Origin of the sequence: Desulfobacter sp. (genome assembly GCA_028768525.1) — a bacterium.
Lineage (GTDB): Bacteria > Desulfobacterota > Desulfobacteria > Desulfobacterales > Desulfobacteraceae > Desulfobacter.
This window is the reverse complement of sequence record CP054837.1, coordinates 346,029-807,401: the sequence shown is the minus strand read 5'-3', so window position 1 is coordinate 807,401 and position 461,373 is coordinate 346,029. Positions and strand designations below refer to the sequence as shown.

The 461,373-nt window shown below is 52.0% G+C and carries 427 protein-coding genes, 11 tRNA genes, 1 other RNA gene, 3 pseudogenes and 1 riboswitch (2 of these 443 running past the window's edge); of the genes and pseudogenes, 237 read left to right on the top strand and 205 right to left on the bottom strand.

Annotation, left to right across the window (positions count from 1 at the left end; all coding sequences use genetic code 11):
- The 11 genes from HUN04_03595 to HUN04_03545 form a co-directional block, all read left to right on the top strand.
- Positions 1-550, top strand: the 3' end of a protein-coding gene (locus tag HUN04_03595) for a SulP family inorganic anion transporter (protein WDP88867.1). 1,586 nt of this gene lie to the left of the window's left edge; only the last 550 of its 2,136 coding nucleotides appear in the window; the start codon falls outside the window, past its left edge; its stop codon occupies positions 548-550.
- 18 nt (positions 551-568) lie between these two features.
- Positions 569-1,798 (top strand): response regulator, encoded by a 1,230-nt coding sequence (locus HUN04_03590; GenBank protein WDP88866.1) that lies wholly within the window; start codon positions 569-571, stop codon positions 1,796-1,798.
- Positions 1,799-1,815: 17 nt separating this feature from the next.
- Positions 1,816-3,543 carry a two-component sensor histidine kinase gene (locus tag HUN04_03585; GenBank protein ID WDP88865.1) on the top strand — a complete coding sequence of 576 codons (1,728 nt, stop codon included), beginning with the start codon at positions 1,816-1,818 and terminating at the stop codon, positions 3,541-3,543.
- Positions 3,540-3,908, top strand: a complete 369-nt coding sequence (locus HUN04_03580) for a response regulator (GenBank protein ID WDP88864.1) — start codon at positions 3,540-3,542, stop codon at positions 3,906-3,908. Before HUN04_03585 ends, HUN04_03580 begins: the two co-directional genes overlap by 4 nt.
- Before the next feature lie 30 nt (positions 3,909-3,938).
- Complete coding sequence (locus HUN04_03575) at positions 3,939-4,367, top strand: response regulator (protein WDP88863.1); 429 nt, start codon at positions 3,939-3,941, stop codon at positions 4,365-4,367.
- A gap of 38 nt (positions 4,368-4,405) precedes the next feature.
- Positions 4,406-5,773: a Trk system potassium transporter TrkA gene (gene trkA / locus HUN04_03570; protein WDP88862.1), complete on the top strand. Its 1,368-nt coding sequence runs from the start codon at positions 4,406-4,408 to the stop codon at positions 5,771-5,773.
- A 60-nt stretch (positions 5,774-5,833) separates the two neighbouring features.
- Entirely contained in the window at positions 5,834-6,493 is a 660-nt protein-coding gene (locus tag HUN04_03565) for a PTS sugar transporter subunit IIA (protein ID WDP88861.1), read from the top strand.
- A gap of 29 nt (positions 6,494-6,522) precedes the next feature.
- A complete protein-coding gene (locus HUN04_03560) occupies positions 6,523-8,253 on the top strand; it encodes a chloride channel protein (protein WDP88860.1) in 1,731 nt (576 codons plus the stop codon).
- Between the two features lie 25 nt (positions 8,254-8,278).
- Positions 8,279-9,109 (top strand): universal stress protein, encoded by an 831-nt coding sequence (locus HUN04_03555; protein ID WDP88859.1) that lies wholly within the window; start codon positions 8,279-8,281, stop codon positions 9,107-9,109.
- A 194-nt stretch (positions 9,110-9,303) separates the two neighbouring features.
- A complete protein-coding gene (locus HUN04_03550; protein WDP88858.1) occupies positions 9,304-10,836 on the top strand; it encodes a radical SAM protein in 1,533 nt (510 codons plus the stop codon).
- Positions 10,833-12,068 carry a CinA family nicotinamide mononucleotide deamidase-related protein gene (locus HUN04_03545; GenBank protein WDP88857.1) on the top strand — a complete coding sequence of 412 codons (1,236 nt, stop codon included), beginning with the start codon at positions 10,833-10,835 and terminating at the stop codon, positions 12,066-12,068. The genes HUN04_03550 and HUN04_03545 overlap by 4 nt, the downstream gene beginning before the upstream one ends.
- On the opposite strand, the gene HUN04_03540 is transcribed toward HUN04_03545, so the two are convergent.
- The gene (locus HUN04_03540) at positions 12,065-12,802 is read right to left on the bottom strand and encodes an alpha/beta hydrolase (GenBank protein WDP88856.1); all 738 of its coding nucleotides are present in this window, start codon (positions 12,800-12,802) and stop codon (positions 12,065-12,067) included. The two genes, HUN04_03545 and HUN04_03540, sit on opposite strands and share 4 nt — an antisense overlap.
- Positions 12,803-12,899: 97 nt before the next feature.
- Here HUN04_03540 and rlmD point away from each other — a divergent pair, with 97 nt between their 5' ends.
- Entirely contained in the window at positions 12,900-14,288 is a 1,389-nt protein-coding gene (gene rlmD / locus HUN04_03535) for a 23S rRNA (uracil(1939)-C(5))-methyltransferase RlmD (GenBank protein ID WDP88855.1), read from the top strand.
- A 78-nt stretch (positions 14,289-14,366) separates the two neighbouring features.
- Here rlmD and HUN04_03530 read toward each other — a convergent pair whose 3' ends face one another.
- Positions 14,367-16,283 carry a GNAT family N-acetyltransferase gene (locus HUN04_03530; protein WDP88854.1) on the bottom strand — a complete coding sequence of 639 codons (1,917 nt, stop codon included), beginning with the start codon at positions 16,281-16,283 and terminating at the stop codon, positions 14,367-14,369.
- Positions 16,284-16,498: 215 nt separating this feature from the next.
- Here HUN04_03530 and HUN04_03525 point away from each other — a divergent pair, with 215 nt between their 5' ends.
- Positions 16,499-17,128 (top strand): TetR/AcrR family transcriptional regulator, encoded by a 630-nt coding sequence (locus tag HUN04_03525; GenBank protein WDP88853.1) that lies wholly within the window; start codon positions 16,499-16,501, stop codon positions 17,126-17,128.
- A gap of 2 nt (positions 17,129-17,130) precedes the next feature.
- On the opposite strand, the gene HUN04_03520 is transcribed toward HUN04_03525, so the two are convergent.
- Positions 17,131-17,685: a hypothetical protein gene (locus tag HUN04_03520; protein ID WDP88852.1), complete on the bottom strand. Its 555-nt coding sequence runs from the start codon at positions 17,683-17,685 to the stop codon at positions 17,131-17,133.
- Between the two features lie 335 nt (positions 17,686-18,020).
- Positions 18,021-18,677, bottom strand: a complete 657-nt coding sequence (ribB, locus tag HUN04_03515) for a 3,4-dihydroxy-2-butanone-4-phosphate synthase (GenBank protein ID WDP88851.1) — start codon at positions 18,675-18,677, stop codon at positions 18,021-18,023.
- 131 nt (positions 18,678-18,808) lie between these two features.
- Positions 18,809-18,963, bottom strand: a riboswitch (FMN riboswitch).
- A 141-nt stretch (positions 18,964-19,104) separates the two neighbouring features.
- Here ribB and HUN04_03510 point away from each other — a divergent pair.
- The gene (locus HUN04_03510) at positions 19,105-19,371 is read left to right on the top strand and encodes a hypothetical protein (GenBank protein WDP88850.1); all 267 of its coding nucleotides are present in this window, start codon (positions 19,105-19,107) and stop codon (positions 19,369-19,371) included.
- Between the two features lie 61 nt (positions 19,372-19,432).
- On the opposite strand, the gene HUN04_03505 is transcribed toward HUN04_03510, so the two are convergent.
- Genes HUN04_03505 through HUN04_03495 form a run of 3 tightly spaced genes read right to left on the bottom strand, consistent with a single transcriptional unit; the run spans position 19,433 to position 25,086 of the window.
- Positions 19,433-22,567, bottom strand: coding sequence for an efflux RND transporter permease subunit (locus tag HUN04_03505; protein WDP88849.1), 3,135 nt, complete (start codon positions 22,565-22,567; stop codon positions 19,433-19,435).
- 1 nt (position 22,568) lies between these two features.
- The gene (locus HUN04_03500) at positions 22,569-23,711 is read right to left on the bottom strand and encodes an efflux RND transporter periplasmic adaptor subunit (GenBank protein WDP88848.1); all 1,143 of its coding nucleotides are present in this window, start codon (positions 23,709-23,711) and stop codon (positions 22,569-22,571) included.
- Positions 23,701-25,086, bottom strand: a complete 1,386-nt coding sequence (locus HUN04_03495) for a TolC family protein (protein WDP88847.1) — start codon at positions 25,084-25,086, stop codon at positions 23,701-23,703. Before HUN04_03495 ends, HUN04_03500 begins: the two co-directional genes overlap by 11 nt.
- A gap of 170 nt (positions 25,087-25,256) precedes the next feature.
- Between HUN04_03495 and HUN04_03490 the strand changes: the two genes are divergently transcribed.
- The 3 genes from HUN04_03490 (at position 25,257) to HUN04_03480 (ending at position 28,318) form a co-directional block, all read left to right on the top strand.
- Entirely contained in the window at positions 25,257-26,249 is a 993-nt protein-coding gene (locus tag HUN04_03490) for a DUF2860 family protein (GenBank protein ID WDP88846.1), read from the top strand.
- Between the two features lie 106 nt (positions 26,250-26,355).
- Positions 26,356-27,039 (top strand): response regulator transcription factor, encoded by a 684-nt coding sequence (locus tag HUN04_03485; protein WDP88845.1) that lies wholly within the window; start codon positions 26,356-26,358, stop codon positions 27,037-27,039.
- Positions 27,023-28,318, top strand: a complete 1,296-nt coding sequence (locus HUN04_03480) for a HAMP domain-containing histidine kinase (GenBank protein WDP88844.1) — start codon at positions 27,023-27,025, stop codon at positions 28,316-28,318. The genes HUN04_03485 and HUN04_03480 overlap by 17 nt, the downstream gene beginning before the upstream one ends.
- 9 nt (positions 28,319-28,327) lie before the next feature.
- On the opposite strand, the gene HUN04_03475 is transcribed toward HUN04_03480, so the two are convergent.
- Together HUN04_03475 and HUN04_03470 are read right to left on the bottom strand one after the other, a co-directional pair.
- The gene (locus HUN04_03475; protein ID WDP88843.1) at positions 28,328-30,721 is read right to left on the bottom strand and encodes a penicillin acylase family protein; all 2,394 of its coding nucleotides are present in this window, start codon (positions 30,719-30,721) and stop codon (positions 28,328-28,330) included.
- Positions 30,708-31,391: a TetR/AcrR family transcriptional regulator gene (locus HUN04_03470; GenBank protein ID WDP88842.1), complete on the bottom strand. Its 684-nt coding sequence runs from the start codon at positions 31,389-31,391 to the stop codon at positions 30,708-30,710. Before HUN04_03470 ends, HUN04_03475 begins: the two co-directional genes overlap by 14 nt.
- A gap of 235 nt (positions 31,392-31,626) precedes the next feature.
- Between HUN04_03470 and HUN04_03465 the strand changes: the two genes are divergently transcribed.
- On the top strand, positions 31,627-32,718 hold the full coding sequence (locus tag HUN04_03465; GenBank protein ID WDP88841.1) for a hypothetical protein: 1,092 nt from the start codon (positions 31,627-31,629) through the stop codon (positions 32,716-32,718).
- Between the two features lie 26 nt (positions 32,719-32,744).
- Here the strand turns inward: HUN04_03465 and speB are convergent, their stop codons facing one another.
- From speB to HUN04_03450, 3 genes are all read right to left on the bottom strand, one after another.
- Complete coding sequence (speB, locus tag HUN04_03460) at positions 32,745-33,680, bottom strand: agmatinase (protein ID WDP88840.1); 936 nt, start codon at positions 33,678-33,680, stop codon at positions 32,745-32,747.
- 83 nt (positions 33,681-33,763) lie between these two features.
- Positions 33,764-33,840, bottom strand: a tRNA-Thr gene (locus tag HUN04_03455).
- 8 nt (positions 33,841-33,848) lie between these two features.
- A tRNA-Tyr gene (locus HUN04_03450) sits at positions 33,849-33,933 on the bottom strand.
- 253 nt (positions 33,934-34,186) lie between these two features.
- On the opposite strand from HUN04_03450, the gene HUN04_03445 reads away from it, so the two are divergent.
- The 9 genes from HUN04_03445 (at position 34,187) to HUN04_03405 (ending at position 42,707) form a co-directional block, all read left to right on the top strand.
- Positions 34,187-34,873 (top strand): GntR family transcriptional regulator, encoded by a 687-nt coding sequence (locus HUN04_03445; protein WDP88839.1) that lies wholly within the window; start codon positions 34,187-34,189, stop codon positions 34,871-34,873.
- 40 nt (positions 34,874-34,913) lie between these two features.
- Positions 34,914-35,672 (top strand): 5-oxoprolinase subunit PxpA, encoded by a 759-nt coding sequence (locus HUN04_03440; protein WDP93147.1) that lies wholly within the window; start codon positions 34,914-34,916, stop codon positions 35,670-35,672.
- A gap of 113 nt (positions 35,673-35,785) precedes the next feature.
- Positions 35,786-36,517, top strand: coding sequence for a 5-oxoprolinase subunit PxpB (pxpB, locus tag HUN04_03435; GenBank protein ID WDP88838.1), 732 nt, complete (start codon positions 35,786-35,788; stop codon positions 36,515-36,517).
- Positions 36,514-37,542, top strand: a complete 1,029-nt coding sequence (locus tag HUN04_03430; GenBank protein WDP88837.1) for a biotin-dependent carboxyltransferase family protein — start codon at positions 36,514-36,516, stop codon at positions 37,540-37,542. The genes pxpB and HUN04_03430 overlap by 4 nt, the downstream gene beginning before the upstream one ends.
- 73 nt (positions 37,543-37,615) lie before the next feature.
- Positions 37,616-38,599 carry a TRAP transporter substrate-binding protein gene (locus HUN04_03425; protein WDP88836.1) on the top strand — a complete coding sequence of 328 codons (984 nt, stop codon included), beginning with the start codon at positions 37,616-37,618 and terminating at the stop codon, positions 38,597-38,599.
- Positions 38,596-39,072 carry a TRAP transporter small permease subunit gene (locus HUN04_03420; protein WDP88835.1) on the top strand — a complete coding sequence of 159 codons (477 nt, stop codon included), beginning with the start codon at positions 38,596-38,598 and terminating at the stop codon, positions 39,070-39,072. The genes HUN04_03425 and HUN04_03420 overlap by 4 nt, the downstream gene beginning before the upstream one ends.
- Positions 39,069-40,403, top strand: a complete 1,335-nt coding sequence (locus tag HUN04_03415; protein WDP88834.1) for a TRAP transporter large permease subunit — start codon at positions 39,069-39,071, stop codon at positions 40,401-40,403. Before HUN04_03420 ends, HUN04_03415 begins: the two co-directional genes overlap by 4 nt.
- A 185-nt stretch (positions 40,404-40,588) precedes the next feature.
- Positions 40,589-41,821, top strand: coding sequence for a type II secretion system inner membrane protein GspF (gene gspF / locus HUN04_03410; protein WDP88833.1), 1,233 nt, complete (start codon positions 40,589-40,591; stop codon positions 41,819-41,821).
- 223 nt (positions 41,822-42,044) lie between these two features.
- Positions 42,045-42,707 (top strand): mechanosensitive ion channel family protein, encoded by a 663-nt coding sequence (locus HUN04_03405; GenBank protein ID WDP88832.1) that lies wholly within the window; start codon positions 42,045-42,047, stop codon positions 42,705-42,707.
- Between the two features lie 20 nt (positions 42,708-42,727).
- On the opposite strand, the gene HUN04_03400 is transcribed toward HUN04_03405, so the two are convergent.
- The 3 genes from HUN04_03400 to HUN04_03390 form a co-directional block, all read right to left on the bottom strand.
- A complete protein-coding gene (locus HUN04_03400; GenBank protein ID WDP88831.1) occupies positions 42,728-43,981 on the bottom strand; it encodes a RimK family alpha-L-glutamate ligase in 1,254 nt (417 codons plus the stop codon).
- A gap of 23 nt (positions 43,982-44,004) precedes the next feature.
- Positions 44,005-44,487, bottom strand: coding sequence for an ATP-dependent zinc protease (locus tag HUN04_03395; GenBank protein WDP88830.1), 483 nt, complete (start codon positions 44,485-44,487; stop codon positions 44,005-44,007).
- A 192-nt stretch (positions 44,488-44,679) separates the two neighbouring features.
- Positions 44,680-46,683 (bottom strand): methyl-accepting chemotaxis protein, encoded by a 2,004-nt coding sequence (locus tag HUN04_03390; protein WDP88829.1) that lies wholly within the window; start codon positions 46,681-46,683, stop codon positions 44,680-44,682.
- Positions 46,684-46,959: 276 nt separating this feature from the next.
- On the opposite strand from HUN04_03390, the gene HUN04_03385 reads away from it, so the two are divergent.
- Positions 46,960-47,547, top strand: a complete 588-nt coding sequence (locus tag HUN04_03385; protein ID WDP88828.1) for a TetR/AcrR family transcriptional regulator — start codon at positions 46,960-46,962, stop codon at positions 47,545-47,547.
- A gap of 115 nt (positions 47,548-47,662) precedes the next feature.
- Here the strand turns inward: HUN04_03385 and HUN04_03380 are convergent, their stop codons facing one another.
- Positions 47,663-48,832, bottom strand: a complete 1,170-nt coding sequence (locus tag HUN04_03380) for an aminopeptidase P family protein (protein ID WDP88827.1) — start codon at positions 48,830-48,832, stop codon at positions 47,663-47,665.
- A 160-nt stretch (positions 48,833-48,992) separates the two neighbouring features.
- On the opposite strand from HUN04_03380, the gene HUN04_03375 reads away from it, so the two are divergent.
- A complete protein-coding gene (locus HUN04_03375) occupies positions 48,993-50,318 on the top strand; it encodes a glycerate kinase (GenBank protein WDP88826.1) in 1,326 nt (441 codons plus the stop codon).
- On the opposite strand, the gene gspE is transcribed toward HUN04_03375, so the two are convergent.
- From gspE to HUN04_03325, 10 genes are all read right to left on the bottom strand, one after another.
- Positions 50,305-52,002, bottom strand: coding sequence for a type II secretion system ATPase GspE (gene gspE, locus HUN04_03370; GenBank protein ID WDP88825.1), 1,698 nt, complete (start codon positions 52,000-52,002; stop codon positions 50,305-50,307). The two genes, HUN04_03375 and gspE, sit on opposite strands and share 14 nt — an antisense overlap.
- A 13-nt stretch (positions 52,003-52,015) precedes the next feature.
- Complete coding sequence (gspD, locus tag HUN04_03365; GenBank protein ID WDP93146.1) at positions 52,016-53,971, bottom strand: type II secretion system secretin GspD; 1,956 nt, start codon at positions 53,969-53,971, stop codon at positions 52,016-52,018.
- 59 nt (positions 53,972-54,030) lie between these two features.
- Complete coding sequence (locus HUN04_03360; GenBank protein WDP88824.1) at positions 54,031-54,897, bottom strand: PDZ domain-containing protein; 867 nt, start codon at positions 54,895-54,897, stop codon at positions 54,031-54,033.
- The gene (locus tag HUN04_03355) at positions 54,894-55,457 is read right to left on the bottom strand and encodes a type II secretion system protein M (protein WDP88823.1); all 564 of its coding nucleotides are present in this window, start codon (positions 55,455-55,457) and stop codon (positions 54,894-54,896) included. The genes HUN04_03360 and HUN04_03355 overlap by 4 nt, the downstream gene beginning before the upstream one ends.
- Positions 55,458-56,897: a PilN domain-containing protein gene (locus HUN04_03350; protein ID WDP88822.1), complete on the bottom strand. Its 1,440-nt coding sequence runs from the start codon at positions 56,895-56,897 to the stop codon at positions 55,458-55,460.
- Complete coding sequence (locus HUN04_03345; GenBank protein ID WDP88821.1) at positions 56,898-57,995, bottom strand: general secretion pathway protein GspK; 1,098 nt, start codon at positions 57,993-57,995, stop codon at positions 56,898-56,900.
- On the bottom strand, positions 57,992-58,684 hold the full coding sequence (locus tag HUN04_03340) for a prepilin-type N-terminal cleavage/methylation domain-containing protein (protein ID WDP88820.1): 693 nt from the start codon (positions 58,682-58,684) through the stop codon (positions 57,992-57,994). The genes HUN04_03345 and HUN04_03340 overlap by 4 nt, the downstream gene beginning before the upstream one ends.
- Positions 58,671-59,075: a prepilin-type N-terminal cleavage/methylation domain-containing protein gene (locus tag HUN04_03335; protein WDP88819.1), complete on the bottom strand. Its 405-nt coding sequence runs from the start codon at positions 59,073-59,075 to the stop codon at positions 58,671-58,673. Before HUN04_03335 ends, HUN04_03340 begins: the two co-directional genes overlap by 14 nt.
- Entirely contained in the window at positions 59,062-59,619 is a 558-nt protein-coding gene (locus tag HUN04_03330) for a prepilin-type N-terminal cleavage/methylation domain-containing protein (GenBank protein WDP88818.1), read from the bottom strand. The genes HUN04_03335 and HUN04_03330 overlap by 14 nt, the downstream gene beginning before the upstream one ends.
- Before the next feature lie 550 nt (positions 59,620-60,169).
- On the bottom strand, positions 60,170-60,403 hold the full coding sequence (locus HUN04_03325; GenBank protein WDP88817.1) for a hypothetical protein: 234 nt from the start codon (positions 60,401-60,403) through the stop codon (positions 60,170-60,172).
- Between the two features lie 389 nt (positions 60,404-60,792).
- Between HUN04_03325 and HUN04_03320 the strand changes: the two genes are divergently transcribed.
- Both HUN04_03320 and HUN04_03315 read left to right on the top strand, forming a co-directional pair.
- Positions 60,793-61,158, top strand: a complete 366-nt coding sequence (locus HUN04_03320; GenBank protein WDP88816.1) for an STAS/SEC14 domain-containing protein — start codon at positions 60,793-60,795, stop codon at positions 61,156-61,158.
- Between the two features lie 125 nt (positions 61,159-61,283).
- Positions 61,284-61,775 (top strand): GFA family protein, encoded by a 492-nt coding sequence (locus HUN04_03315; protein WDP88815.1) that lies wholly within the window; start codon positions 61,284-61,286, stop codon positions 61,773-61,775.
- Between the two features lie 123 nt (positions 61,776-61,898).
- On the opposite strand, the gene HUN04_03310 is transcribed toward HUN04_03315, so the two are convergent.
- Positions 61,899-61,974, bottom strand: a tRNA-Lys gene (locus HUN04_03310).
- A 176-nt stretch (positions 61,975-62,150) separates the two neighbouring features.
- Between HUN04_03310 and hemL the strand changes: the two genes are divergently transcribed.
- The 12 genes from hemL to HUN04_03250 all read left to right on the top strand — a co-directional run bounded on the left by hemL (position 62,151) and on the right by HUN04_03250 (position 73,791).
- A complete protein-coding gene (hemL, locus tag HUN04_03305; protein ID WDP88814.1) occupies positions 62,151-63,437 on the top strand; it encodes a glutamate-1-semialdehyde 2,1-aminomutase in 1,287 nt (428 codons plus the stop codon).
- Positions 63,437-64,837, top strand: coding sequence for a UDP-N-acetylmuramate:L-alanyl-gamma-D-glutamyl-meso-diaminopimelate ligase (mpl, locus tag HUN04_03300; protein ID WDP88813.1), 1,401 nt, complete (start codon positions 63,437-63,439; stop codon positions 64,835-64,837). The genes hemL and mpl overlap by 1 nt, the downstream gene beginning before the upstream one ends.
- Positions 64,834-65,034: a hypothetical protein gene (locus tag HUN04_03295; GenBank protein WDP88812.1), complete on the top strand. Its 201-nt coding sequence runs from the start codon at positions 64,834-64,836 to the stop codon at positions 65,032-65,034. Before mpl ends, HUN04_03295 begins: the two co-directional genes overlap by 4 nt.
- 3 nt (positions 65,035-65,037) lie before the next feature.
- On the top strand, positions 65,038-65,472 hold the full coding sequence (locus HUN04_03290) for a hemerythrin family protein (GenBank protein WDP88811.1): 435 nt from the start codon (positions 65,038-65,040) through the stop codon (positions 65,470-65,472).
- Between the two features lie 77 nt (positions 65,473-65,549).
- The gene (locus tag HUN04_03285) at positions 65,550-65,813 is read left to right on the top strand and encodes a hypothetical protein (protein ID WDP88810.1); all 264 of its coding nucleotides are present in this window, start codon (positions 65,550-65,552) and stop codon (positions 65,811-65,813) included.
- Positions 65,814-66,114: 301 nt separating this feature from the next.
- A complete protein-coding gene (locus tag HUN04_03280) occupies positions 66,115-67,491 on the top strand; it encodes a cytochrome c biogenesis protein ResB (GenBank protein ID WDP88809.1) in 1,377 nt (458 codons plus the stop codon).
- A 5-nt stretch (positions 67,492-67,496) separates the two neighbouring features.
- A complete protein-coding gene (gene ccsB, locus HUN04_03275; GenBank protein ID WDP88808.1) occupies positions 67,497-68,330 on the top strand; it encodes a c-type cytochrome biogenesis protein CcsB in 834 nt (277 codons plus the stop codon).
- 275 nt (positions 68,331-68,605) lie between these two features.
- Positions 68,606-69,289, top strand: coding sequence for a cytochrome c3 family protein (locus HUN04_03270; GenBank protein WDP88807.1), 684 nt, complete (start codon positions 68,606-68,608; stop codon positions 69,287-69,289).
- 44 nt (positions 69,290-69,333) lie between these two features.
- Positions 69,334-71,442 (top strand): molybdopterin-dependent oxidoreductase, encoded by a 2,109-nt coding sequence (locus HUN04_03265; protein ID WDP88806.1) that lies wholly within the window; start codon positions 69,334-69,336, stop codon positions 71,440-71,442.
- 34 nt (positions 71,443-71,476) lie between these two features.
- The gene (locus tag HUN04_03260; GenBank protein ID WDP88805.1) at positions 71,477-72,334 is read left to right on the top strand and encodes a 4Fe-4S dicluster domain-containing protein; all 858 of its coding nucleotides are present in this window, start codon (positions 71,477-71,479) and stop codon (positions 72,332-72,334) included.
- 30 nt (positions 72,335-72,364) lie between these two features.
- Positions 72,365-73,618 carry a polysulfide reductase NrfD gene (gene nrfD, locus HUN04_03255; GenBank protein WDP88804.1) on the top strand — a complete coding sequence of 418 codons (1,254 nt, stop codon included), beginning with the start codon at positions 72,365-72,367 and terminating at the stop codon, positions 73,616-73,618.
- Positions 73,619-73,632: 14 nt separating this feature from the next.
- Positions 73,633-73,791, top strand: a complete 159-nt coding sequence (locus HUN04_03250) for a hypothetical protein (GenBank protein WDP88803.1) — start codon at positions 73,633-73,635, stop codon at positions 73,789-73,791.
- A 103-nt stretch (positions 73,792-73,894) separates the two neighbouring features.
- On the opposite strand, the gene HUN04_03245 is transcribed toward HUN04_03250, so the two are convergent.
- Both HUN04_03245 and HUN04_03240 read right to left on the bottom strand, forming a co-directional pair.
- Complete coding sequence (locus tag HUN04_03245) at positions 73,895-74,320, bottom strand: Hsp20/alpha crystallin family protein (protein ID WDP88802.1); 426 nt, start codon at positions 74,318-74,320, stop codon at positions 73,895-73,897.
- A gap of 191 nt (positions 74,321-74,511) precedes the next feature.
- Positions 74,512-74,799 carry a hypothetical protein gene (locus HUN04_03240; protein ID WDP88801.1) on the bottom strand — a complete coding sequence of 96 codons (288 nt, stop codon included), beginning with the start codon at positions 74,797-74,799 and terminating at the stop codon, positions 74,512-74,514.
- Positions 74,800-75,007: 208 nt separating this feature from the next.
- Here HUN04_03240 and HUN04_03235 point away from each other — a divergent pair, with 208 nt between their 5' ends.
- Positions 75,008-76,681 carry a Na/Pi cotransporter family protein gene (locus HUN04_03235; protein ID WDP88800.1) on the top strand — a complete coding sequence of 558 codons (1,674 nt, stop codon included), beginning with the start codon at positions 75,008-75,010 and terminating at the stop codon, positions 76,679-76,681.
- A 1-nt stretch (position 76,682) separates the two neighbouring features.
- Here HUN04_03235 and HUN04_03230 read toward each other — a convergent pair whose 3' ends face one another.
- The 4 genes from HUN04_03230 to HUN04_03215 are packed head-to-tail and all read right to left on the bottom strand — an operon-like array spanning position 76,683 to position 82,443.
- Positions 76,683-77,237, bottom strand: a complete 555-nt coding sequence (locus HUN04_03230) for a DnaJ domain-containing protein (GenBank protein ID WDP88799.1) — start codon at positions 77,235-77,237, stop codon at positions 76,683-76,685.
- Positions 77,234-78,073 carry a dihydrodipicolinate reductase gene (dapB, locus tag HUN04_03225; GenBank protein ID WDP88798.1) on the bottom strand — a complete coding sequence of 280 codons (840 nt, stop codon included), beginning with the start codon at positions 78,071-78,073 and terminating at the stop codon, positions 77,234-77,236. Before dapB ends, HUN04_03230 begins: the two co-directional genes overlap by 4 nt.
- Positions 78,074-78,082: 9 nt before the next feature.
- Positions 78,083-79,795: a phosphotransferase gene (locus HUN04_03220; protein WDP88797.1), complete on the bottom strand. Its 1,713-nt coding sequence runs from the start codon at positions 79,793-79,795 to the stop codon at positions 78,083-78,085.
- A 2-nt stretch (positions 79,796-79,797) separates the two neighbouring features.
- Positions 79,798-82,443, bottom strand: coding sequence for a 1-acyl-sn-glycerol-3-phosphate acyltransferase (locus HUN04_03215; GenBank protein WDP88796.1), 2,646 nt, complete (start codon positions 82,441-82,443; stop codon positions 79,798-79,800).
- A gap of 297 nt (positions 82,444-82,740) precedes the next feature.
- Between HUN04_03215 and HUN04_03210 the strand changes: the two genes are divergently transcribed.
- On the top strand, positions 82,741-83,001 hold the full coding sequence (locus HUN04_03210; GenBank protein WDP88795.1) for a hypothetical protein: 261 nt from the start codon (positions 82,741-82,743) through the stop codon (positions 82,999-83,001).
- Positions 83,002-83,048: 47 nt separating this feature from the next.
- Here the strand turns inward: HUN04_03210 and HUN04_03205 are convergent, their stop codons facing one another.
- Both HUN04_03205 and HUN04_03200 read right to left on the bottom strand, forming a co-directional pair.
- Positions 83,049-83,738 (bottom strand): reverse transcriptase-like protein, encoded by a 690-nt coding sequence (locus tag HUN04_03205; protein ID WDP88794.1) that lies wholly within the window; start codon positions 83,736-83,738, stop codon positions 83,049-83,051.
- The gene (locus HUN04_03200) at positions 83,731-84,903 is read right to left on the bottom strand and encodes a DUF1343 domain-containing protein (GenBank protein WDP88793.1); all 1,173 of its coding nucleotides are present in this window, start codon (positions 84,901-84,903) and stop codon (positions 83,731-83,733) included. The genes HUN04_03205 and HUN04_03200 overlap by 8 nt, the downstream gene beginning before the upstream one ends.
- Before the next feature lie 233 nt (positions 84,904-85,136).
- Here HUN04_03200 and HUN04_03195 point away from each other — a divergent pair, with 233 nt between their 5' ends.
- The 4 genes from HUN04_03195 to sppA all read left to right on the top strand — a co-directional run bounded on the left by HUN04_03195 (position 85,137) and on the right by sppA (position 89,848).
- A complete protein-coding gene (locus HUN04_03195) occupies positions 85,137-86,228 on the top strand; it encodes a histidinol-phosphate transaminase (protein ID WDP88792.1) in 1,092 nt (363 codons plus the stop codon).
- 5 nt (positions 86,229-86,233) lie between these two features.
- On the top strand, positions 86,234-86,893 hold the full coding sequence (locus HUN04_03190) for a (d)CMP kinase (protein ID WDP88791.1): 660 nt from the start codon (positions 86,234-86,236) through the stop codon (positions 86,891-86,893).
- A gap of 122 nt (positions 86,894-87,015) precedes the next feature.
- A complete protein-coding gene (locus HUN04_03185) occupies positions 87,016-88,818 on the top strand; it encodes a 30S ribosomal protein S1 (GenBank protein ID WDP88790.1) in 1,803 nt (600 codons plus the stop codon).
- A 127-nt stretch (positions 88,819-88,945) separates the two neighbouring features.
- Positions 88,946-89,848: a signal peptide peptidase SppA gene (gene sppA, locus HUN04_03180; GenBank protein ID WDP88789.1), complete on the top strand. Its 903-nt coding sequence runs from the start codon at positions 88,946-88,948 to the stop codon at positions 89,846-89,848.
- A 6-nt stretch (positions 89,849-89,854) separates the two neighbouring features.
- Here the strand turns inward: sppA and HUN04_03175 are convergent, their stop codons facing one another.
- Positions 89,855-90,463: a threonylcarbamoyl-AMP synthase gene (locus HUN04_03175; protein WDP88788.1), complete on the bottom strand. Its 609-nt coding sequence runs from the start codon at positions 90,461-90,463 to the stop codon at positions 89,855-89,857.
- Positions 90,464-90,571: 108 nt separating this feature from the next.
- Positions 90,572-91,396, bottom strand: coding sequence for a nitroreductase family protein (locus HUN04_03170; GenBank protein ID WDP88787.1), 825 nt, complete (start codon positions 91,394-91,396; stop codon positions 90,572-90,574).
- A gap of 138 nt (positions 91,397-91,534) precedes the next feature.
- On the opposite strand from HUN04_03170, the gene HUN04_03165 reads away from it, so the two are divergent.
- The 3 genes from HUN04_03165 (at position 91,535) to dnaE (ending at position 97,817) form a co-directional block, all read left to right on the top strand.
- Complete coding sequence (locus HUN04_03165) at positions 91,535-92,599, top strand: alpha/beta fold hydrolase (protein ID WDP88786.1); 1,065 nt, start codon at positions 91,535-91,537, stop codon at positions 92,597-92,599.
- Positions 92,600-92,818: 219 nt separating this feature from the next.
- Positions 92,819-94,288, top strand: a complete 1,470-nt coding sequence (gene guaB / locus HUN04_03160; GenBank protein ID WDP88785.1) for an IMP dehydrogenase — start codon at positions 92,819-92,821, stop codon at positions 94,286-94,288.
- A gap of 7 nt (positions 94,289-94,295) precedes the next feature.
- Positions 94,296-97,817, top strand: a complete 3,522-nt coding sequence (gene dnaE / locus HUN04_03155) for a DNA polymerase III subunit alpha (protein WDP88784.1) — start codon at positions 94,296-94,298, stop codon at positions 97,815-97,817.
- Positions 97,818-97,835: 18 nt separating this feature from the next.
- Here the strand turns inward: dnaE and HUN04_03150 are convergent, their stop codons facing one another.
- Together HUN04_03150 and HUN04_03145 are read right to left on the bottom strand one after the other, a co-directional pair.
- On the bottom strand, positions 97,836-98,402 hold the full coding sequence (locus HUN04_03150; GenBank protein WDP88783.1) for a BON domain-containing protein: 567 nt from the start codon (positions 98,400-98,402) through the stop codon (positions 97,836-97,838).
- Positions 98,403-98,415: 13 nt separating this feature from the next.
- The gene (locus HUN04_03145; protein WDP88782.1) at positions 98,416-98,679 is read right to left on the bottom strand and encodes a hypothetical protein; all 264 of its coding nucleotides are present in this window, start codon (positions 98,677-98,679) and stop codon (positions 98,416-98,418) included.
- Positions 98,680-98,791: 112 nt separating this feature from the next.
- Here HUN04_03145 and HUN04_03140 point away from each other — a divergent pair, with 112 nt between their 5' ends.
- Complete coding sequence (locus HUN04_03140; protein WDP88781.1) at positions 98,792-99,559, top strand: TerB family tellurite resistance protein; 768 nt, start codon at positions 98,792-98,794, stop codon at positions 99,557-99,559.
- Here HUN04_03140 and mtaB read toward each other — a convergent pair.
- The 3 genes from mtaB to HUN04_03125 are packed head-to-tail and all read right to left on the bottom strand — an operon-like array spanning position 99,556 to position 102,390.
- Positions 99,556-100,875, bottom strand: a complete 1,320-nt coding sequence (gene mtaB / locus HUN04_03135) for a tRNA (N(6)-L-threonylcarbamoyladenosine(37)-C(2))-methylthiotransferase MtaB (GenBank protein ID WDP88780.1) — start codon at positions 100,873-100,875, stop codon at positions 99,556-99,558. The two genes, HUN04_03140 and mtaB, sit on opposite strands and share 4 nt — an antisense overlap.
- A 40-nt stretch (positions 100,876-100,915) precedes the next feature.
- Positions 100,916-101,959, bottom strand: coding sequence for a tRNA 2-thiouridine(34) synthase MnmA (gene mnmA / locus HUN04_03130; GenBank protein ID WDP88779.1), 1,044 nt, complete (start codon positions 101,957-101,959; stop codon positions 100,916-100,918).
- Entirely contained in the window at positions 101,959-102,390 is a 432-nt protein-coding gene (locus HUN04_03125; protein WDP88778.1) for a 4Fe-4S binding protein, read from the bottom strand. The genes mnmA and HUN04_03125 overlap by 1 nt, the downstream gene beginning before the upstream one ends.
- A gap of 183 nt (positions 102,391-102,573) precedes the next feature.
- Between HUN04_03125 and HUN04_03120 the strand changes: the two genes are divergently transcribed.
- The 5 genes from HUN04_03120 to fdhF all read left to right on the top strand — a co-directional run bounded on the left by HUN04_03120 (position 102,574) and on the right by fdhF (position 111,095).
- A complete protein-coding gene (locus HUN04_03120) occupies positions 102,574-104,742 on the top strand; it encodes an alpha/beta fold hydrolase (protein ID WDP88777.1) in 2,169 nt (722 codons plus the stop codon).
- A gap of 221 nt (positions 104,743-104,963) precedes the next feature.
- Positions 104,964-105,767 (top strand): hypothetical protein, encoded by an 804-nt coding sequence (locus HUN04_03115; GenBank protein ID WDP88776.1) that lies wholly within the window; start codon positions 104,964-104,966, stop codon positions 105,765-105,767.
- A 319-nt stretch (positions 105,768-106,086) separates the two neighbouring features.
- Positions 106,087-106,554: an NADH-quinone oxidoreductase subunit NuoE gene (nuoE, locus tag HUN04_03110; GenBank protein WDP88775.1), complete on the top strand. Its 468-nt coding sequence runs from the start codon at positions 106,087-106,089 to the stop codon at positions 106,552-106,554.
- 4 nt (positions 106,555-106,558) lie between these two features.
- Positions 106,559-108,415 (top strand): NADH-quinone oxidoreductase subunit NuoF, encoded by a 1,857-nt coding sequence (nuoF, locus tag HUN04_03105; GenBank protein ID WDP93145.1) that lies wholly within the window; start codon positions 106,559-106,561, stop codon positions 108,413-108,415.
- A gap of 10 nt (positions 108,416-108,425) precedes the next feature.
- On the top strand, positions 108,426-111,095 hold the full coding sequence (gene fdhF / locus HUN04_03100; protein WDP88774.1) for a formate dehydrogenase subunit alpha: 2,670 nt from the start codon (positions 108,426-108,428) through the stop codon (positions 111,093-111,095).
- Here fdhF and HUN04_03095 read toward each other — a convergent pair.
- The 3 genes from HUN04_03095 to HUN04_03085 all read right to left on the bottom strand — a co-directional run bounded on the left by HUN04_03095 (position 111,082) and on the right by HUN04_03085 (position 115,812).
- Complete coding sequence (locus HUN04_03095) at positions 111,082-112,794, bottom strand: ABC-ATPase domain-containing protein (protein WDP88773.1); 1,713 nt, start codon at positions 112,792-112,794, stop codon at positions 111,082-111,084. The genes fdhF and HUN04_03095 overlap by 14 nt on opposite strands.
- Before the next feature lie 208 nt (positions 112,795-113,002).
- Positions 113,003-113,698, bottom strand: a complete 696-nt coding sequence (locus HUN04_03090) for a hypothetical protein (GenBank protein ID WDP88772.1) — start codon at positions 113,696-113,698, stop codon at positions 113,003-113,005.
- Positions 113,699-113,724: 26 nt separating this feature from the next.
- The gene (locus HUN04_03085; GenBank protein ID WDP88771.1) at positions 113,725-115,812 is read right to left on the bottom strand and encodes an elongation factor G; all 2,088 of its coding nucleotides are present in this window, start codon (positions 115,810-115,812) and stop codon (positions 113,725-113,727) included.
- A 384-nt stretch (positions 115,813-116,196) separates the two neighbouring features.
- Between HUN04_03085 and HUN04_03080 the strand changes: the two genes are divergently transcribed.
- From HUN04_03080 to rsmG, 3 genes are read left to right on the top strand one after another with little or no spacing between them, the layout of a single operon-like run.
- Positions 116,197-117,231 carry a tetratricopeptide repeat protein gene (locus HUN04_03080; protein WDP88770.1) on the top strand — a complete coding sequence of 345 codons (1,035 nt, stop codon included), beginning with the start codon at positions 116,197-116,199 and terminating at the stop codon, positions 117,229-117,231.
- A gap of 2 nt (positions 117,232-117,233) precedes the next feature.
- Positions 117,234-118,541 carry a nucleoside transporter gene (locus tag HUN04_03075; protein ID WDP88769.1) on the top strand — a complete coding sequence of 436 codons (1,308 nt, stop codon included), beginning with the start codon at positions 117,234-117,236 and terminating at the stop codon, positions 118,539-118,541.
- 18 nt (positions 118,542-118,559) lie between these two features.
- Positions 118,560-119,225: a 16S rRNA (guanine(527)-N(7))-methyltransferase RsmG gene (gene rsmG, locus HUN04_03070; GenBank protein ID WDP88768.1), complete on the top strand. Its 666-nt coding sequence runs from the start codon at positions 118,560-118,562 to the stop codon at positions 119,223-119,225.
- Positions 119,226-119,240: 15 nt separating this feature from the next.
- On the opposite strand, the gene HUN04_03065 is transcribed toward rsmG, so the two are convergent.
- On the bottom strand, positions 119,241-120,914 hold the full coding sequence (locus tag HUN04_03065) for a response regulator (GenBank protein ID WDP88767.1): 1,674 nt from the start codon (positions 120,912-120,914) through the stop codon (positions 119,241-119,243).
- Positions 120,915-120,938: 24 nt separating this feature from the next.
- Positions 120,939-122,108, bottom strand: coding sequence for an iron-containing alcohol dehydrogenase (locus HUN04_03060; protein WDP93144.1), 1,170 nt, complete (start codon positions 122,106-122,108; stop codon positions 120,939-120,941).
- 220 nt (positions 122,109-122,328) lie between these two features.
- Here HUN04_03060 and HUN04_03055 point away from each other — a divergent pair, with 220 nt between their 5' ends.
- The 10 genes from HUN04_03055 to HUN04_03010 all read left to right on the top strand — a co-directional run bounded on the left by HUN04_03055 (position 122,329) and on the right by HUN04_03010 (position 132,777).
- On the top strand, positions 122,329-122,571 hold the full coding sequence (locus HUN04_03055) for a hypothetical protein (GenBank protein ID WDP88766.1): 243 nt from the start codon (positions 122,329-122,331) through the stop codon (positions 122,569-122,571).
- Positions 122,572-122,604: 33 nt separating this feature from the next.
- Positions 122,605-123,096: a DUF615 domain-containing protein gene (locus HUN04_03050; protein WDP88765.1), complete on the top strand. Its 492-nt coding sequence runs from the start codon at positions 122,605-122,607 to the stop codon at positions 123,094-123,096.
- Positions 123,097-123,197: 101 nt separating this feature from the next.
- Positions 123,198-126,005: an isoleucine--tRNA ligase gene (gene ileS / locus HUN04_03045; GenBank protein ID WDP88764.1), complete on the top strand. Its 2,808-nt coding sequence runs from the start codon at positions 123,198-123,200 to the stop codon at positions 126,003-126,005.
- Positions 125,903-126,496 (top strand): signal peptidase II, encoded by a 594-nt coding sequence (gene lspA / locus HUN04_03040; GenBank protein WDP88763.1) that lies wholly within the window; start codon positions 125,903-125,905, stop codon positions 126,494-126,496. The genes ileS and lspA overlap by 103 nt, the downstream gene beginning before the upstream one ends.
- Positions 126,497-126,525: 29 nt before the next feature.
- Positions 126,526-127,293 carry a prolipoprotein diacylglyceryl transferase gene (gene lgt / locus HUN04_03035; GenBank protein WDP88762.1) on the top strand — a complete coding sequence of 256 codons (768 nt, stop codon included), beginning with the start codon at positions 126,526-126,528 and terminating at the stop codon, positions 127,291-127,293.
- A 4-nt stretch (positions 127,294-127,297) separates the two neighbouring features.
- Positions 127,298-128,557: a DNA polymerase III subunit delta gene (gene holA, locus HUN04_03030; GenBank protein WDP88761.1), complete on the top strand. Its 1,260-nt coding sequence runs from the start codon at positions 127,298-127,300 to the stop codon at positions 128,555-128,557.
- Entirely contained in the window at positions 128,558-129,973 is a 1,416-nt protein-coding gene (pyk, locus tag HUN04_03025) for a pyruvate kinase (protein WDP93143.1), read from the top strand.
- A gap of 68 nt (positions 129,974-130,041) precedes the next feature.
- On the top strand, positions 130,042-130,995 hold the full coding sequence (locus tag HUN04_03020) for a BMP family ABC transporter substrate-binding protein (GenBank protein ID WDP93142.1): 954 nt from the start codon (positions 130,042-130,044) through the stop codon (positions 130,993-130,995).
- Between the two features lie 70 nt (positions 130,996-131,065).
- Positions 131,066-132,178, top strand: a complete 1,113-nt coding sequence (locus HUN04_03015; GenBank protein WDP88760.1) for a sensor domain-containing diguanylate cyclase — start codon at positions 131,066-131,068, stop codon at positions 132,176-132,178.
- Positions 132,179-132,384: 206 nt separating this feature from the next.
- Positions 132,385-132,777, top strand: coding sequence for a universal stress protein (locus HUN04_03010; GenBank protein WDP88759.1), 393 nt, complete (start codon positions 132,385-132,387; stop codon positions 132,775-132,777).
- 88 nt (positions 132,778-132,865) lie between these two features.
- On the opposite strand, the gene HUN04_03005 is transcribed toward HUN04_03010, so the two are convergent.
- A complete protein-coding gene (locus HUN04_03005; GenBank protein ID WDP88758.1) occupies positions 132,866-133,447 on the bottom strand; it encodes a peroxiredoxin in 582 nt (193 codons plus the stop codon).
- 343 nt (positions 133,448-133,790) lie between these two features.
- On the opposite strand from HUN04_03005, the gene HUN04_03000 reads away from it, so the two are divergent.
- Genes HUN04_03000 through HUN04_02990 form a run of 3 tightly spaced genes read left to right on the top strand, consistent with a single transcriptional unit; the run spans position 133,791 to position 136,894 of the window.
- Complete coding sequence (locus tag HUN04_03000) at positions 133,791-134,468, top strand: metal-dependent hydrolase (GenBank protein WDP88757.1); 678 nt, start codon at positions 133,791-133,793, stop codon at positions 134,466-134,468.
- Positions 134,469-134,484: 16 nt separating this feature from the next.
- Positions 134,485-135,447, top strand: a complete 963-nt coding sequence (locus HUN04_02995; GenBank protein ID WDP88756.1) for a metalloregulator ArsR/SmtB family transcription factor — start codon at positions 134,485-134,487, stop codon at positions 135,445-135,447.
- 25 nt (positions 135,448-135,472) lie between these two features.
- Positions 135,473-136,894 carry a mannose-1-phosphate guanylyltransferase/mannose-6-phosphate isomerase gene (locus HUN04_02990; protein WDP88755.1) on the top strand — a complete coding sequence of 474 codons (1,422 nt, stop codon included), beginning with the start codon at positions 135,473-135,475 and terminating at the stop codon, positions 136,892-136,894.
- Positions 136,895-136,937: 43 nt separating this feature from the next.
- Here HUN04_02990 and HUN04_02985 read toward each other — a convergent pair whose 3' ends face one another.
- On the bottom strand, positions 136,938-137,414 hold the full coding sequence (locus HUN04_02985) for a hypothetical protein (GenBank protein WDP88754.1): 477 nt from the start codon (positions 137,412-137,414) through the stop codon (positions 136,938-136,940).
- Between the two features lie 120 nt (positions 137,415-137,534).
- Here HUN04_02985 and HUN04_02980 point away from each other — a divergent pair, with 120 nt between their 5' ends.
- The 3 genes from HUN04_02980 (at position 137,535) to HUN04_02970 (ending at position 139,006) form a co-directional block, all read left to right on the top strand.
- Complete coding sequence (locus HUN04_02980; GenBank protein ID WDP88753.1) at positions 137,535-138,062, top strand: YqgE/AlgH family protein; 528 nt, start codon at positions 137,535-137,537, stop codon at positions 138,060-138,062.
- A 129-nt stretch (positions 138,063-138,191) separates the two neighbouring features.
- Positions 138,192-138,611, top strand: a complete 420-nt coding sequence (locus HUN04_02975; protein WDP88752.1) for a hypothetical protein — start codon at positions 138,192-138,194, stop codon at positions 138,609-138,611.
- 47 nt (positions 138,612-138,658) lie between these two features.
- Positions 138,659-139,006 carry a response regulator gene (locus HUN04_02970; protein WDP88751.1) on the top strand — a complete coding sequence of 116 codons (348 nt, stop codon included), beginning with the start codon at positions 138,659-138,661 and terminating at the stop codon, positions 139,004-139,006.
- A gap of 20 nt (positions 139,007-139,026) precedes the next feature.
- Here HUN04_02970 and HUN04_02965 read toward each other — a convergent pair whose 3' ends face one another.
- A complete protein-coding gene (locus HUN04_02965) occupies positions 139,027-139,605 on the bottom strand; it encodes an HD domain-containing protein (protein WDP88750.1) in 579 nt (192 codons plus the stop codon).
- A 179-nt stretch (positions 139,606-139,784) separates the two neighbouring features.
- Here HUN04_02965 and HUN04_02960 point away from each other — a divergent pair, with 179 nt between their 5' ends.
- The 10 genes from HUN04_02960 to HUN04_02915 all read left to right on the top strand — a co-directional run bounded on the left by HUN04_02960 (position 139,785) and on the right by HUN04_02915 (position 148,526).
- On the top strand, positions 139,785-140,612 hold the full coding sequence (locus HUN04_02960) for a hypothetical protein (protein ID WDP88749.1): 828 nt from the start codon (positions 139,785-139,787) through the stop codon (positions 140,610-140,612).
- Positions 140,609-141,583, top strand: coding sequence for a rhomboid family intramembrane serine protease (locus tag HUN04_02955; protein WDP88748.1), 975 nt, complete (start codon positions 140,609-140,611; stop codon positions 141,581-141,583). Before HUN04_02960 ends, HUN04_02955 begins: the two co-directional genes overlap by 4 nt.
- Positions 141,573-144,335: a YdbH domain-containing protein gene (locus HUN04_02950; protein WDP88747.1), complete on the top strand. Its 2,763-nt coding sequence runs from the start codon at positions 141,573-141,575 to the stop codon at positions 144,333-144,335. The genes HUN04_02955 and HUN04_02950 overlap by 11 nt, the downstream gene beginning before the upstream one ends.
- A 54-nt stretch (positions 144,336-144,389) precedes the next feature.
- A complete protein-coding gene (locus tag HUN04_02945; protein ID WDP88746.1) occupies positions 144,390-144,608 on the top strand; it encodes a hypothetical protein in 219 nt (72 codons plus the stop codon).
- Positions 144,608-144,973, top strand: coding sequence for a YdbL family protein (locus tag HUN04_02940; protein WDP88745.1), 366 nt, complete (start codon positions 144,608-144,610; stop codon positions 144,971-144,973). Before HUN04_02945 ends, HUN04_02940 begins: the two co-directional genes overlap by 1 nt.
- Before the next feature lie 198 nt (positions 144,974-145,171).
- Positions 145,172-145,942 (top strand): DUF4198 domain-containing protein, encoded by a 771-nt coding sequence (locus HUN04_02935; protein ID WDP88744.1) that lies wholly within the window; start codon positions 145,172-145,174, stop codon positions 145,940-145,942.
- A gap of 4 nt (positions 145,943-145,946) precedes the next feature.
- On the top strand, positions 145,947-146,555 hold the full coding sequence (cbiM, locus tag HUN04_02930) for a cobalt transporter CbiM (protein ID WDP88743.1): 609 nt from the start codon (positions 145,947-145,949) through the stop codon (positions 146,553-146,555).
- Positions 146,552-147,052 carry a hypothetical protein gene (locus tag HUN04_02925; protein ID WDP88742.1) on the top strand — a complete coding sequence of 167 codons (501 nt, stop codon included), beginning with the start codon at positions 146,552-146,554 and terminating at the stop codon, positions 147,050-147,052. Before cbiM ends, HUN04_02925 begins: the two co-directional genes overlap by 4 nt.
- On the top strand, positions 147,045-147,803 hold the full coding sequence (gene cbiQ, locus HUN04_02920) for a cobalt ECF transporter T component CbiQ (GenBank protein ID WDP88741.1): 759 nt from the start codon (positions 147,045-147,047) through the stop codon (positions 147,801-147,803). Before HUN04_02925 ends, cbiQ begins: the two co-directional genes overlap by 8 nt.
- Positions 147,804-148,526: an ABC transporter ATP-binding protein gene (locus tag HUN04_02915; protein WDP88740.1), complete on the top strand. Its 723-nt coding sequence runs from the start codon at positions 147,804-147,806 to the stop codon at positions 148,524-148,526.
- A gap of 111 nt (positions 148,527-148,637) precedes the next feature.
- Here the strand turns inward: HUN04_02915 and HUN04_02910 are convergent, their stop codons facing one another.
- Both HUN04_02910 and recJ read right to left on the bottom strand, forming a co-directional pair.
- Positions 148,638-149,066: a hypothetical protein gene (locus tag HUN04_02910; GenBank protein WDP88739.1), complete on the bottom strand. Its 429-nt coding sequence runs from the start codon at positions 149,064-149,066 to the stop codon at positions 148,638-148,640.
- 90 nt (positions 149,067-149,156) lie between these two features.
- Complete coding sequence (gene recJ / locus HUN04_02905) at positions 149,157-150,860, bottom strand: single-stranded-DNA-specific exonuclease RecJ (protein ID WDP88738.1); 1,704 nt, start codon at positions 150,858-150,860, stop codon at positions 149,157-149,159.
- Positions 150,861-151,010: 150 nt separating this feature from the next.
- On the opposite strand from recJ, the gene HUN04_02900 reads away from it, so the two are divergent.
- The 4 genes from HUN04_02900 to HUN04_02885 are packed head-to-tail and all read left to right on the top strand — an operon-like array spanning position 151,011 to position 154,267.
- Positions 151,011-151,220 carry a DUF4911 domain-containing protein gene (locus tag HUN04_02900; protein WDP88737.1) on the top strand — a complete coding sequence of 70 codons (210 nt, stop codon included), beginning with the start codon at positions 151,011-151,013 and terminating at the stop codon, positions 151,218-151,220.
- Between the two features lie 40 nt (positions 151,221-151,260).
- Positions 151,261-152,580: a tRNA (N6-isopentenyl adenosine(37)-C2)-methylthiotransferase MiaB gene (miaB, locus tag HUN04_02895; GenBank protein ID WDP93141.1), complete on the top strand. Its 1,320-nt coding sequence runs from the start codon at positions 151,261-151,263 to the stop codon at positions 152,578-152,580.
- Positions 152,580-153,461 carry a type I methionyl aminopeptidase gene (gene map, locus HUN04_02890; protein WDP88736.1) on the top strand — a complete coding sequence of 294 codons (882 nt, stop codon included), beginning with the start codon at positions 152,580-152,582 and terminating at the stop codon, positions 153,459-153,461. The genes miaB and map overlap by 1 nt, the downstream gene beginning before the upstream one ends.
- Before the next feature lie 50 nt (positions 153,462-153,511).
- On the top strand, positions 153,512-154,267 hold the full coding sequence (locus HUN04_02885; GenBank protein ID WDP88735.1) for a 1-acyl-sn-glycerol-3-phosphate acyltransferase: 756 nt from the start codon (positions 153,512-153,514) through the stop codon (positions 154,265-154,267).
- Positions 154,268-154,398: 131 nt separating this feature from the next.
- Here HUN04_02885 and HUN04_02880 read toward each other — a convergent pair whose 3' ends face one another.
- On the bottom strand, positions 154,399-154,914 hold the full coding sequence (locus tag HUN04_02880; GenBank protein WDP88734.1) for a hypothetical protein: 516 nt from the start codon (positions 154,912-154,914) through the stop codon (positions 154,399-154,401).
- Between the two features lie 219 nt (positions 154,915-155,133).
- On the opposite strand from HUN04_02880, the gene HUN04_02875 reads away from it, so the two are divergent.
- Positions 155,134-155,331 carry a hypothetical protein gene (locus tag HUN04_02875; GenBank protein ID WDP88733.1) on the top strand — a complete coding sequence of 66 codons (198 nt, stop codon included), beginning with the start codon at positions 155,134-155,136 and terminating at the stop codon, positions 155,329-155,331.
- Positions 155,332-155,413: 82 nt separating this feature from the next.
- Here the strand turns inward: HUN04_02875 and HUN04_02870 are convergent, their stop codons facing one another.
- The 10 genes from HUN04_02870 to HUN04_02825 are packed head-to-tail and all read right to left on the bottom strand — an operon-like array spanning position 155,414 to position 165,718.
- The gene (locus tag HUN04_02870) at positions 155,414-157,042 is read right to left on the bottom strand and encodes a B12-binding domain-containing radical SAM protein (protein ID WDP88732.1); all 1,629 of its coding nucleotides are present in this window, start codon (positions 157,040-157,042) and stop codon (positions 155,414-155,416) included.
- A 7-nt stretch (positions 157,043-157,049) separates the two neighbouring features.
- The gene (locus HUN04_02865; GenBank protein ID WDP88731.1) at positions 157,050-158,216 is read right to left on the bottom strand and encodes an MFS transporter; all 1,167 of its coding nucleotides are present in this window, start codon (positions 158,214-158,216) and stop codon (positions 157,050-157,052) included.
- 10 nt (positions 158,217-158,226) lie between these two features.
- Positions 158,227-159,597 carry a PFL family protein gene (locus HUN04_02860; protein ID WDP88730.1) on the bottom strand — a complete coding sequence of 457 codons (1,371 nt, stop codon included), beginning with the start codon at positions 159,595-159,597 and terminating at the stop codon, positions 158,227-158,229.
- Positions 159,598-159,608: 11 nt separating this feature from the next.
- Positions 159,609-160,166, bottom strand: a complete 558-nt coding sequence (locus HUN04_02855) for an amino acid-binding protein (protein ID WDP88729.1) — start codon at positions 160,164-160,166, stop codon at positions 159,609-159,611.
- A 28-nt stretch (positions 160,167-160,194) separates the two neighbouring features.
- On the bottom strand, positions 160,195-160,845 hold the full coding sequence (locus HUN04_02850) for a ribulose-phosphate 3-epimerase (protein ID WDP88728.1): 651 nt from the start codon (positions 160,843-160,845) through the stop codon (positions 160,195-160,197).
- Positions 160,842-161,858 carry a PASTA domain-containing protein gene (locus HUN04_02845; GenBank protein ID WDP88727.1) on the bottom strand — a complete coding sequence of 339 codons (1,017 nt, stop codon included), beginning with the start codon at positions 161,856-161,858 and terminating at the stop codon, positions 160,842-160,844. The genes HUN04_02850 and HUN04_02845 overlap by 4 nt, the downstream gene beginning before the upstream one ends.
- On the bottom strand, positions 161,855-163,252 hold the full coding sequence (rsmB, locus tag HUN04_02840; GenBank protein ID WDP88726.1) for a 16S rRNA (cytosine(967)-C(5))-methyltransferase RsmB: 1,398 nt from the start codon (positions 163,250-163,252) through the stop codon (positions 161,855-161,857). The genes HUN04_02845 and rsmB overlap by 4 nt, the downstream gene beginning before the upstream one ends.
- A 1-nt stretch (position 163,253) precedes the next feature.
- Complete coding sequence (locus HUN04_02835) at positions 163,254-164,198, bottom strand: methionyl-tRNA formyltransferase (GenBank protein ID WDP88725.1); 945 nt, start codon at positions 164,196-164,198, stop codon at positions 163,254-163,256.
- A 21-nt stretch (positions 164,199-164,219) separates the two neighbouring features.
- Positions 164,220-164,786, bottom strand: a complete 567-nt coding sequence (gene def, locus HUN04_02830) for a peptide deformylase (protein ID WDP88724.1) — start codon at positions 164,784-164,786, stop codon at positions 164,220-164,222.
- A gap of 2 nt (positions 164,787-164,788) precedes the next feature.
- On the bottom strand, positions 164,789-165,718 hold the full coding sequence (locus tag HUN04_02825) for a bifunctional riboflavin kinase/FAD synthetase (GenBank protein WDP88723.1): 930 nt from the start codon (positions 165,716-165,718) through the stop codon (positions 164,789-164,791).
- 115 nt (positions 165,719-165,833) lie between these two features.
- Here HUN04_02825 and HUN04_02820 point away from each other — a divergent pair.
- From HUN04_02820 to HUN04_02810, 3 genes are all read left to right on the top strand, one after another.
- Positions 165,834-165,920 (top strand) — tRNA-Leu (locus HUN04_02820).
- 298 nt (positions 165,921-166,218) lie between these two features.
- Positions 166,219-167,127, top strand: a complete 909-nt coding sequence (locus HUN04_02815; protein ID WDP88722.1) for a transporter substrate-binding domain-containing protein — start codon at positions 166,219-166,221, stop codon at positions 167,125-167,127.
- 17 nt (positions 167,128-167,144) lie between these two features.
- Positions 167,145-167,549 (top strand): hypothetical protein, encoded by a 405-nt coding sequence (locus HUN04_02810; protein WDP88721.1) that lies wholly within the window; start codon positions 167,145-167,147, stop codon positions 167,547-167,549.
- A gap of 14 nt (positions 167,550-167,563) precedes the next feature.
- On the opposite strand, the gene HUN04_02805 is transcribed toward HUN04_02810, so the two are convergent.
- The 3 genes from HUN04_02805 to HUN04_02795 form a co-directional block, all read right to left on the bottom strand.
- Entirely contained in the window at positions 167,564-168,244 is a 681-nt protein-coding gene (locus tag HUN04_02805; GenBank protein ID WDP88720.1) for a PAS domain S-box protein, read from the bottom strand.
- Positions 168,245-168,401: 157 nt separating this feature from the next.
- A complete protein-coding gene (locus tag HUN04_02800; GenBank protein ID WDP88719.1) occupies positions 168,402-168,662 on the bottom strand; it encodes a hypothetical protein in 261 nt (86 codons plus the stop codon).
- A gap of 387 nt (positions 168,663-169,049) precedes the next feature.
- Positions 169,050-169,217 carry a hypothetical protein gene (locus tag HUN04_02795; protein WDP88718.1) on the bottom strand — a complete coding sequence of 56 codons (168 nt, stop codon included), beginning with the start codon at positions 169,215-169,217 and terminating at the stop codon, positions 169,050-169,052.
- A 324-nt stretch (positions 169,218-169,541) separates the two neighbouring features.
- On the opposite strand from HUN04_02795, the gene HUN04_02790 reads away from it, so the two are divergent.
- Positions 169,542-169,628: transfer RNA gene (locus HUN04_02790), tRNA-Leu, on the top strand.
- Positions 169,629-169,714: 86 nt separating this feature from the next.
- Here HUN04_02790 and HUN04_02785 read toward each other — a convergent pair.
- Positions 169,715-170,182 carry a PilZ domain-containing protein gene (locus tag HUN04_02785; protein WDP88717.1) on the bottom strand — a complete coding sequence of 156 codons (468 nt, stop codon included), beginning with the start codon at positions 170,180-170,182 and terminating at the stop codon, positions 169,715-169,717.
- Positions 170,183-170,381: 199 nt separating this feature from the next.
- On the opposite strand from HUN04_02785, the gene HUN04_02780 reads away from it, so the two are divergent.
- The 5 genes from HUN04_02780 (at position 170,382) to HUN04_02760 (ending at position 174,159) form a co-directional block, all read left to right on the top strand.
- Positions 170,382-170,469 (top strand) — tRNA-Leu (locus HUN04_02780).
- Between the two features lie 342 nt (positions 170,470-170,811).
- Positions 170,812-172,251, top strand: a complete 1,440-nt coding sequence (locus tag HUN04_02775) for an IS21 family transposase (GenBank protein ID WDP93140.1) — start codon at positions 170,812-170,814, stop codon at positions 172,249-172,251.
- Positions 172,248-172,997 (top strand): ATP-binding protein, encoded by a 750-nt coding sequence (locus tag HUN04_02770; GenBank protein ID WDP88716.1) that lies wholly within the window; start codon positions 172,248-172,250, stop codon positions 172,995-172,997. The genes HUN04_02775 and HUN04_02770 overlap by 4 nt, the downstream gene beginning before the upstream one ends.
- Positions 172,997-173,215, top strand: coding sequence for a hypothetical protein (locus tag HUN04_02765; GenBank protein ID WDP88715.1), 219 nt, complete (start codon positions 172,997-172,999; stop codon positions 173,213-173,215). The genes HUN04_02770 and HUN04_02765 overlap by 1 nt, the downstream gene beginning before the upstream one ends.
- A 227-nt stretch (positions 173,216-173,442) precedes the next feature.
- Positions 173,443-174,159 (top strand): hypothetical protein, encoded by a 717-nt coding sequence (locus HUN04_02760; GenBank protein WDP88714.1) that lies wholly within the window; start codon positions 173,443-173,445, stop codon positions 174,157-174,159.
- Between the two features lie 87 nt (positions 174,160-174,246).
- On the opposite strand, the gene HUN04_02755 is transcribed toward HUN04_02760, so the two are convergent.
- The 9 genes and pseudogenes from HUN04_02755 to HUN04_02715 form a co-directional block, all read right to left on the bottom strand.
- Positions 174,247-174,684: a hypothetical protein gene (locus HUN04_02755; protein WDP88713.1), complete on the bottom strand. Its 438-nt coding sequence runs from the start codon at positions 174,682-174,684 to the stop codon at positions 174,247-174,249.
- A 172-nt stretch (positions 174,685-174,856) separates the two neighbouring features.
- Entirely contained in the window at positions 174,857-175,609 is a 753-nt protein-coding gene (locus HUN04_02750) for a hypothetical protein (GenBank protein WDP88712.1), read from the bottom strand.
- Positions 175,610-176,146: 537 nt separating this feature from the next.
- Positions 176,147-176,812, bottom strand: a complete 666-nt coding sequence (locus HUN04_02745; GenBank protein ID WDP88711.1) for a hypothetical protein — start codon at positions 176,810-176,812, stop codon at positions 176,147-176,149.
- 293 nt (positions 176,813-177,105) lie between these two features.
- Complete coding sequence (locus tag HUN04_02740) at positions 177,106-177,351, bottom strand: hypothetical protein (GenBank protein WDP88710.1); 246 nt, start codon at positions 177,349-177,351, stop codon at positions 177,106-177,108.
- Positions 177,352-177,666: 315 nt separating this feature from the next.
- Positions 177,667-178,950: an AAA family ATPase gene (locus tag HUN04_02735; GenBank protein ID WDP88709.1), complete on the bottom strand. Its 1,284-nt coding sequence runs from the start codon at positions 178,948-178,950 to the stop codon at positions 177,667-177,669.
- The gene (locus HUN04_02730) at positions 178,940-179,197 is read right to left on the bottom strand and encodes a hypothetical protein (GenBank protein ID WDP88708.1); all 258 of its coding nucleotides are present in this window, start codon (positions 179,195-179,197) and stop codon (positions 178,940-178,942) included. The genes HUN04_02735 and HUN04_02730 overlap by 11 nt, the downstream gene beginning before the upstream one ends.
- Positions 179,198-179,323: 126 nt before the next feature.
- On the bottom strand, positions 179,324-180,127 hold the full coding sequence (locus tag HUN04_02725; GenBank protein WDP88707.1) for a hypothetical protein: 804 nt from the start codon (positions 180,125-180,127) through the stop codon (positions 179,324-179,326).
- Between the two features lie 178 nt (positions 180,128-180,305).
- Positions 180,306-181,538: a site-specific integrase gene (locus tag HUN04_02720; protein WDP88706.1), complete on the bottom strand. Its 1,233-nt coding sequence runs from the start codon at positions 181,536-181,538 to the stop codon at positions 180,306-180,308.
- 240 nt (positions 181,539-181,778) lie between these two features.
- A pseudogene (locus HUN04_02715) lies at positions 181,779-182,253 on the bottom strand (tyrosine-type recombinase/integrase).
- A 365-nt stretch (positions 182,254-182,618) separates the two neighbouring features.
- Between HUN04_02715 and HUN04_02710 the strand changes: the two are divergent.
- From HUN04_02710 to HUN04_02680, 7 genes are all read left to right on the top strand, one after another.
- Positions 182,619-182,846 (top strand): hypothetical protein, encoded by a 228-nt coding sequence (locus HUN04_02710; GenBank protein ID WDP88705.1) that lies wholly within the window; start codon positions 182,619-182,621, stop codon positions 182,844-182,846.
- Positions 182,847-182,974: 128 nt separating this feature from the next.
- Positions 182,975-183,298 (top strand): hypothetical protein, encoded by a 324-nt coding sequence (locus tag HUN04_02705; GenBank protein WDP88704.1) that lies wholly within the window; start codon positions 182,975-182,977, stop codon positions 183,296-183,298.
- Between the two features lie 276 nt (positions 183,299-183,574).
- Positions 183,575-184,162 carry a hypothetical protein gene (locus HUN04_02700; GenBank protein WDP88703.1) on the top strand — a complete coding sequence of 196 codons (588 nt, stop codon included), beginning with the start codon at positions 183,575-183,577 and terminating at the stop codon, positions 184,160-184,162.
- Between the two features lie 587 nt (positions 184,163-184,749).
- Positions 184,750-185,613, top strand: a complete 864-nt coding sequence (locus HUN04_02695; GenBank protein WDP88702.1) for a TIR domain-containing protein — start codon at positions 184,750-184,752, stop codon at positions 185,611-185,613.
- Between the two features lie 295 nt (positions 185,614-185,908).
- Positions 185,909-187,171, top strand: a complete 1,263-nt coding sequence (gene murA / locus HUN04_02690; GenBank protein ID WDP88701.1) for a UDP-N-acetylglucosamine 1-carboxyvinyltransferase — start codon at positions 185,909-185,911, stop codon at positions 187,169-187,171.
- An 86-nt stretch (positions 187,172-187,257) separates the two neighbouring features.
- Positions 187,258-189,708 carry a DNA internalization-related competence protein ComEC/Rec2 gene (locus HUN04_02685; GenBank protein WDP88700.1) on the top strand — a complete coding sequence of 817 codons (2,451 nt, stop codon included), beginning with the start codon at positions 187,258-187,260 and terminating at the stop codon, positions 189,706-189,708.
- Positions 189,709-189,711: 3 nt separating this feature from the next.
- Complete coding sequence (locus HUN04_02680; protein WDP88699.1) at positions 189,712-190,539, top strand: hypothetical protein; 828 nt, start codon at positions 189,712-189,714, stop codon at positions 190,537-190,539.
- Here the strand turns inward: HUN04_02680 and HUN04_02675 are convergent.
- The gene (locus HUN04_02675; GenBank protein WDP88698.1) at positions 190,506-194,759 is read right to left on the bottom strand and encodes a CoA activase; all 4,254 of its coding nucleotides are present in this window, start codon (positions 194,757-194,759) and stop codon (positions 190,506-190,508) included. The two genes, HUN04_02680 and HUN04_02675, sit on opposite strands and share 34 nt — an antisense overlap.
- Entirely contained in the window at positions 194,756-195,229 is a 474-nt protein-coding gene (locus tag HUN04_02670; GenBank protein WDP88697.1) for a hypothetical protein, read from the bottom strand. The genes HUN04_02675 and HUN04_02670 overlap by 4 nt, the downstream gene beginning before the upstream one ends.
- Before the next feature lie 199 nt (positions 195,230-195,428).
- Here HUN04_02670 and HUN04_02665 point away from each other — a divergent pair, with 199 nt between their 5' ends.
- The 5 genes from HUN04_02665 to HUN04_02645 are packed head-to-tail and all read left to right on the top strand — an operon-like array spanning position 195,429 to position 198,917.
- A complete protein-coding gene (locus tag HUN04_02665; protein ID WDP88696.1) occupies positions 195,429-196,223 on the top strand; it encodes an ABC transporter permease in 795 nt (264 codons plus the stop codon).
- 20 nt (positions 196,224-196,243) lie between these two features.
- Positions 196,244-196,984 (top strand): ATP-binding cassette domain-containing protein, encoded by a 741-nt coding sequence (locus HUN04_02660; protein ID WDP88695.1) that lies wholly within the window; start codon positions 196,244-196,246, stop codon positions 196,982-196,984.
- Positions 196,985-197,018: 34 nt separating this feature from the next.
- Positions 197,019-197,471 carry an outer membrane lipid asymmetry maintenance protein MlaD gene (mlaD, locus tag HUN04_02655; protein WDP88694.1) on the top strand — a complete coding sequence of 151 codons (453 nt, stop codon included), beginning with the start codon at positions 197,019-197,021 and terminating at the stop codon, positions 197,469-197,471.
- Positions 197,472-197,505: 34 nt separating this feature from the next.
- A complete protein-coding gene (locus tag HUN04_02650) occupies positions 197,506-198,138 on the top strand; it encodes an ABC transporter substrate-binding protein (GenBank protein ID WDP88693.1) in 633 nt (210 codons plus the stop codon).
- Positions 198,135-198,917, top strand: coding sequence for a VacJ family lipoprotein (locus HUN04_02645; protein ID WDP88692.1), 783 nt, complete (start codon positions 198,135-198,137; stop codon positions 198,915-198,917). Before HUN04_02650 ends, HUN04_02645 begins: the two co-directional genes overlap by 4 nt.
- Positions 198,918-198,919: 2 nt before the next feature.
- Here the strand turns inward: HUN04_02645 and HUN04_02640 are convergent, their stop codons facing one another.
- The 9 genes from HUN04_02640 to HUN04_02600 all read right to left on the bottom strand — a co-directional run bounded on the left by HUN04_02640 (position 198,920) and on the right by HUN04_02600 (position 207,256).
- A complete protein-coding gene (locus HUN04_02640) occupies positions 198,920-199,717 on the bottom strand; it encodes an amidohydrolase (protein ID WDP88691.1) in 798 nt (265 codons plus the stop codon).
- 3 nt (positions 199,718-199,720) lie between these two features.
- On the bottom strand, positions 199,721-200,179 hold the full coding sequence (locus HUN04_02635) for an Lrp/AsnC family transcriptional regulator (GenBank protein WDP88690.1): 459 nt from the start codon (positions 200,177-200,179) through the stop codon (positions 199,721-199,723).
- A 124-nt stretch (positions 200,180-200,303) separates the two neighbouring features.
- Entirely contained in the window at positions 200,304-200,621 is a 318-nt protein-coding gene (locus tag HUN04_02630; GenBank protein WDP88689.1) for a TusE/DsrC/DsvC family sulfur relay protein, read from the bottom strand.
- Between the two features lie 205 nt (positions 200,622-200,826).
- A complete protein-coding gene (locus HUN04_02625; GenBank protein ID WDP88688.1) occupies positions 200,827-201,672 on the bottom strand; it encodes an FAD/NAD(P)-binding protein in 846 nt (281 codons plus the stop codon).
- A gap of 19 nt (positions 201,673-201,691) precedes the next feature.
- Positions 201,692-202,744, bottom strand: a complete 1,053-nt coding sequence (locus HUN04_02620; GenBank protein ID WDP88687.1) for a 4Fe-4S dicluster domain-containing protein — start codon at positions 202,742-202,744, stop codon at positions 201,692-201,694.
- 17 nt (positions 202,745-202,761) lie between these two features.
- Positions 202,762-203,712 carry a Coenzyme F420 hydrogenase/dehydrogenase, beta subunit C-terminal domain gene (locus tag HUN04_02615; GenBank protein ID WDP88686.1) on the bottom strand — a complete coding sequence of 317 codons (951 nt, stop codon included), beginning with the start codon at positions 203,710-203,712 and terminating at the stop codon, positions 202,762-202,764.
- Between the two features lies 1 nt (position 203,713).
- Positions 203,714-203,914, bottom strand: a complete 201-nt coding sequence (locus HUN04_02610; GenBank protein ID WDP93139.1) for a hydrogenase iron-sulfur subunit — start codon at positions 203,912-203,914, stop codon at positions 203,714-203,716.
- 21 nt (positions 203,915-203,935) lie between these two features.
- On the bottom strand, positions 203,936-204,136 hold the full coding sequence (locus HUN04_02605; GenBank protein ID WDP88685.1) for a hydrogenase iron-sulfur subunit: 201 nt from the start codon (positions 204,134-204,136) through the stop codon (positions 203,936-203,938).
- Positions 204,137-204,166: 30 nt separating this feature from the next.
- A complete protein-coding gene (locus tag HUN04_02600; GenBank protein WDP88684.1) occupies positions 204,167-207,256 on the bottom strand; it encodes a CoB--CoM heterodisulfide reductase iron-sulfur subunit A family protein in 3,090 nt (1,029 codons plus the stop codon).
- Between the two features lie 243 nt (positions 207,257-207,499).
- Here HUN04_02600 and miaA point away from each other — a divergent pair, with 243 nt between their 5' ends.
- Positions 207,500-208,411 carry a tRNA (adenosine(37)-N6)-dimethylallyltransferase MiaA gene (gene miaA, locus HUN04_02595; GenBank protein WDP88683.1) on the top strand — a complete coding sequence of 304 codons (912 nt, stop codon included), beginning with the start codon at positions 207,500-207,502 and terminating at the stop codon, positions 208,409-208,411.
- A 92-nt stretch (positions 208,412-208,503) separates the two neighbouring features.
- Entirely contained in the window at positions 208,504-210,189 is a 1,686-nt protein-coding gene (locus HUN04_02590) for a penicillin-binding protein activator (protein WDP88682.1), read from the top strand.
- 74 nt (positions 210,190-210,263) lie between these two features.
- Here the strand turns inward: HUN04_02590 and HUN04_02585 are convergent, their stop codons facing one another.
- The gene (locus HUN04_02585) at positions 210,264-211,136 is read right to left on the bottom strand and encodes a GNAT family acetyltransferase (GenBank protein ID WDP88681.1); all 873 of its coding nucleotides are present in this window, start codon (positions 211,134-211,136) and stop codon (positions 210,264-210,266) included.
- 43 nt (positions 211,137-211,179) lie between these two features.
- Positions 211,180-212,397: a signal recognition particle-docking protein FtsY gene (gene ftsY / locus HUN04_02580; GenBank protein WDP93138.1), complete on the bottom strand. Its 1,218-nt coding sequence runs from the start codon at positions 212,395-212,397 to the stop codon at positions 211,180-211,182.
- 233 nt (positions 212,398-212,630) lie between these two features.
- Between ftsY and HUN04_02575 the strand changes: the two genes are divergently transcribed.
- Positions 212,631-214,043: a GGDEF domain-containing protein gene (locus HUN04_02575; GenBank protein ID WDP88680.1), complete on the top strand. Its 1,413-nt coding sequence runs from the start codon at positions 212,631-212,633 to the stop codon at positions 214,041-214,043.
- A gap of 18 nt (positions 214,044-214,061) precedes the next feature.
- Positions 214,062-216,140 (top strand): 6-phosphofructokinase, encoded by a 2,079-nt coding sequence (locus HUN04_02570; GenBank protein WDP88679.1) that lies wholly within the window; start codon positions 214,062-214,064, stop codon positions 216,138-216,140.
- A gap of 77 nt (positions 216,141-216,217) precedes the next feature.
- Here the strand turns inward: HUN04_02570 and ahbD are convergent, their stop codons facing one another.
- The 19 genes from ahbD to kdsA form a co-directional block, all read right to left on the bottom strand.
- Positions 216,218-217,369, bottom strand: coding sequence for a heme b synthase (gene ahbD, locus HUN04_02565; GenBank protein WDP88678.1), 1,152 nt, complete (start codon positions 217,367-217,369; stop codon positions 216,218-216,220).
- Entirely contained in the window at positions 217,369-218,343 is a 975-nt protein-coding gene (hemB, locus tag HUN04_02560; protein ID WDP88677.1) for a porphobilinogen synthase, read from the bottom strand. Before hemB ends, ahbD begins: the two co-directional genes overlap by 1 nt.
- A 12-nt stretch (positions 218,344-218,355) precedes the next feature.
- Entirely contained in the window at positions 218,356-219,549 is a 1,194-nt protein-coding gene (gene ahbC / locus HUN04_02555) for a 12,18-didecarboxysiroheme deacetylase (GenBank protein ID WDP88676.1), read from the bottom strand.
- Positions 219,546-221,291: an AAA family ATPase gene (locus HUN04_02550; GenBank protein WDP88675.1), complete on the bottom strand. Its 1,746-nt coding sequence runs from the start codon at positions 221,289-221,291 to the stop codon at positions 219,546-219,548. Before HUN04_02550 ends, ahbC begins: the two co-directional genes overlap by 4 nt.
- Positions 221,292-221,370: 79 nt before the next feature.
- A complete protein-coding gene (locus HUN04_02545; GenBank protein WDP88674.1) occupies positions 221,371-221,562 on the bottom strand; it encodes a uracil-DNA glycosylase in 192 nt (63 codons plus the stop codon).
- 65 nt (positions 221,563-221,627) lie between these two features.
- Positions 221,628-221,712, bottom strand: a tRNA-Leu gene (locus HUN04_02540).
- Between the two features lie 24 nt (positions 221,713-221,736).
- Positions 221,737-222,024 (bottom strand): preprotein translocase subunit SecG, encoded by a 288-nt coding sequence (gene secG, locus HUN04_02535; protein ID WDP88673.1) that lies wholly within the window; start codon positions 222,022-222,024, stop codon positions 221,737-221,739.
- Positions 222,025-222,031: 7 nt separating this feature from the next.
- The gene (locus HUN04_02530; GenBank protein WDP88672.1) at positions 222,032-222,787 is read right to left on the bottom strand and encodes a triose-phosphate isomerase; all 756 of its coding nucleotides are present in this window, start codon (positions 222,785-222,787) and stop codon (positions 222,032-222,034) included.
- 32 nt (positions 222,788-222,819) lie between these two features.
- Positions 222,820-223,827: a type I glyceraldehyde-3-phosphate dehydrogenase gene (gene gap, locus HUN04_02525; protein ID WDP88671.1), complete on the bottom strand. Its 1,008-nt coding sequence runs from the start codon at positions 223,825-223,827 to the stop codon at positions 222,820-222,822.
- Positions 223,828-223,902: 75 nt separating this feature from the next.
- Complete coding sequence (locus tag HUN04_02520) at positions 223,903-224,319, bottom strand: PTS sugar transporter subunit IIA (GenBank protein ID WDP88670.1); 417 nt, start codon at positions 224,317-224,319, stop codon at positions 223,903-223,905.
- Positions 224,316-225,200, bottom strand: a complete 885-nt coding sequence (rapZ, locus tag HUN04_02515) for an RNase adapter RapZ (GenBank protein WDP88669.1) — start codon at positions 225,198-225,200, stop codon at positions 224,316-224,318. The genes HUN04_02520 and rapZ overlap by 4 nt, the downstream gene beginning before the upstream one ends.
- Before the next feature lie 15 nt (positions 225,201-225,215).
- Entirely contained in the window at positions 225,216-225,674 is a 459-nt protein-coding gene (locus HUN04_02510) for a PTS sugar transporter subunit IIA (GenBank protein ID WDP88668.1), read from the bottom strand.
- 19 nt (positions 225,675-225,693) lie between these two features.
- Complete coding sequence (gene raiA / locus HUN04_02505; GenBank protein WDP88667.1) at positions 225,694-226,236, bottom strand: ribosome-associated translation inhibitor RaiA; 543 nt, start codon at positions 226,234-226,236, stop codon at positions 225,694-225,696.
- Between the two features lie 12 nt (positions 226,237-226,248).
- Positions 226,249-227,694: an RNA polymerase factor sigma-54 gene (gene rpoN, locus HUN04_02500; protein WDP88666.1), complete on the bottom strand. Its 1,446-nt coding sequence runs from the start codon at positions 227,692-227,694 to the stop codon at positions 226,249-226,251.
- A gap of 1 nt (position 227,695) precedes the next feature.
- The gene (gene lptB, locus HUN04_02495) at positions 227,696-228,418 is read right to left on the bottom strand and encodes an LPS export ABC transporter ATP-binding protein (protein WDP88665.1); all 723 of its coding nucleotides are present in this window, start codon (positions 228,416-228,418) and stop codon (positions 227,696-227,698) included.
- Between the two features lie 20 nt (positions 228,419-228,438).
- Entirely contained in the window at positions 228,439-228,960 is a 522-nt protein-coding gene (locus HUN04_02490; GenBank protein WDP93137.1) for a hypothetical protein, read from the bottom strand.
- A 22-nt stretch (positions 228,961-228,982) separates the two neighbouring features.
- Entirely contained in the window at positions 228,983-229,561 is a 579-nt protein-coding gene (gene lptC / locus HUN04_02485) for an LPS export ABC transporter periplasmic protein LptC (GenBank protein ID WDP88664.1), read from the bottom strand.
- On the bottom strand, positions 229,558-230,085 hold the full coding sequence (locus HUN04_02480) for an HAD-IIIA family hydrolase (GenBank protein WDP88663.1): 528 nt from the start codon (positions 230,083-230,085) through the stop codon (positions 229,558-229,560). Before HUN04_02480 ends, lptC begins: the two co-directional genes overlap by 4 nt.
- 8 nt (positions 230,086-230,093) lie before the next feature.
- Positions 230,094-230,906 carry a 3-deoxy-8-phosphooctulonate synthase gene (gene kdsA, locus HUN04_02475; protein WDP88662.1) on the bottom strand — a complete coding sequence of 271 codons (813 nt, stop codon included), beginning with the start codon at positions 230,904-230,906 and terminating at the stop codon, positions 230,094-230,096.
- 159 nt (positions 230,907-231,065) lie between these two features.
- Between kdsA and HUN04_02470 the strand changes: the two genes are divergently transcribed.
- The 7 genes from HUN04_02470 to HUN04_02440 are packed head-to-tail and all read left to right on the top strand — an operon-like array spanning position 231,066 to position 238,901.
- Entirely contained in the window at positions 231,066-232,445 is a 1,380-nt protein-coding gene (locus tag HUN04_02470; protein ID WDP88661.1) for a M23 family metallopeptidase, read from the top strand.
- A 17-nt stretch (positions 232,446-232,462) separates the two neighbouring features.
- On the top strand, positions 232,463-233,626 hold the full coding sequence (locus tag HUN04_02465; protein WDP88660.1) for a homocysteine biosynthesis protein: 1,164 nt from the start codon (positions 232,463-232,465) through the stop codon (positions 233,624-233,626).
- 35 nt (positions 233,627-233,661) lie between these two features.
- A complete protein-coding gene (gene lepB, locus HUN04_02460) occupies positions 233,662-234,282 on the top strand; it encodes a signal peptidase I (GenBank protein ID WDP88659.1) in 621 nt (206 codons plus the stop codon).
- 10 nt (positions 234,283-234,292) lie between these two features.
- The gene (locus tag HUN04_02455; protein ID WDP88658.1) at positions 234,293-235,231 is read left to right on the top strand and encodes an aspartate carbamoyltransferase catalytic subunit; all 939 of its coding nucleotides are present in this window, start codon (positions 234,293-234,295) and stop codon (positions 235,229-235,231) included.
- Entirely contained in the window at positions 235,215-236,492 is a 1,278-nt protein-coding gene (locus tag HUN04_02450; protein ID WDP88657.1) for a dihydroorotase, read from the top strand. The genes HUN04_02455 and HUN04_02450 overlap by 17 nt, the downstream gene beginning before the upstream one ends.
- A 5-nt stretch (positions 236,493-236,497) precedes the next feature.
- Entirely contained in the window at positions 236,498-237,901 is a 1,404-nt protein-coding gene (locus tag HUN04_02445) for a sigma-54-dependent Fis family transcriptional regulator (protein ID WDP88656.1), read from the top strand.
- A 46-nt stretch (positions 237,902-237,947) separates the two neighbouring features.
- Positions 237,948-238,901 (top strand): glycosyltransferase family 2 protein, encoded by a 954-nt coding sequence (locus tag HUN04_02440; GenBank protein ID WDP93136.1) that lies wholly within the window; start codon positions 237,948-237,950, stop codon positions 238,899-238,901.
- A 12-nt stretch (positions 238,902-238,913) separates the two neighbouring features.
- Here the strand turns inward: HUN04_02440 and HUN04_02435 are convergent, their stop codons facing one another.
- The 9 genes from HUN04_02435 to rfbF form a co-directional block, all read right to left on the bottom strand.
- Positions 238,914-239,843: a flippase-like domain-containing protein gene (locus HUN04_02435; protein WDP88655.1), complete on the bottom strand. Its 930-nt coding sequence runs from the start codon at positions 239,841-239,843 to the stop codon at positions 238,914-238,916.
- Positions 239,844-239,849: 6 nt separating this feature from the next.
- Entirely contained in the window at positions 239,850-240,689 is an 840-nt protein-coding gene (locus HUN04_02430; GenBank protein WDP88654.1) for a glycosyltransferase family 2 protein, read from the bottom strand.
- A 62-nt stretch (positions 240,690-240,751) separates the two neighbouring features.
- The gene (locus HUN04_02425) at positions 240,752-241,480 is read right to left on the bottom strand and encodes a cephalosporin hydroxylase family protein (protein ID WDP88653.1); all 729 of its coding nucleotides are present in this window, start codon (positions 241,478-241,480) and stop codon (positions 240,752-240,754) included.
- A complete protein-coding gene (locus HUN04_02420; protein WDP88652.1) occupies positions 241,477-242,133 on the bottom strand; it encodes an acetyltransferase in 657 nt (218 codons plus the stop codon). Before HUN04_02420 ends, HUN04_02425 begins: the two co-directional genes overlap by 4 nt.
- A gap of 19 nt (positions 242,134-242,152) precedes the next feature.
- Positions 242,153-243,280, bottom strand: a complete 1,128-nt coding sequence (locus HUN04_02415) for a DegT/DnrJ/EryC1/StrS family aminotransferase (GenBank protein WDP88651.1) — start codon at positions 243,278-243,280, stop codon at positions 242,153-242,155.
- Positions 243,277-244,503: a methyltransferase domain-containing protein gene (locus tag HUN04_02410; protein ID WDP88650.1), complete on the bottom strand. Its 1,227-nt coding sequence runs from the start codon at positions 244,501-244,503 to the stop codon at positions 243,277-243,279. The genes HUN04_02415 and HUN04_02410 overlap by 4 nt, the downstream gene beginning before the upstream one ends.
- Positions 244,500-245,051, bottom strand: coding sequence for a dTDP-4-dehydrorhamnose 3,5-epimerase (rfbC, locus tag HUN04_02405; GenBank protein ID WDP88649.1), 552 nt, complete (start codon positions 245,049-245,051; stop codon positions 244,500-244,502). Before rfbC ends, HUN04_02410 begins: the two co-directional genes overlap by 4 nt.
- Positions 245,038-246,114, bottom strand: a complete 1,077-nt coding sequence (gene rfbG / locus HUN04_02400) for a CDP-glucose 4,6-dehydratase (protein ID WDP93134.1) — start codon at positions 246,112-246,114, stop codon at positions 245,038-245,040. Before rfbG ends, rfbC begins: the two co-directional genes overlap by 14 nt.
- An 8-nt stretch (positions 246,115-246,122) precedes the next feature.
- The gene (rfbF, locus tag HUN04_02395; GenBank protein WDP93135.1) at positions 246,123-246,896 is read right to left on the bottom strand and encodes a glucose-1-phosphate cytidylyltransferase; all 774 of its coding nucleotides are present in this window, start codon (positions 246,894-246,896) and stop codon (positions 246,123-246,125) included.
- A 468-nt stretch (positions 246,897-247,364) separates the two neighbouring features.
- On the opposite strand from rfbF, the gene HUN04_02390 reads away from it, so the two are divergent.
- From HUN04_02390 to HUN04_02370, 5 genes are all read left to right on the top strand, one after another.
- Positions 247,365-247,754 (top strand): prepilin-type N-terminal cleavage/methylation domain-containing protein, encoded by a 390-nt coding sequence (locus HUN04_02390; GenBank protein ID WDP88648.1) that lies wholly within the window; start codon positions 247,365-247,367, stop codon positions 247,752-247,754.
- A 72-nt stretch (positions 247,755-247,826) separates the two neighbouring features.
- The gene (locus HUN04_02385; GenBank protein ID WDP88647.1) at positions 247,827-248,522 is read left to right on the top strand and encodes a hypothetical protein; all 696 of its coding nucleotides are present in this window, start codon (positions 247,827-247,829) and stop codon (positions 248,520-248,522) included.
- Positions 248,515-249,435, top strand: a complete 921-nt coding sequence (locus HUN04_02380) for an ABC transporter ATP-binding protein (protein WDP88646.1) — start codon at positions 248,515-248,517, stop codon at positions 249,433-249,435. Before HUN04_02385 ends, HUN04_02380 begins: the two co-directional genes overlap by 8 nt.
- Positions 249,416-250,195, top strand: a complete 780-nt coding sequence (locus HUN04_02375) for a hypothetical protein (GenBank protein ID WDP88645.1) — start codon at positions 249,416-249,418, stop codon at positions 250,193-250,195. Before HUN04_02380 ends, HUN04_02375 begins: the two co-directional genes overlap by 20 nt.
- 6 nt (positions 250,196-250,201) lie before the next feature.
- Positions 250,202-252,295: a tetratricopeptide repeat protein gene (locus HUN04_02370; protein WDP88644.1), complete on the top strand. Its 2,094-nt coding sequence runs from the start codon at positions 250,202-250,204 to the stop codon at positions 252,293-252,295.
- A 287-nt stretch (positions 252,296-252,582) separates the two neighbouring features.
- Here the strand turns inward: HUN04_02370 and HUN04_02365 are convergent.
- The 8 genes and pseudogenes from HUN04_02365 to HUN04_02330 form a co-directional block, all read right to left on the bottom strand.
- A pseudogene (locus HUN04_02365) lies at positions 252,583-253,718 on the bottom strand (IS3 family transposase).
- Positions 253,719-253,786: 68 nt separating this feature from the next.
- Positions 253,787-257,518 (bottom strand): hypothetical protein, encoded by a 3,732-nt coding sequence (locus tag HUN04_02360; GenBank protein ID WDP88643.1) that lies wholly within the window; start codon positions 257,516-257,518, stop codon positions 253,787-253,789.
- Entirely contained in the window at positions 257,511-257,849 is a 339-nt protein-coding gene (locus HUN04_02355; protein WDP88642.1) for a hypothetical protein, read from the bottom strand. Before HUN04_02355 ends, HUN04_02360 begins: the two co-directional genes overlap by 8 nt.
- Positions 257,850-257,892: 43 nt before the next feature.
- Positions 257,893-258,483: a thioredoxin fold domain-containing protein gene (locus tag HUN04_02350; GenBank protein ID WDP88641.1), complete on the bottom strand. Its 591-nt coding sequence runs from the start codon at positions 258,481-258,483 to the stop codon at positions 257,893-257,895.
- A gap of 139 nt (positions 258,484-258,622) precedes the next feature.
- Complete coding sequence (locus HUN04_02345) at positions 258,623-259,183, bottom strand: pilus assembly PilX N-terminal domain-containing protein (protein WDP88640.1); 561 nt, start codon at positions 259,181-259,183, stop codon at positions 258,623-258,625.
- Positions 259,184-259,191: 8 nt separating this feature from the next.
- Positions 259,192-259,593, bottom strand: coding sequence for a prepilin-type N-terminal cleavage/methylation domain-containing protein (locus HUN04_02340; protein WDP88639.1), 402 nt, complete (start codon positions 259,591-259,593; stop codon positions 259,192-259,194).
- Positions 259,594-259,595: 2 nt separating this feature from the next.
- Positions 259,596-260,213 (bottom strand): prepilin-type N-terminal cleavage/methylation domain-containing protein, encoded by a 618-nt coding sequence (locus HUN04_02335; GenBank protein WDP88638.1) that lies wholly within the window; start codon positions 260,211-260,213, stop codon positions 259,596-259,598.
- Between the two features lie 6 nt (positions 260,214-260,219).
- Complete coding sequence (locus HUN04_02330; protein WDP93133.1) at positions 260,220-260,705, bottom strand: type II transport protein; 486 nt, start codon at positions 260,703-260,705, stop codon at positions 260,220-260,222.
- Positions 260,706-261,163: 458 nt separating this feature from the next.
- On the opposite strand from HUN04_02330, the gene HUN04_02325 reads away from it, so the two are divergent.
- From HUN04_02325 to HUN04_02245, 17 genes are all read left to right on the top strand, one after another.
- Positions 261,164-261,622: a DUF4124 domain-containing protein gene (locus tag HUN04_02325; GenBank protein WDP88637.1), complete on the top strand. Its 459-nt coding sequence runs from the start codon at positions 261,164-261,166 to the stop codon at positions 261,620-261,622.
- 77 nt (positions 261,623-261,699) lie between these two features.
- Positions 261,700-262,215, top strand: a complete 516-nt coding sequence (locus HUN04_02320; GenBank protein ID WDP88636.1) for a hypothetical protein — start codon at positions 261,700-261,702, stop codon at positions 262,213-262,215.
- Positions 262,215-263,414 carry a bifunctional phosphopantothenoylcysteine decarboxylase/phosphopantothenate--cysteine ligase CoaBC gene (gene coaBC, locus HUN04_02315; protein ID WDP88635.1) on the top strand — a complete coding sequence of 400 codons (1,200 nt, stop codon included), beginning with the start codon at positions 262,215-262,217 and terminating at the stop codon, positions 263,412-263,414. Before HUN04_02320 ends, coaBC begins: the two co-directional genes overlap by 1 nt.
- 5 nt (positions 263,415-263,419) lie before the next feature.
- Positions 263,420-263,998, top strand: a complete 579-nt coding sequence (locus HUN04_02310) for a uracil-DNA glycosylase (GenBank protein ID WDP88634.1) — start codon at positions 263,420-263,422, stop codon at positions 263,996-263,998.
- A 2-nt stretch (positions 263,999-264,000) separates the two neighbouring features.
- Positions 264,001-264,900, top strand: coding sequence for a tyrosine recombinase XerC (locus tag HUN04_02305; GenBank protein ID WDP88633.1), 900 nt, complete (start codon positions 264,001-264,003; stop codon positions 264,898-264,900).
- Positions 264,901-264,951: 51 nt separating this feature from the next.
- Positions 264,952-265,497: an ATP-dependent protease subunit HslV gene (hslV, locus tag HUN04_02300; GenBank protein ID WDP88632.1), complete on the top strand. Its 546-nt coding sequence runs from the start codon at positions 264,952-264,954 to the stop codon at positions 265,495-265,497.
- A complete protein-coding gene (gene hslU / locus HUN04_02295; GenBank protein WDP88631.1) occupies positions 265,498-266,862 on the top strand; it encodes an ATP-dependent protease ATPase subunit HslU in 1,365 nt (454 codons plus the stop codon).
- Positions 266,859-267,737 (top strand): acetylglutamate kinase, encoded by an 879-nt coding sequence (argB, locus tag HUN04_02290; protein ID WDP88630.1) that lies wholly within the window; start codon positions 266,859-266,861, stop codon positions 267,735-267,737. Before hslU ends, argB begins: the two co-directional genes overlap by 4 nt.
- Positions 267,676-268,965: an aspartate aminotransferase family protein gene (locus HUN04_02285; GenBank protein WDP88629.1), complete on the top strand. Its 1,290-nt coding sequence runs from the start codon at positions 267,676-267,678 to the stop codon at positions 268,963-268,965. Before argB ends, HUN04_02285 begins: the two co-directional genes overlap by 62 nt.
- Positions 268,962-269,885, top strand: a complete 924-nt coding sequence (gene argF, locus HUN04_02280; protein ID WDP88628.1) for an ornithine carbamoyltransferase — start codon at positions 268,962-268,964, stop codon at positions 269,883-269,885. Before HUN04_02285 ends, argF begins: the two co-directional genes overlap by 4 nt.
- A gap of 24 nt (positions 269,886-269,909) precedes the next feature.
- Positions 269,910-271,289: an argininosuccinate lyase gene (gene argH / locus HUN04_02275; GenBank protein ID WDP88627.1), complete on the top strand. Its 1,380-nt coding sequence runs from the start codon at positions 269,910-269,912 to the stop codon at positions 271,287-271,289.
- Complete coding sequence (locus HUN04_02270; protein WDP88626.1) at positions 271,289-271,726, top strand: fibronectin type III domain-containing protein; 438 nt, start codon at positions 271,289-271,291, stop codon at positions 271,724-271,726. Before argH ends, HUN04_02270 begins: the two co-directional genes overlap by 1 nt.
- A gap of 18 nt (positions 271,727-271,744) precedes the next feature.
- Positions 271,745-272,263 (top strand): 2-amino-4-hydroxy-6-hydroxymethyldihydropteridine diphosphokinase, encoded by a 519-nt coding sequence (gene folK, locus HUN04_02265; protein WDP88625.1) that lies wholly within the window; start codon positions 271,745-271,747, stop codon positions 272,261-272,263.
- Entirely contained in the window at positions 272,260-272,904 is a 645-nt protein-coding gene (fsa, locus tag HUN04_02260; protein ID WDP88624.1) for a fructose-6-phosphate aldolase, read from the top strand. The genes folK and fsa overlap by 4 nt, the downstream gene beginning before the upstream one ends.
- A gap of 1 nt (position 272,905) precedes the next feature.
- Complete coding sequence (gene pgsA / locus HUN04_02255) at positions 272,906-273,472, top strand: CDP-diacylglycerol--glycerol-3-phosphate 3-phosphatidyltransferase (GenBank protein WDP88623.1); 567 nt, start codon at positions 272,906-272,908, stop codon at positions 273,470-273,472.
- Positions 273,473-273,525: 53 nt separating this feature from the next.
- Positions 273,526-273,600 (top strand) — tRNA-Gly (locus tag HUN04_02250).
- 5 nt (positions 273,601-273,605) lie between these two features.
- Positions 273,606-273,680, top strand: a tRNA-Cys gene (locus HUN04_02245).
- 226 nt (positions 273,681-273,906) lie between these two features.
- Here HUN04_02245 and HUN04_02240 read toward each other — a convergent pair.
- Entirely contained in the window at positions 273,907-274,104 is a 198-nt protein-coding gene (locus HUN04_02240; GenBank protein WDP88622.1) for a hypothetical protein, read from the bottom strand.
- 379 nt (positions 274,105-274,483) lie between these two features.
- Complete coding sequence (locus HUN04_02235; GenBank protein WDP88621.1) at positions 274,484-275,275, bottom strand: GHKL domain-containing protein; 792 nt, start codon at positions 275,273-275,275, stop codon at positions 274,484-274,486.
- 373 nt (positions 275,276-275,648) lie between these two features.
- On the opposite strand from HUN04_02235, the gene HUN04_02230 reads away from it, so the two are divergent.
- From HUN04_02230 to HUN04_02215, 4 genes are all read left to right on the top strand, one after another.
- Positions 275,649-276,065 (top strand): YjbQ family protein, encoded by a 417-nt coding sequence (locus tag HUN04_02230; GenBank protein ID WDP88620.1) that lies wholly within the window; start codon positions 275,649-275,651, stop codon positions 276,063-276,065.
- A gap of 10 nt (positions 276,066-276,075) precedes the next feature.
- A complete protein-coding gene (locus tag HUN04_02225) occupies positions 276,076-276,756 on the top strand; it encodes a response regulator transcription factor (protein ID WDP88619.1) in 681 nt (226 codons plus the stop codon).
- Positions 276,749-278,158 carry a HAMP domain-containing protein gene (locus HUN04_02220; GenBank protein WDP93132.1) on the top strand — a complete coding sequence of 470 codons (1,410 nt, stop codon included), beginning with the start codon at positions 276,749-276,751 and terminating at the stop codon, positions 278,156-278,158. The genes HUN04_02225 and HUN04_02220 overlap by 8 nt, the downstream gene beginning before the upstream one ends.
- Positions 278,159-278,236: 78 nt before the next feature.
- Positions 278,237-279,652 (top strand): Do family serine endopeptidase, encoded by a 1,416-nt coding sequence (locus HUN04_02215; GenBank protein WDP88618.1) that lies wholly within the window; start codon positions 278,237-278,239, stop codon positions 279,650-279,652.
- A gap of 113 nt (positions 279,653-279,765) precedes the next feature.
- Here the strand turns inward: HUN04_02215 and HUN04_02210 are convergent, their stop codons facing one another.
- Together HUN04_02210 and HUN04_02205 are read right to left on the bottom strand one after the other, a co-directional pair.
- Positions 279,766-280,236 carry a PilZ domain-containing protein gene (locus tag HUN04_02210; protein ID WDP88617.1) on the bottom strand — a complete coding sequence of 157 codons (471 nt, stop codon included), beginning with the start codon at positions 280,234-280,236 and terminating at the stop codon, positions 279,766-279,768.
- 71 nt (positions 280,237-280,307) lie between these two features.
- Positions 280,308-280,383 (bottom strand) — tRNA-Ala (locus HUN04_02205).
- Between the two features lie 183 nt (positions 280,384-280,566).
- Here HUN04_02205 and HUN04_02200 point away from each other — a divergent pair.
- Both HUN04_02200 and HUN04_02195 read left to right on the top strand, forming a co-directional pair.
- Positions 280,567-282,459 carry a SurA N-terminal domain-containing protein gene (locus HUN04_02200; GenBank protein WDP88616.1) on the top strand — a complete coding sequence of 631 codons (1,893 nt, stop codon included), beginning with the start codon at positions 280,567-280,569 and terminating at the stop codon, positions 282,457-282,459.
- Positions 282,460-282,464: 5 nt separating this feature from the next.
- The gene (locus HUN04_02195; protein WDP88615.1) at positions 282,465-285,332 is read left to right on the top strand and encodes an insulinase family protein; all 2,868 of its coding nucleotides are present in this window, start codon (positions 282,465-282,467) and stop codon (positions 285,330-285,332) included.
- Positions 285,333-285,448: 116 nt separating this feature from the next.
- Here HUN04_02195 and HUN04_02190 read toward each other — a convergent pair whose 3' ends face one another.
- From HUN04_02190 to HUN04_02150, 9 genes are all read right to left on the bottom strand, one after another.
- Positions 285,449-285,865 carry a PilZ domain-containing protein gene (locus tag HUN04_02190; protein ID WDP88614.1) on the bottom strand — a complete coding sequence of 139 codons (417 nt, stop codon included), beginning with the start codon at positions 285,863-285,865 and terminating at the stop codon, positions 285,449-285,451.
- A gap of 247 nt (positions 285,866-286,112) precedes the next feature.
- Positions 286,113-286,565, bottom strand: coding sequence for a regulatory protein RecX (locus HUN04_02185; GenBank protein WDP88613.1), 453 nt, complete (start codon positions 286,563-286,565; stop codon positions 286,113-286,115).
- Positions 286,552-287,355 (bottom strand): hypothetical protein, encoded by an 804-nt coding sequence (locus HUN04_02180; protein ID WDP88612.1) that lies wholly within the window; start codon positions 287,353-287,355, stop codon positions 286,552-286,554. The genes HUN04_02185 and HUN04_02180 overlap by 14 nt, the downstream gene beginning before the upstream one ends.
- Positions 287,348-290,671: an AsmA-like C-terminal domain-containing protein gene (locus tag HUN04_02175; GenBank protein WDP88611.1), complete on the bottom strand. Its 3,324-nt coding sequence runs from the start codon at positions 290,669-290,671 to the stop codon at positions 287,348-287,350. Before HUN04_02175 ends, HUN04_02180 begins: the two co-directional genes overlap by 8 nt.
- Before the next feature lie 51 nt (positions 290,672-290,722).
- Positions 290,723-291,004, bottom strand: a complete 282-nt coding sequence (locus HUN04_02170; GenBank protein WDP88610.1) for a peptidylprolyl isomerase — start codon at positions 291,002-291,004, stop codon at positions 290,723-290,725.
- A 50-nt stretch (positions 291,005-291,054) separates the two neighbouring features.
- Positions 291,055-293,112 (bottom strand): carboxy terminal-processing peptidase, encoded by a 2,058-nt coding sequence (locus HUN04_02165; GenBank protein WDP88609.1) that lies wholly within the window; start codon positions 293,110-293,112, stop codon positions 291,055-291,057.
- Entirely contained in the window at positions 293,096-293,950 is an 855-nt protein-coding gene (gene ylqF, locus HUN04_02160; protein ID WDP88608.1) for a ribosome biogenesis GTPase YlqF, read from the bottom strand. Before ylqF ends, HUN04_02165 begins: the two co-directional genes overlap by 17 nt.
- Positions 293,947-294,210 carry a hypothetical protein gene (locus HUN04_02155; protein WDP88607.1) on the bottom strand — a complete coding sequence of 88 codons (264 nt, stop codon included), beginning with the start codon at positions 294,208-294,210 and terminating at the stop codon, positions 293,947-293,949. The genes ylqF and HUN04_02155 overlap by 4 nt, the downstream gene beginning before the upstream one ends.
- A gap of 7 nt (positions 294,211-294,217) precedes the next feature.
- Positions 294,218-295,027: an inositol monophosphatase gene (locus HUN04_02150; protein ID WDP93131.1), complete on the bottom strand. Its 810-nt coding sequence runs from the start codon at positions 295,025-295,027 to the stop codon at positions 294,218-294,220.
- A 128-nt stretch (positions 295,028-295,155) separates the two neighbouring features.
- On the opposite strand from HUN04_02150, the gene HUN04_02145 reads away from it, so the two are divergent.
- On the top strand, positions 295,156-296,253 hold the full coding sequence (locus tag HUN04_02145; protein ID WDP88606.1) for a transglycosylase SLT domain-containing protein: 1,098 nt from the start codon (positions 295,156-295,158) through the stop codon (positions 296,251-296,253).
- On the opposite strand, the gene HUN04_02140 is transcribed toward HUN04_02145, so the two are convergent.
- From HUN04_02140 to guaA, 3 genes are all read right to left on the bottom strand, one after another.
- Positions 296,206-297,849: a SidJ-related pseudokinase gene (locus tag HUN04_02140; protein ID WDP88605.1), complete on the bottom strand. Its 1,644-nt coding sequence runs from the start codon at positions 297,847-297,849 to the stop codon at positions 296,206-296,208. The genes HUN04_02145 and HUN04_02140 overlap by 48 nt on opposite strands.
- Before the next feature lie 15 nt (positions 297,850-297,864).
- Complete coding sequence (locus tag HUN04_02135) at positions 297,865-298,887, bottom strand: hypothetical protein (GenBank protein ID WDP88604.1); 1,023 nt, start codon at positions 298,885-298,887, stop codon at positions 297,865-297,867.
- A 146-nt stretch (positions 298,888-299,033) separates the two neighbouring features.
- On the bottom strand, positions 299,034-300,563 hold the full coding sequence (gene guaA, locus HUN04_02130) for a glutamine-hydrolyzing GMP synthase (protein ID WDP88603.1): 1,530 nt from the start codon (positions 300,561-300,563) through the stop codon (positions 299,034-299,036).
- 172 nt (positions 300,564-300,735) lie between these two features.
- Here guaA and efp point away from each other — a divergent pair, with 172 nt between their 5' ends.
- Both efp and HUN04_02120 read left to right on the top strand, forming a co-directional pair.
- The gene (efp, locus tag HUN04_02125) at positions 300,736-301,299 is read left to right on the top strand and encodes an elongation factor P (GenBank protein WDP88602.1); all 564 of its coding nucleotides are present in this window, start codon (positions 300,736-300,738) and stop codon (positions 301,297-301,299) included.
- Positions 301,292-303,427, top strand: a complete 2,136-nt coding sequence (locus HUN04_02120) for a response regulator (protein ID WDP88601.1) — start codon at positions 301,292-301,294, stop codon at positions 303,425-303,427. The genes efp and HUN04_02120 overlap by 8 nt, the downstream gene beginning before the upstream one ends.
- Before the next feature lie 41 nt (positions 303,428-303,468).
- Here the strand turns inward: HUN04_02120 and topA are convergent, their stop codons facing one another.
- The 11 genes from topA to parE form a co-directional block, all read right to left on the bottom strand.
- Positions 303,469-305,754, bottom strand: coding sequence for a type I DNA topoisomerase (topA, locus tag HUN04_02115; protein WDP88600.1), 2,286 nt, complete (start codon positions 305,752-305,754; stop codon positions 303,469-303,471).
- A gap of 2 nt (positions 305,755-305,756) precedes the next feature.
- Positions 305,757-306,878 (bottom strand): DNA-protecting protein DprA, encoded by a 1,122-nt coding sequence (dprA, locus tag HUN04_02110; GenBank protein ID WDP88599.1) that lies wholly within the window; start codon positions 306,876-306,878, stop codon positions 305,757-305,759.
- 15 nt (positions 306,879-306,893) lie between these two features.
- Positions 306,894-307,550 carry a tol-pal system protein YbgF gene (ybgF, locus tag HUN04_02105; protein WDP88598.1) on the bottom strand — a complete coding sequence of 219 codons (657 nt, stop codon included), beginning with the start codon at positions 307,548-307,550 and terminating at the stop codon, positions 306,894-306,896.
- A gap of 3 nt (positions 307,551-307,553) precedes the next feature.
- Positions 307,554-308,588 carry a protein translocase subunit SecF gene (gene secF / locus HUN04_02100; protein WDP88597.1) on the bottom strand — a complete coding sequence of 345 codons (1,035 nt, stop codon included), beginning with the start codon at positions 308,586-308,588 and terminating at the stop codon, positions 307,554-307,556.
- A gap of 13 nt (positions 308,589-308,601) precedes the next feature.
- Complete coding sequence (secD, locus tag HUN04_02095) at positions 308,602-310,176, bottom strand: protein translocase subunit SecD (GenBank protein WDP88596.1); 1,575 nt, start codon at positions 310,174-310,176, stop codon at positions 308,602-308,604.
- 25 nt (positions 310,177-310,201) lie between these two features.
- Entirely contained in the window at positions 310,202-310,546 is a 345-nt protein-coding gene (gene yajC, locus HUN04_02090) for a preprotein translocase subunit YajC (protein ID WDP88595.1), read from the bottom strand.
- A 29-nt stretch (positions 310,547-310,575) separates the two neighbouring features.
- Positions 310,576-311,382 carry a hypothetical protein gene (locus HUN04_02085; GenBank protein ID WDP88594.1) on the bottom strand — a complete coding sequence of 269 codons (807 nt, stop codon included), beginning with the start codon at positions 311,380-311,382 and terminating at the stop codon, positions 310,576-310,578.
- A 74-nt stretch (positions 311,383-311,456) separates the two neighbouring features.
- Entirely contained in the window at positions 311,457-312,914 is a 1,458-nt protein-coding gene (locus HUN04_02080) for an Rne/Rng family ribonuclease (GenBank protein ID WDP88593.1), read from the bottom strand.
- A gap of 129 nt (positions 312,915-313,043) precedes the next feature.
- On the bottom strand, positions 313,044-314,426 hold the full coding sequence (gene mltF, locus HUN04_02075; GenBank protein WDP88592.1) for a membrane-bound lytic murein transglycosylase MltF: 1,383 nt from the start codon (positions 314,424-314,426) through the stop codon (positions 313,044-313,046).
- Positions 314,423-316,705, bottom strand: a complete 2,283-nt coding sequence (gene parC / locus HUN04_02070; protein ID WDP88591.1) for a DNA topoisomerase IV subunit A — start codon at positions 316,703-316,705, stop codon at positions 314,423-314,425. The genes mltF and parC overlap by 4 nt, the downstream gene beginning before the upstream one ends.
- A gap of 3 nt (positions 316,706-316,708) precedes the next feature.
- Positions 316,709-318,685, bottom strand: coding sequence for a DNA topoisomerase IV subunit B (gene parE / locus HUN04_02065; protein ID WDP88590.1), 1,977 nt, complete (start codon positions 318,683-318,685; stop codon positions 316,709-316,711).
- Between the two features lie 108 nt (positions 318,686-318,793).
- On the opposite strand from parE, the gene HUN04_02060 reads away from it, so the two are divergent.
- Positions 318,794-322,669 carry a class I adenylate cyclase gene (locus HUN04_02060; GenBank protein WDP88589.1) on the top strand — a complete coding sequence of 1,292 codons (3,876 nt, stop codon included), beginning with the start codon at positions 318,794-318,796 and terminating at the stop codon, positions 322,667-322,669.
- Here the strand turns inward: HUN04_02060 and HUN04_02055 are convergent.
- Positions 322,666-323,328 carry a TIGR00730 family Rossman fold protein gene (locus tag HUN04_02055; GenBank protein ID WDP88588.1) on the bottom strand — a complete coding sequence of 221 codons (663 nt, stop codon included), beginning with the start codon at positions 323,326-323,328 and terminating at the stop codon, positions 322,666-322,668. The genes HUN04_02060 and HUN04_02055 overlap by 4 nt on opposite strands.
- A 197-nt stretch (positions 323,329-323,525) precedes the next feature.
- On the opposite strand from HUN04_02055, the gene HUN04_02050 reads away from it, so the two are divergent.
- The 4 genes from HUN04_02050 (at position 323,526) to ssrA (ending at position 326,468) form a co-directional block, all read left to right on the top strand.
- The gene (locus HUN04_02050; protein WDP88587.1) at positions 323,526-323,816 is read left to right on the top strand and encodes an HPr family phosphocarrier protein; all 291 of its coding nucleotides are present in this window, start codon (positions 323,526-323,528) and stop codon (positions 323,814-323,816) included.
- A complete protein-coding gene (gene ptsP, locus HUN04_02045) occupies positions 323,809-325,578 on the top strand; it encodes a phosphoenolpyruvate--protein phosphotransferase (GenBank protein ID WDP88586.1) in 1,770 nt (589 codons plus the stop codon). Before HUN04_02050 ends, ptsP begins: the two co-directional genes overlap by 8 nt.
- A gap of 7 nt (positions 325,579-325,585) precedes the next feature.
- Positions 325,586-326,050 (top strand): SsrA-binding protein SmpB, encoded by a 465-nt coding sequence (gene smpB, locus HUN04_02040; protein WDP88585.1) that lies wholly within the window; start codon positions 325,586-325,588, stop codon positions 326,048-326,050.
- A 65-nt stretch (positions 326,051-326,115) separates the two neighbouring features.
- Positions 326,116-326,468, top strand: a transfer-messenger RNA (tmRNA) gene (gene ssrA, locus HUN04_02035).
- A gap of 20 nt (positions 326,469-326,488) precedes the next feature.
- Here the strand turns inward: ssrA and HUN04_02030 are convergent.
- Positions 326,489-326,881: a hypothetical protein gene (locus tag HUN04_02030; protein ID WDP88584.1), complete on the bottom strand. Its 393-nt coding sequence runs from the start codon at positions 326,879-326,881 to the stop codon at positions 326,489-326,491.
- Between the two features lie 209 nt (positions 326,882-327,090).
- Between HUN04_02030 and HUN04_02025 the strand changes: the two genes are divergently transcribed.
- Positions 327,091-327,321 carry a hypothetical protein gene (locus tag HUN04_02025; protein WDP88583.1) on the top strand — a complete coding sequence of 77 codons (231 nt, stop codon included), beginning with the start codon at positions 327,091-327,093 and terminating at the stop codon, positions 327,319-327,321.
- Between the two features lie 120 nt (positions 327,322-327,441).
- On the opposite strand, the gene HUN04_02020 is transcribed toward HUN04_02025, so the two are convergent.
- A complete protein-coding gene (locus HUN04_02020) occupies positions 327,442-328,110 on the bottom strand; it encodes a transporter substrate-binding domain-containing protein (GenBank protein ID WDP88582.1) in 669 nt (222 codons plus the stop codon).
- 600 nt (positions 328,111-328,710) lie between these two features.
- On the opposite strand from HUN04_02020, the gene HUN04_02015 reads away from it, so the two are divergent.
- Complete coding sequence (locus tag HUN04_02015) at positions 328,711-329,478, top strand: amino acid ABC transporter substrate-binding protein (protein WDP88581.1); 768 nt, start codon at positions 328,711-328,713, stop codon at positions 329,476-329,478.
- Between the two features lie 207 nt (positions 329,479-329,685).
- On the opposite strand, the gene HUN04_02010 is transcribed toward HUN04_02015, so the two are convergent.
- Positions 329,686-330,441, bottom strand: coding sequence for an IS5 family transposase (locus HUN04_02010; protein WDP88580.1), 756 nt, complete (start codon positions 330,439-330,441; stop codon positions 329,686-329,688).
- Positions 330,442-330,693: 252 nt separating this feature from the next.
- On the opposite strand from HUN04_02010, the gene HUN04_02005 reads away from it, so the two are divergent.
- On the top strand, positions 330,694-330,960 hold the full coding sequence (locus tag HUN04_02005; GenBank protein WDP88579.1) for a hypothetical protein: 267 nt from the start codon (positions 330,694-330,696) through the stop codon (positions 330,958-330,960).
- Positions 330,961-331,226: 266 nt separating this feature from the next.
- Here the strand turns inward: HUN04_02005 and HUN04_02000 are convergent, their stop codons facing one another.
- Genes HUN04_02000 through HUN04_01990 form a run of 3 tightly spaced genes read right to left on the bottom strand, consistent with a single transcriptional unit; the run spans position 331,227 to position 333,630 of the window.
- Positions 331,227-331,445: a hypothetical protein gene (locus tag HUN04_02000; protein WDP88578.1), complete on the bottom strand. Its 219-nt coding sequence runs from the start codon at positions 331,443-331,445 to the stop codon at positions 331,227-331,229.
- Entirely contained in the window at positions 331,445-332,194 is a 750-nt protein-coding gene (locus HUN04_01995; GenBank protein ID WDP88577.1) for an ATP-binding protein, read from the bottom strand. The genes HUN04_02000 and HUN04_01995 overlap by 1 nt, the downstream gene beginning before the upstream one ends.
- Positions 332,191-333,630 carry an IS21 family transposase gene (locus HUN04_01990; protein ID WDP93130.1) on the bottom strand — a complete coding sequence of 480 codons (1,440 nt, stop codon included), beginning with the start codon at positions 333,628-333,630 and terminating at the stop codon, positions 332,191-332,193. The genes HUN04_01995 and HUN04_01990 overlap by 4 nt, the downstream gene beginning before the upstream one ends.
- 118 nt (positions 333,631-333,748) lie before the next feature.
- Between HUN04_01990 and HUN04_01985 the strand changes: the two genes are divergently transcribed.
- The 3 genes from HUN04_01985 to HUN04_01975 all read left to right on the top strand — a co-directional run bounded on the left by HUN04_01985 (position 333,749) and on the right by HUN04_01975 (position 335,533).
- Positions 333,749-334,213, top strand: a complete 465-nt coding sequence (locus HUN04_01985) for a PEP-CTERM sorting domain-containing protein (GenBank protein ID WDP88576.1) — start codon at positions 333,749-333,751, stop codon at positions 334,211-334,213.
- A gap of 134 nt (positions 334,214-334,347) precedes the next feature.
- Entirely contained in the window at positions 334,348-334,965 is a 618-nt protein-coding gene (locus HUN04_01980) for a PEP-CTERM sorting domain-containing protein (GenBank protein WDP88575.1), read from the top strand.
- 202 nt (positions 334,966-335,167) lie between these two features.
- Positions 335,168-335,533 (top strand): hypothetical protein, encoded by a 366-nt coding sequence (locus HUN04_01975; GenBank protein ID WDP88574.1) that lies wholly within the window; start codon positions 335,168-335,170, stop codon positions 335,531-335,533.
- A gap of 679 nt (positions 335,534-336,212) precedes the next feature.
- Here HUN04_01975 and HUN04_01970 read toward each other — a convergent pair.
- Positions 336,213-336,713 carry an enoyl-CoA hydratase/isomerase family protein gene (locus HUN04_01970; protein WDP88573.1) on the bottom strand — a complete coding sequence of 167 codons (501 nt, stop codon included), beginning with the start codon at positions 336,711-336,713 and terminating at the stop codon, positions 336,213-336,215.
- Positions 336,714-336,855: 142 nt separating this feature from the next.
- Between HUN04_01970 and HUN04_01965 the strand changes: the two genes are divergently transcribed.
- On the top strand, positions 336,856-337,608 hold the full coding sequence (locus tag HUN04_01965; protein ID WDP88572.1) for a transporter substrate-binding domain-containing protein: 753 nt from the start codon (positions 336,856-336,858) through the stop codon (positions 337,606-337,608).
- A gap of 430 nt (positions 337,609-338,038) precedes the next feature.
- Positions 338,039-338,398, top strand: a complete 360-nt coding sequence (locus tag HUN04_01960) for an HNH nuclease family protein (GenBank protein WDP88571.1) — start codon at positions 338,039-338,041, stop codon at positions 338,396-338,398.
- Positions 338,399-339,170: 772 nt separating this feature from the next.
- Here HUN04_01960 and HUN04_01955 read toward each other — a convergent pair.
- A complete protein-coding gene (locus HUN04_01955) occupies positions 339,171-339,494 on the bottom strand; it encodes a carboxymuconolactone decarboxylase family protein (GenBank protein WDP88570.1) in 324 nt (107 codons plus the stop codon).
- A 325-nt stretch (positions 339,495-339,819) separates the two neighbouring features.
- Between HUN04_01955 and HUN04_01950 the strand changes: the two genes are divergently transcribed.
- The 10 genes from HUN04_01950 (at position 339,820) to HUN04_01905 (ending at position 349,996) form a co-directional block, all read left to right on the top strand.
- On the top strand, positions 339,820-341,592 hold the full coding sequence (locus HUN04_01950; GenBank protein WDP93129.1) for a two-component sensor histidine kinase: 1,773 nt from the start codon (positions 339,820-339,822) through the stop codon (positions 341,590-341,592).
- A complete protein-coding gene (locus HUN04_01945; protein ID WDP88569.1) occupies positions 341,570-341,992 on the top strand; it encodes a response regulator in 423 nt (140 codons plus the stop codon). Before HUN04_01950 ends, HUN04_01945 begins: the two co-directional genes overlap by 23 nt.
- A 31-nt stretch (positions 341,993-342,023) precedes the next feature.
- On the top strand, positions 342,024-342,443 hold the full coding sequence (locus HUN04_01940; protein WDP88568.1) for a response regulator: 420 nt from the start codon (positions 342,024-342,026) through the stop codon (positions 342,441-342,443).
- On the top strand, positions 342,433-344,007 hold the full coding sequence (locus HUN04_01935; protein ID WDP88567.1) for a DASS family sodium-coupled anion symporter: 1,575 nt from the start codon (positions 342,433-342,435) through the stop codon (positions 344,005-344,007). Before HUN04_01940 ends, HUN04_01935 begins: the two co-directional genes overlap by 11 nt.
- A gap of 10 nt (positions 344,008-344,017) precedes the next feature.
- Positions 344,018-345,205 carry a response regulator gene (locus tag HUN04_01930; protein ID WDP88566.1) on the top strand — a complete coding sequence of 396 codons (1,188 nt, stop codon included), beginning with the start codon at positions 344,018-344,020 and terminating at the stop codon, positions 345,203-345,205.
- Between the two features lie 2 nt (positions 345,206-345,207).
- Positions 345,208-345,648, top strand: coding sequence for a response regulator (locus HUN04_01925; GenBank protein WDP88565.1), 441 nt, complete (start codon positions 345,208-345,210; stop codon positions 345,646-345,648).
- 53 nt (positions 345,649-345,701) lie between these two features.
- The gene (locus tag HUN04_01920) at positions 345,702-347,177 is read left to right on the top strand and encodes a histidine kinase (protein ID WDP88564.1); all 1,476 of its coding nucleotides are present in this window, start codon (positions 345,702-345,704) and stop codon (positions 347,175-347,177) included.
- A complete protein-coding gene (locus HUN04_01915; GenBank protein WDP88563.1) occupies positions 347,155-348,588 on the top strand; it encodes a sigma-54-dependent Fis family transcriptional regulator in 1,434 nt (477 codons plus the stop codon). Before HUN04_01920 ends, HUN04_01915 begins: the two co-directional genes overlap by 23 nt.
- 226 nt (positions 348,589-348,814) lie before the next feature.
- A complete protein-coding gene (locus tag HUN04_01910; protein WDP88562.1) occupies positions 348,815-349,726 on the top strand; it encodes a universal stress protein in 912 nt (303 codons plus the stop codon).
- A gap of 12 nt (positions 349,727-349,738) precedes the next feature.
- A complete protein-coding gene (locus HUN04_01905) occupies positions 349,739-349,996 on the top strand; it encodes a hypothetical protein (GenBank protein WDP88561.1) in 258 nt (85 codons plus the stop codon).
- A gap of 130 nt (positions 349,997-350,126) precedes the next feature.
- On the opposite strand, the gene HUN04_01900 is transcribed toward HUN04_01905, so the two are convergent.
- Positions 350,127-350,804 carry a CBS domain-containing protein gene (locus HUN04_01900; protein WDP88560.1) on the bottom strand — a complete coding sequence of 226 codons (678 nt, stop codon included), beginning with the start codon at positions 350,802-350,804 and terminating at the stop codon, positions 350,127-350,129.
- A 22-nt stretch (positions 350,805-350,826) separates the two neighbouring features.
- Between HUN04_01900 and HUN04_01895 the strand changes: the two genes are divergently transcribed.
- The 3 genes from HUN04_01895 to HUN04_01885 are packed head-to-tail and all read left to right on the top strand — an operon-like array spanning position 350,827 to position 355,262.
- Positions 350,827-351,096, top strand: a complete 270-nt coding sequence (locus HUN04_01895) for a hypothetical protein (protein ID WDP88559.1) — start codon at positions 350,827-350,829, stop codon at positions 351,094-351,096.
- Between the two features lie 39 nt (positions 351,097-351,135).
- Positions 351,136-353,811: a bifunctional acetate--CoA ligase family protein/GNAT family N-acetyltransferase gene (locus HUN04_01890; protein WDP88558.1), complete on the top strand. Its 2,676-nt coding sequence runs from the start codon at positions 351,136-351,138 to the stop codon at positions 353,809-353,811.
- A gap of 59 nt (positions 353,812-353,870) precedes the next feature.
- On the top strand, positions 353,871-355,262 hold the full coding sequence (locus HUN04_01885) for a sigma 54-interacting transcriptional regulator (GenBank protein ID WDP88557.1): 1,392 nt from the start codon (positions 353,871-353,873) through the stop codon (positions 355,260-355,262).
- 45 nt (positions 355,263-355,307) lie between these two features.
- Here HUN04_01885 and HUN04_01880 read toward each other — a convergent pair whose 3' ends face one another.
- The 5 genes from HUN04_01880 to hpdB all read right to left on the bottom strand — a co-directional run bounded on the left by HUN04_01880 (position 355,308) and on the right by hpdB (position 361,386).
- Positions 355,308-355,847 carry a DUF4125 family protein gene (locus HUN04_01880; GenBank protein ID WDP88556.1) on the bottom strand — a complete coding sequence of 180 codons (540 nt, stop codon included), beginning with the start codon at positions 355,845-355,847 and terminating at the stop codon, positions 355,308-355,310.
- Between the two features lie 11 nt (positions 355,848-355,858).
- Positions 355,859-356,875 (bottom strand): glycyl-radical enzyme activating protein, encoded by a 1,017-nt coding sequence (locus HUN04_01875; protein WDP88555.1) that lies wholly within the window; start codon positions 356,873-356,875, stop codon positions 355,859-355,861.
- A 104-nt stretch (positions 356,876-356,979) separates the two neighbouring features.
- A complete protein-coding gene (locus tag HUN04_01870) occupies positions 356,980-358,302 on the bottom strand; it encodes an MFS transporter (GenBank protein WDP88554.1) in 1,323 nt (440 codons plus the stop codon).
- Between the two features lie 68 nt (positions 358,303-358,370).
- Entirely contained in the window at positions 358,371-358,634 is a 264-nt protein-coding gene (hpdC, locus tag HUN04_01865) for a 4-hydroxyphenylacetate decarboxylase small subunit (protein ID WDP88553.1), read from the bottom strand.
- A 37-nt stretch (positions 358,635-358,671) separates the two neighbouring features.
- Complete coding sequence (gene hpdB, locus HUN04_01860) at positions 358,672-361,386, bottom strand: 4-hydroxyphenylacetate decarboxylase large subunit (protein ID WDP88552.1); 2,715 nt, start codon at positions 361,384-361,386, stop codon at positions 358,672-358,674.
- 895 nt (positions 361,387-362,281) lie between these two features.
- Here hpdB and HUN04_01855 point away from each other — a divergent pair.
- From HUN04_01855 to HUN04_01820, 8 genes are all read left to right on the top strand, one after another.
- Positions 362,282-364,009, top strand: a complete 1,728-nt coding sequence (locus HUN04_01855; protein WDP88551.1) for a two-component sensor histidine kinase — start codon at positions 362,282-362,284, stop codon at positions 364,007-364,009.
- A gap of 30 nt (positions 364,010-364,039) precedes the next feature.
- On the top strand, positions 364,040-364,492 hold the full coding sequence (locus tag HUN04_01850) for a response regulator (GenBank protein ID WDP88550.1): 453 nt from the start codon (positions 364,040-364,042) through the stop codon (positions 364,490-364,492).
- Between the two features lie 40 nt (positions 364,493-364,532).
- Complete coding sequence (locus tag HUN04_01845; protein ID WDP88549.1) at positions 364,533-366,380, top strand: DASS family sodium-coupled anion symporter; 1,848 nt, start codon at positions 364,533-364,535, stop codon at positions 366,378-366,380.
- A 22-nt stretch (positions 366,381-366,402) separates the two neighbouring features.
- Entirely contained in the window at positions 366,403-366,540 is a 138-nt protein-coding gene (locus HUN04_01840; GenBank protein ID WDP88548.1) for a hypothetical protein, read from the top strand.
- Between the two features lie 36 nt (positions 366,541-366,576).
- Positions 366,577-367,098, top strand: a complete 522-nt coding sequence (locus tag HUN04_01835; protein WDP88547.1) for a hypothetical protein — start codon at positions 366,577-366,579, stop codon at positions 367,096-367,098.
- A gap of 43 nt (positions 367,099-367,141) precedes the next feature.
- Positions 367,142-368,065 carry a response regulator gene (locus HUN04_01830; GenBank protein WDP88546.1) on the top strand — a complete coding sequence of 308 codons (924 nt, stop codon included), beginning with the start codon at positions 367,142-367,144 and terminating at the stop codon, positions 368,063-368,065.
- Complete coding sequence (locus HUN04_01825; protein WDP88545.1) at positions 368,062-369,030, top strand: universal stress protein; 969 nt, start codon at positions 368,062-368,064, stop codon at positions 369,028-369,030. The genes HUN04_01830 and HUN04_01825 overlap by 4 nt, the downstream gene beginning before the upstream one ends.
- 72 nt (positions 369,031-369,102) lie before the next feature.
- A complete protein-coding gene (locus HUN04_01820; protein WDP88544.1) occupies positions 369,103-370,032 on the top strand; it encodes a universal stress protein in 930 nt (309 codons plus the stop codon).
- Between the two features lie 105 nt (positions 370,033-370,137).
- Here the strand turns inward: HUN04_01820 and HUN04_01815 are convergent, their stop codons facing one another.
- The 5 genes from HUN04_01815 to HUN04_01795 form a co-directional block, all read right to left on the bottom strand.
- Entirely contained in the window at positions 370,138-370,437 is a 300-nt protein-coding gene (locus HUN04_01815; GenBank protein ID WDP88543.1) for a hypothetical protein, read from the bottom strand.
- Between the two features lie 323 nt (positions 370,438-370,760).
- Positions 370,761-371,948 carry a SpoIIE family protein phosphatase gene (locus HUN04_01810; GenBank protein WDP88542.1) on the bottom strand — a complete coding sequence of 396 codons (1,188 nt, stop codon included), beginning with the start codon at positions 371,946-371,948 and terminating at the stop codon, positions 370,761-370,763.
- A complete protein-coding gene (locus HUN04_01805) occupies positions 371,949-373,694 on the bottom strand; it encodes a 4Fe-4S dicluster domain-containing protein (GenBank protein WDP88541.1) in 1,746 nt (581 codons plus the stop codon).
- A gap of 141 nt (positions 373,695-373,835) precedes the next feature.
- Positions 373,836-374,426, bottom strand: coding sequence for a hypothetical protein (locus HUN04_01800; protein ID WDP88540.1), 591 nt, complete (start codon positions 374,424-374,426; stop codon positions 373,836-373,838).
- 107 nt (positions 374,427-374,533) lie between these two features.
- Positions 374,534-375,949 carry a sigma-54-dependent Fis family transcriptional regulator gene (locus tag HUN04_01795; GenBank protein ID WDP88539.1) on the bottom strand — a complete coding sequence of 472 codons (1,416 nt, stop codon included), beginning with the start codon at positions 375,947-375,949 and terminating at the stop codon, positions 374,534-374,536.
- A 368-nt stretch (positions 375,950-376,317) separates the two neighbouring features.
- Between HUN04_01795 and HUN04_01790 the strand changes: the two genes are divergently transcribed.
- From HUN04_01790 to HUN04_01765, 6 genes are read left to right on the top strand one after another with little or no spacing between them, the layout of a single operon-like run.
- Positions 376,318-376,476: a hypothetical protein gene (locus HUN04_01790; GenBank protein WDP88538.1), complete on the top strand. Its 159-nt coding sequence runs from the start codon at positions 376,318-376,320 to the stop codon at positions 376,474-376,476.
- Between the two features lie 60 nt (positions 376,477-376,536).
- Positions 376,537-376,926, top strand: coding sequence for an S-adenosylmethionine decarboxylase (locus HUN04_01785; GenBank protein ID WDP88537.1), 390 nt, complete (start codon positions 376,537-376,539; stop codon positions 376,924-376,926).
- Between the two features lie 2 nt (positions 376,927-376,928).
- Positions 376,929-377,885: a GNAT family N-acetyltransferase gene (locus HUN04_01780; GenBank protein WDP88536.1), complete on the top strand. Its 957-nt coding sequence runs from the start codon at positions 376,929-376,931 to the stop codon at positions 377,883-377,885.
- Positions 377,866-379,161, top strand: coding sequence for an ATP-grasp domain-containing protein (locus tag HUN04_01775; GenBank protein ID WDP88535.1), 1,296 nt, complete (start codon positions 377,866-377,868; stop codon positions 379,159-379,161). The genes HUN04_01780 and HUN04_01775 overlap by 20 nt, the downstream gene beginning before the upstream one ends.
- Entirely contained in the window at positions 379,158-380,393 is a 1,236-nt protein-coding gene (locus HUN04_01770; protein WDP88534.1) for an alanine racemase, read from the top strand. The genes HUN04_01775 and HUN04_01770 overlap by 4 nt, the downstream gene beginning before the upstream one ends.
- A gap of 39 nt (positions 380,394-380,432) precedes the next feature.
- Complete coding sequence (locus HUN04_01765) at positions 380,433-380,627, top strand: hypothetical protein (protein ID WDP88533.1); 195 nt, start codon at positions 380,433-380,435, stop codon at positions 380,625-380,627.
- A 32-nt stretch (positions 380,628-380,659) separates the two neighbouring features.
- Here the strand turns inward: HUN04_01765 and HUN04_01760 are convergent, their stop codons facing one another.
- Together HUN04_01760 and HUN04_01755 are read right to left on the bottom strand one after the other, a co-directional pair.
- Positions 380,660-381,832 carry an MFS transporter gene (locus tag HUN04_01760; GenBank protein WDP88532.1) on the bottom strand — a complete coding sequence of 391 codons (1,173 nt, stop codon included), beginning with the start codon at positions 381,830-381,832 and terminating at the stop codon, positions 380,660-380,662.
- Positions 381,833-382,104: 272 nt separating this feature from the next.
- Positions 382,105-382,860 (bottom strand): MBL fold metallo-hydrolase, encoded by a 756-nt coding sequence (locus HUN04_01755; protein ID WDP88531.1) that lies wholly within the window; start codon positions 382,858-382,860, stop codon positions 382,105-382,107.
- Positions 382,861-383,126: 266 nt separating this feature from the next.
- Here HUN04_01755 and HUN04_01750 point away from each other — a divergent pair, with 266 nt between their 5' ends.
- Both HUN04_01750 and HUN04_01745 read left to right on the top strand, forming a co-directional pair.
- Positions 383,127-383,651, top strand: a complete 525-nt coding sequence (locus HUN04_01750; protein WDP88530.1) for a GNAT family N-acetyltransferase — start codon at positions 383,127-383,129, stop codon at positions 383,649-383,651.
- Between the two features lie 43 nt (positions 383,652-383,694).
- Entirely contained in the window at positions 383,695-384,204 is a 510-nt protein-coding gene (locus tag HUN04_01745; GenBank protein WDP88529.1) for a GNAT family N-acetyltransferase, read from the top strand.
- Between the two features lie 63 nt (positions 384,205-384,267).
- On the opposite strand, the gene sulP is transcribed toward HUN04_01745, so the two are convergent.
- Entirely contained in the window at positions 384,268-386,073 is a 1,806-nt protein-coding gene (gene sulP, locus HUN04_01740; protein WDP93128.1) for a sulfate permease, read from the bottom strand.
- A 151-nt stretch (positions 386,074-386,224) separates the two neighbouring features.
- A complete protein-coding gene (locus HUN04_01735; protein ID WDP88528.1) occupies positions 386,225-387,667 on the bottom strand; it encodes a hypothetical protein in 1,443 nt (480 codons plus the stop codon).
- Between the two features lie 363 nt (positions 387,668-388,030).
- On the opposite strand from HUN04_01735, the gene HUN04_01730 reads away from it, so the two are divergent.
- Together HUN04_01730 and HUN04_01725 are read left to right on the top strand one after the other, a co-directional pair.
- The gene (locus HUN04_01730) at positions 388,031-388,516 is read left to right on the top strand and encodes a MarR family transcriptional regulator (protein ID WDP88527.1); all 486 of its coding nucleotides are present in this window, start codon (positions 388,031-388,033) and stop codon (positions 388,514-388,516) included.
- Positions 388,517-388,569: 53 nt separating this feature from the next.
- Positions 388,570-389,415, top strand: coding sequence for a DUF169 domain-containing protein (locus HUN04_01725; GenBank protein WDP88526.1), 846 nt, complete (start codon positions 388,570-388,572; stop codon positions 389,413-389,415).
- A gap of 52 nt (positions 389,416-389,467) precedes the next feature.
- On the opposite strand, the gene HUN04_01720 is transcribed toward HUN04_01725, so the two are convergent.
- The gene (locus HUN04_01720) at positions 389,468-390,373 is read right to left on the bottom strand and encodes an AraC family transcriptional regulator (protein ID WDP93127.1); all 906 of its coding nucleotides are present in this window, start codon (positions 390,371-390,373) and stop codon (positions 389,468-389,470) included.
- A 312-nt stretch (positions 390,374-390,685) separates the two neighbouring features.
- Between HUN04_01720 and HUN04_01715 the strand changes: the two genes are divergently transcribed.
- The 9 genes and pseudogenes from HUN04_01715 (at position 390,686) to HUN04_01675 (ending at position 397,525) form a co-directional block, all read left to right on the top strand.
- Entirely contained in the window at positions 390,686-391,324 is a 639-nt protein-coding gene (locus HUN04_01715; GenBank protein ID WDP88525.1) for a carboxymuconolactone decarboxylase family protein, read from the top strand.
- 16 nt (positions 391,325-391,340) lie between these two features.
- On the top strand, positions 391,341-391,793 hold the full coding sequence (locus tag HUN04_01710) for a cupin domain-containing protein (protein WDP88524.1): 453 nt from the start codon (positions 391,341-391,343) through the stop codon (positions 391,791-391,793).
- 51 nt (positions 391,794-391,844) lie between these two features.
- Positions 391,845-392,888, top strand: a complete 1,044-nt coding sequence (locus tag HUN04_01705; protein ID WDP88523.1) for an alpha/beta hydrolase — start codon at positions 391,845-391,847, stop codon at positions 392,886-392,888.
- Between the two features lie 137 nt (positions 392,889-393,025).
- Positions 393,026-393,592, top strand: a complete 567-nt coding sequence (locus HUN04_01700; protein ID WDP88522.1) for a sugar O-acetyltransferase — start codon at positions 393,026-393,028, stop codon at positions 393,590-393,592.
- A gap of 88 nt (positions 393,593-393,680) precedes the next feature.
- Positions 393,681-394,217: a flavodoxin family protein gene (locus HUN04_01695; GenBank protein WDP88521.1), complete on the top strand. Its 537-nt coding sequence runs from the start codon at positions 393,681-393,683 to the stop codon at positions 394,215-394,217.
- A 43-nt stretch (positions 394,218-394,260) separates the two neighbouring features.
- A complete protein-coding gene (locus tag HUN04_01690) occupies positions 394,261-395,226 on the top strand; it encodes an EamA family transporter (GenBank protein ID WDP88520.1) in 966 nt (321 codons plus the stop codon).
- A 238-nt stretch (positions 395,227-395,464) separates the two neighbouring features.
- Complete coding sequence (locus tag HUN04_01685; protein ID WDP88519.1) at positions 395,465-396,616, top strand: iron-containing alcohol dehydrogenase; 1,152 nt, start codon at positions 395,465-395,467, stop codon at positions 396,614-396,616.
- 20 nt (positions 396,617-396,636) lie between these two features.
- The gene (locus tag HUN04_01680) at positions 396,637-397,290 is read left to right on the top strand and encodes a hypothetical protein (GenBank protein ID WDP88518.1); all 654 of its coding nucleotides are present in this window, start codon (positions 396,637-396,639) and stop codon (positions 397,288-397,290) included.
- Positions 397,291-397,370: 80 nt separating this feature from the next.
- A pseudogene (locus HUN04_01675) lies at positions 397,371-397,525 on the top strand (HU family DNA-binding protein).
- Here the strand turns inward: HUN04_01675 and HUN04_01670 are convergent.
- From HUN04_01670 to HUN04_01655, 4 genes are all read right to left on the bottom strand, one after another.
- The gene (locus tag HUN04_01670; GenBank protein ID WDP88517.1) at positions 397,512-398,096 is read right to left on the bottom strand and encodes a pentapeptide repeat-containing protein; all 585 of its coding nucleotides are present in this window, start codon (positions 398,094-398,096) and stop codon (positions 397,512-397,514) included. The pseudogene HUN04_01675 and the gene HUN04_01670 overlap by 14 nt on opposite strands.
- Positions 398,097-398,168: 72 nt before the next feature.
- Entirely contained in the window at positions 398,169-398,636 is a 468-nt protein-coding gene (locus tag HUN04_01665; protein ID WDP88516.1) for a nucleoside deaminase, read from the bottom strand.
- Between the two features lie 180 nt (positions 398,637-398,816).
- Entirely contained in the window at positions 398,817-399,722 is a 906-nt protein-coding gene (locus HUN04_01660) for a M23 family metallopeptidase (protein WDP88515.1), read from the bottom strand.
- 12 nt (positions 399,723-399,734) lie between these two features.
- On the bottom strand, positions 399,735-400,724 hold the full coding sequence (locus HUN04_01655) for a D-glycerate dehydrogenase (protein WDP88514.1): 990 nt from the start codon (positions 400,722-400,724) through the stop codon (positions 399,735-399,737).
- 563 nt (positions 400,725-401,287) lie between these two features.
- On the opposite strand from HUN04_01655, the gene HUN04_01650 reads away from it, so the two are divergent.
- Positions 401,288-402,337: a pentapeptide repeat-containing protein gene (locus HUN04_01650; protein ID WDP88513.1), complete on the top strand. Its 1,050-nt coding sequence runs from the start codon at positions 401,288-401,290 to the stop codon at positions 402,335-402,337.
- 3 nt (positions 402,338-402,340) lie between these two features.
- On the top strand, positions 402,341-403,303 hold the full coding sequence (locus HUN04_01645; protein ID WDP88512.1) for a DUF2971 domain-containing protein: 963 nt from the start codon (positions 402,341-402,343) through the stop codon (positions 403,301-403,303).
- 245 nt (positions 403,304-403,548) lie between these two features.
- On the opposite strand, the gene HUN04_01640 is transcribed toward HUN04_01645, so the two are convergent.
- The 5 genes from HUN04_01640 to HUN04_01620 all read right to left on the bottom strand — a co-directional run bounded on the left by HUN04_01640 (position 403,549) and on the right by HUN04_01620 (position 408,052).
- On the bottom strand, positions 403,549-404,181 hold the full coding sequence (locus HUN04_01640; GenBank protein ID WDP88511.1) for a hypothetical protein: 633 nt from the start codon (positions 404,179-404,181) through the stop codon (positions 403,549-403,551).
- A 511-nt stretch (positions 404,182-404,692) separates the two neighbouring features.
- Positions 404,693-404,790 (bottom strand) — tRNA-Sec (locus tag HUN04_01635).
- Positions 404,791-404,888: 98 nt separating this feature from the next.
- The gene (locus HUN04_01630) at positions 404,889-406,133 is read right to left on the bottom strand and encodes an acyl-CoA/acyl-ACP dehydrogenase (protein WDP88510.1); all 1,245 of its coding nucleotides are present in this window, start codon (positions 406,131-406,133) and stop codon (positions 404,889-404,891) included.
- 9 nt (positions 406,134-406,142) lie between these two features.
- Positions 406,143-407,645, bottom strand: coding sequence for an AMP-binding protein (locus HUN04_01625; protein WDP88509.1), 1,503 nt, complete (start codon positions 407,643-407,645; stop codon positions 406,143-406,145).
- Positions 407,642-408,052 carry a MerR family DNA-binding transcriptional regulator gene (locus tag HUN04_01620; protein WDP88508.1) on the bottom strand — a complete coding sequence of 137 codons (411 nt, stop codon included), beginning with the start codon at positions 408,050-408,052 and terminating at the stop codon, positions 407,642-407,644. The genes HUN04_01625 and HUN04_01620 overlap by 4 nt, the downstream gene beginning before the upstream one ends.
- A 116-nt stretch (positions 408,053-408,168) precedes the next feature.
- On the opposite strand from HUN04_01620, the gene HUN04_01615 reads away from it, so the two are divergent.
- Both HUN04_01615 and HUN04_01610 read left to right on the top strand, forming a co-directional pair.
- A complete protein-coding gene (locus HUN04_01615) occupies positions 408,169-408,816 on the top strand; it encodes a potassium transporter (protein WDP88507.1) in 648 nt (215 codons plus the stop codon).
- A 25-nt stretch (positions 408,817-408,841) separates the two neighbouring features.
- Positions 408,842-409,042: a 4-oxalocrotonate tautomerase family protein gene (locus tag HUN04_01610; GenBank protein ID WDP88506.1), complete on the top strand. Its 201-nt coding sequence runs from the start codon at positions 408,842-408,844 to the stop codon at positions 409,040-409,042.
- A gap of 72 nt (positions 409,043-409,114) precedes the next feature.
- On the opposite strand, the gene HUN04_01605 is transcribed toward HUN04_01610, so the two are convergent.
- On the bottom strand, positions 409,115-410,512 hold the full coding sequence (locus HUN04_01605) for an HD domain-containing protein (GenBank protein WDP88505.1): 1,398 nt from the start codon (positions 410,510-410,512) through the stop codon (positions 409,115-409,117).
- 223 nt (positions 410,513-410,735) lie between these two features.
- Between HUN04_01605 and HUN04_01600 the strand changes: the two genes are divergently transcribed.
- Positions 410,736-411,680 (top strand): hypothetical protein, encoded by a 945-nt coding sequence (locus tag HUN04_01600; GenBank protein ID WDP88504.1) that lies wholly within the window; start codon positions 410,736-410,738, stop codon positions 411,678-411,680.
- A 1-nt stretch (position 411,681) separates the two neighbouring features.
- Here HUN04_01600 and HUN04_01595 read toward each other — a convergent pair whose 3' ends face one another.
- From HUN04_01595 to HUN04_01575, 5 genes are read right to left on the bottom strand one after another with little or no spacing between them, the layout of a single operon-like run.
- Positions 411,682-412,197: a hypothetical protein gene (locus HUN04_01595; protein WDP88503.1), complete on the bottom strand. Its 516-nt coding sequence runs from the start codon at positions 412,195-412,197 to the stop codon at positions 411,682-411,684.
- Complete coding sequence (locus HUN04_01590) at positions 412,184-413,002, bottom strand: ABC transporter ATP-binding protein (GenBank protein WDP88502.1); 819 nt, start codon at positions 413,000-413,002, stop codon at positions 412,184-412,186. Before HUN04_01590 ends, HUN04_01595 begins: the two co-directional genes overlap by 14 nt.
- Positions 412,999-413,811: an ABC transporter ATP-binding protein gene (locus HUN04_01585; GenBank protein ID WDP88501.1), complete on the bottom strand. Its 813-nt coding sequence runs from the start codon at positions 413,809-413,811 to the stop codon at positions 412,999-413,001. The genes HUN04_01590 and HUN04_01585 overlap by 4 nt, the downstream gene beginning before the upstream one ends.
- Positions 413,793-414,539: an energy-coupling factor transporter transmembrane protein EcfT gene (locus HUN04_01580; protein ID WDP88500.1), complete on the bottom strand. Its 747-nt coding sequence runs from the start codon at positions 414,537-414,539 to the stop codon at positions 413,793-413,795. Before HUN04_01580 ends, HUN04_01585 begins: the two co-directional genes overlap by 19 nt.
- A gap of 9 nt (positions 414,540-414,548) precedes the next feature.
- Positions 414,549-415,136 carry an ECF transporter S component gene (locus tag HUN04_01575; protein ID WDP88499.1) on the bottom strand — a complete coding sequence of 196 codons (588 nt, stop codon included), beginning with the start codon at positions 415,134-415,136 and terminating at the stop codon, positions 414,549-414,551.
- A 222-nt stretch (positions 415,137-415,358) separates the two neighbouring features.
- Between HUN04_01575 and HUN04_01570 the strand changes: the two genes are divergently transcribed.
- Genes HUN04_01570 through HUN04_01535 form a run of 8 tightly spaced genes read left to right on the top strand, consistent with a single transcriptional unit; the run spans position 415,359 to position 424,807 of the window.
- Positions 415,359-416,504 (top strand): M20/M25/M40 family metallo-hydrolase, encoded by a 1,146-nt coding sequence (locus tag HUN04_01570; GenBank protein ID WDP88498.1) that lies wholly within the window; start codon positions 415,359-415,361, stop codon positions 416,502-416,504.
- Positions 416,501-417,772: a nickel pincer cofactor biosynthesis protein LarC gene (gene larC / locus HUN04_01565; protein WDP88497.1), complete on the top strand. Its 1,272-nt coding sequence runs from the start codon at positions 416,501-416,503 to the stop codon at positions 417,770-417,772. Before HUN04_01570 ends, larC begins: the two co-directional genes overlap by 4 nt.
- Positions 417,762-418,241: a phosphatidylglycerophosphatase A gene (locus HUN04_01560; protein ID WDP88496.1), complete on the top strand. Its 480-nt coding sequence runs from the start codon at positions 417,762-417,764 to the stop codon at positions 418,239-418,241. Before larC ends, HUN04_01560 begins: the two co-directional genes overlap by 11 nt.
- 14 nt (positions 418,242-418,255) lie before the next feature.
- On the top strand, positions 418,256-419,296 hold the full coding sequence (recA, locus tag HUN04_01555) for a recombinase RecA (protein WDP93126.1): 1,041 nt from the start codon (positions 418,256-418,258) through the stop codon (positions 419,294-419,296).
- A 42-nt stretch (positions 419,297-419,338) separates the two neighbouring features.
- A complete protein-coding gene (alaS, locus tag HUN04_01550; GenBank protein ID WDP88495.1) occupies positions 419,339-421,960 on the top strand; it encodes an alanine--tRNA ligase in 2,622 nt (873 codons plus the stop codon).
- Positions 421,957-422,985, top strand: a complete 1,029-nt coding sequence (locus HUN04_01545) for an ABC transporter permease subunit (GenBank protein WDP88494.1) — start codon at positions 421,957-421,959, stop codon at positions 422,983-422,985. Before alaS ends, HUN04_01545 begins: the two co-directional genes overlap by 4 nt.
- A 28-nt stretch (positions 422,986-423,013) precedes the next feature.
- Positions 423,014-424,060, top strand: coding sequence for an ABC transporter permease subunit (locus tag HUN04_01540; protein WDP88493.1), 1,047 nt, complete (start codon positions 423,014-423,016; stop codon positions 424,058-424,060).
- A 15-nt stretch (positions 424,061-424,075) separates the two neighbouring features.
- Positions 424,076-424,807, top strand: a complete 732-nt coding sequence (locus tag HUN04_01535) for a hypothetical protein (protein WDP88492.1) — start codon at positions 424,076-424,078, stop codon at positions 424,805-424,807.
- Positions 424,808-424,830: 23 nt separating this feature from the next.
- On the opposite strand, the gene HUN04_01530 is transcribed toward HUN04_01535, so the two are convergent.
- Entirely contained in the window at positions 424,831-426,156 is a 1,326-nt protein-coding gene (locus tag HUN04_01530) for a hypothetical protein (GenBank protein ID WDP88491.1), read from the bottom strand.
- Between the two features lie 253 nt (positions 426,157-426,409).
- Between HUN04_01530 and HUN04_01525 the strand changes: the two genes are divergently transcribed.
- From HUN04_01525 to HUN04_01515, 3 genes are all read left to right on the top strand, one after another.
- Positions 426,410-428,257, top strand: a complete 1,848-nt coding sequence (locus HUN04_01525; GenBank protein ID WDP88490.1) for a sigma 54-interacting transcriptional regulator — start codon at positions 426,410-426,412, stop codon at positions 428,255-428,257.
- Between the two features lie 604 nt (positions 428,258-428,861).
- Positions 428,862-430,748 (top strand): Cache 3/Cache 2 fusion domain-containing protein, encoded by a 1,887-nt coding sequence (locus HUN04_01520; protein WDP88489.1) that lies wholly within the window; start codon positions 428,862-428,864, stop codon positions 430,746-430,748.
- A gap of 158 nt (positions 430,749-430,906) precedes the next feature.
- Entirely contained in the window at positions 430,907-431,905 is a 999-nt protein-coding gene (locus HUN04_01515) for an MBL fold metallo-hydrolase (GenBank protein WDP88488.1), read from the top strand.
- Between the two features lie 95 nt (positions 431,906-432,000).
- Here HUN04_01515 and HUN04_01510 read toward each other — a convergent pair whose 3' ends face one another.
- From HUN04_01510 to HUN04_01500, 3 genes are all read right to left on the bottom strand, one after another.
- Positions 432,001-432,711: a response regulator gene (locus HUN04_01510; protein ID WDP88487.1), complete on the bottom strand. Its 711-nt coding sequence runs from the start codon at positions 432,709-432,711 to the stop codon at positions 432,001-432,003.
- A gap of 2 nt (positions 432,712-432,713) precedes the next feature.
- Entirely contained in the window at positions 432,714-434,138 is a 1,425-nt protein-coding gene (locus tag HUN04_01505) for a HAMP domain-containing protein (GenBank protein ID WDP88486.1), read from the bottom strand.
- A 149-nt stretch (positions 434,139-434,287) separates the two neighbouring features.
- The gene (locus HUN04_01500) at positions 434,288-434,710 is read right to left on the bottom strand and encodes a hypothetical protein (protein WDP93125.1); all 423 of its coding nucleotides are present in this window, start codon (positions 434,708-434,710) and stop codon (positions 434,288-434,290) included.
- A 656-nt stretch (positions 434,711-435,366) separates the two neighbouring features.
- On the opposite strand from HUN04_01500, the gene HUN04_01495 reads away from it, so the two are divergent.
- On the top strand, positions 435,367-435,975 hold the full coding sequence (locus HUN04_01495) for an isoprenylcysteine carboxylmethyltransferase family protein (protein WDP88485.1): 609 nt from the start codon (positions 435,367-435,369) through the stop codon (positions 435,973-435,975).
- Between the two features lie 6 nt (positions 435,976-435,981).
- On the opposite strand, the gene HUN04_01490 is transcribed toward HUN04_01495, so the two are convergent.
- The 5 genes from HUN04_01490 to HUN04_01470 form a co-directional block, all read right to left on the bottom strand.
- Positions 435,982-437,373, bottom strand: coding sequence for a HAMP domain-containing histidine kinase (locus HUN04_01490; protein ID WDP88484.1), 1,392 nt, complete (start codon positions 437,371-437,373; stop codon positions 435,982-435,984).
- Positions 437,370-438,047 (bottom strand): response regulator transcription factor, encoded by a 678-nt coding sequence (locus HUN04_01485; GenBank protein WDP88483.1) that lies wholly within the window; start codon positions 438,045-438,047, stop codon positions 437,370-437,372. The genes HUN04_01490 and HUN04_01485 overlap by 4 nt, the downstream gene beginning before the upstream one ends.
- Positions 438,048-438,114: 67 nt before the next feature.
- Positions 438,115-440,166: a sulfatase-like hydrolase/transferase gene (locus HUN04_01480; GenBank protein ID WDP88482.1), complete on the bottom strand. Its 2,052-nt coding sequence runs from the start codon at positions 440,164-440,166 to the stop codon at positions 438,115-438,117.
- Between the two features lie 380 nt (positions 440,167-440,546).
- Entirely contained in the window at positions 440,547-441,413 is an 867-nt protein-coding gene (locus HUN04_01475; protein WDP88481.1) for an IS3 family transposase, read from the bottom strand.
- Between the two features lie 32 nt (positions 441,414-441,445).
- Positions 441,446-441,715 carry a transposase gene (locus HUN04_01470; protein ID WDP88480.1) on the bottom strand — a complete coding sequence of 90 codons (270 nt, stop codon included), beginning with the start codon at positions 441,713-441,715 and terminating at the stop codon, positions 441,446-441,448.
- A 344-nt stretch (positions 441,716-442,059) separates the two neighbouring features.
- On the opposite strand from HUN04_01470, the gene HUN04_01465 reads away from it, so the two are divergent.
- Together HUN04_01465 and HUN04_01460 are read left to right on the top strand one after the other, a co-directional pair.
- The gene (locus HUN04_01465) at positions 442,060-442,965 is read left to right on the top strand and encodes a hypothetical protein (GenBank protein WDP88479.1); all 906 of its coding nucleotides are present in this window, start codon (positions 442,060-442,062) and stop codon (positions 442,963-442,965) included.
- Between the two features lie 173 nt (positions 442,966-443,138).
- A complete protein-coding gene (locus HUN04_01460) occupies positions 443,139-443,504 on the top strand; it encodes a hypothetical protein (protein WDP88478.1) in 366 nt (121 codons plus the stop codon).
- Positions 443,505-443,529: 25 nt separating this feature from the next.
- Here the strand turns inward: HUN04_01460 and HUN04_01455 are convergent, their stop codons facing one another.
- Positions 443,530-443,745 carry a hypothetical protein gene (locus HUN04_01455; GenBank protein ID WDP88477.1) on the bottom strand — a complete coding sequence of 72 codons (216 nt, stop codon included), beginning with the start codon at positions 443,743-443,745 and terminating at the stop codon, positions 443,530-443,532.
- A gap of 416 nt (positions 443,746-444,161) precedes the next feature.
- Here HUN04_01455 and katG point away from each other — a divergent pair, with 416 nt between their 5' ends.
- The 6 genes from katG to HUN04_01425 all read left to right on the top strand — a co-directional run bounded on the left by katG (position 444,162) and on the right by HUN04_01425 (position 451,522).
- The gene (katG, locus tag HUN04_01450) at positions 444,162-446,336 is read left to right on the top strand and encodes a catalase/peroxidase HPI (protein WDP93124.1); all 2,175 of its coding nucleotides are present in this window, start codon (positions 444,162-444,164) and stop codon (positions 446,334-446,336) included.
- A gap of 412 nt (positions 446,337-446,748) precedes the next feature.
- Entirely contained in the window at positions 446,749-447,327 is a 579-nt protein-coding gene (locus HUN04_01445) for a rubrerythrin family protein (GenBank protein ID WDP88476.1), read from the top strand.
- 33 nt (positions 447,328-447,360) lie between these two features.
- Complete coding sequence (locus tag HUN04_01440; protein WDP88475.1) at positions 447,361-447,741, top strand: desulfoferrodoxin; 381 nt, start codon at positions 447,361-447,363, stop codon at positions 447,739-447,741.
- A gap of 70 nt (positions 447,742-447,811) precedes the next feature.
- Positions 447,812-447,970, top strand: coding sequence for a rubredoxin (locus tag HUN04_01435; protein ID WDP88474.1), 159 nt, complete (start codon positions 447,812-447,814; stop codon positions 447,968-447,970).
- Between the two features lie 239 nt (positions 447,971-448,209).
- Positions 448,210-450,027, top strand: coding sequence for a diguanylate cyclase (locus HUN04_01430; GenBank protein ID WDP88473.1), 1,818 nt, complete (start codon positions 448,210-448,212; stop codon positions 450,025-450,027).
- Between the two features lie 211 nt (positions 450,028-450,238).
- Positions 450,239-451,522 carry a hypothetical protein gene (locus HUN04_01425; protein WDP88472.1) on the top strand — a complete coding sequence of 428 codons (1,284 nt, stop codon included), beginning with the start codon at positions 450,239-450,241 and terminating at the stop codon, positions 451,520-451,522.
- A 24-nt stretch (positions 451,523-451,546) separates the two neighbouring features.
- Here HUN04_01425 and HUN04_01420 read toward each other — a convergent pair whose 3' ends face one another.
- Complete coding sequence (locus tag HUN04_01420) at positions 451,547-453,703, bottom strand: acetate--CoA ligase family protein (GenBank protein WDP88471.1); 2,157 nt, start codon at positions 453,701-453,703, stop codon at positions 451,547-451,549.
- 13 nt (positions 453,704-453,716) lie between these two features.
- Complete coding sequence (locus HUN04_01415) at positions 453,717-454,481, bottom strand: enoyl-CoA hydratase/isomerase family protein (protein WDP88470.1); 765 nt, start codon at positions 454,479-454,481, stop codon at positions 453,717-453,719.
- A 509-nt stretch (positions 454,482-454,990) separates the two neighbouring features.
- Here HUN04_01415 and HUN04_01410 point away from each other — a divergent pair.
- Positions 454,991-456,412: a hypothetical protein gene (locus HUN04_01410; protein WDP88469.1), complete on the top strand. Its 1,422-nt coding sequence runs from the start codon at positions 454,991-454,993 to the stop codon at positions 456,410-456,412.
- An 83-nt stretch (positions 456,413-456,495) separates the two neighbouring features.
- Here the strand turns inward: HUN04_01410 and HUN04_01405 are convergent, their stop codons facing one another.
- A complete protein-coding gene (locus HUN04_01405; GenBank protein WDP88468.1) occupies positions 456,496-457,290 on the bottom strand; it encodes an SDR family oxidoreductase in 795 nt (264 codons plus the stop codon).
- Between the two features lie 296 nt (positions 457,291-457,586).
- On the opposite strand from HUN04_01405, the gene HUN04_01400 reads away from it, so the two are divergent.
- From HUN04_01400 to HUN04_01390, 3 genes are all read left to right on the top strand, one after another.
- Positions 457,587-459,059, top strand: coding sequence for a sodium-dependent transporter (locus tag HUN04_01400; GenBank protein WDP88467.1), 1,473 nt, complete (start codon positions 457,587-457,589; stop codon positions 459,057-459,059).
- A 388-nt stretch (positions 459,060-459,447) separates the two neighbouring features.
- On the top strand, positions 459,448-461,094 hold the full coding sequence (locus HUN04_01395) for a hypothetical protein (protein WDP88466.1): 1,647 nt from the start codon (positions 459,448-459,450) through the stop codon (positions 461,092-461,094).
- A protein-coding gene (locus tag HUN04_01390) for a HAMP domain-containing protein (protein WDP88465.1) crosses the window boundary here: on the top strand, positions 461,091-461,373 show its 5' end (the start). The gene runs 1,592 nt beyond the window's last position; only the first 283 of its 1,875 coding nucleotides appear in the window; the start codon lies at positions 461,091-461,093; its stop codon lies off the right edge, out of view. Before HUN04_01395 ends, HUN04_01390 begins: the two co-directional genes overlap by 4 nt.

Genomic DNA, 461,373 nt, shown 5'->3' with positions numbered 1-461,373 from the left:
CCCCCATCTTGAAGAGGGGATTTATATCGGTGTCTCTCTTTCCATCGGTGTATTTCTCTTTAAATGCATGCGGCCCAAGGTCAGTTCCCTGTCCAGGGCTGAGGATGAAGGATTCAAGGATTCAACGGTCCATGCGCTGGCCAGTTGTGCCCATATTGAATTGATCCGGTTTGAAGGCCCGCTTTTCTTTGCCAATGCCAGTTACCTTGAAGATGAAATCAACAAGCGGATCGGCAGGGATTCAGAGCTGCGCCACTTTATTATCGCCGCAAACGGCATTAACGACATGGACGCTTCGGGCCAGGAAATGCTGGGACTGGTGATCCAGCGGTTAAGAAGCGCCGGATACGGAGTGTCCTTGAGCGGGGTGAATGATGCCGTGCACCGGGTGCTTGAAAGGACTCACCTCCTTGAGGAGATCGGTAACCGTAATATTTACCCCACCATGGAAAAAGCGGTCGCGGACATCCATGAGCGGACCCACAAGGATTCGCCGGAGAAGACCTGTCCCTTGATGACCGCTCAGCTTGACTCGGAATCAATGAATTAAAACCCAAAGGAGACCGCCATGGCCATCATGACATTTTTTAGCGGATCATTCTGCGGCAAGACCGATATCATCAACGCGGTGATGCAACACAGCAATTACCGCCTGATATCAGACAAGGAACTGGCTGTCGAAGCCGGGCGGCTGTCCGGAATGCCAGGGGAGAAAGTCGCCAAGGTCTTTTCAGGCAGGCCTTCTATATTTAACCGGTTTACCCATGAACACGAGCGGTCAATTGCCTATCTGCGGCTGGCCGTCGCCCAGGCTGTTCTTGAGGACAATTGCATCGTTGACGGTTTTTCCGGCATGCTGATCCCCCCCTCTGTCACCCATGTACTTAAAAATTGTATTATTGCGGATAAAAAATACAGGATAGAACAGGCGGTTTCACGGCATTCCTTATCGGAAAAACAGGCGGATTCACAACTCCGGAAAGATGACGAAGCGGCCTGTCTCTGGTGCGACACCCTGTTTAAAATCCAGGATCCCTGGAGCCCGTCCCTTTATGATATCATCATTCCCACGGATAAAATGGACGTAGAACAGGCATCAACCCTTATCCTGGGCAATCTGAAAACCGAAGTCCTTCAGCCGACCAATGTCTCCCACAGGGCCGCCGAAGACTTTATCCTGGCCGCCCAGGTCGGCGTGGCGCTTTCCAGAGAGGGGCATGTGGTGGATGTCAATGTGAGGGACGGCCTGGTGACCTTGACCATTAACACCAATGTCCTGCTGCTGGGCCGGCTGGAAGATGAATTGAAGCATATCGCCGGGGCAGTGGACGGGGTGACTTCCGTGGAAACACGCATTGGAAAAGGGTTTTACCAGGCTGATATTTACCGGAAATTCGATTTCCAGGTGCCCTCAAAAGTCCTGCTGGTGGATGATGAACGGGAATTTGTACAGAGCCTGTCCGAACGCCTCCAGATGAGGGATATGGGGGCTGCGGTGGCCTATGACGGCGAATCCGCCCTTACCCTTGTGGAAGAGGAAGAGCCCGAGGTGATGATCCTGGATTTGAAAATGCCGGGAATCGACGGTATTGAAGTCCTCAAGAAAGTAAAAGCCACCCGCCCGGAAATTGAGGTGGTGATACTGACCGGCCACGGTTCCGACGAAGACCGGGAGCTTTGCATGAAACTGGGCGCCTTCGCCTATTTGCAGAAGCCGGTGGATATTGAGGAGTTGAGCCGCATTCTTACATCGGCCAATGAAAAAATAAGGAACAGGGAAGGGAGTTCCCCTAAATAATCGGGGGGTGCAGGCAAATGATTGCCCAATACAAGGATAAAAGACCGGGGGAGGCGACCACGATTGTGTTGCCGGACCGGACAAGAGACTTGCTTAACTATAAACGGTTATGGTTGATTTCGTTTATACTGACCGCCCTGTTCGCCCTTGTTCCCGTTGTTTTTTTCGCTGTGATGGATTATAAGCTGACCCAGAAATCCCTTGAAAAGGATGGCGAAGCAAGAACGGCCCGGCTTGCATCCAACACATGGCGGACGGTATCCTTTTTTCTGGATGAACGGAAGAACGCCTTGACTTACGTGGCCCGTTCCAATGTGCCGGAGCGGCTGAGCAATCCCGCAGATCTTGAATCGATCTTATCCGGGCTTCAAACCAGTTTCGGCAAGTTTACCGATATCGGCATCATCAATGCATCAGGCACACAGGTGGCCTATGCCGGCCCCTACGACCTGACCGGGAAAAATTATCAGAAACAGGACTGGTTTAAGGAGACCATGGACAAGGGGGTGTCTGTCAGCCAGGTGTTTCTGGGATACCGTAACGTGCCGCATATTTCAATTGCCATCCGGCATGAAAGTGAAAAAAAAGACGTTTTTGTCTTCCGGGCAACCATTGAACATGAGTTGTCCCAGGTGTTTTCCCACCATGAAACCACCCACGGGGGAGATATATTTCTGGTGAACAGCCAGGGCATTCTCCAGACGCCGTCCAGGTACTTTGGAAAGACCTTGGCCCCCCTGGGAATTTCTCTGCCGCCAAGGGGGGAGGCGACCCAGAGTTTTACCTTTACCTTTAGCGGGGCCGCATTGATCGCCGCCTACCGGTATATCCCGGATACCCCCTTTGTCCTGATGGTTGTCAAGTCCCAGAAAGCCCTGATGGCGCCTTGGCATGGCGCTAAGGCCCAGCTGCTCAAATACCTGGGGTTCAGCATCGCCTTTATCCTGATCTGGATCTGGGCGGTAACCGGTTATCTGATCCGGCGGCTGAGGGTACTGGACCTGAAACGGGCCCAATACTGCCACCTTGCCGAATATGCCAACAAGATGGCCTCCATTGGCCGTCTGGCCGCCGGGGTGGCCCATGAAATAAACAATCCCCTGGCCATCATAAATGAAAAGGCCGGCCTGATCAAAGACATGGCGACATTCAAACCGGAATATCAAAATGACGAGCACCTGAACGGGGCATTGGATGTTATTCTGGCGTCGGTAATGAGATGCAGCAAGATCACCCGGCAACTGCTCAGCTTCGGGCGGCGGACCAAAGCCAAGGCGGTTCCCCTGGCCCCGTGCAAAGTGCTGGATGAAGTGCTGGTATTTCTGGCCAAGGAGGCTGAACTCAAAAGAATACAAATAGATAAGGATATTCCGGAAAATCTTCCCCTTGTTGTCTGCGACCACGGAAAGCTCCAGCAGGTCATGCTCAATATCATCAACAATGCCTTTTCCGCCATGTCCGGTGAAGGCCGCCTTACCATCACTGCCCATAACGATTCGGACAATTTCCTTTCAATGGCTTTTGCCGATACCGGCTGCGGGATATCCCAGGAGAATATGGACAATATCTTTGACCCCTTTTTTTCCACAAAAACAGATGAAGGCGGTACCGGGCTGGGACTGTCCATCACCTACGGGCTGGTTCAGGAAATGGGCGGCCGTATTACAGTCAAAAGCAGAAGTAGCCATGGGACAACGTTTACGGTATATCTGCCGACAATTAAGGGGGGAGAAATTACGCCATGAGGGTACTTTTAGTCGATGATGAAAAAGAATTGGTCTCCACTTTGGCGGAACGGCTGGGGTTCAGGGGGATCAAGGCCGATTGGGCGGCCACCCATACACAAGCCATTGCATTGCTTGGACAGCATACCTATGACATCATCGTGCTGGATGTACAGATGCCTGAGATGGACGGCTTCGAGTTGAAAGAAAAAATGGAGGAAATATCCCCGGATATGGATTTTATTTTTATTACCGGCCATGGATCGGAGGAATGCTACCACATGGGATGCTCCCAGACTGGGGAGGCCTATTACCTGATCAAGCCAGTGGAGATTGACAGTCTTGTGGAAAAACTGAATACCCTTTGGGAGAAGAAACATAAGTAATCAATGGCAAAACCAAAAAGGAGGTTTATCATGAGTGAAAAAGTATTGATCGTGGACGATGAACGGGAGTTTATAGACGCCCTTGCCGAACGAATGACAGCCAGGGGAATGGATGTCACTAAATCCTTATCCGCCGTTGAGGCGTTGGATAAGGTTAAAAGCAAGTCTTTTGATGTGGTGGTGCTGGATCTTCAAATGCCGGAAATTGACGGGTTGGAAACGTTAAAGCTTCTTAAGGAACAAAAACCTGATATCCAGGTCATCCTGCTCACCGGGCATGCCACCGTTCAAAAGGGGATTGAGGCCATGAAACTGGGGGCCATGGATCTTCTTGAAAAACCGGCCGACCTGACGGTTCTCACGGAAAAAATCCATAAAGCCCAGGCAAAGAAGATGATTCTGGTCGAGAAAAAAACCGAAAAACGGATTCAGGAGATCATGGAGACCAGGGCCTGGTAGGAATGTAAATTGCCCATTTATGGTACTGGAGTCGTGTTTTGAGGGTATTGATTATCGGAGCGGGGCAAGTCGGGTATACCATCGCCGACCGCCTGGCTTCGGAGCATAACCAGGTAACGGTCATTGACAAAGATGCGTGCGCCATCAGGCGTTTGTATGATAATCTTGATGTCCATGCCGTTCACGCCTCGTCAACCAGCCCCAAGGCGCTGGAAGACGCCGGGCTCAAAAACACACAGCTTCTTTTGGCCGTAACCGACAGCGATGAAATCAATATAATGGCCTGTATGCTGGCGGATTATCTGTCGCCGGATACCAAAAAGCTGGCCAGGATCAGAAATGTCGAACTGGATTCATTCCACCATCGGTTCATGGAGTCGACGCCCCATATTGATACCATCATCAATCCGGAGACAGAGGTGGTGCGGGCCATTGGGCAGTTGATGCGGATACCGGGCATCACAGACCTGGGTGAACTTGTTGAAGGACGGGTGAGCTATGCGGGTTTCCGGATTCACAGGGCATCTGAAATGGTGGGAATGCAATTGTCCAGCCTTTCGGCCCGGAATGGAATCCCCCATCCGCTGATTGCCGCCATCATCCGGGACCGCCGTATCATTGTCCCAAAAGGAGATGCAAAATTTTTTCCCGAGGACCTGGTTTATATGATCTGCGAAAAAAAACATCTGGAGAAAAACCTGAACCTCTTTGGTTTTGAATCAAGGACTGTGGCGAGTGCGCTCATTGTCGGCGGCGGCCGTATCGGGAAGCGCCTGGCCAAAAAACTTGTACAGGAGGGGGTGGAAACCAAAATCATAGAATCCGACCGGACCCGATGTGAAGCGCTTTCCCATTCCCTTAACAATGTCCTGATTCTCCATGGCAGCGGGTCTGACCTTCGCCTGCTCCTGGAAGAAAATATCCCCCGGACCGATGTCGTTGTTCCGGTTACCGATGACGATGAGGCCAATATTCTCATGTCTTTACTGGCCAAGACCATCGGCGCCGGCGACACCATCACCAAAATCGGAAACACGGGCTACCTCCCCCTGCTTCCAGCCATTGGTATCGATAAGGTGGTTAGCCCGAGGCTGTCAGCCATCGGCGCCATCCTTCGGGATGTCAGAAAGGGAAATATTATTTCCGATATTTCTATTCTGGGAGAACAGGGGGAATTTATAGAGGTCATCGCCTTGGATAAATCAAGTATCACACGGCGTCCGGTCAAACAGGTCAATTTCCCCAAAGGCACCTTGCTGCTCATTGTGATCAGGGGCGATCAGGTATTGATTCCCACCGGGGATACCATTGTGACCCCGGGAGACAGGTTGGTTTTCTTTGCCGTCAACCAGGCCGTAAAAAAACTAGAACGCCTTTTAACCATAAAAGAGCCCATGGGAAATTGAAATGATAACAGACGAAACAACGGTTTTGGGTGCCTGAATTTTAGAAAGGATAAAATAAAGATGACCTTATCAATAACCGATCTTTGTTCCCGTTTCGGAGTTGCGCCGGCAACGGTGGAACGTTGGATCCGGCAGGGAAAAATTCCATCCTTTTCCAGGGGCGGAAGCTTCCGGTTCCGGGAACAGGATATAGATAAATGGGCGGCCAGGCAAAATATTCGGCTGAACCGTCCGGACGGTTGCAGTGACACCTCTTCGGATAACGGAACAACCCTTGTTCAGGCCTTTGAGAGCGGGGCCGTTTACCACGATATAAAGGGCGCTGACAAGGACGCTGTACTCAGTGGCTGCGTTGAACGGATGGCACCGATTCCAGAGGATTTCAAGCAGGACGTTCTGGAACGGATCCAACAAAGGGAGGCGGCCATGTCCACCGGCATCGGCAGCGGTGTTGCCATTCCCCATTCCAGGGAACCGCTCCCCTATCTGCGCAGTTCAATGATTATTACCTGTTTTCCCGAATCCCCGGTGCCCTATGATGCCCTTGACGGCAAGCCGGTGAAAATTTTGTTTTTTTTGCTTTCCACGTCCTTATCACACCATCTGCCGCTTCTTTCAGCCCTTTCAAAATGCATGAAAGACGGGCAATTCCTCGAGTTTATAGACTCCCGGCCCGGCTCTGAAGCACTTTTGGAAAAAATACAATCCTTTGGTATCTGAACCGGAAAATTGACAATAAGTTTAATACAATGATTTTTTTTAGAAAAACAAGATATACCCTTCCTTTAAAGCATTCTCTCAAGATGCATGACGGCCTGCTGCTGATCCTGGCCGGATCAATTACCGGAATCTGCAGCGGTCTGGCCGCCGTCTGCCTGAAGTTGTCCCTTGAACATGCCCTTGAATGGCTGCATCCATACCGCCACTATGCATGGGCATTTCTGTTGCCCGGGATAGGAGCGTTTCTCTCTTCGGTCTTTCTTAATAAGATGCTTAAAGAGGCACCGGGCCATGGGGTGCCTGAAGTGATTTACGCCGTGTCCAGATATGGCGGCCTGCTCCGTTTCAGATCCAGTTTTTCACGCCTGGTTTCGAGTTTTCTGACCATTGGAAGCGGCGGATCCGCAGGGCCGGAAGCCCCGGTGGTCATGAGCGGATCGGCCATCGGTTCCAATATTGCCAAATTCTTTTCCTTAAATGAACGGCAGCGGATCACCCTGGTGGGGTGCGGCACGGCAGGGGCCATTGCCGGTATTTTCAATGCCCCCATTACCGGTCTGATATTTGCCGCAGAGGTGATCCTGGGTGAATGGAAAATGGTGAACATTATCCCCATTGCCGTGGCTGCCGTGGCCGGTGCCGAGGTCTCCCAGACGCTGGTCTCCGAGCCCGTGCTTTTCAATCATATGCCCTTCCATTACGATATGAACGATATTCTGGCCTGCCTTGGGCTGGCCCTTTTATCGGCGCTGGTGTCCACCCTGTTCACCAAAACCATGGGGCTCTCCGGCCGGCTTGCCGGGAAAAATGCCTTGCCTCCCTGGCTGAAGGCTTTTATCGGGGGCTGTACCGTGGGCCTGATGGCCCTGTGGTCCCCCATTGTCCTCGGGGAGGGATACGGCTATATCCAGTCCATGATTTCGGACTCCTTTTCCTTGGGAATTGTCCTGACATCGGCGGCGCTGCTGGCAAAAATATTTGCCACGGCGGCCACTTTGGGATGGGGGGGATCCGGTGGGATTTTCGCCCCCTGCCTGATGCTGGGCAGCCTGACCGGCGTCCTGTTTTACCAGATCATCGCCCTTTTATTCTCCGGTGCGGCGTTTGCCCCGGCCGGGGCCTATGCGCTATTGGGCATGGCGGGAATTGTCAGCGGCGTGATGCAGGCGCCTTTGACCGGTATCTTTCTCATCCTTGAAATCACCGGCGGCCATGAAGCCATTTTACCGCTGATCACGGTTTCAGCACTGGCGTCCACACTGAGCCATTACCTTGAACCGGCCTCCTTCTACTTCAAAGACCTGATTCATAAGGGACAGTTTCTCCGGCCGGGGACCGATGCAAGGATACTCAACGACCTTAACCTGAATGAGCTTATTGAGACCTCATTTAAAACCGTTAATCAGAATATGCTGTTCAGGGATTTTATAGAATTGATTAAACCCTCCAGCCAGGAGCGGTTCCCGGTTTTGGATGAGGCAACCGGGCGGTTTCTGGGGATCATTAAGATTTCCGATGTCCGCCTGTATGCACTGGATCCCGGTGTCTATGACATGATTTTTGTCAATCAGATCATGGACGCGGACATCCCGAGGGCATCCACGGTCACCGATCTGAGGGAGGTGATGGAAATGATGGATGCCAACGCCATGGATGCCATTCCCATAGTGGATCATGGCAAATTTATCGGCATGGTCTCAAAGGCCAGAATTTTAGACCTGTATCGCAAAGAACTGATGGTGCAGACCATACACAGTTAACCCTAACCATTTGAGAGGAAATGCAATGGATTATAAGATGCTGCATATTTTTAGAAACACCCCTTTTGGAAGGGAGACCTTTCTTCAAACCCTTTATTTCTGCAAAACGGTAAAGGCTGCCCCTGTGGTGTATATTCCCAAGAGCGACAAATTCCTGTTTTATTTTTCCAATGACGTGATTCAGGTGGATCTGGATTCAAGTTATCTGGACAATCCTAAAACCACAGAGGAGCGCGCCCGCCGCCTTTTGTCCGAAAACGGCATGAGGGAGATCTTCCTGACACCGAAAAACTATACGGCATCCACCCTGCCCGATATACCAACACATTTTGATTTTCTAAGCTGCCCGAGGTCGGTCAGCGATAAATCCTCAAGAATCGGTCTGGGCCATATCGGCCCCAAGGTCAGGCGCATTATAAAGCATGCCACCTTCCCAGTATTTCTTACCAGCCCCGTTTTCAAGCCCTGGACAAGCATTGCGGTCCTGTTCGGCGGCTCGAATAATGCTGTCAATGCCCTGAGGCTTGGGCTGAAGCTCTCCCTGGCTTCCGGTCTTCCTTTGGATATCTATACATTAATGGAGGGGCGGGATCAGGCCTACTACAAAGGGGTTGTGGAAAAAGAACCCTTCTGGGAAATGGCTTCGCCCGGTGTCCGGAAATGGCATTTCTGGGAAAAAGACCAGTTTGATGACATGCTTTACGAGATTCCCCATGATGCCTTGCTGGTGTTAGGGGCCTATGGGCACGGCATGCTCAAGGACCTGCTTTTCGGCAGCAAAATGGAACATATCCAGTCCACCCTGGGTAACAATATGCTGGTGACCGGTCCCAAGAGCGAAATAGACCTCCGCTGATTTTCTGTCTGCCGCGTTTTTTTGTACCGCAGGGCATTGGGGGCAGGATAAAGGGTGCAAATACAAGATGATGTATTCGCACCCTTGTTCGTGTGCAGGCACAGGGGGCGGTGAAAATCTTTCCTGGGACAGGGCGGCGGGAATATGATAAAAGAAACGGATTTTAACCAGAATGTTCAGGATGTGATATACCCATGCTTTTGATTTTTCCCCCGGTGGCCAAGCCCTGTGAACCCCCTGCGGGGGTGGCGCTTTTATCCGCAGCCCTCAAGTCCCAGGGGCTGGACTGCCGGGTGTACGATGCCAATGCCGACGGGCTGCTCTATCTGATCAACTCCGTCACAGAGGAACAGGCCCAGGATTCCTGGACCCGGCGGGCCCTGAAGCACCGTAACTCTATCATCCGGGATCTCAAGGACCCGGGGCTGTATACCAACGTTGACCGGTACCACCAGCGGGTATACGACCTCAACCGGCTGCTCACCATGTCCTACGACCAGACCCGGTTTCGGATCACCCTCAGTGATTACAGCGACAACCGGTTGTCCTCGGTGGATTCCAACGACCTGTTGAGATCCGCCGCCGACCACCGTGAAAATCCCTTTTACCCTTTTTTTGAAGAAAAGATCCGGCCCCAGATTGAGGATTGGGACCATCCCTGGGTCGGCATCTCCATGTGTTACCTCAACCAGGCCCTGGTGAGCTTTGCCCTGGCCGGATGGATTAGGGAAAATTTCCCGGATAAAAAGCTGGTCATGGGCGGCGGACTGATCTCTTCCTGGATGAGCCGGCCCGGGTTTGACAATCCCTTTTCCGGCCTTTTTGACAAGATCATCCGGGGGGAGGGGGAATCTCCCCTGCTTGAACTGCTGGGCAGGCCCGGCATCACAAAAAAGCATTATGTGCCGGACTATGGATTTGCAGAGAACCACGATTATTTGGCCCCGGGCAAGATTCTGCCCTTCAGGGCCTCCATCGGCTGCTATTGGAGCAAGTGCCGGTTCTGTCCTGAAAAGGCCGAAACCCGGCCCTACTCGGCTCAGCGCTCCTGCCAGACCATGGCGGACCTGGATGCCATGGCCCGGGCCCATTCCCCGGAAGTGGTCCATTTCATTGATAATGCCGTGACCCCGGCCCTGCTCCGGGCCATGTCCAGGCGGACCTTTCCCTTCAAATGGTACGGGTTCGTCCGGTTTGAAAAGGATTTTGCCGACCCTGAATTCTGCCGGAATCTCAAGCGCTCCGGCTGTGAAATGCTCAAGCTGGGACTGGAATCCGGGGACCAGGATGTGCTGGAACAGATGAACAAGGGCACCGACCTTGAACTGGTTTCCAGAACCCTTGCCAACCTCAAGGAAGCCGGCATCCTCACCTTTGTCTATATTCTTTTGGGCACCAGTTTTGAGGACGAGGGTGCGGCCCGGCACACCCTGGACTATGTCAAGCAGCATAAAGACAATATTGATTACCTGAATCTGGCCGTGTTCAACCTGCCCAAGTTCAGCGAGGATGCCCAGGGGCTTGATACCCAGGAATTTTACCACGGGGATTTATCCTTGTACCTGAACTTCAACCATCCCAAGGGCTGGGACCGCCGTCATGTCAAGGCATTCATCGACAAGGAGTTTAAAAAAGAATTGGGGGTGGGGTCCCGGTTCAGGAAAAACCCCGCCTTTTTTTCATCCAACCATGCCATGTTTTTTAACCATCCGGGGGCTGACTCATGATTGCAGAAATTCTTTCCACAGGGGATGAGGTCCTGCTGGGGGACATCGTTGATACCAACAGCAGCTATTTGTGCCGGCGGCTCAAGGAGGCGGGGATTACCGTGTCACGGATCACGGCGGTGGGGGACGATATCCGAGCCATCAGCCAGACCCTGAAGACCATTGCCGGCCGGGCTGAGGCCTGTATTGTCACCGGCGGCCTGGGGCCCACCCGGGACGACCTCACGGCCCAGGCTGCCGCCCGGACCGCCGGCATCGAGCTTGAACGCAATGGCCAGGCGCTGGATTCCATGAAGGCTTTTTTTGAAAAACGGAATTATGAACTGACCCGGGCCAATGAAAAGCAGGCCATGCTGCCCGCAGGGGCAAGGGTCCTTGAGAACAGCCACGGCACTGCGCCGGGATTTGAAATGGATATAGGGGGCTGCCGCTTTTTTTTCATGCCCGGGGTGCCCGATGAAATGCGGCAGATGTTCCAGGGGAAGGTGCGGCCGGCGCTCCTTGCAATGACCGGAGGAACGGGTGAAATCCGGGTGGAACGGCTCATGGTCTTCGGACTGGGCGAATCTGCCGTGGGGGAGAGACTCCAGGGATTTGAAGAACGGTTTCCCGGGCTGGATCTGGGATTCAGGGCCAGGTTTCCCCTGATCGAAGTGAAGATCGTTGCCCATTCCCAGGAACTTGAGATGGGAGGGGCCAAAGACTGGGCGCTGGGGCGGCTGGACCGCAGGGTGATCTCCCGCCAGGGGTTGACCCTGGCCCAGGAAACCGGCCGGCTCCTTTCCAATGCCGGCCAGACCCTGAGTATCGCGGAATCCTGCACCGGCGGCCTCATTGCCAATATGATCACCGATGTGGCCGGGGCGTCGGACTATTTCCTTTTTTCCGCCACCACCTATGCCAATTCCGCCAAGACCGATGTGCTGGGGGTGGCGGAACAGACCCTCATAGACCACGGGGCGGTGAGTGAGCCCACGGCCCGGGAGATGGCTGCCGGGGCAAGGCGGGCCGGAAACTCCGACTGGGCCGTATCCACCACGGGCATTGCCGGCCCCACCGGCGGTACCGGTGAAAAGCCCGTGGGAACGGTCTGCATCGGGGTGGCCGGGCCTTCGGGCGTATCCGCCCGGCGGTTTGTCCTGGACATGGGAAGCCGGGAGCGGAACAAAGAGATGTTTGCGGCCACGGCGTTGGAGATGCTCAGAAGGGAAGTTGTTAAAGCGGCGGGTTAGAGGCCGAAGATACCCTTGTACCAGGCCATGGCCCGGACTTCAAAGTCCGCCTGGTGGGACGGATCGGTCATCTGGTGGGCGCCCCCCGGGTGGATGATCTTTTCCTTGGGGGCCTGGATGGCGTCATAGAGGTCATGGGCATTGGATACCGGTACGATGTTGTCGGCATCCCCGTGGAAGACCATGACATGGTGGAGGGCGGCGGCCCGGTCCAGAATATTGAAAAGCAGGTTTTCCGCAAAGAATTTCAGGGGCAGGGCAGGGCGGTTGTCAGTGGCGTCCAATGGAATATTCTTTATGGTCCTGCTGATGACAGGGGCGGCGCAGAGCACCCCGCCCATGGGATGAATTTTCATTTGCTCAAGGGCCTGCCAGGCATTGATGCAGGTGGCGCCGCCCATGGAGGAGCCGAACAGGGCCAGTTGTCCCGAGGTGAGACCCATCTCCATGACATGGGCCACCGCCGCCGTAAAATCCCGGCTCCGCTTGTCCAGGGAGGTGTCCTCTGCAAAATTTCCTTCACTCTCCCCGCAGCCCCGGTGGTCAAAGCGGAAAAAGGCCATGCCCTTTGCCGGCAGCAGCCTGGACAGCACCATCTGCTTGGCTGAACACCGGCTTCCCTCAAGGCCGTGGGAGCCCACCACCAACGGCGGTTTGCCGGCGGTTTCGGGAAGATGAAGGGTGCCTTTAAGGGTAAATCCGTCTGCGCTGAATTGAGTCTCCACTGTTTTCATCTTGTCTTTCCCCTCAACCTCCTGTATAATAACCCGCTTTTTTGATTAAGAATTTTGATATTCAGTACGACTAAAATCAGGTGGAATATAATATAATATGGCTGTAAAAAAAAGAAAAACCTATGAACTGGAAATCATTGATCTGGCGTTCGGGGGCAAGGGCCTGGCCAAGCCGGAGGGGTTTCCCGTATTTGTTGACCGCTGCGTGCCCGGCGACCTGGCCTTTGTAAAGATCACCAAGAAAAAGAAATCCTGGGGCGAGGGCAAGCTGATCAAAGTGCTAAAGCCGTCTCCCCTGCGCAGTGAAGGAAAATGCGCCTATTGTAATTTCTGCGGGGGGTGCAAATGGCAGCAGCTGCCCTATGAAAAGCAGCTGGAGTACAAACGGCGCCATGTCACCGAATCCCTGGCACACATCGGCGGGCTCAAGGATGTCCGGGTCACCGATGTGGTCCCGTCCGATGATATTTTTGAATACCGGAACAAGATGGAATTCTCCTGCGCGGCCCAGCGCTGGCTCATGCCCCATGAGCTGGAGGACGAAACCGTCAAAAAAGGGTTCGGCATCGGCCTCCATGTTCCGGGTACCTTTGACCAGGTCATCGACATTAAACAATGCGAAATCATGCCGGGCCTGGGCAATGCCATCCTTGAGGATGTCAGGGCCTTTATCAAGGATTCCGGCCTGCCCGCCTACCACCTGAGAAGCCACGAGGGATTCTGGCGGTTCCTCATGCTCCGCCATTCCGTGGCCCGGGACCAGTGGATGGTGAATATCGTCACCAAAACCAAGAATGAGGCCGTGGTATCGGAACTGGGGCGGATTCTGGCTGAAAAATACCCCAACATCGCCTCCATCATGAACAATATCACCGATTCAAAATCCGGGGTCTCCATGGGGCAGGAGGAACTTCTCATCCACGGCGAGGACCATATCATTGAAAAGCTGGAGACGTTCAAGTTCAAGATTTCGGCCAATTCCTTTTTCCAGACCAATACCCGGGCCTGTGAAAAGCTGTATACCAAGGTTCGGGAGTATGCCTGCCTGACGGGCAATGAGACCGTTCTGGACCTCTATTCGGGCACCGGCACCATCCCCATCTGGCTCTCGGGCCATGCCAAAAAGATCTACGGCATTGAAATTGTCCATTCCGCTGTGGTGGATGCCCGGGAAAACGTCCGGCTGAACAATATCGACAACTGCGAATTCTTTGAAGGGGACATCAAGGATGTGTTCAAGGAAGTCCCGGAAAAGCCCGACGTGATCATCATCGACCCCCCCCGGGTGGGCATGCACAAGGATGTGGTGGGCCATGTCCTGGCACACTCCCCGGACAAGATCGTCTATGTCTCCTGCAACCCGGCCACCCTGGCCCGGGACCTGGAGATGCTGGCCTCCCGGTACGCCGTGCTGGAAGTCACGCCGGTGGATATGTTCCCCCACACCTACCACATTGAGTCCGTGGCCCTGCTGGTGAGAAAGTAGGAACACCTCAATTAAAAAAGGCGCAGCAGATGACCTCCTATCTGCTGCGCCCTTTTTTTTGCCTTTAGGCTTGGGACATCATCCCATGGACATGATGGAGTCCCCCAGGGCCTTGTCTTTATCCAACGGCTCCGAAAAGAGGCAGTTGAGGATGAGCATGTCCTCGTCCTTTTCGGATTTCACCGCATAGGGCAGCTTGTTGAACAGCCGGATCATCCCCTTGTTCTGGGGGGAGGTATAGGCAATCAGCCCCTTGATGCCGTTGTCGATGGCGGCGCGGGCAAGTTTTTCCTGGAGAATCTGGGCAATGCCCATGCCCTGGTATTCCTTTGATACGGAAAAGGCCACCTCTGCCATATTGATGATGGTGTTCCTGAAATATTCCCCCACGGCAATGATCTTTTCAAATCCCAGTTCGCCGATGGTGGCCACAATGGTCAGGTCGTTGACATAGTCGATTTCATAGGTGGTGTCGATCTGGTCGTGGACAAAACTTTTTTTCTCGTGGAAAAAGCGGGAAACAATATCTCCCCGGTTCATGGTGTAGTAATGCTCCTGGATGCTCCGCTCGTCCACGGGTTTGGCGGGCCTGAAGGTGACGGGCAGCCCGTTGATCTCAATATGCTCTTCGTATTTCAGGGGGTAAACCCCCTTGATGGCCTGTTTAAATTTCCTTTCCTGGTCAATGAGGTCCAATTCCTTGGCCTGGGCGAAAAGCTCGTCCCTGAAATCCGGGTGGGCGATGGAGACCAGGGCCATGGCCCGTTCCTGCAGCGTCTTGCCAAAGAGGTTGACCACCCCGTATTCCGTGGCCACAAACTGGACATCCCCCCTGGGGACCACCACGGCAATGTCATCCAGCCTGGGGACGATACGGCTCTGGCGGCCGTGGTCCGAGGTGGAGGTGAGCATGAGGATGGATTTGCCCCCCGGAGACATGGCCGCCCCCCGGGTAAAGTCCAGAAGCCCGTTGATGCCGGTGTAATTGTTAAAGGGCAGGGCGTCGGCAGCCACCTGTCCGGTGAGGTCGATGGCCATGGCCGTGTTCAGGGTGACCATCTTGTTGTGGCGGCCGATGATTCCTGGGTTGTTGATATAGTCCGAGGGATGGAATTCAATGGAGGGGTTGTCGTCGATGAATTCATAGAGCAGGTTGGAGCCCACGGCAGAACCGGCAACCAGCTTTCCGTCGTTGAACCCCTTTTTTTTGTTGGTGACCACGCCGATGGAAAAGAGCCGCATGATGGCGTCGGAGAGGTACTGGGAATGGATGCCGATATCATTTTTCCCCGACAGGCATACCATGACGGCCTCGTTGGTCACCCCCAGGCTGGTCTGGATGGTGGAGTCGTCCTCAATAAGCCGGGAAATATGCCTGGCAATGGTATTGGCGGTCTCCATTTCCGGCAGGGGCTTGATGGTGAGCAGGTCTTCTTCGTGCTCCACGATATAGTCCACGTCATTGACATGGATGAAGCTTCTGCCCAGGACCCTTGGCATGTTGGGGTTGATCTGGCAGATCACAATGTCTGCCGTTTCGCAGGCCGCCAGGTTGATGTCCACGGAAACCCCCAGGCTCATCCAACCGAAATCGTCCGGCGGTGATGCCTGGATCAGGGCCGCATTCAGGGGCATGAGCCCGGACTTGAACAGGTCAGGGATCTGGGAGAGGTTGGCCGGGGTGATGAACCGCTGGTTTTTTTTGATGATGCTGGGGGAGCCGGATCCCAGGTAAAAGGAACGGATATTGAACTGCTGGGAATGGGACCGGTTGGCAATCAGGGTTAAGGGGCCGCTTTCGATACTCAGCAGCCTGACGATTTCAAGGTCGGTGAACCGGTTTGAAATGGCGGACAATTCGTTGACCAGATGCTGGGGCTCGCCGCAGGAAGATCCAATGAACACCCGCTGGCCCGGCCGGATATGCTGCAGGGCTTCCTGGGCATTGCAGAGTTTCTCCACATATGAATCCGCCCAATAGCTTACTTTAGTCATATACTGTATCTCCCGTATGTTTTTTTACCCGTATCATAGTAAAAAAAATAGGGGATGTGAACCAAAAAACGAGAAGGCAATCTCCCGGGGAATGGATAATTCGGAATATAAATCTCTTTTCGCTCATCTTTTACTTGAGATTTTTTCTGGATTTTTGTATTAGCATACTGCTATACAGTTAATGAATGGTGTTCAAAAAATAAAAAAGGGAAACGATGGGTATATATGAACGTAAGCAACGGGAAAAGGAAAGGCGGCGCCAGGAAATCCTTTCCGCTGCCCGTGAGGTATTTTCCAGAAAAGGATTCAACAGCGCAACCATGGAGGAAATCGCGTCCAGGGCGGAACTGAGCCCCGGGACTCTTTACCTTTATTTCAAAAATAAAGAAGAACTCCACACCTCTCTCTCCATAGACATCCTGGCCCATCTGGGGACTGAGATATCCAAGGTGGTGGATGAAGAGATCGACGTTGAAGAAAAGGTGGCTAAATTCCGGGATGTGTTTATTGATGTCTATGAAATGGATTCAAGCATTCTGATCAACCTGTTTCACCTCCAGTCCGGTGAGACCCTTCACAACCTTTCTGAAGAGGTGATGGCGGAACTGAAAAAATATTCCCGCAAGGCCCACCAGGCCATCATCGCCGTGGTCAAGGAAGGCATTGACAAGGGGATTTTTATAGACGACCACCCCGTGGCCCTGGCCGATGTCCTATGGGCCACCTACTCCGGTGTGGTACTCTGGGTGGATTCCAAGCGTCTGATCAACGATGAAAAGGATTTTGTCAAACCCACCCTGAGAACCGCTTTCGATGTTATTATTAAAGGGTTGAAAGCGAAATAGGCTTACTTGCACAGCCGGTGTATGGTCTGGGCATGCCACTCTCCCCTGCCGGAGAAGGTGGGGATGCCCTTTTCCTTTAGGTAGTCTGCAATAATGGCAAATGTGGCGCCCTGATCCCTCATGTTCTGGATAATAGAAAGAATATCATCCTTGGTGTAATGGGTGCCTGAGGCGTAGGAAGTCGTCGCCCTGGGTGGGGATGTAAATTCCGCGGGCTCGGTATTTTGGAGCATTTCCGTCAGGCCCTCGAAAAAATCAGCCACAGCGTTGTACTGGCGGATTCTGGACTCCATCATCATCTCGTTGATGGTGGCCATTTTTTCAACCTGTTCCGCCATGGTGGTGGTGTTGTCCAGGATGATGGGAAGCATTTCCCCAAGTTTTCTGGATAATTCATCCGACACGGGGGCGTGCTGGGGCGGCTGCTGGGGGGTTGCCCGCCTGTCCCTGATCATCCGTCGTTCCGTCTGGGGGTAAAAGTGGGAGTCCATGCTTTTTCGCTGGGGAGGCGTTTCTTTTTTATGGGAGCTTCTTAAATTTCTTAAAAAATCGTTCATAACCATTTCCTCCGGTTCCTTTGGGATTTAACCAGACGGCCGTTTATTTGGAGAGCAGTAGGGACATCGCGGATGAACAGAGTTTAGAATATGAATATAATATTCTTCAGCAATCCCGCAGTCTGGACGATTCTGGTCAATCACGTTGAATTGTTTGGATTTTTCTCTCTGGTAATTCTCAATTTTCACGTTTTAATTACCATGTTTTCTAGAAGAAAGTCAAAACATTTTCTGGAATAAGGGGCTATAATTCTCAAATGGAGATAAAAAATCGCAGAAAAATTCTCCCCCCTGTACCCCTTTTCCAAAGGGCGGGATACAAGGGGGAAAAGGGGTTAGGAGGCTTTTAGTGCGCCTTCATTTTTCCTGTAAGCGATAATATCCTGCACCGTGAGAACGGGCAGTTCGTTGATCTCGCCGAATTCAACGGCCCGGGGCAGCCGGGCCATGGTGCCGTCTGGGTTGGTCAGTTCGCAGAGTACCCCGTAGGGGGGCAGACCTGCCAGGGTCATGAGATCCACGGTGGCCTCGGTATGGCCGGTCCGTTCAAGCACACCGCCGGGGCGGGCCCGCAGAGGAAAAACATGGCCCGGCCGGTTCAGGTCGGCGGGCACGGCATCCGGGGCAATGGCGGCCTTCACCGTGGTCAGGCGGTCCCGGGCCGAAACGCCGGTGGTGACACCGGCTGCCGCTTCAATGCTGACGGTAAAGGCCGTCTGGTACTGGCTGGAATTTTCGACTGCCATGGGGGGGAGCCCCAGGGCCCTTACCTTGTCGTGGGGAAGGCAGAGGCAGACGATGCCCGAGCATTCCCGGATGAGCATGGCCATCTGGCCGCAGGTCAGGGAATGGGCCGGAAAGATAAGGTCCACTTCATTTTCCCGGTCTTCGTCGTCGGCAACCAAAACGCCGGCACCTGCGGCAAGGGCCGCAAGTCCTTTTTCCACGCGTTGGATGGGGGTTCCAAAAGGGGTTAACAGATTCTGATTCATGATACCGCTCCTTAAATATTAAAATTAACACATGAATCAGGGCATGGGGAATCAAAAGGCAGGCATGGCAACGCGGAACATCTGCCGTCAGGTGCAAAACACCCGGCATGAATCCGCAGCTGCCTTTTCTGGCATATTCTCTTCCATCCGGACTATCACCGTCGGCTCTGGAGTTTCACCAGATCTGCTGACCCCTGCCGGATTTTCCGGCAGGGCGCTCGCGGGCTTCCCAACCATCTGTCAGGTTACCGCCGGTGGGGAATTTCACCCCGCCCTGAGAACAAAGGTGGTCATACCCCGAACCGGAAATGAAGTCAATGGGGTTCTTTGTTTTTAATATTGATTCTGCCCAGTCAAGCCGATACAATCAGGGCATATTTCGGGCAATCCTTGATTTCGTTTACCATAAATAAAAACGGAGGGCACCATGGCCAACGAGAGTACCAGCAAGTACCAGGAACGGGTGGAAAAGCAATTTGTGGCCGAAGGGGAAATGAAATCGGTTTTTTCCATTCTTGGGGATACCATTGCAAAGGACCAGGATTACGAGGACCTGAGGGGGATGGATGCCGTATACAGGTATCTGATCGACAAGTACCACTGGCTGCCCCACCAGGTCCGCGCCCTTACCGTGGAAGATCTCTCCCTTCTCTTTGACGGGTATAAAAAAACGGAAAATACCTGTAAGGAATAGGATTTGATACGCCCTGGGGAAGGCCGGCCGCAGCAGGGCTGCAGCCGGCATGGGAAGGGCGTCAGGCGGGCCGGATGAGGCGGGAGGGGGCCAGCAGCCCCCGGATGTCGTAGGCGATGGCCATGAGGATGGGAATGAGGATCAGGGTGATGAGGGTGGCGAACAATTCCCCGTAGGCCAGGGATACCGCCGCCGGAATCAGATACTGGGCCTGTTCAGATGTCTCGGACAGCAGGGGCATAAGCCCGCATACCGTGGTGGCCGTGGTCAGGAATATGGCCCTGAACCGGCTGGTGCCGGCAGTGTGCAGGGCTTTTTTTACCGAATTGCCCTGGTCCAGGAGTTCGTTGAACCGGGTGAGCATGACCAGGCTGTCGTTGACCACAATGCCGGCCAGGGCCAGCATCCCGAAAAAGGAAAGCAGGCTTAAGGGGACGCCTGAGATGAAATGGCCGGCCGCAGCCCCGGTAAATCCAAAGGGGATTACGGACATGATCACGAAGGGTTTCCAGTATGATTTCAGGGGAACGGCCAGCAGGGCATAGATGAGGATGAGGATCATGACCAGGGCCTTGACCAGCCCGCCTTTCATTTCCCCTTCCTCCTCCAGTTCCCCGCCCCGGGAGACCGTAAGGCCGGGCAGGGAGGCCTCAATACCGGGAATCACCTCCGATTCAAGGGAATCAAACACCTCTCCTGCAGAGACCTGAGACTTGTCCAGGGCGGCCATGACCAGGGCAGTCCGGCGGCCGTTTTCCCTCTGGATATAGCTTGCGGCCTTCCTGAATTTGAAATCCGCCACCATGGGAAGGGGGACCAGGCTGCCGTCTCCAAGGCGGATCCGGGCGTCCAGAAGATGACTGATATACCGGCGCTGGCCCCTGCCCATGATGACCTTTAGCTTCACCTCGTCCTCTCCTTTCTGGAACCTGTCGATTTGAAATCCGCCGAAGGCCGCACCGATCTGGGCGGAGAGATCTTCCGGCGTCAGTCCCAGGTGCCGGGCCTCATCCTTGAGGCGGAGGCGGATTTCGGTCTCCCCCGAAGCAAGATCGTCCCGGATATCGGAGACCCCTGAAATCTTTTCAAGACCTGCTTTAACGGCATTTACGCCGTCTGCCAGGTTGGCGGTGTCCCGGGAGGATACCTTGAGGATAAATCCGCCCCCGGTTTCGGCGTTGCCGCTGAACTTCAGACTCTGCAGCCCTTCCAGGCCCCGGGTCCGTTGCCGCCACATCCTGAGCAGATCCATGGTTTCAACTTTCCGTTTGTCCTGGGGCTGGAGCTCTGCATAGATGTCAAAGGCGTAATTACCGTCCACCGCGGTCATGATGTTCCGGATGGGGGGGAGAGCGGCAGACCGGGCCCCGGGTTCCCGGATATGCACCTGGCTGAGTTCCCCATTGAGATCCCGGGCCGCCCCTTCAATGATTCGGGCGTTTTTAAGGGCCAGCTCTGCGGGCATCCCCCTTTCCATTGTGCCGCTTACGGTGATGACGTCCCCGGGAATATCGGGAAAAAAGACGGTCCTGATATGGCCCATGCGGATCAGCCATCCCCCGGCCAGGGCCAGGAAGATAAAGACCACCAACACCGTATACCGGTGGGAAAGGCTTGCCCTGAGCACCGGGGCGTAGATGCGCCGGTTGAAAAAATCAAGGCCCCGGGCCGCTGTCGACCGGATCCGGTTACAGGCCCGGGAAAAGGGATTTGAGCCCGGTTTTTCCCCCATGGACACCGATGCCAGGTGGGCGGGCAGGACCAGCTTGCTTTCAATGAGGGAGAAGAGCAGGGCCACACAGACCACCACGGCGAAGGAGGCCAGTATCCTTCCCAAATCGTTTTTGGTGAGCATGAGGGGAAAAAAGGCGGCAATGGTGGTAAGGCAGCCGAATATGGTGGCCAGGGCCACACGGTGAACCCCCTCCACCGTTCCCTTGATGGGGTCCCGGGTATGCTGCCGGGATTCAAACACCGATTCCCCCACCACCACGGCGTCGTCCACCAGGATGCCCAGTACGATGATCATGCCAAAGGTGGTGATGTCGTTGAGGGAATAATCCAGAAAAGACCTGCCCATGAGGGCCAGGGCCCCGGCAATGGAAAAGGGGATGCCCATGGCCACCCAGAAGGCCAGTCTGGTGTTTAAAAACAGGGCAAGGATGACAAAAACGATGAGCAGTCCCTGCCAGGCATTGGTCTGGAGCAGGTGAAGCCTGTTTTTCATGTACACGGAGATATCCGCCCATATATCGGTTTTGACCGCCTCGGGCAACTGCCCGGACAGGGCCTCCACCGCCTGCCGGGCCGCACGGCTCACCTGGATCAGGTCGCCCCTGGCGCTGGTGTTGATGACCAGCCCCACCGAGGGCCTGCCCTGGAAAAAGGCCGAGGAATCCACATCTGCATATCCGTCGACAATTTTGGCCACATCCCGGATGAATACCAGGGCGCCGTCCGGGGCGGTGATCAGTGGAAGGGCCATGAGCTGGTCATGGTATTCCAGCCTGGCATCGGAGCGGATAATGATTTTTTGGCCGTCGTTTTTGAGCCGGCCGAAACCGATCTGGGACCGGTTCCTTGATACCGCCTCGGCCACATCGCTGACCGATAGGCTGAAGGCTTTGAGTTTTTCACTGTCCAGCTCCAGGCGGAGCTCCCTCTCCTTTTTGCCGAAGGCGGTGATCCGGGAGATCTCGGGGCGGGCCTTGAGTTCCAGTTCCACCAGCCGGGCCGCCTGCTGCAGTGTTTTTTCGTCCACATCTCCGTATATCTGGACCAGGAGGGCAAAATCCTGGAATTCATCCACCGAGACAATGGGGCGCTCGGCCCGGGCCGGCAGGTTGCCGATACCGTCCACCCGGGACTTCACGTCGTTGAGCAGGCGGATCATATCGTAGCCGGTCTCCTTCTGGACCAGTATCCGGCAGGCCCCTTCATGGGCAATTGAAGTGATTTTTTTTATGCCGGCCAGGCCTTCCAGCGATTTTTCAATTTTTCTGGAAATGCCGTCGTCCACCTGGCCGGCACCGGCATCGGGATAGGCCACATCAATGGATAGGGTGGTGGGCGGGATTTTGGGGAACCCTTCGATGCGGATGCCCCAGAGGGTGAACAGACCGCCGAGGATCACCAGCAGGGCCAGAAGATTGGCCGCCACAGGATTTCGGGTAAACCACCGGGATAATGTTTTCATTTTAACTGCCTTTCTTTAAAAGCTGCGGGGACACTTTGGTGCCGGCGATGAAGCTTGGGGCCGGCAGGGCCGCCACCCGCATCCTGGACGGACCTGTTTTAATGAATTGACTTTCCACAAAGACCCGGCCGGCTTCGTAAAAGGCCGGCCGGGCAGGCCGCCGCCTGAGCCGGTCTTCCTTGTCGATGATCCAGATATCCCCTTCCCGGGTTAAGGCCGATTCCGGCAGGGCCAGCAGCCGTGCAGGGGAACTGCCGCTGATCACGGCGGTGACGAACATCCCCGGCCGCAGTGTTTTATCCGGGTCTTCGGCACGGATAAAAAAATTGCAGAGTCGGGTGTTGGGATCCACCCGCCCCCCGTCCCGGACCAGTTTCCCCTGCCACGCCCGGCCGGTGGCGGGATCCATGAGGGTGGACCGGGCATTCTGCCACCTGCCCAGGCCGTTGATCTGGGCCTGGTCCAGGCTCACACGGATCTCCACCTCCCCCGCGCTGACCAGGGTGGCCACCTGGTCCCCTGGAAAAAGGGTTTCTCCTTTATCGGCAAACCGCTGGACCACCAGCCCGCCGTAGGGGGCGGTGATCCGGGTCCGGTCCAGGTCCTTCTGGGCCTTTGCCACGCTTTCCCGGGCAGAGGTCACCCTGGCCCGGGCCGCCTTGAGCTGGGGGCCGTGGAAGACCAGGGGAGAGGAGGGGGCCTGGGTGATGCCGGCCCCTTGCCAGTCGGCCCTTGCCTGGGCTGCCTTTCGCTCGGCCTGGATAAGATGGACACTGGCGTTTTCAAGTTCCAGTTTCGCCTGGGCCAGGGCGGCCCTGTAATCGGTGCCGTCTATTTCCAGAAGAAGATCCCCTGAAGCAAGGCGGTGCCCCGGCTCAAGGTCTTTATTGATCCGGATGATCCGTCCCCCCACCTGGGCCCTGAGGGTGGTGGTCCATTTGGGGGCCACCTCTCCGAAGGTTTTGATCCGGGCGGGATAGTCGCCGGGGGCGGCCTTCACATAGGAGACCTGTTTCAGGGGGATCTCGCCTTTTATCTGGACCTGCCGGTCGGGTTTCATGGCATAGAGGCTGACCGCCCCAAGGGCGCAGGCCGGGGCGGCCAGGCAAAAGAGTATCCATTTTTTTATTTTTTCAGTCTTCATTTTTCTTCCTTTCAAATATACCGGTTCCCACGGCCAAAGCCATGTCCACCCGGTTGATTATCCGGTCGGCCTTGACATCGAGGATGGCCTGGAGGGCATCCAGTTCCTGCTCCCTTGCCGTGTGCAGTTCCATGATGGTGGCCAGCCCCTCTTTAAAGCGGGACTCGTAATAAGCACTGCTCCTTTTGGCATTGGCCATGGCCTTTTCCAGGAACCCAAGCCTTTCTTTCAGGCGGGATTCCCTGGCAAATGTGTTTTCCGCCTCTTTCATGGCCCGGAGCATCACTCCGGCAAATTCCCGGTAGGCGGCCTGTGCCGTTTCATCGGCGGCCCTTGCCTGGTTCCGGATCCGCCCGGCGTTGAACAGGGGAAATAGGAGGTCCCCGGCCAGGTTCCAGCCGGTTCCCGATGCCCCAAGGCGGGCCAGTACGGCATTGTCCCTGAATAGGTTGCCCGTTAGGGTGATGGAAGGCAGCAGTTCCTTGTATCCGGCTTTGGCATGGTTCAGGGCGGCCCGGGCCTTTTGAAGGGCGGCCTGGACATCGGGGCGGTGGACCAGGATGGATGCCGGGGCCCGGGGCGCTGCCAGGCCCACCCGGGGAAGGGTGGAGGCGATCCCAAGCCCATTGCCCGGATAGCGCCCCAGCAGCAGCTCAAGGTCCCTGACGGTGGCGGCATACTCTTCCTGGGCCTGGACCCGGCCGGCCCGGGCCCTATGGGTTTGGGCCCGGGCCGTGGAAATATCCTGGAGGCTGCCCAGGCCCGCCCTATACCGGGCCAACACCGTATTCTCAATGTCCCGGTAAATCCGGACCCGCCGGTCATGGATATCCAGGCGCATTTTACCGGCCCTGGCCCGGAACCAGGTTTGAAGCACCCGGGCGGCCAGGGCATCCATGGCCAGGTGATAATTTTTCTTTTCCGCCTCAAGGTTCATTTCCCCGGCCCTGTGCCGGTCGGCCAGTTTTCCCCACAAATCCAGTTCCCATGAGATGGCAAGAAAGAGCCTGTGGCTGCCCTGGGGGGCCCGGGTCGGGGACTGGTTATGCCTTGTCCCCTGGTAGCCCCCATCCAGTTTGGGCCGCCGGGCCGCATCCGTTTGGGATAGCAGCAGGCCCGATGATTTCAGACGCAGGGCCGTTGCCGCGATATCATGGTTGTTTTCAAGGGCTTCGGCCACCAGGGCCCTGGCCCGGCTGTCCCGGACCAGTTCCAGCAAGGTGGCGGTGATCCTAAGGTCGGATGTCAGGGGCGCTGACGCCAGTTTTTCCGGCAGCTTCTGCACCGGAGGGGCGGCCTTGGGGCCCAGGGCCGCACAGCCCTGGCCCAGGAGGGCAAGGCAGCAGGATGTCCACATAATCAGTCGAAGGGTCATTAAAAAGGTCTCCTCTTTTTTTTGGTGACGGTGAAATCATAGAAAGCCCAGGGTTAATCCCGGGTTAAGGAAAGAAAAATATTTTTTTTGTGGGGGCTTAACCTCTCCTTAACCCGCCAGGGGATAAATGGGGGGCAGGTAAACCGCTAACACTAAAACAAGGAGAACAGATGAAATCCAAAGGAATGAGTAAAATTATTTTGACCGCTGCCCTGGCAGTGATGTGGATGGTTTCCGGCGCCCTGGCCGGGGAGGGGCCTGTGGATGAGGCCGAATACGGATTTTCGGGAAGCATTTTCATGGGCGGGGCCTATTCCAGGGGGGAATTATCCCTGGAAGATGCCTCCGAAGACGATAATAAAACCCTGGCCTCCCTTTCCCAGTCCCCGGCAACGAGTTCCGGCGGGGGATTTCTGGTCGGCGGGGATCTGAATTATCTTTTTTCCACCGGCACCATGGTGACCCTGGATACGGCAGGGGGGCCGGGCATGAACATGGAAGGGGACTACGGCCTTGTGATCTCCCAGTATGCCGGGGATTTGGGAACCTTTTCCATGGCCGGATACTATTCCGAGAAAGATGTCTGGTCCGATCCCTTTGTCACCGGCAGTGCGCGGTCTAAAACGGAGATGAAAACCCTCGGTGTGGTCCTGGCCTGGGAGGAGATTCTTGAAACAGAATTTTCCCTGCGCTACGGATATGAAGATGCGGATGTGGAGAATGATATTTCCGGCAGTACCAACAGCCGGCTGAAACGGGACGGGAGTATTCACCACCTGGGACTGGATTGGGGGCTGTTCAGCATTGGCGCCCATGAAATGACCGCCGGCCTTCTGGGCGAGATCGGGAATATTGATGGAGATGCCTATGCCTTTAAGGGGGGACAGGCCAGCCTGGGCTACACCTTCCATGGCAATGGCTGGGAGTTTGAGACGGGGTTGTATCTTGGGAAACGGGATTATGACGGGATTCACCCCCGGTTCGGAAAAGAGCGGGAGGACACCCGGTACGGCATTGACACGGCCTGGACCTTATATAACCCACTGGGCTTTGAGAATTATTTTATCAGCCTTTTTGCCGGATATGACAAGGCCGATTCCAATATCGGGTTCTATGACCAGTCTGCCTGGAGCGCCGGTGCGGGCATTGGGCTGCGGTTCTAACCCTTTTTTAAACCCCTTCGTGGATTTTCCCCCGGGTTTGCTGTACCATGGCGCCGATGGCTTGTATCGGCGCCATCCCTAATACAATGATAGATAAAGGTCTGCCATGTCCCTTTTTTTGCTTCTTGTGGAAGATAATTTCGATCTTGCCGCCACCATTGTCCAATACCTTGAACTGGAGGGCATGGTATGCGACCACGCGGCATCCGGCGAGGCCGGGCTGAACCTGGCCCGGGAAAACCAGTATGATGTGCTGCTTCTGGACATCATGCTGCCCAGGCTTGACGGCCTTGGGGTGTGCGAGGCCCTGAGGAAAGAGGGCAGGGATACCCCGGTGCTCATGCTCACGGCCAGGGATACCCTGGATGACAAACTGGCCGGATTCAACTGCGGCACCGACGATTACCTGGTCAAGCCCTTTGATATGGCCGAACTCATTGTCCGTATCAAGGCCCTGGCCCGGCGAAAAAGCGGCCAGGCAAGGCTGCTGAGGGCCCTGGACCTGACCCTGGATCTGGACAGCTCCGCGGCCCGGCGGGGGGAGCGGGAGCTAAAGCTGACCCCCACGGGGTGGATTCTGCTGGAAACCCTGGTCCGTGCCCACCCGGCCGTGGTGACCCGGCAGAAACTGGCCCAGGCCGTATGGGGGGATGAACCGCCTGAAACCAACAGTCTCAAGGTCCATCTCCATAAATTGAGGAAGGCCTTGAACCAGGGAGCGGAACCCCCTGTATTTCATACCCTGTCCAAGGGCTATGTGCTGCGGAGGGAAGATGAAACCCCTTCCTAAACTCAAACGGTATATCAGCATTTTTATGTGGGTGGTGCTCATCGTGGTGATCACCGCCTATACCGTCCTGGTCTATTACTCTCAACTGGCCGGCATCATTGAGACCGCTGCCTATGACATGAGACTGACGGCCAGGGCGTTTTCAGCCGCCTATGCCAAGGACCGCACCTCGCCGCTGCCCAGGGAAACCCGGGTCAGGGGGTATATGGGGGAAACGGATTTGCCGGTCTGGCTGACAGAAAACTGCGATCCCAAAGCCATGGGCCATGACGAGGTTCAGATCATTCAGCTTGAACCCGGGGATAAAGGAACCGATGTATTTATTCTTTTCATTGTGCTCAGCCATGATCTTTTGGACGGGAAACGGCTCTACCTGGTAAAGGTGTATGAGGAAGCCGATGACATTCCCGATGCCTTCCGGTATTCGGAATGGACGGAGGTGCTGGTGCTCGGGCTGGGCATCGGGTTCATTGTTTTGATTTTTCTGCTGATCCGCCTTTTGTTTAAAAAGGTGGCCGGTTCGGTCCTGCTGCTGTCTGACTGGGCCGTGAACCTCAACCCGGAGGATCTGGAGCAGCCCAGGCCCAGGTTTAAATTCAGGGAAATCGATGAGCTCGGGGGCCTGATCGAAACCGCCGTCAGGGATCTTCACCAGGCATTGATCCGGGAACACAGGTTCCTGCGCCACGCCAGCCATGAATTGCGCACCCCCATTGCCGTGCTCCGGACCAATATGGATCTTCTGGATAAACTCAATCCTAAGCCATCCCCAATGGAAAAAACGGTGTACCAGCGCATGGGACGTGCCCTGGACAATATGCACACCCTCACCGAAACCCTGCTCTGGCTTTCCCGGAAGGAAGAAAATATGCCGGATCCCGAAGACCTTGACATGGGGGAACTGGTGGCCGAACTGGTCAACGAATACCGGCCGTTTCTGGCGGGGAAAGAGGTGGAACTGACCCTGGAAAGCCAAAGGGCATTGGCCGTCCTGCCCCGGGCAGCCTGCCGCATGGCATTGGGCAACCTCATCCGCAACGCCTTTCAGTACACAGACCGGGGAAATATCAATATCCAGGTAAGAGAGAGGGCGGTTGTCATTTTCAATAACCACGGAACCGGACAGGAAAACGGCCAGAGCAGCGACTACGGATTCGGGCTGGGCCTTTCCCTGGTGGCCCAGATCTGCAGGAAGCTTGACCTTGAGTATGAGAACCGGGCGGTTGCCGGCGGCCGCAGGGCATCTGTCTCCTGGGCCGCCTCAACCGCCGGTTCCTGAAAGCCCCTTTTATTCCGGCAGCAGTGTTAACTGCTGGGGCAGATCCCGGCCGGTGAGGTAGTGCATGGGAATCTGGTCCCCGGCCGCCCAGGTATGGGCCAGGTCATCGTAATAGGGGCTCAGATAATGGCCGGACTGGCCCGGTGGACTGATGAAAGTGGATTTTTCCAGATCCGAGAAATCCACCATCATCCGGATCACCCCGCCTGAACTCATTTCAAAGGGCCTGTCGGGGTTCCAGAATCCTGAATTGATGGTGTGGTGGGACCCGTGGGTGGGGATGGGATCCAGGTTTAAAAACGGCAGCTTGCCGCCCAGGGGATGGTTAAAGGGCATTTTGTGGACCCGTCCCCATTGCCAGTTTTCCGGGTCCTTTCCGTGGGCGGCACCAAGGTAATCCATTGCCTCTGCGGCTGCCCGGCGGATGATATCGTCCCGGTTCTCTTTGACCGCCGGGGTGCGCCCGTCGTCGAACAGGGGATGGTCCGGAATCCGGATGATGCGGCTGAGCAGGAGATCCGGAATATAATAGAGGTATTCCCGGCTCAGTTTTTCCTTCCACAGTTTTTCCCCTGTTTCGTCCGCAAGGGTGGCGGCCATCATTTTATAGTAGAAATAGTTGAAGAAGGTGGCGGCACTGCTCTCCATGTCGATTTTGCAGTCCCATTCCGATAGCAGGGAAAGGACCGGGGCAAGGCGGGTTTCCTGCCGGCATGCTTCGATTATCAGCGGGGTCCAGCGCCGGGCCACGGCGGAGCCGGTATCCAGCTGGAAGGATTTCAGCCGTTCCAGATCCACAGGCTGGCCGGCCTGGGCTTTCATTATCTCTTCAAACCGGATGGCCCGTTCAAAGAGATAAAAATTGGTCAGGTGATAGGGGGTGCCCCCCGGGTCATTGTTAAAGGAGCCCACATACCCCTTTTCCGGATTGTAGTCAAAGGGAAGGTCTTCAAAGGGAACAAACCCCGTCCAGTCGTACTCCCCGGCCCAGCCCGGCAGGACGGTCGAGCCCTTACCGGCTTTTCGGACCGGTGGGGCCGCCGTAAACTGCCAGCCGATATTGCCCCGTTTATCCGCATACCCGATATTGAGGTTGATGGTGCGGATCCGGCTCAATGCCCGTCTGAACTGGGAAAAATCCCGGGCTTTGAGCAATTGGATCAGGCCGTCGATATCCCTGTTCGGCAGGTCCAGGGCCGCCCATTGCATGGCGCAGTGGGCCGGGGCGCCGGGCAGGACATCGGATATCATGGGGCCGTGGCGGGAAATTCTGATCTTCATGGGCCGGGTTTCCATTCTGTCCCCGGTTTTGATGCGCAGGGTCTCCTCAATGATTTGAAAATCCTCGTACCCCGCTTCGGTGAGGTATTGGTCCGGATTATCCGGGTTGATTTTTTCGATGAAGTAATCCAGTTCGTCCCCCCTGCCGTTGACGGCGCTGTAAGCGAAATGGCCGTTGAAGCCCAGGGGGCCCATTCCGGGTACCCCGGGGAGCACGCCGCCCACCGCATCAATATCCCCGCCTTTAATGTGCATGAGGTAAAAGAGGGCGGGCAGGGTGGGGGCCAGGTCCGGGCTGCCTGCAAAAAGGGCCTTGCCCGATGTGGTGGCCGCCCCGGAAAAGAGCATCCAATTGCTGGCCGCAATATCCATGGGAAAGGGAAAATCCATACGGGCAGGGGCCACGGTGCCTGGGCCGGCTTTGATTCCTTTTTGCAGGGCAAGGCCATTGTTCTCCTGCCGGGTGGGCTTGCCGGTGAGTGTCGGTGCAAATTCCGGATAGGCGGGCAGGATGAGATCAAGCAATTCCGGTCCTGCCTGTTCAAGGACCCGGGTCATGGCCAGGTCCACTTTTTTGGAGCGGGTCAGGCTGTAGGCCATGAGCATGGCGGTTGCCACGGAATCCTCCGGTGTCCATGGTCCGGGCCGGGTACCCAGGAAAAAATATTCCCTGGGCAGGGTCTCTGCGGTTTCCAGGTATGTGTTGACCCCCCGGGTAAAGGCCTCAACAGCCATCCGGGTTTCCGGCAGCATGGCCGGGTAGCTTTTTCTGGCATGGCGGTAAAATCCCAGGGTTTTGAGAAACCTGTCCTTTTCCAGGGTCCGTTCCCCAAATACCGAGGAGAGTTCCCCCCTGCCAGCCAGCCGGGTCATGTCCATCTGGAACATCCGTTCCCGTGCAATGATATATCCCTGGGCAAAATAGAGGTCTTCCTCGTTTTCGGCATAGATATGGGGCACCCCGTGGGGATCTGTCCGGACTTCCACCGCCGCCTTCAGGCCCTTGACGGGTATGGTCCCCTGATACCCGGGAACGGCGGCCTGGAAAAAGAAATAGAACCCGGCCCCGGAAATAAGTGCGGCCCCCACAATCACAGCCAGAATAATTTTAACAGCTTTCATGGTCGTCACCTCGTTTTTTTAATTTCCTTAAAAGGTTAAGGTTGTTTTTTCTCCGGGCCGGATCATTGATCAGGGTATGCAAAATGGTCTGGACGGCATACCGCCCGGAAACAACCAGTCCCCAATCATCGATTTCCCCCCTGGCCCACTGGAGCACAACATTAAAATAATTATGGTAGGCAAGTTTTGCGCAGACACCAAGGTCCAGGTCCGCCCATATCAGGCCTTTCCGGGCGGCCGTCTCCAGTGCCCCCTGGATGATGCTGATCCTTCTTTTGTGTATCCGGGCCAGTTTCTTTGCACCGGGGGAGACGAGGGAAAACCCTGCAATCACCGAGGGCTTGATCTCTGCCTGGTTTTCCAGGAATATGGGCTCCACGGCCTCAATCCATTCCTGGTAGTAGGCCGTCTTCCAGGGGCCGTTTTCCATTTTTGACTGAAGCCTGGCCGTTGCTTCTTCAATGGCCCGGGTGCCCTGCTCGAAAATCTCAATGATGACATTTTCCTTGTTGCCGTAAAGGTTATACAGGGTGCGCAGGGCGAGGTTGGATTCTTTGGCAAGGGTTCTCATGGACAGGGCATTGATGCCTTTTTCCAGTATGATGGCCCTGGCCGCACTGATGATTTTTTCTCTGCTTTGAACCGGATTTTTTCCCTTGGGTGTCTCCATTGGGCCTCACTCGAAAAATTGTGTAACAGCGTTATATGTGATGCTAATTTATGAAGTATAACAATGTTATATTTTTTGCAAGTGCTGGTTTTAACGCGGTGATATGTAAAAATTATTTAATTTTCACGTTTTTTCACGGGGTTTGCTTTTGCATTTTCGGCAGGCTGTTCTGTATATTCAAACCTGTTCTTATCAGAAATTACAATCAGATTTACAGGAATCAGGAGGATGGGTCATGTTAAGCAGGTTTTTTTACGGCTGGGCGGTGCTGGTCTTGGTCCTGGGGGCGGCGGCTCCCGGGCATGCGGTGGTGACTACGGATTCGTGGATTTTCAGGTCAGGGGTGGCAGGGGGCCAGAGCATGTGGGGGCCGGGGACATCGGGGCTCAACCACAAGTACAGCGACGGGCTCCAGGTCCAATCGGGGATGTTAAAGGGGACGGGTGTCTCCTATGAGCTTCAGGCCGATACCGGAACCGTTTCGGGAAATGTGGAGGGGCGGATTTCGGCCAATTATAACAGACAGGTGAGCAGCCCCGGAAAAACAAAGATCAGCCTGGCCTATAACGGGATCGAGGGCGAAAGCAAAATTGCCACGGATTTCGGAGCCAAACTGGCCGGGACGGCCAACCTGAAGGTGGATTTCCCCTGGTGGGCCCATCTTATTCCCCCCTTTCCCAACGATATTGATATCAGCATTCCCGTCGGGATGGTCAATGCCGACCTCAACATTGACAACGACTTTACCACGGGCCTGGGCAATACCGTATCCGTTGTGGAAAATAAGGACCTTCTGGCCCCGGGATTTGATGTGGCCTTTATCCAGTTTGCACTGGAGCTGGGCCTGAAGCAGAGCCTCTGGTTTACCCCTGAAACCATCACCGGCATCGTCAGGTACACCCATATGGAATCCATGACCCAGCGGACCATGGACCTGGCCTTCACCGGGCTGACCGGGGGGAGCCTCCTGGATCTGGAACTGGACCTGGATCTGCCCGGCCACTGGGAGATCAGCCTGGAGGATTTCTCCGTGGGGAAAAACAGATTCAGCCAGGACCTTGACCTCTATGCCGCCCTGGCCCTGGGGATTCCCATCCTCACCATGGAGGCCAAGTATGAAACCACCCTCTTTGACGCCTTTGACCTTTTCCAGAGCAGTGAATTTGAACTGGATTTCCTTGCCCACGGGGATGACGGGGATGAGACCACCATAGACCGCCTGGGCCGGTTCAACATCTATGTCTCCCATGCGCCTGTGCCCGGGGCGGTCTGGCTGCTGGGGTCCGGACTGCTGGCCCTGGCCGGACTGGGGCGGCGGAGGGGGTAGTTCCGCCCCATTGAGGCTTGATTTTTTTAGCTGGGCCCGCCGTTTTTTCCGGCGGGCCCTGTTTTTCTGCGGATGAGCCCCATGGCCTCGGTGACCAGTTTGCGGGCCGCAAATACGGCGGTGAGGGAATCATCCAGCCCTGGGGCGACTTCCACAATATCCATTCCCATCACCGGGAGTTCAAATATTCCTTCCATCAGACCCAGCAGTTCCCGGGAACTTAAGCCCCCGAACTGTGGGGTGCCGGTGCCCGGGGCATAGGCCGGGTCCAGGCAGTCGATGTCAATGGTCAGGTAAATTTTGTTTAAATGGCCCAGTTGTTTTTTTATCCTGGCAAGGGCGTTGTCCACCCCTGTTGCGGCGATTTCCTTGGCAGAGATCACCTGGACGGGGTGGGTGTTGAAAAATTCCAGTTCATCGGTTTCGATGGAGCGGATGCCCAGGAAAAATATATCTTCTATTCCCCTTATATTTTCAAGTTCCAGTGCCCGGCGCTGGGTTGAGCCGTGGGAGAACCGGTCGCCGTCCTGGTGGTCGCAGAGATCAAAATGGGCGTCGATATGGACGATGCCGAAGGGCTGGTCCAGGGCGTGGTCAATGCCCTGGTGCACCGGTATGGTCACGGAATGGTCGCCGCCGATCATGATGAAGAACCGGTCTTTTTCCACCAGTTCCGCGGTGAGTTCCCGTGCCTTTGCAAATACCTCTTCCCTGGATTTTCCGGTGATATTGCCCGCATCCTTAATTTTCAGGTCTGCAAATGAATTGAAATCTTCGGTGGTGGGGGAAATGGTATAGGTGATCTTTCTGAGGGCGTCGGGGGCCTGGGCCGCCCCGGCCCTGAATGAGACGCTGCCGTCGTAGGGAATTCCGAAAATTACCACATCCGCTTTTTGGGTTTCCATATCCGGGGTGTTCAGCCCGGCCCAGATTCCTGGATCCTGCCATAGATGAGATGCCATAGTATCCTTGAGGTGTTATGGGTTTTTTCAGGGCAGTATGGCCGGAGCCGCAGGAGATTTCAAGTGAAAAAAGGGGAAGGGGGTGGAGCCCATGACCAGAATCGAACTGGTGAACCTCTTCCTTACCAAGGAAGCGCTCTACCGACTGAGCTACATGGGCTTTGGTGCTGGTGGTGGGGGGAGGATTTGAACCTCCGAAGGCTGAGCCGTCAGATTTACAGTCTGATCCCTTTGACCACTCGGGAACCCCACCGGGTTGATGTCTCCATCAAAAAGGTCGGGCGAATATACCAGAGGCCCCCGGGTTTATCAAACGGGAAAAATGGGGGATAGGGCCGGTTTAGGGAGGATTAGCAGGGATTAAGGCATGAAAACGGCGGATTTGCTTTTGTTCGGTTCTTTTTTGCAAAATTGGCGGAACCCCTGAAATAAAATATTCACTAATATACTTGAAATATATTTTATGGTTTTGTAGAGTGGCGTAAATCCTATAAAAAGGGGGGAGTATGACGACCAGAAAAGAAAAAGCCCACAAACAGCCCCTTGCTTTGGTGGCCTATGAAGCCATTGTCCGGCGCATCATCAGCCTGGAATACCAGCCCAGCCAGCACCTTGAAGAATGCCAGCTTGTGGAGGAACTGGGTATCGGCAGGACTCCCATACGGGAGGCCCTGGTCCGGCTCCAGAGTGAGAAAATGGTGGAATCCCATCCCAATAAAGGGGTGATTGTCCGTCCCATCACCCTGCAGAATACCAAGGCCATGTTTGAATCCACGGGTATCTTTGAAGCCGGTGTGGTGGATATTGCCGTGACTAAGAACTGTGTCCCGGCCCTGAAAAAGATGCGGGCGGCCAATGCCGAGATCGGGAAGACCGTTAAGCACGGCGATCTTCTCGGAATGGTGGAAGCCAACCATGACTTTCACATGGCACTGGCCTCCGCCTCTCAGAATGAATTTTTAATCCGTGCGGTCCACGATGTAAGATGCGAGGCCAAGCGTCTTTCCTATCTTTCCTATAATACGGTGGTGGGGCCGGAACAGAGCCTTGAAGACCATTATGCAAGCGTCATTGAGGAACATGAACAGATCATCGCATGTCTTGAGGCAAAGGACGGGGAGGGGCTGAAACAATTATTGACACATCATTTGGAAACCTTCAGGAAACGGATCGTTCAATTCATGGTTTCCTGAAACCGGAGGACAAGCAATGAATACCCCTGAGATTAAAACAATTGATTTGAACTGCGACATGGGCGAGAGCTTCGGCAATTACACCATCGGTATGGACAGGGATGTCATGCCGTATATCACCTCGGCCAATGTGGCCTGCGGCTGGCACGCCGGAGACCCTCTGGTCATGGATGCCACAGTGCGCTGGGCAAAGGAGAACAAGGTGGGGGTCGGTGCCCATCCCGGCTATCCGGACCTCATGGGATTCGGCCGGCGGAAGATGAACCTGAGCCCCCAGGAGATCCAGCAATACCTGGTTTACCAGATCGGGGCGCTCCAGGCGTTTTGCCGGGTCCATGGGGTGCGGCTTCAGCATGTCAAACCCCATGGCGCCCTTTATCTGGATGCCGTGGAAAACAAGGCGGCTGCCCGCGCTGTTGCCCGGGCCGTTCTCAGCCTGGACCCGGACCTGCGTTTCGTCGCCCTGGCCGGAAAAAAGGGGGAGACCATGCGGCAGACGGGGGCTGAACTGGGGCTCAATGTGGTCTTTGAGGCTTTTCCGGACCGTGCCTATACACCGGAGGGGACACTGGTTCCCCGGAACCAGCCTGGTGCGGTGATTTCAGATCCTGCTCAGGTGGCAAAACGGGCCCTGGACATGGCCGAGGGATTTGTCATTGCCAGCGACGGGTCCCGCATTGAACTGGATGTCCAGACCCTTTGTGTCCACGGGGATAACCAGGAAGCCGTGAATCTGGTAAAAGAGATCCGGACGGGCCTGGAAGCCCGTGAAATCGTTGTTACCGCCATGGCCGGATAGAAGATTAAATAGCATATGTTAAATATACTTGACATAATTTATAAATATATGACAAGTATATTTTCTAATTTAACCATTGTTATTACAGAGTGAACCTAAACGGGACCGGGTGAATGGCAGAGGCAACCGAACAGATTTACAACAATCCGGTATTCCGGCCGGCAGGGGACAGGGGCCTGCTCATGGAATTTGCAAATTTCATTGATCCGGAGGTCAATACCCGCATCCGGGCGGTGGCCGGGCGGCTGGCACAGGAGATGCCCCGGGGGGTGGAAGAGATTATTCCCACCTATTGTTCCCTGGTGCTCATCTACGATCCGCTGATTACAGATCCGGATACCTTGATCCCTCTGCTTGAACAGACCAATGCCGGCCTTGCCGGCATGCCCCTGCCGGAGCCGGAGGTGGTGGAACTTCCCGTATGCTACCATGAAAGTTTTGGGCCCGATCTGGCCCATGTGGCCGAAGTCAACGGGCTCACGCCCCAGGAGGTGGTGGCCGTTCACACCGCGCCCCTCTATCCCATATACATGATCGGGTTCACCCCGGGGTTCCCCTACCTGGGCGGGCTCTCCGAGAAAATCCATACCCCCCGGCTGTCCACCCCACGTACCCGGGTGCCAGCAGGTTCTGTGGGGATTGCCAACAACCAGACCGGGATCTACCCCATTGACAGCCCAGGCGGCTGGCAGCTCATCGGCAGGTGTCCGGTGAAACTCTTTGATCCCCGGCGGGAGAACCCTATTCTGCTAAAGGCGGGTGACCGGCTCCGGTTCAAGCCCATTACCCTGGATGAATTCAGGCGGATGGCCGACGCCGCCAGGGCCGGGGAGGCTGTTGAATGAATGCCTTGAAAATCATTTCACCCGGCCCTTTCACAACGGTCCAGGATTTGGGCCGGTTCGGGTTTCAGCAGTTCGGAGTGCCCCCCTGCGGCATGCTGGATAAGCGGGCAGGGCGCCTGGCCAATATTCTGGCGGGAAATGACGAGTCCTGCGCGGTTCTGGAATTTACCTTCATGGGCGCTCAGATGGACGTCCTGGATGATATGGTCCTGGCCGTGGCCGGTGCCGACATGGGGCTGACGGTCAACGGCAGGCCCTGCCGCAACTGGGCCGCCCACCGGGTCCGCCCCGGGGACCGTATTGCCATGGGGGCGGCGGACAAGGGGTGCCGGGCCTACCTGGCCCTGTCCGGCGGCATTGAGGTTCCCGAGGTCATGGGCAGCCGGTCCACCTATATCGGTGCCAGAATCGGCGGCATTGACGGGCGGCTTGCGGCTGCCGGTGATGTGATCCAGCGCGCCGCCGCCCAGGGGGGGGATTGCTTAAGGGAACTGCCCGGGCAATGGATTCCCGACCATCCTGATGAGATGGTACTTCGGGCGGTTCCCGGTCCCCAGGATGCTTATTTTGATAAGGGCCTGGAGATCTTTTTTAATTCGGTTTTTACAATAACGGACAAGGCCAACCGCATGGGGTACCGGCTGGCAGGAACGGCCGTGGAACTGAAACCGGGGATGCCCAGGAGTATTATTTCCGAGCCCAGCCTGCCCGGCGGGGTACAGATCCCGGAAGACGGGCAGCCCATTGTCCTTCTGGCCGAACAGACCGTGGGGGGATATGCCAAAATCGCCACGGTGATTTCCACGGACCTGGACCGCCTGGCCCAGGGCGTACCGGGAAACCGGATTCGGTTTGAGAAGGTGACCCTGGCACAGGCCCACCGCATATACCGGGAAGCCGCAGAAGAATTTGAAGAAATCCGGAAGGCGGATATGGGGGTTAAATCCCCGGCCGCCATGGGAAATGAGTTTTTCAACCACCCTGTTTTCAGACAGCGGATTGAAAAGTATATGATCCAGATTTAAGGAAAAGGAGCAGACCGCTGCAGGAGTTTTGCAGTTCATTTATATTAATCGTAATAAAAAAGGAGTTTGTACAATGCGTGCACTGAAAAAATCGATCCTCGTTGCCCTCATGGTCATGATGGCCGCAGCCCCGGCCTGGGCCGGAAAAACAATGAAGCTGGATTTGAACGCCATTTACGGGTCCACCAGCTTTCATACCGTTGGGGCCATGAAATTTGCCGAGCTTGCCAATAAATATTCCGGCGGCAGCCTGGATATCACGGTACATCCCGGCGGCAGCCTGGGGTTCAAAGGCCCTGAACTGCTCAAGGCCGTGAAAGACGCCCAGCTGCCCATGAGCGACATCCTCATGGGGGGTGTTTCCGGCTCCGCCCATGTTTTCGGGCTATCCTCCCTGCCAAGGCTGGCCGGCTCCTTTGAAGAAGCCAAAGCCCTGTACGCAGACGCCAGACCCCTGTATGAAAAAGCCGCTGCCAAATGGAACCAGAAGCTCCTTTATGCCGCACCCTGGCCCCCCTCGGGACTGGTCACCAAAAAGGCTGTTGCCGGTGTCGCCGACATCAAGGGGCTTAAAACCCGTACCTATGACAAAAACGGCGCCAATTTCCTGAGGGAACTGGGCGGCGCTCCCCTGGCCCTGCCCTGGGGCGAGGTCTACTCTTCTTTGAGAACCGGGATGATCGATTCCGTCCTCACCTCCGCTGAATCCACCAAGAACGGCAAGTTCTGGGAAGTATTGGATCATTTTACCAATATCTATTATGCCTTCCCCCTGAACATGGTCACCGTGAACATGGATTATTGGAACGCCATGTCCAAGGATCAGAAGGATGCCATCCTCAAGGCTGCTGCGGAAACCGAAGCCGCCCAGTGGCAGGCCTCTGAATCCAAAACCATGGAAGCCCTGTCCGTGATCAAGGAAAAGGGATTCACCATTGCCGATCCCTCCGATGCCCTGGCTGCCGAGATGGACAAGGCCGCAGGCCCCATTGTTGACGGGTTTGCCAAAAAAGCGGATGCCAAAACCAAAGCATTGCTTGAAAAGTACACCAAATGAAGAAATTCATAACACTTGTAGAAAGGCTCTCCACCGGGGGGGCCTTTCTCTCCGCCTTTTTCATGGTGCTCATCGTCCTTTTCATTGCAGTGGAAATCCTGCTGCGCTCGGTGTTCAATACCTCCACCTTGATTTCCGACGAGTACAGCGCCTATTTTTTCGTGGGGGTGGTGATGCTGGGCCTGGCCTATACATTTAAGGAGGACGGGCACATCAAAATCACCCTGCTCACATCGGTGCTGGGCAAGCGGGGACAGGCGGCTCTGGATGTCCTGGCCACGGTGGTTGCCCTGGCGGCCACCACCTTTGCCCTCTACTATGCCGGCGTCATGGTCTTTGATTCATGGCAGCTGGACATGCGCGCCGATACCATTTCCGAAACCCCAATTTACCTGTCGCAGCTGATGATACCCGTTGGTTTGATTTTGTTTGATCTCCAGCTTGTGGCAAGGCTGTTAAAGAGGTTTACATGATTTCCGATCCTTTATTGATGACTGTGGTGCTTTTCGGCTTTATGTTTCTCTGCCTCTTCTCCGGGCTGTGGATCGGCTTTTCCCTGATGTGCACCGGGATTTTCGGCATGCTGGTATTCGACCTGAACCTGCCCCCGGTGATTTCTGTCTGGGATAAGATCGGCGGGCTTTTGGCCAACTCCATCTACAATTCCACCAATTCCTGGTCCCTGACGGCATTGCCCCTGTTCATCCTCATGGGGGAAATCCTCTACCGGACGGCCATTTCCACCAAGCTGCTCAACGGGCTTCTGCCCTGGCTCTCCAGAATTCCGGGCCGGCTTCTGCACATCAATGTATTTGCCTGCTCCCTGTTTGCCGCCGTCTCCGGTTCTTCCGCCGCCACCACCGCCACCGTGGGGAAGATCACCCTGGACGAATTGTCCGGCCGGGGCTACTCCAAGAACCTGGCCATCGGCTCGCTGGCCGGTGCCGGCACCCTGGGCTTCCTGATTCCCCCCAGCCTCATCATGATCATCTACGGGATTTTGTCCGACACCTCCATTGGCAAGCTCTTTATTTCGGGGGTTATTCCGGGCCTGCTTCTGGCCGGCTGCTATTCCCTGTATATCATGGCCGCTTCAATGGTCAATCCCTCGGTGGTCCCGGATAAGACCGAAACCTTTACCATGGAAGAAAAGATCCGCTCCCTCAAGGAATTGTTCCCCATTATGGGCCTGATTTTTGCGGTACTGGGCGGGATTTACATGGGGATCACCACGCCCACGGAAGCGGCGGCCATCGGCGTTATCGGCGCCCTGGTCCTGGCCGTGGCCTTTAAGAACCTGACCTGGTCAAATTTCAGGGAAGCCCTGGTCAATGCGGTGAATACGACCTGCATGATCTGCTTTATCATCCTGGCGGCATCCTTTCTTTCCCAGATCGTCGGATTTGTGGGCATCGCAAGGGCGGTGAGCGAATATATCGCAGGGCTGAACCTCTCTCCCTATCTGCTGATCTTTGTGGTTGGGCTGATGTACATCCTGCTGGGCATGATGCTGGACGGGATTTCCATTGTGGTCATGACCCTGCCCATCGTCCTGCCCATTGTGGTGGAGGCCGGATTCGACCCCTTGTGGTTCGGCATCTTCCTGGTTTTCATGGTGGAACTCTCCCAGATTACCCCGCCGGTGGGATTCTCCATTTTTGTCATCCAGGGGATTTCAGGGGAAAAGGTGAGCACCATCCTCCGGGCCACCCTCCCGTTTTTTATCATCATGGTGCTGATGGTGGTCTTTGTCACCCTCTTTCCAGAAGTGGTCTCCTACCTGCCGGACAAGATGGTGCAGTAAAAAAAGTATCAGCGAGTATAACGGCGCCCCCGGGAGATTGATTTCCCGGGGGCGTTTGTGTTTTTATTCGGTAAAATTTTGCTATTCCCGTGGAAAGGTTTGCCAGTTTATGGCAGGGTGTATATAAAAGTTTCAGAACCGGTTATTCTTATAAGAATTGTAAAAAGGAATTCGCAGGTTGAGCCATGTCCGTATTTGAATACAAAGCCCTGAATGCCAAAGGAAAAAAGAAGTCAGGAATTGTGGATGCCGACAGTGAGACTGCGGCAAGGCAGAAACTGAGGCATCAAGACCTGTTTCCCACATCCTTGAACCGGATTGATTCAAAGCAGCCTGCCGGCGAAACCCCGGGCCGGCAGCCGGCTTTTGCCCGGTATTTTTCCCGGGTCAAGGCCAGTGAAATTGCCATGGTGACCCGGCTGATCTCCACCCTGCTTTCCGCCGGATTCCCCCTGGTAAAGGCCGTGGGCTCGGTGGCGGACCAGGCCGGTTCCCGTTCTTTGCAGCGGGTGCTCTCCCGGATCAAGGACAGTATTGAGCAGGGCGGCGGTTTTGCTGAATCCCTGGCCCTGTATCCGGGTATCTTTTCTTCGGTATATATTAACATGGTGGCGGCCGGGGAATCCTCGGGAACCCTTGAAATCGTACTTGAGCGTTTGGCAGACTTTGCCGAAAAAAGGGAGGAAACCCAGAAAAAAATCTGGGCCTCCCTGGCCTATCCCATCATCATGTCCATGATCGGCTTTCTGGTGGTGGTGATTCTCATGACCTATATCGTCCCCGGCATTGTGGGGATTTTCACGGATATGAACCAGACCCTGCCCGGGCCCACCCGGATGCTCATCGGGGTGAGCGACTTTTTTCTGGATTTCTGGTGGGCGGTGCTGCTGCTTCCTGTGATTGCGGCCGGCGCACTATACCTGGTCCGCCGGACCCCAAAGGGCGTTCTTGCCACTGACCGGGTGATGATTTCCCTGCCCATCGCCGGCTCCCTGGTCCGGAAAATGGCGGTGGCCCGGTTTTCAAGGACCCTTGGCTCCCTTCTGGAACACGGGGTGCCCCTGCTCACCGCCCTGAAGATCACCCGGAACGTGGCCGGCAACCAGGTGATTTCCAATCTGATAGAATCGGCCGCTGAAACCGTGGAAAAGGGCGGGGAACTTGGCAAGGCCCTTTCCGGCACCCGGTATTTCCCTCCCCTGTCCGTGCAGATGATCCAGGTGGGGGAAAAGAGCGGGGAGATGGAAAAGATCCTTGAAAAATCCGCCGATCTCTACGAAAAGGACGTCTATGCCGCCATCACGGCGGCCACCGCCCTCATCGAACCCATGATCATCCTTATCATGGGACTGGTGGTGGGGCTCATCATCATGGCCGTCTGCCTGCCCATCGTGGAAATCAACCAGATGATCATCTAACGAATCTTTTTCTGGTTGCCTGCCCGGTGCCGATCGGGCCAGTCGGGTATCGCCGGGGACGGCCCGTGGGGGGCGGCACCCCAGCAGGTGAAGAATCCTGAATGATAAAAGAGGATAACGCCATTGGAATGGTGCCGCGGTTGTGTCAAACACGGGTGCCGTGATAGATTGAGCCATTCTCATTAATGATGAAATCACATCCAAACCATGGGGGATATTCCAGATGGGCGCATTTCAAGACATCTACAATGAACTTTTTTTGGCCATTAAAAAGCTTTTCCAGCCGGAAGTCATCATCGGGATTCTGAACAATGCGCTGGTTATTATCTTTATCGTGTTCGTAAGTCTGCTGGTGTTGAAGCTTGTAAAAGGGGCACTGAAAAAACTGGAAGTCAGGCAATTGCCCCTGCCTTTTTTGCAGCAGATGCAGTCGATGGTGAAGTGGGTAATCTGTATCGGCGCGTTTTTATTGATACTCCAGCAGCTTGGAATCAAAATAAACAGCCTGTGGGCTGTTGCGTCAACGATATTGGCAATGGTGGCCATTGGGTTTGTTGCCCTATGGAGCGTACTCAGCAATTTGCTCTGTACACTGATGCTCATCATTTTCCATCCATTCCGCATCGGAGACAATATCGAGATAATTGATCCGGCCATGACGATAGGCGTGGGCGGGAAGGTTAGAAACATCAATTTGATTTTTACCACCCTTGACGCGTCAGACGGGGACGCTCAAACGACCATACAGGTTCCCAACAATCTTTTTTTCCATAAAATTCTACGAAAGAAAAAGGGGCAGCAAACCCATAGCCTTGAAAAACAGGTGTTTGAAGAAAAATCACTGCTGAGATCTCAAGAGGATGATCCGAAAAATAAACCAGAATAAAGGGGGGCTGTGGATTTCTCCTAACCTTCTTCTTCGGTCTGGGATGATGGTGCAATATTGTCATCCTGGAATCTGGAGACTTCGTCTGCCACAGGCAGGTCCGGCAGGATCTTCACCTTTGCCCGCCGTTTTTTGCGGATTTTGGCAGGAATCAATTCTCTCATGAAATCCAGTTTTCCAAAACACAAAAGCCTGTCTTCAGCTTCAAGTTCCCTCTGGGGCTTTGGATTGGGTATGACTTTGGCATGACGGTGAAGGGTTAAGACCGAAATATCCTTTTCCCTCAACCCTGAACCCTGGATGGTTTTGCCTATGTAATCGGAGCCCTCCGGTATATATATCTCCGCAACGCCATACCCCCGGCTGACCGTCAGGCGCTGGCGGAGATCGATCTCTGGAAAATTAACCTGGGCGCTGATATAGTCAATGATGGCGCCGGCGATATCCAACTGGGTACACCCTTCGATCCCCTCCAGCCCCGGTGAGGAGTTGACTTCAACAATCTGGGGCCCTTCCTTGCTCTCAAGCAGATCAACGCCTGCCACACGGAGGCCCATGATTTGTGCCGCACGAACCGCAGTCTCCCGGTAGGCGTCTTTCAGCTCAACCGGCTCTGCATACCCCCCTCTGTGGATATTGCTTCGAAATTCCTGCCCCTGGGCGACCCGGCGCATGGCGCCGACCACCTGATCCCCCACCACAAAGGCGCGGATATCCCGGCCCTTGCTCTCAGATACAAATTTTTGAATCAGGACACTCTGCTTCTGGCTTTGAAGCAGCTCGACGATTGCTGCCGCGGAATTCACCGTTTCCGCCAGCAGAACGCCGATGCCCTGGGTCCCTTCTATCAGTTTGATGATCACCGGCGCGCCCCCGACCCTTTCTATGGCCGGCAGCACATCCTTTTTATCCCGGACAAAGGTTGTTTTGGGGATTCCGATATGGTGCCGGCTGAGAATCTGGAGGCTCCTTAGCTTGTCCCTTGACCGGGCAATACTTGCCGAAGTGTTGGCGCAGAAGATATCCATCTGTTCAAACTGCCGGACGACCGCCGTCCCGAAATAGGTTATGGATGCACCGATTCGGGGAAGAACCGCATCGTAGGTGGACAGCTGTTTCTGCCGGAAATATAAGTCCGGGTTGCCCTGCTCAAGGTCGATGGCGAATTTAAGGGTATTCAGAACTTTGACCGTGTGCCCCCGCTGCTCGGCCGCTTCCTTTAAACGGCGGGTGCTGTAGCATCTTAAATTCCGTGAAAGAATGGCAAGTTTCATCTCTGTGTCCTTATCTTGGGATATCAATCCCTGGGGATTTTTTTCCTGGCTTTTTTCTTTTTGGGTTGGCCGCCATAAAAAGATCTGCCTGCGTCCACATAAAATCTGTCACGAAATGCCTGCCGTCCGAGCAGCATCCGAAATCCCATTTCATCACGGTTTGACAGGGTCAGCTCTATGGGCCATTCAAGGCCCAGCAGGCTGATATGGGTGCTGATGACCGGCCTCATTTCTTCCATTCCGTTTGAACTCCGAATCGATCTGAAGTCTATGATTTTGGCTTCGGCTGTTACTTTATGGGTGGTTTTCTCCTGCAAAGGATTGATCTGAAACCGTACCCATTTTTCTCCGTCCCGCTCAAACAAGTTTAGTTTGATTGCGTGAAGAGATGATGAGCGGGCGCCTGTATCCACTTTCACTTTAATCTGGTTGACCCCCAGATCCGGGAGTGACACCCACTCCCGCCATCCAATAACAGGCAGAATCGGCTTGATATGCTTGATCATATTGCTCCGGTAAAAAAGGTTGGCATCCGTTTGATTCCGGTTGGAACAGGCGGTCCCTCAAGGAGTCAGGATCTGGGAAAAATAATCATTCAACCCGTTAAGGGAAGCCCCTGGGGTCTCCCCTTAACGGGTTTGATTTGGCCGGTCCTGAGCGTTACCTCCGGATCAGCGCCTGTTAAGTTGCGGCGGGTATCAGTATTTAAACCGTCCCACGATCTGGTTGAGCTTGATGGCCATCTGCTTGAGTTCCTCGACACTTCCGGCCACCTGGCTTGAGTTGTCGGACATCTCCTGGGCAGCGGAGTCCACCGAGGTGATGTCCCTGGTAATTTCACCGATGGCGGTGGAGCTTTCCGATACATTCCGGTTGACCTCCTGAATCCCCTGGGAGACCTGACCGACATTGGCGGAAATTTCGCTGGTGGCGGCGGACTGCTCTTCTATGGCCGTTGCAATGGTGGTGATGATATTGTTGATATCATCCATTACCCCTGCCGTGGCCTGGATTTCGGAGACTGTATCCTGGCTGGTGGTCTGGACCCCCTCGATCTGGGTACGGATATCGGCCGTGGCCGCTGCGGTCTGGGAGGCCAGGTCCTTTATTTCATTGGCCACTACGGCAAACCCTTTGCCGGCTTCCCCCGCCCTTGCTGCTTCAATGGTGGCATTCAGGGCCAGAAGATTGGTCTGGTCCGAGATATTGGAAATGGTTTCGGTGACCGCTCCGATGGATTCGGCAGCCTTGCCCAGGGTGTCCATCTTGGTGCTGGCCGCCTTCATCTGTGATACTGCCTTTTCTGAAATGCCCCTGGCCGTCTCGGAATTTTTTGCAATTTCGTTGATGGTTGCCGTCATCTCTTCCGTGGCCGTTGCCACCACATTGGTATTGTGGGTGGTATCTTCCATGGTGGAGGCCACCGCTTCCATGTTTGAACTCATCTCCTCCGATGCACTGGCCACGGTGTTGGCCAGAAGGGAAGACTCTTTTGCGCCGTCCTCCATCTGTTTGGATACATCAAGCAGTTTGGCCGAGGAATCGTCAACCACCGCCACATTGGCGGCCAGATCCTTAATGATGGTCTGGAGGTTGTCCAAAAAGAGGTTAAACCACCGGGCCAGTTCCCCCAGTTCGTCTTTGGTGCTCACCTCCAGCCGTTTGGTCAGGTCTCCTTCGCCCTGGGCGATGTCCTTGATCATTGCTGTGGTATTTATAAGGGGCTTGGCAAGGGAGGCTGCCAGGAACAATGCCATGACGGCAAAGAGGGCGGCCAGAATCAGGCCGATGACCACCATGATGGAAATCAGGGCCCATACCTTTGACATGATTTCGCTTTTCTTTATCAGCCCCACCAGTTTCCAGCCCAGGGCGGGGGAGGTCATGACCTTTGCAATGTACTGGGTGCCGTCCAGTTCAAAATCCAGGTTTCCCGCTTCCTTTTTCTGAATTTCCGAAAAGGCGGGGATACCGGTATCATCCAGTTTTTTGAATGCTGTGTCCGCATGCCCCGGATCGGCCAGGATAACCCCGTCGTCCTGGATCAGGATGACATAGCCGCTGTTTCCGATCTTAATGCCCTTGATGAAATCGGTTAATGCGTTCAGGGTGACGTCGAATCCCACCACGCCCACCATTTTGCCGTCCCTCAAGATGGTACGGGTGGCGCTGACAACGGCATCGCCGGTGGTTGACTTATACGCCTTGGTGATCAGGGGTTTGCCCTGGTTGGCCTTGGCTTCCTTATACCAGGGCCGGCCTCTGGGATCATAACCGGCCGGCAGTTTCATATCGCTTGCAATGGTAAATCCGCCCAGTTCCGTGCCCAGAAAGACCTCAACATAGCTTTTATGGGTTTTTTTGATGGTATGGAAAAAGGACAGGACTCTTTTCTCCAATGGACTGGTTTCAAAATCCTGAACCCCTTTTTCGCTGGTCTCATTTATGAATGAGGTGATGGTGTCGTCAATCATCACGACATCCTCATGGCTGGACGCCATCACCGCATTTTCCTTTATATCATCCAGGAAAATCCCAATGGCATTTTCAATGCGGGACAGTTCATTGCCGGTGGCGTCATAGAAATTTTCAAGTAAATCCTTCCTGATGCTGTTGCCCAGGATTAGGCACAGGCATAATATGGGGATAATGGTTGAGGCGAGAAAAGCAAAGATCAGTTTCTTTCTAATGGTAAGATTCATAACCTTCCTTCCTTTTAGCGGTGAATGCAGCCTGGGCCCCTGCAAATGAGGGGAAACTAATTTTATTGAAAATTGTTTCGATTTGATCAGGATCATACCACCACTCCCGGGAATAAGAAACATAAAAAAAGGAAAACCATGTGCCCGGCCATTGGGGCGGAGGGGACGATGCCGCCGCGCGAACAACTCATCTCAGCCCATCAGGGATTCTTGACAAAGGGGTTCTCCGTATCATATATGAATCAGATTTAATGCCTAATATGATGAGTTGTGTTTATGACGAAAAGAGCTGAACGCCTTGAACTCTTGTACAGCAGGGCCCTTAATATTTTTGCGAGATACGGCTATAAAAAGGCCACAGTAGAGGATATTGCCGGTGAAATCGGAATTACCAAAAGCGGCCTGTACAAATATGCCAAAGATAAGATGGACCTTTACGAAAAGACCCTGTCCCATGCACTGATCAGATGGCAGGCCAGGGTGGTTGAGGCGGTGAACCAGGAAGATGATATCATTCAGAAATTCATTGTCATGGGCCGGAAGGGGTATGAATACCTTATGGAGGATGAACCCCTCCGGGAGGTGATTAAAAACGATCCCGCCGTTTTTCCCCATTCAACAAATGTCATCCGGTTCAGGGAGGTGAACCAGCGGTCACTGGATTTGATAGAGCGCCTGCTCACAGAAGGCATCCTGCAGGGAAAATTTTCAAAGGATATTGATGTCAAGCAGACCAGCAGGCTCTTGTACTCGATTTACAGAATGTTTATTGTGGAGTCCTACATCATTTCCGAGGTAAACCAGAATAAAAAAATGTACATCAACGGCATTGCGCTTCTTTTAAACGGGCTCCTGGTCCGTTAGCCGTTCAGGCCCGGCCGTCTTTGGATTAATTGAAGCCAAAAGGCGGGGCGTGGGGCGGCAGCCTCTGTCCCGGAGTTGAAGGAAAGAGGCTGCCTGGGCACGGCTCACGGCTGGACTATAGATCAAGGATTGTCAGCTCCAAGGGGGTTTTGCACAGTTCCTCTCCCCCGGATGCGGTTACCCTGACGGGGCATTCAAGCCTCATTCCACCGACTTCCGGTACATTCATAACAATCGCCGCGATTTCCACGACATTTTCCTCAAGGACGATGTCCCTGAATTCATCATTGTCGAGAATGGTGGGGTACCACTCATGGCCGATCACACCGATGGCATGGCCGTAGGCCGGAAGGGTAAATGGCCGGTATCCGTTTTCATCAAGTACCTGGTTGACCTTCTGGGCCACCTCCCTGATGGTGGTGCCGGCCTTCAGGTTGGAGATGAGGGTCTCACAAGTCTGAAGATAGGCGTCCGCCAGTTTTTGCTGTGCGCTGCTCGGTTTGCCGAAAATATAGTTGTGGGAAAGATCGGAGCAATAATTCTGATAGGTGGGGTGCACGTCAACAAGCAGATTTTCTCCCCGTTGGACAATCTTTTCACTGGCAGGTGTGCATCCGCCCAGGGGATAACAGGTTCTATACCCGGAGGCGATTTCGTTGGAACCGGTGACGGGCCAGTGAAACTCCGTCCCCAGGCGCCGCAATTCCATTTCAGCAATTCCGGCGATTTCAGTTTCCCGGATACCGATATACAAAGACTCTTTTACCCGTTCCTGGGCCGCATCCGCCATGGCCGCTGCCTGTCGCAGGAGTTTAATTTCCTCGGAATCCTTGACATAGCTGGCCCGGTCCACCAGGCTGACAGAATTTACGATTTTTACCTGGGGCAAATTGTCCTGCAGGTACTGCAATTCAGTGGCCCATAGAAATCCGGACATGACCCTTGCGGACTGCCCCAGTTCGATGCCGATGGTTGCATTTTCATATCCATGGGATTTTATCCAGTCAACAACCACTTCCCACATGTCAAGGCCGGGAAGGGGGACGCATCCGGTCACATTATCCAGCCAGCATTCGTCCTTCACCCGCTCGGAATCCAGAAAACAGGTATGAAGTCCCACAAAACCTTCTTTGTCCACAACCACGGCACTGCGCCAGGGGGCATACACACCCCCCAGGTAGGTTATACTGTTGCCCCTTGTCCCGATAAAGACATCAATCCCCTCCGCCTTCATCATGTCGCAAATGCAGTCCACTCTTTTCTGATAGTTGAGATTTGTTTTCATTCGGATTTTCCTCCCTTTGTTAGAAGTTGCGATAACGATAATGGGATTAAAACAAGGATGTCAAGAAAAAATAGTGAAAAAGTGAACAAATTGTATAAAAATTCACTTGATCAATCGCGGAAAAGCCGTTAGGCTGTTGCCACAGGTTAAAGGAGTAATAATGAAGACGATCAATACGCATCTAACCGCCATATTTAATGAGGGATTAAGGGCCGTCAGGACGGATAATGCCGTAAAAAAATGGGTTAAAAGAGAAGGGAATACCCTTTTCATAAACCAGCAGGCCCATGATCTTGATTCCTACAAAAAAATTTTTGTGATCGGGGCCGGAAAGGGCGCAGCTCCCATGGCAGGGGCCCTGGAGCAGATTCTGGGAGACCGGTTATACCGGGGAATGGTGATCGTTAAGAACGGCCACCGGGCTAACCTTCAAAAGATTGAAGTGGCAGAAGCGGCCCATCCCCGGCCGGACAGGGCCGGGCTGGCGGCCTCCAGACGGATGGCCGGGATGCTGGCAGAGGCCGGCGAAAAGGATCTTGTGTTCTGCCTTATAACCGGCGGGGCAAGCGCGCTTTTAACCCTGCCCGTTGAGGGCATTTCCCTTGAAGAAAAACAGGCCGCTACCGATGTCCTGCTTGACTGCGGTGCGGACATCCGTGAAATCAATACCATACGGAAGCATCTTTCCGCCATTAAGGCCGGTAATCTGGCCAAAAAAGCCTTTCCGGCCCGGGGCATCACCCTTATTGTTTCAGATGTCATCGGCAGTGAATTTACAGATATCGGTTCGGGCCCTACGGCACCGGATCCCACTAAATTTGCGGACTGCAGGGAGATCATCTCCAAATACAAACTTGAGACAAGGCTGCCCTCCGGCGTTATTGAACACATTGAGGCGGGGATCCAGGGGCGGGTTCCCGAGACGCCGAAACAAGGGGATCCGGTTTTCGGTAATGTTACCAACACCATCATCGCAGATAATCGCCTGGCCCTGCAGGCGGCACGCACCAAAGCCGAAGCCTTGGGATACAATACGGGTATTCTGGCTTCCGGGCTGCAGGGGGAAGCCAGGGAGGTTGCCAGGGTGCTGGCTTCAATCGCAATGGAGGTGAGGCAGGCCGGCCAGCCGCTGGCGCCCCCGGCCTGCCTGATCATGGGCGGGGAAACCACGGTTCATGTCACGGGAAGCGGCCGCGGCGGGCGTAACCAGGAACTGGCCCTGGCCCTGGCCATCTGCCTGAAGGAGACCCGTGACATATATGCGCTGTGTGCCGGAACCGACGGCACGGACGGAATGACGGATGCCGCAGGCGCCGTTATCCACAGCACCACCGTTGAGCAGGCAATATCCAAACACCTTGATCCGGTGAAATACCTGGACAATAATGATGCCTATAATTTTTTCAGGCCTCTGGGCAGCCTGGTGATCACAGGTCCGACACTGACCAATGTAATGGATATCAACATCATCATTATTCCTGGGTGACCCGGAGAACCTCGCGGATGGAGGTGATGCCTTGGAACACTTTTTTCATGCCGTCCTGGCGCAGGGTGGTCATGCCCTTTTGTATGGCCGCCTCCCGGAGCCTGCCCGCATCCGAGGTGGTGAGAATCAGGCTTCTGAGTTCCTCGTCCAGGTCCATGATTTCAAATATGGCCTGTCGGCCGGAATACCCGGTGTTGAAGCAGGCTGGGCAGCCCCTGGGCCGGTACACGGTTTTTCCCACCCATTGCTCGCCGTTGGGGCGGATGGCGGCAATATCCGCCTCTTTGATACGAAACGCCTCCTTGCATTCGGGGCAGAGGACCCGGACCAGGCGCTGGGCGATCACCGTGTTCACTGAAGAGGAGATCAAATAAGGTTCCACCCCCAGGTCGGCCAGGCGGGTGACGGCCCCGGCCGCATCGTTGGTGTGGAGGGTGGAAAAGACCAGGTGGCCGGTGAGGGCGGACTGGATGGCGATGGCAGCGGTTTCTATATCCCGGATCTCCCCCACCAGGATCACGTCGGGGTCCTGGCGGACAATGGAGCGCAGCCCCTTGGCAAAGGTCACCCCGGTTTTGGTGTTGACCTGGATCTGTCCGATGCCGGTGAGGTTGTATTCCACGGGGTCTTCAATGGTGATGATGTTTTTTTCCGGGGAATTGATCTCAGAGAGGCCGGCATAAAGGGTGGTGGTTTTGCCCGAGCCCGTGGGGCCGGTGACCAGGACAATGCCGTGGGTCTGGCGGATGATGGTATTGATGCGGGCCAGGTTGGACTCGGCCATGCCGAATTCAGACAGGGCCAGAAAGTATCCGGATTTGTTGAGCAGGCGCATGACCAGGCGCTCCCCGAATCCCGTGGGCACGGTGGATATCCGAAGATCGATTTCCTGGTCACCGATTCTGACCTGGGCCCGGCCGTCCTGGGGGACCCGTTTTTCCGCGATGTTCATCCCGGCCATGACCTTGATCCGTGAAACCAGGGCCGACTGCACCCCTTTTGGCGGGGTGAGCATGGGGTAGAGGATGCCGTCGATGCGGTAGCGGACGGACAGGCTGTCCTGGAAGGGTTCGATGTGGATGTCACTGGCCAGTGCCTTGACGGCCTTGGCAATCATGTGGTTGACCAGGCGGATCACCGGGGCGTCGCTGGTGTCGTCCAACAGGTCGGCGGTCTCCCCGTCGCCGTCGATCCGGTATTCGCTGCCCTCCTCAATATCTTCCACCAGCTGCCGGGCCTGGTCTTCGGTCTGCTCGTAAAAGGTGTTGATGGCGGTGAAAATATCCTGGCGGGCCGCCAGTACCCGGGTGGGGGCGGCGGCCTGGCAGCGGGCCAGGTAATTGGCCAGATCGTCGGCAGGGCAGGGATCTGTGGGGTCATTGATGGCAATGAAGGTGGCCTCCGGCGTGATGACGGGCACCATGCAGGATTTTTTGAGAAACTGCTGGGAGATTTCCCGGGTCCACTCGCTGGCAGCACCGGAAAGGGGAATGCCCGGTAAAATGTCCATGGCATAAACCTGGGCCAGTGCGTTGAGCACAACCCCCTCCTGGATCAGCCGGGTTTTTACCGCAGGCTCGGTGACGGTGCCCGGATTCTGGGTCAGGGTGTTCAAAAGCTTTGTTTTGTCCGCCCCGGACAAGGGGGATAACTCGGCCATGATGTCAACCAGATGTGCGATCATAGGTGTGCGTCCTTTAGTGCCTCTCTCTTACTTCCGGCGCCGTCCCGCCCTGGCCGGAGATAATTTTGCCGGCCCGTTCGACTCTTTCAAAAAGGCGGACTTCGCCGCTTTGGACACCGTCGATTTCCTTTTTCTTGTCATTGTATAGGTCCCTGGCTTCCAGGGGGCTTTTTATGACCCTCGGGGTCAGGAAAACATAGAGGTTGGTTTTATCCTCTCCCTCAACCACGGATTTGAATGCCCAGCCCAGTCCGGGTACATCCCCCAGGCAGGGGGTTTTACTGTTGGTACGGCTCATGGTTTCGTCAATGAGCCCGCCGATGACCACGGAATTGGCATCTTCAACAATGATGGTGGTCTCTATCTGCCGCTTGAGGGTGGTGGGGCGGTCCGTGCCGTCGTCCTGGTTCACGTTTGTCAGTTTGGTCAGTTCCTGGAATACATCCAGCCGCACCATCCGGCCCTTGGAAATTCTGGGGGTGATTTTCAGGGTGATGCCCACATCCTTGTATTCGTAGGATGAGTAGGTTTCAGTGCCCGAGTCGGCGGCGGACCGGGTCTGATAGGGAATGTTGCTGCCCACGGTGATCACGGCTTCTTCGTTTTCCGTGGTCAGGATCTGGGGGGTGGAAAGGATATTCACATCTTCGTCGGTCTGAAGGGCATTGACCACGGCCTTGATGTCAGGAAAGGAGACCCCTCCGATGCTGAAGGATTTGCCCAGCACCCCAACGGAAAAGCCTTTGGGCAGACTGCCGCCGGCCAGGGTGCTTGAATTGGTGAACCCGCTGTCTCCATTGCCCCCGAAGCCAACGGAGACCCCTTTGTCCCCGTCGCTGAATGTCTGGGTCGTCTGCCATTCCGTGCCGATGTTCAGCCCCTTGGTGACATTGACCTCCATGATCAGACATTCGATATAGACCATGGCCCTGGGGATGTCCAGTTTGGCGATCACTTCCTCCAGCACCGGGTAATCTTCTTTTTCAGCCATGATGATCAGGGAGTTTGTGGCGGGGTCAGCATTGATGTTGACCTTCTGGGAAAGGATGGGGGCCTCTTTTTTACCCTTGGCCGTTGATGAGCCTTTTTTTTCGGTGGGGATTTTCTGCAGCACCTTGGCCATGTCTTCGGCCAGGGCGTGTTCCAGGTAATAGACCCTGATCCGTTCGTCCCCCTTGGGCACCTGCTGGTCAAGGAGTTCGATCAGTTCCTTCGCCCGCTGGGTTTCCACCTTGGAGGCCAGGAGGATGATGGCGTTGGTCCGTTCGTCGGCCGTAAAGGTGACCATGTCCAACACCGGGGCCTTGCCTTTGACGGTTTTGATCCTGGCCTTGAACACAGTGGACAGGGTTTTTGCCAGTTTGGCCGCATCTGCGTTTTCCACAGGAATGACCGATATTCTTTTTCCGATGCTGGGCACATCAATGCTGCGGATGATTTTCAGGATCCGTTCGATGCTGGACAGGGTGGCTGTGACAATGAGCATGTTGGTGTCCTTGTATGAAAGGACCACGCTACCTTTGGGCAGCAGGGGGGTGAACAGGCGCTTGAGTTCATCCGTATCCGCATAATCCAGGGGAATGAGCCGGGTCACCAGGCGGTCCGATGCCTTTTCCGGCGCCTTGCTCACCCGGGTATCCAGATTGTCCGCCCGGGCCGATGGCGACGGAATGATTTTGGTTACCTTGCCGGAATGGACCGTTGAAAACCCGTGGATTTCCAATACCGATTCAAATACCTGGTAGGCCTCTTTTACGGATATCTTGGTGGGGGAAATCACGGTGACTTTGCCTTTGACCCGACTGTCCACCACAAAGTTTTTGCCGGTCAGCTTGCTGATGAACTTGATGAATACCTTGATATCCACATTGTCAAAATCAATGGAAACGTATTCTTCCGCCGGAACCTTGGCTTTTTGGGCATGGGCGGCCCATGGCCCGGGGCCGGCAGCGAATAGGGCCAGTATCATCAGCCACACCGGAATCCGTGTCAGGGGGCGGCATATAGGGGACAGGGAAAATCCATTCATCATTCATCTGCTCCTTTGTAAAATATCTCTTTTTCCTGTCCCCTTCTGGACAGGGTTATTTTAATTTCAAAATCGGGATCCAGTTCCCGGGCAAGCTCTTTGAGATCCTTTGGCGTGTTGATTTCAATATCATTGACGGTCTGGACGATATCGCCGTTGCGCAGGCCCATGGCCAGAAGCGGGGATCCCGGTCGTATACCGTATATCAGCAGGCCTTGGGGGGTGCCGTCCTTCATGTAAGGCCTGGACCTGAGCCGGCCCAGGGCCGCGCCGGGGGATGCGTCACCGGTCCCTGTTATATTGGGGGCGCCTGGGGCGGGCCCTGCTTTGGTTCCGGGCACCTTGCTGACGCGGTCCGGGGAGGATTTGGTTTCCGCTTCCAGCATCTGGTCCTTCCCGTCCAGGGTCAGAATGACCCGGTTCCGGGTGATCTTTTTTATTTCGGCCCCCATGATCCGGTCGCCGGTCCGGTAGAGATCCTGGGTTCGTGTTTTTTTATTTTCGATCACTGCCCAGTTGGCCTTCTGGTTTTTTCCTGCCACCGTGCCCCAGAGAACCAGTTTCAATGTGGTCTTTTCCGGCCGGGATTCGGCAGTGGGTGTCCCGGGGCTGGCCGCCCCCCCGGGCCGGTCTTTGTCCACGGCAACCTTAAATAAATTGCGCTGTACTACAACGGCCTGCCCCTTTATTCCGGGGACTCCCGGCCGGTGGGGAGACTCTGCAAGGGGACGGCTTGAAACCGCCGGGTTCTGGTCGGCAACTGCGGGAGAGGGCCGATGGACCTGATCCGGAAAAAAGATCATATACCCCTGCCAGGCGGCCAGGGTGGCCAGGACCAGGTGGACTATGAAGAAAACCGCCTTCATGCCCCCCCTCCTTTGGCCATTATTGTCTGGGCCTCAATTGTGGCGTCCAGAAGATTTCCCGTTTTGCCTGATTTGGTCAGGGATAGGGAAACGATGCGGATGCCGTTCTCCGGGGATTCCACCTTGCCCACAAAGCGGATAAAATCCCTTAGAACGATTTTTTTGAGTTTCAGCTTGACCACAGCCAGGGAAAAAGGCTGGTTGTCCAGCTCCCGGGAGTTGGGTTTCATATAGTCGATATGTTCTTTGACACCGCTTTGGGAGGCCTGCCGGTCCAGGAAGGAAAAGAGGGTGAAGCCTTTTTTGCGGTTCTTTATCAGGGCGGCGGCCTCCCGGTTGTCCGGGGCCATATCACGGTATTCCCTTTCAAGGATGCCGATCCGTTCCAGGGCGGCCTGTTCCGCGGCCAGGGTCCGGCCAAGGGCAATGTTTTTATCGTAGGCCGGCAGGTAGATGAACTGGATGCATACAAAGAGGACGGCCAGAATCCCTCCGCCTAAAACAATCTGTTTTTCCCTGGATGATAACCTTTCTGAAAAATTGTCTGTTAAGCTGCCCATTTAGATCTCCAGAATGAATTTAAATCTCACCTGTTTACCGGTTTTGTCGGCCGCTGCACTTTGGATGCTCACATTTTTAAACCGGGGGGATGCCTGGACCAGTCCTTTGATCCGGTCGACATGGTTGAAGTTTGCTGTCAGACCGGTAAGAACCAGCCGGTCATGGTTTAGGGCGAGCCGGGTAATCTCCACGTCGATGTCCCCGGGGATCCTGGCCGATAACTCGTGGAGAATCTCCATCACCCCGATCCTGGGCACTTGGGGCAGGGCCGTTGCCCCCTGTCCGGGCCGGGACAGGCGGGCCTGCTTGACCTTGGATTCCATGAGCATCAGGGGGGCGTGGGCCGGTACCGGGCCGGACCGGGGAAAGGTCCGTTGGTATACGGCCATGGAAGCCTTGCGCACGCTGGTTATCCGTGCATCCAGGGCTGAATTTTTCCGGTGGAGGTCAATTACCCCCAGGCCGAATACCAGAAGGGCCAGCACCAGGGTGGTGATAAGCCGCCCCTTATATTTGTTCCAGAAGGAGTTTGTCCGAAAGGGGCCCACACAGAAATTCAGCAGATGGGCGGGGCGGTGGTCCGCCGAGACCATCTCTTCCCAGGGCGGTACCGCCACTTCCTTTACCTGTAACGGCGGCCGGCCGGCTTCCTGAAGGGGGCGCCCGGCCTCTTTCAGAGCCGCGTTGATCCGATCCGCCAGGCCCTCTTCAGGTGCCTGGGAGGACAAAAATACCGGCAGCCCCCGGAGTGTTTCAGGGGCCAGGTTCAGCCTCACCCCGGCGCAGGCCAGGGTGGACCGGATTTCCCGTGCCAGGCTGGGCGCCGGATCGGATTCCATTTGTTTCAGCGCACGGACCATAATGGGAAATCCCTCTTTTACCAGGGTCAGGATGGCTTCGGTCCTGGTGTTGTGGATATAGAGTAATTCTGAATAATCCCGTTGTTCCCGTGCAAAGGCCAGGGCCTGGACAAGCCCCCTGGGGGTGATAACGGCGGGGGCGATACCCATGGCGGACAGGGCGGTGAAAATCCCCTGGATTTTTGTTTTCGCCAGGGTCCCGGTGAAGACCAGGTACAGATTCCCCTTGACCGGGTATTTTGACACATGGAAATCCTGGACCACGGGCGGGTCCGGATCGGGAAAAGAGGGGGTGAGTTCAAGGGGCAGGATTTGTCCCAGTTTCTTTTTGTCCTTAAAGGGAAGGCTGGTGTACCTGAACCATACCCAGTCCGGCGGCAGGGTCACCACCGCCTGCTTGCATTCCGAAAGGCCTGCTGCCGGGTCCAGCATTCCCAGGGCGGTGTCAAACTGCGATGCGCCGCTGTCGGTTTCCGGAAGGTCTTCAAAATTGATCCGGACAGGGGGGCTGCCGTCCCTTTGGTGGGGCGTACGGGCCGAAATGCCGGTTTCATCAATATCCAGATAGAGGCATGCCATCTAGTTGTCCTTTGTAACCTGCAGGATTCTGCATGACCATTTGTCCGTCAGCTTGTCTTTGGTTCGTCGGATCAATGCGTGGACGGTTGTTTGGGTTGAATTTTCCCTTGCCTTTGACCGGACCCTGAACAGGTCGGTATCGTAACGGATGAGGGCCTCGAAGGATTTTTTTTCCTCCTGGCTGAATCCGGCCATAAGGTCCGGCCATCCCCTATCAAGGGGATTTATGAACTCCCCGTCCTCGGTTTTTTCGATTCTATAGGAGACAAGGTCTTTTGCCAAGTCGATTTTGTCCCTGGGGAGCAGGGCGCGGATCACCGTTTCATTGGCCGTGTTGATATTCACCCTTTGGGAAAATGAGTAAAAGGCCTTGCCTGATTTTTCCGGGTCAATACCGTGGACCGTGATGGTTTCCTCCGGGATAACAACGGGTTCCGTTTCTTCTTGTTCCGCATCTCCCTTTGGGCCGGAATCAAAGAGTGCCGGGGAGACATCCTTGACCAGGAAAAGCTCCGAGATATGGGTGAAAGGCCCGTTGGCGCAGGTGTAGGGCGGATCAAGGGAAAGATAATAATCGGATTCGGCGCCGGATATGCCGGTGACGGCCTCGTCGTCCCTGTGGTCCATCCAGTCCAGTATGCTGTTCAGGATGGGCGCGGGGTCATCGGTCATTTCCAGAAAAAAATTTTCCCAGACCCTGAAGGCCTCGGGATTCAGTTCCCGGCCCGGGTGTTTTTTGATCAGGGCATTGAGGGGCAGCTTGCCCCGTTCGTCCCGGATGTCGATGGTCAGCTTTTCATTTGGGATCCCCAGCCCTTCGACGGCCCGGGCCAGCGCCCCGGGCCGGGCCCAGTCTTCCTGGACGGAATCGAGCTTCGTGGCTGCCCCGTCTTCGGCCAAGAGGGCCATGGCCAGATGGATACCGGTCATGGCCCTTTCCCGGGCCACCATCCGCTCGGCATCAATGGCCGAGGCCATGGCCAGGGTGCCTGTCTTTCTGGCCAGCCCAAGGGCCGCCACAAGAAGGATGGATATGACGGCCAGCACCGCCACCAGAGCCATACCGGAATTGTTCATTCTCTTTTGGCCCTGGTTCATTTTTCAACCCTCACCGGAATGGCCACCTGGGTTGATATCTTTCTGCTGCCCTGGTGCCGGCCCAGGGTGATTGCGATGCCAACCCGGGCCGGCAGCCCATAGTCAAGTTCTTCGTCCCGGGAATCCCAGCGGTCGTGGCCTTCTCCCTCAATATCGATAAAGGTCAAATCGAAGGATTCGATATCTTTGACCACCACAGGGTCGGTGCAGGGGGACGGCTGGTCTCTGTCGGGAAAATGAATTGGGGTATCGGAGCGGTGCAGATCCATACGTTCCCCATGGGCGGATACATAATAGACCAGCCCGGTGATGCCCAGGGGGCGGTCCGGGCTGCTGCGGAACTGCACCGGGCTGAGGGAGGTAAATTCCAGCCGCGAGAAGGCGCGGCCGTCGATCTGGTCAATGGCAGCGGCAAATCTGAATTTTTCCTGGGACTGGGCATCCTCGGTCCCGGTTTCCATCAGCCGGGGCGGCTGGAGGGCAAATACCTGCTCCAGGTCCGATACCAGGGTATCCAGCCCTGGGCCTGCATCCCTGCTTTTCTTTTCATAGTCCCTTATCATCCTGCTTGAGGCGGTAAAGGCGTTAAAGGAGGAGAACAGGGTCATCATCAGCCCGGAAAAAACGGCCAGGGCCACCAGGACCTCGACCAGGGTGAATCCTTTTGAATCCGGTTTATTTTTCAGCATCTGCAAACCGCCATGTCTCAATGGTGAACCGCCGCTCCCTGCCCGGGCTGTAAATATCAAGGGAAATCTTTTTTAATTGTTCGGCCCGGTCTTCGGATAGAAATTCCTCCATTCCGCCGTGGTCACCGGCGGATTCGAGTTCGCAGACCCAGGTGTAGCCTTGAAACTCGCCTGTAAATTCACCGGAGGTGTCATCGGGGTCATAATTTATTTCCGCCATTCCGGCGATCAGCTGGCGGGCCAGAAGCGGAGCGGCCGATTTAAAATGCCCGGCCTCGGCCAGGCCGACGGTGGATGACTGAAGTCTGAAAAGCGTGGCAAGAACAATGGCCAGTACGGCCAGGCTGACCATGATTTCCAAAAGGGTGAATCCTTTATTAGAGGCAGTCATTGAAGGTATAATTCCCCTGGATGATTTCCACTTCATATATAAAAGGATGGAGTCTCAGTGTGACGCTTCCATCTTTTGTGTTCATATGGATCAATGCCATATCCGAGATGCCCCTGTGCGAGACCCGGATGGTTGTGTCCTGCGGGTTCCGGCCCTCCTGATCGGGGAAGGCCACCCCGGAAAGGGAAAGTCCCTGCAGTCCGGTATCTGGCTGGCCGCTCCTGTCCCGGGGCGTGCCGCCCTCTTTTTTTTTTTCAGGGAGGGCCCATGCCCTGCCGGCCACCAGATCCAGGTGCAGGCGGTAATCCCGCTGTTCCCTGACCGCCTGGTGTTTAAGGGTTTCAATGAACCGGGCCAGGTGCCGCCCCGTTTCCCCTGTGTCCTGCGGGCCCTGGTCCGGAGCCTTAAAGAGGGGGATGGTAAAAAAGGCCAGCACCGACAGGATAAACATGACCACAATCAGTTCTATCAGGGAGAAACCGGATTGGATATTGTTGACATTACCGTGATTTAATACCGGTGTTTTTTTGGGGCCTTTGCGCAATTTTTGCACTCCGGTTCTGATCTTTTTTGTTTACCTGACGCTATTCCCGGCTGAAAACCGACCATCCGGTCTTAGTATAGAATAATCCAAAAGGCAATCCGTAAAAAATTGCGCTTTTGGATTTTTACGCAATCTTAATAATTTGAGAAAGAGAAAGCCGGTTATTCGATTTTGCATATTTGTTACATGTATAAAAAGAAAATGAAATAATTATTTTTAATTCCCGTTTCTGGAGTTGAAAAATATCGATCCTGCCCCGGGAACATGGAGACATGGTGAAGCCGTTGCCATTTGGGGGCGCGATGGGCTGGTGGCCAACCGGCTATTCCCCGCAGCGCCGCAAGTACCAGGGATTGCCTCCGAGTTATAGATCTGCTGTGGGGGAAGATCTTCCTGCGACTGATGAATGTCAGGGCCAAGAAAGAGGCGTTCATCAATCAGGACCGCCCATTGGCTGGCGTCGGTATTTAAAAACTTGTGATGACCGAAAGGCCGGGTATCTGTTTAATTACAAAAAATTTCGGTATTTAGATACCGGCGAATGTCCGGATTAACCTGAGCCTAATCCCCTGAAATATCTTCGCTCAAAATAGGTCCCCGTCTTGGGATCAAATACGGCATCCTTTTCATGGATGAGCCTGGCACAGTCAGTCCACGGACCGCAGGCCAGCACGACGGTATCCCCTAAATTAAATTTTTGATGGCAGGCTTCACACCCTCTTGCGTTGTATGTGTTGAGGATGTTTAAATCCACGATATATTTTTTGTCTGGACGGAATTCCATATCTGCCTCCTTTGGGTATCGCTGCTTAGGAAAGGGGTGAATGATCAACAGCCGTCCCCCGTATTAACGTCATTGTTTCCCCATTTGATTTAGGGAAGATTTACACCATTAAAATAAGGCCTGGATAAAACGTTTCAATAGTCCGCCAGAAATAAGAGGTGAATGATATTATTTGCTAAAGGTGCAGATTTCTGATTCATCATCCGTTCAATTTCCCCTTGCAAGTCTTGGCTGGGTAAGGATATCTTCAATTAAAATCAAATCTCAACATACCAGAAAACCGGTTACCGCAGAATTGAAAACTATGGCCCGTACAAAGGCATGGAAAATAGCATTTGTATGGAGAAAAATATCACTGCACTGGCCGATGATCAATGGGGAGGGGTGCCATGATAGAGATGATAGATATTGGCATGGCGGATGCCATCGCGTATCGAATAGACGGCAAGGTTACAGAGGATGAAATGAAAACAATACTTGCTGCTTTCAAAGAAAAAGCCCAGAAAAATGAAAAGTTAATAGTCTATCAGGAAGTGGTGAGTATTGGCGGGGCTGAGGTTGATGCATTGATAGAAAAATTTAAGTTCTTCCTCGAATTTGGGCTTTCCCATTTTAGCCGGATTGCCGTTGTCACGCATAAAAAATGGATACATAAGCTTGTGGATATAGAGGGTAAATTTCTTAAGGACATAGAAATGAGAGGGTTTCCAGAGGAAGAAAAAGAACAGGCGATTGCGTTTTTGAGAAATGGATAGGCGGCACTCCCTGAGAAATAATCACCTCGCCGATCAAAACTGAGTATGGAATTTTATCCAGGAATTCTAACATCAAATGATGGTATCATGCCCTGTGCTTATTTTAAATTCCAGGAGTATTGATAATGGAAAAATTATTCGGGCCAGAATATGCCTCACCGGAAGATACAGGGTTTCATCCAAAATACAAAGCCGCGTGCTTTTGCGGAGCTGTTCGTTATGAGGTGAGCGCTGATCCCGTGGATGCGAAAATTTGCCATTGCCGGACTTGCCAGAAATTACATGGTGCCCCTATGCAATGGGCTGCCATTTTCCACAAACGCCATGTGAGATTTACCGCCGGTTTGAAGCACCTGGTTTTTTACAATAGCGAGCAGGGCCGGCGTGAGAGAATTTTACCCTGCAAAATCAGCTGCAGCAGGTGTGGTGCCCCCATTGCCGATGAAGGGCGCAGGATGTGGCTTGCGTTCCCATCACTATTTGATTTCGGGTATCCAGCCAACGTACCGGACTCATTTAAACCAACATGCCATATTTTCTATGGCGCAAGGGTAATTGAAATTCAGGATAATCTGCCCAAATGGTCCGGACATAAAAATCATTCCAGACGCCTGTAGAAATCTCAATTTTTTTTGCCGAGGGGGCAGAAATTTTATAGAAAATTAATATGCTGAAACGGAAGGTCTCCCTAAAGCAAAAAAGGCTTTCAGCAAAACTGCTGAAAGCCTTTAGTATTCGAGTGGTGGGCCATCAAGGGGTCGAACCTTGGACCTACTGATTAAGAGTCAGTTGCTCTGCCAATTGAGCTAATGGCCCCCGAAAACAACGTGGGGGAAGATACCAGTGATTGAACGGGTTGTCAATGCTTTTTTTGATATTTTCCGGGGAGATTAAAAGATAAAGCGGTTGACCCCCCAAAGGCGAGTTTGATATATTGCAGTGTTTTGGGAAACCACTCTTGAATTTTACCATATATATAAGGAATACTCATTATGGGACTGACAACATCCAAGGATTTGTTTGAAGCGGCTAAACATCTGATTCCCGGCGGAGTCAACTCCCCTGTTCGGGCCTGCGGCTCGGTGGGCGGGGAACCTGTTTTCATTGAGAAAGGGGAGGGCAGCCGGCTATATGATGCGGACGGGAATTCCTATATTGACTATGTCCTTTCCTGGGGGCCGCTGATCCTTGGCCACCGTCCCCCCAAGGTCATTGATGCGCTGAAACAGGTGCTGGAGACCGGGACCAGTTTTGGGGCGCCCACGGCCCTGGAAACGGAGCTGGCCCAGCTGGTGGTGGATATGGTGCCCTCGGTGGATATGGTGAGGATGGTCAATTCAGGGACGGAGGCCACCATGAGCGCCATCCGTCTGGCCCGGGGGTATACGGGGCGGGATTTGATTGTGAAATTCGACGGGTGCTACCACGGCCATGCCGACACCCTGCTGGTGGCCGCCGGTTCCGGCATTGCCACATTGGGCATTCCCGGCAGCCCCGGGGTGCCCGAGGATGTGATCCGCAACACCCTGTCCATGACCTATAACGATATTGAAGGGCTTGAGGCGCTCATGGCTGAAAAGGGCGACCAGATCGCCTGTGTGATTCTGGAGCCGGTTGCCGGCAACATGGGTATGGTCCGGCCGAGGCAGGAATTTCTGGATACCCTGAGGGCCCTGACGGAAAAACATGGCATCCTGTTGATTTTTGACGAGGTCATGACCGGATTCCGGGTCGGGGGCAGGGGATGCGCCCAGGGCTATTTCAATATTACGCCGGACCTGACCTGTTTCGGCAAGGTCATCGGCGGCGGGCTGCCTGTGGGCGCCTACGGCGGAAAGCGGGAGATCATGGCGCAGATAGCCCCTGTGGGATCCATTTACCAGGCCGGCACCTTGTCGGGAAACCCCCTGGCCATGGCCGCCGGCATCGCCACCCTGACGGCCCTCAAGGATGACGCCGTATACGAGGAAATGGACCGGCGGGCAGACAAATTGATCATCGGCCTCAAGGAAGCCGCCGATGCCGCCGGTATCCCCCTGCAGGCCGGGCACATCGGTTCCATGGCCGGGTTCTTTTTCACGGACCGGGAAGTATACAACTTTGACCATGCCAAAACCTGCGACCTGGACCGGTTTGCCAAATTCTACAGGGGCATGCTGGCCAAGGGGATCTACCTGGCGCCCTCACAGTTTGAAGCCTGCTTTATTTCTGCCGCCCATACCGATGCCGATATCGAAGAGACTGTGGCGGCGGCCCGGGCGGTGATGGCGGAGCTTTAATGGGGGATAGCATAAAAAGAATCCATCTCACCGCCGCCTGCGGTACGGGAATGGGCACCCTGGCCTGCATCTTAAAGGAGATGGGCTACGAGGTGACCGGATCGGACCAGAATGTCTATCCGCCCATGAGCGATTTTCTGGCGGAAAAGGGGATCCGGCTTTTTTCCGGGTTTGATCCGTCCAATATCAGTTCGGAGGCACCGCCGGACCTGGTGATCATCGGCAATGCCGTGAGCCGGGACAACCCCGAGGCCCAGGCGGTGATGGAACGGAAAATTCCCTATATGTCCATGCCCCAGGCGGTGAACCGGTTTATTGCCGGAGACAAAAAGATTATCCTGGTCACGGGCACCCACGGCAAAACCACCACCTCATCCATCATGGCCCATCTGCTGGAGACCGCAGGGCTTTCCCCCTCTTTTATGATCGGGGGGATTTTAAAGGATTTCAATTCTTCCTTTAAAATCGGTGGGGGCGATTATATGGTGATCGAAGGGGATGAGTATGATACGGCTTTTTTTGACAAAGAGCCCAAGTTTATGCATTATGATCCCCATATCACCATTATGACGGGTATTGAATTTGACCATGCCGATATTTTCAGGGACCTGGATCATATCTGTGAAAAGTTCGGGCAACTGGCGGCCAAAATCAAGGAGAGCAGTCACATTATTGCCTGTTCGGAGAATGAAACCCTGAACCGGGTGCTGGCAACGGCAGGAGCCCGGGCGGAAACCTACGGAGATGGCGGCGACTGGAAAATTACGGCCCACGAAACCGCCCGGGGCAGGACACTGGCCTGTATCGACGGCCCGGCCGCAAGCGTTGAACTGGATACCCCCCTCCAGGGCCGGCATAATATGATGAACGCTGCGGCCTGCATTGCGGCGGCCCGGCGGCTGGGGATTTCTCCAAAAGATATCGTCCAGGGGCTGAATACCTTCTCTGGGGTTAAGCGGCGCCAGGAGATCCGTGGCCTATGCAGAGGGATCACGGTGATGGATGATTTTGCCCACCATCCTTCGGCGGTAAGGGAAACCCTTGCCGCAGTTAAGCCCTTTTACCCTGAGGGCCGGGTGGTGGCCGTGTTTGAGCCACGGACCAACACCAGCATGCGAAATATTTTTCAAAGTGAGTACCCCAAGGCCTTTGACGGGGCGGACATGGTCTGCATCTGTACGCCCGGGGTGAAAAAGAATATACCAGAAGAGCAGCGGTTTTCACCGGCCCGCCTGGCGGAAGATATCAGAGACCGGGGGATTGCTGCCCGACATTTTGATACGCCGGACCAGATCATGGATTTTCTGGTGCCTGAACTGAGTTCTGGTGATCTGGTCCTGATCATGTCCAACGGAGGGTTCGGCAACATCCATGAACGGTTGCTGGAGCGGTTGGCTTGAAACGGGCCATAATACGAATTGCCGGTATCGGCATTTTTCATATGTTTTTGTACGGATACCTGGTTCCCTTTGTAATTTACCCCAGGTTCGGCAGCAACGGACTGACCTTTGCCGTGATTGTGGCGGTGCTGGTTTCCATTGCAGTGCTGGGGACCTTGTGGGTGGGGAAAACCGGGAAGAAAAATAAAGGAGATTAGCCCATGGCGGAAAAAATCCAATGGGATGAAAAATACAGTGTGGATGTTCCTGAACTGGACGAATACCAGAAGGAGCTTTTTGATAAATTTAACGACCTCATTGAGATGCGGGCCGCAAAAAAGATGGATGCCAAGGCGGCGACCAATTTGATTTCCGATCTCAATGATTACAGCAAGATGTTTTTTGCAAAAGAAGAACGGATTCTGAAAAGAAAAGGATATCCGGACCTTGAGCCCCATTCCAAGGCCCATCGCCAGTTTATTAAAAATTCCATCAGCCTCAGGCGGGAGATTGCCGAGGATATCAATAATCTGACCATGGATATTATTATTGAACTCAGGGACTGGCTGGTGGACCATATCGAAACCAGTGATGCTTTGTATGTGCCCTTTCTCAGGATTAACCAGTATATCGAAGACGCCAATAAGAAAAATTAAAGGAATACATCACGATTGACGATATCTTAGTAAGGCTGTAGGAAAAGAGATGGTCTAACTCGGATATGTGGTGTATCATGGTTTTTGACTATAAAATTATACCTGTAAAAAACGAGATCCTGAATTCTCCCCATGAGATCAAAGGGTTTTCCGGGAAACGGAAGACGGTATCGCGAAAACTCAAAAAGGACCGCCGCAAGGCAAAACTGGACCGGCGGAAAGGGGTGAGAGACGGGGTTATTGTTAATCTCTCATTCAGACATGACCGGCGAAAAGGCGGCGACCGCCGAAGGGCGCAGGGGGCAACACCGCGCAATGCCGCCAGGGGTATTATCGCCTAGCGCCGGCAGGTTGTTTCTTTGTTCTTATATATTTGTTCTTTAAAAACAGACCGCGGGGGGCATCCCTCAGCGGTCTGTTTTTCCGTTTGTTTTTCTTTTTATTCCAAGATTACCAATTAATCATCTTTGCAAAACCGATTTACCCGCCAAGGGTGTTGATGGTATAAATAGCCCGTTTTTTTGAATTTCTCTTTTTGCAGCGGCTGCAAACAAGGGGTGTTCTTCAGGTTGGGGCAGGGCCCGCCAAGGGATGCTGCGCCGGCATATGGGAATTAACCGGTAAACAGGTGAAAGAATTATTTTGAAGAAACAAAACACATTTTCAGATCAAGTCTGGATGTTCTTTGCATCGGTGAAGCTTTCGGTGTACACGCTGGTGGTTCTGGCCGTGACATCCATCATCGGGACCATTGTGCTTCAGAACGGCAGCCCCCAGGCCTATATCAAGCTTTACGGCGAGGGGGGGTACAACCTGATAAAGGTGCTGGGCATTGATGATATGTACCAGGCCTGGTGGTATCTTGGATTACTCCTTTTACTTTGTATCAACATCGTGGTCTGCTCCATAGAACGGCTTACCAAAACCTGGAAGATCCTTTTTCCAAAGAAAATTTCAGTCAATCCCAACCGGTTTGCGGGCTCAAAAAACAGGCAGAATATTGAATGGTCCAATGGCGGTGGAAAGGATAACGCCGAAGTGTCAGCGGCCTGCAAGGCTTTTTTGAGCAAGCGGGTGGGCCGGGTGATTGAGGTGGAGACAAATGAGGGAAAAGTGCTTTATGCGGAAAAAGGGCGGTGGACCCGGCTGGGTGTTTATGTGGTCCATGCCAGTGTTCTCCTTCTGCTGGCCGGTGCCCTCATCGGGGCGGTGTTCGGGTTCAAGGCCAGCCTCCGGCTGGACGAAGGCCAGTCTGCGGATACGGTATTTGATTCCAAAACCCGGATGCCCATCAAGCTGCCGTTTACAATCAGATGCAATGACTTTCATGTGAAATTTTATGATACCGGAGCGCCCGAGGAGTTCCGTTCCAACCTGACCATCAGTGAAGGGGGCAAAGAGAGCTTTACCAAGGATATCCGGGTGAACCATCCCTTAAGGTATAAAGGGATTAATATTTTTCAGGCCTCCTACGGAACGGCGTCCCCCAATGAGGCGGTGTTTGAAATCACGGATACCCTTACCCAAAAGGGCGGTGTCTACACCATTAAAACCGGTGACAGCGTTGAACTGCCCGGCGGACAGGGGACCTTTAAATTTGAAGGATTTCTTCCCCATTTCGATTTCAGGGGCCACAATCTGGGCGATGCCTTTTTCGGTCGGGTGGCCGTGACGGGCAAGGAGAGTGTTCAGATTGCCCTGCCCACCAAGTTCCCCACCTTTGACAAGATGCGGAAAGGACAGTTCACCGTTGTAGTCAAGTCCTTTGACCAGGCCCATTACACCGGCCTCCAGGTGACCAAGGACCCCGGGGTATGGTATGTGTATGCGGGCTTTCTGCTGATGATCATCGGCTGCTGGGTGACCTTTTTCATGTCCCACCAGTCCGTGTGTATCGGCCTTGAGGATAACCGGGCCGGCGGCGGACCCCGGGTGTGGATCTCCGGCAAATCCAATAGAAATGCCCAGGGTATGACCCTGAAAATCAAAAAACTTGCAAATATATTAAAGGAAAGTTAAGGCAAATGAACCATTCTTTACTTTTATCTGCGGCAACATTTATTTACGCCCTGGCATCGGTATTTTATATCGGCTCATTCTCCTTTAAGAAAAAGGTGCTGGCAAAGCTCGGGTTCTGGGTGATTGTCATCGGGCTTCTGGCCAATACCGGCGGCATTATCCTTAGGTGGGTGGAATCCTATCAGATGGGGTACGGCCATGCCCCGTTTTCCAATATGTACGAGTCCCTGGTGTTCTTCTCCTGGACCGTGGCGGCCCTTTACGTGTTCGTGGAGCTCAAATACAAGGAGAGTATTATCGGGGTATTTGTCTCTCCCCTGATTTTTCTGGCCATTGCCTATGCCTCCTTTGACCCCTCCATTTCATCCAAGATCAGCCCCCTGATCCCGGCCCTGAAATCCAATTGGCTGATTGCCCATGTCATCACCTGTTTCCTTGGCTATGCCGGATTCGGGCTGGCCTTTGGGTTCAGCTTCATGTACTTCATCAAGCCCAAGAATCCCAATGTGGAATCCATTTTTGCCAAGCTGCCGGACTGGGATGTGATCGATGAACTGACCTATCAGATGATCGTTTTTGGATTCCTTTTTCTGACCATCGGTATTATCACCGGTTCGGTCTGGGCCAACTCCGCCTGGGGCAAATACTGGTCCTGGGACCCCAAGGAGACCTGGTCCCTGATTACCTGGTTTGTTTATGCCATTTTCCTTCATCTGCGGCTGATGCGCGGATGGCACGGCGCAAAACTGGCCATCGTTTCCATTTTCGGGTTTGTGGCGGTCCTTTTTACTTATTTTGGGGTAAATTATCTGCTTTCCGGGCTCCACAGTTACGGATAGACAACTGAAACGCAATCATAACATCCGGAAAACACAGGTGGAAAAAAGGGAGATCCAAAGCGGATTCTCCCTTTTTTTGTGGGCGTTTCACCCCTTTACCGGCCCTTAATTATTCTTGACAAGAAATCAAGATATTAATATAGATGATCGAATCGTGTATCTTGGACGTATTGCGGGTATGCAAAAGGTTGCAGCCTGCACAAAGATATGGCCGGACGGGGGTTCGGTCAAAGAGGTTATAGTAACATCAACTTATTAACATTGATGGAGTTTTCATGAGCGAAATAGAAAACAAAGCTGAAAATGGTTCCATGGATGGTGCAGGGGAATGCACTGCCGGTGACCCGAAAGATGACAAAGGCCTGGGGCTGGGCGTCATTTTTTTTATGGGAGCGTTTCTGATCTGCTTCCTTTCCGGCTGGCTGCTGTTTCCCAAGCTGCTTTACTCGAAAAAAGAGCAGCCGTTTAATTTTGACCACGCCCTTCACACCGGGGAAGCAGGGGATTGTGAATCCTGCCATTTCCTCAGGGAAGACGGTACGTTCTCAGGTATCCCCAATCTGGAGTCCTGTATGGAATGCCATACGGACGAGCCCATGGGAGAGACTGAAGACGAAGCCGTTTTCTGCGAGGAATACGTGGCAAAGGAAAAAGAAGTTCCCTGGTTGGTCTATGCCAGACAGCCGGACTGTGTTTACTTTTCACATGCCGCCCATATCATGGGCGAGAATGCAAAAGGTAAAATTGACTGCATAACCTGCCATGGCCACATTGGCGAATCCACCACATCAAGACCCTATGAAGAAAACAGAATCACCGGATACAGCCGGGATATCTGGGGCAAGAACATCTGGGGAATCAAAAAGAATTCCTGGGATCGGATGAAGATGGATGACTGCGCAGAGTGTCACGTGGAAATGGACGGCCACAAAGGCTACTGCTTCCAGTGCCACAAATAAGGCGCCTCAAGATCGAGAATTTCAAATTTTATAAAGGATGACTTATGAAAATTGATAGACGAAGCTTCTTGGGATTGGGACTTGGCGCAGCTGCGGGTATTGCGGTTTCCCCTGTGGGGGTGAAGCTGACAGATGATTCTTCCATCTGGACCCAGAACTGGCCCTGGACCCCGGTTCCCGAAGACGGTGAAATAACCTATGAAAATTCAGTCTGCAGCCTCTGTCCCGGAAGCTGCGGCATCAGTGTTAGAAAAATCAAGGGGCGGCCCGTGAAAATCGAAGGGGACGAAAACTGCCCCATCACCGGCGGCGGTGCCTGCCTCCACGGTATTGCCGGACTGCAATACCTCTATGATCCCGCCCGGGTTAAAACCCCCCTGCGCAAGAACGGGAAACGCTTTGAACCCATTTCCTGGGAAGAGGCCATTTCCACAGTGGCCGGAAAGCTGGGTGAGATCCGTGAAAACGGTTCCGATACCCTGGGGCTGATCACCGGCGGCGCCCAAGGTTCCATGACCGGCATGTTCAGGCGGTTCCTGGATGCATTCGGTTCCTCAAATGCATTTGCCATGCCCAGCCTGGATGCCAACCTGGAACTGACGGCCCAGACCCTGCACGGTGCCGGAAAAACCCTGGGATTTGACCTTGAAAACTCCGATTTTGTCCTGAGCTTCGGCGCTGGGCTCCTTGAAGGCTGGGGATCCCCAGTGGCCTGTTACAAGGCCAATTCTTCCAGGAAAGAACGCCATGGCAAACTCTACCAGATTGAGCCCCGGCTCTCCAATACCGCTGCCAATGCCGACAAGTGGATTCCCTGCAAACCCGGCACAGAGGCGGACCTGGCCCTGGGGATCTGCGCGGTGCTGCTGAGCAAGAACCTCTTTGCCCCGGGTGTTTATCCCGGCGGCCTGAACCGGTTCACCGCCAATGTAACCAAACAATACTCCCCGGAGAATGTTGAGGCCATCACCGGCGTCAAGGCCGCGGATATTGAAAAGCTGGCCGTTGAATTTGCCAATGCCAAAAATGCCGTGGCCATCCCCGGACGGGGCAGGGGAGACCAGGGACAGAGCCTGCGGGAATTTGCCGCCGTTCAGACCCTTAACGCCCTCACCGGTCGCCTGAACAAAAAGGGCGGTGTGTTTATTTTCGACAAGGAGAGCTATCTTTCCTTCCCCGAAGCCGCCATGGACGAGATTGCCGAAGCCGGCGCCGGAAAAGACAAACAGGCTGCATCCCTGGATGAACTGGTCACAAAGATCAACGCTTCCGATGCACCGCTGCTCAATGCGCTTTTTGTATACAATGCCAATCCCTGCTACGCCCTGAGGGATCCCAAGCGGGTAAAAGACGCCTTTAAAAAGGTTCCCTTTGTGGTGAGCTTCTCCTCTTACCTGGATGAAACCGCCATGGAAGCCGATGTGATTCTGCCGGCCTCCACCTTCCTGGAACGGATGGAAGATGTACCCTCCGGCGGCGGCCTTGCCAAACAGGTGGTCGGATTGGCCCGCCCCATGGTGAACCCGGTTTTTGATACCAAAAACCCGGGCGATGCTTTGATCGCACTGGCCCAGGCCATGGGCGGCACCATTGCCGAGAGTTTTGAATGGGAAACCTATGAGGAAGCCCTGGAGGCAATTGCAGAAAGCGTCTGGGAAACCCTGTCCGAAGAGGGTTACGCCGTGGTTGCCGAAGGCAACCCCGAAGGGATTCCCACTACCAACTTCGCATATATGGCCGACATGCCTGACGCCGTACAGGCACAGGGCGACGGCAAACTGATCCTGATGCCCATCGACAACATGCGCCTGACAGGGGCATCCTCTCCCTTTGCGGTGAAGACCGTTTCCGACAAGGTTATCGCCGGCAAGGACGTGGTGGTTGAAATCAACCCGGCCACAGCTAAGGGGCTCAAAGACGGCGGTGATGCCGTGATCACCACCCCCGTTGGCAAGGCAAAGGTAAAAGTCTTTCTCAACGAAGGCATGATGCCGGGTGTCATCGGAATGGCAAAAGGCCTGGGACACACCTATGACAATCCCTATGTGGCCGGCAAGGGCGTGAACGTGAACGACCTTATCGCCCCGGTGATTGAACCCGGTTCGGGATTGGATGCCGCCTTTGGAATCACGGCTTCAATTTCCAAAGCCTAATGACACGGATATAGAAATCTTTTAAGAGGTTCTGATGATACATAATACAAAAGCACATAAGTTCGGAATGTTGATTGATCTGGACAAATGCACCGGATGCGGTTCCTGCATGGTGTCGTGCATGGCGGAGAACAACGTTCCGTTTAAAGAAGATGAATCCCGGAAAAAGGACAGCATCACCTGGATGCGGGTCTATAAGCTGACCAACGGCAAGTCCTTTCCCGATACAGAAGTGGTATACATGCCCCGGCCCTGCCAGCACTGCAGCGGCATCGGCGACCACGGCCATTCCCCCTGCGTCTCCGTATGCCCGGCAACCGCCACCGACTACGGGTACGACACCGGAATTGTCAGCCAGATATACACCCGTTGCTTCGGCTGCCGGTACTGCATGGGTGCCTGCCCCTACCATGCCAGGTATTTTAACTGGTGGGATCCCAAATGGCCCGAAGGCATGGAAAACTACCTGAGCCCCAATGTCTCTCCCCGTATGCGCGGGGTCGTTGAAAAATGCTCCTTCTGCTACCACAGATACCAGCTGGCCAAGGACAAAGCCTATGCGGAGGAACGGGAAATTGAAGAGATGGAATACCAGACCGCATGCACCACGGCATGCCCGGCCGGTGCCATCACCTTCGGCGACCTGAACAACCCCGCCCACAAGGTTACCCAGATCGTTAAACCCGATCCCCATCCGGTTCCCGGCAACCCCAAGGTTGTTGGGAAATCAAGAAATCCCAAGGTTTTCAGGCTGCTTGAGCGTCTGGGAACCAACACCAAGGTCTACTACATGTCCGAGCGTGAATGGGTGAGGAAAGCCGGCGATAACTATCTTGACGGCGAATGGGATAAGGTAAAGAACCATCATGGGGCTGAAACCTCCCATGGTTAACCATCCAAAAGACTCAAGGAGTAATTAAATATGGATTCTGCATTAATACCTGAAGGCGCAAAACGGTGCGAGTTTCCGAAGTTTATGCTCGGAATAGCCGTCGTGGGTGCCGTACTGCTCTGGGGCGTTTATGCCATGTTCCTCTGTTGGTTCAAGGGGCTGAACCAGACCAACATGAACGACTATTACGGGTTCGCCCTCTGGATCTGGGCCGACCTTGCCGTCATTGCCATCGGCGGCGGCGCTTTTTTCACCGGCCTGCTCAAGTATATTTTTAAAATTGACGAGCTGAAGAATATTATCAACTTTGCCGTAATCATCGGGTTTATCTGCTACTCTTCCGCCCTTTTGATTCTGGCCATTGATATCGGACAGCCCCTGCGCGGCTGGTTCATCTTCTGGCATGCCAACGTGCATTCCATGCTCACCGAGGTGGCCTATTGTCTCTCCTGCTATTTTGCGGTTCTGACAATCGAGTTCATTCCCAATATTCTGGAAAACCGCCAGCTCAATAAGGTGTCCTTTTTCCATCACCTGGCTCACAACATGCACGGTGTCATGGCCATCTTTGCCGCCACCGGCGCGTTTTTGAGCTTCTTCCACCAGGGTTCCCTTGGCGGTGTCGCCGGCGTTATGTTCGGCCGCCCCTTTGCCGTCCGCGAAAGCCTGCTGATCTGGCCCTGGACCTTTTTCCTTTTTACCTGGTCTGCTGCGGCCTTCGGCCCCTGCTTCACGCTTCTTGTGACCAAGATCACCGAAGCCATTACCGGGAAAAAACTGGTGGGAGACAAGACCGTCCACCTGCTGGCCAAAATTTCCGGCTGGATGATCACCACCTATATGGTTGCCAAGATTATTGATACCATTTACTGGGCAACGGTAACCGCACCTTCCCTGGGCTTTACCCTGGACCACTTTTACAGCAACAACGCCTTCTACGGCTACTGGATCCTCTTTGCCGAGCTCATCGTCTGCGGCCTGGTTCCCGGACTGATGCTGGTGGTCAAGAGTACCCGTGAAAACCCGAAGATGCGGCTCATCGCCATCATCCTGGGCGTCATCGGTGTCTGCCTGAACCGGTGGGTCATGGTTCTCCAGGTGTTTGCCGTACCTGTTATGTCCTTTGATAACTGGGCGCTGTACATCCCGTCCTGGCAGGAAGTGGCCACCACCGTTCTGCCCGTGGCTTACGGTATCATACTGATTGCCGTCTCTTACAGGTACCTGCCGGTATTCCCCCAGGAACTGGAACTCAACAAGCCTGCTGAAGCAGCGGCTGAATAAAAAGGAGAGTACTTATGTTTCCGTTTTGTTTTGAATGGGCCTGGGATGTCGGCCATGCCGTTTTCTTCGGCGGGTTCTGGTATGCCATCTCCATCCTTGGTGCCGGCCTGACCTTTTGTTTTATCAAGGCCGCCTATGACACCATCAATGACAGTGGGGATTCCCACCATTAAGAGTTGCTGATCCGGCAGTTACTGCCGGATCAGGTGTATAGTAAAAGCGCATCCTGCTGCCCGGTCCGATGGGACCGGGTTTAGGGATGCGCTTTTTTTGGGGTTAGTTTACAGTAATCTGTTTAGTTTCTTCTTTAGCGGTATCTTTTTTCAGGATAACTTTGAGGACCCCGTCCATGTATTCTGCAGTCACATCGTCGGTGATGATGTCGTCCGAGAGGGTAAAGGCCCGTTTAAAGCTGCCGTATCTTCTTTCCCGCCTGTAGTAGTTGTCTTTCTTTTCTTCCTCTTCAAATTTCCGTTCTCCGGAAATGGTCAGGACCTTGTCTTCAATGTTGACGGAGATATTCTCCTTTTTCATGCCGGGCAGTTCCACATTCAGTTCCACCCTGTTTTCCCTGTTGATAATGTCCACTGCGGGAGAGAAACACTGGGGGGCCGCCTTGGGGGCGGCGTCGTTGAAAAAGTCGTCAAAGGCATTTTTAAACAGGGTCATTTCATTGAAAGGGTTATATCTGACAAGTCTCATGGTTTTCTCCTTATGTTTAGTTAGTGGACTTATTTGTTTTGTCCTTACGTTGAAAGAAAATTAACCATATAATATGCAGTGTCAATACGAATAATCTTAATTTTATTATTTATTACTAAAAGGATTTTTTCTTAAATAGTAATATAGTTCGTGCGTGAAACGGAGAGGAGGGTGGCCGAACGGGTGTTAAACTAGTGCTTTTTGGCCGCCAGGACCCAGATTAATGCCCAGGCCAGGGCGACGGGGAGGAGGCCTGCAGACAGGTACAGAACAATATTGCCCTGCCAGGGCTTGAGTACCAGTGCGGAAACGGCGGGATATAGGACAGATATTGCAATCCCGGCCCTCAGTTTCATACTCAGGGATTTAGCGGCGGTTTTTTTGCTTTTTGCTGCCGGGGCCGGCTTGAACATCCTGGGCAGGATGAGGATGCCGCTGATCAACAGAATAAGAACCAGGATTTCACTGATACCGGTCAATGGATTTTTCCTCTATTAAGGCGTTGGATCATAAGGGATTCTTATGGCAATTTTTACCAATTTTGTCAATCTCAATATCGGCCCGGATTTTTCATTCTATTGATTGAAAAAAAAGAGATTTTGGCATATATAGTGCCTGGTTTTGTTAGTCTTTGGTTAGTATTGTGTTAGATAATTATTGGCCGGTAAACCTAAAAGGGAGGAACTGGTGGACATCGCAGGTATACTGATCAAAACCCTGGGCGGACTGGGGTTGTTTGTTCTCGGGATGAAAATGATGACCGAGGGGCTCCAGGCCACTGCCGGGCAGCGGATACGAAATATTCTTGAGGCCATATCTTCCAACAGGATCCTGGGCTGCATCACCGGAGCCGGTGTCACGGCACTGGTGCAGTCCTCTTCAGCCACCACCGTCATGCTCATCGGTTTTGTCAGTGCCGGTATCATGTCCCTGCAACAGGCGGTGGGGGTGGTTATCGGTGCAAATGTCGGCACCACCATTACCGGGCAACTCATTGCCTTTAAACTGACCAAGGCAGCTCTGCCGGCCATTGCCCTGGGCGTTGGACTGAAGTATTTTTCAAAAAAGCGGCGCTGGCGCCATATCGGCGATATTGTTCTCGGATTCGGTCTGCTGTTTTTCGGCATGAGCGTGATGAAAGAGGGGCTGTCGCCCATTAAAACCGATCCCCAGTTCATCTCGTTTTTTACCACTTTCTCAACAGAGACGGTGGGGGGGCTCCTGCTCTGTGTCGCCATGGGCGCCCTGCTTACAGTGGCGGTCCAGTCATCTTCGGCAACCGTGGGGCTGACCATGACCCTGGCCGGTTCGGGCCTGCTGACCTTTCCCACGGCCCTGGCCCTGGTGCTGGGAGAAAATATCGGCACCACCATTACCGCCCAGCTGGCCACCCTGGGGTCGAATAATGCCGAGGCCCACCGCACGGCCAACGCCCATACCATTTTCAACGTGGTGGGGGTGGCCATTATCCTGCTTATATTTCCTTTTTTCGTTGATATCGTCCAGACCGCCACCCTGAAAATGGGCGCAGGTCCCGTGGACCAGTCGGTGAATAATGAATTTATCAATGCGGCCCGGTACATCGCCAACGGCCACACCCTGTTCAACGTGATAAATGCCATGGTGTTTCTGGTGCTTTTGCCTAAACTGGTCCAGTTGACCATCCTCATCTCTCCCAATCCCAGTGGCGTGAAGGAGCGGTACCGGCTGCCCAGGTTTGATGCCAATTTCATGGACTCGCCCATCGGTGCCCTGGCAAAGGTCAAAGGCGAGATCATTGACTGGGCAGAGTACGTCCGGGTAAACATTAAAAAGGTATCCACCTGCCTGTCCCAAAGGGATGATGATATCCTCGGGGAACGGGAGGCGGTGGAAACCCATATTGATGACTGCCAGAAAATCATTATTTCCTACCTGACCACCATCTACCAGGGGGAGGTCAATGAGCCGGAGGCCAAGGAAATTTCGGAAATGATGCGCATCGTGAATAATATCGAGCGGCTGGGAGATGCCATGGAAAATATTTCCAAAATGCTTGAAAAGGTCTATGACGCAAACATCCGTTTCAGCCATGAGGCCACCCGGGACCTGAAGGCGATTTCAGCCGAGGTGGACCGGTTTGTGGAGATGGTTTTTAATGAGATGACCGAAAAAACACCGGGGTTTTATGAAAAGGCCCTGGCACTGGAGGACCGCATAGACCAGATGAGGGAGAATATGCGTTCTCAGCATATCCAGCGGCTCAGGAACGATGATTGCTCCGTGGACGCCGGCGTCTTTTTTATCGCCCTTGTCTCCAGCTATGAGAAAATGGGGGATTACTGCTACAATATTGCCACGGGGGTAAACCGGATCATTTAATCTATTTGATCAATGTTTCATAGGCGGCCTGGATTTCCAGAAATTTTTCGTTGGCCAGGTCGGCAAATTCCTTGCCCAGGTGGGAGAGTTTGTCCGGGTGGTATTGTTTGATCTTTTCTTTATACGCCTGCTGGATTTCCCGGCGGGACGCATCCGGTGGGACCCCAAGTATCTCATGGGGGGATTTTTTTCCCGGCCTTTTCCCGGATGGGGGCCGGCCGGTTTGGCCGGCGGTTGACCCTGGGCCCCCTGCGGCCTTCTGGTTTCCTGTGCCGGAACCGGGCTGGGAGCCCGGTCCCTTGCTGCGGTTGCCGGAATCTGATGCCGCCTTTCTGCCCGGCCGGGTCGGGCGGCCGGGAAAGCGGCCCCCGGCCTTTTTTCTGAATATAAACCAGGGCAGTTCTCCGTACCGTATCAGATAATAGACAGACCAGAGGATGACCCCGTCGTCGATCCATCCCAGCCAGGGCAGGAGCAGGTCCGGGATCAGGTCCACCGGAGATATGAGATAGGCCAGTCCGAAAAGGATCAGCACCAGCTTCATGAAACCGCTCATGGCATTTGTTTTTCCCGGGTCATAACGTCGATCATGGTGAACAGGCGTTTTGTTTCGCCTTTTGGGAGCCGGGAGAGGAAGGCAACAGCGTCAAGGGTGCCGCCGATATAAATATCCCTGCCGTTGATATTGTGGGTGAATTCAAAAAGAGAAGAACCGTCGCCGGCCCTCAGGGTATAGGTGTGCCATCCGTGGCCCCCCAGGTGCTCTTTGGGAATGCCCCATTCTTTTTCCTGGACTTCCGGGTCCCGGATCTGCTGGATATCGGAGACCTTGAAATCCACCCCCAGGCCGTTGAAACAGGAGACAATTGCCTTGGCCGTGCCTGAGGTGTCTGCCTTGCCCTGCTGGTGGCTTTCTTTCACTTCCAGGGTATAGCCGCTGAACAGGCCGGGAAAGGTTTTGGCGGCGTATTCCATCATGGCCTGGAATCCCACAATCTGTTTGGCCATGTTGGGGGAGATAACGGCCGGTGTACCGGCCTGGTTGACGGTTGCTTCAAGCTTTTCCCTGTCTCCGCCGGTGGTGCCCATGACAAAGGGGATGCCATTTGCGGTGTAAAATTCGGCATTGGCGTTTACGGCCGTGGGGTGGGTGTAGTCCACTGCGACCAGGCCGGGGTAGGCCGCCAGGATCTCCTTTATCTTGTCGTTCCTGGTGTCCGGTTTGACCAGGTTGATTTCGACCTGGCCGACGGTGACCGAGGCGGGTTGGACATCCGCACCGGTGAGAGAGAAGGGGACAAGGTCAAACCGCTGGTCTGACAGTGCACCCGCTGCGATAATACGTGCCACGTTGCCGGGCAGTCCGTTGATCATAATTGGGATGGGGGTCATGGGTACTCCTTATAATCCATTGATAAATCCGGCCAGAGGGGCCAGAATGCTGTTTTCCATTTTGTTCAGCCGCTGTTTTAAAGCGGCCAGGGCGTGGGGGATATAGGCTTCAAACTTCTGTTTTTTCTTTATCCGGGTCAGGAATCCGAAGGCCCCCAGCATCTGCAGGTTCCGGGTGATACAACAATATGAATAACTCTCTTTGAATCGGTTTTTTTCTGCGGGATCGGCAAGATCCAGGCGTGCCATGGCATGATCCAGCAGTTCTTCCTGCATATCAGGGGGCAGTTTAACATAGGGGTCGATCAAAAGTGAAGCCAGATCGTATTGAATGGGCCCTTTGCGGGCGGACTGAAAATCGATGAACCATACATCCCCCTGGTGGATCATGATGTTTCTGGACTGGAAATCCCGGTGCATGAGGCCTGCATATCCATGGGCCAGGGCCCTATCGGCAATATGGCTGAAAACCGGTTTGAATTCTTCCCAAGGGGCGGGGTGTTCCAGGTAGTGCTTTACAAAAGCGTCCATAAAATACCGGCATTCCATTTCCAGGATCAGATCCTTTGAATAGGACCGGGTCTGGCAGGTCCAGGCCGGGTCAAACTCCCTCAGGCCTTCCTGGGAAAACCGGACCAGGCTGTCGATGACCTGCCGGTAAAGGGTGGTGGTTTTTTCCCTTTGGCCGGGATCTGCCAGATCCGCCAGATGGGTGCTGCCCAGGTCGGCCAGGGCCACCTGCCCTGAGATGGTATCGTGGCCCAGTATCCGGGGGACACAGATCCCTTTACCGTTGAGGTGGCGGCCGATGGATGTGTATGACCTGAGCTGGGAGAGGCGTCCGGGCTGGGTGGACAGGGGGGATCCAGGCTCCCGGGAATCCTCTAAGCAGATGCCGTGATCACAGATCACAAGGGTTTCGGCACAATGGGAGGCCCTGAACCACTTCCGGTCCGAGCCGTCACCGGCAATGGGTTCAATTTTGATTTCATTGAACCGGGCGGGGGGCAGGCCCAAGATCTGCCCGGCCAGAAACAGCCGTGAGGTCTCCATGTATGCCCCCGGGGTGCCCATGTCCTCCCAGAAGAGTTTTTCCGCCTTAAGGGCGCGGATGCTGCCTGTGGCACAGAGGGTTTTATACAGCGCGATGCTTGAAAAAGCATTTTCCCCGGGCATATGGTCGAAAATTTCAGGTGACAGGGCCTGGATGCCGGTGAAGGCAAGCCCCGTTTCCGGCGGCGCCTCAAAATGAAGAATTTTTCCCAGGTTGCTTTTCCGGCTGCCCGAATCCGGTTCAAATGCCAGCTTGTTGAACCGGGGGCAATCATGGACCAGGAGGGTGGCCAGGGCATCCGAGGACCGGTGGGCCGCTGCCAGTGATTTCAGGTCGAAATCGCAGACAATATCCGCGTTGACCACCAGAAAATCGTCATCGGCAAGGTCGTTTTTAAGATTGGCCATGGCGCCGCCTGTATCCAGAATCTCAGGTTCATGGACCGCTTTGAGGCAGTGACCCCTGGGGTGGCTTTGGATGAAATCATGGATCTGGTCCCAGAGGTGGTGGGTGTTGATGAATATTTCTTCACACCCGCAGTCCAGAAGCCTGTCGACGGCCATGTCCAGTACCGGGCGGTTGTTAATGGTGAACAGGGGTTTGGGCAGAATCCGGGTATGGGGGAGCAGCCGGGTGCCGAAGCCTGCCGCCAGAATCAGCGCCTTCATGCCTAACCTGCAATAAGATGGGAGAGGCGGCTGATGATTTCCTTGTACTTGTCTATTTCGATCTGGTCCCCCGATCCGTTGATATTGTTTCTGGCGAAATAATTGGCCGCATTCCTGTAATTGATCAGAGAGATGGACTCCTTGCGCACCACCTGGTTCCGTTTGTATAATTTGCCGCCGAAGGAGAGGATTTTCTTGGCCCGCTCCTTGACGTCGTACTTGTCTGTCTTTTCCTTTTCCAGGAAAAGCAGGCAGGTATTATAGGATTCGAAAAAGGGGATGAGGAAGGCGGCAAACCATTTGAGCTTACGCAGGCCTTCCGAGGTCAGGTTGAGCATATCCGCCCGTTTGGGGTCGGGCACCAGGATGCCTTCGTTGATAAAGCATTTTACCGCACGGGAAATCTGCTCTTCGGCGGTGACCTCTTCGTCAAAGGAGAACTCGTCCGTGAACATCTTCTGGAGGAATTTGTATCTGAGCACCAGGTCCGATAGAACAAATTTAAACCGGTCCGTTTCCAGGATGGCCACGGCCGTATAGGCGGCCGGTACAAAAAAGCAGATCACCGAATTCTTATAATAATCCAGGATGGCCCGCTTGTTGTGCTTTACAATCAATACGGTGGTGTCATCAATCTCCTCTTCATCCTCGTCGGCAAGCTCGATGAAGTTCCGGGATAAAAAGTTGTCAACCACGGAATCAAAGGCGGCGTCCTGGTCCATGATCAGGGTGTCGGATAGATAGGCGCCGGTGAAGGTCAGCAGGTTCATGTATGTGTGGACCCGGCGCAGCACCTGTGCCTTTGAAAAGGTGTTGGCGGCGCAGTTGAGGATGGCTGAGGCAATGATACCGTGGGGGGTGGCCACGGTATTTTCATTGATGGAATTGATCATCTTGTAGCCGAAGCCCTTGACGAAATCCATATATTCCTTTTCCGTGGCCCGTTTCAGGTCTATATTTTTTTCACAAAGATAGCGGTTCATGGACAAGGGCTCGTCAAATTTCAAATACACCTTTCCGTATTTGCGTTTGAGGAATTTTCTGGTATTCAGCAGGCCCTTGAGGGTTTCCGGGCTTTTTTTGCCCCCTTCGATTTCCTTGAGGTAGGCGTCCTCTTCCAGCACCCGGTCATATCCGACGTAAATCGGTACAAAATACAAATCTTCGCAGGCCCCGTTCAGGTAGGCTTTGATGAGCATGGCAAGCCCCCCGGGCTTGGGTGTCAGCAGCTTGCCGGTCCGGCTGCGGCCCCCCTCGATATAAATCTTGATATTGAACCCTTCATACAGCAGTTTTTCCAGATAGGCGGCAAATATCCTGGTGTAGAGGTCAGCCCCCTTGAATGTCCGCCGCAGGAAAAAGGCGCCGCCCCCCCTGAAGATGGGCCCCAGCGGCCAGAAGGAAAGGTTTTTGCCGGCCGCAATGTGGGGGCAGGGCATGTTGTTTCTGAACATCACATAGGGAAGCAACAGGTAATCCAGGTGGCTCTTATGGCAGGGGAGAAGGATGAGGGGGGCCTGGGTATAGGTTTCCCGCATCCGGTTGATTTCATCCTGGTTCACCGATACCCCTTCGAAGATATTATTGAACACCCAGGTGAGCAGCCAGTTGAGGAAGTTGATGGTCCTCAGGCTGTAATTGGCTGCAATTTCGTTGATATAGCCGGCCGCTTTTTTGTTGACCCGGCGCAGCGGGGTGTTGGTTTTTGCGGCATGATCGGCAAGAAACTCCCTCAAAGATTTGCGGGTAAGAATGTCCTCTGTGATTTCCTGGCGTGATTTAAGGATCGGCCCGGTGATGCTTTTGCGCCGCCGGTTCAGAATATCCACCAGGTGGCTTCTCAGGCGGTGGGTCTGGAACTCGGAATCCAGCCGCTGGATTTCCGGACGGTTGATAAACTCCTTGAGGTCCACGGGGCGGGCCACCTCCACCCGGATTTTTTCGGGGTGGCGCAGTAGGATAAACAGCCGCTTTATCAGCCCGGGTTTTTCATGGGTACCGAAGATAATATCGGCCAGCCCCGGGTTTTTGTGCATGGGCTTGGTGACGTAAATGATGTCTTCGGGTACGATGACCACGGACCGGTCCAATTGTTTCTGGAGTTCGATGAGGTGGTAGAGGGGGTCCGGGGTGGACTTGATGAACCTGCGGTAAAAATCCTCCTCTTCGATGAGGCAGAGGAAACCGGCCCGGTTGTCAAGAAGGGTCTGGCTGGCATAGCCGGTGCCGTATATGTCCTTGATCTGGAAATGGCGCATGAAATGGGCCATGTGGGAGGTCATGATCCGCCAGGCCCGCCGTACCGGCAACAGGGGGAAAAAGCTTAAATCAAAGCCCAGTTCCGGATAGGGCAGGTCCAGGGACTTGAGCCGGGTATGAAAAAAAAGAAAATCGAAAAAACGCTTGTTTTTACAGCTGAATACCACAATGCTGTCCGGTTTGATTCCCTTTATTTTTTCAAGGTTATGATCGTCCAGGGGGATTTTCCGGGTCAGGCGGGTGATGAGTCTGCGTATGACAAAGCTTTGGTTGCCCGGGTAAAAACAGGTAAAGTATTCATGGGGGGATGGCGCCATGCTGTCCGGGGAACCGAATAATCTGTTTTTAATTCCTGCGATCAGTTTGTCCAAAGGGGGCAAGAGGCTCATTGGATATTCCTTATATATGGTAAGCACTCGAAGTTGTTCAAGGATTCATTCAATACCAAAGCTTGGGTGCGATGGCAATATGATAATTTTTTGAAAAGGGGGGTTGGGCAGGGGGTAAATTTTTATTAACATCTTGTTATTTAAAGGGGTTTGCCATCTGTCCGGGCGGGGGAAAAACGCCTTGATAAAATCCAGGTCCTGTGCTATTTTTTCACATCTTATTTGTAGGGAATTCAAGATTTAAGGTGAATGTCACGTATTTTGATAATTAAGACAGGAATTTAAGGAGGATAGTCTATGAAAACGTTAATTGGCGGAGCTATTGCAGTTCTTCTCGGTGTTGTTGGTCTGGCGGTCTGGTTTGGTGAGTTCGTAAATCTTCTGTTGGGATGCATCCCCCCTGTACTGCTTCTGGGTGGTGGCCTTGCCCTTTACCTGGGTTTTGATGAACTCAAAGACTCCTGGAAAAAAGATGAAGGCGTTGACGCTCCTGCCGATGATGACAAAGCCAAAATTGCCGAGCTGGAAAAAGAACTGGAAGACCTGAAAAAAGCATAATCGACCGGTTTTATTCCGGCTGTACGTATATATTAAAAGGGCGGTCCCTATTCTTCTGGGGACTGCCCTTTTTTTATGTCTGCGTTTTTGATGGCGCAGGCGGCTAAAAAATCAGCCACTTCATTTCCCTTTATGCCGGCGTGGTCTTTTACTTTGATGATGCCGATATCCCTGAATCTGGTCATGAGCGACCGAATGGCAAGGATCAGATCCCGGTGGGTATCGGGCCGCCCCTTTTTTTTCAATTGATCCGCCGCATGGGATGAACCCGTGAATATCCTCACGGGCAGGTCCCGCCGTTTCAGGGCAATGAGCCCCCGGTGGATCGCTTTAAGTTCGGCAAGGTCATTGGTGGCGGTGCCGATGAATTCAGAAATCTCTTTTCTGTTGTCCCTGTAAAGCATGAGGATGCCGATGCCCGACGGTCCGGGATCGCCTGAAGAGGCGCCGTCCGTATAGATGCGTATGCAGTTGGGCGGCAGGTCCTGCTCCGGGTTTTGGGCCTTTTTCTTCTGTCTGGTTCCTGCCGGCACGGCCAGGTCTTCGGGTTTGAGATTCTCCAGTTTAATCCGGTATTCATAATCCTGATTCAGGTTGTACTTGATGGGGACTTTGCCGTTTTCCGCCATGGGATTGCCCCGGCCGTCAAAGGGGGCCCATACTTTATTCCCCTTGAAGGACATCCGTTTCCATTGGATATCTTCGGGCTTATCCCTGCTGGGGGGTGGCTCAGTCATAGAGATAAAAGGCGGTTGAGGTTTCAATAAAATGGTTCAGTCCCGGCTGCCATTCTTTTTCCAGATCAGCCGCAGGCGTCATATCGCAGAGGGCCCGGCGAAGTTTTTTGCTGCCCAGGATCAAATCCATGGGCAGTTTTTCATATTCGTATTCATAGGGCGGTTCCTTAAACCGGAAGTCTTCCGGGCAGGCCCTGAGAATTTCCTGGAAAAAAATCAATGAGGCCAGATAGGGTTTGTATTCCTCTCTGTCCGTAATATGGATGTGGAATCCCCTGCAGGGTTCATTGGCCCATTTGCTCGAGGTGGGCTGGAAACAGACCGGCCTGAGGCAGATGCCTGGGATGGAATTTCCCAGTCCTTTTGCCAGGGCGGTGTTATCGATATAGGGGGCCCCGAATAGTTCAAAGGGAAGGGTGGTGCCCCGGCCTTCCGAAACATTGGTGCCCTCGAATATGACCTGGCCGGGATAAACCATGGCGGACAATGGGGTGGGCAGGTTGGGGGAAGGCGGAATCCAGGCAAGGCCGGTATCCTGCCAGTACATCTTCCGTTGCCAGCCTTCCATGGGAATGACGGTCAGGTCGCAGCCGATATTTTGGGTGGCGTTGAAATATTGGGCAATTTCCCCCACGGTCATCCCGTGGCGCATGGGGATGGGAAAGCGCCCCACAAAGGAGGCATAGTCTTTCTCCAGCAGATTGCCCTCAACCTGACAGCCCCCCACAGGGTTGGGGCGGTCTAAAACCACCATAGATTTCCCTGCGCGTGCCGCCGTCTCAAGGCAGTAGGAAATGGTATATATAAAGGTATAGACACGGGTGCCCACATCCTGGATATCAACGACAAGGGTGTCAATTTCCTCAAACATTTCCGGCGTCGGGATGCGGGTCTCGCTGTAAAGGCTGTACACGGGAATTCCGTATTCTGGATCACGGCCGTGGGCCGACTCGATCATATTGTCCTGTTTTTCCGCAAAAAAGCCATGCTGGGGGGAGAATAATGCCTTGAGTCTTCCCGGGAACAGCTCGTGTATGACCTGCCTTGCGTGGGTGAAATGCTTGTCCACCGAGGCGGGGTTGGCCAAAAGGCCCAGGTTTCGGCCTTTCAGGCTGTCAGGTATTTTTGCGTGCAGGGTGTCGAGCCCGGTGTTTATCTGTTTCATCTATTCTCCAAATTAATGATTGCCTTGTGAATCACCGGCCCGGCCGCCCCATCCGGGCCTGAGCGGTGTAATGACCCATTGGGCATTTTCCTTATTCGTTCTGAGAAGGATCGCCTGGCGCCGCCGCCCGTGGTCGCCATAGTGGCCTTCCTATCATAAATATTGACAAAAACTCAAATCCTAACTAAATAAAGTTGTTTTACCATAAGCCCGAATCCAGGAGAACATCTTCAATGAAATTCAAGATCAGTGACCCCATTAATACCATTAAACCCTATGAGGCTGGCAAGCCCTTGAAAGAGGTGGAGCGGGAATACGGAATTTCCAACGCCGTGAAGCTGGCCTCCAACGAAAATCCCTTTGGTTTTTCACCGGCGGTAAACCGGGCTGTGGCCGACCATCTGGCAACCATGAACCGGTACCCGGAGCCTGTGGCCCATAATTTGTGTGCAAAATTGGCTAAAAAGTTCAAAGTGGGAAAGGAGAACCTGGTTCTGGGGAACGGGTCCGACGATATCATTGCCCTGCTGGCCCATGCCTTTTTGAACCCAGGGGAGGAAGCGGTGATGCCGCTGCCTTCCTTTCTCATGTACGAAATATCCGTAAAAACCGCCAAGGGGGTGCCGGTGATGGTGCCCCTCAAGGATTTTACCACCAACCTGGACGGGCTGGTCGGGGCCGTTACGCCAAAAACAAAAATGGTATTCATCACCAATCCCTTCAATCCCACCGGTGCGGTGATTACCAAGGGCGAATTTGAGGCCTTTGCCGCAAAGGTGCCCGAAAATGTGCTCATCGTGGTGGATGAAGCCTATATAGAATTTGTCAGGGATGACAGCGTATATAATTCCCTTGAACACCCCCTGGTCGATCCCAGAATCGTTACATTGAGGACTTTTTCAAAGGCTTACGGCCTTGCCGGGTTCCGGGTGGGGTACGGTGTGATGGATGCGGCTGTGGCAGAAATCCTCAACAGGATCCGCCAGCCCTTTAATGTCAACAGTCTGGCCCAGGCGGCCGCCGAAGCGGCCCTGGATGATGAGGTCTTTCTTGAAAAGAGCGTCGGCGGGACCCACGAGGGAATTGCTCTGCTGACCCGGTCGCTTAAAGACATGGGCCTGGACGTCCTGCCCACCCAGTCCAATTTTCTCATGGTGGATTTGAAAACCGATTCAAAATCCGTATTTGAAAATATGCTCAAGCAGGGCGTGGTGGTCAGATCAATGGCCTCCTACGGATTTGATACCTTCCTGCGGATCAATACGGGAACCCGGGAAGAAAATGAAAAATGCATTGATGCACTGAGAACGGTGCTGGAAGGATAGGGGTAATGGGATTTCGGATTGTAACCATTGACGGGCCTGCAGGCGCCGGTAAAACAACGGTATCCAAAGCATTGGCAAAGGAACTGGGCTGCGTATATGTGGATACCGGGGCCCTGTACCGGGGGGTGGCCTATGAGATAGGCCTCCAGGGGGTGGACTGGCAGGACGAGGCCGCCCTGGCGGCCTTTCTGGATACCCTGGATTTAAATTTTGTCATGGAGGGAACAGAGTTGATCCTGACCTCCTCGGGCCGGGACATCACGCCGTTTATCCGCACCCCTGAAGTGACCATGCTGGCGTCGGCCACTTCGGCGCTTCCGCCTGTCCGGGCGGCGCTTTTAGGGATACAAAAGCAGATCGCCGCCACCCGGGATGCCGTGTTCGAAGGCAGGGACATGGGCACGGCCGTGTTCCCCCATGCCCCGTTTAAATTTTTTCTTTCTGCAGATATTGAGGCCCGGGCCCGGCGGCGGCATGCGGAAATGGGCGATGATGCCGCAGGGCTTGATAAGGTCAAGGCGGATATGGCCCGGCGCGACGAGAATGATTCCTCGCGGGCAGCCTCCCCCCTTAAACCTGCTGAAGATGCGGTTCATGTGGATTCCACCCATCTTACGGTGGAAGAGGTGGTAAAAAGGATGCGCGTCCATATCGAAAATACATAAAAAAATTATCATTTGCTTGATTTTTCTTTTGCCCCTTGATATAAAGGTAAATTGTACTCGTATCCGTAATGTTCCTTATGGCGGCTGCGGGTAACAAAATTCGATTAGGGGGAATAATATTAATGAACAACATTGCTGAAGAAAACCAAAACATGAATGAAGAATTAGAGACAAAAGAAAACGTGACAGAGCCTGAAATTGAGCTCACCGGCGAAGAATCCATGGAAGAACTCCTGGGCATTTACGAGTCCAGCCTTAGCAAATTTGAAGAGGGACAGGTAGTCACCGGAACAGTGATCTCCGTCGGCAGGGACATGGTTCTTGTGGATGTGGGATATAAATCTGAAGGACAGATCTCTATTCAGGAATTCATTGACGAGGACGGCAATGCGAACGTCAATGTTGGCGACGAATTTGAGGTAATGATTGAAGTTTGGGATGAAGAAGAGGAAACCGTGCTTCTCTCCCATGACAAGGCCAAAAAGGTCAAAGTATGGGATGCCATTAAAGATATCTACGATGACGACGGCACCATCGAAGGTGTCATCACCAGCCGGGTCAAGGGCGGTTTCTCCGTTGATATCGGACTGCAGGCTTTCCTGCCCGGTTCCCAGGCCGACCTTCGCCCCATCCGCAACATGGATGAAATGGTCAACCAGACTTACGAATTCAAGATCCTCAAGTACAATAAGAAAAGAAACAACATCGTCCTGTCCCGTCGGGTACTGCTGGAAGCTGAAAGAGAAAAAATGCGCACAGCGACCCTGGCTGCCATTGAAAATGACAAGGTCATGGAAGGTATCGTCAAAAACATCACCGAATACGGTGTATTTGTCGACCTTGGCGGCGTGGACGGACTCCTGCATATCACTGATATCTCCTGGGGCCGGGTCAAACATCCCTCAGAGCTGTTCTCTGTAGGCGACCAGATCACCGTGAAAATCCTCTCCTTCGATTTCGAGAAGGAAAGGGTCTCCCTGGGTATGAAGCAGCTTACACCTGATCCCTGGACCACTGCCGTTGACAAATACCCCATCGGCTCCAAGGTTGAAGGCCGGGTGGTCAGCCTCACCGATTACGGTGCATTCATTGAACTGGAAGAGGGTGTTGAAGGCCTCATCCATGTGTCTGAAATGTCCTGGACCAGAAAGATCCGCCATCCGTCCCAGATGGTCGCTGTCGGCGAACAGGTTGAAGCCGTTGTGCTGGACCTCAAACCTGACAACCGGAGAATCTCCCTGGGTATCAAACAGACCGTTGAAAATCCCTGGGAAGTTATCTCCCAGAAATATCCTGTGGGCACCATCATCGAAGGCAAGATCAAGAACATCACCGAATTCGGCCTGTTCATCGGTATTGACGACGACATCGACGGCCTGGTTCACATTTCCGATATTTCCTGGACCAAACGGATCAAGCATCCGTCTGAAGTCTACAAGAAAAACGATACCATCCAGGCGGTTGTCCTTGACATTGACAAGGCCAACGAAAGATTCTCCCTGGGCATCAAGCAGACCCAGGCAGATCCCTGGGAAACCGTTGCCGAGCGCTATGAAGTGGGCAAGGAGATCTCCGGCGAGATCACCAACCTCACCGACTTCGGCGTCTTTGTAGAGCTTGAAGAGGGCATCGAAGGCCTGGTTCACGTCTCTGAAATCAGCAAAGAAAACATCAAGAGCCCCAAAGAGCATTACCAGATCGGTGAAACCATCACCGCCAAAGTAATGAACATCAACTCCGACGAAAGACGGATCGGGCTGTCCATCAAACGCCTTGAAGAAGACGACGATGACAGATATCTTGAAGAATTTGCCAAGAGCACCAAACCGGCCGCTTCCGCATTCGGCGAAATCCTGAGAACCAACATCCAGGAAAAGCTTGAGGCTGACAAGGCCCGGGAAGAAGCTGAGAAAAAAGAAGACTAATCCTTTCCCCCATTCATTGCAGGCCCCAGGCCCGCAGTCAATGGCAGGATGAGAGGCTTCGGGGCCGGATGAATCCGAGAGGGTTTATCCGGCCCTTTTTTTTACCCATAAGTGAGGAAATAAGTTTATGTTCGCGCGACGCCATCCCTTTTTGTTTTTCCTTTCCATTGTCTGCGGCTGTATGACCCTGGGATTTCTGGGCCTTGTGGGGCTGATGACCATGGGATCCCTGGCTTTTAACTCAGGACTGGGCGGCCACATGGGCCAGGCGGCCGGAAATATCGGCGTGGTTGAGGTCTCGGGACCCATCATCTCCTCGAAGCAGGTGATTGAGGATCTCCAGGCATTCCGGAAGGATGACCGGATAAAGGCCATTGTCCTGCGGGTCGACAGCCCCGGTGGCGGTATCGGGCCTTCCCAGGAAATTTACCGGGAACTGATCAAAACCGGGAAAAAGAAAAAAGTGATCGCATCCATGGGATCTGTGGCGGCTTCGGGCGGGTACTATATTGCTGCGGCCGCCCATGGAATTGTGGCCAACCCCGGCACCATCACCGGCAGCATCGGCGTGATCATGGAGTATGCCAACCTCCAGGCCATTGCCGAAAAAATCGGCATCTCCCCTGTGGTGATCAAGAGCGGTGAATTCAAGGATATGGGCTCTCCCTTGCGGGAACTCAAGGAAAGTGAAAAAGCCCTGTTCCAGGAGCTGGTGGATGAACTCCACAGCCAGTTTGTTCGGGATGCGGCAACGGCAAGAAAAATGGAAACCTCGCTCATGGCCAAACTGGCGGACGGGCGGGTCTATACCGGACAGAAGGCCTTGAAACTGAAGCTCATTGACCGTCTGGGCAACCTTGACGATGCGGTACAGTGGGCCGGCCGTCTGGCCGGTATCCAAGGAGAACCGGTGCCGGTGTATCCGTCTGAAGACAAGATGACCTTTATAAAACGGCTGGCAGAGACGCTGTTACAGGATATTCATATTTCGGGGATTCTGCCCGGAAATCCGGGGTATACCATCAAGTAAGGGGCGCTACTCAAATACATCCACATCCCCTGCGCCGTATCTGATGATTTCCGGCTCGTCGTCCACCAGGGAGATCACCGATGAGGGGGCCCCGGGTACGGGGCCGCCGTCAATTACCGCATCCAGGCGCTTGGCAAAATAATCATGGAGAAGCGAGGGGTCTTCAAATACGTGGCCCTCGGGATCTGTGGCAGAGGTGGAGATAATCGGGTTGCCCAGCTCCCTGGCCAGCATCAGGGCAATTTCATTATCTGGTACCCGGATGCCGGCTGTCCGCCGTTTGGTCAGCATGATTTTGGGCACCATTTTGGATCCGGGGAGGACAAAGGTGTAGGGGCCGGGGAGCAGGCGCTTCATATGCCGGTAGGCCATGTTTGACACCTTGGCATAGGTGGCGATGTCCTTAAGGTCCGGGCAGATAAAACTGAAGGGCTTGGTCTTTACCCGCTGCTTGATGGCATAAACCTTTTCAATGGCTTTTTTATTCATGATATCGCAGCCGATACCGTAAAATGTATCTGTCGGGTATGCGACAATGCCGCCTTTTTTCAGGATACCCACCGCCTTGCTGATCTGGCGTTCCTGGGGATTATATGGGTTGACGCGTAATAACATCTTCGGGGTCCGTTAATTAATTTTTTGCCTGTGGAATAATACCACGGGCAACCTTATATAGAAAGGTTAGAGCTGTCAATCTCTAAAACCCTGGCCCGCCGTTATCCATTATTCCATCCAGGAAATTTTCGGCGTATTCCTCGGCGGCATCCGGTGGTATTTGAATTTGGGGTAGCCCGCCATCATCACGGCGTGGGTTAGCAGTCCGTCATTTTTACCCAGTTTTTCAGCCAGGGGAGGATAGACGGTGGCCGCCCTGAGAAAATAACCGCACCAGCAGGTGCCCACACCAAAGGACTGGGCGGCCAGGTCCAGGTAGGTCATGGCGATGGTGCATGCCGGAGGGGCCATGGGATTGGCCTCGTGGCCCTGGGCCAGGATCAGGGTGGGGGCGTTGCGGGTCACGATGTCTATTTTGAATTTCCATGCCCCGATGATCATATCCAGGTGCAATAGCTTTGCCAGCTCAGGATTTTCCTTTTTGGTGAGTTTCATCCAGTCGATGACCATAGCGGCATGTTCCCTGACCAGATCCTGTCCGTTGAGAATCCGCCAGTGGACGGGCTGGCAGTTGTGGCCCGACGGGGCGAAGGATGCCAGCCGGATGAGTTCTTCCAATGTGCTTTTGTCAACGGGTTTTTCTTTGAAGTTCCGTATGGAGCGCCGGGCCCTGAAGAAATACTCTGTCTGCCCGGGGCTGAGTGCCCGGGTTTTATCAAGGGCGAGGAAGTCTTCCGATGCCAGGTTTTTGAGGCTCAGGGCACCGTGGGGGCATACGGCAACACAATGGCCGCAGTTAATGCACAAATCCCCTGCCGCAGCAGCGGGTGTGGGAATCTCTTCTTTTTTCCATTTAATGATGCCCATGGGGCATTCAGCGGCGCAGATGCCGTCTCGCTTGCACAGGTCCTGGTCAACGGAGAACAAGGTCATCGGGATATCCTTTTTTGTTTCTTTTGATTGGTGGAACAATGTTTAATTTGCTATACCAGATAATCTGGGATGAGACAAACCATAATTAGGTGGGATGTGAAGTGGGCGGACCACCAGGCAGCATGGTGAGGACGGAAAATGGGCTGGAAAAAAATTAAACGGCTGATTCTTTTTTTTATGGCGGTGGCGGTGTTCTATCAGGCCGGTCGGCAGTTTTTCCTGGAAGAGGAGTGGGCCGCCAGGAATTATCTGCATGAACAGGTGAAATCAGCCTTTCCCGATGCCATGGAACATGCGGCAAGGGGATACGGATTGTCCCGCTGGAAATCCGGCAAGCGGCTTAAGGGGGCCGCTTTGATGCCAGGGGAGTCTGATCTGCCTGTGGTGGTGCTGATCCACGGCCTGGACGAGCCGGGCCGGATTTGGATGGATCTGGCCCCGGTTCTGGATGAAAAAGGGAATGCCGTTCTGATGATGTCCTATCCAAATGACCAGCGCATTACCGCCTCGGCCCGCCTCTTCTTTGAGGCGTTAAAAGGTCTGCCCCGGCCCCATGGCCGGGAGCTTGTGATTATCGGCCACAGCATGGGGGGCCTGGTGTCAAGGGAGATGCTCACCTCTCCTGAAATCGGCTATGCACGCGCACAGGCTGGTGGTCTGGTCCCACCTGTGTCGGATCTGATCATGGTGGGCACGCCCAACCACGGGTCCCAACTGGCCCGGTTCCGTTTTTTCATGGAGTTCCGCGAGCAGTTCCTCAATTTTTTTGAGGAGGATACCACATTGCTCCAGGGGATGCTGGACGGTACCGGGGCGGCAGGCCTTGACCTGATACCGGGCAGTGTATTCCTCAACCGGCTCAACAGCCGTCCCCATCCGACGGGGGTCAATCTCCATGTCATTGCAGGGGGGCTCTCCCCCTGGACCAGCAGGGATATCAGGGAACTGGCCCGGAGAATGGAGACTTTGCTGCCCTTTGAAAAACAACAGGCGGCCAGGAGCCTTGAGGCTGCCCTGACCGAAATGGGCAACACTTTGGGTGATGGCTTGGTGACAATTGATTCGGCCATTCTTGAAAATATTGCGTCAACCCGGGTCCAAGGCAGCCATTTGACCATGATCAGGAATTTTACCCAAGGCAGCGGGCGTGTGCCCCCGGCCATACCGGTCATCCTGAAAATTCTGGGGGATAAATTAAAATGATTCAATCTTTTAATTGCGGTAAGTGTTTAATATGATATGGTAATGCATTTTTCTTTGTATTACCCCTCTATCTTTTGGGTTGTAAAAAACAGCCGGATTTGGTAAGAGTACGTGTTTATATACTTTAATTTGAATTTCAAATTTGGCCGGCCTTTATGACCCCACGTAATAGCCGGCCATAATAGTATTAATAAACAATTTTCCTTTCTGGAGGCTTTTATGTCCATTGTATTACCCCAAGAGGGACTCTCATTTGACGATGTCCTGCTAGTCCCCGATTATTCAGCCATCCTCCCCGATGAGGTGACCACCCGAACCCGGCTGACCAAAGAACTTGAACTCAATATCCCCATCGTCAGTGCGGCCATGGATACGGTTACCGAGGCGCTGACCGCCATTGCCATGGCCCGGGCCGGCGGCATGGGCTTTATCCACCGGAACCTGAGCATTGAAGAGCAGGCCGTTGAGGTTGACCGGGTGAAAAAAAGCGAAAGCGGAATGATTGTGGACCCTGTGACCGTCCATCCCGACGCCACCATTCAGGAGGTCCTCAATGTAATGGCCAAGTACCGGATTTCGGGAATTCCCGTGGTGGACGGTGAAAAGCTTGTGGGCATCGTCACCAACCGGGACCTGAGGTTTGAAACCCAGATGGACAAACCGACCAGGGAGGTCATGACCAGCGAAAATCTGGTCACCGTGCCTGAAAAATGCAGCTTGGAAGAATCCAAGATCATGCTGCACAAGCACAGAATTGAAAAGCTTCTTGTCGTGGACCCCCAGGGAACACTCAAGGGGCTGATCACCATCAAAGACATTGAGAAAATTCGTAAGTACCCCAATGCCTGTAAAGACTCTTTGGGACGCCTCAGGGCCGGTGCAGCCATCGGCGTGGGATCGGACATGATGGAACGGGTGGAGGCTCTGGTCACCGCCGGTGCAGATGCCTTGGTCATCGACACCTCCCATGGCCATTCCAAGAACGTCATTGATGCGGTTCAGCGTATCAAAGCGGCTTTCCCCTCTTCACAGGTGGTTGCCGGGAACGTGGCCACTGAAGGCGGTGCCAAGGCCCTCATTGATGCGGGCGTGGATGCCGTGAAGATCGGTATCGGCCCCGGTTCCATCTGTACCACCCGTATCGTGGCCGGCGTGGGGGTTCCCCAGCTCACCGCCGTAACAAACTGCGCAGAAATTTCCAAGAAAACCGGCGTCCCCATCATTGCCGACGGCGGCATCAAATTCTCCGGCGACATTGCCAAAGCACTGGGCGCAGGGGCGGACTCCGTCATGCTGGGCAGCCTGCTGGCAGGCACCCGGGAAAGCCCGGGGGAAATCGTCATCTACCAGGGCCGCTCTTATAAGGCCTACCGCGGCATGGGGTCTGTTGAAGCCATGAAAAAAGGCAGTTCCGACCGCTACTACCAGAAAGATACCGGTGAAGACGAAGAACTGGTACCCGAAGGTATCGTTGGCCGTATCCCCTACCGTGGCACCGTCAGGGAAAACATTGTCCAGATGCTCGGCGGCCTCAAGGCCGGCATGGGGTACCTGGGCGCCGCCACCATTGAGGAGCTCCATGAAAAGGCCCGGTTCGTGAAAATTTCATCCGCCGGCCTGCGGGAAAGCCATGTACATGACGTTGTGATCACCAAGGAAGCCCCCAACTACAGAGTGGAGAGTAATTAATCTTAAGATGAGCGATACCCCCTCCCCCTTTTGTCATCTGCACCTGCACACCGAGTATTCTCTTCTGGACGGGGCCATCCGCCTGGATTCCCTGCTGAACAGGGCCAAGGAATACAGAATGGACGCCGTGGCCATGACCGACCACGGCACCATGTTCGGTGTGGCCGAGTTTTATGAAAAGGCCCATAAGGCCGGAATAAAGCCGATTCTGGGATGCGAGGTCTATGTGGCCCCGCGGACCCTGAACGACCGGACACAGCTCGATAAAAAAGGGCTGAACCATCTGGTTCTCCTGGCCAAGGACCATAACGGCTACAAAAACCTGTGCAAGATGGTTTCCATCGCCCAGCTCAAGGGGTTCTACTACAAACCCCGTATCGACCGGGATCTTCTGGCCGAAAACAGCGGCGGTCTCATCGCTCTTTCCGCCTGCCTAAAGGGGGACATCCCCCAGGCCATCCTGGCCGGTGACATGGAAAGGGCCGAAGAACGGGCCCGGTTTTACCAGAAAACCATGGGGGAGGGGAATTTTTTCCTGGAAGTCCAGGAAAACGGGATGGATATCCAGCACCAGGTCAACGAGGGGCTGCTGGATATCTCCAAACGGCTTTCCATACCCATGGTGGCCACCAATGACTGTCACTACCTGTCCAAGGGGGATGCCAAGGCCCACGAGATTCTGCTCTGCATCCAGACCGGGGATACCTACGATAACCCCAAGCGGTTCCGGTTCGATTCCGACGAGTTGTATTTCAAATCCCCCGAGGAGATGCAGAATACTCTGGGCCATTTCCCCGATGCCATTTCCAATACCCGGCTCATCGCAGAGCAGTGTAATGTGGAATGGGGGGACAAAAGTTACCATTTCCCGGTCTTTTCCAGGGAAGAGGGGGTATCAGAGGCCCAGCTCTTTGAGCGCCTGGCCAGGAAAGGCTTTGAGGAACGGCTGGCAAAGATCAAGAAGAATAATCCTGATATTGATGAAAAGGTCTACCGGGACCGTATTGATTACGAGATCGGCATTATTCTGGATATGGGCTTCCCCGGTTATTTCCTCATTGTGGCGGATTTTATTGAGCATTCCAGGAGCATCGGGGTGCCGGTGGGACCGGGCAGGGGGTCTGCGGCCGGTTCCATGGTGGCCTATGCCATGGGCATCACGGCCCTGGATCCCATTGAGCACGGTCTCATCTTTGAAAGATTTTTGAATCCGGCCCGTATCTCCATGCCGGATATCGACGTGGATTTCTGCATTGAAGGCCGGGACAAGGTTTACCAGTACACCATTGACCGGTACGGTGGGCCGGACTATGTCTGCCAGATCATTACCTTTGGAAAGCTAAAGGCCAAGGCCGTGATCCGGGACGTGGGCCGGGCCCTGGGCATCCCCCTTTCCGAGGTGGACGAAATTGCCAAAATGATTCCGGATATGTCCAAGAACCTGGCCAAGGCCATTGAAGAGGTGCCGGCCATCCTGGACAAATGCAACGAAACCCCTGAAAAGACCCAGCTACTGGAAATTGCCCGGCTTCTGGAAGGGCTGCCCCGCCATGCCTCCACCCATGCGGCCGGTGTTGTGGTTTCGGACAAGCCCCTCTATGAATACCTTCCCTTGTTCCGGGGCAAGGAAGGGGAGACCATCACCCAGTTTGACATGACCTACACGGAAAAGCAGGGTCTGGTCAAATTTGACTTTTTGGGCCTGCGGAACCTCACGGTCATCAAGAACTGCATCGGCCTCATTGAAAAACAGGGCAGGGAAGCACCGGATCTGCTCCACCTGGATCCAGAGGATAAAAAGACCTTTGAACTGCTCCAGAGTTCGGATACCACCGGGGTGTTCCAGCTGGAAAGTTCAGGCATGAAGGAGCTGATCTCCCGGCTCAAACCCGCCAGCTTTTCCGATATTGTGGCCCTGGTGGCCCTCTACCGCCCCGGCCCCCTTGATTCGGGCATGGCCGATTCCTACGTGGAAAGAAAGCACGGCAGGGAACCGGTTGAATATCTTTTCCCGGAGTTGGAACAGGTGCTGGACGAAACCTACGGGGTCATCCTCTACCAGGAACAGGTCATGAAAATCGGCGGTGTCCTCGCCAATTATTCCATGGCCGATGCAGACGGCCTGAGAAAGGCCATGGGCAAGAAAATCGCCGCCATGATGGAGGAACACCGGAACCTGTTCATGAAAGGGGCCCAGGAAAACGGCCATGACCCCAAAAAGGCGGCCGAACTTTTTGACCTCATGGAAAAATTCGGCGGCTACGGGTTCAATAAATCCCATTCGGCAGCCTATGCGCTGATTTCGTTTCAGACCGCTTATCTCAAGGCCAATTTCCCGGTGGAATTTATTGCGGCGCTGATGACCTCGGAGCGGAGCAACTCCGATGCCGTACTCAAATATATGGATGAGTGCCGGGCCCACGATATCAAAGTACTGCCCCCGGATGTGAACCAGAGTGATGTCTTTTTCACCGTGGACGACGGCTGCATCCGTTTCGGTATGGCTGCGGTAAAGGGGGTGGGGGACGCCATCATTGAAGTCATTGTAAAGATCCGGGAAAAGGAAGGCCGTTTCGAGAGCATATACGATTTTTGCGAACGGGTGAGCGGCGCCAATAAAAAGGTATTGGAAGCCCTGATCAAATGCGGTGCCTTTGACTCCACCGGGGACAAGCGGAGCCAGATGATGGCCGTACTGGAAGAGGCCCTGGAGCACGGACACCGGATACAGAGGGAAAAGGCCGATGCCCAGCTGGACCTCTTTGCCGACTCCGGCATGGGGGTGGCCCTGCCCATGGCCGTGCCGAAGATGCCCCACCTGGAAGAATGGGAAGACAATGAACTGCTGGAACTTGAAAAGGATGCCCTTGGATTCTATATCACCGGCCATCCCATGGACAAGTATGGGGAGATCATCAAAAAGTACGCCAGCGTAAACACCACCACCCTCCAGGATGTGGCCAACGAGCGCATGATCCGCATCGGCGGCACCCTTAAGGTGCTCAAGATCCACAAGACCAAAAAAGGGGATATGATGGCTTTCTGCGCCATAGAGGACCAGGCTGCCACGGTGGAGGTGGTGGTCTTTCCCAAGCTCTATGCCAAGGTCCATACCCTTTTGTCCGAGGAGCAGATCGTCATCCTTGAAGCCGAAGTCCAGAAGACTGAAAATACGGTGAAACTTCTGGGGGAGAAAATCGTTCCCATTGAACAGGCCGAGACCGAATGGACATCGGGCATCGTCATTGAGGTGGATGCAGAGAAAAACGGCATGGAGATTTTTGAACAGCTAAAACCGGTGATCGAACGCTATCCCGGTGACTGTGTGTCCCTGTTTAAAATCAGGATAGATGAAAACCACCCCCCTGTCATGGTGAAATTGGGGGATGAATACCGGGCCGATGCCCACCCTGAATTTTTTAGGGAAGTCCAGGCCCTGCTGGGTGAGAATTCCATAGAAACCCGGTGTGCTCCGGTCAAGGACAAGGAAAAGAAAAAGAAGCGGTGGCAGAAGAAAAAATCGGCCTGAACCTCGGTTTGATTCGGTCTAGTTTGAACTCACAAGCTGATTGACGACCCGGCGGTCGCCTGCAAATCCCTTTGCAATGGCGGCCGCTTTTTGTTTGAGCACCTGGGAGCCCACGCTGCCCGTGAGGATCACCTCATCCCGAGTGGCCGTCACCCGGACGGGGTAGGGGCCCAGCTCCGGGTCACCGAGCAATGCCATTTGTATTCTGTCCCTGGTGACGGATTCCGAAGTGGCAAAGGTGGTGCCGCTGTGGATGAGGGCCATGCGGTTTTCAATCCGGACCACCCCGTCAACGGTCTGTATCAGATCCATGATCATCCGGCGGTGGTAAATATCCCGTGCATTGCCCTCCAGAATAACCACCCCGTGCCTCACCCTGATATCGATATCGTCCTGGTCCACCAGATCGTCGGAAAAGAGTTTGGATTTGATTCTCGCCAGGATCAGTGTATCCTCTGCTGCCGTAAATACCGAGCGCGGCGTTTCTTCAGGCGCCCTGTTATAATATACCGGCGACCCTTTGGGGGGGGCGGATGCGCAGCCGGCGGCGAGGAGCAGTATTCCCGCAAGCCACCAGGCCGGCAAACCGGGTATCCGTCTATTCAAAATCATCTAAATTCAGGTTGTCCAGGTCTGAAAGGTCCATATCCTTGAGCAGATCGTCTTCTTCGGGAATAATATCTTCGTCAATGACCACTTTTTCATTTTTACGGACCGGGGCTTCAGTAACAACTTCCTCTTCGACTTCCTCTTTGGGAATGAAGCGATTCACAAGAAAAAGACCGGCCATGTATATCATATAGCCCAGCCCTGCGATATTCAGAACCAGAATGATGATGCCCACAATGTTTTTTGCCAGCACGGATAAATTCCCCTTAAGCGTTTGACGGTGATGACTTCAGTGGTTATATATAATCTTTAACTTTGTGACAAGGCTTTAACGCCTGATGTATTAACCAAACCAAGGATTTTTTATGAGCTGGCTGGGAAAAATGATCGGCGGGACCCTGGGGTTTGCCCTGGGCGGCCCCATCGGTGCAGTGGCAGGGGCGGCCTTCGGCCATACCTTTGTGGATAAAAAGGAAGACGAATATCTCAAATCCATACCGGGCCGGGAGGGCCCAGGACTCTCTTCCAACGAAGAAGCCCAGCTCGTCTTTTTTACAGGGGCCTTTTCAATGCTGGCCAAAATATCCAAGGTGGACGGCCGGGTCAGTGAAAAGGAAATTCAGGCAGTGGAGCGGTTCATGGCCGTGGACCTGCAGTTGGATGCCTCGGGCCGGGAAACCGCCAAGAATATTTTCAGGCAGGCCATCTCGTCCCCGGAGCCCTTTGAGGCCTTTGCCCGCCAGTTTTATGCGGTGTTCAGGTCCCAGCCCAATATCATCGACCTGATGATGGATGTGCTGGTCCGGGTATCCGCCGCTGACGGTTCCATTTCCTCCGGCGAAGAGGGGCTGCTTTTATCCGCCGTCCGGATTTTCCAGTATTCCCAGGCCGATTATGACCGGCTCAAATCCCGGTATGTAAAAGCGGCAGATCCCTATTACGCCGTACTCAAATGTGATGAAAATGCCACCAACGAAGAGATAAAAAAACAGTACCGCACCCTTGTCCAGGAATACCACCCGGACAAGATTGAGGCCAAAGGGCTTCCCGAAGAGTTCGTGAAATTTGCCAATGATAAGTTTTCAGAAATCCAGAACGCCTACGAACAGATCAGAAAAGCCCGCGGATTTTAAATTATATCTCCCCATAGTGTCAGCCGGTCATCGCAACGGCTGACGCTCAGATCCACCAATTTCCCTTTCAGGGTGGCATCCCCTTCAATGAGCACCGTGAGGTAATTGGCCGTCACGGCCTTCAGCATGCCGGTTTCCCTGTCTTCCTGGTGCTGTACCAGTCCCTGGAGGGGGCGGCCCATCTGCTTCTTTATAAAGGCCTCCCGCTTTTCCCTGTCCAGTTTCCGCATGCGCGCCGCACGCTCCTTTATGACCATACCGTCCACCTTTGGGGTGAAATGGAAGGCCGGGGTGCCCTTTCTCGGGGAGAAGGGGAAGACATGCAGGTAGGAGACGGGCAGGGAGGCTATGAGTTCATAGGTGTTTTCAAACTGCTTATCCGTCTCGCCGGGGAAGCCGATGATGACATCCAGGCCGATGCCGGCGTGGGGCAGGGCCGAGTGGATGTCCTGGACCACCTGTTGGAATTCTTCTGTGGTATAGGGCCGCTTCATTCGTTGGAGCACCCCGTTGTCCCCGGACTGCAGGGGAATGTGGAAGTGGTCGCAGAGAATGCGGCCGGGCCCGGCCAGTTCAATGAGGTCCGGGGTGATTTCGTTGGGTTCTATGGATGAAATTCTGATCCGGCCCGCGGCTTTTTTTTCGTCCATCTCCCGGACCAGGGCGGAGAGGGTGGTGGGAGGCGTGAGATCCTGTCCGTAGAGTCCGGTGTGGATGCCGGTGATGATAACTTCGTTGAACCCCTTGGCGGCCAGGCCTTTCAGGTGGCTGAATACCTGGGCTTCGGGCATGGAAACCGAGGCGCCCCGGGCATAGGGGATAATGCAATAGGTGCAGAACTGGTGGCACCCGTCCTGAATTTTTAAATAGGCCCGGGTCATGCTTCCGCAAACGGGTTTATCAAAGCCGATGAAGCTTGCATTCTTACTGTGGTCCGTTTTTTTGAAACGAAAGGGATGGGATTCGTTTTCACAGTTCCCCGCGATGCATTTTGCAATTTTGTCTTTATCCCTGTGGCAGATGATTTCATCGATCTCCTTGATTTCTCCCACCACTTCGGGGTCGGTCTGGGCATGGCAGCCGGTAACCATGATTTTTGCACCGGGGTTCTCCCGGATGAGCCGGCGGATGGCCTGCCTGGACTGCATGCCGGCCTTGGAGGTCACGGCACAGGTGTTGATGATGCAGATGTCCGCTTTGCATCCCTTTTTTCCCCGGACGAGCCCTCGGTCTTCAAGACCGGCGGCAATGCCGTCGCTCTCATATTTGTTGACCTTGCAGCCCAGGGTTTCTATATAAAAGGTCTTTCTATTCATTATACTATTTTTTGCTCACTTTGTTTTGTTTACCAGATGGTTACCGGATGATGCCGGCGCCCAGCACCCGGTTTTCAAGATAAAATACGGCGGCCTGCCCCGGTGTAACGGCATTTTGCGGTACATCAAAAATGACATCCCCGGTGTTGCCCTGCCTGACCAGGGTTGAGGCGGCACCTTTGTGGCTGTATCTTATTTTTGTGGTCAGGCTGGAGATCTCCTTGCCCTCCGGATAATTCCAGGTAATATTGTCCACCTTCATCCGGCGCTGGGCCAGATCCTGTTTAAAGCAGACCTGGAGGGTGTTGTCCGCCATGTTGATGCGTTTGACATAATAGGGGGCCTGGGCCGGGATATTGATGCCCCGGCGTTGCCCGATCGTAAAGGTGTGCAGTCCCCTGTGGGTGCCCACCTCTCTACCCTCAATGTCCACGACTTTTCCGGGGCGGGGCTGTATCCCTGTTTTACGGATGATGAAATCCGAAAAATTTTTTTCTTTGATAAAGCAGATATCCTGGCTTTCCGAGGGAACCGAGGGGGTCAGGCCGTTTTCCAGGGCCAACTGCCTGACCCCTTCCTTGTCCAGGCCCCCCAAAGGAAAGATGAGGCGATCCAACTGGGCCGAAGAGAGCAGGGCCAGGAAATAGGACTGGTCTTTTTTGGGATCTTTTCCCTTTTCCAGCCAGGCGCCCGGAATCTCTTTGTCCGGGCAGGAAAATTTATTGGTCACCCTGGCGTAATGGCCAGTGGCCAGGGCATGGGCCCCGAGTTTTTCTGCCTGGTCGAGGAGGGCGCCGAACTTAATCTTCCTATTGCATACCAGGCAGGGATTCGGGGTTTTGCCGGCCATGTATGTGGAGATGAAATAATCCACCACCTCTTTTTCAAAGGTCTCTTTCAGGTCGATGGTGTGGACCTTGAACCCCAGCTGGGCCTCGAGGGTGGCCGTATCCACGGGGGAGGCTTCGTAGCCCGTGGTAAAATGGATACCGAATACCGCTTTGTAGGCTTTTTTAATCAGAAATCCCGATACCAGGGAATCGATGCCCCCGCTCAGGGCAACGGCAACAACCGGGGATCCCATCAGGCGATCTCTTCCTTATTTTTGCTAAAAAGGCCCATGGCCCGGGTGGGGCAGGTCACCAGGCATCGTTCGCACAGACTGCATTTTTCCCGGTCGAAAATCACTTCCATTTCAGGGCGCTTGATGTACAGGGCGTCGGTGGGGCATACGGCGATGCAGGCCCCGCAGTGGGTACAGATTTCTTCATCCTTGTAAATCTGATGTTCAGGGGTGGAAATACGGATCCCCTGTTCCTTGAGGAAGTTCACCCCTTTATTGAACCCTGCCCTGGATACCGAGGAGATCTCCAGCACCATGTGGCCTTCCCGCCTGGAAGAAATCTGGGCTTTAAGGATGTTAAAGAGCAGGTCGTATTTTTTGACCAGCTGGCAGACGATGGCCTTCTGGGCCACCTCCGGCGGGAAATCTAGGATAACAATTTTTGAATACAATGATCGTCCTCCGTTACGTCCTAAATATTTATTTATGTGGATATATGCTTTTCAAGTATTAAATTATTTGTGCAAAGCCGGCACATTGGGTATGATAATCATTAATCTGTATAATCCAAGCTTTGTATCTTATACCAGAGGGGGATGAATAATCAATAGCCTCGGCGTTTTAAGGATCTGCCCATGAACCCATTTATCTTTGAACTCTCAGGTTATACCCTAAAAACGTTTTCCGGATTGTCCAAGGCCACGGTCCGAATCCAGGGAGAGGAGAATATACCCCAGGGGGCTGTGATTTTCTGCGCCAACCATTTTACCCGGATCGAGACCATTTTCCTGCCCTATCATATCCATTCTTTGACCCGGAAGAAAATAAGCTCCCTGGCTGCGGCCGAACTTTTTGATATCCCGGTGCTCAAGGGATTGATGGATACCCTGGGCGGGGTGTCCACCCATGATCCCATGCGGGATGAAAAAATTCTGACCAGCCTGCTTTCCGGGGAGATGGACTGGATTATCTTTCCCGAGGGCATGATGGTGAAAAACAAGAAAATGGTGAAAAACGGTGAGCTGGCCTTGGAGGGGGATGGCGGCAGGATACGTCCCCACACCGGCGCCGCGGTCCAGGCCTTGCGCTGTGCCTTTTTCAGGGAGCGGCTAAGGCGGCTGTCCAAGACGGATTCCCCTGAGTTTTTGCGGCTCGCTGCCTCATTTGGCATAGAAGAGGGGCAGATGGACAAAGTGCTGTCCCTGGATACCTTTATCGTTCCGGTGAACATCACCTATTATCCGGCCAATCCCCGGGAAACTATTCTGTCTTCCATGGCGGATATCATGGTCAAGGAACCCTCCAAGCGGATGAAGGACGAGCTGCTCACGGAAGGCGGGATGATGCTTTCCGGGGTGGACATTACCATCCGGTTCGGCGAGGCCATCGATATTCATCCCTATTTAAACGATCCCTATATTGAGAGTATGCTGACGGTGAAGCGGCGGGTGCGGTTTGAGCAGGATATCTATTCCAAGGAAGTCTGCCGCGCCATTGCCGGAAAGATCATGGAGCGGTACATGACGGCCGTCTATGCCATGACCACCCTGAATTACGACCATGTCATGGCCGCCATACTCAAGCATTTCCCCTACAAGAAAAAGGGGATCGATATTTATGAATTCCGTTCCAAGGTATATTATGCCATTACCTGCCTGATGCTGAACCGGCTTTGCTATGTGTCGGATCTCTTCCGTTATAACCTGATCCATCTGCTGACCAATGACCGGTACGACCGTGTCGGCCGTTTCATCGCACTGGCCGAGAAGACCGGTGTGGTGAAGATGGAAGGCGACCGGATGGTCAAGGACCAGGCCCGTTTTTTTACAAAAACGCCTTTTCATTCCATCCGTCTGGAAAATCCGATACTGGTCATGGCCAATGAGGTGGAACCGGTTACCGAGGCGGAAAACTGCCTGAAAAAAATTGCCCAGACACCCGGGAACAGGATTATGGACCGGGTTCGCTCAAGGCTGGTGGAAAAGATGAATGTGGATTTTTCCCAGGCCTATAATGCCTTCTTCATTGAGGGGGAGTCCAAAAGCAAGCGGGTGGGGCAGCCGATTTTCCTCAAAAGAGATGATAATTCCCCGGGCGCCCTGCTCATCCACGGATATATGGCCGCCCCCCGGGAGATGAAGGCGTTTGCCGAATATCTGTATGAGAAGGGCTTTTCGGTTTATGCCCCCAGGCTGGCCGGCCACGGCACCGCCCCCGAGGACCTGGCGGGCACCACCTATGACGACTGGGTGGAGTCCGTTGAAGAGGCCTATGTAGTGCTCAGGCATTCCTGCCGCCACATCATCATCGGGGGCTTCTCCACCGGGGCGGGCCTGGCCCTGGAACTGGCCGGCCGGGTGGAGGATTACCAAGCTGTCTTTGCCGTGGCACCTCCCATGCAGCTCAATGACCTGGGGTCCTGGTTCGTTCCGGCCATTGATACCTGGAACAGCATGGTGAAAATGCTCCGCCTGGATGCCGGGGCCAAGGAATTTGTGGAAAACAATCCCGAAAATCCCCATATCAATTATGTACGGAATCCCATTTCAGGGGTACGGCAGCTGGAAAAACTAATGGACCAGCTGGCACCCAAACTCAAGGCGCTTGAAAAACCGGTACTGGTGGTCCAGTCCAGAAAGGATCCCGTGGTCAACCCCAAGGGAACCTTACGGCTTTTCAGCAAGATTGGATCGGAAATAAAGGAATATTATCTCTTTGATCTTCCCCGTCACGGCATCTTGCTGGGAGAAGGCAAGGAAAGGGTGTTCATGGCGGTCGAGAATTTTATCCGGCAGTGGGTGTGAACCAATCCGCATGTATCATGAAACGGCATTGATACCTGCATTGTCCCATGGGTCTGCCCTGCAGGATGCCATGCTTTTGGTGGCGGGCGCTGTGGCGCCGGGAATATGGAGAAATAATGGAGAATGGCTCGGATACTTGCATGTGTGATATGTCTGGAGATATGGATAAAACCATGACGCTCGTTTTTGTGCCTGACACCGCTATATCATGGAGGGTAAATATGAAATCAGTCATCATGGCTTTAACGCTCTGTATCATTACTGCGGCTTTCACGGGGGCGGCAGCTTCAGCATCCACATATTATATCTGGGACGACTGGGGGGGCTCCTGGTCTGATGCGGAAAAAAGTCCCTTAAGCAGCGAGGATGATTTGATGTGCTGGGCGGCCACGGCCGCCAATATTTTGGCCTGGACCGGCTGGGGCGACGTGGTTGGGGATGCGGATGATATTTTTGAGTACTACCAGGCCCATTGGACAGATGTCGGCGGCAATGCGTATTTTGCCTGGGAATGGTGGTTTGACGGAGAGAACGAGATGCAGGGGGAGAGCGGCTGGTCCCAGGTGGATGTCCCGGGCGGGGGATTTTGGGCCGCAACCTATTCCCTGGATGATTATGTATTTTCGACTTTTGAGTCCTCCGTTGATGCGCTGGCCATGAGAAATATCGAATATTCCCTGACCCAGGGGTACGCCACCGCCTTGGGGCTGGCGGACGGCGGTACCGGCGGCCATAGTGTGACCTGCTGGGGATACGAGTATGATGCCGACGGCAATTACCTGGGGATCTGGATCACGGATTCCGATGACGATAAAGGGGATGAAACCCCTGAGGACGAACTGGTCTACTATGCGGTTAATTCAGAAAACGGACTCTGGTACCTGGCCGATTTTTACGGAACGGACCACTGGTACATCACCGAAGTCCAGGGGCTGTCCTCAATGCCTGCTGCGGTTCCCCTGCCGTCCGCCATGCTGCTTTTCGGCGGCGGGCTGGCAATGCTTGCATTGGCTAAACGAAAATGATGCCAGGCCTGCCCTGGAAACATTAAAGGCGAATTACAGAATATCAAGGGCCGGGTCAGGAGGTACCTGCCCGCCGCCTTGCACCCATTCACAAATGACGAATCCCAACGGTCCGGCCCGTGAAAAGACCGGCGTCTAAAGGCTTTTTACGCCTTGACTTCGAGACTGATCCCTGTAAAATAGAAGTATTCAGAGATTGAAGTTTTATATTGGTACCGTCCACGTTTAGATTTCCCACCTTTTTGAATTTCGCCCCGTCTTTTACCCTTGTTCAGTGACGCGTTGAAAGCCTTTAACCCATTATTATCCGGGAGGCGTTATGGAAGCGTCATTAAAATCCGTTTTCTCGGAATTTGAAGGAAGGCAGGAGGACCTCATCCCCCTGCTCCAGGCCGTGCAGACACGGCTGGGATACCTTCCCAAGGATGTCCTGCTGGAGATTTCCAGTTTTATTCATATCCCTGAAAGCCGGGTATTCGGCGTGGCCACCTTTTATACCCAGTTCAGGTTTTCCCCTGCCGGTAAAACCCATATCATGGCCTGCCGGGGTACGGCCTGCCACGTCAGGGGGGCGCCGCGTATCCTCAAAGCCTTTTCCGATACCCTGGGCATTCTGGAAGGGGAGGCCACAGGCGATCTGGAATACTCCCTTGAAACGGTGGCCTGTATTGGCGCCTGCGGCCTGGCACCCTGCGCCATGATCAATGACCGGGTCGAGGGGAAACTCACCCCCAAAAAGGTGAGGGGGTTTTTCCGCAGGAGGCTGAAAAATGAAATCAAGGTTTAATGAGATGGTCAGCCGGGCCCGCCTTGAGTGGGAAACCCTTCAATCCGGCCAACCGCCGGTGATACGGGTGGGTACAGCCACATGCGGCCGGTCAGCCGGGGCTTTCAAAACCTTGACGGCCCTGAGGTCCGCGGCAGGCAACCTGGGGCTGGACTGCCGGATCATGGAAGTGGGGTGCCTGGGGCTTTGTTATGCCGAGCCTGTGGTTTCTATTGCGGCGGCCTTCAGGCCCCAGGTGCTTTACGGGTGGGTGGATGAAAGCCGGGCCCTGGAAATTATGGAAAAGGACCTGGTTAAGGGGGAGCCTGTTGAGGAATATGCCTTGGGGACCCTGGGCAGGGGAAGGGTGAAGCAGATCCCGCGCCTTTCCCAGACAGATGTCTTTAAACACCAGGTTCGGAGAATTCTGAAACGGTGCGGCATGATCGATCCGGCATGCCTCAGCCATTACCTGGCCAACAATGGGTATTCGGGGCTTAAAAAGGCTGTGGACATGGGCTGGGAGGAGATCATTGAGGCCGTCACGGCTTCGGGTCTGAGGGGGCGGGGTGGTGCAGGATTCGCCACCGGAGTCAAGTGGGGCTTCTGCCGAAAGGCAGAAGGGGAACCCAAATATCTCATCTGCAACGCCGATGAAGGAGACCCCGGCGCTTTCATGAACCGGTCCCTTCTGGAAGGGGACCCCCATGCCCTGATCGAAGGCATGGTGATTGCCGGCAAAGGCATTGGCGCATCCCGCGGGTTCATTTACTGCCGTGCGGAATATCCCCTGGCCCTGGAGCGGCTGGAAACCGCCATTAAACAGGCCCGGAGGGCCGGTTTTCTCGGGGCAGACATCATGGGTTCCGGATTTGATTTTGACATTACCATCAAAAAGGGGGCCGGGGCATTTGTCTGCGGCGAGGAGACGGCTTTGATCGCCTCCATTGAAGGCCGGCGCGGCATGCCGCGGCCAAGGCCGCCGTTCCCGGCGGTCTCCGGTCTCTGGGGCAAACCCACCATCATTAACAATGTGGAAACCCTGGCCTCGGTGGCCCTGATTCTCCAGCAGGGAGCAAAATGGTATGCGGATTTCGGATCCGAAAAGAGCAAAGGGACCAAGACCTTTGCCCTGGTGGGGGAGGTTAAGCGTCCCGGACTCGTGGAGGTGCCCCTGGGGATTACCATCCGTGAAATGATCTTTGACATCGGCGGCGGGGTCCGGGGGGACAAGGAATTCAAGGCGGTCCAGACCGGCGGCCCATCAGGGGGGTGCATCCCGGCCAGGCTCCAGGATACCCCGGTTGATTACGATTCCCTGACCGCAGTGGGCAGCATCATGGGCTCCGGGGGCATGGTGGTGATGAATACGGATTCCTGCATGGTGGATGTGGCAAAGTATTTTCTGGAGTTTACCCAGAAAGAGTCCTGCGGCGGCTGCGTTCCCTGCCGCCTGGGAACCAAGCAGATGTTGGATATCCTGGAGGATATAACAGAGGGAAAAGGGAGCATCGAAGATCTGGATATCCTGGAAGAGCTTTGCAGGGCCGTCAAGGGAAGCGCCTTGTGCGGCCTGGGGCAGACCGCGCCCAATCCCGTATTATCAACCATCCGGTATTTCAAGTCCGAATACCTGGCCCATATCGTTGAAAAAAAGTGTCCGGCCCGGGTCTGCCGGGCCCTGATTTCCTATTTCATTGATCCGGAAGCCTGTGCCGGCTGCGGCAGCTGTATCAAATCCTGCCCGGCAGGCGCAGTCTCGGGCCGGAAGAAAAAGGTCCATGTAATCGATCAGTCAAAATGTATCCGGTGCGGTGCCTGTATGGAAAAATGCCCGGCCAGATTCCATGCAGTGCAATGCATTCCAGGGAAGATTTTTTAAGGAGTAAGCCATGGAAAAAATTACCCTGACCATTGACGGATTTCAGCTCAGCGCCGATCCCGGCAGCACCATCCTTGAGGTGGCGCTGGGGAACGGAATATACATTCCCAATTTATGCTACCACGAAGATCTCAAGCCCTCTTCCGTCTGCCGCCTCTGCCTGGTGGAGGCGGACGGCCGGATGACAACGGCCTGCAACACACAGGTCCGCCAGGGCATGAAGGTTAAAACCGAAACAACTGTGATTGACGAAACCCGGCGGATGATTGTGGAACTCCTCCTTGTCAACCATGAGATGGACTGCCTTGAGTGCAACCAGAGCACCCTTTGCAAGCTGCAGAAGGCGGCCAATTACGTGGGTGTGGATGAAGGGCGCCTGGCACGCCTGAGGGCGTTCAAGGGGGATAAGCCCGTGGACCGGTCCAACCCCTTTTTTGACTTCAACCCCAACAAGTGCATCCTTTGCGGGGTCTGTGTCAGGACCTGCGATGAAATAGCAGCTATCAACGCCATTGATTTTTCCCAAAGGGGCTATGCCACAAGGATTTCCACATTTGACGACAACCGGTTCAAGGATTCCAGGTGCGCCTCCTGCGGAGAATGCCTGACCCGATGCCCCACCGGCGCCCTGGCCCTCAAGGAGCGGCGGGGTGTTTCAAAATGGTCCAAGGCTGTCTGTCCATACTGCGGCGTGGGGTGCGGCCTGGTTCTGGGCATCCGGGGCAACCGGATCGTCTCTGTCAGGGGGGACCGGGAAAATCCCGTGAACAAGGGGCAACTCTGTGTGAAGGGGCGGTTCGGACTGACCTTTGTCAACCATCAGGACCGGCTGAAGGATCCGCTGATTCGAAAAGACGGCAAACTTGAACCCGCCACATGGGACGAGGCGCTGGACCTTGTGGTTGAAAAATTCAAAGGGGTCAAAGGTGATGACTTCGCTGTATTCACCTCTGCCAAATGCACCAACGAGGAAAATTTTGCCATCCAGAAATTTACCCGGGCAGTGATGGGAAGCAACCATATCGATCACTGCGCCCGGCTGTGACATTCTCCCACTGTGGCAGGTCTTGCCACAAGCTTTGGGAGCGGTGCCATGACCAACAGCATCAATGACATCCGCAATGCCGCCTGCCTATTTGTTATCGGCAGCAATACCACGGCTGCCCACCCCATCATTGCCCGGCAGATGAAGTATGCCGTAAGGGCAGGGGCCAAACTCATACTGGCAAGCCCCCTGGAAATGGAACTGCGTGAATATGCAAAGGTATTCCTCCAGCACATGCCCGGGACGGATGTGGCGCTGATAATGGGATTGATGAAGGTGATTGTGGACCAGGGCCTTTTGGACCAAGGGTTTATCCAAAGCCGGTGCAGCAATTTTGACCGCTTTCAGGCCTCCCTCAAGGACTTCGGCCTTGAAACCGTTGAAAAAATTTGCCGGGTACCGGGAGAGGCGCTGAAAGCCGCAGCCCGGATTTTTGCCCAAAACAGCCCGGCCGCAATTTTCTATGCCATGGGCATCACCCAGCATACCCACGGCACGGACAATGTCCTGGCCCTTGCAAACCTGGCCCTGCTCACCGGAAATGTGGGAAAGCCCTCGGGCGGGGTCAATCCCCTGAGGGGGCAGAACAATGTCCAGGGGGCCTGTGACATGGGGGGGCTGCCCGGGGTTTTTCCAGGCTATCAGAAGGTGGATCTTCCTGAAAACCGGGAAAAGTTTGAGGCCGCATGGGGTGTCTCTCTGCCCGCCCGCCCGGGGCTGACCCACACCGAGATCGTTGACGCCGTCCTGGATGGACGGATCAAGGCCCTGTACATCATCGGCGAGAACCCCGCCCTCAGCGAGGCCGATGCCGGCCATACCCTGAAGGCCCTTGAAAGGCTGCCTTTTCTGGTGGTGCAGGATATTTTTCTGACCGAAACCGCCCAAAAGGCGGACGTGGTACTTCCCGGGGCCTCCTTTGCCGAAAAGGAGGGCAGTTTTACCAATACGGAGCGGCGGGTTCAACGGTTTAAGCAGGCCATCACCCCCCTTGGGCGGTCCCGGCCCGACCATGAGATCATCTGCGATATTGCAAGGCGGATGGGGGCCAGGGGATTTGACTGGGACGGTCCCGAAGCCATTATGAAGGAGATTGCCTCCCTTGTTCCCCAGTATGGCGGAATCTCCTATGGGCGCCTGGGGAAAGAGGGGCTGCAATGGCCCTGCCCGGCCAGGGATCACCCGGGAACCCCCTTCCTCCACGGGAAAAAATTTGCAACCCCGGACGGACGGGGCAGATTCATGCCCCTCTCCTACAAGCCCCCGGCAGAACTGCCGGACCGGGATTATCCCTTCATTCTGACCACCGGCAGAAGCCTCTACCACTTCCATACTGATTCCATGGCCGGACGGGTGGAAGGGCTGAACAGGATGCAGCCCTGGGAGCGGGTCGAAATGAACCGTGAAGATGCCGCAGGGCTCGGCTTTGAAACCGGAACAAGGGTGACAGTGGCTTCACGGAGGGGAGAGGTTAGGGCCAGGGTCCATGTAAGTAACCGCTGTCCACCGGGGGTGGTCAGCATGGGGTTTCACTTCGGCGATTGCCCCACCAACATGCTGACCAGCCGGGCCGTGGATCCCGTGGCAAAGATCCCGGAGACAAAGGTCTGCGCCGTCAAGATCAGGCCGGCGTGATTTTTTGTTTTACTTTGAGTGTCCGAATTCTGTTTATGGCGCCGATTAATTCATAGGGCCTGAACGCCGCGATATCACCCGAGATATAGGGCAGTAATATGTCAAGGCCATGTTCCTGAATTTCCGAGATGAGATGGTCTGCAATTTCCCTTAAGGTCTGTTTCCCGTCCATCTTTTGAATTGAATATCTGATGGCATGCCCCAGTGCCCTTGTCTGTGAGATGTCCACAAGCTGTTCCATGTCCCCCAGGTCGATGGTTTCAGTTCCAAATCTGATTTCTCTGACCCGTGGCGCGCTGATTTTCTCCCTGCCGGAACGGTTTGGGGGGACGCCTGCTTTTTCAGGGATCCGGGTGTTTATTTTTCCGAAATCTTTGCCCCCTTCACTGACCCTCCCGGTCATGATGGTTTCTGCAATGTGATGGGCCTTTCCGGTCACATCATGGGGCTGGTATTCCGACATCTGGATCACATGGTCTGCCACAGAGAAATAATCCCCGGCCCCGCCCATGACCACGATGGTGGAGATACCCAGATCCCTGTTCAATTGCCTGACTTTATCGATAAATGGCGTAATGGGCTCTTCCTCGCTGGGGACCAGGGCCTGCATCCGGCTGTCCCGGATCATGAAATTGGTGGCCGAGGTGTCCTCGTCCAGCAGCAGCAGGCTTGCGCCGGCTTCGATGGCTTCGGAAATGGTGGCTGCCTGGGAGGTGCTGCCGCTGGCATTTTGGGTGGTAAAGCAGGCGGTGTCCTTTGCAAGGGGCAGGTCATTGATAAAGGGGGAAATATCTGTGTTTGAGATGCTTCTTCCGTCTGCAGCCCTGATTTTAACGGCATCGGGAATGGTGACCACCCCTTCGCGCCCGTCTCCGGGGATATGGTTGTACACCCCAAGTTCAATGGCGTTCAACAGGGTTGATTTGCCATGGTAGCCGCCCCCCACTATCAATGTGACCCCTTCGGGTATGCCCATTCCTGTGATTTTACCGGAATTGGGTAAATGGAATTGGACCTCAAGGTTCGGGGGGGATTTAAACGGGATGGCTTTATCCGGATCCATCGGAGATGAATCAATGCCGCTGAGCCTGGGCAGGTGTGACCCATTCGCCACAAAACAGGTAAGTCTGTGTGTTTTCAACCGGCTTCTGAGAAAATCCGAATCCTCGGCCGTTTTTATTGCCAGATATAAGGCGTGATGATCCAAATTGTCCATGAACATGGCCGAAGGGATGATCCCGGGGAGTTCACCAAAGATCATATCCATGGCGTCCTTGCCGGATATTTTCCGGCCCCTTGCCGGAAGGCCCATGAAAAACCGGGCCTCCACAAACCGGTCATTGATAATCATGGATGTCCGGTTGAGGACTTCCTGAACCGGTTTGTCCATAATGATCCGCCCGCTTTTTCCAATCCCCCTGGATCCCTTTGTCGTCTTGAGGCATTGACGGCAGAACTGACGGGTTAGATGATCGCACAGGGCAATTGTCCGGCTCCGGCTTGACGTGGTGTCTGCAGGGAAACCGGCAGTTTTTCTGTCGATTCTCACCCTGAGTTTGGAGGGCGCAGCATAAGGGTCTCCCTGAACATGATCAATGAACAGGCGGTAGTCCGGGAACCTGTAGTCCCCCTGGAGTCCCTTGTAGGCCTTATAGCCTTTTCCGTCGATGGAAATTATTTTTTTTCTGAGCCGTTCCATGGTGGCTGGGGGCGAGCCTCCTTTTTGAAATGCAATTGAGCCGGAAAATTGAATTCAAGATGAGTATGCCACTGTAAAGATAATTTGTAAATTTGCTTTAAGGACCTGTTTCAACCTGTTTCAAAAATTAAAAGGCCCGGGGAGTCTGTCACAGACTCCCCGGGCCTTTTTTAAGCGCAGATGGACCGGTATGATTCCGGCGGAAGCCTTAGTCTTCCAAGGGCATCATGGTGGCCGGGTCCAGGGTGTATTTCTGGTCGGTCCGGTCGCCGTCCTTGAGGACGATGGCTTCGATTTTGTTGTCCACGGGATTCAGGAAAATGGCTTTGTTGACCAGTTCCTCGTGGGCAGCCAGCTGTACGGGATAGCCTTCGTTGTTCAGGGGTTCTTCCCGGTGGCTCTGCATGGACAGCCAGATGGAGATGGAAAATTCCTTGTTGAGCTGCTTGAGGTCTTCCAGGACGCTGTCCAGGTCCGCATCAAAATCAAGGCCGTCCAGCACCATGATGGTGGGCAGGGCCAGGTCGGCTTTCTTGAAGCTTTTCAGGTAATCCCGGATTTTTTCAACCTCAAAAGTGGTCTCGGTGTAGGAGATGCCCACCTTGTTGTGCTTGATGGATTCCCAGAGGCGGACGGCCTTCTGGGGATCAACGTAGCCGATGCTGTCTACCAGGTTGTGGTATGCTTCATCATATCTTACATTGATTTTTTCCATGGGATCATCAAGGCTGATATGAAGAATTTTTTCATCGGAAAGCAGCCGGGTCAGGGCAATCTGTACCAGGAAACCGGTTTTGCCCACACCGGCCCGTGACAGCACGGCACCGAACCGCCCGTCAATGATATTTTCAACACCCATGGCTTTTTCAGCCGGGCTTCTAAGAATCAGATCTTTTTTAAGCATAGTTCCTCTCTTCATCTAAAAAGGCGTTATTTGTTCTTGGCTGCTTTTTCTTCCGCTTTCTGCTTGGCAATTTCTTCTGCCACAGACTGGGGAACCTGTTTGTAGGTAGAAAATTCCATGGTGAACTGGGCCTTGCCCTGGGTGCCGGAGCGCAGAACGGTTGAGAAACCAAACATTTCCGACAGAGGAACCTGGGACTCAATTACACTCATGGTGCCTTCCTCCTGGGAGCCCTGGATGATGCCGCGGCGCTGGTTGATCAGGCCCATGCAGGCACCCTGGAACTCGTTGGGGCTTTCAATAACAACCTTCATGATGGGTTCCATGATAACGGGTTTGGCTTTGTTGTACGCTTCAAGGAAACCGCCTCTGGCTGCTGCCTGGAAAGCCATTTCCGAAGAGTCTACCGCATGGAAGGCACCATCTTCAAGGGTAATTTTAATACCGGTAACGGGAAATTCCAGGTTGGGGCCCTTTTCCATGGAGTTTGCAAAGCCTTTCTCACAGGAAGAGATAAACTGGGTGGGGATCCTGCCGCCGGTTACCTTGTTGACAAATTCAAATTCTTCTTCGGTGGGTTCCATGAAACCCATAACACGGCCGAACTGACCTGAACCACCGGTCTGTTTTTTGTGGGTGTAGTTGAAGGGTGCCTTTTTGGTAATGGTTTCCCTGTAGGCAACACGGGGTTTGCCGGTTTCAACTTCAGCCTTGTATTCACGTTTCATACGTTCAACGTAAACTTCCAGGTGAAGCTCGCCCATACCCTGGATGATGGTATCTCCGGTTTCGTGGTCCACATAGGTTTTGAATGTGGGGTCCTCTTTGGTGAACCGGTTCAGGGCCTTGGACATGTTGATCTGGGCCTTGTTGTCCTTGGGGGTGATGGACAGGGAGATAACCGGATCCATGACGTTCATGGCGATCATGCTCAGGTTGACATCCGGAGAGCAGAAGGTGTCGCCCGAGGCGCAGTCGATACCGAACATGGCGCCGATGTGGCCGGCGGGGATGGCGTCGACATCTTCCATCTGGTTGGAGTGCATCCGGATCAGGCGGCCGATTTTGTATTTTTTGCCGTCCCGGGTGTTGATCATGGTGTCGCTCTTGTTGATGCAGCCCTGGTATACACGGATGTAGGTGAGCTGGCCGTACTGGCCGTCTTCAAGTTTGAAGGCCAGGGCAACGGTGGACTTGTCGTGATCGGATTCCAGGGTCACCGCTTCTTCGTTGTTGTCCAGGTCGATGGCTTCGTTGTTGATGTCCAGGGGAGAGGGCAGGTAGTCCACAACGGCGTTGAGCAGGGGCTGTACCGCTTTGTTCTTGTAAGCGGAACCCATGAACACCGGGGTCATTTCCCGGGCGATGGTGCCGGTTCTCACGGCCGTGCGGATCATCTCTTCGGTGATTTCTGCTTCTTCGAGGATGGCGTCGGTGAGTTCTTCAGAGAACAGGGAAACGGCATCGATCATCTCTTCCCGGGCCGCTTCTGCCTCATCAACCATGTCGGCGGGGATCTCTTTTTCCACCATTTTTTCACCGTTGTCACCTTCAAAGTAGTAGGCCTTCATGGTGACCAGGTCCACAATGCCCTGGAGGCGGTCTTCCAGGCCGATGGGCAGCTGCATCATCACTGAGTTGTGGCCCAGTTTTTCTCTCAGCTGAGCGGCAACCTTATGGGGGTTGGCACCGGAACGGTCGCATTTGTTGACAAAGGCAATACAGGGAACTTGATACCGTTTCATCTGCTGGTCAACGGTGATGGACTGGGACTGCACACCGGCTACGGAGCAGAGGATGAGCACGGCACCGTCAAGTACACGCAGGGATCTTTCAACTTCAACGGTGAAGTCAACGTGGCCCGGTGTGTCGATGATGTTGACAGCATGGTTGTCCCACTCGCAATGGGTGGCGGCGGAGGCAATGGTGATGCCCCTTTCCTTTTCCAATTCCATGGAGTCCATAACGGCGCCGGCACCGTCTTTGCCCCTGACTTCATTGATTTTGTGAATTTTGTCCGTGTAGAACAGAATCCGCTCAGTAAGTGTGGTTTTACCGGAGTCAATATGGGCACTGATTCCGATATTCCTTACCCGTGTAAGATCTTTGATCATTTTTTTCTCATCCTTAATGAATAAAAAATCCTTTGAAACAACAAAAAAATACAACCATTGCCAAAGGCATTGCCATATGTGTCTTTACTCAGCTTATGTTACGATTTAATTAAGTCGTCAGAGTAATGCCTAAATTTCTGAAAACCCCAAAATATATTTTTTTTGTTGATTTGTCAACATATTTGTGTAATGCCTATAAAATTGTCCTTTCGGGCGGCTTTTTTACCTTCCTTTTAGCCTTTCGGGCGTAATTTTTCGATGATGAAACCGGTACAGGTGGTGACAACACTGGAAAAAAATGAAAAAATAGATTTGGAACCACCGGTTTTTTATAGTAGACAGGGGTATATCCATATTTTTTCGAAAAATCAGGGGGACTGTGAGGTGAAGAAAATAGTTGTCTTGTGTTTTGTCCTGCTCTGTCTGGGGACCATTGTATCGGCCGGGACAGAAGATGAATTATTTGACCGGGGGGTGGCACTGCTTAAAAAGGAGAAGGCCGGGGAAGCGGTGGCTGTTTTTTCCCAGCTCATCAAGATTATGCCCGACAGCCCGGATGCATACCGGAACCGCGGTGTGGGCTATATGAAAATGAAACGGTATGACGAGGCCATCAATGATTTCCAAACAGCCGTTACCCTGAAACCTGACCTCAAAGACCTGTATTCCAATATGGGGGTGGCCTGGTATTATAAAAAGGAATACCGCAAGGCCATAGAATTTTACGACAAGGAACTGGCCCTGAGGCCGGACAACCATTTCGGCTACTTCAACCGGGCCATCTGCTGGGCGGCCCTGAACGAGTACGACCGGGGCATCGCAGATGCGGAAAAGAGCCTTGACCTCTTTCCGGCACATTATCTGGCCCTTTGCCTGAAGGGGGATCTTCTGGTAAAGACAGGAAAAACCGGGGCGGCTGCCGAGGTTTATGAAAAGGCCGTGGCCCTGGATCCCGGCCGTGAATACGCCAGACGGCGACTCAATGAAATGACGGCTGAAAGATCGGACGGGCAGGGTGAACCGGAAGAAGAAGCAACACCTAAAAAGGCGGCGGACACCAAAGAACCGGTTCTGGCCCAGGCACCGGCCCCGGTGAAAAAGACGGAGAAAGAGGAAAAAACGGTTGAAACAAAACAGCCGGTTAAATCGGAAATGACGGCGCAAACGGAAAAAACGGCCAGGTTTGAACTCCAGGTCGGCGCTTATCTGGGAAAGGACAATGCAGGAAAAATGCTGGAGAAACTGAGTCAAAAAGGATACCCGGCACGGATTCTTGAGTTGACCGGCAATAAAGGCCGCCAATGGTATCTTGTCAGGAGCGGTGCCTATGGATCCCGGGCGGAAGCCGGGCCTGACAGGGATAAACTCAAAGCCGATACGGGCGGTGATGCCGTCATCCGCCCCTGGGGAAGGTTTTAACCATGGAAATCTATAATATTGTCAGCTTTGCGGGGATATTTATTCTCCTGGCTCTTGCATGGGGGATATCCCGGTTTATTTTCGGCCATAAGACCCGGATCAATCTGCACCTGGTGGGGTGGGGGCTTCTGCTTCAACTGGTTTTTGCCCTCTTTATTTTCAAGGTGCCGGCCGGTGTGATCCTGTTCCAGAAGGTCAATGACCTGGCAGTGAAAATACTTTCTGCTTCAGCCAAGGGGGCTGAGTTTGCCTTCGGACCCCTGGCGCTGCCCCCCGGGGTTCAGGGTTCCATGGGATTTATATTCGCCTTTCAGGCCATGCCCACCATCTTGTTTTTTTCAGCCCTTGTTGCCATCCTCTACTATTATAATATCCTGCCCTTTGTGATCCGGCAGTTTTCAAAGGTGTTTACCCGGCTCATGCGGATTTCCGGGGCCGAATCCCTGTGTGCGGCATCCAATATTTTTGTGGGGGTGGAATCTGCCTTTACGGTACGTCCCTACATCGATACCATGACCCGGTCGGAACTGTGCACCATCCTCACGGCGGGTATGGCCACCGTGGCCTCCAATGTGCTGGCCCTGTATGTTTTTACCCTGTACAGCACCTTTCCCACCATTGCCGGGCACCTGATATCCGCCTCCTTTCTATCGGCACCGGCCGCCCTGGTCATGGCTAAGCTTTTTTTGCCGGAAACCGGCACGCCCAGGACCATGGGCCGGGTGGTGGATGTCCACTATGAAAGGGATGCCAATATTTTTGAGGCCGTGATCAACGGTGCCAACTCAGGCCTTAAAGCCATATTCAGCATCGTGGCCCTGCTCATTGCCGTGCTGGGGCTGGTGGCCCTGGTGGACCTGGCCCTGGCCGGTGCGGCGGATCTGGTCAACGGCTGGATGGGCACTTCCATGCAATGGTCCCTGAGGGCCGTCCTCGGGTATGTGTTCTACCCCTTTACCTTGATCATCGGCGTCCCCATGGATGATGCCGGACTGATCTCACAGATTATCGGTGAGCGGATTATCCTTACGGAAGTGGCGTCCTACCAGGATCTGGCAAAAGCCCTGGCAGACAACGCCCTGGTCCACGGCCGGTCGGCGGTGGTTACAGCATATGCCCTGTGCGGGTTTGCCCATCTGGCCTCCATGGCCATATTCGTGGGCGGGGTGGCGGCCCTGGCCCCTGAACGGACCCGGGATATTTCCGCAGTCGGGGCAAGGGCGCTTCTGGCCTCAACCTTTGCCTGTCTGATGACCGCCTGTGTGGCAGGCACCTTTTACACCAATGCCGGTATTTTGCTCGGCAATTAACCTTCAAGAGAATCATTCATGCCCTTTGATGTACAATTGTTTACGGACCGCCTTGAAAAAGGCGCGTCTTTGTCCGGAGTGAAATTGTCCCCCGGCCAGCTCCGCCTCATGGCCGGCCATGCCCGGGAGCTGAGCCTGTGGAATAAGAAAATTAATCTGACAGCCATACGGGGAACGGCTGCCATGGCAGAAAAACATTTTGTGGATACCGTCTGCGCCTGCCCCCTTATGGATGACTGCTCCCCTTGGACGGGACGGATCATGGACATGGGCACCGGCGGCGGCTTCCCTGCCATCCCCTTGAAAATTTTAAATCCAGGCATGGCTGTGACCATGGTGGACAGTGTGCGTAAAAAAGTAAATTTTCTGAATCATGTGGTGAGAACCCTGGGGCTGGAGAATATTGCAGCGGTCCATGACAGGGTGGAAGAATTGGCTAAAAATGAAGGCCATGCCAATGGCTATGACGCTGTTATTTCCCGCGGGTTTGCCGATCTGGAAAAATTTGTGGCCCTGGCCCGGCCCATGCTCCGCCCCGGCGGAGTGATCTACGCCATGAAAGGGGAACATGCCCCGGCGGAAATCACCCCTGGCCTGGAAAATACCTTTGAGATTATCACCCGCCGTTATAAGCTCCCCTTTGACGGGGCGGAGCGCTACCTTCTCTGTTTAAAGGAAAAGTAAGTCACCTGCCTTGGCTCAGGCACCATTTAAAAGCTCCTGTATGACCGCCGAGAGTTCCGGCCCTATAACCGGCTTTTGAAGGTATCTTGCAATGCCGGCTTCCCTGGCGGCGGCTTCGGTGAATTTTTCATGGTATCCGGTGCAGAGGATGATGGGGACATCCGGGCGGATTTCCAGCAGTCGCCGGGCCAGCCTGTCTCCTGTCATGCCGGGCATGGTCATATCCGTGATGACCAGGTCGTACCCTGCCGGATCACCGGCAAATGAGGCCAGCGCCGATTCTCCGTCTTCAAAGGGGGTGACCCTGTATCCCTGCCTGGAGAGAATGGCGGATAAGGTGCTTGTGATGGGGGGCTCGTCGTCCACCACCATGATGTTTCCGGCCGCTTTCGGCGGGGCTGCTGCAGGTGTTGCCGGTCGCTCCCTGCCGGATCCTGCCCGCGCCTGATGAATGGGGAAGTAAAGCCGGAATTGGGTGCCCGTTTCGGGATGGGTGTCAAATTCGATGAATCCTTCGTGTTTTTCCACAATCCCGTTGACGATGGCCAGGCCTAACCCCGTGCCTTTGTTCTGTTCTTTTGTCGTAAAATAAGGATCAAATATCCGGTCTTTTATGTCCGGGGGGATGCCCGGGCCGGTATCTTTGACTTCAAGGCAGAGGTATTGGCTTGTTTCCTTGACGCCCTGGGCCGCCCGGGTGAAATCCTTGGGGACCGTTTTTTTTAGTCCGATGGACAGGGTGCCGCCTTTATCCCCCATGGCGTGGTAGGCATTGGTGCACAGGTTCATGATGACCTGGTGGATCTGGGTCGCATCTGCCAGGATCATGGCCCTGGATTGGATATCGGTTTTAATTTCAATGGTGACCGGAATAGTGGACCGGAGAAGTTTCAGGGCTTCCTTTAAAATGGCAGAGAGGTAGAGCGGCTGGCGGCTGTATTCTGTTTTTCTGCTGAATGTGAGGATCTGCCGGACCAGGTCGGCTGCCCGCCGGGCCCCCTCCATGATTTTCTGGTTGTTGGCCCTGACCTTTTCGGGATTTTCTGCGTGGAGGTCAATGAGCTGGGAATAGCCGAACATCCCGGAAAGAATATTGTTGAAGTCATGGGCAATTCCCCCGGAGAGAGTGCCGATGGCTTCCATTTTCTGGGCCTGGTGCAGAACTGCCTCCATCCTGGATTTTTCCTTTTCCGCTTCTTTTTTTTCAGTGACATCGATGGTCATTACGTAGAAGCTGGTGATCTGTCCCGATTCTTCTTTTTCAGGCACATAATGGATGGCATAGTGTTTTTCTGCAGATCCGCCGCGGGATAAAGAATATTCAAACCGGCCTGACCGTCCGGAGAGCGCCTGTTCAATGTGGGATCGGGTCTGGGAGTAGATTTTGTTGCCCAGGATTTTTTTCATTCGGCTGCCGATGATCTCGGCCCGGTCCAGTTTGAAGGCCGCCTCAAATGACCGGTTTACCAGGATGAATCTTTCTTCTGCGTCAATATAGGAAATCTGGGCCGGCAGGCTGTCGATGAGAAGCTGCAGCCGCCGTTTGTCCCTTCTGGCATTTTCTAGCTGGGCCTTGAGCTGAGGATAATAGCTTTTGCGGGTGGTTTCCATGCCCAGGGCCAGGAATTTTCTGCGGGCGGATTCGTGGAATCTACCCTTTTGGGGTGGGTTGTTTTTCGGCTTATCCATTGGGGGCGGCGGCCTCCCTCTCCCTTAGAAGATGTTCATGTATAATTGTTGGATCTCCTCCGGCCCGGCCTCCCTTGGGTTGGTTGCCAGGCAGGGGTCTTTAAAGGCGAATTCCGACAGGCCCGGGATGTCTTCTTGCCGGACACCCAGGCTGCTGAGGCGCTGGGTGATGCCCAATTTTTTTCGCAGGCCGGCGATGCATTGGGAGAGTGCCGCTGCCCGCTGGTCCGGTCCAAGGCGGTGGATGTCAAGTTGCATTGCCTCTGCCAGGTCGTTGTATTTTTCTGGCATGGCCCCGTAATTGTATTTCACCCCCTGCTCCAGAAGCAGGGCGTTGCACTCTCCGTGGGGCAGTCCCAGGGCGCCGCCCAGACTGTGGGCCATGGCGTGGACCAGTCCCAGGCTGGCATTTGAAAAGGCCAGGCCTGCCATGAGGCTGGCGGTCATCATCTTGTCCCTGTATTTCATGTTGCCGGGCTCCCTGTAAGCGTTAACCAGGTAAGCGGCGGTGAGCCGCACGGCGGAAAGGGCCGCCATATCCGTGAGGGGGGATGCGGCCGTGGATGCATATGCCTCAAAGGCGTGGCAGAGGGTGTCCATGCCGGTTGCCGCGGTCAGGTCCGGGGGCATGGTCGTGGTTGTTTCCGGATCGATTAGGGCGATATCGGGGATCACCATCTTACTGATGATGGCAACCTTAACTTTCCGGTCCGTATCCGTGACAATGGCAAATTGGGAAACGTCCGCCGCACTGCCGGCGGTGGTCGGAATAAAAATCAGCGGCGGGCCCGGGCTGGGTACCATATCCACCCCCTGGTAATCCAGGATGTGGCCGGCGTTTCCCATGATTACCCCCATGCCCTTGGCGCAGTCCATGGGACTGCCTCCGCCCACGGCAATCAGAAGGTCGCATTCTTCCTTGATGCACAGGTCGCTGCCTTCCATTACCTCCCGGGCCTTTGGGTTGGGCGTAATGGCATCAAAGACGATATGGGGGATACCGGCCTGGGACAGGCTTTTTTCGGCTTTTTTTGTCCATCCGGCTTTTCTGACGCCAGGGTCTGTAACGACGCATACCTTGGATGCGCCGAGGCTGAGGGCATGTCGGCCGCAAAGATCCAATGCACCCCGTCCGTAAACGATTTCCGGTGAAAGAAATGTCCTGAGATTTAACAGAGCGTCTTCCTGCACGATGAATGACCTCCGGAATCTTAATTAGAAATTACTCCAGCTTAGCCCAGAATAAAGAAGTTCTCAACGATATTTTTTTTTGCAAATGTGCAAAGGGGCGACGGCCGAATTCAGGGGAAGGGGTTGACAGCACCGGCCTGATTCGGTTATTCGTCCCTTGCCGCCCCGCGGCCCAATAAACGAAATCCATTGTGACTGAAAGCTAAAGATAATAAGGTAGACTATGTTTGCGAAAACCGCTGATGAACTCAGGCAGATGATGCGGGAGAATCCAGGTGTCTCCCCGTCCACTTTTCTCAGGGATGATTCCTTTGCCGCCTGGTGCTATGACAATCGTGATACCCTGTGGCTGAAGGCTGCATTCAACAGGGATGCAGATCCGGAAGACTGCCGCAGGTGGGGGATTTCCCCTGCCGAGTGGAAGGCCGATGTGGAAATGGCCGGTGCGGCCCTGGCCGGAAGATAATACAAATCAGTTGAGCATTTTAAGGATGGCGCCATGGAAGAAGAGATCGAATATAAGAGCAAAACACAGAAGAAAAAAGAGGCTGAGGCCCTCCAGAAACTGGGGCTGGAACTGGCCGGACTCTCGGTTCCCCAATTGGAGCGCATGGATATTCCGGAAAAACTGAAGGCGGCATTGATCGATGGCAAGTCCATCACGGCCAAGGTGGCGGCACGGCGGCACCGGCAGTATATCGGTGTACTCATGCGGAATGTGGATCCCGGGGCCGTGCGTAAAGCCCTGGACGGGATTGATGATGAGGTCCCGGCGCCACCCCCGGGCAAACCGGACAAGGTGCAGGACAGAGTGGACCTCCTGATTGGCGGCGGGACAGGGGAGATAGAGCGATTGCTGGACCAATGCCCGGGGCTGGACCGGCAGCGGCTGCGCCAGCTGGTCAGAAATGTGCAAAAAGAAAAAAAGGGGGCCACGCCCTCAAAATCCATGAAGGCACTTGAGAAAATACTCGGGGATGCCCTGGGGTAAAAAATTGCGAAAATCTGCATAATTCTTGACTTTTTGGCAGGTTGCCATTACAAAGAAAAGTTTAATATTGAATGTCAACCTATCCGAATACCGGAGGAATAATGGATTATAAGAAAACCCTGAACCTGCCCTCAACCAAGTTTGCCATGAAGGCAAACCTGCCCCAGCGCGAACCTGCCATGATCAAGGAGTGGGAGCAGAAAAAAATATACGAGAAACTCCGGGAGCAGTCCAAGGACAGACCCGAGTTCATCCTCCACGACGGCCCTCCCTATGCCAACGGCCACCTGCACATCGGCCATGCCGTCAATAAGATATTAAAAGATATTATTATCCGTTCCAAACAGATGAGCGGCTTTAATGCCCCCTATGTGCCGGGCTGGGACTGCCATGGGCTGCCCATTGAACACAACGTGGACAAAAAGCTGGGCAAAAAGAAAAGGGAGATGACCCCGGTGCAGGTCCGGCGGGAGTGCCGGGCCTATGCCAAGAAATTTGTGGACATCCAGAGAGAGGAGTTCAAGCGCTTCGGCGTGGCCGGGGAATGGGACGAGCCCTACCTGACCATGAACTACCCCTATGAAGCCAGGATCGCCAAGGAATGCGGCGAGTTTGCCCTGTCCGGCGATATGTTCCTGGGTAAAAAGCCCATTTACTGGTGCTGCAACTGCCAGACCGCCCTGGCCGAGGCCGAGATCGAGTACCACAACCATACCTCGCCCTCCATTTACGTGAAATTTCCCATCAAGGACGATGTCTCAGCCCTGATCCCCAAAGCCGACGGCCAGACCGTCTCCATGGTGATCTGGACCACCACCCCCTGGACCCTGCCGGCCAACCTCGGGGTCTGCCTCCATCCGGATTTTGTCTATGCCGCCGTGAAAACCCAGTACCAGGGCATCCTCGTCATGGCCAAAGACCTGGTGGAAAATGTGATGGCCCAATTCGGCATGGACGGATATGAGATCATTGCCGAAATCGCTGCGGCCGACCTTGAAAATAAAAAATGCAGCCACCCCTTTTATGACAGGGACTCTCTGATCATCCTCGGGGACCATGTCACCCTGGATGCGGGTACGGGCTGCGTCCACACCGCTCCCGGCCACGGCGCAGACGACCATATCGTGGGCAAGCGCTACGGCCTTGAGTGCTATTCTCCGGTGGAGAACAACGGGGTCTTTTCCACGGATGTCCAGATGTTTGCCGGCCAGTTCATCTTCAAGGCCAATGCCGAAATCAATAAGACATTGGAAGAAAAGAACGCCCTGCTCAAAAATGAGAACATGGAGCATTCCTACCCCCATTGCTGGCGGTGCAAAAAACCGGTGATCTACCGGGCCACCCCCCAGTGGTTCATCTCAATGGACAAGATGGAACTGCGTAAAAAGAGCCTGGACGAGATCAACAATGTGAGCTGGATTCCCTCCTGGGGCCGGGAACGGATCTATTCCATGATCGAACACCGCCCGGACTGGTGCCTCTCCCGGCAGCGCTCCTGGGGGGTTCCCATTCCCGTTTTCCACTGCAATGACTGCAAAAAGGTCTATGTGACCCGGGAATCCGTGGACAAGATCCATCAGCTGTTCACCGAGCATTCCTCGGATATCTGGTTTGAAAAGGATGCCGAGTTCCTCATGCCCGAGGGGGCCACCTGTGAATGCGGGTCCAAAAGTTTCTCCAAGGACCAGAATATCCTGGACGTCTGGTTTGATTCCGGGGTCAGCCATGCCGCCGTCCTGGACGAGCGTGACGGCCTCTCCCGGCCGGCGGATCTTTACCTTGAGGGCTCCGACCAGCACCGGGGATGGTTTCATTCCTCCCTTCTCACCGGCGTGGGCCGCACCGGCCATGCCCCCTACAAGGCCGTGCTCACCCATGGGTTTGTGGTGGATGAAAAGGGATTGAAAATGTCCAAGTCCGTGGGCAATGTGGTGGCCCCGGAAAAGGTGATCAAGCAGTACGGTGCCGACGTGCTGCGGCTCTGGGCCGCCTCCGCCGATTACCGGGGGGATGTGAGCATTTCAGACAATATTGTCAAACAGCTTTCCGACGCCTACCGGCGGATCCGGAATACCTGCCGCTTTCTGCTGGGCAACCTTAACGGCTACAGGGCTGCCGATGCCCGTCCGGTATCCCAAATGGGAGAGCTGGACCGGTTCATTCTCCATCGCCTGCACAATGTGGTTAAAAAGTGCCTGGCCGCCTATGACAGCTATGAATTCCATGTGATTTACCACACCCTGTACAATTTCTGCGTGGTGGATCTCTCCTCATTCTACCTGGATATCATCAAGGACCGCCTATACACCTCTCCGGCCGGCTCGGATGACCGTAAAGACGCCCAGACCGCCATGGCCCTGATCCTGGACGCCCTGGTGAAAATCATGGCCCCCATCCTGCCCTTTACCGCAGAAGAAATCTATACCCATATGGACCCTGAGCATATGAACCGGGGAGAGAAAAAAGAGAGTATCCATATGGAAGATATGGTGGTCCTGGACCCGAGCTGGGAGGACAAGGAACTGGCCGGCAAGTGGGAAAATATCCGGCTTCTGCGCGGCGAAGTGACCAAGGCCCTTGAAGCGGCACGGGCCGACAAGCTCATCGGCCATCCCCTGGATGCCTGGGTTCAGATCAAGCTGCCCCAGGGCGACCTGGCGGACCAGGTGGCGGGCCTGCCCGGCGCCCTGAACGATATTTTCATCGTCTCCCAGGCCGAGCTGGTGGACGGGCTTGAAGGGGATGTATACGAGGGCAAGGAGATCGACGGCCTGGCCATTAAAGTGACCAAGGCCCAGGGTGAAAAATGCGAACGCTGCTGGCGGTTCGATACCGGCATCGGCTCCGATCCGGCCCATCCCACGGCCTGCAAGCGCTGCGCCGACGCCCTGAAGGAGATTCTGGGGTAAGGATTTTGATTCCAAACATAAAAAGACTGGCGCTGGCCGGCGGGGGCGTTGCCCTTGCCGACCAGGCCACCAAATACCTGATTACAACATACCTCTCCCTCTATGACCATATCTCGGTTGTAGAGGGATTTTTCAATATCAACCATGTGCTGAATCCCGGCGGTGCCTTCGGTTTTTTTGCCGACCAGTCAGACGGGGTGAGGAAATTTGTTTTTCTTTTTCTTTCTTCCATCGTCGCCGGGTTTGTCCTCTGGCTCTACCGTAAAACAGCCGAAACCCACGTGTTTCTCTCATACGGCCTGGCCCTGATTTTCGGGGGGGCCGTGGGCAATCTCATTGACCGGTTCCGGTTCGGCAAGGTGGTGGACTTCCTGGATTTCTACATCGGCACTGCCCACTGGCCGGCCTTTAATATTGCGGATTCGGCCATCAGCATCGGCATGGCAATACTTATTTACCATGTTGTACTGAACAAAATACCTGAGATATAGATACCTGTAATTAAACAAAAGGGGAAAACATGTATCCCATCCTTCTGGAGATCGGCAGCCTGAAGCTCTACACCTACGGGCTTTTTCTGGCCCTGGGCTTTATGACGGCCATTTGGTTCACCAAGCGCAATGCACGGTTTTACGGCATTTCCCACCAGACCGTATCCGATCTTTTTTTTGCGATTCTGGTCTCTGCCATCGTCGGGGCCCGGCTGCTGTATGTGGGTATCAATTTCAAGGACTACCAGAATAATTTTCTGGAGATGTTCAAGATCTGGAACGGGGGGCTGGTCTTTTTCGGCGGATTTATTGCATCGGTGGCCGCTGCAGTGATTTTTTGCCGGATACGGAAGCTGGAAGTCTGGAAAACGGCAGATGTGCTGGCCCCGGGCCTGGCCCTGGGACATGCCGTGGGCCGGTTCGGCTGTTTTTTTGCCGGCTGCTGTTACGGCAGAGCCTGTGATTTGCCCATTGCAGTGACCTTCAGCCACCCCGAGAGCCTGGCGCCGCTGCACACGGCCCTGCATCCCACCCAATTGTATATGGTGGGTACCAATTTTGTACTCTTTCTCATCCTTTTGGCCATCCAGCGGCGCAAACGGTTCACCGGCATGGTATTTTTGAGCTATGTCATGCTCTATTCCCTGTTCCGGGCAGTGGTGGAGTTCTTCCGGGGGGATTTTCGGGGAGATTTTTTCTTTGAGTTCATCTCCCTTTCCCAGGGCATCGGCCTGGTGGTTTCCTGCCTGGCCCTGATTTTCATGGTGATCAGATTCCGGTCGGAAAAAGGAAAGTGATTTCATGGGGCTGATCAAACATAATACCCTGGAGGGGCAATTGGCCGCCTTAACAGGAGCGGGCGCTTCAAAAGTGTTCCTCATCTGCGGAGAGCCCTATCTGGTGCGCAAGGCCTTTGATTCATTGACCGGTGAACTGCTGCGGGGATTGCCCAGGGAATTCGCCCTGGAAACCCTGGACGGCAAAACCACACCCGTGGGGGATGTGGTGGAGCAGGTTTCCACATTTTCATTTCTCCAGTCCAGAAAGGTGATCGCCCTCAAGGATGCCCCGCTTTTTATCGCCCGTGCTGGCACCGGGGAAATAGCTTACTCTGCCGGGGATATGGACGTGCTGGCCGGACTCATTGAAAAGGGGATTCCCGAGAACCATACCCTGGTCATGACCGCAGGCGCCCCGGACCGGCGCAAAAAGGTCTACAAGCTCATTAATGAAAAGGGCATGATCATTGACTGTACCGTTGCCCAGGGGGCAAGAAAGGCGGACCTGGAAGAGCAGCGGGCCGTGCTCCGTGACCTTGCCCGGCAGATGCTCTCCGGCACCGGCAAAAAAATGGACCCGCCCGGATTCAACGCCCTGGTGGAGCAGACCGGGTTCAACCCGGAGCTTTTCGCAGGGAACATTGAAAAACTGCTGGCCTATACCGGCACCCGGCCGGTGATTACGGTCCAGGATATCATGGCCGTGGTCCACCGTGATAAAAAAGACCCCATTTTCAGCCTGACCAATGCCGTGATGGAGCGGGATGCCGCCCGCGCCCTGAACCTTTTATCTTCCCTTTTCAATGAAGGGTTTCATCCCCTGCAGATTCTTAAAACCCTTGAGAACCAGGTAAGAAAGCTTTTGGCCATCAAATGCTTTACCGCTGAGGTCTATGCCTCTGGAACCGGCGTGCCGCCGTTGAGGACCATGCATTTTAACGGGTTCAAACAGGTCCTGCTTCCAAGAATCGTGGCCCGTGACCAGGAGGCGGCCAAGACCGATAAAAAAATTGAAAACATCCTGTCACCGGATAAAGAGGCGCCGAAAAAAGGCAAAAACAGAAAAGGGGCGGCAAATGATCTTTTACTTGCCCCCAATCCCAAAAATCCTTATCCTGTATTCCAGAATTTCCAAAAATCCGAAAATTTTTCCCTTGATGAATTGGCCCGTGCCCTGAAATCCCTTGCCGACCTGGATTACAGCGTAAAATCATCGGGGAGCGATGCAAAAACCGGTATAGAGAATTTCATCTTGGTTCTGTGCCGGAAAGGAGAGGCGTAGATCATGAGAAAAACAAAAATTGTGGCCACGGTGTCCAATTTGAACTGTTCCCCGGAATTCATCGGCCGTATTTATGAGGCCGGGATCAACGTGGTCCGGTTGAACACGGCCCATATGAGCCATGAAGATGCCATGGAGGTGATCGAGAATACAAGGGCGGTATCCGAAAAGATCGGCATTCTTCTGGATACCAAAGGGCCTGAAATCAGAACCTGCGACGCAGAAGCCCCCCTGTCAGTGAAGCATGGGGATTTTATCCGCATCAAGGGGGCACCCGGTGAAAAATCAACCGGAGATCTTATCTGCGTGTCCTATGACCGGTTTGTCAACGATGTGCCTGTGGGCTCATCCGTGCTCATTGACGACGGGTATATCGCCCTGGCCGTGATGAAAAAAGAAGATAACCATCTGATCTGCCATGTGGAGAACGACGGAACCATCCATCCCAGGAAAAGTATTAATATCCCGTCCGTTCACGTCAAACTGCCGGCCCTCAGCGAAAAGGACAAGGGATTTATCAAGTTTGCCGCGGAACAGAATCTGGATTTTATCGCCCATTCCTTTGTGAGAAACAAAGAGGATGTGATGGCGGTCCAGAGCATCCTGGATAAAAAGAAATCCCCCATCAAAATCATTGCCAAGATTGAAAACGCCCAGGGGGTGGAAAACCTTGAGGAGATTCTGGACCATGCCTACGGGGTGATGATCGCCCGGGGGGACCTGGCCGTTGAAATTCCCACCGAGCAAATCCCGCTGATACAGAAGCAGATCGTCCAGACCTGCATTGAGCGCCGGCGGCCGGTGATCGTGGCCACCCAGATGCTTCATTCCATGATCGATTCCCCCAGGCCCACCCGGGCGGAAGTCTCGGACGTGGCCAATGCCTGCCTGGACCATGCCGACGCCCTGATGCTTTCCGGGGAGACGGCCAACGGAAAATATCCCGAGGTGGCCGTGAGGACCATGGCCAAGATTGCCAAGGAGGTGGAGGCGAAGCGGAGTTCCTTTATTGATGTGCCCTATACCAGTGAGAACAAGGTGACGGCTTACCTGGCCAAGGCGGCTGTAAAGGCGGCACTGCGGTTGAATACCAAGGGGATTGTGGCGGATTCCGTTTCTGGAAAGTCCATCCTGGCCCTGGCGGCCTACCGGGGAGACAATCCCATTTTCGCACAGGTCTATGACAAAAAGGTCATGCGGCAGCTTTCCCTGTCCTTTGGGGTGTTTGCAGATTATATCCCCATGGCGGGGGGCTCTTCCACCGGGCACCTCCAGGAATCCATCTGCCGGCTCATCACTGAAAATCATTTCAATGACGAAGAACTTATTATCGTGTTGGCCGGAAGCTTTGGGCCCAGGCACGGTGCCTCTTTTATCGAAATCAGTTCAGCCGGCAGTTTCAGGGAAAAATGTTAGATGAGATCATAAAAGGCCGATCCCGGGTATGGGCGGCGGTTGCTGCTGCGGTGGTCGCGGTCTGTTTTATGGACGGTGCCTTGGCCCGGGCCCGGGTATTTAAGCCATCGGTGATTTACCAGGGCAGCATTGAGAAAAACTCTTTCAATGTGGCCATCCATAAAGGGGTGGAGCGGTTTAAGGACAAGACAGGGCTTGAGGTCCGGGAGATGGTGTCCGGGCTGGACATGGCCGATTATGTCCGATGTGTCACCCTCTGCACCGAGAGCGGTTTCTCCCCGGTGTTTATGCTTTACGGCAACCATTTCCCCGATCTGGTCGGTTTTGTGCGCAAATACCCGGCCACCCGCTTCATTGTACTGGATACGGTGCGGGACGAACCCAATATGTTCTCCTTTGTCATGGCTGAGCATGAAGGCTCCTTTCTGGCCGGGGCCCTGGCGGCCATGGCCAGCAAAACCGGAATTCTGGGCTTTGTATCCGTGGTGGATACCCCGTTCCAGCGGCGGTTTTTATGCGGCTACAGCCAGGGCGCCAGGTATATCCGGCCCCAGATACAGGTGCTGGAGGGATTCACTGGGGATTATAAGGGCGCATGGTTTGACGGAAACGCCACTGCCGCCCTGGCCCATAGCATGATGGACAAAGGGGCGGATGTGATTTATCAGGCAGCGGGCGGTGCCGGACCGGCCGTGCTTGAAGCTGCGGCAAAGCGGGGAAAGCTGGGTATCGGGGTGGATGTCAACCAGAACGGGCTGTTTCCAGGATCCGTACTCACCTCAATGGTAAAGCGGACGGACAAGGCTGTGTTTGCCGCCCTTATGCTGGCAAAACTGGGGGTCTGGCGGGATAACTACAAGCTGCTGGGACTGGCCCAGGATGCCGTGGGGATTGTATTTGACCGGCATAACCAGTCTTTGGTGACCCCTGGAATGCGGCAGCGCATTGCGCAGATAAGAAAGGACATTGTGATGGGGACGGTCCAGGTCCACGATTATACCCAAAACAAAAAGTGCCCCTGACGTGCATATTAGAAAAATACCCAAGATACATAGTGTCGCCTTTTATCTGGTCTGTATACTGATTCTGGGTATGCTGGTGGCAATGGCGCTGGGCATGGTGATGAGCATGGGCCGCACACGGGCCGCCCTTGAAAAAGAACTGGATGCCTTTCACAGTGAAAGCCTGGCCGCCCTTGCCGATAATATTGAGGATTCCCTGGCCTCTTTTTCCCCGGAAGGGGTGAAAAATACGGCCAGTGTGCTCCTAAGGGACGAACGTATCGTTGAAATTGAGGTTTTTTCCAGCCTTTTCGACCTTCATTTGTTCCGGGTGTCAAAGCAGACCGCAGGCCGCCGGTTTGATACCCTTTCCCTGACAAAAAACATATCCCGGGGCGGGGAAACCCTGGGCCATGTTCGTATTGATGTGGATAAAGGGTGGATCGCCCCCCGCCTGAAAGCGGAAATCAGGCATAGTCTGGTCCTTTTTTTTACCATGGCCGCCGGCGGCCTCAGCCTGATGCTGCCGGCCGTTTATTTCAAGATTTTAAGGCCGTTGAACCGGCTGATGAATCAGTCGCGCATCCTGTCTAAAGGGGATCTGGATACTGAGTGCCAATGGCGCGGCAATGACGAATTCTCGCTTCTGGGCAGAACCCTGGATGATATGAGGTCCACCCTTAACCGTAATTTCAGCCTGATAAAAAAGCTGGCCGTCACCGACGAACTCACCGGCCTGCCCAACCGGCGGGGATTTTACCTTGAAGCCGACCGGCTGATGCTGCTGGGGGCCCGGCACGGGCACCCCCTCTCCATCGCCGTCCTGGATCTGGATTTTTTTAAGTCCGTCAACGATGTCTACGGGCACGGGACAGGGGATAAGGTCCTGGTCGCCTTTGTGAAGGCCGTCAGTAACCGGATCCGCAAATCCGATCTTTTTGCCCGGTTCGGCGGGGAGGAATTTGTTCTTTTAATGCCCGAAACCAGTATCGAAGATGCAGAAAAATTCTTAAACAGCCTGCGCAGGGATATTTACCGCCAGGAATATCCCCATGGCGAGACATTGACCATTTCCGTGGGCGGGGTGGCCTTTGATCCTGAGTTTTCCCTTGACCACCACCTTAACACCGCGGACAAGGCGCTCTACCAGGCCAAGGAGCAGGGCCGGAACCGGGTGGCGGTTCTGTCTGCCGGCACCCGTTAGATTGCTCCCGGGGCTATTGTCTTTGTGAAAAACTCATCGCGTTTAGGCGTCAGGCCCGGCAGTACAAAAATGTGCCCGGCATGGCCAGGTGATGATTTTCCTTGTGCATCCGGTGGTTTTTTTTTATGGTTTATGGGCCTGATGTTTTACCAATGATTGCGAAATCAACCGCAGAAATCTTGACATTTTAACAAAAGGGGACAGTTATGAAAATTCTGGTGGGGTACAAGGGCGTTAATGTGGGAAAGGATCTGCTTGATCTGGCGGTAACGCATGCAAAGGCCTTTGACGCCAAGGTGCTGGTGGTGACCTCAATGCGGGAAGGCGCGGAAGATGATCAGGCAAAAATTGTGGAGGCTGAAAAACATCTGGCAGATGCCAAAGCTTTTTTTACCGGAAACGAAGTGGACTGCGACACCCATCTGCTGATCCGCGGATTTGATGCCGGGGACGATCTGGTGGCCTATGCCAGGGAAAAAGAAGTGGATGAGATTCTCCTCGGGGTGAAAAGCAGATCCAAAGTCGGTAAACTGCTCTTCGGCTCCACGGCCCAGGCTGTCATTCTTACGGCCCATTGTCCGGTGGTCACGGTAAAATAAAAATGGCGCGGTGGAAACCACACCGGCGGGGGCGACTGGTCCCGCCGGTGTGATAGAACGCCAGCTTTCAATGGGCGTTTAAACGCGGTTATTTGAAAAAGTCTTCGAGCCCGTCCTGGGTCGGTTTCATGGACTTGTCTCCCTGATTCCAGTTGGCGGGGCAGACCTCTCCGTGTTTTTCCGTAAACTGCAGGGCGTCCACCATGCGCAGGGTCTCTGAGACATTTCTGCCCAGGGGCAGATCATTAACCACCTGGTGGCGGACCACATGGTCCTTATCCAGAAGGAACAGTCCCCTGTAGGCAATGCCGGCCCCGTCTACCAGCACATCGTAGTCGGCTGAAATGCTTTTATTCAGATCCGACACGATTGGATAGGCCACGCCCTGGATGCCGCCCTTGGATTTCGGGGTATTCAGCCAGGCCAGGTGTGAGAAATGGGAATCGATACTTACCCCGATGACTTTGACGTTCCTTTCTTCAAATTCCGCCAGCCGTTCGCTGAAGGCATGCAGTTCAGTGGGGCAGACAAAGGTAAAGTCCAGGGGGTAGAAAAACAGCACCACATACTGCCCCTTGAACCGGGAGAGGGTGAAATTTTCAATAATCTGGTCTTTTTCAACGGCAGTGGCAGTAAAATCAGGGGCATTTTTTCCAACCAGTACGCTCATGTTCAACTCCTTTTGTATGTATTGACATATTTGTTTATAAATTAAGGCATTATCAAATGCTGTGAATCTTGACTTCAAAAGGCGTGCCAGACGGTATCTTAAAATTTCTTTGTGTGTATCTGCCCTAAAATAAAGCCAAATTTTGCGGTTTGGCCGTTGAAGGCAGACACCGGGCAGTTGTTACAAGGGAAAGTGGTGATACATAGTTGTCTGGAGGACGGGGCGGTTTCGGAGAATAATGACGCTGTGGTACAATTGTGTCCGGGTTGAGATTTGGCCCCAATATGATAAAAGAGGAAAAAAATCATTAAACACCATCATTGAATCAAGGAGGAGGAATACCATGAAATTAAGATATTTTTCCCATTCAGCCTTTCAGATCACAACGGATGCGGGCCAGCGGATTCTCATTGACCCTTTCCTGGACGGCAACCCCACCTCCCCTGTTGGGGCGGCTGATGTGGATGCGGACTTTATTCTGGTTACCCACGGCCACGGGGATCATCTCGGGGATACCGTTTCCATTGCTAAACGGTGCAATGCCCTGTGTATCTGCGAGAATGAACTGGCCAATTACCTTGCCGCCCAGGGCGTAGACGCCCATAATATGCACATCGGCGGTGGGTTTGACTTTGAATTCGGCCGGGTGAAACTGACCCAGGCCCTGCACGGCTCCACCACCCCTGATAACGTCTGTCACGGTGCCCCCACCGGGCTTCTGATTCAAATCAATGATCACCTTATTTACCACACCGGGGACACCGGGCTGTTTTCCGATCTCAAACTCATCGGGGAAATGAATGCCGTCAATACCCTGCTGGTACCCATCGGGGATAATTTTACCATGGGAATTGATGATGCGGTAAAGGCCTGTGAATTTGTCGATCCGGATCTGGCCGTACCCATTCATTACAACACCTTTCCCGTGATTGAGGCGGATCCTGAAGTGTTCTGCAGCCGGATCCGGGAAAAGGGGATCGGATGCCGGGTCATGGGATTTGGTGAGGAAATCATTCTATAACAATTGCCGGGTATAAATGGAAATTATTAAGCAGTTTAAGGCCCTGTCTGATCCCACCCGGCTGCGGCTGGTAAATATCCTTGACCGGTATGAGCTCAACGTCAATGAGATCGTGTCTGTTGTGGAGATGATACAGTCCGGGGTGTCCAGGCATCTTAGGATCCTGCTCGAGGCGGGACTGCTGGCCTCCAGAAAGGACGGCAGCTATATCTATTACTCTGCGGCGCATCCCCCGGAGGCCCGCGCCATCATTGAACTGGCCTGCGCCAGGGTGGCTGATGATCCTCTTTTTTCAGGGGACCTGGCCCGGGCGGACCAATGTCTGGCCCTGAGAAAGAACCGGGCCAAACGGTTTTTCAAAACCGTGGCCCCCCAGTGGGACCGGCTGAAAAAAGAGGTGCTGGGGGAGTTTGACCTTAACGGGCTGTTTGAAGACCATATTCTGGAACAGGGGCCGGGCGGTCCTCCAAGGCCCGGGGCCGGGCAGGCGCCAGAGCCTGCCTGGGTGGTGGCCGACCTGGGGTGCGGAACCGGGGAAATGCTTTCCAGGCTGCTGGACCGGGGGCCGGGCACCTTTATCGGGGTGGATGCCTCTCCTGAGATGCTGGAACAGGCAAGGATCCGTCTTCCCGAGCGCCCGGACCTGGAATTGCGACTGGGGGAGCTTGAAAACCTGCCCATGAGGGAACGGGAGGTGGATACCGCGGTGATGAGCATGGTGCTTTATCATATTTATGAACCTGCAAAATCCATCCAGGAGGTCTACCGGGTGCTGCGTCCGGGCGGGGCTTTTCTTTTGGCGGATTTTCTGCGCCACACCCACGAGGAGATCAAGGAGATCATCGGCGGATCATGGCTGGGATTCACCCGAAAACAGATTAAAGACTGGCTGTGCGATGCCGGTTTTTCACTGTCCAAGGCCGAGGTCTATCCCGTTGAAAAGGATTTGAGCATTATCTTTTACCTTGCACATAAATAGTATCTACGGACATAAAGGAGTTCAAATGATTGTTCCCGTTATCCTGGCCGGCGGATCCGGCACCCGGCTCTGGCCCATGTCCAGGGCCCTTTACCCCAAGCAGCTCATTGCCATGTACAATGAAGATACCATGATCCAGAATACCCTGGGCAGGCTGGAAGGCCTTAATCCCCTTGGGGAGCCCGTGGTGCTTTGCAACGAAGCCCACCGGTTCATGACGGCTGAGCAGCTCCGCCTTCTGGGACGGGAGGATTTCCAGATCATTCTTGAGCCCTGCGGCCGGAACACGGCCCCGGCCATCGCCCTTGCCGCTTTGAGCCTGGAGGGACAGGCCGATGATCCCGTGATGCTGGTGCTGCCTGCCGACCATGTGATTGAGGACAGGCAGGCTTTTCATGCCGCCATTGAACAGGGGGAAAAACTGGCCAGGGAAGGGTCTCTGGTGACCTTCGGCATTGTACCGGGATCGCCTGAAACCGGCTACGGGTATATTCAGAAAGGGGAGGCACTCAAGGACAGCTCCGGCGCCTTCGGCATCCACCGGTTTGTTGAAAAACCCGATCTTGAAACGGCCGAGTCCTACCTGGCCTCGGGGGAATTCTGCTGGAATTCCGGCATGTTCATGTTTAAAGTTTCCGCTATCCTTGCCGAGCTTGAATCCCGGGCCCCAGAGATGCTTTCCGGGTGCAGGAAGGCGGTGGAGAAGGGGCGCCGTGACCTGGATTTTTTCAGGATCGACAAAGAGTGCTTCCAGGCCATTGAAGGCGACTCCATTGACTATGCCGTGATGGAAAAAACCGACAGGGGCGTGGTGCTTCCCCTGGATGCGGGATGGAATGACCTGGGATCCTTTGATGCCCTGTGGCAGACGGGCAAAAAGAACGGGGATAAAAACGTCACCTCAGGGGACGTCCTGGTCCATAATGTGAAAGAGAGCTATATCCATGCGGAAAACCGTCTGGTGGCCGCCGTGGGGGTTGAGCGATTTGTTATTGTGGAAACCAAGGACGCCGTGCTGGTGGCCCCCCGGGATCAGGTCCAGGACGTGAAAAAAATTGTGGCCCAGCTCAAGGAAAAGAATCGGGAAGAGGCCATTACCCATGCCAAGGTTTACCGGCCCTGGGGCGATTATGAGACCATAGATATGGCGCGCCGGTATCAGGTCAAGCGGATTACGGTGAAACCCGGAGCCAAGCTTTCCCTTCAAAAGCACTACCACCGGGCCGAGCACTGGACTGTGGTCTCGGGCACCGCCGTTGTCACCAAGGGAGATGAAGAGATCCTGCTCAGGGAGGATGAGTCCGTTTACATCCCCTTGGGTACCATGCACCGACTCGAAAATCCGGGAAAGATCCCTTTGGAGCTTATTGAGGTGCAGTCTGGATCATATCTGGGGGAGGATGATATTCTTCGGTTTGATGATGTATACGGGAGGAAAGAAGAGTAATCTTCCCGGGAGCGGCAATGCATAAACACCGGCATGGGGAGGTTCAGGAATAATCTCCCCGGTTGATCTTGATTTTTTCAAGTGCCACCACGGTGTCCAGGTGGGCCATGATCTCTTTGATCCTTGAATCCTTGTTTTCCGCCGCATTCAGCTCTTTATTGATGTCTGTGGCCCGGTCGCTGATCTCTTCCAACAGGCTAAAGGCGTGCTTAAGGGTGGATTCAGGATCGGCCAGGCAGCCGGCATACTGATCCAGAAGGTCTATGGCCCCGGAGACCCGTTGGGACATCAGGGCCGTATCTGTCCGGGCAAGTCCTGCTATTTTGGAGGCATAGGTGGCATCCAGTTCCGGCAGTCCGCCCGTTTCCGTAGAAGCGGGTGTCTGTTCGGATGCCAGGTGATCCGAAAGAATTTTTGAAAATTCGCCGGTAAAGCCGCTGCCCTTGGATGTGGTCTGCCTCGGTCGGGCGGGCTGGGAAATCTTTCCAATGCCCTGGTTGTCTGGGGTGATTTCCTTCATACTGGGTGTCCCGAAGATAAAAACTATTGCAAATCAATTAAAAATATTTAAAACTACCTTTTTAAGTAAATATAGGTGGACAGGAGTTGGAATGTCAAGATTAAAGGTGGAGAAAAGGGGATGACCGGCGAAATTGCAAAGAACATGAAGGGTAAATTTCTCATGGCCGTACCCGGTCTGCCTGATCCGAATTTTGCACAAACCCTGACCTGCATGTGTGAGCACAATGAGTCCGGGGCGTTGGGATTTATCGTCAATAAGGTCCACCCCTTGCTGACGGGCAGGGAGTTGTTTGAGGACCTGAGCATTGAGTGCAACGACAGCGTGGATAAGCTGGATATTTTTCTGGGCGGCCCGGTGCAGCCCTCCGGCGTTTTTGTCCTCCACGGGGCGCCCTTTGAGTGGAATGAAAGCCTCAAAGTCACGGACTGGCTGGCCCTGAGCAATTCACGGGATATTCTTGAGGCCATTGCACTGGGAAAGGGCCCTGAAACCTTTATGATCATGCTGGGATGCGCCGGATGGGGCCCCCTGCAGCTGGACGGCGAACTGGGCGACAGTGCCTGGCTCACCTGCGACCTGACAGAGGAGGTCATGTTCAACACCAGCCCGGATCTGAAATACGAAAAAGCCATGATGCAGATCTGACCATAGCCACCGGTCATGGTAACCAGATTAAGGGGCTACCCCGGTAAAACCATTGCAATTTTCCCGGGGTGTGATACCTTTTAATGACGGCGTTTAAGTTAAAACCGATTTATTGATGCTGGAAGGAAAATGAAGCGATTCGGAGATAATACAGAGGCACCTGTCACCGAAATGGACCAGTCCCATCTGTTCCGCATGGGCCTTTACCTTCTGATGATTATGATCAAGGCCCGGTTGGAAGGATATCCCGTGGGCGAATTCAGGAAAGCCGCCGTGATCGAAACCGCATCACAAGTCCATAAATCAGTTTCCCGCATTGATGCGCAGATAGCGGGCATTCCTTCACACAGCCAAGGTACAAGCGCCTTTCATCTTTTCAGGGAACGGGTAAAACTGCTCTGCGTCATGGCCACGGCAATGGTGAGCGAAGAGTATCCACTGGGCCGGCACCGCCGGGATGCCGTGCTGGACAATATCGAAAGCATTGGTTCCTTTCTTTTTCCGGGGCAGGACCTTTCCATTTACCGTAATATTCTGAAAGCAGCCTGATCCGGGGTGGTTTTGGGAGACCGGTTATCATAGAGAACGTCAAAATAGTGGTTGTGGACGATGACCCCGGGGTCAGGGCCCTGACCGTCAACGCCTTGTCCTATTGTGTGAACCGGGATGTGGTCTCCTTTGGGGACGGCCGGGCGGCATGGGAGTATTTCAAAGGCGGCAATGCGGCCGATCTGGTCATTGCGGATGTGGACATGCCGGGAATGGACGGGCTGGAGCTGCTCAAGCGGTTCAAGCTGAAATGGGAAACCGGGATTTTCATCTGCATGTCAGGCCGTCCCCAAAATGGTACCGCCGCAGAGGCTGCCGGTGCCGATGCCTTTCTGGGCAAGCCTTTCACCATTAACGATTTGTTCAGTATTATCCAGGAATATGTGGTGGACTGATACCGCCTTGTGATCCGGCATCAGGTTTCCGGGCTCACAGAACACTTTTCAACGACCGGGCTGATCTGGTCCGGCAGTTCTTCCGGGGGAAATGGCAGTTTTCTGAATATCTTTTTTTCCAATGCCGTTGTGGCGTCCCACATTTTTTGAATCAAGGGCCTGAATTGCGTTTTTTTTCCGTATTTTCGGACGATGTACTCCAGCCGCTGGTCCAGGGATACCACCTGGTCATGGAGGACCCTCTTGTCCGCGTAGTTGACGATCTCAGATTCAGATACAGGGCCGTCCGGACTGTTATGATCCAGTATGACATGCTGGCGGATGATCTCCCCGATTTCCGGATACCCCATTTCACGCATGAGACCGCCGCCGGTTTCCGAGTGAATCTCCCCGGTTGAAAAGCTGCGGGTTTTGGTGATGTCGTGGAGCAGGGCCGCCGTCCTGATCAGGTCTTCATTGAGTTCCGGGCTGGTGCGCCGCATGCCCCTGCAAAGGCAGACCGCTACATTGGAAACCATCACCGAGTGGTCAATGATATGATCCATCATTTCCATCTCTTTGATGATCCTGAAGCATTCCTTGTCCGTGGGCAGGTTCATATTTTCCTTTTTTATGACAGTGCGAGAAAAAGCAGGAAAGCGGAAATGCCTCCGTTATACATTTTTTCGCCGGTTGCTCTGTCCTTTGATGATAAAAGGGTAAGGACAATTCCTATTGAAGTTATACGCTTTATAGGTATTATAGGTAAAGAACTTTTTAAGAACAGACGGTGATTTACATGCCCATACTTGAACAGATTATATCCGGAGGGCAGACCGGCGCTGACAGGGCCGCCCTGGATATTGCCATGAAATTCGTCATCCCCCACGGGGGCTGGATTACCCGGGGACGGCGCACCGAGGACGGGCCCCTGCCGGATAAATACCGGCTCAAGGAGATGGAAACCGAAGATTATCCCAGCCGGACCCGCCAGAATGTCCTGGACGCCGGGGGGACGGTAATTATTGCCAGGGGGCCCCTTACAGGCGGATCCAAACTGACCCACAGCTTTGCCAAGGTTGCAGGCAAACCGGTCTGTCATATTGATCTCGGGGATAATGATATCTTCGAGGCTGCGCTGATTCTTCATTCCTTTCTCCTTGAAAACTATATTGTTGTCCTCAATGTGGCCGGCCCCCGGGCCAGCCATGACCCGGCCATTTACTTTGACGTCAAATCCCTTATTGAATCCACCCTTTATCTGATGTTCCTTGATAAGGAGGCGGTGATGGGGCCGGTGATTGAAACGCCTGCCATGGCTGAACAGGGGCAGGCCCGTGATGTGGACCAGGCCGTGGAATGGATTGCCGGGGATCTTACGCTCAAGGCCAAAACCGCCATGGGGCGGATGGACGCGGGAGACCTGCGGGATATATATTTTACCCTCATGGACTATATCAAGTTCAGGACGGGACTGGACCGGGAAAACAGCCCGCTGCTGGCCAGCCTGGCCCGGGAACGGGAGCAGGAATCCGGACCCTATACCCCGGAGGACGGGGTCATGGATATTGTCAAGGCATTAAAAGACCATATGTCAAAGCATTATACCTTAAGGATTCTGCCGTGATTCCCATCCGGGATAACCAGGTTTCACACAGCGTGCCGGCGGCCACCTACGGCATCATGGGGGCGACCACCTTGGTCTTTTTATGGCAACTGGCCATTGGCCTGGACAATGAGGCCGTATTCTACATCTACGGATTTGTTCCGGGCAAGTATACCCTGGAAGGCCTTTCCCGTCATTTCACAGGGGTCAACAAGCTCTTTTCTCCCCTGAGCTACATGTTCCTCCACGGGGGATTCTGGCACTTTCTGGGAAATATGTGGTTTTTGTACATATTCGGGGACAATATCGAAGACCGGCTGGGCTCCCTGCGTTTCTTGGGCTTTTACCTGGTCAGCGGGCTTTTGGCTGCCGTGTTTCATTTTTTTCTCAATTTACATTCCCCTGTACCCACCATCGGAGCCAGCGGGGCCATTGCAGGGATTATGGGGGCCTATTTCCTTTTGTATCCGCGTTCAAAAATCCTGACCCTGGTGCCCATATTGATTTTTCCCATTTTTATCCAGATACCGGCCTTTATTTTTCTGGGAATCTGGTTTTTGATGCAGTTTTTTAACGCCACCGGCCAGGGCACCGGTGCCGGAGTGGCATGGTGGGCCCACGTGGGCGGGTTTCTGGCCGGGGTGGCGTTGATCCGGTTCAATGACCGGCTGCCCAGCACCGGTGCTAGGGAAAAAATCGTTCGGTTTACCCGGAAAAAGAACACCCCAAGGCTGCAGGTCATCACCCCGGTGGCCAAAGACAGCGGGCCCGACCTTCACAGTACCATTGAGCTGACCTCCCTGGAGGCCATCACAGGGGCCAGAAAGATGGTCACCATTCCCTGGGGATTCCACAGACCCCTCTACCGGGTGGTGGTGCCGGCGGGGATCAAGCGGGGAACCCGCCTGAGGCTGCGGGGCATGGGGCGAAACCTTCCCGGACACCCCCGGGGGGACCTGTATTTAAGGGTGGATATCCGAAATGTCCTTTAAATCCCTGGTGAAATATCTTGTTTTCATCTGCCTTGTCGCAGTAATCGGTTGCCAGGCCCTGATCATCGGCCTGCCCCTGATTGCCGAATCCCAAATTAAATCCCGGTTTCCGGCCGCCGTCCGGGCGTTGGAGCCGGATTTCCGTATTGAGGGCATCGGACCGGGCTGTACGATTCTAAGGGCGGTCCGCCTGGGCCGGGGCCTTTCTGCCGACCTGGTCGAGCTGAAGTACCGCTGGCTGGGAGGCCGGGATGTTCAGGTTGAAAAGCTGCTTATATCCGGGCTGTCCCTGGAATTCACTGTGGATGATTCCGGCGGTGCAACCCAGCTCCGATTTAACCATATGGTTTTCCCCGATACCGGCAGCGGAGGGGACGCCCCCCGGAAAACCGTCTCAATGGATCAGCTGGAACCGTTTTTCCCCCTGGTGCCCGGAGAAATCCGGATAAAACATGCCCAGATTACCATCCGCCGGGGTGATGGATCGATTCTTATTCCGGCGGATATCATGGTGCGCCTGGACATGGAAGACAAAAGGGCGGATATCCGTATGGCGTTCACCCCTTTGGGCCAGCCCCTGGAACTGACAGCGTCGGTAAACCTTGAAACGCTTTTGAGCCGGACGCCGGAAGCAGCCCTGGACCGGGTGGATGCCCGGGTGGACGGTTTTAATCCCAAAAGCCTGGCCGGATTTTTCCCCGAAATTTTCAGAAATGTGGATATCTCCGGGCCTGTGGATTTCCATCTTGTCCGCCAGGGGCAGGGGCCCTGGGAAATTGATATGCATGGGGGGGCGGTTAAAAAAGGCCTCCTGCCGGAAATTGCGCTGGAGGGATTTCGGGGGCAGGTTAAAACGGACGGCGGCATATCATTTAAGGGGAAGGGAGAGGCGGAGGTCCGGGACAATGCTTTTTCCCGGCTTGCCCTGGGGGTTGATCTGACAGTTGCGCAGGGGGCCGGCGGCATGCCCGGATTTGACCTCTCTTTTTACAACAGGGATAAAGAGGCATTTACCCTTTACCCGGCCATGGCCCAGTGGATATGCAGCCAGAATCTGCCTGAAAAAATACGCATTGACGGGCCAATGTTATCAGGGACAATCGCCGGGAACCTGGAACGCCAAACCGCCAGCCTGGCGTTTAAGGGGCGCCGGCTTGGTGTCTCATTGCCAGGGACCGCTGCCGGAGCACAGGACCTGTCCCTTTCCCTGCAAATGGACCGCAGGCACGGGGGACCATTTCCAATTGGCTCCGGATCCCTTGAATTGGCGGCAAAAGAGATGGTGATGGAGACGGAAGATGCCCGTCTGGCCGCGCCGGGACTGCGGTTTAAAGCCGGCGTCAGGCCGGACAAAAAAGGAGAGCAACTGGTCCTTGCCCTTGACGGAGAAATATCCGGGATAACGGGCCGCGGAGGCGGCGGAACCGTCTCGGCAGGCCGGGCCGGGATCTTTGGGCAGATCCGGATGGATAAGCGCTTCCAACCCGCAGCATCGCTTACGGCCGGAATAGACAATCTGGACCTGGCCGTTCCAGGGAAAAATATCGCAGCAACGGGGATACAGTTGAGGCTGCCCTGGACCTTTCCCCATGGGACCGGTTCAGGAAAAGGACGGCTCAATATAGGGACCCTTCGCTATGACAAGCGGTTTACGGCTTCTCTGGCAGCGGAATTGGAACAGACCGGAAAAGCGAGTATTGCCATGGCCGGTAATATTTCCACCCCCCTGGTGCCGGATCTTTCCCTTGGCCTGGATCTGGTTGCCGGAGTGGATGATACGCTGGACCCCTGGGCGGAGATTCGCCTTAAAGCTGAGAATTTTCTCCTCACCGGCCAGGATGTGACGCGGATCATGCCCCAGGCGGATATACCCGGGACCCTCCAGGTCGATCTCTCCCCTTCGGTGCGGATCCATTTCAAGAAGAATACCCTTGACACCGGCGCCACAATCCTCATCCATGACGGCAGCCTGGATTTTCCGGACCAGGATGTCAAGGCGTCCGGGGTTTCCGGGCGGGTTGAATTCAACGACCTTGTGAAACCCGAGTCCCTTCCCGGCCAGTCCCTTTTTGTCAAATCCGTGAATGCGGGCCAGTTCAGCTTTGAGAACATGGCAATGAGGTTCAGCGTGGAGGACGGGAGATTCCTGAACGTGGAAAACCTCACCTTCAACTGGTGCAACGGCCTGGTGTCAACGGAATCAATACGGCTGCCCGGCGAGGAAGACAAGCTCAAGCTCATCCTCTACTGCGACCGTCTGGAGATGGACAGCCTGCTGCAGCAGATGGGCGCATTTGATGCCCGGGGGGGCGGTGCACTCAGCGGCCGGATTCCGGTGGTCTACAGCCGGGGGGAAATTGCCTTTGACAACGGCTTTTTATTTTCGACCCCGGGGCAGGGCGGCCGGGTATTTGTCAAGGACCTGGACCGGATGCTGGAGGGTTTTCCCAGGGGGACCCCGGAATTCTCCCAGCTGGACCTGGCCGGGGAGGCCTTAAAGGATTTCGAGTATAAATGGGCAAAACTGAGGCTGAACACCAGCGGTGATACCCTGGATGTGAAGATGGAGCTGGACGGAAAACCGGCCCGTATTCTTCCCTTTGAGTACAAGCGGGAGATGAATTCCTTCATGCGGGTGGACGCCTCAAGCCCCGGTTCTCGGTTCCAGGGGGTTAAATTGGATGTCAATCTTAAACTGCCCTTTAACCGGGTGATGAAATTTGGTACAAAATTGAGGAGTATTTTGGAATAAAGGGTGTCTATAGTAAATAGCAGGGAATCTCATAATAATGATTGAGGAGAGCAAATGACCAGACAACTGGGTACCATGATTATCTGTCTTATTGTCCCGCTCTTCCTTCTGGGCGGCTGCAGTACCTCCCATGAGGTGGAAGTTAAACCGGTGGAAATCAAGCCCATCCACATCACAATCGACGTAAACGTCAAGGTGGATAAGGCATTGGATGATTTCTTCGGCGACATTGACGCGGCAGAGGATAAACTAGAAACGGAAAAGGGGGAATAATGAAATACAGCAGAGTACTTATCCTGTCCCTGGCGGCAGTGATGTTGATAATTGCAGGAACGGCCTGGGCCGGGGGAATCAAGGACCGGATGAAACAGCGGCTGCCCGCCATTGCCGCCCTCAAGGCCAAAGGGGTCGTAGGGGAGACCAACCAGGGATACCTGGGGTTTGTGACAGGGAACCGGTCCGGCGCCGATGTGGTGGCGGCTGAAAATAAGGACCGGAAAGCCGTTTACAGCCATATTGCCGGCCAGCAGGGCGTGTCCGTGGAACTGGTTCAGAAACGGCGGGCCAAGGTCCTGGCCGACAGGGCCGACCCCGGAGAATACGTTCAAAACGCCTCCGGGGCCTGGGTTAAAAAATAAAGCTGAAAAATAAGGGTTGACTATTTCCGATCCACTAGATAAATAAATTCACAATCCGCGGGCAGAAGCCTGCAGCAGTACCCGCAGTAAACACATATATAAGCAACCGAAACCACGAAGGTTTGAAAAGGATGGGATCCTTTTGCCTTCGTGGTTTTTTTTATGGATAAACCTTAACATTTACAAAGGAAAAACAGCATGAAACACGTCCTAACAATCGCCTCGGCCCTTCTGGTTCTCTTTTTTACCGCCAATGCCTTTGCCCATTTCGGCATGGTCATCCCCTCGGACAATATGGTGGCCCAGGAAGATTCCCGCAAGGTTTCCATGGCCCTTTCATTTTCCCACCCCTTTGAAGGGATTGGCATGGAACTGGTTAAGCCGGCGGCCTTCTTCATGGTCAAGGAAGGAAAAAAGACCGATCTGCTCGGCAGCCTCAAGGCGGCCAAGGTGATGGATCATCCGGCCTGGTCCGCTGAATACACCATCAAGCGGCCCGGTGCATATGCCTTTGTCATGGAGCCGGTCCCCTACTGGGAACCTGCCGAGGACTGCTTCATCGTCCATTATACCAAAACCGTTGTGGCGGCCTTTGGGGATGATACCGGCTGGGATGAGGAACTGGGCCTGAAAACCGAGATCGTTCCCCTGTCCAAGCCCTTCGGCCTTTATGGCGGCAATGTGTTCCAGGGGATTGTCAAACTGGACGGCAAGGCCGTTCCCTACGCAGAGGTAGAGGTGGAATATTATAATAAAGACCTCAAGGCCAAGGCCCCTGCCGAATATATGATTACCCAGACCGTCAAAGCCGATGCCAACGGCGTTTTCACCTATGCCGCCCCCCGTGCCGGATGGTGGGGATTTGCCGCCCTGAACACCTCTGATAAAAAGATGGTGCAAGACGGAGAAAAAAAGGATATAGAATTAGGCGCTGTGATCTGGGTTAAATTTGAGGATTGGCAGGAATAATAATATGCATATATCCGAGGGCGTTCTATCGGGACCCGTCCTCGGGGCAGGTGCAGTCCTTACCCTGGGCTGCACCACCCTGGGGCTGAAAAAAATTAATTACGATAAAATGGTCCATGTGGCCATTCTGGCCTCGGCCTTTTTCGTGGCCTCGCTGATCCACGTGAATATCGGGCCGGTGAGTGTCCACCTGATTCTCAACGGGGTGGTGGGCCTTCTTCTGGGCCTGGCCGCTTTTCCCGCCATTTTAACGGCACTGGTGCTCCAGTCCCTGCTCTTTCAGTTCGGCGGCCTGACGGCCCTGGGGGTGAATGCCCTGGTCATGGCCCTGCCCGCGGTGCTGGTCCATTATCTTTTCCTCCCCCTGCTGGGCCGGTCCCAGGCAATGAATTTCCTTGCAGGTTTTCTGGCCGGCATGGTTTCCATCTGCGGTTCCTGCCTGCTGCTGGGGACGGCGCTGTGGCTCACCGACGAGCAGTTTCTCAAAACCAGCATGGCCATTGTCACCGCCCATATTCCGGTGATGATCATCGAAGGGATTATCACGGGATTCTGCATCTCATTTTTGGTTAAAGTCTATCCTGAAATTCTTCCAAGAAAGGTGTTCGCATGAAATTAGTAAATTGCAGGTTCGCCTGCCTGTTTCTGGGCCTGGCCCTTGGCCTTTGCCTGGTCCCGCCCCAGGCGGCAATGGCCCACCGGGTCCTTCTCTTTGGCTGGGTGGAAGAGGGCATGGTCCACGCCGAAGGGGGATTCGGGGGGGGAAAACCCGCAAAAGGCTGTGTGCTCAAGGCATTTGACAGTGAACATACGCTTGTCTTTACCGGTAAAACCGATGACCAGGGCCGATGCGCCTTTGAGGTGCCCAAGGGCCATGCCGGCGAGATGATCCTGGAAATGGAGGCCGGGCCCGGCCATAAGGGATCCTGGACCGTGGGGGCCGATGAATTCACGGCCGCGGCCCCGACACCGGCGGCCGAGGTCGAAGAACATCATAAAGATATGGAAAAAGGCCCGGATTTCATTAAAATTCTGGCCGGTATCGGTGTCATTTTCGGCCTGGCCCTGGCCGCCGGGCTGTTGAAGAAGAAAAAGGCCCCCCATGCTTGACACCTCCCTTGAATGCGGCGACTCCATTATCCACCGGCTGGATCCGGGCATCCGGATCCTGTCGGCGGTGCTTGTTTCCGTAGCCGCGGCCCTTTCCCGGAACCTGGGCATTATTGCCTGTTACCTGGGACTGGCCATCCTGCTCTGCGCCATGGCCCGGATAACCGCGGGCCAGGCTGCTGCCCGGCTGAAACCCCTGTTCTGGTTTCTGGTCATGCTGTGGATTTTCCTGCCCCTGACCTTCACCAGGGAGATCATCGCCCAATACGGATGGGTCCACATCAGCATGGACGGCATCATGCTGACGGCCCAGATCACCCTTAAAGCCGTTGCCATTCTCCTGATCTTTTCCGCCCTCATCGTCACCATGACCGTTTCTTCCCTGGGGGCGGCCCTGCACCGGCTCCATGTGCCGGACAAGATGGTCTTCCTTTTGCTCATGACTTATAGGTATATTGCCGTGATCCGAGAGGAATACCGGCGGCTGCTGCGGGCGGCCCGGTTCCGGGGGTTCACCCCGGGCACCAATCTCCATTCCTATAAAACCTGGGCCTATCTGGTGGGGATGCTCTTTGTTCGGGCCTCCCACCGGGCAAAACGGGTTTACCAGGCCATGCTCTGCCGGGGATTTTCCCGGAAATTCCATACCCTTGACGTTTATGCCCCCAATGGGCTAAACTCGGTCTTTCTTGCCGCCATGGGGGCGGCAGGCATCGGACTGACACTTATGGAAAGGCTTTGGATTACTTAAATGCCCGGCATCATCCACCTGGAAAACATCTGCTTTTCATACCCCGGATCATCGGTTAAGGTTCTTGACGGACTGGACCTGGACATCCATTCCGGGGACCGCATCGGCCTCATGGCTCCCAACGGCAGCGGCAAAACCACCCTGCTTCATACCATCATGGGGCTCTGCCAACCTGAATCCGGCACCATCCGTATATTTGACACCCCCATGACCTGCGAGGCGGATTTCGCGGCTGTCCGGACCCGGGTGGGCCTGCTTTTCCAGGATTCCGACGACCAGCTTTTCTGCCCGACGGTACTGGAGGATGTGGCCTTTGGCCCCCTCAATATGGGCCTGGGCCGGAAAAAGGCAAAGGAGACGGCCGAAGAAGTGCTTGACAGCCTTGGCATTTCACCATTGGGCGACCGGGTGACCCACAGGCTGTCAGGGGGGCAGAAGCGGCTGGTGGCCCTGGCGGCGGTCCTGGCCATGTCCCCGGAGGTGCTGCTGCTGGACGAACCCACCTCTGGCCTGGACACCGGGGTGAAGCAGACCCTGACCGGAATCTTAAACCGCCTGGAAATCTCCTATCTCATTATTTCCCATGAGTTTAATTTCCTTAACGGGGTCACGGACAAGATCTATTCAATGGAGGGGGGGAAAATCCTCACCGACGAGGAAATCCATTTCCACCGCCACGAGCATGTGCACAAGCAGGGACGTCATCCCCACGTGCATAAATAAAGTTTGAACGGCCCGGATTCCGGATAACCGCTATTTTTCAAATAAAAAAACGGCCATGGGAGAACTCCCATGGCCGTTTGTGTTTTGTATGAGGCTGCTGAAAGGCCGGCGTTACCGTTCCCCGTCCATCAGCGCTGTCAGTTCCTTCTGTATGCAGAAATAGATATCCTCATCGCTGCCGTAGACATCAATGACATCCTTGTGGTCGATGAGGGTTTCCACCACAAAGGCGGTGAGGTAGAGGCTGGCGATGTTGGGGTTGGATACCAGGGTTCTGAAGGGGGCCACTGCATAGTCGATATCAAAATCCTCGGCCCGGCACAATTTGTCCAGGCTCCGGATGATCTGGTTTTCAATACTGGATTTGCTGACAGTTTCAATGAGGCCGGATTCGATGAGCTTCATGGAGACTTTGTTGCTGAATAATTCAATATTATCCCGGATGGTGCTGATGGTTTTAATTCTTTCCCGTTCTTTGGATGATTCTATTTTTGAGAGAAGCTTGGATTCTCTGTTTCCGGTATAAAAAATTTTTGCCATGAATATATCCTTACGTTAACAAAACCGTTAAATGCAATGCCTAGTTATATTAAAATGCAATGCCTTTAGCAAGGCAAAAAAAGGCCGGAATTACAAATCCTGGACAATTATCTGGACACCATCGGGTTTGAATTTATTGACTTTCAATTTGAACAGAATCTGGCTGTAAAAACCGGGCAGATCAGTCACATCGGGCAGGTTGAAATGGAGGGCTTCCACCTGGGCAGTGCCGGACTCCCCTTTAAGAATCATTTTCCTGTGGCAGGTGCCGATGATGTGGGATGAGGCCACCCAGAGGTTACGGGCCAGAAAGAGAGGTTCGGGATTGGCTGTGCCGAAGGGCATCATGGATTCTATGGCCGACGCCAGGCCGTGGGTCATATCTTCAACCCCAAGTTCGGCATCCACTTTTACACTGTTCTGGAAGTCCTCCGGTGAACAGCGGGTGTCCAGGTACCGGGACAGGGCCGGTTTAAGGGCGGCCAGGTGCTCTTCTTTCAGGGTCAGGCCGGCAGCCATGGCATGGCCCCCGAATTTTTCGAACAGATGGCTGTTTTCGGTGAGGGCCTGGTGGATATTGATCCGGTTGACACTCCTGCAGGAACCGACGGCCCGGCCGCCGTCAAGGGAGAGGAGCACCACGGGGCAGCCGTATTTTCTGGAAAGGCGGGATGCGGCAATGCCCAGCACAGACTGTTCCCACCGGTTGTCCCACAGGACCAGCAGCCTGCCGTCCAGCAGAGCGGGATCCAGTTCGATCCGGGATTCAATATCCCTGACAATTTCCCGTTCAATGTACTGGCGTTTGGTATTCAGTTCATCAAGCAACTGGGCGCCGGCATCGGCCTGTGACCGGTCCCGGCAGGTGAGGTGGGTGACGCAGATCCGGGCATGGGAGATGCGGCCGGCGGCATTGATTCTGGGAACGATTTTAAATGAAATGTCATCGGCATCCATGCGGTTCAGGTCCAGGCGTGCAGCCCGGGCCATGGCCTGTAGACCCGGCCTTTTACCCAGGGTGATCCGGCGGAGACCGGCCACGCACAGGGTCCGGTTGTCCTTCACAAGGGGAACCATGTCCCCGATGGTGCCGATGGCAAAAAGATCCAGGAACTGGACCAGGTCCGGCTCCGCAAATGTATCCCAGAGCCCCTTATCCCTGAAAAATTTTCTCAGGGCCATGACCAGGTAAAAGGCCACCCCCACCCCGGCCAGATAGTCCAGGCCGGCGGTGCAGGCTTCCTGCTTGGGATTGACCACGGCCAGGGCCGTTGGCAGGGTCTCTGAGGGTTCGTGGTGGTCGGTGATGATAACATCGATATCTTCCAGGGCAGCGGCCTTAACGGCCTCATGGGAACTGATGCCGCAGTCCACGGTGATGATCAGGTCCACATCCATGTCCACGGCCATCTCAATGTGGGGGGGATGAAGACTGTACCCTTCTTTGGTCCGGTGGGGGATATACCAGGCCGGCGCCGCTTCCACCGTGGTTAAAAAGTCGTAGATTACGGAGACGGCGGTCACCCCGTCGGCGTCGAAATCCCCGAACACCAGGATTTTTTCTTTATTGACAACGGCCGTATAGATCCGTTCCACGGCTTTGTCCATATCCTTGAGGTCAAATGGGCTGGTCAGCCGGCTGAAGTCCGGATTCAGAAAGAAACGGGCCTCGCCGGGCTCGTTTATTCCCCGGTCCGCCAGCAGTCCGGCCAGGACCGGATGGCAGCCAAGGGCCTGGGTGAGCCGGGAGGTGATCTGCGGGTCCGGGGCCGCATATGTGAACTGGGTATCCATAGGGTCAATCTGGGGTTATAGCCCCTCTCAATATATCTGTCAATTGATTGAAAATAACGTTTGAGTATTAAATATCAATGATGGTATATTACGCTTTTTATAAGGAGAGACAAACCCGATCATATCATGCAGGACCTGTCAAATAAATATATGCTGGCAAAGGAATATATGGTGGATAAAACCAGAATCGGATTCATCCGGTTTATTTTTGAAGCCTACGAGGGGGTTGCCGTGGTCACCACATTGAAGGTGGAAGATCAACGCGGACATATAAAGCTGACCATTGCCCCGGACCGGCAGGAGACGGCCTTCATGGTAGTCGAGGATTTGAAGAAGGATTTTTATTTTGAAGCAGTCTGATTCAAGGAAAAAGGCATATATCAATACCATCGGATGCCAGATGAATGTCTATGATAGCGAAAAGCTGGCCGGTATTCTTACCGCCTTTGGATACGATAAAACAGAAAATATGGATGAGGCGGACCTGGTGCTCTGCAACACCTGTTCCATTCGCCACAAGGCCGAGGAAAAGGCCTTCAGCTTTCTGGGGCGGTTTGCCCGGGAGAAAAAGAAGCGTCCCCAACTGATCACGGTGATGGCCGGGTGTGTGGCCCAGCAGGAAGGGGAAAAGGCTTTCAGCCGGCTGCCCCATCTGGACCTTGTCCTGGGCACCCAGGCCTTTGCCCGGTTCGGCACCCATCTGGAATCCCTGGAAGCAGGACAGCGGCGCATTGTGGATACGGCCGAATCCGATGTTATTTTTGAAACCATGCCCGACACCAGTGGAATCAATGAAACCCAGGTGTCCAAATTCGTGACCATCATGCAGGGATGCGAGAATTTCTGCACCTATTGCGTGGTCCCCTATGTCCGGGGGAGGGAAAAGAGCCGTGATCCCCAGGCCATTGTGGACGAGGTGGCCGCCCTTGCAGATGCCGGTGTAAAGGAGATCACCCTCCTGGGCCAGAATGTCAACTCCTACGGGGGCAGGGATGCGGCGGTAAAGTTCCCGGGACTGCTGGAAATGGTCAGCCGGGTGGAGGGGATCCAGAGAATCCGGTTTGCCACCTCCCATCCCAAGGACCTCTCCGGCGACCTCATCCGGGCCATGGCAGATCTCGACAAGGTCTGCAACCACCTCCATCTGCCCGTCCAATCCGGTGCCAACCGGATTTTAAAGAAGATGAACCGGGGCTATACAAGGGAGACCTACCTGTCCAGGATCGCCGACCTGAAGGCGGCCTGCCCGGAGATCGCATTGTCCACGGACATCATTGTGGGCTTCCCTTCGGAAACCCATGAAGATTTCATGGACACCATGGCCCTGCTGGATGAGGTGCAATTTGACTCCATCTTTGCCTTTGCCTATTCGGACCGGTCTTCGGCACCCGCGGCCAAGTTCCCCGACCAGGTGGACGAAAAGGTGAAAATGGAGCGGCTCAACCGCCTGCTTGAACACCAGGAAATCTACACGGAAAAAAAGAATAAGGCCTCGGAGGGAAAAATCCTCCCCGTACTGGTGGAGGGGGAGAGCCCCAAACCCAGGGAGGGCTTTACGGAATCCTATCCAGATATGAAACAGATGTTCGGCAGAAGCGAGTCCAATAAGATTGTACACTTTCCTTCGGACCAGGCCAAAATTGGAGACCTGGTTACAATCCGTATTGAAAATGCCTATCCCCATTCCTTGTGGGGCCTGGCTGTTGAAAGAAAAGCCTGATGAAAAATAAATCTGTTAAAATCGGAAGAAACGAACCCTGTCCCTGCGGCAGCGGGAGAAAATACAAAAACTGCTGCCGGAACAAAAAGGCTGAAGTTTCCATCAAAGACGAGTACAAGAAACGGTACGACATCATCCTTAAAACCCCGGAGCAGATCGAAGGCATCCGCAAGTGCGGGGAGCTGCTGCTCTCCATCATGGACGGGGTGGAGGCCATGATCAAACCGGGGCTTAAAACCGATGATATCAACACCTTTGTCCACGAGGAGACCGTCAAGGCCGGGGCCATTCCCGCCCCCCTCAACTACAGGGGCTTTCCCAAAAGTGTCTGTGTTTCCATCAATGAGGTCATCTGCCACGGGATTCCAGGGGAACGGGTGATTGAAGACGGGGATATTGTGAATGTGGATATCACCCCCATTCTCAACGGTTATTATGCCGATGCCAACAAGACCTTTTTTGCCGGCACCCCGACCCCCCAGGCAGAAAAGATTGTCGCAGTTGCCGCCGAATCCCTGCGCCTGGGCATTGAGGCGGTGAAGCCCGGTGCCACCCTGGGAGATGTGGGCCATGCCATCCAGAGTTATGCCGAGGGCCAGGACTGCTCAGTGGTCCGGGAATTTGTGGGCCACGGGGTGGGGCTGGATTTCCACGAACAGCCCCAGGTCCTTCATTTCGGCAAACCGGGCAAGGGGGTGATCCTGGTGCCGGGCATGGTGTTTACCATAGAACCCATGATCAATCTGGGCAAAAAGGAACTCCACGTCCTGGAGGACCGCTGGACCGCCGTGACCAATGACGGTTCCCTGTCAGCCCAGTTTGAACAGACCATCCTTGTTACCGAGGACGGATACGAGAGTCTGACCCCTTACACGCTTTAAGACTGATTAGCACATTGGGATGAAGTCCTTTTTAACCGCTTGATTTGACTATGCTGAACAGGATTTTTTCAATTGTTTATCTTGCCTTTATCGGGATCACCTCGGCTCTGTTTTTCTGCATTGCCCTGGTGATCCGGATTTTTACCCTTCCCTTTGACCGGCGCCGGATTGTCACCAACATATTCAGCGCCTTCTGGGCCTCGGTCTATATCTGGTGCATGCCGGCCTGGGTGGTGCGGATTACAGGCCGGGAAAAGCTTTCCTTGAAGAAAAACGCGGTCTTGGTCTCCAACCACCAGAGCCAATTGGATATCCTGGTGCTCTACCGGCTGCTTTTCCCCTACCGATGGGTCTCCAAGGCCGAGGTGTTCAGGCTGCCCTTTATCGGCTGGAATATGAGGCTCAACGGTGATATCTGCCTGCAACGGGGGGACAAGGCCAGCATCGCCGCCATGATGGCCCAGTGCGAAAAACTGCTTAAAGAGAATGTTTCCATTTTCTTTTTCCCCGAGGGCACCCGGTCAAAGAACGGGCGTCTCAGGCCCTTTAAGCCCGGCGCCTTTATCCTGGCAAAGGCGGCAAACGTCCCCATCCAGCCCATTGTCCTGAACCATACCCGGGCGGCCCTGCCCAAACATTCCCTTACCATCCAGGGGCGGTATGAGATGAAGGTGAAAATTCTGGATGAGATTCCCTATGAGCGGTTTAAGGATATGGAACCTGATAAAATCGCAGAGATGACCCGGGAGATCATCGGGGCCCATGTCCATGAGATGCGGGGACAGGAACCGGACCTGGCCAATTAACGTTTTATGGATGCGCCCGGCGGCATTAGGGACCGGTATAAAACTGCAATGGAATGGCGCGGCCCCCCCATCCGGGGCTTTAGCGCACCTCTCCGGGGGGGAGACTTGATTAACCCCGTAAAGATAGTGCGTTAATCAATCCCTTTCTTCTTTTTCATTTTTATATACCAGTTCTGGTTGCCGTAAAGCTCGTCCGAACATTCTTTACAAAGGCTGTGGCTGAAGGAGGCGTCGGAGTTTTTTTCGAGATAGGACTCCAGATCGTTCCAATAGCCTTTATCATCGCGGATTTTTTTGCATTTTGAGCAGATGGGAATTAATCCCTGTAATGTTTTCACCTCATTCAGTGCGGACTCAAGGTCTTGATTGCTTTTTTTCAGAGTGGATATTAAGCACGTATGCTTTCTGACGCGATTAATCAGAATGCCCAAAAAGACAAAGACTAAGGTTATGGCGACGGAAATCCATTCATCAATTTCATATGCTTCGTAACGATTGGAAAAATTGACGATTTTTTCAAGAAGGTCATACCTTGCGGATACAAAAAACGATACACCGGTGGCAGCCGCCACAATAACTATTTCCCTGATGATGTCAGATCGCCATACAACAGTTTTATCTGTTTCTTGGTGCTTAATCTGGGTCATGATCTTCACGTATCAATTTCATGGATAAGGATCAGTTATGAACAGTATAGGGGATACAGGGGGCTTTTTGAAGCAGAAATTCATGATCTCTTGGCAGATTTAAAGATGGCCGCTCCGTTTTTCGATGGGGGGTAAAAATCTATTGCTTTGTCTGTGTTGTATGATAAAATGTATGTAATTTCGTATTTAAGAGCCGGTGGCATCTTAAGGGAGGCAGTCATGAAAGTATATGTGGTGATGCGCTTTGACCCCATGCAATGCGGGGCTTGCGGAAATGGAAATCTTGATAAGATATTCATTTCCAGGGAAGCGGCTGAAGGGTATATTAGAGATTCCGGTACCCGGCGGGGGGTGAGTTGGGAAATAAAAGAGCGCTCTGTTGAAACCCACTGCGCTCCGTCCCTGGCACCCGCCTGAACCCTTACGGCTATCGTCCCATCTGAAAATTTGGTGCAAAGGACAGCGTAAATGCGTTGAACAGGCCATTGAGCCGATCTGTTTAAATCGCTCTGATGACGCCTGCCACAGGACTTGTCCTGATTCTTTCCAGAAATTGCCGGGTGAGCTGCCTGTCAGTCGTATGGGCATAGGCCCTGCCCTCCCTGTCTACCCCCCTGATAATTCCGTCATTTAGAAACCATTTGATAAGCGTTTTGCCGGCATCATGCCGGTCTGAAGGCAGTTCGGTCCGGGCCGGTTCTGCCCGGGGAAGTTCCCCCTCTGTGTCCACCAGGGATTTCATGAAATTGAGCATCCGGGTCAGGCGCAGGAGGGTGACAGCCTCAAGCCGCGAGGTGGTATGGTCCAGGGGCAGGGCTGTGGACCGCATCAGGGAAAAGGCTGTGGGCAGCAGGCCTTGTTCCTGGCATCTGCTGTAGTCACGGCTCCCCGGGGCGGGGTAGAATACGGAAAACCCGGCCAGGGTCCGGCGCCGGGCCAGCATGAGAATATCTTCCAGGGAGGTGGCGGCGGTCTGCCCCGGGGCGGCACCGATAATATAGGAAACGCAGTCCATCCCCTGGGTATGGGCCAGGTCCAGGGCCCGGTCATGGGCCGCCCTGACATCTGGCCGGTTGAATTTATGAAGCTGGGATTTTGAAAAAGAACCCACCGAGAGATTCAGGGTTTTAAATCCGGAAATTTTCATGGCATGGATGATCTCTTCATCCAGGGAGGGGGGATAGAGGCCGTTCATGGCCCTCAGTTCAACCTCTTCCCCTTTGAAAATTTTCCGGATACCGGCCAGAAGCGCCAGAATCCATTCTTTTTTCAATGTCAGGTTTTCATCTTCAAAATCAATGAAACCGATTTTTTGTTCACTGGCATGGCCACGGATCTCTTCAAGGACGGCGTCAACGCTCCGGCGCCGGAACCTGCCGTGGGAGGAGGCCGAGGAGACTGAGCAATAGGAGCAGGGGAAGGGGCAGCCCCTTGATGCGACAATGGTGATTGCCGCCTTTTTTTTCCTGCGGTAGAATTTCCAGTCAATGGTTTCCCGGGCGGGCAGGGGGAGGGTCTCAAGATCCTCTATCCAGGCCGGCGGGTTGATATGAAAGGAACGGTTCTTTTTGAACCCGATGCCGGGAATGTTTTCCAGGTCCCTGCGGTTTTCTTCCAATGCCCGGCAGAGCACTGCCATGGCCGCCTCTCCTTCTCCCCTGATAATAAAGTCCACTTCGGGCGCCGAGAGAACCTCCCGGGGGAAAAGGGTGGGGTGGTGGCCTCCCATGATCACAGGGACATCCGGGCAAAATCTTTTAATGGCTGCGGCGGCGGCCAGGGCCTGGCCGGCATAGGCGGTGAACAGGGAGGAAATTCCCACGGCCATGGGCCGGGCGTCCCTGACCAGCCGGGCAATATGCTGGTGGCTGTACCCGAAATGGCTGAACCGGTGGAAAAGGGCAAAGGGGCTGGAATCTGTCCTCCCGTAAAAGGGGGCCAGGTAATGGAACGCCCCGGGCCAGTCCCGGGGTTTGGATTTGGCCGTGGCCAGGCCGTCTATGATCCGGGTTTCAAAGCCTTCCTTTTTAAGGCCGGCGGCAATGGCGGCCAGGCCGTAAGGGATGGTCCGTTTCCGGGTCAGGTAAAACTCCCGGATGGGGGGCTGGACGAGGACGACCCGGGGCATGGCCGGTTTATTCCGTTTTGGGGAATTTCATAATAAAGCCCAGGCAGACCACGGGGATAAAGGCGGAATACAAGAGTACGGTTTCCAGTCCCAGGGTGTCGGCCAGTTTCCCTATGGCCGGGGAAATGGCCCCGCCCAGGCCGTAGGCAAACCCCATCATCAGGCTGGCCACCATGGCCCTGGAGCCGGGAGCGAGTTTCTGTGCCATGACCACTCCCAGGGGCAGGGGGGCCAATACCGTGAATCCTGCCAGAAATGAGCCCAGATAGACCCAGGGGCCGGGCAAATACAGGTAGAGCAGCAGGGTCGGCGGCATGAGCAGAAAAGAAAGGAAAAATATGGGCCGGAATCCCACCCGGTCCGCCGAGTATCCGGCCAGCAGCCCGCTGAGGGTGCCCGCTGCAATGAACAGGGCGAAAATCAGGCCGACCGAAGGCAGGTCATGGCCCAGGTCTGCCAGGTAAATGGGCATGAAGGTCATGAAGGTCTGACCGGCCACGGCCCGCAGCACCATGACCAGCCAGATCAGGAAAATCGCTTTGTAAACCTTGCCTAAGGTCTTTTTCAGGGTGCCGAAGAATCCCTCTCCTGCCATGTTTTCCGACACCGGCCGGGGCAGGTATTTAATGCAGAATAAAAATGATACCAGACCCAGTACCAGGGTATAGGGCATGGCATCAAGGCCGAAGGATGCCACATACCAGGTAATGAACACCGGCCCCACGGCAAAGGCCAGGGTGCCGCCGGTGTTGAACAGGGACATGGCGAATCCGGCCCGGTTGCCGGCATAAAGATTCACCATGCCCGTGGTTGAGGGGTGGAACATGGAAGACCCCAGGGAACCCAGGCAGAGAAGGGCCAGCAGCATCCAGAATCCCGGTGCCATGCCGGAAAAGGGGATGCTGAAAAAGGCCAAAAACAGCCCCGCCAGCACAAAGCTGCGGGTTTCGTACCGGTCCGCCATATACCCCACCATGGGCTGGATGATAAAAGAGAGAAATCTTACCAGACCGGTGATCAGCCCAACCTGGGCAAGGGTGAGTCCCAGCTTGTCCACAAAGGCCGGCAGCAGCGGGGTAAAGAAGGAGGAATAAAAATCCCCCGTGAAATGGACCAGGGTGAGCACCAGGATGATTTTATAATTCACCCCGGTGTCTTTTGCTGTCTGGGTCATGGTCATCGGTCTAATTTTTCAGGCTGTGGATGGGGGCCGGAATCCGGCCGCCAAAGGTGACGAAATCATCTTCCAGCCCAGAATGGGGAACATCCATGATCCTGGCTTCTCCGAGCAGTCCGCCGAAATGAACCTTGTCTCCGGCTTTTTTACCGGGAACAGGAATGATCCGGGTGGCCGTGGTTTTGGCGTTGATCATGCCGATGGCCATCTCGTCGGCAATGATGCCGGCCAGGGTCTGTTCGGTGATGTCCCCGGGTACGGGGACCATGTCCAGCCCCACGGAGCAGACACAGGTCATGGCCTCCAGTTTTTCCACCGTCAAAAATCCCTTGTGGGCGGCATTGGCAATGTTCAGGTCCTCGCTCACCGGGATGAACGCGCCGGAGAGCCCGCCCACGTGGGAGGAGGCAAAGGCACCGCCCTTTTTCACGGCGTCGTTGAGCATGGCCAGGGCGGCGGTTGAGCCGGGCACTCCGATGTGGGAAAGCCCCAGTGCCTGGAAGATCTCGCCGATGCTGTCCCCCACCGTGGGGGTGGGGGCCAGGGAAAGGTCCACCACGCCGAATTTGATACCCAGGGCGTCGGCCACTTCCCGGCCGATGAGTTCGCCCACCCGGGTGACTTTGCAGGCGGTCCGCTTAATGATTTCGGCAATCTGGCCCAGGGTCATCCGCTGGCCTTCCATCTGCCGTTCTATGGCCCGTTTGACCACGCCGGGGCCGGAAACCCCGACATTGATGACCGCATCGGCCTGGCCCACGCCCAGGTAGGCACCGGCCATAAAGGGCATGTCCTGGGGAATATTTGAGAATACACAGAGCTTGGCGCAGGCCAGCCCGTCGTCATCCGCTGTCATTTCGGCGGCCCTTTTTATGGCCCGGGACATTTCCAGTACCGCATCCATGTTGATGCCGGCCTTGGTGGTGGCCACATTTACCGAGGCGCAGACATGCTGGGTTTCGGTCAGCGCCCGGGGAATGGCTTCGATCAGTGCCCGGTCGCCCTTGGCCATCCCCTTTTCCACCAGGGCTGAAAAGCCGCCGATGAAATCGATGTTGACGGTTTTTGCAATATCGTTGAGTTCATGGGCGATTTCCACCATCTGGTCGGCGGAAAAAGAGGCGCCCACCAGGGCGATGGGAGAGATGGAAATCCGTTTGTTCACCACCTCGATGCCGTATTTTTCCCCCACCCGGTCGCAGGTCTCCACCAGCTGGGAGGCATGTGCGATAATTTTGTTGCGGATGTTCTTTTTGAACACGGACAGGTCATGGCTGATGCAGTCAAAGAGGTTGATCCCCAGTGTTACGGCCCGGACATCCAGGTTTTCGTTTTTAACCATTTCAATGGTTGACATTATTTCATGATCTTCAAACATGGGGTGTCCTCTTAGATTTTATTGATGGCGTCAAAGATGTTTCTGTGCTGGATGCGGATGTCAAGGGCCAGTTCTTCAGCCTTTTCCCTGAGGGCAGTAAAGAGTTTCTGGGTATCCACATCTCCGGTTACGTCAACCTGGTAGGACATCACATTGGCATTGGGGTCGGAACCGCCCTTGAAAACGGCTTTGAGGTTGACGATATTGGCGTTATGGGACGCAATGATGCTGGAGAACCGGGCCACCAGGCCTTTCTGGTCGGGACCGATGGTGGTGATCAGGAAAATTTCCCCGCCCGGGGCGTCGCCGGGGCCTGCGGCATCCTTGCCCAGGCGCTGGACATGGATGGTCAGGCCGTTGCCGTTGTTGCGCTTTGACAATTCCGCCTGGATGTTTTCGGGAGAGAGGCCTTCGGGTGCCTCAACAATGAAAAAACCGGCAAATTGGTTCTGGAGAATCATCTGGTTGACGTTTTCCAGGTTGCAGTCCAGATCAAATAGATCTGTGGTCACCTGGGCGATAATACCGGGCCTGTCCTTTCCCAGGACAGTGATAATCAGCTTGTTCATGGTCTGCCTTGCTAAACGTGTAAAATGGTTATACGGCCTTGCGCATGGCTGCAATGGTTTCGGTGTAATCCGGTGTGTTGAAAATGGCGGAGCCGGCAACAAAGGACCGGGCGCCTGCCTGGTAAACGGCCTTGATGGTTTTTTCACTGATGCCGCCGTCCACCTGGATAATGGCATTTGAGCCTTTGGCCTTGAGCAGATCCGAAAGCTGTTTGATTTTTTCAATGCTGGATTCAATGAATTTCTGGCCGCCGAATCCGGGGTTGACGCTCATGACCAGCGCGAAGTCCAGCTGGTCGATGATATATTCGATGCTGGAAAGGGGGGTGGCCGGGTTCAGGGCAACCCCCGCCTTTACGCCCAGGCTCCTGATGAGCTGCAGGGTGCGGTGCAGATGGGTGCAGGCCTCGGCATGGACTGAAATATAGTCGGCGCCGGCCTTGGCAAATTCCGGGATCATGGCGTCGGGTTTCTCGATCATGAGATGGACATCCAGTGCAAGTCCCGATACACGCTTGCAGGCGTCCACAATGATGGGCCCGTAGGTGATGTTGGGGACAAACTGACCGTCCATAACATCAATGTGGATCCAGTCTGCACCGGCATCTTCCACGGCTTTCAACTCCTGCCCCAGGCAGGTAAAGTCGGCGGATAAAATGGAAGGAGCGATGATAGTCATAGTTGTTCTCCTGTATAGGGTTGGTCTGTAATTGGATTGTACTGCGGTTGCCAGGGATCAATGTCCCTGGCCAGGACCAGGTTACGGTCGATAAAAATGCGGATTTTAGTTGTTATTCCCCCGGGAATCAAGATATTTATCTTTTTCCCCGGTTTCATGAATCCATTAAAGGCATCTGCAGGAGCGCCGAACAGGTCCGTAGTGATGCGGACATGGCGGTTGGAAAATCCAGGGGGCAGGGTATATGCCAGCCACACCGGGGTTTTCATGGCCTCGGGATTCAGTCTGTCCCGGCCACCGGAATGGTTGACGGAAAGGGTGACGGCTGTACCGGCGGGGACCCGGGTGCCCGGTGCCGGGGTCTGTTCCAGTACCAGATCCGGGGCCTGGCTGGGAACCCATACCGGCCGGATGGGTGAAAGCGTCATGGAAAGGGCGTCAATGCTGGATACCGCCGCATCCAGCGTTAGTTTTTCAAGGTCCGGCATGGCCGTGAACCTGGGCCGTGGTCCCCTGCTCACCAGCAGATCGCATTGGGAGGCCGCCGCCACCGAAGCGTCGGCCAGGGGGTACTGGGAAATAATTCCCTGGGCCGGGGTCCGGTCCGAATAGACGTAGCGGAGACGGCCCGGCCGCAGTTCGGCCGCCTCAAGCACCAGGCGGGCCTCTTTCAGGCCCATCTCCCTGAGATCGGGCATCCGGCTTTCCTTAAACCCCTTGGACAGGTAGATCACCACATCCCGGCCTTTTTTGATGGTGGCACCGGCCTTGGGATCCTGGAAGGTGACCCCGTACTTTGGGATGGTCTCATGGTACTGGGTGGTATGGAGTTTGGGGTTGAGCCCCAATCGGGTCAGGGTTTCCAGCACCTGGATAATGTTTTTGCCCACCAGCTCGGGCAAGATGACCTCCGGGGCGCTGCGGGTGAATATGGAGACCCCGGTGTAGCCTGCTGCGCCGGCCAGGGCAAAGGCCGTGAGAAAGAGCAGCAGGTATTTGATCAGGGTTTTCATGATTTTGTTTTGCGTCTCAGTCTGGCTGCGAAGAAACCGTCCATGCCGGTGAACTCAGGGTAGGTGCGGAAATAAAACGGTTTGTCTTCATTGTTTTTATCCTTTTGATCCGCAAACCAGGGCAGCCGCTCACAGAATCCGTCCGGGTCGGGTGTAAAGTCTTTGCGCTTGTCCAGAAAATGGTCAATCACGGCTTCGTTTTCTTCGGGCTCGCAGGAGCAGACCGCATAGACCAGGACCCCGCCCGGGGTCACCAGGCTGGCGGCGGCCTTGAGAATCTTTTTCTGGAGGGCTGCCATGCGCTGGATATCGTTTTGCGTCCGTTTCCACCGGGTGTCAGGGTTCCGGCGCAGCACGCCAAGCCCCGTGCAGGGGGCGTCTACAAGTATGCGGTCAAAATAGCCGCCCAGATCTTTGAGGCCGGCCTTTGTCAGGTCAAAGGCGGCCGGTTTGATATGGGTGAGCCCCAAACGGCCGGCCTCTGCGTTGAGCCCATGCTGTTTCCCGGCATCGGGGTCGTTGGCCACAAGTTCCCCCTGGTTTTCCATGAGCTGGCCCATGTGGCAGGTTTTGGTGCCCAGGCCGGCGCAGGCGTCCAGAACCCTTTCACCGGGCCTGGGATTCAGCAGGGTGGTGACCAGCTGGGCGGCTTCGTCCTGGACCTGGAAACTCCCCTGGGGGAAGCCCGGGAGGTCCGTTACCGCCTTGCCCGGGGCGGTTATTTCTATGCCCAGCCGGCTGTATGGTGTTTTTTTTGTTGCCACCCCGTCCTGGGAGAGGGTCTGAATCAGTTCCTCCCTGGTGGTATTCAGGCTGTTTGTCCTCAGGGTGATGGGCGGAATCTCAAGAATGTTCCGGCCCAGGTGTTCCGCCTGGGCTCTGCCGTAAAATGCGGCCCACCGTTTCCCCAGCCATGGGGGGATGCTGCAGCTGGCTGCCAGCCAGGCGGTGAATTTTTTATTCTTATCCGGCAGGGCGATGGAATTGTGTTGATCCGCTGCCTTCCGGAGCACGGCGTTGATAAATCCTGCCCCCTTCCTTCCCGCCTTTTTTTTGGCCAGTTCCATGGTGGCATGGATGGCGGCAAAATCCGGCACCCGGTCCAGGTAAACCAGCTGGAAAATACCCAGCCGCAGCAGCGTCAGCACCCTATGGTCGATACGCTCAAAGGGGCGATCCGAGCAGGCCCGGATGATGTGGTCGAGTCGGCCCCGGTGGCGCAGCACCCCGAAGACCATGGCGTTGCACAGGGAACGGTCCTGACGGCTCAAGGCCCCAAGGGAGGCTGAGGCGTTTTCTAGGGCCCTGTCCAGGGTCAGAGTTTTTTTCTGACCGGATTCAAGCAGGGAAAAGGCAACGGCCCTGGGATCAGTCGTTTTTGGGTCGGTGTTCATTTTACTCAAACCGGGCCGGCAGGTCGATCTTATTGCCCCGGAGAAAGGCGTCGGCTGCCAGGCGTTTTCCCGAACTGCCCATGAGTTCCAGAATCAGTACGGGGTTTTCTCCTGTTGCAACACAGATGCCCTCGGCCCTGCAGGAAAGGATCTCTCCCGGGGCCGCATCGGATTTCTCTGCCGGTGCCGGGACGGCCTTGAATATTTTCAGCCGCTTGCCCGAAAGGTGGGTAAAGGCCCCGGGCCACGGGGTCATGGCGTTTATATGGGCACAAACGGCCTTGTCCGGCCGGGTCCAGTCGATTTCACCGTCGGATTTTTTGAGCATGGAGACATGGGTGGCCTTGTCATGATCCTGGGGCTCAGGGGTGATGCCGCCGGCATTGATTTGGTGGAGGGTCTCCACAATAAGATCCGCTCCCATTTGTGAGAGGCGGTCGTGGAGGTCCTGGGCGGTTTCCATGGGATCTATGGGGGTGACGGATTTCAGGAGCATGTCCCCTGTGTCCATGCCTTTTGCCATGACCATGGTGGTGACCCCGCTTTCCTTATCCATATTGAGCACGGCTGCCTGGATGGGGGCGGCGCCCCTGTACCGGGGCAGCAGCGAGGCGTGAATGTTAATGGGATAGACCCTGGGGATATCCAGGATTTCCTGGGAGAGGATCTGTCCGAAGGCCACCACCACAAAAAAGTCCGGGGCCAGGGCACTAAGCCTTTCTTTTCCTTGGGCGGTATTCAGGCGTTCGGGCTGGAAGATTTCCAGGCCCAGGTCCAGTGCTGCTTTTTTGACAGGGGAGGGGGCCAGCTTTTTGCCCCGCCCTTTGGGACGGTCGGGCTGGGTCACCACCAGGGGGATCTCGAAAGTTTCGTCTGCTGCCAGTGCCTTGAGGGCCGTCACGGAAAACTCCGGTGTGCCCATGAAAATGATGCGTTTTTTTTTCATAGTTTTTTTATGCCGACAATTTTAATTGTTCTTTTTTAACTGCTTTAACCGTTTCTTTCTGTACATGGTCCGCTTGAGGGAGGAGATCCGGTCTATGAACAATATTCCGTCCAGGTGGTCTATTTCATGCTGCATAATGACGGCCAAAAGCCCGTCTGCATCAAATTCCAGTTTTTTGCCGTCGATGTTCAGGGCCCGTACCGTCACCCTGGCATGACGTTTTACGTCGGCCCGGTAATCCACAACGCTCAGGCAGCCTTCGTTCTCAGAAATAAAGGTCTCCTGGCTTTTAGAGATGATTTCCGGGTTGATCAGGGCGGTGAATTCGCCTTTGGGGGCTTCTTCTGTATCCTCGTCTGCCAGCTCTTCCTCGTCCTCTGGGGCGGGATCGGCGGCATGGGCATCATATACAATGATCCGTTTGTTGATCCCCACCTGGGGGGCGGCCAGTCCAACTCCGGAATCATGGAACATGGTCTCCCCCATGTCTTCGATCAATTTCAGGATTTCATCGTCAATTTCTTCTACGGGTACCGAGGGGTTACTTAAGGATTTTTCCGGGTACTTGACTATATCTAATACTGCCATTTTTATTTAAGGATGTCCTTTGCTTTCTCAATGTCTGTTTTGATCTGTTCTGCCAGCTCTTGAATGCTGGAAAATTTTTTCTCGTCCCTGAGCCGCGCCACCATGTTGATGCGGATCCGGGTATCATAGATGTCCCCTTCAAAATCAAGGATGTGAACTTCTATGGTGAACATCTGGTCGCCGAAGGTCGGGGAAAAACCGATGTTGGCTACGCCCTTGTGATGGCCGTGGACGGTCTCCACGGTTACGGCATAAACCCCGAGTTTCGGGCATAGTTCATCATGGAGTTTGATATTGGCCGTTGGGAAGCCGAGCTGGCTGCCGCCGCGTTTCCGTCCTTTGATGACCTTGCCCCGGATCTGGTAGTAGCGGCCCAGGTATTTCATGGCCTGGTCCACCCGGCCCTCCATGACGATCTCCCGTATACGGGTACTGGAAATCCGTTCTTTGCCGGTTTCCGTATCGTTGATCCACTCTGAGACAATGGTTTCATATCCCAGGTCCATGCCGGCGGAGCGCAGCAGGCTGATATTGCCTGAACGTTTTTTTCCAAATGAATAGTCGCCTCCGATAATAATAGCCTTCATTCCGATTTTTTCAACCAGGATCTTTTCAATGAAATCCTGGGCCGGTATATCGGCAAACGCTTTATCAAAGGGCAGGCACAATAACACATCAATGCCGGATTGTTCAATGAGTTCTAATTTCTGGTCGTGCCGGGTGATCAAAGGGGGGCTTGAAATACCAAGCGCCCTTAAAGGATGGGGGTCAAAGGTCATGGCCACCGAGGTGCCGTTGATTTCGGCGGCCTTTTCTATTACCTGATATAATAATGCCTGGTGGCCTTTGTGGACACCGTCAAAATTGCCGATGGTCACGACAGCATTTTTAAAAGGAGCGTCAATCAGATCCAAGTTTTCGATTAATTTCATGTCATCCTTCAGGTTCTATCAAAAATATTGTTGACAAAAGTCACAAGCAAGTATATATATCCCAACCGTCGCTTGAACGCAACGCTTAATTGCTGCGGGAAAGCCAAGGATAAGTGCCGAAGTGGCGGAATTGGTAGACGCACTAGTTTCAGGGACTAGCGAGCGTACGCTTGTGGGAGTTCGAATCTCCCCTTCGGCACCATCCCCCAAGTAAGCTGCTGTAACTACAGCGGCTTTTTTTATGCTCACACGATGGGTTTCAGCCCGGTTGTTGCCCAATCGTCTTGCCATCCGCCTATTTTTCCTATTAAAAATTTTATTCCCTTAAACCTGAACCAGGATATTGGTTATTGGAGACCCTCCTTTATGCTTGCCTGTTCAAATATATATATCCAAAAAAGGGTTGAGATATTCCCTTAAAGCTGTCAATTTTGTCTGATGATGACGTATGGTCGGATCGCCGGCCGATGCTGTTCAGAAAAATTCAGAGGAGGCATTGGGTGGATTTTTCAAGGCGTCTGTACATCAATGGAAAAAAATACTCAGATTATGATATAAAAGACAGGGATAAATTTGATTTGCAGAGCAGGAGAAATGCAAAAGAAGAGGGAAAAAAAGCGGCTGGGATCGGCGGGGTGAATTGTAAAAAATCCTTGGTTGCGGTCATCATGCTCAGCGTCTGCCTTTCCATTTGGATGGTACCGAAAACAGATGCAGCTGAAAAAACAATTTCTTTTGCCACAGAAGAGTGGAAAGATGCCACTGAAAGAGATGGAACAGGGCTGTATTGGGATATCCTAAGGGCGGTCTATGAATCTGAAGGCTATGGCATTCAGCCGATTATCAGGTCATATATCGGCTCGGTGAATCTTTTGAAAAATCATTCCGTGGATGCCATGATAGGTGCCTATGTCGATGAAATTGAAAATGGGGTCTATCCCAAGAATCATTTCGCAGTTGATATCGTTCAAGCACTTTACAAAAAAACTTCCAACGTCAAATGGTCGGGAAGTCAGAGCATAAGAGGGAAAAAAGTGGCATGGATTGAAGGGTATTCGTTTGAACAATACCTCCCTGCTTCAGTCATTGTTTCGACATTGATTCGGCGGGTCGATACCAGGGAATTGGGCATCCACCTGCTCAATACCTCAAAGCTGGATTTTTTTCTGGATGCCGAAGGTGACCTCAAGGATTTTTTCAGGGACACTCCCGAATATCGGATGAATGATTTTGCAATGAAGACAATACTTGAGTTAAAACTCTACGTTGTTTTTATCAATAGCAAAAGAGGTGAGAATTTGGCCCGGCTGTTTGATCGAAATTTTTCGCGGCTTTTAAAATCTGGCACCATAAAAAAATTGTATGAAAAATATTCAGCCGCCAATTTTACAATCCCTTCATCCTTTTAGGAATCTGAGGTTTGATTATGGAAATTAAAACGGACTTTTATAAGATGGTTCCCTATGAACACCTTCTTTACATTGAGGCTTTTTTTGCCTGGGATGAGAGAGTGGCCAAGGACTACCTAAAGGATCTGAAACGCATTGCTTACAAATTTTACCATGACAAGCCTTGGGCGTTGCTTATTGACCGCAGTCGATGGGAACTCCACACGCCGGAGGCGGAAAAACTGATTTCACAAATGGTCAGTGGCCGGTTCAAGACCCCTCTCTCTCATCTGGCTGTTGTTGCAGGAAAATCGGAAATAAAAAAATGGCAGGTGGGTAAAATCGTTCAAGAAGCCAGTCGGTTGGAGATCGAAGTTTTTGACAATATTCAGGATGCAAAAGAATGGCTGGCGTCATCTGGCTTTGATATGACCCCTGTTTAATTATAGCCGGGGCCTTATTCCATCTTTTTTTTCCGTTTCTGGTACCAGGCCTCATCTCCGTAAAAGGCCTCTTTACAGTCGACACAGATGGTATGGTTAAGCTTTGTCTCAGTCGCTTTTTCTATATATGCATCTATGGGCCACCATTTGCCTTTTTCATCTCTGATTCTTTTGCATCCGCTGCAAATCGGCAGAAGCCCTTTTAATGTTTTGTTTTCTTTCAGCAATTTTTCTTTTTCAAATAAGGCCTTACCCAGCTTTTCTATCAAATCGTTTTTTTCCTGCTCCACCTTTTTCCGTTCTGTGATGTCCTTTGTTACCCCAACAATTTTCAATATATTTCCGGGTTCTTTGATCAGCCTTGCCCTGATCTCACACCAATAAGGGATGCCGTTTTTATGGATGAACTCAATCTCCGCCGACCGTATTGTTTTTATCCCCTGGTCAAATTTCAGTTTCTCCTCGTCCAGCAATGCTTTGATTTTTTGAAAAGATTCCGGGGTCATTCTTTTCTGAAGCCCTTGATTGATAGATTCCTGTATCGTATACCCGCTTAGCTTTTCAATGGATTCTGTCATATATTCAATACGCAGGGTTTCCGCATCGGCAATCCAGATTGCGTCAACCAGGTTTTTGGTTAAAAAGCGATGGTCTTTTTCTATTTTCTTTATTTCTTCAATACTCTTTTCGGACATAAGACACTCCTGCAAAAACAGATTGATGGTCAATGAATATACTATGGAATCAGCGGTTTGAAGTCAAATGAATCCTCCGCATCTGTCCCGGGCGGAACCTTCTCCGCCTTTTCCGTTCCTGTGAATTGGTGACAATGCTGTGTCGGGTCATTGGCTGCTAATCATTTTGAGGCGTTGCCCACAATATGTGCTCTTTATTCACAAATAAAGTTTCATAGTTTACGGGCGTTGTAATGCCGGTGTTGTGCATTGTGGCATTCATTAAAACCAAAAACGGTTCTCTGCTGTTGCTGATCATGTCGCTTAAGCGGTTATAGCCTGGTTCCCGGTCGATATTTACGCAGGCATTAATCTGGGACCCGTCCACAAGGGCCATTTTAATTGTTCTGGAATTGACATCCGTGCAAAACTCAGTCATGGTGCTGTCCTCCTTTTTATGGTTAATTGGAGAAGAGACGATACCATTAGGGCTCTGAGTGTTAGAACAAACCAAGCTTACTCTGCCGTTTCCGATAGCGGTTCAAATCTGATGCGCGTCTTCTGTCCCGAGTATACCAGAAATGACACCCAGGGGTAAGATGTCCGGGGCAGGCTGTCGGTGCATACCGTCATACAACACGATTAGACATGGTCACTGATTGGAGGGTAAATCCAGCCGTCAAAATGTAAAAGGGCTTGATACAGCCTATTCTGGGACTGGTATCAGCCCTATACACTATGCTTTGTTTTTTTTGAGCCACCTTTAATTTGAAGACAAAGGTGTTCTCAGGTACATGGTGGATTGTTGGAGAAAAAAGAAGTGAATTTAGTAAAATTGATTGCTTGGATTTGGATAGCTGTGGGGAGCGGTGCTTTCATTCTGATGATCATTGGTCTTGATCGGATCATTCTGACGCTCCGTATCAATCTCATTTAAAATTTCCAGTAATTCGTCCTTTCCCAGGTGGGTTTCGCTCGTATGCTCGGTTGCCATTATTTGATTTAAGCTCCTTTTTAATTGGGTTAATTGCAAATCAAAGATTAGTTAATGCTTAATAATATACATTTTCCCCCTATTGTCAAATTATGGCTTTTTTTAGGTCGTATTGTAACATTGGCTGGGTTGCCGCCAGCTTTTCAAGTTGACATTCCGGTTAGAACCCTGTTACAAATTCTGATAGAAGGTAAAAGCGGTTTGAAACCAGATAGATACAATGGTTTAAGACCAAGGCAGGGGGCTTGCTGAAAAAGAAAGTGAACTTTTCGATTGACAAGTCAAAAACCTTGCTGTATAACCCTTTTCGTTGTTTTGAGACGTGCCGAAGTGGCGGAATTGGTAGACGCACTAGTTTCAGGGACTAGCGAGCGTACGCTTGTGGGAGTTCGAATCTCCCCTTCGGCACCACTCACATCGAATCCCGGAAGGACAAGCCTTCTCGGGATTTTTTTATGCCCGGATTCCAATGTTTTCCATGTGCCGGGCCCTCGCGATCAAAAATGAAATAAAAAATATTTCCCCAGATTGTCATAGTGGTTCGGGTTAAGGAATTCGCAGCCAAGGGTGTCGGGGAAGAGGACCCGCTTGACCGTTACTTTTGTGGTGACCTTTGAATGGCCGGGGTCATCCAGGATGAATTCAATGGTCAGGATGCTGCCGATATCGGGCGGGGCTTTTGTGAACAGCTTGATTTTTATGCCGTACTTGGAAATATCAATTATTCTCAGCGGCAGCTTCCTTGTCGGTTCGATCAGGTAACCGTTGAGTTGTTTCTCCTTTCTGATGAACCGTCTTCTCTCAAGAAGTATGGAGAACTGGTGCTTGCATTTACAGGTGTATTTAAGCCGGACCTCTTTATGGTGTTTTATGAATCTTGATACGTCTTTTTGGTAGGAATTCTTGCAATTAGGGCAAGGGATTGTTGCCTTAAGATCTGCATTGACGTAAATTTTAGTGACCATCTTGCCAATTATCCTTTCCCGCGGGAGGTTGGTTCCATCCATAAAGAGGGACAAATCGGTACAATACTTTTGTCTGCTGCATTTTGCCCGTGTATAGTAACATAATCATTTTAAAATGGGGAAGCAATATATGAGGTCGGGCGCCGGCGGTTTTTCCTTGCAAAATGTGCTGTAATAATATATTTAATCCTGACGATGTGCCTGGGTGGCGGAACTGGTAGACGCAAGGGACTTAAAATCCCTCGGGGCTGAGCCCTGTACGAGTTCAATTCTCGTCCCAGGTACCAGTAAAAACAAGGGGTTAGCCAAGATCGGGCACCCCTTTTTTTATTTGTGAATTTCTGCCAGAGCCTTTTTGTACAACCCCTGTACAACTTTTTTTAATTCTTCCCCCACTTTTTAACCCTGTAGGCCAAAAAATAATTAAAGTCCCTTCGGTTCTTTGTTAAAATTCATACTTCCCTAACTATTTAGTTAAAAAGTGATCAGCGTCATTTATAATTCCCGCCAAACGACAATTAAAATTCCCGAAATTTAAGAATCAAAAAAAATGGTAGAAACATCCAAATTGAACAGAAGGAGAGATTTGGATGGTAACGGACCAGCAAGTGAGGAGGTTGTTCAAGTTGATTCAGTCAGAGAAGAGTTTCGGGATAGCAGCAATGAAAGCTGGAATGGATGAAAAAACAGCTCGAAAGTACCGTGAACACGGGAAGTTGCCGAGTGAACTCAAAACGGATCATACATGGCGCACACGCAAAGATCCGTTTGAGGAGACCTGGGATGGTATCAAAGGCATGTTGACCATAAATCCAGGTCTGGAGGCCAAGACACTGTTTGAGGATTTGCAACGCAGACACCCCGGCCGGTTCGCCGATGGACAATTACGGACCCTGCAACGGAGAATAAAGCAATGGCGTGCTACAGAGGGGCCGCCCAAAGAAATCTTTTTTGCTCAAATTCATAAGCCTGGCGAATTATGCCAGTCAGACTTCACCCACATGGATAAACTGGGCGTCACTATAGGCGGCGTCCCTTTTGACCACCTGATCTACCATTTTGTTTTGACCTATTCCAATTGGGAGACAGGTACAGTCTGTTTTTCAGAGAGTTTCGAAAGCCTGAGCCAGGGCCTGCAAAATGCCCTATGGGAACTTGGTGGTGTGCCGCAGCAACATCGCACCGATTGTCTGACATCCGCTGTTAACAAGGTAAGTCACCCTGAGGAGTTCACCAGCAGGTATCAGGATCTTGTTGACCATTACGGTATCATTCCTTGCAAAACTAACCCTGCCAGCCCCAATGAAAATGGAGACGTGGAGCAGCGCAATTATCGGTTCAAAAAAGCCGTTGACCAGGCCCTGATGCTGAGAGGACACCGGGATTTTAAAGACCGGGAAGAATATGACTTGTTCCTGGCCAAACTGTTCGCACAGCTAAATGCCGGTCGTAGGAAACGGTTTACACAAGAACTGGATCTCCTACACCGGTTGCCCAAACGCCGGCTTGATGCATGTAAAAAGATGGATTTAAAGGTTGGTCCCAGCAGTACCATTCGGGTCAATCACAACGTTTACTCTGTAGACAGCAGGCTCATAGGAGAAAATATCCAGGTCCGCCTCTACATGGAATGCCTGGAGGTCTGGTACGGCCAGAGAAAGGTCGATACTTTGCCAAGGTTGCGGGGTGAGGGCAAATATAAAATCAATTACCGGCATATCATTGACAGCCTGGTCAAAAAACCGGGGGCATTTGAAAATTATCGTTATCGTAATGCCATGTTCCCCACCAGCCGGTTCCGGATTGCCTACGATCATTTAAGAAAGCGTTATACCGTTAAAAGCTCAGCAGCAAGGTATCTGAAAATATTATACCTGGCAGCAAAGACAAGCGAGGTGGCAGTAGACAGCGCCCTGATGGTTCTAATAAACGAGGATCAGGAAATCAGCAAAGAGGCTGTTAAACGCCTTATTGAGTCCAACGCCTCTGTCAGCAGGCCGGATGATGTTCATATCCAGGCAGTTGATTTGACTCGTTATGACCAATTGCTCAAGGGGGTGGCGGCATGATCAATGATCGGGATCAGATAGACACCAATCTTAAAAGCCTCCATATGCCGACCATGCGCCGCAGTTATGAAGAAATGGCGGATCAGGCCAGGGCGGAGGCATGGGGATATGAAAAGTACCTCTTACAATTGTTGAGTCTCGAATGCGAAGTCCGCTGGCAGAACCGGATATCACGTAACCTGAGGGCATCCAAGTTGCCATCTTCCAAGACATTTGAGAATTTTGATAAAAAGCGCCTCCCCTTAAAGGTTGCCAATCATTTAAGTGTCCTGGTCAACGGCGCTTTTTTAGAGCGCTGTGAAAACATCCTGGCCTTTGGTAATCCGGGTAGCGGGAAAACCCATCTGCTCTGTGCCATTGGCCATGAATTAATTGCAAAGGGTAAGCAGGTTCTTTTTATCTCATGCAGTCAGCTCGTCCAGGATCTGCTGATTGCCAAAAGGGATCTTGAGCTAACCAAAAAACTCAAATCCCTCTCCAGGTTTGATGCTGTGATTATAGATGACATTGGGTATGTCCAACAAAGCCGGGGAGAAATGGAAGTGCTGTTTACCTTTTTGGCGGAACGGTATGAACAGGGCAGCCTGATGATCACGAGCAATCTTCCGTTCTCTAAGTGGGAACAGATTTTTAAGGACCCTATGACAACGGCAGCAGCCATCGACAGACTCGTTCATCACAGTATCATCCTTGAATTGAATGTGGAAAGCTATCGCATGGAACAGGCTAAAATGGAGGCCGAATAATGATCGAGACCAGATATACCAGGCAGGAGATTGTTGAGATTATTAAAATGATCCGACTGGATTTATACAATCGAGGCCTGAACTGCGGTGCCGGTGCTATCAGCAAGGAGATGGAAGCGGAAAATATTGAACCAATGCCGTCAGCAAGCACTATCGGACGGATACTATCGATAGAGGGCTTAACCCATGGAAGAACCGGGTTTTGTGATGGTAATTAAAAGGACTTTTTACCGGATTATAATGGGGGCCAGCCCCCAAACCCCCGGAGTTTAGCGCATTATAGACCAAAGTATGAGAGCAAAAAGCGAAAGGCCGTACGTGGAAAATACGGCCCCTCATACTTCAGTCACCTTCTCGGCGCTCAGGTTGCTCTCCAGCATAGCCTTATCCTCCGGAAGGATGGTCTTAAAAAACATAATCAGAATTGTTTTGCAAGTATTTTTTAATGAAATTAAATGGTTACGCAGGTTGGGGAACGGGAGTTTTAATTGTCGTTGAAGGAAAAAAATATTTGTCGTTGATCAAAAAAGAGGTGTTTATGGGCGGGCCGGGTTCAGGACGATTTTTCAGATTTAATACAAAGCCAACAGTTGAACGCCAAATTTACATTGATATCCGATTGCTCAAAAGGCAAAACGCTTTACCCCCTGGAACAGCCGGAAAATTATCCTGGTCATCGAATGGCAATAAAAGGGGGGCGGTTCACTTTGAGGTTCAAGAAAACTGCTTAACCCTTAAATATAGGTATAGGGGGCGTGGTGGTGCCTGGGAAGGTGTCAAACAGGTCATTTTTTTTGACCAAACCCCTTGCAACTATGGAGGCTATAGAAAATGGTTTCTCTGTTCACAATGTGAACGGAAGGTTGAAATCCTTTATAGTCTGGGTGGGGCAGGCAAAAATTTTCTTTGTAGAGATTGCCATGGCCTAACTTATGCCAGTTGCAATACTCATTCAACAAAGCGATTGTTTAATAGGGCTAATAAGTTGAAGCGGAAAATTGGTGCGGAACCGGGCATTATGGATATTATTCCTGAGAAGCCAAAAGGTATGCACAGATCAACATTTGATAATATTTTAGATAAAATCCAAAGGTTGGAATACCTTGGTGATCAGGCCATTGTTAAAAAATGGGCAAAATTAAATAAATTCCACCAGTATTAATATTGGTGGGAAACCCTATTCAAATAGAATCACTAAACTGTCTTTATTCGATTGTACCGGCAAACAGGATTTATGCTTTAATAATATTTATTGGCAATCGCTCTTTTTGACGCTGTACGAAAACAGAAATGTGCCATCTTCATAATAGTATTCATATTCCACTATTAAATCAGAATCAATCAATGGCCTTGTATCGGGAGAAGAACACATTGTATTGGTACCAATATAAGTTATTCTATTTTTCAAGCTTTCAAGAGATTGTTTAATATTGTCATAGGGAATACCAGAAATGGAGGCTTGATATTTAAGCCTATCTGAAAAAGGCAACGCTTTAGTTATATTCGTATACTTATCTACTACCATAGGGCAATTTTTGTTAAACTCATCAACAACCATTTTGATTGCTGTTTTTTTTCCATATTTTTCCATTATTGATATGAAATCTTCCGCTTCGACTTCACTAAGAGTAATTCCAAAAATTAAGAACAATGCTGTGAAAAAAAATTTCATATTATTTTCTCTCATTTTTTTATCCTCTCTCAAATGGAACAGAATATGCCAATATCGTTATAAGCAGATTCTGTCTATTCGGTTTAGGTTGGGCAGTATAGTAGAGGCTAAAATTAAATGTATCGGTTTAAAATTTTGCAATATCTTATATGGAAATTCCCATCCGTGTGAAGAATTTTATCCCGAGTTAATTTTGTTGTCGGTATACTGATAGCATCCTGCGTGCTTGTTCTAACCATGTTTGATCACGATTCAATATTACTCGATTTTCGCTGATTACTGCTTTTAAAGTTATAATTTCATGTTGTATTCCTTCCCACATTTCTATTCTGGCTTGTCGAGGATCTGCACCAATATATCTTGCATCGTTTACTGCTTGCGCTAATTCCAAATCTTTTGTAGCAAGTATTTTTTTATATTCGATTACTAAATCTCTTATTTCCGCGCTGGCTGAGCTTACGGACCACTCTAAATTTTTAACTTTTGCCTCCCAATATGATTCAGGCGATGTTTTGAGCTTGATCTTTTCTAAGAGGCTATCTGACGCATGAATATCATCTAATATTTTTTGTTGTTCTTGGCGTTGTTTTTGGTATTGAGCATCTTTGGTTGCTTTATAAGATAAATATTGGTTCGCACGATAAATCTCAAGCTCTTGCATGCGTATTTTTTGCTGGGCCTCAATTTTGCGTAGTTGGGCTTCTAATTTGTCTTCAATTCTGGGGTGTTGGGCCTCTTTTTGAGCTTTTTGTTGAGCTTCCATAGCCCTTTTTTTGGCCTGTTGGGAGTGGGCTTTCTCCATATGTTTTTTGGATGTGCTATCAATTATTAGCACCCCGCTTTCTTTTGTAATTTCAAGACCTTCGAAAGAGTCTATTTTTTCACCGGCCTGAATTGCTATTGGAATGAGCAAGATTAATATTATAACAAGGTTTCTCATGACATCCTTCTTTGCGTCAGGCTTCTAAATTGCAAAAGCTCAGGTAAAAGGTTTAATCCTGGATGGAACAATTTAAGGCCAAAATTCAACTAAGATGTAAAGATAAACACTGCTTAATTCATATCATCAACTTAAAGTTATGTGTATCAGGGAATCCCTTAGTTTTTATTGTTTTTTTTATATAAATAGGGATTGATTTTATAAGTGCCTAAACATTAGGCAGCCTAAAAATGCCCCAAAAAAAAGGAAATTTACTTTACCGTGAAAGAACCTTGGTGATTAACTTGTAACCGGATAAAACTGTGGATAGAATATACTTGCGGGTCCGGTAATATTTTTGGAAGTTGCCTGTATAGTGGCGATGCCTCGGTTTTTGCAGTGTAAAGTAGGAGTCCCTAAAATGTATCTGCGCATATATGACTTTTTACATTAAACGCTCACGGGCGATAAAAACTTAAATTTGTCCTGCTATGTTTGGGGCCGCTCCCCAATCGAAAAAAATAAAACTGAGGAATGGCCTCAAAATATGAAATTGTCTCAATAAAGAGTTTCTCCACGAACCAGTTTCTTAAGATTGATAGCTTTTTCTTCAAAAAGATCCGTTGTGATTTTTTTAAAATAAAAGTGACCAATAACGACTTTGGCAAGGTCATTTTCTGATATTTCTAAGTCTGATGCTTTCTTAGGATGCGTAACCCTGTGACGAATATTTATTGAATCTATAAGATATTCCCATTCTTGACCTCCTAAATTGGGCACATTGGTAATGTGGTTTGCCTTGCTAAAACATTTTATAGTGAATCTTATATTCTCAGCAAGTTTTAGATATTTCGTGCTTTTTCTCGCTTTCCCTCGCGAAACTGAAGGTGATTCTTCTTTTAAGAGCATTATTTCTTCTGGCGTAAATACTTTTTCCCGCTTTAGCTTTTCATTTGTGAGGATTTCATCTTTTATTATAAAAATAATTCCCTCAATAAAAACAAAGACAGCTCTAATAAAATTCCTACGTTTTCCTTGAGTGGGACATTTGTTGTAGTCTCTTCTTATTTCCTCCACATCGTGACTAAGGATATCAATAAACTCCTTATGATTCTTTTGTTCAAGAGTTGCCAATACTTTTTGTTGACGTATGTTTGATTCTTGTAAAGAATCAATCTTTTGTCTAAGATTGTAATACTTAATAAATTGTTCTTCGGGACCCATAATTTTTCCACAAGACTATAAAATGACAATGAATACGAAACAATCCTAAATCAGAATACACTTAATTGGAGATTAAACATCCCTTGTCGAAAATTGCAAGATTCAATTTTTTATTCTGAGCATCAAGAAGCGTTGATCTTATCTATTTATGTAGTGACTATCTAAAAAAATGCCTCAACCACAATATGTGGTATTGTGAATTGAAATCGAGAGTAACGCGATATTGAATTGAATTTTTGACAGACGTCGCCAGATCAAATCCAGATTTCTACATCTAAAAAATTTGCATTGTATCAAATAAGCCTATCCATAATTTCTCGATTCAATTCCAGCTCTTTTTTTGAGCCGAAACATTCAATGGTAATTTTGAAATAATCTCCGATATATTTATCCCCTTCATAACACTTACGGCCTGTTTGGTGGCCTTGTGCATGTATCATTTCATAAACGGTATCAATGATCCATGGGAACACAGTATTTTCAGGCTCAAGTATAACGTCGGAAACTTCATTTTCTTTAAAAACTTTCGATTCTCTCATAATATATTCCCTATAAAAAAGTAATTTATTATATCAGTCGGTTAACAAGGCTGACAAATTAGATATGGGTTATGCGATCTTAAAAAAGTTGGGGAAGCCCTAGGGGTGTCCCCCAGCTTTCCGCGTAGAGGACTCCCCCTTAAGGGGTAGAAAGCATGGAAAGTGGAAAGTTTATATTTCACGCGCGTTTCACGATGTGTTCCATGCAATTTCTCGTGGAAAGCCTGGAAAGCAATCACAAAACCGTGAAAAACCTTTATTGACAAGCTTTATATCGTTCCAGTGGAAAGCTCTGGAAAGCTGGAAAGCTGTTTCTCATGCCCCCGTGAAAGTGTCATTTCCAGGTTCCTTTTCCTGCCCAGGATTCTCCGTTTGTGGTTCCACATGCACCGTAATGGGGCTGGTTTTTTTATCTCCTTTGGAATACCAGACCTGATAAAATACATGCTGCCCCTGAGCATCAATAAAACTCGTTTTTTGGGCTTTCTCGCGGCTTTTCGACAAGCGAATGACCTCGTTATTGGCGGTTGACTTTCTCACGTTTGCCAGGGGCATATATTTAGCTCTCAGCTTAGCCCATGGTAGGCTCCCACCATCAGGCCCGATCTTTCCTGTCAAGGCTTTAGCCATAAATTGGGCGATCTCGGCAATACGCTTGCCCTTGCCCTTGCCATGGCTATTGTCCTTTTCTTTTAGCTCAATCCTGCGCGGGACACCCACCGAATCACCATTGGGCAAGGTAATGGAATCCAGCCGTAAATAGACACCTTCCCCTTTCTGGCTGTAATTGGCCTTGACGTTATCCATGCGGACAATATTCCGGGCTTCATTGTCTGACAGCCCAAATCGTTTTTGATCTTGCTTCGACAAGGGCAATATGATTTCCCCCACCCGGCAACCATCGGACAGGGCCTTGCCGCCTCTGCTGTCTTCAATGGTTGGGGTGCCATTTGCTGAACCTTTACGGGTATGATGAACAAGAACTATGGCACAACAGGTCACGGCGGCAATAGATTTGTAGATATGAACCACATCATCAATTTTGGAATTGTCGTTTTCACTGCTGCGATGACTGGAAACAAACGGATCGACAACCAAAACCTTAATTTTATACATTTCGATATAATCCACCAGCCGATCAACAAATGGTGCCTTGACGACTTGACCGTCTTCCTTCGAATCACAGATTAATCGCCGGGCTCCATAACCTGATTCATAATAGAATTGGTTTTCAAGTTCTGGTGGCTTAATGCCGTATGCTATCATAACACCGGCTATTCGGCGTTCCATTTCAACATGGTCATCCTCGTTATTAATAATGAGGGTTTTACCTCTCATCATTACTGGCCCGATTAGATCTGTCTGACTTGAAAGTCCACGGGCAGCAACCATGATGGCAACCAATATGCTATAAATGGATTTGCAGACGCCGCCTGGCCCAATAATGATTGAAACATGGCCCAAAAGAATGGAACCTAATACAATCCACGGGCGCTCCGGTAGCAGGGCAGGATCAAAGTCTGCCGAAATCGTTTTGGGCTGAAAATCATCTATCTCATGGGCTTTACAGCCAGTCGAAGTCTTGGATTTATTTCCCATCAGCCAACTCTACAAGCTTTTGCAGGTATTCAACAACGGCCTGGACAGGATATGCAACTTTTCTGTTTCCTATCTTGATCCGGCCTGGGATACCAATGCCGAGTGAATCAAGGTTTGCTTGGGTACGACTATGTAACAGACCACCAGTTTTTTCTGTCAGGTCAGATCTCAGAATGTAACCAGACGGATTGTTTTTAATGATCTGGGAAAAAGTCGGAACTTTCGTTTTGGTTTCTTCTTGGGCCATTTTTAATTCCTTTCATATTTATTATTAATGACTCTGAAAGGAAATATATGTAGGCGTAGGAATTAAAAAATTCCCAAAACATTAATTCGTTCAAGGAATTTTATGTCTGGAATGTTTTGGGGGGTTTTAGGATTTGGCTTTTTTGGGGCGTCCTGGGCCGTTCTTAACTTCATCATTTATGGATTCCCAAATGAGATCAATCCTGGTGCCCGGGATATTCTTATCAAGTTTATTTACAAAATTCTCTATATGCCCTCTCACTATTTTTTCTTTGTTATTGATTTTGGTTTGTACAAACTTCCCCACCTCTATGGCAGCTTTAACCGTTGCATCCATTGTTCTTTTTTCAGTTCTTAACCGCCCTAACTCCTGACTTTCTTTCCCGCTAAGTTTTGCACTTTCGTCACAATTAAGATGATTAAAACTGTCAGGATTTTCTAAAACTTCATCCTGCCAAGAATATAAATACTTTCCTGAATCCAGACGTACTTTTAAAAACTGTAATTTGTCTGGAATATCAAACAACTGTTTGTCATTTACAAATTCAAGAAATTCGAACGGATTTACTTTAAGACGGGCGCAACAATGATACCAATGTGTAGAAACTGTTTTTTTTGCATCCCCGCTTTTGTATTCTATTCTTTTTTCCTCGTAATTACCTTCGACAGGCAAAGATTTATTAATAGCCCTGGTAACTTTTTGGTATCTCTCAGGGTTTTGTAAAAATTCAATGTCGAACAATAATGGAAACATACTTTTTGATTTTTGACCAATTTCATTCGGGGCAATTAATAACTTTACCCCCTCATCAAGTGTCCAGTAATCTAATTTTTTAAAATGTTGGTATGTATCTATTCCCTCACAGGCACGTTCATGCCTACTAATTTGTTTTTCCAGTAGTTCCTGTTCCTGCTTTTTATTTTTCGGCATTTGATCTCTCCTACAAGATGTTAGGCGCTATCAGTTTTTGAGCTATGTAAGTTATAAAGTGGATGCCTTGATTTTATATTTAAAATTGGCGATTTTATATACAGGTTTGGAGTGTAAAACATTTTGGAATACGGCAAAAGCTGGCATTTATAACCGTATCCGCATTTTACCCCAATTTTTATGTTGAACCTGTTTTTTTATTGAAAGGCAAAATTTTTCCTTCCTGGGGTTTTAATGCTTGCTCTAATCCTGCCAGTGCATTTCGTTTTGTATCCTCATCACCTTTTATATAACGAGTTGCCATTAAAACAGTCCGCCATCCCATAACGTCCATTAGTTCCCGAATATTTAGCCGTTTGGCAAGTTCCGTGGCGACAGAATGCCGGATTGAATGAAAACTGATTTTATCAAGGGGGGCTCGGCCTTCATTCAGTTTTAAAGCGTCAACTACAGTTCGAAATGCGGAGGGGGCTTCTTTGTAGGGAATTTCCTTTAGGCTTAAGAAAACTCTATCCTGGGGCTTTCCTTCCGGTATCTCGTCAAATATTTGTTTCAAAGATTCAGAAATAGGCAGGGATCGGGGATCTTTATTCTTGGTTTCTGGAAATGTTATGATTTGGGAGATGAGATCGATGTCACGATAGCAGAGATTAAACGCCTCGGAAGCACGGCAACCAGTCAGGAATGCAAATCTTGTGATTCGCCATGCAGAGCGGTCTGTTTCTTCAAGTTTCGATAGGATGGCTTCTGCCTCATCTGGCCTTATAATTCTTCTGCGCCGGTTACTATTTCCTGGGCCTGTAACGCCGATTCTTTTTCCTGATGGTGGGGCCTCATCAATTAATCGTCTGTGGTAAGCATGTTTGAGGATGCGCCTAAGTGTGCCAGTAACATATTCTTGTGTCCGTTTTGATTTTCCATCCTTGGACAGGGCTTCTGTTAAAAGATCCCATTGTTCAAGCTTGATATCATTCAATGATATATGCCCAAGCAATGGGGAAAGCCACAATCTATAGTGAGATTCCTCTTTTTCATAACTGACTTTTTTTTTAGATTTTTTTGCGGTTTTATAATATTCCGGCCAGTATTGATTAAGCGTTTTATTTTTCTGTTCTGCGGCGGTTCTTTCTCGCTTAATTTGTTCACGTTTTAGTTCAGCCTCTTGCTTAGCTTCAGCGATGGTTCTTGGACCTTGTCCTGATTTTTGATTACGTTTAAGCTCACATAACTTTTCAAAGGATTCTGATGCCGAATGGCCTTCACTGGCCCAACCTATGGCCTCTGATTTTGTAACTCCGTCAAGTTTGTAGGTTATAACGAAATATTGATCGAACTTGATCCCGTGCTTTCTCTTGGGGTGTTTTCTGTAACGGACGCCTTTGAAATCTGTTTTATGCCATGCGGTTGCCATGTCTACCCCTCATTTCTGTACAACCCCTGTACAACTTTTTTTTATGAAAGTGTTTTAAGTTGTGTGAAAATCAATGAAATATTGATAGCACAAAAACCCTTTGGGGTCAATGGTTTGGAGGTTTTTTGAGGACTCTCTGTGAAGGTGAGTGAAAGTGCTTTTTGAGGGACTTAAAATCCCTCGGGGCTGAGCCCTGTACGAGTTCAATTCTCGTCCCAGGTACCAAATGAAATCAAGGGGTTAGCTGGTAATGCTGAACCCCTTTTTTATTGCTAAATACCCGTGGTGTGGATTGGTGTGTGGATTTTGTGTAGCTGACTCAAAAATAGACATCGCTTCTATTTCCGACCCACCAATACTGTGCAAATAGATTTTTGTTGTTGTACGATTTTCATGACCCAAAATTTTCTGAATAGCTGCCAATGGCACGTTCATATTATCCATGATTGAAACTCCTGAGTGACGCAGAAGCATGAAAAGAAAATCTTCTCACGCCAGCCTTTTTGCACAGCGTCTTCAATATGGTCGAACGATACTTGAATTTGGTAGTTACTTTTTTCCCGGTTTTCCAGTCTAAATAAGTATTACAAAACACCCAAGGGTACTCTAATTTCCTGACCTTATAGCGTTTTGATAGTATCTCATATAGTCTTTGGGTCAGAGGAACTTTGCGCGGCGTTAAATGACCGCCTTTCTTTTTCCTGCTATCCGGTATGCATCTCATTTTTTCTGGCCGTGTACCCCAGGATTTTTGTCCTGAAATCGGCCCATTTTTCATCTGGCAGGCTGAAATAAGGGTAACTTTTTTGAAAATCAGAAAATTTCTAAGGGTTTCCCTGATTGACATGGCCGATTATATCTGATTCGTTCTGGTATGGCCTGTTAATGCCACAGGGTAAATTGGGCTTCTTTGTAACGAATTGGTCATTTCCCATCAAATGATTCTTTGGTGATCCTTCAGTGTTGTGCTCATCCAAAGAATTCGCCTCATGCTGTTTAAGGCTTTTTTGTGATGGGGAATGGGGGCAAAGCATTGAGCACCCAGGAAAATATTAGGTTCAATAACTCAGGAGATGGATAATGAAATTGCTTCGAACTGACCCAGAAAAAGGAACCAAAGTGATTGCTGAAAGTGATAATATCCCTTCGCTAAAATCGCTTGCATCCAGACTTTGTGATGGTGAAAATGAGTTGAACTGGGAATCCGGGCAACTCCCAAAAGGGGGCGTATGTAGTGAGGAAATTTCAACAAGTCCCTTGTTGCATACATCTTTTAGAGACGGCAGTTCTTTTGTAATTGAAGATTAGAAATCTTGTGCTGCAAAGCTGATAACCGTCAGGATAATCTTTAAATCAATTTAATGAGGATAGCTTTTAAAAAATCATATTATTCAAATCTGTATATTCATTTGTTACATAAAAACAGGAGTTAAATAATGGAAACATACGTAAAAGCTGGACGGATTATCAGACTCTTTGGTTGGTTGCAGGTGTTGGGTTTTATAGGTATGACGATAGCGATTATAATTCCTCTGTTTGCTGGAGATAATTCTTTGCCAGATCCAGTGGCTTTGGTCCCAATGTTTTCTATGGCTTTAATCCCTTTCCTATTTTTCAAGATCGGTTCTGCAATAAAAGAGCACAAAGACTGGGGGCGAATAGTTGGAATTATTCTGGCCGTAGTTATGTTGTTTGGCTTCCCAATAGGTACAATTGTCGGTGCATATATATTATGGTGTCTAATCAAAGGCTGGGAATAGAAATATTAAATCAGGCTAAAGTGAAAAAACAAATTCCATGCTATTTTCTTATTCCAACCCAATAGAATTAATACTTGTAGTTGGTGTTGTGTCTTTACCGTTTATAGCCATTTTTTATCATGTATTTAAAAGGTTTCGGATAGAATCCTCTAAAAGAAAAAGTGGAATAGAGAACAAGTTCGTTCGATATTCAATATTTGTACTATGATTTTCAGACTGGGTAAGGATATTCTCCATTTAAATTGATTAATTCTTACGGTTCTTTCTTTAATTTTTATGAAGTCAATTAATAGAAAACCTCGTTATTATTTCAATTCTCAGAAAACTGCCCGCAAAACTATTTTGGGACTTATTGCGGGAAGCCTTTTTTTGCTGTTTTTAGCTATTACAAGCTGGCAAGATTACAATGAAAAAGGTTTTATTAGAGTGCCCCAAAGAGGCATAGATACTTATCTTTATGGGGAGTCAGCTAAGGTTACAATCAATGCTTATGTGGCAGGCAGTATCTTTTTATTTTCTATCGGGGGGTACTTTTCAGTTTTGTACATTCGCATTTGGAATGCACAAAGAAAGCACCAAAAAAAAATCATTCCTGATAGCTGTGATATTGATAAAATGGAAAAGATGATTTGTCCGTCTTGCCTACATTCAAGCCCGATATATTTAACGGCAGATCGTACTTGCCCTAAATGCAATACACCAATGGATGAAGTTAATGTCGTTATAGAAACAAAGGCTTATTTGGAAGCAAATAAAAACGCCAAGGATACAGCAATTGATACGGAACATTTATATATCGTACTCTTACTATTTGTAGTGATGGTGGTTCTAATAATTTGGTTTGATCCTACAGTTAATCTATAGTTTTTTTACCTTCTCAGCAGAGAACAGCCTTTAATAAAGCATTAAACGGAAATCTAAAGTTTTATTAAATTGCCGCTTTGCTCAGCCTGATAATCAGTCAGCTTCAGTCAGCTTCATTCAGCACATTATAAATAGTAGCCTTAGATACCCCATACTCCTTTGAAAGCTGTGTGGGGTTAAATCCCTGGTCTTTCTTTTGTTTGATATATACCAGGTGATTATAATCGGAACATGACATGAGAATTACCGATTGGTGATAGTGGGGGGGGGCATGTGGTGGGGGTACCAAACTTCCTAATGCTTTGGGATCATAGGATTCATATAATGCAATGGCTGTTAAGCAAGTTGATGTGAATTTAAGCCCCTTTATCTGGATTGCCAATATATTTTTTACAAATTCCACAGCCAGAGAAAAAAGATTGTTTTCTAAGGGATTTCCTGATTGACATCTCCCTTGATCTTTGATTCCATGGATAATGGACTGCCAATATCACAGGATGCATTTGATATCATTTGAAAAAACGGCTATGTCCCATTAGACTATTCACTGATGGCCCTCCAATGGGGCGCTCATTCCAAAAAACGCAATGAAGAAACCTATTAAAATTTTCATTAGCCATTCTTGGGAAAATGAAATCTTTTATCAGAATCTTGTGACGATGCTAAATTCGATAATAGATTTCAATTGGGTTAATCTATCCATATCTAAAGACCAGGCAATATCTGTAGCAACAGGAGAAGAGGCAATCCCTCAAAGGATTGAATTCTTGAATAACCGTTCTGCTGAAATAACGAAGCTAAAGTACAAATTTTCTAATAAACTAAAACATCTAAAGGCTCGTCGTGCTAATTTGAAAATTAAAGAAATGGAAATTATACAATATGAGCAAATTGATTTGTTGATAGCAGAAGAACGAGAACGAATTCTAAATCCAGGTTTTGTTGCAAAAATTAAGTCTTTAGAAAAAATAAAAAGCAGAATTGAAGGACTGAACCTTCAAAGAGAAAAAAAGCGGAACCAATCCGGCTTATTTCAATTGGATGTCGAGATTAACAAGGTTGAAAAAAGGGTGGCAAAATTAAAAGATGAACGTGAAGATATTAATCAGTGTTTAAATAACATTACGCATATTAGAATTGGCAATACTGGAAAAACAAGAGACGACGTAATTAAGAAGTTTCCCAATCTTGCATTAGCGATTAGAAATCAACTTGCACAAGCTGATTTAGTATTGATTGTCGTTCAAAGCAATTCATCATACCAACAATGGATTGAATATGAGTATCAAGAAGCATTTGTATTGAGAAAACCAATTATTGGTTTGTTACACCCAGATTTAATGGAAAATATTCCTCCAGACCTAAAACGTTATGGCGTCATACCAATTGAATGGGACCAACACAAATTGGCTCAAGTGTTGAGAGAAATACCTGAGAAAGTTTTATTGTGAGAAAGCCAATACCCCCTTTTCTGGTGTGTGAAAACAATTCCAAAATAATCCAAAATATGATAAAAGAGGCGATTGATAATAAGAATGCAAAAAGCGGAACCCCTTGTTGTTAAAGAAGATCCGCTTCAGCAAAGGAAAGTAGGGTGCTTGGAGGTAGTAACTTAAAATCCCTCGGAGATTATCTCTGTACGAGTGCAATTCTCGTCCCAGGTACCATTTAGATTTAAAAAGGGGCCGGGCTTTTTAGCTGAGCCCCTTTTTTTAATTAATCCATCCTTGGAAGGCCGAAGTATCTATGGACAAAATTCAAATCAAAGGTGGCTGCCGCCTCGGCGGCGACGTGTTTATCAGCGGTGCAAAAAATGCCGCGCTTCCTTTAATCGCCTCCAGCATCCTGGTGGACGGTCAGACTGTGTTTACCAATGTGCCCAGGCTCATGGACATTAATTCCATTAAACTGCTTCTGGAGGACCTGGGGGCGGTATGCGAATTTGATGACCATACCCTGTCCGTGGACGGCAGGGGGATCAATAAAATTGAGGCGGAGTACGACTTGGTCCGTAAAATGAGGGCGTCCATCCTCGTGCTCGGTCCGCTGGTGGCCCGGTTCGGCCATGCCAAGGTCTCCATGCCCGGAGGGTGCGCCATTGGGGCCCGGCCGGTGAATATGCATCTGACCGGACTTGAAGCCATGGGGGCTGAAATAACCATTGAACATGGATATATTGAGGCCAAAACCACCGGTCCAAGACTGACCGGAAATGAGATTTATTTTGATATCCCCACGGTAACCGGCACGGAAAACCTGATGATGGCGGCGGTTTTGGCAAAGGGTGAGACCGTGCTGCGCAACGCGGCCAGGGAACCTGAAATCGTTTGTCTGGCTGAGGCGCTGAATAAGATGGGGGCCAGGATTTCCGGGGCCGGGACGGCGATTATAACCATTGAAGGCGTGGACAAACTCAACCCCGTTGAAGTCAGGGTGATCCCAGACCGTATTGAAACCGGCACTTTTATGGCGGCGGCAGCGGCCACTGGCGGAGATGTCATGATACGGGGCTGTATACCGGACCACATCGGCGGCATTATCAGCAAACTGCGCGGCACGGGCACCGAGGTGGAGGTGTTTGAGGACAGTGTCCGGGTGAGGGGCGGGGCGTCCATAAAAAGTGTGGATATCAAAACATTGCCCTACCCGGGGTTTCCCACCGACATGCAGGCCCAGTTTATGGCATTAATGGCCATTGCCGACGGCAATGCCGTTATCCATGAATCCATATTTGAGAACCGGTTTATCCATGCCAATGAATTGCTGCGCATGGGGGCGGATATTTCCATTTCCAATGGGAATTATGCCATGGTCAGGGGGGTCAAAAAGCTGCAGGGGGCACCGGTGATGGCTTCGGACCTCAGGGCCAGCGCATCCCTTGTTATTGCCGGCCTGGTGGCAGAAGGCACCACCCTGATTTCAAGGGTATATCATATGGACAGGGGATATGAAGCCATTGAGGAAAAATTTTCAGCCCTGGGGGCAGATATCCTGAGGATCAAATCTTGAAAATCAGACCCCGGGATAATTTCCTGGGAATCAGAGTGAGGCGGCTTTAAATAAATGCCGCTTTAAAAGAATAGGGGAGGGCCTATGTGAAAACCGGACTGGACCGCATTTGCCCTCCCTTGCTGCCTGTGGCAGTCTTGCTATGCTGCGGGGTATGGATGGGGATATTCCCCCTGTTCTCCCCAGCTTGGTACTGCCTGGCCCTGGCGCTTGCCGCCGGCCTGGTCTTTACCTTCATCTCTTTTCGTTCTTCAGTTACTCTGATCCTCTGCGCTGTTCTCGCTCCGGTGTGGGGAGCCATGTCCATGGGGCGGATTCACCGTCCGGTGTTGCAGGACAACCATATCTCAAAATTTGCGGACAATGGCCCTAAAGTGGTCTCAGGGACGGTGGTTTCCCTGCCCCGCTATTATCCCGGCAAAATTCGGATGGTGCTGGACTGCAGTGAAATTCTGGAGAAAAATGGCGCCCCGCAGGCGGTCTCCGGCCGTATTCTGTTAAATATTTACGGGGCTGCCAGTGAGACATCCCGGGGGATTCCTGGATTCGGCGACCATGTCCGGTTTTACAGCCGTCTGAACGGTATACGGAATTTTTCCAATCCAGGGGGATATGATTATAAGGCCAGGATGCGATACCTGGGAATTTTTGGCTCCGCCCATGCCCAGGCCGGGAAAATCAAGATTCTGCCCAGGGGGGATACGGGTATTAAAACCGAATTTTACCGCCGGGCGGCATCCATGCGCAACCGGTTCCGGCAACGGGTGCTGGCCCTGGCCAAAGAGCGCCGGTCGGATGCCGCCGGTGTGCTGACGGCATTGGTGACGGGACAGAAAGAGGTATTGCCCCGGCAGGTAAAAGAGGGGTTTGCCAGGGCCGGGATCAGTCACCTGCTCGCAATTTCAGGCTTCCACCTCTCCCTGGTTGCCCTGGGGTTTTACCTGTTCATCAACGGCGCATTAAGTCGGATTCATACCCTGTCGGTGAGGGGGCTTGCCCGGAAGGCCTCAGGGGTGCTTACCCTGATTCCCCTGTCCGGCTATGCCCTGTTTACTGGATTTTCCCCTTCCACCCAGCGTGCCCTGGTTATGGTTGCCGCGTTCATGGCAGCCCTGCTGGCGGAAAGGGAAAAAGATCCCCTGAATATTCTCAGCCTTGCAGCCTTACTGATTCTGGCATTTGATCCGCCGGCTCTTTTTTCCATATCCTTCCAATTATCCTTTACTGCGGTGTTTTTTATTATTGTTGGATTTACCCGGGTCCGGCGTATGGGGTGGATGCCTGAACATAAAGGGGTGGCATGGCTCTGGGGCATGGTTCTTGTGACCCTGTTTGCAGGCCTTGGGACAGGGCCGCTGATTGCCCGGTATTTTAATATGGTCTCCTGTGTGCAGGTTGTTTCCAATCTGGTATTTGTACCTGTGATCGGATTTGTCTGCCTGCCGCTCGGGCTCGCCGGTCTGGTGCTGGAGTGGATATGGACGCCCGGCGGGATGTGGGTGCTGGATCGGGGTCTGGATCTGCTGGGGATCAGCCTAAGGCTTATTGACTGTATCACCGGGTTTGAGGCGTCCTGGGCCAGGGTGGTCACCCCGGACAATCTGGCGCTGGCATTGATTTATCTTTTTATGGCAGCCGTATATCTTGCGGTATTTACCCGTAAAAAAAAGGCCTATATTTTTCTGGCCGTGATTATGACCGCCGGTGTCCTGTATACGGCATACGGTCTGAAACAGCGGTTTTGCCCGGGGCGTATGAGTGTGACTGTGCTTGATGTCGGCCAGGGGAATGCCGCAGTGGTCCGAACGGCCGGGGGGAGCACCCTGCTCATCGACGGGGGCGGATTTTCCGGCAGCTCAGGTTTTGATACCGGGCGGTTCATTATCGGCCCCTATCTGTGGCGGCAGTGGATCTGCAACCTGGACGGCGTTGTTTTGACCCATCCCCAGGCCGACCATATGAACGGCCTGGTTTTTATCATGGAGAATTTTCGGGTGAAACAATGGTTCCGCAACGGGGACGAAAGTACTGCCCGGGCCTTTGAGGCCTTGACTGCCCTGGCCAAAGAAAAAGGGATCCCCCAGCACTCGCCCGGCACAAAAGGGCTGGACCTGGCCTTTGACCAGACCCGCCTCCAGATATTGCCGGCGCCCGGATCTCCGTTGGATGTGAACAACAACTCCCTGGTCTGCCGCCTTGTCCACGGCGATGTATCTATCCTATTCCCGGGCGATATTGAATCTGACCGGGAGAAACTACTGGCCGGGGAGGGGAATATGATGGCAAGCACCACCATTTTGGTTGCCCCCCACCACGGCAGTAAAAGCAGCAGCACCAATATTTTCCTTGATAAACTCAATGCCCAGGGGGTAATAATATCCTGTGGATACAACAACCGGTACGGATTCCCCCATGCTCCCGTACTCCATCGGTACCGGGAGCGGGGAATGAAAATTTTCCGGACGGATCTCCAGGGCGCTGTGACAATGACCGTGTTCCGGAATGGCTATGACATCCAGACCCAAAGGAATAATTAAACCTTGTATTATATCTATTTCCCTTTTGTTATGATTCTTTCCGGCCTTATGTTTTTTGAGTGCCACCGCCGGCAGCTTCCCAAATGGTGGGCGGCCGTTGTCTTTGCCGCCCCGATCACCACTCCTTATTTTATTTTTAAATCCAGGAAAACCCAGGGCGTGATCCTGTTCATGATTTTTCTGACCAGCTTTACAGCGGTGGCCGGATCTGAATTTTATCTTTATATGAAGATGAAGGAAGATACAAAATATGATCATCTGCCGCCCCTGACCCGTCAGGTCATGCGCTTCAGCGATACCCTAAAACATACCACACAACGGCTGGACAAAGCACTGGTGCAGCTTGAGCAGATGTCCAAGGTGGAATCCCGGATCAACGAACTCAAAACCACCATTGATTTTATCGGTGAACTGAGAATCGCCATGTCCCAGAATCAGGCCGCCATCCGGCGGATGGTCAAGTTCACCTCAGATTATAAAAGCTATTTTATTAAAAAAGAGCTGAACTGGGTCTACGAGATTCAGCTCTTTTATACCAACAGGAATGTGATCCGCCATTATGAAAGCCTTGAGCGGTATCTGGATGAATTCGGGGCCCTGCTGGAATATACCTATAAACATTTTGACAGCATCACAAAGCTGCAGAGCCCCGTCCATTTGAAAAATTACGATGAATACTATCTCCGGTACCGCAGGGCCGTGGATTCACATAACCGGCTCAACGTGGCCCGCATAGAATTCCAAAATGAATTTCTCAAAAAATACCCGGAAATCAGTCCCTACCTTCCTGGCCAGCGTCAGACAGAGGCCTTCCGTCTCTGGGAGGAATAGGGGGGCTTTCTCAGATACTTGAGGAAGGGGACCACCACCTTGTTTTTATTGCCTCCGGACAGGTCATAGGTAATGCTCACAATGGGAACCTTTACCTTTTTTTCAATCTGTTCGGCCATGGCCTCGGTGACCAGGCCCGGACAGCAGAAGGCCGGGTTGGCGCCGATGAGCAGGGCCAGATCCGGGTGTTCGTGGACGATATAGTGGATTTTGAGGATATTGTCCATGGACTCCCCTGTGTGTTCCGGGCGCATGCCGTATTCCCGTAGAATCTCGTCATAGGACTGGGTCACCCGAAGATCCGATTCGTCAAGAAAGGGTTTAAAATAGGGATAATACCGTCTTTCCATGGTTTTCATGGCTGCCAGAAGCGCCTTGTTGGAGATCAGGCTCAGGTATTTTCCCTCTTTGAACCATTTTTTGAAATAGGCATTGGCGATAATTTGTACATACTGGAAATAGGGGGTGGTAACGGCTTCGCCCCCGTTTTCCTCTATGAACCGGATAAGGTCCTGGTTCATGGTACTGTTGTCCCGGACATAGAGATCCCCGAAGATACCGACCTTGGGACGGGAGCCCCGGGTTCTGGGAATTTTCCGGAAAATGGACATAATTTCATTAAGGGCCTTTTCCTTGGATCCCCCGGTGAGAAATGCCGTCCCCATGATATCTGCTGCAGATTTCAGCGCCCTGTCCGTTTCTCCCGGATTGATTTCATAGGGCCGGATTTTGCAGCCGATGCTTCTGAACAACCCGCCGAACATATAGGCGAAATAGGTGTTGGTGGAGGCTTTCAGGCCGATGTCAAATAGGGAGAGTTCACCCCTGTAAACCCTGGCCAGTTCAAATCCGTTTTTTTCCCGGGCCAGGATTTTCTGGATATGGTAGGGATACATTTTTATATTGCAGGCAATGGCCGAATCGTTTAACCAGAGCACGCAATCGGCCGGGTTCAGGCCGTGTTTTTTCACCGTGTGAATGAACCCTGCGGCCACGGCATTGAGGGGCAGGCATTGGCCGGTGTTGGTCAGCAGGCATTTTTTCAGGGTTTCCTGGGTCTCTTCCATGAGTACCGCATCATATCCCTCGTTTTTCAGTATGTTGACGATGAGATGGCCGGTGATGGCATCCCAGTTGGGGAAGATAATGGTTTTGCCCGTGAGTTCCTCGGTAAACCGGGGGGTAAACAGGTCAGGGTCGGGAAGCGGGAGCTTTTCCTGCCGGCGGGCATGATTGGTAAACGCACGTACCGCCGCTTCAATCCGTGTCTCATACCCCACGCTGGAGTCATGCTCGTCCAGTTCAAGCACCAGGTAGGGTTTGTTGAATTGTTCCATGATTTCTTTGAAATAATCCACGGCAAATGAATCCGGGGCGCACCTGAATGAGGAGACAAACACGGGGTAGAGGTTCTCTGTGGTGGCGGCGGCGTAGGCGGCCTTGAGAATGGTTGCGGCATGCTTCCAGTGGATCTGCTTGAGCAGGGGGGCGATGGGGCTGTAATCCCGTCCTTCAAGGTTGATCATATCCTGGAAAAAGGCGTTAATGCCCAGGTTGGAAAAGATGCCGGGAATATTGTTGTTCATGGCCTTGGACAGCACGGTGTAGGGCCGGCCCAAAAGGAGCACATCCACTTTCTCCCGGCAACCGCCAGTATCTGTGCCGCTGTGACTCCCATCTTTTCGGTTGCGGGCATATACCTGTTTCAGTTCCGCCGTCCAGCCCTTTTGGATGCTCACGGCCCGGTCATATGCCTGTGAAATATCAAAAAAGGAGAACCGGCCGTTATCCAGTTGTTTCAAAGCAGTGTACAATTCCATTTTGGTGTGGAAGCTGGTGTACAGGTATTTGATCATGGGGGTGATAATTCTGTGGGATTCGGCATGGCCTGAAAGCACTGCCGGGGTAAACTGGGTGTAATAGCAGTGCTGGCGCCGGGTTTCCTTCTCATTGGTCTTGTCCTCAAAATAAAAGGGGAGGAAAACAAAATCTGTTTTTTTGAGAAGGTGATCCACATGGCCGTTCAGGGCCACCACCGGGGCGCAGAATTCGGCACCGGCAAGTTTTTTCCCCTGTTTGACCGGGTCTTTCAGGCTGGTGCTGGTTTTGACTTTGACGCCGAGCCCCGTAAAAAATAATTTCCAGAAGGGCAGGTCAGCGGTCATGTGAAGGCCGTCGGGCAACCCCACAACCAGATCGGTTCTGGGAACCGGAGTCGGCCGGTGGGTTTTCTGGATTGCTTTTCTGGCTGCAAGCAGGTCGTATCCGGTTGTGCCGGTCACCCGTTTTTGGGTGTTATAGTCTCTGCCGCACAGGAATCCGTATGCCTGGGGGGAACCGTCTACATCGGCAATGGTGATCTTGCAGTGGTTGGTGCACAGCCTGCAGACTTCCTGGCGTACCGGTATTTCTTCCTGCCAGATTCCAAAGCCCCTGAAGGCGGATCGGGGCAGGCGTCCTTGCTTTACCTCTTCCATGGCCATGAGGGCAACGCCCAGAGCACCGGTGAGGTGGCAGTAGCTGGAAACATAAATGGGCTTGTTCAGTTTCTGTTCAAAGGCGGCCACCAATGCCTTGTTCCGGGCCGTGGCGCCCTGGAAAAGGATTTGGCTGCCGATTTTGGCCACATTGGCCACCTTGGTCAGATAGTTGTCCCGGACGGAATGGAGCACCGAGGCCAGGATTTCATTTTTTTCATACCCCTCGGCAAAAAAGTAATTGATATCCCGCTCCATGAAAACCGTGCACCGGTCGCTGGACACCGGTGCGGTGACCCCTTCGGTCCTGGCGGAGTATTCGGATAGCGGGCAGTCCAGTTTTGACGCCTGCTCCTCAATGAAGCTTCCCGTACCGGCGGCGCAGACCGTATTCATAACCGAGGAGGTGACCATCCCGTCTTTGAGAAGGGTGAATTTGGCATCCTGGCCGCCGATTTCAATGATGGTATCCACCTCCGGGTTCAGGTTCACCGCGGCGGTGGCATGGGCCGTGATCTCATCGGGTTCAATGTCGGCGCCGATGATTTTGGCCGAAATCCTGCGGCCGGAGCCGGTGGTGCCGCATCCCTTGACCGGAAATTCCAAGCCAAAGTCCCGCCTGAATCCGTCAAGGGCCTTGAATAGGGTCTGGACGGCCTGGACCGGCCTGGACGCGGTTTTGGTATAAAATCCGGCCACCGGTATGCCGGCCTGGTCCGTTAATACGCTTTTTGTGGAGGTGGAGCCCACATCCAGCCCGAGGAAGCCGTAGGAGATGCTCCTGGCGGCCGGGTCTTGGTAGACATCCACTTCAACCCCGTGGCAGATATAGGATTTAAATGCCTTGAAATCGGGGTAGTCCGAAAGCTTGAGATCAAGCTCAGGGTACCGGTATCCCGATGATTTGTCCTGGGATGAAAAATAAGCGGCAGGCGCGCTATAGTCACTGGCACGGGCCGGAGATTCGTCCGCCAGGCAGAGTCCGGCGCCAAGGGCCCCGTATACCGGAGAGAGGTCATCAATGGTTAATTTGATACCGGTAATGGATTCAAGGTGGGCGGTCACGGCCGTGTTCTGGGATACCCCGCCGCAGAAAACCACCTTGCCCTTGGGCTGTTTCTGTTTAAACAGGGTATTGGCGATGTTCTTGGCCAGGCCGTAACAGAGTCCGTCGCAGATCTGGGGGATATCATATCCTTCCTGCTGGGCATGGATGAGGTCGGTTTTGGCAAATACGGCGCACCGGGTGGCGATGTCCGGGCGGGAGCCTGAGTTTTCAAGGGCCCTGGCAGATATCTCATGGGAGCCGGCCAGGTGGAGGCGACCGGCCTGCTGGTCCAGGAAGCTTCCCGTGCCGGCGGCACATGAGGTATTGTGCCGTGCTCCGGTATAGTTGCCCCGGTCGTCAAACAGGCTTAAAGAAAATTTTTCACCGCCGATGTTGAGAAGGGCACCTGCGCCGGGGTGACGGCTACGGACAGACCGGATGACGGCCACCTGTTCGTCAATAACGGCGTCGGCCCCTATAAATGCGGGTGTGCCCGCCGTTTTTGCCACGTGGCCGATGCGTTCAAGGACCGCCATCTCCCGCAACCGGTTGAGCATCCGGTCCAGTGTTTCTTTGACTTCCCCGTGGTGGAAAGCCGAGTCCGTGAATACCGGGCTGCCTTTTTGATCTACTGCTGCCAGATGGATTGAAACTGATCCCGCATCTATGCCTAAAATCAAGGTGCTGCTTTTCATAGTTGATTCCTCACTTCATTCCAGAATGATGTTACGCCGTCAAACCAGCCGTCGATGAATTTCTTTTCATGGTCCACCCCTTCCTGGGAGGTATAACTGCCAAGGCCGTTGGCTTTATAAATGCCGTTGAAATAGGACTGATAGTCTTCGTGGTTGAGCAATTCATACGTGTCCTCACAATGGAGTACGTAGAGCAGGTCCTGGTAGTGGGCGGACTTTGCCCATTTGAGCCCCTGCTTTTTCCCGGACCGGTAGAACCTGTTTTCCCAGTCCAGTTTCTCCTGCCGGAGACGCTTGACGATATCCGGCATGTCCAGCTCTTCGGAAAACCGCTTTTGAAGCTCTTCTTTTTTCTGGATCGCCTCGGTAAGCGCCTCCTGGAACATTTTTGAAAAGTTAAAGGAACTGCGCCATTCCGTCAGTTTTTCATGGAGCATATCCGGTATGCTTAGGGTTATTTTCTGGGCCATACGTCTTATCCTGGTTGTTTTGATAGGGGAAATTACCACCTGGACAGGGGGGCTGTCCGTGGTGTGTGCTTCATACGTATTAAATTTTACCCCACGTGTCAATTCCCTTCACAAAAATTTACAAATCCGTGCATTTGCATACACTTAAACCGGGGAGTATTCCTGTATTTTTAAAGTAAAAACTGGTATAAGCCACCTTATGTTTAAACAGAGACTGGAAATGATTGGCGGGCGCACCATTGCCCGCATAGAAACCCTGGGGCGGCTGGTGTTTTTTTTGTGTGCCGGATTGGCCCAGGCATGTGTGCCCCCCTTGCAGACGGCCAAAATTCTGGAGCAGGTCTGGTTTATCGGCGCCAAGTCCATGTTTGTCATTGTGCTTACGGCCATCTTTACCGGAATGGTTCTGGGGCTGCAGGGATACCACACCCTTGTGAGCTTCGGTTCTGAAGCGGCCCTGGGTTCTGCCGTTGCCATGAGCCTGATCCGGGAACTGGGGCCGGTGCTGGCTGCCATTATGATTGCGGCCAGGGCCGGATCGGCCATGGCTGCGGAATTGGGGGTGATGCGGATCTCCGAACAGATTGACGCCCTGAAAACCATGGAAATCCATCCGATACGGTTTACCTTCTCCCCCCGACTCATCGCCGGCCTTATTTCTTTCCCGCTGCTTACGGCATTATTCGATGTTACCGGGATTTTCGGAGGTTATCTGACCGGTTCTGTGATGATGGGAATCAATGAGCATGTATATATGGATAAGGTGATTTCCAGTGTCTCCATGAGTGATATCGGCGGAGGCTTTATCAAATCCCTGGTGTTCGGGGGACTTGTGACCTGCATCTGTTGTTTCAGGGGATACCATGCCCACCTTGAAGGAGGGGGCAGGGGGTTCGGTGCCAAGGGGGTTTCCCTTGCCACTACCAATGCCGTGGTCCATTCGTGCATTTTTATTTTGGTGGCAGATTATATTATTACCTATTTTCAGGTATAGCGCAGGAACAGGACGCAACTATGGCAGAGCCTTTTATCCAGCTTATCGGCATCCGCAAGCGGTTTGGCGACAATTCCGTGCTTAACGGCGTGGACCTCTCCATTCACCGGGGTCAGATCACTACGGTGATCGGTAAAAGCGGCACGGGCAAATCCGTGCTTCTCAAGCACATCATCGGGCTCATGAAGCAGGATGAGGGGCAGCTGCTGGTCAACGGCGTCCCCCTTGACAGGATGGACAAGGCGGCCAGGCATGGATTCCGGCGGGAGATTTCCTATATGTTCCAGGACAATGCCCTGTTCGATTTCCTTTCCATATATGAAAATATCGCCCTGCCCCTGTCTGAAAAAAAGATACTTCCTGAAAGGGAGATCCGGGCAAAGGTTCTTGAGAAAATGGAAATGCTGGGGATCCAGGGAATTGAAGAGAGTTTCCCTTCCCAGCTTTCCGGTGGGATGCGCAAGCGTGTGGCCCTGGCCCGGGCCCTGATCACCGATCCGGCGGCCGTCCTTTTTGACGAGCCCACCACCGGACTGGACCCGGTGCGGAGAAACAATGTCCACGGGATGATCTCCCGGTACCAGAAGGAGTTTGGGTTTACGGCGGTGATCGTCAGCCACGATATACCGGAAATATTTGAGATCACCCAGCATATTGCCATGCTGGATAAAGGGAAGATCATATTTGAAGGCAGTACCGAGGCCATACTGGCCTCCGAAAACGATACCGTAAATGCCTTTATCCGCGGAAAAGAGATGTAAACCCGGCCCTGCGGTGCCGGTGAAAAGGATAGATATGAAACATAAAAATCTGGAGTTATACGTCGGTATTTTCGTTCTGATCGGTGCGGCCTGCATCGCCTACCTGGTCCTGGTTGTTGGCGAGGCAAAGCTTTTTGGAGGGGAGCGGTATGCCCTTCACGGGTATTTTTCATCGGTCACCGGGTTGAAAACCGGCGCACGGGTTGAAATGGCCGGGGTGGAGATCGGTAATGTGGGGAAGATTTCACTGGACAGGGACCGGCTGGTGGCCAGGGTGGTATTTCATATCGACAGCGGTGTCGAAGTTACCGAGGACAGTATCGCATCGGTGAAAACAAGCGGCATCATCGGGGAGAAATACATCGACATCTCTCCGGGAGGCGCTGAGATGCTTCTGGAGGAGGGTGAGGAGATCATGAATACCGAATCCACCCTGGATATCGAATCCCTGGTCCGTAAGTTTATTTTCAGCGGCAAATCTCCTTAACATGATTAAAAGAAAATAATTAGGATGGTTGAGCATGAAGCGAAAATTTTTCTTTTTTGCGGCCCTTTTTTGTTCCGCATGGATGCTGCCGGGGGCCATTTCCGTCGCCGGTGAGGCTGATGTAAATGCTGCCCAGGCCAGGGTCGAGCTTGAGGCAAGGGTGAATGAGGTACTGGCTCTCATTCAGGATGAGGCCCTGATCAAAGATCCTGTAAAACAGGAACAGATGCTGTACGATAAGGGACTGGATATTTTTGATTTTAATACCTTTTCAATGCTGGCCCTGGGCAGGAAATACCGGGAATTCTCTTCGGACCAGCGCCAAGAGTTTATTACCTGGTTTTCAAAATTGATTTCCAATACCTATTTCCCCAAGCTGGCTGGAAAAGACGTATCGGATATCCAGGTGCTTTATCAGGATGTCCATGGATTAAAGCCCAAAAAAGGTATATTCAGAACCGATATCACCACCGAGCTGGTCCAGGGGGAAACCCGTGTCTCCATTGTTTACCGGATGATCCAGAAAAAAGAGCAGAAATGGAAAATCTATGATATAAAAATCGAAGGCGTGTCCATGGCTGCCAATTACAGGGAGCAGTTTAAGCAGGATTTATCTCTGACGCCGGAAAAGATAATCGCCCATCTCAAAGAAAAGGTAGACAAATGAAAAAGACGATCGTTTTTATCCTGGTGGTATTGGTCTCGGCGGGGGGGCTGGGAATATCATTTGCCGCAACAGCACAGGCCGGGGAACCATCTGCCGTTTCATCCACAGGAGCGGATGATGGGGAATTCAGCGAAGATATATTTGACGAGTATGAGCAGGCCGGAGAAGAGGGGCAGGCGGTGGCCGATCCCATTTATTACTTCAACAAGGCCATGTTCACCTTTAACGATTATCTCTATTTTTACGGACTGAAGCCCGTGGCCCAGGGATACAAAGCCGTTGTGCCCACTCCGGCAAGAACGGGCATCCAGAATTTTTTCAACAACCTGCTTTTTCCGGTGAGGTTTGTGAACGATATCCTCCAGGGTAAGGGAGAAGCGGCCGCCACTGAATTCTCCGCCTTTTTCGTCAACTCCACCCTGGGGATTCTGGGGTTTAACGATTTTGCCCAGAAGCATATGGGGCTGAAACTCCAGGATGAGGATTTGGGCCAGACCCTTGGGGCCTGGAATGTGGGGGAGGGGTTTTACCTGGTGCTGCCGGTGCTTGGGCCTTCCACCTTAAGGGACACTGTGGGGTCGGTGGGAGACATGTTCATTACCCCGGTGACCTATGTGAAGCCCTGGGAGCTTGAATGGGGCATGCGCGGGGTCGATACAGTGAACGGCACCTCTTTTAGGATCGGGGATTACGAGGCGCTCAAGGATGCGGCCCTGGATCCCTACATCGCCCTTCGCAACGCCTATATCCAGAACCGCCGGGCAAAGATTCAGGATTAAAATTATTGTTTAATTAAGTCGGGGCGGCGGTTGGGAAGAAAATAGCGCATCTTGTGGGAACGCACCCGGTCAACTGCCCCCATATCCATCTCCACCATGTGGAGCCCCGCAGTTATTTCTTTTGAAACCAGGTATCCATCAGGTCCTATGGTAAGGGCCAGCCCGGGAAAGCTCAGGCCTGCGCCGTTCTCTCCCGTTTGGTTGACGGCTGCCACAAAGATGCCGTTGTCAAAGGCCCTGGCCGGCAGATGGCGCATCCATGAGATAAATTTATCTTCGGAGCTTCCCCTGGGGGATGCATGGGGGAAAAAAATGATGTCCGCCCCCTTCAAGGCCATGGCCGTTGACAGTTCTGGGAAATGGGCATCATAGCAGAGCTGCACCCCGAATTTAATGTCCTTGAATTCAAATACCCTGACGGTGTTGCCCGGTTTATAATTTTTCTGTTCAAATGGGGACAGGTGGATTTTACGGTAGACTGCCAAAGGATAGTCCGGCCGGATAACCAGGTGTGCGGCGTGGGTCCAGCCGTTTCCAATATGCTCGGCGATTCCTGCCAGGACAGCCGTTTGAGCGGATTCTGCTGCCTGGTGCAACCGGTCAATCCATCCGGGGGATAGGGGCCTTGCCATGGATGTATCCCCGGCGGAATAACCCGTCAGGTTCATTTCTGGAAACACGACGACGTCGGCCCCGTGCTCACCGGCCAGGTGAACACTGTCAAGCGTTTCGGCCAGGTTGTTATCAAAGTCCCCGGCCTTACACTGCTGGATGACAAGGGCAACCCTGAGCGTGGTCATTTGCTACACTTTGAAATTGGCTGATATTTTAAAGACGTGGGTGGCTGGCAGGTTTAAAATGGTATCCACCCCGGTTTTTTCCGCAATGGCCTTCAGGTTGTTTTCAATGGTCTCCACGGAGGGGGCGATAAAGGTGAACCATATGTTGAATTTATGGTCCCGCCGGTAATTGTGGGTGACTCCCGGGTATGAATTAACGGTTTTTTTAAACAGTTCCACCTTGTCTTCATCCACACAGGCAGCGCAGAGGGTGGAATGGTACCCTAAACGGTCCGGACTGAAATTCCCGCCGATCCTGCGGATGATAAAGGCCTCCTTCATCTCCCGGATCCGGTCAATCACCTCGTTTTCGGTCAGCCCCAGCCTTTCTCCGATCACTCTGTAAGGCCGGGAATCAATGGGGAAGTCTGTCTGTATGCTGTTCAGAATGCGCTTGTTGGTTTCGTCAATATTGGAGGGCATCTACCACCTTATTCAATTTGGCTATAAAATATGCTCTGGGCTTGTGCTTTAATGAATAAAGGCTCTGATTGCGCAGGGCAAACAGAGCCTTTAAAACTAAACAGAAAAACTATAAATAGTTTGACTATACACAACCGGTGGGTTTGGGCAGACCGGCCATTTTGCAGGCGCCTTTACCAGGTCCAGAGGGGAACAGTTCATAGATGTGTTTCAGTTTGAACTTGGTCAGCTTGGACAGAACACGTACCATGGGAGCGATACCGTTCTTTTCGTAGTAGTCCTGAAGAACCTTGACCAGCTGCCAGTGTTCGTCAGTCATTTCTTCGATGCCTTCCTGGCCTTTTACATAATCGACCCACTCGTCGCAGTACAGGTTGTAGTCAAGCAGGAAGCCGTCTTCATCTATTTCAAAGGTTTTTCCGTTAAATTCAACAGTTGCCATTTACAATTTCCTCCTGTAAAAAGTTTTTTTTTTCCGGATTTATCAATCCGGCTTTTTTAATCTAGCCTATCATTTCAGACATACCGTCTTCACTTCAATAGTCTCTTTGATAATTGACGCCTAAACATAGCTCAGCAATCTTGGGTTGTCAACAAAGAATCTCCCGCCGTTAGGCAAAAAAATCAGTGCTTTCAACCCGGTTGCCTTAATATTCTTTAGGCGTTTGATTGATCTCTTCCAGGGTAAATACCGGGCCGTCCTTGCAGACCAGTTCCTTACCGATATTACACCGGCCGCACATGCCGATGCCGCACTTCATCCGGTTCTCCAGAGACATGATGATCTGGTCGGGCTTGTAACCCAGTTTGGTCAGTGCCGGCTGGGTGAATTTGATCATGATGGGAGGGCCGCAGACAATGGCGTAGGTATCGGCATCCGCCTTGGGCGCCTTTTCCTCAACGATCTGGGGCACAAAGCCGGTATTGTATTTCCAGGTTGGGTCGTCGGTGCCGTCAACGGTGATGTGCATGTTGATGTCATCCCGTTTTTCCCATTCGTACAGCTCTTCTCTGTAAAGGAGCATGCCGGGGGTCCGGGCCCCGTAGACCACGTCTATATTGCCGAATTTGGATCGGTTGGCCGGATCCAGCATATAAACAATGGAGGAACGCAGTGTTGTAAAAGCGAAACCGCCGCCGATAATCACCACGTTTTTACCTTCAAGTTTGTCCCAGGGATACCAGTTGCCAAGGGGGCCCCTGATACCCATGATGTCCCCCACCTTCATGTTGTGCAGATGGGCGGTGACCACACCGGTTCTGAATACGGTGAATTTAACAAAACCTTTTTCCACGGGGGAGGAAGCGATCCCGATGGGGATCTCGCCCACGCCGGGGATGGACAGTTCTGCAAACTGGCCGGCCTGGTAGGCGAACTTTTCTTCATCCCCTTCATTCAGAAAAACGAACTTAAAGGTCTTAAGGGATTTGTCTTCTGTCGCGATTTCAATATCATCAATGCGAACAGGATACGGCAAATAGGGATTTTCCATTTCTTTTCTCCTTTGTCCGCTATTCTTGTTTCTCATATCCGTTCATGGTCTTGGCGACCTCACGGATGTCAATGTTGACGGGGCAGCTTTTGACGCAGCGGCCGCAGCCCACGCACATGATTCCCTGCTCGTACTTGTCCAGAAAGTACTTGAGCTTGTGCATGAAGCGCTGGCGGACCCTCTGGGTTTTTTCTCCCCTGGGGTTGTGACCGGTGGCATGGCGGGTGAACAGGGGAGACATGCAGGTATCCCAGTTCCTGAACCGGATGTTTTCATTGCGCTTGGCCTCGTCCTGGATGTCAAAGCACCAGCAGGTGGGGCAGACATAGGTGCAGGTCCCGCAGTTGATGCAGGAAAAAGCGATATCATCCCAGAAGGGGGCCTCGTGGAGGTCAAGGATGGTCTTGCCGGCCAGCTTGTCCGTTTCCACAGTTGAGGTGATCTTGGATTCGGCTTCTTTTTTCAGCACGTCCAGGAGTACCTGGCTTTCCTTCTCGTCAGCGGCGGAGTCAAACCCGCATGCTGCGGCAAAGGCCTCACCCTTGGGAGTGAGCACCTTGGCCAGGTATTTATCGTCCATGTCCGCCAGCAGGATGTCCAGGCCTTCCTCACTGAAGGGGCCGCATCCGGTGGAAGTGGAGAAGTCAAATGGACCGGGCCGGTTGATGCCCAGTCCCACGAAGGTGGTGGCCTCGTAGGCGTCGCACCAGTATGGATCCCGGTAGTCTTCTGTGTCAAAGTTCAGCTTGACCAGCTGGACGGCCTTGGCATCATAGGGGCGGATGCCCACCACGGCCCGGGGGGTGTAGTCGGCTTCGGCCCGCTTCATAATATGATGGCCTTCAACGGCTTCGTCCAGGCAGGCATTCAGGATTTTTTCCGACTGGGGAAAAAGAACGGATTTTGCCGAGAGCACGGAATCCGTATATTCCATCTCCGGCTGGGCGTCTGCGCCCAGAGGCTGTATCTGGCAGCCGTTTTCATCTGTCACCGGGCCGAAAAGCTGATAGGTCTCTCTGGATTTATCAATGCCTTTGGTCCAGTCTTTTTTATCAATTGTTATGAATTTCATTTTCATATCCTTGTCGCTTATTTGATAAAATCATTTGGATCATCGGGGCTGTACGCATCCAGAGGGGGCCGCTTGGTGATGTCCAGGCCGGCTTCCCAGCCGAACATTTCAAAGGCGTCCTTATTCAGCTTCCGCGTAAAATCCCTGACATTGATACCCATGGGGCAGGCTTCGACACAGGCGCCGCAGTCGGTGCAGCGGCCGGCGCAGTGGAAGGCCCTCAAAAAGTGGAAGGTGTCCACGTCGGTTTTATTCTGGCCTTTGCCCACCCATTGGGGGCCGGACTCGTCCACAAAGCAGGTGGGACAATAGCAGAGCGGACAGGCGTTCCTGCAGGCGTAGCAGCGGATACAGTTTTTGGTCAGCTCCTGGAAGTGTGCCCAGCGGCCCTCGTCGTCCAGGGCTTCGATGGCATCCACGTCGGGGAAGGGATTGTCCAGTTCCTGCTCTTCCACAAGGTCCCCGGCCAGTACATCATAGAGCGCGGGGTTTCTGTGGGTGCAGTACCGGCAGTTATCCTTGAGAACATCTTCTTTGGCAGCGGTCAGGTTCTGGAGGGTGGAGGTCACCTTGATGGTATCCCCGTCCTCTTCAAACCCGGTGATCTCGCCTTCAACGGCTGCGGCAATTTTCACCTTGTCCACCATGCCGGTGCAGGGCACGCCAATGATATAGAGGTTGTCCCGGTCGATCTGGTTTTCCACAATGTGGGTTACCAGGTTTCTGGAGTCGCAGCCTTTGGCCACAACGGCAATTTTTTTGCCCTTTTCTTTGGCGGCGTAGTTTGCCAGGTTGAGCCCGCAGGTACTGGTGAAGGTCAGTCTGTCAACATCGTCTGCTGAAGTGATTGAAACAGGACTGGTGGCCATGGGAATGGTCCCCTCGGCGAAACCGATCACTTTTTCAACCTCACCTTTTTCAAGGAGGTCTTTGGCAATCTCCCTGATTTTTTCTATACAGGTTTCCATTTTAGCTATAGTCCTTTACAAATTTCGTATTGGGCCCCAGGGCCTCAACCTTTTCTGTTATTTCCTTGACCACATCCACAAACTTGGTGGCTTCGGCGGAAGAAATCCAGGAAAAATGTACCCGGTCTTTTTCAATGCCCATGTGTTCAAGCAGGTTGCCCATCAAAGCGAATTTCCGGCGTGCATAATAATTACCATCCAGGTAATGACATTCACCGGGATGTCAGCCGGATACCCATACCGCATCCGCGCCTTCGCGGAATGCGGACAACACGAATTTGGGACTCATTCTGCCGGTGCAGGGAATCCGGATGACCCGGATATCCGCCGGGTATTCCATCCTGGACACACCGGCAAGGTCTGCTGCCCCGTAAGAGCACCAGTTGCACAGGAAACTTACTATTTTGATTTTATTATCACTCATTATTTATAATCTCCTTAGCCTGTGAAAAGTCTAACCGACTTCGCCCAGGGCAAATATCTGTGAGAAAATCTGGTTGGTGTCAAATCCCCTCAGGTGCAGGGCACCGGAGCGGCAGGACGCTACGCACAGCCCGCAGCCCTTGCAGAGCACGGGGTTCACCTCGGCACGGCCTGCAAACCGGCCGTCCGCTGCAAATCCAGGTGCGGAATAGGGGCAGATGGAGACGCAGACACCGCAGGCGGAACATTTTTCCTGGTCCACGCTGGCAATGGTGCCGGAGGTAAACAGGCTGTCCTTTTTGGCCAGCAGGGTGAGCGCGCGGGAGGCGGCTGCCCGGCCCTGGGTGATGGCTTCATTGACGGGTTTCGGGTAATGGCCGGAACCAGCCACGAACACACCGTCGGTGGCAAATTCAGCCGGTCCGAGTTTGGCATGTTTTTCAACAAAGAAGCCTTCGTCGCTTAGGGGAACCTTGAAGAAGTTGGCCAGTTTTTCATCCCGTCTGGGTTCAATGGCGGCGGCCAGGGTAACCAGATCGGCATCAATGGTGACGGGCTTCTGCAGCACGTGGTCGGTGAGGGTGATCTGAACCGCCCCGTCTTCAACCTTGACCACCGGTTTGTTTTCCACATCGTAGCGGATGAAGATCACGCCCATTTCCCTTGCCTTTTTATAGAGCAGTTCCCGTTCTCCGTAGGTCCGGATGTCCCGGTAGAGAATAAAGACATCTGTTTCGGGCTTGCGTTCCTTGAGCTCAATGGCGGCCTCGATGGAATGGGTGCAGCATACCCTGGAGCAATAGGGCCGTCCGGGTTCCCTGGAGCCCACGCACTGGATGAAAACTGCCGTGTTTACGGCATCCAGTTTGGCGTCGTTTTTTATGAACATTTTGTCCAGGTCCAGGGTCTTGATGATCCTATCATCCTCACCGTAGCAGTATTCGGCGGGTTCAATGGATTTGGCACCGGTGGCCACCACGGCAACGCCGTGTTCCAGTTCCTGGGTGTTGCCGCCGTTGCTCAGGGTGGACTTGAAGTTGCCCACAAAGCCCTCCACCCCTTCCAGGGTGGTGTTGGTGTGGACGGTGATCTTTTCGTTGCCGTTGATTTCTTCAATCAGGGCTTTTATCTTTTCACCCACATTTTCGCCCTGTGCTGTCTTGTAGAGCTTCAGCGCTTCCCCGCCCAGTTCATCTTTCTTTTCAATGAGATGGGTGTCATAGCCCTGGGTGGCCAGGCTCTTGGCCGCTGTCATGCCGGCCAGGCCGCCGCCGATGACCATGACCGAATCATTGACGTTGATTTTTTCTTCGGCCAGGGGTTCGGCAAGGGCCGCTTTGGCGACCGCCATGCGGACCAGATCCTTTGCCTTTTCAGTGGCAATCTCAGGATTGTTTTTGTGGACCCAGGAGTTGTGATTCCGGATATTGGTCATCTCAAAGAGATATTTGTTCAGTCCGGCGTTGACCAGGGTCTCCTGGAAGAGGGGCTCATGGGTTTTGGGGGTACATGCGGCAACCACCACGCGGTTGAGGCCCTTTTCCTTGATGGTTTCCGCCATCTTGTCCTGGGCATCCTGGGAACAGGAGTACATGTTCTCGGCGGCGTATTCCACATAGGGCAGGGTTTTGGCGTACTCGGTCACCTCCGGGCAGTTGACCACCCCGGCAATGTTGGAACCGCAGTCGCAGACAAAGACACCGATTTTTGGCGGATCTCCCACCACGTTGGTCTCTTCGATTTTTTCCACTTCCTTGACCATGGTGCCACGGACATCACTCAAGGCGTCACCGGCCGCAGATGCGGCGGCAGATGCATCCAGTACGGATTCGGGAATATCCTTGGGATTGTTGAATACGCCGGATACAAAGATGCCGTCACGGGAAGAGGTTACCGGTTCAAAGGAATCGGTTTTGCAGAATCCGTTTTCGGTGAGGTCTACCCCCAGCTTTTCAGCCAGTTCTTTTGTTTCTTTCGGGATTTCCAGGCCCACGGAGAGAACAATCATGTCAAAGGTGTCGTCCACCATCTGGCCGAACTCGTCGGCGTATTTGATGTTCAGGTCATAGGTTTCCGAATCCTGGGTCACGGTGTGCACCCTGGAGCGGATGAAATTAATCCCGTGTTTTTCCTTGGCGTTCTGGTAGTATTTTTCAAACTCCTTGCCAGGGGTTCTCATGTCCATGAAGAAGATGGAGCATTCAAGCTCGCTGTCATGTTCCATGGCGATCATGGCTTCCTTGATGGCATACATGCAGCATACGGAAGAACAATAGGGATTGTCGCATTTGTTCATGTCCCTGGAGCCGATACACTGGAACCAGGCAATCTTCTTTGGATCTTTACGCTTTTCCGCCAGGGCCTTGTCTGCCTTCTTTTTGGGCTTGGCTGGCAGTTTGGGAAAGGTGGTTACATGGCCCATGGCAGGACCCGAGGCGGAGAGCATCCGTTCGAACTCCATGGAGGTTACCACATTGGGGAAACTGGCGTAGTTATAGTTGTCGAACTGTGAGGGGTCAAAGGGTTTGAACCCCGGGGAAAAGATGATGGAACCCGCATTCAGGGTAACGGTCTCTTCCGTCTGGGTGTAGTCAATGGCGTTTGCCGGGCAGACCTCTTCACAATTGCCGCATTTGTCCTTTGTCAGCTTGAGGCAGACATCGGGGTTGATGGCATATTTAAGGGGGACCGCCTGGGGGTATTCCACATAAATGGCCTTACGTGTGGCCAGGTCTGCGTTGTACCCGTCGTCCCATTTGCCGGGACATTTTTCAGCACAGGCGCCGCATCCCACACAGAGATCCTCGTTGACGTACCTGGGCTTTTTAAGAATTTCTACCTGAAAATTGCCTTTCTCACCTGTAACGTTTTTAACCTCGGAAAGGGTTAAAAGCTCAATGTTTAAATGCCGGCCGACCTCGACCAGTGTGGGTGAGATAATTCACATGGCACAGTCATTTGTCGGAAAGGTCTTATCCAACTGGGCCATGACGCCGCCGATGGATGGACCCTTTTCCACCAAATAGACATAAAATCCGGAATTTGCGAGATCCAGGGCCGAAAGCATGCCGGAAATACCGCCACCGATCACTACCACAGATCCGGTTTTTGTTGAGTTCATATGTTTCCTCTCCTTAAATTAAATAAAAACAAATCCACTGCACAATTGTAGTTTTTGTTTTTTTTGCCTCGTCTTTTCAAATATTTATAATTGCCTGGGGTCAGGCGTACCTCTTTCCATTAATTATGTTTTGTTAATAAAAAAATAGTATGTTATAAAGCTATCCGGCAACCAATGTCAACCATAATCGGGCAGAACGCCTGATTTAGGCCCTATACAACAGACCATAATGAAATAACACTGATGAATAAAATAATTACCATCTGCGGTCCCACCGGCGTGGGCAAAACCGGTTTTGCCATTGCATTGGCCAATGAATTCAACGGGGAGATTGTCGGTGCGGATTCAATGCAGATATACAAGCATATGGATATCGGCACGGCCAAGCCCGATGCAAAAGAGCGTGCCATGGCCGCCCACCACCTGGTGGATTTTCTGGACCCCAAGGCGGATTTTGATGCAGGCAAATTTGCCCAAAAGGCCTCGGCGGCCATCGACAGAATCCTTGAAAGGGGAAAGCTTCCCATTGTGGCCGGCGGAACCGGGCTTTATATTCGGGCACTGCTCCACGGGCTTTTCAGGGAAAACACCATCTGCGCCGACACCCTGGCCCGGCTTGAAGATGAACTGGAAAAGAAAGGGGGCCAGGCCCTCCATGACCGTCTGAAGGCCTGCGATCCTGAAGCGGCCGGCAAAATCCACCCCAATGACGGGTTCAGGGTTGTCCGGGCCCTGGAGGTTTTCGAGACAACAGGGGTGCCCATCTCGGAACGCCAGCAGGACCATGATTTCAAAGAAGACCGCTATGACAGCCTGACCCTGGGCCTGGACATGGACCGGGAACGCCTCTATGACCGGATCAACCAACGGGTTGACATCATGCTGGACCAGGGGCTGCTCAAGGAGGTCCAGGACCTTGTGGACCGCGGCTATTCCCTGGAGCTCAAAGCCATGCAGTCCATCGGGTACCGGCACATGGGCATGTTCATGAAGGGCGAGGTGGATTTCGACGAAGCCGTCCGCCTGCTCAAGCGGGATACCCGGCGGTATGCCAAACGGCAGTTCACCTGGTTCCGGAAAGAACCCGGATTGGTCTGGGTGGATCCATCGGACCTTGAGACCGCATTGGGAATGGTAAAAGAATTTTTGACATAACCCCTGAATTTACATATAGTTGCTTCCCCGTAATCCCGTGTGCCGGATTTATAAACTGAATCCTCACCCCAAACCCAAGATTGGTAATCTCAATGATGAATAAAAATTATTTTCTGCGCCTGATTCTCACTTGTTTAATATTGTTTCTGGCCTGGGGCTGTGCCCCGAAAAAAGCCCTCAAGCCCCAGGGCCCGCCCGTGGCCGTTCCACCGGAAACAACGGTCCACCCCGGGGAGGACAATCTGATTCAGGTTTTAACCCGTGAAGCCGGGCAGTTTGCCCAGGAGGGCCATTACCAGGACGCCCTGCTGGTATACAACCAGGCCCTTGATGCGGCCGTCCGCCAAGGGGAAGGGGCTGAATCCGACCGTGAAATGATTCTGGGACGGATTGAAGCGGTGCTCTCCCAGACCCCGCCGGCAGATATCCAGTCCTTTTCCCGGATCAAAAACCTGTCCATCCCCGAGGATATTTTCCTCTACTGGCTGGGGCACAACCATGCCGCCCTGGATAATGATACCGAGGCCAAGGCCGCCCTGGAAGAGTTCCTTGGAAAATACCCCGGCCATGAGCGGGAATCCGATATCCGGGCATTGCTAGGGATGATTGAAGGCCGGGCCATTAAAAAGGACACCCTGGGGTGTATCCTGCCCCTGTCAGGTAAATATGAGGTTTACGGGCAGAAAGCCCTGCGGGGGATACAACTGGCTGTCAGGGATATGTCCAGGACCCAGGGCCGGACCCTAAAAGTGGTGGTAAAGGATTCCAAGGCAGATCCTGAGCGGGCAGCCGCCTGTGTGGAGGAACTGGCAAGGGAAAATGTCTTTGCCATTGTGGGACCGCTTCTGGCCCCGGAGGCCGCCGGACAAAAGGCTCAGGCACTGGGCATCCCCATGGTGGCCCTGACCCAGAAAACCGATTTCCCGGCCAGGGGGGGATATCTGTTTACCAACTTTATCACTCCGGAAATGCAGGTGGATGCCCTTGGCGCCTATATTTTTGCGGAACTTGGGCTGAAAAAGGTGGCCATCCTTTACCCCCGTGAGCGGTACGGCAGAAAGTATATGGAACTCTTTTGGGATGTGGTGGACAAATACCGTGGCGAGGTGGTTGGTGCGGAATCCTACGACGGCCGGAAAACCGATTTCACCGTACCCCTGCAAAAGCTCACCGGGGAGTATTACCCTGTGCCGGAATTTTTAAAGGTCCCGGAGACCGGGGAAACTCCATTGGACGGGGAGGATGAATCCACTTCCAGGCTGTCAAGCAGGGGATCTGCAGTGGCCAATGAAGACCGGATAGAGATTGATTTCCAGGCATTGTTTATCCCCGACGGTCTGTCCAGGGTGAACCTGATTCTTCCCCAGCTGGCCTTTTACGATGCCAGGGGCATGGTGCTGCTGGGGACAAATCTTTGGCACCGGGACAGTCTGCTCAAGGAGGCCAGGGGGTATAATCGGAATGCCGTGATCTGCGACGGATACTTCGGGGCGAGTGAAAATCCTGTAACCGCCATGTTTGACAAGTCTTTCAGGGAGGTGTTCCAGGAGGGGCCGGGATTTCTTGAGGCCATTTCCTATGATACGGCCGGCCTGTTGTTTACCGGGGCTGCAGATCCCGTTGCGGGTACAAGAGAGGACCTGAAAACATTCCTCCAGGATCAATTGGTGTACAACGGAGTAACCGGCCGCACCAGATTTGATGCGGCCGGCATTCCCCATAAGGAATTGTTTCTGATCACCGTTAAAAGGGGGGCATTCAAAGAAATCCTCCGGTGATTATATCTTCTGCTGCGGGGCGGCCGCCCGCCTGTCCCTGCAGCAACCCGCCTGTCCCTGCGGTTGGGGGGGATTTATAGGCGTTTGCTTAGAACCAGCACCGGGTCATCCCCGTATCCCTGCCCCTTGTAGAATTCTAATACCTCGGTGTTGGATTTCCTAACCATGAGGTTGATTTTCGGGCACCCGAGCTGGGCCAGGGCGGATTCCCCGCGGCGGACCAGGGCGGCTGCCACGCCATTACCTCTGAATTCCGGCGCCGTGCCAAGATAGTAAAACCATCCCCTGTGACCGTCGTATCCGGCCATACAGGTGCCGATCACCTGATCCCTGAGCCGGGCCAGCAAAAAAAGGTCCGGCGCCTCCGCCATCTTTCTGTCGATGTCCTTGTTCGGATCATTCCACTGAACGGTCAGTCCGCATCGCTGCCACAGGGCCACGACCTGATCCCGGTCCGCTTCCCGGAACGGGGAGATTGAAAGCAGATGGGAAAAACCGGGAAGGTTTTTTTTCATAAACACACTTAAGGGATCATTGGGGTAAGCCCCAAAGGGGCCGCAGCTGTTGAAACCCGCATGACTGTATAGCTGGATCGCAGCCTCCTGGTAGATCCCCGTTTCCAGGCATAGCGTTGAAATTCCCCTGGCTGCCCCGAGGTGTTCAAGGGCATGGAGTATGCGCCGTGCAATCCCTTTTTTCCGGTGGGATTCGGGAACATACATCCGTTTGATTTCCCCGTAGTTTTCTACAAATTTTACCGCCCCCATGCCCATGAGGCTGTCCTTTTTGTCCAGGGCCCCCAGCATCACCACATTGGGCTGTTTCAGGGCTTCAATGCTGTCCAGGTGATTGCTTTCTGCCGGATAGAGACTGTTCTGATAGTCGTCCAGGTCGGCGATGAATAGTGCTGCGCCGGGATGGTCCGGGGATATGGGGGCAATATACATGGGTTGGCTGTTCTCCTTGGTGGTGGTCTACGGCTTTGTCCGGCTAATCAAAGAGGGCGTCTACAAATCTTTGGGCATCAAAGTCCTGGAGGTCTTCAATGGCTTCTCCCACACCGATATGCGCAATGGGCAGGTCCATGGTGGATGCCACGGCGGCCACAATACCGCCCTTGGCCGTACCGTCCAGTTTGGTCACGGAAATCTGGGTCAGCTGTACCGCCTCATTGAAAATCTTTGCCTGGGACAGGGCATTCTGACCGGTGGTGGCGTCAATGACCATCATCACCTCATGGGGGGCGCCCTTGAATTTTTTATCAATGGAACGTTTGATCTTTTTCAATTCTTCCATGAGATTTTTCTGGGTGTGCAGGCGTCCTGCCGTATCAATGAGGACCACATCCACGTTTCTTGCCATGGCAGCTTCCACGGCATCATAGGCCACTGCTGCTGGATCAGCCCCTTCCTTGTGCCTGACAATGCCGGCGCCGGCCCGGTTGGCCCAGATCTCCACCTGCTCAATGGCTGCCGCCCTGAAGGTGTCGGCCGCGGCAATGAGCACTTTTTTGCCTTCACTGGTATAGCGCATGGCCAGTTTGCCCAGGGTGGTGGTTTTACCGGTGCCGTTGACACCGACCATCATGATGACATGGGGTTTGGACGGGGCTGTTTTTTCAGGCGGCGCCGGAAATAAATTGAGCAGTTCTTCCTTGAGGACGGCTTTGAGCTGTTCGCCGGTGTCAAGTCTCTTTGCTTTTTTCCTGATCCGTTCCATCAGGTCCATGGTGATGTCGATGCCCAGGTCCGAGGTGACCAGCAATTCTTCCAGTTCCTCAAACAGATCGTCATCAATGGCGGTTGCACCGGCAAACAGGTCGGAAATATCCGTGTTGAGGATCTTCCGGGTTTTGGATAATCCACTTTTCAGCTTGGAGAAAAGTCCGTCTTCTGTGGGCCCTGTAACCGGTTGCGTTTGATCCGGTTCCGTCCCAGCCACGGGCTCTTGTTCAAGGCTTAGTTCAGGCTCGGGTTCAGGTGCGGGCTCCGGTTCCGGTTCCGGTTCCGGTTCAGGCTCAGGTTCAGGCTCAGGTTCAGGCTCGGGTTCAGGCTCGGGTTCAGGTACGGGCTCAGGTACGGGCTCAGGTACGGGTTCCGGCTTAGGTTCCGGCTTAGGCTCCGGTTCTGCAGAGGGCTGGGGGATATCGGAGGGCGCGTCACCTGTTTCCTGGGGCAGGGAGGCCTCTTTGGATTCCTCCTCTATTATTTCGGGGACTGCTTCTTCCTCTTTAGTTGCGAAGCCAAGTTTCTTTTTTAAAAATTTAAAGACCACGTCTAATTCTCTCCTTGAAATTTATTCTTGAATTATTTTTTGCACTTTTTACATGTTTCCCGGCGCAGAATCAAGCCCGCAAACAGATAATACACTTTACTTTCTGGCCGCCAGCCGCTAAAAATAGGGGGCATTAACGTATCCAATGCATTAAGGATATTCATATCATGGCAGGACAACTTGACGATAAGATAGCTGAACTTAAGGATCAGGTCCAAAAGCTGCAGTCCCAGAAGGACCGCCTGCTCAAGGAACTGGATTCAATTGAGGAACGTTTTGAAAGCCAGGACAGGGTTTACCGGAAGTATTTTCCGGTGGTTCTGGATGTGGTGGCAGAAGGGGACTCCCCCTTTGCCCGGGCATGCCGGGAGCTTGCTGCGGCCATGAGGAAAAAGGCCGCCCCCGTAAAAATAAACTATATCTTTGAGCAATTGAAAACCGCCATGCTCAAGGAAGATATCGGGCCGGCCTCCCCAAAAAAGAAAAAAGGGATGTTTTCCTCCTTTAGGAAGAGCGCCTCTGAAATATTTATGGATGATTTCAAGGAGAGTTACCATGAACTTGTCAATTCCTTGAAGTCCACCCTTGATAAAAAATATGCAAAAAAGCTTGGGGAGCTGACAACAAGAATATTGGATGCCCGTGATACCGGGGATGTTAATGAAATCAGAGATAATATATTTACACTGATTTTCCTTTATATCTCTGAAACCAGCCAGGACCGGGAGAGGGTCAATGCCTTTATCCGGGAATTTGTGGCCAGGATTCTTGAGATAGAGACAAAACTGGCGTCATCCTTTGAGCACACCCATTCCCTGGTCTCTTCCAACCGGAAATTCGAATCCGTACTCAGCCTTGAAATGGCAGGAATAAAGGAGTCTTCTGATGTGGCCGCAAGCCTTGACGAACTCAAGGCAAAAATTTCCCACGGCCTTTCTTCCATTGAAAATGCCCTGCGCAAAAAACAAAAGGTGGATGAAGCCATCAGCAAGTTGGCTGACAAGAACAGAAGCTCCTTTAAGTCCGGATTTGCAAAACTCAAAAAAGAGCTGGCCGAGACCACCCGTTATTCTGAAGAGCTTGAGAAGAAACTCAACCAGGACCAGCTGACAGGGGCATTTAACCGGCGGGCCTATGATAAAAAGATTGCAGATGAAATGAATCGGTTCCTGCGCTACGGCAATGTATTTTCCCTGCTGATCATTGATGCGGATAAATTCAAACGCATAAATGACAGGTACGGTCATGCCATCGGAGACCGCTGTCTGCAGGAAATTATAAAAAGGACTCACCCTTTACTGCGAAAAAATGATATGCTTGCCCGCTACGGTGGTGAAGAGTTTGCTGTTATTATGCCGGAAACCGATGCCCAGGGGGCCCGGCAGGCAGCCGAAAAGATACGTGAGACCATCGAGAAAATAGAGTTTTTATACAAGAATGAGAAGGTGCGGGTAACTGTAAGCATCGGTATCTCCTGTGCGCAGCAGGGAGACACAAAACACGAACAGGTATTTGAACGGGCCGATATGGCCGTTTACAAAGCCAAAGAGAACGGACGGAACCAGGTAGTGGTTCAATAACCCCCAACAGGAGTATGAATGGGATCTCAGACAGAGACGCTGACAGAGGCGCTGATTCAAGCCGCCTCCCATGTGATGTCCGACGACAGCATGGACACCTTGGCCAGAAGATCATTTTCCCCCAGAAAAATAGATATGTTCAACCGCAGGTATTCAACCCTTGCCTCCAGGGAAGCGTACCGGTTCATAAAAGATACGGAAGCCGAGCGGCTGCTGCCGGGTATCATCAACAACAAGGTCCAGGAGGTCATGGGCGCTGATGATGTTGACCCGCAGCTTGAGGCGGATTTCCATAAAAAACGGAATGTGGGGGTGGTGTTTTCCGGCGGCCCGGCACCGGGCGGCCACAACGTCATTGCCGGGCTCTACGATGAAATAAAGAGATATAATGAGGATTCCCGGGTATTCGGATTCCTCCAGGGGCCCGACGGGCTGCTTGAATCCCGGTATATCGAAATAACGGGTGAACTGGTGAACCGGTACAGAAACATGGGTGGATTCACCATGATCAAAACCGGGCGGACCAAGATTGATTCCGGGCAAAAAATGGAAAAAGCCCTGACCACCTGCAAGGGGCTTGGGCTGGACGCCCTGGTCATCATCGGCGGGGACGATTCCAATACCAATGCCGCTTTTCTGGCCCAGCATTTCAAGTCTTCGGGGATAAAGGTTATCGGCATCCCCAAAACCATTGACGGGGATATCCAGGTCAAGACCGACGACGGACAGACCCTCTGTGCCATTTCCTTCGGGTTTCATTCTGCGGCCCGGGCATTTGCCAGAAATATATCCAATTTGTCCAACGACGGCAGTTCAGACATTAAATACTGGCATGTCTGCAAGGTCATGGGAAGGGTGGCCAGCCACCTGACCCTGGAAAGTGCGCTTCAGACCCATGTCAACCTGGCCCTCATCGGGGAGGAACTGGCCGACTATATCGACCAGGACAGGCTGGACCGGGCAGCGGAAAAAGGGGAAATAGACTACAATGCCTACGGCATCACCCTGCGCCATCTTTCCCGGGTGATCTGCGACATCATTGTCCGCCGGGCGGCTTTTGGAAAGAATTACGGGGTAATGATCATTCCCGAAGGCATCCTGGAATTTATCAACGAAATCCAGGTGTTTATCATCAAGCTCAACAAGATCATTGCGGAATACAATAATATCCACGATATCGATTTTCACCGGGCCTTTCCCAACCTCAATACGAAACTGGATTACCTGCGCCGCATCTCCCAGGGCATGATCGACAAGGGGGAATACCCCATCTGGAACCTGAGGGATGATGAGCTCTTTAACCAATTGCCTGCATTTTTCAAGGAAGGCTTACTGGTGGAGAGGGACTTCCACGGTAATTTCCAGTTTTCCCAGGTCAAGACGGAGAAGATCGTCATGGACATGGTTAAAGAGTACCTGGACGTGTTGAAGGAGCAGGGGGTGTATAAGGTGGGTATTAAACGGTCAGATTACGCGACCTTTATGACAGCCGCCCGAATGGATGCGGAGATGTTTGCCCCGGCCCTGTTTAAAAATCCCCAGGATGAATATGTCCTGGTCAAATCCGAGATTATTTCCCTGAAGACCATGAAAACCGCCCTGGTCAATGCCGGAATGCTGGATCCTGAAGAAGAACTGCCCCAGGCTCTGGTGGATATCTTCAGGAAATCCGAACCGGATTTCAAGATCCAGACCCATTTTTACGGATATGACGGACGGGGGTCCGATCCCACTAATTTCGATTGCAATTACACCTATAATCTGGGGCTGACGGCTTTTCATCTCATTGCCGGCAACGCCACAGGCCAGATGGCCGCCGTATTGAATCTGGAGCAGGATTTTGAAAACTGGATCCCCATGGGCATTCCCATTGCCCGGCTCATGCACCTGGAAGAGCGCAAGGGAAAACTGGAACTGGTCATTGAAAAGAGCATCGTCGATCTCAACTCAAACGCTTTTAAGGTATTCCAGAAATTCAGGGAAAACTGGGTGGCGGCGGATGCTGGCCCGGATCATTTCAGGAATCCGGGGCCGGTTCAGTTTTCAGGAGACACTGAAGAGGATAGGCCCCTGATGCTTAAACTCAACGCCTTGTAATATATTATCACCACCAAATAAAAAGGCCCGGCTCAGCAAAATGCTGAGCCGGGCCTTTTCATATTACAGGCTTTGTTTTATTTGGCGGTGCTTTTCCGCGGCTGGTAAGAGCACAGGGGCTCTTCTGCCAGATAGTCGCCGGTGGCCTCGTAGGCCCGTGCCCGGCAGCCCCCGCAGACGTTTTTGTATTCGCAGAGACCGCATTTGCCGTCCAGGTTTTTAAACTCCCTGAGTTTGTTGAAGACGTCTGAGTTTTCCCAGACATCCTTGAAGCTTTGCCGGGTGATATCTCCACAGGTGACGTCCAGGAACCCGCAGGTCTGGACCCGCCCCACATGGGAGATAAAACAAAAGCCGGTGCCGGCAAGGCAGCCTCTGGTGACGGCATCCAGGCCGTGGGTTTCAAAGGAAACCTTTTTGCCCTCGGCTTTGGCCCGCTGACGCAGGATCCGATAGTAATGGGGGGCGCAGGTGGCCTTTAGCTGGAGGCTGGTTTTGTCCTGCTGGTCGTAGAACCAGTTCAGGGTTTCTTCATACTGCTCGGCGTCAATGGCGGAATCCAGGATGTATTTTCCCCGTCCCGTTGGCACCAGCAGGAAGATGTGATGGGCCACAGCCCCAAGTTCTTCAGCCAGGGCCAGGATTTTGGGGATTTCATCCAAATTGGTTTTGGTGATGGTGGTGTTGATCTGGAATTCCAGGCCGGCGGCCTTGGCATGCTCAATACCTTCAAGGGTCCGGTCAAAGGCATTGGTGAGCCCCCTGAAATCGTCGTGGCTGGCGGCGCTGGCCCCGTCCAGGCTCACGGAGATCCGCTTGATACCGGAAGCCTTGAGTTTTTTAGTGTTTTCAGCCGTGAGCAGGGTGCCGTTGGGGGCCATGACCATGCGCAGGCCGATTTTGTCCCCGTAGGCGGCTATGTCATATATGTCCTCCCGGAGCAGGGGTTCCCCGCCGGTGAGGATGATGATGGGCTGCCCGACCTCACGGATCTGGTCCAGGAGCCTGAAAGACGCCTGGGTATCCAGTTCATTGTCATAGGGATGGTCTTCGGCCAGGGCCCGGCAGTGTTTGCAATTCAGGTTGCACCGCCGTGTGGTTTCCCAGGCTACCAGCCTCAGGGTATTTTTCTCGCCGGGTTTTCCGCCGGGGTGGCCCCCCGGATGCCCGCCAGGATGGCTGCCAGGGTGGCTGCCAGAGTGGGGTGATTTCGCATGTGGATGGATCATCAGCTGTTCAACTCCCTTGCCGCCTCAATGGCCGAGTAGGTGATAATGATGTCTGCCCCGGCCCGTTTGATGGAGAGCAGGGTCTCCATGATCATGGCCTTGGCATCCACCCAGCCCATCATTTCCCCGGCCTTCATAATGGAATACTCGCCGGAGACATTATAGGCGGCAATGGGCAGATCGAGTTCGTCCTTGAGCCGGCAGATGATATCCAGGTAGGGCAGGGCAGGCTTGACCATGATGATGTCTGCACCTTCTTCCACATCCATGGTGGCTTCCCGGATGGCTTCCTGGGCATTGGCCGGGTCCATCTGGTAGGTCTTTCTGTCCCCGAACTGGGGGGTGGATTCTGCAGCCTCACGGAAGGGTCCGTAAAAGGCAGAGGCATATTTTACCGCATAGGACATCACCGGGATGTGGGAAAAGCCTTCGTCGTCCAGGAGCCCTCTGATTTCTCCCACGCGGCCGTCCATCATATCCGAGGGCGCCACCATGTCGGCACCGGCCTGCACATGGGACAGCGCCGTTCTGGCCAGCAGGTCCAGGGTGGCATCATTGTCCACGATCCCTTTGTCAATCATTCCGCAGTGGCCGTGGTCCGTATACTCGCAGAGGCAGACATCGGTGACCACTGAAATTTCCGGCACAGCGGACTTCACCTCGGCTACGGCTTTTTGGACGATGCCGTCTTTGGCATAGGCCTGGGTGCCCAGTTCATCTTTTTTGTCTGGAATGCCGAAAAGAATGATGCCGGGGATGCCCAGGTCCCGGGCCTCCTTTGCCTGGGCCACAATATGGTCGCAGGAAAGCTGGAAATGGCCGGGCATGGAGCTAATGGGCTTTTTTACCGATTTGCCTTCAACGGCAAAGAGGGGGAGGATGAGATCATCCCGGGAGAGCTTGGTTTCCCGGATCATCCGCCTGAAGTTGTCACTGGCCCGCATGCGCCGGCCTCTGTATTCGGGGAAGAGCATAAATGACCCTCCTTATTGGGCTTCGGGTTTTTTGATTTCTTCGTCGGTAAGGTAGCAGGCCGGATCGGAATCCCAGGGATCGTTGGCCACGGATTCGGCCCGGGCCCTGAAGTTGCCGGCACAGATGTCCAGCCAGCGGCACTCGGCACACCGGCCTTTGACATGTTTTTTCTTTTCCTTCATCTTCATGAGAAATTCGTTTTCAGGGTCGATCCAGATTTCTGAAAAAGGCCGATCCTTGATGTTGCCAAGGGATTTCTCACGCCAGAACTGGTCCGGATGAACCTCGCCGTCCCAGGAGATGCAGCCGATGCCCCGGCCGGAATTGTTTCCCTCGTTCATTTCCAGAAGTTCCAGGACTTCGGCGGCCCGTTCCGGGTCTTCTTCAAGCAGGCGCTGGTAGACGTAGGGGCCGTCGGCGTGGTTGTCCACGGTGAGGATTTCCTTGGCCTTGTTCCGGTCGTGTAGATCCTTTGTTCTGTCCATAATCAGGTCCAGGACCTGCCGGGTTTCCTCGTGGGAGAGGTCTTCTTTTGCAATTTCAGAGCCCCGGCCGGAGTATACCAGGTGGTAAAAACAGGCCCGGGGGATATTTTTTTCCTCCAGCAGGTCGAAGATGCCGGGGATGTCCTGAACATTCCTTTTATTGATGGTGAAGCGCAGACCCACCTTGATGCCGGCTTCCTGGCAGTTATCCACCGCCTGCATGGCCCTTTTAAACGACCCGGGTACCCCCCGGAACATGTCATGGGTTTCTTCCATGCCGTCCAGGCTGATGCCCACATAGGAGAGCCCGATTTCCTTGAGCTGTCTTGCCTTTTCCTTGGTAATCAGGGTGCCGTTGGTGGAAATAACGGCCCGCATGCCTTTGGAGACGGCATACTGGGCATATTCTACCAGGCGGGGATGGACCAGGGGTTCTCCCCCTGAAAAAAGCAGTACGGGAACGCCGAATGCAGCCAGGTCGTCGATCATGGCCAGGCTCTGCTCGTGGGTCAACTCATTGTCATAGTCAATGTCTTCGGACTTGGCATAGCAGTGGACGCATTTGAGGTTGCACCGCCGGGTCATGTTCCAGACCACCACGGGTTTTTTGTCCTTGGAAAACTGGAGCAGATGGGAGGGCAGTTTTCCGGAATCCCTGGAGTATCTCAGGGTGTCCGATGGTTCCACAGTGGCGCAGTAAAGCTTTGAAATTCCAATCATTTTAGTTCTTTCCTGATAAGGTCGTTAAGGTAGGCTTCGTGGTCAATCAGTCCGCTTTTTGATAAAAAGAATCGATTGTTTCCTGTCTTTTCCCGGACAAGGTTGAAGCCGTCGTAAAAATCCGAATAGATTTTAGACAAAATCTCATCGGTGGTTGCATTGTGGTCTATGAACTGCTGGATGAGAAAGTCTGCGGCATCTTCCTCAAACACAATGTTCAGGTCATAACTTTTCGTTATTTCCATCTCTATTTCTTTGATGTTGTCATGGAATTTTTTAATCTGTTTTACCGCATCTTCAATTTCCATGACATGGGCCGTGTAATACTGGGCCACCATCCGGCTGCGGATCTGGGTGAGGGTCAGGCCGTGACGGATGGAAAATGCCTTCCAGTTGTCTGTTACATATTGGGTGATATAATCCATATGATGGGCCTGGGCCGCATTATATTCCCTTTGGAATTGTTCCTTTTTCCGGCCCTCAAGAAGGGCGGAAAGGATAGTGTCAGGGCTGGACATCACTGCCGGGGTGACAGTGAATTGCCTGACGCCGGAAGAGGGCAGTTTTTCCTCAAAGGGCAGAAGGCAGCCCTCAACAACAGAAACCAGACCCCGGGCCCCGGTGTTTTCCAGATAGGCCCGCTGGGCCAGGAGCTTCAGTGCCTCATCTGAAAACACAATGTCAATGCCGTAGGATTTGAAATCCAGCCGCTTGCTCAGGATCACCGGGTTGTTGGGCATTTTGAGAATGGCATAAAGATCGTCTTCTCCCAGTTCATCAAGTATGCACCGCACCGGCACCCGGCCGATGAATTCAGATTCAAAGCCGTAATCCACCAGGTCTTCTGACCGGGTGGCCTTGAGAAGGTCTGCTTCTTTTTTTGCCTGGGGCAGGTCCGCTCCGAATCCGATGGACTGTTTGCTCAACCGCTTTTTCACCACGTCTGTCAGCCCTGAGAATGCGCCGGAAAGAATGAATAGGATATTGGCGGTGTTCACCCGTTTGGCGCTGCGTTTTCCCGTGCGCTGGTAGGACTCCAGTTCCTGCATCATGGATACGGGGTCATGGGGAACCTTGAGATCGACATCGGTTTCTTCCATGGGCTTGAGCAGGGCGCGCTGGACTCCGGTTCTGGATACCTGGGCGCCGATGACATTGGGGCTGGCGGCAATCTTGTCGATTTCATCAATATAGACAATGCCGCATTCGGCAAGTTCAATATCTTCATTGGCCTCTTTAACCAGATCCCTGATCAGATCTTCCACATCTCCGCCCACATAACCGGTTTCAGAGAATTTGGTGGCATCGGCCTTAACAAAAGGAACCCCTATTTTTTTGGCAATCAGTTTGATCAGGTAGGTTTTACCAATTCCGGTGGGACCCAGCATGAGGATATTGGATTTGATATTGCCGGTGATTTTTGATGCCCCTTCACCGGTGGCTTCCTGGTGGCGGATCCGGTTGAAATGGGTACAGATTTTTGTGGCAAGTACCGACTTTGCCTTGTCCTGCCGGACCACATACTGGTTTAGATAATCTATGAGTTCAGCCGGTTTGATATTGAAATCAATCAGCTCTTTTTTGCCCCTGGATGGGGGGGCGCCGGTGATGGCTTCCTGCTGCGGTTGAATCGAAGGGGAGATGAATTTGACGTTACCGCCGAATTTTTTGTTTAGGAATTCTCCCAGTTCTTTTTCAATTTTGCGAGGGTCCTGCCCTGTCATGCTCTGGTCAAAAGTCATAATAGGGTATTATAAGCCGCCTTAGCCATAAATCAAGGTTACAAAAATTACCATTTGGTCAGATTTTCGGAGTGGATTCTTATGGTGTGGGACGAATTTGTTTTTTGGGCTCAAATAACTGGCAGGGTTTTCCCGAAGAGCGGCGGACAACGACGCTGGGAAGCTGTTTGCTTTTAAATCCCATGGCACGGCAGCCGTTGGGATGGGCGGGTTCCCAGGTAACGTAAAAGAATTTGCATTTATAGCAGTTGATTCTTGTGTGTGCCGCCATAAAGCCTCTGAAAAGTGCTGATAATAAAAAAACCGCAGCCGTTTCCGGCTGCGGTTTTATATATGTGGTGCCGAAGGGGAGATTTGAACTCCCACGGGTCGCCCCACACGCCCCTCAAGCGTGCGTGTCTACCTATTCCACCACTTCGGCAAGCTTGATCTTTAATCCTGCTTTTTATTCAGCAGTTTTTTCTATGGGTGCTTTAGTGTCCTTCATAACACTTGTCTGGGACTGATTGCCGGACATGTAAGCCAGACTCAGTGACGTGATCATGAAGACGATGGCAACGACGGTGGTGATTTTGGTCAGGATTGTTGCCGGTCCTGCTGCGCCGAACAAGGCCTGACTTCCAGCTCCGCCGATTGAAGCCCCCATTTCCGCTCCCTTTCCTGTCTGGAGCAGAACGATGAGTATGAGGAGGATACAAACCGTAACATGCAGTGCTATTACAATGGTGCTCATAATATGTTTACTGATACCTTATTATGTTTATAAATTTGTCTGCATCCAGACTTGCCCCGCCAACCAGGGCGCCGTCCACATCTTCTATACTCATCAGGTCCTTTGCATTGTCCGGTTTTACCGATCCGCCGTAAAGGATCCTTGTTTTGTCCGCCAGTTCTTCTGAAAATTTTTCCTTCAGCAGTTTTCGCAGGAATTGATGAACTTCATCAACTTGTTCCGCGCTGGCGGTCTTGCCTGTGCCGATGGCCCATACGGGCTCGTAGGCAAGAATCAGTGTCCCGAAATCATCAAGACCTGGGCTTTTTAACCCAACTGAGACCTGTTTGTCAAGCACAAAAAAAGTTTTTTCTTCATCCCGTTCTTTTTCTGTCTCGCCGATGCAGACCACAGGGGTGAGGCCTGCGGCAATAGCGGCCTTTGTCTTCTTTGCCACGGATTCGTCCGTCTCTCCGAAATACTGGCGCCGTTCTGAATGCCCGATCAGGACGTATTCGGCACCTGCGGCCCGGATCATCTCTGCGGACACTTCTCCGGTATAGGCGCCTTCACGCTCGAAGTAGAGGTTCTGGGCCCCGATTTTGACCGGGGTGTTTTCAACGGCCTTTGCCACCAGGGGCAGGGACAGGGCGGTGGGGGCGATCATGATGTCCACATCGCTCACATCCCGGCACAGGCCGGCCAGTTCTTGGGCTGTCTTAACCGCCTCGGGACCGGTCTTGTACATTTTCCAGTTGCCCGCAATTAAGGGTCTTCTGCTCATTTTATTTCTCCGCAAACAAGGTTCGTGTCCAGTTAAAGTGCATTGGCCACCATAAGTGCCAGGTCGATCATTCTGTGGGAGTATCCCGCCTCATTATCATACCAGGAGTAAATTTTCACCAGGTCTCCGTTGATGACATCCGTGCACGAGGCGTCCACGATGGATGACAGCGGGCAGGAGTTGTGGTCGATGGAAACCAGGGGCAGGTCACTGTAGCCTAGAATGTCTTTCAAGTTGCTGTTCGCAGCAGTCTCCAGGGCTTCGTTGACCATTTCTTTGGTCAGGTCTTTCTTTTCCGTGGTGACCACCAGGTCCACCAGGGATACGTTGGGGGTGGGCACCCGGACGGCCAAACCGTTTAGCTTGCCTTCCAGTTCCGGCAGCACCAGGGAGACGGCTTTGGCCGCCCCTGTGGTGGTGGGAATCATGGACAGGGCGGCTGCCCTTGACCTGCGCAGGTCCTTATGGGGGAAATCAAGGAGGCGCTGGTCACCGGTATAGGCGTGGATGGTGGTCATCAGGCCGCAGACAATGCCGAAGTTTTCCAGAAGCACCTTGGCCACCGGTGCCAGGCAGTTGGTGGTGCAGGAGGCGTTGGACAGAATATGGTGGGATGCCGGATCGTAGTCCTCGTGATTGACCCCCATGACAATGGTGATGTCGGGATCCGAGGCCGGTGCTGATATAATTACTTTTTTGGCCCCTCCCTCCAGGTGCTTGGAGGCCGCTTCCCTGGTCCTGAATAACCCGGTGCACTCCAGTACAATATCAACATCTGCGTCGGCCCAGGCAATCTGTGCCGGATCCTTGAGAGCGGATACGGTGATTGTTTTGCCATCAACGGTGATGCTTCCATCCCCGGCACTGACTTCCCGGTTCAGCCGTCCATGGACCGAATCGTACTCAAGCAGGTGGGCAATGGTTCTGGTGTCTGTAAGATCGTTGATGGCTTTAACCTCAAGCCCTTCGGTTTCAAGGGCGGCTCTAAATACCATGCGTCCGATTCTGCCGAATCCGTTAATCCCGATATTTATACTCATTGTACACGCTCCTTTCTTGGGAGATGTTCCTTTGCCAAAGCAGATAAAACAGATCCCTTAGGTTAGGCTGTTGATTCAGGACTGTCGTTTGGTCCCTTTCAGAATATCACTGGCCAGGGAAATACTTCTTTTTCCATGTTCCACCAAAGCGGCAGCCAGTGTTTTTATGTCCATCTTTTCCCTTGAGTTAACGGCTTTCATTAGAATGGGGAGGTTGACTCCGGAAATAACCTCTACCTGCCCCTCTTCCATAAAGGAATAGGAGAGGTTGGAGGGGGTGCCGCCGAACATATCCGTGAGAATAATAACCCCCTTGTCCGTGCGGACTTCTTTTATGCCTTTTTTAATTTTTTTTCTCAGGTTGTCCGGGTCCTGTTTGATGTCGATGGATATGGAAATCAGATTGTCCTGGGGGCTTCCCAGGATAAATTCAAGGGTGTCGATAAGGGTATTGCCGAGTCCGGCATGGGTTACGATGAGGATGCCTGTCATGTTCTTGTGTCCCTGTCAATGTCCCTGTGCATGATACTGGGATTAAGACCTTTGACGGTCAGGCGCTCGAATACGGACCGTGCAATTGCCACGCTCCTGTGCCGGCCGCCGGTACATCCCAGTGCAAGGGTTAGATATGCTTTGTTTTCCTTTTTATAAAGGGGAATGAGATAGTCAATGAAATCGTTGTATTTTTTCAGAAAATTTTTGGTTTCCCGGTTTTCCAGCACAAAGTTCTTTACGCCTTCGGATTCTCCGTCCAGGGCCTTGAGTTCCGGTACAAAATAGGGGTTGGCAAGGAATCTTAAATCCACCACCAGGTCGGCATCCAGGGGGATGCCGTATTTATACCCGAAGGATACGATATTCAGCTTCATCAGGTCCCGGCCTTTGCCGCCCTCCCGGTCCGTTATGAGAGCCAGGATATCGGATTTGAGCTGGTGTACATTGTAGGTGCTGGTATTGATGATATGGTGGGCCAGCTTCCGGATGGGTGCCATGGTCTGTTTTTCAGCCCGGATGCTGTCCAGCAGGCTGGTTTTCCCGTCCAGCGGGTGTTGGCGCCGGGTCTGGCTGTACCGCTTTACCAGGGTGTCGGTATCGGCTTCAAGGAAGACAATCACCGGAGTGATCCCCATCTCCTCCAGAGCGGAGATGCCTGATACGAAATTTTTAATAAACGTTTTGGAGCGGATGTCCATGACAAATGCTGCGCCCTTGACCTGGGGATAATCCTGAATGGGCAGTTCCAGCACCTTGGGGACCAGTTCCATGGGCATATTGTCGATGCAATAGAAAGACGCATCTTCAAAGGCCCGGATCACTGTTGTTTTCCCTGATCCGGAGATTCCGGTAATGATATAAACCTTTTGGCTGTCCATTGTCAGAGCACGTTATCAGAACTCCTCGTCCTGCTCCATGATGATTTCGTAAATTTCTTCTACGGATTCTGCGGTTTTAAGCCTTGTCTTGAATTGATCCATTTTTAACAGCTTGGAAATCTGGGCCAGCACCTTGAGATGGCCGCCGGAGCTGTTTTCGGAGGTCAGCAGAAGAAAGAAGATGTGGACAGGACGGTTGTCAAGGGAGTTGTAGTCTATGCCCTTGCGGCTGAGGCCGAATCCAACGGTAACAGACTCCACCCCTTCGAGTTTGCCGTGGGGAATGGCAATGCCGCCGCCGATTCCGGTTGATCCAAGGGATTCCCTTTCCATGAGTACGGTAGCAATGGCATCGGATCCGGCGCCGGCAGCCGGTGCAACGGCTTCGGCCAGTTCTCGAATGACCCCGGTTTTATTTTCAGCAGCCAGGTCGGCAATGATGGAGTCTTTGTTCAGGATGTCGCTAATTTTCATTGGCTCTCTTACCTTTTACCTATCCTCTGGGCTGGATCAACCCCAGTTTTCCGTTGTTGTGTTTATAGATTACGTTTAATTGTTCCGTACGGGCATTGTTGAAAACAAAAAAGGATTTTTTGCCGGAGCTCAGTTCCACCACGGCGTCTTCAACATCCATGGGTTTGTAATCAATAGGCTCCACCACAATTTCAGAAGGGAGGTCGGAGAAGGCACTTTCGCCCGGGTCTGTGTTGAATTCTCGGGTGTCCATCAGGCTGGCCTTGTCCCCTGACATGTGGTGCTTTTCTTTTTCTTTGTATTTCGTAATCTGGGCTTTTACCTTGTCCATCAATACGTCAATGGAGGTGTACATGCGCTCGGACATTTCCCTGGCATGGATGTTCAGCTTGTCGCATGTCAGGGTGATTTCTGCAATATGTCTTATTTTTTCCACGGAAAGAACCACATGGGCTTCCGCAGGACTGTCCAGCATTTTGTCGAACCGGTCCAGTTTTTTTCCAACGTAGGATTTCAGGGCATCGGTGGAATCCATTTTCTTGAATGTTACGGTTGTCTGCATAAACAAACCTCCCTAAAGTTTTTTCCGTTTGTTGGAAGGCAGAATATTGAGCACCTTCCTGTACTTTGCAACGGTACGCCGGGCAATCTGAATGTCTGATTCCTGGAGGATGGAGGCGATTTTATCATCCGAGAGCGGGGCATTGTCATCCTCGTTTTCAATGAGCTGGCGGATTCGCTCCTTCACGCTGGCCGATGCCATGGAAGCCCCGCCGGTCCGCTCAATGGATGAATTAAAAAAGTACTTCAGTTCAAACAGGCCCTGGGGGGTATAGGCGTACTTGTTGGTGGTGACCCGGCTGATGGTTGATTCGTGCATCTCAATGTCTTCGGCAATATCCTTGAGAATCAAAGGCCGCAGATAGGCAATGCCTTTTTCGAAGAATTCCCGCTGGAATTTGATAATACTTTCCATGACAAGGTAAATGGTTTTCTGCCGCTGGTGGATGCTTTTGATCAGCCAGGAGGCAGACTGCATTTTTTCATTGAGATAGGCCTTGGTCTCCTTGGGTATTTTTTTACCGTCCGCAACCGCTTCCCTGTAAAACCGTGATATTCTCAGTTTGGGGAGGCCGTCATCATTCATGACGATTTTAAAGTCATCTCCCACCTTGTACACGTAGATGTCCGGCGTGATGTAGGCCGGTTCTTCCGTGGCAAATTTGCGCCCCGGTTTGGGTTCAAGGTATTGGATGATCTTTACGGCGGCCCGGACGTCTTCTACGGAAATTTTAAGGGCTTTTGCAATTTTTTTGCTGTTCCTGTTTTCCAGATTTTTTAAATGGTTTTTAATGATTTCATCGATTATCGGATTCTCTATACCCAATTGCTTGACCTGGATGAGAAGGGTTTCGCACAGGTCTCTGGCACAGACCCCGGGAGGGTCAAAGGTCTGGAGATGGGCGAGGACTTCCTCCACCTCCTGGATCTCCGATTCTGCGGTCTGGGCCAATTCTTCCACATCAGAGCACAGGTATCCGTCCCGGTTGAGGTTGCCGATGATCAGGTGCCCGATGGCCTCCAGCTCAGGGGTAAGGCCCGATAGCATGAGCTGCCATTCCAGGTGCTGTTCCAGGGTTTTCTTTTCCGAGGTAAAGGCTTCGAAATTGGGGGCTTCAGTGCTTTCGGATTCCGTATAGATCCGTCCCGTGGAGTTGTACTCGTTAATGTAATTTTCCCAGTCCGTATCCGAACGCACCCGCTCTTCAATGGTGACTTCCTTGATGGGCGCTTCTTCTTTTTCTGCGTCCTGTGCCTCGGCTTCCTTTGCGGTAATCTTTTTGTCCGATGCCTCGTCCGATAGGGTTTCATCCAGAGCGGGATTCTGCTCCATCTCCTGCTGAATCATCTCTGCCAGTTCGATGCGGGACAACTGAAGCAGCTTGATGGCCTGCTGGAGCTGAGGAGTCATCACCAGCTGCTGGGTCAGGGTAAGGCTTTGTTGTAATCCAAGTTCCATACTAAAGTTTAAAATTATCTCCCAGATATATTTTTTTTGCTATTTCACTTGAAATAATTTTCCCGGGGGGGCCTGATTCAATGACCACGCCCTGGCTCATGATATAGGCATGGTCGCACACCCCGAGGGTTTCCCTAACATTATGATCCGAGATCAGCACCCCGATGCCCCGGTCCGTGAGCTGGGAGATGATCTGCTGGATGTCGATTACCGCCAGGGGGTCAACCCCGGCAAAGGGTTCATCCAGTAGGATGAACTTGGGGTCCGTAGCCAGCACCCTGGAGATTTCCAGGCGCCGGCGCTCTCCGCCGGACAAGGAGGCCGCTTTCTGCCCGGCCAGCCGGTCTATGCCCAATTCCGTCATCAGGGCGGCGGCTTTCTCCTTTATATCAATACCGTTTTTGGGCAGGACTTCCAGGATGGAAGTGATGTTCTCCTCCACCGTGAGTTTTTTAAAAATGGAAGATTCCTGGGGAAGGTAACCGATTCCTTTCCTGGCCCTGATGTACATGGGATACTGGGTGATGTCTTCCCTGTCCAGGTATACGGTGCCGCCGTCCGGCCGGATCATGCCCACGGTCATGTAGAAAGTGGTGGTTTTCCCGGCGCCGTTGGGCCCGAGCAATCCGGTGACCTCCCCCTGGGTAACGGTGAGGTCCACGTTGTCGACAACGGTCTTTCCCGAGTAGGTCTTGACCAGTTTTTCCAGTATCAGATGGCTCATCCTAGGTTTGTGTCGCCCCTTTATTTTTTAGGCTTTCCCGTGGGCCGGTTCTGGTCCTGGGAATCGAAAAAGGCCTGAACCCGTTTGCGGCCATCGCTCTCAACCATTACCCGCTCCTCAAGCCGGAACAGGGTGATTTTTTTCCCGGTAACCCAGCTTTTTCCGGTGAGCAGTTTGGGGGACTCGCCCGTCAGCACCAGCACCTCGTCGGCTGTGGTGTACACTGCCTTGTCCGCCAGTGCCTTGCGCTCTCCTGCCGTATATTCCACATTGCCGGTGGCCACGATTTTTTTCACATTGCTCTGGCCTTCTTTCCGGGTTTCGGAGGTATGGAAAAATACCTTAACCGAGTCTGCCAGGAGCACGGAATCTTCCCGGGTGGCCTTGACATTGCCGATGAATTCCACTGTTGAATTGTTCTGCTCTGCGATCATCTCATCGGAGATCACATGGAGGTTTGCATTTTTTGCTTTAGTATCTACCTCATTCTTCGATGCGGCAGAGGCCGGAGAAACTGAAAGTACCAGCGCCGGAATCAGCATCAGCAGAGCGGGGAAACAGGGTCTAAGGCAGGTCAAAATTCTCACTGAAATTTCCTTTTACATGTCCTTTTAAAATGATCCGGTTCTGATTCAGCCGAGTCTCCATTGCATCGGAAACAAGCGTGGATTCGCCATCTTCGATCTGAACCACGGAATCGGTGTGTATTATATGTGGTTTTTTATCATAATGCAATGTTTCACTTCTCATGGTATAGCCCTGGTGGCGTACCACCACATTGCTGCTGAAGGTCAGGTCATGGGTCTTTGTGTTCAATGTTCCCTGGTCGGCCCTCAGGTGGACGACGGTGGCGTCCTTGGTGTAGAATTCAACCTTCACATCTTTGAGCACGGCCTTGTCTTCCTCCCTGAGCAGGGTGGCAGAACTGGCCTTGAGTTTCCATTCCGTGACCCCGTTTTTTTTGGATATCTGTTCAAGGATATTCAGCTTCAGGGCTGCCTGGGAATCCACATCAATATCCTCAATGGTGACAGGGGTTGTCAGCAGGCGGTTCACATAGTAGAAAATCCCCAATCCGGCAAAGATACAGAACAGGAGAATCACCAGGGGAAGGATGTATCTTTTTTTACCGGGGCCGGTCATGACATAAATCCTGCAACGATATTATCCCAATCGCCCCTGGCTTTTAATATGGTTTCACAGATCTGGCGCACGGCCCCTTTGCCTCCGGGGTAGTCCGATGTCATATCTGCTGCTTTTTTCACCTCTTCGGGGGCATCTGCGACGGTAAAAGAGAGGCCGGCCCGTGTCATGGCCGGTAGATCCATGAGGTCGTCCCCCACGAAGGCCATTTCATCCGGTTTAAGACCGGTTTTTTTCACAATGGAATTGAAGGCGGCAGCCTTGTCCTTTATGCCGTCAAAGATCAGGTCTATTCCCAGGTTGTTGCATCGGTGGAGGAGGGCGCCAGAGGTCCGGCCGGTGACAATACCAACGCCCACCCCGGCATCCATGAGCAGGCGCAGTCCCAAGCCGTCTTTGGAGTTAAAGGATTTGATCTGCTCCCCCTTGTCCGTATAGGTGATGGCGCCGTCGGTGAGCACCCCGTCCACATCGAGCAGAAGGAGGCGGATTTTTTGAAGGCTGTTTTTCAGTTTTGTTTCCATGGGAGTCATTAACCTGCGGCCTGTTTGATTTTCAGCAGTACGGTAAGCAGCGACGCCATCTGGTCCAGGGGCATGGAATTGGGGCCGTCGCAAAGGGCTTTGTCGGGATCCGGGTGGGTTTCCATGAACAGTCCGTGGGCACCGGCGGCAATGGCCGCCTTTGACAGGGGGGGCACGAACTGGCGTTCTCCTGCGGATGAGCCGCCAGCCCCGCCGGGCAGTTGGACGCTGTGGGTGGCGTCAAATATCACCGGAACATTTAATTCACTGATGATGGGAAATCCTCTGAAGTCAACCACCAGGTTGTTATAGCCGAAACTGGTGCCCCGTTCTGTGATGGCAATGTTGTTGTTGCCAGTGGACTGGGCCTTGGCAATGATGTTGCGGCAGTCGCCGGGGGCTAGAAATTGCCCTTTTTTTATGTTTACCGGCTTGCCTGTATTGCAGGCGGCAAGAATCAGGTCGGTCTGACGGCAGAGAAAGGCCGGTATCTGTATGACGTCCAGGACCTCGGCCGCCTTTTGGGCCTGTTCAGGCAGGTGGATGTCGGAGATAACCGGAATTTTCAACTCTTCTTTAATCTGTTTCAGAATCTTGAGTCCCTGTTCAGGGCCCGGGCCCCTGAAGGAAGATATGGCGGTACGATTGGCTTTATCATAGGAGGCTTTGAAAATAAACGGGATGCCCAGATCCCCGGTCACCTGTTTTAAGTGGGATGCGATGGCAAAACTGGTGTCATAATCTTCTATGACACAGGGACCTGCAATCAGAAAAAAAACAGGGGGTTTGTTTTCTATTAAATCAAAAAAAAAATTATTCATTTTGGGAATCCTTCAAATGGTAGCATGTTGGGGTAAAATTATAGTTTGGACCGTAAAAAGTCAAGAATGTAAAATTCCTTGATAAGTAGGGCGTTTGCTGGTATTTTATGATGATTTTGTTGTGTACGTTCTAACCTCTTGAAAAAATAGGGCGATTTGATGAAGCGAGTAGTTTTGACTCTGTTGTTCCTCGGGGTGGTCATCCCCCTGGCCTGGATTCTGTATTATAAATATGAAGGCGATGCGCCCCAAACCGATATCAGCCTTCCCTCCCAATACTTGAAAAAAACATATGAAATGAATCTCACCGTCCGGGACCGCGGCACGGGCCTGCGGCGGGTGATGGTTTCTCTCATGCAAAAGGGGAACGAAAAAATACTTCTGGATAAAACCTATCCCCCCTCATCCATCATGAGCCTTTTTTCCGACAACAAACAGGAGAAGGACAGTTTTGTGATTCCGGTGGAATCCCGTAAATACGGCATGAACGACGGTGATGCCGTAATCCGGATTTTGGTGACTGACTACTCCTGGCATGGATGGAACAAGGGCAACCGCTATTATGAAGAACGGCCAGTAATCATCGATACCAAGCCCCCCCAGATCCGTGTGCTGAGCAAACAGCATAATCTGGCCCGGGGCGGGAGCGGACTGGTTATCTATAAGGTGATGGAAGAGAATATTTCTTCCGGGGTAATGGTGGGGGATAATTTTTATCCGGGCCATTCTGGGATGTTTAAAGATCCAAAAGTCTTTGCCTGTTTCTTTGCCCTGGATCATACCCAGGGACCGGGCACTCGGATTTTTGTCCGGGCCCAGGACCCTGCGGGCAATGAGGCCAAACGCGGATTCTACCATTATATCAAGGATAAAAATTTCAGAACGGATGTTTTGAATATCCCGGACAGGTTTCTGGAAAGAAAGATGCCCGACATTGATGTCGGCGTCAAGGAAGATGAATTTGCCGGGGCGGAAAATCCGCTTCTGGCAAAGTTTCTATATGTGAATAAAGAACTGCGCCGGCAGAATGTGGACACCGTGCTTTCCTTCCCGGCTGACACCGTGAACGAAATTCTGTGGAAGGGACGGTTTGGCCGCCTGGCCGGCGCTGCCAACCGTGCCCGGTACGCCGACCACCGCATATACAAGTACAAAGGCAAGGAGATCGACAGGGCCACCCATCTCGGTGTGGATCTGGCCTCCACCTCCAACGCCGCGGTGGGTGCCGTTAACCGGGGGCGGGTGATCATGTCCAAAGACGTGGGTATTTTCGGCAACACCATTATTATCGACCACGGCTTCGGCCTGGCCAGCCTTTACTCCCACCTCAGCGACACCCTGGTTCAGCCCGGCGATGTGGTTGAAAAAGGCACGATCATCGGCAAAACAGGACTGACAGGACTGGCCGGGGGAGACCATCTCCACCTGTCAATTATTGTCCATAATAGATTTGTTGATCCTGTGGAATGGTGGGATGCCAACTGGATAAAGAACAATATCACTTCAAAGGTCGAAGCGGTCAGAAAACAGCTAAACTAATCAGGATGAGTCACACCATGAGCGAATACCAGGTCAATAAAACCTACCGGGAAATCAACGATAAAATTGCAAAGGGCGAGGCCGTTGTGGTCACGGCCGAGGAAATCATCGATATTGCGGAAAAACAGGGGGTGGTCGAAGCGGCCAAAAAGGTAGACGTGGTCACCACCGGCACCTTTGCTCCCATGTGTTCCTCGGGCGCCTTTATCAATATCGGGCAGTCCACCCCCCTGGTCCGCACGACCAAAACCTGGTTCAACAATGTGCCGGCCTATTCGGGAATTGCTGCTGTGGACTGCTATCTCGGGGCCACCCAGACCTGTGAAGACGATCCCTTAAACAAACACCATCCCGGCGAATTCAACTACGGCGGGGGGCATGTGATCCAGGAGCTTGTGGCGGGAAGGGAAGTTCACGTCCGGGCGGAAAGCTACGGCACGGACTGCTATCCCAATCTCAAGATTGAAAAAACAGTGACCCTGAAGGATCTGCCCAACGCACAGCTCTGCAATCCCAGGAACTGCTACCAGAATTACAATTGCGCCATTAACAGGTCCGACCGGGTGAAGTACACCTATATGGGGACGCTGAAGGCCAATACGGGAAATGCCAATTACTCCACTTCAGGAGAGTTGAGCCCGTTGTTCAACGATCCCTACCTCAAGACCATTGGTGTGGGCACCCGGATTTTTCTGGGCGGGGCCCAGGGGTATGTAACCTGGACCGGTACCCAGCACAAAAAAGAAGTGGAGCGGGGGCTGAACGGAGTGCCACTGACGCCGGCCGGGACCCTGGCGGTCACCGGCGACCTCAAAGAGATGTCACCGGAATGGCTGGTGGGGCAGAGCATACGGGGATACGGGGTTTCCCTCTCTGTGGGCCTGGGGATCCCCATTCCCATTCTCAATGAAGAGATCCTGAAATACACCTCAGTGTCGGATAAGGATATTTTCACCCAGATAGTAGATTACGGCCATGATTATCCCAAGGCCATTTCAAAATCCTACGGCCAGGTCAGTTACGCCGAACTAAAAAGCGGCGCCATCATGATAAAAGGTAAAAACGTGCCCACCGTCCCGCTGTCTTCAATGGTCAAAGCCAGGAAGATTGCGGATATCCTCAAAACAGATATCCTGCGCGGCCGGTTTTTCATCGGCGAGCCCCAGCACCTGTTCTGTTAATTATGACTGCTCATTCAGTGAAAGAAAAGATTCAAATGGCAACAAAAAAGAAAAGCGCCTGGCGGGAGAATATCGAAGCCATTCTCATTGCCGTGGTCATTGCCCTGTTTATCCGAACCTTTATTGTTCAGGCTTTTAAAATTCCTTCCGGATCCATGCTTGAAACCCTGCAGATCGGTGACCAGATTCTGGTGAATAAGTTTATCTATGGGGTGAAAATCCCATTTACTGACGGCAAGGAAGTGATTGCCGGCAAGGATCCGGAGAGAAATGATATCGTGGTTTTTAAATATCCTGAAGACCCGTCCAAGGACTATATCAAGCGTGTGGTGGCCGTGGCCGGGGATACCATTGAAATCATAGATAAGCAGGTTTATGTCAACGATAAGCCGGTTACAGATGAACCCTGGGCTGTCCATAAGGACAGGCGAGTCATACCGGGGCAGTTTACCACCCGGGACAATATGAAAAAAATACTTGTTCCCCCAAACAAACTTTTTGTCATGGGGGATAATCGTGACAACAGTCATGACAGCAGGTTCTGGGGCTTTGTGGACCTTTCTGAGGTCCGGGGAGAGGCCTTTATGATTTACTGGTCATGGAATAAAGACGATTTCGGGGTCCGGTGGCGCCGCATCGGAAACCTGCTATTTTAAGGATACAGCTATGCGGTTTACAAAAAAGGATATTCTGGATATCCAGTCTTTGAGCAAAGACGAAATCTCCATGATTCTGGATACCGCCGTGGGAATGAAGGAGATTTCAGAGCGGCCGGTTAAAAAGGTGCCCACCCTGAGAGGCAAAACCATTGTCATGTTTTTTCAGGAGCCCTCCACCCGGACCAAGCTTTCATTTGAGCTGGCGGCCAAGCGGCTGTCCGCCGACACGGTTTCCATATCCAAAAGCACCTCAAGCATTGTCAAGGGAGAAACCCTCATCGACACGGCAAAGAATCTGGAGGCCATGCGGCCGGATGTCATTGTCATGCGCCACTCTTCCTCCGGGGCCGCCTACCAGGTTTCCAAGCGGGTAGGGTGCTCGGTGATCAACGCCGGGGACGGCACCCATGCCCATCCTTCCCAGGCCCTGCTGGACATGATGAGTATCCGTGAGGCAAAGGGCAAGCTTGAAGGCCTTAAAGTATCCATCATCGGTGATATTTCCCACTCCCGGGTGGCCCGTTCGGACATCATTGGTTTGACCAGGATGGGCGCGAGGGTCAGCATATGCGCACCGGACACCATGATTCCCGTGGGCATTGAAAACCTGGGGTGCCGGGTGGAAAAGACCATGGAATCCTGCGTTACCGATGCCGATGTGGTCATGATGCTCAGGATCCAGAAGGAACGGATGGGCAATTTGCTTTTTCCCACAGAGAGGGAGTACGCAGGCCTTTACGGATTGAACAACAGGAGGCTGGGCCTGGCCAAGGACAACGTTCTGGTCATGCATCCCGGCCCCATGAACCGCGGGGTTGAGATTTCGAGCGAAGTGGCCGACTCGGGCTGCTCTATGATTTTAGACCAGGTCACCAACGGCGTGGCCCTGCGCATGGCACTTTTTTACCTGGTGGCAGGAGGCAGCAGACATGCAGATACTGATTAAAGGGGCACAGGTCATCGACCCCGGCAGAATAGACGGCGTAAAAGACATTCTGATTAAGGACGGTAAGTTCGCTCAAATTGAAGAGCCGGATCAGATCAAGCCGGAATCCGATACCCAGGTTATAGATGCAGAAGGTCTGATCGCAGTTCCCGGTCTCATAGACGTTCACGTCCATTTGAGGGAGCCGGGACATGAGTACAAGGAAACCATTGAGTCCGGCCTCAAAGCGGCCGCCGCAGGCGGATTTACAGCCGTCTGCTGTATGCCCAATACAAAACCGGTCAACGACAACGCCCAGGTCACCTCATTCATCATTGAGCAGGGCAGGAAAGCCTGTGCCGCCCGAGTCTATCCTGCCGGCGCCATCTCCGTCGGTTCATCCGGCACCGCCCTTGCTGAGATCGGGGACATGAAACAGGCCGGGATCAAAGCCGTCACCGACGACGGACTGCCCGTATCCAGTTCCCAACTCATGCGCCGGGCCATGGAATACTGCAAGACCATGGATATCCCCATCCTGGTCCACGCCGAGGATAAAGACCTTGCCAACAACGGATCAATGAACGAAGGGCCCAAAGCTACTGCTCTTGGGCTCCGCGGCATCCCTAACGCCTCTGAATCCGTTATGGTCTGCCGGGACATCGCTATGGCAGAACTCACCGGCGCCCGGGTCCATTTCTGCCACATGAGCACGGCCCAGTCCATTGATGCCATCCGCCAGGCTAAAAGGAAGGGGATACCGGTTACCTGCGAAACCGCTCCCCATTATTTCACCCTGACCGACGAGGATATCCCTCCCTACGACACCAATTTCAAGATGAATCCGCCCTTGCGTTCCGAGATCGACCGCCAGGCCATTATCGAAGGTCTAAAGGACGGCACCATCGACATGATCGCCACAGATCACGCCCCCCACAACATAGATGAAAAGGATGTGGAATTCGACCGGGCGGCCTTCGGCATCATCGGGCTGGAAACGGCACTGCCACTCGCCCTGGAACTGGTGGGCAGAGGGCATATCACCATGGAAGAATTGGTCGAAAAGATGGCCAAGGCCCCGGCGGAACTCATGGGGATCAACAACGATCTGGTGTCAGGAAACCCGGCAGATCTGACCCTCATTGATCCGGACTACGAATTTATTGTTGACCCTGATACGTTTATCTCTAAGAGCCGCAACACTCCTTTTGCCGGCCGGCAGGTAAAGGGCAGGGCGGCCATGACATTTGGAAACGGCATCCGGGTATACGAGGCAAAATAGAACCCATGGCCGGCAAACACAGCATACTGGTGGTCGACGATGAATTGTCCATGCGTGAATTTCTGGACCTGCTCTTATCCAAAGAGAGGTACAAGGTTACCCTTGCCAAAAGCGGCAAACAGGCCCTGACCAAGATCCAGCAAAGGGCCTATGACCTGGTGCTCACGGATATCCGCCTGGGGGACATCACCGGCCTGGATGTCCTCCGTGCCGTCAAAAAAGAGCATGCCAGCACCGTTGTGATTATGATTTCCGCCTATTCGACCACAGAGATCGCTGTGGAGGCCATGAACGAAGGGGCCTACGACTTTGTGCCAAAGCCCTTCGACAATAAAGAGCTGAAGGCAACCATCGCCAAGGCCCTTGAACTCAAGACCCTTGAACATGAGAAAGAACGCCGGTCCTCGGAACTCAAATCCCAAATCCACTTCGGCAAAATCATCGGCAACAGCACCGGGATGCAGGCCATCTATAAGCGTATTCAGCAGGTCGGCCCCACAAAGACCAATGTGCTGATTACCGGGGAAAGCGGTACCGGAAAGGAACTCATCGCCCGGGCCATCCACGACAACTCCGACCGCAGGGACAAGCCCTTTGTGGTGGTCAACTGCGGCGGTATCCCCGACACTCTCATGGAAAGTGAATTTTTCGGCCATATGAAAGGGTCGTTCACCGGGGCTGTGGCCGACAAGCAGGGGCTTTTTGAAGCCGCCAACGAAGGTACGATATTTTTGGATGAAATCGGGGAACTCTCCACCTTTCTTCAGGTAAAACTGCTCAGAGCCGTCCAGGAAACCAGTTTCAAACCGGTGGGCGGCACCCGGGAAATAGATGTGGATGTCAGAATTATCTCAGCCACCAATAAAAAATTGGAGCAGGAGGTCATTGACGGCAATTTCCGTGAAGACCTATTCTTCCGGCTTAACGTCATTCCCATAAAAGTACCTCCCTTAAGAGAGCGGAGAGGTGATATAGAACTCCTTGCTGCACACTTTGTCGAAAAGTATTCAAAAAAGCTCGGCAAGGACATTTCCAAATTGTCCTCTTATGCCATAGATTTTTTAAATAAGTATACTTTTCCTGGCAATGTAAGAGAACTGGAAAATCTTATTGAGAGATCAGTCGCTCTATCATCTACCAATATTATCTTGCCTGAGAGCCTGACCATCTCCACCCACAAACGCAGGCGCTGGATAGAAGGGGTGAAAGGGGGAGAACGCTTCGACCTGGAAGATGTTTCCTCTGGTGTAGACCTTGATATGATACTTTCCAAGATTGAATCCGCCTATCTGGAAAAGGCCATGGAGATCGCCGGAGGTAATAAAAAAAAGGCAGCCGATTACCTTAATTTGAGTATGCGCTCCATGCGTTACCGCCTTGACAAAATGGTTACAGGTAGTGAAGATTGATAATGCCAATAAAAGGGAATTAAATATATTTGAAAATGAGGAATATATGTTCAACGATCAAACTGTTTGTATTGTAATTCCTGCATACAACGAAGCACACCAAATCCTAACCGTTATTCGGACTCTACCCGAATACGTAGATGCGATTATCGTTGTTGATGATGCCAGCACCGACGATACGGCTGCTGTAATTGAGAGCGAAGAAAAACATAATTCCCGCCTTTCCCTTATCCGTCATAAGATTAATCAAGGTTGTGGTGGCAGCTTAGTCAGTGGATATAATTGGGCTGAAAAAAAAGGATATGATATTATTGTCAGGATGGATGGAGATGGACAGATGAATCCTGATGATTTGGATGCTCTTATTAAACCTGTAGCTGATGGAAATTGTGACTATGCAAAAGGAAATCGATTTTTTTCCGGGAAAGCATATCAAACCATGCCTAAACTTAGATTTTTCGGCACCGCTTTTTTATCACTATTAACAAAAATTGTATCAGGGTATTGGCATCTTTCAGATTTTCAATCAGGATTTACTGCTATAAATAAAAAAGCCTTAAAAACAATCGATTGGTCCAAAATGTATAACCGCTATGGCCAACCGAATGACCAGCTAATACTTTTAAATATAGAAAATTTCGTGGTTCAGGATGTTCCGGTTGATCCAATTTACAATGTCGGAGAAATATCAGGAATAAATATAAAAAAAATTGTGTTTACATTAAGTTGGCTTTTATTTAAACGTTTTTTCTGGCGCTTAAAAGAAAAATATATCATCCGAGATTTTCACCCGCTTATATTTTTCTATATATTGGGCATATTGTTAGGCGGGACTTCAGTTCTTCTTTTTCTAAGAGTTTTTTACATATGGTGTATCAGCGGACATATTCCGTCCATCAATGCTTTGGCGGCATTTGCATCCTTTCTTGCCTCTGCACAGTTTTCTCTTTTTGCTATGTGGTTTGACATGGAAGCCAATAAACATTTAAAAGGAAAATAAATGGTGTGCGGGTTATAGGCTTTTATTGTCTCCCATTGCCATCTTTTTACCGAAATACCAAATGAATAATAACCCTAAAAATAAAATCCATAGGGTTTGAATTACACGGTCTGCAGCCATCCCGGCAAAGCCATATCCGAAATGGCTTCCAGTATACGCTGCAATAGCACCGGACAAGCCTTCGGTAATGCCTATATTCCCCGGAACGAGTGTCATAATTCTAAAGGCTACGATTCCCAGAGCAATTAATGCAACACTGGTAAAACTTATCGTAAGTTCCATCGAAGCGAATAGTATCTCTAACCTCAATACCAATAATAGGAGCAGAATCGTTTTTAGAAAAATCAGATGCATGATTGTTCTATCTGTTTTCAATATATTGTATCCATGTCGGTAATTATTTATAAATCTTGCTATACTGTTGTTGTATCGAATTTGGGGTAACGGAATAATTAACAAGAGTAAACAAACGATGAAAACGCCAAAAAATGCACCAATAATTTCTGAATGAATCTGTGAGGGGCTGCAATACAGGTAGATGCTTATAATGAAACCGAAAAAACCTGATAAGAGAAGCAGTAAAACCATGCTTACAATCAAGGTCGCTGAATAATTTGCATAGGATAATCGTTTTCTATGTTTTAGATACAAGGCATTGGATAGGGCGCCGGCACCCATTGGAAGAAAATTAGCGATTGAACGTACAGATGATAGGCCGAAGCTCTCTATGACTCCTAAATGGACATCGAACTTTAGGCATAAACATCTGATCTCCAAACCGAGAATAAACTGGTTGAGGATAAAAAGAATTGATAAAACTATGCAATCAAATGCACTGAGATTTTTCAGTTTGTAAATTTCATCAAAAAGATGAGGATTAAAATAGAATATGGCTGTAATAAAAATACATATTGCAGCCCATTTAATAACAGTTTTTATCATAACTGTTTATTTTCTATATACATAGTATCTAAACGGCATCGAAAGTATGCAAAGAGATAAAATCGCAGCCTTATCTGCTAAATTGAATTCAGCATTGAGTATTGACTTCAAAAGTTCAAAAGGTATTTTTAGATTTGGAAATAGTTTTGAAAATAGAGAACCTTTTTCAAACAGCTGTTTATTATACCTTTGAACCCTTTGTTTACGGGATTCCTGCCCCAACTGAGATCGTCTGTACCAGATCGCATCCGGAACATAAGTAAATGGACCTATAAAACATAATTCAGTCAGAATGATAAGATCCGCGCCAATAATTTCAAGGTCTAATCGCACCTCCTTTAATTTATCAGTTCTAATCAACCCGTAAATCGGTGTCATCGGGCCCCAGAGAACATGGAAAAATCGTATAATTGGATCACAGCCGCGGGTGTCATAAAATGGGGTGTCTTTATTCAGCTCTAAACCATTTTTATCAATCCACCTGATGGATGGGAACGCGAGTACTGAAGCCTGTGATTTTTCAAGAACATTGAGGCATTCTGAAATGTAATTTCTGGACCATCGATCGTGGCCGCCTGCGAACATAAAATATTCACCTTTAGCATTTTCAGAGACCTGGTAGAAGTTTTTTATTGCACCAATGTTTTTTTTATTTCTTATGTACTTTACGCGTTTATCTTTTTTACACCAATTTTTACAGATATTTTCAGTTGTATCAGAGGACGCATTATCGGAAATGATAAGTTCAATATTTGAGTAATCTTGTTCCAGTATGGATCGTATCGTTGCTGATAGGAATTTTTCCTCATTGTACACTGGCATTCCAATGGTAACTAATGGTCCCAAAATTTTTGACTCCATGAAGCTTTGGCAAATGATTAATTTAATTGACTGAGTTTACTTATTATTTAATATTTTTTTAAATATCCATCTGGAGCAACTGTGATTAATAGTTTATTTTCAATACTTTTATCTACTTCAAAGCTATTATTTTTTTCAAGAAACTCCCATACGGCTGTTTTGGGGTTATTTCCTTTTCCCCACGGCCTGTTGGGGAAGGCGTTTTCAGGCATATCTTCAACAATTGTATCATATACCACCAGATAACTTCCTTTGGTAACGAGGGGAGAGTATAATTCTAATTCTTTTAAAACGTGCTCATGGGTGTGATTTGAATCCAAGGTAACTAAAATCTTCTCTTTACCAATTGTGAATTCTTTAGCTTGTTTCACTATGTTCTCATCCGTGGAAGACCCTTCGATCATGGAAATTCGTTTGAACATGGGGTGATTTTCTATGGCTTCTTTATTGTGAGATCTGATATCAATGTCGATGCCCAATACTTCCCCTTTTCCTATTAGTTCCAGAATCGAAGCGTAGAATATAAGTGAACCGCCATGAGCTATACCAGTTTCAATTATTAAATCCGGTTTGACATCCCAGATAATTTCCTGCATGGCAAGAATGTCTTGCGGGTATTGAATTATGGGTCTACCCATCCAGGAAAAATTGTAGGAGTATTTTTGTGTTTCAGCCAGGGAAATAAATTCTGGGCCAATATTTTTTAATCGTTCATTATTGCCCATATTTTTCACTCTATTTTCTCGTTCGATTTCAAATTTTTTGATTTCATTCATAGTTTATTTTTCGCTCTTTTTGTTATATGACAAGGATTTCCATACGCGGTAACATTATTCGGAAGATCTTTCGTGACAACCGAACCAGCGCCGATTATCGCGTTGCTGCCGATTTTCAACCTGGGTAGTATTGTAGCCCCTGTGCCAATGAAAGTGTTATCTCCAACTTGGATACATCCAGATAGGTGTGCGCCGGGTCCGATATGGACACCATTTCCAATATTGCATTCATGGTCGACACTTGCCGATGTGTTTACAATGACGCATTTACCAAGGGTTGCTCTGGCCGTAACTGAGGCGTTCGGCATTATTTGGCACCCTTCTCCCAAATCCGCTTTTGGTGAAACATAAGAAGACGGATGTACCGCCTTTTTAATGGGAATCAAGCCTTCTGCTTTTAATCGGTCATGTATCTTTACCCGGTCCCGTCCTGATCCCCCCCCAATTGCAACAATGTAATACACATCCCCGCTTGTTTTGTTTTTCCACTCGGCAAATTCTTTCCAACCCTGATAGATGGGAACATCATTAAAAGGACTTAAGATTCTGTTATTGTCAAAGACGGCTGTGAGTTGGTATTCATCGGAAAGGAATTCCTCAAGCATGATTGCCTGCCCCGTACCTCCCCAGAATATCAATTTGTTCATTTTCATAGTCAATCAGTGGTTATGCTCAATTTAATTCTATGAGATAGTCTGCCATATGTCTGACAACATATTGAACATCCTGTTTCGTCATGTCATAAAAGCTCGGTAAATTTACTCCGGAACAGCAAATTTGGGAACTGACAATATTATCTTTTTCTTTCGTATACATTGGGAACCCACTGACAGGATAGAAAAATGGCCTCAAATTGATGCCGAATTTATTCATGGCAGTGATGAGTTGATCTCTTTTTTCCAAACCCATAGACCAGGTGTTGCCAAACACAATGGTTGGCATCCAATAGCTGTTCTTTGCATATTCCTGCTCATAATTGGTCTGGATATCATTTAAGTTAGCATCCTTAAAAGCTTCAAGATACCAGTTGAAAATTTTGCGCTTCGCCTGGACTAATTCCTTTGCCCTTTGAAATTGGGCAGTCCCGAGGGCCGCCTGCAGGTTTGACATTTTATATTTAAGCCCGATTTCATCTACCCAAAAATATTTTGCGCCAGCTTTTCGTCCCTGATTGTCAATCGTATATAGCTTTTCCTCCATGTCCTTTCGATTGGTGATCAGTAGTCCCCCTTCACCGGTGGTGATGGTTTTAGTGCCGTGGAATGAAAAAACTCCAAAGTCAGCAATAGAGCCGGTTTTACGGCCCTTATACTCTGATCCTAATGCTTCTGCAGCATCCTCTATGATCGGCAGTCCGTACCTTTCACCAATATCCATCAGTTCATCCATCTCACAAAGATTTCCATAGAGATGAACCACAATGACGGCCTTGGTTTTGGTGGAAATTTTCTGCTCAATTTTTTGGGGATCAATACACCAGGTGTCTTTTCTGACATCTACGAATATCGGTTTTGCACCAGTCCAACTGATAGGGAAAACACTTCCAACCCAAGTGGAATCAGGAACAATAACTTCATCTCCAGGGCCTATTCCCAGAGCCATCAATATTAGGTGAAGTGCGCCATGACAGCTTGATGTCGGTAAGGCGTAAGAAGAATTGAAATATGATTTAACCTGATCTTTAAATTTATGTAAATAGTCGTAGCAGTTTTCTCCCCATCCATTTGTCACTGCATCTTTTACATATTCTATTTCAGTCGATGTAATCGATGGTTTCGCGATTGGGATCGTCCGTTTCAAAAGACCTCCAGGTCAGGAATTATGGTTACAAATCTACCATTCCACTCACGGATATATTCAAGGTCATGGATCAATTCATTTTTGATGTTCCATGGAAAAAGGATAACATAATCTGGTTTGGCCGCCTCTATACGATTGGGATGAACAATTGGGATGTGGCTTCCTGGCAGGTATTTTCCCTGCTTATGTGGCGATGCGTCTGCAACAAAGTCTATGAATTTTTTTGGGGCGCCGCAATAGTTCAACAATGTATTCCCCTTTGCCGCAGCGCCATAGCCGACAATTGATTTCTCCTGTTTCCTATTTAAAAGTAAAAATTCAATAAATTTATCCCGGATACCATCAACCCTGGCTTGAAACTCCTGATAAGGTAATAATGATGAAAGCCCGTAGTTTTTTTCAAGATTAATTAATTCTGTAACTTGTTTTGAATTTTGGATTTTTTTGTTTTCTATATGTTTTGCATAAATCCTAAGGGAGCCCCCGTGGGTATTGAGCTGATCAACATCATATACATCAAGTTCATGATGTTTAAATATCTTAGTGACAGTATGCAAAGAGAGATATGAAAAATGCTCATGGTAGATCGTGTCAAATTGATTGAATTCCATAAGATTCAGCAGATGTGGAAACTCCATTGTGATTGAACCTTGAGGTGATAGTATCAACTTTAACCCAGCTACAAAATCATTAATATCTGGAACGTGTGCCAGAACATTATTGCCAATCACCAGATCTGCCTTGCTTCTGTCTTTAATTAAATTCTTTGCCAGATCAATTGAAAAAAACTCCTCAATGGTTTCTATGTTCTTTTCTTTGGCTGCAGATGCGGTGCTATGGGTCGGCTCAATGCCTAAGCAGGGGATATGCTTTTTTTTGAAAAACTGAAGAAGATATCCGTCATTCGATGCTATTTCGATGACCTGAGACTCGGCGCTAAGGTTTAGCCGGTCGGTTATCATGTTGGCGAACTGTTTGCAGTGATCCAGCCACGACGACGAAAACGAACTGAAATACGCATAGTCCTGGTTAAAGATATCCCCAGATGGTTTGTATTCATCTAATTGAACTAACCAGCAATTGGTGCATACAAACAGCCTAAGCGGATAATAGGTTTCAGGATGATTTAATTGATCCGCTTTTAGGTAGGAATTTGAGGCTGGCGCAAAATTAAGATCAACAAACTCGTGAACCAATGCGCTGTTACAAAATCTGCAATTCATAAGCTTAGCCCTATATAGGTATCATTAATGAATTCAAACGATTGATCCCGTTTTGAAACTGAATTGATCGTCAGCGGCCATTCAATGGATAGAGCGGGGTCCTTAAAGTGGAGGCCGCCTTCCAGACCAGGCGTATAAAATTCAGTATGAAGATAAATCAATTCCGTATCCGGTTTAAGTGTTTGAAAACCGTGTGCAAAACCCTTGGGAATGTATAGCATTTTCATGTTTTCTTTGGTAAGCGTCGTTCCAAACCAGTTTAGAAAGGTTATAGAATTTTTTCGTATATCAACAATTACATCAAACACGGCACCTTGGATACACTTAACGAGTTTAATTTCAGATGCCGGCGGCTTCTGAAAATGAAGTCCTCTTACACTTCCTTTTTCTGTTGTTTTTGAGTGATTTATTTGAACGATATTCCCAAACAAGTGCCTTTTTTCCAGTTCGGCTTGACAATAAACCCGTGAAAAAAAACCTCTGGAGTCCTTGAATGGCTCCGGCTCAATGATGACGGCGCCTTGAAGGGGGGTGTCAATAAATTTCATCAATCTTTACCTGATACTCTTTTATCTGTTCCAGCGTAAATTGTAAAATATCTTCAGGAGCGTCCCTAAAAGCCTTATACCATTCTACTGTCCATTGAATCATCTGGGTGGTATCTAATATGGGAATCCATCCAAGATAGGTTTGCGCTTTTGAGTTATCCAGCCTGAGCATCGCTTCTTCATGGGGTGAATCGCCTGAATCAATAGACCACGAGGCCCCTTCTTTCCAGACGGATGAAAATTTTTCAACTATGACACCGACCTCTTTTATTCCGGCTGTATTGGGCCCAAAATTCCATCCCCCGCTATACCGGTGCCTGTTTTTATCCAGTTTCATCGCAAGGATGAGATATCCAAATAGTGCCTCTAACACATGCTGCCATGGTCTTATGGCTTTGGGGTTTCTAATAATTACTTTGCGTTTATTGGAAAACGCCTTTACCATATCAGGGACCAAACGGTCCTTTGCAAAATCGCCCCCACCGATCACGTTGCCTGCTCTTGCAGATGCAATACAGGTTTTCCACTTTTGTTCCTTACCATTGAAATATGACCGGGTATACGCAGAAGAGACAATTTCTGCGCAGGCCTTGCTACTGGAGTAGGGATCATGTCCACCTAGAGAATCGGATTCTCGATACCCCCATATCCAGTTTTGGTTTTCATAGCATTTATCACTTGTTACGTTCAAAACGGTTTTGATTTGGTTTATCCTCGAAATTTCAAGGATGTTTACGGTTCCCATGATATTGGTTGAATAGGTTTCAATGGGTACTTTATACGATTCTCTTACCAACGGTTGGGCCGCCAAATGAAAGATGATATCCGGCTGGAATTCTTGAATGGCTTTTTCGAGTGATGAATAATCTCTAATGTCAGCTATCACTGATATTATTTCATTCTTTATTCCAGAGGCATTAAAAAAGTATTTATCCTGATCAGAATCAATGGAGTACCCGCATATTTCTGCGCCCATTGATTTGAGCCATACAGTCAACCATGTACCTTTAAACCCTGTATGACCGGTGATAAACACCCTTTTTTTATTATAAAATTGTGTTATTTGATTGATCAAGGTTTGGTCCACCCCGCATTATTAGAGTCCCACAATTGATTTAAATATTCCATATCCCGGATGGTATCCATGCATGCCCAAAAGCCTTTGTGTTTGTATATCATTAACTGGCCCTGGTCAGCTATTTTTTCCAAAGGCCCATACTCAAGATCGCAGCCGTCATTTTCATTTAAGAAGGAGAAGAAACGTTTATTAAACACCATAAAACCACCGTTTACCATTGCTGTCCCGGTCTGGGGTTTTTCTCTGAAACTTGTGACCTGATCCTGATTGTATTTTATTTCTCCGAATCGGGCTGTCGGGTTTATACCGGTTATCGTTCCTAATTTACCATGTTGGTCATGGAACTTTAGCAATGCCTCAACGTCAATGTTTCCAAGGCTGTCGCCGTAGGTAACAATAAATGTGTCTTGCTTGATATATTTTTCAATTTTTTTTAATCGCGCCCCCTTCAGGGCTTTTTGCCCGGTATCGGCAAGGGTGACCGTCCAGTTGCAATTATCCCTTCTGTGTATTTTGATATTTTGGGGGTGGCCTAGCTGGACCGTAAAGTCGTTATTCCTCAACTCAAAATTTTGAAAATAGTCTTTTATCATCTCTCCCTTATATCCAAGGCAGAGAATGAACTCTGTGATGCCATGGCAGGCGAAGATGTTCATTATGTGCCATAAAATCGGCCTGTTGCCTATCTCAACCATCGGCTTAGGCATATATTCAGTCTCTTCTTTTAACCGTGTTCCCATACCACCGCAGAGTATTACCACTTGAATAGTCATAGTTCCCTTTAATTTAGATAGCCCGCGTATTGTTTTTATCCCAATATCTGGTTGTGTTTCGTACATTGTAGCCTATCTGCTGCCCATTAGAGAGGTCTCCTTTACTGATCTCTCTATAAATCAGCGGGTTGGGCGGAGTAGCACAAGAGGATCCGCCTGACAGTATGTAGCACAAAACCATTAAGATGCTCAAGGCGATAGACCCGGAAAGTTTGCTTTGATTTCCATGCTGTGATTATGGTTACAAAATTTGAAAACTTTGCCAAAAAATGTCATTAATAACTGTGCTGTGAATCCTGTTTTAAAAAAAAAGAATTTTCCGTAGCCCTCTCCCCAAAAGGCTCTTTACTAAAAAATGATTTCTTTTTGTTTTTTTTAAAAGGCCTGGCGGGTAATTTGCAGATAGTAAAGTGTAATCGAAAATGAACGGTTAACTTAAAACCTAACATCTAAGGAGGTCGTATGAAAAAAGTATTAACCAACAAAAAAGGTTTTACCCTGATTGAATTGATGATTGTTGTGGCCATTATCGGTATTCTGGCAGCAATCGCCATCCCCAATTTCTTGGCTTATCAGTGTAAAGCAAAGCAGAGTGAAGCCAAATCCAGCCTTGGTGACATCAGAAAAACCCAGGAAGCCTATTACGCAGAAAATGATGCCTATGCGGCATTGGGAACCGTCGGCTGGGGCCTTAAAGGCGGAGCTGCTGCTGGTCGTTATACGTATACAATGACCACAGCGAATTCAACCGGCTTTACTGCCCAGGCAAGTGCCACACTGAGTACGCAACTGGACCAGTGGACAATGAACAGTTCAGGCACACTCACCCACGTCACCAACGCCTGTAACTAGTCAAACAGGTAATATTCACATAACGGTTATTATTTAATTCTGCCCTGGCTTCAGGGCAGAATTATTTATTGAATGAAAACTATAATCACATATCTTATCGCTACTTTTCTCGTCCTATCTACTGTCGCCCTACAAGGCCTTCTTCTTGAAAAACGATACAATTATTCATTTAACAATCCTTTCTGTTCCTGGTGCAATGAAAATGAGGATAACAATGACGAAGTTCTTTTCATCCCGGCCCATTCCCTTTTTATTCGGCTTTTTGCCCCGGCTGATCCGGATTTTACGGCCGATCTGCTTTGGCTGAGGACAGCATATTATTTCGGGGCCCATGCAATCACCGACCAGGATTATTTTTACCTGTATTATCTTTTGAATAAAATTACAGATCTTGCCCCGCAATGGGAATATCCATATCATTTTGGCGGAATCGTGCTTCTCCTCGAAGCAGATATGCCGATTCAGGCCCTAAAGTTAACCAATAAGGGGGTTGGCCGGTTTGAGCAATCCTGGGGATTATTGTTCATGAAGGGCTATATATCCTGGAAAGCATTTAATGATCATAAATCAGCCGCAGAGTTGATTTTTCAGGCCTCCCAGATTGAAGGCTCACCGGAATTTTTTACAGCCCTTTCAGTAACTTTGGCGAAAAAAACTGGAGATGAATTGTTTACAGACAGTTTTGCACAATATGTTCTGCACTCCCTGAAGGACCCTAAACAAAGAGAGGTTGTCCTAAAAAAAATATCGGAAAAAAAGAATGACTGATCATGCCATTGACTTAAAAAATGTGAGCTATTCAATACGAACCGGTTTTTTTTTACAGACAAAGCCGATCATAGAGAATCTGAATTTATCCTTATCAAGAGGACAGTCTATGGGGTTCTTAGGGCCCAATGGCGCAGGAAAGACCACCACCATTAAATTATGTGCAGGCATCATTCAACCCAATTCGGGCCGGGTGCTTATAGACAATTTGCCCGTAACGAACATTCGTCCAAAGAAAAAAATCGGGCTTTTAACTGAAAATCAATATATCCCCACTTATTTGACTGTAAGGGAGTGGTTAGAGTTCCTCGGCGGTTTGTCAGAATTGTCTGGCAAGATATTAAAAGCCAGTGTTGATCATATGCTATGTCAATTTGACCTTGAGCATTTGGCAGATACCAGGATAAAAGGGTTATCAAAAGGCCAGACCCAAAGGGTCGGATTTGCCCAGGCCATGCTGCATGACCCTGACATCCTTCTTTTGGACGAGCCCATGAGCGGAATGGATCCAGTGTGGCGGTCGCGGATAAAAGAAATCCTGATTGCGTATAAGAATAAGGGGCGTACCCTGTTGTTCAGTTCACATATAATGACGGATATTTTCCGGTTGTCAGATAAAATCACATTTATTAAGTCTGGAAAGATTAAATGGCAGGGCAATATCAGTGAGTTTGTAAAAAACAACACGGATTATGAGGTTGTATTTAATGTGGATAATATGGACATAATTCAATCCATAGCGCCTTCTGGACCGATTAACAGGCAGCCCGACGGCACTATGCGCATGGTTATCAGTGGCGATCAGAAGACTGAGGTCATTCGGTTAGGTGCGGAAAAAAACATGACCATTTATTCATTAACGCCGCTTTACCAGGGTATAGAGGAACTATTTTATGACACTACCCGGCTCTAATATCTTTGCCATATCAAAACTAACCTTTAAAGAGAATATACGGAATCAATCCTTTCTATCCATGCTTGTTCTGGCGATTGTTCTTTATTTTTTTATCATTGTTCTATCAATGATGGCCGTCGGGGATACAAGGCGCGTGGTTTTGGATGGTGGATTTTGGATACTCGGAATAATAGGCCTGACTTGCTCGGTATTAACCACAATCAATACCATTCAAGGAGATATTAGAAAAAAAATTGTTTATATGGTTTTGTCCCGTCCCATAAACCGAAGTACCTTAATACTTGGAAAATTTATGGGTATCATTTCAGTCATGTTTCTGCTTTATGCTGTTTTGAGTGTCATTTTTATTGGTTTACTGTATGCCACCGGCACTGGGATATCAGGTAAATTAGTCATTGCCTTAGGGTCGATATTTTTTGAATGGATAGTCCTCGGGGCATTCGGACTTCTGTTTGCCGTTTTTACCTCGCCTGTTCTGAATGGCGTTTTTTTAGCTGGGATATATTTTATCGGGCATTGGACAAAATATATCTATGCCTTCGCCCAAAATACCAAGGAGCCTGTGTTAAAAAAAATACTGATTATAATTTATATGGTCTTTCCAAATCTTGAAGCTTTAAATTACAGGCTTCTTGTCATATATAACCAGGCGTTTGATCCAACCCAGATATTCATGAGCATAATAACAGGTGTCGGTTGGATGACGGCCGCTATATATGGTGCGATTATCATTCTTAAGAGGAAGAAACTGATTTGATCTGTCATGGATAATACAATAAAACAACAGAAATCCAAACTGCCTGGAGTCCTGCTGATTATCGTCGCCATTGTTCTAATTTACAGCAATAGTTTTGATGTCCCCTGGCACCTTGACGACTACGATAATATCCCGAAAAATCCGAGAATCACCATCTCTGACCTTTACCCTGCCACGCTGATTCAGACATTTTTTGCTTCATACGACAGCGGCGCTTATCGAGGCGAGCACTTTTACAGACCTGTAACCATGTTCAGTTTCGCCATGAACTGGTATTTCGGTAAAGGGAGTATATGGGGGTTTCATTTTATTAATCTTCTCATTCATATCTTATCGGGATTGCTGTTATTTTTTACAATTGATTTGCTGCTTCAGACCCCAAAATTCCATATTGAGAGAAAGACGCTTAGATACCAGACGGCGCTACTGGCGGCATTTTTGTGGGCCGTCCATCCCATCCATACCATGGCCGTGACCTATATCGTCCAGCGTATGGCCTCCATTGCTGGTATGTTCTACCTTTTGGGCCTATTCACGTATCTGAAACTGAGGCTTGTGTCGTCCTCAAAAAAAAAGGTGATGTTTGGTATCGGGTATCTGATCTCATTCATACTCGCTTATGGCTCAAAAGAAAATGCAATACTGCTTCCCGCAGCAACCTTGATGGTTGAGTTCATTTTTTTCCAAAAGATAACCGCGCGATCATTATTTAAGCCTAAAATAGTAGTCTCCATCTTTATATTATTAGTATTTTTTATCGTCATGGTTTTGATCTATACGGGCGGCGATATACAAGTTCTAATGGAGAACTATTCAAATCGAAGATATACCCCCATTGAGCGGTTGATGACCGAGTCCAGAATTCTCTGCCTCTACCTTTATCAGTTGGTCTATCCAGTTGCATCACAATTTTCAATTGAGCATGACATTACCATATCCCGATCTTTGATTTCCCCTTGGACAACATCCTTAGCTATATTCTTCATTTTGTCATTATTAGGCGTTTCCCTTAACTCTTTAAAAAAAAGGCCCGCATTTAGTTTCACTATTCTGTTTTTCTTTTTGAATCATCTGGTTGAATCGACGTTCCTTGATCTTGAACTGATTTTTGAACATCGGAATTATATACCTTCCATGTTTTTTTTCTTTCCATTGTCCATATGGTTTGTCAATTTTATTTCTCGGCATAAGAACAAGAATACAAGTAAACTAATCATTGTTGTGATATGCGGCGGCGTTTCTGTTGTATTAATGGTTGTCAGCATGGGGACCTATATCAGGAATATCGACTGGAAAACTAAAATAGGCCTTTGGGAAAGCGCTATTGGAAAAGCACCCAACAGAGCCCGGCCTTTTCAAAACCTGGCCGTATTCCAGTATCAGGAAAAGGGCGACTGGGATAAGGCCATTGATTATCATAAGAAATCTTTAGAGTTACAAAACAGCAGGCCCCTATACACAAAAATGGTGGCTTATGACAATTTAAGGCAATGTTATCTAAAAAAAGGTGAGATTGATACGGCTGTCAAATATGGCATGATGGCGGTTACATCTTATGCTTCTAATGCAGCAATTAATAATTATTTAGAGACATTGGTTCTGGCAAATGAGTTGGAAAAAGCCGGGCAAGTACTAAAACGTAATCAAGAAAAGAGCCGTGATATAGACTTGAAAAGAATGAACCTGCGGACATTGATATATTTGAAGAACAGAAGAAAAGAAAAGGCGCAATCAAGTGCATTGGACGCGATTCAGAAAAACCCGTTCAGCCCGGTTGCCATGACATTTTTCGGTTACGCAAATCTGTTGAGCAATAACTATGGTAAAGCCGATCATTTTTTAAACAAAGCAATCCAGCACGGTAACGATAACCAGGTATATTTGCACCTATCCTTAATTCAAAACAGCCTGAACCAGGGAAATGTTACAAAAAGTAAAGCGTACACAGAGCAAATGATTGAAAGATTTCCCATCACCACGGTTTTGGATTTGCTAGAAAAAACTGAAAACGAGCCTTACCCTATACTGCCCTTTTCATTTAGCCAGATTAGAACTGCCATTGAACTGGAATTAAAAAATATTAATTCTGAAGCGGGCTAATGATATAAGGTTCATGTTATAATCGAGCCTCCGTGCCTTTCTCCAATGGCATTAAAAAAAGCTGAAGGAGCGGGGTAATTCCCTGCTCCTTCGTTTTCTAAGGCTAAATTCTTGTTTATATAAAATCGTACATCTGTAAAACTGCGCTGGACCCCAGAGTATGAACAACCAGGGTGCTTGAATAAGCTCTGATTCTTTAAAAAAAAGAATAATAAAATCGAAAGGCCTCCATGGGTGGCTGGTTTTTATGCGCCCGGAGGGCGTGTAAAAAACAGTCAGCAGCAATTTCATGCTACCGCCTTTCTCTCTTGGTTATTATAGTAAATTTCATCTGGTGTCCAGTTGTCCAGCGACTGATGAAAGCGTTCCAGGTTGTAGTACTCAAACCATTGCGCCAGTCCCTGACGGAGCTTCAAGCCCCCTTCAAACGCCCTTAAATACAAGTAGTGATACTTCAGAGTCCACCATAGCCGTTCAATGAAAATATTATCACGAAAACGTCCACGGCCATCCATGCTGATCCGGATGCCATTCTCCTTCAAGACCCCAGTGAAGGCCTCACTGGTGAACTGGCTGCCCTGGTCAGTATTAAATATTTCAGGATAGCCATATTGGTGTATTGCATCTTCAAGAGCATCAATACAGGATGCTGTTTCAAGGGTGTTGGAAAGTCGCCAAGACAATACTTTCCGGATATACCAATCCATAATTGCCACAAGATACATAAACCCTTTGGCAAGAGGAATGTATGTGATATCCGCACACCAAACCTGATTGGGACGGGTTATTGTCAGTTTACGAAGTAAATAGGGATAAACCTTGTGTCCTGGGTGCTTCTTACTCGTTTGCGCATTTGGATATATGGCCCGTAGTCCCATTAGCCTCATCAGTCTCTGGACACGCTTACGATTCATTTTATAGCCCAACCTTTGAAGAAAAGTACGCATTGATCGACTTCCATAATTCGGGGTTTTTAAATATTGTTCATCAATCAGTCTCATCTGCTCAAGATCCAGACTACGAACCGTTTTGGGACGGTAATATACCGAGGTCCGGCTTACCTTAAGCAACTTACATTGTTGAATAATACTGATTCTGGGATTATTGGAATCGACCATCTTTTTACGTTCCGGCCTGCTTAAAAGTTGAGCTTTTTCGACAAAAAATCGTTTTCCACCTTTAATTTGCCGATTTGCCGGTAAAGCTCATCTACTTTGGTATCCATATGCTTTTTTTGGTTTCGTTTTTTATCAAACACATCTGCGGCGCCGTTGAGTAGATCCCGTTTCCAAGTATTGATCATTGTCGGTTGAATCTCATACCGTTTTGCCAGTTCTGCTACTGTTTGATCATTTTTCAGTGCAGCCAACGCAACTTTTGCTTTGAATTCAGGCGAATACTGTTTCCGTTTTCTGGTGGTCATTGCCAACTCCTTTCATGTTAGTGAATCAGAGCTTAGCATATTGTTCGGATTCTGGGGACCACCGCAAACTACCACTGTTTCCAGTACAAAATTGTCCCGATCATGGATCCCGGCGGGAAGGTGGGCAGGCCGCCCTGTTCGGCCGGGACGCCTTCCTGCCATTTGGTTGTTCTGCCGCTGTCTTCGCTGAATTCAGTGTCTTTATGCTGCTGGATGTCACCTCCGGAAAGCTGGACCAGGTATTTAAACTGGATTTTTTGATCAACGACATATTTGGTCGGGTCGGTGCAGAGCTGGCTGGTGATGCCCATGCCGGAGGCGCAGTTTACCGCCCATGACCGGGAGCGGCCGCCGCATTCGCAGACCACATCCGTGGGTTGGGCCGTATCAAAAAAGACGATATTGTGTTCTGTGGTGGTGGGATCGGAATAGCATCTTTCCCGCAGATAATTGCCGCCGGCTTCCAGCAATGGGATATGCCAGGCCGCCTGGTTGGGGTTGGTGTTTATTTTATCCAGGGTTTCGCAGGTCAGGGCGCTGGCGTTGTTGCTGCTGTTAACACTGGAGCCGCCTTTGATGACGGTGTTGTCAGCCGCATAGTTGAATGGGACGCCGTAAAGATAGTTAATATCTCCAAGAGAATCCTGGGTGGCATCGTTGGATACAAAGTAACGGCCAGTGCCGATATATAGAAATGGGAAACTGAGCTGGTCGGGAAAACAGTCCATTGCCCGGATGGGAGCCGTAATGGGGCTTGAATTAAATGTGAGGTAGGTTTTGTCGTAATCCCAGTTTGTGGGCTTCTCGGAACCCGTCCAGATTTTTATGACCCCTCCTGTCATTTTATTGTAAGCCCCGTCAGCGTTTCCTGTATATCCTAAAAATATAAAATCTGTTTGGCCGTCGTTATTAACATCAAGGCCGTTGGTGAAGAGTCGTCCGCCAAAAGCGTTGTTGATGCCAAGTTCGTTGGATTTGTCCCCGTATACATCTAACTCTGCACCTGTGAACAGGTCCACTGTGAATATTTGAAGATCTTGGCTGGATGTGCCTTCATAGCTGGTGGGGCCGGAGGCAAACGTGATGAAGTAGTGCCAGTTGTTTTTGGCATCTTTTCTTTTGATGAATGCCGGGCCTGAAAAGGTGAACCCCATGCCGTCGGGGGCATACCGCCATAGGTACTTGGGATTCAGGGGATCTGTGATGTCAAGGGCGTAATAGGCGGATCGACCGACTGTGCTAGGGACGTCAGAGGGCGGATTGACGGCATCTGTGGACGTGCTGTCCGTGGCTCCGCCAAAGCGCATGCCACCGATAAGAATGATTTGGGAACCAATGTTTACGATAAATGGCTTGAGGTCCACCGCATACATATGGTCATAGTCCGGATCTGCCATATACCTCAGATAGGGCATGGCATCCTTGGGGACAAAGGCCCATTCTTCCTTACCTATTTTATCTGTGGAGCAGGGGGAGGGCGTTGCCGAATTGTCATTACAGAGCTGGGCCGGGTTGAGGGGCTTGCCGAGGTTTTTTATGAACCCCATTCGGAATGCGTGTAGCATGCCGCCGTTGCTTCCCACATATACCATGGAATAGTCTTTATATTCCACAATGGTCGGGGTGGAGTAGATGATATCACCTATTTTCCAGACGTTTTCCTGGGTCGTGGAACTGCTGGTGACCCGGGGGCGGCAGTTGGTGATTTCTTCTCCGCGGGTGTAGTCAATTAAATTTCCGTATTGGGGTGTTCCAGAACTGACGAGGCAGGAAGGATAATCAGAGGCGGAACTGCCCAACAGGGAATCAAACTGCCCTGCATTGGCGGAGGTGAATTCAATGAAATTGTCGTTTTCATCCACCCCGTAAATTGTCCTGTTAGACGGCTCTCTTTCCATGAGCTGTTCACCGCAGTCAAAGAGGTTGGACATTGCCTCAATGCCGTCATATGCTTTGTCGACAGTGGTATCAAGCTTGGTTCCGTATTTATTGGAATCATAGGCATTGATGGTCAGGTCCTTATTGTTGATAATATATTCGAGTATCCTGTCGCCGCCTTTCTCGGTGCCCGGGGTTACGACATCCAAGGAGAATCTGTTGACGTAATCCTCCCGGATATTCTGCACCAACACGGAGGTGCCGGAAGCGTCGGGAATGTATCCGTTCAGATACCACTCTCCGAATACATCACCGATCCAGACAACCGTTTTATTGTCGTCAAACTCTTTATCCGGATAGAATGCGGCCTGGGCCACTACATTGCCTGCCGAGACCCTTGACGTCAGGGCCGTGACCGCCGTACCTGAAGATGTGCCCACCCTCATGCTTTCAAAAATGTCGGACAGAGCCGTTGCCATGGCCTGGCCGTTATCAGCATAGTAGAATGTGTCTGGGGAACCGTTTTTATCTTTGGAATCCCACTCTTCACAGGCTGCATTATAGGTGCCCCCACTGGTACAATTGGTCCGGGGGAAAACATTTGTTTTGCTGTCGGTTCCTTCTGTGAGGGTGTAGGGGGTCCCGTCCGTACCGCCGCTGACGTCCTGGTAGCCGCCGAATGCAGCAATGGTTTTCATTGCCTGTTCGCCGCTGACATCCGATGAAAATGCAAACAGGGAATAGACATCAGCATTCTGATCTCCAGGGAATTTGTCATTTTTACCGCTGGGATCGGTCTTGGTCCTTAAATCGTCGATGTGAAGGTTGTGGGCCCAGGTATCCGGATCCGTTGAGCCGTTCCACTCCCCATCGGAAATCAGGACCACAAAGTTTTTTCTGCACCAGGAGGGCTCCACGGTACCGTCTGGTTTTTCCTGATAAAGGGGGTCGATTTTTGTATCAATGGAAATATAACTGCTGTTGTAGGATTGGGCGCTGCTGCTCTGGGTGAGGTAGTAATAAGCCTCTTTCAAGGCGTCGCCTGTATGGGTGCCCGAATAGGGGATGGTGCCCTCAATGGCAGTAATCAAGGCAGAGATATCGTTTTGATGGACGCCGTATTTAATTCTCCCCTCCGACGCCGTTGAATTGGAGGAATCGGCATAGGGGATAAAAGCAAACCTTACTTTGGAGAAATTTTCCTGGATGATTCCTGTTCGGTCTGCCGCGTCAATTTTAACCCTTGCATACCTGTCGCTGAATGTGCCGATGGTGGAACTGCCGCCAACATCTTCAACGGAGATCAGGACATCTTTTGTCAGGTAAGAACCGCTATCATATGATTCCGGGCGAACATAACAGTTTGCATTCAGGTTGTCTACTTCAACCCAACGTCTAGCACCCTGTGACCTGAGGATACAATACGTTTCGGTGGCAGGGCACTCGGCTTTGCCGCCGATAAGGTTTTTCAACACCGCATCTACCCTGGTGGTGACAAGGAAATTTAGGAAATTTCCGGAAAGGCTGTTTTTGTCTCCAACCTGGGGGGAGACGAACGAGGTTCCCGTGTCTATTTCCCAGTATTTTTGTGTGCTGTTATAGGAATAGTATTTTGTCGAATCGAAATATCCGTAATAGGTTGTTGCGCTGTCATAGTTTGTGGTGATTTCTCCTTTATCGCCGTAATCTATGACCTGGGCACTGGAGTATCCATCAAAATCATTATTGTAATAAGCCTGTCCCTGCATACTCCCTGAAAAATCGGTAACCAGAAGCACATTGGGGATTATATCCATGCTGATAAAGGGCGGGAGATCTGCATAATCCGAGTTGGCTGCGAGGCAGGGGGGCGGCACCAAAGCTCCCAGGGCAATGATAGCCCAGGCAATGACGGCCAAAATCGGTTTTAATCTATCAGGCATCTTTTATCTCCTTTTTTTTGATGCGGATAAGCACCACATTCCCTCTTTTGGATAATACATAGACAACGTCTCCCCTTTTAATTGAAGTGGGGACGCCGATTGGTTTTATGATGCGCAGGCGGGTGTAGGTAATGGGCGGATGCCGGTAGAAAACGATGCTGTCTTTTGTTTTTTCAAGGTATTGGACCGGTCCCAGTATTGAATATCCGTCATTCTTATATTTTTGAAGCGTGATGGTGATGGGTGCTGCCGTATCATTGTTCGCGGCAAAAAGGCCTGCAGGGGCGAGCAGGCAGGCCAATAGTAAAAGACAGGAAAAGGCTTTCATCATAACATCGCTCCTTATTTCTTTCATTCTCTTGTTGGGTCCTAAATTATTTAGATAAAAACAGGTAAATATCATCGGGCATGCCGATATGTATGCGGCCCTGGGAGTTGACGATGTAGGGAACGTTTTGGATACCAAGCGCTTTGGCCACAAGAAGGTTGTATTCAATGCCGGGGACCGGTGCTTCATCTGTTTTTGTGCTTCCGAAGTCGTTATTTATAAATGCGTCCACGGCGCTGTCTGGATTTTTCTGGGCCAGCACAGCAAGTTTTTTTGATTTTTCCATGCTGGTCTCATGGAGAAGCGGGGTAATGGCGGCATGAACAAGAAAATTTCCTCGTATCAGCTTTGAGGCCTTTATCTTTCCGATCAGTTTGTGGCAGACACCGCAGTTCGGGTCTGAAAAAATGAAAACTTCCTTGGATCCGGTTCCCATGTCAAGGGTAAACATTTTATCAGCCGAGATGCCTAAATATTTGAAATTGACCTGATCAGATAACTTTTCCAAATCCACAACGCTTTTCAGGGTCTTTCCGTTCCATACGTCGACCAAGGCGCCCTGGAATACATACCGGCCGTCTTGGGAAATGAGATAGGTGAGTCCCTGCTTGGTCCTGATCAAATTCAGATGGGTCAACGGAAGGCGTTCCTTGCTTATGATATTCTTCGGTGGAACAAATTCAAAGGCCGGAGCCGGAGGAGGGCAAAATATCAATGCGGCCCATATTAGTGTTAATGCTGTGATCTGTTTGATTAAATCTGTCATCTGATGCCTTTTAATTATTGTTAAATCCGGCTTCGATGATAACATCTGCACCGTCTCTTTGGGATCTTACTATCACTACGGAATTGCCGTCGGTGCTGTTCAGATTGGTGTAAACGACAAATTGGGTATTGGGTTCTCCCGGAAGGCTTGCGGGGGTTATTTCGGGGACATTGCCCCAGTCTGCAATTACCTGGGAAACATTGATGGCATTTAGAACAGGCGTATTTACCGTATCCCAGGCCCCTTGGGCGTTAAGGTAATTATTGTTACGATTCCAAAGAGCTGTGATATTATTCACCCAGGTGTCGGCTGGTGTTGCCAATCCGTATACGATATAGCTTTTTGCATGATTGACTGCGGCATCGGCAAGGGCGACGTTTAGTTTTTGTATCCTGTAATTGCGGGTAATCTGGATATCTGTGGAAGATGTATTAATGCCGCTGACGCCGATAATCGTAATGAGCATGAGTATGATTACGGTGGTCAGGAGCACTGATCCGCTCTCGTTTGAGAGAATGGACTTTTGAATTTTATTTTTGTTCAGGGTTCTCTTGTTTTTTTTCCCCATCATATCCTCACTTATATGCTTTTCACCCATGGGAAATTTACCGTGTGGGTCAGACCATTGCTGTTCCAGGATACTGAAATGTCGATGGACAGGGTTCTGTCATTATTATCGGTAACAGTCCAGGACAGGGTATAGTCCCGTTCAAAGGTGTTGATAATAAGGGTATGATTGCCGACATCCAGCCTGGAATCATCAAGATTGGTCAGGTTGGAGAGTGTTTCTATATGGTCCATCGCAATGTCGGTGCCACGGGTCATCTGTCTGGACTGGGAATTGCCACTGGCAAAATGGGCCTGCATCATACTGATGGCCAGAAGCCCAACAGATAGGACGACGATGGCTATGAGGACCTCAAGAAGGGAAAATCCGGATTCTTTTCTGCCATTTAATAAATTTTTGTTTTTAAGCGCCATCGTTACATATTCCTTGGTCTGATGGTGTTGGAAAAACAATAGGTACGCCCGTCGTCATAGGCGCCCGTGATTGTGCCGCAAATACTGATGGAGACAACCCGGATATCTGCGAGGCGGCCGCTGGCCGTCGGGTCGGGGTCGATTGTTCCGTCGGCCAGGGTGTAGCTGAAGGTTACCGAACTAACCGTACCGTCTTCGGTCAACGACTGGGGGGGGGATGCCCCTCCGGGCCAGAAGTTAAACGTTCCTTTTGCACTATTATAGTAATAACTGACGTTGGTTTCACAGCCCCCGTCTCCATCATAATCATAGCGTATGGCGATGGAGTCCCCATCTGTATCCATGGTTTCAGTGCCATTGTCAACGAATCCTTCATCCGGGGCCGTTCCAGACGGGTCTAGGCCGGCCAGGCGAATATCTCTTGACATGATTTCCATGGCCGCTCTGAGGCTTTGCTGGGTGGCCGCTACTTTTTCCTGGATGGTATTGAGTTTGTTCGTTGATATGAAGAACTGAACCACGATGAGCAGAACGATGCTGGCAATGGCAATGGTGACGAGAATCTCGATTAGTGTGAATCCTTGAAAATTATGGAATTCTTTTTTCGTGTTCGATTTCATGGCTTATTATTCAATCTTTACCCTTCCGCCGGCGGCAAGTACAACTTTCAGTGAATAAGCTGCGTCGGTTGCACAGTCTATGGTTGCGCTGCCAGGCACTATGCCTGTATTCCCTATTTGTTCCGGCATCCCCCTGGAATTAAATTTAAAACCAGATCCTCCGGGAAATGTCTCGCTGGTCAATTGGGCCGGGGGATAGTCGCTGAAATTCAACTGGCTGAGGGTGAAATCTCCTGCATCATCGCAGTCGCCATCACTGTTTTTATCAACGCAGGTTAGGTAAGAGCCGGGATTTCCTCCGGCGGCAAGGGTAAGAAAAATAATGCAATTGGCGTTTTGTTTAATCGCTTCGAGTTTGGCTTTCTGGATATCCGCCCGCATTTGACGGGCGGCTGACTTGGTCCTGGACCTGTGTATCTGGGGCTGCAACTGTGTGATGGCGAGGACAGCGGCAAGTGCGGCAATGGCGATGACGACCATGATTTCGATCATGGTGAATCCGCCTTCGTCTTTTTGGGGACAAACTTTCAAAACCGGCTCCTGTTTTATTCGTTTTTACCTGTCTACCGTAAAAAACAGGTTTCTGCAACAATATCAAACAATAAGTTGGTTAAATTTAGTTAGTTTGTTTTTATTTCGTGTTTTTGCTGTTTTGCTTCTTAAGGGCTGCTCCGTTTTAAGCGTTCAATTATGGAGCAGCGAAGCGTGTATTATTCAATTTTCGTAGTGCATTACAGATTAATCATATGCATGATTCAGGCCATTGATTCTGCATACTCTGTTTCACGGTTAAAGCAAGCGATGCTTAGAGTTTGATTTTATACCCCGTTCAAGCTATTATCAACATCAAAAACATATTTACAAAAAATGGGGATGATAAAATGGTTCGATATTTTTTGATATTCACGTTGAGTGCAGTCGGTTTGTTTTTTTGTTTTCAAAATAATGGAATGGCCGAATATTACCGGTACACGGACAGTAACGGTGTGGTTCATTTTACCGACAATCTGAATGATATCCCCATTGATCAGCGAAAGAAAATGGAGAGCTTTGAGGGAGTAAAAGAAAAGGAGTCCATTGACGCCACCCAGGCGGAAGAGGCTGCGGGGGAAGAACAGGGGGCTTCAGGCGAAGCAGGCGATTCGTTGAATAAGAAAGTAAACAAACTCAATGAGCGGATTCGGGCGCTGAATGCCTGGAAACTAAAACTGAATAAAACATATGGCGAGTTGGATAAACGGCGGCAGGATCTTGCCAAGGCAAGGGAAAAGGCCATGAGCGCTGAGGAAATTAAGGTGGTTAATGAAAAGACAAAAGCATTTAACGAGGATATCTTCGCCTATGAGCAGGACCGGATAGCCTATGAAAAGGAACGAACCGCCGTTGGCAAAGACGCTTCTTCGGATTGATCTCTGAATTGACTTTTGGGAGCATTCGTTTTAGTTAAGAAAAATTGATTACGGCAAAAAGATTAATTGGAGGAAAAATGAAATCCCGTAACCGTTTAAAATCCGCTCTGGCCCTATGCATTGGGATTTTTACTTGCCTGTTTATTTCCGGTTGTATGTTCAACTCCGGAACCGCGTCCCCAGCAGGAAGTGCACCACCGCCGGAAGAAAAATCGGCAGAGGCTTCCCAGAAGCCCACTGCCATTTACCATGATTTTGAAGATGTCCTGGTGCCCGTGGAGATGAGAGTTGTCAAAGGCAGAACCATGATCGTATCCACGCCGGGGTTCCGGTCGGGCATCCTGACCCTGAAAGGGCGGGTGGAGTCAAATTCCCTGTACAATTTTTTCAGCAATAATATGGAAAAGGACAATTGGCAGGTTTTTTCCCGGATCAAATCACCCGAGACAACTATCATGGTTTACCAGAAAACCGCCAGGTGCGCCGTGATTACCATCCGCGACGAGCAGATTTACACCTATGTGGAAGTTTCCGTGGCGCCCCTGGTCAGCGGCAGTAACAGCATCCAAAAATCCGACAATCTGACATACTGATGAATTTAAAAAATAAGCATGTTCTTCTTGGGGTAACCGGGGGGATCGCCGCTTATAAAGCGGTTGAACTGCTCCGGCTGTTTAAAAAGGCCGGGGCCGATGTTACTGTGGCCATGACCGATGCGGCCCTGCATTTTGTGGGCAAAACAACTTTTGAGGTGTTGTCCGAGAATCCTGTGCTGTCGGATTTGTGGACGGATACCCAGTCTTCGGTGACCCATATTGATGTGGCGTCTCAATCGGATATTGCAGTGATCGCGCCGGCGACGGCCAACTGCATCGGCAAACTTGCCCACGGAATTGCCGACGACGCTCTGACTACGACCATGCTGGCCGTGACCTGTCCGGTGGTGATCTGCCCCTCCATGAACACGGACATGTACCAGAATATCCGGGTCCAGGAGAATCTGGATATTTTGGAAAAATCGGGAATGCATATCATTGATCCCGATTCCGGTGCTCTGGCCTGCAAGACCGTTGGCGCCGGGCGGTTGCCCGAACCCTGGTTTATTTTCGACAGGGCCTGCGCCCTGACGTACAAAAAAGACATGAAGGGCAAGCGACTCCTGGTTTCTGCCGGCCCCACCCAGGAGGCCATTGATCCGGTGCGGTACATCAGCAACCACTCATCCGGAAAAATGGGCTACGCCATTGCAGCCGCCGCAGAGAACAGAGGTGCCAAGGTCACCCTGGTGTCCGGGCCGGTGAATCTGGCGCCGCCGGTGGGCGTGGACTGCATTCCGGTGGAAAGCTGCGAGCAGATGGCTGACGCCATGTTTGATCATTTGCCGGATGCGGACATTATTATCAAGGTCGCTGCAGTGGCCGACTACCGGCCAGCATCCCCAAAGGACAGGAAAATAAAAAAGACAGAAGATTCCGACGCCATGACCCTGTATCTCACGGAGAACCCGGATATCCTCAAAACCATTGGCGAGCGTAAACTGCCTGGGCAGTTTTTGGTGGGATTTGCAGCTGAAACCAACGATCTTGAGGCCCATGCCCTGGCGAAGATGGGGAAAAAGAATCTGGACATGATTGCCGCTAACCTGGTGGGGGGGACGGACTCCGGGTTTAAATCAGACACCAATAAGGTTAAACTGTTTTTCCGTGACGGCCGGGTGCAGGATATTCCACTGATGGGCAAGGGGGATGTGGCCCATGCCCTGCTGGACGCCATTGTTCAGCAGGTGGGGTAAATTCCATGGAAAACAGGAAGCCATATCCCACGGACGGATTAAAAGCGGTTTTGACAGATACCCTGGAGGATCTGGCCCAATATCTTAAATTCCAGAATGATCTGGGCAATAGTGACGTCACCATTTCCCGGGAAGCCAGGGCCCTCATTGAAAAGTGGGGCACTCCGTCCTGGCGCTCATCCCATACCTTTTCTTTCCAGGGGCCCGAATCCGCCGCCCTTATGGTGGTGGACAGCGAGACCAGTTTTTTTGAGGGGGCTGCAGGGGGGCTTCTGGCTAAAATTCTGAAGGCCATGCACCTGGCCCCGGACCGGGTTTTCATCTGCAGCGCGTCGGATATCGGGGCAATCCGGACGCATTTGCGCCGCTACAGCCCCAAATGTATTCTCGGCCTCGGTGAAAAAGCGGGGCACAGACTGGTGTCTGGCCGGGATGCACTGGCAGACTTCCGAGGCAAGTTTTTCTCCTTTGAAAATATCCCGGTGATGGTTACCCATCACCCCGGTGAGCTTTTGAATAATCCGGGACTCAAACGCCATGTCTGGGATGATGTCCAGCAGGTCATGGCCAAGATCGGTGTATAATCGTGGTCGTGGATGATTTCATCACGACCTTGGCGGCGGAAAAAGGCTATTCTCCCCATACCCTGCGTGCCTACCGGTTCGATATCCTCGATTTTATCTCCTTTTTCTTGAACGCGGCACCTGACTGCGACGAGGCGGAACTTCAAGCCCGCTTCAAAACCAGGGCAAAGGATGTGGATAAATCCGCCCTGCGCAGATACCTGGCTGGGCTGGTTGGCCAGAAAAAGAGCAAACGAACCATGGCACGGCGCCTGTCCGCCCTGAAAACTTTTTTCGACCACCTGGTCAGGGCAGGAGTGGCACCACTGAATCCCGCAGAGACCATTCCATATCCCAAACTGGACAAGACGATCCCCAATTTCCTCAGCGTCGATGATGTATTCCGGTTTCTGGATACCATTAAAACCGATACCTGGATGGAAAAACGGAATCTGGCCATGTTTGAAACCTTTTACTCAACAGGCATGCGGGTCTCAGAAATCAACGGGTTGAACATCACAGACATTGACTTTGGCACCCAAATGATTAGAGTGTTCGGCAAAGGCGGTAAGGAGCGGATGGTGCCGGTCGGCAAGCGGGCACTGGATGCCATCGTGAACTACAGGGCGGTTTTAAAAGACGATTACCCCCCGGTATTTCTAAACAAGTGTTTCCAGCGCCTGGGGGCCAGGTCCATCAGGCGCATTCTGGATAAATTAATTTTGGAATGCGGGCTCGGTGTAAAGATATCTCCCCATGTGCTGCGGCATTCTTTTGCAACGCACATGCTGGATGCAGGAGCTGATTTAAGGGGGATTCAGGAAATCCTCGGGCATGCCAGTCTATCCACCACCCAGATTTACACCCATGTGAGCATGGACCGGCTTATGCAGGTTTATGACAGCGCTCATCCCAGACGTTAAAACAAGGGGCCAAGCGGGCAGGCCTTAAATGCCCGGGAGTTGATAGGATTTATGGACGAACTTATTTTTCACGGAACGACTATTTTAGCTGTCAGGCGGGACAATACCGTGGTGGTGGCCGGGGACGGCCAGGTCACTCTGGGCAATATCGTCACCAAGCACAAGGCCCGGAAGGTACGGCGGATTTATAAAGATAAAATCATCACCGGATTTGCCGGTGCCACGGCCGACGCCCTGACATTGTCGGAAAAGCTGGAACATAAACTGGAGCGCCACAACGGCAACCTGACACGGGCCTGTGTGGAACTGGCCCGTGACTGGCGTACGGACAAGTACCTGCGCCGCCTTGAGGCCATGATGATTGCTGCGGACAAGGAATATACCTATCTGCTTTCCGGCAACGGCGATGTGATTGAGCCCGATGACGGGGTGATCAGTATCGGTTCCGGCAGTGTGGCCGCCCAGGCCGCGGCGGTGGCCCTGAACGACAACACCGACCTTTCCCCCAGGCAGGTGGTGGAAAAAGCCATGGAGATTGCCGGTCATATCTGCATATATACCAACCATCACATTACCATTGAAGAGATTGAAGCCTAAATGAAAGATTTAAAGCCCCGTGAGATTGTAACCGAGCTGGACAAGTACATCATCGGCCAAAAGGACGCCAAAAAGTCCGTGGCCATTGCCCTGAGAAACCGGTGGCGGCGACGGCAGGTAGAGCCGGACCTCCAGGAGGAAATCGCCCCCAAGAATATTATTCTCATCGGCCCCACAGGCGTCGGGAAAACAGAAATTGCCCGCCGTTTGGCCAATCTTACCGATTCACCTTTTTACAAGGTGGAGGCCTCCAAATTTACCGAGGTGGGATATGTGGGCCGGGATGTGGAATCCATGATCCGGGATCTGGTGGAACTGACGGTGAACACGCTCAGAGGGCGGCAGCAGGAGGCGGTTCAGGAAAAGGCGGCCAGGATCGCCGAAGAACGGATTCTGGATATTTTGCTGCCCCCGGCTAAATCATCTGCCCCCGGTTTTGATTTTGCCTCCACGGAAAAAGGGGAAATCCAGGAAGCTCAGCCGTCTGCCGCCACCCGGGAGAAGCTGCGCAAGATGCTGAAAAACGGCAAGCTGGACGACCGGAAAATCGACATGGATGTGGCGGATAAGGCCTCTCCCATGGTTGAGATTTTTTCCAACACCGGCATGGAAGAGATGGGAATCAACCTCAAGGATATGCTGGGTAATTTCATGCCCAAGAACACCAAGCGCCGCAAGCTCAAGGTCAAGGAAGCCCTCAAGCTTGTGACCCAGGAAGAGGCAGCCCATTTAGTGGACATGGAACGGGTGAAAACCGACGCCATTACCCTGGTGGAACAGTCCGGCATTATTTTTATCGACGAGATCGATAAGATTGCGGGCAAGGAAAAAAGCCACGGACCCGAGGTTTCCAAAGAGGGTGTGCAGCGGGATCTTCTGCCCATTGTGGAAGGCTCGTCTGTGCCCACCAAATACGGCACGGTAAAAACCGATCATATCCTTTTTATCGCTTCCGGAGCCTTTCACCTGGCCAAGCCCTCTGACCTTATTCCGGAACTCCAGGGGCGGTTCCCCATCCGGGTGGAGCTGAACTCCCTTGGCTCCCACGAGTTCACCCGGATCCTGACGGAGCCCAAGAATGCACTTGTCCTCCAGTATATCGCCCTGCTGCGCACCGAGGGGGTGGACCTGAGTTTCACCCAGGATGCCGTTGAGAAAATTGCCGAAATTGCCGTTGAGGTAAATGAAAGTACGGAGAATATCGGTGCCCGGCGGCTGCACACCCTTATGGAAAAATTATTGGAAGAGATTCTGTTCCAGGCCCCGGACACCGACCTGAACCAGATCGTGGTGGATGCCGGATTTGTTGAGGAACAGCTCATGAATATTGTCAAAAACGAAGACCTAAGCAGGTATATATTATGAGCCAGACCGTTGCAGATATTTTAATTGAGGCACTGCCCTATATCCGCAGTTTTACAGATAAAACCGTGGTGATCAAGTACGGTGGCCACGCCATGGTGGATGAGCAGCTTAAGCAGGATTTCGCCAATGATATTATTTTGCTCAAAACCATCGGTATTAACCCGGTGGTGGTCCACGGCGGCGGCCCGCAGATCAATAAAGTGCTTGAGGCCATGGGTATCACATCAACCTTTATCCGTGGAATGCGGTATACCGACGACGCCACCATGGATGTGGTGGAAATGGTGTTGGGCGGAAAAGTAAACAAGGATATCGTGGCCCGGATCAACCGGGCCGGGGGCCGGGCCGTGGGGCTCACCGGCAAGGACGGGGGGCTGGTTCTGGCCGAGAAAATGAAAATTTATTTTCAGGAAGACGAATCCAAACCCCCGGAGATCATCGACCCTGGTATGGTGGGTGATGTCTCCCGGGTCAATCCCGAGATCATCCACACCCTCACGGCCCAGGGGTTTATTCCCATCATAGCGCCGGTGGGCATTGGTGCCCAGGGGGAAACCTACAATATAAACGCCGATGTGGTGGCCTCAAAGATTGCCGCTGCCCTGGGGGCCGAGCGGCTGATTCTGGTGACGGATGTGGACGGGGTACTGGCGCCTGACAAAAAACTGGTCTCCTCGGTCAATGATGTGGAAATCAAGGAAATGATTTCCGACGGGCGGATTTCCGGGGGCATGATTCCCAAGGTGGAATGCGCGCTGTCTGCCCTGACCTCCGGGGTGAAAAAATCCCATATAATTAACGGTAAAACCCCTCATGCCGTGCTCCTTGAACTGTTTACCGATTCGGGCATCGGCACCCAGGTGTTTACAGAATAATCAATTATTTATTAGTCGAAAAGGGGATAACGTGAGCATTCAGAATACCGACGATTATGTGTTTCAAACCTATCTCCGCCAGGGCCGCCCCTTTGTAAAAGGGCAGGGCACCACCTTGACGGACGACCAGGGCAAGGAGTTTACTGATTTTCTGGCCGGCATTGCCGTTTGCAACCTGGGCCATTGCCATCCGGCCGTAACCCGGGCCATTGAAAAACAAGCGGCAACCCTGGTCCATGTTTCCAACCTTTTTTACACCGAACCCCAGGCGGAACTGGCCAGGGCACTGGTGGAAAAATCTTTTGCCGACCGGGTTTTTTTCGCCAATTCCGGGGCGGAGGCCAATGAGGCCGCCATTAAGCTGGCCCGAAGGTATTTCCAGAGCAAGGGGGAAAAGAACCGCTACCGCATCATCACCATGACCCAGAGTTTCCACGGCCGGACAATGGCCACCCTGTCGGCCACGGGGCAGGATAAAATTAAAGATGGATTCCTCCCGCTGCTGGAAGGGTTTTCCCATGTACCTTTCAATGACATTGACGCCCTTGTCAACGAACTTGACGGCACGGTGTGTGCGGTGATGATGGAGCCCATACAGGGGGAGGGGGGGGTGATACCTGCCGATCCAGAGTACCTGAGACAGGTCCGGCAGCTTTGTGACGATACCGGCACCCTTTTGATCTTTGACGAGATTCAATGCGGCATGGGCAGGTGCGGCACTCTTTTCGCACATCAATCCTACGATGTTACCCCGGATATCATGACCCTGGCCAAGGCGCTTGCCAACGGTATCCCCATTGGCGCCATGCTGGCCACCTCCGATGCCGCCGAGGGGTTTGCCCTGGGCAGCCACGCCACCACTTTCGGCGGAACGCCCCTGGCCACGGCGGCCGCCCTGGAGGTGTTGAACCTGATCAGCGAGGAACGCTTTCTGGCTTCTGTACGGGAAAAAGGAGCGTACTTCAGGGAACAATTGGCGCAGTTAAAAGAAAAATACCCAAAGGTAAAAGCGGTTCGGGGCAAAGGCCTGCTGGTGGGGCTGGAACTGGATGTTGAAAAGGGCCGGGGCGCCGGTGACTTTGTATCCGGCTGTTTCAAAAAAGGCTTTATTATAAATGGAATTCAGGATAAAGTTCTTAGATTTGCACCACCGTTAATTCTGGAAAAAGATGAGATAGACAGGTTTGTCGCGGTGCTTGACGGCCTGCTTAAAGGGGAAGAAAAGTGAAGAAAGATTTATTATCCTTGCTGGATCTTGAACGGGAGGATTTCGAATACCTGTTCAAGCGGGCCATGAAACTGAAAGAACGCCATAAAAACGGAATATTTGACAATCTGCTGGCAGGAAAGACCCTGGGGCTTATTTTTGATAAAAAGTCAACCCGGACCCGGATCGCCTTTGAGACGGCCATGATTCAGATGGGGGGCCACCCCATTTATATGAGCACCCAGGACACCCAGATTTCCAGGAATGAACCGGCCAAAGACACGGCCCGTGTCCTTTCAAGGTATATTGACTGCCTGGCCATGCGGACCTTTGACCATGCCCTGGTGGAGGAGTTTGCCGAAAGTTCGACCATTCCTGTGATCAACGCTCTCACCGATTCCTTCCATCCCTGCCAGATCCTGTCGGACATCATGACCGTGATCGAGCACAAGAGGGGATACAAGGGGGTGAAGATTGCCTGGGTGGGGGACGGCAACAACGTGGCCAACTCCTGGGTGAATGCGGCCAGTGTTTTAGGCCTGGATCTGACCCTGGCCTGCCCGGAGGGTTTTGAAATCAAAAAAGAGATCATTGAGGCATCCGGTGCCGATACCATGGATAATATCGTTTTTACCAATGATCCCAAAGAAGCAGTGAAGAATGCCGATGTGGTCTATACCGATGTATGGGCAAGCATGGGCGAGGAAGATGAACTGGAAGGGCGCCTTGCCGCCTTTGACGGATTCCAGGTGAATGAAGATTTGCTTTCAAATGCCAAATCCGATGTGCTGGTGCTCCATTGTCTGCCCGCCCACCGGGGTGAAGAGATTGCCGAATCCGTACTGGAAGCCGAGGGCAGTGCTTTCTGGGACCAGGCTGAAAACAAGCGCCATATGCACAAGGCCATTCTGGAGCGCCTGATTTTAACTCCCAACGCTTAATTAAAACCAAGGGTAAGAATTATAATGAGTGAAAAACTTTGGGGCGGGCGGTTTTCCCAGTCAACCGATGAACTGGTAGAAAAATTCAATGCCTCCATTGATGTAGACAAAAGGCTTTACGCCAGTGACATCCAGGGCAGCATTGCCCATCTGAAGATGATGGCCCAGCAGGCCATGATTACCCGTGAGGAAGCTGATACGCTGGTCAAGGGGCTTGAAACGGTTCAGGCGAAGATGGACAATGGTGAGGTGGTGTTCACCGATACCCTTGAAGATATCCACATGCATGTGGAGTCCGCCCTTGGCGAGGTCTGCGGGGATACGGCCAAAAAACTTCACACCGGCAGGAGCCGAAACGACCAGGTGGCCCTGGACGTAAGGATTTATCTGAAAAAAGAAACCCGGGATCTCATCGGGATGCTTAAGGATTTCCAGGCGGCGCTGGTCAACCTGGCAGCGGCGCACAAAGAAACCGTGATGCCCGGGTATACCCACCTGCAGCGCGCCCAGCCCGTGGTTTTTGCCCATCATCTGCTGGCCTATTACGAGATGTTCAAGCGGGATGTCCAGCGGCTGGAGGACTCCCTGAAACGGGTGGATGTTATGCCCCTGGGGGCTGCCGCCCTGGCCGGGACCACATTTCCCATTGACCGGCAGTTCACCTGCGATGCATTGGGATTTGCCAAGGTATCGGATAACTCCATGGATTCCGTCTCGGACAGGGACTTCATCATGGAGTTCATCTCCCATGCATCCATCTGCATGATCCATCTTTCACGGCTATCCGAGGAACTGATTCTCTGGTCCTCTTCGGAATTTTCCTTTATCACCATCTCCGATGCCTTCACTACGGGGTCGTCCATCATGCCCCAGAAGAAGAATCCGGATGTGGCAGAACTGGTCCGGGGAAAAACCGGCCGGGTTGTGGGCAACCTGGTGGCCATCATGACCACCATGAAGTCCCTGCCCATGGCGTATAATAAAGATATGCAGGAAGACAAGGAGCCTCTGTTTGATACGGTGGACACCCTGAAAATCTGTCTGGATGTCTATACCCGGATGTTTGAAAATATTGAGGTGCATGCCCATAATATGCGTCGCGCCTGCAAACAGGGATTTTTAAATGCCACTGATTTTGCCGATTACCTGGTAAACCGGGGCATGCCCTTCCGTCAGGCCCATGCCGTGGCCGGGAAGGCTGTGGCCTATTCCATCAGCCGGGACAAAGAGCTGGAGGAACTGACTTTGGAGGAGATGGCCTCGTTTTCCGATTTGATTCAAGAAGATATTTATGAGTTCATTTCCCTGGACCAGATGGTGGCACGCAGAAATTCATACGGCGGCACCGGATTTGAAAATGTAGCCCGGGCCCTGGATGCTGCAAGAAAGGAGCTGAACCTGTAATGAAAACGCTATCCCATTTCATAGTACTGGCGGTGGCTGCCGCTTTCATGCTCACCGGCCTGGGGTTAGTGGCCGGCTGCGGTAAAAAAGGACCGCCCCTGCCGCCACTGAATGACGGGAATATCGTTAACCCGCCGGTCAGCCTGGCCTATACCCTTGATGGCAGGCGGTTGACCCTGACCTGGGAACATCATTTAGATCCGGTGAATGCCAAGATCCCCCCCGAGGGCTTTGAAGTTTTTGTGGCCACCAAAACGCCTGAAGGGTGCACGGGATGCCCATTTATCTTTAAATCCGCCGGTATGGTCCCCATGCCCGAAAAAGTATTTGTCTATGACCTTGAACCGGATCTGAATTATTATTTCAGGGTCCAGGCCGTGGGGAGCAAAGACCTGAGAAGCGAATTTTCCGCCACGATAAATATCGAGCGTGAATAGACCCTGATCGGATCTGCAATGGAGCCTTGGAAAACAGCTTTTTTAAGCATCGGATCGAATAAAGGTGATAAACGCGGCAACCTTGTCCTGGCCGTTGACGTATTGACAAAGGACGAAGGGATAAGGGTCGAAAGGGTGTCGGAATTTTACAAAACCGCTCCCCAGAACTATACGGACCAGGACTGGTTCGTCAACGCCGCTTTGAAAATAAAAACCCAGTATACCCCGGTTCAGCTTTTGGACCGGCTGAAGATGTTTGAAAGGGAAATGGATAGGGAGGGAAAGCCCTTCAGATTCGGGCCAAGAATAATTGACTTGGACATCATTGATTATGACGGCCAGATTATAAGGACAGAGCGCCTTGAACTTCCCCATCCCAGAATGCACGAACGGTGTTTCGTGCTGAAACCCTTGTGCGACATCGGTGCAAATCTGGTTCATCCCGTATTAAACCAGACCACGGATGAACTGTTAAAACAAATAGAAACAGATGAAAGCCAGGCGGTCATTGCCCTGGCCCAGGAGGAATTTTCGTGAAATTTTTTATTGATACAGCCAATATCGAACAGATTAAAGATGCCAACAACATGGGCATGGTTGACGGCGTCACCACCAACCCCTCCCTCATTGCCAGGGAAGAGGGCGAATTTAAAGATATTATTGCCCAGATCTGCGGCATTGTGGACGGCCCGGTATCCGCCGAGGTTATCAGCCTTGAATATGAAGGCATGGTTAAGGAAGCGCGGGAACTGGCACAGATTGCCGACAACATCTGCGTAAAAATCCCCATGACCGTAGAAGGGCTGAAAGCCGTTAAGACCCTGACTGCCGAAGGCATCAAAACCAACGTTACTCTTGTGTTTTCCGCCCTCCAGGCACTCATGGCAGCCAAAGCCGGCGCCACCTACGTATCTCCCTTTGTGGGCCGTCTCGATGACCTGGCCCAGGAAGGTATGGGGCTTATAGAAGAGATCGTCCAGATTTTTGCCAACTATGATTTTAATACCGAAATCATTGTGGCGTCTGTCAGAAGCCCGCTGCATGTTCTGGATTCCGCCATGCTTGGCGCGGATATTGCCACCATTCCCTACGGCGTACTCAATAAACTGGCCGGTCACCACATGACCGACAAGGGCATTGATGCGTTCATGGCCGACTGGAAAAAGAAAAACGGATAAGATGTTCCGTTTTGATAAAGTATTATCCACGGTCATGACGCCCAATTTCATGACCGTCTCCCGGATTGCTGCGGTACCCGTCATTGTCGGGTTGCTTATGTATGAGAGCCGGTGGACCACCTTTATTGCCGCCCTTTTGTTCTCCCTGGCATCCATTACCGATTATCTGGACGGATACCTGGCGCGGACAAAAGGGCTGGTCTCCAATCTGGGAAAACTTCTGGATCCCCTGGCCGATAAGCTCCTGGTGTCCTCCAGTCTGATCATGCTCAGCGAACTTGGATTTGTTCCGGGATGGATCACCTGCACTATTGTGGGCCGGGAACTGGCTGTAACGGGGCTTCGCTGTGTGCTTGTTGAACATCATCAGGATGTGGCTGCCTCCTGGCTGGGAAAATATAAAACCGGTTTCCAGATTGCCGCCATCATTCCCCTGACCCTCCATTACAGCTATTGGGGGGTTAATTTCAACGCCATAGGAGAGGTTTTTCTTTACGGAGCCCTTGTGTTCACCCTCTGGTCCGGGATTGATTACTTTATGAAAGCCAAAAAATTCCTGGTTTCATAATTTATTCATTGACAAGATAGGCCGATTCTTATATAAACACTTCTCGTTGCTGAGCGGGAATAACTCAGTGGTAGAGTGCGACCTTGCCAAGGTCGAAGTCGCGGGTTCAAATCCCGTTTCCCGCTCCACACAAGGCGGCTTGGCCAAGGGGTAAGGCAACGGCCTGCAAAGCCGTTATTCTCCGGTTCAAATCCGGAAGCCGCCTCCACTTGATACTAAAGGGTTTCAGAAGTTTTTCTGAGACCCTTTTTTATTTGGTGTAAAATCTATCCCCCACACTATCTCCCACAAAATTAATCGTTTTTTTTGAAGCGTTTATTTGGGGTACGGTAAGGGTTTATCGAATTGAAATGCACGTTCAATAAATTTGGTTCCCACAATTGGAGGTGTTCAGGTCGTGTCGCGACGCATATACGGTCGCCCGACTCCATGATCTACAATTCAACCACAGTTTTATGCTTGGGCCCAGCCCAAACACTGACACCGCCGCCTACAGCCACCCAGTCTACTCGGCGCTCTTTAAGCGACCTTCTTTCGCCTGATCGGCGCTCATATCCAATTTCATTCATCACCGCTGGATTATACCCGTTACGCCTGTCGATACCCTTTCTTCTGTCCATTGCTTTTCTCATAGGAACCTCCTTGGTTTCTGATTCTTATAATACCAACCTATTAGGTCAAAAGGAAAGAGTATAATGTGTCAAATTCCTACATTCATGTGCGCAGCGACAAAGCCTACTGCCTGGGGGCTGAATTAACCTATCGTGGTAGGCAGTCAGGTTCGCCAGGTGTCTTGAACCCTCGTTACCTCATCTATGAATAGTCCTTTCTGCTGTTTCTGTGGCCCGGAACCCCTTTTTTAATGTCCCAAAACTCTTTTCCCCCGAGCATCCCCCTCAAAACCGACTATTCTGCCTGAAAAAGGGTTGGCGGCTGGAAACCAACCGTACCCTGACGTATCCTGAAAAGGGGTTTGCCGCTCGCTTTCAGCCCGCTTTGCAGGCCATGGACTTATTCTATTTCTCCGGCAGCAGGTAGCCTGATAAAAATTGTCGTCCCGCGCCTCAATTCGCTTTCCACCGTTATGCTGCCCCCATGTCCTTTTATGATATTGTAAGCGATATTCATTCCCAGCCCGGTGCCTTCTCCCACCTCTTTGGTGGTGAAAAAGGGATCAAAAATTTTATTCTGATTTTCCTTGGGGATGCCACAGCCCGTGTCTGAAATTTCGATGAGCACATTCTGATCCTCCAGGGAGGTTTTTACCCGGATCTCCCCAGTTCTTTCTATGGCCTGGGATGCATTAATAATAATGTTTAAAAGGACCTGGCTGATTTGCTGTGGGATCGCCTTGATCAAGGGGATGTCCTCCAGGTGTGTATGAACCACGGCTTTGCGCTTCACCTCGTTTTTCACCACACTGAGCGTGGTTTTAATGGCATGGTTGATATCTAAGAGTTCTGCATCTTTTTTCCCAGGGTGGGCAAAATCTCGTAAATCAATAACGATTCTTTTTACCCTCTCCAGTCCCTCCTTACAATCTTTTAGCAGTCCATCAATATCCTCCATGAGAAAATCCAGGTCAATGGATTTGACCAGGCTCAATATTTCGTTTTTCAGGTGAAGCGCTTTCTTGGAAAGAGTTCCGCTGTCAATAGCATCTGTCAGCTTTTGTTCCAGAGCAATCAGACCTTTTAGGTCGGACAGATACCCCTCAAGGGAATTTAAATTGCTTGTTACATATCCCACCGGATTGTTTATCTCGTGGGCGACCCCCGCCGCCAACTGCCCGACAGAAGCCATCTTATCCGCATGTGTCAGCTGAATCACCATAAGTTTGTACAAATTTACATTAAATTTTATAATTTGTGACTGGCAATAGGAAATAATCAGGCTCGTTCATTTATGCGGCAGAATTCAGTGTTAAATTTTAATCCGGACATCACTTGGCCGCCTTAAATAACTAATTTGGAGGATGGGGGGCCTAACGGTGTGCTTGCCTATTGCCTCAACTTGTGTGATCCGCTATATTCCGGTCGAATGAGTCCAGTTTTTATTATTTGCATTGCCGATTTGGGTTGATTAAACCATTGGTGATATACTAATATCTGGACAAAATGAAACCCATACGGACAAATATAAAAGCGCGTTTTAAGATATATTCTAAGGACATTTCATGAAACATTTTCGGAAAGAACTCTGGTTTGACGTCCCCACGCGGCGGGCGTTTATTAATATCACCCCTGAAATTGAAGATTGCATCCGGGAAAGCGGTATCCAGAACGGACTTCTGCTGTGCAATGCCATGCATATCACGGCCTCTGTATTTATAAATGATGACGAGGCGGGCCTCCACCATGACTATGATCTCTGGTTGGAGAAACTGGCCCCCCACGAACCCGTGGCCCAGTACCGTCACAATGTGGGAGAGGATAATGCCGACGCCCATATGAAACGGCAGATCATGGGGCGGGAAGTGGTGGTGGCCGTTACCGACGGGTGCCTGGATTTCGGCACCTGGGAACAGATTTTTTACGGTGAGTTTGACGGCCGCCGCAGGAAACGGGTGCTGGTTAAAATCATCGGGGAGTAGGAAAAAAACGATGAGACTGCTTCTGGTTGAAGACGATGGGAAGATCGCCTCCTTTGTGGAAAAGGGGCTGAAATCCTCAGGATTTGCCGTGGATATTGCCAGGACCGGCATCGAGGGGCTGGATCTGGCCATGGGGGCGGATTTCGATACCCTGATTATCGACATCATGCTCCCTGAAATGGACGGATTGACCCTGATCGAACGGCTGAGGGCACAGGGGAAGAATACCCCCATCATTGTACTCAGTGCCAGGGACCGGGTGGGAGACCGGGTCAAGGGACTGGAAGCCGGGGCGGACGATTATTTGACCAAGCCCTTTTCTTTTACGGAACTTCTCGCACGGGTGCAGGCGCTGATCCGGCGGGCCGGAAATGTGACCGAACCGGTTGCCCTGACCTACGGGGACCTCAGTGTGGATATTGTCAAGCGACAGGTGCGCCGGGGGGATGATTTCATTGAACTGCAGCCCCTGGAATTTTCACTGCTTGAATACCTGATCCGGAACCGGGAGCGGGTGGTCTCCAAGACCATGATCATGGAGCATGTGTGGAATTATAATTTTGACCCCATGACCAATGTGGTGGAAGCCCGGATTTGCCGCCTCAGGGATAAGATCGATAAAGGGTACCCCGACAAGCTCATCCATACGGTGCGGGGGGCCGGGTATGTCCTTAAAACCGAGGATGCCTGATTTTTTCAGAACCATTGCATTCCGCCTGACCGTCTGGTATGCAGGTATTTTTTCAATATCCTCCTGTGTGGTTTTCGGCCTTTTCTATTTTCTGGCCACCCAGACCATCCTTGACCAGATGGACCAGGAGCTGATGGATAAGGCGGGGTATTTCAGGACCGTCATCCGGCGCAACGGGATTGTGGGCGCACAGAACCTGGCTGTCATAGAAGCCCAGGCCGCCGGTGAAAAACAGATTTTTTTCAGGCTTCTTTACCCCACAGGGGAGGTTTTTGCCTCCTCCCACATGTCCTATTGGAAGGATGTTGCCCTTGACGACCAGGCCATTGACCGCCTGATGAAAAAAAGGGTGCCGGTGTTCAGGACGGTCCAGATAAAGGGACAGGACCAGAAGGCCAGGATGATGTATACCTTTGTGGCCCATAACGTCATTCTCCACACCGGCCTGGCCATGGATTCCCATTCCCGGTTTTTGTCCGGATTCAAGAAAATTTTTTCAATTTCCCTGGGATTCGTTATCCTTTTTTCCGGGGCGTCCGGGATGTTTCTGGCCCGGCAGGCCCTGTCCGGGGTGTCGGCCATCACCCTGACGGCCCATACCATTACCGGTTCCAGCCTGGATCAACGGGTGCCGGAAACCGGTCACGGAGACGAGTTGGATTTGCTGGCCCATACGTTTAACCGGATGCTGGACCGGATTTCGGCCCTGGTCAAAAGCATCCGGGAGATGAGCGATAATATCGCCCATGATCTGAAAAGCCCCCTTACCCGGATCCGTGGGTTTGCCGAACTGGCACTGGTGCAGGAGGGGGGCGGCGACCTGGATACTTATAAGTCCATGGCGGCCAACACCATCGAAGAATCCGACCGCCTGCTGGATATGATCAACACCATGCTGGTGATATCCAGGGCCGAGGCCGGCGAAGAGCAGTTTTCCCTGGTACCAGTTGAACTGAGCCGGATGATAGAAGAGGCATGCGACCTTTTCGTGCCTGTGGCCGAAGACAAAACCATTGATTTTACCTATGCGGTGGCCCCGGAAATTCAAATCAAGGCAGATGCCCCCATGCTCCAGCGCGCCTTTGCCAATTTGCTGGACAATGCGTTGAAATACACGCCGGAAAAGGGCGCCGTCCACGTGAGCCTGGAGGAAGGGGCGGAGGCGGTGATCATCCGGGTGGCGGACACCGGGCCCGGCATTGATCCGGATTGCCTGGACCAGATTTTCGAGCGTTTTTTCAGGGCGGAGTCATCCAGGACAACACCGGGCACCGGCCTGGGGTTGAGCCTTGCCAAAACCATTGTGGAGCAGCATGGGGGGATGCTTTGTGTGGAAAACCGAACCCCGGCCGGCGCCATATTTACCATGAGATTACCATATCGTAATTTTCCGATCATTTAAAAATTATCTTTCTGTATTACTCTTGGATTAAGCGTTAACACAATAACCTTAAATTTAAACCAAGAAGGAGATAAGCCAATGAAACGAATAAAAAGAATTACGATACCGGCAGTCATCGCTGTATGCGTAGCGCTGATTCCGCTCATTGCCTCTGCTGCGGTGCCCATGGTACCTGCCAGTTTTTCCAAACTCGCCGAGCAGGCCAAAACAGGGGTCGTCAATATTCAGACCGTAAAAACCATCCAGGGGGGCGGCCGCGTATTCCAGCATTTCTTCGGTTCACCCTTCGGCGGGAACCAGCGGGGCCTGGAGGATTTTTTCGGACCCTATCTCCGGCAGCAGCCCAAAAATCGTACAGAACGTTCTCTGGGGTCCGGGTTCATCATTGATAAAAAGGGGTATATTGTCACCAACAATCATGTGATCAAGGATGCGGACGAAATCAAGGTTATCCTCCATGATAATAAAGAGTATGATGCCAAAATCATCGGTACGGATCCGATGACGGACCTGGCCTTGATTAAAATCGAGGCCAAGGGCCTCACCCCATTGAAGTTCGGATCCTCCAGCGATGCGGCTGTGGGGTCCTGGGTGGTGGCCATCGGTTCGCCTTTCGGCCTTGAACAGACCGTCACCGCAGGTATTATTTCCGCCAAGGGCCGGATCATCGGTTCAGGCCCCTATGATGACTTCATCCAGACCGATGCCTCCATTAACCCGGGCAACTCCGGCGGCCCCCTGCTCAACCTGGACGGCGAGGTGATCGGCATCAATACCGCCATCATTAAGTCCGGACAGGGGATCGGGTTTGCCATCCCATCGGACATGGCCACCGGGATTATTGGTCAGCTCACGGAATCCAGCAGTGTTTCCCGGGGGTGGCTCGGTGTGGCCATCCAGAGTGTGAGCAAGGAAATGGCCGAATACTATGGACTGGAGGAGGGACAGGGGGTATATGTGGCCAAAGCCTACGAAGATAACCCCGCCTACAAGGCCGGCATCCGCCAGGGAGACGTCATCACTGGTATTGACGGGAAGAAGATCGAGTCCTCCCGGGATTTGACCCTGACCATTGCCAATCTCAAGGTGGGGCAGAAGATCAAGGTGGCATTGATCCGTGACGGACGGGAGAAAACCCTTTCAGTAAAGCTGGGCGAACGGCCGGATAAGGTGACGGATGACGGTGCCCAGGGCATAAGTGACTACGACAGTTTCGGATTCATGTTTAAGGCGCTGGATGACGAAATCGGCAGCCAGATGGGGTATCCCCCGGGGCTTAAGGGGCTGGTGGTCACCCGGATCAAGCCCGGCACCCTGGCGGCTCAGTCCGGTGTGCGGGTGGGGGATCTTCTGGTTGAAGTGAACCATGCTAAAACCAAAACCGGTAAAGACTATGCCAAGGCCATCAAAAAGATAAATAAGGGAGAAACCGCCCACATGCTCTTCCGGCGGGGAAATTCCCAGGTGTTTGTGGTTCGGTTTGTCAAAGAATAACACGTAAAACGTTTGAATATAAGGCAAAGCGGGTATCCGGTTTTTTGTGCCGGATGCCTGCTTTGCTTATTTGTTTTGCCCGTTAATTTTATGGTGCAGTAGGGGAACTGGAATTAAAAGTGAAACAGAAAATATTTCCCCAGATTGTCGTAATGCTCACTGGACAGAAATTCACATCCCGCACAAAGGGGGGACAAAAAGCGTTTTATGCGTACTTTTGTGGTAACGGATGAATGGTTGGGATCGTCCAGAATAAATTCGATATGAACAATATTGTCCAGTTCGTAAAGTGTCTTCCGGGTGAAGTTGATTCGCAGGCCGTGTTTTGAAATATCTGTAATGGTGATGGGGACATTTTCATTGCTTTTGTCTATCAGGTTGCCCCTGAGAAGCACGGGCTTTCTGATGGATCTGCGCCGTTCAAGCAATAAGGAGAATTGGTGCCGGCATTTACAGGTGTACTTCAGACGCACTTCGCTTTTGTGCCCTAAAAACCTGGAGACATTTTTCTGGTACGATTTTCCGCATTCCGGGCAGGATATGGTGGTTATCCCTTCGGCATTGGCAAAAATTTTTATGGTCATCGGATTTGTGTCTTCTGTGGATTTGCCACAACTAAAAAAGCCGTTGCGTTGGCAACGGCTTCAATTTTGAGTGGTGGAGCTGAGGGGGATCGAACCCCTGACCTTACGGCTGCCAGCCGTACGCTCTCCCAGCTGAGCTACAGCCCCACAAGCAAGAGTGGATAGATGTATAAACGAAATAATGGGGGTGTGTCAACAAAAAAATATTTTTTTTGGATAAAAAAGAATCGGCGGCAGGATATAATATATTGACACAATAAGTTATGAAACGATAGTATGGAACGTTTTTTTTGAATATTACATTTATTCTACAGATTTAAGGAGAAAGGAATGCTGCGTTACCTGCGTGAAAATACCGGAAACTGGATCATAAAGATTTTTCTGGGCATTATTGTAATTGTTTTTGTTTTCCTGGGGGTTGGGAGTATGAACGCCAACAAACGGAATGAAGTGGCCCTGGTCAATGATGAGGTCATTACATTCAACGAGTTCCAGGATGCCTACAGAAATATGATAGAGCAGATGCGCCAGCAGTTCGGCAACGCCCTGAACGAGGATCTGATCAAGGCATTGAATGTAAAGGAACAGGCGGTCAACAGTCTTATCGACCAGAAAATTCTGGATATGGAAGCGGATAAGCTGAAGATTATGGTGACCGACGGCGAACTTAAGGATACCCTGGTGGGCATCAAGGCCTTTCAGAAGAACGGCGACTTTGATATGGAACTGTACAAAGGGGTGCTTGCCAGAAACAGGATGACCCCTGAGTCCTTTGAGGCGCTCCAGCGCCGGGCCATCAAAAACAGGAAACTTCGTGAGATGGTCCTCAGCGGCGTGACTGTAAGTGATGAGGAAGCCCTTGCCTGGTACCGGTTCAACAATACCAAAACCGCAATTGAGTATATCAAGGTCGATCCCGGTACCTTTACAGATATTACCCCCACGCCGGAAGCGGTGAAAAAGGAGTACCAGGATCATTTAGATGCCTACAAGTCCCAGCCGGAACTTAAGGTTAACTACCTTGTCTTTTCCCCTGAAGATCACAGGGACAGCTTTGAAGTCCCCGGTGAACAGGCCCGTGACTATTATGAACAGAACAAGTCCAGGTTCACCACCCCTGAACAGGTTGAAGCCAGCCATATCCTGATCCGGGTGGCTGAGGATGCGGACGAGGCCGCCGTAACAAAGGCGCGCAAAGAGGCCGATGATATTTATGAAAAAGCCACTAAGGGTGGGGATTTTGCGGAACTGGCCAAAACCTATTCGCAGGGCCCCACAGGCCCCAAGGGCGGATACCTCGGGAAATTTGACCGCAGGAGCATGGTAAAACCATTTGGCGATGCCGCCTTTGCCATGACAGCCGGTGAGATTTCAAAACCGGTCCGGACACAGTTTGGTTTCCATGTCATCAAGGTGATCTCCAGAACGGCTGAGACCGTTGAATCCTTTGAGAACGCCAAACCTGCCATTGTCAAAGAACTGGCCTCCCAGGAACTTCAGAATCTTGCTTATTATAAGGCCGGCGAAGCATTTGATGCGGTTGTGGACGGGGATGATTTCCAGCAGGTCGCCATGATTGTCAAGAAAAAGGTGATGGAGACCCCTGCCTTTTCTTCCGACGGCAACGGGCTGTCATTTGACAATGCCGGTGAATTCGCCCGCGAGGCGTTTGCCCTGTCCGGAGATGACATCAGTGAGGTCAAGCAGATCGGAGACAAGTATTATCTGATTCAGGTCAAGGAGAGAATCGCCCCAAGGCAGCTGCCATTGGAAGAGGTGGAAGCCGGAATAACGGTGACCCTGAAAGAAAAAATGCAAAAGCAGGCGGCACAGGAATCCGCAGACAAGCTGCTCAAGGCCGTTGCTGAAAAAACAACGCTGGCAGAGGCCGCCAAGGCGGCGGGCTTTACCCCGGCCGAATCCAAATTATTTACCAGAAACCAGTCTATTCCCGGTATTCCCGGCTCTACTGCCATTGCTTCCGCTGCATTTACTCTGGATGACGCAAAAAAGGTTTACGATAAGGTGATGGAAGCCGGCGGCAGTTTTTACGTCATCGGATTCAAAGCGCAGCAGACACCCGATGCAGCCACCGCTGAAAACGAACTGGACAACGTCAAAAAAGAGATGGGGTACAGGAAACAGCAACAATACTATACTGCCTGGGTGAAATCCTTGAAAGATAAAGCAGATATTAAAATCAACAGAGAGGTTATCAACTAAAGACGGTGTCTGTTTTTAAAAAAGCAACCTTTGGCATCCTTGCCCTTCTGATCCTGGGCACCGGACTGTTCGCTTCCTGTATCGCCAGACAGCCGGCTGCCGCCGGAGACTGCCGGGGGACGGCGGTCCCGGTGGATCCACAGCTGGTTCAGGGGACCTTGAACAACGGGTTCAGGTATCTGATCATGAAAAATGCCACCCCCAAAGACCGGGTGAGCGTTCATCTGAACGTGTTTACCGGTTCTTTGGATGAAACTGAAAAGGAACGTGGTATAGCCCATTTCCTTGAGCACATGGTGTTCAACGGATCAGAGCATTTCAAGCCGGGTGAACTGATTACCTATTTTCAGTCCATTGGCATGGATTTCGGCGGAGATGCCAATGCCAGAACCTCTTTTTTTACCACCATCTATGATTTGAGCCTGCCCAAGGGCGATCGGGAATACCTGGAAAACGCCTTTCTGGTGCTCCGGGACTATGCCGGAGGCGCCCTGCTGCTGGAGAGTGAGATCGACCGGGAGCGGGGGGTGATACTGGCGGAAAAGCGGGAGCGGGATTCGGTGTCCTACAGGACATTCAAAAAAGAACTGGCCTTTGAACTGCCGGGCGCTGTTCTGGCCCGGCGTATGCCCATCGGTACAGAAGAGGTGATCCGGGCCGTTGACCGTAAGGCAATGAAGGCCTTTTACGACCGCTGGTACCGGCCGGATAACATGGCCCTTGTGGTTGTGGGGGATATGGATGTGAAATTGGCCCAATCCCTGATCACCGAGCGGTTTGCCTCAATGACGTCCCGGGCCGCTGCGCCCGAGGCCGCCACCGGACGGCCGGATGTGGCCTGGACCGCCCACAAAGGGACAAAGGTCTTTTACCACAGGGAGCCGGAGGCCGGTGCCACCCGGGTCACCATTGAGCGACTTGTCCCCAGGGCTTTTACCCCCGAAACCATTGCCGACCTGAAGGAGAACACCGTTGGATACCTGGGAGATCAGGTCTTTCAGAATCGGCTGTCCCGGATGGTCCGGGAGCAGACGGCTGATTTTACCTCCGCTTCGGTATATTCAGGGGCCTATCTGAGATACCTGGATGTCGCGGCGGTTCAGGCCTCCTGCGACGCCGGGAACTGGGAATCCGTATTGGCACAGCTGGATCTTGCCCTTCGCCAGGCACTGGTGTTCGGGTTTTCCCAGCAGGAACTGGACAGGGCAAAGGCCGATGCCGTGACCGCACTTAATGCCCAGGCTGCCAAAGCCGGCACCCGGAAAAGTCCGGATATTGCCCGTGGACTCATCTCCAATCTTAACCGGCGGGGCCTGTTTTTGTCGCCGGAACAGGAACGGGATCTGCTTGTTCCCTATATCAAGGCGCTGTCGGTGGCCGATGTGAACACGGCCTTTCGAGATCTGTGGCAGGAGGACCAGCGGCTGGTTCTGGTGACCGGCAACCTGGATGCCGGAAAGGACCCTGAAAAGAAAATCAAGGCGGTGTTTGACACCAGCCGGAATATTGCCCCTCAACCTTATATCCAGGCCGGTATTAAGACCTTCCCCTATTTGTCCCTGCCCGATGAAAAAGCCGGGGTTGTACGCGTGCAGGAGGACGTGAAGGGGCTTGGGATCTGGCAGGCTGATCTTGGAAATAATATCCGCATCAACCTGAAACCTACGGATTTTAAAAAAGGTGACTTTGCCTTTAAAGCGGTATTCGGACGGGGCAGGGCGGATCTGCCCTCCGGAATGTACGGCCTGTCCACCCTTGCAGAGGCGGCCGTGGAGCAGAGCGGTTTCGGTCGCATGGACCTGGATGAACTGGATACGGCCCTGGCCGGCAGAGACGTCAGCATTGGATTCAAAATCAATGAATCCTCTTTTTCCATAGAGGGCCGCGCCGCTCCGGGCGAGGCCGAATTGGTATTGCAGCTGCTGTATACCTATTTTAAAGATCCGGGATTCAGGCCTAAAAGCCTGGATCTGGCCAAAGTCCATTACCGTCAGCAGTTCGAGGCCTTGTCCCGGACAACCGAGGGGATGATGCAGATCCAGGGCAACCGGTTTCTGGCCGGCGGCGATCCCAGATTCGGGCTGGCTGACCCGGCAAAGGGGCTGAATATCCCGATGGCCCGGATTGAATCCTGGATCCGGCCGGCCTTTGAATCCGCCCCCCTGGAAGTCTCTTTTGTCGGAGATTTCAATCCAGGAAAACTGAAGCGGCTGGCGGCTGATTATCTTGGGGCCCTCGGCTCCCGTCAAATGCCTTTGAAGGGCGAGCGGTATGCAACTGGCCAGGATAGGATTATCTTCCCAAGGGGGAAATCCAAAACCATTTTCGTGGACAGCCGGCTTTCCAAGGCTGTGATCCGAGCCTCCTTTCTCACCGATGATTTTTGGGATATCATGCAGACCCGCCGGCTATCCCTATTGTCCAGGGTGCTCTCCGAGCGGCTGAGAAATACGATAAGGGAAAAACTGGGTGCCTCTTATTCCCCCTATGTCTATAATAACCCTTCTCTTATTTTCGAGAATTACGGGGTAATGAATGCCGTTGTCAACCTTTCCCCGGATCAGATTGATCTTGTGGGTGAGCAGATGATGGAATTGATTGCCGACCTTGTAAGTAAAGGGGTAACCGGAGAAGAGCTTGAGCTTGCCAAGGGGCCGCTGATGAACCATCTTAAGGTTCTCCGGCAGACCAACTCCTATTGGCTGAATTCGGTCATGGCAGATTCCTACCGTTATCCTGAGCGGCTGGACTGGGCCGTCAGTCTGGTGGCGGGCTACGGCGGAATTACGGCGGAAGATCTAAACCGTCTGGCAAAGCGCTACCTCGTTCCGGATACCGGGGCGCTTCTAAAGGTGGTGCCCAAAAAAGACTAATCGAAAAATAATCGGCAGAATAAATATAGAATACCGGCCCAGGACGCGAGTCCAGGGCCGGTTTTTTATTTGGGGGAAGAGGCCGCGTTCAGTGGCGCGGAGCCCTGAGCGGTCAATCAGGACCTGTATTGGTCCGGAAGGCGTTCAACCTGCTCAGATACGTTATTTCTAAGATAGTAATCCAGGTCAAAAAGCTGCTTGAAAGTCAGATCCGTAAATTGCACATGGCGTTTTCTGACTTTCATGGAACTGAAGGACGGGGCATTGGTGACCTCGTAATCGGCAACGGTTTTAAACGGCAGATCTCCCACATAATAGCCCATGCTGCTTAAGAATATAGCGTCTTCAATCGATAGGTCATTCTTATCTGTTTCAGAAGAAGTGTCGATATATTTAAAGCAGAGGCCACCCATACTGATATCAATGATCTGGCCGAGTTTGTGGGAATTGGGGCTGATGGCTGCATATGCGCCTTCCACTGCTTTATACCGCTTGTTTCTTCTTCTTTCTATTGTTCGCTTTCTGCCAACCATAGGGCTTCCTCTTTGGCGTTAAGGAGGTTTCAGTTCGATAATCTATTGTCAAAAATCATGCAGTAATCATGCCATTTTTGATTGAATCCAGTAGCATACCAGGGGGTCCCGTAATACGGCTCATATAATATATTTTCATGTTTTGTGCAAATGCTAAAAATATTAGGGTATTGTCATAAGAGGGAAATCCTGGAAATTAAGGTGATAAATTATGAATAAATTTGCCTACCTCCGGGATATTTTTTTCTTAGATAAGCGACTGGAATCGTTCCCAGACAGCCAGACAGACACCATGGTCGAATCCCCGGTATCGCAGGTGATTCATCAGTTTTTTCTTCCGGGTTTCCGGCGCCATGTGACCCCAGTGTTCAGCCTTTTGGCGGGCCGCGGACCAGGCCAGTTCCATATTATCCAGGGAGGCGAGCAAATCGTCTGCCACTTCCGGGCTGATGCCCTTTTGCCGCATCTCCCATTTTAAAGCATATGTGGATTTGGGTTTGAATCTGATCCGGTTGTCAATGAACTGCCGTGCGAACTCCCGGTCATCCAGGTAGTTCAAATCCATAAGGCGCCGGATAATATCTGTTATCTCTCCGGAGGGCACTTGTTTTTTGGCCAGGTAATCTTTCATTTCTTTAACGGACCTGGGCCGTCTGCCCAGGTAGCGGAGGGCGAGATGGTATGCTTTATCCGTTTTCATTGTTGAATATATCCATGGGGCTGATCTTTGTCCATTCAAGCATCAGCCTGGCCAGCTCTTCTCCGGTTTCCTGCCTGATGATGGCGTGTTCTGTACGAAGACCCGGGCCTGAAAGGTCCATGTGTATCCTGGATAAAATCCGGTCACCGAATAGCCCTTCTTTTTTATACACCACCGTGCAGCGGGCGGGGGCATATTCAAAACAATAGGGCTCGGGCAGGGTTTCAACGGCCCACCTCAGGTAGACCCGGTTATTGACATGCTGGTTCAGGTCCAGGTCCAGAAAACGGACCGGAAAAGTTGTTTCATGGTGGTATTCATCGAACCGGGCGGGTTTTTCGATGCGCGGTGCCCGGTCGGCAGGAGTGTCCAGGAGCCCGGCCGGCATATGGGGCGCCAGCCTGACGGGTTTCCCAGATTCTGCCCGTATCAATATCCAGATTCCGGTTGCCGTTACCAGGGGGGGAAGCGGCTCCTCGCCGGGGGGCGTTTCCGGTACCAGGGTAAACTGCCTGATTTCGTAGAGGTTTTTCCAGGGGGCCCTCCAGGTATTAAGGGTCAATGGCATCAGCCATTTAAAGGCGTCATGGATTTGGATTCTGTACTGGGCAACCACCCATTTAAGCTGTTTTTTGGCCATGTCAAAGCCGGAAATGCCGAGATGGCTGCACTGCTGGGAGGAGATATCCTGAAACACATTGAGCAGCCAATCCGCTTTGACCCTGCCGTTGGCATTGATTGCAGAGTAGGGAAGGATGAGGGGAGCAGAAAAAACAGAGGCTTTATTCATTGCTTTTTTCTCCTTTAAACAGGCGGACAGGCGCTTGGATCAGGTCGCTGAACAGGGTGATCAGCCCCTTGCCCACAGCAGAGGGATGAAGGGGGATGACCGTGGGATCGGATAGTTTGCCCGACGCCTTTGCCGGAAAAGAGACCAGCCGCCCGCTGAGGATGGTGTTGACCAGTGGAATGTGCTGAATAATGGTATCAATGGTTTTAAAGGGGGCCACCAGAAAGGTCAGGCTCAGCCGGTCATTAAATGGATCCACCCAGCCGCTGGCGACAATGGCCATATCGTCGGCATCAATATAGGCTTTTTTGATGTGGATGACGCTCTCTTTGACCTCTGCCGTCACTGTCATGGATTTGTACCCGAATCCCTGCTGGCGGATATCCGTATCCCCGAGAATATTGAGGACCGATAATACCCGGGAGAGCAGGGTGGCTTTGTAAATCCGGCCCTCTTCCGCTGAAAAAGAGAGGTCGCCGTTTTGGTGCCGGATAATGCCTTCCACGGTATCGCTGCCGGCCAATTCTCCCTTAAAGGTGCAGCGTCCTTCAATAATGCTTTTGCCCCCAAGCAGGCAAGTGAAAAGCCTTGATGCATCTGCTGCCTCAGAAGACCGGATAACCAGTTGACTGGCTGCCATGGTATTTTTTTTACCGGGAGTTAAATCCACCCTGCCTGAGGCCGTCAGGCCGCAGAGCCCGGCCTCGTGGATTTGGATGTTTTTACTGCCTGAATCCAGACGGATGAGAGCATGGACATCATTGAAGGTTTTATCGTGGAAAATCAGGGCCTCTGAGTTTAAAGCCAAATTTTGTTGCAGGGTCAGGGACCGGTCGGTCTGCCTGCCCGAAACCTGGGATCCGGAGCCCTGGCGGCCGGCGGCCGGTTTTAATTTTTTAATTTCTGACAAAAGTGCATCCAGGTTCATGTATTCTGCGGTGATATGCATTTGACGGCTGTCGTCTGTGAACAGAACCAGGGGCCTGCCGTCTGTAACCGCGTGCAGTGCCTTGTGAAGCGTTGAGCCCTGAACCAGCATTTTTTCCAGGGTCCGTGTATCCAGCTTTCCTTTGAAATTTATGACGGGCTTATTCCGGGAGGCTTGGGATAGAAGCTGTGCATTGGAACGTGTACCGTCCTCTATTATGATTTTGGCCGGTCTAAGGGATTTGGGGGTGTGTCCTGAAAGCGTCAAAGAAACTTGGGGGCCTGTAGCCGGCATCTTCATGAGGCTCCCGAATTTGCAGCCGCTTTTTTGGGCATTGTAGCTGCCCCGGCTCATCTGAATCGGCAATTTTATGCCGGAAAGAAGGTCGGCGTCTCTGCCGGTATCAAGCCATGTCAGGTCTTGGATCAATCCATTCATGCGGGATGCCGAAAAAAAAGTGTTGGAGATATTAAAGGCGCCGGAAAAATTTTGGATTGAAAAATCATTTTCCCTAAAACCTATGCTCAGATTACTGGCATCTGCCTTTACGTTGTACTCCCATTTTGCGGGAATAAACATGGGGCCTTGTATTGACACTTTTTCAGCCTTTATCTGGCCGGCAAAGTTAACGGCAGGGGCAAATATTTCCATTACCCGGGGATATTGTCTGGCCCAGGACATAAGGGGCCCGGCGGCCAGATCTGCTTGCCCCTGTTCGATTTTAAATGGAAAAGGGGAAGAGAGGGAAAATTCACTTTGTTTTATCTGAACGGGGGTGCGGCCGATGCTGCCGGTCACCTCATTCAGGGTGATTTTTTCCGGGGTAAAGGAAAACTTACCTCCGGTAACTGACAGGGGAAGGGGCACAGGGGCGTATCTGCCCGCTGCGTGAAAATTGTCTGCAGTGACACGAATTTCAACGGTGTCGCTGCCAGTGGGCATATTGAGTTCCAGTACCCCCCGGGCGCTGCCCTGAATCTCGGATACCAGTGCCAGTTCCCGGGCCAGGACTGTTCCGGGCAGCAGGGCGATCAGGGTTTGGGGCAGGAAGGCCATGTCCGCATCAATGTCGAATTTTCCGGAAAAGGGCTCGTCAACATGGTTCACGAGGTCAATATCCAGGGTGCCGCCCCTGATGTTTGCGCCCTGGATCTTCCCCTTTTGGGCATCAATGTGGAGGACCCCGTCTTTCATGGTGGCACGGCCGGCCACCTGGTTAACGATCAGGGGCACCCCGGGTATTTTAACCCGGGCAGAGGCGGCACTGCCTTCAATGATAAGGTTTTTCCCGTCAAACAATTCTGCCGGGCGCCGGGCTTCAAATCCCACCATGACATCCCGGGTCTTTCCGCCCCTGAGGATATCAAAAAGGATATCCACTACTTCGTTACCCCCCAGCAGGGGTAGGCAGAGGGCGCGGGCCTGGGCAATATCCACATCCCTTCCATTGAACATCAGCCGCGTTTCCCCGGATGGGGGACGGTAATTGAATTCGACATTGATTTCTCCGCCGGGGGATTCAAACTGCCAGGGGCCCATGGCGGCTGTCACCGACTCCGGGGAGAGGAAAAATTTCAATGGGATTTCTCCGGGCACGAGGATGGATTCTTTCAGCCCGGAAAGGGATGTTTCAGTCCGGTGAAGGTTGATTTCACCGGACAGGGTCCCGGAGGAAGAAAGATTCAGATTTAAGTGGAGGCTGCCTGCGGAAAACCGCTTGAGTATACCGGTCGTGGCCTTGTCCAGTTCGGGCATCTGCCCCTTCCGGATATCTATGTCTTCAATCCCGGCTGTCAGCCCGATTCCCTTTTTGTCCGGCGAAATCCTGAGCCGGGCGTCCAGGCCGGAAAAATAATCCGAACCGCCCCGGGTGATATTTATTTTAATATTCTCCCGGCTGTGGGGAACCAGTGCATATATCCGGTCGGCCATATCGGCGGGGAAAAACGCTTCAAAGGAAGACTGTGCGGTGCGATCTGTTTGGGATTCCGGTGCCGCTTTGCCGTTTACTGCTGGAATGTTTTTTCCGGAGGTAATTTGAAGGGTCGGGCCCTGGATATCGATCTGTCTTGGGATGATCTTCCGGTCCAGCAGTTCGGCAGAATCAAGGTAGACTTCTGCACGATCGACGGCCAGGGTGAACCGTGGGCTGATATCCAGTTCGATCTCGTTGAAGCGGATGCCGGGCAGGGGGAAGAGGATAAATTCAATTTTATCCTGGCGCAGTTCCATGCCGGCGTATTTTTGAATTTCAAGGGAAATTCGGGATTTGACAGGCTTTAGATTAATGAGAAACTGGAGCAGGAAAGGGGCGGCCAGGGCGAAAATAAGGCAGGCCACCGCCGAATATACCCCTGTTTTGTATATGGTTTTGCGCTGGATACCCATGGCCGGTAGAGGCGAGCCCCGGAGGCGGTCAGCCGCCTCCGGGAACAGCGCCTATTCGGTGCGGCTTGTAATTTCCACGATGTGGTAGCCAAAGTTGGTCTTAACGGGGCCGTGGGCTTCCCCGACGCTTTCATTAAATACAACCCGGTCGAACTCGGGCACCATCTGTCCCGGTCCGAATTTCCCAAGATCGCCGCCTCTGGCTCCGGAAGGGCATTTTGAATGCTGTTTGGCAAGTTCGGCAAAGTCTTCACCGCCGTTGATTTTGTCAATCAGTTCTTGGCAGAACTCTTCGCTGTCAACAAGGATATGGCGTGCGCTTGCAATGGCCATGTTATTCTCCTTTTTCTCTGGTTAATTCATTTTCAGGTTAAGGTATTGTACTACCAGGTGTAACCCAGCTGCCGGCTCAGTCTGATGTAGTCGGCGGCCAGATACTCGGTCTGTCCCATCAGGATTTCGTTGAATTCCTTGACGGTGGTATGGGTATCTTCAAGGTTCTCCACGGGGGCTTCGCCTTTATGCGCCCTGAACTGATTCTCCATGGTCAGTTCCTGCCGGGACTGATCCTTATCCATCTGGGAGCGGTTTTCAAGGTTCAGTGAGAGGCGCTGGATGCTGCCCAGACGGTTGGCCATGTCAATGCGCTGTTTCAGGTAGGCCATTCCAGGGTCTTTGCCCTCCCTGGACGCATACTCTTGTTCCAATGCGTTGAACATGGGACGAATGGGGCGATAGGCATGATACGGGGTGGCGGTAATGCGGTCCCAGAGCAGGGCCCCCTCAAAGGCACTTTCTCCGATATCCTCAACATTGTAGATTCTGGGAAAGTGGATGTCCGGTTCAACCCCCTTGTGCTGGGTGCTTTTTCCAGATATCCTGTAAAATTTGGCCGAAGTGAGCTTGAGCCGTCCCTCTCCAAGGGGTTTTAGCTCCTGAACCGTTCCTTTGCCGAAGCTGCGGCTGCCCACAATGATCCCGCGGTTATAGTCTTTGATGGCCCCTGCAAAAATTTCAGAGGCCGAGGCAGACATGCGGTTGATCAGGACAACAAGGGGGCCGGTATATACGATGGCCGGGTCCTGGTCGTAAAGCCGGGATATCCGGTGCTTGGTTTTGATCTGTACGGTGGGGCCGGATTTAAGAAACAGGCCGGTAAGGTCGTTGGCCTCTTTGAGTGCGCCGCCGCCGTTGTCCCGAAGATCCACAATCAGGCCGTCGATTTTTTCCTCTTTAAGTTCTCCCAGCAGCTTTTCCACATCCCGGCTGGTGCTTTTATAATCCTTATCCCCCCGGTGGTAGGCCTGGAAATCAATATAAAAATTGGGTATCTCAATGATGCCGATTTTATAGGTTTTGCCCAGGGAGGCCACTTCAACTACTCTCTTTTTGGCTGACTGTTCCTCAAGTTTGACCTTGTCCCGTTTGATGCTGATGGTGGCGGTGTCATTGGCGTTTTTGGCCGGAATGATTTTCAGGCGCACAAAGGTATCCTTGGGCCCCCGGATCAGTTTGACCACATCGTCAATTCGCTGTCCGATGGTATCTTTGATCTCACCCTGGGTTCCCTGGCCCACCCCGATGATTTTGTCCCCGGGCATGAGCAGGTGGGATTTGTCGGCCGGCCCCTTGGGGATGAGCCGGACCACCTTGGTATATTCGTACTCGTTCTGGAGCACGGCGCCGATCCCTTCCAGGGACAGGCTCATCTGGATATCGAAATCCTCGGACACCCGGGGCGGGAAATACTGGGTGTGGGGATCAAAGCAGGCCGTAACAGCATTCATGAAGATCTGGAATACGTCCCGTCCCTGTACCTGTTCCAGCCGGTTCCTGCGGCTGGTGTAGATTTTTTCAAGGGTTTCAGTGATTTCAGGATTGTCCTTTCCGTCCAGCTTCAGGGAAATGATATGGTTTTTCAGTTCTTTTTTCCACAATAGGTTCAGATCGGAAGGGGCCGGTACAAATCGCTGGATGTCCGTATCAATGACAAGTTCTTCGTTAAGGGTAAAATCAAGATCGGTTTCCCAGGTCTTGATGGATGCCAGAATATAGTCCAGCCGCTGGAGGCGTCTGGCCTGGTAGATGTTGAAAATTTCAAATGCAGGGCCCAGATCACCTTTTTGCACATACCTGTACATCAGGTGTTTTAAGGGCTGGAATTCATCCATGTCCATATGGGTCAGCAGGTGCCGGGCCGGATCCAGGTTTTTGATATACCGGTCAAAAACCATGGCGGACATGGCCTTGTCCATTTTTTTACCGGTAAAATGGGCCCGTTCAAGGGCCTGGATAATGCTTCTGCACTGACGGCTCTGCTGGGCCGTCGGCGCCACACTTGCCTGGGCGGCAAAAAGGGTTCCACCGGTAATGTAAAGGAGTATGATGAGACCGAGAAGGGCTGTCCGGCAGCGGCGAAAGTACTTAAGAGCTGGTTTCATTGGCTGATTCCGTATCCTTTGGAGTTTCAAAGCTGATCCGTCCGATTTTTCCGGATCTCAGTTCCCGGATAATGAGTTCGGACGCTTTCTGGTAGTTGATGATTCCACCTTTTTTCAGGCATCCCCTGGCCCGGCCGACGGCATCAATCAGTTCCTGGGTATCTGACGGGAGCCGGTCAAAAAAATCATACCGGGCAAGAAGGTTGCCGGGGTATCGTGCCATAAGCAGGCCCACCGCATAAAATGCGATTTCATGGTAGTCCACGGCTGTATCTGAAATGGCACCGGAGGCGGCCAGGGCCAGCGCCCTTTCTTTGGGTTCGATCACCGGCCAGAGGATGCCGGGGGTGTCGTAGATATCAATGTTGTTGGGCAGGCTGGTCCGCTGCTGGTGCCGGGTCACCGCCGGCACATTTCCTGTTTTGGCCACCTTTTTACCCGCCAGGGTGTTGAGCATGGTGGATTTGCCGGTGTTGGGAATGCCCACCACCATGACTTTCACTTTTCTTGCCCGGTTGCGCTGCACAAGGGAGACGCAGCGGTCCAGGGCCAGGGCTGCTTGGTCCGGCAGGGTGCCCTGGATGGCAATGGCCGGCAGATTCATTTCAGAATTAAAATACTCAATCCATTGGCCGGTGACTTCGGGGTCGGCCAGATCTGCTTTGTTGAGTACTTTGAGCCGGGCTTTTTCCTGTCCCAGCCGGTTGACGTATGGGTTGGCACTGGCAACAGGCAGTCTTGCGTCAAGGATTTCCAGGATGACATCCACTCGGGCAATGGAATTTTTCAACTGGTTTTTTGTTTCCAGCATATGGCCGGGGAACCATTGGATATTCATTTTTCTATCTGTTTAATCTCCTTTGGATCAATATGGGCAATGGGTGCTGCCGGCGGGGCCGGGGGCTCCCCCTGTTCGGGTGCAGTCTCGGTCTGGTAAAAATAAAGATAAACAAATATCAGCGCAATGAGGCTGGATCCGATGAATCCAGCCACTGCCAGGCTGATAATATAACCGATTACCGATAACTGGTTATAATACCCCCAGGCAGCAGCGCCTGCAATGCTTAGGGTAAATATAAGGGTGAAAAGAATATTCATTGGGTTTTCACTGTTTGGGGTTCAGGCAGGTGATCAACTGTCCGTGTAAATGGGGATTGGCTGCAACAATTCCTTTTTCGGGGTAGTTGTTTGCCCCTGCAAAATCGCTTACCTTTCCGCCAGCCTCTTCTAGTATGACCACTCCGGCTGCAATATCGTAGAGATTGAGATTCATTTCCCAGTACCCGTCAAGGCGGCCGCAGGCGGTGTAACAAAGATCCAGGGCGGCTGATCCGTATCTTCGGATATCCCTGAGCTGCGGTACAATTCTGTTAAAGTGGGGGAGGTTGTTGTCCGCCATGCCGGATCTGAGGCAGGCGAAGCCGGTGGCCATGACGGCGTCGGTGAGTTTCCGGGTGGTGGAGACCCCTATGGGACGGCCGTTCAAAAAAGCGCCTCTGCCGGTTTCAGCCCAGAACATCTGATCCAGTACCGGGGCATAGACGATGCCGGCCACCCGTTTCCCTTCTTTTTCGAGGCCGATGCTGACCGCATAAAAAGGCTGTTCATGGACAAAGGAGGTGGTGCCGTCTATGGGATCAATGATCCAGCGGTATTCTCCGGTGCCGGCAGTGGTTCCTGTCTCTTCTCCAATGATGGCGTGGTCCGGAAAGGCTGTACGGATTTCTTTGACCAGAAAGCCCTCCACGGCTTTATCTGTTGCGGTGACCAGGTCTTTAGGGGATTTGAATGTCAGGTCGGCGGTTGTGAGTTGGGCACGGCCCTCAAGGCATATCTGCCCGGCCGTTTTGGCCAACTGTTTTATAAAAGGTATCAAATGTCTACCGTTTTTTTTATCGTTACTTGCCTGGGGCATTATGGCATATCCGCAGGGATTTGAAAAGGCGGTGCCGCCATAATCAATCCCGGCATTCTTGATTTTTTCCGGGGATGATGCCATGATACCCAGGTATTTTCAATTGCCCAGATTTCGGAGAAACCCCCATGAACCGATTAATAATCCCGGCCGTTCTTATATGCCTGATGCTGTCTGCAGCACCCGGCCAGGCCGGTGAAAAAGTAAGTAAGCCCATCGTCAGAAGCCACATCCCCACATTGGTGGAAATCACCCGGTTTTCCGGCGTGATACGGCTCTGCGGCGAAAAAATTCCCTATGAGGTGGCGGAAATCCGGGAGCGGCTGGAAAAAGAGATGATGCTGTCGGTGTGGAACCGTCCCCAGGTGGTGCTCTGGCTTAAACGGGCCCACCGGTATTTTCCCCACATCGAGCGGATTCTGAAAAAGGAAAAACTGCCCGATGATCTGAAATACCTGCCCATTGTTGAAAGCGCCCTGCTTCCCCACAGCCGGTCCGGGAAGGGGGCCGTCGGTTATTGGCAGTTTCTGAAAAGTACAGGCAAACGCTACGGCCTGAGAATCGATAATAAAGTAGACCAGCGGAAGAATCTGTTTAAATCCACAGAAGCGGCCTGCCGGTATTTTGAAAAACTCAAAACCCAATTCGGCTCCTATCTTCTGGCCATTGCCGCTTATAATATGGGGGAGTTTGGGCTGAATCGTGAAATAGAGGCCCAGGAAACCAAAGATTTCTTTTCCTTGTACCTGCCCCTGGAGACCCAGCGGTATCTGTTGAAAATTGTGGCGGCAAAGCTGATTATAGAACATCCGGAAGCCTATGGTTTCGGTCTGACCCCCCAGGATCTTTATCCGGTGTTTACCTATTCAAAACTCAATTTTTCCGTGGACGGGGATATTCCCCTCTCCATCATCGCCAAATCTGCTGGAATTTCGTTTAAAACCCTTAAGGATTATAATCCGGATATCCGGGGGTACTACCTGACCGGCGGCAGCGGAACGGTCCTGGTGCCCAAAGGAAAAGAAAAAGGATTTAAAGAAAATTTTACAGCCCTCCACAGGGCCTGGAAGGCCCAGGAAAGTGTGAAAATACATGTGGTCCGGCCGGGGGAGAGCCTCACGGGAATCGCCACCCAGTATAAAATGACTCTGTCGTCCCTGCTGCGGCTCAATAAATTTTCATACAAAAAGATGATCCACCCGGGAGACCGGCTGCTGGTCCGGTAATGCGTCAGCCCCCGCCTGTTGCCTTCCCTCCAGATAGCAGTGGGCCGTGCAGAATGCTGAAAACCGGAACAATTGGTCGATGAGCATGGGAACGGAGATCGGCCGGTTAAATCCCCCCAGGTGGGGGCCGGTTTCCAGCACGATATCCGCCAGACCCTTTTCCATATCCGGATTGAGACCCCGTTCCGTTAAAAAGGTTTTGAAGGCCGCGTCATCCATAACTTCCTGGTCCCTGACCCTGAGCACCTCCTCCATGTGTTCATCCTTTCCCATGGCGCTGATCAATGCCTGAATCAGATTTCTTGGTGCAAGAAGAGTGTCAGGTGGGCAGGGGCGGTCCACCAGTCCCTTGAAATAAGCACGGCATACACCGTTGACCAGTTCGGAAAACAGGGGCAGGTGGAAAAGATCCCGGGTATCACAGGGGCGGTTGTCTCCGTCTCTGCCCCGGCGGGCGGGGGCTTTATTCCGAAAGCAGCTGCCGATAACCAGTATGAAGCTGAGCAGGTGTTCCCCGATATAATGCCTGAGCTTGCCGCTGCCGCTGCTGGCGGCAGTGGCATCAAGGTGTTCGAAATCCCTGGGGCCGGAGGCGGCGAAGTTGGGAAACCGGCAGGAGTCCAGCCATTGGTCCAGCCGCCCGCCGTGTTCCCATAAATAGGCCCCGTTGTCGTTGCGTCTGTTTCGCTGCACCCGGTTGTGGAACAGGGGGATCAGGGCGGTATGAAACACCCCTGCGCGGCTGAGCCGGCCTAAAAATTCGGCATTTTTAAAAAAAATGGCTTTAAGCAGGTCCGGGGTGAAACGTTCCGGGTGATGGTTGGGATAATCGTAATACCCGGGGCAGGGGATAAAGGCGATGCATATCCCCTTCTTAATACTGGCGGGCCCGCCCGGGGGAAGGTTGCCTGAGAGTTTGAACAGGAGTCTGCCCCTGAGCTGAAAGGGGCGGGGCAGGGCAACCCCGGGCTGGGGAAGGCTGTCATTCAACTGCTCCATCCATATGGCTTCTGAAAGCAGTTCCCTTATATTTTCCGGCGAATGGGCAAATTTGATAATTCCCAGAATTGTTTGGCCGGTTTTCAAAGCCAGGCTTCTGCCCTTCCAGGCAAAGGATACCTCCCGACGACAGGCCAGGGCCCCGGCAAGGGTATCAAAGTCTATTTCCATGGCCGGTTCCGGCGCATCAGTATCCGGTCCGGGGAGGGCCAATTCCTGGGTAAAGGATACGGGCAGGCGGCCAAGGGCCTGGGAGACCGCCCTGAGGCGTTTGCCCTGGGCCCGGTCCAGCATGGCCAGCAGGCGGGGGATAATGGGGGCTGACACCGGAAACTGGGGCAGGATGGCCATGGATACCATGGCGTCGGCGGCTTCACCGTAAAGGAAAAGCACCTGTTTCTGTTTCTGGAAGCGGCTGGATTCGATGACCCCGGCCAGCACCTCTATGGTTGTGCCGGTAATGGTTTCAGGGTGGTTCCGGATATGGTCCGCCAGGTATTTCACAGCCATGTAGGCGGCACTGAAATCCCTGACAGGTCCGGCAAGGAAATTTTCAGTATCAATTCTGCCGGTTTTGTTGGGTGGCAACATGCCCATGGTAAATGATCGGGTCTATTGTGTGAGATTCTGCTCTGAGATGCCCGAAGGGGTGGTGGACACGGGCGGTGCCACGGGCTCGGGCAGTTTGGGTTCGGGCAGTTTGGGTTCGGGCAGTTTGGGTTCGGGGGCAGGCTTTGGGGCTGCGGCCTGCGTCTTTTTTGCTGCGGGTTTGGCTTTAGGCTTGGCGGCAGGTGCTGCTTTGGGAGCGGCGGCCTTCTGTGCCTTTATTTTGTCTTCCACACCTTTAATGGATTTCTCCAGAGATTGTTTCAGGGTGGCCAGTCTGCTGTCCATCTTTTGGTCGAAGGCTTTTTCAATATCCGATTTCAGGGTCTTGATCTTTTTGTCCAGGAGCCCGGTGGATTTCGTGAGTGCGGCAATCTCCTGTTCGTAGGCGGACAATTCAAGCAGCCGGGCGTCAAATTCTTCTTTGAACAACTGGATTTCTTCTTTGATTTTTCCCGAAGCCGTTTTGAACTGGTCATTGTTCTTCTTTATGGCGGTCTGGAGCTGCTTTTTGACCCGTTCAATGGCGGCCAGGGTGGATTTGTCCTGTCCGGCGTTGGCCTTTATTCTCTTTTCGATCTTTGCCAGGGCCGTTTCTACGGATTTGAGGTCGGCCTTGGAAGAGGATATTTTGGCGGCCTGGTTTTCCAGGGTCTTGCTTTTTTCTTCAATGAGCGCCAGTTTTTCGTCCAGGTCAAAGGTGGCTTTGGCAATGCGGACGTCCAGGGCATTGAGCTTCTCCTCCAATGTCCTGGCAATCTGCTCAACATGGCTTCCCTGGGTTTCATCCACATCCACCACCCTCTCTTTCATGTCGATATAGGCAAAGGCCAGGATGGCGATGATGATGCAGGGAATGATGATGGAGATAATGGTGATCCGCTGGGAGAGCTTTTCTATTTTAAGGGTGTTGACTTCCTGGTGGTACATGGCGGCCTGGATATCATCTCCGGCCGCCTTTTTTTTTTCAGGCTCATCAGACAGGTTGGAAATGTCGCTTCTGTAGTTTCCGAGGCTGTTCTGGTTCATTTGTGCTGCGTCCTGTTTCTATTCCCTGGCGGTTTTTTATTTAATACAGATTAAACGGGTTTGTCCTGCGCTCTTATTGGATCGTTGCAGACCGGCCCGGATGAACGTCCGGGCCGGCCGGGTCTATCGCCTTCAGGGCCTGACCCTTATTCCCATTCTATGGTTCCCGGAGGTTTGGACGTGATGTCGAATACCACCCGGTTGATCTTGTCCACTTCATTGATGATGCGGTTGGAGATTTTGCCCAGCAGGTCGTGGGGAAGCTTGGCCCAATCGGCAGTCATGGCATCGTTGGATGTTACCGCGCGAACGGCGACGCAATTGGCAAAGGTCCGCTGGTCCCCCATGACGCCGACACTCTTGACCGGAAGCAGAACCACAAAGGATTGCCACAGCTTGCGGTAGAGCCCGGCTTTCCGGATTTCATCCAGCAGAATGGTATCGGCTTTTCTCAGAATATCCAGTCGTTCTTCGGTGATATCTCCCATGATCCGGATGGCAAGGCCGGGGCCTGGGAAGGGCTGGCGCCAGATCAGGTCTTCGTTGATGCCCATTTCAAGGCCCAGTTTTCTGACCTCGTCTTTAAAGAGCAACTGGAGGGGTTCGATAAGCTTTAGGTTCATCTCCTCTGGCAGGCCCCCCACGTTGTGATGGGACTTGATAATGGAGGTGGGGCCGCCGAATGCGGATTTGGATTCGATGATATCCGGGTAAAGGGTGCCCTGTCCGAGAAACTCGGCCCCTTCGATTTTTTTAGCCTCTGCATCAAATACCTCGATGAAGAGTTTTCCGATTATTTTTCGCTTCTGTTCAGGATCGGTCACCCCTTCAAGGGCGGTTAGGAATTTTTCCCTGGCATCCACAAACTTAATGTTCATGTCCAGGTTCTGGGTGAGGCTGATTTCAAGTTGTTCCTGTTCATTGTGGCGCAGCAACCCGTTGTTCACGAAAATGCAGTGCAGGTTTTTGCCCACGGCCTTGTGAATCAGGGTCGCGGCAACCGAGGAATCCACGCCGCCGGACAGTCCCATGATGACTTTTTTGTCTCCGACGGCGTCCTTGATCTGGGCAACCGCACCGTCGCAGAAGGACTTCATGGTCCAGTTCTTTTCGCATCCGCAGATATCAAAGAGGAAATGGCGGATCATCAGGGATCCGTTCACCGAGTGCTCCACTTCGGGGTGGAGCTGGAGGCCGTAGAATTTCCTGGCGTGGTCGGCAATGGCGGCGATTTCGGTATTTTCCGTGGAGGCGGTGGTCACAAATCCGTCGGGAAGGGTTTTGGCGGAATCGCCGTGGCTCATCCAGCACTGGAATGAATCTTCCATATCCTTGAACAGATGGCCGGATTCCTTGAGCTGCAGTTCTGCGAAACCGTATTCCCGTTTTTCAGCCCGTTCAATGGTGCCGCCCAGGGTGTGGACCATGAACTGCATGCCGTAGCAGATGCCCAGCACCGGAATGCCCAAATCAAAAATCCCTGCATCGATCTGAGGGCTGTTCTCTTCGTAAATGGAAGAGGGGCCGCCGGAAAGGATGATCCCCACCGGATTCATTTCTTTAATCTTGTCAAGGGAGATATCCGCCGGCTCCACCTGGCAGTATACGTTATTTTCCCTGACCCGCCTGGCAATAAGCTGGTTAAACTGTGATCCAAAATCAATTACTATGATCATGATGCTTTCCTGAAAGGGTTAAACTCTAAATCAGCGAATTTTCCTATAAATGGCGGCAAAAAGCAAGTTGTTTTTAAAGGGATCTTGCCAATATGCCCGTATTGTGGTTTATTATGGGCACTTTTATATAAGATTAATATCAATTTCTAACCCCTGAATTTTAGGAGAAATAATGTATTTAGCCAGTGATTTGAGAAAAGGCCTTAAACTGGAACTAGACGGTGATCCCCACGTGATTGTGGGCTTTGAGTTTAAAAAGCCGGGCAAGGGCCAGTCCCTGTACAAGTGCAAACTCAAAAATATGATTACCGGCGCCCAGTTTGAACGGACCTACAGATCCGGTGACAAGTTTGAAAAAGCCGACCTTGAAGAAGTGGATATGGAATACCTATATTCCGACCAGGATACCTGGTGTTTCATGAATTCCACCAACTACGAACAGATCTTTCTGACCAAAGACCAGATTGGGGACTGCACCGACCTGCTCAAGGACAATACCGTATGTACCGTATTGCTGCACAACGGCAATCCCATCGGCGTCACCCTGCCCAATTTTGTCGTCCTTCAAGTGGTCACTGCCGAACCCTGGGCCAAAGGGGATACCGCCACCGGGGACACCAAGCCCGCCACCCTTGAAACCGGGTTTGAACTCCAGGTGCCGCCCTTTGTCAACGAAGGACAGATGATCCGGGTGGATACCCGTTCTCGGGAATATGTCGAACGGGTGAATGACTAAGCCGACAGACATACCTGCCGCCACTACAGGCGGCATACCGCCGGAGGACCAGGATAGCCGACCGGCCCCGGCAAATGACTGGGCAAAAGGCCCCGGGGATGCCGCGGCGGAATCTTCCATCCGGAATATTCTGGTGGTGGACGACGAGGCCAGTTTAAGGATGCTTCTGACAAAGGCCCTGGCCCGGTCCGGGTTCTTCTGCCTGGACGCCAAAGATGCCGAAACCGCCTGGGAGATGATCCGTTCGGAAGATTCTCCCGGGGTCGATCTGGTCATCTCCGATATTTCAATGCCCGGCATGGACGGTATTGATCTGCTTAAGCTGGTGAAGGCCAGGTATCCGGATATTGATTTCATCATTATGACCGGACATGCGGCCCAGTATTCCTACGTGGATATCATGGATGCCGGCGCTTCGGACTACATGACCAAGCCCTTTAAGATCAATGCCGCCCTGGCCAGGATCCAGCGGATCTCCAGGGAAAAACGCCATCTCATTGACCTGAAGAATACCAACGAGCAGCTCCGAAACGCCATGGAGGAGTCCGGGCGCCTGGCCCGGGAGGCAGAAGAGGCCTCAAGGGCCAAGACCTATTTTCTGGCCGCCATGAGCCACGAGATCCGCACCCCCCTCAACGGGATTGTGGGGTACACGGATATGCTCATGGATACGGCCCTGGATGAGGAGCAGAGATCCTTTCTGGAAAGCGCAAAATTTTCCTGCGACACCCTTCTGGCGGTGGTCGACGATATCCTTGATTTTTCAAAGGTGGAATCCGGCAAACTGCATCTGGAGTATCTGCCCTTTGATCCGGAGGTGCTCTGTTTTGACATCATCGACGTGATCCGTACCCAGGTGGACGAATCCAGTGTGGAGCTGGTCTGCAGGATTTCCGAGGATGTGCCGGCAAAAGTCATCGGCGACCCCCACAGGTTCCGGCAGATTCTATTGAATCTTTTGGGCAATGCCGTAAAGTTTACCGCCAAAGGCAGTATTTCACTGGAATTGGATGCCACTCCGGCCGGGGACAGGCATACCATGCTCAGGGTGGCGGTAACCGATACCGGGACCGGCATTGCCCCTGAGCACCTTGACGCCATATTCAAGCCATTTGTCCAGTCCGAAGCAGATGTGGTGCGCCGTCACAGCGGCACCGGCCTTGGACTGGCCATTTCAAGGAATATTGCCCGGAAGATGGGCGGAGACATCCGGGTGGAATCTGTTCTGGGCAAGGGCTCTGTCTTTTATTTTAATACCTGCCTGGAATACAGTGAGGCCACCCATGGCCCGATGGTAAAGCCGGCAGGCCTTGAGGGAAAGCAGATTCTTTTGGTTTCAGCCGGCAGCGATTCCGCCGGGATTCTTGCCCATGCCCTTGAATCGGCAGGGGTGGGGGTCCATGTCCGTGATGCCGGGGCGGATGCTCAGGGGGATTATGATCTGGGTATCATGGATTTCGGCAAGTCCCTTAAAACCGGAACAGAAAATATTGCCGCCTGTATGGGCGGCCGGTCGCCCGGAGATTCCCCCTTTCCATGGATGGCCTGTGCAGCCCCTTATCCGGGCATCGCACGGATATGCGAGAATTGTGGATTCAAGGGATTTATCCCCAAGCCCGTCCGGAGGCATCTGCTTTTGGACATGGCCGCCCGCCTGATGGGCACCGCCGGCAGGCAGGACGGGGACCCTGAGACGGGCAGGCTGGTCACCGCCCATTCCATTTCCGAGGATATAAAAACCGGTGCCCGTATTCTCCTGGTGGAAGATAATCCGGTGAACCAGCAGATGACCCGGCTGATGATGAGCAAGGCCGGATACCGGGTGGATGTGGCGGACAACGGCAAAGAGGCCCTGGATGCCTATCGCGGTTCTCCAGGGAAATACGATCTAATCCTGATGGATATCAATATGCCGGTGATGGACGGATTCGAGACCACCCGAAGGCTCCGCGCCCATGAAAAACAAAAAGGCCTTTCACCGGTTCCGGTGCTGGCCCTTTCTGCAAATGTCCTGGACGATTTCAAAGAGGAATGCCGGATCGTGGGCATGAATGATTTCCTTTCCAAGCCCATTAAGCGGGAGCGGGTGTTTTCCGCCATCCGGAAATGGGTGGCCAAAGCGCCTTAGCCATATCGGCGGCCTTATCCTCCCGGCCCTTTATTCTTTTCCTATTCTTCTTTTTTTTCGATAATGGATTCTTTGTAGCCGCATCCCTTTTTGGGGCATTTTAGAAATTTTCCGTCCCGTTTGGTTTCCTTTTGAACAAGATAGGCACCATCGCATTGGGGACAGGTTTTGGCCACGGGTTTGTCCCAGGAGGCAAAGTCGCAGTCCGGGTATTTGGAACACCCGTAGAATACTTTTCCCCGTTTGGATTTCTTTTCGACAATGGTGCCTTCGCATCCTTTTTCAGGACAGGGCACCCCTGTATCTGTGTTGGCCTGGTCCTGGGCCACGGATTCGGTATGCTTGCAATCCGGGTAACCTGTACAGGCCAGGAAAAGGCCGAAACGTCCGTCCTTTCTGACCATGGGCTGGCCGCATTCCGGGCAGTCCTTAACCGGTTCGCTGTCCTGGATTTTTTCCACAATGGAAATCTGACCCTTTTCATCCCGATTGTAATTGGAGGTAAAACTGCAATCAGGATACCCGGTACAGGCCAGGAAATGTCCGTTGCGCCCTATCTTGATATTCACCGGTTTGCTGCACTGGGGGCAGGAGATACCGGTTTCTATGCCCACGCCCTTGACGCTGACCATGTTGTCCTTGGCATCGTCCAGCGTGGTCTTGAATCCGTCGTAGAAATCCCTGAGCAGGGCGGTTTCATTGAGTTTGCCCTGTTCCACATCATCCAGGTTGTTTTCCATCTGGGCGGTAAATGAAATGTCCAGAAGATTTGGGAAGGAGGTCACCAGCAGATCGTTAACGATGAACCCAAGTTCACTGGGCACAAAATACCGTTTGATGAGTTCAACATAGCCTTTGTCCTGGATAACTCCGAGAATGGAGGCATAGGTGGAGGGCCTGCCGATGCCGTTTTTTTCCAGTTCCTTGACCAGGGAGGCTTCTGAATACCGGGGCGGCGGTTTGGTAAAATGCTGTTTGGGATTAATTTTCCGGGTGCTGAGGGTTGCCCCTTCCTCCACCGGGGGCAGGGACTGGATGTCTTTTTCCTTGTCCTTGTCCTGGGTGGCGTACAGGCGCATAAAGCCGTCGAATTTGACAGTGGAGCCTGATACGGAAAAAAGATATTTTTCACCGGCCTTGATCAGTATGGATTTCTGGTCAATCTGGGCCTGGGCCATCTGGGAGGCCACAAACCGCTTCCAGATCAGGTCATAGAGCTTGAACTGGTCTTCGGTCAGAAAGGATTTTAATTTGTCCGGGGTATTGTATACCGAGGTGGGCCGGATGGCCTCATGGGCATCCTGGGCCTTGTTTTTATTTTTGAAATACCTGGGGGCGTTCAGGGCATAGCCCTGTCCGTATTCGCTGGCGATGAGGGTCATGGCCTCCTGGGCCGCTTCCGGGGCGATACGGGTGGAGTCAGTACGCATGTAGGTGATCAGACCTTCAGGGCCGCCGGTTCCGATTTCAATACCTTCATAGAGCTGCTGGGCCACCACCATGGTTTTTTTGGCGGAGAACCGCAGCCGGTTGATGGCGTCCTGCTGGAGTTTACTGGTGATAAACGGGGGCAGGGGATTCCGTTTAACGGTTTTTTTCTTGATTTCATCCACCATGAACTGGGCCGCCTCAAGGTCGGCCACAATGGCCGCAGCCTGTTCACCGTTGGAAATCTGGGCCTTTTTTCCTGAAATCCGTGTCAGGGCGGCGTTGAACTCCGGCGGTGCCTCTGCCATGAGGTCGGTGGTAATGGTCCAGTATTCTTCGGGCTCAAACCTGCGGATTTCCCGTTCCCTGTCACAGATGATTTTAACGGCCACGGATTGGACGCGGCCGGCGCTCAGGCCCCGCTGGACCTTCTGCCACAGAAGAGGGGATATCTGGTAGCCCACCAGCCGGTCCAGTTTTCGCCGGGCCTGCTGGGCGTCATATTTATCCACGTCAGGTTCAAGGGTTTTTTCCAGGGCATCGGTGATTCCCTTTTTGGTTAACTCGTGGATGAGCACCCGGTGGAACCTGCGCCCCTTTTTTTTAAGCACATCCATGATGTGGAAGGCAATGGCTTCCCCCTCGCGGTCCGGGTCAGGGGCAAGGTAGACGTCCAAGGTATCCTTGGCGGTTTTTTTCAGGTTGGAAATGATTTTGGATTTGTCTTTTATATTGACATATTTTGCCTTAAAATTGTCATCCACATCAATCCCCAGGGTTTTGGGCGGCAGATCCCGGATGTGGCCGGCAGAGGCCGCCACATTGTATCCCTTGCCCACGTACTTTTTAAGGGTTTTGATTTTGGTTGGGGATTCCACAATAATTAGGGGTTTTGTCAATTTTACTCCTCCGATTTTGAATAGTAGTTTCCCGGGTGCCGCAATATAAGTCCCGACAATTCCATGTCAAGGAGGGCCGCGGCCGTCACATGGCTTTCAAGGCCTGTGCCGGCCGAAATATCGTCAATGTGCACAGGGTATGGGTCCAGCAGGTTATATATTAATGACTGGTGTTTGTCCATAACCGGTTTGGGATTTTTCCCGGGAGTGCATTTTTCGTCTTTTGACGGTTCTTCGTGTACGAGATGCCCCAGTTCATCAATGATATCCTTTTCATTCTCAATGAGTTTGGCCCCCTGGCGGATCAGGGCATGGGTGCCCCGGCTGGTGTTTGACCTGATGGAGCCCGGCACGGCAAACACTTCCCGGTTATATTCTCCGGCCAGCCGGGCCGTGATCAACGAACCGCTTTTTTCAGCCGCCTCCACGACGATGGTGCCCACGGACATGCCTGCGATGATCCGGTTGCGCAGTGGAAAATAGCCTGGCAGGGGCGGGGTGTCCGGAGCGAACTCCGACAGGGCGGTCCCATGCTCGGCAATTTTCTGGTAAAGGGAATGGTTCTGCCTGGGATAAATCCGGCACAACCCTGATCCAAGCACCGCAGCTGTCCTTCCCCGGGCATTCAATGCCCCTTTGTGGGCGGCGGTGTCTATTCCCAGGGCCATGCCGCTGACAACGGTAAATCCCCTGTTGCTGAGGCAGCCTGCCAGGTGTTCTGCCGTGTCCCGCCCGTACCGGGTGGCCTTGCGCGATCCCACAATGGAGATGCAGGGCGCCCGGCCGTCAAGGGTGCCGGCGTATGTTAGAAACAGGGGGGGATCATTGATTTTTTTTAACAGGGCAGGGTATTCAGTGTCGGACAGGGTGACGATGTTAAGCCCGGCCCGCTGAACGCGGCCCAGAACCGCCAATGCTTTTTTTTTATACTCTCTGTGGCGTGACAATGCCCGCATCCCCTTGGGGCCTAAGCCCTTGACGGCGGCGAGGCTTTTGGGGGAGGCGCCGAAAGCTGCGTCCGGAGTTTTGAATTTTTGGATGAGCCCTTTGAGCACCCTGTTGTTCAGGCCGGGGATCTCCCTGAGAATGAACCATGGCAGGTATGTATCCGTCAGCGGCTCCATGGGGTGCCCCTCGGTTTATTGAAATTCTTTGAGCTTGATCTGGGCCTTTTCTGCCGCCGGGGAAAAGGGGTGTTTTTTAATTACCAGGGTCAAATAGTGGCTGGCCCGGTTGATGTCGTCCAGGGAGAGGTAGGCATAGCCCGTCTTGAGCAGGGCGTCCGGTACTTTTTCCGCCTTGGGGTAGGATTTTACCAGGGATTTGAAAACGGTGACCGCCTCTTTATATTGGCCCGTGGTGTACCGGCATTCCCCCAGCCAGTACACGGCATTGTCTGCCAGGCTGTGGTCCGGGTGCTTTTGGGCAAAGGTGGTAAAAAGGTCTGCTGCATTGTTGTATTCCTTAGCCAGCAGCAGGGTCCTCGCTTTTTTATAAAGCTGGGCCGGATCAGAATATTCGATGGTGTACACCACTTTCTTCTGACCGGCCAGCTGGCTTTCAAGGATATGGATTTTGTCTTCCAGCAAATCGATTTTCTGTTCAAGGGATTCGATCTGTGCCGATTCCGGGGCGGCGGTGACCGGCTGCTCCGGTGACCCTTCCTGGTCCGGCAGTCCGGATTCCGCCGTTGGGGTGGCTTCGGGTTTGGGGGCGAAGACACCGCAGGCAGGCAGCACAAGCAGTGCCGGTATGATCAAAACGGATATGAACCAGATGCGTTTTGCCGGAAGCATGTATTATCCTTTGTGTTGGGCTGCGAGTACCACCGGGGTGGCAACAAAAATCGATGAATAGGTACCAATGAGTACACCGATGATCATTGCAAAGGCAAAATTATGGATAATTTCACCGCCCAGAAAGAAGAGGGCAAACAGCACAACCAGGGTGGTCAGGGATGTCAGAATCGTTCTTGACAGGGTTTCATTGATACTTTTATTGGCCAATTTGGGCACTGCCGACGGATCGGTGTTGCCCTTGAGGTTTTCCCTGATCCGGTCGAAAACGATGATGGTGTCATTGAGGGAGTAACCGATGATGGTCAGCAGCGCTGCAATGATGGGCAGGGACACATCAAGGTCCAGGATAGAGAAAATACCCACAGTGATAAACACATCGTGCATCAGGGCGACAATGGCCCCCATGGCATACTGGAACCTGAGGGTCCAGAACAGGGCCAGGGAAACGGCCAGGGCCGCACCGATCAGAAAGGGCATGGACACATTGAATACCGACAGAAAATATACGGCGGTCATCAATGCTCCGGCAGTGATGCCGGCAATGGTCCATTTTTGTTCAAAGCGGCCTGAAATATAAATGGTGATGAAGAGCAGGGAGTAGAAAATGGCCAGCAGGGCCTTTTTCTTCAGGTCGTCTCCCACCTGGGGGCCGACCATTTCCACCCGGCGGATTTCTGGAACCAGTTTGGTGGCCGTTTCAAGGCCGGAGTTGATGGCAGATTCCAGGTTGTCGCTGAAGGCGTGGGCATTGGAGGTGCGGATGAGGTATTCGTTGTTTTCAACGGCGCCGAATCCCTGCACGGATACATCCTTGAGCCCCAGTTCGCCAAGGCCGCTGCGGATATCGCTGACATCCACAGCCTGGGTGAATTTGACCTGGACCAGGGACCCGCCGGCAAAGTCAATGCCGTAGTTGGGACCCTTGTGAATAACCAGTGACACAAGACCGGCCAGGATCAGCAGTGCGGAAAAGCATGCCGCGATTTTCTGCTTGCCGATAAAGTCTATATTAACATCAGACTTGAAAAACTGCATTATACAGGTTCCTTTATATGCTAAGGGTAGAAGTAGTGGGGTTGTTCTGAAGAATCATGTTGTACAGACTCTTGGACAATACCAGGGCAGTAAAAAGACTGGCCACGATACCCAGGCCCAGCGTCACGGCAAAGCCCTTGATGGGGCCGGTGCCGAACTGGAACAGAACAATGGCGGCGATCAGGGTGGTGACGTTGGCGTCCATGATGGTCAGGGTCGCCCGTTCGTACCCGGTGTGTACGGCTGCCAGGGGCGTTCTTCCCGCCCTCAGTTCTTCCCGTATTCGTTCAAAGATGATGACGTTGGCATCAACGGCCATACCGATGGTCAGGATGATGCCGGCAATGCCCGGCAGGGTCAGGGTGGCCTGGAAGGCGGCAAGTCCCCCTCCGATGAGGATAATATTCACAATCAGGGCCAGGTCGGCAATGATGCCGGCGGTTTTGTAGTACACCACCATGAAGGCGATGACCAGGGTGAAACCGACCACCATGGACATCAGGCCCATGCGTACGGAATCCGCACCCAGGGTGGGACCGACGGTCCGTTCTTCAATGATTTTGACCGGGGCGGGCAGGGAGCCGGCCCGCAGTGCAATGGCAAGGTCTTTGGCTTCGTTCATGGAGAACTGGCCGGTGATCCTGGCCTTGCCGCCGGCGATCCGCTCCTGGATATTGGGGGCGGAGTAGACGTTCTTGTCCAGAACAATGGCCAGGCGTTTGTTTACGTTTTTGGCCGTGATCCTGTCAAAAATCCGGGCCCCCTTGCGGTTGAATTCAATTCCAACCTGGGGCTGCTGAAACTGGTCGAATTCCACCCGGGCGTTGGTGAGCAGGCTGCCGTCCAGCAACACCTGTTTTTTGATGAGAAAGGGAACATTGGTGGTCGCGCCGGAGTTGGGATCCGTTCTGTGCTGGTATAGGATTTCGGATCCAACGGGCGGGTTGCCTTTAAGCGCGGCATTGACGTCGGCCTCGTCGTTCACCAGCTGAAAGGTCAGCTGGGCGGTTTTGCCGATGAGTCCCTTTGCCCGGTCAGGATCCTGGATACCCGGCAACTGGAGCAGGATTCTGTTGTCCCCCTGGATGCGGATGTCCGGTTCACTCACGCCGAATTCGTCAATCCGGTTCCGGATGGTTTCAAGGGCCTGTTCAGTGGCCATTTTTTTGATGTTTGCCGTTTCCTCGTCGGGCAGGGCCAGGGTAAAGGCAAGGCCGTCCTCTATGGTTTCCACGGAGGGAATGGTCAGGTTGGCATAATCTTCTGACAGCAGTTTCTCAACACCCTGCCGGCTGTCTGTGCCGGAAATTTTGGCCGAGATCTGGTTGTCCGGCGTCCGGGTGATGCCCAGGTGTTTGATGCCCTTAGACCTCAGGTCTTTCTTCAGTTCGGCAATGGTGCGCTCAACCTCAGCTTCAACGGCTTTTTCATTTTGAACTTCGAGAACCAGATGCATCCCCCCCTGGAGATCCAGCCCCAGGTTGATCTTTTTATGGGGCCAGGTATCGGTAAAGGTGGGAAGGAGGCAGACAACGGCAGCAATCACAATTCCCAGGCTCAATACGCGTTTAAAGGTAAATAGTTTCAATCTCAACACTCCTGAAGGATATTATTTATTTTTCTTTTGATTTCTGGGCCGGTTCATTTTCCGTGACCAGTGCGGCGACATTTCCCCTTGAGATTTTGATTTTAACCTTTTCGGCAATTTCAATGCCGAGGGTGGTATCATCAAGGGAGGTGATGGTGCCGTAGATGCCGCCGGAGGTGATGACGCGGTTGCCTTTTTTGAGGTTGTTGATCATCTCTCTGTGTTCTTTGGCTTTTTTCTGCTGGGGCCGGATCAAAAGGAAGTAAAAAATGGCAAAAAGAATGATAATGGGCAAGAAGCCGGCAAGTCCGCCTGCCTGTCCTGCTGCTTGTCCGCCGGTGGGGCCCATTGCAAATGCTGTACTGATCAAGGTATTCCTCCTAAAAAATAATAAAAGTATTAGCGTTTTTTGGCAGGGATCCAGATGTTCTGTCCGTCAAACTGGAGCCTGTCCACATTGTTAAAGCTGATTTCTTCAAGCAAAGCAAACACCGCGTCCATGTTATAGACAACGATTTTGCTCAGCGGCTCGATCAAATTGATATCCCGGGTGATCTTTTCTTCGACCATGTTGTAGATGATCACCATTGTTTCCGAAAATTTAAGGATTTTACCCACGCCGGAACTCATGCCCGAGGCCCCGGGCTCATCCGCCGCCTCCTGCAGTTCGATTCCCCTTGAGCCATAGTAATCCCGGAGAATTCTGAAGTGGATATTCCAGATATTGTCTCCGGGCTGTACCACATAAATACCGTATTCGGTTATTTTTGTGGGCCTAACCGCGCCGGATTCTGAAATCTCTTCCTGAAACACGCGGCCCTGGCCGGTAAAGGCCTTTTCCAGTATCTTTTTCATGGATACGGTGGTTTTTCCCACGGTAAAGGTCTCATCGGATTGGACAATCATGTCCAGGCTCTTTTTAATGCCCAGAGTCTGTTTCCGGCCCGCCATCAGGTCTTTCAGGGGTTGGTCCGTGTCTAATTTCCTGTAATTTATCTCCGGCTTTTTTTCTATTTCCCCCATGACAATATCCCCGGGCTGATCCGCCTGGGGGGCGGCCGGTGCTTGGGAACCGGTGTCTGTCCGGGATGGGGCTTTCTCACCTGATGGATTCTGGAAGACCAGGAAGAAAACAAGGGCCGTGACAGCCGCAGCCGCGGCTATTCCGAGTTTCTTCCTTGTTTGCCTTCCCTTCCCAAGGGGCATGGTGTCTCCTTTTTCCATTCAGTTGAAATTGTTCCAAATACACCGATATACCAGGAATGTCAAGGCAGGCGAGTCTAACTAATGCTGCTCTGGCCCGAGACCATGGTATCGTCGATTTCAATATTGATAAAGACCTGCCGCTTGGTTTCCAGGTCCAGCAATTCTTCCCGTTTGGTGTTTAGAATGTAGTAGGCCACATCCGCCGGTACCCTGCAGTTGAACTTCTGGTTTTTCTCCGCCTTAAGGGTCCTCAGGGTGAGCTGGCGCAGAAAGGCAAGGCCCTGGGTTTCCATGGAAGGGGTCATGCCCCGGCCGTTGCAGTGGCGGCAGGTTTCATAGGCGCCGTAGGTGATGGAGTGGCGGATACGCTGCCTGGACATCTCCAGGAGGCCGAAGGCCGTGATGCCGCCCACCTTGGTTTTGGCCTTGTCTGCTTTTAAATGCTTTTTCAGGGTCCGGGTGATCTCGGCCTTGTGGCGCCGTTCCTTCATGTCGATGAAGTCCACCACGATGAGCCCGCCCATGTCCCGGAGCCTGAGCTGCCGGGCCACTTCTTCGGCCGCTTCAAGGTTGGTATGGTGGGCGGTTTCTTCGATGTTTTTCTTTTTGGTGGATTTGCCTGAGTTGACATCGATGGAGACCAGGGCCTCGGTCTGTTCAATGACCAGGAATCCACCGGACTTCAGGGGAACCTCCCTGCGGTAGATGGATGAGATCTGCTCCTCAAGCTGGTATTTTGTAAAAATCGGTTTTTCCCCTTTAAAGAGGCGGACGATCTTTTTCTGCTTGGGGGCGATCATGCCGATGAATTCTTTGACCTCTTTAAAGGTCTCTGGACTGTCGATGAGGATTTCTTTGATATCCGTGGTGAAATAATCCCTCAGGGAGCGGACCGCCAGGCTTTGCTCCTTGTAAAGCAGGCAGGGGGCCGGATTTTCCATGGCCTGTTTGTCGATGTTTTTCCACACCCGCATCAGATAGCGAAGGTCTGCGGTGAGAAGGGTTTTGGTGGCCCCTTTGCCTGCGGTGCGGACGATCATGCCGAAGCCTTCGGCAATCTTCAGGCTTTTCAGGATTTTAACCAGCCGCTTTCTTTCATCGTCTTCGCCGATTTTTCTGGATACCCCACGGGTGGTGTTTCCCGGCATGAGAACGCCGAAGCGCCCGGGCAGGGAAATATAGGTGGTGAGCATGGCCCCTTTTTGGTTGATGGGGTCCTTGGATACCTGGACAATGAGTTCCTGCCCTTTTTTAATCAGGTTGAACAGGGATTTGTCCTTTTTTTCCACATCCTGGAAATAATCGGGGTGGATTTCGTTTTTCTGCAGAAATCCGTTTTTTTGTGCGCCGTAATCCACAAAGACGGCCTGGAGGCTCTGTTCGACCCGGGTGACAATGCCCTTGTAGATATTGCCCTTGGTCACTTCCTTGGCCGCGGTCTCAATGTGGAACTGGTCCAGTTTGTTGTCATACACCGCAGCGATTCTGTTTTCTTCAGGATCCAGGGCGTTTATCAGTATTTTTCTTGTCATTCACGCTCTCATTTTTTTAAAGTGTCGGAATCGACTGCCGCTGTTGGTCAAGCGGTTTGCCCAAGTCATCAACTTCGAAAATCGATTCATTATTGTTTTCCCGAATGCCTGCCCTCAGGGACGGCTGTTTCAGGATAGTGTTTTTTGTTTGAGAATATCAAAATATGTCAAAATCCGTTCCACGTAATGGACCGGTTCCCACCCCCTGGCATACCCGTGCTTGGCTTTTTTATAGTAACTCTTTTTAGACAGCAGGGGCAGGGTTGTTTTCAGGGCCTGCCAGGTTTCGGGATCCAGTCCTCTTTCCGCAGCGAGTTTAATAGCATCTTTTACATGACCGTATCCGATATTATAACTGGCCAAAGCGAACAGCATCCGCTGGTAGTTATCCTCAATATAATCAAATCGTTGGTGCATCTGGTCCAGGTATTTTATACCGGCCCGGATGCTCTGTGCCGGATTGAGACGGTTGGCAATTCCCATTTCCCTTGCCGTGGCCTTGGTGACCTGCATCAGCCCCCTAACATTGGTAAAGCTTTTGGCTTTGGGATTGAAATGGGATTCCTGGTATACCACGGCCGCCATGAGGCGCCAGTCAAATCCGTATTTCTCGGATTCCTGTTCAAGGACTTCCTGAAAGGCCGGCAGCCGGGTTTCAATCCGCTCATGGAATTTTTTTAATTCATATACATCAAAATCTTTGATGTTGTCATAGTATTTTTTAGTTATTTTTTTTAAAATCCCCTTTTCATTGGCATAGAGAAAGAACCTATTGATCTCTTTGAGCATGGAGGCGTCGTTCTTTCGCACTGCCCAGGCCAGGGATTCCTTTTCCTGGATGGGGATGCCGACCTCAATATCAGGGAAATAGCGTTTGTTGAGCAGGGCCAGGTTGGAATCTGCCACCGTGAATTTGATCTGCCGGTTCTGGACCATGGCGATCAGCTCCTGGGTGGGGGTGTTGTTATGGAGAATATAGTTGAGGTCGACCCCGGAACCTTTTATTTCGGCCAGCCTGGACTGGTAGGAGGTACCGCGGCGGACATGGAAGGTGCGGAACTCCATATCATCAATGTTCTTGGGCCCGAAAACCAGGTTATGGTGGATGATCCGCTGCTGGATAGTCATATAGGGAATTGAAAAATCGGCATGCTCCAGCCGTTTGCGGGTAATGGCAATCCCTGCGGCGATGAAGTCCCCCTTGCCCTGATCCAGGTAGGCAAACATATTGTTCCATCCCGGAATGACAATATCCAGTTCAACATTGAGATAGTCGGCAAAGGCCTTGGCCAGATCGTATTCAAATCCCGTGGGGGTCCCCTCGTAATAATAGCAGGTGTTCACTGCATTGGCGGTGATCAGCCGCAGTTTTCCTGTTTTCTTAATCAGTTCTACGGTATCTGCGGGCTGTCCGATATCCTTGTGATGAACCAGGATCGAAACACAGACGGCGCCCAGGGTCAGGCATATCAACGTTAGAAGTATGAAATGTTTTACTAAAAAATTTCTCATGAACCCATGTCATTAACCGGTTGGACAGGAATGACCTCTACGGTGTCAACGTTCCGGTATCCCCGGGGAAGCAGCTTGCCGCGTCTGCCGCGCATCCCGGTGTAGTCTGCCTGGTTTCCCGGACTCAGCCTCAGAAAGTGTTTGCCTGCATGTATAACAAGGTTTGAATTTAATGGCAATATTTTTAGGAACTTGAGCTTTTCCGGTCTGGCTTCGTTTTTCAGGGGCAGGGGTAGATGGATAATTTTATTACCTTTTCCCTTTTTTAGACGGGGCAGTTCATTGAGTTTGAATATCAGCAACCGGCCCATGGTGGTGACGGCCAGCACGTTATCCTTTTCCATATCCGGCACCCGTTGGGGGGGCAGGGGGGACTGGTCCTTTTGGAGGGTGAGGACGGCCTTCCCGTTTTTATAATTGGTCAGGTAATCGGAAAATGCCATGATGAATCCGTATCCCCTGTCCGAGGCCATTAAAAACAGGTCCTTGTCTTCCCCTGCCACCATGTGATGGATGGTGCTGCCCGGCGTAAGGGTGAGGTGGCCGGTGACCGGCTCGCCATTGCCCCTGGCCGAGGGCAGGGTGTGGGAGTAGAGGGTGTAGGAACGGCCGGTGTTGTCCAGCAGGACAATGGGTTTGTCGCTGCGGGTCCGAAGGTGACATAAAAACTGGTCGCCGGATCTGAATTTTACGTTTTCAGGATTGATTTCGTGCCCTTTGGCCGACCGGATCCATCCGTTGGCCGAAAGGATGATGGTCACCGGCTCAATGTCCAGAACATCGGTGACGGAAAATGCCTCAGCATCCTCCCTTTCCTTTATGGGTGACCGCCTGGGATCCCCGTATTTTTTTGCATCCTCCTTGATTTCGTTGATGAGGAAGGTTTTAAAGGCCTTGGGAGAGTTCAGGGTCTTTTCAAGGGACTTGCGTTCTGTGTTCAGCTCATCCATCTCGGCCAGAATCTTGATTTCTTCCAGTTTTGCCAACTGGCGCAGCCGGATGTCCAGGATGGCTTTGGCCTGGACATCGGTGAGACCGAAGGCATCCATCAGATCCTGTTTGGGATGGTCTGATTCCCGGATAATGCGGATCACCTCATCAATATTCAGATAGGCGATTTTAAACCCTTCAAGGATGTGCAGCCGGCTGAGCACTTTGTCCAGCCGGAACCTCAGCTTTTTCTCAATGGTATCCTTCCGGAATTCCAGCCATTCCGAAAGGATTTCCAGAAGGTTTTTGACGCCGGGCCGCCCGTCCAGGCCGATCATATTCATGTTGACGGAATATGACTTTTCAAGGTCGGTGGTGGCAAAGAGATGAGCGGCCAGGGCATTGAGATCCACCCGGTTGGATCTGGGGATCACCACCAGGCGGGTGGGGTCTTCATGGTCGGATTCATCTCTGATATCTGCCACCATGGGCAGTTTCTTGGCGGACATCTGGGCAGCGATCTGTTCGTAGATTTTTTCCGTTGACCCGTGGTGGGGCAGGGCGTTGAAGACCAGTTCATTGTCTTCAATCACATACCTGGCCCTCATTTTGATGCGGCCGGTGCCCTTTTCGTACATCTGCCGGATTTCGTCGGCAGGGGTGATGATTTCCGCATCCGTTGGAAAATCCGGTCCCTTGACAAACCGGCACAGGGCGCGGACATCGGCGTCTTCATTCTCAATGAGGTGGATCAGGGCCTTGGCCACTTCACGAAGGTTGTGGGGCAGGATGGAGGTGGCCATGCCAACGGCAATGCCGGTGGTGCCGTTGAGCAGCAGGTTAGGCAGCCGTGCCGGCAGGATGGTGGGCTCATCCAAGGTGCCGTCGAAATTGGGCACCCAGTCCACCGTCCCCTGGTCCAGTTCCTTTAAGAAAATTTCGGCATAGGCCGAGAGTCTGGATTCGGTATACCGCATGGCGGCAAAGGATTTGGGGTCGTTGGGATCCCCCCAGTTGCCCTGGCCGTCCACCAGGGGGTATCTCAATGAAAAAGGCTGGGCCATGAGGACCATGGCCTCGTAACAGGCGGAATCTCCGTGGGGATGGAACTTGCCCAAGACGTCGCCCACTGTTCTGGCGGATTTTTTGAATTTGGCTGTTGAAGAGAGTCCCAGCTGGCTCATGGAGTATACAATGCGGCGCTGTACCGGCTTGAGTCCGTCTCCGATATGGGGCAGGGCCCGGTCCAGAATCACATACATGGAATAGTTCAGGTAGGCATTCTGGGTGAACTCCTGAAAGGGTAGTTTTTCGTATTCTTCTACGGCGGAGGGCAGTGTGTCTGTCATGTTTTAATTCTCTTTGATTACCCCGTGGGTTTCAATCCAGCGTTTCCGGTCCTTGGCGCGTTTTTTGCCCAGCAGCATGTCCATGATTTCCCAAACATTGTCCTGCCCGTTTGCTGGAACAGGATTGTTCGGAACGGCTTGGTCTTCAGGATCGTTCCCCTTATCTATGGTCAATTGTACCAGGCGTCTGGAGTCCGGGGCTATGGTGGTTTCCTTGAGCTGGGCCGGATTCATTTCGCCCAGGCCCTTGAACCGTTGTATATTGATTTTGCCCTTTCTTTTGCGCCGGTTAAGCCGGTTGATGATGGCGGATTTCTCCGAGTCGTCCAGGGCGTAAAAAACCTCTTTGCCCATATCGATCCGGTAAAGGGGGGGCATGGCCACAAAGACGTGGCCCTGCCGGACCACTTCGGGAAAATGCTTTAAAAACAGGGCGCAGATCAGGGTGGCGATGTGCAGCCCGTCGGAATCGGCATCGGCAAGGATGCACAGTTTATTGTACCTGAGTTTGGAGATATCATCTGAGCCGGGAGCCACCCCCAGCACCTGGGAAATATCCCTGATTTCCTTGGATTCAAGGATGGAAGAGGATGAGTGGTCCCAGGTGTTCATGATCTTTCCCCTCAGGGGCATGATGGCCTGGAAGCGTCTGTCCCTGGCCTGCTTGGCAGACCCGCCTGCCGAGTCGCCTTCCACAAAAAATAATTCTCTCAGATTCTGGTCCTCGCTGCTGCAGTCCGAGAGTTTGGCCGGAAGGGTCCCCCCGTTGGCCGCCTTTTTTTTGGTGACCTTTTTACTTTTTTTTACCCGGGCCCTGGCATTTTCAATGGCCTGTTCGGCCAAGGCTTCACCCAGCTCCACATTCTGGTTCAGCCAGAGGCTGAACGCATCCCGGACCTGGAGATTGACCAGGTTGGCGCAGTGGCGTGAAGAGAGCCTTTCCTTGGTCTGGCTTGAGAACTGGGCTTCCACCAGTTTTACGGACAATACATACCCCACATTCTGCCAGATATCTTCCGGGGCCAGAAAAAGGCCCTTGGGCAAAAGATTACGGAACTTGCAGAATTCCCTCACCGATTCCAGCAGGCCGGACCGGAATCCGTTGACATGTGTACCTCCCAGCCGGGTGGGGATGAGGTTGACATAGCTTTCTTCCAGGTTCAGGCTGGTATCGACGCCCCAGTTGATGGCCCAGGCGGCCTGGAAATCATCTGTGCTGCATTCGCCGGTGAAAGGGGCGGGAAAGAGGTTCTTTTTTTCTTTGAGGTGTTCTTCAAGATACTCATCCAGGCCGTGGTCATAGCACCAGGATTCCTTTTCCCCGCTTTCTTCATGGATAAAGGTGGTGGTCAGCCCGGGGCAGAGCACCGCCTTTGATTTCAGGGCTGTTTTAATGGACGCCGGGGAAAAATCCTGGGTGTCGAAGTATCCGTCGGCCGGTTTGAAGTTCACACAGGTGCCGGTGTTTTTCTGGCCGACAGAGCCTGTGACTTCAAGTTCCCTTGATTTAACACCGTTTTCAAAACCGATTTCATATTTCTGCCCCCCCCGTTTAATGGTGATATCCAGGTGAGAGGAGAGGGCGTTGACGACGGAAACCCCCACGCCGTGAAGCCCGCCGGAAAAGGCATAGTCTTTGGAGGAAAATTTGGCGCCGGCATGGAGCTTGGTCATAATCAGCTCCACTCCTGAGATGCCTTCTTCAGGGTGGATGTCCACGGGCATGCCCCGCCCGTTGTCCGACACCATGATCCGGTTGTCCCTTGTCAAAATGACATCTATGGCGGTGGCAAAGCCGGCAATGGCCTCGTCCACACTGTTGTCGATAACTTCAAATGCCAGGTGGTCGGGGCTGCCGGTATCCGTATACATGCCCGGTCTCCGGCGTACGGGATCCAGTCCTTTGAGCACCTCTATGGACTGGGCGTCATATTCGGTTTCAGACTTGGGTTTTTCTGACTTGGCGTCAAATAATTTCATAAAATTATTCTGGTATGCTATACAGGGTTATAATTAAAGTCTTTAGTTTAAACATACCCATATAGCACTTTTAAGTAAAAATGTACAAACGGGAAAAGATTACCAGCCATGCCAGCTTCATCCCCGGAATTTGATCTGACCTCATTTGACAGCCATTGGGCCGGCCTGGACGCCGCCGGCCGAAGCGATATAATTGCCAGGGCGTTTTCTTTTCCAAAGGGACTGGGAATCCTGCCAATCCTCAAGGGACTTTTTTCCTACCATTTCAACCACAGGTCAGCCGCCCAGAAAAGTCTTAAAAAACTGCTGACAGAGATCTGCGCAGGCCTGGATAATCCGCCAAACTCGGAGGTGTTCCGGCAGGCCAGTGCCGATGCTGCAAGGGTGGCCGGCAAGGTTTATCTGGCCCTCTCCTCGGGCATGGCCTTTGCCGATAAAAGCCTGTTGTTTTCCACCCTGGTTTCCCTTGGGGAGCAGGGGGCATTTGCCGCTTTCAAGGCCCTCTACCAGGACAGGCTTTCCATGGATGTGATTAAAAAATGTATCCAGAATATGACCGAAGGCCAGCGCCTTGTGTTTACGGAGCAGTATCTCCAGGCCACTCCGGCCATCCGCCTCCGGTACGCCGGCTTGTTCAAGCATATATTGTCCCAGATCCAGGACAGGGATGCGGTCATCCGGTTCTATGCCTGCCTTTTTGATAAGAAAAAAGACGTGGACCCCTTTTTGAAAAATATTGACAGCAAGCTCAGGGAGCCCGGCCTTATACTCGAAGAGGAGGTGGGGTCTGTGGATCCCGCCAGGCAGGTACGGGGGCTCAAAGCCCTGTCGATGATGCAGGACCGGGTGCCGGAGCGGGTACTGAAGAATATTCTCTGGAACCATGAGGTCAAAAAGGTGAGAATGGCAGTGTATAGCCTCATAGAGAATTCTTCCATGGGATTGTATGCGGAGCTTTTTGATCCTTTGTTCCAGCATCTTACCACGGGGGACACCAAGGAATCCCTGGGTGCCTTCAAAGCCCTTGTGGTATCGGGAAAGTACCCCTTTTACCAATTGATTGCCCTGGTTAAGAAATCCTGCCCGGATATTCTTCCCATTATCCTGCTGGAGATTTCGGATTTGACCCGCCTTTCCTTTTTTGCGGTCCAGGATATTGCCTTGAATAAGGAGCAGTACATCAAAGACCATTTTGATGTGAACGAGGCCTGTATTTTCGGCATGATTAAAAAACGGCCCGAACGTATCGTAAGGATTCTGAAAACCCACCAGAAAAAAGACCGGCGGAAAACCGGTGCGGCCATGGTTCGGTTCATCAACAAGACCACCCGTTTGCTGCTCAAGGAACGGGAAAATATTGAATCAGAATTCACAACCATTGAAAAAGGGCTGATTCCTGAGGAAAAGCCTAAATCATTTATAAAGAGCCTGCTCGGGGACCCGGTAAGGAAAAAACTGGAAAGACTGAAGGAAAATACAGCCTCCGGCCTGCTTGATTTTGCCGGTGCCCGCCTTAAGGACGAAGATCTGTCAGGCCGGATGTTTACCGCATCGGATATCTCATTTACCCGCACCGTATTCGACAATTGCGATCTGTCCGGGATCCGCATGTCAGACGCCGGCTGCCAGGGCGCGGTCTTTTATAATGTCAACATGGACGGGGCCGTGTTCCAGGATGTCTGTTTTGACAATGCCGTGTTTGTGAATGTATCGGCGGCAAATGTCAGGTTTAAAAAATGCAGTTTTCAGGGAGGCTCTTTTTTCAACTGCAACTTTAACGGGGCCGACCTTGGCGACGGCCTGTTTATGGATGCGGTGATTTCAAAAACCACCTTTGCCCAGGCCGATTTAACCTGTGCTTCATTTGCCTATGCAAAGATATCCGGTGTCTCCCTCACCACCGCCTGTCTTACCCTGGGGGATTTTTCGTATGTAAACGCCCGGTTCAGCCGATTCCCCGTTACCGCGAGAAGCCTGATCCGGGCCGTGGGCATCGACTATAACGCCAGGGAATACCAGCTCAGTTTCAATGACCTGCCCCGGATTGATCCCCAAGCGGCCGGGGATATCAATATGATGATATTCTGCGAGTTTATCCATTACGGTGAGGCCAAGTTCCTGGCCCAGAATAAGCTGAGCCTGCTGACCGCCTTTGATGTATTCAAGGCTGCCCAGGCGGATTTTTTTCAGATACTGCCCCTGCTGCTCCATGAAAATATAACAATGGGGGAAAATGGCATTTCTGAGACCGCCACCCCCTGTGGCATTGCCGATTACCTGCCGTCCAGGGAGACCATGAGGGTGGCCGAAAAATATATAGGCAAAAACCGGATCACGGCAAAACGGAATTTTTCCCCAGCCGTCCAGGCGCTTTTTTCAATGGGCAGCGTGGGATCCCTGGCCCAGACTTCAGAATCGGATATTGACTATTGGGTTTGTATTGATGAAACCGCCATGGGGGCAAATGAGATGGCCCTGCTCCGGGATAAATTAGACGGGCTTGAGGCGTTGGCCCTTGAAAAATTCAAGGTCTGTGTCACCTTTTTTATCGTGGATATCCTCAAAGCCAGGAATAATGATTTCGGCGGCTCCACCCAGGAAAGCTCGGGCTCGGCCCAGTCCAGGCTCCTCAAAGAAGAGTTCTACCGGACCATGATCCATGTGGCCGGGCGGCTGCCGTTGTGGGCGGTGCTGCCCACCACCATCAGCCTCAACTATTACAATCTCATCCTGGATCGGACCTCCAGCCTGAAAAGCTTTAACCGGTATATGGACCTTGGTGATATCCATGCCATCCCGGTGAATGAATATTTCGGGGCATCCATCTGGCAGATGTTCAAGTGGCTCAAAAGCCCATTTAAATCCGTCATAAAAATGGCCCTGCTGGAAAAGTACATCCATTCCTACGGCCGTGAGACCCTGCTGTGCAACCAGTATAAAAATGAATGGATGAATTCGGGAACCCATCTTAAGCCCGGCCAGAATGATTCCTATATTATCCTGGTAAATACCCTCATTGATTTTTACCTGAAATCCGGTGACGAGCGGTCCATCAATCTGCTGCTCACCTGTTTTTTTCTCAAGCTGGGTATTTCAAAGGAAGCGGAAATAGACTATTCCGTGTTCGGGCTCCGTAAAATACTGCTGGATCAATGCCTTGCCGACTGGGGCTGGTCTTTTGGGAAAATTTTTGAAATCGGCCGGTTCAAGCTTTGGCCCTATGCGGCCATCCAACGGCTGTCTTTAACCATTGAACGGTATATGGTTTCCAAGTATGCAGACCTGAAACAGCGGTTTGACACCCAGTCCGGATCAGGGGTGATGATTTCCCAGGAAGACCGTATCGTCCTGGAGCGAAAGGTGAATATTGTATTCCAGGAAAAACCCTATAAAATTAAAAAGATGCTGCTGGTGTCCCGGGGAGACCGCCATTTTTCAAGGCTCCGCATCAAATACCTGCCCGGGCCCGACAACCGCATCGGCCGCTGGAGCCTGGTCCACAAGGAACCCGGGCTGAAAGACCACAGCGAAGAAGCCATTATCATTGTGGATACCATTGAAGAAATCGCAGCCTGGTTGATCAACAATCATCTATACACGGAACGGACCCTGTTGGGCCTTGTGCCCAATGCGACTTCCGTGTCCCATGACGATATTGAAAAACTCTGCCGGTCCATGTACCGTTTTTTTGCCCCAGAGCGGGACAAGACCGTCGCCTTCAGCGCCATGCGCAAAGAACCTGTGCTCACCTGCCTGTTTATTTCCTTGAACTTCTACACGGACCGGTCCCAGGTTCAGATATCCGACTATACAGCCGTTTACCTGAACTCCTGGGGGGAAATGTATCTGAGATCTGCCCGGCCGGCCGTGCCCCTGCCGAACCTGGAGGCGGCCAAGCATCGGATCTGTTCCGAACTGGCCATCAACGCATTTCCGGAAAATACAGCCTTTTATTTTGCCAGGGGGGTGGCCCGGCCGGCCTAATTGTAAAAGTTTCGTACAATGTCAAGGGCCTGGGCCGGCTCATCCACCAGGTGGAAAAGATCGGTATCTTCCGGGGAGATCAATCCGCCGTCCACAAGACTGGTCCGGATCCAGTCCATGAGTCCGCCCCAGAAGGCTTTCCCCATTAAAATCACCGGCATTTTTCTGATGCGTTGGGTCTGGACCAGGGTCAGGGTTTCAAACATTTCATCAAGGGTGCCCAATCCGCCAGGCATGATGATATAGGCCTGGGCATATTTGACAAACATCACCTTGCGGACAAAGAAGTAGTTGAAATCTATGGAGGTGGTGATATAGGGATTCCCCTTTTCTTCAAAGGGCAGGGTTATTTTCAGCCCCACGGACTCGCCGTCCCGGTCAGCCGCCCCCTGGTTGGCCGCTTCCATGATCCCGGGGCCGCCCCCGGTGATCACCGCATAGCCGGCGTCGGCAAACAGGGCGGCCGTTTCCCTGGCCTTTTTATAGTGTGGATGGTCTTTGGCGGTCCTGGCCGAGCCGAAAATGGATATGGCCGGCCCAAGGCTGTGGAGGGTGTCGATGCCTTCGACAAATTCTCCCATGATTTTAAAGAGGCGCCAGGATTCCCCGGACTTGAAATCATCAATGGGGTATTGGGGGATCGTTTTTTTTACAACCATAAGTTTTTTCCTTTTCAGCAACAGGGTGGCGGCTGTCAGCCGGAAATCATTCCAACTGGTCAAAATGAGCGGAATATGGTATATCCTACACAATTTATCAGGGGTTATCAACACACCCGGTTAGGGCGCGGATACCGTTGACTTTTCATATTGAAAGAGATAAACAGGATAAAATTTTTCACTGGAAAGAACTGAACTTGGACACAGAATATTCAATTTCCCGGGAGAGCAGAGTCGTAAACGCCTTGGGAATGCACGCCCGGCCTGCGGCAAAGATAGCGGAAATGACCATGACGGCAAAAGGAAACATCTGGCTGTCAGACGGTTCAACAACCGTTGATGCCTCCAGCATCATCGATATACTGACACTCTGTGCCGTCACCGGTACACCGATTTTCATTCAGGCAGAAAATAAAGAGGACAGGGCTGTGGCGGACCGGATCAAAGATTTTTTCGACCAAGGGTTTGGAGAGGATATCAATGAATAGCACCCAGTCAGGCCAAATTACCATCCACGGCATCTGCGGATCACCGGGTATCTGCATCGGCAAGGCCTATGTCGTGGACCGGGAAGGCGTCAATCTGATCAAACGCTACCCCATCAGTCCTGATATGGTGCCTGCGGAAATAGACCGGTTTAAAAATGCCGTAATCAAGGCAAAGAACGATCATGCAAAAACCATTGAATCCCTGGGGGCGGATTTAAGTGAGAATCTGAATATCCTTGAAACCCATATGATATTGTTCAAGGACAAGATGCTCTACGGCAAGACCATCGACACCATTTCCGCGGATATGGTCAATGCCGAATGGGCCCTGCGCAAGATCACAAGAGATGTCCGGCACATGTTCGAACAGATCGACGACCCCTATCTTCGCACCCGGGGCCATGATATCATCCAGGTTTCGGATAAGATCATGACCTACCTTGTGGGGGCCGAAGATATCCGTATCAGGGATATCAACAAGCGGGTGATCATAGTGGCCCACGATCTTTCCCCCGCAGATACCAGCCAGATTCAGCTGGAACGGATTAAAGGCTTTGTAACGGACCGGGGGGGCAAGGATTCCCATACCAGTATCGTGGCCAAATCCCTTAAAATCCCTTCTGTGCTGGGGCTGGGTACGGCCACCGTCAATGTCAACAACGACGACATTCTCATTGTTGACGGCACCTCCGGCCTGATCATCATCAATCCCGAAGAAGAGACCCTTTTTAAATACGAAGAAAAAATGGCCCGGTTTGAAGCCTACCGGGCAGATATCGAACGGGAAAGCCATCTGCCGGCGGTGACCAAAGACGGGGTCCCCCTGAATCTTCTGGCCAATATTGAGCTGGTGGAAGAGGTGGTCTCTGCAAAGGATAACCGGGCTTCCGGCATCGGGCTGTTCAGGACCGAATTCCTTTACCTGGATCTCAACCGGTTTCCCACTGAAGATGAGCTGCTGCAAAAATACCGGGAACTGGTTGAGCTGATGCATCCGGCACCGGTTACCATCCGGACCCTGGATATCAACGGGGACAAGTTCAACCCTTACATCGACCCGGTTGAAGAGGCCAATCCGGCCCTGGGGCTGCGTGCGGTCCGCTTCTGCCTGGAAAATGAAGATATATTCATCACACAGATTAAAGCCATCCTCAGGGCAGCGGCCTTCGGCAACATCAAGCTGCTCATCCCCATGATTTCCTGCGTTGAGGAAATACTCCAGGTCAAGGCCGTCATTGATAAGGCCGTGCTTGAGCTTGAGGATGAAGACAAGGTCTTTAACAAGGATATTCCCCTGGGAATCATGATTGAGGTGCCTTCGGCTGTTCTCATGGCCGATGAACTGGCGGCCCACGTGGATTTTTTCAGCATCGGCACCAACGACCTGATCCAGTATTCCCTGGCCATTGACCGGCGCAACCGCCGGGTGGCCCATCTCTACCAGGCGCTGAACCCCGCGGTCATTAAAATGATTCACCTGACCTGCGAGGCGGCACGTAAAAATAATGTGGAATTATGCATGTGCGGCGAAATGGCAGGGGACCCCATCAATATCCCCGTTCTTCTCGGCCTGGGCCTGACAAATTTATCCATGAACTCCGGGGCCATTCCTGTGATCAAAAAGATGATCCGGGCCATGGACGTATCAAAAGCCAGAGATGATTTAAAAACCATCATGGGATTCAATACAGCCGGGGAGATCAGCGATTTTGTTCTTGAAAAATACAAAACCAGCCTCCCCTACAGGGATAACGACGAGTAAAACAAATATGAATTCAGAATATATAAAACTCATTGCCACCAATAAAAAGGCCCGGCACAACTACCACATTGACGATGAGTACGAGGCCGGCATTGTCCTGGCCGGCTCCGAGGTCAAATCCATCAGGGAGGGCCGGGTGAGCTTCAAGGACAGCTACGCAGATATCAAAAGGGACGAGGTCTTTTTGCGCCAGCTGCACATTTCCCACTACAAGTACGCCTACAATGCCAACCATGAAGCCCTGCGGACCAGAAAACTGCTGCTTCACAAATATGAAATCCGGAAGCTGGCTGCCAAAATAAATGAAAAAGGATACACCCTTGTTCCTTTGAAAATTTATTTTAAAAATGATAAAATAAAGGTACTTATCGGGCTTGGTAAAGGCAAGAAGCTCTATGACAAGCGGGAGAGTATTAAAAAGCGGGATGTGCAGCGGGATATGGACAGGGAAAGAAAAAAATATTCCGGCTAATGATTTCATTGACTTTAGGGGCCTTGTTATTATATTAATGCCCGTCACTTGATCTTTTACAATTTGGGGGCGAAATGGTTTCGACGGAGATTTTGACGCCCATGGTAGCATACCGAGTTTTTTGTCAGCTCGTAAACTTGGCAAAGCTTAAACATAATCGCAGACGATTATAACTACGCTGTAGCCGCTTAAGGCTTCCGTCCTCCTGGTTTCCCTCTTGCAGATCCAGGTCAGGGCGTCGACTTTGCAAGACCGCCTAAAGGGTTTCCTGAGCCCCTACGGTTGAATTTTTCAGGATACACCGGGTCGTATCCATCCTGAAGGAGCCTTCCCGGCCAATTATAAAGTTCAGGATAAGTATGTAGAAGCCTGGGTTGATTGTTTTCGGACGGGGGTTCAACTCCCCCCGCCTCCACCATAAAATTCTAATAATTTCAATTACTTAACATTTCTTTTTAGGTCCAAAATGTTTAGCGGATGTTTAGCGGCTTTGCCCTGAATTTTTGCTACAGCTTGCCGTGCCTGTTGAGCTTCGTTTACATCCGGGAGCATGTATCTTTTAAATGCATCTGATGTATGGCCGGTGGCTCCCCGCTGGATCTGTTCAGGGGTCATAACTTGGCCCAGGGCCGTTACCGTTGAATGCTTTGTACCACCATAAAGGTCAACGCCTTCGATGCCTAAATTTTTGCAGGCTTTATCCCACCAGACCTTGAAATATTTAGGGCCGAACTGTTTACCGGCTACTGTACCTTGTTTGGATTTAACATGTCTAAAGAAAAACATATCAGGTAGGGCAGGGGGAATCATGCTTTGAATTTCTTTGATCATGTGACAATCCTCCGGGGCCAAGTGGATAAATTTACCTTTATCCCCTTCTTTCGGATCTGGAAAGAATATCCAGCCATCGGTTAAATTGATATGGCCTTCCCTCCATTATCCTGGATTTTCAGAGCCAGAGCCAGGACAGCATCGGGGCCTATGCCACACGGGTTGAGGCTTTTGCCGAAATGATCGAAAGCGCTTAAAAGGAGACACCCATGTCAGACGAAAAGAAATACAGGGCGGGAAAGAACCTGTCCCGAATCATGGCAAAAGGGTATATGGACCTTCACCAGAAAGCCGCCCAGGGGGCCTTCTGCGTCTGGATCGCCATCAATGTCCCGGCAGAAATATTTGAGGGCTTTGACAATGTGGTCTATGCCGTACCGGAAACCTCTGAGGTGCTGCGCATGATCATCGGCCGGTTGCTATCTAAAAAGACCTTTTAATCATATAGGCGAACTACTTGGAGTCAAGAATTCCTCACCATTAATTTATCAAGTACACATGCCTGCTATAATTTGCCAGTTGGTCATTTGCCTTATTGGGTCATTATAAAAAACAAGTTCCTATCTGGGCCTGAGATACTTCTGGCGTATAGCTTTCAACGTGCCATCCGTCACAATGGTGACAATGGCTTTTTCGAGTGCTGAGATGTGGGGCGTCAGCCGGGATTTACGAGACATGACGATGTAGGCCGGATTGTCTCTTTCAAGCCGCAGCGGGGCCGTTGAGAATTTGTTGGCATATCCTAACTTGTCGATAAGGTAAACGCCAGTTTCTTCGGTTATGAGCACCGCATCGATACGGTTACGGGTCAGCATGTGAAAGGCCTGCTCTTCTTTGTTCACCTCGTATTTTTGGATTCTTTGATCGGTGTCGAAATCCGGGTGGTGTTTATAACCGCCGCGGATGCCAATCTTGAGCCGGTAAAGGTCTTCCCACTTCTGGATGTGCCGGGCCCGGTCCTTGTTGAGATAGAATACTTTGGTAACATATGGTGCGATCGTTGGCTTCAGGTAAATAACGTACTCCTCCCGCTCGGGCCGGTGGAAAAGTCCTATGAATAGATCCGCTTTTCCGGTTTTTAGATCGAGCAGGCAACGCTTGAACGGCATAACGTTATAGCTGGATGTCAGGTTCGTCTGCTTAAGTACGGCCTCTAAAATGTCGATAAAAACACCTCTGGGCCGCCCATTTTTGAACATCCGGTAGGGCGCGCTCTCGGTGCTTGCCACTACAGCAATATTTCCTTTCTCCGCTCCTCGCGCGTCAGTAACCTGGCCCCAGACCACCAAAAGGGTTCCAGCGATTAGCAGTCTTAGTAGCAGGTACGAATATAACCTATAGATGATTATCCAATTTTTCATCATTTCATTATACTACGGCAGATAATAGCTACAATTGATTCCCCCGTCCTTACGCTACAGGGGAAAGAAAAAAATGTAAAAAAGTATGATTCTTTTAAACACATCTTTTCTTGCGGTATGTTAACTGTATTATCCAAGTTACAAAAAATGAAAATGAAAAGCAATCATTCTAACCTTTGTCGATAAGAATCTAACCCTTCTTGTTGTTTCATTTCATCCTCAATGGGTGTCAGGATTTGAATGATAGTCAATCTTTTATCCATAGACTGTATTGAAATTTGAAAATCAAGAATATTGGAGATCATCCTTATCCTGGAACTTTTTGCAAGCTTATTTTCTGAAAAGGAAATAGCACGGCATCAAACGGACTGTTGAAATTTTCTGCGAAGAATTGTTAATCTTCATTAAAGTTTTTTGTTGTTCAAGAAACACGGGGTTGCTTTTCACTAAAAGCAAAAGGAGGATATTGTGAAAAGAATTGTTATGATTGTTTTATCACTACTTATTCCCTTGAACGTGTATTGCCAGGCGGAGGAATTCGATAACAAACTGGTCCTCGGAACAGTGGACGATTTTCCTCCGTTTTTCTATAAGGTGGACGGAAAACTGACAGGAATTGACATCGATGTGTTGAATGAGGCGGCAAAACGGATAGGAGTGGCGATTAAAATAAAGGCCTATCCCTGGAAAAGAGTTATGAAATTGGTTGAAAAAGGAACAATTGACGGAGGGTTTGCCGCTTTTAAAACAAAGGAAAGGGAAGAATTTTGTCTCTATGCCGAGATTCTGCATTTTGAAGAATTTCAACTATTTGTCAGAAAGGGAAACGAATTAAGGTATTCGGATATCAGCGAACTTTATGGAAAAACGATAGGAAAAGACCGATGGGTTTTTGTTGGTGACGAATTCGAAAAGACGGCAAAAGAGGGGGAAATTAGACTGGAAGAAATCAGCGATTTGAATATTCCGAATATGAGAAAACTACTGAATGCCGGAAGATTAGATGCGGCAATTGGAGACTTGGGGGTGATGATGTATTATTTTAAATCATTGGGAATGGAGAAAGATATTGTTCCCATCGGACCAGTCGGAAAAAAGAAGGGAGCGTATCTAATCTTGTCGAAAGTCTCGTCGTTAAGGGACAAAATAGGTTTACAGAATAAATTCCGGGCGGTTTTACAACAAATAAAAGAAGACGGAACTTATCAGGGAATTTTTGAACGGCATACAAAATAGTTCGGTATTGGGGAGTATGAAAAGCTTTCAAAATGAGAATCAACCCGTCGTTTAAATGGACGGAAAAAAACACCATTCAACTCAATAGCTAAAAGTAACTTCTTACATTATTTTTGCTACCGTCCGAAAAGCCGAAACAATCAATTTAATACCGGATTATCTGAATAAAAAAAATAATCTTGTTTTTAGGGGCTGTTTCTAAATAAATCATGCTAACCAAACCAAGCAAGAAGCAATAAGCACCATTGCATGGTAACTGCTGGCGAGTTTCTCATATCGAGTCGAAACTCGCCGACAGGATTTTATTTTTGCGAAAAAGCATTCCACCAAATGTCGTTCCTTATAAAGGTGTTTATCAATTTTTCTCTGAACCGTTCTGTTTCTTCTTGATGGGATAATGACCTTAGAACCTTTAGATTCAACAATTTCAATAAGTTTGTCAGTATCATATGCTCTATCAGCAAGGAATTGATCTGCTTCTATGTCTGCCATTAACTCATAAGAAGGTACCATATCATGAACATTACCCCCGGTCAGTTTTATTCGTACTGGATTACCAAGGCCATCAACCACAGCATGGATTTTTGTTGTTAAACCACCTCGACTTCGCCCAATGGCCTGAGAGTATTGTCCACCTCGTGCCCCGCAACCGTGTTGGTGAAGTTTTACGTAGGATCCGTCTATCATACCGGATTCTTTATCCTGGTTCTTTGCGACATTATTGAGAAGATCATCCCATGCTTCCAAAGAGGTCCATTTTGCAAATCTTTTATACACCGTTTGCCAAGGCCCGAATCTTTCAGGAAGATCACGCCAAGGAGCCCCTGTTTTTAAAATCCACAAAATCCCGTTAAACATTAATCGGTTATCTTTGGGCTTCCGCCCTCGTGTTTCTTTTTTGGGTGGTGCAAGTATTGGTTCTATTTGCTTCCATTTTTCATCTGAAATAGAGTGTCTGTTCATAAACAGGACGAAATCATCCCCCATTTCAAATGTCTAGATTATTTTAAACTTTTTTGGAAACAGCCCCTAGTATAGTCGAAAAAATATTAGAATTTAGGTATTTCCCCGATAGATATCTTTTCAAATCGGTGTTACGAGATAACCAATGTCACATTCTTAATAAGAAGGTCATTTAAATATCATAAAATTAATATAAATTAAATTTCAACATATCTCGCCGATTATTAAAGCTTCTTAGAAAGGAGGGCTTAAATGCAAAATTATTTTAAGCGTCTTATTGGAGCTTTGATATTTACACTGGTACTGCTTGGAACAGCACAGGCTGAGATGATGCAAGTTACCTGGACTGGTATAATTAGCAATATGAGGCCAGAACCGGAATATAGATATGGCTTAGGAATTGGCGACGAGATATCTGTCTATGCAGTTTATGATGACAGTAATACCGAAATGCACATATATGATAAGGATGAAATAATTGATCAACGACAAATATTTTTTTCCTTCAACGACAATTAAAACTCCCGTTCCCCAACCTGCGTAACCATTTAATTTCATTAAAAAATACTTGCAAAACAATTCTGATTATGTTTTTTAAGACCATCCTTCCGGAGGATAAGGCTATGCTGGAGAGCAACCTGAGCGCCGAGAAGGTGACTGAAGTATGAGGGGCCGTATTTTCCACGTACGGCCTTTCGCTTTTTGCTCTCATACTTTGGTCTATAATGCGCTAAACTCCGGGGGTTTGGGGGCTGGCCCCCATTATAATCCGGTAAAAAGTCCTTTTAATTACCATCACAAAACCCGGTTCTTCCATGGGTTAAGCCCTCTATCGATAGTATCCGTCCGATAGTGCTTGCTGACGGCATTGGTTCAATATTTTCCGCTTCCATCTCCTTGCTGATAGCACCGGCACCGCAGTTCAGGCCTCGATTGTATAAATCCAGTCGGATCATTTTAATAATCTCAACAATCTCCTGCCTGGTATATCTGGTCTCGATCATTATTCGGCCTCCATTTTAGCCTGTTCCATGCGATAGCTTTCCACATTCAATTCAAGGATGATACTGTGATGAACGAGTCTGTCGATGGCTGCTGCCGTTGTCATAGGGTCCTTAAAAATCTGTTCCCACTTAGAGAACGGAAGATTGCTCGTGATCATCAGGCTGCCCTGTTCATACCGTTCCGCCAAAAAGGTAAACAGCACTTCCATTTCTCCCCGGCTTTGTTGGACATACCCAATGTCATCTATAATCACAGCATCAAACCTGGAGAGGGATTTGAGTTTTTTGGTTAGCTCAAGATCCCTTTTGGCAATCAGCAGATCCTGGACGAGCTGACTGCATGAGATAAAAAGAACCTGCTTACCCTTTGCAATTAATTCATGGCCAATGGCACAGAGCAGATGGGTTTTCCCGCTACCCGGATTACCAAAGGCCAGGATGTTTTCACAGCGCTCTAAAAAAGCGCCGTTGACCAGGACACTTAAATGATTGGCAACCTTTAAGGGGAGGCGCTTTTTATCAAAATTCTCAAATGTCTTGGAAGATGGCAACTTGGATGCCCTCAGGTTACGTGATATCCGGTTCTGCCAGCGGACTTCGCATTCGAGACTCAACAATTGTAAGAGGTACTTTTCATATCCCCATGCCTCCGCCCTGGCCTGATCCGCCATTTCTTCATAACTGCGGCGCATGGTCGGCATATGGAGGCTTTTAAGATTGGTGTCTATCTGATCCCGATCATTGATCATGCCGCCACCCCCTTGAGCAATTGGTCATAACGAGTCAAATCAACTGCCTGGATATGAACATCATCCGGCCTGCTGACAGAGGCGTTGGACTCAATAAGGCGTTTAACAGCCTCTTTGCTGATTTCCTGATCCTCGTTTATTAGAACCATCAGGGCGCTGTCTACTGCCACCTCGCTTGTCTTTGCTGCCAGGTATAATATTTTCAGATACCTTGCTGCTGAGCTTTTAACGGTATAACGCTTTCTTAAATGATCGTAGGCAATCCGGAACCGGCTGGTGGGGAACATGGCATTACGATAACGATAATTTTCAAATGCCCCCGGTTTTTTGACCAGGCTGTCAATGATATGCCGGTAATTGATTTTATATTTGCCCTCACCCCGCAACCTTGGCAAAGTATCGACCTTTCTCTGGCCGTACCAGACCTCCAGGCATTCCATGTAGAGGCGGACCTGGATATTTTCTCCTATGAGCCTGCTGTCTACAGAGTAAACGTTGTGATTGACCCGAATGGTACTGCTGGGACCAACCTTTAAATCCATCTTTTTACATGCATCAAGCCGGCGTTTGGGCAACCGGTGTAGGAGATCCAGTTCTTGTGTAAACCGTTTCCTACGACCGGCATTTAGCTGTGCGAACAGTTTGGCCAGGAACAAGTCATATTCTTCCCGGTCTTTAAAATCCCGGTGTCCTCTCAGCATCAGGGCCTGGTCAACGGCTTTTTTGAACCGATAATTGCGCTGCTCCACGTCTCCATTTTCATTGGGGCTGGCAGGGTTAGTTTTGCAAGGAATGATACCGTAATGGTCAACAAGATCCTGATACCTGCTGGTGAACTCCTCAGGGTGACTTACCTTGTTAACAGCGGATGTCAGACAATCGGTGCGATGTTGCTGCGGCACACCACCAAGTTCCCATAGGGCATTTTGCAGGCCCTGGCTCAGGCTTTCGAAACTCTCTGAAAAACAGACTGTACCTGTCTCCCAATTGGAATAGGTCAAAACAAAATGGTAGATCAGGTGGTCAAAAGGGACGCCGCCTATAGTGACGCCCAGTTTATCCATGTGGGTGAAGTCTGACTGGCATAATTCGCCAGGCTTATGAATTTGAGCAAAAAAGATTTCTTTGGGCGGCCCCTCTGTAGCACGCCATTGCTTTATTCTCCGTTGCAGGGTCCGTAATTGTCCATCGGCGAACCGGCCGGGGTGTCTGCGTTGCAAATCCTCAAACAGTGTCTTGGCCTCCAGACCTGGATTTATGGTCAACATGCCTTTGATACCATCCCAGGTCTCCTCAAACGGATCTTTGCGTGTGCGCCATGTATGATCCGTTTTGAGTTCACTCGGCAACTTCCCGTGTTCACGGTACTTTCGAGCTGTTTTTTCATCCATTCCAGCTTTCATTGCTGCTATCCCGAAACTCTTCTCTGACTGAATCAACTTGAACAACCTCCTCACTTGCTGGTCCGTTACCATCCAAATCTCTCCTTCTGTTCAATTTGGATGTTTCTACCATTTTTTTTGATTCTTAAATTTCGGGAATTTTAATTGTCGTTTGGCGGGAATTATAAATGACGCTGATCAAATAATAACAACATATGATTTAAACACTTACTCTAACGCCGTTTTTTTATCTGATGCTGCTATCTCTTTTAGTGACAATATGCATGCTTTCATTGAAAACGAGTATGGGTTTTCTTTTGGGGATACGGTCTGGTCATGGGTGTGTAAAGTAAGTCCTAATGGGCCTTTAGAAACACTTGCCACACTATCTACTGTTACGATCAACATGAAATCGGATGGCCCCTATAAAGGATTAATTATTAATCGTGAATCCGATGGCAACATTGTTGGTGCAGGTGCAGGTGGTAAAAATAATCCAATCTTTTTTTCAAGCCTAACGTATTCTATAGCTCCTTACAATCCTGATCAACAACCGATACCGGAACCATCAACAGCGTTTCTCTTTGGTCTTGGGCTTTTGGGGCTTGTGGCTGGAAACAGGAAAAACCACTTTTAAATAACTCATAGTTCTATCTACCTGTAGTTGTATAAGACTATTTTTCATAGCTGTCTCCTCATGCTGAGGAGTTATTCAGTATGAATAATGAGATATGCAAGGTTAAACCAATACATTTTAAAAAGGAGGATTGCATGAAAAAAATAATTAATAACGTAAGAAAGGAGAGGCCTGTCATGAAAAAAATATTCATATTTTTATGCTTTTTTCTATTTTTTGGAACAGCTACAACCGTGAATGCTACTCCTCTTTACTGTGCAGCCAATGGACATTATTATGAATATGTTAATGCCCAAAGTATCGATTGGAATACAGCGCTGACAGCTGCTTCTGGATTGTCTTATTTAGGAAATCAGGGTTACCTGGCGACTATTACTTCTCAAGAAGAAAACGATTTTCTGTATAGTTTGGTGCAACCTTATCGCAACCCAGATTCTCCTTATTATGATAACGCTTGGATTGGGGGCTCAGATGAAGGTGATGAAGGGAATTGGACTTGGCGGACAGGGCCGGAAGCAGGGCAGACTTTTTTCTATGAAAATTGGGGCGGCGCTGAGCCGAATGGTGGCATCAGGGAAAACTACACACGGTTTATTTGGTCAAATGGTAATTGGAACGATATAGCTCCAAATGACAAGTGGGGAAAAGGCTATTTGGTTGAATACAACTCTGCGCCTATCCCCGAGCCAACAACAGTAATACTCTTAGGCTTAGGCCTTCTTAGTCTTGCAGGGTTAAACAGAAGAAGATAATACCTCACTAAAAATTACAAGGCAGGGTCAGAAATGGCTCTGCCTTATTCATTTTTCATGAATATAAAAATCAAACCTTAAAAAATGCATTTATTAAATTTGTGGACTTTTCAACCAACTGTGTCGAGTTAAAAAACTCGCTTAGAGGGGCTATGAATAATAGAACAAGACAATTACTTTTTGACTTGAAAGGCAAAAAGTAATGCGATATATTTTAAATATTATGAAAACAAATGTCAATAAATTAAAAGTTCAAGATATCGTTCATCAAGCAATCTGCCGTAAAAAGGGAATTCCTTTAGAATCAATTTCTCTGTTTCATTCGCGCCTTGTTGAAACAACTTATGAATTCGTTTTCGTTCATAATCCCCCATCAGAAGCCAAACCGTTTCATGTTCTCTTGGAGATTGAGGATATAATGGAATCTCTTTATTTTGATTGGCCTTGTCTCAATGGCGACCTAACATTGAAAATGTCGAGGTTTGATTTATACAGATACGGCTTAGTGGTAAATGGTACGAGGTGCACGGCAGCAGCTATGCCGCTATCCCGCCAGACGGGATGTTAACAACCGGGCCCGATAAACCGCATAGGACAAGCGTAAGCGTCCGTCCGGTTTTGAGAGGCGCAGCCGTACACGGATTAGTCAAGATGAACCGCTTTTACGGATGTCTGGTGAAACCTGGGGGTTGATAGGCCCGGCTCAATCTTTTTAGTAATAACCCTTATCCTTCCTTAAATACAAAAAATACGGCTGTAAGAGATTATTGAACCCCGGCGGTTAAACCCCGAAGAAATTATACAGGGCATATTCCTGATTTTGTCCCACATGTTCAGAAGAAGGCCACATACTACATGTTGTGGGTAAAGATTTAGATAAAAAACGACGGCTAATACCATGATTGTGGACTTTGGCATTCCTCATTTCAAGTGGATGGATAACATTTTGAATGAATGAAAATTTTGATAATCAAGTTCGCGCAAGAAGTATTTTTGTATTGTTATTTATACTTTAATAGCAATGCTTAATCCTCCGAATCATTGTATTTGGGATAGTGTTTTTTAATAAAAGCGGGGCACATGCCATGACTAAACGTTGCATCAGAATGATCAAATAGATGTAATTCAAGTTTAGTCCAGTATCCATAGTTGGTTTGCATAATCGCTCATTGTGTTCTATAAAGCTCCGGATAAAAAACTACCTACCAGAGATATAACAAATAGATGATAAATCAATTGGACTGTTTTCAGCTACTCATTTTGTATATGTTTCTGAGATAACGTTCATGAGTTGTTTCAATGTATTTATTTATCTCAGCTTTATCTGGTTGAATCATACATCGTGTCTCAGAAATGGCATCCCTGGAAAAAGGATTTAAAGCATTCAACAATTCAATACACTGGGATTCAACATTTTCTTCGTCAACAATCTGAGAGACTAACCCCAATTGGTAAGCCTCTTCTATACTGAGTTCCGGATGCGACAGCATCAGTTCCATTGTCCTTGCAGGACCAATATTCTTTATCAGAAAGAAAGATAACAAGCTTGCAGGTGGAATTCCGTATGAATTATTGGGGTTTATCATTAAGGTTGCATTCTTTGAGGCAATTCGATAGTCAACAGCCAAAGAAAATCCTAAAAATAACGGTCCACTGTTGGAACTCATCCCAGCAACCATGGGGATGGGAAAATCAAGAATGACATCTATTATCTGAGACATGCCGAAAAAGCATTTTTTATTATGCATCTTGCTTTTTGAATTTTTGAAAAGAAAATTTGACAGGGCAAATTGATTGTTGCAATTTTCGACAGAAAAAGGTTAATCTCCAATTATTTGGATTTTTAGAAAATATGGATTACCAATGGCCAAGGGTAATTGAGTCTTAGTTATGAAACAAATTCTTTATTTATTTGTGGCGGGTGTGTTGATGGCCGCTGTGGGTAACTCTGTAGGTATCGCCCAAAATGCACATCAGGAGCCTTTGGTCTTTACGACTCCCATAGATGAAGGTGTGTTCACCCAATATCAGAGAGAAGTCTTAAAAGAAGTCTCTAACAGAACCGGTATAAAATGTACGTTGAAAGAACTCCCGAAGAAACGGTGCCTTGTAGCCACGAACAAAGGCGTATATGCTGGGGTTGCCGCCAGAATAAAAGGATTGGAAAAAGACTATCAGAATTTAAGGATGATCAGGGTATCCCATTTTACAGTTCAGCATATTTTGTTTGCCAAAAAGAAAAATATCATTGAGACAGTTAATGATATAAACACACTTACAGAGCATGTGATAAAAACGGACTGTGTTGTCGGCTTTTTACGAGGAAGCAAAAAAGCGCAAAGCATCCTGTCCGACATTCCAGAAAAGAAAAAAGTGGTCCTTGATTCTCCCAAAGAAGCCTTTAAATTAATTAATATCAACCGCATAGGAGCCTATCTTGCGGGACCGGGAATCGTCAATAGATCTATTTTAAAAAAACAGTTTAATCAAAATGAAATAAAGGAAGTATGCGTTTTGGCCGAAACTCAATTATTTCCTTATGTGCATGAAAAGTATGCCTACGTGATTCCGATACTTGAAAGCACACTTAGATCAATGGTTGCTGAAGGAACGCTGGACAGAATCCGCAAAGCGTTGGAATAACCATTTAGTTATGGACGGCTTCAAGTCTCCTTTCGATTCAATCGTTAAAAATTACATTTAATATAATCTTGTCTGTCGAAAAAAGAGAAACATCTTCCTGGAAATGATTAAACCTGGCCCAGTACCAATTAAATTCGGCCAGAAACAATTAATCCCGGCCGGGTAACGAATAAATCTGGCCGGGTGCGGACCTTAGAAACGATTATTCCTGGCCGAGATTTTCTATTAAATCAAGCCAGGGCGATTATGAAATCAGGCCGCTACAATTATGTCTATTAGCTGTCGCTTTCTTTCCAAATTCATCGACCACAACATATTGGGGTTGGCCTCCCCCATCAATAAACACATTTAATACCGGATAAGGTTGATTGGACGACTCAATATAATTATTAATAAATCGTTAAAAAAAGAAGGACCAGGAGTGAATAGAATGATCAGCAAAAAAGATAACCTTGTTCAGAAAGTATTGGCAGAACAAAAGTCTCGTCAAACCGGATATCGAGAGCGTGCTCTTAAGATGTATCCTTGGATCTGTGCTCATTGTGGCCGCGAATTTGAGGGTAAACGAGTCAAGGAACTCACGGTTCACCACAAAGATCATAACCATGACAACAATCCGCCTGATGGGAGTAATTGGGAATTGCTTTGTATCTATTGCCACGACAATGAACATTCCAGGGAACAGGTCGCCGATGCCTATTCTGATGAAGTGGCTTGCAGCACTTCAACCTCCACAGGCGGCACCAATCCCTTTGCAGGGCTTGGTGATATGCTAAAAGGTAAGTTTTAAATCAGTCCGCCCGAAAAGTATGAACGCTGTACATACCGACAAAAACACTTTATCACCAGAATCGAAAAAGCGTATTTATGACACAGCAGCAAAGAATTGTAGAAGTCGAGCTAAAAAATGGTGAGAAATCCAAAGCCATAGCAACCGGTAATAATGCCGCTTGGATATGTCAATGTAAAAGGAAAGTACCTTTGCTTGGGAGAACTGGCCTTGTAAATCGTTTAACGGACGGATTGCGTGTTGTTTGTCCGGACTGTGGCTGTAGTTACCATGTCATTCCTGATAGGAAAAACCAGGGGCCAGTATTGAAAGTGATTGAAGTCTGATAAGATTGAACTGGTTCAAATCAAATGCGTCTCTGATAAATCTGCACGAAAGTTTCTAAAGCATTTTAGTTCGGTTCCTGTTTTGGGAGTTGAACCATAGTCTGCATCTTTTGACATTCCAACACATGTTGGTGCTTTTGTTGGTGCATCTCCAGAATGCCACCAAGAAAATGGCAATGCCGATTCAAAACAGCTCTCTGGCTATTTCGCAGTTAGCTATTTTTTTTGCAGGCAGGCTTGATTGAAAATTCGAGATGTATTTGCTGTCTGGGGGAGAACGCTTGTGTTTGGATCCTCTCAAGCGGAAGCCAAACCCTTCCGGCGGGCAGTGTTTGAGGTGCCCATTCCCAGGATATAGCCTCCACTTCCGCCAAGCGGAGGCGCAAAATCGGACGCTTAACCAATGACGCAGAATTTTGAAAATTTTCGTATCAGGGGAAACAAATTTATTTCTGGCAGTCACATTTAATATTGCCTGCGATAATTTCCTTCCAGTCCCCAATTACATCGTGGGTCCAGCAATCATCCGCCCCGGCCGCCTCCCTCATTACTAAAGCAAGAATATAAGCCAGTTCTTTCACGGTTGCGCCTGCTTCCAAAGCCCCTTGAAAATGCTTTAACACACAGGGTTTCGACCGCCCTTTGATGGAAAGTGCAAAGCAGATGAACTGATAGGTCTTTTCATCTATCGTTCTTTTGTCAGTGTAAAGCGCGTCCATTTCATCCAGTTTTTCTGCAAATTCCGGAAAAAATTCAGCCAGCATTCTCATAATGTTCCCCCCTTGTTTTCAACTTAGTTCATACCCTATCCCCATAAATAAATTTTCCTTATATGAGCAGATGGATTAGATTTTGTCCACCCTGTTGGTCATTTCCAAACCAAGGCCAGGTATCCAGTTGTTTTTACACCCTGTAAAAAAAGCTGACAGGTGCTGGCCTCTTATTCTTTTTCTCTGATTTCTGATTTATTCATTTATTTCGTATGGTTACGGGCGAATGTGATGCCGCCTGCAGGGGTGGTATGTATCTTGATATTTCACCTATTAGGATTTTCCATTTGTCAGATGGAGAGGATGAAAAAAGGTGGAAAGAATGATGCCGGACCCCATAATCGACAGAAAAGGGTTTTACCAGGTGGTGACGAGGAAGATCAGGCTGCTGATCCTGCTGGTTTCCTTTATTCCCATGGTACTCACTGCAGGAATCCTCTGCTGGCGGTTCCACCTGGCCTATTCGGAGAAGGTCCGAGCCCATATCTCAGAGCTGGTTCTCAAGCATACCCGGAACATCGATGCGTTTTTAGCGGAAAAATTGGGCAATATCCGGTATCTTGCCCGGCAGTTTGCGGCCATTTCACCGGACGCCGCCCCCGAGTTTCTGTCCTCCCGCCTGGCTGAACTGCGGGACGAGTACGGGGAGGTGTTCACGGACCTGGGGGTGGTGGACGCCGGGGGTACACAATTTGCCTACGAGGGGCCGTTTCGCCTGGTAAATGCCGATTACAGCAACGCAGGCTGGTTTTTAAAGGCCATGGAAAGCCCCTATTATATTTCCGATGTATTTGCCGGGCTCCGGGGGCATCCCCATTTTATCCTGGCCGTTAAGGTGGTCTGCCGGGGGCGCACCTACATCCTGAGGTCCACCATTAATTTTGCCGCCTTCAATTCCCTGGTGGAGAATGTCAGCATCGGAGAAACCGGTACAGCCTTTATCGTTAATGCCGAAGGCGAATTGCAGACCCATCCCAGGACCGGTACAGAGATATCAACGGCCGCCGTCATAACGGATCCTGGCATTTTCAGGACCGCCAACACCGTGATCCTGGAACGGGGAGACGGCAGGGGCAATACCTATATGTACGCCCTTTCCCTTCTCCAGACAGTGGACTGGCGTATGGTATTCCGACAGGACCTGAGGGATTCCCTCAGGGATCTGTGGAATGCAGAGGTGCTGACTCTGATCGTCTTTGTTCTGGGCTGTATCGCCATAATGTCGGTTTCCTTTACACTCCCCCGCAGCATTGTCAGACTCATTGCCGAGGCCGACCGGAAAAACGAAGCCATGAACAAGCAGGTGGTGGAAAGCGGCAAGCTGGCCACCATCGGTGAGCTGGCCGCCGGCATTGCCCATGAAATCAACAATCCGGTGGCCATCATGGTGGAAGAGGCCGGATGGATGGGAGACCTGCTGGAGGAGAACACCGGCACTGATCTCGGAACGACCAAGGAATTTAACCGGGCCATCAACCAGATTCAGACCCAGGGCCGGCGATGCAAGGACATCACCCACAAGCTGTTGAGCTTTGCCCGGAAGAGCGATGCCAGCGTGGCGGATATCCGAATCAACGATACCATCCGGGAGATCGTTTCCCTCACTGCCCAGATGGCCAAATATAATAATGTCGCCATTAAAACAGACCTGGCCCCCGACCTTCCCTTTATCCGCTTTTCCCCGGCCGAACTCCAGCAGGTCATTCTCAATCTCATCAACAATGCCATCGACGCCATGGACAGGGAAGGGGGCACCATCCAAATCAGCACTGCCGACACGCCCGGAGACAGCCGGTTTATCGGCATTGCCGTCCGGGACGACGGCCCGGGAATTCCCAGCCATTACCTGGACCGGATTTTTGACCCCTTTTTTACCACCAAAGCCGTGGGGCAGGGAACGGGCCTGGGGCTTTCCATCTGCTATGGCATCATACGGAAGATGGGAGGGAAAATTGAGGTTGAAAGCCAGGTGGGGCAGGGCACCTGTTTTTTTATCCACCTGCCTGTTGAAAACGTTGAAGAGGCAGAACCGCCTCCGAAGATAAAGACCTTAACCTATTCAGGAGACAAAGAAGATGAAAGTTTTATTTGTGGATGATGAAAAGGCATTTCTGGACACGTTGACCAAGCGCCTTGAAAAACGGGGGATGGAACCCGCAGCGGTGTACGGCGGCAGTGAGGCTCTGGCGTTTTTGGCCGGCCACGGCAAAACCGATGTGGTGGTCCTGGATGTGAAAATGCCGGGCATGGACGGCATTGAAACCTTAAAGGCCATCCGGGCGGAATTCCCCCTGGTGGAGGTGGTCATGCTCACCGGGCACGCCACAGTGGATTCGGCCATTGAAGGAATGAAACTGGGGGCCTTCGACTATCTGATGAAACCCTGCAACCTGGACGAACTCGTGGAAAAACTGGAGGCGGCGGCCGTCAAGAAACAAGCCCATGAAGAAAAGATAATGGAGGCCCGGTTCCGGGAAATCGCCGGCCAGAGGGTATAGCACGGAATCCGTAAAAGGAAATGTGAACAAGATGAAAGACAGCACTTCCCCCTGTACCCGCCTGCTGCTGGTGGATGATGAAAAAGGGTATATCGACATTTTGTGCAACCGGTTTCACCGCCGGGGCATTGAGGCGGTTAAAGCCTATTCAGGCACCGAGGCACTGCGGGCCCTGCGCAGGGATGATTTCCATGTCATGGTCCTGGACCTGAAAATGGAGGATATGGACGGAATAGAGGTGTTGAAAATTGTCAGGAAAATGGCCCCGGAACTGCCGGTGATCATACTCACCGGCCACGGGTCCCGGACGGCGGCTAAGGACGGGATGGCCCTGGGGGCCTTTGATTACCTCACCAAACCCTGTGAATTTCAGGAGTTGATGGAAAAAATCAGCCTGGCCCGGAATGCGAAAATAAAAGAAAACGGAGACTCAAGCGGAAATGATATTTAAAACAGACGGATTTAAGCTGGCGGTTGCGGTTTTGCTGGGCGTCCTGGTATTTGCACTGCCCAGGCCTGAAGGAACAAGGTTCAAAATATCCGGGGAAGGATCCGGAGAATTGGCCCAGGCCGTTTCCCAGTATTTTTCCATGGCACCGGCAAAGGAGGCCGGCAGTTATATTTTAGAGGCAAAGGCGCCTGGCTCGGCTGAGGCCCGGGCGGATTTCCTTCAGACCCACGCCGGCACCCTGGGGCTGGACCAGGTGGCTGTCGACTATGTGGACGGGATGTCCCCCAAGGCCAAGCGGTTTTTGTCCGTCCTTGCGGTGCTCATCTGCCTCTTTGTCATTGAACCCATTCCCCTGGAAATTACGGCGCTGCTCATCGGGGCCTCTTTGGTCATCCTGGGAATAACGGATGTAAAAGGGGCCTGGGGGCCCTACATGCACCCGGTGGTGATTTTCATCATGTGCTGCCTGATCTTTGCCATTGCCCTGGACAAGGTGGGGCTGACCAAGCGGCTGGGGTATTATATCATCAAGAAGGCGGGCAATTCCGTGACCCGGTTTACATTTATCATCGCCGTGGGGCTGGGGCTGGCCTCGTCCTTTATGCATGATGCCGCCGCCTGCGCCATCGGCATTGTGACCATGCTGCCCCTGATGCGGGCTGTGGGTATAGAGCCCAATACGAGAACGGCCAAATTCATGATGCTTTCCCTGCCTTTTGCCTGCTCCTGCGGGGGGATGGGAACCCTGGTGGGCGGGGGGCGCTGCATGGTGTCCGCAGCGTTCTTAAAAGAATTCACCGGCATAGAAATCACCTTTTTCCAATGGATCAAATACTGCATGCCCGCGGCCATCATCTGCGTGCCCGCCGCCGTATTCCTGGTCTACCTGGTCTATCGGCCCGATCCCAAATTCAAGCTCCCTGATTTTGATGAGGACCTGGGACCCATGACCGCTGCCGAGAAAAAGGCCCTGGTCATCATCTGCCTGGCCTTTGTGACCTGGCTCACCAAGGGGCTCCACGGTGTCCATTATTCCGTCACCGGTATGATCGGGGTGGCCTGCCTGGTTCTGTTCAAGGTGCTCAGGTGGCGGGACATCAACGATAACCTGGAGTGGGGCACGGCCCTGTTTATCTTCGGCGGCGGTATTTCCCTGGGGCTTGCCATGGGGTATTCCGGTGCAGCGGATTATTTTGCCAACCTCTTTTTTCCGCTGATCCAGGGCAAGGGCTGGCTGGTGCTCTTTGTGGGGGTCGCCGTGTTCGGCGCCCTGGTCACCAATGCCATGGCCAATGTGGCGGCCGCCGCCCTGATCCTGCCCATTGTCATCCCCATGGCCCAGCTTGAAGGGGTGAATCCCATGATCCTGGCCCTGGGGCTGGGCATGGCCACCTCATTTGCCATGCTCCTGGTCATCGGCTGCCCCCCCAATGCCATTGCCTATTCCTATAAGTATTTTAAATCCTCGGATCTGACCCGGCTGGGCCTTGTGGTGACGCCGGCCCTTCTGCTAATACTGGTTGGGGTGGTCTACACCTGGTGGAAGGTGCTCGGCCTCATATAGGAGTATGATTATGGAGAACATTAAGGGCAAAACCGTAGACAAGACCGCCCGCGTTCTGCTGGTGGACGATGAGGATAATTACCGCCAGTCCCTGGCCCGGCGCCTGACCCGGCGGAATCTGGCCGTGGCCCAGGCCCGGGACGGGGCTTCCTGCCTGGATTTTCTGGCCAAAGAAGAGATAGATGTGGTGGTGCTTGACATGAAAATGCCGGGCATGTCCGGCATGGAAACCTTCAGGGCTGTCCATGAAAGTTATCCCGACATCCAGGTCATTTTTCTTACCGGCGATGCCGCCATTGCCGAAGGGGTGGCAGGGATAAAGGCCGGGGCCTTTGACTACCTGTCCAAACCCGTGGAGATTGACCATCTGGCCGGAAAAATTCGCCAGGCGAGGGCGTTGCGGCAGCTGGAGGCGGCCCGGGAACGGGACCGGCAGTATAAGCGGCGTATGGAAAACCGGATGATCCACACCCAGCGCCTGGCATCGCTGGGCACCATGTCCACGGGCATTGCCCATGAAATTAATAATCCCCTGGCCGTGATCAATGAATCCGCAGGCTTCATGCGTCAGGTCTTAGAGGGCCAAGGACAGATTCCTGACAAGGCCATGCTTTTTAAGGGGCTTGAAAAGATAGAGAAAAGTGTTGACCGGGCCCGCCGGATCACCCACCAGCTTCTGGGCTATGTGAGGAAAAAGGGGGCCGGGCTTTCAAAGGTGGATATCCGCCTGCTGGCAGAAGATACCCTCGGGCTTGTGAAGCAGAGGACCGAGGCCAAAAAGGTATCCGTTGAGTGGGACACGGCGTCCCCGGGCGAAATGATGATGCACACCGATCCCTTCCAGCTCCGCCAGGTATTGATCAACCTGCTGGAAAACGCCGTGGACGCCGTGTCCTTCAACGGTCAGATCCGCCTTTCCCTCTCAAGATCGGGGAAGGCGGTCTGTCTGGCGGTCGGTGACAACGGATCCGGCATAGAGGCCGGGCACATGGAAAGGATTTTTGATCCCTTTTTCACCACCAAATCCATAGATAACGGTTCGGATAAGGGGACGGGCCTGGGGCTTTTTGTGGTGCACAGGATCATGGAAAACCTCGGGGGCAGCATCAGCGTTGAAAGCCGGCCCGGCAGGAGGACCCAATTTACGGTCTGCCTGCCCGAGTGGCATCCGGATAAAGAGGATATAAAGGAGAGATAAGAATGATAAGAATACCGGTTAGAATTCTCATAGTTGACGATGAAAAAGATTTTGTGGAGATGTTTTCCCTGAGGCTGAGCAACCAGGGAGAAAACGTGTCCACGGCTTACAGCGGTGAAGAGGCCCTGGAGGTTCTCGACCGTACCCCCGTGGATGTGGTCATGCTGGATATCCGCATGCCCGGCATGGACGGCATTGAAACCCTGAAAAAAATCAAGGCGGCCCATCCCCTTGTGGAGGTGATCCTGCTCACCGGCCACGGCTCTACCGAAACCGCAGTGGAGGGCATGCGGTCCGGGGCCTTTGACTACCTCATGAAACCCGCGGATTTTGAGGAAATTAATACCAAGGTGGACAATGCCCGGAAGCGCAAGGAAGAGCAGGAAGAACGGATCCGGAAGGCCGAGGTCAGACTCTTGCTCCGCCGCAGCGGTGATATTTGATTTCCTCCGTGGCAGGTTTGTGGTATGAGCACGGATAGAAAGGAGAAGCGCAATTGAGTTTGAAACAGAGGGTATATTTGGCCAATGCCGTTCTGCTGGGGATTACGGTGATGGGTGCCGTGTCCATGATCTGGTACACCTATAAAACCGAAGGCCTTTTTGCCGGCATCACGGCACGGCACATCCCGGTGTACCAGGCCGCCGAAGCCCTTGAAACCTCCCTGCTCAACCAGAAAGGCTATCTTTCCTACTATCTTCTGGACAAGAACCCTGACTGGCTCCGGCAGCTGTCCGGATTCCAGTCGGCGTTCCAGAAGGAAATGACCCGGGCCAAGCCCCTGGTGGAGGAGCCCTGGGAAAAAGAAGCGCTGGCCCGGATCGAAAAGGAGTATGCCATCTATATTGCCTCCAAGGACCGGGTGCTCAGGCTCTATGAAAAGGGGGATCCCGGCGCAGGTGCCGCCCTGCACAAGGAGGTGAGGGCCAGTTTTTTCAGGATATTCGATCTTTGCGAAAAGTTTAAGACCTTCCACAAGGAGAACATTGACCACGCCGTCACCGTCAGCCATACCGATGCCAAGCGGCTGAGGTATATCGCCCTTCTGGCCATCGTCACGGTGGTGCTTTTAAGCCTGCTCATCAACTATATTTTCACCTGCCACATTCTGGAGCCCATCCGGAAACTGGCGGAAGAGGCGGACCGGATGGGGGCGGGGCGGCCCTTTGGCAACGAGATGGCCGCCCTCAAAAACAGCGTCCACGGCCTTATCGAAAATGCCGAGCAGACCCATGCCGAGCTGAAGCGGAGCAGGGAGACCCTGATGCAGTCGGAAAAAATGGCCCTGGTGGGCAAACTGGCCGCAGGCACGGCCCATTCCATCCGGAATCCCCTGACCTCCATTAAAATGCGGCTCTTTTCCCTGGGGCGGTCCGGGGACGTCTCCCCGGTCCAGCAGGAGAATATCAATGTGATTTCCAACGAGATCGGTCATATCAATAAGATTCTGGAAAATTTCCTGGAATTTGCCCGCCCCCCCAAACTGACCATGAAACTGCAGAGTCCTTCACAGGTGGTGGACAATACCCTTCGGCTGCTGGAGCAGCGCCTGAAATCTTACAACGTGACCGTGCAGATTGTCCGCCGGCAGCCGTTGCAGGACATACTGCTGGATTCAGGCCAGCTCAAGGAGGCGCTGGCCAATATTATCATCAATGCCTGCGAAGCCATGGATCAGGGCGGGCGCATTACCATCACCGAATCCATGGAAACGGGCAGCGCCCGGGAGGCGGCGGTGATCCGCATCCAGGATACCGGTCCGGGAATTCCCCAAGGGATGAGTGACCAGGTGTTTAACCCTTTTTTCACCACCAAGGACGAGGGGACGGGATTGGGGTTGAGTATATGTTTCAATATTATCAGCGAACACGGGGGCTGCCTCTGCCTGGACAGCCCGGAGGGGCAGGGGGCCTGTTTCACCATCACCCTGCCCGCAGGGGAGGTGGCCTATGGCGAAGATTCTCATCATTGACGATGACGACCAGCTGAGAACCAGTTTTTCCAACCTGCTCAGGGAGGAAGGCTACGATGTGGTTTCCGCGGCCTCGGGGGAGGCCGGCCTGGAGATCGTTGAAACCACCCCCCTGGACCTGGTGATCCTGGATGTGCGCCTGCCCGGCATCAACGGCATAGACGCCTTCAAGGCCATTAAGAAAATTGACGCCACTCTGCCGGTGATCATCGTCACGGCCTTTGGCACCACGGAGACGGCCATAGAGGCCATCAAGGCCGGGGCCTTCGATTACCTGCTCAAACCCTTTGACGTGCCGGAGATGCTGGCCATGATCATCCAGGCCGTGGACGCCGGTTACTGCATGCGGACTCCGGTCCAGGTGGATGCCGAACCCAGAACCTTTTCCCAGGATGCCATCGTGGGCCAGAGTTCCGGGATGCAGAAGGTGTACAAATCCATCGGCCGGGTGGCCCAGACCGACGCCACGGTGCTGATCCAGGGCGAATCGGGCACGGGCAAGGAACTGGTGGCCCGTGCCGTCTACCAGCACGGCATCCGGTCGGACAAAGCCTTTTCCATCATCAACTGTGTGGCCATCCCGGAAAATCTGCTGGAGAGCGAGTTGTTCGGCTATGAAAAAGGGGCGTTTACCGGCGCCGTCCGCCGCCACATCGGCAAGATAGAACAGGCCGACGGGGGAACGGTTTTTCTGGACGAAATCGGAGATATGCCCATATCCATCCAGGCAAAGATCCTGAGGCTTCTCCAGGAGCGGTGCATTGAGCGCCTGGGGGGGGACGAAACCATCCCCGTGGATGTTCGGATCATCGCCGCCACCAACAAGGATCTCAAAACCGCCATTGCCGAAGGGGCCTTCCGGGAGGACCTCTACTTCCGGCTCAAGGTGGTGACCATTGAACTGCCGCCCCTGAGGAAACGGACCGGGGATATCCAATCCCTTACCGCCCACTACCTGGCCCGTTTTTCCCATGAATTGAAAATCGATAATCCCGGTATCCGGGAGGATGCCATGGACCTGCTGTGCCGGTATGAATGGCCGGGCAACGTCAGGGAACTCTCCAACCTTATCCAGAAGGTCTTGATCTTCAACCGGGGCAATCCGGTTTCCGTCACCGATCTTGCCCAGATTATCCGTAAATCTCCGGATGAAAAAGCGGCATTCGGCCCGGACGAGGGCGATGCCCTGCGCCAATGGATTCGCCAAAGCCTCACCGATCCGGCGGCCAACCACAGCTTTGAGCATTTTGTGGATACGGCTTCGTCCATGGCCGTGGAAGAGGCCCTGGAACTCTCCAACGGCAACCGCTCCCAGGCGGCCAGGCTCCTGAACATCTCCCGTCCCACCCTCCATGCCAAAATGGACAAATACGGGATCGATACGGTCTCTTCGACCCGGATTCTTCGTTAGGCAGGGACCCCGCCTGTCGTTTTTCTTTACACCCTGATAAGGGGACTGTCTTTAGTATTTTCCTTTTGTATGGTGGTACTTTGTTGATTTGCCTGTCATTTCAATGATTTGCTTCGTAGCTTGATCCTGGCACGGCAGTTGCTCTCTATTTTGCTAAGCGGGAACCGCATTCTGATTACCACCCCGGCGCCGTTCCCCAGTCTTAACACCATGGAAAGGAGGGGACATGAATGAAAATACATTGCTTGTAGCCGTTGACGGTGAAGAAAAATCCATGAAAACCATTCAATATATATCATCCTTCAGGCCCTACCGGGATAAGGTCGTCGTCCTGTTAAACGTGATGAATCGGGTGCCGGAATACTATTATGACCTGTGCTCAGAGGCCTTCAGCCGGGATTCGGTCGTCCGGAGTCTGGCCTGGGAGAGCGGAGCCCGAAAACGGATGGAATTTTTTATGAAAAAGGCCCGGGTTAAACTGATTGCCTGCGGATTCCCCCCCGAGCGGGTCCGCATAGAGATCCGGGACCGGAACCGGGGCGTTGCCCGGGATATTCTGGACGAGGCCAGGAAGGGATATCATGGCCTGGTGCTCCGGCGGCGGGGGATGGCAAAAGCGGTTCTTCCGGTTCCCCTGGGAAGTGTGTCCACCAAACTCATTGAAGAGGCCGTGGATGTCCCCCTGATTTTAGCCGGGGTCCGGGAGCTGACCCATACCCTGTTCCTGGCCGTTGACGGCTCAGCCGGGTCGGAGCGGGCCGTTGCGTTTGCCGCCCGGACCCTGCAGGGGTCGGGGTGCCGATTTGTGCTGGGCTCGGTGATCAGGGATTTCTGCGGGCCCTGTGACGGCAGCCGGGAATGGGAGGCCAATGGGGCGGCCATTGTGGAGAAGGCCCAGGCGTACGCCAGTAAGGTACTTCTGGATGCCGGGTTCCGGGACAATCGTATTACCCGGAGGGTGATAAAAGGGGGAAAAAGCAGGGCCGGCGCAATCGTTGAAACGGCACTGGCAGATGACTGCGATACCATTGTTCTCGGTCGAAAGGGAATGTCAACGGTATCTGATTTTAATATCGGCAGGGTGCCCTGGAAAGTGGTGCACGGGGCAAGGAAAATGACGGTGTGGATGATTCCATAAAAGGAGGGAGCTATGATGAAGAAAAAACTTGTGATTCTGATGGTTATTCTGGCTGTGGCGGTATTCGGAACGGTATCTTCGGCTCGTGCGTTTATTGATCCCGTATCCCTGAGCGTCATTCTCGGAACCGTCATGATCGTTCTGGTCACCGGTGCAGAGATCCACTATGCCAAGGAAGATAAGGACGTTGTAAAGGCGGAGGTTGTCGTTACCCAGGCCGCAGATGCAGGGGAGGTGAAAGATAGGGGCCGGCCCCTTACCAAAAAGTGACGGACGAAGGCCGGTCCGGGATTTTTCCGTGCTGGCCCGCAATCTATCGTGAAAGAATTAAATCTGATCTTTCATGTAAAACAAAAAATGAACGTTTGGCCGGGCAGGTTCAACCTGCCCGGCCGTTTTTTTATATCAATTTCCTGTAATCCTTTGGCGGGTCGGCCACATACTCCAGCTGGCCGGATTCATGGAATACCCCGGCCAGGCGGCTGAACTGTTCGGGGTCAAGGTCGTAAGCATGGACAAAGAGCTTTTTAAAGCCCTGTTCAATATCATCATAAGAGGTGAGAACACTGGCAAGGCGGCCGCCGGCGGCGGTGATGGCGTCCAGAATCTTTTTGATGGCCCGGGGCCGGTCCCTGAGTTTAAAAGCGAAAATCTGTCCGTTGGCGGCCACCCCGGTAAAGGAAACAAAGCATCTGAAGATATCGCTCTTGGTTATGACGCCGACGATGTGGCCGTCCCGTCCCATGACGGGCAAGCCGGAGATTCCGTTGGACAGCATGAGGCCTGCGGCTTCGTCAACGGTATGGTTCCAGGGAATCGTGACCAGACGCTTGGACATAATGGTTTGGATCTTGATGGAATCCATCAGGCTGCGCATTTCAAATTTGTCCAGGGTGGTGGCCTCCGAGGGCATGGCTTTTTTCAGGTCCCCGTCGGTGACGATACCTGCGATTTGGTCCCCTTTCATCACCGGTACCATGGAGATAAGCCGGGTGCGCAGCAGTTTGTCTGCTTCCATAAGGGTATCGTCCCGGTCAATGGTGATGGGGGGATTGCTCATCCAGTCTTTGATTATCATATTCACCTCCTTAGGTTAAATCATGGGTCTCGGTAGAGGAGATGAGCAACAGGTGTGCCACACCCGGTTTGAAAATGCTGATACCCAGGACTGGAAGCGGTTTCCAGCTTCCTATGACTGGCCGAGACCGGCTGAAAAAGCCTTTGGCGTTTTCCAGGGTGTAAAGAAAGCAGACAGTGCAGGGCACGCCAAACCCTGTTTATGGATGGGGGCAACCTGGTGGTTTAGTGCCGTGTTTACTAGGGTCGGCATCACCCGGGCGACAAAGAAAAATTTCTGGCATGTATCTTGAAACCCTTGGTTTACAAACTTCAGAGATAAGGAGGGAAGGATGGGTACACAGAATCTATTGAAAATGTTCAGTCCCGGCTCCGTTGCCGTCATCGGCGCCAGCGAGAAAAAAGGCCGGGTCGGCGAAGCACTGATGCAGAATCTCATTACAGGTACCTTTGACGGGGATATCTTTCCGGTCAACCCCAACTATTCTGATATCATGGGCATCCCGGCAGCCGGATCCGTTCTTGATCTGTCCGGGTCCGTGGATCTTGCCGTGGTGGCCGCCCCCATCATCCAGGTCCCCCAGATCATTGCCGACTGCGGTGAAAAAGGCGTGGCCGGGGCCGTGGTGCTTTCGGCCGGAGGAAAGGAAACCGGTGTCAAGGGCCGTGAGATCGAAGCGCGGATCAAGGCGGCTGCCCGGCGGACAGGTATCCGTATCATCGGGCCCAACTGCGTGGGCATGGCCCATACCCAAAAGGGGTTGAACGCCAGTTTTATGCAGGAATTTCCTTTGCCCGGCCGTATTGCATTTCTTTCCCAGTCCGGGGCCGTATGCACCTCCGTGCTGGACCTGGCCCGGCGGGAACAGGTGGGATTCAGCCATTTTGTCAGCCTGGGCTCCATGCTGGATGTGGATTTTGCCGATATGATCGATTTTCTGGGTTCTTTGAAAACCGTGGACAGTATCATCATGTACATGGAGAACATGACCCATGTCCGGAATTTCATGAGTGCGGCCAGGGCGGTCTCCCGGGTCAAGCCTATCATCTGCCTCAAAACGGGCCGCTCCACTGCCGGGGCCAGGGCCGCCGCCTCCCATACAGGGGCCCTGGCCGGGGAGGATGCGGTCTACGATGCGGCCTTTGACCGGGCCGGCATTCTCCGGGTGGATACCTTTGAAGCGCTTTTTGACTATACCCGGATTCTGGCCCGGCAGCAGCGGCCCAGGGGACGGCGCCTGGTCATCGTTACCAATGCCGGCGGTCCCGGTGTAATGGCCGTGGATGCCCTGGTTGCCTGCGGGCTTGAACCGGCAGAGCTGAGCCCGGATACCGTTGCCGCACTGGACGAGAGCATTGAAAAGGAATGGAGCCGGTCCAATCCCGTTGACCTCCTGGGGGACGTATCTCCCGGGCAGTTTATCCGGGCCGTGGATATCTGTGCCCGGGCACCGGAGGTTGACGGCCTGCTGCTGATCCATTCCCCTGTGGGTATTTTCAGGCCCGTGGATCTGGCCCGCCCCCTGGCGGAATTTTTGAAAACGGTGAACTGCCCGGTGTTTACCGCCTGGGTTGGGGGGACCCGGATGGATGAGGCCCGCCGGGTGCTCAATGAAATGGGCGGGGTAACCTACGACGCTCCTGAAAAGGCGGTGCGTGCCTTTGCCGGCCTTTACCGGTATGGCAGGAATATCGATTTTTTGCACGAGATTCCCGTGCGCCGGGACATCAACCGCAAGGTCGATCCCGCCGGGGCAGGTCGGATTATCGGTGGATACCTTTGCGATGAAGGGACCTTTTTAAGCGAGGCCGACGCCAAGGCGGTGCTCTCCTGTTACGGCATCCCTGTGAATCGGACCCTGATTGCCGGAAGCCGGGCCGATGCCGTGCAAAGGGCAGGGGAGATCGGCTTTCCCGTGGCCTTGAAAATCACCTCACCGGATATTGTCCATAAATCCGATGCCGGCGGGGTCTGCCTGAATCTGGATTCCGCTGGGGCGGTGGAAAGGGCCTATGACCGGATGATGGAAACGGCCGCTGAGGCATTTCCCGAGGCCAGGATTCACGGGGTCAGCGTTCAGGCCATGGTGCCGTCGCCGGAGTATGAAATTATTGTGGGGGCTAAGCTGGATGAACAATTCGGGCCGGTGATGGTTTTCGGCATGGGCGGGGTGATGACAGAAATCCACAGGGATACGGCCCTGGCCCTGCCTCCCCTGAACCCGGCCCTGGCCTCAAGGGCAGTGAACGCCACAAAGATTTCCCGGGTAATGGAAGGATTCCGTCAGTTCAAGGCCGTGGATCCGGCCCTGGCCGAGGATATTCTGATCCGTGTCTCCCGGCTGGTAACGGATTTTCCCCAAATCCAGGCCCTGGACATCAATCCCCTTGCTGTTTCCCGGGGGCAGCTTGTGGCGGTGGATGCCCGGATCAGGGTGAGGCCTACACCGGTGCAGTCCCCGGATCATCTGATCATCAGCCCCTATCCGGCTTGGCAGGAGCGCTCCTTTACCACGGCGGACAAGGATGACATCTTTATCCGGCCGGTGCGTCCGGAAGACGCCGGTGCCATGATGGCATTTTTTGAACGGCTCTCCCCCAGGACCGTATACTACCGGTTCTTTTCGCCCCTGAAGCAGCTTTCAAAGGAAATGCTGATCCGGCTCACCCAGATCGATTATGACCGAGAGGTGGCCCTGGTGGCCGTCAGTCCGCCGGAACCGGGGGAGAAGATCATCGGGGTGGCCAGGATTATTTTTGCCGGCGGCGGTGCCGGTGAATTTGCCATCATGCTGGCCGATTCCTGGCAGGGAAAGGGCATCGGTGCAGCCCTGCTCAAACGCTGCCTGGCCTTTGCCCGCAAAGCCGGCCTTAAACGGGTATACGGCCTGGTGCTCAGCGAAAACCGGCAGATGCTCAGCCTGGGCAAAAAACTGGGGTTCAAAAGAACCGTGACGCCCGGGACCGGCGAGATAGAGCTTGAGATCGATATGGATACCTGGAATTAGTATCAATGGCGGCATCTTTGGGAAAGTTCCTGTGTGAATCCGATTTTTGGGGAGGAAGAATGGAAAAGGAACAGGCGACGTTTATCAAAAGCATTTTTGAATCCGAGAAGGTTGTGGAAGAAGTGATGGCCATTGCCGCCGAGGGCCTCGTCGTGGTGGATATGGACGGGGTCCTTATTTATGCGAACAAAAGCTTTGAACAGATCTACCGTGTTCCAAAAATCCAGGCATTGGGGAAACACGTCACCGAGGTGATAGAAAATACCCGGCTTCATATCGTTGCCAGGACCCGGGTGGCGGAAGTGGACCAGATCCAGTTCATCGGCGGCCATAAATATGTGGTGTCCCGTATGCCCATTATGGTGGCCGACCGGTGTGTCGGTATTGCCGGCAAGATCAGGTTCAAAGATACCTGCAAGGTAAAAGAGCTGACCCGAAGAATTTCCAATCTTGAAACCCGGTTGAACAGCAACAGGGAGTCCTTTTACCATCCCCGCTATACCTTTCAGTCCATGGTGGCCTATTCCGAAATCAGCCACAAGGCCAAGGAGATGGCCATAAGGGCCTCGGCCTCCAAGGCCACCGTGCTCCTGCTGGGCGAAAGCGGGGTGGGTAAGGAGGTGTTTGCCCAAAGCATACACAATATGAGTTCAAGGAATGCGGGGCCCTTTGTCATGCTCAACTGCTCGGCCATCCAGGAAAGCCTGTTTGAATCCGAGTTGTTCGGATATGTGGCCGGGGCATTCACCGGGGCGAAAAAACAGGGGAAAAAGGGAAAATTCGAACTTGCGGACAGCGGCACCATTTTTCTTGACGAAATCGGTGAGATGCCCCTTAACTCCCAGGCCAAACTTCTGCGCGTCATGCAGGAAAAGACCATTGATAAGGTGGGCGGTGAAAAGATATACAATGTTGACGTTCGGATCGTAGCGGCCACCAATAAAGACCTGGAGCAGCTTGTCCGGCAGGGGAAATTCCGCAAGGACCTCTTTTACCGGCTCAATGTCATTACCATCCATATCCCTCCCTTACGGCAGCGGCCCACGGATATCCCCCAGCTGATCCGTTTCCTGTGGAAACAATTGGAGGAGGAATACGGCATCTATCATAAGCGTATAGATCATGAGGCAATGAATCTGTTCCAGAATTATGACTGGCCGGGGAATGTCAGGGAGTTGAGAAATGTTCTGGAACGCCTCATGGTTCTTGTACCCCAGGCGTCCATCACGGCCGAACATGCCCGGACACTTCTGGCAGGCCAGGAACCCTCCGACGCTTCCGCCGTTAGTCGGTACCAGCTGAGGCATCTTGTTTCCCAGACCGAAAAAACCGCCATTTCCCAGGCCCTGGTCACATCAAATGCCAACCGGTCCAGGGCGGCAAAGGCCCTGGGAATATCCAGGGCCCTGCTGTACAAAAAAATGCATCTCTACGGGTTGATGGATGCCTGAACCGGAGAACCCGTGCGGTTTCCATAAGAAATCCGGCCGGCCGTTTTACCGGTTTTTCATCTCTTCCTCCATCTGGTCAATGGAATTGAGTCCAAGGGCTTTGAACAGGTGGGTGTAGCGCTCCTCTACCAGGTTCCGTTTTTCTGACAGTGCAAGGGTAAGGGCGGCGTATATCCCTTCAATGGTTTCCCGGGAATAGGTTGCAAATTCACAGGAGGCATAGGTTTCAAATTGGTCTCCCCTGGCCTTGAATGTCAGGGGGTATTTTCTGCGCACTGCGCTATGCCATCGGGTTTCAATGGCGATAATTTCATTGATCAGCGGCTTTGGCCTTCTATATAATTTGTTTTCCATGCAGGCGTATTTTTCAGTCATCAGGTTTCTTCCGGCGTATTCCGCCCGGGTCAGGTCCTGAAGAATGGATTCCAGCACCGGCTCCGGCCATACCCAATGACTCATCTCCCGCATCCTCCTGAAGGTTTTTACCATTTCCTGGCAGGATGCGGGTTCAGAGGGTGTTACGGCCAAAAACATGGCCTCTTCCTTTCCGATAATCTCCCGGATCAATATTTCTTTGGGTGTCATTGTTTTTCCTTCTAAAAAGGGGTGTCATATCCGATAAAACAGGCCAGCCCCCTGGATTCAATGATGCCCTTGATATGGGCCATTTTCTCCTCGGAGGGGGGCGTCTGGTCGGCGAAGGGGTAACTCCGGCCCAGCTGGCGGTACTTGGATTCCCCCAGACGGTGGAAAGGAAGGATATTAATAAGGTCAAGGCCGATGGAACGGATAAAGTCGGCGGTGGCCTCGATATTCTCATCCCCGTCGTTTCTACCCGGAATCACAGGTATTCTGGGAACGATGAACCCCTCCCATCCCGGCATCTTCGCCAGGGCTTCAATATTTTTCAGGATCAGATGATTGTTCACCCCAGTCAGCGCCCTGTGCCGGTTTGCGTCCATATGTTTCAGATCCGTGAAGACCCAGTCCACAAATTGCATCACTTCAAGAAAATAGTCGGTGGGCAGACAGGAGGTGGTTTCCACGCAGGTATGGATATATGCCTTTTTGCACCGTTTGAGCATGCCAGGGATGAAGCTGCGTTGCATCAGGGGCTCCCCGCCGGAAAAGGTCACCCCGCCCCTGGCGCCCCAGAACTGCCGGTCCCGCTGGAGGATGGCCATGAGTGCGTCCTGTGTGTATGCGGTGCCGCTCAATTCCAGTGCCTGGTGGTAACAGGTCTCCAGGCACTCATGGGTGGTGCAGGTATCGCACAGACTCCTGTTGAACTCCAGTTCTCCCCGGCGGTTGACCCTGGGGGAGCCGTAGGGACAGGAGACAACGCAATTGCCGCAGCAGACGCATTTGCTTTGTTTATACATGATGACCGGGGTCCTGAACAATCCTTCGGGGTTGCAGCACCAGATACATTGAAGGGGGCAGCCGTTCATGAACACCGTTGTCCGGGTGCCGGGGCCGTCGTGTACGGAGTGGCCCTGGATATCGAAAATCAGCCCTGTGGGGGCATCTCCCATTATCTGCCTGCCAGGGACAGGCACCTCTTTGTTTTCGGGAGGTTTTACTATTGTGTCGGATCTTGACCGTTCATACATGAGAGTCTCCTTTCAGCCGTTTGGCCATGGGCATGAGCTTGTGTGTTCCTTCCGGCTGGGAAGGGCTTGCCCCAGCCAGGCCGGAAGGAAGATTCAACCGGTTGCTATCCGGTAAATGCACGTCTGCGCCTGGGGCGGTGCCCTGTGGTTTCATGTTCAGGCGTTGTCGCTGCAAGGGGCAGGGTCATTGCCAGAAAAATGGAAACGGCAAAGGACCCCAGGGCGAAATAGATGGAATAGGTGTAGGAACCGGATATGTCCTTGAGCCAGCCCCCGATGAAGGAACCGGTAAAGGGTCCGATGCCCATGACGATGAGGGTGGCCAGGCCCCAGATTTTGCCCAGGGTTTTCCTGCCGTAGATGGCGCCGGTGTACCCCACCACTCCGCCGGGTACAATGGCCCAGTAGACGGCGAAGACAAAGCAGGCGGCATAGGCCCATAGGGCTGTCCTGGTACTCATGAGAAGCAGAAGACAGGCAATGACACCGGTTAACGGCCCGATGATGAGCATGATCTTCCGACCCCTGGCCTCGTTCCCCGTTTTTTGGACCACCTTATCCGCCACGACACCCATCAGCGGCATGCTGAAGATGCCGATTACACCGATGACGGCATAGATGCCCACGGCCGTATCCCGGGTCCAGCCCAGGTCCGCCGTCCAGTAGGAGACCACCTGGGTCCAGATGAGAAATTCGCCCATCATACTGGTCAGAAAGGTGAAAATGGCGGCCCAGATCGCGTATTTGGAGAAGGCCTCCTTGACTTCCCAGACATACTCCTGGGTATCAGGTCCGCCGCCGGGGGCAGGCATTTCCCCGAAGGGGGCCATCTCATAGGCTTCAGGGGATCTTTTGGCCAGGGCCACTGCGGCCGCCAGGGCCACAAGGATAATCACCGAAAGAATCTGCATGGCACCCCGCCAGGCATCTGCACCGCCCGACTGGAGGGCGGACCGTGTAATATAGGCCAGTATAAACTGGGCCATGGGGGCGCCTGCAAAGGCGATCCCCCACATGGTGGCATAGGATTTGCCCACATACCATTTGCGCACCGATACCGTTGAGGTCACCCAGAGCATGCCCGTGGCCACCCCGGCGATGAGCCCAAAGGTGAGCAGATAGGCCAGATGGCTGGAAATCATGCTGGTGGTATAGAATCCCAGTGCCCCCAGGACGGCGGCAATGGCGTACACGGGTTTGGTTCCCCATTTATCCAGGATCATTCCGCTGAAAAATGCCGTTACCGCATAAAAGACCATCATCAGGGAATAGCCCAGGGTGACCTGGGCCTGGGACCAGCCCAGATCCGTGCTCATGGGCCCTTTGAGGATGGCAAAGGTGGCCCGGTATCCGAAAAGGCAGAATACCGCCAGCCAAGAGGCGGCAACCACCGACCAACCATAGCGTTTCGCTTTATTCGTATCCATGTGTCTACCTCCTTTTATAAAAGTGCGGGACACCCCGGGTGTCCCGCACCTGTCAGGACAAAGAAGAACTACAGAGCTTCAAACATTTCACAGGTGACAGCCACCATGTCGGGATAGGCAAAAAAATCAGGATCGTTCATTGAGGCCGTGCAGATGCCCATGAAGGCGTCGGTCTCATTGAAGTTTGCGCAGAATTTGCACTTGGGCATGATGACGGCGTCGTCGGGCGCGTCGGCATCAGCCATGACAATCTGCTTGGTGACCAGGTCAACGCCACGGGTCACATCGATGGGGGCGAAGTTGCGGGTATCTTTGTATTTAAGCTTTTCCATTTTATCTATGCTCCTTTCAGGTTAAGGCGTGGTTGGCTTAGACGCCTTCATATTCGGTTCTGGCGATCAGTTCGTCCTGGACACTCTTTCCGATTTCCACCCAGTACTGGGTAAAGCCGGCCACCCGGACCATGAGATCCCTGTAATTTTCAGGATTGGCCTGGGCGTCCTTGAGCACCTTGGAATCCACTACATTGTACTGGACATGGAATCCGCCCTTGCGCATATAGGCCCGGGTCAGATCGAGCAGCTTTTTGGCGCCTTCTTTGCCCCGGATGGCCGTGGGGTGGATCTTGATGTTCAGCTGGGAGTTTTGGGACATGGAGTGGTCCCAGATGGCCGCTGAATTAAGCAGGGCAAAGGGGCCGTTTCTGTCGGTGCCGGGGTAGGCGGACATGGAGGCATCGGCAAAGGTGGTGCCGGCAAGCCGCCCGTCGGGAGAGGCGATGCTGGCCGACCCCATGGCGCCGTGGGTTGACACGGAGATCTGGCAGGCATACATGGGATGACCGTGCAGGGATTCATAGTTCCTGCAGTCTGGACAGAAAAAGTTTTCCCATTCCAGGAGGATATTATCCGCATAGGGATCGTCGTTCCCGTATTTGGGGGCCTGGAGGGCCTTGAAGTGGAGCTTGTCCCACTTGGAGGACCCGTCTTCCTGTTTCTCCTGGTCGGCAATGGAGAAACTGTTGACCTCCTGGGCGGTCTTGAACCCGAAATTCTCCTTGAGGGCCTGTTTCATCTCCTCCAGGGAGACAAACCCGTCGTCGTAGACCAGTTTTTTCAAGGCGGCCAGGGAGTTGACCATGGTGATGGTGCCGGCGCTTTCCACGTTGAAGGTGGCGTTGTACCGGTATCCCAGCTCATTGATCAGGTGGCCCTTGTCCAGGCAGTCCGGTTTGAGCAGGGAGTTGAACACAGCCATGTTGTTTTTTCTCCAGATATCGTGCTGGACATTGTTGGTCAGGGCCAGGATATCCACGGCTTCCTTCCAGTAGGCCTTATACTGCTCCCACAGCTCCTCATAGGTGGTTAGGGGCTTGTTATGGGGCTCAAATACCTTTTCACCGGTTTTCTGGTCCACCCCGTTGAACAGGGTCAGTTCAAGGATTTTGGGCATGGAGACAAAATGGACGCCGACGCTGGTGGGCTGGCCTGCCCCGCCGGGGATCCAGTATTCCTTGCCGTTGAGATGGAGGGGTTTCCAGGTGCAGGCCGAGGTTTCAAGGCATCCGCCGATGGCCCATGCCCTGGCATCCTCAACATCCATCCCTTCGTGCCCATACTGGGTTTTCAAAAATTCCTGGGCCACAGGGTTGCTCATAAAGGCGGGATATCCGGCCCCGGTCTTGATGACTTCCATGGCCAGCATGAGAAAATCCTCGGGCAGTTTCTCATCGTAGAGCAGTGAGAGGGTGGACTGGGGCATGGCATTGGTGGCCCCGGCTTCAAGGATCAGGTATTCCAGGCGGTTGGCCGCAGATTTTCCCTCTTTGTCCACGCCGCCGATGGAGACCGTATTAAAGGTGTTGCCCGAAAGGACGCCGCCCACCACCCCGATGGAGGCAAAACAGTCAATGGATGTCTTGACGATCCGGTCCAGCTCGAGGAGTTCGAGAACCTGGTCCTCGGTAATCCGGCCGGCGTCGATATCCTGCTCGAAATAGGGGTAGAGAACCTGGCCGATCCTGCCCGGGCTCATGCCTGAGATGGCGTCTTCGTTGAGCACGCCCAGGTGGATGGTTTCGATCATCTGGAAGGCTTCGATAAACGTCCTGGGGGGATTGTGGGCAATCCATTCCAGTCGTTCAGCCATCTCTTCGTACTCTTGTTTCTGCTGGGCGTCAACTTCCAGTGCTTCCAGCCGCCTGGCTTCCTTTGCATAGTTGAGCACCCAGTTTTGGATGCCTTCGATCACCAGGATAACGGCCTCATAGTTGTACAGCCGGTTCATGCCCACCATCCCGTCGCCGTCGGCCCTGCCGGCAACCTTGTCCTTAAGGTCTTCGGCCATTTTAATGATGCCGTCGAACCCGTACTCCAGGGGATAATAATAATTGATGACCTCCCGCCCCTGGGGCAGGGTGAACCCGGAATCAAACATGCACACGATGTTGCGCATGATCCGTTCCTTGGTGTCGTATCCGGGCACCATCTTTTCGTACCGGTTGCCAAGGTCGTCCACGGACTTGCCGTACCATAGCCTGGCCAGCTTGAGCAGGGCGGGAATCTCTTCCTGGCGCATGCCGAACTTGCCGGCGATGGATACCACCTTGCCAAAGCTTTTGGGGACGTTGCCGCCGCCCTGGCCGAATTTGGAATGTTCGTCAACAGAGGCCGAGCCCCGTTTCAGGGCCTCCTTGTAGAATTCGTCCTCCTTGGCCATGTAAAACCCCTCGGAAAGCCAGGGCATGGGAAAGGAGCCCCTGAAATAAGGGGCCTTTCGCATGGTCAGCAACTCTCCTGGAAAAATTACCGGGGTTGTATGGGAAAAAGCGGACTTCAGGGCCCTTGCCCGCCTGATTACAGGAACGTCATTGTCGTGAAGCATGTACTCACGGGTATACCAATAGGGAAACTCGTTGCTTGCCGATGAAAGGGTTTCCATAAATATGCTTTTGAGCTTTTGCACACGGGGGTGGGGATCGCGTTTGATTTCGCGGTCGGTTAATTCTTCCGGCGCCTGTCCGCCTGCCTGGAAATCCATGGGGATTCCCGCTTCATCCAGAACTGCCTTCAATGTCTTGGCCATTTGAAATACCTCCTATGAATTGGGTTAGGCTTAAGGGTATATTTTTTATTTGCTCAAGCCTTTTCAAAATGAAGATATTTCATATACTGTGCCAGACTTGTCAGGTTGTATTAAAGTATTTGTAATTATAGATAAAAATGATTGGAAAGGGGTGGGGGCGGGTGTCCGCTTTTGTCTATATCTGTGACGATATTCATTGTCGCAATTTCACCGGGCCTTGTCGGGCCGGTGGTTTTCCAATGGCTAACCGCATTTGTGACAGGTGTTACGTATGAAGACAGGCAAGATGTCCGGCTTTGCTTTTTGCCCTACGCGGCAGCCGGCATTGCTATAATTATCAGGAATGTTTAATTATGTTGGGCCGTTGAGTCTATAACCGGGGGCGCTGCGATCATACTGCCTGAGAGTTCCGGATTGGACGCCGGGAAATAGGACAAACACTGGTAATATGCAGCCCATACACAAAAAAAAGCCAGGACCAGCCCCAGGTAAAACAAGACCGTCTGAATCACGCTATCTTTCATGGTTCCTCCCGCACCTGTTTTTTTATTGAAAAATGATCCTGAACAGCCAGATACCGGTTATCATTTCAGCGCAACAACCGTTCATTATCATCCATAGCACGAATCCTATTACTTCACCATGGAGGATTGAAAAAGTTTCTGGCGCATCTGCTCTTCCCCTTTACAGCCTGGAAAGGAAACCGACAGGGAACAGGGTTCCTTTTCTGGCTGTTTAATTTTTAGCGGGTTCGTTTTTCATATGTTTTCAGTATGTTGAGTTTGTTTTCTTTGCATTCGGCCGGCCGGCACCATAGTTGCTCTATCCCTAGTCAGATTATGCGTGGTCAGACACAATCTGGTCAGATTATGACAACCCCCTTGAAGGAGCACCCATGGACAATCATTCAAATAGATTAAAACAGAGCAGGCAGCGGCTGAAACGGGGAATTCTGATCAACATGATTTTTCTGCCCATGATTCCTTTTATTATTGTCACGGGCCTCTCTTTCTATTTTTTTTCTTCCACCCTGGAGGATGCCACACGGGCCCGCCTGGAACGGATACTCACAGACCACCGCCGGATGATCGAAAGCTTTCTTATGAACCGGAAGGCCGATCTTGAACTGGTGGCCAGAATCTATGCCTTTGATGACATGGATTCCGACAGGGCCGTCACCGCCGTATACCGGGAGCTTGAAGAACGGTCCCCCGCTTTTGTGGATCTGGGGCTGTTTGACCACCGGGGCAATCACCTGAGATATGCAGGGGCCTGGGCCCTGGCCGGCAAATCCTATGCCGGGGAGGAGTGGTTTCAAAAAACCATGTCCGGCGGCTATTATATCAGCGACGTGTTTCTGGGATACAGGAATGTTCCCCATTTTGTGGTGGCCGTGCGGCGGATTGACAAAGGGCGGACCTGGGTGTTGCGGGCCACCATTGATACCCTGTTCTTCGACACCCTGGTTTCAGGGGTGCGCATGGGAACCACAGGGGAAGCCTATATCCTTAATTACGAGGGATTGGCCCAGACCGCCCGCAGGTCCGGGAACCTTGCCGTGTTGGACCCGGATCCCGCCTTTGACTGGTTTGAAAATAAGATTAAATTCGGCAACAAGGCCACCTGGTTCTCTCCGGAGGATCAGCCTTTTCTCTATGCCGTTACCGGGCTTTCGGACAAATCCTGGTACCTGGTGGTCCGCCAGGAAAAGCAGGATGCTTACGGGGCCCTGTATTCGGCAGCGGTGATCTGTCTCATCGTTACCGTCTGCGGCCTGGCCGCCCTGGTGGTGACGGCCGTATTCATATCGGAACGGATTGTCCGGCGCATTGAGCTTTTGGATACGGAAAAGGAAGCGTTGGGCAGTCAGCTTATCCGGGCGGTGCAGCTGGCGGAAATCGGGGAAATGGCTGCCGGCTTCGCCCATGAAATCAACAATCCCCTGCAGATCATAAAAAGCGAATACGCCCTGCTGAAGATCCTTGTTGGAGAGGCTGAGACTGCCGATGGCGGCCCGGACCGCTCCCCCGCCGGTTCAACGTCTTTTTCAGAAATCAACGAAGGACTGGACCAGATCCACACTCAGGTGGAACGGTGCAACAAGATTACTTCCGCCGTTTTGAAATTCGGCCGGAAGAACGACACCAGGCAGACGGCCCTGGACCCCAAATCCCTGATTCCGGAGATCCTGGGACTGGTGGAGAATACGGCACGGTCCGGCGGCATAGATCTTACCACCCGCATTGACGAAGACACCCCCATGTTCATGGGGGATCATTCCCGGTTCCAGCAGGTCATGCTCAACCTCATCAACAACGCCCTGGATGCCGTGGCCAAGCACCATGGGGCCCGGGGGGGGAGGGTGGAGATCCTGGCCGGACAGATCCGGGAAAAGAACAGGGCCCTGGTGGAGATCCGGGTTCAGGACAATGGCTGCGGCATCCGCCCGGACCATATGAACAAGATCTTTACCCCGTTTTTTACCACAAAGGCAGTGGGCCGGGGCACCGGCCTGGGGCTTTCGGTCTGTTTTGGGATCATTGAGAGTTTCGGCGGCACCATGGATGTGGACAGCCGCCCGGGTCAGGGAACGGTGTTTGCCGTCCGTCTGCCCGCAAAATAAAAGATAATTCACCATAGAGGAGGATAAGACGTGGAGAAAATGAAAATTTTACTGGTTGACGACGAACCCCGCTACCTTGAAACCACCAAAAAGCTTATTGAGCGCAGGGGGTATGACACCTTTACCGCCGAAAGCGGAGAAGCGGCCCTGAGAATCATGGATACCCATAGTGTCCAGGTGGTGATCCTGGATGTAAAGATGCCGGGCATGGACGGCAACGAGACCCTGAGGGTGATCAAGGAACGGTGGCCCCTGGCCGAGGTGATCATGCTCACCGGCCACGCCACCGTGGACTCGGCCATTGACGGGCTCAAGTCCGGGGCATGGGACTATCTGATGAAACCCGCCGATATCGACCAGATCATTGAAAAGGCGGAACAGGCGTTTGATAAACGGGTGCGCCAGGAAGAAAAGATCCGGTCGGCCCAGGCCAGATTATATATGAAATCCCCCAGACAGATCCTCAAAGACGGTGAGGCATAAGCCCGGGACAGGAATCAAAGAAAGATAAGGAGACAATTGAATGAAAAAGGAAAAGAAAGTCACAGGGTATGACAAATACATTGACTGGAAGGTGTTTATCATCCCTCTGGCCCTGTTGATCATTGTGATGCTCATGCCCACCCCCTACGGCATGAAGGATGTTGGCATGGAGTATAAGATCGGTCCCCGGAAAGTGACCGCCTATATTACCCAGCAGCTTTTTTCCGTTGAAAGCGCCAAGGCGGAACAATGGCAGCTGCTCTGCGCCCGGGTTATGGAGCAGAACATGAGAATCGGTGCCCTCAGCCGGGAACGGTTTCTCAAGCGGAATAAAAAATGGTGTGACAAATACAAGATTCCTGTGGACCCGGCCAACCTGGAGAGGGCCCAAGGCTTTATCAGCAGCCAGGTCAATGACGAGGATTTCCTCGCACTGATGAAAAAAGCCCTGGACATGAGAAAAGACGGGCTTAAGTATGAGGCGCTGACGGGCAAGGACAAGGCTGCCGCAGACAAGGGGGCCTGGCATATAAAAGTCTCCGTTGCCATGGGCATCTTTGTGGTCCTCTGTTTTTTAACCGAATGCATCCCTCTGCCGGCGGTGGCCTTCTGCATGGGGCTGATCCTGGTGTTCACAGGGGTGGTAACCCGCCAGCAGGTGGCCATGCTCTACTGGTCCGATGCCTGCTGGTTCATCATGGGCAGCCTCATGTTTGCGGCGGCCTTTGTTAAGACCGGGGTGGACAAACGGGTCTGCATGATGATGTTCAAAAAGCTGGCCGTCCCCAATGCCAAATGGATCACCCTGATCTTTTTTCTCATCATCACCCCCCTTGCCGCTTTTATTTCCGACCATGCCCTGGCTGCCATGTTTCTGCCCATCGGCATGCTCCTTTACCAGAACAGCCTCACCGATGAGGTGCCGGAGGATAAGGAACTGGCCAAACTGCTCATGATCTCCATTGCCATGGCCTGCAACATCGGGGGACCCGGCGCCCCCTCCGGCGGGGCAAGAAACGTGATCATGATGACCTATCTTACGGATATGTTCGGGGTGGACATCGGGTATTTCCAGTGGGTCACCTATTGCTTCCCCTTCCTGGTTATCATGATTCCGGTCTCCTGGTTCATCATCAACCTGCGGTTCCGGCCCAAAACCGTCTCCCTGGCCCCGGCCATGGACCACCTCCGTTCGGAGATCGACAGAATGGGGGGGTGGAACAAAAAACAGATCTGGGCCCTGGTCATCTTTCTGGTCATGGTGTTCGGCTGGTTCACGGAAAAAGCCTTTTACAACCTGGGCATATACCCTGTGCGCCTGGGGATCGGCGTCATTGCCGTGGCCGGTGCCGTGGCCTATATCATGGCAGGCGTTGTCAACTGGCGGGACTACCAGGACAAGGTGGACTGGGGGGTGGTCTGGCTCTATGCCGGCGCCATCATCTTCGGCCGGACCCTGGACAATACCGGGGCCGCCTACTGGCTGGCCCGGTCGGCCATTGAGTTCCTTTCAAATTTCGGCATGGAATCGGGACTTCCCCTCCTGGCCGTGAGTAACGGGCTTACCGCCTTGTTGACCAACCTCATGGCCGATGGCCCGGCCGCAGCTTCCGTGGGGCCCATCACCCTGAACATGGCCGGCATGGTCCATCCGGGCAGCAGCTATCTGCCCTTCATGGCCATGGCAACGGCTATTTCATCATCCTTTGCCTATTGCCTGATCATCGGTACGCCCCCCAATGCCATTGTATACGCCAGCGGTTACCTGGAGCCGAAGGACTACCTCAGGGCCGGTATCCCTTTGTTTTTTTTCGCCAATGTGGTGCTGCTTCTGATCACCGGGGTCTACTGGACTTTCAGGGGATTTGGCGGCCTACCCGGATTCTGATGCTGCTGTGAAAGGAGATTATATGAAACCCAATGCATTGAAAATAAAAGTAATAACGTCAGGAGGGCGGATCTATTTTTCAAAGAGAACCGAGCGCCGGATCCTGTTCTTCATGACCTTGGCCATGCTCGGTGCCGGGGTTGTAACCCGGCTGGTTTAACCCCTTCAGCCGGAGGGATGAATAAAGGAGGATGAGATGTACAGGAGTGCAACGGCATTGAAATTCTACGGCCACAGCCTGATCCAGCTGCTGATCGAACCGGCATTGTTTTTTTCGGCCCTGCCGCTGGAACATACCACGGGCCGGGCCCTGGGCTTCACGGCGCTGGGTGCCGGATTCTACGCCGGCGCCGGCCTGCTCACGGGCCCCGGACCCCATAGTGCCGCCCTGATGGCCCTGATCTATTTTCTCAATGCCGCAGGCATGGTGGTCATTGGTTCGGTGCTGGGCTGGTGCGCCATGGTGATGATGTTCGGGAGGAAACAGTGCTTTTCCCTGGTATTCGGGCTCTATGCCTATGCCTCGGGCGTTACCCTGCTGATCTCCTGGCTGCCCTTCATGCTCTGGTTCACCGAACCCTGGAAATACTGGCTGGTCTATACGGGATTCAAGCACGGCTGCAATCTTACCGGAAAACAGGCCCTGGCTGTGCTGGCCCTCTCCCTGCCCCTGCAGTGGTGCCTGCTCTATTCGGCCATGTCTGCGGTCATGGGCTAAGCCGGCTGTGAATAATACATAAATAAAGAGGAGCATATATAAAATGACAGATCCCATTAAGGTATTGATGGTTGATGATGAAAAACAGTTCAGGGAAACCACCCGGAAGATTCTGGAACGCAAAGGGTTCACCACCATCCTGGCGGAGAACGGCAAAGAGGCCCTCGACCGTCTGGACCGTTCCCCGGATGTGGTGATTCTGGATATCCGCATGCCCGGCATGGACGGGCACGAGGTCCTGGGAAAAATCCGTGAAAAGGCTCCGGACCTTCCCGTGATCATGCTGACGGGTCATGGAGATCGCGATTCCGCGGAACAGGCAAAGGCCCTGGGTGCCTTTGACTACCTGGCCAAGCCCTGTGACATCGACCTGCTTTCCGATAAAATCCGGGAGGCCTGCCGGCGTCGGCACCAGGCCGGCCCCGGCGGGGAAGTTGTCGTCTCTGCCGTGATGATCCCCCTCCATGCCTACACCACCATCGGTGAACATAACACTGTGGCCGAGGCCGTCCATGAGCTCAAGGCAAGCTTTGTCACCCTCATGGCCACCAACCGGATCATGGAAACCGGCCACCGGTCGGTACTGGTCATGGACAAGTTCGGCCAGGTCCAGGGCATGCTGACCATCCGCGACCTCCTGGCCCTGATCCTGCCCGCCTACCTGACTTCGCCCAAACCGGCCACTGCGGACGCCATCCAGTATTCCCCCATGTTCTGGCGGGGGATGTTTACCACCGGCGTCAGGGATATCCTGACCCGTACCATCGGCGAGGTGATGTCCCCGGTTCCCGTGTCCATTGATGTCCGGGCCAGCCTCATGGAGGCCGCCTGGACCATGGTGGAGAAGCATCAGCGCCGCCTCATCGTGTCGGACCGCGGGGCGCCCGTCGGCGTCATCCGGGAGCAGGATTTGTTTTTTGAGATGGAAAAATGCATGAAACACGCCAAACAAAGGAGGATCCCATGAAAGAGATAAAGACCGTCATGGCCTGCATCGACCTCTCTGATTATTCACCCATGACCCTGGGCTACGCCCTGGGACTGGCAAGGCAGGCCGGGCTGAAAGCAAGCATTTGTTCCGTGGTCCACCACCGGGATGTCCACCCCGTATATATTGCCGGAATGATCTCCCCCGGCCGGGTGGATACCGAAGAACAGGTAACCGAACTTAGGGAATACCAGGAAGCCGAAGTCCATGCACTTGTCCGGACGCTTTTTCCCGAATTTGCCGGTGAGGTGGACATCCGCATTGATACCGGATACCCGGCCGAGCAGATACTGGCCGCCGTGGACGACCTGAAACCGGGGCTTGTGGTCATGGCCAACAAGGGACGGAGCAATTTTTCCAGGTTCATGTTCGGCAGTGCGGCGGAACGGGTGTTCCGCCATTGCAGGGTCCCCCTGCTCAGTGTCCGGGACAGGACCGTATTCCGGCGGATGTATACGGGGAGTGAAAAACCGGTATCCCGGGAGATCCGCACTGTTCTGGCGGCTGTGGATTTCTCTCCCTGGTCCGGAGAGATCCTGTCCCAGGCCGGCTGGCTGGCCCGTGCCGCCGGTGCCCGGCTCCATGTGTTCAACTGCATCAGCCGCAGGGAACTGGACTGGATTAAAACCCATTACACCCCCGAGGACAATTTCTCCGAGGCTGAATTCCTCCCCGGGGAAAAGGACCGGCGGCTTTCCCACCTGGAAGGACTTGCGCAAACCGCAGGGATTCGTGATCTCCCCGGTTTCGACATCTCCCTGGATTCCGGTATCCCCTTTGAGCGGATAATGGCGGCAGCCGAGAATCTTGAGGCCGATGTCCTTGTCCTGGGACCCAGGGGGCGGAACCGGTCCGCAAGGTTTGCCATGGGCAGCACCATGGAAAAGATTTTCCGCCACTGCCCTGTCCCCGTGCTGCGGCTGGGGCCTGATATTAATGGCTAAAATGCCTGATGAGGAAGGGATGTCCCTGATGATTAAAAACAGTATCCAGGGCGTCCCGGAAAGGAGGGTCAAATGACCACCGAAAATAAAATACTGGTTACCCTTGACGGTTCGGAGAGAGCCAAAAGAACCATAGATTATCTCTGCCGGTTTAAACCCTTAATGAAGAAACAGGTTGTGCTGTTCAATATCTCCACCCCCGTTCCCGAGGCCTATTACGACCTTAAGAAAAATCCCTTCAGCGGCAGTGCCGTCTCCCGGGTCAAGGCCTGGGAGATGGGGCAGAAAAAAATGATTGAAGGGTTCATGGAGGGGGCCAGGATGCGTCTGGTCAGTTCCGGCTATGATCCCGACGGGGTCCATATCAACCTGGCATTCAGGAAAAAGGGGATTGCCAGGGATATCCTGGCCGAGTGCAAAAAGGGGTATGAGGCCCTGGTTATCCGAAGGCGGGGAAGTGAAAATTCCCTGCTGGGCCTCACCCTGGGCGGGGTGGCTGCCAAGCTGGTGGACAAGGCCGACAGCCTTCCTTTGATCGTGGCCGGCATTGAACCGGTTCAGCATGCGCTGTGCATTGCCGTTGACGGGTCCGAAGGCGCGGAGCGGGCCGTCCGCTTTGTCGGGCGTATCCTGGGGGAAACCGGGGGCCGTGTCGTCCTCTGTTCGGTTCTGAGAATGCCCCCCTTCAACCTTAAGGAACAGGTGCCAGATCCCTTTGTCGGCATTGCAAACCAGGCCTTTGAGGCTGTGGAGAAAGCCGTCCAGAGGGCCACGGATATCCTGGTGCAGTCCGGTGTCCGGGAAGACCAGGTGGAAGTACGGGTGGTCCGGGGGGCCAAAAGCCGGGCCGGGGCCCTGGTGGATGCGGCCCGCGAAACCGGCTGTGACACCCTGGTTTTCGGGCGCAAGGGCCTTTCCCGGGTCGAAAGTTTTGATCTGGGCCGTATCCCCAGAAAGGTGATCTATGGGTCCAGGAAACTGACGGTCTGGTTAGTGCCGTGATATGGATTCAAAGGATCCGCCCTGTTAAAGAAATCAGGTCAATACCCATTGTATTGACCTGATTTTAGTTGGTTTATCTTTGACCGGTACAATGGGTGTGCGGCATCATCCCATTCCTATCATTTTAAGCCCTTCTTCAGCATCGAGCAGGGTTTTGATTTCATACTTAAATCCCGGCACGCCGAAATAGGTGGCCAGATAATTGCCAATGAATTCCTTTCCTTCTGCAATTCTGGATTTATCAAGCTCATATATTGACAGGCCAACAATGCCTTCTTCCATGGTTGAATAAAAATAAGGACCCCGTTTGGTTAAATAATCGGGTACTTGAGGGAGTTCCAAAAATCTTTTGGCCACTTCCTTGGCTTGTTCTGGCGGATAAGACACCATAGAAAAAATAATCATTTTATTTTTCCTTTCATTAAACGGATTGACGGATAATTATCCCGGGCAGTTTTTTATATCTCGCTCCATGGGCACAAATAACCACCCATGGAGCCTTGTGGGCAAAATTTCATTGGTCTTATCATCGCTCATCCTTAAAGCAAAACTCAAATGATGAAACCATTGGAATGGATGGGAGAACAATTGCTGGATTTGGAAATTGGATAAGAATAACCTATCAATATGAATAGGTTTTATTACCAATATTGGATGGGGTTGTCAATCCGGATCAGTCAAAAAGCGGGGCGAAATGAAAACAGGATCCGCGCTGGAAATGGCCGGTCTCAGACATACTCAACGGTCACTTTCTTGAGATATTTTTCTTCCAGGGTTCTTGCAATTTTTTTGATCACGTTCCTGCGGATATCCAGTTCCACAGGCATCCGGGGATCCTGGTGGGCCTCGTTGATTCTGGTTCCCACGATAAAATGGATCACGTCACTTCCGATCAGTAGATCCGACAGCCGCCTGGCTCCGCCGCCCCGTGTGACAGGGACATCTTGTTTCAGGATTTTAGCCACCCGGCTGAGGGTCAATATCCCTTCGGTCACCAATTGAATTCCTTCCATGGTGGAGATGGGGGGCAGTTCCTCTCCGGCCTGCTTGGGAAGGTGGGTCAGTTTACGGTCCAATTCACGGGAGATGATTGCGGCCGTGGTGCCCCCGCATATGGCCCTGGCACCAGTGAAGGCGTCCACCTTGGAGGCCACGGATCCGTCCCTGGAGGGATCGAAGGGCGGGCCGGACAGGATCAGGGTTTTTCTGGGTTTTCTGAAATACATGACCCCGCAGGTGATATCGTCGCCGGCCTTTCTGCCGGGTTCTTTTTTCAGCGCCTCCTCTACCACGAGTTTTGAAAGGTTTCTTGCCGACAGGGCGGGATCCCGGCGGATCTGTTCAAGCACGAAAGAAACGCATCTCTCCCGTTTCCACCCCCCCGAATATTCCCTGGTACCGGTTCCGGCCTGGGTGACGCCGTCGGACATGATAATAATCCTGTCTTCGGGCTGGATGTGGATATGGGACAGGCGGATTTTTCGCCGGTCCCACCGGGGAGAGACCAGGGTTTCGAAGGGCAGGTCCAGAACATTGCTGCCCCTGATAAAGATAAAGGCGGGGTTGTCCATTTCGACGATCCTTGCCGTACCGCTGGCCAGAAGCATATCCACGATGGAGAAGGTTGCGTAGCCGATTTCCCTGACCCTGCAGACCGGCAGGGCGTCCATGATGAGTTCCGCGCTTTTCAGGACATCATGGTCGCTGGCAACCAGCTTGACCGCCATACTGGCCGTCATGGTGGAAAGAATATTGGCCTTTACCCCGCTGCCCAGGCCGTCGGACAGGACGGTGATCAGCCGTTTTTTTTCCGTGATCCGCTTGGACCTGTAGGCATCTCCAAAACAACTCTGCCCGTGTTTGCACAGGCTTGCATATTCAACTTCCGCAAATAGTTTTCTGCCCTGGTGTTTCAATCAGAGTTCCTCCTGCCCGTTTCCGTCGGAAACCTCCGGGATACTGAAATCCTCTGCAAGGGAGCGGAGAAGGATTTCCGTGTCGGCCATGTTTTCCCCGAGCATGCAGGCCACCTCCTGGACCGTGATGAGATTTTTACGGATCACCTCCCGGGCCTTTTGGGCGATCTCCTCCCGGCGGCGCTCTGTCTGGCTGACATCCATCAGCACCCCGCAGGCCACTTCACCGGGTTCGATGGAAAAGATGATGACATTCCAGAAGCCGCCGGAACCGTTTCTGACATTGCGCCGGATTTCCTTCCCGGTATGGATGACCTTTTCAAAGAGATGGGAAAAGGAAATCATTTTATTAAGGACGGCTCCGCCAAGGCCTGGGCAGGCCTCATAAATCAGGCTGGCCTCCTCCCCCAGCATGGTGGCGAAAAGAGGGTTGCATTCAATGATTTTCATCCCGGCATTCACGAGAACGATGCCGGCGGGCATTTTCTGCATGAGGGTATTGGCCTTGTTCAGGGCCTTCTTGTGGAGAAAGGAGAGGCACATTGAGGTTTCCGCCCGCCCGTCCAGAAGCGCCATGGCAAAGGTCCGGCAGCTTTCATACCCGCAGCCGCTGCAGTTGAGTTCCTCATGAATCTTATTTTTTCCCACACTGGCCAGGGCCCGTTGAATGGCCTCTTCATCCACAGATTTTTCCTTGATCGGCTTGATTTTATGGGAAAAGGCTAGCGCAGAAGGGGGGATCCGTTCTTCAGGGCTTTTTGACCGGTCCACTGCATTCATGACAGCCATCTGGTCAATGACCCCGGGATTCCTGAAGCTCATGCAGGGGCCGTGGATGCATCCGCCCTTGCATGCCATGAGTTCGACGAATACGGGTCCCTTTATAGCGCCAAGGTCGAGTCCCCTTAGGCCGTGATCAATGCACTCGATGCTCGATATGCCGATCAGGGTTGCTGAACGCAGGGAGGGAATCGTTTCAAGGCTTCGAATCATCCCGCCTTCAAGGGCGCACAGGGACCCCGTGGTGGCCCTGTCGGGTACGAACACGTCTTCTTCACCGGGGTCCAACCGTGATAAGCGGATGTGTTCTTCCAGGAACCACGCCCGCAGTTCGTTGAAGGAAAGGGTGGCGTCGAGCATTGAGGGGTAGCGGTCGGATTCGATTTTCCGGGCGGTACAGGGGCCGATGGACACCACCCGGACCTCCTGTCCGAACCTCTGCTTTAAAATCGCCGCATGGGCCATGGCAGGGGAAGCGATGGGGACGAATTTTTTGGCCATGTCGGGGAGGTATTTCCCCACATATTCCACGGCGGCCGGGCAGGCGGTGGAAAGATGAAGGCCATCCTTCCGGCCGGCAAGATGAAGGGCCGTGGCATGGGAAACGGCCTCAGCACCGAGGGCCCCTTCCGAGACACCTGCAAACCCCAGGCGCCTCAGGGCCGCAATCAAACGGCCCGGATCCATCCCATGGAACTCGCTCAGGTAGGCCGGGGCCAGAGAGGCATACACCCTGTCCCCGTTCCGGATCATTTCCCGAACCGAATCGATATCGTTGCGCACCCGCTTGACCCTGGCGGGGCAGACTTCGACACAGTGACCACAGGCGATGCACAGCGCGGGGACGATGGATGCATGACCCTTCCGGATCCGGATCGCCTTAACCGGGCATTGCCGGACGCATTTGTAGCAGTCGTGGCATTCGTTATCAAGGGTGTGAATCGGAAATTTTCCGGGGCTGCTCATGGGATACTCCGTCTTTTTCTGCAGGTCGTTCATATTTTAAAAAAGGTTCTCATTATATCAAAACGCCACAGATGGCAAGGGGAGGCTGCGGGATTCATTTTGCCCTGGGCGGGAGATTTATTTCCTTTTTTTGATCCATGGTCAGGAGGTCCGCCAGACCAGCAGGGCCTCCCGTGAGGAAACAGGCCCAAGGCAAAAGCGGCCGGGATCGCTGGATAGGAACCATTCCCTCTTGATTTTGAGATTAGGGCTTCTGCCCTCATCCGCGGCCAGGATCTTTGCCCTTCCCTTCATCCCCCGGATGGCCTGTCGGCGGTAGGGGTCAAAGCAGTAAATCCAGTCATCATCCATGGCCATGATCAGCACGTAATGCTCTTCCTTTGGGGTTAACAGCATATTGCAGAGCACCACCCCATTCTGGTCCAGGCACTCGACGGCCCGGCCGTCCAGGCTTAAATCCACGGCTTCCTGCTCTATAAATTCCGTATGCACGCTGAAATGTTTCATTTTATAGGCGTTGAGCCAGTTTCCCACAAGGCGGACCGCATATTTACTGGTGCCGCCGACGCCGAACCGGGAGTCCTTCCCCACGGTGTCAAGGCAGTAGAGAAAAATATGGCGGATGACCATGGGCGGGATTTCCCTCCGGTGGAAAAGAAGGCTCATGGCATTGATCAGTGTTGTGGGCACACAGTCATACTCTGATACCTGGTAGTGAAGGGGTACTTGCATGGTCTTGTCCTTTGGGTTGGTGGTTGTGTTTCAATTTGTTGCCTCGCTTGCCCGGATGAGACAAACCTGGACATCCAGGGCACCAGGGCCGGCCCGGGCCTGCCGGATCAGGCCGTGTCCTGCTTGAAGTCGGATTTGTCCAGCCCCAGTTTTTTCATCTTTCCGTACAGTCCCCTGGGATGGATTCCGGCTATACGGGCAGCTTCCCCGACCCGGCCGCCGGATTGTTCCAGGGCCTTTTCAAGGTAGCGCCGCTCTACCAGGCTGACCACAGCCGCCTTGACTTCTGCCAGGGATTTTCCCTCCCAGGTGGCGGGGTCCAGGTCCGGCAATTCAGACGTACTCGGTCCGGTGTGGAGGAAGGTGCCGGGAAGATCCGCCAATGTGATTTCCCGGGACCGGCAGAGCAGGGCAGCCCGTTCAATCACATTCATCAATTCACGGATATTTCCCGGCCAGTAATAGCCGCAAAGGGCAGCCATGGCATCCTTTGAAATCCGGGTCACCTCCCTGCCTATTTTCTGGGCCACCATCCTTAGAAAATGATTGGCCATGGCCGGAATATCCTCCTTGCGGTTACGCAGGGGGGGCAGGGTCAATGTGATCACCCCCAGGCGGTAATACAGGTCCCGCCGGAAATTTCCATGTTCGATCTCCTTTTCAAGATCCCGGTTGGTGGCGGCAATGATCCTCACATCCACCCAGACAGCGGTTTCTCCGCCCACCGGGGTGAATTCGAGATCCTGGAGCACCCTGAGCAGTTTGGATTGCATCAGCAGGGGCATCTCCCCGATTTCATCCAGGAAAAGGGTGCCCCCGTGGGCCATTTCAAAGGCTCCGCGCCTGGACCGGACAGCCCCGGTAAACGCCCCCTGTTCATGTCCGAACAGCTCGCTTTCCATGAGCTGCTCCGGGATCGCGGCCATGTTCACCGCCACAAAGGGGCCCGAGGAACGATCGCTTTCCGCGTGAATGGCCCGAGACAGATGTTCCTTGCCCACCCCGGTTTCCCCAAGCAGCAGAATCCCCGCATCACTGGATACCACATGGCGGGTTTCTTCCAGAAAGACCTGCATGTGCCGGCTCTGGGACTTGAAATCGTTCAACCGGGGCAGGAAACGGCCCCGGGGGTCGAACCGGTCTGCATAATAAAACTGCCGCCGGGATTCCAGGGTGCTTTCGATGGCCTCCATGAGGCTGACAACCGGGGTGCCTGAGTAAAGAACCACATCTGCGCCGGCCGCCGTAAGGTTGGCCATTTCCTCGGCGGAATCCCTGTCGTGCAGGACGATAATAATCGGTTTTTCCGGGAGCTGGTTCAGTATGGCCATACTGGCATCTGCCGGTTTTGGGATAAGGGGTCTGCTGATCAGGAAAATATCCGCACAGGAGCGGACCAGTTCCTGCCAGGATACTTTTGAGCGTCTGCTGAACTTGAGCTGGACATCGGCGTTTTCCAGATGGGTTTCAAGGTGGTCCCGGAGTTTTTTTTCCCTGAGGGCACATGCCATACGGATAAGCATGGGGATTCCTTTTTCAGTAATTATGTACCGTTTTTTTTAATCTTTTGTCCTCTTATGCCCCATCGGATGGAAAAATGCAATAGGATTAAAAAGTGAAATCAGGAGCGCCTTCTTATAATATTTTGATATTTAAGTGGAATTTACATAAACGGTAAGATTTTACTGAAATCTGATTGGGCTTTTGGCAACATAATACCGAAATATTTGAAGAAAACTGGGGCTGGGAGGGTTGGCTATTGTAACTGTCTGATAATATATGCGAAAAAAATTTTATCATTTTTGAAGTTTCCTGGCACATCTCATGCTATTAGGTTTTCCGTTGCCGAAAACGGTAATCAACACCAGGAAAACAAGCAAAGGTGAATGAAATGACCCGAAAACACTGCTCACGGAAAACCCGTAATCTGATGAAATTCAGGGATTCCTACGATGAGGACTATTCCTGGGAAGACGTCATGGACGCTTTAAGCCTCCGCAGAAAAGACAAGAAAAGAAAACACAAAAATACATTAAAAAAAGAATGGTAGCCCGTCGCTGCCCTGGTTTGCAGCCCGGCCCTGCCTTTAAAGAAGGAGAAGAAAAAGAAAATGAACACCTCATCTGCCATCCGGTTAAATACCGTTCCCGAAGCATGGGGAATTGCATCCGCCATTGATATTTATGACTGCGATCCCGGAAAAATCAGAAATGCCGAATATATAAAATGCTTTGTAAGGGAATTGTGCGACCTCATTGAGATGAAACGGTTCGGAGAGACCCAGGTGGTCCATTTTGGAGAAGATGAAAAGGTTGAAGGGTTTTCAATGGTTCAGCTGATTGAAACTTCCCTGATTTCCGCTCATTTTGCCAATCTGACCAACGCCACATACCTGGATGTGTTCAGCTGCAAGCCCTATGATCCAGAAGTGGTCCGGCGTTTTTCCCAGGATTATTTCAACGGGTCCCGCTCCTGCCTGAGCGTGACCTACAGGCATTAGTGATGAAAATCCGTGTGTTAAAGGATCAGTTAAGCTGCCGGCTGGCCTGGGAACGTAATTGGCCGGCAAAGGGGCTGTTTGATTTCTGGGAAGTCAGGGAGTGCTTTCACACGGCCTTTTCACGGCCCCTGCACTTTGTCGTTGCCGAGGAAAGGGAGGCCATCCTTGGGTTTCTGCCCCTGTGCTGGAATGCAGAAACCGGCCAGTACGTCGCCTTTCCCGGTGAAACCTGGCAGGGGAAGACCTGGATCGAACAGAACCGCATTTTTGCCGCCTCTCCCCAGGTTCTGGATAAGATGCTGGCGGCCGTTCCCGGCCGGGTCCATCTGCGTTACCTGCTGCCGGCAGGTGGTGCGGGAGCCGGGCGGGACCTGCCTGAAGATGAAACCGGCTACCTGTTTTATCCGGGACGATACGGGTTTTCCTACCCGGCCTATTGGGCCGCCCTTCCCGGCAAAACCCGCCGGAAACTGGCTGCGGATCTGCGAAGGATCGAATCCTGTGGGCTGTCCTACCGCTTTGACGCATATGAAGATCTTCAATCCATGTATGCATTGAACCTTGAGAATTATGGAGACGCCTCCTACTTTAGTGATATCCGCTTCCGCAAAGGCTTTGAGTATCTGGGGCGGCTGCTTTGGGATGCCGGCATGCTGAGGGTGACCACCGTGCTGGCCGGTGGCAGGGTGGCCGCCGTGGATATGGGGGCGGTGTGCAATAATACCTATACCCTGCTGGCCGGCGGCACCCATCCAGATTTTACCGGAATCGCCAAGGTGATCAACCTGCATCATCTGGCCCGGGCCTGTGAAAAGCGGTTTGACAGCGTGGATTTTCTGTGCGGAGACTTTAACTGGAAAACACGGTTCCGCCTTACCCAGCGTCCCCTGTATCAATTGAGCCGTATGGACGTCAGCGCCGTTGCGGCCGGGGAATTTCATGAAAAAGCTGTTGCATAAACGGGTATTGGTGGTGGGCACCACCGCCGACTATATCGACTGGATCCGGCAGGCCTCACCGGGAAGGTGCCTGTTCATCACCGACCCTGCCGTACGCCATGCCGCCACGGAGAAACGCCCGGAAAAACATGAAGAGATTCTGGTGCCGCTCAATGACCCGGCTGTGGTCCGGGCGGCACTGGATCGCCACCTGGAACGGCACCATATCAGGCTGTCGGGCATCACCTGTTACGACTGCGAGCATCTGTGGCTCACGGCTGAGCTGGCCGGGGGCCTGGGGCTGGTTTACCCGGGCAGAAAGGCGGTGGACAATGCCAGGGACAAATACCTGTCCAAGCAGATCTGGCAGGCGGCCGGGGTGGACTGCCCGGCCGTGGCCCTTGTCAACGCGGTGGAAGACGCCCAGTCCTTTCTGGCCGGTCTCCCCCACGGGATTGTTCTCAAGCCCGTTGCGGGCAGCGGCAGTGAACTGGTGTTCCAATGCCGGCAGCCCCAGGAGGTGGCCGTTGCATTCTCCGTGGTGCAGGAGGAGCTGAAGACCCGAACGGCCGATCCCCTGTTCAGGTCCGGCCGCCCCGATCTGATGCTGGCCGAGGAGATGATCCCCGGGCCGGAGTACAGCTGTGACTTTATCATGGGATCGGACACGGCCCGGATTATCCGGGTCACCAAAAAGATCAAACCCCGGCACCTGCCCTTCGGCACCACTGCCGGCTATGTGCTGGTGGCCAACCCGGCCGCCCATTTGGATATGGATATGCTCAGGCAGACCATGTACCGGGCTGCCGGCGCCCTGGGGATTCACAGCGGGATCTGCATGGCGGACTTTATCCTGGCCCGGGACCGGGGAGAGAGCAGGGCGCCTGTTCTCATTGAGATGACCCCGAGGCCGGGGGGCGACTGCCTGCCTCACCTGCTCAAGCAGGCCGGCAACCTGGATATCATCAGCCTTGCCCTGGATGTGGCCGTGGCGGCCGCAGAAGGGAAAATACCGATACTGAACGGCAGCCTGGCGTTCACGCCCATGGTGGCCATGAAAATCCTGGCCGACCGGGGCGGCACCCTGAAAAATATTGATCTGAGCGGCCTGAATGGTGACAAGAGGATCCGGGAGATATATCTCTCGAAACAGCCGGGCCATAAGGTGGTCATGCCCCCCCATGATTATGACAGCCGGGTGCTGGGGCATATTACCTTTCTACCCGACAACCCCGCTTACCCTGAAACCTTAAGCAAACTGATCAGCCTGCGGGTGAAGGTGGAGATGGACCAATGAGCGATATGCCTGAAATTCTGCCTGAACTCGTGGTTCAGAATCTTGCCCGTGATTTTTTCAATTCCCGGGATCTGTATATGGATATGGCAGAGGCGTATGGCACCCCCCTTTACCTGGTGGCACCCGCTGTGCTTCGTGAAAAGGCAGACCGGTTCCGGGCCGCCTTTTCCCGGCACCTGCCCGAAACAGGGTTCTACTATGCCATGAAGAGCAATAACCTGCCCTATATTTCCGGCGCCCTGCTTGCCCAGGGATTCGGCCTGGATGTATCCAGCGGCATGGAATTGGCCGTTGCCCTGGAACTGGGGGCAAAGGATATTATTTTCAGCGGCCCGGGCAAGACCGAAGAGGAACTGCGCATGGCCGTGGAAAACCGGCACCGGGTCACCCTGCTGCTGGACAGTGCCGGAGAGTTGGCACGCCTTCAATCCCTTGGGGCCGGCTGCAGCCCCCCCCTGAGGGTGGGTATTCGGGTAAATGTCACTCCCCAGGGGCTCTGGCGGAAATTCGGCGTATTGGCTGGCGACCTGCCTGAAATGTACCGGCGGATAGATGGATGCGCCGGGCTTACCTTCTGTGGCCTGCAGTTCCACTCTTCATGGAACCTGAACCCGGAACGGCAGGCGGCGGCTATCCGGTTGATGGGAGAGAACTTGAAGACCCTACCTCCCGGAATGATAGAGGCCCTGGAATTTCTGGACATCGGTGGCGGCTACTGGCCGCCCCAGGGGGAGTGGCTGGTGTCGGACCAGCCACTGGTCCATCATTACCACCGGGCCGAATCCATAGACACCTTTGCCAGGGAAATCAGCCATGCGGTGAAAGAGTGGATATTTCCGGTGAAAACCTGCCGGATCTGCTTTGAACCGGGGCGATGGATCTGCAACGATGCCATGCATCTTCTGATCCGGGTGGTGGACCAGAAGGCACCGGACCTGGTGATCACCGACGCCGGCACCAATGCCGTGGGCTGGGAACGGTTCGAAACCGATTATTTCCCGGTATTGAATTTAACCCGGCCCTCTCTCACCGAGCGGGCCTGCCATGTCCTGGGTGCGCTGTGCACCCCCCACGACGTATGGGGCTATGCCGTCCACGGAGAGGCGGTTGATGAAGGGGACATTCTGATGATTCCCAACCAGGGGGCCTACACCTGGAGCCTGAGGCAGGAATTCATCAAGCCCCTGCCGCGGGTGGTCCTATTGGAAGGAAAGGGGCGGCTGCTGGGCTAGGCTGCCGTCCGCCATTGTTTTATATTGAGGCGAGTATCCATGAAAAAGAGAAGAAGACGTCAGAGAGTGGTGATAGATTTCTGTGCGGAGTGCGGGGCGCTGCTCTCCCCCTGTTCGCACCTCTGCCAGTTCTGCGGGTGCGACAACCGGTGGGATGCCGGGGGAGAGATGGAGGATATCTCCTACGACGAAATCCTGAACGATCCTGATTTTGAAACCTGGCATTCGGCCTGACCTGCCAGGTTTCAAATACAGCGCGGTCCGGTTTAGTTACAAGGGGTCCGGGCCAGTTTCCTGCGGCGGATCACCACCTGGGACAAGGCCTGCACCAAAAACAGCAGGGCCAAGAACTGAAACCCGGTGAGCCCTCCGGTGCCTTCCTGGGCGCGGCCGGATAACAGCGGCCCTGAAAAATACCCCATGCCCCAGAACAGGTAAAACGCCCCGGATACCGTCCCCTTCAGCGCATCCTCCACTGAATTGTTCAGCCACGCCAGGGCCGCCACACAGAATACCCCCAGGCCGGCACTGGCCAGAAACAGCCAGGGGTATACCATCCAGCCGGTCCTGCCCGGAAACTGCCAGAATCCGGCGGCGGCCATCAAAAGTCCCCATACCATGGTGCGGCGCCGGCCGCAGCGGTCGGATAGGGGGCCGGTAATGATTTGGGAGAGGCCGATACCGGTGTAAAATAATAAAAAATAGAATCCGGCCTGGGCCTGGGTAAACCCTTTAGCCTGGATGAGGAATCCCGGCAGCACGGTAATGGATGTGCCGTATCCGGCGCCGTACAGGATAATGCCGCTGAGCACGGCAATGGCTGCCGGCTGTTTCAGCAGCCTTTTTAATCCTCGCCAGTCAGCGCCATCGCCCAGGGGGATCCGGGGCATCCGGGGATCTTTGGCTCCCCACAGCACAATGACAGCGCCCGCCGCACCCAGGAGGGAAAATAATAGGAAAAACTCATTGGATTTCCAGTATCCTGCTGCCAGAATGCCGAAACCGCTGCCCAAGGTGAGGCCCATGTGAATGGCGGCATTGTAAATGCCAATGGCCCTGCCCTTTGCCGCCGGGTAGCGCATGGATAGGAGCGCCGGGGCCAGTGCCCATAACGGGGCTTCTCCCATTCCCTGGAGCAGCCGCCCGAAGAATACCGCCTCCCGGCTGTCTGAAAAGGCGTAAAAAAGGCCTGAAAGGGAGCAGATAATATAGCCGCCCAGAAGAAAGCGCCGGAATCCGTACCGGCCCGAAAGGCGGCCCATGGGAAATTGGAGCAGGACAAAGGGCAGGGCAAATGCCGAGGCCAGCCAGCCGACGGTTGTCAGTGATCCGGTAAGGTCAATGATTTTCTGGGGAAGCAGGGGGACGATGACGCCCACCCCGAACATGTATATAAATACCGACAGGTTCAGCGCAATGGCCGAGCTGTGTTTTTTCATAATAATTCCGCCTGTGTTCTGGTGCTCCCCGGTATGGGCGATCCTCAGCCCAGGGCGCTGAAGGGCGCAGTTCTGGTTTTTTCCTGAGGCCGTTCAGGAGAGCGGGTTTTAACTCGAAATGATTGCCTGGAACGATTTAGACGTTGCAGGGGGGCGGAGGCAGAATTTGATGAAAAAACATCCGTATTAAATCCTTTTGGTTTAGCTGATCGTTTGAATTAACCGGTTAAGGCATATCAGCATAAAAAGCTATTGTAAAGCCCTTTGATCCCTTAATTCAAATCCCTGATTTCAACCCCCTCAATCCCCCTCATCAATTTTATGAAGCCGGGCACCTGGTCGGCTTCCTTGCTTCTGGTGTGGTAGGGGTAGAGCAACCTGGGTTTGAACGCTTTGGCGGCATCGGCGGCCATTTCAGAATCCATGGTATAGGGCAGGTTCATGGGAATAAAGGCCGCATCAATGCCTTTCAATGCTTTCATCTCCGGAGTGTTTTCGGTATCTCCGGCCACATAGATGCGTTTATCCCCGAAGGTGATGATATAGCCGTTGCCCTCGCCTTTGGGATGAAAGGGTTCGCCGTTGTCCCGTTTGTGGACCCGGTTGTATGCGGGGATGGCCTCAATGGAAAAGCCGGCCAGTTTTTTTTTATCCCCGTTGGCCATCAGGACGGGCGGTGGCCCGTTTCCCACTTCCATCTGCCGGGCGCATTTTGGGGTCATGACAACAATGGTATTGTCTTTTCTGATGATGTCCAAGGCAGCAGGGTCCAGATGGTCCCTGTGGTGATGGGTAACCAGGACAAGGTCTGCTTTGGGCAGTGAGTTATAATCCCCCATCTTGGTCCATGGGTCGACATGGATTGTTTTTCCGCCGTATTCGAAGATGAGGCTGCCGTGGCCGACTAAAGTGATTTTCAACCTTCCTTCAGACGTTGGAATGATATCGGTTTTGGCGGCGTCGGCATGGAGACCGGATCCAAAGACAAATGCCAGCAGAATCACGCCTGCAATTATTAATCGTGTCATTTTCTCCTCCACTTTTTATATATTGCCCAATTACTTTAACTTATGAAAAACGCTCAAAATATTCCGGGATTCAAATGCCGGCTTTCGGCAGGCCATGGGGGGAAATCAGGAACGAGATATGCTGGCGCCCGGATGGCCATCACCTTACATAAACCCGAATAAAAAAGCAAAAGAATTGAAAGTCGGCGCCGTGTATCCAGACTTTTTTCAGTTTGGCTCAATTGGTTCCCTGTGATAATAAAGAAAGCCTTTGTACATGGAGAGGTTTGTTTGATTACGCATGGAATGGGTTTAAAATGAGCAGTTCAATCAGGCCAATGGGACCGGGGGATATGGGATGGATTATATCGCAACACGGTCTGGTCTATTCCAACGAGTTTAATTTTGATTTAAGTTTTGAGGTCGATATTGCCGGCAAGGCAGTTTCTCTCTGCAAAAAGAAAGACCCCTTTACCCGGATCTGGATAAAGGAAGTTGATGGAGAGAAAGCGGGTTCCATAGCCATCTCCAAACTAGGGGAAGGGCTTGCTTTTATAAATTTTTTGATGGTTCTCAATCGTTACCGGGGCAGGGGAATTGCCCGACAGCTGATGGCATTTGCATTAAATTACGCGGAAGGCAACGGCTTTGAAAGGGTCCGGTTGGAAACATACAGCTGTCTTAAAGCGGCCAGAAGAATATATTCAGGCTTGGGTTTTCAGATGTCAGATCCGATCAGGAAACTGAACAAGTACGGACAGCGTTTTGACCAGGAATTCTGGGAGTTGGCACTGCAGGATCGCAAGGCTTGAGTGCATCGCAGGGCCACCCCCTGGCGGAAGGGGCGTGTCACCCATGATAATGATAGAGACAAAACGTCTTGTAATACAAAAACTCAGTGTCAGTGATGCGCCCTTTATATTGGCGCTGCTGAATGATCAGGGATGGTTGAGGTACATTGGTGATAAAGGAGTAAGAACCCTGGAGGATGCCCGTTCTTATATCTTGAACGGCCCCATGCAAAGCTATGAGGAATTTGGATTTGGCCTTTTTTTAGTCAAACTGAAGGAGGCGGACTCCTCCATAGGCATTTGCGGGCTGCTGAAAAGAGATTATTTAGCGCATGTTGACCTGGGCTTTGCTTTGTTATCCGAATATCGCGGCAAAGGATATGCCGCAGAGTCTGCTGCTGCGGTACTGGGCCATGGGAAAAAACAATTCGGTTTCAGGCATGTTTCAGCCATTGCCCAACCGGACAATCTCCGGTCAATAAAGGTGCTTAAAAAAATCGGTTTTAAGCAGGAGCGGTTGATTGAACCGCCTGGTACCGGATCTCAATTGGCTCTCTTCGGCAAGGATGTATAGCCCGGGAGCCCACCGGGTGAATTTTATCCTATCAATTTATACTCGAATGATTTTGGCCGTTGGTTAAGGGGCTTTTCTCCGGCTAGCCTGCATCAGAGAAGGCAGGGTGGTGCACTCGTTGAAAATCCTGGCCGTACATCTGCTGCAGATATCACGGTCCAGGGTGTCGAAAATCCGGCCGATGGCCTGGTATTCATTTTCAAAAAAACGGTTCCGGCCGATTTCTCCCATAAATCCCCCGTTTTTTAGAAAAAGGATGACATCCCTGTTGAGCCTGCACAGATAAAGCCGTTTTCTGAGTTTATCTCTGCGGGATTCCTCTTTTACAAACACCATGGCCCCGGATATGTCGATGAAATTAATGCCGTATCCAACAATGAGCAAATGCCTGGGGGCTTCCTGATCAATTTTTTCCAGCGCCTCCGCCACATAGTTGGCCGCCCCGAAAAACAGGGAGCCGTTGACCCTGATGATTTCCAATTGGGGACACCGGGGGCGTTCGTTTTCACCAACGTCTACCAGGGAGCGGCCTGCATCCTCGGAATCCGGAACCAGCGCGGTCACATGGGGATGGGAGGTGCGGGTCAGGTAAATGGCAAGGGAGAGCAGCACCCCGGCATAGATCGCAAATTCGATCTGGAAAAATAAGGTACTAAAAAAGGTCACGCAAAGGACAATGGTGTCCGCCTGGCTGCTCCGCCAAATTTCTTTGATATGTGGAATATCAATGAGTTTGAATGCAACAAAAAGGATGACCCCGCCCATTGCCGGCAGGGGGAGCCATGCTGTCAGGGGGGCGGCCAGCAGAACAATCGTGGCCAGAAATACGGCTGAAAAAATACTGGCCAAGGGCGTAACTGCCCCGGCATCAAAGTTTGCCCCGGATCGGGTAAATGAGCCGGAACTGGCATAACTGGAAAAGAGGCTCCCGATTACATTGGACAAGCCCTGTCCGACAAATTCCTGATTTCCGTCGATATGTTGATTGGACAGCACCGTGATTGACCGTGCTATGGACAGGGCTTCGATCAGTCCGAGGAATGCCACTGCCAAAGCACCCGGGGCCAGCATCCTGAGGGAGTCCAGGGTAAAATCCGGGATGGAAAGGGAGGGCAGCCGGCCCGGCAGCTCTCCAAGAAGCCGCACCCCCTGTGCCTGTCCCCCTATCAGCAGGCAGACCAGGCTGCCGACGATCAGGCCTCCCAGGAGGCCGGGCCACCTGGGCCGCAGCTTTTTAAAAATAACCGTGCTGCAGAGGGTTACGGCTGCAATGGTCAGTTCATAGTAGTTGATCTGCCCCGTTGATTTAAAAATAATTCCCCAACTGGTCAGAAAAGAGGCCCCATTGGGTATGGAAAGACCCAGTGCATTTTTGATCTGGCTTGTTGCGATGAGCAGCGCCGCGCCGGCCGTAAAGCCGACAATCACTGAATGGGAAACAAAATTGATCAATGTGCCCAGGCGCACCAGGCCGAATGCCAGTTGGAACACACCGGCCATGAACGTCAGGGTCAGCGCCATCCGGATATAGTCTGCTGAGCCGGGCTCGGCCAGGGGGCTTAACGTGGCGAAAACAATGATGGATATGGCGGTGGTCGGCCCTGAGACCAGGTGCCGGGATGAACCAAACAAGGCGGCAATGATCGGGGGGACAATGGCGGCATAGAGACCGTATTCCGCCGGCAGCCCGGCGATCATGGCAAAGGAGACCCCTTGGGGGAGGACAATGAATGCCCCTGTCAAGCCCGCCAGAAGGTCGGCACGCAAGGAGCCGGCATTGATCTGCCTGATCCAATTGAGAAAAGGAAAAAGTTTTATCCTTGCAGGAACAGGATGTACCGGCGCTGCTTTTCTGAAAATGGAGGTCATGGCACACCAATTTTTTGTTGTTTTCAAAGGTCTGGGTACTCACCAGATCATAGTCGGATTGAACGCTTTAATAAAGAATATACTGGAAAAAGTTTGCAGGGCCGGTGAGCCGGCGGTAATTCTGTCCTACCGGCAGTTTTCACTCCGTTTTTTATGCCAGCCAGTCCATTTCAACAACGGAGCTGGTAGAACCGTCTTCATTCAATGCAATACCGGATTTTTTGATTCTGGCCTGGACATTGCCCGCCTCATCCAGCATATCAATGGGGGTATTGGCGCTGGCAAGGTAGATGGCGCCGATACCTGCATCCTTGATCTTGGTCAGTTGCATTTTTCCTGTCCCATCGTTTTCCCAGAAGGAAAGTTCGTCAAAGATTTCATCATTTTCATCGATCCAGAAATTTTCGTCCTGGTCAAACCTTAAAAGCTCCAGAAAACCGTTCCCGGTGCCAGGGCCGAATAATTCGCTGCCGTCGTTGATAATCCCGTCCTGGTTTTTATCCAGGCATAAGAATCCGCTCCCCTGGCTGAGCATGGAAATGTTTTCACTACTCCCGTCCGCATCAAGGTCGAATCGGAACTTTGCTTCTGACAACCGGGGTAGGGTGCCGTCAAGATTAATCACCAGGGGATCGATAAAAACATACCCTTCTTTTTTTTGGACAAAGCTTTCTTCCTGGTACACTTCCTTTGCAAAATTGAGTTCAATGGAAAAATTGACGGATTCACCGTCAATGGTATTCACAGTCCCGTTAGCGAGAAAGTTGACATTTTCCTTTTCAAGGCGTGAAAAGCGGATTTCCTCTTCATATTCGTATGCATATCCCCCCCTTTCAAGCCGGCGGCCTTCCCGGGACGCAAGGTTGGCCCAATCAATTCTTGTATTTTTAAATTCAGAGGCACTCGCCTTGTTTTTCGATGTCGGGCCGTTGGACAGCGCGGACAATTGCTCCCCTATTTTTTCGATGAGATCTTTCATTTTGCCGATATCCTGGAGCAAGGCATCCGGGTCCTCATAAAGCGGTGCTCCTTTCATCAGGCATTTAGCCACCTTCATGGCATTATTTTCAAAACTGGCCTGTTCAGCCGACATTGCTTTTTCCAGGGTTTGCTTTCGCTCAGTCTGCGATTCGGATAAAGAGGCGGATGGGTCGAACAGGTCCATATCTCCATCCCTGGTTTCTATGAAAATATCGTTAAGGGAGGGGGCAAATTGCCCGTACTGAAGCATGGTTTGGAACCTTTCAAGGTGGGCCGCCCAATTCTTTTTATCCAGGGTGCCGTTTTGATACTCCAGATTCGAAATTTTCTGGTTAAAAAAGGAAAACGCCTGGTAAAGCGCTTTACCATCGCTGTCGATATACAGATCCTGACTTGAACGGTCCGGATCTGAGGTATCAATGGTCTGGCTTTCATGCCAGGAATGATACCTGGCGTTTTCTTCTTTTTGAACAGACGCTTTTTCTGAGGCTGTCCGGGGCAATTGGTCGTCATAAAGCCGTGAAAATTTCAGTCTGGTTTTCTTTTCCATCTGAAGATTTTCAAGGTACTGACCACTGGCGGATAAATTGATTTTAGATGTGTTGATTTTCAAAGGATATTCTCCTTTTGCAGCGGCTTTTCATCCTCCTGAATCGGAGCCGGAATAAATAGAGCACGGTTATTTCCGATAAACCGTGAGATAAGACATCGGGCTTGAAACTTAATCATAACGAAGCAAAATTTATGCCCTTTTTCTATGGGCTTGATTTTAAAGAGGATTGAAAAAAGAGGTGGGCGGGTACGGTAATTATTTCCTTGTTTTTTTTCATCTTTTTTCATCGTGGCGGGAGAAAACGGCCTAGGCAGGAAGACCTTTGTGGTGATTATATGACGATTCCAAAAAACAAAAATCAGATAGTGGCACTGCCTTGACCAATGAAATAAAATTCAATGCAGATCAAGAAACCGAAATCATTTGACACAAATTGTTTGGTTGCGTATACAACTAATTATGGTATTTGATTACGATCACAATAAATCTTTGGGGTATTTAACCGGACTGGTCAACAGGTTGTTAAGTAATACCCTTGCGGCACAATTCCAAGCGGCGAATATAGACATGACAGCCGAACAATGGGGGGCCATTCTCGTTTTACTGAATGGCGGCGCCATCACCCAAAGGCAGCTTGGGGAACAGCTTTGCCTTGAAAAATCCAGCGTGAGCCGGTTGCTGGAGGGGCTTGAACGGCGGGAGTGGATTGTACGGACCAAGAATCCCAAAGACAGCAGGCAAAAGTTGGTTACACCGACCCCCAAGGTACTGGAAACGGTAGAGCGTTGCTCACGCATCGCCAGAACCATTTTAAAAGATGCCCAGCGTGGTATGACAGAAACGGAACAATTGGCGTGTCAATCCGCCCTGTTACACATCATATCAAACCTTGATAAAGGGACTAAATAGACAGGTCTAAAAAAATGACCCAATAGTTGTATACACAACATAAAGGAGGCCGTATGAATTTTCAATCCGTCCTTGAAGAGACAAACGTATTTCTGGAGCATCTGGGGTTGGACGAAGAACCCTTTGGGGTGTATTACGATGACACCAAGCCGGAAAAGGCCTTTGGCCCCAAACCCGGCGTCCCTATCTCAAGGGAATTGGAAGATCAGGGCCAGGTCGACATGCAGGCGGTATTCAAAACCTTTTCCTGTGTTATCGGCAACATCTGGCTGGCCAGAAAAAAACAGTGTGCCGCCTATATTTCATCCGGGGAATACGGGTGTCCCGGCGGCGTTTTCTATTGCTCCATGATGAAACCCAACCTCAGATTCATTGAGCATTACGTAACAACGGGATTTGAGGGGACGCCTATCCAGGGTGAGCGGTACCTGCCTTCTCCTGAATCCATGAGAAAATTTCTTGGTAAGGTCGATCCCCGCGAAGCGCCGGCAAAATACTGCATCTTTAAACCGTTGTCTTTGTTTTCTGAAGGTGAGGTCCCTGAATTTGTCATCTTTTTTGCCCGGCCCGAAGTGCTGACCGGCCTGTTCACCCATACGATGTTCACCACAGGCGATGTAGACAGTGTGGCCTCACCCTTTGGCGCCGGATGTACCAATATCCTTGCCTGGCCCCTTTACTATAAAGAGCAGGGAAAAGAAAAAGCCGTACTCGGCGGTTTCGATCCTTCCGCAAGAAAATATTTAAAAACAGATGAGCTGACGTTCACGGTTCCCCTGACCCTGTATCAAAAAATGCTGAAAACCCTGCCGGAATCCATGTTCAACGTCGGTAAGGAGTGGGCGGTGGTACGCAAAAAGGTAAACCGCAGTGCAAAGGCATGGGGAGAGGGGAATTAGCCGGGAAGACCATGCCCCATTCAGCGCTTCTGTGAACTAGTGAAAAAGAAGATTAAGCAGAGGCTGACTCACGCAAACGATTGATATCCCTTAAGGGGGGAGCGCCGAACAGGCGGCTGTATTCCCGGCTGAACTGAGAGGCGCTCTCATAACCGACCTCAAATGTTGCGGTCAGGGCATCAAGGTTTTCTGTAAGCATCAGCCGCCTGGCTTCGTTCAACCGCAATCGTTTTTGAAATTGCAGCGGTGTCATTGAGGTCACCACTTTAAAGTGGTTGTGAAATGCCGATTTGCTCATGCCGGCGTCAGCCGCCAGTTCTTTCACCCGAAGGGGGCTTTTGTAATGATTTTTCAGCCAGTCTATTGCCCGTGAAATTTGATGGCTGTGACTCCCTGACGCCGCGATTTGCTGGAGCCGCGGCCTTTGGTCGGTTGCGAGCAGGCGGAAGAATATTTCCCGTTTGACAAGGGGGGCGAGAATTTTGATATTTTCGCTTTCCCCGAGTAAATCCATCAAGCGCTGGAAGGCGTCAATCAGGGGGAGGGTAAGCTGCCCCACAGCCATTCCCTTTTGTGCCTGACCGGAGCGGCTCACCGGAAGGCCGCTGTCCATGATCAACTGGGAGATTTCCTGGAGATCAAGCTCAAGTACCAGGCCCAGATAGGGCTTTTCATCGCTGGCCTCCATGATATTTGCCACAACCGGTAAATCTACAGATGAGATCAAAAACCGTGTCGCATCATATACATAGGTCTCATCGCCCAGAATCACCCGTTTGCGCCCCTGGGCGATCAGGCAGATGCTCGATGCATGGGTATAGCTTGTCGGTTCTGTTGGTGTTGGCCAGCGGTTTAGCTGAAGGCCCGGTATCTCTGTGACCACCTGGTTTTCATTTCCGGTCCATCGGGCAATGCTACCGGCCAGTGCCTCTGATGCCTCGGCCAGTTTTTCCTGCATCTCCACCGCATTTGTATTCTTCCTATCCATAGCCACCTTCCTTGTTCCTGATTTTTTAAACCTAAGATAGATCCATTTTATCCCGGACTCAATAATGAATCTATAGTTTTGGACAAACAGGCAATTATTCAAAACGATCAGGCTATCTGCCTTTTCAAAGGCTGGTGTATCATTAACCGCATATTGGAGGATATGGATCTGATTGTTCCCCTGGACAGAAAGACCGGGAGCGTCACCGGGACCCGGCAATCGTTCAGTGGCCGGGAGGGACAACGGTCAATACCCTCTATACTACAACTGGAGATAGATACGATGCAAACAAAACTCAATCAAAAACAACGGGCCATCATACCCATTGCCGCTTTTACCGCCTCCGGTGACCTGGACCGGTTGACGCCGAGTCTGGAAGAAGGGCTTAATGCCGGCCTGACCGTGAACCAGATCAAGGAAATCCTTGTTCAGATGTATGCCTACGCCGGCTTTCCCAGGAGCCTGAACGGCCTGGCCGCCTTCATGGGAGTCATGGAAGAACGCAAGGCCAACGGATGTATGGACGAAATAGGGAAGGGCGCCGGTCCCATGCCTGACGGAAGAAACAGCCTTGAACTGGGCACAGAGAATCAAACGCAATTGGTGGGGCAACCGGTAAAAGGCGCTCTGTTTGATTTTGCACCGTCCATTGACCGGTTCCTCAAAGCGCATCTTTTCGGAGATATTTTCCAGCGGGATGTCCTCGACTGGGGGGAACGGGAGCTTGCAACCATTGCCGCCCTGGCAAATATCAGGGGCGTGAACAGCCAGCTTCAGGCACATTACGCCATCAGTCTGAACAATAAAATTACCCCTGAACAATTATATGAGTTTGTAAGTGTACTGGCGCTTAAATGCGGGCCTGAGGTGGCGGCAGACGCAGAAGCCGTGCTTGAACAGGTTTTAAAAAATCACAATTAAAATTTTAGGAGCGAATATGGATTCATCAAAGGAAGCGATCAAATCGTCAATCCCGGCAGAGGCCGCCACGGCATTTACGGGAGAAGGCATTTTTCCCAAAGGGGAGAAGAATGAGGCCTATGCCCGTTATTTCACGGGAACCAGCTATCTGAATATGCTTTCACTGGAAAGGGTTGTTATCGGCAATGTCACTTTTGAGCCGGGCTGCCGCAACTTCTGGCACATCCATCACAAGGGGGGACAGATCCTTATGGTGACCGGCGGGCGTGGCTGGTACCAGGAAGCGGGAAAACCGGCCAGAGAACTTCGCGCCGGTGATGTGGTCAACATCCCGCCTGAAACCAAACATTGGCATGGTGCCGCCAAGGATAGCTGGTTCGCCCATGTGGCCGTTGAAGTCCCGGCTGAGGGTGCCTCCAATGAATGGCTGGAGCCGGTTTCCGACGAGGAATACGATCAATTAAAATAGTTGAGCAGTACGTAAGAACAAATTATTTATCCAATTTTTGAGGTGTTAAAAATGAAAAAGAAAATGACCCATGTTTTTTACACGCTCCTGGCCGGTATTGTTTCGCTTTTGTCCGTTGCCGGCGTCTCGGCCGAAGCGAATACCGCCTGGGATAAAACCTTTGCCAAAAGCGATAAGGTGATTCACGAAAAAGTCTCCTATTCAAACAGGTACGGCATTACCGTGGCTGCGGATATGTATATGCCCAGGGATATCAATAAATCCCAAAAATATTCAGCCATTCTCGTTGGTACGCCCTATGGCGGCGTGAAGGAGCAGGGGGCCGGCATCTACGCACAGACAATGGCGGAAAGAGGGTTTGTCGCCCTGGCCTTTGACGAATCATACAACGGGGAAAGCAGCGGTGAACCAAGACACCTGTCCTCTCCGGACATTTTTGTTGAGGATTTCAGTGCCGGCGTGGATTTTCTTGGGACACGCCCCTTTGTGGACCGGAATAAAATCGGCGTCATCGGTATCTGCGGCAGCGGCGGATTTGCCGTTACCGCAGCCCAGGTCGACCACCGCATCAAAGCCCTTGCCACGGTAAGCATGTACGATATGAGCCGCGTCATCCGCAAAGGGTGGAAAGATACAATGTCCGCTGAACAGCGCAGCAAAACCCTGGACCAGCTCGGGGAACAGCGCTGGAAGGATTTTGAAAAAGGCACCCCCCTGCTGCCCCAGGGGTTCCCCAGCGAACCGGCCGATTCAATTCCCGAAGGAATGGATCCGATTTCCAGTGAATTCTGGGAGTATTACGCCATGGCCCGCGGCCACCATCCCAGATCACACGGCCCCTTTACCCAGACCAGCAACACGGCGTTTATGAATTTTCCTTTGATGAACTACATTGGCACCATTTCGCCAAGGCCGATACTGTTCATCATGGGCGAGAAGGCCCACTCAAGGTATTTCACGGAAGATGCCTACAAAATGGCTGCCGAGCCCAAGGAATTGGTTATCGTTCCCGGTGCAAGACACATTGATTTGTATGACAGGACAGACATGATTCCCTTTGACAGGCTGTCCGCTTTTTTTAACAAGAATTTGTAATCTCCATCATTGCAAACAAAAAGCGTGGAGGCTTCATCCGCAAACCTCCGGATTACACTGCAGTAATTGCTGCAAGGGCTGTGATCGGAGATGATGAGGCCTTCACGTACTTTTTTTAAAAGAAATTTAAAGGAAAAATGAATAAAAAAGAATTAATGGAACGGATTGACCGGAGGGAGCCAATTGTCGGAGGAACGGAGGCTCACGCGGTTTTGGTCCGGCTCAGCAACGAGGCTTTGCGCATTACAGCGGAATTGAACGGGGACTACCATGACCCGGATGAAGTTCGTGCGTTGTTTTCCCGGTTAATTGAAAAAGAGGTTGATGAATCCTGTTTTATGTTCCCTCCGTTCTATACGGACTTCGGGAAAAATATCACTCTGGGAAAAAATGTTTTTTTAAATACCGGCTGCACCTTTCAGGATTGTGGCGGTATTACCATCGGCGACAGGACTCTGATCGGCCAGAATGTCGTCCTTTCCACGTTGAACCATGGATTTGAGCCGGAAAACCGGAACACAACCTATCCTTCTCCAATAATTATTGGCACAAACGTGTGGATAGGCGCCAACGCCACTGTTGTGCCCGGCGTAACCATTGGTGATAATGCCGTGGTCGCCGCCGGGGCCGTTGTCACTAAGGATGTGCCCGCAAATGTTGTCGTCGCAGGCGTACCTGCAAAAATAATTAAGACCATTGAATGAGAAACTGAAAGGAGCATATGGATACGCTTCCTGCCCGGATCTCACTTAAAATTGAATTGAAACACCAATAACAGAAACAGGAACCATCATGAGCAAAAATTTACTTATCGTGTCGGCAAGCCCCAGAAAAGGCGGCAATTCAGATCTCCTCTGCGATGAATTCATGCGGGGCGCCAGGGCGGCCGGCCACACTGCAGAGAAAATCCGGCTGTCGGAAAAAAAGATTAACTACTGCACGGGTTGCTGCGCCTGTATTGGCAACCAGGGGGCCTGCGTTCAGCAGGACGATATGAACGATATTTTTAAAAAGATCCTTGATGCCCATATCCTGGTCCTGGCAACCCCGGTATATTTCCACGCCATGAATGCCCAGATGAAGACCTTTATCGACAGAACCTGCCCCATTTACGCCATGGTCCGGAACAAGGAAGTCTACTATATCGTCGCTGCAGCTGGCGGCCAGATGCCGGTGGGCAGGGCTGTCAATAGCCTGCAGGTTTACACCAACTGCCTGGGCGGAACCAAAGAGAGAGGCGTCATTTCTGTCACTGGCATCTGGGACGCCGGCCTTGTTAAAGGCACCCAGGCCATGGACCAGGCGTATACCATGGGGGAAAACGCATAAAAGTAAATTTTGAGAAAGCATCAATATGAGAAAGCATCAATAAATGATAAATGAAAAATATAAAGGCGTTTTTGCGGCACTGTCCGCCAATGTCATCTTCGGCCTGAACATCCCGGTGACAAAATCCCTGGTCGCAGACTGGATGACCCCCATGGGTTACACCATTACCCGGATGTTTTTTGGAACCGTGATCTTCTGGTTGATCGCATCCCTTTTCAAGAGAGAACAAATGGAGGGCCGTGATCTGGGAATCGTTCTGATCGGAGGACTTTTGGGTTATTTTGGCACCCAGTTTCTATTTTCCAAGGCGCTGGAATATACGACGCCTGTCATTTTTGCATTGCTCATAGCCTTAACGCCTGTTGCTGCACTGATGCTCTCTGCTGTCTTTCTAAAAGAGCCTGTTTCAAAACGGAAAATCGCAGGGATCACCTTAAGTATCTCCGGCGCTTTTTTAGTCATATTGGCAGGTGGAAGCTCAGGCACAGGGGCCAATAATTTTTTGGGGATATTGCTGACTGTTTTATGTGTATTCTTTTATGCGGGATACATGGTGCTGACCCGGCAGGTCGCCACAAAATACAGCCCCGTAACCGTTGCGAAATGGATGTTTTTGATTTCAGCGGCGGTCCTGCTGCCCCTGAGTTTTTCCCTTGATAATCAAAGGATTTATACCCATGAAGGAACGCTTCTGGCCTTTTCCCTCCTTGGGTTTGCACTGATCTTTTCAACAACCCTGGCCTTTTTTTTCATGCCCCTTGCATTGAAAAAACTGGAAGCGAGCACGGTGAGCATATTTATGAATCTTCAGCCCCTTGTGGCCTCAGTTGTTGCCATTGGGATAGGGCAGGACACCTTTACCTGGGATAAAATTCCTGCGGCACTGCTGGTGTTGTCCGGGGTTTACCTGGTGTCGGTGAACAGGGCAACATCCGCCCGCCATACTCAGCCTGTTAAATTGGAAGCCGGGTTGCGGGCCGCATTTCCCAAAAATCGAGAAATCGTTTAACGGGTCTGACATGGTGATGCTGAACGCCTTTTCTAGGCTGCTCTGGATGAATAAATTCCTGCCCTCATAGATGGAGAGCCAGTGGTTCTATCATTTTTCAAATGGAAGGGCCGCAGATGGCATATCCAGTAAATTTGGACAATCAGGCAATAATCGAGGAGCATCCGGCTACCACCGTCTTGAAAAATACTGTTATATAAACAGATAGTTCAATAAAATTATTTAATAAGGAGATATCATGAAAGATTTTACTTTTTACAACCCGACACGAATTGAATTCGGCAAGGGAAAAGAAGGCAATATTGGTCAGTATGTAAAAGAGTTCGGAGTGGACAGCGTACTTATTCTGCACGGCTCGGACCGGATCAAAAAAGATGGGCTTTTCGGCCGGATCACAACGGCACTTGAGGAGCAGGGGATTGATTATGAGACAATCGGCGGGGTTATCAGTAATCCGTTGATCAGCCGTGTACGCGATGCCGTTGAAATCGTCAAAGAGAACCGGCTGAAAGGCATTCTGGCTGTTGGCGGCGGCTCCGTTGCCGATTCTGCCAAGGCCGTTGCCGCCGGGGCAGAATACGAGGGTGATGTCTGGGACTTTTTTGTGGGCAAGGCCGAGGTTAAAGCGGCGCTTCCCGTTTTTACGGTCATGACCCTTGCGGCCACCGGCAGCGAAATGAACCCCTACGGCGTTGTGACCAACAGCGAAACCCAGCAGAAATACTCCATCGGCTCCCCGCTTCTTTTCCCCAAAGTCTCTGTCATCAACCCTGAACTGATGGCCTCTGTTACACCGGAGTATCTGGCCTATTCCGCCGTCGATATTTTTTCCCACTGCCTGGACCTTTATTTTACCGCCAGCTATCTGCCCGAGTTTACCGCCGCCCTGATCGAAGATATTCTGGAAACCGTGATGCGCACCACCAGCCTTTTGATGGATAATCCCGACGATTACGATGCCCGGGGAGAATTTGCCTGGGCCGCAACAATGGCGCTGAACGGCAACACCTTTATCGGTGTTGAGGGCAACTCCTACGATACCCACATGATTGAGCACGCCATGGGTGCGCTCTACGACGTTCCCCACGGTGCCGGCCTGGCCGTGGTCCTGCCCGCCTGGATGGAAGATATAAAGGACCAGATGCCGGAACGGTTTGAACGCTTTTCAAAGAAGCTTTTCAACGCTACCAACAGGGATGAGGCCATTTCCGGGCTGACCCAGTGGTTCCAGTCCATCGGGGCGCCGGTCACCTTTGCACAGGCCGGGCTCTCCGGGGATGCCGTCGATCCCATTGCTGAAAATGCATTCGGCAATGCAACACTCTGGGGCATGGACAAGATGTACCCCAAGGAGAGAATTGCCAGCATACTCCGGCTGGCCGTTAAATAGAATACGTTGGCGGCGGAGGGATGGAGGGACGCCCTCTGCCGCTCAGGTTGGCGTTGACCAATTTCCGTGATGCCCAGTGGATGTTCTATCCGCCGGAAAGATTAAACGTAACGGCCCGGGAGGCATACCATGGCGGAGAAAAAGGAGAGTTGAGTTATTATGCGCCCTGGGGAGATGTATTTATGCTTTACAGGGATTTTTATGCGGGTGACGAAATGCACCGCCTGGGTGTCAATTTAACCGGAATCGAGGAGATCGCAAAAATGTCAGGCAAGGCCATAATTGAGAAAAGAGAAGCGACTGTTTCCCGGGAGCAGACGACCATGATCATAAAAGTTATCGCAAATGGAAAGGCAATCGTTTTCCAGCTTAACAACAGCACTGCTGCCAGGGCACTCTATGCCCAACTGCCCATGGATATCAAAGTTGAAAATTATAGTAACAACGAAAAGATTTTCTATCCTCCTGGGAAACTGGATACTTCAGCCACCCCGAAAGCCGATGCAAAGGCCGGCACCCTGGCCTATTACGCACCCTGGGGGGATGTGGTGATCTTCTACGGCAGTTTCGGTTCCGCTCCGGGGTTGTACGAACTGGGCCATGCCCTGTCAGGGCAGACGCATATAAAGGGAATGTCGGGGGCGATACGGATTGAAAAAAAGGAGGTCCGGTAAGTGTACGGAAACAATCTTAAGAAAAACTTGACCTTAAACCTTCCAGAGCAAAAGAAACCGTTGAAGATTTCCTTGAAACAATAAAATCAACACTGGCGTCTGGTGAAGAGATTCCGAATCTCTGGATTCGGAAATTTTGAGGTCAGTGAAAAAGCGCCAAGGAAAGGGTGCAACCCCGCTAGGGCGGGATATGATGCTGAAAGACAGACGCGTCGTTACCTTTATAGAATTTTGATTTCATATGCACCCAGTAATGTTAACACCTCAGGTAAAGAGAATTTTGCTTTCTTTATATTATTGTTAAGCGGGTTGATACTATAATTAGTGGAATTTTTAAAATTTGCTTTAAACAGATTCGTGTTGTCAAAGAGTGACCCTGAAAAATCTGATTCGGAAAGATTGGCTTCCGAAAGATCTGAATTAACAAAATCACATTCGATTAAATCGGATTTGTGAAAGCTGTGTTTTTTCAGGCAGAGATTTGAAAAAATACAACTTCTTACATTACACTCCTCCAATTTGAAATCAATCATCAGGGGGTCACATTTTTGAAAATCAACTCCTACAATTTTACAATTCCTGAAAACGACCCCTCGAATCTGCGTCCTAACCATCTTGGATAAAGAAAAGTTACATTGAGAAAAAGAACAGTCTTCAAAAAGGGTTGAGTCGAAATTGGTATATGAAAAATTGCAATTATGAAAATCACAGTCAAAAAAAGATTTGCCGATGATGCTTTCATTTTCCAAACCAAGTTTTTTGAATAGTTTATTCTGGAATTCGTATGCGTTATGAAATGGATTCATTAAATTTCCACTGAGAAAGGCCGGAAAATTGTGCTCTTTGAGAATCGAATGGCATTCGAAAAATCATAGCAATCAGCCCTTTTTATGGTTGGCGAAGTATTCGGCCATAACCTTGAGGCTCTTCTCCCGCAGGATACCACTGGTTACTTTGGGTTTGTGAGGCGACTTGCTGAAAACTGTCTCGCAGCAGTGGCTGCCCTCTTCACCAAGAAGGGCGCACAGGTCAATGTCGCTCGCACCATATACAAGTCTGCCCACCTTCATCCATACCATCGCACCGCAGCACATAAAGCACGGCTCACAACTCGAATACAGCGTGTAGTTGGATAAGTCTGTGATGTGCGTTTCTTGGCAGAATCTGTGCAAAAGCCCTGCCTCTGCGTGGAACGTAGGATCTGTCTTCGTATAGATTTGGTTTTCATTTTCAAAGACAATTTTTTCATCTTTCACGAGTACTGCACCAAACGGCTCATTGCCGCTCTCGACCGCCTGTTTTGCCAGTTCAATGGCCTTTGTCATAAATTTTTCATCGTTTGTCATATCAGTTATCTCCTCCGAGGATTTCTATCACACAAACGCTATCGATGCCATAGATCCCACGGTCAATTGTGCTGGTTTTATTCGCTGGTCAATTTCCCCAAAAGGTTCGGGTGAATACCATATTTTTCAGTCAAAGACTTATGGGGGGGAAAGCGTGCCTAAACAACCGTAAGAATTATTCTACCTGAGCAACTGATCGGTTGTCCCATCAAATAACGGCGCCGGATCGACCAATTGCCCCTGTACCGAGATGGAAAGATGGAGATGGGGACCCGTTGCCCGCCCTGTACTGCCGGCAAGCCCTATAATCTGTCCTCTTTTTACAATTTCCCCCTTAGAAACGTTAAATTTGCTCAGGTGAAAATATAGAGAGATGACGCCGTTGCCGTGATCGATATACAGTGAGTTGCCAGCAAAATAGTGGGACTCAGCCAGAATGACCCGACCATCAGCAACTGATTTTATGGCAGTTCCTCTAATTGCCCTGAAATCTATTCCTCGGTGAGGGTTTTTGGGTTTGCCGTTCAGAATGCGTTGCAGGCCATAGGTGCTGGTGGTCTTCCCGCCAACCGGCCGATGAAAAGGCAGCCGCCACAGCCGTTGGCCAGACCAGGTGTCTTTGGCCTTTTGAGTCCGCACCCGTTCTTCCTTGATCCGTTTAAGTTCAGTCGCGGGGGGCGTCACCATTTTGGATGGTAAATTAAGCTCTTGGCGGGGATACGACCGGGCAACAATATTCACGGACCGATGCCAGACTGTCTCCTTTCCGCCTGTCCAGGCCCGGACAACAAGTGATTGGGGCCCTGATTTGACGGTGAGGATATCGGTTCCCAACATGGCAATCCCAACATGACGTTCATTCCATTGGGAGACGGATGGAATCACCACCCGCCCCATCCAATGTACAGAGAGCTTGTCAAAGGCCTGAGATGATGTCAATCGAACAAGAAAAGGCTGCCCAATGCCCGCCTTTTTCGGATGGGCGATGGTGATGGCCTCTCCTTTGTCAGTGGTATTTTTTGCATGGCTGATTGAAGTCAGGGCAAGGGCTATAAATAGTACAACGGTCCAAGGCCTTATTCTCAATGCTTGCTCCTTTCAATGTTTGTTAAAAACCTGTGGATTAATAATATTGGTGGCTGATCCAGTACGATAAAATTCAATTATATTTTCGGCGGCCAGTTTTGACATGCCATCCCTGGCCTCATGTGTGGCTGAACCGATATGCGGTAGCACGCAGGTGTTTTCCATAAACAGCAAAGGATTGTCATTTTTCATTGGTTCAGGATCTGCGACATCAAGGCCGGCCCCCCAGATTTCTCCTTTGTCCAAGGCCTCAATAAGGTCAACCTGGTTGTGAACCTGCCCCCTGGCTGTATTAATAAAGATTGCTGATGATTTCATCTGCTCAAATGCCGTCTTGCCAAAAATCCCTTTTGTTTCAGCGGTCAACGGGCAGTGGACAGAGACCACATCACTTTTTTCTAGCAGGGTTTTAAAGTTTACTTTCTGGGCACCCAGATCTTTTTCGACTTCTGGATACGGGCTCCGATTACAATATAGAATATTCATCCCGTAAGCCCTTCGGCATCGTTTGGCCATGGCTATTCCAATTCGCCCCATTCCGAAAACCCCTAACGTCTTACCTGTTAACTCAAATCCCAAGTTGGCTTTCGGTTTAAAAGGTCCCCATTCTCCCTTTAATATGAGTTTATGGCTGAAAAACATCTTTCGAGCTGTGGCAATCATTAAGCCAAAAGCAACATCTGCCGTTGCCTCAGTCATGATATCCGGTGTATAAGCGATCGGAATGCCAAGGCTTGTTGCATGGTCCACATCAATATTGTCATATCCGACAGCATACTGGGAAATAATCTCCAATTGGTTGCACTTATCCAAAAATTTTTGACTGATTGCATCTGTAACAGTACAGAATAAACCCTGGTGTCCCTGACAATTATCAACCAATTCAGTTGGGGTCATTGGCCTGTCTTTTGCCCAGGCGGTTAGTTGAAAGCCTTCTTGTCTAAGAAGATTCAGTCCCGATTCTGGAAATTGCCGGGTTACTAATATTTTTTTAGGTTCCATTGCTTTGTTCCTTGATCTGCTACTCTGCATATAATGGCTGAATTAAGCGCACAGCATCGCTTAACGAAAATAATTGTGGAGAATATCCTTACAGATGCCGGGATGGCAAGGAGGAAATTTATCTTTTCCAAGAGGCTTCGATTGTTCTGGCTTTGCCATCGAAAATTTTTGGGATGAATTTAGCAAAGTTAGGCTGTTGGTGTTATATGAGAAAATGGCGGAACCACATGGGGGTCGAGCCCACCCGGGAGGGTATTAGCCCCCCCCCGCACCGGATTTAAAGTCGTTTGCCGACGCCAGTAGTAGAGCGTTCCATGTTCTGGGGTTGTCTCTTCTTATTTGTTCTCGTGGGAAACATATGGGAAACTTGATAGCACGTTTAAATGAGAAACGCTAGAAAAAATCTGAGATCCCATTAATATAACGCCTAATGCCTGATGCCCCCCTTGTCCTTTTCACTCATGGCGATAAGTTCAACAGGCTTCTATTTACATCCGGTTCACATTCGGATATGGCATTGGTATTCTATTTCAAGTTTAATCAGATTCACGGGAGTTTCTGCTATGCCGAAGTTCACTGATCAGGAGTGGGAAGAGTATCTAAAGGAACATCAGTCTGGATTTGAAGGTAATCCTGAGCATCTTAGAGTCCTTTTAGAACAAGGTGTTGATGGATGGAATGAGTGGAGAGATGAGAATCCAGAGATTAATCCAAATTTGTCTTGTGTTGATTTAGAAATACATAAAGAGCGCTTATCTCCATCCAGTTTGTATAAGAAAATAGCACATTCGTCCAATAATATTATTAAAAGAGGTGATGAAAATAAACAAATTCGATTTAGCTTTTTAAAGATAAATTTTAACCGAACAAATCTTGAACGGGCGAACCTTTCCAACGTCGACTTAGAAAAAGCAAGGCTTGGATTTTCTAACTTAAGGAACTCAAAACTACAACAGACCCGTTTCCAAGGAGCGTACTTGCAGGCTTCAGACTTCCAAGGAGCAGATTTGTTTTGGACCGATTTAAAAGATGCAACAATGAATCAAGCTAACCTGCAAAATTCATTATTAGTATATGCTGATTTCACTCGGGCTATTGTCGCTGATATTAAATATACGAAAGAAATAAGAATATTGGGGCAAGTGTTTTTTTCCTATAACACAATCAAAAGTTTTCATGGGATAAATGTAGGGTCTTGTATCGGAAATCAAGTATTTCGAAGATATGCGATGGATCAGGATTTCATTGAAACTTTCAAAAAGAATCAACCGGACTGGCTTTATAAGGTTTTATACTATCTTTGGAGGGTATCAAGTGACTGTGGTCAATCAATTCTTTTATGGGTGTTTTGGTCAATTCTCATCGCCATTTGGTTTGCTGCCATGTTCGCTGGCCTTGGGGAAAAAGCCTTTGTCATCCCCAACCTCGATTTTTATGACTTTGACACCCTGATTTATTACAGCGTAGTCACCTTCACAACCCTTGGATTCGGAGACATAACACCCAAAACCCCCACTGCCGCCCAATGGGTCATGGCAGAGGTCATCACAGGATACATAATGCTAGGTGGACTGATTTCAATATTTGCCACGAAGTTGGCGAGGAGGAGTTAGGGGATGGAAGGTTGGAAAGAAAGGATGGTCAGATACCTATTTAGCAACAACCCTGAGGACTTAAACTTAGATAAAGGTGTAGATCTGAAAACTAAAAATACACCCAAAAAACTGGCTAAATATTTTTCAATTAATGAAAATACTATTGATAACCTTCTCAACGATACTGTTTGGTGTGCAGATCCAAATTTGTTTAATGATCCATACGATACGGTCCTAAGATTTGATATAGACCAGTTCTCTCGTTCCACCATCTTGGGAAATGAATTATTAGGCGCACTTAAGCATGTTCAAGGGTTTGATATAGATAAGGAAATCAATAAGAATTCATTTTATAAAGACCCTATCAAAGCGTACTTAGAGGTAATTAAAAACAGAGATCCCTTGGCCGGGAGGGAGCGTATGAGAGCGCTTGAAGACTCAGTTATTCAGATGGAAATGAAATTCAACGTACAGAAAGGGTCCCAGTTGGGTAAGGATGCAAGGGATACGTTTAGAATATGTTGCTTTTCAGAAGATCCGTATTCAATGCCAATGTGGTATCATTATGCAGAAAGGCATCAGGGATTTTGTTTAGTTTACGAATTGAATAGGTCTCGCAAAGATATCCCTTTAATGGCAAACATTTGGCCCGTATTATATGTTAAGACCTTTTTAGATAGCACCCAGTATTTCAAAAGCAAAGACCAAAGGCAAATGATTAATGCCATTTTTTTTGCAACTATACACAAAGCTTATGATTGGCGAGCCGAAAAAGAATGGAGACTGATCGTTTTAAAAAAAAACAATAATGCTGGTGTGACTTATCCTTTCAAAAAGCCATTAGCTATTTATTTAGGTAATGAAATGAAGAAAGAAAATAAAGAACAGTTGACCAACATTGCTTTCGATAGACAGATAGCTATTTATGAGATGAGGCCATCTAAAAATGAGTACAAAATGGAACCAAAACTTATATCAAAATGAAGTGTGGTATACTAAAGTGTATTTATTCTGGTCGCTCCAGATCTCCCAAAACACTTGAGTAATAGTGCTTTAAAAGTTCAAAAAACCGGCATAAAAATCTAAACCACCGGTAATGTCACACTTATGGGAGCGGATGTAAAAGGCAAAACAGAGCAGTCAACAAGTTAATCATCAGCATCGCCGGGGAGTCACAGAAGATCGTGGCTTCTCGGTGGTGTCCCCGACTCGTATGTCGGGAATGCCCCTTAAGCCGCCTCTTTTCTTCGCCGGAAATAAACGATAACCGGCAGGGCAGCCCCGAACAAAAACAATGATGAGGGTAAGGGGGTACTTGCAACATCGGCCACTACCCAGGCCCCTAGGAAGGAGGTCGGGGATCCCCAGTCCTCAAACATCCTCTCGTCACCATTCAGATATGGTATTCCGGTGATTAGATATTCAGCATTAGTATAGGCTGTAGGTAATGAACTATCGTATTGTATAATAAACGAGCGGTAGAACCATGTTGATAGTCTTTCGATACGCCCTTGGATAAACTGAGTGCCATTCGTTCCATTTCCCAATGGACTGAAAAGATTTGACCAGTTCCCAATGAACATGGGCTGCCCCTGCCCCATCAGATTCATAATATCCGAAAGGCCTGCTATACGCCAGCCTCCAATCTCCTCGGGTGCCAGAAGGCTTAGATTTGTGATAGCGTTCACCTGTTGGTCATAGCTCATCCCGGCAAATCTACTCAGATCCGATACCCAATACTGGTTTGCAATATCGTCGTATACAAAGTCTCCCATACGGGTCAGTGCGGCACCGGCGTTTCCAGTCAACATTAAAAAAACAAAAACCATCGGTGCGATGTACTTGACCATGCGATACATCATGCTTGCCTCCTTTAGGGGGGTAATGTTTCATTTATGCGGCATTACGTGATCTATGATTGACATAAGAGCATGGGTTGCTAAACGGATTCTGCTAAGAAGACGGAAGTGAAAGAAGCAACCCATCAAGTCTACCATCTAATACAGAAACCAATAAGACCTGTCAATCAGGGAAGTCCTTATTTTTTAGAGGAAAAATGCATGAGTATCCCAAGTCCTGGTCAGAACACCTCATCGGCAACACAAGCTGCCTTACTTAACGCACCGTTGATTAGGTGAGCATAACGCTGGGTCTTCTTAATGCTGGAGTGTCCCAGGAGATCCTTTAGTGTGTAGATGTCGACCTTGCCACTGGATGCCAGATAACTGGCCTATGTATGGGAAACTTCGGACCCACGAGATGGCATAAAAAAGAGACACTCTGTTTAAAAAAAATGTATGATTTTAAATCTTTCTATGATTTGTTGTGTACAGATTTTTTGAGAAAAACGGTAGGATAGGCCATATAAAAAAATGGCGGAGGCACATGGGAATCGAACCCACCCGGGAGGGTATTAGCCCCCCACACCGGATTTGAAGTCCGGGCCAGTCACCAGTACTGGGCGTGCCTCCGCAAAAAGGATCTCCAGTATACCTGAAGATCCTTTTTTGTCAATGGGTTTTAAGTCGAAAACAAGGCTGCAAAGGCCTTTCCGCAGCTAAGTGGCGGATTATTCATAGATTTTTTCTTCCGTTTCATGGGCAGCGGCTGCATCCATTTCCATATCCCTTATTCTGGGATTGTTTTTCTCCTTCCAGTATTCCTTATACCATTCATTGGCAATGATCATGGACATGACCTCATTGGTGCCGGTCCAGATGGAGGCCAGGCGCAGGTCCCTGAAGATTCGCTCCACCGGGTAAATGTCGGTGTAACCGATGCCGCCCATGACCTGCATGGCATTGTGGGCGGCTTTCTGGCAGGATTCAGTGACAAATTTTTTGGATTCAGACACCAGGCGGCGGATCTGCTTGGAATCGATGCCGGCATCCACGGCCCTGGCCGTTGTGTAAATCATGGCCCGGGCCGCATCCAGGAGGGTGACCGCTTCGGCAACCTGGAAAGAGACGCCCTGGAAAGCGGCCACTGGCCGGCCGAAGGCTTTCCGCTTGGAGGTGTAGCCTGTGGCCACATCCACGGCCGGGATGGCGGCACCGATGGTCATGGCGGCGGTGCCCAGGCGTTCCGGGATCATCATGGTGTTAAAGACTTTCACGCCCTGGTTGAGCCCGCCCAGCAGGTTTTCTTTGGGGACCACCACATCTTTGAATACCATGCGGGCGGCGCCGCCGCCCCGGCAGCCCATAAGTCCGTACAGGTATTCTGTTTTTACCCCTTGGGTGCGGTCAACAATGAAACAGGAAATCCCGTCCCTGGGCTCTGCATCCGGATCGGTGCGGGCATAGACCAGGAAATAATCTGCGCCTTCGCCGCCGACGATGAAACGTTTCTGGCCGTTAAGCAGAAAATGGTCTCCCTTGTCTTCTGCGGTGGTCGTGGTGCCGAAAAAGTCAGATCCGCCCCTGGGTTCGGTCAGGCATTCGGCGGCAAATATGTCACCCCGCAGCAGGGGTTTTACGTATTTTGCCTTCTGGGCGTCGGTGCCGTGGAGGATGATGGCGTCGCAGACCAGTTCTGCACCCACGCCAAAGGTGCAGGCAAATATATAGCCCAGTACCCCGACTTCCTCCATGACCATACAGGTGGAGACCCAGTCAAGCCCTCTGCCGCCCCATTCCTTTGGGTAACGGCAGCCCATGAGGTTCCGGCGCCCCGCCTCCTGGAGAAATTCCTTGGGAAACTGGATTTTGTCCTTGTCCATGTCAAGAATCATTTTTCTGGGAATACTCTTTACAAATTCCCTGGCTTCGGCCTGGAGCGCCTTTTGTTCATCGGTGAGTAGATATTCGAACATCCGTGTCTCCTATTTTTTTAAGTCTTCTCTGAGTTTATATTTCATCACCTTGCCCGAAGGGGTGTGGGGGAGTTCCGGTAAAAGGTGGTAGATTTTGGGTATTTTGAATTTTGCCAGCCGCTGGGAGAGAAACTCGTCCAGTTCGGCCTCAGTGATATCCTGGCCCTGGGCGGCCACCACGGCTGCATGGACGGTTTCGCCCCAGTCCGGATGCGGGGTGCCGATGACCGCAGCTTCGGCCACATGGGGGTGTTCCATGATTTTGTCTTCCACCTCCTTTGAATAGACGTTTTCTCCGCCGGTGACGATCATGTCCTTGATCCGGTCCACGATGAAGAGGTAACCGTCCTGGTCGATGCTGGCCATGTCCCCGGTTTTGTACCAGCCGTCGTGGAAGGCCGCCTTCGTGGCATCTGGCCGGTTGAGGTAGCCTTTCATCATGGAACCGGCCTGAAGCCAGATTTCGCCGGTTTCCCCGGGGCCGGCCTGGGAATTCTGGTTCTTCATTACCTTCAGACTTGCGCCCGGCAATGCCCGGCAGCCAATGGAGCCGGCGTGTTTTTGATGGTCCTCGGGGCGGAGCACCGCGCCGGTGGGGCCGGACTCGGTCATTCCGTAAACCTGGAAGAACCGGTCGGATTTATAGGCGGCAGTCAGTTTTTTTACGGTTTCAGGGGCAATGGGGCCGCCTCCGTATATCCATGCCTTCATTGAAGATAGATCATAATCCCCGAAGTTGGGAATCACCTGCATGGGCATGATATAGGAGATGGGTGCACCGAAATAGGCCGTGCATTTCCTGTTCTGGACCGCCTCCAGGAAGTGGAGGGGATGGTATTCGCGGATCAGCACGGTGGTGCCGCCCACATGGGTGATGCCCATGAACCAGTTGTTCAGCGGGGAGGAGTGCCAGATGGGCATGGCCACCAGCATCCGGTCGGACTGATCAAGGTCGACTGCCCGGGCCCCGGTTATTCCAGCCGCGACCACGCCGGCGTGGGTGTGCAAACAGCCTTTGGGATTGCCTGTGGTGCCGGAGGTATAAAGAATCTGGGCCAGGTCATTTTCCTCTATGGTTACCGGCTCTAAAGCTTTGGCGGCGTGCTCCCAAAGCAGGGGGGTGGACGGAGCAGGGCTGTCCATGGCCATTTGGGGAATATCCAGGTCCAGGTTATGGGCCACCTGGGCCAGCTGCCCGTCAAATAAAAGGAGTTTTGCCCCGCTGTCCCTGAGAATGTATGCCGCTTCCGGAGCCGTCAGTTTGTGGTTCACCGGCACCACCACGCCCCCGGCCATGAGGATACCGAAATAGGAAAAGACCCAGTCAAAGGAGTTCTGGCCCATGAGGGCCACCACATCCCCCTTTTGTATGCCGGCCCCCTGGAACAGGGCCGAGGCCTGCTTTGCTTTTTCAAAAACCTGGCTGAATGTGAACTCCCGGGACATGTCGCACAGGGCCGGTTTATCCGGAAACCGGCGAGCATTTTGTTCAACAATCTCGATCACTGTCATGGCTTTTCCTCCTTTTGTTCAAGCTCTTTTTTCCGTTTGAGCAGTTTGTCCCGGGTGGCCAGGATATCCTGCTCCAATAATGACAATTCTTTTTTTCTGTCCTGGATCTCCTTTAGTTTGGTTTCCCCGAATGCCAGGCTCCGTTCAATCTGATCGATTTCATCCACGCTGGTGTCGGCCATGCCGATCATCTCTGCAATTTCTTCAAGGCTGAACCCGAATCGCTTGCCCCTGAGAATGAGTTTCAGCCGGGCCTTGTTCCTGGGGGTGTAGATGCGCTGGTTGCCCGGGGTCCTGCCGGGGCTGATCAGTCCTTTTTCTTCGTAAAATCTTACGGTTCTGGTGGAAATATCCAATTGATCGGCAATCTGGGAAATGGTGAAGGTTGTGGTTTTTTTATCATTCATGGCGCTTCCTTTGAATAAACCTAAACTTGACGTTTACGTAAGCTATAAGTTTTCCAATGTCAAACGGTTTTTTCTACCGCCTTGACAGGAAAACAGGTTCATAGGATAAGTTTTTCATGGAAAATATATGGATCATAGGTGCCGGGAAATTCGGATTGAGGGCGGCCAAGTGGCTGATGAAGCAGGAGCGGGATTTAGATATACTGATGGTAGATCGGGACCGCGCATCCCTGGTGGATGCCCAGGGGCTGGGGTGCCGGACATCGGCCCGGGACGGCATTGATTTCCTCTGCAGCCGCCTGACCCGGGGGGCGGGGCCGGACTGGGTGGTGCCCGCAGTGCCGGTTCACCTGGCCTGGGAATGGTGCCGGCGGCATCTTGGCCGGGACCGGGCGGTTTCCCTGGACCTGCCCCAGGGCATCAAATCCTTTTTCCCCAATCCCATGGACGGCCCCACAGGGGATATCTATGTCAGCCATGCCGATTTCATCTGCCCGCCCAATTGCAATGAACCCGACGACAGATGCACCAAGACCGGCAAACCCAGGAAACCGGATATGTTCCGCATCCTGGCCGAAGTGGACTGGAAGGGGATTGTTCCCTTTGTGATTCAAAGCCAGCAGCTGGGACCGGGGGTCGGAGGGTACAGGCCTTCATCCCTGTTTCAGCTCAGGGACAGGGTCGCAGCACATTGCGGGCCCTTTTTCGTGGCAACGGCCTGCCGCTGCCACGGTGTGGTCAGCGGGGGGCGGATGATCGGGTAATGCGATATTATGAGTGGAGGGGAAAATGCCGTACGTCAATATTAAGATTACAGATGAAAATGTAACCAAAGATCAAAAATCAAAACTGATCCAGGGGGTGACTCAGCTACTGGTTGATGTGCTGGATAAAAATCCTTCGACGACGGTGGTTGTCATTGATGAGGTTAATACGGATAACTGGGGGATCGGCGGCAGGTGTGTCACGGAACTTAGAAAAGGTAAATAATTAAGGTTACCAGAAGAAGTTCTCCCCTGAAAATTCTTGAAAGCCAAGCTTGAATCGCCGGAACTGCCGGTTTTACAGGTATATCTGATCCAGGAAAAAATCCGGAGAGACTTTGAGATTATGGACCACGTTTTTGTTCTGAATATTGTAAACCACGCAATCCAGGGTCTGGTCCAGGGTAGAGCAGGAGTTGATAATGATGCCTTTATAGGTGGATTTATAAAAGGATTTTTCCTGGGGGCTTAGCTGGTTACTGGCTAAAAAAGTTTCTATGAATTCGTTGGAAATGGTAAAAAGCAGATTATGGGGAAAGAACCGGTTCAATAACACTTTGATGAAAGCATTCAAATAGGGGGTGTAAAAAAAGTTGTTGTTCTTGTCCTCCTTGAGCATGATTTTCAGGGTTTTTCCGATGGATGACGCTTTTTTATATACCCGTTCTGCGGAAATGGCCTCAAAGGTATCGGCAATACTGATGACCCGGTAGTATTTTTTGGTTAAATGATAGGTCTCATTTAACTGATTCTGGGCTTCCGGGGTCAGATACTGATAAAACGAGGTACGGCATTCTTCTAAAATGCTGTAACTTTGCGGCAGGTCCGGGTTCTCTTTTTGGTGGTGTAAGGCCATGGCAAAAGACTCAAGGCTTGGTCTGTGCTGGTTGTCAGATGAAAGAATATAAGAAAGAAGCACATGGCTTTTCATGATGTCTGATTCTATCTGGGTATGACGTCCCTGCTTGTAGAGAATGTCCTTTGGGATCAGACATTTGCCGCCGTCGTGGCCCATGCATATGATGCTCAGGGTTTCACACTCTTTTTCATCGAAATCCTCCAGGGCATCGGCAATAATCAATGACAGCCAGCAGGTTTTAATAATATGGTCAATGGTTTCCCCTGATTCCATTTTCTTTAGTTTGAATTTTTCTTTTTCATTTTGATAGATACGATCCAGCGCTGCTGCGGTTCCAATGAATTTCTGGTCCGAAGAAATCGCACTGTTCGCCATCTGCAGATACCCTTTAACTTCTTGGAAATGATTTTCAAACTGTTTGATTTTAGGGCTTCCCAGCGTGTTTTTCAGAAATGTCTCTACCCGGGTTTGAATCGCGGGAAAGTCCTGCTCATCCAATTGATCCAGAAAGCTGCGTTTGCTTTGGATGATTTCGGCCATGGCAAGGTCCAGGGCATGGTCCCGGTCCTCATGGGTAACATCATAGCGGTTGACCTTGAAATTGATTTTAAGGTCATCAAATATTCTGAGCAGTTCAATGGTGATGGGGGTGTTGGCTGCCGCAATAAGGTCATTGGCATAATAGGTGTTTACCGCCAATTGCTTACCCAGAATGGGCATCATGATGGGCTTGTATTTTATAGAGAATTCTTCTCTATCCGTTCCGCTGAAAATGCTTTCGGATTTGCTCAACTGAGCCAGTGGGAAAAAAAGATGGTCGCCAGATTTTTCCATCACTGTTTTTTCCGTTTTAGATTCATAATCTCTGTTGGGTGCCTGGTTAATTAAAATTTTGATTATATCCGATTTGTTCCATATTTCAAAGGCGCTGGCTGTTTTTTTGAAATATGGGTGCTGGGCCCGCCCCCGGGCGTTTTCCATCTTGACCTTGGACGGTGAAAATGCTACCAGGAGCCATCATTCATTGACAACTGAATTTACCAGAAAATGAGGGCCAAAGATGTTAGACGTATCCAGAACCACCGACACCATTCTAATGGTCAGACCTTATGATTTCGGATTCAATGAGGAAACAGGGCAGGACAATGAATTCCAGCGCCGCCCGGATATGTCCGAGCAGGAGATCAATGAAGCGGCCAATAAGGAGTTTCAGACAATGGTGGACCGGCTCAGGGCCGAAGGCGTGACCGTCCTCATCCTGGAAAAGCCGGAGAAACCCTATCCCAAGACGCCGGACGCCATCTTTCCCAACAATTGGTTCTCCACCGAGCATGACGGCACCCTGATCACCTATCCCATGGCGGCCATGAACCGCCGGTACGAGCGCCGGCCCGAAGATGTGGAAAAGTTGCTGAAGGCTAACGGGTACAAGATCCGGAACGTTCTCCATGTGGGGGAACTGGAAGAAAAAAAGCGGTTCCTGGAGGGAACCGGTGCCATGATCATCGACCATAGGGCCGAGGTGGTCTACGGGGCCCGGTCCCAGCGGTGCCATCCCGAACAATTTGACAATTTCATCCGCCTGCGCTTTTTCGAAAAGGGCATCATGTTTGACACCCAAAGCTCCACCGGCACCCCCATTTACCATGCCAATGTGATGATGAGCATCGGGGATAAATATGCCGTGATCTGCCTGGACTGCATCAGCAATCCGGAAGAGCGCAAACTGGTAAAATCAACCCTGGAAAAGGAATTCGAGGTGATTGAGATTTCCATGGACCAGATGGAGCAACATTTTTGCGGCAATATTCTCCAGGTAAATTCCGCAGGCGGCCGCCATCTCATTGTCATGTCCCAGAGCGCATATGACGGGTTTAACCCCGATCAGATCAAACGGCTGGAATCCTATGGCGAGATTCTGCCCATGGATCTCACCGTGATTGAATCCGTGGGCGGGGGCAGTGCCCGGTGCATGATGGCTGAAATTTTTTCCGAGAAAAAATAATTCAGGCGGGACTCGGGTCCGGTACATCGAAGAAATCAATGTCCAGTTTCAGGTCCCGAAACGATTCTTTCAGTATCTCCATGAACACACCGGGGCCGTCGGCCATGCGGAGGCGGTCCACCTGTGCGTTGATATCCCCGCAGCCGATCTCCCCTCCGGTAAAGCCCAGGCAGGTCTTTTTGACCCCGCAGCTGGGGCTGCCCATGACCCCGGCCACCCCGGCCAGTGTGTATCCGGCCTCTGCATAGGCCTCGATCTCCAGGAGGGCGGGCCGGATGATTTTTCTGCAGTGGCTGCGGTAGGCCGGTGTGTCGTATTGCTCCCGGGTCATTCCCCACCGTTTCATGCCCAGAAAACCGGTTTCAGGGCAGGGCAGCTGGACAATTCCGGCACCTTTTTCCAGCCAGGGCATCAGAAACTCCAGGTTGGCCCCCCTGTAGGTGGCAAGGGGTAAAATTTTTGCATTGGCATTCAGGATACAGCCGGAAACGACAAGAATCTGTTTATTTCTGTTCATGATATTTCTTTTTTTCAAATTGGTTGACAAAATCGCCGGGGGTCAGGGGGAGCGGATCCATATCCAGGGCCCGGCCGAGACGGGCCATCTGCGGGGCCTGGACGCCCCATTTCCTGCATTGCCCGGGCCGGGAAAATATCCTGTCCAGCCGGTCATGGGCAGCCAGCCGCCCCTGGTTGAGGACAATGCCGTAACTGGCCTGCTCCGCCGCAAAGTCGGGATCGTGGGTGATGATAATAATGGTTTTGTTTTTTTGGGAAAGGTAGCCGAGGATCTCTTCCACCCGGCGGGTATCCCTTTGGTCAAGTCCCTGGGTGGGTTCATCGAGGATATAACAGTCCGAGTCCATGGCAACCACACCGGCCAGGCAGCAGAGCCGCTTTTGACTCCGGGGCAGGTCGGCCGGGTTGGCCTGGGCCCGTGCGGTCAGCCCGGAAAGGGAGAGTGCCGTGTCCACCAGCCTGTCGACATCCTCATTGTCGTAACCCAGGTTTAATGGGCCGAACCTGACCTCTTCGTCTACTGTTGCCGAAAAGAGCTGGTCATCCGGGTTTTGGAACATATAGGCAGTTCTGGCGGCCAGGGCCCCGGCCGGTATGCCCCGGGTATCGGTACCGCCCAGGGTGATCCGGCCCCGGTCCGGTGTCAGAAGCCCGTTAAGGTGTCTGGCCAGGGTGGTTTTGCCGGCCCCGTTGCCGCCCATCAGGGCCGAGACGGTTCCGGGTTCAATGTCCAGGCTGATCCTGTCCAATGCCCTGCTGCCCCCGGGATAGGTGTAGCTGATCTGCTCAATGGATATCTTCATGGGGTTGAAAATCCTTTTTCTGCCTGGGCCAGGGTGGCGGGCAGGCCACGGTCTACAGGCCATAGATCCCGGTCCCTGGCCATGCGGGCCGCGGTGGTGTACCGGGGCGGTATGAGGCCGAGTTCTGGAATGTCACTATGGGCGGCAATGGCAGGTGCCGGCCCGTCCAGAACAATCGCCCCTTTGTCCATCACCACCAGCCGGTGGGCAAACCGGGCCGCCCGTTCCAGGTCCTTGTCCGCCATGAGTACGGTCCTGCCTTGGTCTGCCAGGTGCCGGGCCAGGCGGTACACTCCTTCCCTGCCCATGGGATCCATCTGGCTGGCGGGTTCGTCAAGGACAAGGAGATCCGGGCGGGGGGCAAGGACTGCAGCCAGAACCAGGCGCTGGACCTGGCCTCCGGACAGGTCAGCAGGGTCCCGGTCTGCCAGGCCGCTGACACCGGCCAGGTCCATGGCCCGGCGGATAAGGGCTTCCATCCGGGCCGGGGCAATGCCCTGGTTTTCCAAGGCCATTGCCACTTCCTCCTCTGCCGTGAATGCCATACCCGATAACTGGGCATGGGGATTTTGGAGCATCAGGCCGGCGGGGCAGCCTGTGACTCCCTGGGCACTGCCCCCAAGTCTGCCTCTGATAATGTCCGGGATCAACCCGGCAGCCAGGTAGCACAGCGATGTCTTTCCGCTTCCCGAGGCGCCGGACACAACTGCAAATTCGCCCCGGTCCAGGGTCAGGTCAACATGGTCAAGGGCAGGGCGTTGCCGGCCGTCATGGGTGAAGCTTACCGCCTTTAATACAAGTACAGCCATAATCGTAGTCCTCCTGCCCCCAGGACCGCTGCCAGGCAGAACCACCGGAACCGGGCCTGTCCTTTTGAATCCGGGATGATCCGGTAGCTTGTCCGCCTGCTGCTGCAGGCACGTTGTTTCAACTCCAGTGCCAGGGCGCGCTGTTCAACCTCGGCCAGCATTCCGAAGAGCAGGGGACCTGCCAGGGGGATCAGGGCGCGGGCCCGGGATAGCGGCCCGCCGGATATGTTCAGCCCCCTGGACTGCTGGGCCTGGATGATGGTCGCTGCACGCTGTTTCATCCGGGGCAGAAGCTGCAGGGTGGCGCAGATCACATAGGCCGGACCCCAGGGCAGGCCGCGGTCTGTCAGCACCCTGAGCAGGGTTCCCGGGTGGACGGCCCTGAATAAAAGGAAAACACTGCCTGTCATGACCATCAGCCGCGTCGTGATCAGTGCGGCATGATGGATGCCGCCGATGTTGACGGATACTCCCCAGATAAGGAGAGGGGGGGCGTCTCCGGGTATCACCAGTGCGTGAATGGGGAAAAGAAAAAGGCAGAATGGTCCCAGAAATTTGGCCAGCATCACTGCCATATCAACCATACAGCGGCCAGCTGCGGCGGCCGGAAGAACGGCCATTGAGAACAGGCCGAGGCTGCAGCGGAAATCCGGTGCCATAAAGGCCAGGACGACAAGGGCTGCCACCCCTGCCAGAATGGTCAAAGGATTCAGGGCAGATCGCTTCATAGACCCGGATCAGGCCTTTGCCGGCAGGGGCAGCCGCTGTTTGAATCTTGCAGGCAGCCTGGATGCCAGCACAAATGCAGCCAGGGCGGAGGGGATTTTATCAAAGGGCTCCACCATCATATTTTTATAAAATGCGGCAGAGGTGATTTTATGGCCGGATTTGATGAGAACGGCTGTGATCAGGGACGCGCCGCTACCCTCAACCCCGCCGTAAACATATACAACGATGGGGGTGGCCACAAAAGGGGTGGTCACGGCAATGATCAGGCCGGCCAGGGCCGCCGTGTACCATTTATTGTACAGTCCCATCCTGGCGCACCACCCGGCGGCAAACCCGATCCAGGCAGCCACGGGTATAAAGGGAAGGGCGGAAGGGGAAAACAATCCCCAGACAGCATTGGACAGGGCACCGGTCAGGGCGCCGGCCCAGGGGCCGCATACCGCGCCCACCAGAATGGTTCCGATGGTATCCAGGTAGACCGGCAGTTTCAGGGTTGCGACAATCTGCCCGATGACAATGTTGACAGCAATGGCCACGGGCATGAGGGCCCATGTCGTGGTGGTAAAGTCTTTCTTTACATTTTCAATGAATCGCATCAGTTCTCCTTATCAATGGTTATTATTCGCTGCTGTGTTAGGCCGGTTCGTGGTGTTTCGTCAAAATGATAATTTGAATAGTAATTTAGTAATTCTATAGGGAGAACCAATACCGCTGGTGAATTATCATTATCCGGGGGCTGGCATTACCCGGTGAAGTCTAGTATAAATGAACTTTTGATCCGTTTTCGGAAATACCTAAGTTTGTACAAGGAATGAGTGATGATAAATGAAAAACGACTGGCCGAACGGTTTACCATGCTGGCACAGATTGATTCTGAATCCCGCCATGAGGCGGAAGTCGCCGGGGTGCTTGAAAAAATTTTAAAGGACATGGGGGCCGAGGTCCGCTTTGACGGCGCCGCTGAAAAAGTTGAGGGCGACTGCGGCAACCTTGTGGCTAAGTTCAAGGGTAATGCTGATGTGCCGCCTATTTTCCTTTCCGGCCACATGGACACCGTGGTGCCGGGCAAGGGGGTGAAGGTCCAGTTCAAGGACGGCGTGTTCACCAGCGATGGCACCACCATTCTGGGATCCGACGACAAGTCGGCTCTGGCCATCATCCTTGAAGTCATGGATGTGATCAAAGAGAACAATCTACCCTGTCCTCCGGTGGAACTGGTGTTCACCGTCTGCGAAGAGATCGGCCTTGTCGGGGCCAAAAACATCGACCTCTCCCTCATTGATTCCAAATTCGGTTATATCCTGGATTCAACGGATACCGAGGGCATTGTGACCCGGGCGCCGTCGGCCAATAAGATCACGGCCAAAATTTACGGCAAGGCCGCCCATGCCGGCGCTGCGCCGGAAAAGGGAATTTCAGCCATATATACGGCATCGAAGGCCATTGCCAAAATGGAACTGGGCCGGATAGACGAGGTGACCACCTGCAATCTGGGCCTGATCTCCGGGGGAATGGCCACCAATATCGTACCCGAATATGTGGAAGTCCACGGGGAAGCCAGGTCCCATAACATGGAAACCCTGGAAAAGGTCACTGGAAATATTGTCTCCATTTTTGAGGAGACCGCCGCATCCATGCGCGGGATCGGCCAGACACTGCCCCAGGTGGAAATGATCGTGGAGCAGGATTTCCCCAACACCAATATTCCAGAAGACCATACTGCCATTGTCCTGGCACGCAAGGCCGCAGGCAATCTGGGGCGCCCCCTTGAAAGCAAAACCATCGGCGGCGGGGCCGACGCCAATATATTTTTCGGAAAAGGCATTGTGGCCGGCGTCCTGGGCACGGGCATGACCGATGTCCATACCCTGAAGGAATCCATCAAGCTCGGGGACATGGTCAGCTGCACCCAGCTCGTACTTGAGATTCTCAGGCTTCACGCCGCAGGAGAGGGCCAGGCATGATCCTTTACCTGGATATGGTCTCCGGCATTGCCGGAGACATGGCCCTGGGGGCCCTGGTGGATCTCGGGGTGCCCCTGGACTGGCTGAGCGCAAAGCTTGCACCGGTTCTGGACGGGTTTGAACTGAGGAGTGAGATTGTCTTTCCCAGCCACCTGCGGGCGGTAAATCTCCATGTGGATGTTACGGATCATAAGGCCCACCGCCATTATGCCGATATCCGTGCCATGATTGAGAACGGGGACCTGCCGGAAAAGGTCAAGGCCAATGCCCTGGCCGCCTTCAAAAAGATTGCCCTTGCCGAGGCCCATATCCACGGCAAAGACATCGACCATGTCCATTTCCATGAGATCGGCGGGATTGATTCCCTGGTGGACATCATCGGCACCTTCCTTGGGATGGATTACCTGGGGGTCTCCCGGGTGGTGGCTTCGAAGATTCCTTTGGGTTCAGGCACCATTGAATGTGCCCACGGCACCATTCCCGTGCCCGTTCCCGCCACCCTGGCCGTTCTCAAGGGACTGCCCGTGACCCAGTCCGATGCAAAAACAGAAATTGTAACCCCCACGGGGGCGGCCATCGTGGCCACGCTGGCCGAGGCCTTCGGGTCCATGCCCGAAATGGAAATCACCAAGACCGGCTACGGGGCGGGCAAGCGGGATACCGGCGCCTCGACCCCCAATATACTGCGCATGGTTCTCGGCCGGCCCGTGGAAAATGCGGGCAGGACCGACCAGATGCCGGGGGAACATATCCTCAGGGACCGGGTTATGGTGATTCACACCCATGTGGATGACATGAACCCCGAGATCCTTGGGTTTGTCATGGACCGGCTTCTGGAGAAGGGGGCCCTGGATGTCAGTTTCACCCCGATTTTCATGAAAAAGAACCGGCCCGCCACCCGGCTGGAAGTGATCTGCCGGGAGGACGACCTGGATGAGATGGCACCATTCATCCTCACCCAGACCACGGCCATCGGGCTGAGGTACAAGGTATGGGACCGGATGGTTCTGCCCAGGGAAACCATGGCGGCGGACACCGATCTGGGGCGGATTCAGGTAAAAAAAATCATTGATCCCAATGGCGATGTTCGCATCCTTCCCGAATACGAGGACTGCAGGAAAAAGGCGCTGGACCATGACCTCCCCCTGCACAGGGTCTATGAGAGGGTTCAGGTCCAGGCCAATCCGCTGAATCCCCTTGACAGAGAAGGGGCGCCGATTATACAAAACCAGGACGGAAAAAAGGCGGACACTGCAGATGCCGGATAAACTGATTCTATTTCTGGCCACAGGCTTCGGCCTGGGACGGATACCGGTGGCGCCCGGCACCTTCGGAACATTGGCGGGTATCCCCCTGGTTCTGGCCATGGACGGGTTAAACGGCTATCCCGGCGCATGGGGGTTTTTTATGGCAACCCTCATCCTGGCCGGGGTGTGGCTCGCCCACCGGGCGGAGATGATTTTGAAACTCAAAGATCCCGGGTGCATTGTCATTGATGAAATGGCGGGGTATTGCGTTGCCATGAGCCTTGTGCCGGCAACGCCGGTTACCCTGGTCGCCGGGTTCGCAGCCTTTCGCTGCTTTGACATTATAAAACCTGTGCCGGTCCGCTGGTTTGAGAAAAATTTTTCAGGCGGGGCCGGCGTAATGCTGGATGATATCATGGCAGGGGTGCTGGCAGCCCTCCTGCTCAAACTGGTGTGCCTGACCGGAATCATGGGACCGGGCGCTTTATAGGAGATATATAAATGGTGGATATGAATAAAGATAAGGAAAAAGCGGTACAGACCGCCATGAGCCAGATCGAACGTCAGTTCGGCAAGGGCTCCATCATGAAGCTGGGCGGCAGAGAGATCGAAGATGTGCCCGTGATCCGTTCCGGTTCCCTGGCCCTGGATAAGGCCCTGGGCGTGGGCGGATATCCCCGGGGGCGGGTCATTGAAATCTACGGGCCGGAATCTTCGGGTAAAACCACCCTGGCCCTGCATGCCGTGGCCCAGGCCCAGAGAAGCGGCGGCATCGCAGCTTTCATCGACGCCGAGCACGCCCTGGATGTCTCCTATGCCAAACGGCTGGGCGTGGACTGCGATGAACTTCTGGTTTCCCAGCCCGACACGGGTGAGCAGGCCCTGGAAATCGCCGACATGCTGGTGAGAAGCGGCGGGATCGATATCATGATTGTAGACTCTGTGGCCGCCCTGGTGCCCCGGTCCGAAATCGAAGGCGAAATGGGGGATTCCCACATGGGACTCCAGGCCCGACTCATGTCCCAGGCCTTGAGAAAACTCACCGCCACCATCGGCAAGACCAACACCACCATTATTTTCATCAACCAGATCCGTATGAAGATCGGCGTGGTCTACGGCAACCCCGAAACCACCACCGGCGGCAACGCTTTGAAATTCTACGCCTCCATGCGCCTTGAAATCCGGAAGGCCGCCGCCATCAAGGAAGGCCAGGATGTCATCGGCAACCGTACCCGGGTCAAGGTGGTCAAAAATAAGCTGGCCCCCCCCTTCAAAAATGTGGAGTTCGACCTGATGTACGGGGAAGGCATCTCCAGAACCGGGGACCTGCTGGACATGGGCGTAGAACTGGATGTGGTGGACAAGAGCGGTTCCTGGTACTCATACAACGGAGAGCGCATCGGTCAGGGCCGTGAGAATGTAAAGGCCTTTTTGATCGACAATCCCGATATTTTTGACGCCATCGAGCTGAAAGTCAGAGAGGAACTTGGGATTGCCGGGCCTGAAACCAAAGAAACCAAAAAAGACGGACTGCTGGACGTATAAAACGGCCGGCGTATAAATACTGTGAGCAGGAGCCTATAGACTATGACAGGAAATGAAGCCAGGAAAATCTTTTTAGAGTATTTCAAGAAACATAACCACCGCCAGGTCCGGTCCTCTTCACTGGTGCCCCAGGACGACCCCACCCTGCTGTTTGTAAATGCGGGTATGGTCCAGTTCAAACGGGTGTTCACCGGTGACGAAAAACGGGACTATTCCACGGCGGTTACGGCCCAGAAATGCGTCAGGGCAGGGGGCAAGCACAACGACCTGGAAAACGTCGGGTACACCGCCCGCCACCACACCTTTTTTGAAATGCTGGGCAATTTCTCCTTTGGCGATTATTTTAAGGAAGAGGCCATTGAATTCGGCTGGGACCTGCTCACCAACGGCTACGGGTTTGACGCGGAAAAACTCCATGTCTCCGTTTACAAGGATGACGACGAAGCCTATGAAATCTGGCGGGACAAGATGGGGGTACCCGAAGAACGCATCTCCCGCCTGGGAGAGGAAGACAACTTCTGGGCCATGGGCGACACCGGCCCCTGCGGCCCCTGTTCCGAAATCCATATCGACCGGGGCGAGGAATTCGGCTGCGACGATCCCAACTGCGCCGTGGGCTGCGACTGCGACCGGTGGCTGGAGCTGTGGAACCTGGTATTCATGCAGTTTGAAAGAAGCGAAGACGGCAAGATGACACCCCTTCCCAAACCCAGTATCGATACGGGCATGGGCCTGGAACGGATCATCTCCGTACTCCAGGGGGTGCCCACCAACTTTGACACCGACCTGTTCACCCCCATCATGGACAAGGTGGGGGAACTGGCCGGGAAGAAACGGGGCGAGTCCAAGGAGGTGGAGGTGGCCATGAAGGTCATTGCCGACCATTCCAGGGCATCGGCCTTTCTGATCAGCGACGGGGTGCTTCCCTCCAACGAGGGCAGGGGATATGTGCTGCGCCGCATCATGCGCCGGGCCATCCGCTACGGCCGCAGCATCGGCCTGAAAAAACCCTTTCTCCATGAGACGGTCCAGACCGTATTTTCCATCATGGATGAGGCCTATCCCGAGCTTAAGGATTCTGCGGCCTTCATCCTCAACGTGGTGAAAAACGAAGAAGAAAAATTCCTGGAAACCCTGGGCACCGGCATGAAACTGCTGGAAGGCACCATCGAGGATATCCAGAACAAAAATGGAAAGACCATTCCCGGCACCGTCATTTTCAAGCTCTACGATACCTTCGGTTTCCCGGTGGACATCATCCAGGACCATGTCAAGGAAATGGATATCGATCTGGATATGGCAGGCTTTGATGCGGCCATGGCAGAGCAGAAGGCAAGGAGCAAGTCCAAGAAGAAATTTGCAGGGGTGGGGGATGCCTACAAGCCGCTGACCTCCGCCGGTGTTAAAACCGCCTTCAAGGGCTATGACCGCCTTGAAATGGATGCCGAACTGCTCATCGTGGTGAAAGAGGAGAAGGAGGCCGAAACGGCCGCCGCAGGCGATGTGATCGAAGTTGTCACCCCCGAAACCGTATTCTACGCAGAATCCGGCGGCCAGGTGGGCGACAAAGGCAAATTTGAAAACGATGATTGCATTATTGAAATTACGGATACGGTGAAAGATCCTTCCGGGCTTTTCATCCATAAAGGCCGGGTGACCTCCGGCCAGTGCAAAAAAGGGGACACATTCACCCTGAAGGTGGATGCGTCCCTGCGCCAGGCTACGGCCATCAACCATTCCGCCACCCATATTCTTCATTCGGCCCTGCGAAGTGTTCTAGGCGACCATGTCAAGCAGTCCGGGTCCCTGGTGACCCCGGAGCGGTTCCGGTTTGACTTTACCCATTTTAGCGCCATCACCCCGGAGGAACTGTCCGCCATAGAGAATGAGGTCAATACAAGGATCCGGGAAAACCACGCCGTCAGCACCCGGGAAATGGGCATGGACGAGGCGGTTAAAGCCGGTGCCACCGCCCTGTTCGAGGAAAAATACGGGGATGTGGTCCGGGTGGTTTCCCAGGGCGAATTCTCCCAGGAACTTTGCGGCGGCACCCACACCGGCGCCTCCGGCGATATCGGCCTTTTCCGTATTCTCTCCGAGGGGGGCATTGCTTCGGGCGTCCGCCGTATCGAGGCCGTTACCGGCCAGGCTGCCCTGGATGCCGTCCATGCCGACCAGAAAGCCATTGAAACCCTTGCCGGCCTCCTGAAAGGCAACAGGGAAAATGTCGTGGGCCGTGTGGAAACCCTGATCTCAGAGAAAAAATCCCTGGAAAAAGAACTGGAAGCCATCAAGGCCAAACTGGCCTCCAAGTCCGTGGACGACATTGAACAGAACATCAAAGAGATCAACGGGGTCAAGGTGCTGGCCAAGCGGGTGGAAATAGAAAATCCCTCACAGCTTCGGGACCTGGCGGACAAGTTTAAAGCCAAACTGGGCTCAGGCGTTCTGCTTCTGGGGGCTGAATCCGGGGGCAAGGCCCTGCTCATCGCCATGGTGACCCAGGATCTGACCAAAACCCATAAGGCCGGCGACATCGTCAAGGCCGCCGCACAGATCGTGGGCGGGGGCGGCGGCGGCCGGCCCGACATGGCCCAGGCCGGCGGCACCCAGCCCGAACACCTGGACGCGGCTCTGGCCTCTGTTTTCGACACGGTGGCATGACCGCCTATTTCATAAGACGCCTCCTGCTGGTGATACCGACCTTCCTCGGTATCACCATCATGGTCTTCACCATTACCCGGTTTGTGCCGGGGGGGCCCATCGAGCGGATCATTGCCGAGACCCGGGCCCTGCAGATGGGACAGGAAGGGGGCAGTTCCCGTGCCGGCGCCGGCCAGGGACAGCCCCTCTCCCAGGAGCAGATCAAAAAGCTGGAGGAATACTACGGGTTTGATAAACCCGTACTTGAAAGCTACGCCATATGGCTGTTCAAGGTGGTGAAAGGGGATCTGGGCCGGTCTACCCGGTACCATGACCCGGTGTGGGAGATGATCCGGGAGCGCATCCCCATCTCCCTGTATTTCGGTATTCTCAGCCTTATTCTAATTTACGGCATCTGCATCCCCCTGGGCATGGCCAAGGCGGTCCGCCACAATTCGGGATTTGACAATATCTCATCGGTCATGATTTTCACGGGGTATGCCATCCCCGGGTGGGTGGCCGGGGTGCTGATGCTGGTGCTTCTGGGATCCGGGTTTGATGTTTTTCCACTGGGCGGACTGGTATCTGATTTTTTCGACCAGATGACCCTTTGGGAAAAAATCAGGGATATTGGCTGGCATACGGTTCTGCCTCTGCTCTCCTACGTCATCGGTTCATTTACGGTGATGACTCTGCTCATGAAGAACACCCTCATGGACAATCTCTCTGCCGATTATGTGAGAACCGCCATTGCCAAGGGCCTGCCTTTTAAAAAAGCGGTTTTCCGCCACGCCATGCGCAACAGCCTGATTCCCATCGCCACCTCCTTTGGAAACAATATTTCCATCATCCTCATGGGCTCTTTTCTCATTGAAAAGGTGTTCAATATAAACGGCATGGGGCTGCTGGGCTACGAATCCATCGTGGATCGGGATTATCCGGTGGTCATGGGCATCCTTGTGATTTCATCACTTCTTTTCATGATCGGCAACATTTTGTCCGATGTCTGCGTGGCCCTGGTGGATCCAAGGGTGAGATTTAAATAGTGAAGGTTTAAACAGGGAAGGGCAAACCATGGCATTTTTCAATCCGGTCACCCTCCAGAAGCTCAGGCGTTTTCGTTCCATTTCCCGGGGATTCTGGTCTTTTGTCATTATTACGGCCATGATTCTTATCTCCTTTTTTGCTGAGGGGTTTATCAACTCCAGGGCCCTGGTGGTTTCCTTTCAGGGCAAGTGGTATTTTCCCACCTACGGGGAGATGATTCCGGGCAATACCTTCGGCCTGGACTATGCCTATGAGACCAATTACCGTGAGCTTAGGCAGAAAATGGAAAAAGAAGGCGCGGACGGCTTCGTGCTTATGCCGCCGGTGCCCTACAACCCCTATGAAAACGACCTTCGCCTCAACGAGTATCCGCCTTTTCCGCCCTCATTTGAACAGCGTCATTTCCTGGGCACGGACAATGTGGGCAGGGATATCCTGGCCCGGCTGGTCTACGGATTTCGGACAGCCATCCTTTTTTCATTTACCCTGCTCATCCTCAACTATACCATCGGCATTTTCATTGGCTGCTCCATGGGGTATTTCGGGGGCAAGTTTGATCTGTTTTTCCAGCGGGTGATCGAGATCTGGAGCAATATCCCCTTTTTGTACGTGATTATCATTATTTCATCCATTGTGGTGCCAAGTTTCATGATCCTCATCCTCATCATGGCATTTTTCGGCTGGATCGGCATTACCTGGGTGATGCGTACCATGACATACAAGGAAAAGGAGAGAGAGTATATCCTGGCGGTCAGGTCCCTGGGGGCCTCCCATTTCAGGATCATTTTCAGGCATATCATTCCCAACACCATTTCCGTCATCGTGACCTATGCCCCCTTTGCCATATCAGGGGGGATCGTTTCTTTGACATCCCTGGACTACCTTGGGTTCGGCCTGCCCGCCCCGACCCCGTCCTGGGGGGAGCTGCTCTCCCAGGGCTGGCAGAATATGGAGGCCTGGTGGATCTCGGCCTCCGTGGTCGGCGCCCTTGTTATCACCCTTATGACCGTGACCTTCACAGGCGAGGGGATCCGGGAGGCTTTTGATCCCAAAAAACACACTATTTATGAGTAGCGCTGTCCAAATAAAATGAATTCTCAATCCATCCCATTTTGCGACCGGGTACTGATTCCCTTTTCAATGCCGGCGGTTACCCTGGTGCTCATCTGCCTGTTCTTCACCAATAATCTGCTGCTGGCACCGGTGCTGGCGATGATTTTCATCGCCGGTCTTATCCATAGGAAAAGCCGTTTTAAGTCCGCCCTGGGATTATTTGCCCTTATTTTCGGTACCTGGGGAGAGTACATCTGCTGTAAATATGCGCTGTGGATATATGCCAATCCGACGGTGTTGGGGCTTCCGGGCTGGCTCCCCTTTGTCTGGCCCATACTATTGGTGAACATGTGGGAAATCAGTGAATACCTCACCCAAAGGGCCATGGATATGCCTGGATTCTTAAAGGCTTCAGCGCTGGTGGGCGCTTTGGCGGTGATCGGGGGATATGTCGGTGTCACCGTATATCTGCTGCAGAATATTGTGATTGCAGTGATTTGCGGTTTTGGAATGATGGCCCTGGTCCTGGCCCGCAGGCCGGTGAACCTGGTGCTGTTTGTGGTTGTCGGGGCCGCCGGCACCTTTGGGGAATTTGTCTGTGTGCTCAACCATGTCTGGTATTACACCAATCCCACCCTAAAGGGCCTTGGGATGCCCGTATCCCTGCCCCTGGCCTGGGGGGTCTCAGCTAATTTTGTCTGGTGCATGGCAACCCTTGCCGGAAAATTCAGGTCAGCGGTCAATGGCGGCCTAAAGGCGGCGCCCTGAAAAAAGTTACAGGGTAGACGAATTCAGGCCTGATCCCGTCCGGGGGCTGCCTGGGCACGGCTTTCGGCTGCCAGATCGCCGAGCGCTTTTGCTGCGGCCAGGAGCATCAGGAGCAGGGCGGTTGCAAGGCCGGTCCGGTACACCCCCTGGGAGAAAAATACATCCAGAATTTCCTTGCCGAAAAGCTCAGGATGCCAGCCCACAAGGACGGCTGACCGCAGAAACATGGCCATCAGAAGAAAAAAGCCTGCCAGGGTAATGGGGAGGGGCCCGGGGCGGCCCCCGGGCTCCGGCAGCAGCCATCCGCCAAGATGATATGACACCAGCTGCGGCGGCATAGGTGCATCCCGGACAAAAAGTTCCCGGGCCATGGCCCTTAGCCGGAGCACCTGGTTCAGGCGGAAACTGAGGGTCAAAACCAGTGCCGACAGGATAAAAGGGAAGAGCCGGATCAGATCTTTTAATTCCAATGGAATGGGGCCGAAAGTGGATTCCAGGGGGCTGATCCGCTGGGACAATCCTTCCAGCTCTTTTCTGATCTGTTCCAGTTCCCGGTTCATTATTTTAAGCTGCCCGGACCGGACGGCCAGGTGTTTTTTGCTTTGATTCAATATCCTGTCCACCTCGGTCTCAATGGGGGAAAATACCCGGTTCAGTTCCTGCCTGAACCCTGCCGCCACCTCCCGTTTGCCCCCTGTTCCGCCATAGCTGTGCCAGAAGCCAGGATCTATTTTTTGTATGTGCTTGTTCAGCGCCTGTACCGCTTCCCCGGCCAGGGGGGCAAGCCGGTCAGCGCCTGATATTCCGGTATCCGCGGCCAGCAGCCTTAAAGGCGCCGCAGCAGAGCGGTCCAGGTCTTCCATGAGCCGGTTGAACCAGTCGTCAATGTACCAGAGCACCGCAGGGGAAAATTCCTTAATCCGGCCTGGGATGGGGATGGCCGGCCCGGATTGTGCCCGGTCCAGGGGCTGGCTGAGGGATTGCTGCTGAGGGGTGGGGGAGGGACCGCCTGCTTGTCTTACGGCAAGCGTCTCCCGGATTCGGGAAAGGTCCCGGCGGAGGCGGTCGGGGAATTCATTGATCCGTTCACGTATGGCAGTGAGTTCTTTGTTTACCTTGTTCTTTGTCTGTCTCAGGCGGGTCTCTTTTTCAAGGGAATGTTTAATGGCTGTTCTGCTCTCTTTTTGGGAGCGGTTGAGGCCGGCTTCCCTTTGTTTTAAGGATACATAGGGCTCGACAACATAAAACTGCGCCCCAAGGGCGAGGGCAAGGCCGATAATAAAAAGGCGGTGAAGTTTTTTTTTCGCCAATCGGAAATCGTCAATGAGCAGTCCGGCTGTCTTATCCATTTGCATACTCCAGATTTGTATTCCTGGTCTGGCAGCCCCGGCCGGGGAACGATAAGGCTGAAAATTTTGATGGGCCGCCGTCTTAAACGAAAATGCCTATCCTCAAGGTAACAGAAAAATATGGGGATCTAAAGTCAAAACAAGATCCCGGAGCATTTGATAAATCACTGGTTTTGAAGTATGGTTGGTATTATCCTCTCCGGCAGCCTTGGCCGGAAATAAATACAGCGATTTAAAAAACGGCGGGAAAACCATGGAAGACAGAGCGATATTTGCCGGGCTTGAGAAGCGGATTCTCGAACTGGAAAAAATAGCCATGGAAGACCAGGGGAAGATCCATGCCCTGGAAGAGGCCAACCGTATCCTTGAAGGCGTATTAAACGGCATACCCGATGTGATCGGGATACAAAATCCTGACCAGACCATGATCCGATATAACCGGGCCGGATATGATGCGTTGGGAAAAACTGAAAAAGAGATCGTGGGTATGCCTTGTTATTCTTTGATCGGACGGACTGCGCCCTGTAAGGACTGCGCCACCCTGCTTGCCCTGAAAAGCAAAAAGATCGAAACCGTTGAACGGTTTATACCTGAACTGGGCCGCCACCTCATCTGCCGGTCCAACCCCATACTGGATGCCTCGGGCGGGGTGACCCATATTGTCGAACAGATCCGGGATATCACGGAGCGAAAGCTTCTCGAAAAGGAAAAGGACGACCTCATCGGCCAGCTCAAGGCCGCTGTGGAAAAATTGACCAGCCGGGCGCTTTACAAAATGCTGGCCGATATCATTCAAGAAGGGGTGATTGTGGGATACGACCATGAAATCGTCTATGCCAATCCTGCAGCGCTTCATATCCTTAAGATGGAAACGGAAACACTCTACCGTATGGGGCCGGGGGATATAATCCATGGTGACCACAAAAAGACCTACCGCAGGATTGTCGAGCGGTTGGAAAAAGGGGCCGGCCATGAAGACATGGAAATCTGCTGCCGTGACGGCAGGGGCAGCAGGATATGGACGGAGGCCCGGTTCAGGCCCGTTGAATTGAAAAAGAAAAAAGGCCTGTTGATTACCCTGAGGGATATTACCCTGCAGCGGGAAAAGCGGCGCCTTGAACGGAAAAAGGCCCTGCGCCTGAAAAAGGAAAACCGGTTGCTGCATTCCCGGCATATGCACCCTTACGGCCTGGCCCACCTGGTGGGGACCAGCGAAAGGATGCAGCGGGTGTATGAAAAAATGATCGGGGCCGTCCCCATTGACGAGAATGTCATCATCTACGGGGAGTCCGGCACCGGCAAGGAGCTTGTCGCCCGGTCCATCCATGATCTCAGCGAGAGGAAAAAGGGGCCGTTTATCACCGTGAACTGCGGGGCCATTCCGGAGAATCTGGCAGAAAGCGAGTTCTTCGGCCATGAAAAGGGGGCGTTCACCGGTGCGGAGATGGCTAAGATCGGCCTTTTCCAAAGTGCCCACAAGGGCACCCTTTTTCTGGATGAAATCGGCGAGATACCGTTGAAACTGCAGGTGAAACTGCTGCGGGTCATAGAGGGATACGGCTTTACTCCTGTGGGAGGCACCGGCAGCAAACAAGCTGATGTGCGTATCATCGCCGCCACCAACCGCGACCTTAAGACCATGGTGGCAGCGGGAAAGATCCGGGAGGATTTTTATTACAGGATCCATATTATCCCCATCCACCTGCCCCCTCTCAGGGAACGCAAAGAGGATATCCCGCTGTTGGTCTATCATTTTACCCGGAAGATGGACATGCCGGAGCATCGGCGGCGGATTCCCGATGAGGCCATTGAAAAATTCATGACCCATGAGTGGCCGGGAAATATCAGGGAACTGCAGAATACAATTTCCAGGTACCTGGCATTTGACCAGGTTGAGTTCGCGGGGACCACTGCCGTGCCTGGCGCTGGAAATGATACCGCTGCCGGGGAGACAAATTTAAACGCCATGCTCAATGCCTATGAGCGCAGAATTATCACAACCGAGCTTTCCCGGACCCAGGGCAATAAATCGCAGGCTGCCAAGGCCCTGGGGATAGACCGCCGTTCCCTTCACAGAAAAATCTCACGCCTTGGGCTGTAATGGGTGTGACCCATTGCCCCACCCCGGGACAATGGGTCACAATGCCTTTCTCAGGCGGCCCCGGCCTTTCTTTATCCCCGGAGACGGCCTTGGGCCGGGACAATTTGTCCCGGCCCAAGGCCGTTGCTGTATTTTATATCTTTTTTTCAGTTGTTCTTTTTTTTCCAATAAATCAATGGCTTGTATGGTTTTGGGTCTTTCTGGACTGAAACCTGGCATTTAAATTGCTCTGAATATCATATTTTAAGCTTTAAAAACCAGGCGTTAGTGTGATAACCATGAATCCTAAAATGTTCGCAGGAATTGGAAAAAGGTAACCATGATCTAATAAACCGCGAACATACATCGGTTAAGCAGGATAAATCGGAGACGTCCATGCGACCCTGACCACCCCGGCCGCTGGGCGTCTGCTGTTTTTGAACAGATTTGCCGCAAGTTCCCGTGATACGGCGAAAATTAAGGGCGTAACTTCGAAGGTCCGAATTCCATACCGGGATAAGCTGGCAGTCTATAATTCAGGAGATTTTTTAGGCTCTGCCCGGTGACGGCAGAGCCGGCGTCAAATACCCAAAACTACTTAAGTAAGGAACAGGGAAAACTAAAAATGAAACTCAGTTTAAAGAAGAAATTTCTGATTCCCACTATTTCAGCGGCGGTCACGTGTCTGGCAGTCATTTCAGTGGTATCTTATTCAAAGTCAAGTGCCGCTCTGGAACATATGACCGGTGAGCAGGTCAAATATGTATCTTCCTCGGTTTCCAAACATGTATCCAGCTGGATTGATGAACGGAAAAACGATATCCGTAATTTTGCACAGGAAGAGATTTTCAAAACCGCATTCTTATCTCCGGAAGGGAGTGCCGCCGTGAACGTGGCAAATCTAAGGCTGGCAAATATCACCGGTGCCAGCGGGCTTTTTGAATCCATCGCCCTGGCCGGGACCGATGGAAACATCATTGCCTCTTCAGCGAAAAACGACATTGGAAAGATGAATGTGTCTAACAGGGGATATTTCCAGGCCGCCATGGCAGGCAATATCGCCATCTCCGATGTAATAAAAAGCAAGTCCTCGGGCAACCCGGTATTTGTCATTGCGTCTCCGGTCAACCAGAATAACAGGATTAAAGGCATCCTTTTGAGCGTCATTGAAATGAATGCCTTTGCCCGGGAATTCATTGATACTGAAAAAGTCGGAGAAACCGGGTATGTCTATGTGATGAATAAAGACGGCAAGGTAATTGCCTATCCGGATAAATCCAAAATACTGAATCTGGATTTGAGCCGGTATGAATTCGGCAGGAAAATGCTGGGCATGGGAACCGGCCTCATAAAATATACGTTCCAGGATGTTGATAAAGTCGTCGCCTTTGCCCAGGAACGGAAAACGGGATGGATCATTGCATCAACGGCCAATAACGAGGAATTGTTCAAACCCATTTACCAGATCCGGAATATCAGCGCCGTGATTTCCTTCACCGGCATCGCCCTGATTTCAGTGCTGCTTTTTTTAATTACCCGGTCCATTGTCAACCCCATCAACCGGATTATTTCCGGGCTGGAAGACGGGGCATGCCAGGTGGCCTCTGCCGCCGGCCAGATATCTTCATCCAGCCAGGCCCTTGCAGAGGGCGCTTCCCAGCAGGCGGCCGCCATAGAAGAGACCTCTTCTTCAATAGACGAAATGGCCGCCATGACCAACCGGAATGCCGATAACTCACAGCATGCCGATACATTGATGAAGACTGCCAACCAGGTGGTTGCCGAAGCCAATACCTCCATGACCCGGTTGTCCAGCTCCATGGCTGATATTTCAAAGGCCAGCGAAGAAACCTCAAAAATCATCAAAACCATAGATGAAATTGCCTTCCAGACCAACCTGCTGGCCCTGAATGCGGCGGTTGAAGCGGCACGGGCCGGGGATGCCGGCGCCGGGTTTGCCGTCGTTGCCGATGAAGTCCGTAGCCTGGCCCTGCGTGCGGCCGATGCGGCCAAGGACACTGAAATCCTTATTGAAGGGGTGGTAAAAAAAGTGGGCCAGGGCAGTGAACTGGTGGCCACCACCAATGCCGCCTTTGAAAAAGTGGCGGAAAATTCCGATAAGGTGGGTGAACTGCTCGGGGAAATTTCCGAAGCATCCAAAGAACAGGCTGAGGGCATCGGTCAGGTCAACATCTCAATCAGCGAAATGGACAAGGTGGTCCAGCACAATGCCGCCAATGCAGAGGAGTCCGCATCCGCCTCCGAGGAGATGAATGCCCAGGCTGAACAGCTCCGGGGATTTGTGGGTGATCTGGTCGCTCTGGTCTCCGGGAAAGAGGTTGATTCTGCGCCCCTGTCCCTTTCCCAGCAGAAAAGACCGGCCATACCCTACCAGGCCCAGGACGGCTCCAGGAGTGCCGGCAGCAGGAAGCGCCTGGCGCTCACTAAAAATGAAGTCCGGCCGGAGCAGGTCATCCCCCTGGATGGGGAGGACGGGTTCCGGGATTTCTAATCTAGGGGGTTAAACCATCGGAGCCGGACGCTTTGTCCGGCTCCAAAAGGCCTTCAGGCCGCCGCCATGGACCGGACCGCAAAAGAAGATTTCTTTTGGGTCTGAATTCTGATATCTCAATTTCATCAGGTTCTTTTCCAAACAGATAAGGAGGCAGGATGAAATACAGAATTTCTCCCATGTGGTGGCCGGCCCTGGCCGTTGCCAGTCCGCTGCTGGTCTTGATGCTCATAATGAAATCCAGGCGGTTCAGCCAAAACATTGAACATGCCCGAACCGCCAACCGCCAATTGATGTCCCAGGCCCTTCCACTGGCCCTTCCAGAGCTGGATTACCTGGAGATGACCATTCTGGTGGAACACCGCCATAGAGCGGGGTTCGGTCATGCCCCGGGCGTCAGTTATTTTCTGGAAACCGATCAGGGCAGCCTCCTTTTTGACCTGGGTTACGGCGATGAGGATCCGGCCCTGGAACAAAATATTGAGAAAACCGGCGTGGATCTGTCAATGGCCGAGGCCCTGGTCATCTCCCACCTTCATCCCGACCATATGGGGGGATTCACCCCCTTCAAGCAGAACCGCATTCCCCTGCCTTCAGGATGCCGGCCCCTGAAGGGGCGCCCCTGTTATGTGCCCGATGTAACCGCATCCGACGACTTTGATATCTGCCGGATGGATAAACCGGGCCTGCTGCCCGCAGGAATGGCCACCACCGGCCCTTTGGCCAGAAGCCTTTTTCTCATGGGCCCCACCCTGGAGCAGGCTTTGCTGGCAAGGATCAAAGGAAAGGGGCTGGTTGTTATCACCGGCTGCGGCCATCCAACCATAGAGACCATCCTTGAAATGGCCCGTCATTTGACCGATGAGCCGGTGTATGCAGTGGTGGGCGGGCTTCATCTTCCCGTAACAGAGAGCCCCCTGAAAAAGCCGGGCCTTCAGGTGCAGATGATCTGGGGGACGGGCAAGCCCCCCTGGCAGCGGATTTCGGACCAGGATGTTGACCGGGCCGTGGCCGCCCTGAATCGGGCCGGGACAAAGGAGATCTATCTTTCTTCCCACGATATCTGCGATTATGCCATCGCCCGCCTGGACCGGGAGACCGACGGTAGGCTCACCTGCCTTGAAGCGGGCAACGCCTACCGGATCATGGGGGAGTAGCCCCGGGATAGACAACAGGGGGCACGGCGGGGCCGCTCAAAGGGGCGGCGTCATTATCGCGGCCGGGTTATAAATACGGATCTGGAAATGGATGTCTACGGCCGGCAGTTCGGGTTGAATTTATACCCCACACCGTAAACGGAAAGAATGACCTTGGCCCGGGGAAGGGCAGAGGCAAGCTTTTTCCTCAGGTTTTTTATGTGGGTATCAATGGTTCTCTTGTACTCTCCGGATTCATACCCCTGGACGGATTTTATCAGCTCTTCCCGTGAGCAGACCCGGCCCGGGGCTTTCATCAACAGGTTTAAGATGCCGTATTCGTTGCGGGTCAGGGGCAGGGTGTGTTCGTTAATCCTGATTTCCCGTGACGCATGCCGGAGGTGAATGCCGCCGACACTGGTTTCTTCAGGCTCCGGCGCACTGCCGCTTCGGCGCAGGACGGTTTTTGCCCTGGCCACCACCTCTCTGGGGCTGAAGGGCTTGCAGATATAATCGTCCGCCCCCAACTCCAGGCCCAGAAGGATATCGGCCTCCTCAATTTTGGCGGTGACCATGATAATGGGAATCTCCCATTGGGTCCTCAGCTTTTTGCACAGGGTGATACCGTCCATACCCGGGAGCATGATGTCCAGAATGATAAGATCCGGAGGCGCTTCCCGTACCAGGGCGGGCACCAAATCACCCCGTCCGAGCACCACCGGGAGAAAGCCGCTGGCGGTGAAGTATTCCGACAGCAATGCTGCGATTTTTTTTTCATCTTCAACAATGAGGATGGTCTGTTTTTTATTTCTTTCTGGTGTCGGCATAATCAGGATACGGGCAGCCGGATGGTCAGCCTCAGCCCGCCTTTTTCGTTGATGTCGGCGCAGATATCCCCGCCGTGTCCCCTGGCCACGGCCATACAGATGGCAAGACCCAGGCCCGATCCCCTTCCTGAAACCCTGTTCCCTGATCTTGAAGGGTCCACCCGGTAGAGGCGGTCAAATATTTTATCCAGGCTTTCATGGGGAACACCGGGGCCTGTATCTTCTATTACGAGGTTCAGGGTGTCCCCGTCAAGCCTGTCCTGCACGCGGACGGTTCCCGGCCGCCGGGTATAGTGGATATTGTTTTCAATGATATTGGAGAACAATTGTTTGAGCTTTATCCCGTCTCCTTCAATGACAATATCCTTGTGGCGGAGGGTGATTTCCGGCGTGAGCCGGGCCGATTGAAGCCGGTTGTCAAAGGTTTGCATTACGGATGCAAGGATCCCCACCGGCATTATCGGCTTGCGTTGCATGCCCAGTGTGCCGGCTTCTGCCATGGAGAGGCGGTGAAGGTCGTTTACGATGGTTTCCAGGTACACCACCTCGGAATGGAGGGAATTCATATTCACAGGATCGGGTTCCCTTATCCCGTCCTGCAGGGCTTCGATTTCCCCTTTCAGCACGGATAAGGGGGTTCTCAGTTCGTGGGAAATATCCGTCATCCACTGTTTCCGCAATGATTCGTACCGTTCAAGGGTGAGGGCCATGCGGTTGAAATCCGATGCCAGCAGCCCCAGTTCGTCCTTGGTTTTTACCTTGATCCGCGTATTGAATTTAAACCGGGTCAGGGCACGGGTGCCCCGGGCCAGTTGTTCCACCGGGGAAAGAATCTGCCTGGACAGCACATAGGCCACAATGCCGGCAAGTATGAATAAAATGGCCCCGATAATATACAGCGTCTCAAGTTTTTCTTTCAGGGGCGGGCCAAGGCGGCCGGGCGGCCGGTCCATCTTCCTGAACCCGATGAAGCCGACAACGGTTTCATCCACCAGGATGGGTTTATAGTTCAGGCCGCCCATATCTGCTGGCGGCGGTGGGCCGGCAACCCGGGTCCGTCCCAGGTCAAAAAGCGTCACCCGGATATGGGGGCGGAAAGGGGGCTTGGGCGGCCGGGACGGCAGGGGGGGAGGCCCGGGAGAACCCTGGGGCGGCGGTTGTTCAAGAATGGGATCAAGGCCGTGGAGCGCCTGCCTGACCAGACGGTTAAAGGCGCGGGGATCCTTTTGAAACCGCTGCCAACTGCCCTTTTCCCGAAAGTCCTCAGCCAGTATATGGGAAAGGACGGTGAACATTTCCCTTTCGGTCTTCTCCTCCATCTCCTTAAAATAACGCCCAGCCGTGAATTTCATGGCCCCGAACACCGAAACAATTAGGATAAAGGAGACCAAAAGGTAAACCAAAAATATTTTGTGGAATAATTTCATATGGCGTAATCATGTAATATTCCGCCGGAAAAATATCAAGTCTCTAGGCCAATCCACAACATTTCTTCATAATTGCGAACGGGCAAGGAGGGGGAACGGCTCACTGCCGCTCCCCCGGTTCGGTGGAGATGGAATACTGCTGGGGCGGGTTAAGCAACAATTTCAAGGAATTCGTTCAGATTGCTGCCGGTGTATTGGCCGTCGGTATAATCGGTCATGAATGTTTCCATGGCCTGCTGGTAGGCTGCAAGTGCATCCTGCTGGGTGGTTGACAAACTGGCCATGGTGGGTTGGAAACCGGCCATTTCGTCCTGCTTCTCGGAGATGGCTGCTTCCAATTCTTCCATTGAGATCTCGCCGTCACCGTCGGTATCCAAACTTGAAAATACGTCTTCTGGCAGGGCAGACTCATCACTGCTGATGGTGCCGCTGTCGTCTGTATCCTCTGCCTCAAAAATGGAGGCGGCATCGGGCGGTTCCATGCCTGATCCCATCCCAGGCCCCATGCCGGGACCGGAACCGTTCATGGGGCCGGCCCCCATCCCGCCCATGGGGGGCGGACCCTGTCCCATCCCACCGCCGGTTATCATGGACGGCATGGCGGTGAGCATTTCTTCCAGTTCTTCAGAGGATAGCTGGTCGTCCGAATCCGTGTCTGCAGATGCAAACATCTCTTCGGTCAGGCGGGTTTCGTCAATGGTGAGAAAGCCGTCCTCGTTGGTATCTTCCTCTTCCATGATGGTGGCCGCGTCAAAGTTCGAACTGGCCTGGCTTGCTGCCAGGCCTGCCGATCCCTGGTAGATGGCGGAATAAAAAGATCGTCCCATTCCCTGAATGTTCATTTTGTACTCCTTTTTTAAAGGGTTACCCAGGGCAATTATGGCGGAATGCCCCGGAAAAGCATTGATTGCCATTGGCGCCCTTCTTTGATCACCGGGGGTGAAACGGCAGATTTCGCCGGCTGGGCATACAAACTGATCATCCTTGATGGGGTTATGGTATCAGCGCCCTTTAAAAATGCAAGCCGGTAAGGAATTCTACATATTTTCTCCATAATTGGGGGGAAAGCCCTTGCCGGTTATTGCCCGCCGGCCAGGGGCTGATGAGTCTTTCTCTCTTCATGGTTTCTTCATCATCACTGCTATAAGATACTGGCTGATCTGCAGCAGGGAAAGAACCTTGAGATTGCAGGAACGAAAGATATTCACAACTAGGAGTAAATTGCAAAATGGCTTTACACGTGGAAAAACACAGGATACTGATTTCGAGAATAGCGGCATTTATCGTTTTGTTTTTTGTGGTGACCAGTAAAAGCCGCTGGGAAACGGAAAATGAAATATTGACCTTTGTATTGTTTGTTGTCGGTATTTTTTTGGTTGGGATTGCCTCCTTGGGCCGGATGTGGTGTTCCCTTTACATCGCCGGGTACAAAGATGAACAATTGATTACCCAGGGGCCCTATTCTCTGTGTAGAAATCCCCTTTATTTTTTCAGCATGCTCGGTGTTATGGGCATTGGGTTTTGCACGGAAACCCTGACATTCCCCTTTCTTTTTGCCCTCTTATTTTCGGGCTATTATCCTTTTGTGATAAAAAGTGAAGAAAAAAGACTTAAATCGATTTTCGGATATGCCTTTGAACAATACACCCGGAAAATACCCGCTTTTTTCCCCAGGATGTCATCATTTGAAGAACCTGAAGCCTATCAGGTAAATCCCCTGGTTTATCGGATTCATATTTTCAGTGCCCTGTGGTTTGTATGGATAGCAGGGATTATTGAAGTCATAGAAGGACTGAGGGAAATCGGAGTCTTTAATGCGCTATGGCGATTTTATTAAAACCGTTCATCCATCTGCAGGCAGCCGGACACTTGTTCGTATCATCTGATCCGGCGCATTGCTAATGGTTATTCTGCCATTGTGAAGGGTGACAATCTTTTTGACGATGGTAAGGCCCAGTCCGGATCCCCCAAGGGCCTGGGATCTGGATTTTTCAACCCGGTAAAACTGGTCAAATAATCTGGGAAGGTCCTGTTCCGGAATTTTCCGGCCTGGGTTTAAAATTTCAATGCAAACATCGTCATCGGATCTCTCCGCCATGATTTTTATGGTTCCCCGGCTGGTCAGGTTGTACCGGATGGCATTGTCAATGAGATTGACAAAGAGCCGGAATAGTTTTTCCGGATCACCCATAACCCGGCAGGGGGCTTCCATCCGGTTCTGGATGGTGATCTGCTTTTCGCTGATCACATCCGCATAATCATCAAGCACCCGGTCTAACAGGCCGGTCAGATTAACTGATTTTGTGTGCAGGATGTCCTGCTGTTCCATCCTGGAAAGATCCAGCAGGTTTTTCACCAGATGCCCCATGCGGCGGCTTGTCTCAAGCTGTTTGATCAAATTGTTTTCTGCTGACGGCGACAGTTCTTCACTCATGAGCAAGTCTTCCTGGGCCAGCATCAAAAGGGTGATCGGACTCTTCAGTTCATGGGAGGCATTCCCAATAAACTCTTTCTGGCGGTTGAATGAGTGCTGGATCCTGTCAAACATCTTGTTCAATGCCACAGACAGTTCATAGAGTTCATCCCGGGTTTTCCCCAGGGGGATTCTTTGGTCCAGGGATTTATCGCTGATGTCCCTGGATTGTTTGATAATGGCTGAAACCGGCTTTAAGATCCGGCCGGCCAGTACATAGCTTAAAATGAAAATGAACAGCGCACAAATAGAAAGGCTGATCCCAATATCAATGACCAGCTCAATCAGCTCTTCTTCGAGGTCTTCAATGGGTTTTGCAATACGGATTTCTATATTTTTACCGTCTATCTGCTCACGGACCACCATTACCCTGAACAGCACGTCATCCTTGCTGTCCTGCTTCAGCCAGATTTTCGATCTTGGAATATTTTTTTCGATCAGGTACCGGGATTTTTCATTGGGGGCGAAAAGATCCGTAAACTCAGTGAGTTTTGACCGGTATAGCACCTGGCTCTGCTCATCTTTGGCCATGATCCAGTAGTCGTCGGGGCTATAGGGCATGCCGCCCAGGTTTAACTCATCCCCGGAAGTCCCGGCGCCCTTTATCCTGTCAGCCAGAACAACCGCCATATGCTGGATTTCCCTGTCGATCAATTTAAATGGCTCATCCGTCAATTCCCAGAAAATAATGGATGAGAACAGGATGGTGAACAAAAGGGAGGTACCGGAAATCCATAGGGTTATTTTTTTACGGATTTTCATATCTGGTCGTCAATGATGAACCCGATGCCCCGGATGGTTTTGATGATGGGATCCTCTCCCTGGGCCGTGAGTTTTTTTCTCAGATTTTTGATGTGCACATCCACATAGTTGGACATTGAAAAGGGGTCAAACTCCTCCCCCCATATATGCTCGGCCAGATTGAACCGGGATACGGAACCGCCCTTGTTATGCAAAAGAAACTCAAGGATGGAAAATTCCTTGGCGGTCAAATGCACTTCCTGTCCATCCAGGGTGACTTTTCGTTTAACCGTATCCAGACAGACCCGGCCCGCCTGGAGAATGGGGGTCCGTTTCCCTTTTCTTCTGAGCATCGCCCTGATTCTCGCCATCAATTCGGCCATGGAAAAGGGCTTGGCAAGATAATCATCCGCACCATGGTCCAGGCCCTTGACCCTGTCCTGGACATCGCTTCTTGCCGTGAGCATGAGTATGGGCATATCCATCCCGGCGCTGCGAACCGCTTTCAAAACACTTAAGCCATCCATGCGGGGAAGCATGATATCCAGAAGGATAAGGTCGTAGGACAGGTCAAATATCTTGTCCAGGGCCTGCTCGCCGTTTTCAGCCGTGTCCACCCCGTAATGTTTTCTTTTAAGGGCGGTTTTTAACTGATCCAGCAGCCCTGTATCATCGTCGACAATTAATATATTCATTTTAAGCGTATTCCATCTGCGGTGTTCTGGTTTTAAGAATACCCGGATACCGGCCAAATAACAAAGTTTAAATTTGATCGGAGAATAAACTAAAAAATCCAGCAGCCTTGATAACCCGCTTCATACGGGCCTTGTTTTCCATATATTGGTCAGGGGAGGGGGGGCGCTCCTGTGCCAGGTGTTCTGACACATTGGCCCACCGGTTCAGCCGGTGGGTAAATACGTAATCCGCGCCCTGGTAATAGGCCATCAGGTTGCTGACTCCGGGATAATCCCGGGAGACCTTTTCAAGGACCGGATTTTCCAGTGCCATCCGGTGGATTTGCTTTCCAGGGGACAGGAAGAGCAATTCCTGGTTTTCCAATAATCCCAGCTTCTGGTAGTTGGCAATCAGGGCACGGCCCTGGAAGGCGGGAGACAGGATATCCCTTCCGAAAAAATAACTCTCATAGGAGATATTCAGCAACGCCAGCAGGGTGGGGGCCAGATCAATCTGGCTGGAGAGGGTATGGATTTCTTGGGGACTGATATACTTGGGAGAATAGATAAACAGCGGGATATGGTATTTTTCAACCGGCAGGCCGACTTTTCCGGCACTGGCTGCACAATGGTCCGCCAGGACCACAAAGACAGTATCATCAAACCAGGGCTGTTCCTTTGCCTGCCCCATCAATTGCCCCAGCGCATAATCGGTGTATTTCACCCCGCCCAACCGTCCGCTGCCGCCATTGCCTTCTCCGGGGGCCAGATCGATTTTGCCGGCAGGGAAGGTGAATGGCTGGTGGTTGCTGGTGGTCATGATGTGAAAGAAAAAGGGCTTTCCGTCCTTGTATGTTTGGTTGGCTTCCCGGATCGCCCGGTTGTATATATCTTCGTCGCAGGCGCCCCAGGCGTTTGCAAATGTGATTTCCCTGCTGCTCAGGCGGGGCTGATCCACAATCCGGTAGCCGTTCCCTGAGAAAAAGGCATTCATATTGTCGAAAAATCCCCTTCCGCCGTACAAAAAGGCCGTGTCGTAGCCCAAATCCTTGAATACTTTGCCCAGGCTGTACATCCGCCTGTTGTCCGGACGCTTGACAATGGACCGGCCCGGTGTGGGCGGGATGGACAGGGTAATGGCTTCCAGCCCCCTGGTGGTCCTTGTACCGGTGGCATAAAAATCGGTAAAGAGCATCCCCTGCCTGAACCATTTGTCCATGAACGGAGTGATGTCGTTGTTTTGACCGAACCGGGTCAGAAATTTTGCGCTGAGGCTTTCCACGGAAATCAGCATGACGTTCAGCTTTTTTGCAGCCCCTTCCGCCTCTATGTATCTGCCGATCTGATAGATATTTTTGCTGTCCCCGGTCTCTTCCGCCATGACCTGGTTCTTTAAGCGGATGGAGAGGTCATGGTCATTGCCGGTGGCATAAAACTGCCGGTAATCCAGGCGGTTGTTCCTGAAGGCGGCAAAGAGCTGGTATGGGCCGTTGGAGGCCAGTTCATTCACATAGTTGTTGCCGGAAAAGCTTCTCGGGGACTGGTCAATGAGGAAGAAAGAGACCAGTGGCAGGATCATCAGCAGGCCTGAAATGACCACCCTTTTTTGAAAGGATTCTTTTAGGACAAGGGGCCTTAGGATGGCTGGCCGGATAAAATGAAATACAAGGCCGGTGGCGACGAAAAGTACGGGCAGGATAAAAAAGACCGGGTAGGATTGTAAAATATTGTCGGTGATCTCCCGCCTGTAAACCAGGTAGTCCACAGAGATAAAATTGAACCGGACACCGAATTCACTCCAGAAGTACCATTCGGCAACCATGCAGAATCCAAAAGCGTATAGAATCAGAAATGACCCGGCCTGGACCAGATACCGGGTTATTCTGCTGCTCATCCACTTATTGGGCAGAATCAGTAAGGCCAGGACAAACGGAATATAAAAATAACCGATAAAGGCAATGTCGTAGATCAATCCCTGGCCAAAAATATAAAGCCAGTCGGATATCCCGCCATCAAGGAAATGCCAGGCCCGAATCATCAGAATACCCCTCATCAGGGTGAAACCGGTAAGAAAAATTGCGGACAGCTGGAACAACAAGGCAAACCGTGTTTTGGGGGACCTGAAAATTATAGGAATCATTGAAAATTTTTCTCCATTGTTTGGGATAAAACAGGGGGGATACCTGGGTAAATCGGGGGCTGTCCCTGGTCGGGAACTGTTTTGCTGATCGGTGACGGGTTATACAAATCTTCACTTTTAAGGCGTCTTTTCATATGTGTACCTCTCTTAGGCGGGTAAGATACCATCACCTTTATGAAGAAACTGTGAAGAAAGAATGATCTGAGTGACTTGCCCCCTTCTTTAGTACAACCCGCAATGTTAGGAAGGCTCCGAATTTTCAAAATATTGTTGTTGTGTACCACTTCCTTTGCTACTTTTCAAATACCTGCCCAGGGGATAGGGCAACGCTGGGGAGCGACCCGAGCACTGCGGCAGGTGCCAATACGGATGGGCCATGTTCATAGCGTGGCCTTTTCCTTTGGCCCATCCGGATGGCCCGTAGGCGTTAAACCCCGGGGGCTTGGGGGCAGAGCCCCCATATAAGATTGTTCCCATTCCTTTCTAATGTTTTCCGGTGTCTGATATCCCAGGCTGCTATGCAATCTTTTCGTGTTGTAGTACTGGCGCCACGTCTCTATGATTGCCCTGGCATCCGGGACGGAATAGAAGACCTCCTGATTCAGACATTCGTCTCTGAACCGGCTGTTAAAGCTTTCTCCAAAAGGATTCTGCCATGGTTTGCCTGGCTCAATGTACTTGGTTTTCACCCCTTGCTCTTTGAGCCAGTCCTGGATTTTATATGCAATAAACTCAGGCCCATTATCGCTCCTGATGTATGTTGGAACCCCACGGGTTGCAAATAGAATCTGCAAAACGATTTTCACCTGTGAAGATGGTATTGAGGTATCAATGTGGATTGCCAGGCTTTCTCGTGTATATTCGTCAACCACCGTTAAAAATCTCAGCCGCTGCCCTTCAAGGCAGGAATCTTCCATGAAATCATAGGTCCATACATGATTGGGATACTTCGCTGATATTGGCAGCGTTGTCCCCTTGCCACGCCGCCTCTTGCGCCTGACCCTCGGCACGCACAGCCCTTGTTCCTGCCAGAGCCGCTCGACTTTCTTATGATTGATGATCATCCCGGATCTGACCAACTGCATATGGGCCTGGCGGTACCCATGCCTCGGATACTTACCAGAGAATGTTCTTAGCCAGATAACCAAAACAGTGTCATCCCTTGGGTTTGCTTGGTATCTGTAGCTTGACCGACTTATCTTCAAAAACAGACATGCTTTGTATTCTGAAAGGCCCCGTTCCGTCATAGTATGTACGGCTTTCCTGCGATCCGGGACCTTTACCACTTTTTTGAGACCACCGCCTTTAGAGCATCAACTTCGAGGTCCCGTTCAGCCAGGAGCCTTTTTAATCGTACGTTCTCCTTCTCCAACTCTCGCAGCCGCTTTACATCCGGAACGGACATGCCACCGTATTTCTTTTTCCAGCGGTAATAGCTTTGCTCGGAGAATCCTCCCAGCTTGCAGAATTCAGCGATAGGTCTTTCCTGTTTCTCGGCTTCAAGCAGAATTTTGACGATCTGTTCTTCAGAATAGCGTTTCTTTTTCATCTTGATCTCCTTTTTAGCTCGGAGATCCTAACATATCACATTGTACTGTTTTTGGGGGGCATGCCCTGAGGGATAATTATATTATTATTGACCATCCGGCTATTTACCTTGTGCTTTTAAGTGAATATTAGGAAAATTGCCCAATATAGGTAAAAAATGTAACACTTTTCAATGCATTCCATATTACACAGGCAAAATCGCAACAACGAAGGCCGTTCAGGGGCAAGACATTTAGTGCGCGGGGTCCTTGGCATGTAATTTGCTGCATCTCTACTAGTTTGAGGTACATGTTGTAGAACATTAATTGTCAGAAATGAATGGGCAGAGGAGCGGTTTTGAATAAAATGAGTCTGGCAGTAGAAAAAAATTTGAATTCCCTTAAATCAATGGTTATTAGCAAGCATTATGCGTTGAAAGTTTCTTTGCTGGTATTGTTCTTTTCCGCACCGGCTCTCCTTTTCGGTGCCACGATTTCCTCCCAGGTCACGGCGGGAGCCGGATTCTTCCTCTATGAATACCAGATTCAGCCGTCAGGCAGTGATGCACCGGATAATCCCGTAATCCAATGGATGCTGCCACTGGTCAACGGCGATGATTTTGACGTAACCACAGGTCAGGTCACGACGCCAGAGTTTTGGAGTGCCCAATTGCATCAAACCCCATTCAGTCAATGGGAATACACCGCACTAAATGATCCTTATCAATACGGTCTTTCAGCTGCTGATTTTGAATCCTCAAAATGGATTTTAAGATTTGTTCTGGATCTTGATGCCAGAGACCTGCGCATGACTGAAATCAATGATCAGATTATTCAATTGAAAAATGAAACCCAGGTGGATTTTATAAAGCTACAATCGCTTATATCAAAGCGAAACAATATCTTAGAAATAGTTGCCCATATGGATCCAAATAATCCATTGTACGCCGAGCTCTCTCGCCAGTTGGGCGGCATAGACAGCCAGATAGCAGATTTGCAGCAAGCATTAAATGCAACAGCGGGCCACCTGTCAGAATTAGAGACGGAATTGGCAGAACTCAACTCATCCACATACACCGGTTTTTCATTTGTTTCACCTCTGGGCCCGGTCTCAGGGCCTGCCCAATTAGGGTTTCTTGATGACACCAATTTGTTTCCGGCGATCCAGGTTCCGGTGACTTCCCTGTCATCCGTTCCGGTGCCCGGAACCATAACCCTTTTAAGTTTCGGCCTTCTGGTACTGTCCGGAATTCGCAGAACGCACAGGATATAGTTGTTGCGATTCATCTCACACCTTGCGTCAACTTTTATAGGGCGCATCAATGGAACTTGAAGCATTTCAGGGTATCGGATACAACAGGATGCGAACCTATAGAACCTTGACAAGGGCTGCTGCTGATTTAATGTTTTGAACACTCGATTTAAAAATTTTTCATGGGAGGAGCAATGAATTGTGATAGATGCAACAATAAATTCGATCCCAAAGAAAAAAGGGAACATTTAGGGCAGATTCTGTGTGAGGATTGTTATATGGAGGTTCTATCGCCTTTAAAAACATGCGATCCATGGGCGGTTCACAGTGCGAAGACCTTTGAAAAACATGCTGGTAACATAAATAAATTTACCCCGCTACAGGCAGAGATATTGGATCTTTTAACTAGGGAAGGTCCACTAAAGCCTGAATCCTTGCTAACAAAATGCAAAGAAGTCAAATCCCTTGAAGATCTAAAAAGAGAATTTGCCTCTTTGCGTCACATGGAAAAGGCACGGGCGGCCAGGCAGGGAGATGATGTTGTCTGGCGGATATGGTAGCATGCGTCTCATATGGAATCGTTAATTAACCAGATATTATTTCTTTTGCTTGGTCTATCTGATTGGGAAATAAATTCGCTGGTACGCTCGGCCTCCCAAGTTTTTTGAAGACTATGTATCTTGCACAATGCTGATTGTCACCAAGACAATATTTTTTTTTATAAATGGCCCCAAGTCCTTCAGTGTCTTTCATTTTATCGTTGAAAAATGGACATCCTTTCAGAAGCTCACAATCAGCCATTTTTTGCTCCTTTCCAAATTTTGTTGTGCTGATTAAATAATCTATGTGTTATCTGTTTTGGTATTTTGAATGGGCGATTTAAGCGTAATAATTTATAGCATATAATAATTTCTTTTAAAAAGATTTTCGAAATTAACCTTGCTACGATATACCGATCTATTGTACTTGTAAAATCTCTGGATGAAGTTTTCGAATTGGGATTCCCGGATGGGATCGATTAATATGATGCAAGTGAACTTTATCCCCATCCCCGCGTTATCTGTATAAAATGCAAAACCATTGTTGATCCGGATTGTGAGAGTCTGGATGGCATGATCAATGAAGTTTCGGCTGATATCTGCTTTGAAATCCAGAACCATCCATTGGATTTCTCAGGTATTGAAAATGCTTTTCAACCCAATAAAAGGAAATTGAAAATGAATGGAAATCAGTCAAACAATGGGGGCAAGTGTCCTGTGATGCACGGTGGTGCCACATCAAGCAGCATATCAAACATGGAATGGTGGCCCAAATCCCTTAATCTTGATATTCTCCATCAGCACGATTGCAAGACCAATCCCATGGGAGCGGATTTCAACTACCGTGAAGAACTCAAAAAACTTGACGTGGCTGCCCTGAAAAAAGACCTGCATGCCATGATGACGGACAGCCAGGACTGGTGGCCTGCGGATTGGGGACACTATGGCGGCCTTATGATCCGCATGTCCTGGCATGCCGCCGGAACCTATCGCATCGCTGACGGACGAGGCGGCGCCGGAACCGGCAACCAGCGCTTCGCTCCGATCAATTCGTGGCCGGACAATGTGAACCTGGACAAAGCACGTCGCCTGCTTTGGCCCATAAAGAAAAAATATGGCAACTCGTTAAGTTGGGCTGATTTAATTGCTTACGCAGGCACCATCGCCTACGAATCCATGGGGTTGAAGACGTTTGGATTCGCCTTTGGCCGGGAAGATATTTGGCATCCGGAAAAGGACACGTACTGGGGCTCAGAAAAAGAATGGCTGGCCACAAGCGATAGCCCCAATAGCCGATATTCCGGAGAGCGTGACCTGGAAAATCCCCTGGCTGCCGTGATGATGGGGCTGATCTATGTCAACCCCGAAGGCGTTGATGGCAACCCGGACCCGCTCAAAACAGCCCATGATGTACGCGTGACATTTGCCCGAATGGCCATGAATGACGAGGAAACTGTTGCTCTTACCGCAGGTGGTCACACGGTGGGAAAATGCCACGGTAACGGGGATGCCGCACTTCTCGGACCTGAACCCGAAGCCGCTGATGTTGAGGACCAGGGACTGGGCTGGATCAATAAAACTAAGCGGGGCATTGGTCGCAATACGGTAACCAGCGGTATTGAAGGCGCATGGACGACAAATCCAACAAAATGGGACAATGGTTATTTCCACCTGTTGCTAAACCACGAATGGGAATTGAAAAAAAGCCCGGCTGGTGCCTGGCAGTGGGAACCTATCGACATGAAGGAAGAAGACAAGCCCGTAGACGTCGAAGATCCCTCTATCCGATACAATCCAATCATGACCGATGCAGATATGGCCATGAAGATGGACCCTGAATATCGGAAGATATCAGAACGGTTTTACAAAGACACTGAATACTTCTCCGAAACGTTTGCCCGGGCATGGTTCAAACTGACACACCGTGATATGGGGCCGAAGGCTCGTTATTTGGGTCCTGATGTACCCAGGGAGGACCTGATCTGGCAGGATCCGGTTTCTGCCGGCCCCACTGATTACGATGTCCAGGCGCTGAAAGACAAAATTGCTGCCAGCGGTCTGAGCACCAGTGAAATGGTCTGCACAGCCTGGGATAGCGCAAGAACCTTCCGGGGGTCGGATAAACGCGGGGGGGCCAACGGAGCGCGCATCCGTCTCGCCCCTCAAAAAGACTGGGAAGGAAATGAACCGGAGCGCTTGACCAAGGTATTGTCTGTGCTTGAAAGCATTGCGGCAGAAAGCGGTGCAAGTGTGGCCGATGTCATCGTTCTGGCAGGTAATGTGGGTGTTGAACTGGCTGCTAAGGCTGCCGGCTTTGATGTTACAGTTCCCTTTTCTCCAGGCCGGGGGGATGCAAAGGACGAGATGACCGATGCCGAAGCCTTTGAGGTGCTTGAACCTCTTCACGACGGCTACCGCAACTGGCTTAAAAGGGACTACGTTGTTAGTGCGGAAGAGATGATGCTTGACCGCACGCAACTGATGGGGTTGACTGCCCATGAGATGACGGTGCTGGTCGGCGGTATGCGGGTTATCGGTACAAACCATGGCGGTACCAAGCACGGTGTGTTCACCCAGAACGAAGGCGCATTGACAAACGATTTTTTCGTGAACCTGACGGACATGAATTACACGTGGAAACCGGCCGGCAACAACCTGTACGAGATCTGTGACAGGAAAACAGGAAGCGTTAAATGGACGGCGACACGAATTGACCTGGTCTTAGGGTCCAATTCTATCCTTCGGGCCTATGCCGAAGTTTATGCTCAGGATGACAATAAGGAAAAGTTTGTTAAGGATTTTGTCGCAGCATGGACAAAAGTTATGAACGTTGATCGTTTTGACCTTGAATGATGGATTTTATGTAATATTCAAATTATTGTTAATAAAGGCAGCACTTCAGTATCCTTCGGAGTGCTGCTTTTATTCTCCGTGAGAAAATACCGGTACGCGTCATGGGGCAGAATAATATGATCTGAAAAATGTGGCTTAACCCTGTCCCTTGTTTATCGGGGCGGACCACTTTTGTCTCGTACGGATCTGTTTCATTGGACCCCAGAGGGGACGGCACTGGGGTGATGGTTTTAGCAGAGCATACATTTAAAAAGTCTATGATATCAGGGTGATGCCAATTTCTTATGCATTTTTATCAAATTGGCACGGTGGTTGCTCTTTACACGTGCCAGACAGCAAGAGCAAAATATACTTTTTGAACATAAGCATAAGGTAATTTTCAAGAACAAACACATTAAAAAATGGAGGAAGCATGCCAGAATTAAAAGGAACCCAGACTGAACAGAATCTGCTTAAAGCCTTTGCAGGGGAATCCCAGGCCAGAAACAGGTATACCTATTATGCGTCTCAGGCGAAAAAGGACGGATATGTCCAGATTCAGTCTATTTTTGAAGAAACCGCCAACCATGAAAAAGAACATGCCAAAAGATTGTTTAAATATCTGAAGTCGGGTGAGGAGATTGAAATTACCGCTGCCTTCCCCGCAGGAACCATCGGCAACACCCTGGAAAACCTCAAGGCTGCTGCCGGCGGAGAGAATTATGAGTACACCACCATGTACCCCGAATTTGCCGAAACTGCCAGAAAAGAGGGGTTTGGAGATATCGCTCAAACCTTTGAGTCCATTGCAGTGGCAGAGCTTTACCATGAGCAGAGATATCTGGCATTAATGGAGAATATTGAAAAGGGCTTGGTGTTTAAACGGGAGAAAACCACGACGTGGCGCTGCAGAAACTGCGGATACAACCACGAGGGGGCGGAAGCGCCTGAACTCTGTCCGGCCTGTGCCCATGCAAAGGCCCATTTTGAACTGAAGCCGGAGAATTATTAATCCTATAAAGTTAATCGCCAGGGGGGAATCAAAATGGCAGAAAAATACGGCATTTACAAATGTGAGAAATGCGGAAATATTGTCCAGGTACTTCATGGAGAGAAACCACCCGTGATGTGCTGCGGACAGTCAATGACAAAACTGGAATCCAACACGGTGGATGCCGCCCAGGAAAAACATGTTCCGGTCGTTGAAAAAATCGACGACGGATACCTCGTTAAAGTCGGGTCGGTTGACCATCCCATGATGCCTGAACATTACATCCAGTGGATAGAGTTAGTCACAGCGGAAGGAACTCTGATCCAGAGAAAATTTCTGGCGCCTTCAGATGAGCCCAAAGCAATATTTAAAACGGACGCTGAAAAGGTTGTTGCAAGGGAATACTGTAACCTCCATGGCCTGTGGAAATCCTAAATTTTTTTAAACCAATGGGTTGAATTTATATTCTGATATTTTGCTCTAACAAAATTAAAGGAGATATTCTATGGAAAAATATCAATGCACATTGTGCGGTTATGTATATGATCCTGAAAAAGGTGATCCCGATAATAGCATAGCACCTGGCACATCATTCGACGAGCTTCCTGAAGACTGGGGTTGCCCTATATGCGGGGCAGGAAAAGAAGATTTCGATAAAGTATAATCAACCCTTTAAAAATGCATCTGATCCGGTTCAAATCCGGCAGATGCATTTTTTATTCCGTCAAAACAAAAGACGGTCGGATCAAAAATTCCAAAAAGGCTGTCCCAGAATTAAATTTTCTGTTAGCATTCATCTTACCCAAAGGCCTTCTTCCAAACTACTGCGATCCGGATATGCAAATAAAAAAAAATAGATACCCAGGCAAGTGGATGACGTTTCTGCATATAGGGATAGTTTTATTGCCGTTGTTGTTCTTGGCGGAATCCCGGAATTGTCTGGCTGGGCCGGCCGAACCGGTCACCCTGGAACGGGGCATTGAAACTTACTCCCTGCGGTCCCACTTTGCTTACTATGTTGATCCGTCCGGCGGGGTGACTGTGGCGCAGGCTGAGGCCCTGGCCGAGAACGGTGAATTCATTGCATCGGATACCAACCTTAACGTGGGGATTACCTCAGCCGCCTGCTGGGTGCGGTTTTCCCTGTCCAATCCAGGTGATGCGCCCCAGAAACTCGTGCTTGTTCTCGGAACACCGACCATTTCAAAGGCGGTGTTGTACATCCCGGATGGCCATGGCGGCTATACCGAAAAAATAACCGGTGACGTATATTCCGCCAGGGTGCAGGATTACTTTCACCGGCACCTGAATTTCGGGGTTTCCATTTCCGGCGGTGAACAGAAAACAGTGTATCTTCGGCTGACCACGGACGCGATTCTGGAAACCTCCCTCACGCTCTACACGGACAGGGCTTTTGTGAAAGGCCTGCCCTTTGAATATTTTTTTCTCGGGCTCTTCTATTCCGCCTTTGGGGTGGCCATCATCTATAACCTGTTTCTCTTCGCCTCCCTGCGCGACACCAGCCGGCTGTTTTACGTGCTTTACGCCACCGTGTTTTGCTTGCTGTGGTTTTATCTGGACGGACTCTGGTTCCAGGTTTCCCTGAAAACGCCCTTTAAGCCGATTAATGCAATCCGCGTCCTGAATGCCCTTTCTCTTATGCTCATGCTGCTGTTTACCTGTTCGTTTTTCAACTGCCGAAAAAATGCGCCGCACCTGTTCAAGATCTTCATGTTCCTTGCCGTGGTCTGTGCGATCAATACCGTCATGGTTACACAAATCCCCTTGGCTGGATATAACAAACCCCTCAGGCTGGCCTGGCTGGTCTCTATTCCCCTGATTATTTTTTCTGCAATCCTGTTTTGGCGTCGGGGTTTCCTGCGAGCCCGCTACTTTCTCATGGCATGGTTATTTGTCCTTGGCGGGGCAGCCATTTTCCTGCTGGACATGTATTTAAATTTATTTCCAGGGTTGCCCGTTGCCCGGAGCGTCTGGAAGATCGAATCGGTTATGGAGATTATCCTGCTGAGCCTCGCCCTGGCAGACCGGATAAATGAACTGAATTTGGAAAAGGAACAGGCACAGGCCCATGCCCTGAAAGCCGAAAGGGACTTGAAGGAAAACCTTGAACATAAGGTAAGGGAACGCACCACAGCCTTGCGTGAACGATCATACGAGCTGGAAAAGGCCAACCAGCTCCTGGAGAAGCTTTCACAGATGGACGGACTGACAGGCTTGTACAACCGCCGTTATTTTGATTCGGCATTCGTAATGGAATGGAAACGCATGCACAGATGCGGCGGCAGCCTCTGCCTGATCCTTTTGGATATTGATTTTTTTAAAAATTACAATGATACATTCGGTCACCAAGCCGGAGACGATTGCCTGAAAAAGGTGGCTAACATCATCAAAAGCGCATTGAAACGCAGTTCGGACATCTGCGCCCGCTACGGGGGAGAGGAATTCGTCATTGTATTGCCGGAGGTCGACCATTCAGGCGGCATGGGCATTGCGGAAGAATTGTGCAGTAAAGTACGGGCGGCAGCGATCCCCCATGATACCGATCCGGGAATTGTCACCGTCAGCATCGGCGTGGCCGCGCTTAATCCAATAAGTACCCTTTTGCAACCCAAGGATCTCATCAGGTACGCAGACAAGGCGTTGTACAGGGCCAAAAGTTCCGGCAGGAACCGCGTGGAATCCTATCCGCCTTCTGCCTGACCTCATCCATAAAAAACATTGCAGAAGGCGTCCTTAACGCCTGGCTTGATTTTCATACCGGCTGGGAGGTCTCGCATGGCCGGGATGCTGTCCTGCGCGCCCCGGCTTTACTGTCAGGGATGCCTGTGGTATACGGCTGGTCAAAGGCATATTTTTCACCGGAATTGATTGTGCCGCACCAGATTTTCCAATCTTTGAGGAAGAAAAGCATATGCGCTATCCGGATTATATTGAAGCCCCTTACCAGTTCCCGGCCTTTTTCCGGGTTGAGATGGGGTATGAAGAGACCGCTCTGGCAGACCCGGTGGGGGAGCTTGAGGGGCAACTGGTCCGGGAACTGGACCGGGCGGGTGTTGGGGAGGGACAACGGGTTGCCCTCGGCGTGGGCAGCAGGGGCATTGACAACCTGCCTGCCTTTGTGGCCTGCATCTGCCGCTGCATCCGTGAGAGAGGGGCAAACCCCTTTATCTTCCCGGCCATGGGCAGCCACGGCAGTGCCACCTCCGGGGGGCAGGTCAGGGTGCTGGAACGGCTGGGGGTGACCCAGGCATCCTGCGGGGCCCCGGTCTGTTCCGGCATGGATGTCACCCAAATCGCCACCGTCCTGGACCAGGTGCCGGTGTACTTCAGTACAGAGGCCCTCCATGCAGACCATACCATTTTCATCAACCGGATAAAGCCCCATACCAAGTTCAAGGGGCCCGTGGAAAGCGGGCTCTATAAGATGATGGTGGTGGGGCTGGGTAAGCATCAGGGGGCCCTGGCCTACCACAGCATGGCCCTGAAGTACGGGTTTTATTCCCTGCTCAAAACCATGGGGGATACCATCATTGAACAGGCCAACATCTCCCTGGCCGTGGGGGTCGTAGAAGATGCCCACGACCGCACCATGGCGGTTTCGGTCATGCCGGCCCGGGAGATCCCCTTCCGGGAACCCGTACTCCTTGAAACGGCCAAGGCCAATTTCCCCAGACTGCCCTACGCGGACCTGGATGTCCTGGTCATCCGGCGGGTGGGCAAGGAGATCAGCGGTTCGGGCATGGACCCCAATGTCACCGGCCGGACCTACGACCTCATGGAGGATGATTTTTCCGAAAATCTTTCTGCCAAACGGGTGGCCGTCCTCAGCCTGTCGGAAAAAACCGGGGGCAACGGCATCGGCATGGGAAATGCCGATATCATCACGGAAAAGGTATTCCGGGATCTGGACTATGAGGCCACCCTCATGAACGCCCTGACTTCTGTCTCACTGAGAAAGGCATTCATCCCTGTGCGGCTGCCCACCGAGGAAAAGGCTATCCAGGCGGCCTGCCAGACCATCGGCCCCGTGGCCCCGGAAGCGATCCGGGCCGTGATTATCAAAGATACCCTGCACACCGCAAATTTCTGGGCCAGCCGCGCCCTGCTTGAAGAGACCCGGGCATTTGAAAACGCGACGATCCATGAGAACACCCGCCTGCAGTTTGATTCCAAAGGGGAACTCATCCTGGATTGAGGCGGGGGCTGGGCCTTTTTTTAATTATCCCGGGGGTGATGTCTCCTGGTGGGCTGCCAGGATGATTCTGGCATCCACCACATCCAGCCCCTGCTCGTAAAGGAGGATGGGGTTCAGGTCCATTTCCCGGATTTCAGGGTAAGACTCAATTAACTCGGAGCACATGGACAGCACCCTGCGAAGGGCGGCCTTATCGTATCCCTTGTGTCCCCTCACTCCGTCCAGGATCACCGAGGATTTGGTGTCCTCAAGCATTTTCCTGCATGAGGCCGGGGATACGGGCAGCACAAAAAAGGTGACATCTTTGAGGATCTCCACCATGACCCCGCCCAGGCCGTACATGATGACCGGGCCGAACTGGTCGTCTATTTTTGTTCCAATAATAATTTCAAGCCCTTTCTGGGCCATTGGGGCCACCAATACCCCCCGGATATCCGCATCCGGATGAAAGGCACGGGCGCCCTCCATGATCTGGCGGAAGGCCTTCCTGATTTCCTTTTGGGATTTCAGGTTCAAGATCACCCCGCCGGCATCGCTCTTATGAAGGATGTCCGGAGATACGATTTTCAACACCACAGGCCCTTCAATGGCTGCGGCGTTATTGCAGGCCTCCTCTGCGCTCTTGGCCACCATCCCCACCTGGGTGGGAATGCCGTGGAGCTTGATCAGGGCCTTTGCCTCATGCTCCAGCAGGACCTGCCGGCCCTCATCCAGGGCCCGGCGGATGATTTTTTCCCCTTCTGGCCGGGCCTTGGCGCGCCAGTTAAATGTAAAGCTGGCCTTGGCATGGTAGGATTTCAAATACCGTCCGTACCGGCAGAGCGAGGCCACACATTTGCATGAAATATCAAGGGAATCGTGGACCGGTATATTGTAGTGGCGAAGCAGGTCAAGGGCGTGGGAATCATGGGTGCCGTACAGGGAGTGGACAAATATGGGTTTTTTCCGTTTTTTCATCATCCCCCCGAACCTGTGGGCGGCCGCCTCTTCTCCGATGGCCAGACTTTTTTCGAACCGGATGCCGTATCCTCCGAACAGCCCCACCACAAGCAGGGCGCCCACGGCAGAGTCCTGGAGCAGAATTTTGGCGCAATCGGCAAATAGCTCGGGATTGGCATCCGTTCCCCCGGCCACGTCCACGGGATTGGCCACAGAGGCTGCCGCAGGGAGGATTTCTTTGAGCTTTTCCTTGGTTTTTTCCGAGAGTTCGGGCAGTAGGATGCCGTAATCGGTGAGCAGGTCGGCTGCGATGGTGGCATGGCCGCCGCCGTCGGCGAGGATGGCCACGGCATTATTCTTTACCGGGGGCAGGCTGGACAGGGCGCCGGCCACGGGGAAGAGTTCGTCGGAATTGTCTATGACGATGATCCCGGCCCGCTCGTAGGCCCTGTGAGCCACCTCACTCATGCCTGCAAGGGAACCGGTATGGGAACCTGCGGATTTTTTCCCGGTGGCCGACCGGCCGCTTTTGAGCAGTACAATGGGCTTTTCAATCGTGGTTTTATGGGCCTCTTCCAGAAACCGCCGGCCCTGGCTCATTCCCTCCACATACATGAGAATGGCACGGGTGCCGGGATCTTTTCTGAAGAAGGCCAGATATTCGTGGAATTTGATGTCTGCCTCATTTCCCACGCCGACATAATAGCTGAAGCCGGACTGCTTGCGGATACCGGCTTCGGTGATCAGCGTCAGGGCCATATTGCCGCTCTGGCAGAGCAGGGCGATGTCGCCCTGGGGCGCATTGTCAATGCCCACCAGATTCATCCGGGATTTCAGGTTCATCATGCCCGAGGTGTTCGGCCCGATGAGGCGGACGCCGGCTTTCCTTGCCGCCGCTATCATCCGGTCTTCCAGGTCCTTTCCCTCGGCACCCAGCTCCCGGAACCCGCCGGCGATGATCACGGCGCCGGCCACCTGCTTTTCTCCGCATTTTTCCAAAATTCCCGGAATGGTCCGTGCCGGAGTGGTGATCAGGGCCAGGTCCACAGGCCCCTCAATTTCAGTGACATCCCCGTAGCAGGGCAGGCCCAGAATCATGGTTTCTTTGGGGTTCACCGGGTAGATTTTTCCTTCATACCCGTCCCGGCGGAGGGTCTTTATGGCCTGGTACCCCCGTTTGGTTTTGTTTTTCGATGCCCCGATAATGGCCACGGATTCGGCATTGAGTACTTTTTCCAGCATAGGTCACCCCCCTTTATTGTTTCCGCTGCTCAAAGTTCTTCAAAGACTTCCCCCGTTCCTTGGTGGACACACAGGCCAGGCACCCTTCTATTTCGAAGTCCATAAGGGCCTCAAGGCTGCATTCCCCGGCAGCCATCAAAAAGCCCTTTTTAATGATTTTCAGAGAAAATGACGAATTGGCCTGGATTTTTCCGGCCATGGCCCAGGCCTCGTCCATGAGGTCATCAAGGGGGACCGCCTTATTGACAAGCCCGATCCGCTCCGCCTCTTCGCCGCTGATGTATTCGGCCGTGAACAGCAGTTCCCTTGCCTTTCCCGGCCCCACCAGGTCCTGGACCAGGCGGAAGGCCCCGCCGGTGACCGAAGAGGTGACCTTTGCTTCAGGCGAACCGATAAAGGCTTCTTTGGCCGCGATCCGTATATCACAGGCCAGGGCCAGTTCATATCCGGACCCCAGCGCATATCCGTTGATGGCGGCAATGGTGGGCTTTTCAAACCGAAGTATTTTTCTGGAGGCCTCCTGGAGGGATTCAAGGTATCTGCGGTAGTCTTCCGTACTTCTGTCCTTTGAATCCTTGAGATCCGCACCCGTGGAAAAGGCGCGCCCTTCACCGGAAAGAATGACCACCCTCACATCGTCGTCCATGCGGATCTGTTCAAAGGCATCCATGATTTCCTGCCACAGCCTCTGGTTCATTGCGTTGAGCACCTTGGGCCGGTTGAGCCTGATCAGGCCGATGCCCTCTTTTTTTTCATAGATAATGCATTGATAATCCATAGACGCCTCCTTGTTGATTGGGAAACATTTGTCGTTTCCTCATTTTTCGGATCGGAGTGTTAAAGAGCGGATGATGGCTGCGGCTGTCTAAACCAATGATACCGGACAATAGATCCAGCGCATTTAAATGGCAGGTCAGGCGGCCGCCGGCAGTGCTGCTGTCCTTCTGCTCCCTAACCGGTAAGATGATTTTTGTCAAGAATAAGGATAAAGATTCAATCCAGTGGTTTTAATTTCACCCCTAAATTGATATGTGTTTTTACCATACAGGTTTCGTTTTTCTGCCCATTCTCTTGAAAACAGGGAGTCTTCTCATGATTCGTATCACCGCTCCAGCCAAAGCCAAAGTTTCGATGGTCCCATTCACTGCTCTGCTAAGCGTTAATCTCATTATCATTTTTAATTTACTTTTATTATTTCCCCGGGGATTTTGCCGGGCGGAAAGCGTTGAATTACCCTCGTTCTTGCCGGAGCATTATTCCGCCGCCTTCCGGGTTGATGGCCGGGATATGGTTCCTATCGGGCACGAAGAGAAAAACAATGTGGATCAATGGGTATACGCCGCTGACGACCGGTCCCTGCAGCTGGTCGTGGAGAATATCAAGTGCGACCGCAGGCGATGCCGGGGGATTTTCAATAACCTGCTTATGTACCTGAATAAGGAAATAGGGGACAAGGGCGGCGCCTTCCGGGAGGTCACCGAAACAGAAATCCATGCTGAAATAACCGGTGTAACGATGTCCAGGAGGGTGTTTGCTTTTGTATGCCCGGCATCGATTCAGATCTGGACCTATTCCGGCGCCTCAAAGACCAATGATGCCCTTGGGCCCTTTTTTTATAAAATCCGCGCCATGGCAGACCGGTTCCGGTATACCAATGCCCTTGCACAGGGGAATGTCTCCATGGGATTGTGGGGGCCCCAGACCTATGCCTATGCTGCCACATTGCTGGCCGGGAATGAGAAAAGAACGGCGCTCGGGGTTTTCAAACGCCTGCTATCCACCTCTCCGTTTAATTACGAGGCCCATGTGGATTTCATGGAACAGACGGACGATTATCAGGCCGCCCAAAGCAGCGCGGAGATTGTTTTTAAGAATGCGGAGGATTCGGATCTGATCAACAGGGCCGCAGGGTTTTTGAATATCCCAACAGGGGCAGGCAAGGAGGTGCCTGTATTGGAAAAAGGGGAGGCGGGGCTTCAACTCCTTATAATTCCGTTGGACCCCTGCAGTCTGCTGCTGCTGGAAGAGGCCGGGAGAATTTATGAAAAGATAACCGGCATCAGGACAAAAATCTGCCGGTTGCCTGAAAAATGGAATTGGGGAAGGCCGGATCGTATACCCTTTCAGCGCAGAATTCAGGAAATTCTCGTCAAGATGAATAAAGCGGATATTGATTTCACCGGATGGGCGGAACAACAATATATTGATGCTTTGGTGAACGGTGCGGCATCGGAAGACGCTCTGTCGCAGTATTACCTGCAGGATCTAATTGGCCAGGTTCGCACCGGCGCCGGCCAGTTTTTTGCGGATCCCCATCTGGACCGGTTTTGCAGAATACTTTCGAACTATAGATCAGAAGACAGCCGCACCATGTATGTGGGGGTGACGTCGGCTGATATTTTTTCCGGCGATAGTAATTATGTGTTCAGTCTGGGCAGAACCTCCGGGAACTCCAGGGCGAGCATCCTTTCTTATCACATGATGCTATCAAAAACCCTTTCCGAGGCATTCCAGTCCAGGCCTCGCCTGGCCGGACGAATGGCAAAGGAACTGGTTCCGGCGAGTTTGAAGCAACTGGGCATCCCCCGCAGCACCGATCCCTCATGCCCCTACTCCTATTCCAGCGGGGTGTCGCGGCTGGACCAGAAAACCTTGAATTTATCCCATGGGGTGACGGCCGCATTGGAAAAGATAATGAACCAGCCATAACTGCTGCACGGGCTCGGCCGGCGGGCATCAGGTAAGGGCCGGAGCCCTTACCTGGATGAAGTCCTTTTCAGGTTCAGCGCCCTTTAAGCAATGCCGCCGCCGTCCACCACCAGGGCCGTGCCCGTGACCCAGCTTGAAAGGTCGCTGGCCAGATAGAGAACGGCGTTGGCAATATCCCGGGGCATGCCGATACGCTTCAGGGGCCGGTCTGCGCCGCATTCCTCAAGATAGGTTGCCTGGCTGGCGGTGTCGGTGACCAGCCCGGTCTGCACCCCTTCGTCCCTGAGCATAGGGGTGTCGGTATCGCCTGGATTGACGCTGTTGACCCGGATGTTCTGGGGGCCGTGGTCAATGGCCATGGCACGGGTCAGGTTGACGATGCCGCCTTTGACAGCGCAATAGGCTGCGGCCTGGTCGCCGCCCTTAAGTCCCCAGCCCGAGCCGGTGTTGATGATGCTGCCCCCGCCCTGGGACGCCATGATGGGAATGATATATTTGGAAAGCAGAAAGGTGCCTTTGAGGCCCACATTGATGACAAAATCCCATTCCGCCTCTTCCAGTTCAGGCAGGGTTTTTCTCACCGTTACCCCGGCATTGTTGAACAGAATATCGATTCGTCCGAAATCATGCATGACCGCATCCACCGCCCGTTTCACCTCATGGGATGAGGTGACGTCGCATGTGTAAAACCGGGCAGTGCCGCCGGCCCGGGTGATTTCTTCTGCCTGGGCCTCACCGCCGGTGTTGATGTCAAGCATGGCAATTTTGGCCCCGTGGGCTGCCAGAAGCTGGGCCGTGCCAAGGCCGATGCCGGCCGATGCCCCGGAAATAACGGCGACCCGGCCTTCCAGAGATAGACGCTCTTTTTTTTCCAACATACAAATTTCCTGTGGCTTTATGGTTGTTTTTATTATTCCGTAACCAATTCCAATTTTTCCGGGTAAAAAAGCATAACCGCCGCGAAAGTGCAAGGAGAATAGGAAACCGGAACGCTCATGCCAATGGATACTGCCCATGATCAGCGGCAGATTTCATATAATTGAATGGGCAAATAAAAGAGATGTTGACAAAAGATGTTTTATTTGTATACCAATAAAACATTAATGAAACACTTATTTATTCTCAGGAGGACGCACAACCGGCAATAACCAGCAAATATAGAAAGGAGAGTTCCATGCAGCAGAACCAGTGGGGAACCCGGTGGGGGTTCCTGTTAGCGACCATAGGAATGGCTGTGGGCACCGGGAATATCTGGCGGTTCCCGAGGGTATGCGCCACCAACGGCGGGGGATCATTCATCATCGCCTGGGGCATAGCACTCCTGGTCTGGTCCCTTCCTCTGCTCATGACAGAAATGGTCATCGGCAGGAAGACCCGGATGGGCACCATCGGCTCCTTTCGCGAATTCGTGGGAAAGAAATACACCTGGATGGGGGCCTGGCTCACCTTTGTCATCATCGGCATCATGGCCTATTATTCCGTTGTCATGGGCTGGACCATCAAATATTTTATCCTGTCGGTGACCACTGACCTCTCCGGGGACACCCAGGCGGTATGGGACAGATTCACCGGTGACGGCCTTCAGGTTTCCGCCTTTCATATGGCCTCCATGGCCATCGGCGCCCTCATTGTGCTCCGGGGGATCCAGGCCGGTGTTGAAAAGACCTCCAAGATTCTCATTCCCTCCCTTTTCGTCATTCTCCTTGTCACGGCCCTCCGGACCTGCACCCTGCCAGGTGCGGCGCCGGGGCTCCATTACCTGTTCAACCCCGACCTGTCGGACCTGCTTAACGCCAGGATCTGGCTGGAGGCTTTTTCGCAGTCGGCCTGGTCCACCGGTGCCGGCTGGGGATTTCTGCTCACCTATGCCGTGTACACCCGCCAGAAGGAGGATATCGGCCTGAACTGCTTTATTACTGGGTTCGGCAACAATGCCGCCTCAATCCTGGCCGGCCTGGCAGTCATCCCGGCCATTTTCGCCTTCTCCGCCACCCCGGAGGCAGCCGAGGCCATCATGAAAAGCGGCAACAACGGGATCGCCTTTATTTTTTTGCCCAAGATTCTGTCAACCATGCCCGGGGGCGCATTTTTCTCCCCCCTGTTCTTCCTGGCCATGGTCATGGCGGCCTGTTCCACCATCATTGCCATGTTTGAGTGTGTGGTGACCAACCTCACAGACGCCGGACTGACCCGGAAGCGGGCGGCCGTCCTGACTGCGGTCTGTGTGGGCGCTCTGGGCATCCCTTCGGCCCTGAATATCCGTTTTTTTGAAAACCAGGATTTTGTATGGGGCGTGAGTCTGCTGATCTCCGGCTTTTTCATGACCTTTGCTGTGATCCGCATCGGCGTGGACAAGGTCCGGATCACCATGATCAACACCGAATGGAGTGATATGTATATCGGAAAATGGTGGAATTTCTGCATTTATTCCGTTCCCCTGCTGGTCATCATCCTTTTTGGATGGTGGTTCTGGCAGTCTGTCACCTGGTATCCAAAAACATGGTGGAATCCCCTTGAAACCTTCAGTCCGGCCACTATCCTGATCCAGGGCACCGTCCTTCTGGTCATCATGCTGGCCCTCAACCGGAAGCTGGGCCGCCTGTTTTCACCCTCTAAGGATAAGAACAGCATGCTTGAAAGGAGTTGATTATGACACCTGTATCCATGGCGTTTATGATTTTTGTGATTTCATTTTTCTGGGGTGGGTTCGCCCTGCTGGCTTTGAAAATGAGCCGGTCTGAAAACAATATTGATCATTAAAGGGGGGTATCCATTACCAAGGGCCCGGCCCAGCCCCTGACCCCGGGCCATGGCTGCCCCCGCCGCCGAGGGCGAAGATACTGAAATCAGATAGGGAAGGCCTCCTTCATCTGTTTTTTCTTCAGGGCCCCAAGGCCCTTGGATTGCCGGGCCTGCCGGCGCCATGTATATACGGATTTAATCCGGGCGGTGACAGCGGTCTTTAAATATGGTACCCCTATGTTTCCCGGCAGGGGCTGCCGGGGTATGGATTGCAACCCCTTTAGGATGGTGCCATGGCTGTCAGAGTTATTGTGTGGATTTTCTGCCTGTGCTGGGCGGTGGGTTTAGGGGCGGTGCGGCCGGCGGCCGCCGGAAACCCTGCTGTTAATCGTTCCGGGTACAGGGACAATATCCTGCGCATGGGGGTGAACATTTCAGGGTTTGATACCCGGGATCCCCATTTTGCCGCTTCCTTTGCCGACCGGATGCTGGTTGACATGGTTTTTAACGGGTTGATTCGGTTCAAGCCGGGGCTGGCCCCGGAGTTGGAACCTGACCTGGCCCTGGGAATCCCCGAGCCGGTGACCCTGAATGGAAAGCAGACCTGGACCTTCAGGCTGAGGGAAAAGGTGTTTTTCCACGGCGGTAAGGGCACGCCCCCCTGGGAGATGACCGCAGCGGATGTGGTCCGCTCCTTTGAAAAGACCACTGACCCTGCGCGCTCCGCCTATGCCGGCGGATATGACGGCATATCCGTTGAAGCACTGGACCGGCGGACGGTGCGCTTTACCGTGGATCCTCCCCAGTCACCCCTGCTTTTTCTGCCCAAGGTGGCCAATTATGCCGGCGGCTTTGTGGCGGCGGAGGTGGGCCTGCCCGACAGCCGGGGGCGGCGGCCCCTTGCCGGTACCGGTCCCTTTTCCATAGAGGGACTTACAGGGGAGGGCACCTTTTTTTTACGCCCCAATGGCCGGTATTTCCGTGGGGCGCCCCTGCTGGCCGGGGTTGAAATCCATTTTCTGCCACAATCCAGCCGCCGCATTGATGCCTTTGACAAGGGGCGCCTGGACCTGATCTGCGGAGAGACTTCATCGGCCTGGGCCGCAAGCGTTACCGGCAGAAAATTTACCCTCATTGATTATTTCGGTGTGCCTGAAACCGCCAGTATTCATTTCAACCTGCTGTTCCCTCCCTTTGCCGATGTCCGGGTGAGAAAGGCAGTGGCCTACGCCCTGGACCGGGATGCCTTTTTAAATCCCTTCGGACCGGGGATGGCCTCCAATGTCTTTTCCCCGGCACCGCCGCATATGCCCGGCGGACTGGGAAAAAAGGAGGTAGAGGATCTGAACCTTACCTACCCCATGGACATAGCCAAGGCAAAAGCCCTTCTGGCCCAGGCCGGATACAAGGACGGGTTCGCCTTTGATGTTGCCGTATCGGAACTGGCCCAGATCCGGACCAATTACCAGACCCTGAAAAAGCAGCTGGCCCGGGTCAATATCCGCATGGGCATCTGCCTTACCAGCCATGCCGATTACCATAAGAAAATCAGGGCCAATGCCAATCCCCTGGTGGTTTACGAGGCCTTCCGCCCCAATACCGATGAATTGCTCAGCCGCTTTTTCCATTCCCAGTCCCGGGTCATGACCGGACAGAAGATGGCTACCAATTTTTCCAATTATACGGGCATCGACCATCTCATTGAACAGGCACGTTCCGAACGGGTCACCTCAAAACAGATCAAGCTGTGGGAATACGCCCAGATTAAACTGCTGGAAGATATGGTGGTATACCCCCTCCATTTCAGGAAGCATACCTATCTTAGGCGGGACTGGCTGGATTACGGCCATCCCCTGAAAAATGCCATTGCTCTCTACCCGCAGATCACCGAAACCACCCGGCTGATTTATCCGGAAACAGAGGAAGGAGCCGGCCTGTGAAAATTTTTCATAAGATTCTGGGCATGACCCTGCCGGCGGTTCTGGTGGCACTGGTCATGGGCTCCTGGCTGACCTATTACCTCTCCAGGCAGTCCCTGGACCTCATTGCCGAACGCTGGCTGGACACCCGGCTGGCCGAGGCAGTGAACCGGGTGGCTGAGCACGAAGAATTCCTGCGGCTTTACAATATTACCAATATCGCCGCCGGCACTAAAAAGGCCCAGCTGGATGCCACCCGGGGCCTGGCCCAGATCCGCATCGGCACCAGGGGGTATGTCT

Bases quoted from the DNA above. Each gene is read 5' to 3' on its own strand.
- HUN04_02795 (WDP88718.1), bottom strand. From the start codon at position 169,217: ATGGCAACCGAGCATACGAGCGAAACCCACCTGGGAAAGGACGAATTA.
- HUN04_02695 (WDP88702.1), top strand. From the start codon at position 184,750: ATGAAGAAACCTATTAAAATTTTCATTAGCCATTCTTGGGAAAATGAA.
- HUN04_03475 (WDP88843.1), bottom strand. From the start codon at position 30,721: ATGAAAGCTGTTAAAATTATTCTGGCTGTGATTGTGGGGGCCGCACTT.
- HUN04_01510 (WDP88487.1), bottom strand. From the start codon at position 432,711: ATGCCGACACCAGAAAGAAATAAAAAACAGACCATCCTCATTGTTGAA.
- HUN04_02005 (WDP88579.1), top strand. From the start codon at position 330,694: ATGCAAAATTATTTTAAGCGTCTTATTGGAGCTTTGATATTTACACTG.
- HUN04_02615 (WDP88686.1), bottom strand. From the start codon at position 203,712: ATGGAAACCTGTATAGAAAAAATCAGGGAGATTGCCAAAGACCTCCTT.
- HUN04_02000 (WDP88578.1), bottom strand. From the start codon at position 331,445: ATGATCGAGACCAGATATACCAGGCAGGAGATTGTTGAGATTATTAAA.
- HUN04_02410 (WDP88650.1), bottom strand. From the start codon at position 244,503: ATGAATTGCAGATTTTGTAACAGCGCATTGGTTCACGAGTTTGTTGAT.
- HUN04_03200 (WDP88793.1), bottom strand. From the start codon at position 84,903: ATGAAACAGATAAACACCGGGCTCGACACCCTGCACGCAAAAATACCT.
- gspE (WDP88825.1), bottom strand. From the start codon at position 52,002: ATGATCGCACATCTGGTTGACATCATGGCCGAGTTATCCCCCTTGTCC.
- HUN04_01560 (WDP88496.1), top strand. From the start codon at position 417,762: ATGCCGGATAAACTGATTCTATTTCTGGCCACAGGCTTCGGCCTGGGA.
- rpoN (WDP88666.1), bottom strand. From the start codon at position 227,694: ATGGAACTTGGATTACAACAAAGCCTTACCCTGACCCAGCAGCTGGTG.
- mlaD (WDP88694.1), top strand. From the start codon at position 197,019: ATGAAACATAAAAATCTGGAGTTATACGTCGGTATTTTCGTTCTGATC.
- HUN04_03550 (WDP88858.1), top strand. From the start codon at position 9,304: ATGCTTTTGATTTTTCCCCCGGTGGCCAAGCCCTGTGAACCCCCTGCG.
- HUN04_03415 (WDP88834.1), top strand. From the start codon at position 39,069: ATGATTTCCGATCCTTTATTGATGACTGTGGTGCTTTTCGGCTTTATG.
- HUN04_02725 (WDP88707.1), bottom strand. From the start codon at position 180,127: ATGCCGAAAAATAAAAAGCAGGAACAGGAACTACTGGAAAAACAAATT.
- HUN04_03530 (WDP88854.1), bottom strand. From the start codon at position 16,283: ATGACTAAAGTAAGCTATTGGGCGGATTCATATGTGGAGAAACTCTGC.
- HUN04_03190 (WDP88791.1), top strand. From the start codon at position 86,234: ATGGGATTTCGGATTGTAACCATTGACGGGCCTGCAGGCGCCGGTAAA.
- HUN04_02980 (WDP88753.1), top strand. From the start codon at position 137,535: ATGACCGGCGAAATTGCAAAGAACATGAAGGGTAAATTTCTCATGGCC.
- HUN04_01685 (WDP88519.1), top strand. From the start codon at position 395,465: ATGAAAGATTTTACTTTTTACAACCCGACACGAATTGAATTCGGCAAG.
- HUN04_01505 (WDP88486.1), bottom strand. From the start codon at position 434,138: ATGAAATTATTCCACAAAATATTTTTGGTTTACCTTTTGGTCTCCTTT.
- HUN04_01790 (WDP88538.1), top strand. From the start codon at position 376,318: ATGACCCGAAAACACTGCTCACGGAAAACCCGTAATCTGATGAAATTC.
- rapZ (WDP88669.1), bottom strand. From the start codon at position 225,200: ATGGACAGCCAAAAGGTTTATATCATTACCGGAATCTCCGGATCAGGG.
- HUN04_01585 (WDP88501.1), bottom strand. From the start codon at position 413,811: ATGGCTGTACTTGTATTAAAGGCGGTAAGCTTCACCCATGACGGCCGG.
- HUN04_01905 (WDP88561.1), top strand. From the start codon at position 349,739: ATGATGAAGAAAAAACTTGTGATTCTGATGGTTATTCTGGCTGTGGCG.
- HUN04_02025 (WDP88583.1), top strand. From the start codon at position 327,091: ATGTCAGACGAAAAGAAATACAGGGCGGGAAAGAACCTGTCCCGAATC.
- HUN04_02425 (WDP88653.1), bottom strand. From the start codon at position 241,480: ATGAATGAAATCAAAAAATTTGAAATCGAACGAGAAAATAGAGTGAAA.
- HUN04_02520 (WDP88670.1), bottom strand. From the start codon at position 224,319: ATGACAGGCATCCTCATCGTAACCCATGCCGGACTCGGCAATACCCTT.
- HUN04_03495 (WDP88847.1), bottom strand. From the start codon at position 25,086: ATGACCCTTCGACTGATTATGTGGACATCCTGCTGCCTTGCCCTCCTG.
- lptC (WDP88664.1), bottom strand. From the start codon at position 229,561: ATGACCGGCCCCGGTAAAAAAAGATACATCCTTCCCCTGGTGATTCTC.
- HUN04_03020 (WDP93142.1), top strand. From the start codon at position 130,042: ATGGACGGTGCCTTGGCCCGGGCCCGGGTATTTAAGCCATCGGTGATT.
- hslU (WDP88631.1), top strand. From the start codon at position 265,498: ATGAAAGATTTAAAGCCCCGTGAGATTGTAACCGAGCTGGACAAGTAC.
- ahbD (WDP88678.1), bottom strand. From the start codon at position 217,369: ATGATCCATCCACATGCGAAATCACCCCACTCTGGCAGCCACCCTGGC.
- HUN04_02845 (WDP88727.1), bottom strand. From the start codon at position 161,858: ATGAAAACCCTGATCAAATACCTGCTGCTCTTTCTCACGGCCTTTGCC.
- HUN04_02330 (WDP93133.1), bottom strand. From the start codon at position 260,705: ATGATCGAAATCATGGTCGTCATCGCCATTGCCGCACTTGCCGCTGTC.
- HUN04_02150 (WDP93131.1), bottom strand. From the start codon at position 295,027: ATGCCCCAGGCAAGTAACGATAAAAAAAACGGTAGACATTTGATACCT.
- HUN04_03385 (WDP88828.1), top strand. From the start codon at position 46,960: ATGACGAAAAGAGCTGAACGCCTTGAACTCTTGTACAGCAGGGCCCTT.
- HUN04_02730 (WDP88708.1), bottom strand. From the start codon at position 179,197: ATGGCCCAAGAAGAAACCAAAACGAAAGTTCCGACTTTTTCCCAGATC.
- HUN04_01975 (WDP88574.1), top strand. From the start codon at position 335,168: ATGCGATATATTTTAAATATTATGAAAACAAATGTCAATAAATTAAAA.
- HUN04_01915 (WDP88563.1), top strand. From the start codon at position 347,155: ATGGCGAAGATTCTCATCATTGACGATGACGACCAGCTGAGAACCAGT.
- HUN04_02750 (WDP88712.1), bottom strand. From the start codon at position 175,609: ATGAGAAACCTTGTTATAATATTAATCTTGCTCATTCCAATAGCAATT.
- HUN04_02990 (WDP88755.1), top strand. From the start codon at position 135,473: ATGATTGTTCCCGTTATCCTGGCCGGCGGATCCGGCACCCGGCTCTGG.
- lspA (WDP88763.1), top strand. From the start codon at position 125,903: ATGCGAACGCTGCTGGCGGTTCGATACCGGCATCGGCTCCGATCCGGC.
- HUN04_02870 (WDP88732.1), bottom strand. From the start codon at position 157,042: ATGCCCCGGGTCGTCCTCGTCCAGCCCCCCATCCGGGAGTTTTACCTG.
- HUN04_02390 (WDP88648.1), top strand. From the start codon at position 247,365: ATGAAAAAAGTATTAACCAACAAAAAAGGTTTTACCCTGATTGAATTG.
- nuoF (WDP93145.1), top strand. From the start codon at position 106,559: ATGGTCAGCCGGGCCCGCCTTGAGTGGGAAACCCTTCAATCCGGCCAA.
- HUN04_01445 (WDP88476.1), top strand. From the start codon at position 446,749: ATGCCAGAATTAAAAGGAACCCAGACTGAACAGAATCTGCTTAAAGCC.
- HUN04_02985 (WDP88754.1), bottom strand. From the start codon at position 137,414: ATGAAGGAAATCACCCCAGACAACCAGGGCATTGGAAAGATTTCCCAG.
- HUN04_03095 (WDP88773.1), bottom strand. From the start codon at position 112,794: ATGGAACGGCTCAGAAAAAAAATAATTTCCATCGACGGAAAAGGCTAT.
- HUN04_02760 (WDP88714.1), top strand. From the start codon at position 173,443: ATGAAATTAAATGGTTACGCAGGTTGGGGAACGGGAGTTTTAATTGTC.
- raiA (WDP88667.1), bottom strand. From the start codon at position 226,236: ATGCAGACAACCGTAACATTCAAGAAAATGGATTCCACCGATGCCCTG.
- HUN04_01650 (WDP88513.1), top strand. From the start codon at position 401,288: ATGCCGAAGTTCACTGATCAGGAGTGGGAAGAGTATCTAAAGGAACAT.
- HUN04_01775 (WDP88535.1), top strand. From the start codon at position 377,866: ATGAAAAAGCTGTTGCATAAACGGGTATTGGTGGTGGGCACCACCGCC.
- HUN04_01785 (WDP88537.1), top strand. From the start codon at position 376,537: ATGAACACCTCATCTGCCATCCGGTTAAATACCGTTCCCGAAGCATGG.
- HUN04_03430 (WDP88837.1), top strand. From the start codon at position 36,514: ATGAATGCCTTGAAAATCATTTCACCCGGCCCTTTCACAACGGTCCAG.
- HUN04_01935 (WDP88567.1), top strand. From the start codon at position 342,433: ATGATATTTAAAACAGACGGATTTAAGCTGGCGGTTGCGGTTTTGCTG.
- coaBC (WDP88635.1), top strand. From the start codon at position 262,215: ATGAATTTAAAAAATAAGCATGTTCTTCTTGGGGTAACCGGGGGGATC.
- HUN04_03580 (WDP88864.1), top strand. From the start codon at position 3,540: ATGAGGGTACTTTTAGTCGATGATGAAAAAGAATTGGTCTCCACTTTG.
- HUN04_02630 (WDP88689.1), bottom strand. From the start codon at position 200,621: ATGGCAACTGTTGAATTTAACGGAAAAACCTTTGAAATAGATGAAGAC.
- argB (WDP88630.1), top strand. From the start codon at position 266,859: ATGAGCCAGACCGTTGCAGATATTTTAATTGAGGCACTGCCCTATATC.
- HUN04_03315 (WDP88815.1), top strand. From the start codon at position 61,284: ATGGAAAAATTATTCGGGCCAGAATATGCCTCACCGGAAGATACAGGG.
- dapB (WDP88798.1), bottom strand. From the start codon at position 78,073: ATGACCCCCATCCCAATTATGATCAACGGACTGCCCGGCAACGTGGCA.
- HUN04_01870 (WDP88554.1), bottom strand. From the start codon at position 358,302: ATGGATACGAATAAAGCGAAACGCTATGGTTGGTCGGTGGTTGCCGCC.
- HUN04_02220 (WDP93132.1), top strand. From the start codon at position 276,749: ATGCCTGATTTTTTCAGAACCATTGCATTCCGCCTGACCGTCTGGTAT.
- HUN04_01590 (WDP88502.1), bottom strand. From the start codon at position 413,002: ATGAAGATATCCATTGAGCAGATCAGCTACACCTATCCCGGGGGCAGC.
- parE (WDP88590.1), bottom strand. From the start codon at position 318,685: ATGAAATTATTTGACGCCAAGTCAGAAAAACCCAAGTCTGAAACCGAA.
- HUN04_01890 (WDP88558.1), top strand. From the start codon at position 351,136: ATGGGTACACAGAATCTATTGAAAATGTTCAGTCCCGGCTCCGTTGCC.
- HUN04_02835 (WDP88725.1), bottom strand. From the start codon at position 164,198: ATGAAAAAAAAACGCATCATTTTCATGGGCACACCGGAGTTTTCCGTG.
- HUN04_02975 (WDP88752.1), top strand. From the start codon at position 138,192: ATGAAGCGATTCGGAGATAATACAGAGGCACCTGTCACCGAAATGGAC.
- HUN04_01620 (WDP88508.1), bottom strand. From the start codon at position 408,052: ATGAATGATAAAAAAACCACAACCTTCACCATTTCCCAGATTGCCGAT.
- HUN04_01395 (WDP88466.1), top strand. From the start codon at position 459,448: ATGGCTGTCAGAGTTATTGTGTGGATTTTCTGCCTGTGCTGGGCGGTG.
- HUN04_01630 (WDP88510.1), bottom strand. From the start codon at position 406,133: ATGTTCGAATATCTACTCACCGATGAACAAAAGGCGCTCCAGGCCGAA.
- HUN04_01955 (WDP88570.1), bottom strand. From the start codon at position 339,494: ATGAGAATGCTGGCTGAATTTTTTCCGGAATTTGCAGAAAAACTGGAT.
- HUN04_01755 (WDP88531.1), bottom strand. From the start codon at position 382,860: ATGACACGATTAATAATTGCAGGCGTGATTCTGCTGGCATTTGTCTTT.
- HUN04_02765 (WDP88715.1), top strand. From the start codon at position 172,997: ATGATCGAGACCAGATATACCAGGCAGGAGATTGTTGAGATTATTAAA.
- HUN04_02120 (WDP88601.1), top strand. From the start codon at position 301,292: ATGACTAAGCCGACAGACATACCTGCCGCCACTACAGGCGGCATACCG.
- HUN04_01680 (WDP88518.1), top strand. From the start codon at position 396,637: ATGGAGGGACGCCCTCTGCCGCTCAGGTTGGCGTTGACCAATTTCCGT.
- HUN04_02915 (WDP88740.1), top strand. From the start codon at position 147,804: ATGCCCGGCATCATCCACCTGGAAAACATCTGCTTTTCATACCCCGGA.
- HUN04_02060 (WDP88589.1), top strand. From the start codon at position 318,794: ATGCCAGCTTCATCCCCGGAATTTGATCTGACCTCATTTGACAGCCAT.
- HUN04_01855 (WDP88551.1), top strand. From the start codon at position 362,282: ATGGACAATCATTCAAATAGATTAAAACAGAGCAGGCAGCGGCTGAAA.
- HUN04_01815 (WDP88543.1), bottom strand. From the start codon at position 370,437: ATGATTATTTTTTCTATGGTGTCTTATCCGCCAGAACAAGCCAAGGAA.
- HUN04_02200 (WDP88616.1), top strand. From the start codon at position 280,567: ATGCTGCGTTACCTGCGTGAAAATACCGGAAACTGGATCATAAAGATT.
- HUN04_01645 (WDP88512.1), top strand. From the start codon at position 402,341: ATGGAAGGTTGGAAAGAAAGGATGGTCAGATACCTATTTAGCAACAAC.
- HUN04_02850 (WDP88728.1), bottom strand. From the start codon at position 160,845: ATGACTATCATCGCTCCTTCCATTTTATCCGCCGACTTTACCTGCCTG.
- HUN04_02480 (WDP88663.1), bottom strand. From the start codon at position 230,085: ATGGAAACAAAACTGAAAAACAGCCTTCAAAAAATCCGCCTCCTTCTG.
- miaA (WDP88683.1), top strand. From the start codon at position 207,500: ATGAATAAAATAATTACCATCTGCGGTCCCACCGGCGTGGGCAAAACC.
- HUN04_03015 (WDP88760.1), top strand. From the start codon at position 131,066: ATGCTGGTGGCAATGGCGCTGGGCATGGTGATGAGCATGGGCCGCACA.
- HUN04_01670 (WDP88517.1), bottom strand. From the start codon at position 398,096: ATGAATCCATTTCATAACGCATACGAATTCCAGAATAAACTATTCAAA.
- hpdB (WDP88552.1), bottom strand. From the start codon at position 361,386: ATGGCCAAGACATTGAAGGCAGTTCTGGATGAAGCGGGAATCCCCATG.
- HUN04_01710 (WDP88524.1), top strand. From the start codon at position 391,341: ATGGATTCATCAAAGGAAGCGATCAAATCGTCAATCCCGGCAGAGGCC.
- HUN04_01765 (WDP88533.1), top strand. From the start codon at position 380,433: ATGAAAAAGAGAAGAAGACGTCAGAGAGTGGTGATAGATTTCTGTGCG.
- map (WDP88736.1), top strand. From the start codon at position 152,580: ATGAAAAATAAATCTGTTAAAATCGGAAGAAACGAACCCTGTCCCTGC.
- HUN04_01540 (WDP88493.1), top strand. From the start codon at position 423,014: ATGGCATTTTTCAATCCGGTCACCCTCCAGAAGCTCAGGCGTTTTCGT.
- HUN04_01885 (WDP88557.1), top strand. From the start codon at position 353,871: ATGGAAAAGGAACAGGCGACGTTTATCAAAAGCATTTTTGAATCCGAG.
- secG (WDP88673.1), bottom strand. From the start codon at position 222,024: ATGAGCACCATTGTAATAGCACTGCATGTTACGGTTTGTATCCTCCTC.
- HUN04_02740 (WDP88710.1), bottom strand. From the start codon at position 177,351: ATGAGAGAATCGAAAGTTTTTAAAGAAAATGAAGTTTCCGACGTTATA.
- HUN04_02650 (WDP88693.1), top strand. From the start codon at position 197,506: ATGAAGCGAAAATTTTTCTTTTTTGCGGCCCTTTTTTGTTCCGCATGG.
- HUN04_01410 (WDP88469.1), top strand. From the start codon at position 454,991: ATGGTTCCTATCGGGCACGAAGAGAAAAACAATGTGGATCAATGGGTA.
- HUN04_02620 (WDP88687.1), bottom strand. From the start codon at position 202,744: ATGAAATTCATAACAATTGATAAAAAAGACTGGACCAAAGGCATTGAT.
- HUN04_02880 (WDP88734.1), bottom strand. From the start codon at position 154,914: ATGACCCAGATTAAGCACCAAGAAACAGATAAAACTGTTGTATGGCGA.
- HUN04_03405 (WDP88832.1), top strand. From the start codon at position 42,045: ATGGGCGCATTTCAAGACATCTACAATGAACTTTTTTTGGCCATTAAA.
- rsmB (WDP88726.1), bottom strand. From the start codon at position 163,252: ATGAACACCGACCCAAAAACGACTGATCCCAGGGCCGTTGCCTTTTCC.
- HUN04_02375 (WDP88645.1), top strand. From the start codon at position 249,416: ATGACACTACCCGGCTCTAATATCTTTGCCATATCAAAACTAACCTTT.
- smpB (WDP88585.1), top strand. From the start codon at position 325,586: ATGAATTCAGAATATATAAAACTCATTGCCACCAATAAAAAGGCCCGG.
- HUN04_01495 (WDP88485.1), top strand. From the start codon at position 435,367: ATGGCTTTACACGTGGAAAAACACAGGATACTGATTTCGAGAATAGCG.
- HUN04_02530 (WDP88672.1), bottom strand. From the start codon at position 222,787: ATGAGCAGAAGACCCTTAATTGCGGGCAACTGGAAAATGTACAAGACC.
- HUN04_02860 (WDP88730.1), bottom strand. From the start codon at position 159,597: ATGTTTGAAGATCATGAAATAATGTCAACCATTGAAATGGTTAAAAAC.
- hemL (WDP88814.1), top strand. From the start codon at position 62,151: ATGGGACTGACAACATCCAAGGATTTGTTTGAAGCGGCTAAACATCTG.
- HUN04_02285 (WDP88629.1), top strand. From the start codon at position 267,676: ATGCCGTGCTCCTTGAACTGTTTACCGATTCGGGCATCGGCACCCAGG.
- HUN04_03065 (WDP88767.1), bottom strand. From the start codon at position 120,914: ATGGATAAGCCGAAAAACAACCCACCCCAAAAGGGTAGATTCCACGAA.
- HUN04_01520 (WDP88489.1), top strand. From the start codon at position 428,862: ATGAAACTCAGTTTAAAGAAGAAATTTCTGATTCCCACTATTTCAGCG.
- rsmG (WDP88768.1), top strand. From the start codon at position 118,560: ATGCCCTTTGATGTACAATTGTTTACGGACCGCCTTGAAAAAGGCGCG.
- HUN04_01405 (WDP88468.1), bottom strand. From the start codon at position 457,290: ATGTTGGAAAAAAAAGAGCGTCTATCTCTGGAAGGCCGGGTCGCCGTT.
- HUN04_02180 (WDP88612.1), bottom strand. From the start codon at position 287,355: ATGAATAAAGCCTCTGTTTTTTCTGCTCCCCTCATCCTTCCCTACTCT.
- HUN04_01760 (WDP88532.1), bottom strand. From the start codon at position 381,832: ATGAAAAAACACAGCTCGGCCATTGCGCTGAACCTGTCGGTATTTATA.
- HUN04_03560 (WDP88860.1), top strand. From the start codon at position 6,523: ATGATTTTTTTTAGAAAAACAAGATATACCCTTCCTTTAAAGCATTCT.
- HUN04_01945 (WDP88569.1), top strand. From the start codon at position 341,570: ATGAAAGTTTTATTTGTGGATGATGAAAAGGCATTTCTGGACACGTTG.
- HUN04_02635 (WDP88690.1), bottom strand. From the start codon at position 200,179: ATGCCCTCCAATATTGACGAAACCAACAAGCGCATTCTGAACAGCATA.
- HUN04_03075 (WDP88769.1), top strand. From the start codon at position 117,234: ATGGAAATCTATAATATTGTCAGCTTTGCGGGGATATTTATTCTCCTG.
- HUN04_01435 (WDP88474.1), top strand. From the start codon at position 447,812: ATGGAAAAATATCAATGCACATTGTGCGGTTATGTATATGATCCTGAA.
- HUN04_03115 (WDP88776.1), top strand. From the start codon at position 104,964: ATGAAATCAGTCATCATGGCTTTAACGCTCTGTATCATTACTGCGGCT.
- HUN04_02510 (WDP88668.1), bottom strand. From the start codon at position 225,674: ATGAAAATTAGCGACATCCTGAACAAAGACTCCATCATTGCCGACCTG.
- HUN04_01925 (WDP88565.1), top strand. From the start codon at position 345,208: ATGATAAGAATACCGGTTAGAATTCTCATAGTTGACGATGAAAAAGAT.
- HUN04_02735 (WDP88709.1), bottom strand. From the start codon at position 178,950: ATGGGAAATAAATCCAAGACTTCGACTGGCTGTAAAGCCCATGAGATA.
- secF (WDP88597.1), bottom strand. From the start codon at position 308,588: ATGCAGTTTTTCAAGTCTGATGTTAATATAGACTTTATCGGCAAGCAG.
- HUN04_02810 (WDP88721.1), top strand. From the start codon at position 167,145: ATGGAAATTAAAACGGACTTTTATAAGATGGTTCCCTATGAACACCTT.
- HUN04_03050 (WDP88765.1), top strand. From the start codon at position 122,605: ATGGAAGAAGAGATCGAATATAAGAGCAAAACACAGAAGAAAAAAGAG.
- HUN04_02625 (WDP88688.1), bottom strand. From the start codon at position 201,672: ATGGAAAATCCCTATTTGCCGTATCCTGTTCGCATTGATGATATTGAA.
- HUN04_03485 (WDP88845.1), top strand. From the start codon at position 26,356: ATGTCCCTTTTTTTGCTTCTTGTGGAAGATAATTTCGATCTTGCCGCC.
- HUN04_02670 (WDP88697.1), bottom strand. From the start codon at position 195,229: ATGGCCCAGAAAATAACCCTAAGCATACCGGATATGCTCCATGAAAAA.
- HUN04_03165 (WDP88786.1), top strand. From the start codon at position 91,535: ATGGGCTGGAAAAAAATTAAACGGCTGATTCTTTTTTTTATGGCGGTG.
- mnmA (WDP88779.1), bottom strand. From the start codon at position 101,959: ATGGGATCCCCGGTTGTTGCCGTTGCCCTGAGCGGGGGCATCGATTCC.
- HUN04_01525 (WDP88490.1), top strand. From the start codon at position 426,410: ATGGAAGACAGAGCGATATTTGCCGGGCTTGAGAAGCGGATTCTCGAA.
- HUN04_02190 (WDP88614.1), bottom strand. From the start codon at position 285,865: ATGGTTGGCAGAAAGCGAACAATAGAAAGAAGAAGAAACAAGCGGTAT.
- HUN04_01895 (WDP88559.1), top strand. From the start codon at position 350,827: ATGGGTCTCGGTAGAGGAGATGAGCAACAGGTGTGCCACACCCGGTTT.
- HUN04_02755 (WDP88713.1), bottom strand. From the start codon at position 174,684: ATGAGAGAAAATAATATGAAATTTTTTTTCACAGCATTGTTCTTAATT.
- HUN04_03055 (WDP88766.1), top strand. From the start codon at position 122,329: ATGTTTGCGAAAACCGCTGATGAACTCAGGCAGATGATGCGGGAGAAT.
- HUN04_02770 (WDP88716.1), top strand. From the start codon at position 172,248: ATGATCAATGATCGGGATCAGATAGACACCAATCTTAAAAGCCTCCAT.
- HUN04_02085 (WDP88594.1), bottom strand. From the start codon at position 311,382: ATGCCCCTTGGGAAGGGAAGGCAAACAAGGAAGAAACTCGGAATAGCC.
- HUN04_01440 (WDP88475.1), top strand. From the start codon at position 447,361: ATGGCAGAAAAATACGGCATTTACAAATGTGAGAAATGCGGAAATATT.
- HUN04_03375 (WDP88826.1), top strand. From the start codon at position 48,993: ATGAAGACGATCAATACGCATCTAACCGCCATATTTAATGAGGGATTA.
- HUN04_02225 (WDP88619.1), top strand. From the start codon at position 276,076: ATGAGACTGCTTCTGGTTGAAGACGATGGGAAGATCGCCTCCTTTGTG.
- HUN04_03090 (WDP88772.1), bottom strand. From the start codon at position 113,698: ATGCTTAAAAAAGATCTGATTCTTAGAAGCCCGGCTGAAAAAGCCATG.
- HUN04_03590 (WDP88866.1), top strand. From the start codon at position 569: ATGGCCATCATGACATTTTTTAGCGGATCATTCTGCGGCAAGACCGAT.
- HUN04_01720 (WDP93127.1), bottom strand. From the start codon at position 390,373: ATGCAGGAAAAACTGGCCGAGGCATCAGAGGCACTGGCCGGTAGCATT.
- HUN04_01960 (WDP88571.1), top strand. From the start codon at position 338,039: ATGATCAGCAAAAAAGATAACCTTGTTCAGAAAGTATTGGCAGAACAA.
- gap (WDP88671.1), bottom strand. From the start codon at position 223,827: ATGAGTATAAATATCGGGATTAACGGATTCGGCAGAATCGGACGCATG.
- HUN04_01725 (WDP88526.1), top strand. From the start codon at position 388,570: ATGAATTTTCAATCCGTCCTTGAAGAGACAAACGTATTTCTGGAGCAT.
- kdsA (WDP88662.1), bottom strand. From the start codon at position 230,906: ATGAATAATTTTTTTTTTGATTTAATAGAAAACAAACCCCCTGTTTTT.
- HUN04_03010 (WDP88759.1), top strand. From the start codon at position 132,385: ATGAAAATTCTGGTGGGGTACAAGGGCGTTAATGTGGGAAAGGATCTG.
- HUN04_01695 (WDP88521.1), top strand. From the start codon at position 393,681: ATGAGCAAAAATTTACTTATCGTGTCGGCAAGCCCCAGAAAAGGCGGC.
- HUN04_01705 (WDP88523.1), top strand. From the start codon at position 391,845: ATGAAAAAGAAAATGACCCATGTTTTTTACACGCTCCTGGCCGGTATT.
- HUN04_03175 (WDP88788.1), bottom strand. From the start codon at position 90,463: ATGTTATTACGCGTCAACCCATATAATCCCCAGGAACGCCAGATCAGC.
- ccsB (WDP88808.1), top strand. From the start codon at position 67,497: ATGAACCATTCTTTACTTTTATCTGCGGCAACATTTATTTACGCCCTG.
- HUN04_01470 (WDP88480.1), bottom strand. From the start codon at position 441,715: ATGAAAAAGAAACGCTATTCTGAAGAACAGATCGTCAAAATTCTGCTT.
- HUN04_02925 (WDP88742.1), top strand. From the start codon at position 146,552: ATGAAATTAGTAAATTGCAGGTTCGCCTGCCTGTTTCTGGGCCTGGCC.
- HUN04_02030 (WDP88584.1), bottom strand. From the start codon at position 326,881: ATGATCAAAGAAATTCAAAGCATGATTCCCCCTGCCCTACCTGATATG.
- HUN04_03545 (WDP88857.1), top strand. From the start codon at position 10,833: ATGATTGCAGAAATTCTTTCCACAGGGGATGAGGTCCTGCTGGGGGAC.
- ylqF (WDP88608.1), bottom strand. From the start codon at position 293,950: ATGAATATCCAATGGTTCCCCGGCCATATGCTGGAAACAAAAAACCAG.
- HUN04_02640 (WDP88691.1), bottom strand. From the start codon at position 199,717: ATGACCACGCTCAGGGTTGCCCTTGTCATCCAGCAGTGTAAGGCCGGG.
- HUN04_01415 (WDP88470.1), bottom strand. From the start codon at position 454,481: ATGGATTATCAATGCATTATCTATGAAAAAAAAGAGGGCATCGGCCTG.
- ptsP (WDP88586.1), top strand. From the start codon at position 323,809: ATGAATAGCACCCAGTCAGGCCAAATTACCATCCACGGCATCTGCGGA.
- HUN04_02185 (WDP88613.1), bottom strand. From the start codon at position 286,565: ATGAAAACGGATAAAGCATACCATCTCGCCCTCCGCTACCTGGGCAGA.
- HUN04_03170 (WDP88787.1), bottom strand. From the start codon at position 91,396: ATGACCTTGTTCTCCGTTGACCAGGACCTGTGCAAGCGAGACGGCATC.
- lptB (WDP88665.1), bottom strand. From the start codon at position 228,418: ATGAGCCATCTGATACTGGAAAAACTGGTCAAGACCTACTCGGGAAAG.
- HUN04_03525 (WDP88853.1), top strand. From the start codon at position 16,499: ATGGGTATATATGAACGTAAGCAACGGGAAAAGGAAAGGCGGCGCCAG.
- HUN04_03325 (WDP88817.1), bottom strand. From the start codon at position 60,403: ATGGAATTCCGTCCAGACAAAAAATATATCGTGGATTTAAACATCCTC.
- HUN04_02135 (WDP88604.1), bottom strand. From the start codon at position 298,887: ATGAACCAGAACAGCCTCGGAAACTACAGAAGCGACATTTCCAACCTG.
- HUN04_02995 (WDP88756.1), top strand. From the start codon at position 134,485: ATGGAAATTATTAAGCAGTTTAAGGCCCTGTCTGATCCCACCCGGCTG.
- hemB (WDP88677.1), bottom strand. From the start codon at position 218,343: ATGCTCTTCCCCGAATACAGAGGCCGGCGCATGCGGGCCAGTGACAAC.
- HUN04_02570 (WDP88679.1), top strand. From the start codon at position 214,062: ATGGGATCTCAGACAGAGACGCTGACAGAGGCGCTGATTCAAGCCGCC.
- HUN04_03555 (WDP88859.1), top strand. From the start codon at position 8,279: ATGGATTATAAGATGCTGCATATTTTTAGAAACACCCCTTTTGGAAGG.
- HUN04_02705 (WDP88704.1), top strand. From the start codon at position 182,975: ATGGAAACATACGTAAAAGCTGGACGGATTATCAGACTCTTTGGTTGG.
- dnaE (WDP88784.1), top strand. From the start codon at position 94,296: ATGAGCGATACCCCCTCCCCCTTTTGTCATCTGCACCTGCACACCGAG.
- HUN04_01465 (WDP88479.1), top strand. From the start codon at position 442,060: ATGAGTCTGGCAGTAGAAAAAAATTTGAATTCCCTTAAATCAATGGTT.
- HUN04_03205 (WDP88794.1), bottom strand. From the start codon at position 83,738: ATGACTGAGCCACCCCCCAGCAGGGATAAGCCCGAAGATATCCAATGG.
- pgsA (WDP88623.1), top strand. From the start codon at position 272,906: ATGTTCCGTTTTGATAAAGTATTATCCACGGTCATGACGCCCAATTTC.
- folK (WDP88625.1), top strand. From the start codon at position 271,745: ATGGAGCCTTGGAAAACAGCTTTTTTAAGCATCGGATCGAATAAAGGT.
- HUN04_02340 (WDP88639.1), bottom strand. From the start codon at position 259,593: ATGGCGCTTAAAAACAAAAATTTATTAAATGGCAGAAAAGAATCCGGA.
- HUN04_02165 (WDP88609.1), bottom strand. From the start codon at position 293,112: ATGAAACCAGCTCTTAAGTACTTTCGCCGCTGCCGGACAGCCCTTCTC.
- HUN04_01910 (WDP88562.1), top strand. From the start codon at position 348,815: ATGAATGAAAATACATTGCTTGTAGCCGTTGACGGTGAAGAAAAATCC.
- HUN04_01595 (WDP88503.1), bottom strand. From the start codon at position 412,197: ATGAACAGAAATAAACAGATTCTTGTCGTTTCCGGCTGTATCCTGAAT.
- HUN04_03185 (WDP88790.1), top strand. From the start codon at position 87,016: ATGAACAACATTGCTGAAGAAAACCAAAACATGAATGAAGAATTAGAG.
- holA (WDP88761.1), top strand. From the start codon at position 127,298: ATGGGGCTGATCAAACATAATACCCTGGAGGGGCAATTGGCCGCCTTA.
- rfbC (WDP88649.1), bottom strand. From the start codon at position 245,051: ATGAAATTTATTGACACCCCCCTTCAAGGCGCCGTCATCATTGAGCCG.
- gspF (WDP88833.1), top strand. From the start codon at position 40,589: ATGTCCGTATTTGAATACAAAGCCCTGAATGCCAAAGGAAAAAAGAAG.
- HUN04_02745 (WDP88711.1), bottom strand. From the start codon at position 176,812: ATGGGTCCCGAAGAACAATTTATTAAGTATTACAATCTTAGACAAAAG.
- HUN04_01545 (WDP88494.1), top strand. From the start codon at position 421,957: ATGACCGCCTATTTCATAAGACGCCTCCTGCTGGTGATACCGACCTTC.
- sppA (WDP88789.1), top strand. From the start codon at position 88,946: ATGTTCGCGCGACGCCATCCCTTTTTGTTTTTCCTTTCCATTGTCTGC.
- HUN04_02465 (WDP88660.1), top strand. From the start codon at position 232,463: ATGAGCGAATACCAGGTCAATAAAACCTACCGGGAAATCAACGATAAA.
- HUN04_03380 (WDP88827.1), bottom strand. From the start codon at position 48,832: ATGAAAACAAATCTCAACTATCAGAAAAGAGTGGACTGCATTTGCGAC.
- HUN04_02950 (WDP88747.1), top strand. From the start codon at position 141,573: ATGTCCTTTAAATCCCTGGTGAAATATCTTGTTTTCATCTGCCTTGTC.
- HUN04_01475 (WDP88481.1), bottom strand. From the start codon at position 441,413: ATGACGGAACGGGGCCTTTCAGAATACAAAGCATGTCTGTTTTTGAAG.
- HUN04_02945 (WDP88746.1), top strand. From the start codon at position 144,390: ATGACCAGACAACTGGGTACCATGATTATCTGTCTTATTGTCCCGCTC.
- HUN04_01580 (WDP88500.1), bottom strand. From the start codon at position 414,539: ATGAAGCGATCTGCCCTGAATCCTTTGACCATTCTGGCAGGGGTGGCA.
- HUN04_02325 (WDP88637.1), top strand. From the start codon at position 261,164: ATGGCCGAATATTACCGGTACACGGACAGTAACGGTGTGGTTCATTTT.
- HUN04_01400 (WDP88467.1), top strand. From the start codon at position 457,587: ATGCAGCAGAACCAGTGGGGAACCCGGTGGGGGTTCCTGTTAGCGACC.
- HUN04_02170 (WDP88610.1), bottom strand. From the start codon at position 291,004: ATGGCCATTGCAAGCGCACGCCATATCCTTGTTGACAGCGAAGAGTTC.
- lepB (WDP88659.1), top strand. From the start codon at position 233,662: ATGGCAACAAAAAAGAAAAGCGCCTGGCGGGAGAATATCGAAGCCATT.
- HUN04_03215 (WDP88796.1), bottom strand. From the start codon at position 82,443: ATGAGCCTCTTGCCCCCTTTGGACAAACTGATCGCAGGAATTAAAAAC.
- HUN04_02585 (WDP88681.1), bottom strand. From the start codon at position 211,136: ATGTATATTGCCCCCATATCCCCGGACCATCCCGGCGCAGCACTATTC.
- HUN04_03005 (WDP88758.1), bottom strand. From the start codon at position 133,447: ATGAGCGTACTGGTTGGAAAAAATGCCCCTGATTTTACTGCCACTGCC.
- HUN04_02055 (WDP88588.1), bottom strand. From the start codon at position 323,328: ATGGTTGTAAAAAAAACGATCCCCCAATACCCCATTGATGATTTCAAG.
- HUN04_03220 (WDP88797.1), bottom strand. From the start codon at position 79,795: ATGAAGGCGCTGATTCTGGCGGCAGGCTTCGGCACCCGGCTGCTCCCC.
- HUN04_03265 (WDP88806.1), top strand. From the start codon at position 69,334: ATGAAAATTGATAGACGAAGCTTCTTGGGATTGGGACTTGGCGCAGCT.
- HUN04_03470 (WDP88842.1), bottom strand. From the start codon at position 31,391: ATGGAGACACCCAAGGGAAAAAATCCGGTTCAAAGCAGAGAAAAAATC.
- HUN04_01930 (WDP88566.1), top strand. From the start codon at position 344,018: ATGGAGAACATTAAGGGCAAAACCGTAGACAAGACCGCCCGCGTTCTG.
- HUN04_02605 (WDP88685.1), bottom strand. From the start codon at position 204,136: ATGAGTGATAATAAAATCAAAATAGTAAGTTTCCTGTGCAACTGGTGC.
- HUN04_02360 (WDP88643.1), bottom strand. From the start codon at position 257,518: ATGCCTGATAGATTAAAACCGATTTTGGCCGTCATTGCCTGGGCTATC.
- HUN04_01875 (WDP88555.1), bottom strand. From the start codon at position 356,875: ATGTATGAACGGTCAAGATCCGACACAATAGTAAAACCTCCCGAAAAC.
- HUN04_02210 (WDP88617.1), bottom strand. From the start codon at position 280,236: ATGACCATAAAAATTTTTGCCAATGCCGAAGGGATAACCACCATATCC.
- HUN04_02660 (WDP88695.1), top strand. From the start codon at position 196,244: ATGGCAGAGCCTTTTATCCAGCTTATCGGCATCCGCAAGCGGTTTGGC.
- HUN04_02240 (WDP88622.1), bottom strand. From the start codon at position 274,104: ATGAGAAAAGCAATGGACAGAAGAAAGGGTATCGACAGGCGTAACGGG.
- HUN04_03120 (WDP88777.1), top strand. From the start codon at position 102,574: ATGAACCCATTTATCTTTGAACTCTCAGGTTATACCCTAAAAACGTTT.
- ybgF (WDP88598.1), bottom strand. From the start codon at position 307,550: ATGCTTCCGGCAAAACGCATCTGGTTCATATCCGTTTTGATCATACCG.
- HUN04_02155 (WDP88607.1), bottom strand. From the start codon at position 294,210: ATGAATATTCTTTTCACCCTTATATTTACCCTAAGCATTGCAGGCGCT.
- HUN04_03490 (WDP88846.1), top strand. From the start codon at position 25,257: ATGAAATCCAAAGGAATGAGTAAAATTATTTTGACCGCTGCCCTGGCA.
- argH (WDP88627.1), top strand. From the start codon at position 269,910: ATGAGTGAAAAACTTTGGGGCGGGCGGTTTTCCCAGTCAACCGATGAA.
- HUN04_02935 (WDP88744.1), top strand. From the start codon at position 145,172: ATGAAACACGTCCTAACAATCGCCTCGGCCCTTCTGGTTCTCTTTTTT.
- HUN04_03335 (WDP88819.1), bottom strand. From the start codon at position 59,075: ATGACTGCCTCTAATAAAGGATTCACCCTTTTGGAAATCATGGTCAGC.
- HUN04_01600 (WDP88504.1), top strand. From the start codon at position 410,736: ATGTTAGACGTATCCAGAACCACCGACACCATTCTAATGGTCAGACCT.
- HUN04_01570 (WDP88498.1), top strand. From the start codon at position 415,359: ATGATAAATGAAAAACGACTGGCCGAACGGTTTACCATGCTGGCACAG.
- cbiM (WDP88743.1), top strand. From the start codon at position 145,947: ATGCATATATCCGAGGGCGTTCTATCGGGACCCGTCCTCGGGGCAGGT.
- HUN04_03350 (WDP88822.1), bottom strand. From the start codon at position 56,897: ATGGCATGCCTCTATCTGGATATTGATGAAACCGGCATTTCGGCCCGT.
- HUN04_01515 (WDP88488.1), top strand. From the start codon at position 430,907: ATGAAATACAGAATTTCTCCCATGTGGTGGCCGGCCCTGGCCGTTGCC.
- guaB (WDP88785.1), top strand. From the start codon at position 92,819: ATGTCCATTGTATTACCCCAAGAGGGACTCTCATTTGACGATGTCCTG.
- HUN04_01800 (WDP88540.1), bottom strand. From the start codon at position 374,426: ATGCAAGTACCCCTTCACTACCAGGTATCAGAGTATGACTGTGTGCCC.
- HUN04_01965 (WDP88572.1), top strand. From the start codon at position 336,856: ATGAAACAAATTCTTTATTTATTTGTGGCGGGTGTGTTGATGGCCGCT.
- HUN04_02370 (WDP88644.1), top strand. From the start codon at position 250,202: ATGGATAATACAATAAAACAACAGAAATCCAAACTGCCTGGAGTCCTG.
- HUN04_03425 (WDP88836.1), top strand. From the start codon at position 37,616: ATGCGTGCACTGAAAAAATCGATCCTCGTTGCCCTCATGGTCATGATG.
- HUN04_02545 (WDP88674.1), bottom strand. From the start codon at position 221,562: ATGGCGGCACACACAAGAATCAACTGCTATAAATGCAAATTCTTTTAC.
- HUN04_01805 (WDP88541.1), bottom strand. From the start codon at position 373,694: ATGAGCAGCCCCGGAAAATTTCCGATTCACACCCTTGATAACGAATGC.
- HUN04_02805 (WDP88720.1), bottom strand. From the start codon at position 168,244: ATGTCCGAAAAGAGTATTGAAGAAATAAAGAAAATAGAAAAAGACCAT.
- HUN04_02965 (WDP88750.1), bottom strand. From the start codon at position 139,605: ATGAACCTGCCCACGGACAAGGAATGCTTCAGGATCATCAAAGAGATG.
- mltF (WDP88592.1), bottom strand. From the start codon at position 314,426: ATGAGAAATTTTTTAGTAAAACATTTCATACTTCTAACGTTGATATGC.
- mtaB (WDP88780.1), bottom strand. From the start codon at position 100,875: ATGAATAGAAAGACCTTTTATATAGAAACCCTGGGCTGCAAGGTCAAC.
- HUN04_01845 (WDP88549.1), top strand. From the start codon at position 364,533: ATGAAAAAGGAAAAGAAAGTCACAGGGTATGACAAATACATTGACTGG.
- ribB (WDP88851.1), bottom strand. From the start codon at position 18,677: ATGAATCAGAATCTGTTAACCCCTTTTGGAACCCCCATCCAACGCGTG.
- HUN04_02720 (WDP88706.1), bottom strand. From the start codon at position 181,538: ATGGCAACCGCATGGCATAAAACAGATTTCAAAGGCGTCCGTTACAGA.
- HUN04_01530 (WDP88491.1), bottom strand. From the start codon at position 426,156: ATGGATAAGACAGCCGGACTGCTCATTGACGATTTCCGATTGGCGAAA.
- HUN04_03565 (WDP88861.1), top strand. From the start codon at position 5,834: ATGACCTTATCAATAACCGATCTTTGTTCCCGTTTCGGAGTTGCGCCG.
- HUN04_02645 (WDP88692.1), top strand. From the start codon at position 198,135: ATGAAAAAGACGATCGTTTTTATCCTGGTGGTATTGGTCTCGGCGGGG.
- HUN04_01535 (WDP88492.1), top strand. From the start codon at position 424,076: ATGAATTCTCAATCCATCCCATTTTGCGACCGGGTACTGATTCCCTTT.
- HUN04_02270 (WDP88626.1), top strand. From the start codon at position 271,289: ATGAAAACGCTATCCCATTTCATAGTACTGGCGGTGGCTGCCGCTTTC.
- HUN04_01820 (WDP88544.1), top strand. From the start codon at position 369,103: ATGACCACCGAAAATAAAATACTGGTTACCCTTGACGGTTCGGAGAGA.
- HUN04_02940 (WDP88745.1), top strand. From the start codon at position 144,608: ATGAAATACAGCAGAGTACTTATCCTGTCCCTGGCGGCAGTGATGTTG.
- HUN04_02550 (WDP88675.1), bottom strand. From the start codon at position 221,291: ATGACTTTTGACCAGAGCATGACAGGGCAGGACCCTCGCAAAATTGAA.
- HUN04_02675 (WDP88698.1), bottom strand. From the start codon at position 194,759: ATGAAAAGCAGCACCTTGATTTTAGGCATAGATGCGGGATCAGTTTCA.
- HUN04_03285 (WDP88810.1), top strand. From the start codon at position 65,550: ATGGTTTTTGACTATAAAATTATACCTGTAAAAAACGAGATCCTGAAT.
- HUN04_02855 (WDP88729.1), bottom strand. From the start codon at position 160,166: ATGAACAAGCTGATTATCACTGTCCTGGGAAAGGACAGGCCCGGTATT.
- HUN04_01840 (WDP88548.1), top strand. From the start codon at position 366,403: ATGAAACCCAATGCATTGAAAATAAAAGTAATAACGTCAGGAGGGCGG.
- speB (WDP88840.1), bottom strand. From the start codon at position 33,680: ATGGCATCTCATCTATGGCAGGATCCAGGAATCTGGGCCGGGCTGAAC.
- miaB (WDP93141.1), top strand. From the start codon at position 151,261: ATGAATGTCTATGATAGCGAAAAGCTGGCCGGTATTCTTACCGCCTTT.
- HUN04_01500 (WDP93125.1), bottom strand. From the start codon at position 434,710: ATGGGACAGGGTCCGCCCCCCATGGGCGGGATGGGGGCCGGCCCCATG.
- HUN04_01880 (WDP88556.1), bottom strand. From the start codon at position 355,847: ATGACACCCAAAGAAATATTGATCCGGGAGATTATCGGAAAGGAAGAG.
- HUN04_01900 (WDP88560.1), bottom strand. From the start codon at position 350,804: ATGATAATCAAAGACTGGATGAGCAATCCCCCCATCACCATTGACCGG.
- dprA (WDP88599.1), bottom strand. From the start codon at position 306,878: ATGGAGCCGCTGACGGATACATACCTGCCATGGTTCATTCTCAGGGAG.
- HUN04_02490 (WDP93137.1), bottom strand. From the start codon at position 228,960: ATGCTGATTCCGGCGCTGGTACTTTCAGTTTCTCCGGCCTCTGCCGCA.
- HUN04_01770 (WDP88534.1), top strand. From the start codon at position 379,158: ATGAGCGATATGCCTGAAATTCTGCCTGAACTCGTGGTTCAGAATCTT.
- HUN04_03500 (WDP88848.1), bottom strand. From the start codon at position 23,711: ATGAAGACTGAAAAAATAAAAAAATGGATACTCTTTTGCCTGGCCGCC.
- HUN04_02900 (WDP88737.1), top strand. From the start codon at position 151,011: ATGCTGGCAAAGGAATATATGGTGGATAAAACCAGAATCGGATTCATC.
- HUN04_02910 (WDP88739.1), bottom strand. From the start codon at position 149,066: ATGGCAAAAATTTTTTATACCGGAAACAGAGAATCCAAGCTTCTCTCA.
- HUN04_02320 (WDP88636.1), top strand. From the start codon at position 261,700: ATGAAATCCCGTAACCGTTTAAAATCCGCTCTGGCCCTATGCATTGGG.
- HUN04_01715 (WDP88525.1), top strand. From the start codon at position 390,686: ATGCAAACAAAACTCAATCAAAAACAACGGGCCATCATACCCATTGCC.
- HUN04_02435 (WDP88655.1), bottom strand. From the start codon at position 239,843: ATGATAAAAACTGTTATTAAATGGGCTGCAATATGTATTTTTATTACA.
- HUN04_01690 (WDP88520.1), top strand. From the start codon at position 394,261: ATGATAAATGAAAAATATAAAGGCGTTTTTGCGGCACTGTCCGCCAAT.
- HUN04_03140 (WDP88781.1), top strand. From the start codon at position 98,792: ATGAGCTGGCTGGGAAAAATGATCGGCGGGACCCTGGGGTTTGCCCTG.
- HUN04_02080 (WDP88593.1), bottom strand. From the start codon at position 312,914: ATGACAAGAAAAATACTGATAAACGCCCTGGATCCTGAAGAAAACAGA.
- HUN04_02785 (WDP88717.1), bottom strand. From the start codon at position 170,182: ATGGTCACTAAAATTTACGTCAATGCAGATCTTAAGGCAACAATCCCT.
- HUN04_03520 (WDP88852.1), bottom strand. From the start codon at position 17,685: ATGAACGATTTTTTAAGAAATTTAAGAAGCTCCCATAAAAAAGAAACG.
- alaS (WDP88495.1), top strand. From the start codon at position 419,339: ATGACAGGAAATGAAGCCAGGAAAATCTTTTTAGAGTATTTCAAGAAA.
- HUN04_02310 (WDP88634.1), top strand. From the start codon at position 263,420: ATGGAAAACAGGAAGCCATATCCCACGGACGGATTAAAAGCGGTTTTG.
- HUN04_02380 (WDP88646.1), top strand. From the start codon at position 248,515: ATGACTGATCATGCCATTGACTTAAAAAATGTGAGCTATTCAATACGA.
- HUN04_03400 (WDP88831.1), bottom strand. From the start codon at position 43,981: ATGAAACTTGCCATTCTTTCACGGAATTTAAGATGCTACAGCACCCGC.
- HUN04_02865 (WDP88731.1), bottom strand. From the start codon at position 158,216: ATGACCCAGACAGCAAAAGACACCGGGGTGAATTATAAAATCATCCTG.
- HUN04_02420 (WDP88652.1), bottom strand. From the start codon at position 242,133: ATGAAAATGAACAAATTGATATTCTGGGGAGGTACGGGGCAGGCAATC.
- HUN04_01795 (WDP88539.1), bottom strand. From the start codon at position 375,949: ATGCTTATCCGTATGGCATGTGCCCTCAGGGAAAAAAAACTCCGGGAC.
- HUN04_02145 (WDP88606.1), top strand. From the start codon at position 295,156: ATGAACCGATTAATAATCCCGGCCGTTCTTATATGCCTGATGCTGTCT.
- HUN04_02700 (WDP88703.1), top strand. From the start codon at position 183,575: ATGAAGTCAATTAATAGAAAACCTCGTTATTATTTCAATTCTCAGAAA.
- HUN04_02885 (WDP88735.1), top strand. From the start codon at position 153,512: ATGCTGAACAGGATTTTTTCAATTGTTTATCTTGCCTTTATCGGGATC.
- HUN04_01665 (WDP88516.1), bottom strand. From the start codon at position 398,636: ATGACAAACGATGAAAAATTTATGACAAAGGCCATTGAACTGGCAAAA.
- HUN04_02440 (WDP93136.1), top strand. From the start codon at position 237,948: ATGTTCAACGATCAAACTGTTTGTATTGTAATTCCTGCATACAACGAA.
- HUN04_02445 (WDP88656.1), top strand. From the start codon at position 236,498: ATGGCCGGCAAACACAGCATACTGGTGGTCGACGATGAATTGTCCATG.
- HUN04_03000 (WDP88757.1), top strand. From the start codon at position 133,791: ATGAAATTAAGATATTTTTCCCATTCAGCCTTTCAGATCACAACGGAT.
- HUN04_01460 (WDP88478.1), top strand. From the start codon at position 443,139: ATGAATTGTGATAGATGCAACAATAAATTCGATCCCAAAGAAAAAAGG.
- HUN04_01780 (WDP88536.1), top strand. From the start codon at position 376,929: ATGAAAATCCGTGTGTTAAAGGATCAGTTAAGCTGCCGGCTGGCCTGG.
- HUN04_03510 (WDP88850.1), top strand. From the start codon at position 19,105: ATGGCCAACGAGAGTACCAGCAAGTACCAGGAACGGGTGGAAAAGCAA.
- HUN04_02140 (WDP88605.1), bottom strand. From the start codon at position 297,849: ATGGGCATGTTGCCACCCAACAAAACCGGCAGAATTGATACTGAAAAT.
- HUN04_03465 (WDP88841.1), top strand. From the start codon at position 31,627: ATGTTAAGCAGGTTTTTTTACGGCTGGGCGGTGCTGGTCTTGGTCCTG.
- nrfD (WDP88804.1), top strand. From the start codon at position 72,365: ATGGATTCTGCATTAATACCTGAAGGCGCAAAACGGTGCGAGTTTCCG.
- HUN04_01615 (WDP88507.1), top strand. From the start codon at position 408,169: ATGGAAAATATATGGATCATAGGTGCCGGGAAATTCGGATTGAGGGCG.
- nuoE (WDP88775.1), top strand. From the start codon at position 106,087: ATGGAAGCGTCATTAAAATCCGTTTTCTCGGAATTTGAAGGAAGGCAG.
- HUN04_01575 (WDP88499.1), bottom strand. From the start codon at position 415,136: ATGCGATTCATTGAAAATGTAAAGAAAGACTTTACCACCACGACATGG.
- HUN04_01425 (WDP88472.1), top strand. From the start codon at position 450,239: ATGCGCTATCCGGATTATATTGAAGCCCCTTACCAGTTCCCGGCCTTT.
- HUN04_03355 (WDP88823.1), bottom strand. From the start codon at position 55,457: ATGGGCAGCTTAACAGACAATTTTTCAGAAAGGTTATCATCCAGGGAA.
- HUN04_02665 (WDP88696.1), top strand. From the start codon at position 195,429: ATGTTTAAACAGAGACTGGAAATGATTGGCGGGCGCACCATTGCCCGC.
- HUN04_03290 (WDP88811.1), top strand. From the start codon at position 65,038: ATGGCGGAAAAAATCCAATGGGATGAAAAATACAGTGTGGATGTTCCT.
- katG (WDP93124.1), top strand. From the start codon at position 444,162: ATGAATGGAAATCAGTCAAACAATGGGGGCAAGTGTCCTGTGATGCAC.
- HUN04_03210 (WDP88795.1), top strand. From the start codon at position 82,741: ATGAAAACGTTAATTGGCGGAGCTATTGCAGTTCTTCTCGGTGTTGTT.
- gspD (WDP93146.1), bottom strand. From the start codon at position 53,971: ATGATACTGGCCCTATTCGCTGCCGGCCCCGGGCCATGGGCCGCCCAT.
- efp (WDP88602.1), top strand. From the start codon at position 300,736: ATGTATTTAGCCAGTGATTTGAGAAAAGGCCTTAAACTGGAACTAGAC.
- HUN04_01420 (WDP88471.1), bottom strand. From the start codon at position 453,703: ATGCTGGAAAAAGTACTCAATGCCGAATCCGTGGCCATTATCGGGGCA.
- sulP (WDP93128.1), bottom strand. From the start codon at position 386,073: ATGACCTCCATTTTCAGAAAAGCAGCGCCGGTACATCCTGTTCCTGCA.
- HUN04_01980 (WDP88575.1), top strand. From the start codon at position 334,348: ATGAAAAAAATAATTAATAACGTAAGAAAGGAGAGGCCTGTCATGAAA.
- HUN04_03585 (WDP88865.1), top strand. From the start codon at position 1,816: ATGATTGCCCAATACAAGGATAAAAGACCGGGGGAGGCGACCACGATT.
- HUN04_03260 (WDP88805.1), top strand. From the start codon at position 71,477: ATGATACATAATACAAAAGCACATAAGTTCGGAATGTTGATTGATCTG.
- HUN04_01625 (WDP88509.1), bottom strand. From the start codon at position 407,645: ATGACAGTGATCGAGATTGTTGAACAAAATGCTCGCCGGTTTCCGGAT.
- HUN04_03360 (WDP88824.1), bottom strand. From the start codon at position 54,897: ATGAAGGCGGTTTTCTTCATAGTCCACCTGGTCCTGGCCACCCTGGCC.
- rlmD (WDP88855.1), top strand. From the start codon at position 12,900: ATGGCTGTAAAAAAAAGAAAAACCTATGAACTGGAAATCATTGATCTG.
- HUN04_03445 (WDP88839.1), top strand. From the start codon at position 34,187: ATGACGACCAGAAAAGAAAAAGCCCACAAACAGCCCCTTGCTTTGGTG.
- HUN04_01970 (WDP88573.1), bottom strand. From the start codon at position 336,713: ATGCATAATAAAAAATGCTTTTTCGGCATGTCTCAGATAATAGATGTC.
- HUN04_01455 (WDP88477.1), bottom strand. From the start codon at position 443,745: ATGGCTGATTGTGAGCTTCTGAAAGGATGTCCATTTTTCAACGATAAA.
- HUN04_02575 (WDP88680.1), top strand. From the start codon at position 212,631: ATGGCAGGACAACTTGACGATAAGATAGCTGAACTTAAGGATCAGGTC.
- HUN04_02590 (WDP88682.1), top strand. From the start codon at position 208,504: ATGATGAATAAAAATTATTTTCTGCGCCTGATTCTCACTTGTTTAATA.
- lgt (WDP88762.1), top strand. From the start codon at position 126,526: ATGTATCCCATCCTTCTGGAGATCGGCAGCCTGAAGCTCTACACCTAC.
- HUN04_02825 (WDP88723.1), bottom strand. From the start codon at position 165,718: ATGAAATTAATCGAAAACTTGGATCTGATTGACGCTCCTTTTAAAAAT.
- HUN04_03390 (WDP88829.1), bottom strand. From the start codon at position 46,683: ATGAATCTTACCATTAGAAAGAAACTGATCTTTGCTTTTCTCGCCTCA.
- pxpB (WDP88838.1), top strand. From the start codon at position 35,786: ATGGCAGAGGCAACCGAACAGATTTACAACAATCCGGTATTCCGGCCG.
- ileS (WDP88764.1), top strand. From the start codon at position 123,198: ATGGATTATAAGAAAACCCTGAACCTGCCCTCAACCAAGTTTGCCATG.
- HUN04_01940 (WDP88568.1), top strand. From the start codon at position 342,024: ATGAAAGACAGCACTTCCCCCTGTACCCGCCTGCTGCTGGTGGATGAT.
- HUN04_03345 (WDP88821.1), bottom strand. From the start codon at position 57,995: ATGAACCAGGGCCAAAAGAGAATGAACAATTCCGGTATGGCTCTGGTG.
- HUN04_03420 (WDP88835.1), top strand. From the start codon at position 38,596: ATGAAGAAATTCATAACACTTGTAGAAAGGCTCTCCACCGGGGGGGCC.
- HUN04_03320 (WDP88816.1), top strand. From the start codon at position 60,793: ATGATAGAGATGATAGATATTGGCATGGCGGATGCCATCGCGTATCGA.
- guaA (WDP88603.1), bottom strand. From the start codon at position 300,563: ATGATCATAGTAATTGATTTTGGATCACAGTTTAACCAGCTTATTGCC.
- HUN04_03245 (WDP88802.1), bottom strand. From the start codon at position 74,320: ATGAGACTTGTCAGATATAACCCTTTCAATGAAATGACCCTGTTTAAA.
- HUN04_02010 (WDP88580.1), bottom strand. From the start codon at position 330,441: ATGAACAGACACTCTATTTCAGATGAAAAATGGAAGCAAATAGAACCA.
- HUN04_01950 (WDP93129.1), top strand. From the start codon at position 339,820: ATGCCGGACCCCATAATCGACAGAAAAGGGTTTTACCAGGTGGTGACG.
- HUN04_01485 (WDP88483.1), bottom strand. From the start codon at position 438,047: ATGAATATATTAATTGTCGACGATGATACAGGGCTGCTGGATCAGTTA.
- HUN04_03085 (WDP88771.1), bottom strand. From the start codon at position 115,812: ATGATCAAAGATCTTACACGGGTAAGGAATATCGGAATCAGTGCCCAT.
- HUN04_01490 (WDP88484.1), bottom strand. From the start codon at position 437,373: ATGAAAATCCGTAAAAAAATAACCCTATGGATTTCCGGTACCTCCCTT.
- ahbC (WDP88676.1), bottom strand. From the start codon at position 219,549: ATGATTGGAATTTCAAAGCTTTACTGCGCCACTGTGGAACCATCGGAC.
- HUN04_01480 (WDP88482.1), bottom strand. From the start codon at position 440,166: ATGATTCCTATAATTTTCAGGTCCCCCAAAACACGGTTTGCCTTGTTG.
- HUN04_02385 (WDP88647.1), top strand. From the start codon at position 247,827: ATGAAAACTATAATCACATATCTTATCGCTACTTTTCTCGTCCTATCT.
- HUN04_03195 (WDP88792.1), top strand. From the start codon at position 85,137: ATGAAATTCAAGATCAGTGACCCCATTAATACCATTAAACCCTATGAG.
- hslV (WDP88632.1), top strand. From the start codon at position 264,952: ATGGACGAACTTATTTTTCACGGAACGACTATTTTAGCTGTCAGGCGG.
- HUN04_01835 (WDP88547.1), top strand. From the start codon at position 366,577: ATGTACAGGAGTGCAACGGCATTGAAATTCTACGGCCACAGCCTGATC.
- HUN04_01640 (WDP88511.1), bottom strand. From the start codon at position 404,181: ATGATGTATCGCATGGTCAAGTACATCGCACCGATGGTTTTTGTTTTT.
- murA (WDP88701.1), top strand. From the start codon at position 185,909: ATGGACAAAATTCAAATCAAAGGTGGCTGCCGCCTCGGCGGCGACGTG.
- HUN04_01830 (WDP88546.1), top strand. From the start codon at position 367,142: ATGACAGATCCCATTAAGGTATTGATGGTTGATGATGAAAAACAGTTC.
- HUN04_02455 (WDP88658.1), top strand. From the start codon at position 234,293: ATGCGGTTTACAAAAAAGGATATTCTGGATATCCAGTCTTTGAGCAAA.
- HUN04_01610 (WDP88506.1), top strand. From the start codon at position 408,842: ATGCCGTACGTCAATATTAAGATTACAGATGAAAATGTAACCAAAGAT.
- HUN04_02800 (WDP88719.1), bottom strand. From the start codon at position 168,662: ATGACTGAGTTTTGCACGGATGTCAATTCCAGAACAATTAAAATGGCC.
- HUN04_01825 (WDP88545.1), top strand. From the start codon at position 368,062: ATGAAAGAGATAAAGACCGTCATGGCCTGCATCGACCTCTCTGATTAT.
- HUN04_02875 (WDP88733.1), top strand. From the start codon at position 155,134: ATGAAAGTATATGTGGTGATGCGCTTTGACCCCATGCAATGCGGGGCT.
- HUN04_01745 (WDP88529.1), top strand. From the start codon at position 383,695: ATGATAATGATAGAGACAAAACGTCTTGTAATACAAAAACTCAGTGTC.
- def (WDP88724.1), bottom strand. From the start codon at position 164,786: ATGGCAGTATTAGATATAGTCAAGTACCCGGAAAAATCCTTAAGTAAC.
- HUN04_03270 (WDP88807.1), top strand. From the start codon at position 68,606: ATGAGCGAAATAGAAAACAAAGCTGAAAATGGTTCCATGGATGGTGCA.
- HUN04_02175 (WDP88611.1), bottom strand. From the start codon at position 290,671: ATGGGTATCCAGCGCAAAACCATATACAAAACAGGGGTATATTCGGCG.
- HUN04_02450 (WDP88657.1), top strand. From the start codon at position 235,215: ATGCAGATACTGATTAAAGGGGCACAGGTCATCGACCCCGGCAGAATA.
- HUN04_01655 (WDP88514.1), bottom strand. From the start codon at position 400,724: ATGGAACCTAAAAAAATATTAGTAACCCGGCAATTTCCAGAATCGGGA.
- mpl (WDP88813.1), top strand. From the start codon at position 63,437: ATGGGGGATAGCATAAAAAGAATCCATCTCACCGCCGCCTGCGGTACG.
- HUN04_03480 (WDP88844.1), top strand. From the start codon at position 27,023: ATGAAACCCCTTCCTAAACTCAAACGGTATATCAGCATTTTTATGTGG.
- larC (WDP88497.1), top strand. From the start codon at position 416,501: ATGATCCTTTACCTGGATATGGTCTCCGGCATTGCCGGAGACATGGCC.
- HUN04_03575 (WDP88863.1), top strand. From the start codon at position 3,939: ATGAGTGAAAAAGTATTGATCGTGGACGATGAACGGGAGTTTATAGAC.
- HUN04_02355 (WDP88642.1), bottom strand. From the start codon at position 257,849: ATGATGAAAGCCTTTTCCTGTCTTTTACTATTGGCCTGCCTGCTCGCC.
- HUN04_03540 (WDP88856.1), bottom strand. From the start codon at position 12,802: ATGAAAACAGTGGAGACTCAATTCAGCGCAGACGGATTTACCCTTAAA.
- HUN04_03230 (WDP88799.1), bottom strand. From the start codon at position 77,237: ATGAGCGGTTTCATGAAGCTGGTGCTGATCCTTTTCGGACTGGCCTAT.
- HUN04_02335 (WDP88638.1), bottom strand. From the start codon at position 260,213: ATGAAATCGAACACGAAAAAAGAATTCCATAATTTTCAAGGATTCACA.
- HUN04_03340 (WDP88820.1), bottom strand. From the start codon at position 58,684: ATGCTGAAAAATAAACCGGATTCAAAAGGATTCACCCTGGTCGAGGTC.
- HUN04_02235 (WDP88621.1), bottom strand. From the start codon at position 275,275: ATGGCTTCTGTCGGGCAGTTGGCGGCGGGGGTCGCCCACGAGATAAAC.
- HUN04_03250 (WDP88803.1), top strand. From the start codon at position 73,633: ATGTTTCCGTTTTGTTTTGAATGGGCCTGGGATGTCGGCCATGCCGTT.
- cbiQ (WDP88741.1), top strand. From the start codon at position 147,045: ATGCTTGACACCTCCCTTGAATGCGGCGACTCCATTATCCACCGGCTG.
- recJ (WDP88738.1), bottom strand. From the start codon at position 150,860: ATGGATACCCAGTTCACATATGCGGCCCCGGACCCGCAGATCACCTCC.
- hpdC (WDP88553.1), bottom strand. From the start codon at position 358,634: ATGGAAAAGCTTAAATACAAAGATACCCGCAACTTCGCCCCCATCGAT.
- HUN04_02345 (WDP88640.1), bottom strand. From the start codon at position 259,183: ATGATGGGGAAAAAAAACAAGAGAACCCTGAACAAAAATAAAATTCAA.
- HUN04_02960 (WDP88749.1), top strand. From the start codon at position 139,785: ATGCCCATACTTGAACAGATTATATCCGGAGGGCAGACCGGCGCTGAC.
- HUN04_02470 (WDP88661.1), top strand. From the start codon at position 231,066: ATGAAGCGAGTAGTTTTGACTCTGTTGTTCCTCGGGGTGGTCATCCCC.
- HUN04_02215 (WDP88618.1), top strand. From the start codon at position 278,237: ATGAAACGAATAAAAAGAATTACGATACCGGCAGTCATCGCTGTATGC.
- HUN04_02230 (WDP88620.1), top strand. From the start codon at position 275,649: ATGAAACATTTTCGGAAAGAACTCTGGTTTGACGTCCCCACGCGGCGG.
- HUN04_01995 (WDP88577.1), bottom strand. From the start codon at position 332,194: ATGATCAATGATCGGGATCAGATAGACACCAATCTTAAAAGCCTCCAT.
- HUN04_03505 (WDP88849.1), bottom strand. From the start codon at position 22,567: ATGAAAACATTATCCCGGTGGTTTACCCGAAATCCTGTGGCGGCCAAT.
- HUN04_02710 (WDP88705.1), top strand. From the start codon at position 182,619: ATGAAATTGCTTCGAACTGACCCAGAAAAAGGAACCAAAGTGATTGCT.
- HUN04_01700 (WDP88522.1), top strand. From the start codon at position 393,026: ATGAATAAAAAAGAATTAATGGAACGGATTGACCGGAGGGAGCCAATT.
- parC (WDP88591.1), bottom strand. From the start codon at position 316,705: ATGACAGACACACTGCCCTCCGCCGTAGAAGAATACGAAAAACTACCC.
- HUN04_03395 (WDP88830.1), bottom strand. From the start codon at position 44,487: ATGATCAAGCATATCAAGCCGATTCTGCCTGTTATTGGATGGCGGGAG.